The sequence below is a fragment of the Priestia sp. YIM B13489 genome (genome assembly GCF_042787645.1).
Lineage (GTDB): Bacteria > Bacillota > Bacilli > Bacillales > Bacillaceae_H > Priestia > Priestia megaterium.
This window is the reverse complement of sequence record NZ_JBHZOQ010000053.1, coordinates 739809-1201181: the sequence shown is the minus strand read 5'-3', so window position 1 is coordinate 1201181 and position 461373 is coordinate 739809. Positions and strand designations below refer to the sequence as shown.

The window sequence follows — 461373 nt, the reverse complement described above, 5'->3', positions numbered from 1 at the left end:
TCAGCATTCTTTAATGTTGTAAAATGGGACGAAGTTGCTAAGCGTTACGACGCTGCAAAATAAGCTAAAGACGTATTTAAGAGCCAGTAAAGTAATTATTACCTTTACTGGCTTTTTTGTTTTCCAATTCTTTTACATATCTCCTTTTCTTTTTCACACACTAGGTGTAGAAGAGAAAAGGAGTTTTTTGATATGCCTTTATTAAAAAAAGTAGTTGGAGATGTAGAAGTTAGTAAAGATTTACTTTTGCTTTTAATTATAGGCGGTCTTTATGCCTTGGCTATTTCAATTTCCAATTCGTTTGTTAACATTTATCTGTGGAAACAATCAGGCGAATTTTCGGATCTTGCTATTTATAATTTAGCGGTAGTGGTGCTTCAGCCGCTTACGTTTATTTTAGCAGGTAAATGGGCCAAACGAATTGACCGGGTTGTGGTTTTAAGGTTAGGTGTATCTTTTTTAGCTGTTTTTTATATCGCTGTATTAGTCAGTGGAGCTAACGCAGCCCAGTATTTAGTATTGCTTGGTGGACTGCTGGGTATAGGATACGGCTTTTATTGGCTAGCTTTTAATGTGCTAACTTTTGAAATTACAGAACCTGATACAAGAGACTTTTTTAACGGATTTTTAGGGATCTTAAACTCTTTTGCAGGGATGATTGGTCCTTTAGGAGCTGGCTTTGTTATTTCCGCTTTGTATGAATCACTTGGGTATAAAATTGTGTTTGGTGTATCGCTGCTATTGTTTATCGGTGCCGTTGTACTTAGTTTTTTTATTACAAGACGCGCAGCGGAAGGAGTATACAAATTTAAAGAAGTATGGGCTGAACGAAAAGTCAATAAAGACTGGAATCGAATATTGCAGGCTCATTTCTTTCAAGGGTTGCGTGAAGGTACGTTCATTTTTGTTGTATCCGTCATGGTATTTATTACGACGGGAAGTGAATTAGCTTTAGGAACATATGGACTGGTGAATTCAGCGGTTGCATTTGTAGGATACTATGTTGCCTCAAGGTTTATTAAGCAAAAAAATCGCCTTCGGTTTATCTTCACAGGGGGCCTCCTTCTCTATGGAGCGGTCTTTTTGCTTATCTTTAACTTATCGTATCCAAAGTTAATTATATATGCTGTTTGTATTGCCGTTGCCTATCCTATTTTATTGGTTCCATTCATTTCTCTAACGTACGATGTGATTGGACGAGCAAAAGACGTTGTTTCAAAAAGAATTGAATACATTGTTGTCAGAGAAGTATTTCTGAATATCGGGCGCGTCGTTTCCATATCTTTATTTTTAATAGCTGTACTGTTTTTTGATGAAGCAAAAAGTATTCCCATTTTATTAGCTATTGTTGGAGCAGGGCATACGATCATTTATTTTTGTGTAAGACATATCTCACAGCCTCTGCACAAAAAAGAAACCACTGTTACTCCTCCGGTATTAAATGAAGGAGACGGAGAGTCTCCAGCTTAGAGTGTTGTCAGCTCCTTCATTTGCACTATGGAAAATGCTTCGCTTTTCTTTTAGAATAAATACGTTGTGTAAATAGGCACCTGCCAGGTGTCTATTTATTTGCTAAATGGCTGATTTTATGGTGTTATGGTATATATGTTTTATAAAGTGTAGGTGTTGGTATGAAAAAGAAAAAAAGAAGAAAAAGTCACGTGCCTTTTCGTGTGAACTTACTTTTCTTGACCGTATTTGTCCTATTTTCCGTATTAATTTTGCGGTTGGGACTTGTTCAAATTGTATACGGTGAGAATTACGAACGAGAAGTCGAAAAAACACAGGACGTTACGGTCAGTACGCCTGTTCCTCGAGGGAAAATGTACGATCGTTATAACCGCGTAATTGTAGATAATACCTCTTTAAATACGATTACATATACTCGTTTTCAAGGAAATACAGCTGAAGAAAGGCTGCGCATCGCTAAAAAGTTATCCACTATGATCGATGTTCCTTACACCACAAATGTGATTGATATTCCGGAAAATAAAAAGAATAAAGATGCTAAAAATGTGGTAAAAATTACAGAACGCGATATGAAGGATTATTGGATTATGCTTCACCCTAAAGAAGCGGAACAGAAAATTACGCAAGCTGATCGCAAAAAAGTTCAAGATGGTGAAATGACTGATGACGAACTGTATCAACGTCAGTTAGACCGCATCTCTAAAAAAGATTTAGAAAGTCTAAAGAGTGATTTAGAAGTTCTCGCTATTAAGCGCCAAATGGAGGCAGGTTACTCTAACACCCCGCAAATTGTTAAGAGCGGTGTGACAAATGAAGAGTATGCCGTTGTAAGTGAGCACTTAGATGAACTTCCAGGTGTTGATACAACAACGTATTGGGATCGCTCATACCCAGAAAACAGTACTCTTCGTACTTTGCTTGGAAATGTATCATCTGCCAACGAAGGGCTGCCTAAAGATAAAGTACAGTATTACTTGTCAAGAGGCTATAGCCGAAATGACCAAGTTGGGACGAGCTATTTAGAGAAGCAATACGAAGCTCAGCTCAGCGGTCAAAAAGAAAAAGTCCAATATGTAACAGATAAAAAAGGAAATCTCCTTGATACAATTCAAGTGTCTAAAGGTGAACGCGGCAGTGATTTGGTTTTAACTATTGATATGGAGCTTCAAAAAGCGGTAGAAAAACAAATTACGGACCAGCTTTTAGCCAAAAAGCAAATGAAAGGAACGCAATTTTTAGACCGTGCTTTTGTTATTATGATGGATCCTCACACAGGAGAAATTTTAACAATGGCAGGTAAAAAATACACCATTGATAAGAAGACTGGAGCGCCTAAAATAGAAGATTTTGCATTGGGGAATATTTCAACATCTTATACAATGGGCTCTGTTGTAAAAGGAGCAACGGTTTTAGCCGGCTTAGATTCAGGAGCTATTAAGCCAAACACAGTGTTCGTTGATGAACCGTTAAAAATTAAAGGAACACCGGTTAAAAAATCAGCTGAGGCTGAAGGGTTAGGACCCTTAACGTATTCATCTGCGTTAAAATATTCATCCAACGTATTTATGTTTAAAACGGTAATGGCTATGGCTGGGTTACAGTATCATAAAAACATGACTTTACCGATTAAACCTGATACATTCAGCGAACTGCGTTCTTACTACAGTCAGTTCGGCTTAGGCGTATCAACAGGTATAGACCTTGATAACGAATCAACAGGTGTCCAAGGTGGAAGCGATGTTCCAGGAACGGCGCTTGATTTAGGCATTGGTCAGTATGATACGTACACGCCGCTGCAGCTTGTTCAATATACTTCTGCAATAGCTAATGGAGGGTATCGCATTAAGCCGCAGCTAGTAAAAGAAATCCGAAAACCAACGATTAAAACCGATGAAATTGGCGTTACGCAGCATTCATTTGAGCCTGATGTGTTAAATCGTATCACGATGAAAGAAGAATACATTAAAGATGTTCAAAGTGGCTTTAAGCGCGTTACGCAAGAACAAGGCGGTACAGGGTATGCAGCTTTCCATACAGCGAACTATAATCCTGCTGGTAAATCAGGAACGGCACAAGCCTATGAGAAAAACCCTAGCGGAGGGGACCCTATTAAAGTTAATAATTCAAACTTTGTGGCCTTTGCTCCGGCAGATAATCCTGAAATTGCAGTAGCTGTGGTGGTACCATCGGCATTTGTGCCAAGTGCACCAAATACCATTACAAAAGAGCTTGCTCGTTCTGCGCTCGATACGTATTTTGATTTAAAGAAAAAAGGTGAACAAGAAGTAAAAGATCAAGAAGAGAACCAACAGGCTGTCATTGCAAACGACGCCAATTAAAGAGGCTGGGACAAAAGCATATTAGTTGAAGTAAGATCCGAACAAAGTTGATTAAGAATCAACTTTGTTCGGATTTTTTATTTATAGGATGAAAGTAGATTTCGTGTATGTAGGTGCTTTTGGCGGTTGATTGGAGGGCAAGGTGAAGACTTCTGCAGGAAAAGCGAAGCGATGAGGAGACTCACTGGCCGCCCGTGAAACGAAAATCAACAGCGGTATCGGAAGTAATTCATACTGGCTTATTAATCCAATCCACCCATCTTTAGATTGAATTAATTTAGTTATGTCTCTACCTCTTCTTTTTTGTTAGAAATCTTTACATATATGGTTTTTTATTGAATTTAAGGGTCGTAAGAACTAGTTTTTTACCTAAAAAACACGCAGATAGACCTTCGTTTACAAAAGCTTTACATTGAGTTAAAACACAATTAATAGTCGGCTATTATTCTGTAAGTGTAAGGGTTAATAGAAATGATCAAAATAAGGGGAAGCGTTTCGGCTTCTCGTATTTATTTACACTGATAGTAAACAATAGATATTAAATAGACATAGAGAGACTTTTATTGTGCTCAAAACGGTTAAAGACGATGAAGGAGGATTATCCAATGGCAATAACAATGGAATTGACTAACAAAGAAAAAGTAGATACTCCGCAAACAAAAGAAATTGTATATAAAACAAAAGGTTTGAATTTATGGTATGGCAACACACATGCCTTAAAAAATATTGATTTAGACATTCATGCTAACGAAGTTACCGCGATTATCGGTCCATCAGGCTGTGGAAAATCAACATATATTAAAACGTTAAATCGTATGGTAGAAATGACTCCAATTGTCCGTACATCAGGTGAGATTGAGTATAGAGGGAAAAATATTTTTGATAAATCGTACCACGTGGAAGAGCTGCGCACGCAAGTAGGAATGGTTTTCCAAAAGCCAAATCCGTTCCCGAAATCTATTTATGATAATATTGCGTACGGTCCAAGAATTCATGGTGTTCGCAACAAGAAAAAACTAGATGAAATTGTTGAAAAAAGTTTACGAGGAGCAGCTATTTGGGACGAAGTTAAAGATCGTTTGAATCAAAATGCAAATGGGTTGTCAGGTGGACAACAGCAGCGTATCTGTATTGCGCGATGCTTGGCAATTGAACCTGACGTTATTTTAATGGATGAGCCTACTTCTGCGCTTGATCCAATTTCAACATTAAAAGTAGAAGAGTTAGTACAAGAATTAAAGAAAGACTTCAGCATTATTATTGTTACCCATAATATGCAGCAAGCGGCACGTATTTCAGATAAAACAGCATTTTTCTTAAATGGAGAAGTGGTAGAGTACGCAGAAACAGATAAAATCTTCTCAATGCCATCTGATAAACGCACAGAAGATTATATTACAGGTCGTTTTGGTTAAGACATACAAGGAGATGGGATGAGTGGTTGTACGCGAAAAGTTTCATGGTGATTTAAAGATATTACGTGAAAAATTATTAGAAATAGGGCGCTTAACGCATGAGGCGCTATCAAAATCAATTGAAGCGCTGCAAACAAGCAACGTTGAGCTGGCGCTAGAAATTATCGACGGCGATTCATACGTGGATGACTTAGAAGAAGAAATTAATGACCTAGCTATCTTACTGATCGCAAAGCAGCAGCCGGTGGCTATCGATTTAAGACGTATCATTGTGGCAATTAAAATTGCTTCGGATGTTGAGCGTATGGCAGATTTTGCGGTTAACGTAGCAAAATCAGCTATACGAATTGGAAACGAAGAATTAATTAAGCCGTTAGAACACGTAAAGAAAATGCACGATATTTCGATTGAAATGTTGAGCCTTTCGTTAAAAGCTTATCACGAGGAAGATCTTGTGCTGGCTAAAAAAGTAGCGGAAATGGACGATCAAGTGGATGAGCTCTACGGAATAACAATCAAAGAACTTTTAAGTCTTGCTAAAGAAAAGCAGGAGGCTATGAACCAAATTACGCAGCTTTTATTTGTAGCCCGCTATTTAGAGCGTATGGCTGATCATACCACTAACGTAGCAGAAAGCGTATTTTACCTTGTAAAAGGCAAACGCTACGACTTAAACGAATAGTAGAAAAACCTCTTCTAATAAGCGAAGAGGTTTTTTTGTTAGTAAATTATAATTACTATGTTAACCTGAATTTTTAACACAAATCGACAAATTGCGTTTATTGTGGCAACTTTTTCTGAATGGTAAGATGTTAATAAGTTTATACGGCATTTATATGTAGAAAAAACATTCTAAGAAACGAAGTGATAAAACAGTGGCTGCTAATCTTATTCAAAACTTAAATGTGTGTATAGCTACTCAGCTTGACTCATCTCGTATTTATGTTCACTGGTCGTTTTCTGATCATATTCGAGAGATGGTAGAAAGTATGTTTTCGACACGGTGGGAAGAATTGAATCTAGCTATGTGTACGTATGATATAACAGGTCTTCATTTTAACGGCCATGAATCAAACCGCTATTATATGAAGGGTCTTACTCCTAAGCAAGACTTCATGTTTATGAACAGCTTGGAAAGTGAGCGCACGTATGTAATAGATATTGGTATTCAAGATAAAGAAGGAAGTTTTTTTTCCCTTCTTCGTTCGAATCCAGTTTATTTGATGAAAGAAAAATATGAACAAGTGAATGTAACTTCGTTAGGCTGGATGTACGAACCTGTAAAAGTTCACCAGGGTGTTCAAAATGAATTTAGCACATATTCCTTATATTCAAATGACTTGGAGCAGGTGAAGAAGCAATATGAATAGTGATGACTGTATTCTTTTAACTTATATGCATTGTCCGTTGCTACATGTACTTCAAACAGAGAGTGAGTATCTGCTGTTTGAACAAGTAACGAACGAGTTCATCCCTTTTTTAGATCAAATTGAGTCTAAGAAATTGATAGGTGCAACAGCTGTGATGTCTTGTGTGTTTTTGAACGCATTAAACAACGAGGAGTTTAATACTCGTTACGCTCAATATTTACACCAGTTTTCAAGCCGGCAGCATCAGAGAGCACTCACCTTTTTAAAAAAGTGGAACGGGAGCTTGTTCTCAGCCTGCAAATATTTTTTTCAGCATGACATGATGGAGTGTATTCCTACTACCGTAACGAACGCGTTCGTTTCCACCCTTAAAACCGAACAAACATTAAATCTCCAAATTACAGAAGCAATACGTGTTTTTCAACAGTTTTTTGAAAAAAAGCCCGTCGGTTTTTTTATACAGCAAGGAGAGTATACTCATCAAGTAGATATGCTCCTAAAATCTCATGAAATGCGCTATACCTTTGTGAAGTCATCAACAGATGAACTAAAAAAGTCGCCTGCTGGCATTATCTTGTTTCCATATCCTAAGCAAGGAAAACAAGTTGAGGAAGGAACAATCAATAAAGCGAGCGTTTTTTTGGATTTGAAGGCTAAGGACACGCTTGGCTTTCAGCGAATGCAAGCAGCAAGCGGTATATTTCAATATCCTTTAGATTACGCGAGGGATATAGAGTTTCATCAAAACGAAACTCTTGCACTCTACGATGCAACAAAAAGCGCTGAATTTGTCAGTGAGAACAATCAATTGTTTATTTCAACCGTACAGAAGTCAGAGGCGATGCTAGATGTTATCGATTCTAAACATCCTAGCGTGGTGAATGCTATCTACCGACAGTGGCTCCTTTTAAGTAGCAGCGATTGGCTTTATAATTTTGAAAAAGTCAAAGGTGAATACGAAAGGCAAGTAAAACTATTTGATTTTCTTTGTCACGAAGAGAACCCAAGGATGGATAGCGAAAACAGTTTTCTTTCAGGAAGTTCTTTTTTATCCCCTGCAAAAGAGATAGAGCCGGCGGCTTTATCAGTAAATCAATATAAAGGCGGTCTCTCCATTTTAATGCTTGCATGGGAATTCCCTCCTCTAGTTATCGGAGGACTTGCACGACATGTATTTGATTTATCCAGAGCGTTAGCAAAGGCGGGCCATCACGTTAGTGTATTAACAACTTATGTAGAGGGGCTGCCGGAATATGAGCGTTTATACGGTGTTCACGTTTACCGAGTTAAAAGCCTGCAGCCTCATCACCCGGATTTTTTGACATGGGTAAACAGTTTGAACGTGGCTATGGCTCTTAGAGGACTGCAGTTAGGCTACAAGCTGTCTTTTGACGTTATTCATGCTCATGACTGGCTTGTTGCCTCCGCTGCAAAATGTTTAGCAGATAAAACGGATAGACCGCTAATTACGACCATTCATGCGACAGAACATGGGCGCAATAATGGTATTCATAATGACATGCAGCAAAAAATTCACTTGCAAGAAGAGGAGCTGATTCGACAATCAAGCTCAATCATTGTCTGCAGCGACTATATGAAGAAGGAATTAATCACTTTATTTCAAGTAGAGCAAGATAAAATTGCTATATTTCCAAATGGAATTGACAAGCAGCTGGTAGTCGACGCAGTAAATGAGCGGTTAAAAGAAAGTTTACAAAAGAAATATAATTTTAGAAAGGCCCCTATTATTTTTTCAATTGGACGAATTGTATATGAAAAAGGCTTTCAGCTATTTATTGAAGCAGCGGAACTATTTAAGAAAAAACAAATAGATGTTCAATTCGTTGTAGCAGGAAAAGGGCCTTTACTTCATGAGTTTCGAACACAGGTAAGTGAAAAGCAACTAGAAAAATACGTGTATTTTATTGGATACATTACCGATAACGAACGAAATCAGCTTCTTCAAGCTTGCAAAATGGTTGTTTTTCCAAGTTTATATGAACCTTTTGGAATTGTGGCTTTAGAGGGGATGGTAGCCAAGAAGCCAACTATCGTTGCCGATACAGGAGGTCTAAGCGATATTGTTTCACATTTCGACACGGGCCTGACGTTTGCCCGAGGAGATACGTTCGAATTAATCAACTGTATTGAATTTTTGTTAAAAAATGAAAAAACGGCTGCAAAAATCAGCGAAAATGGGTATAGAAAAGCAACAACTATGTTTAGCTGGGAAAAAATCGCTATTGATACAAGTAAGCTGTTTCAACATCAAATTTGCCAGGATAAAAAAAGAAGGGAGGCAAAAAATTGAAAGCCATTATACTTGCTGGCGGTAAAGGAACAAGACTGCAGCCCTTGACCTATACGATTCCAAAGCCTATGCTGCCGCTTTACGATAAACCTGTGATGGAATATAGCATTGAACTGCTTAAGAAACATGGAATTACAGAGATTGGGATTACGCTGCAGTATAGGCATGAACAAATTATTGAATACTTCGGGGATGGCTCTCAGTGGGGAGTGACGCTTACTTATTTTATCGAAAAAGAGCCTCTTGGAACAGCGGGCGGAATTAAGCGAGCAGAGGCCTTTATTGAGGAAGACTGTATTATTATTAGTGGAGATGCCTTAACAGAAATTAATCTTCAAGACGTTATTCATTTTCATTATGAACAAAAAAGCGAAATGACCATTGTTACAAAAGAAGTAAACGACGTGCGGGGTTATGGAGTGGTGACAATAGATGAAGGGCATCGAGTCACGGGATTTGTAGAGAAACCGACCTACGAACAGGCCAATAGCCGATTGATTAATACGGGAGTGTATGTGATCAAAAAATCCGTTCTTGATTACGTGAATTCTTATGGTCCTACAGATTTTAGCTTTGACATTATCCCGCTTCTTTTGGAATATAATCATACTGTGTGCAGTTTTGTAACGGAAGATTATTGGATTGATATTGGGCAAATCCACCATTATCGTCAAGCACACTATGATTTGTGGAGGAAGTGGTTTGGCAATAGACAGGAAAGTATTGTCTCAGATGACGCGCTTATAGAAGAAGGGGTGACTATTTACGATCCGGTTTACGTAGGAGAAAATGTGGTGATTAGAAAAGGTGCTTCAATTGGTCCTTACACGATTATCGGAACCAATAGTATCATAGAAGCACATGCTGCAATCGATAAAACAATTTTGCTCCAAAACGTAACGGTGGGGGCAGAATCGTTTTTATACAACGCTACGATAGGTCCCTATGTAAATGTTCAAGCAATGACTACGTATGTCCAAGATACAGTAGCTGAAAATCAAGTACTACCTCAACTTTCTGTAAAACCAGATGTTTCTATCTTCAAAAACGGTCGCCTGTATGTACATTCATCTGTTGATCGAGCAAGACTGTACAATGCGTTATTGCTTGTATGCAAACACCAAGGGTCGTTCTGTCTAGCAAGCGATGATGAAGGAGAAGCCATTCAACTTCGCAAAGAATGCTTTTCTTTTTTACGGAGTAATCATTCAGCTGTGTATGATATTAAAAAAGAAGCTCTTCCGGTATTTCGATATTACATGATGACTTCACAAGCGAGCATTGGTATTTATATTGGTGTGGATAGCAAAAACAGCGGCCTCTTTTTAGAAATATATGACAAGAAAGGGCAATTAGTTAATCAGCTTATTGAAAAAAAGATTGAGCGGATGTACCTTCAAGCTAAACAAGCAAACATAACAACTTCTGTTTCACTTAGAGAAACAAGCATAGGAAATATCAGGGAAGAATATTGTGATGCTTTAGTAAAATCAATTAATCAGCATGTTTTATTGGAAGACAGTACGCGGATTGGCGTGATTTGTTCGCCGTTTATACAGGAAGTTATCGAACTATTATGTAAGCGTCTTCGTGTCCGTGTTTTATTTTTAAACAAATGGGAGAAAACAGAAGAAATCAAACGAATAATTAAACGAAATAAGCTGTCTTTTTGTATTCAGATTAAAGAAGATGGAGAAACATTTGCTCTATATGATGAAAAAGGCTGCAGCGTAAATGACTCAGAAATTATGTCGCTTTATATTTATAGCGTATACATGACAAAAAAAGTAGCATTCGTTCCTATTCCTATACACTATTCATCCACACTAGAAACATTTGCTCAATCTCTCAATCAATCATTTATGAGGACAAAAGCAAAAAAACGTGATTTACTTAGTCTTTTGGGGCCCGTTCAATTTCAGTTAGATGCCATGTACGCTTTATGTCAGCTGATCGAATTAATTATGGTGCAACAGCGGAAAATTTCTGAAATGATTCAATATGTTCCCCACGCTTATATGAACTGGCGGTATATTTCATGTCCGCTAGAAATTCAAGAACAAGTGATGAAGAAACTATTAGAAGAAGCAATCGGTAAACAAGTGTATGTCATTGATGGCTTAAAGATTTACCATGATCCCCATGAATGGACGCTTATTTTGCCCGATGGTCACTTGCCTGTATTAAATATTTATTCAGAGGCGTTAAACACTCAGACTGCCAAGAAGCTGTCGGCATATTTTGTAGAAAAAATACAAGAGTATCAAAGAGTGTAAATAATGGCTTTTATTTAAAAGAAAGGAAGTACGCCTCTCATAAAAAGAGTTCCGCTTATTTCAAGAAACTTCATCTATATGTAAGGCGTAGCAGAGAAGGAGCTCAGGGATCTAAGAGGAAAGAAAAAGTGAAGAAATGAAATTAAATGACTTTCTTCAAAAAAACAGACTGGCATTTCCTTTCGAAAAATGATATTATATTAAAGTCTGATTTATGTTTATAATGTTTGGAGGGAAAATAGATGCGCGTAAACGTTACATTAGCTTGCACTGAAACTGGTGACCGTAATTACATTACAACTAAAAACAAGCGTAATAACCCAGATCGTCTTGAGTTAAAAAAATACAGCCCAAGACTTAAAAAAGTTACACTTCATCGTGAAACAAAGTAAGCAGTAGGAGTACAATCCTGCTGTTTTTTTTATAGGGGGAATTAAAATGAAATCTCATCTGCGCAAAGAGATGAAGCGGGTTCTTAATTTAATTTCTGAAGAGCAGCACGAGGCACATTCAACAAGCATAGCAAATGCACTGTATGAAACTTGTTTATGGAAAGAAGCTAGAGTCATTGCAGCTACGGTTTCAAGAAATAAAGAAGTTAATACGAAAGCCATCATTGAACGTGCTTGGAAAGATGGAAAGAAAGTAGCTGTTCCAAAATGCAACCCCACAACATCTCAAATGGTTTTCTACGAGATTACGAATTTTTCACAGCTTGAAACAGTGTACTACGGGTTAGCGGAGCCAATTGTTGAAGAAACTGTTCCCGTTTCAAAATCTTCAATTGATTTACTCCTTGTGCCTGGCGTGGTATATAGCAAAAATGGATATCGTATCGGCTATGGAGGCGGCTATTATGATCGTTATCTAACAGATTATAGCGGACAGAAGCTAAGCCTTGCGTTTGATTGTCAAGTCGTTTCAGAGGTCCCATATGAATCTCATGATATTCCCGTGGAATATATTTTGACAGAGAAGGAGCTTATTTGCTGTGAATCCGTTTGATGCTGTCATGATAATTGTAATATTACTCATGGCAGGAGCAGGCTACATAGCAAAAGCACTGACAGTATCGGGAGCCTGCATGTCTTTTATCGTAGGAGCGAGCGTTTATATCGGTTTTTCGCTTCAAGGTTTTTTACTCTTACTCTTATTTTTTAGCACTTCTACGTTGTGTAGTAAGTACAAAAAAGAAAAAAAACGTGCATTAGAAGAAAAGCTAGAGAAGCACGACAGGCGAGATTATATTCAAGTCCTTGCTAATGGAGGTGTAGCTGCTGCTTGCGGTTTGTTATATGCTGCAACAGCTTTTCCTGTTTACATGTGGATGTTTATGATCAGTATCTCAGCTGCTAATGCGGATACGTGGGCATCTGAAATAGGGTCTCTTAGTAAGAAGCCGCCGTTTTACCTTTGGACATTAAAGAGAGTAGAAGCGGGTACCTCAGGAGCCGTTTCACTTTTAGGTACAGCAGCCGGAGCAGCCGGAGCTTTTCTTATTGCTGCCGCTTGTTATTTTGCTTTTCCATCCGTATCGCTGAGTAGTATATTGCTAGTCGGGTGCTTTGGTTTTATTGGAAACGCTATAGACACTCTTCTTGGAGCAAGTGTGCAAGTTCGCTTTCGCTGTCAAAGCTGCGGTATTGAAACGGAACGGAAAGATCATTGCCGTAAGCCAACGATAAAAGAGAAAGGAATAACTTTCTTTAACAATGATGTTGTAAATCTTGCCGCTATTTTGCTTGCTGCTTTTACAGGCGGAATCCTTATCCTGCTTTTACCTATATAAGAGCATAAAATGTTCGTCATAGGAGCAAAGTAAACGTAAGGAGGCTTGAAAATGAGACATATTGTATTAGTACTTACGCTTTTAGTTGTTGGAACGCTGGGCTATCAAATGAGATACCGTGTTTTAAATTCGCTGTTTGGAAATTCATTTATCCGTAGTCTAGCTGTTCGTTCATTTTTTAATTTGCCGTTTGTTCGGGATCGTTTAATGAAGCAGGTCTTCCGCTAAGAGCGAAAGATACATAAAAAAACACCTTACAGACCTGTAAGGTGTTTTTTTGTAGAAAAAGAAAAAGGGAAAATCGTTGCTTTTTTCCTGGCTTTCTGCCATCTTTACATATAGAGAGTATGAGGAGGTGACTATTTGTCTAGGCAAGATTTTTATTATTGGCAGCTGGCACAGCAATTGCTTGGCCATTCTTCATATGAGTTGATTTCGATGAAAGCTGATGCTTCAGAGCTATGGTTTCAATCTTCGCATCGCAAAGATAAGTCAATTGTCCGCATAGTCCGCCGGAATTTTAAATCAGCCGTTGAGCAGCAAAAAGATGTATTGTATGCATTACAAAGAGCTGAGAATGTGCGAAAGCAAAGAGGTAAATCAACGCTTACTCTTAACACGATTTACTTTGCTGATTTTGATCCTTTTTATACAGAGCAGTCCTTAGAAAGTGCGCCAAGTCCCTCTAAAGTGAATAGTTATGTTGAACAATTAACGGCAGAGAAAGCAAGCGCTTATGAACCTCTATTCGAACGGCTGGGTCTTACATTAGAAAGCGCAGACAATTTCTTCTCCGAAGAAGAAGCACAGCAAATAGAGCAGTGGAAACATAAAATTGTGCTTTTTGTACAGAAAAAGCAAAGCGAAGAACAGCAAATAGCTGGATACGGGAAGCCTATTTTTACATATATATTTTTAGCGCTGCAAATCTTAATGTTTCTATTTCTGGAGTGGAAGAGCAGTACACAAAATACACTCACTCTGATTCAATACGGAGCTAAATACAACCCCTTAATTATGGAAGGCGAATGGTGGCGCTTTTTTACACCTATAATTTTGCATATAGGACTTCTGCATTTGCTTATGAATAGTGTAGCCCTGTATTATTTAGGAACGCTTGTAGAGAGGATATATGGCAGCGGGCGTTTTGTCTTTATTTATATATTTGCCGGGTTTGCAGGATCTCTAGGAAGTTTTATATGGAATACGTCCATTTCCGCAGGAGCCTCAGGGGCCATTTTCGGTTGCTTTGGAGCTTTACTGTTTTTAGCAAGAACAAATCCACGCTTCTTTTTTCGAACAATGGGATCGAGTTTCATTGTCATCATTGTGATTAACTTGATTTTTGGATTTGTTGCGCCGAACGTCGATAATGCAGGGCATATTGGCGGTTTGGTTGGCGGATTTTTAGCTGCGAGCATCGTCAGTTTACCGAAACAAAAAAAGCTGTATATTCAGATTCCAGCTTTCATTTGCACGCTTTTATTAGTAGGAAGTCTGCTTTTTTATGGATATCATGAGCGTTCTGTTTATCAAGATGAGCCCTATGCACTTAGCGTAGCGGCTACGTATCTTCAGCAGAAGCAGTATGAAGAAGCAAAAGATGCCATTAAGCTTTTTGTTGAAAAAGGAACAGGAAATAGTAACGTGTATTTCGTCAGTGCTAACGCAGAATTTTATCTTGAAAATTATAAAGAAGCTAAACAGCAATTGAATCAGGCTGTAAAGTATGATTCAACTTTTCATGAGGCGTATTACAATTTAGCTCTGGTGAATATGAAACTGAATGATATTCCAGCGGCCACACAAAATATCGATAAAGCAATTGCGCTTGAACCGCAAAATGAAAAATACGAAAAGCTGAAGCAAGAGATAGGAAATTAAAATTGTTGAATGACGAATTTAATATTTTATACTTTACTATTGTGAGAACGTTTACTAGAATATTAATATGTAGACCTAGCAGTGGGCGTTAAATACGGCCGCTGTTTATGACTGAATGACTGTTGAGTTATCTCAAAATAAATGAATCATATCACCTAGAAAATAGGATAAAGGTGACAGAATGAATACGTTATATGATGTACAACAATTATTAAAGTCCTTCGGCATTTTTATATACGTGGGCGATCGTATTGCTGATTTAGAGCTGATGGAAGCGGAAGTAAAAGAGCTATATCAGTCTAACTTGATTGATGTACGTGATTACCAAATGGCAATTCTTTTGCTTCGTCGAGAGTTAAAACAACAAAAAGAGAAAAAGGATGAATGAACATGGATGACAAATGGTTAGTTGGAGTTGATTTAGGCGGTACAACAATAAAAATGGCCTTTATTAATCATTATGGAGAAATCATTCACAAGTGGGAAATTAATACGGATGTGAGCGAGCAAGGCCGTAAAATTCCAACGGATATTGCAAAAGCAATTGATAAAAAGTTAAACGATCTTGGAGAAGTAAAATCAAGGTTAGTAGGAATTGGTATTGGTGCACCGGGGCCTGTTAACTTTGCAAACGGTTCGATTGAAGTAGCTGTCAATTTAGGATGGGAAAAATTCCCTATCAAAGATATCTTGGAAGTAGAAACTTCTCTTCCTGTTGTAGTAGACAATGATGCAAACATTGCAGCGATTGGAGAAATGTGGAAGGGTGCTGGAGATGGAGCAAAAGATTTACTTTGCGTTACGCTTGGCACAGGCGTTGGCGGTGGCGTCATTGCAAACGGTGAAATTGTACAAGGCGTAAATGGAGCCGCTGGTGAGATCGGGCACATTACTTCTATTCCTGAAGGCGGGGCACCGTGTAACTGCGGCAAAACCGGCTGTTTAGAAACCATTGCTTCAGCAACTGGAATTGTACGTTTAACAATGGAAGAATTAACGGAAACGGACAAACCAAGTGAGCTTCGCACGGTGTTAGAACAAAATGGACAAGTTACATCTAAAGATGTATTTGATGCAGCTCGTTCAAAAGACGAGTTAGCTATGCATGTTGTAGATAAAGTTGCTTTTCATTTAGGTCTGGCACTAGCAAACTCTGCTAATGCATTAAACCCTGAGAAGATCGTTCTAGGCGGCGGTGTGTCTCGTGCAGGCGAGGTATTACTTGCACCGGTAAGAGATTATTTCAAACGTTTTGCATTTCCTCGCGTAGCGCAAGGTGCTGAACTAGCAATCGCTACTTTAGGAAACGATGCGGGAATTATTGGAGGAGCTTGGTTAGTTAAATCTTATTTTGAATAATAAGCAAGAATCTAACTGAGATAAAAAAGCGCTTTGACATTTAGTCAAAGCGCTTTTTTATCATGCATCTTTTCAATCTTTACATATACATAGTGTAAAGGAGTGAAGATTATGCAAATTGTAGATATCCAAAAGCCCTACGATTACATGCGAACAATACAAGATATCCAAACACTTTTGACGTACTACCCCTATGGTTCTCTTGAATGGATAGGGTGCAGCGTGCTTGGAAAGCCGATTCCTCATATTTTAATTGGAAACGGAGAAAGAAAGGTTCATATTAATGCGTCTTTTCATGCCAATGAATGGATTACGACAAATGTTCTTCTACAGTTTGTTGAAGATTATTTAGCTGCTCTTCATTACGACAAGGCGTTGAACGGGCAGGAAGCAAGAGCTCTTTTTAATCAAATTACGCTTTCTGCGGTTCCGATTGTTAATCCAGACGGAGTAGATTTGGTCTTAAAAGGTCCTGCTGTAAGTGAACCTTATGCGTCTTTTCTTTCTAAAATAGGAAGAGATTTTCCTGATTTTCAAAGCTGGAAAGCAAATATCCGAGGGGTAGACTTAAACAATCAGTTTCCGGCTTATTGGGAAATTGAAAAAAAGCGCAAAGAACCTAAAGCTCCGCATTATCGGGACTTTCCAGGCTATGAATCTCTGTCTGAACCTGAAGCGCAGGCAATGGTAAAACTCGTTGAGCGTCATGATTTTGATTGTGTGATCGCTTTACATACCCAAGGAGAAGAATTTTACTGGGGGTATATGAATGAAGAGCCGAAGGAAGCGGAGGAAATAGCCAGTTATTTTGAAAGGGTAAGCGGTTATAAAGCAGTCAAAACGATTGATAGTCACGCTGGATTTAAGGATTGGTTTATTTTAGAAAAGAAAAAGCTAGGGTTCACTTTAGAACTGGGGAAAGGAATTAATCCGCTGCCTCTATCTCAAATGTCGCGCGTATATAATCCGACTAAAGCTATTTTAGTTGCGGCAATGGAATATCTATCTATTTGAAAAGCCACGCAAAGCATATGCTTTGCGTGGCTTTTTTAATGATGTACCGCCGGATAACCGTGATGTATAATGGTCATCACGGTAAACCATCCGAACACACCGAATGTTAGTACCGAAAAACCAATGCCTAATATGTTTTTATTTCTAAAAGATGAAATAGCTGCAAATACGCCTAGCAATGTTGTTAGTGCAAAAATAATCATAAGACCCACTCGAAGAAACCTCCTTTAGGCAACTTAAAATTAAAGCGCTATCATTAGCTTATCCCTTTAATTGTAAAACTTTTCTAACCGTTTGTCGAGATGAAAACCAATCTTTCTTTCGCCTTATTAGCTTAGAAAGGTCCTTACTTTCATTTATAAGATGATGTGTGTATGATAATGCATATAACGGAAATAAATTTTACAAGGAGGATACATTATGAACTATCATCGTATACCGCTAGGACCTATTCAAACGAATTGTTATGTCGTTGCTAACGAAAAAAAAGAGTGTTTAGTTTTTGACCCGGGAGCTCAGGGGAAACAGCTCGTTGAATTTCTAGAAAAACAAACGTATAAACCGTTGGCTATTTTGCTGACACACGCTCATTTTGATCACATTGGAGGAGTAGATGAAGTGATGAATCACTACTCTATCCCGCTTTATGTACATAAAAATGAAAAAGAATGGCTTCATAATAGTGATTTAAACGGTTCGAAATTTTTTGATTTAGGAGAAATTACGGCTCCAGATGCAACTGATATTATTTCAATCGAAGGCAATTTAACAATTGGCTCATTCCAATTTGAGGTGTACGAAACGCCTGGCCATTCTCCTGGCAGCGTTTCATATTATTTTAAACCGGGTAACTTTGTAGTATCTGGTGACGCGCTTTTTGCAGGCGGCATTGGACGCACAGATTTACCTGGAGGCAATCAAGCTCAGCTGTTAGAAAGCATCGAATCGAAATTGCTGTCCCTTCCAGAAGATACGCTTGTACTAAGCGGTCACGGACCTGAAACAACTGTGGGGCACGAAATGGATCAAAATCCTTTCCTAAATGGTTTTTAAGAATACAAAAAGCGATGGAAGCCCATCGCTTTTCTCTTTACTGTCCTGGTGTCATCATAAAAGTTGACCAGTACGTGAACCCCACAAAAAAGACGGTCAAATATGCTCCGAAAACGTAAATGTACATTCTTTCAGACAGCTTTAAATAACTAAGAATTACAAAAAAGCCTGTTTGAGCTAAAAAGAGTAAAGAAGTCTTATGCATGTGACCGAGGTAAAACATTACAGTGAAAATTGCTGTCCAGAACCCCATTACACGGTACATTCGTTCCACGTCCATTTCCTCCTTTATCAAACTTAGTTAGTGTCATGATGAATGTCATCGCTGTGTAAGCACTAGAAAGCACTTATGAAACTATATCGATACTTTTCCATTATAATACATCCTTTCTTTCCTGAAAACGCTATCTTTTCCTTGAAATACGACAGAAGAAAAAAAGTTATACAAAACATGTGCAAAATACTATACAAAGGTTATACAAAACGTGTACAATGTATATAAACAATCTATAACTAAAAAAACGGGAGGGTTTCATATGGAAGAAATTAAATTTTATACGTACCCGAGCTGTACATCTTGTCGTAAAACGAAAAAGTGGCTAGTGAAGGAAGATGTAAATTTTAAAGAGCGTCATTTATTTAGAGAAACACCTACTCATAAAGAAATGCTTGAACTTCTTTCTATGACAACAGAAGGGATGGATGAACTTCTTGCTAAAAGAAGTCAAGAATATAAAAAGTTAAATGTTGATGTGGATAGCATGACGCTATCAGAAGTGGTCAATCTATTAATTGAACATCCTCGTTTGCTTCGCCGACCAATTTTAACAGATGGTAAAAAGCTTGTAGTAGGCTATAACGAATCTGCTCTTAAAAATTTAGTCAAGAAAAAAACAAGTCTTGCTTCTCTAGTTGTGTAAGCGTACATGATGAAGAAGCTCAATTCAGTAAATAATGAATAAAACGACAGCGTAGAGTTTTACATCACGTTGTCTTTTTTTATGTAGTCGTTTAGAGGTGTACAGAAGTTGTACATCGTGTACAAGGACTGAAGGGAAGAAAAGAAGCGTATACTAAAAAAATTATAAAAAATGAAAAAAGAAGGAGGAAAATCTCGAAAAAGGTCGAAATTACTGTTTCAAGATGTTTTACCAATCATCTTGATTACAAATAAAGGAGTGATGATCGTTTGACCGAAATTGAACAGTTTGCTACTTACGTTATACGAGATGCATATGAGTGCCGAAGTTCTGATGTGCATATTGTACCCCGAAAGAAAGATGCTGTGATTCAGCTGCGAATTGACCAGGAGCTTATTTTAAAGAGGGTTATTTCAAAGGAAATGTCTGAACGGCTCATTTCGCATTTTAAATTTTTAGGGGGAATGGATATTGGCGAGCGCAGAAAACCTCAAAATGGTGCATTGACGACTTCCATTGATCACTATCAAGTAAATTTGCGTTTATCAACTCTTCCTACTTCTCATGATGAAAGTCTTGTTATTCGGCTTTTGCCTCATCAACAATCTACATCTCTCAAACATTTATCTCTTTTTCCTGAACATACTAAAAAGCTTATTTCTCTCTTGAAATTCTCTCATGGATTAATTATTTTTACCGGTCCTACAGGATCAGGTAAAACCACTACTCTATATACTCTTTTACACGAAGTAAAGCACCTTTTTAATCGAAATGTTATTACACTAGAAGATCCTATTGAAAAACCGAGTGAAACTGTGCTTCAAGTACAGGTAAATGAACGGGCGGGAATTACGTACACGACTGGTTTAAAAGCTATATTGCGCCATGACCCAGACATTATCATGGTGGGAGAAATAAGAGATAGTGAGACTGCCAAAATTGCTGTGAGAGCAGCGCTTACCGGACACTTGGTTTTGACAACAATGCATACTAAAGATACAAAAGGGTCTTTGTACAGGCTGCTTGAGTTTGGCGTTAGCTTTCAAGAAATGGAACAGACTCTTGTAGCAGTAGCTGCACAGCGCCTTGTAGAAATTCGCTGTCCGCTGTGTTCCGGAAAATGCCACCCCGCTTGTAAAAAAATGAGGAAGCATCGTCAGTCCAGCATATACGAATTGCTTTATGGCAAGGAGCTTAGCGCAGTGATGAGAGAAGTGAAAGGAGAAAATGCGGATTATGATTATAAGACGCTCCGAGATGTTATTCTAAAAGGAATCGCGCTAGGCTATTTATATCCGCATTCGCTAGACGGATGGGGATAAAGACAAATAGACAAAAAAGGTGGTCTCTTGCTCAGCAAGCGAAAACTCTTAAGCAGGTCTCTAAGCTCTTGGAAAAAGGCTATACTCTTTCTCAAGCTCTTTCGTTTTTGACGTTTCAAGTATCTAACAAAGAAAAAACGGATATTGAAAAATGTCTTGAGCAGTTAAAACGAGGAGAATCTTTGCACGATGCTTTTGTTAAACTTCAGTTTCACCGTGATATTTTAAGCTATTTATATTTTGCGGAACAGCATGGAAACCTTCAATTTGCTTTAAAAGAAAGCAGCTCAATGATTGAAGAAAAAGTAAGGCATCGTAAAAAATTTCAAAAGCTTGTTCAATATCCCGTATTGCTACTGCTGTTTATTCTTTCCATTTTATTTGTTTTAAGTACGGTTTTACTTCCACAGTTTGAAGCTCTGTACTTATCCTTTGGAAACAAGCAGTCTTCGTTTATCCTCTTATTTATGCAGGCGATGTCGTTCTTTCCTTTTGTATTGCCTGCAGTCATCAGTATGCCAATCATCCTGTATTTGTTTTATGTGATGTACATTAAAAAATTGCCTCCAGTAGTTCAAATGCAGCTCTTTATGAGAGTTCCCGTTATCCGAACGTTCACACGGCTATTTAACTCGTACTTTTTTTCTGTTCATATGAGCAATTTACTAAATGGTGGTTTATCTATTTATGAATGCTTTGCTCTTTTTCAAAAGCAAGAGCATCATCCGTTTTTTCAAGTGGAAGCTTTTGCTTTTACAGATCAACTTTCCTCAGGAATGCGATTAGATCATATCGTTTCAGGTAAATCTCATTATGAAAAAGACTTGGCACACGTTATTGTGCATGGCCAGCAGAACGGTGAGCTTTCTCAAGAACTGTATGATTACAGTCTATTTATGATGGAAAGAATGGAACAGTTTATTTTTCGTATTTTAAAATATGTACAGCCGCTTACATTCTTATTCATCGGAATTGTCATTCTGCTTATGTATATGTCCGTTATGCTTCCGATGTTAGAAGTGATGTCGAGCTTGTAGAAAGGGGAAAGAATATGATTCTAAAAGGTGATAAAGGATTTACCCTTATTGAAATGCTCATTGTTATGCTCGTTATTACCGTGCTTTTGCTCATTATGATTCCAAATGTATTAAAGCATAATACGGTTATTAACAACAAAGGCTGCTCAGCTCTTGTCAAAACCGTAGAGGCTGAGGTACAAGTATACGAACTTGAAAATGGCGAAAAACCAAGTCTAGAAGAGCTTGAAGCAGGAGGCTACTTAAAAGAAGGCACCGTGTGTCCAAATGGTCAAGCCATTCAAATTGACGGTACCGGAAAGGTTACAGCTAGTGGTTCTTCTTAAGCAAAAAGGATTTACCCTCATTGAGATGCTGATGGTTTTATTTATTGTGCAAGTGATGATGTTTTCCATTATTGTAGCCATTCGTCCGCTTGTGGAATATTACAAAATCACATTATTTTTGCGACAGCTGCAAAGCGACACGTTTTATGTGCAGCAGACAGCCATGAACAGAGAATCTCCAATTAAAATTAACTTCGCACCGAAGGGAACAGAATATATTGTTTCTGATTCTCGTACCGTTCTTTATAAGCGCGCCTATGACTCCACCATTCATATCACGTTTGGAAGCGGAAATTCCACGATACAATACAACAAAAACGGCAATATTTCTCAAGCGAAGACCATTTTTATCAGCAATCAAAAATTTAAATATAAAGTTATTTTTCAAATAGGCAGAGGGCGTTTTTATGTGGACAAGATGTAAGGGTCAGCAGGGCTACACTTTGTTAGAAATGCTTGTTTCATTTAGTATGCTTTTACTCCTAACCGGTACAATTATTCCTTTGTATGTTCAGATGAAGGAAGCAGAAAAGAAGCAATATGTTTCGTATCAAGCCGATGCTATCTTGCACGAAGAGCTATTGAAATATAAATATGAAGCAGGATATAAACGGCGAGAAAAAATCGTAAAAGAAAACGTTGCGTTTTATCTGAAGTGGGACGGAGAAAGTGCTCAAAAGCTTTGTGTAGAATGGACAGATTCCGCTGAGAAAATGAAAAAGAAGTGTGATGTGATGTTGAAGTGAAAAGGGAAAAAGGTTTTACGCTTGTAGAGATGTTAGTCAGTTTTACTCTCTTTTTGATCATTGTTTCATTTTTCCCCATTATCATTCCGCTAGCGAAGCAAACATATAATCCGGACTTTAGTATGAATGAAATGGAATGGGAAATCTTTGTGAATCAACTTGCTATGGAATATCGAGAAGCAAAAGAAGTAGGAATTCATGCGACTACGCTTACGTTGAAAATGGAAAATAATCAGATCATCACTTATGAACGCTATGAAGACAAGATAAGAAGACGAGTGGATGAAAGCGGTCATGAAGTTGTGCTGCAGCACATTAAGAATATTATGTATGAACAGCAAAAAGAAAGGCTGTTAATTCGTTCAACAGACCGTGTGAACAAAGTTAGAGAAGAAACCATTACGACGTTTTTGATGCTTGCTCATGAAACATAATGAGCAAGGATTTATTCTCCCCGTTGTTTTGGCATTTTGTGCGCTTTTTCTTCTGTTAGTAGCTCAGCAAACCACTTATTTTGTGACGAAAAGTTCATTTTATCAAGAAGTAGAGCAGAAAAATCGCCTGCAGCATCTTTTAGAAAACGCGGTTGTACATGTAAAAAAAGAAATAAAAGAACATAATAAATCTCCATTTGCATCTTTAGTATTAGAAACTGGTACGGTTTCATACGAAGTAGTAAGTGAAGATGAACAGATGATTATCCTAAAAATAAAATGTCAAACATTGCAAGGAAGAGCATTGACGGAAACGGCATATATTCAAAAAAAGGATCAGCACATTGTGAAGTGGACGGATTAAGTCTCTTTCTCTCCGGATATAATAGTGCTGAGGAGTTGATTATATGAAAACGAATGATTATGTAAAATATATGACTCAGCAATTTGTACAATATATGGATCAGCCAAAAGAAGAGAGGAAAACGAAAAAAATTCAAAAAAAAGAAGAGCGAGCACCTTTTGCAAACAGATGGTTTGGAATGATTCCGCTGTCGTTTATGCTGTGGTATCGAAAGAAAAAAGAAAGATGAGCATATCATATGCTCATCTTTTTTTTAACCGGCTTGTGTTTTGTTAAATTGACGAGACATCGTTTCAGGCGATATGTAAAATAAGCCACCGTTTATAAACTTAAACAAGATAGTCGGCTCGTACAGTTCTTGAAGCGCTGTTTTTTCGGTCATATATATTTCTGGTAGCTCTTCTGCTGTTTCGTAAAAATGATCAAGAAGCGCTAAGTCTTCATACCATCTCTCCTGCGCTTTTTCAGCCCATTCAGTTGGCTGAGCTTTAACATAGTCAGTCACATATGATGTGAGTCGTGCGATGGCACTTTTAGGTTTAATAAAAGGTGAGAGAGTAAAGCAATAGTCTGAGATTTTAGATGACAAATTTTGATTAATGATTAATTCATGAAATGATTCAATAATCTGTCCATTGATTAAATTAATGCCAAGCGACAAGAGCTCATCTTTTTTACGATCGCATTTGTATGAGACTTTAATATTTAATGCAAGCCAAGGGTGTAAAGGCTGATTTGTTGGCTGAGCTGATGCAACTTGTTCATACAAGTGAATAAACCCGCCTAGTTTTTGAGTAGAAGCGAAAATTTGGTGCAGCCTAGGTGAACCGAAATGAATTCGTTCTCCTTGAACGGAATCGTCTTCAAATGCTGGGTCTGTAATGAAAGTGAGCGAAGCAGGAGTTGCTTCTCCTCCCGTCTTTTCAATATAGTGCCAATAAAATGGACGATTCATCAATTCTTTATCGAGTTCAATCGTTAATTGAACCGTCAGGTAAGAAGATGTTTCTGTGACAATAGAACAATTATTAGCTAGAAAATAACGCTTTAAAAATTGATGAATATCAGTTTGCTGCATGCTGATCCTCCTCGCTGTCTTCGTATTGAATAATAGACGTCAAGTTCTCCATTTTGATTTTTATTTCTCCTTCACTCCGTGAATGAAATAAAATATCCTGAATATGCTCTTCGATATTTTTTAAATCAAGCTTTGTTAAAATATCATCTAGCTCTCCAACAACTCGTTCAAAAAGGTTTATTTTTTCGTATAACAATTTTAAAATATGTTCTTCGACCGTATGTTGAATGGCTAAATTGTAAATGTGAACATCATGTTTTTGACCTAAACGATGGACCCTTCCAATTCGCTGTTCTAGACGCATTGGATTCCACGGCAGATCATAGTTAATGATATGATGACAAAACTGAAGATTGATTCCTTCTCCGCCTGCTTCAGTGGCAATAAATACTTGCGCGTGGCTTTCAAAAAGCTGCTTCATCCAGTCTTTTTTACCTCGCTTAAATCCGCCTCTAAAAGGTACAGAGGTAATTCCATGCTGTTTTAAATACCACTGTAAATACAGTTGAGTTGCTCTGTACTCAGTAAAAATAATGACTTTATCATCAATTTTCTGAACGAGTTCTAGCACTTTTTCTGCTTTTGCATTTTGCGGAACTTGCTGAAGTAGTTCCATTAACGGAGTAATCATATGTTCCGTTAATGCGCTGTTTGGATCTTCCTGACGTTCCAGCATGTTTTTTAATGTCATATACACCGCTTCACGGCTGCTGCAGGCCTCTCGCTGCAGGGTTAAAATTGAAAAAGCGCTTGAAGGGTGGAGTCCGTTTCCTTTAAAAGATGTAATCGCATCGTATAGCTCCCGTTCTTTCGCCGAGAATTCAACAGGAATGGTTTGAACAATTCGCTTTGTCCATTCGATACCCGTATCGTGGCGGCGATTTCGAATCATAACTTTGTTAACAAGCTCTTTTAAGTGTTCATCGTTTTGCAAAGAGCGTTTTTTAGCGGAAAATAATTCTTCGAAATAGTCTTTATTGCCGAGATGACCAGGCTTTAAAAGAGAGACTAAGTTAAAAATTTCTTCAATTCGATTTTGAATCGGTGTTGCGGTTAGCAACAGACAAAATTTCTTTTTTAGACTTTGCACAAATTCATAGTTTTTTGTTTTGTTGTTTTTAAGTTTATGAGCTTCATCAATGATGATGAGGTCGTAGTCTTGTTCTAGCACAATTTCTCGATGAGGAGAACGTTTTGCTGTATCAATTGAAGACACAACGATGTCACACTGATCCCACACGTATGATTTTCTTTGAGGGACTGCGGGAATATAAAATTTTTGGTTCAATTCCATAGCCCACTGTGAAACAAGCGAAGCTGGAACTAAAATGAGAACTTTTTTAACAAGTCCGCGAATCATATATTCCTTCAAAATTAACCCTGCTTCAATCGTTTTGCCCAGTCCTACTTCATCTGCTAAAATGGCTTTCCCATTCATTGTTTCAACTACTTGTTTGGCTACTTCGAGCTGATGAGGAAGCGGCGTTAAATCGGCTAGATGTTTTGGGCTTTGTAGTCCTTCAAATTCTGAGATAAGCGTTTGGTCTTCTATTTCATAGGCAAGTTTATACAAATCCCATGCAGACCAAGGGCCGTCTTGCTCCAATTTAGTTGAGAAGGCTGCTTCCCATGTTTCATCGATGTTTAATTTCACTTTCATGATAAAAATGCTCCTTTGTGAAAAATTTTTATTGAACAAATGATAAGAATCAGGTAGGATAAAAATATATTTAGAAAATTTGAAAAAGAAAATAGATTAGCACTTTACAAATGATTGTGTGAATAAAGATAGATACATCTTTCAGTAGTATGCCCAACTTTACCAACTTTATAGAAGCGAATGACGACACGGGGAGAGACTACTTGAATGTAGCGCCGAAGGAGCAAGCAATAAAATTGTGAATCTCTCAGGCAAAAAGACTCTTGTTTGACGCAGCTCTGGAGAGCGTCTATGCGTTTATAGACCACCCACGAGGCAAACCTATTCATTTATAGGTAAACTTTCAGGTGAAAAGGACAGAGACTTCCTACTAAATACAGTAGGGGGTTTTCTGTCCTTTTTTGTTTGGATAAATAGTGATCCCCACACTATTTGAAAACTCCCCGTTATGAAAAGTTTCACGTGAAAAAGAGGAGGACATAAATATGACAACAGAATTACACAAAACGCCGCTTTATGATACCTATCAAAAATATGGTGCCAAAACAATTGATTTTGGAGGATGGGCTCTTCCCGTTCAATTTTCTTCTATTAAAGAAGAGCATGAAGCTGTACGTACAAAGGCAGGCCTTTTTGATGTCTCTCATATGGGAGAAATTCTTGTAACAGGAGCTGATAGCTTAGCTTTTCTTCAGCACACGATGACAAATGACGTTTCTACCCTCGTAGATGGAAAAGCGCAGTATACGGCCATGTGTTATGAAGACGGAGGCACGGTAGATGATTTGCTGATTTATAAAAAAGCAGATCAAGAGTATTTGCTAGTCGTAAACGCTGCTAATATTCAAAAAGACTATGAGTGGCTGGTGTCTCACAAACAAGGAGATGTAACGCTCGTTAATCAGTCTGATGAAACTGCGCAGCTAGCTTTGCAAGGTCCTGTAGCAGAAAAAGTTTTACAAACGTTAACGAACGAAAATTTAGCTTTGTTAAAGCCATTTACATTTGCTGATGATGTAGAAGTAGCGAATGTAAAAGCTCTCGTTTCACGTACTGGGTACACCGGGGAAGATGGCTTTGAAATTTATTGTTCTTCAGCTGACGCAGCTCACTTGTGGATGGCTATTTTAGAAGCAGGCAGTGATGAAGGTGTGCTGCCTTGCGGATTAGGTGCTCGCGATACGCTTCGTTTTGAAGCTACTTTGGCTTTATATGGCCAAGAGCTTTCAAAAGATATTACGCCCATTGAAGCTCGAATTGGATTTGCAGTAAAGACGAACAAAGACAGCTTTATTGGAAAAGAAGTGTTAAAAGAACAGCGTGAAAGCGGGGCACCTCGTAAGCTGGTAGGAATTGAAATGATTGATAAAGGTATACCAAGACACGGTTACGAAGTACTTGCAGATGAAGAACAAATTGGATTTGTGACAACAGGTACACAGTCACCGACATTAAAGAAAAACATCGGTCTAGCACTATTGTCAGCAGAGTATACAGAGCTTGGTCAAGAAGTGGAAGTGCAGGTTCGGAAAAAGCGCTTAAAAGCAAAAGTGGTTTCAACACCTTTTTATAAACGTTCAAAGTAAGCTTTGGGGAGGAATTTAACATGTTACATCGCTATTTACCAATGACAGAACAAGATCAGCAGCAAATGTTAGCAGCAATTGGTGTTTCATCTGTTGATGATTTATTTTCAGATATTCCGCAGCGCGTTCGTTTTCAAGGAGAATACAATATTAAAAAAGCGGCTTCAGAGCCTCAGCTGTTAAAAGAATTAAATAGTATGGCTGCTAAAAATGCTCATTTAAAAGACTATGCTTCTTTTTTAGGAGCAGGAGTTTACGATCATTACATGCCGGTTATTGTTGATCATGTTATTTCTCGTTCGGAATTTTATACGGCCTATACTCCGTATCAACCGGAAATTTCTCAAGGAGAACTTCAGGCCATCTTTGAATTTCAAACAATGATTTGTGAGTTAACGGGGATGGACGTGGCTAATTCTTCTATGTATGACGGAGGAACTGCTTTAGCAGAAGCCGCTATGCTCAGTGCGGGTCAAACAAAAAAGAAAAAAGTACTTGTCTCTGCGGCTGTTCACCCTGAGTCAAAAGATGTGTTAAAAACGTATGCGAAGGGTCAATACATTGAAGTGGTAGAAATCCCTTCAGCAGACGGCGTAACAGATATGATTGCATTAGAAAAAGAGATGGGGAGTGACGTGGCAGCTGTTATTGTCCAGTATCCAAATTTCTACGGACAAATCGAGCCGTTAAAAGAAATTGAAGAAATTACCCATCAAGAAAAATGCATGTTTGTGGTTTCAAGCAATCCTTTATCATTAGGTTTACTTACGCCTCCTGGAGAATTCGGAGCTGATATTGTCATTGGAGATGCACAGCCATTTGGTATTCCAAGTCAATTTGGAGGCCCGCACTGCGGATACTTTGCAACTACGTCTAAGCTTATGCGAAAAATCCCAGGACGATTAGTAGGGCAAACGGTCGATGAAAACGGTAAGCGAGGGTTTGTTTTAACCCTTCAAGCGCGTGAACAGCATATACGCCGCGATAAAGCGACGTCTAACATTTGTTCAAATCAAGCGTTAAATGCTTTAGCAGCATCAGTTGCAATGACAGCTTTAGGCAAGCAAGGTGTAAAAGAAATGGCGCTGCAAAACTTATCAAAAACGCATTATGCATATGAAGCATTAAAGGCAAAAGGGGTAAATGTAGCATTTGAAGGACCGTTTTTTAACGAATTAGTCGTGAAGCTTCCGGTTTCGGTAACAGAAGCAAACAATCATTTATTAGCATCAAAAATAATTGGCGGTTATGATCTTAGCCGTGATAACCAAGCGCTTGAAAATCACATGCTGCTTGCTTTTACAGAGCTCCGTACAAAAGAGGAAATTGACCAACTTGTAAATGAATTGGGGGATCTTCATGCTTAATCAAAATCAATCACTTATTTTTGAAAGCAGTAAAGAAGGGCGAATCGGCTATTCATTGCCAGAGTTAGATGTGCCGCAAGTAAATGCTGAAGAACTGCTTGGGAAAGCGTATGTGCGTACCAAAGCTCCTGAGCTTCCTGAAGTATCAGAACTCGATATTATGCGTCATTACACCGCGCTTTCAAAACGAAATCACGGGGTAGACTCAGGGTTTTATCCGCTTGGTTCATGTACGATGAAATATAATCCCAAAGTGAATGAACAAGCAGCACGCATTGCTGGGTTTGCGCATATTCATCCGCTTCAAGATGAGCAAACGGTTCAAGGTGCTCTCGAACTTTTATATGATTTACAAGAGCATTTAACAGAAATTACAGGAATGGATGAAGTAACACTTCAGCCAGCAGCAGGTGCTCACGGCGAGTGGACCGGGCTTATGATGATTCGTGCCTATCATGAAGCAAATGGTGAGACGCAGCGAACAAAAGTCATTGTTCCAGACTCAGCTCACGGAACGAACCCGGCTTCGGCAACAGTTGCGGGATTTGAAACGGTGACGGTAAAATCAAACGAACATGGTTTAGTGGACTTAGAGGATTTACGCCGCGTAGTAGGAGAAGATACAGCCGCTTTAATGTTAACAAACCCAAATACGCTGGGATTATTTGAAGAAGATATTTTAGAAATGGCTGAAATTGTTCACGCAGCAGGTGGAAAGCTTTATTATGATGGTGCAAATTTAAACGCAGTATTAAGTAAAGCCCGTCCTGGAGATATGGGGTTTGACGTTGTTCATTTAAACCTTCATAAAACGTTTACAGGCCCTCATGGAGGAGGCGGTCCTGGCTCTGGTCCGGTAGGGGTAAAAGCAGATTTAATTCCGTATTTGCCTAAACCAGTGCTTGTGAAAACAGAAGAAGGCTATCACTTTGACTATAACCGTCCTCAGTCAATTGGGCGTGTAAAGCCGTTTTACGGCAACTTCGGTATCAACGTTCGCGCTTATACGTATATTCGTTCAATGGGTCCAGACGGCTTAAAAGCGGTGACGGAAAACGCTGTGCTAAATGCCAACTATATGATGCGTCGTTTAGCAGAACACTATGAGCTTCCGTTTGACCGTCACTGTAAGCACGAATTTGTTTTATCTGGAAAACGTCAGAAAAAGCTTGGCGTGCGCACATTGGATATTGCGAAACGACTGCTTGATTTTGGCTATCATCCGCCGACTATCTACTTCCCGCTTATCGTAGAAGAGTGCATGATGATCGAACCAACGGAAACGGAGTCGAAAGAAACGCTAGATGCGTTTATCGATGCGATGATTCAAATTGCAAAAGAAGCAGAAGAAACGCCTGAAGTCGTACAGGAAGCTCCGCATACAACGGTTGTGAAGCGCCTTGATGAAACGCTGGCAGCGAGAAAGCCAGTTCTTCGCTATCAGAAAGAACAGGCTGTTCAAAACGTCTAACAAAAAACCTCGCCCAAAGGCGAGGTTTTTCTATATACATACCATTATTTTTTCTTTTTCACTTTACCGTTCCACATTTTGAAGCCGCCTTTTAAATCATAGATTTCTTGAACACCGTGGCGACGAAGCATTTGTGCTGCGCGTCCTGTGCGCATTCCGCTTTGACAATAGATGTAGACAGGTTGATCTGGACGAAATTCTTTAATGCGCATACGGAACTGTGAAAGAGGAATATTTCGTGCGCCTAAAATATGTCCGTTTTCGAATTCATTCGGTTCACGAATATCAACTAGCTGTGCCTTGCGGTAGCCGCTGCGGAATTCTTCTTCAGTTAACGTTTTCATAATGCGACGTTGGACAAAGAACATAACGACAGAGTATATGATGATTACTCCAAGTAAAATGAGTACTGCTGTAATTGCTGACATGCTGATTCTTCCTTTCTTCGACAAAATCCATACTCTTATTATATAAGTGAATGAAATTAGAAGTAAAGCGATTTTGCCTTGAATCTAGCGGATTTCTTCCCGGAAATGAAAAAACTACCACATTTGAATTCACAGTTTTATGTTGCTCTTTGCTTTTCCTTAGCTCAATCTTTTGGTAGACTAAAAAACGGATTTATTTTTTATATTACATATAGCTGAGGATGAGGTAGATGAAAGCAAAGTGGAGATTTATTGATTCCAACAACCGTTCGCCTTATTACAATATGGCGTTAGATGAAGCGTTATTAGAATGGCATAGTAAAGGAGAAATTCCACCTACGATTCGTTTTTACGGATGGAACCCTCCAACGCTGTCAATCGGTTATTTTCAAAAAGCTGAAAAAGAAATTAACTTTGATAAAGTAAAAGAATTAGGGCTAGGCTTTGTAAGACGTCCAACGGGCGGCAGGGGCGTGCTTCACGATGAAGAGCTTACTTACAGCGTAATTGTATCTGAAGAGTATCCTAACATGCCCAAGACAGTTACAGAGGCATATCGCGTAATCTCTGAAGGTTTACTGGAAGGATTTCGTTCGTTAGGGCTCGAGGCTTATTTTGCTATTCCTCGTTCAGAAGAAGAAAAAAATAGCTTAAAAAACCCTCGTTCGTCCGTGTGCTTTGATGCTCCTTCTTGGTATGAACTAGTTGTAGAGGGCCGCAAGATTGCTGGAAGTGCCCAAACTAGACAAAAAGGAGTTATTCTACAGCACGGCTCTATTCTGTTAGAGATTGATGAAGATAAATTATTCAGCGTGTTTAATTATCCAAATGATCGCGTGAAAGAAAGAATGCAGCGCGCATTTCGTTCTAAAGCGGTAGCCATTAATGCAATTGCGGGCCGCAAAATCTCTATTGAAGAAGCAAAAGAAGCGTTTTATAAAGGATTTGCTTCTGCTCTTGATATCGATTTAGAACCGTATACACTGTCTGAAGAAGAGGAAGCATATGTAGAAGAACTAGCGCGCACAAAGTACGGATCGGATGAATGGAACTTTAAGCGCTAAACGGATGCCCATGGGAAATAGATAAAAGTGCAACTTCTTATAAGTTGCACTTTTTAGTGGAATTTTTAGAAACAATGCTTGGCTAATAGAATACATAGGGAAGAAAAGTCAAACACTTTTTTTACGAAAAAAAAAATATTTCACTTGACACCCTTCTATATGTAGATGTTTGGAGAAGTGTCAAATACTATATATTGAATTCGTCCAAGCCGTGTGGTAAGTTATTGATAGTTGATTGAAAAACTCTATTTCCTTTAAAAGGAAATAGAGTTAATAAATTTATAGATGTTCGATAGGTAAGGAGTTGTGAGAATGACTGTTTTGTTAAATCAAAAAGTGAATATGAATGTTGAAAAGCTCAATTCAGATATTGAACGCTTTCCGCAAGTACATCCGATTACACCGGATATGAAGTTGACTCATAAAGGTGTTTCAAGATTGGTAATGTTAGACCGCTATGCGTTTAAAGATACGGAAAAATTAACGTTATCAGAAGGAGATTTTGTTGTTCTAACTGTAAAGGAAGATCCAAAATTTCCAGCACGAGGACTTGGCTATGTGGAAAGCATTAATTTTGAGCAAAAAACCGCTGTTGTCAAGGTAGAAGATGAGTTTAGAGGAGCTTTATCGCCTGAAGAAGCAGAAAACGGATTAATCACTCGTTCTTTAGATGTCATTGAAAAACCTCTAGAAGTCTTCTACGAGCAAATTGCAAAACGTAATGCAACAGGCTTAGCTTCTGTGGAAAAAACAGAAGAAAAGCGCAAAGAGTGGTTTGAAAAGTTCTATCAAGAGCTTGTTCAGCTAAACTTTGTACCAGCTGGCCGCGTTCTTTACGGTGCAGGTGCTGATACGGACGTAACGTACTTCAACTGTTATGTAATGCCTTATGTAAAAGATTCACGTGAAGGTATTTCAGAACACCGCAAACAAGTAATGGAAATCATGAGCCGTGGAGGCGGTGTTGGAACGAATGGTTCAACTCTTCGTCCGCGCAACACGCTGGCTCGCGGTGTAAACGGTAAATCATCTGGTTCGGTTTCATGGTTAGATGATATTGCTAAACTGACGCATCTTGTTGAGCAAGGTGGGTCACGTCGTGGGGCCCAAATGATCATGCTTGCCGACTGGCATCCTGACATTGTAGAATTTATTATTTCTAAAATGCAAAACCCTCGCATTTTACGTTTCTTAATTGAAAACACAAATGACGAAATGATTAAAAAACATGCGCAAGATAAATTGAAGTTCACGCCGCTAACAGAGTCTGAAGAAGCGATGTACCAAGGAATCATTAACTATAAACAAATTCCTGGTCTTGGTGGGTTCAGTGAAAAAATCATCAAAGATGCAGAAGAAAAGCTGCAAACAGGCGGAACGTACAGCGTTCATAACTCAGAGTTTTTAACAGGAGCAAACATTTCTGTATGCTTAACAAAAGATTTTATGGATGCTGTTGAAAACGACGGAGAATACGAACTTCGCTTCCCAGACGTAGAAAGCTATTCAAAAGAAGAAATGGCTAACTACAATGAAAACTGGCACGAAGTAGGCGACGTGCGCGAATGGGCAAAACAAGGAAACAAAGTTCGTACGTATCGTACTATCCGTGCAAAAGAGCTATGGAACTTAATTAATATTTGTGCAACGTACTCAGCTGAACCAGGCATTTTCTTCTTTGACAATGCTAATGATATGACAAATGCTCAAGCATATGGTCAGCACGTTGTTGCAACAAATCCATGTGGTGAACAACCACTTGCACCATTCTCTGTCTGCAACTTAGCTGCTGTTAACCTAGCGCAAATGGCAGATAAAGAAACGAAAACTGTTAACTTTGAAAAGTTACGTCAAACGGTTGAAACAGGCGTTAGAATGCAAGATAACGTTATTGATGCAACTCCTTATTTCTTAGAAGAAAACCAAAAGCAAGCGCTTGGCGAACGCCGCGTTGGCCTTGGTGTAATGGGTCTTCACGATCTTCTTATTTATTGTGAAACAGAGTACGGCTCTGACAAAGGCAATGAGTTAGTAGATAAAGTGTTTGAAACAATTGCAACGACGGCTTACCGCGCGTCTGTAGAGCTTGGAAAAGAAAAAGGAAGCTTCCCGTTCTTAGTAGGCGAAACAGATGCTGAAACGGCTTCTTTACGTGAAGCATTCACAAATACAGGCTTCATGAAAAAAATGCCTGAAGATATTCGTGAAAACATTAAAGAGAACGGTATCCGAAACTCTCATTTATTAACAGTAGCGCCAACAGGCAGTACTGGAACAATGGTTGGAGTATCAACGGGTCTTGAACCTTATTTCTCATTCTCATACTTCCGAAGCGGCCGTTTAGGTAAATTTATTGAAGTAAAAGCTGATATCGTTCAAGAGTATTTAGATCAGCATCCAGAAGCAGATCCAAACAACCTTCCTGAATGGTTCATTTCAGCTATGGAACTTGCACCACAAGCTCACGCGGATGTGCAATGTGTGATTCAGCGCTGGATTGACAGTTCAATTAGTAAAACAGTAAACGCTCCTCGCGGTTACACGGTAGAGCAAGTTCAAAAAGTGTACGAGCGTCTGTATAAAGGCGGAGCAAAAGGCGGTACGGTGTACGTAGACGGCAGCCGTGATGCACAAGTCTTAACGCTAAAAGCAGAAGAAAATACGTTTGATGAAGAAATTGAAGCGCCAAAAGAAGAAACGAAACCGCACGTTGTGTTAGTTGATACAATTAATGAAATTCGTTCAACTGATGTAACAATCGGTTCTGAAGTAGGTAATACGTGTCCGGTTTGCCGTCAAGGAACGGTAGAAGAAATGGGCGGATGCAACACATGTACAAACTGTGGTGCACAGCTGAAATGCGGCCTTTAATTTTGAATATGATTGACTAGTAAAAGCTGACTCAAACGAGTCAGCTTTTATTATGTATAAAAATGGGGCATAAATAAGAAGCGAGATCGAACGGTTCTTGTATTTGAATAAGCATTGTAGTATGATTTTAATTGAATGTCTTTTATCCAGTTTTATCTTATGACATCGCTTTATTTACACGTTTTTTTCACATAGATTATCAAATATGAACACGATATCACTATAAGAAACAGACATTTATGACTTATTATTAGCAATACATAATATTAATTGGGGGAGATTTCATGCCTACACCGAGTATGGAAGATTATATTGAACAAATATATATGCTAATTGAAGATAAAGGATACGCTCGAGTGTCTGATATTGCTGATGCATTGGCGGTTCACCCCTCATCTGTAACGAAGATGGTTCAAAAGCTAGACAAAGATGAGTACTTAATTTATGAAAAATATCGAGGCCTTGTTTTAACAGCTAAGGGGCAGAAGATTGGAAAACGTCTTGTTTATCGCCACGAGCTTTTAGAGCAGCTGCTGCGCATCATTGGCGTAGATGAGAAAAATATTTATGATGACGTAGAAGGAATTGAACATCATTTAAGCTGGAATTCCATTGATCGAATTGGAGATTTGGTTCAATACTTTGAAGAAAATCATAACCGTATTCAAGATCTTCGCAATGTACAAAAACGAAATGAAGAAGAGCAAAAATTATAAGAAAAAAGCAGCGGCCAATAGCGTCACTGCTTTTTTTCTTTTTATCATAACTTGTTGCTGAGTCGACTACAAATGTAGAGTGGGTAGTTTGGAGGAGAGGCTGTGTACGTCGACGGAGTGTTTTCAGGTGGCGGTATTAAAGGGCTTGCACTGATTGGCGCGTTACAAGCTCTAGAAGAAAAAGGCTTGATCTTTCGGCGGTTAGCCGGAACGAGTGCGGGTTCCATTATTTGTGCATTTGTAGCAGCCGGTTATACAAGTGAAGAAATTGTTGAAATGATGAATGAAATTGAGTTATCGTCTTTTTTAGATCAAAGAATGTCTTTTTTACCATCAAGCTTGACAAAGTGGCTGTTTTTATATTGGAAAATGGGATTATATAAAGGAGAAAGGCTTGAAAAGTGGATTGCTGAAAAATTGCGGAGCAGAGGAATTCGTACATTTGCTGATTTGCCTGATCAGTCGCTGCGTATTATTGCTTCAGATTTGACCAACAGTACGATGCTTGTTCTTCCAGATGATTTGCCTAAATATCAAATCGACCCGAATCGCTTTTCTGTAGCAAGAGCCGTTCGAATGAGCTGCAGCATTCCATATTTTTTTGAGCCGGTTAAATTAAAATCTACCCCAAGCAGTTTAATAGTTGACGGGGGCGTGTTAAGCAACTTTCCAATTTTTCTGTTTGATGATGATAAAAGTCTTAAGAAACGACCGGTAATTGGGGTGAAGCTGAGCCCGAAGGACGAAGAAAGGGAACGGAATAAAATTAAGAATGCCGTTGGTTTATTCAGTGCGCTTTTTGAGACGATGAAAGATGCGCACGATGCAAGACATATTTCAAAACGTCACGAAAAAAATATTATCTTTTTACCTGTTAATCAAGTTTTTGCGACAGAATTTACCCTCACAGAAGAACGGAAGGAAGAGCTGATTGCGTTTGGTAAAAAGCGTACAAGGGCATTTTTGAAAAAATGGTGCTATTAAAAAAACAAGGAGGTTTTTCTCCTTGTTTTTTTAAAAGAATGCTCTATTTTTCTTTTTTCCTTTTTTACCTTCGATGACGGTCAAGTGTGAGTTGTTTTTCTTTTTCTTTAGCGGTTTCGTTGATTTGGATACCGGGCGCTTATTTGAGCTTCGGTACGTATGCATATCAACTTTGTTGCTTCCTCGCTCTTTTTCTTTTTGACGCAGTTTTGATTGTTTTACTGCGCGCACATAGCCTCTATCTTGACCTTTTGTCTGAGAAGGGCGGAGAATAAACCGATAAACTAAGTAAAACAAAATGATAAACAGAAAAATATAACCTGCTTGACGTAATAAAACAGCTGGATCTGTAATCAACGTAAATGCAAAGCCAATGACTCCTAACCCGATTAGACCATATACAAGTGGTTTCACGAATGGACGTCTCATTTTGTTCACCTCCTAAAATAGTAAAAAAAGAAAGCAAAACGGTGTGGATTAGACAACTTGTTCGTCAGTGGTAGAAGAAAGTTCATTTTCAACGCGTAAAAGTTCTTTAAATGAAGCAATCGCAACTTCAACTTGATCATCTTTTGGTTCTTTGGTTGTTAAAAGCTGAAGCCATAAACCGGGATAACCTAAAAAGCGAAGAAGAGGGACATGACGAACTTTATTGGTTAACTGTAACACTTCAAATGATAAACCAAGGACAACTGGGATTAATGCAAGGCGATCCACAATTCGTAACCAAAGAGGATCCGTTGGAACGAGTAGGTAGACAAACATTCCTACAACTACGGTAAAGAGGATAAAGCTACTTCCGCAGCGATAATGAAGTCGAGATTGTGCTTGCACGGCTTCTACCGTAAGTTCAGCATTGTTTTCATATGCATTAATGACCTTGTGTTCTGCTCCATGATATTGAAACACCCGTTTAATAAGTGGCGTTTGTGAAATCACATAAATATAGCCAAGGAGCAATAATAGTTTAAATACTCCTTCAATAAAAACCTGAGCTACACTTGAAGTGAAAACAGGACGTGTCAATTGTGCTAAAAACACAGGAATCAATGTAAATAGTACTTTCCCGAAAAGAAAGGATATTACACCAATAGTTGCAACGCCAAATATTAAAGATAGTTTTGATTCTTTTTTCTCTTTTTGTTGTTCTTCTGCTACTTGAGCATCATCTTCTGGATTCACGTCATAGCGTTCAGAGGAAAAGTTCAAGTGCTGCGTACCGTTTGCACTGGCTTCAACAATAGCAGCAATTCCTCGTAAAAAAGGAATTTTTTTTAAAGCAGTGAGTACGGAATTTGATTTTCTTTTTGAATGAAAATAATCAATAGATTGATCTTTGCGACGAATAGCCGTCACCATCATACGTTTGCCACCGAACATGACGCCTTCTATAACGGCTTGACCACCATACGCAGGTTTTTGCAATTTAGACATTTCAGGCACCAACCTAACTTAACTAGACTAGACTTCTTAGTATTTTATATTCTACAGCAAAATCAAATAAACCTCTAGGCGGATGCATGTTATCTAGTTTAGCCAATATTTTTCATCTCCACACCCTTGTTATGAATTTTTTTCCTTTCACTTATAAAATTTGTTTATGAAACTCTGTGCGAAGTAGTTTAAAAATGTCTCTTTGATATCAGGCTCCCTTCTTGCGTATAGGAAGAGTAATAAACGTAAAAACTTAGAAATGAGTCAGTAGGAAATGAGAAAAAAGTTCATACTACATCAAGAGGTGATTAATATGTCAGAACCTAAAGAACAGCATGAAAAAAAACAGGATAACCACCCTACGCATAAACAGGAAATGTCTTTTTTATTTAAAGCCATCTTTATTTCCTTTTTTGGAGGGATTTTCTGGAGCTTTATTGGCTATTTAAATTATCTGTTCAGCTTTAGTGTTATCAATCCAAATATGCTTTTAGATCCATGGGCATTAGGTGATTGGAAGGATAAAGGAATAGGTGTTATCGTCAGTATTTTTCTTATAGGAGTATTATCTATTGTTGTCGGGTTGTTATACTACGTCCTATTAAAGAAGTTTAAAACAATTTGGATAGGTTTTGCTTACGGCTTATTATGGTGGGCAATTGTATTCGTTGTTTTGAATCCGCTCTTTCCCAACTTAAAAACAATTGGAGAGCTTCCAGCTAACACGATTATTTCATCCCTCTGTATTTATATTTTATATGGTGTATTCATCGGATATTCCATTTCTTTTGAAGCTGCAGAGCTTCAAACAAAAGATGAATCTACAGATTTTCAAACGGCGAATAAGTAGTGTGAATGTTCCAACGTATGCTAATATATTCTATATAATGATTTAAAAAGAAAAATAAAGTGCAAATTCACATGAGTGAGCTGCATAAAGGGTTCGTAGTAGGGGAGAGTGTTGAATTAAGATGAATAAGATTTTAGTAATAAACGGTCCTAATTTAAATCGTTTAGGCGTACGCGAACCAGCGGTATATGGGACAGATAATCTTCAAAATCTTGAAGAGAAACTTCAGCGAGCAGGCAGAGACCATGGGATAGAAGTTGAGTGCGTACAGTCTAATCACGAAGGTGTAATTATCGACTGGATTCATGAAGCGGATGAAAAATTTGATGGGATTATGATCAATCCTGGTGCTTTTACTCACTACAGTTATGCCATTCGAGATGCGATTGCTAGTATATCTGTTCCTGTTATTGAAGTGCATATTTCGAACGTACATAAGCGTGAAGAGTTTCGCCACCATTCGGTGACGGCACCTGTTACACATGGTCAAATTGTCGGGTTAGGTTTATATGGATATGAGCTTGCCCTGCAGGCACTTTTACAATTAAGGGGGAAATAAAATGAAAATCGAAAAACTACGCGAACAGTTTTCAAAGTTGAATGTGGACGGTGTTGTAATTACAAGTGAATATAACAGGCGCTATATGACCAATTTCACAGGATCTGCTGGTGTCGTTATTATTTCTGAAGACAAAGCGGCATTTGTAACAGATTTTCGTTATGTTGAACAAGCAACTAGTCAAACAGAAGGTTTTGATATCGTTCAGCACAAGGGTCCTATTGTAGAAGAAGTAGCGAATGTAGTGAAACAATTTGGAATTAAAAAGCTTGGTTTTGAACAGAATTATGTTACATATGGACAGCATCAATTATTTGATAAGCATATCGGCGCGGAACTTGTTCCAATCTCGCACGCAATCGAAAACTTACGCTTGATAAAGAGTGACTCAGAGATTAAGATATTAAAGGAAGCTGCAAAAATAGCAGATGCAGCATATGAACATATTTTAACCTTTGTTCGTCCTGGTTTAACAGAGCTTCAAGTATCTAATGAACTGGAGTTCTTTATGAGAAAACAAGGCGCAACATCTTCATCTTTTGATACAATTGTTGCTTCAGGGCATCGCGGGGCTTTACCCCATGGTGTTGCTTCTGACAAAGTCATTGAAAAAGGCGAACTTGTAACGCTTGATTTTGGCGCATACTATAATGGTTACTGTTCAGATATCACACGAACATTTGCCGTCGGTGAAGTAAGTGATAAGCTAAAAGAAATTTATAATGTCGTACTGCAAGCGCAGCTTAACGGAATGAGCGGCATCAAAGCAGGTATGACGGGTAAAGAAGCAGATGCGCTAACGCGTGATTATATTACAGAACACGGATACGGCCAGTATTTTGGACATTCGACCGGTCACGGCGTAGGGTTAGAAGTACATGAAGGCCCATCACTTTCTGTGAAATCTACAGATGTACTGCAGCCAGGTATGATTGTAACCGTTGAACCAGGTATTTACATACCAGACTTAGGGGGCGTTCGTATTGAAGATGATACGATCGTCACAGCAGAAGGTAATGAGGCATTATCGCACTCATCAAAAGAGTTCATTATTTTATAAAATGTAGGAGGATTTCTTCATGATTTCAGTAAATGATTTTCGTACAGGTTTGACAGTAGAAGTAGACGGAGGTATTTGGCGTGTAATGGATTTCCAACACGTAAAGCCTGGTAAAGGCGCTGCATTCGTTCGCTCAAAACTACGTAACCTTCGTACAGGAGCTGTGCAAGAAAAAACGTTCCGTGCAGGTGAAAAAGTAGGGAAAGCCCAAATTGATAACCGTAAAATGCAATATCTATATGCAAGCGGCGATCAGCACGTATTCATGGACAACCAGTCTTATGAGCAATTAGAGCTTCCGGCAAGTGCAATTGAATATGAGCTAAAATTCTTAAAAGAGAATATGGAAGTAGCAATTATGATGTACCAAGGTGAGACATTAGGTGTTGAACTTCCAAACACAGTTGAGCTTAAAGTAACAGAAACTGAACCTGGTATTAAAGGTGACACAGCTTCTGGCGGTACAAAACCGGCAACTGTAGAAACTGGCTTAACAGTAAACGTTCCGTTCTTCGTAAACGAAGGCGACGTATTAATTATCAACACAACAGACAGCAGCTACGTATCACGCGCGTAATTGGATCGTGTAAGCAAGCTGCAAACATACAAAAAAGGCAGAGAATCATTCTCTGCCTTTTTTGTATGTTTTTTGTGCTAACTCTTCCTTATTTTGCATAGGTTGTACTAAACAACGCAGAGGTATAGGAGGGGCTTATGAAGCAGTGGTTGGATCATTTAAACGGTACGGTATTAACGATGGCGTGCCTTCGATTTATTTCTTCATTTATTGAGTTTATTGCCGCTATTTTAATTGTCACAAACAATGATGTGAAAAAGGCGTTAATGATTAATGGAATGTTAGCGCTTGTTGGTCCGATTGTAATGGTGAGTTCTTTTACCATAGGTTTAGTGTCCGTAGCCGATCAATTATCTTTTGGGAAATTAATCATGATTGTAGTAGGAGTGCTCTTCATTTTAATCGGTGTTTTTAAATAAAAGGTAGGCATAAAATGGTCAAGCTTATAATACATTGAAGTGAGTTCAAATATGAGGGGATGAATATGTTAAACGAAATACTTGCAATCTTTCCGCCTAATTTAAAAAAGACTGTTGAATTTTATGTCACAAACCATTCTCATGTACTAGAAGAAATTCGAGTGCGCATAGGAAGACCTGTCGAATTTACAATCAACAATCAGCCATATTTCGAATCGTATCTTCCAAGTGCAGAAGATGCTTTATTTATCTTAAATAAATTAAGCCAGTTTTCGATTTATATGATTGAAGAAGAATTGAAAAAAGGATATGTCACCATTGAAGGCGGGCACCGGGTTGGGCTAGCGGGAAAAGTTGTAACGGAAAATGGACAGGTTCGTGTGATTCGAGATGTATCATCCTTTAATATCCGGATTGCTAAACAAAAGATTGGTATTTCGAATCAGCTTATTCCTTTTTTATACAATCGCTATTGGCAAAGTACGGTCATTATAGGACCTCCTCAAACAGGAAAAACAACCATGATTCGCGATTTAGCCAGAGTAATAAGTACTGGCATAGAGCGCTCTAAGATTCCTCCGTTTAAAGTGGGAATTGTAGATGAACGATCAGAAATTGCTGGGGCTGTTAAAGGGGTTCCTCAGCATACATTCGGATCTAGAATGGATTTATTAGATAGCTGTCCGAAAGCTGAAGGCATGATGATGATGATTCGCTCTATGAGCCCCGATGTGCTGATCGTGGATGAAGTGGGAAGTGAAGAAGATTGTAAGGCCGTGCTTGAAGCGGTTAATGCTGGCGTTCGTGTCATTATGACTGTTCATGGCTATGACATTGACGATTTAATGAAGCGTCCCACTTTGCAAGCTTTAATGAAACTTCACGTATTCAAAAGGTATGTTGTGCTATCGAACAGCCGAGGTCCTGGAACACTTCAGGCTATCTACGATGAGCACTATAATTCCATGAAAACGTCCACTGAAAAGTCGCTTATTGAAAATAGTAAAGGGTGATGGTGTATGAAACTGTTTGGTGCCATCTTTATCTTATTTGCTTCCACTTACACAGGATTTGAGTTTGCAAAGCAGCTTAGTGCAAGACCTAGGCAGCTCAGGCAATTAAAAACGGCTCTGAGGTCGTTAGAAGCAGAAATTATGTACAGCAATCGGCCTCTTCAAGAAGTTGCTCATTTGTTATCTCTACAGCTTCCTAATCCTTTGGCTTCTTTATTTAATGAGTTTTCAATGAAATTAAAAGAAGGTACTGAAAGTGTCAAAGAAGCTTGGGAAAAGACGTTGGACCAATTTTGGAAACAAACCGCACTTAAAACGGGAGAACTAGAAATCTTAAAACAATTTGGTGAAACGCTTGGTCAGCATGATCGTTATTCGCAGCAAAAGCATATCTTACTGACGCTGAATCATCTTGAACGCGAAGAACAAGATGCAGTTGATAAGCAGAATCGCTATGAAAAAATGGTTAAAAGTTTAGGCTTTCTATCTGGATTGCTACTGGTCATTCTATTGATGTAGCGATAGAGGAGGATTGAATGTGGGAATTGATATGAACACCATTTTTCAGATTGCTGGGATTGGTATCGTCGTAGCTTTTTTAGTCACCGTACTCGAACAGATGGGAAAAAAAGATTACGCGAACTGGGTTACCCTCATCGGTTTTATTTATATTTTATTTATGGTTGCTTCGATTGTAGAGGACTTATTTCAAAAAATCAAATCGGTTTTTTTATTTCAAGGGTAGAGGGGTGAGTTGCCATTGAAATGCTTCAAATTGTGGGCTTAGGGTTAGTAGCTACGTTTTTGGCTCTTATTTTAAAAGAACATAAATCACCTATTGCTTTTTTACTTGTTGTATTCGTGGGATCCGTGATCTTTCTTTTTTTAATTGATCAAATCTACGAAATTATTAAGATGGTCGAGCGGCTGTCGATTAATGCCCACGTTAACATGATTTATGTGGAAACCATTTTGAAAATTATTGGTATCGCCTATATCGCCGAATTTGGTGCTCAAATTACGAAAGATGCAGGGCAAGGTGCCATTGCTTCTAAAATTGAATTAGGTGGAAAAGTGCTGATTCTCTCCATGGCAATTCCTATTTTAACGGTCATTATTGAAACGATTATTTCAATGCTACCCAATTAATTTTACTTAATATGAGGTGACGAAATGAAGCGGTGGACGTTTAAAGTGAATATACTCGCTCTTCTTTTGTTCCTCTTTTTTTTCTTTCCAGAAAATGTACAAGCTTCCGAACCCCCGAAGCAGCAAGAACTTGTCAATGAACAAATTGATAAGCTCGGTATCGATGAAGTCAAACAGTTTTGGGACGATATTATTACCCAATACGGCGGCTTTTTACCCGAGAGTCAGAAGGGAAGTTTAGTCGATTTTTTAAAAGGAGAAAAAGAGTTCTCTCTTAAAGAATGGCTAGGAGGTCTTGTAAAGTTTTTATTTCATGAAGTATTAGCGAATGGAAAACTCCTCGGTACACTCATTATGCTAACGGTTTTTAGCGTGTTTTTACAAACACTCCAAAGTGCGTTTAATCAGCAAACCGTAAGTAAAGTAGCGTATGCGCTTGTATATATGGTTTTGATCATCATTGCTCTTAATAGTTTTCAAATTGCTATCTCTTATGCAACGGGAGCGATTGAGACCATGACCAAATTCATTTTAGCTCTGGTGCCGCTGCTGCTTGCCTTAATGGCATCATCAGGAGGAGTTGTATCGGCAGCCTTTTTTCATCCGATGATTTTGTTTTTAATGAACACAAGCGGTTTGCTTATTCAATACGTAGTGATGCCGCTGCTTTTTCTTTCAGCACTGCTTAGCATTGTGAGTACGATTTCAGATGAACATAAGGTTACACAGCTTGCTCAGCTGTTGAGAAATATAAGCATTGGCGTGCTCGGAATATTCCTAACTGTTTTTTTAGGAGTGCTGTCCGTTCAAGGGGCTACCTCAGCTGTTGCCGACGGTATTACAATTCGAACGGCAAAGTTTGTCACAGGGAACTTTATACCTGTTGTAGGGCGTGTGTTCACAGATGCGGCTGATACAGTCATCAGTGCCTCGCTTCTATTAAAGAATTCAGTAGGGATTGCTGGAGTAGCAGTCTTACTGTTAATCGTCGCGTTTCCGGCTATTAAAGTGTTAACACTTGCTTTTATCTATAAGCTAGCAGCAGCTCTTCTTCAACCCATTGGAGGAGGACCGGTTATTTCCTGCTTGAGCATTATCAGTAAAAGCGTCATCTATATTTTTGCGGCGCTTGCGGTTGTCTCGCTTATGTTTTTCTTATGTTTAACGGTCATCATTACAGCGAGCAACGTCACAATGATGGTGAGGTGAAGAAATTGCAGGCCTTAACGACGTGGATTACTAATATCGTTCTTTTTATCTTATTAGCTACCATTATTAATTTACTATTGCCCAATTCTAGTTTTCAAAAATATACAAAGCTGGTGGTTGGACTTCTTTTAATGCTGATTATTATTACACCCGTTTTTCAAATTTTCAAAGTGGATGTTAATCAAATGCTGAAATCACTTAGCTTATCATCTATTCGATCCGATCAGCAGGTAGAAAATTCAATAGAAAATCAGAAAAAAGAAATACAAGCTTCACAACGTGCATATATTTTAGAACAAATGGCTGTCCAAATGGAGGCAGATGTAAAAGAGGAGTTGATGGATCAGTATGGTGTAGCAATTGATCGAATTCACATTGAAACAAAAAAGCCGAACGACGAACCTACCGCTGATAATATTAAATCCATTTCAGTTGCCGTAAGTAAAAAAGCATCGGATGATTCCGAGGTTGTTTCAGCTGTGAAAGTTATTTCTATTGATACCTCCACACCGATCGAAACAAACAAACCAACAGAATCCAAGAAATTATCCAACTATTTAGCAGCAAAATGGGATGTAAAACAAGGCCAAGTTGTTGTGAATATGGAGGAGGGAGACACGAAATGAGTCAAAAGCCAGAAAAAGGTGACCCATCATTTTTTCAGCGGTTCTTTTCACTTAAACAGTCATCAACTACGAAGAAACCTTCAAAGTTAATGTATATAGGCATTTTACTAGCTGCAGGCGTTATCTTTATGGTATTTAGCAACTCACTCACAACATCTATGAATTCAGGCGGATTACTAAAGAGTGCAAGCAAAGAAACCAGCGCACCACCGGTATCACAGGATGTTCCCGCTTTTAGCTCTAAAAAGACAACAACAATGACAGGCTATGAAGAGCGGTATGAGGAAGAATTGAAAGATATTTTGGATCAAGTTAGAGGCGTAAGTAAGGTAAAAGTAATTGTGAACCTAGATGCAACAGAATCCAAAATATATGAAAAAAACAGCGTCACAAAATCGCAAACGACCAACGAAACAGACCGTGAAGGAGGGACTCGTAAAGTTGAAGATTCCTCAACAGACGAACAGCTGGTCATTGTAAGAAGTGGAGAACAAGAAAAGCCTGTTGTAGTTAAAACCGAAAAGCCAAAAGTAAGAGGCGTGTTAGTTGTAGCTAAAGGAGCTGATAATATCGAGGTAAAGAAATCTATTATTGAAGCCGTGACAAGAGCGCTCGATATACCAAGTCATAGAGTAGCAGTATTAGCGAAAAAAGGATGAGGGGGAAATGAATATGTTATTAAAAAAGCAAACGGTTTGGTTATTAACAATGTTAAGTTTAGTTGTTGTGTTATCGGTGTATTATATGACAACGCCAGAAAATCCTCAGAGTAATGTTGCGCTAGTAGACAATGAAAAACAGAGCGAAAAGCAGGCTGATGACAAGGCTCCTGCAGAAGATACAAAACAGCAGACAGATGAGAAATCAGGAACAAAAGAAGATTCAAAAACTGAAGGTTCAGCAGGAAATGTAAAGAAGGAAACGGCTAAAAATGCAAAAGAATCAGCGGTTGTATCAAGCACAGATAGCGACGAGCTATTTACGGCTCTTCGTTTGGAATTAAATGATGAAAGAAGTCAATTAAAAGAAGAGTATCAAGAAGTAGCTGCATCAAAAAATGTGACGCCTGCGGAAGTAAGCAAGGCGATGGATAAAATTGATGAATTATCAAAGCTTGGGGAAAAAGAAGCCACGCTGGAAACATTAATTAAAGCAAAAGGATACAGTGACGCGCTAGTAAGAGCAGACGGAAAGCAAGTACAAATTACGGTTAAGACAGAAAAACACTCAAAAACAAAAGCAAATCAAATCATTCAGCTAGTCAAAAAAGAAATGGGTCCAAAAGAAGTAGCGGTAGAGTTTCAACCAACTAAATAAAGGGAATAAAAGAAGTGTGAAACAGCCGTAAATTGGGGTTGTTTACACTTCTTTTTTTATGAAATGACTAAAATCTAAGCGAGACGGTAAAAATTTTAACATGGCTTTCTTTTTTTACTTCGGTTATAATAGGTTTCATAATCTTATATTAGTACTAGGTGACAAACGTTTTCATAAGTGTTGTCATCTGTAAAGCTATGTTTCCATTTATAAAACGATAACGCTAAAAAGTTATTATAGAGTAAGTGGAACTTCTTTTTAATGTTTGCCAAACGAATTGAATGGCTGTAGCCATCTGTCGTATTATTAACATTGTAGAGAATTCTATTTTCATGAGGTAGGAGTGTTCAATATGTTAAAAATTCAAGAGATCCGTGAGATCATTAAACTAGTTGATCAATCATCAATCGAGGAGTTCACCTATGAGCACGAAGGCTCCAAAATCAAGATGAAGAAAAAAGACGCAATTGTTTCCAAACAAGCACAGCAAGTAGTGGTTTCGGCACCTGAACAAGCGGCAGTACCTGCACCGCAGGCAGCAGCGGCTCCAGCGCCAGCCCCAGCAGCACAGTCTGCTCAACCAAAAGAAGAACAAGCGGCCCCAGCGGTTGATGAAAGCTTACATAAAATTACATCTCCGATGGTAGGGACTTTCTATGCGTCATCATCGCCAGAATCAGATGTATACGTGACTCCTGGAGATAAAGTACAAAAAGATTCGGTTGTATGTATCGTAGAAGCAATGAAATTATTTAATGAAATCGAAGCAGAAGTTAAAGGTGAAATCGTTGACGTATTAGTTGAAAGTGGACAACTTGTAGAATACGGTCAACCTCTTTTCTTAGTAAAGCCTGAATAAGGAGCGGTAAATATGATTAAAAAGCTATTAATTGCGAATCGAGGAGAAATTGCGGTTCGAATTATTCGAGCGTGTAAAGAGTTAGGTGTAGAATCAGTAGCTGTTCATTCTCAAGCTGATCGCGATTCTTTGCATGTACAATTAGCAGACGAAGCGTATTGTATTGGACCAACGTCATCTAAAGACAGCTATTTAAACTTTACAAACATTATGAGTGTTGCGATGCTAACGGGCTGTGACGCTATTCACCCTGGATACGGCTTTTTAGCTGAAAACGCTGATTTTGCAGAGCTATGCAGAGAGTGTAACGTTACATTTGTAGGACCAAGTCCTGAAGCCATTAACAAAATGGGAACAAAAGACGTAGCGAGAGAAACGATGCGTGAAGCGGGTGTTCCAATTGTTCCTGGTTCAACTGGAATTGTAGAGTCAGTGGAAGACGGTATGTCAATCGCTAATGATATTGGCTATCCTGTTATTATTAAAGCAACGGCAGGAGGCGGAGGAAAAGGAATCCGCGTTGCGAAAAATGAACAAGAGCTTATTAAAGGTATTACAATTACACAGCAAGAAGCTGCTACAGCTTTCGGTAACCCTGGTGTGTACATTGAAAAGTTCATTGAGGATTTCCGTCACGTTGAGATCCAAGTGTTGGCTGATTCTCATGGGAATACTGTACATTTAGGAGAGCGTGATTGCTCGATTCAACGCCGTCTTCAAAAATTAATTGAAGAAACGCCTTCTCCAGCGTTAGACGAAAAAACGCGTGAATTAATGGGCGACGCTGCTGTTAAAGCTGCTCAAGCCGTTAATTACACAGGAGCCGGAACAGTGGAATTCATTTATGATTACCGTGAAAACAAATTTTACTTCATGGAAATGAATACGCGTATCCAAGTAGAACACCCTGTTACAGAGATGGTGACAGGAGTTGACTTAATTAAAGAACAAATCAAAGTGGCAAATGGTGAAACTTTACCGTTTACGCAAGAAGAAGTGACATTTAACGGATGGGCAATTGAGTGCCGAATCAACGCGGAAAACCCAGAGAAAAACTTTATGCCATCACCAGGTACGATTCAAATGTACTTGCCGCCAGGTGGCTACGGAGTGCGCGTAGACTCTGCTGCATACCCGGGCTATGCAATCCCGCCTTACTATGATTCAATGGTGGCTAAATTGATTGTTCATGCGCCAACTCGTGAGGAAGCTATTGAACGAATGAAGCGCGCGTTAGATGAATTTGTTATCGACGGCGTTGCAACCACTATTCCTTTTCACCAAAAACTATTAAATCATGAAAAATTTGTTAGCGGTGAATTCAACACGAAGTTTCTTGAGCTATATGACGTAATGAATTCTTAGTATAATATAAACTATAGGAGGTGCTGTACATGAATGAAAATCATGTATTAGAAATGGAAGAACACCCAAATTCTCTTGGCAAAGTAGAAATTGCTCCTGAGGTTATTGAAGTCATTGCGGGTATTGCTGCTTCTGAAGTAGAAGGCGTTTCTGCAATGAGAGGAAATTTTGCAGCTGGCGTTGTGGAGAAACTAGGAAAGAAAAACCACGGTAAAGGTGTAAAAGTGGACTTAACAGAAAACGGGATAAAAGTAGACGTATTTTGTATGATGAAGTTTGGAGTGTCTATTCCAAACGTAGCGCAACAAGTACAAGATAACATTCGTCAAGCCCTTAAAAATATGACAGCTATTGATCTCGATGAAGTAAACATTCATATCGTAGGGATTCAGTTTGATACGCAAAAAACTGATATTGAAGAAGTTGAATAAAACAAACGTTGACCTAACGGCTGTTGCTAAAATGGAATAACGTATGATTACTTGTTCCTTTTCAACACAAGCTATGGTAAAGTGAAAAAGACTGTCTCGTCATAAAGACGGTCTTTTTCGTGTTCTACAAACTTCGTCTAAGAACAATGAAGTATCGTATCATAAACTATGCTATTATCTAGGTATACTAGTTGAAGAAGATAAATAAAGGAGCAAAAATAATGAAAAGACATACAGCACGCCAAAAAGCATTACAAGCACTATTTCAGCATGATTTAGGGCAGACCGAGCCAATGGAGGCAATCGGAAATGTTGTACAAAATGAAAAGTCTGATCAATTTTTAGAAAGTCTCGTGCTAGGTGTGGTTGAACATCAGCAAGAAATTGATGAACTTTTACGCAATCATTTAGAAAAATGGACGTTAGATCGTGTAGCTACTGTAGACCGCGTTATCCTACGTATTGCCGTATACGAAATGAAGTATGAAGAAGAAATTCCTACGAGCGTTACGTTAAATGAAGCGATTGAATTAGCGAAAACGTTTGGCGATGATCAATCAAGCAAGTTTATCAATGGCGTATTGTCTAAAGTGTTAACAACTTTATCTAAATAAAGGTTCATCTTGCCAAATCAAGTGACCAAAATGCTTCTCTCCTTTATACAAAGGGGAGAGGGTGACTGCAAAGGAGGCAAAACGATGAGTGAAGTGCGTTATCTAACCGTTACGGCTCTTACACGATACATTAAGCGCAAGTTTGATGTAGACCCTCACATGCAAGATGTATGGATTAAAGGAGAAATTTCTAACTTTAAACGTCATAGTCGGGGACATATGTATTTCACCTTGAAAGATCAAAATGCTCGTATCGCAGCCGTTATGTTTGCTGGGCATAACCGGCAGCTTAATTTTCAGCCTGAAGAAGGAATGAATGTACTCATTCGAGCTGAAATTTCGGTTTATGAACCAAGCGGAAATTATCAAATGTACGTAAAAGAAATGCAGCCTGATGGCGTTGGAAACTTATACTTGGCCTACGAACAGCTGAAAAAAAAGCTGGAAAAAGAAGGCTTATTTGATCCTGCTAGGAAACGAAAACTGCCGAAGTATCCAACAACAATAGGTGTTATTACATCTCCAACTGGAGCAGCCGTACGTGATATTATTACGACATTAAAGCGCAGATATAACGCGAACATTATTGTTATGCCCGCTCTTGTTCAAGGAGTGAATGCGGCACCGTCTATCATTAAGGCAATTGAAGAAGCAAACCGTCGTAAAGAAGCAGACGTATTGATTGTTGGCCGCGGTGGTGGGTCAATTGAAGAGCTTTGGGCTTTTAACGAAGAAAGCGTTGCTCGTGCAATTTTCACTTCTACTATTCCTGTTATTTCAGCGGTTGGACATGAAACCGATTTTACAATTGCAGATTTTGTAGCAGATCTTCGCGCTCCTACTCCAACGGGTGCTGCGGAATTGGCTGTGCCTCATATCAGTGAAATTACAGAAAGATTGACTCAGCGAAATATCCGTCTTCTTCGTTCGATGAAAGAAATGCTTCAGTCTAGTAGCCGCAGGCTTGAACGATCCCAGAAATCATATGCTTTTCGTTATCCTCAAAAGTTGGTCGAGCAAAAAGAGCAACAGTTAGATCAGTTGATGGAGCGTTTTTATCGTGAAGGCAGAAGGTACATTGAAGATAAACGGACGAACTACGAGCAGCTAACAGCCGCTTTGTTGCGCAATCACCCCGAGCATCAGTTAGTGAAAGCAGCGGAGCGTCAACAGCAGCTGACGAAAATGCTGACAAAAGAGATGCAGCAGCTGCTAAAGCAAAAACAGCTTTTATTTGCAACGGCAACGTCAAAATTACATACGCTTAGTCCATTAAAAACAATGGAAAGAGGCTACAGCTTAGTATACGATAAAGAAAAAGAGTTAATTAAATCAACCAAACAAGTATCCAAAGGCGATATGGTAAACGTTCGTTTGACCGATGGACAGTTGCAGTGTGAAGTTTCGAAAATAGAGGAGCGATGAAAAATGGCGACAAATAAAGAGTATACGTTTGAAGAGGCGATGGAGCAGTTAGAAACCATCGTAAACAAGCTAGAAGAAGGCGACGTGCCTTTAGAAGAAGCAATTCAACAATTCCAAGAAGGAATGACTCTTTCAAAATTCTGTCACGATCGTCTTCAGCATATTGAAAAGCAAATGGAAACTATTTTACGTGAAGACGGAACGCTTGAGCCATTCTCGGTGCAGGAGGAAGAGTGATGGTGAATGAAATGAATTTAAAAGAGTATATTTCTTTTACAAAAGATCGAGTAGAAACACGCCTGCCTGAAGTGGTAAAAGCATTACATGCTCCGGTTAACTTAAAGGAATCCATGCTTTACTCGCTTACGGCAGGAGGAAAGCGACTTCGCCCAGTGCTGTTGTTTGCCACACTACATGCGTTTGGAAAAGACGAGAGCATGGGATTAGAAACAGCATGTGCAGTGGAAATGATTCATACATATTCTCTCATTCACGATGATTTACCTAGCATGGATGATGACGACTTAAGAAGAGGTAAACCAACGAATCACAAGGTGTACGGCGAAGCAACCGCTATATTAGCTGGGGATGCTCTTTTAACAAATAGCTTTCAGCTCATTTCTGAAGCGGCACATCCTGAGATTACATCACATATGAAGCTTCAGCTCATTACAGAACTGGTAAAAGCAAGCGGAACAGAAGGTATGATCAGCGGACAGGTTGCGGATATGGAAGGCGAAAAAAAGCAGCTCACGCTAGATGAGCTTGAATATATTCACCTTCACAAAACGGGGAAGCTGCTAGGGTTTTGTGTAAAAGCAGGAGCTATTCTTGCAAAAGCTACGCCTTTACAGCAAGAATTATTAGAAGAATTCAGTAAGCATGTAGGGTTAGCGTTTCAAATTCAAGATGATATCTTGGATGTGGAAGGGTCTGAAGAAAAATTAGGAAAGCCAATTGGCAGTGATACAGAAAATGAAAAAACGACATATCCTTCTTTATTAGGTATGGAAGCGGCCAAAGAAAAGTTACAGTATCATGTTGAACAAGCACTTCTCTCGTTACGTCAAGCTCAAATTAAGCACGGATTACTAGAAGAAATTTGTTTATATATAGCAAAACGTGATAGTTAATGACGATCTCTGTCAGGTTTTTTGAGTGATACAGTAAAATAAGATTGAGTCCCAATAGGGGCTATGCTATAATGATTTTACTACTGTATAAAAGCGTAGTGCATAGGTTTGAAAGACATATACAATATCTTGGTGGCCGTTATCACATTTGTGTTAGCGGCTATTTTTTCACTGTTTTCCTTTGAATATCGCTGGTTTACTGATAGAATATCAAAGGTATTGTAAGTAATAAGGAAATACTAAAAATTGACTATACGTATAAAACAATAGACAATGTATTAAGGTAACTTTATAACAAGTACGAAAGTGAGTGATCCACCTTGGATCTTACAACGATAAAAAATCCTGAGTTTTTAAAGAAAATGTCAGTAACACAATTAGAAGAACTAAGTGAAGAGATTCGTCGTTTTTTAATTACAAAGCTTTCTGCAACTGGCGGTCATATAGGGCCGAATTTGGGAGTTGTTGAGTTAACGCTTGCACTCCATAAAGTATTTGACAGCCCAAAAGATAAATTTTTATGGGACGTGGGGCATCAGTCGTATGTCCATAAAATTTTAACAGGACGAGCGGGAGAGTTTGATACAATCCGTCAATATAAAGGATTATGCGGTTTTCCAAAGCGTGACGAAAGTGAACATGATGTATGGGAAACGGGACATAGTTCTACATCTCTTTCAGCCGCAATGGGAATGGCTGCTGCAAGAGATTTGCAAAAAACAAAAGCTCATATTGTTCCCATCATTGGTGACGGAGCTTTAACAGGTGGTATGGCTCTTGAAGCGCTTAACCACATCGGGCACGAGCAAACGGATATGACCGTTATTTTAAATGACAATGAAATGTCTATCGCTCCTAACGTGGGAGCTGTACACAGTATTCTAGGACGTTTGCGCACGGCAGGCAAATACAACTGGGTAAAAGATGAGCTTGAAGTCTTGCTGAAAAAAGTGCCTGCAGTAGGCGGTAAGCTTGCGGCAACGGCAGAACGTGTAAAAGATGGTCTAAAGTATATGGTCGTGTCAGGCATGTTCTTTGAAGACCTTGGCTTTACGTATTTAGGCCCAGTTGATGGCCATAGCTATGATGATTTATTGGAAACGTTACAATATGCAAAGAAAACAAAAGGTCCCGTGCTGATTCACGTTATTACGAAAAAAGGGAAAGGCTACTTGCCGGCGGAAAGCGATAAAAGCGGAGCATGGCATGGTACAGGCCCTTACAAAATTGAATCCGGTGACTTTATTAAAGACAAAAATGTTCCGATTGCTTGGAGTAAACTAGTAAGTGATACGGTATTGAAGATGGCTAGGGAAGATGATCGCATTGTAGCCGTAACACCAGCAATGCCTGTGGGTTCAAAACTCGAAGCATTTCAAAAAGAGTTTCCGCATCGCATGTTTGATGTTGGGATTGCAGAGCAGCATGCAACAACAATGGCAGCAGGTCTTGCAACTCAAAATATGAAGCCCTTTTTAGCTATTTATTCTACGTTTTTACAGCGTGCATACGATCAAGTGGTTCATGATATTTGCCGTCAAAAGCTAAATGTATTTATTGGGATTGATCGCGCTGGGCTAGTAGGTGCTGATGGTGAAACGCATCAAGGCGTGTTTGATATTGCATTCTTACGTCATTTGCCTAACCTTGTTATTATGATGCCAAAAGACGAGAATGAAGGCCAGCACATGGTTCACACTGCTTTGACTTATGAAGAAGGTCCGATTGCTATGCGCTATGCCAGAGGAAACGGATTAGGTGTTGAACTAGATTCAGAATTGAAAAACATTCCGATCGGAACATGGGACGTATTAAAAGAAGGTTCAGATACAACCATTTTAACGTTTGGTACAACGATTTCAATGGCGATGGATGCAGCAGCAGAACTTGAGAAGCAAGGAATCAGCGTCAAAGTGGTAAATGCTCGTTTTATTAAACCGTTGGATGAAAAAATGCTTCATGAGATTTTCCAAACTAGTAAGCCTGTGATTACGGTAGAAGAAGCGGTACTTCAAGGCGGTTTTGGAAGCGCGGTGTTAGAGTTTGCATCAGAGCACGGCTATTATGATACGCGCGTTGAACGTATGGGGATTCCAGATCGCTTTATCGAGCACGGCAGCGTAACAAAACTTTTGGAAGAAATTGGCTTAACCAAAGAAGAGATTATAAATCGAGTTAAAAAACTCGTAACACCAACACAAAAGAGGCTTGAAGTTAAGTGACAAAAAAAGAACGAGTAGATGTATTATTAGTAGAACGAGGTTTGATTGAAACAAGAGAAAAAGCAAAGCGTACAGTGATGGCAGGACTCGTTTATGCGAATGAAGTCCGTTTGGATAAGCCGGGAGAGAAAATTGAACGCGATACGCCGCTGACAATTAAAGGTGCAGTGATGCCTTACGTCAGCAGAGGCGGCTTTAAGCTTGAAAAAGCGATTAAAGAATTTAATGTCCATGTAGCGGATAAAATCATGATTGATATTGGTTCTTCTACTGGAGGCTTTACCGATTGTGCGCTTCAAAATGGAGCGAAGATGTCCTATGCGCTAGACGTAGGCTATAATCAGCTAGCTTGGAAGCTTCGTCAAGATGAACGAGTAGAAGTAATGGAACGAACCAATTTCCGTTATGTGACGCCAGCTGATTTATCAAGAGGCTTGCCTGAATTCGCTTCTATTGATGTATCATTTATTTCCTTAAGACTCATTCTTCCTGTGTTAAAAACACTTCTTGTTCCACACAGCGATGTTGTTGCGCTCGTTAAGCCACAGTTTGAGGCTGGAAGAGAGCAAGTTGGGAAAAAAGGAATCGTGCGTGATTCAAAAGTGCATGAAGAAGTTCTTCAAGGCATGGTGGATTTCTCCCTTCGTCAAGGATACGATGTATATAACATGTCGTATTCACCGATAACGGGAGGAGATGGAAATATCGAATTTCTTCTCCACCTGCGCTGGAAAGGCGAGCGTGAACTTGGTGAAAATCAAGCTCCGCTTACTGTGAGCGAAGTAGTTGAAGAAGCACATAAGACGTTAAAAGAGAAAAAGTAATAATGGCCAATGTTAAGCAAAGACTTAGCATTGGCGATTTGATTATGACTCTTTATACAAAAGGTGCATAATCAAGTTGAACACATTATGATACTTAATTAGTGAAAGACTTATAAACAACAAAACAAAAAAAAGATTACATATTAATGTGAGGTGCCAACATGAATAAAGGGCAAAGACATATTAAAATTCGTGATATTATCACGAATAATGATATTGAAACACAGGATGAATTGGTAGATATTTTAAAAAACCAAGGTTTTAATGTAACACAGGCAACAATCTCTCGTGATATTAAAGAACTGCACTTAGTCAAAGTGCCTTTGATGGACGGTCGATACAAATACAGCTTGCCTGCAGATCAGCGTTTTAATCCCTTACAAAAGTTAAAGCGCTCTCTTATGGACGCATTTGTAAAAATTGATTCAGCGGGGCATATGTTGGTGATGAAAACATTACCGGGAAATGCAAATGCGATTGGCGCATTAATTGATCATTTGGATTGGGATGAAATATTAGGAACAATTTGTGGAGACGATACATGTTTGATTATTTGCCGTACTCCTGAAGATACGCAAATTATATCAGACCGATTCTTAGAAATGTTATAAAGGTGAGTGAAGCAGGTTGTTAGCTGAATTATCCATTAAAAACTTTGCGATTATTGATGAACTTTCTGTTTCATTTGAAAAAGGCTTAACGGTATTAACAGGCGAAACAGGAGCGGGGAAATCGATTATTATTGATGCCATTTCATTGTTAGTAGGTGGAAGAGGCTCTTCGGAGTTTGTACGCCACGGAACAGACAGAGCCGAAATTGAAGGACTTTTCTTATTTGATGAAGAACAGCATCCGAGTCACGAAAAAGCCAAACAAGTCGGTTTGGAAGTGGAAGATGGAATGATTGTGCTTCGCCGAGATATCACTACAAATGGGAAAAGTATTTGCCGCATCAACGGTAAGCTCGTAACGTTAGCTATCCTACGTGAAGTTGGACAGACGTTAATTGATATACATGGACAGCACGAGCACCAAGATTTAATGAATCAAGATCGTCACTTAACTCTTCTTGATCAATATGGAGGAGAAAAAGTAGAAGAGGCTTTGACGGAGTATCGAGAGGTATTTTCTAGGTATACATCGCTAAAAAAGCAGCTTGATCAATTAACTGAAAATGAACAGCAGATGGCACATCGCCTCGATCTTATTCAATTTCAATTAGATGAAATCAAAGCGGCAAATTTGCAGCTGAACGAAGACGAGGAACTAAATGAAGAGCGTTTGAAGATTTCTAACTTTGAAAAGATCTATACGTCGCTAAACGATGCGTACAATGCCCTGCACGGTGAACACCAAGGTTTAGATTGGGTCGGTGTAGCAATGAATCATACGGAGGATATTTCGTCACTGGAAAAAAACTATGCCGAAATTTCTGAGATCATTTCATCGAGCTTCTATCAGCTAGAAGACGCATCTTATAAAATTCGTCAGCAGCTTGATTTATTAGAATTTGATCCCAAACGCTTAGACTTTATTGAAGCGCGTTTAAATGAAATTAATCACTTAAAGCGTAAATACGGTCAAAGTGTAGATGAAATTCTAGAATATGCAGCGCAAATTGAAGATGAAATTGATCGTATTGAAAATCGAGATACGCATGTGAGCAAGATCAAAGAAGAGTTAAACAGTGTAGCACAGGATTTATTAGTAGAAGCTAATAACGTTTCAGCTATTCGAAAAAAACTTGCTCAGGAGTTAACGGACAGTATCCATCATGAGCTTCAAGAACTGTATATGGCTAAGACCGTATTTCAAATTAAATTCTCTGTTGTAAATGCAGGTAAAAATGACGTTGAAGTAAATGGAGAAAGAATAAAATTCACCAAAGACGGTATTGACAACGTAGAATTTTATATTTCTACCAATCCTGGTGAACCTTTAAAGCCTCTTGCAAAAGTAGCATCAGGAGGAGAACTGTCAAGAATTATGCTGGCGTTAAAAAGCATCTTCTCTAAGCATCAAGGCGTGACGTCCATTATCTTTGACGAAGTTGATACAGGCGTAAGTGGAAGAGTAGCTCAATCGATCGGTGAAAAAATACATGCTATTTCTGTTGATTCACAAGTTCTCTGTATATCTCATCTGCCTCAGGTAGCAGCGATGGCAGATACTCATCTCTTTATTGCTAAAGAGATAAAAGGTGATCGTACAACGACGTCTGTTCTTCCGTTAACTGTTGATGAAAAAGTAAAAGAAATTGGTCGAATGATTGCAGGAGCTGAAATTACAAGCTTAACGAAGGAACATGCCAAAGAGCTTTTAGATTTAGCGGATAAGATGAAGCACACCATTTAAAAAAACACCTTTTAACACGTAACAGTATGTGTTAAAGGTGTTTTTTTATACAAAATGGAGGAACTGAAAATGTTTCCTTGCACTTCTTTTCATTTTTCTCTGAACTTCTGTTATAAATGCGCTCTAAGAAGGCTAAATTAAATGTGTAGCCATTTAGGCGAGGAAGCGAGGAGAGTGAAAACATGCAAAATCGATACAGACATATAATTGGTGCGATTCTCCTTGTTTCGTTCATTTTTGTAGGATTTATTCCAGTTGTGCAACAATATATACACATTCCAAAACAAATCGTCTTATTTGAACAGCAAAAAGAAAAAATTAATACGACATTACCGCTTAGCGTAGAAGCTTCATCACCTGTTTACGATGTAACAAGTAACAAGGCGAAGCTGACCGTAGCAGGCAAACAAGTAGGCAAAGAAGAGTTGATGCTTCATTTGGCCGGTATTCCTGTAAAGCGTGTAGACGTGCAGGTATTATCTGATTTTAAAGTCATTCCAGGTGGACAATCAATCGGTGTGAAATTAAATTCAAAAGGTGTTCTTGTTGTAGGCTATCATCAAGTAGATACAGCAAAAGGTAAAAGATCTCCTGGCGAAATTGCGGGTATTCAAGTTGGAGATATGATTACGAAGATTAATGGTAAAACCATTGAAAAAATGAGTGATATTACACCGTTTATTCAGCAGGCAGGAAAAACGGGTGAACCATTAAATCTGCATATTTTAAGAGAAAAAAAGCAGTTTGACACTAAGCTATATCCGTTAAAAGATAAGCAAGATTATGCTTACAGAATCGGTTTATATATCCGTGATTCAGCTGCAGGAATTGGCACAATGACTTTTTATGATCCAAAATCTAAAAAATACGGCGCTTTAGGTCATGTTATTTCGGATATGGATACAAAAAAGCCAATCGTAGTAGAAGATGGACAAATTGTCCGTTCGACCGTTACATCAATTGAAAAAGGTTCTAACGGCGTTCCCGGCGAAAAGCTAGCAAGGTTTTCTGAAGATAGACAAATCATTGGAAATATTACACGAAATAGTCCTTTTGGTATTTTTGGAAAATTGTCTTCAACGATGGAAAATGGAATAATGGATAAAGCAATGCCAATTGCCCTATCTCATCAAGTAAAAGAAGGACCGGCTAAAATTCTAACGGTAGTAGATGATGATCAAGTAGAAGAATTTGATATTGAAATTATGAGTACTATACCTCAAAAGTTTCCGGCTACTAAAGGAATGGTTATTAAAATTACAGATCCTAAATTGCTAAAGAAAACAGGTGGAATTGTTCAAGGAATGAGCGGGAGCCCGATTATTCAAAACGGTAAAGTCGTTGGAGCGGTTACCCATGTTTTTGTAAATGATCCTACCTCGGGTTACGGTGTCCATATTGAATGGATGCTTAACGAAGCAGGAATCGATATTTATAAAAATAATCGAAAAAAAGCGAGCTAATGTTGTCATTAGTTCGCTTTTTTTGATAAAAATTATTGTCGTAAATGTAAGAGAAAAACGTCGAAAAACAAAGAAAATAAGAGAAAATCGAATAAATTCCATTTAAAAGACTTTTTTCTAAAAAAATAAAGGAAATAATGTTGCATTGTCGAATTTGTCCTTTAGAATAAAGAATAGAGACACGTAGGAAACGACGTATAACATAAAGGACTGAGGAGGAAGCTGCATTGAAAAAAATTAAAGTATGCTTGGTTGATGATAATCGGGAACTAATTGGTTTGCTTGAAGATTATATTTCAGAGCAAGAAGACATGGAAGTAATCGGAGTAGCTTACAATGGACAAGAGTGTTTATCCATTTTAAAAGATAAAGATCCGGATGTTCTTGTATTAGACATTATTATGCCGCATCTAGATGGATTAGCAGTTTTAGGTCAGTTAAAAGAAATGAAAAAAGAAAATTATCCAAATGTCATTATGCTAACAGCATTTGGGCAAGAAGACGTAACGAAAAAAGCGGTTGATTTAGGAGCTGCTTATTTTATTCTAAAGCCGTTTGATATGGAAAACTTAGTGAATCATATTCGTCAAGTTAGCGGACAAACATCTTCATTCATGCAACGTTCATCTTCTTCCATGCGTTCACATCGCGACAGCAAACCAGCAAATTTAGATGCAAGCATTACGAGCATTATTCACGAAATTGGTGTACCTGCTCATATCAAAGGCTATTTGTATTTGAGAGAAGCCATTTCAATGGTATATAAGGATATTGAGCTGCTTGGGTCGATTACAAAAGTACTGTATCCTGATATTGCAAAAAAATATAATACAACGGCAAGCCGCGTTGAGCGCGCCATTCGTCATGCCATTGAAGTAGCATGGAGCCGAGGAAACATTGATTCCATTTCTTCATTATTCGGGTATACTGTCAGCATGTCAAAAGCGAAGCCGACAAACAGTGAATTTATCGCCATGGTTGCGGATAAATTACGCCTTGAACATAAAGCGAGTTGAAAGGGATAGGACTGCTGGAATTACGGGGTTTTGAGTGAGCTGATACCTTTTGTAATACAGAGTACATGCCGATAAATCTTTGGAATTTACACTAGATAGTAAACTAAAAACCAATAAACTTTTTACTGCAGGGCCGATGAATTTTACTCATTCATTGGTCTTTTTATTTTGTTTTAAGAGGTGAAAATATTGAGGTTAATGGAACGTGCATCTTGTTTTTCTTCATATCCATAGTGGAGTATTTTATTGAAATAATTTATTTAATTGTTATGAGGGTTTTGTGTTTGAAAGAAGATTTAGAAGATGTATTGAAAAATTCATGTCCATATTTTAAATGGGATATAGATAAGTAAATTATAAAAAAGCAGCCTTCAGAAAAGGCTGCTTTTTTTAATCCATTAATTTAGCAATCGGTTTTGAAAGGAACAGAACAATAATTCCAAGTACAATTGTTACAGCTCCGATTAAGCTGAAGATATCGAAATAACCTAAAGACTGTGTATAAGATGCAAGAACACCCGCTAGCTTATTAGCGACAGCAGAGCTTGCCATCCATACGCCCATTAAAAGAGAAGCAAGCTTTAATGGAGCCAGTCTACTTACCATAGACAGCCCTACTGGCGAAATCATAAGCTCAGCTAGCGTGTGCAGGAAGTAAGTGAAAATCATGAACAGGATATTTACTTTTAAAGCTGGGTCATTACCAGTATACATAACGGCTGGAATTAAAATTAAGAATCCTAATCCCACTGTCACAAGTCCCATACCCATTTTTGTTGGCGTTTTGAAATCACCGCGTTTTGAATTTCCGAGCTTGTACCAAACTAGTGACATAATTGGTGCTAAAATCATGATAAACAGCGGATTCAATGATTGGAACCACTCTGTTGGAACCGTGAAACTACCTATTTGACGATTAATTTGATCTTGAGCATATAGCGTTAAAGAACTTCCGGCCTGTTCAAAAGCTGTCCAGAAAGCAATAACAACGAAGGCTAGAATAACGATAGCAACCGTTCTTTTCTTTTCTCGTGCTGACAGCGGAGCAGTTGATGTTTGAGATGCCGCTGCGTGAACTTTTCCTGTAGGCTCTTTCCCGATATCACCTAAGTAGCGATTAGCCAGTAGGTTAAATAAAATTTGTCCAACAACCATTCCGATAGCTGCTGTTAAAAATCCGTATTTGTAACTCATTAATCCAACAACTAACGGTGCGAAAAATGCACCAAAGTTAATACCCATATAAAAAATGGTAAAAGCACCGTCACGGCGAGGATCATTTTCTTCATAGAGATCTCCGACCAATGTGGAGATATTTGGTTTGAAAAATCCGTTTCCGATAATTAATAAAGCAAGTCCGATATACAAAGCGGCTACACTTTGATGAATGAAGATGGAAAAATTCCCGAGTGCCATAATCACACCGCCGATAGTGATGGCTAGCCTTCTTCCGAGGAAGCGGTCTGTTAAATATCCGCCAATCATCGGCGTAATGTAAACAGCACTAGTGAATGTTCCATATAAGCTCAGTGCAGTTGCTTTATCTACCCCTAGTCCACCTTGAGCAGCGGTAGCAGTTAAATAAAGAACCAGAATGGCTCTCATTCCATAATAACTAAATCTTTCCCATGCCTCAGTAGCGAATAATAAGTACAGTCCAGGAGGGTGTTTTTTCCTAGACCCATTTGGCTGCTGATTTTCGTGTTGTACAGCTGCTTGCATAATGAAGTCCCCCTAAATTTTTCTCATACTATTTAATTCTTTTGTTTGAATTAATCAAAAAATCAGAATATAAGTACTGGAATAAATATAATGTCTTTTTATTTTAGTAGAAAAACAATAATTTCGTCAATGAAATTATATGGAAANCTTTTTTACCTATTTAAACTATATGAAAATCATTTATGTTGATTTTCATACAAGTAAAATAATTCTTCAAGTCAGCTGATAAAAACTAGCGGCCTATGGAGTATTATTCGGTCTTACTATCAGTCCTGAGAAGCATTTTACAAAAATTACTTATAAGGAAAATTATAAATTCCAGACCATTTTTGAGGCTTAAATCTACTCTACCTCTTCATTTTTTTATTTTTTTAATCTATTAATTAAATTTTTTGTATGTTTTTTATGTACATGCACAACATTATTTTATTATAGTACTGCCCTTCTTATAAACATAAAAAAGCACGAATCTACTAAAATCTTTGTAAATCCGTGCTTTTTCTGTTTATTTCAAGCATGTACAACCAACGATAACTAATAAAACAAATAGTACAACGATTAATGCAAAACCGCCACCGTAACTACCGTAGCCGCCGTAGCCATAACCACCGCCGTAACCCCAGTTGTAAAATCCCATTTCACTTCACCTCCGTAGCCTGTTTACTCTATAGCATATGTACAGGCTAGAAAAAATGCTCGCCCATTTATCGCCCTTTTATGACGATAAAAAAAAGACTGAGACATAACGAAATCACTCCAATCAACCGCTAGAAGCAACCAGCTAGATTAAACCCATGTTCACCATAACAATAAAAAGATCCGAACGATGAATCGTTCGGATCTCCCTTCAACTAAAATACTTTTGTCACAGCCTCTTTTAAGATAACAAATATTAACTTATTTACTTTTAGAAGCTTGTTCTTTAAAGCGAAGTATGTAATACGGAACAATACAGATAACCGCCAAAACAAGAGCCGTTAAACTGACTATGCGGGGATTATTAAGCCCAAAAGAATAGTCTCCAAAAGATGCTCCAATCGCAATAATAGCAAAAATAATATACAGAATACGAAATATGTTAATCCACTTTTTCTGTTTAATCGTAACCACTCCTTTGCTTATTTTACTCCAACATAGAATATTATAACTTTACTAAACAACTTGTTGCAAAATTTCTTCTCCCTTTGACTGATTACCTTTTATTCTAACGGTAAACAAATTTCTACACTCGTCCCTTTGTTTACTTCACTTTCAATACTAAGAGTTCCTTTATGTTGTTGGATAATATTAAAGCAGATCATTAACCCTAACCCGATTCCGTCTTCTTTAATACTGTAAAATGGTTCACCTAAATGTTTGATGCGTTCTTTTGAAATTCCTACACCTTCATCAATAATTTGAATATGAATATGATTGTTGTCCTTTTTTCTCAGCTCAACTTTAATTTCTCCTCCGGAAGGCATTGCTTCAATCGCATTCTTAAGAATGTTTATGAACACCTGTTTCATTTGATTGCTTTCACAATATACAAAAGGCATTTCTCCATATGAGTTAAGTTCAATAAAGATGTTTTTCATGGTTGCTTGAGGCTGCAGCAATAAAATCACTTGTTGAATTAACAGCTGCAAATCAATCGACTGAAATGTTACGGCCTGTGGTTTTGCCACAGACATGAATTCCTCAGTAATCATTTCAATACGCTCAATTTCAGAGGATATAATGTTCATATAGGTTAACTCTTCTTTACTCGCTTTTTCAGTTAATAACTGCATAAACCCTTTGATGGCTGTTAAAGGATTTCTAATTTCATGAGCAATAGCCGTAGCAAGCTGCCCGACCGCTGCTAATTTCTCAGATTTCTGCAGCAGCTCTTCTGTTTTTAAGTACTCTGTTCTGTCTCTTGAAACAATAAGAAGCACTTTTTTGTTTTCTATATTGAACAACTTTCCACTATATTCCAGTTTTTTTATTTCGCCGGACTTAAACGTAAACTGTGATTGCAGCGTAAAAGAAAGATTTCCGTTGCGAATTTCTTCGACTGTTTTTTGAACAATGTCAGAATCTCTAGGTATGATATCGTGGCAAGGCATGGATAAAAGCTCTTCTCTCGTATATCCAAAGCGCTTACATCCAGCTTCATTTACTTCAACAAAACGAGAAGGAAAATGATCCGATCCTATTTCAAGTAAATAAATTGCGTCGTTTGCGTACTCAAATAACGTGCGATATTTCAACTCACTTTCTTTAAGCCTACGATGCAGCAAGTCAAGCTCTTCCTTTGCTTTTTTAGCTTCAGATATATCCACGCATACTCCAGACAAACCTACCAACTCATCTTTCCCATTAAAAATTGGAGAAATGGTGATGCGAAGGTCTACTAAACTTCCATCTTTACGAGCTCTTACAACTTCTACTCGATTGATTGCCTCTTTTTCAGCAACAGTCTTTTTTATATTCTCATGTACATCCTCACTAAAAGCTCCTGCTATATCGTAATATTTTTTTCCAATGACTTCATGGGATTTCCAGCCATATACTTTTTCATAAGCTTCATTAACTCGCAAGATTCGCCCTTCTAAATCAGTTATAATAACCGCATCCATGTGATGATTAATAAAAGACTCCAGCTGTTCTTTCGTATATTCTAGTTCTTTTTTCATTATTCTGACAAAAAAAGAATCTTCTTCATCCTTACATGAATCTGATCCAGCATAAGCAGCTTCTTCTGCTACAGCGTAAAATTTACGATAAAATTCTATCGTCGCTACAGCTACTCCCAGTCCGAGAATCCCGAACACTAAATATTCTATTTCGCTATAAAACGGCGACTGAATAGGTGTATTCCAGAAGTAATTTGTCAGTAAGATATGAACGATAAAATGAATAAAGAAACAAAGAAGAGATTGTTTTAATAAAGAAAACTGCTTTCTATATCGAATAAGAGGAAGGGAAAACAAAAAGGTAAAAATTAAAATTAAGATAGTCAGTAACCAATGACTTTCTAAATAGATACTGCACACGGCCATAGTGATACCTGCAACTGCACCGGCTCTATAACCAAAGTACAGAACGGTCAAAATAAGAGGAAGGAAACGTAAATCATATGTAATTTGTTGATACGTAACGCTATATACCATAAGAATAGCAGAAACAATACTTGCATAAATACCACTCATCCATTTGTATTTATGGGCTAGACGCTGTAACAAAAATATTCTTATCGCAATCATAATACTAACAAAAAACGAAAAAATACATAAGTTAACAAATAATCCGCTACTAATCACTCCTTCTATTCCTCCTTTACTTGTAAATATGCGTAAAATAATTCCCTTATATAGAGAGTGTAACATGAATAAGCGCTGCTATTTATAAAATTAATAAAAAAACTAGTCTCGCCCGAGGCAAGACTAGTTTTTTTATTATCTATGCTGATCTTGATACATAGGTCCTTCTGAAATCATATTGCTTTCAGAAACGTACGTAGGATCTGAATGCGCATCTTTATTTAGGCTAGCATTTACCTGCTGTTTTTTAGATAAACTTGAAAGTTTTACTTTGGCACTTCGAACAAGTCCTTTTACTTTCCGTCGTTTCGCAGCATCGCTTAATATATAAGACGTAATGCCGACTCCTACCGTTGATAGCGTAATACCTGATATCAATGCTTTTTGTTTTCTTTTTCTCATAATAGCTCCTTCCTTGTACCTTTTTGAATCTTACAGTAACTTTTCCCCCTCAGGTAATCTCTCAAACCAGATTATTCAGATTATTCACTTCTTTAACAAGACGCGGCAGTGTGTCCGCTCCTGCTATTCCATCTGAAAAAAGGCCATACCGATTCTGGAATTTTTTCATTGCAGCGATTAATTCATCTCCATAGAAGCCGTCTGCTCCAAACTTCGGAAGAGAAAAACCTAGCGCAAGTAAGTTTTGCTGAATTTGTTTGACTCCTAACCCTCTATCACCTTTGGAATACACAAAGGGTCCTTTTTTATTATTCGTCATAGAGAGATTTGTTGTGACTTCTTTAAAAAATGAGCAGTCCATTTCATTTATATCCACATTTGTAGAAATTCCTTTTACTCTGCCAGAATCCGTATACTGAAACATGGCCCATCGCTGCCACTGACTTAGCTCACCAGGGTGCTGCATACCGCCTTGTCTGTTGGCCGCACTATATCTTGCTACCCACAAAGGATACTTACTTATTTCGTTTGTGAAAAAAGTTTTAGCAAAATGATAATTTGTATATACGATAGGCTTAATTCCTGTTGTTTTGTGAACATGCTCGAGCCAGCTTACGGCAAAGTCAGAAACAAATTCTTTAGATTTTTTTTTATCTTCTTCTAGATCCAAACACGGCGGAAGGTCTAGTTTCATTTGTCCAAGCTGAGCAATAAAAAAAGCAGCTTCTTTCTCCGGGCTATTTGTACAGTGAGCATAATGATAAAACCCTACTCTCAAGCCCGCATTTTTGGCACCTATATAATTTTCATAGGATCTAGGGTCTACAAAAGTTCCGCCTTCTGTTAACTTTATATACACCCCTTTTACTGAGGTGTTTTTTATTTCTTTCCAATTAATGATTCCTTGATGATGAGAAACGTCGAGAATAATAGGATTATTTGAATGTCGCCTTTGCATAGTTTTCACCTCTTTTGCTAGCTTCCTTATGTATACGACGAATCTTTCAAAACCCCTGTTTTTTCCGGATCCCGGTATTCTTTTATAACAATGTGTAAAACATTGCTCATTTGAATAGCTAAATAAGCTTCATGTTTTTTGTCATAATAACGATACCATCCTTGCGTATGAATAATAGATTCCTCAAGCTCTTTTACATTTTCTGATTCAACCAATGTACCGATTGATTTTTCATTTCCAAAATAAAACTTCACTTCGTACGTCACTTGAATCCCTCCTTTATAGAAATGTAAATACCCTAATCGTATGTACTTGAATCTAGTATAAGGCAGTGTAAAAATTCTTTTAATCCGCAATTTCTTTTTATGTGTTTATTTAGAACAATGTTTATTTTATTAATATTTATTAAAAAGAAGCCAAGCAGATCAGAATGCTTGGCTTCTTTTTTTTATTTTGATGGATGAATCATATTAGCGGGATTTACCCATTGTTCAAATTGTTCTTCTGTCAGAAGGCCTGTTTTGACCGCTGCTTCTTTTAATGTCGTTCCTTCTTGATGAGCCAGTTTGGCGATTTTAGCCGCATTTTCATAACCTATGTGCGGATTTAATGCTGTTACAAGCATAAGAGAATTTTCTAGATTATGCTGAATCTTTTCTTTGTTGGGTTCAATTCCTACTGCGCATTTATCGTTAAAAGCCTGCATGGAATCTGTCAGCAATCTAACTGATTGTAAAAAATTATAAATAATAACCGGCTTAAATACATTTAATTCAAAGTTTCCTTGACTAGCCGCAATGCCAATCGTCACGTCATTCCCAAGCACTTGTGCAGAAACCATTGTTAGAGCTTCACTTTGAGTTGGATTTACTTTTCCAGGCATAATAGAACTTCCTGGTTCGTTAGCAGGAATCGTAATTTCGCCTAGCCCGCTCCGAGGACCGCTTGCCAGCCAGCGCACGTCATTGGCGATTTTCATTAAGTCAGCTGCTAATGCTTTGAGTGCACCGTGGGCATAAACCACTTGATCGTGACTTGTTAATGCATGAAATTTATTAGGTGCTGAGACAAATGTTTTTCCAAGCGTGCTGCTGATTTCTTTCGCTACTTCATCGCCGAAGTCAGGATGTGCATTTATCCCCGTCCCAACAGCTGTACCGCCAATAGCTAGCTCCTTCATATACTCTACGCTTTGTTTAATCATTTCTTCATTCTTTTCAAGCATATGATGCCATCCGCTAATTTCTTGTCCTAGTGTTAGCGGTGTAGCATCTTGTAAATGGGTTCTGCCTATTTTAATAATATCTTTAAACTGCTCTTGCTTCGCAGCGAACGTTTCTTTTAATGTTTTTAGAGCAGGCAATAATTGATCTTCCACTTCTAGTACAGCTGCAATATGAAGAGCTGTAGGAAAAGTATCGTTAGAGCTTTGTGACATATTCACATCATCATTTGGATGAAGCGTTTCGTTGCCATTTATTAGCTGGTTTCCTCGGCGGGAAATCACTTCATTTACATTCATGTTTGATTGCGTTCCGCTTCCTGTCTGCCATACTACTAAAGGAAAATGTTCATTCCATTTCCCTTCAATAATTTCGTTAGCAGCTTGTACGATGGCTTCCGATTTCCCTGCTGATAGTTTGCCTAGTTTATGATTACTAATAGCCGCACTTTTCTTCAAAACCGCAAAAGCGCGTATTACTTCAATCGGCATTTTTTCAATTCCTATTGGAAAATTTTCTTTACTTCTTTGCGTTTGCGCTCCCCATAGTTTATCTTCTGCCACTTTGATTTCTCCAATTGAATCTCTTTCGATACGATAGCTCATAGTTAGAACTCCTTTTCAATATTTTCTTTACCTATTAGTATTGATTATATGGATGAATTTCATGACATAATAACAATTATTCACTGTTGAAAATTCCCTTTATTTTATTTTTTAAACGGCATTAAACACTTTGATTATTTAGCTCATAGTTTATTTTGATTTTCTAACATAAAAAAAGATCCGAAGAGTACGCTCTTCGGATCTTTTTTTAATACGTCTAATTTTACTTATGAATCCATACAGCACCAGCTGAATTGTCTTTTGCTTCACCAATTACGTCTAATTTTAATCCGTTTTGAGGAAGCAAGCGGCCTGCATCTTTAATTCTTTCATCTAAATACGATTTTTTGTCATTGAAGCTTGTAACTCCATTTGATTCTTTAGATGAAATAGTTCCCCACGTTTTATGAGAATATGACCAAGCAGGTGATTTATCAAATGAGAACGCCGCGTCTGCAATTTGATATCGGCTTGAATTTGCTGTCGTGCTAATCCCATTCACATTAAAGTAAAGGACTTTATGAGCATGGGAATCAACCACACCAAGGAATCCTTCACCCGGATGTTGTCCTACCCAGTTATCAAGATAGCTTTCATCTGCGTACCAAAGCAGCATGCCTGTATTATATTTTGCACCGCGCGCGAATTGAAGTGCTTTATCGCTGCCTGCATAGTTTCTCCACTCAAGGTAATAATAGTTATCTTTATAGCTGATGCCGTTTGTCTTTTCAAATCCATCTAACGTTACTTTTGGCGCTCCTTCAGCATCGTCCGTAAATACCGTTTTTCCATTTACTACTAAACTTGCATTATCAAGTGCAAATCCTTGAAGAGCAAGTCCTCCGTCCGTTACGTATTCAAATTGAAGCTTGATTTTTTCACCTTTAAACTGCGTTAAGTCATAGCTTTTATCTTCCCATTTTCCGCCGGAAGTTTCAGCAGAACCGTCTGCATTATTCGCTTTATCACCAATTGTATCTAACAGAACTTTTGAACCGTCAGGAAGAATCGCATTTACATATAAATAATCGTATTCTGCCTCTACTTCATAGAACGCTTTATAATTAAACGTCGCTGTTTTGGCCGCTGTTAAATCAAACTCTGGCGTCGTCATTGTCGTATGCAGATCGTCTCCGCGTTTACTGTAGTAGTAGTTGCTTCCAAACTCAGGCTTAATCCCTTGAACAGCTTTTTTAGGTAAATTAATCTTTACAATACCCGGTCGTTTGGATTTTGTCACGCTTTGATCAACCACGCTCACAGAGCCTGATTTTGTAATGTTTTTGCTGTCGATTTGTTGAATATTTGCCCAGTTTCCACCCATATTTGCTTGGAAAAACTCTTTATTTTGCGGGGAGAAACTTGTCGGTTCTGTTCCAGCTACTTCACCAGCCCAGCTCCCTCCGCTCATAATTGACCAAACGCCTACCGGCTCACCTTGACCTGTATACTGTGTATCATACTCATCCGGCAAACCTAAATCATGGCCAAATTCATGAGCAAAAACGCCAACTGCTCCGTCTTCTGGTTCAATTGTATAATCATAAGCAGCCATATTTGTTCCAGGAACTTTATACACTTGTCCCAAAGTAGAGCGATGAGACCAAATAGCATCGTTTCCTAGTTTACCTCCACCTGCTTCTTGCCCAGTTCCAGCATGAATGACCATTAAGTGGTCCACTATGCCGTCAGGCTCATTGCGGTTGCCGTCTCCATCGATATCATATTGATCGAACTGATCATAATCTGAAAGGTTAATGCCGCTTTTTGCTGCTGCAGCAAGCGCTTCTTTTACAAGATTACGAGGTCCTTTAGATCCAGGCGCATTATCGTTTCCTCCCACTGGATTGTCTGCTCCGTATTCTTTTGCGTTTCCAGGGACAGTTAACCAGTCAGAAACCGTTCCATCTACTGTGTAACTGCCTCCAGACTGTTCTTCATAATATTGCTTAAACGTTTTAATTTTCTTACCGTTAAATAGCGTAAAGTCTTTCTTTCCAAACATTAATTGCTGATAGTGATTTCGGTTAAAATCTTTTGCATACATGTAACCAGGTTCTTGAACGACATTGTTATGCTTAAAGTCTGCGTATTCGACTAAAAGAACAAGAACTTTATCTTTTCTCACTTGTCCGTTATATTTGGCCTGAGCTGCAGGTTTAACGTTTACCCCGTTCCCCGAATTGTTTCCTTGAGACTTAATATTAGCAAATTCGCCTCGTTGAAACTTTTCTTTTTGTTTTGTTTGCATTTCTTTCGCTTTCAAATCAATTTTGCTAGCTTTATGTCCCTTCATGCTCTCTTTATGTGCATCTTTTTTGTTTATGTAAGAAGTAACGGCTTTCTTCACTTCTTGCGGTGTTGCACTTTGAGAAATAACTCCTTGGTTTTTCAATGCGTTAGCCAATCTTTCTTCCGGTACTGTATTCATATCAATTGGTGAACTCGGAAGTTCCTCCGATTGTGCGGTTTTAGCTGAAGCCGTACTTCCATTCATAAGTACTGGCCCCACTCCGCTTAATGTAACAGTTGTGGCAAGAAAAGATGTCCCCAAAATCTTTTTCCAGCTTTTCAAGTAAACCCCTCCATTTTAGAATTTTCAAACTATTAGCAAGATTTATTTTATATTCTAAAACTAGGAAGGTCAACTACATTTTACTATATTATTAAAATTTTTTGATTCTAGTAGATAATGTAAAATAGTTTTATAGTATGTAACTAGTTTTCTTTGCCTGACAATTAAAATGTCTGATAAACCCTTCTTACGTGTGCAAATTCCATGCCAAGTCGATAACTAAAACTAAAAATATATGAAGCGTATTTTTTTAGGGAATTAGAACTATCTTTTCGGTATTACTATTATATAAAAACAAAAAATTCCCCATTATGGATACAGAAAGATAAAAAAATCACTTCCCAATAGACGAGAAGTGATAATCTCTGTATGCAAGTAAATTTTAAGAATGTTCTTTTTGACGCTGCAGCAAGATATGATAGAGCGACATGCTCCAAATAGACATATTGCGCGCTGCGATTTCATAAGGTTTTTCATCAATTTTAAACAAGAAATCCCCTTCATAACTCACGGATTTCCCTTGCTTTTCCAGCTCTTGTTTAACAGCTTCGATCCATTCTACTGCATTCGTATAATGCTTGTTCAAACGAACTTTAATAGTTTGATTCCTGTAATGAATAAAAGATGTAATTCCCCAAAAAATTAAGACAAGAAAAAGTACCATATACAGCAATTGCATGATAACGATCCCCTTCTTCCTTCATTTCATTATTTTCAATGAAGACTTAATTTAGATGAGTAAATATTACTATTCTCCTTTCCTATCGTCATCTCCTTTAAAAAAGTGAATTCCTTTTCCTCGTGGGCGTATAAAATAAATCCATCTACGTGCTCCCTCATCTTTTTTACTAACGTTTTCTGTTGAAAAATGATAAGCTAATAGAATGATAAATAGAAAGGGAGGGCGACGAGTTGTCAACTGAACAAGTGAAATTAGCAGCCGTTTTAGACGTTGAAACAACGGGCTTAAGTGCTCAAACATGCGATATTATCGAACTAGCAATTGCTGTTGTTTCTTATGATTCTTCTACCGGAGAAATAATCGACATTGTAGAAGAATATGAAGAATTTAATATGCCTTCAACTCCCATTTTCCCGTATATTACAAACTTAACGGGAATTACAAATGAGATGGTCAAAAATAAAACATTAGACGATAAAAAAGTGGAATCGCTGTTAACTAGCGTTTCGGCTATCATCGCTCATAATGCTTCTTTCGATCGCAGTTTTCTTTTAAAACGGTATCCATCTTTATTTAACCAAAAATGGCACTGCTCTATGCGTGCTGTCAAATGGAAAGAGTACGGCTTTCCTAATAAAAAACTAACAACGCTCCTTGATCATCATAATATTGAGAGAGAGCACGCTCACAGAGCTATGGATGACGTGAAAGGAACCATTGACTTGCTCAGACGGCAAAATCCTAGCGGAGAGCCCTATTTTTCTGAAGTATTAAAAAAAGCAATGAGCAAACCTAAAAAAACAGCGGCCTCCACTCGTTTTTAACTCAGCAAAAAAAGCGCAGCTTCTGCGCTTTTTTTGTTTTTATTTGCAGATTTCTTAAGTGTTGAGTTATATGTTTGAGGAGTATGTTTGGAAACAGCGAGGCTGTAAACGCACCAGTAGAAAAAGAAAAGTGCCTGCTTTCAAGCAAAAAAAGCCGCGGAGGAACAAACTGAACAGCTGGTATTTACACACATATACGAAATCAGCTGAATTTCTAATAATCTGGAAGATTTTAATTATATTTCTCTTATTTTTTGATTTTGAAGATCGTGATGCGTTTGTTCTAGTTCACTTAAATTCAATTCGTACAAATGTCTCCCGTCTTCTGCTTTAAAGTAACCCGATTCAATAATTTGATTCATTAAAAGATCTTTCTTTTGCTCAAATGCTTTTTCAGATGTCATGTTATCATCTCCTTTTTCAAGTGAATATCTTTCATAGAAAAGACGTACACCGCTTGTGGTATACGTCTTGTTGCTTTTCACACTCGTTACCTATGTTTAAAAACAACGCAATCGTTACATTTTATCGAGAAGGCTGCTTATGTCTTGCAGCCATATTGAACATTTTGGTGATGCACTACTTTTATACCCTTCATGGTGTTCTTAAAACGCAATTGGAAAAAGATTTTCACAAAATTTGTTTTTCATCTACTGTCCCGCTTTCAAAATGCGGCTGCGCGGCGATTTTTTTCGTTGCTAAACTGACCACCATTAATACAACTAAATTAATAAACAAAGAAATAACGCCGACATTTGTATCTTTAATGATTTGTGGCAACGCAGGAAACAACGTGCCAAGCGTTGTTTCAGTAATCGTTATATACATCACAGACGCAATGCCGGCAACAATACCTGCACATGCCCCGTATTTAGTCACGATATTGTTTTTCATTAAACTAAAAATAAAAGCAGGAAACAGCTGCGTCACAATGCTGTAGCCCATTAGTAAAAGCGTTACAATCGTATTCCCTCCATGAAGTGTAAAATAGACTGAAACAAGCGCAATGACCGGTACAAAGCATTTAGCCAGTATCGAAATTTGTTTGCCCGTCGCTGAAGGAACAAGAACGCCATAAACGTTTTTGGATAGTGACGTAGAAGCTGCCATCAAAAGCATCGATCCAGGTACAAGTGCTGTTAATAAACCGGCTGCGCCAATAAAGCCGACAATCCACGGGTCAAATGTTTGAATGGAAAGACGAAGCAGTGACAAGTCCGCTTCTGCACCTTGTAGTCCAGGTACCTGCATAAGAGCAGTAAACCCTACAAAAAAGACAAAAAGCAGCATTAACGTATAAATAGGACTTATAATAGAATTCTTTCGAAATACATTCTCGTTTTCAGCTGAATACGTTGCATTAAACGTATGCGGCCACATGTAAAATCCTAATACGGTCAGCATGACTGTAGAAATAAACCACGAAATACTTAGACCTGTCTTGGGAAGAGTAAGAAACGTTGGATTTGCTTGATGCACAGCCTCAAACATCGGCTGTAAGCCTCCGTAGTAATGAATCGGCATATATATTCCTAAAAATAAGACAACAATAAAAATCATAATATCTTTAACAATAGCCGTCCACGCGGAGCCATGTATGCCTGATATCATTAAGTAAACCGTTAATGATATGGCTCCAATCCAAATGGCTGCGGTTGAAGAGATAGACCCATAAGAAGCTTCAGATACAATAATACCTAAGCCTTTGAACTGTAAAATAATATAAGGAACAATTGCCAGCACCCCTGCGCATGAAACAACGATGCCGAGAAACGGGCTGTTGTATTTTGAAACAAAAAAATCTGGCTGAGACATAAGCTTATGCTGCTTCGCATATCGCCATATTTGCGGGCCAATCCAATACCCTAACACGTACGCTAAAGAAATATAGGCTAAAATATAAAACGCTGGCCCTCCTTTTCCATATGCCCAAGCGCTTCCTCCTAGAAACGTAAAAGTAGTATAGATTTCACCCGCCATCAAAAAGAAGACAAAAACAGTTCCAAAACCTCTGCCGCCTACGCTCCACTGTTCTAAATCCATTTTTTTGCCCCGCGTAGCTCGAATTCCAAGATAAATAGCTAAAAGTAAAAAACCAAAAATAATAATCAGAGCAGTATTCATTATTTATCTCCTCCTTTAACAGCAGGATCGAGCTTGTACACAATGCCCATAATAAAAGACGTAAGGATTACCCACATAACAATCCAAAAGAGAAAAAAAGGCATCCCTAAAATAAACGGCGTTACTTTGTTAACAAAAGGCAATAAACCTAATATTCCTACAAATGGAAGCAAGCAAAGAAGATAAATTATTTTCATAGAACTCCTCCTTAATCACACGGCTTATCAGTACTTATCTAACACTTTAACTATCTCATTATGTACTTCTCTTATTCTTCTCTTTACACCTCCATTCTTGAGCTAAACGAGACGTTTGGCATAGAAAACAGCCGTTTATTTGTTCCTTAGTATCTTCCATTTGTCCCCATGTGAAAAGGAGTTTGTAAGGCATGCTTACAAGATTTTGAATACAGCAGAATATAGACAAACAAAAAGAAACGGAACTCAGAGTAAAGGTCTCAGTTCCGTTTCGATTTAGCATTTCTATACTTTATTCTTCTTTTTTCTTTACACCAAGCGAAGAGAGAGCTTGTTTTAAATGTCCAAACGTTTCAATTTTATTAAAACTAATTCCTACATTAACAGCCGTCTGAGCCATGTCAGGACTCACTCCTGACATAATCGCATGGATGCCTAGCAGCTGCAAAATGTTAATCAAATCAAAAAATTTGTGAGCAACATACGTATCTACATAATTTACACCCGATAAGTCAATGACTAGATGCCTTATATGTTTTTCTGCACACTTTTTTGGAACAACCTCGATAATAGAATCACCTTTGATTTCATCAATAAGCCCTACTAAAGGCAAGACCGCGATGTGATCTACAATTGGAATGACAGGAAAACTCGTTTCGTCGATTAGCTCTTGCTGAAGACTTATTTTTTGCCTTGTGATTTTATAATACTGTTCGGAGAATTCATTAAGGAGTTTATCAAATGTTGTATGATAAACTTCGCTCCAAGACAGTATATCTTCTTTTGTAATAGATGAATGTATCAGACTATATGTTTTGACATACGTCCAAATAATTTTTCTTGTTTTGCTTAGCGCTTCTACTACTTCGTAAATCGGCGTATCAAATTTAATTCTGCTGTTTACTACTTCCGTCGTCCATTTCACCATACGTTGTTTAAAAATCTTTTGATCGTCAAGAAAGCCGCTCGCAATTGTTTCAATCGTATAAAGATGCTGCTCACGCAGCTTTTTCTCAACTGAAGCATCTGCGTCCTTTGAGTAAATCGATCCTTTAATATTACTTCTTTGGCGCAGCCATTCTTCACTGATAGAGGCTGAATTTTCTAAAATATATTCAAAAAGTCGTTGATTTTGTTCACTCACTACTGTTTAACCTCCGTTCACTTTCTCCTTCTGTCCACTTACTTACAAAACGCACCTTATGATAAATCCATGCTTCATATTTTTTCCTCGTCCATCTCTATCATACACGATAACCGCTTTGCATACTTATAGAGAATTAGATATAAACAAGCAGGTGTTTGATTATCTACATAGATAAACTGCCGTGTATAATGCAGCTATCATTTATTTTCACATGAAAGGATGTTAATTGTATTGAAAAAATCAATTATTTTGTTGGGGATTCTCGCTACAAGTATTGGATTATCCGCTTGTTCAAACAATACAACAACTTCTTCTGCCACAAACTCTTCTGCACATTCAGGTCATGAACATCACAAAGCTGCAGTTGCTGATATTCGCGAAGAGACTCCGGGAGCAGATGTTTTGCCACAGTTTTTGAAGAACCAGCCTAAAGATATGAAACTAGTTTATCTATCCGTTGCTAAAAATCGTGAACTACTTGAAAAAATCCCTTGCTACTGCGGATGTGGCATGGAAGCGAATCACAAAAACAGCTATGACTGCTTTATTTTTAAAAACAAAAGAAACGGAGCAGTTGTCTGGGATGATCATGGAACAAAGTGCGGATTGTGTATAGAAATTGCAGCTAAAGCTATGCTCGACTATAACCGAGGCAAATCAATAAAAGATATCCGCAAAGACATCGATGAAAAATATAAAGAAGGCTATGCACAACCCACTCCTACTCCTTCCTTGTAGGACATTGGCAGTTTTTAAGCAAACATTCGCGATAGGTATATATATAAGGAGAAGATATCAAAAACACATTCTTTTTTAGCGTTTTGAAAGCTGATTCATCTTTGAAAAAGCAAAAAACACTCAAATAGCTATTTGAGTGTTTTTGTGTATTATTCTTTCACAAACTCTTTTGTACTTCTTACTGTATCAATCGGACGCACGAGCTTCTCAATTTCTGCACGTTTTGGCTCTAAAAAAGGAGGCAGTGATAATTTTTCTCCGAGCGTTTCGTAAGGTTCATCTCCCAAAAATCCTGGTCCATCTGTCGCAAATTCAAATAAAATTTGCGGAGCCACTCTTGCATACAACGATTCAAAGAAGTGACGATTCACATAACCAGACGTATGGAAACCGAAGCTTGGCATTCGATTAATCCACTCTTCAAGAGCTTGTCGATTTTCTACGCGAAAAGCAACGTGATGAACAGTTCCAAAACCTTGCTGAGCCTGCGGAAGTTTTTCATTGTGTTCTACTACTACTTGCGCACCGTTTCCTCCTTCTCCTACTTCGAATAGGTGAAGGTCTCCTTCTTGAGCAATCTCTTTAAATAAAAGGACTTTTTCCATCATTTCTTTAAAGTAATTAAACTCGGCAATACGAATAAAGATAGGACCAAGTCCTGTAATAGCGTATTGAAGAGGGACAGGGCCTTTTTGCCAAGGAGTGCCTGATTCAACTCCTTGATTTCCTTCATCGGAAATTAACTGATACTGCTGATCATCAAAATCAACAAACGAAAGCGTCTTTTTCCCAAATAGCTCTTGAATCCCCGTATGATTTACTTCTAAGCGATCAAAGCGCTTTACCCAATAGTCTAAAGCCGCATCATTTGGAACGCGGAAAGATGTTTTTGAAATTTCATTTGTTCCGTGAAAACCTTTTGGAATACCTGGAAAATCAAAAAAGGTCATGTCCGTTCCGGCGCTGCCTTTATCATCTGCAAAAAACAAATGATACGTTTGAATATCATCTTGATTGACCGTTTTTTTAACTAAGCGCATGCCTAACACATATGTGAAAAATTCATAATTCTTTTCTGCACTGCTTGTAATAGCCGTTACGTGGTGTATTCCTTTTAAGTGGTTCATTCTACATTCCTCCGGATAAATCGTCTAGTTTATCATTTATTATTTATCTTTAATTTGAATATCTTTAATTTGAATATCTTTAATTAAAGATAATATACCATGATTAATTTTCCTTTGTCAATAAAGTATGGATGATCTCGGAAGGAAATATGTATATTTTTACATTTAACCAAAACATTATAAATGAGGACGAGCCAAATCGGCAATAAAACATCGTATAAACAAAGAGCTTTTACAATTCAAAAGCTCTTTGTTTATTCTTTAATTTTCAATATGCTTGATTATAATTGCAGGATTGCCTCCGACTACCACGTTATCAGGAACATTTTTTGTCACAACGGCACCCGAAGCAATTACCGCATTGTTGCCTATTTTCACTCCAGGATTAATAACGGCTCTCCCCCCAATCCAGACGTTATTTCCTATTTCTACGCGTTTTCCAAACTCAGCTCCTGAAATTCTTTCAAGAGCATGCAAAGGATGAGTTGCTGTATAGATATGTACACCTGGTGCAAGAAAACAATTATCTCCTATTCTTATTTCACATACATCTAAAAGTACGCAATCAAAGTTAGCATAAAAATTTTCTCCAACATGAATGTTAGAACCGTAGTCACAGCGGAAAGTAGGCTCTATGCAAAGAGAATTTCCCGTAGACCCAAACAGTTCTTTTAATAAGTTTGTACGTCTTTCTTCTTCCCTTTCTGTTGTTTGGTTATAAAGCCTTGTTAATCTTCGAGCGTTTTCACGTTCTTTTATTAATTGCGGATCAGCGGAAAGGTATAATTCTCCATCCAGCATTTTTTGTTTTTCTGTTTTCATTTTGCATCCCCTTTTTTGTAGTTCCTTCTCTAACCGATACTGATTTATTCTCTTACACGATATCATGTTTTTAAACCTTTGTCCGGTATTCGCTGAGATTATACCCCCCCCAGGCAAACATTAGTTAATTTAATAACTCCCGGAAGCTAATTTTTTAATCTTTTTATATAAAAGGAATAGTAAGAGAAAACTTCATCACATATACTATATAAATTTATATAAAAGGCAGGGATATCATGAAAGCACAGCGCTTGGTAGATAACCAAAAAGGAACATACAGCAAGGAAGTTCAGAAGCACTTTAACCTAAAAATAAATGGGAAAATTTATACGCAACCCTCGCCGCAATTACCTCCCTCAACCCCTATGCAGAAGAAAAATCTTAAATACAAACCTCAAAATAAAGTTCTACGCACGTACGATAAAAAAGATAAAACATTAAATGACACACAAGAAAAGCTCATAAAATCTGCAAAAACTAGATTAACTAAATATGAAAAGCTTCTATTAAGCAATGAGCTTTCAGAATCTGCGGCTCTTTACTCACCTTTTGGGTTAGAAGAGCTGGTACGAATGGCTAGTAGAGAGGAGTGAACGATTTGTGTTGGGTGAAAAAGTAATCATTGATACAAACATTTGGGCTTCACATGCGCTTAATTATCCAGAAGTTGTAGAATATATTAATGAACTTATTTCAAATAATGCGGAATTTTTAATGCCTACCGTTGTACAAATGGAACTTCTGTCGCATTGGGAAGTAGAAACAAATCCTCAAGTCAAAGCAGTAAAAAATCATTATATTTACGATATGACAGATAAGATTGTGGACGTTACAAGTGAAATTGCGCAGCTAGCAGCTCAAATTCGCAGAAAAGCTAAAATAGAATCCAATAAAAAAATTAAAGGCCCAGATGCGATGATTGCCGCATCTGCTTTTATACATAATGCAAAACTGATTTCTAACAATAATAAAGATTTTGCTTGGATTACATTTAATTTCAGCTATCGAGGTCAACCATTATCTTATGTAAATCCTATTAAAGATACGATTGCTTATGCTTCTTTTATTAAAAGCTTTGAACATCCCACCCTTCCCGATGCTGATAACTTACAAGAAAACGAGAAGGAAAGCTAATTTGCTTTTATCTTCAAAATAATCCTCGTCTCCCCCCTTTTTCAAATTAAAAGTTTGACGGGTACATACTCCAATTCTTTCTATAATGAATACAGTAAAAAGCATAAAAACTTAGGCGGTGAAAAGAGTGAATTATCAATATTACCCGGAACAACCTTTAGAAGAGTATCAATATGGCTATGATTATTATTCAAATCCCCAAGAAGCTGACGAAAGATTCCCTTATGGTTATTATCCATATCCTCGCCCTCGGCCATTTTATCCTTACCCTTATCCTCGCCCCATTTATTACCACCCCCCTTACTTTTACCCTCGTCCTCGTCCATTTTACCCACACCCAGTGTATTGGAGATAAAAAAAGAAGAGCGATCAGCTCTTCTTTTTTGTTTCTTGATATTTAGACATCTCTTCTTGAATAATGGTCACAAAAGCTTCATTTTGTTCAATTTCAAAAACAGTAATAGCTTTTTCTAGGTAGGCTATTCCTTCTTTAAGCTCACCAAGCTGACAGAGTGCTTCTCCAATTTGATAGTGCAGTTCTCCTAATAAATAAAGCGTCTCATGCTGAATACACAGCTCTAGTCCTGCTTGTGCATATTTAACCGATTTTTCATAACGTTCCATTTGCAAAAGCGCACGCGATAATCCATATAAAATTCGAATTTTAACAAGAGGATCTTTTAACTTAGGAAGCAAAGCAATATGCTGCAACCCTTCCATAAACGTACTGAACGCTTTTTTTAAATGACCTTCTTCTTCATAAATAATGGCAATACTATTTAAAATAGCAATCTCTTTTTCTGAATAAAACTGTTCGCTCGTACGCGTGAACGCAATAGCTTTTTCCAATTTACGAAGCGCTTGTTCAAATTTATTTCCAATATAATAATCACATATGGCTTCGTGCCATAGGAAAAATTGTGCATGAAAAGGATCTTGAAACATAGGATTATCTTTTTCTTTGTTCACCATATGTAACACGGTTTCATAATCGCGTTTTCGTATATAATGCCTAATGGTCGATTTAATTTCTTTTGAATAATCGTTGGGCGTTAGCTCTCCTGCTTCAAAGAAATAATTCATCGGAACCCCTAAGCGTTTCGATAAATGATAGAGAACTTCACTGCTTGCATGAATTTCACCTTGTTCAAATCGATGTAGCTCTTCTTCAGTACAAATTCCTTCTGATAACTCGACAGTTGTCATTTCCGCAATCTTTCGCAGATCTTGAATCAGCTGACCTACTTGTTTTTTATCATTCAAAAAATCACCTTACTTAAAACGTACAAACCCCGTTAAAACAACGTTCCGTTATAATATTGTAAGCCTATTGTACATTTAGATAGTTTTTTTATCAATAGAAATAAGAAAAAAATCCCAATAAAAATTCTTCTAATTATATTGACGTCACACCTAACCCACTTAACCTTTATAAAATATCACCTTGAATTGATAAATTAATTCAACTAACTAATTTTTCTAAGTCCTTGATTAATTCATTAGGGGTGCAAGTATTATTCATTACGTTATTACATATCTTTAGAAGCTCAAGTTTAACTTCTATGTTAATTTCCTTTGATTTCAATTGCTCTTCCACAACAAACAGCCCCTTAATAAGTACATATTATCATAAAAAAGGATTTTTTTGTTATTTTTTCATATGTTTTTGCTTCAAATTTCTTTCTCTGACTTAAAATAAATTTCTTTTTACCTATATTATTTTAATGTATACTAAAAAAACTATATATCCAGAAGGAGGAAATTTAATGACAATCTTTACCGTAGATGCACTTTTAGAAAATAACTCTCAAGTACTACAATATTATCAAACTGCTAGTCGACTAGGGGAAGACATTTGCAATGATCCTCAAAGTGAGACATCTGAAGGTTTATCTCGTATTTTATCTAACCGACAGGTTACTTTTGAAGAGCGGTGTGGCGGAAGACCACTAGGTCAAGAAGTTAAAAATTTAGCAGATGATGCTTCCAGTTCTTATGATGTGGAGTAAAATAATAATGTGCAAGGTTTTGAAGTCTTGCACATTATTTACAATTGTTGAGATTACTCTTCCTCTTCATTGTTTTCACCAATAAATTTGCTTAAGTCAATCTTTCCCTCAAGTATCAGTTTATCTATTATGGCATCTACATATAGACTTACACACTTCTTTCTAATCTCTTCTTGTTCTTCTAAAGTGCGTTTTCTTTTTGATGGAACGACTTCCATTGTAATCTTATACTCCTTTTTCTTTTTCATTACTCTTACACCCTTTTTCCTCTTTTACTCTATGATTGATATAATCCATCATCATATTTTCAATAATGTAGCATTAAACATACGCTTTAGTTCCTCTACATCTTTAGCAGTAGTAATAATCCATGCTCGTATATCTTTATCCATCTTACTCTGCAATACTCTACATGCTTCATTACGCATAGCTAATACTATATCCGTTAAGTGTTGTGGCTTATCATACATATCCACCACTGTTACTGCCATCCATAAATAATCTACATCTAATATTAGATCGCCATGTTCCATATGTTCTTTTACATAAGTAGTTTTACCACTACCTACCGCCCCATTAACAATAGTAACATTGCTTTCTCTCATATGTTCTCTTACCTTCTTAATCTTCGTGTACTTAGTACCATCTACTTCAAAGTGAATTTTATGATGATGTGCTTTACATACTAATTGTAGATTGTCTATTGATAAACGTTTACTCCAATCCTCTTTCACTTCTATAAGGTGATGGACTATTTCAACAGGAGTAAGCCTGCCTTCTTCAAGACAGACCTTGCATAAAGGGTTTAACCTCTTCTTCCTATTGCGTAATTTAATCCATGAAATACTAGAATAAAAGGCTTGTTCTTTCTTATCTATTCGCTGTTCTTTATACTCTCGATGAGTATCTTTCCTACACTTATCACAATATGTATCATAAGTTAATTTTCTACATTCCTCCGTGTTACATATCTTAGGACTCTTGCGAGGCACGATGTGTTTTAATCACCCTTCCTCTTCCTTTTATTATTTAGCACATATTTCAATTTATGTAATTTAGACATAATAAAAAGCCACCCAATTAGAGCAGCTTAAACTTATAAAAATATTAACTTTTATTTCAGCTCTAAAAGTAAATAACTTAGCGCCCTATCTAATGCTTCAGATATATTTTCAACCTCTTCAATCAACTCTGCGCCAGATTTCAAATGATAAGATAAACCCGTATCAAAAATTTTAATTCCACCAGCAACCTGATAGTTAGATTTTAAAACTTTCCTCAAGCTCAATACAGATCCTTGGATTTTAAAAGAAACTAAACAGTCTGGAAATGAAATTTCATTTTCCACTTTATTAAAATTGGCTTTAGGCTGTTGATTATCATTTAGCTTTACATTTAACATCTCAATGAAAGAAACAATAATATCTTGAACCACTAACAGTTCGAAATGCTTTCCTGAAATTTTAGAAACATAAGCATTAATCCAATTTTTATCGACCATATCTATTACCACCTTTTGTCTATTCTATTCGACAAAAAGTTATTTATTCTTACCTTATTATTATTTTTTCTTCTGTAACTATAAACTGCACCACATTATTTAAATTGCTATGCACTAGCTCTTTTTCATTCGAAACAAATTTTTCATGTTTTGTTATATGACTAATAACTTCTTTCTTTGATGTGGCTTCAAATTTTAATTCCTTTGTCCTGCCATTTATAAATTCAAAAACAACTTTAAATTTAAGCATATGTGTATCACCTCTTCATCTACTAGTTCGACAAAGAATGACAAATCACCTGTTTTTAATAAAAAAGGACACTGATGAATCAGTATCCTTATGCTTATTACTTCAATAATACCCCCTAAAACTGAAAGGTATGGCAGGTCCCGAAATAGGCGACTGTCCTCCACCCCCAAGTTTCGGAGCCTTGGCAGGATACCCCAATGGATAATTCCCCCACCAACTGTCAACTTCACCACTAGAATTCAGTACATATCCAGTAGGACGTCCAAAGGAAGGCATGAAATAAGGGTAGAAAGTATAGTTAAAAGGCGTATAGAAATTAGAATAAAACATTTAATCACCTACTTTGTCTTAAAGGTGTTAATACAACTCGTAAACAAGAGCCTTTATTAAAGTATGATGGCTTTTTTGTTAGTGTGTATCATATGCTTGGGGAAAATGATGAAGGGTTACTTAGCTAAAATTGTCTCCTCTAATTTTTGAAATCACATTGACCACCTCGCCTATTTCTCTAGCCCGTCTATACATAATTGACAAGCTAAACATATGTTAATGTACATTCTATTTTCTTCATCGATGAAAGGATGAGAACGTATGGCAGCTAAAATCAATTCCCTTACGATTGGTTCCATTTCTGGAGGGACTTTCATTTTTGGAAATGTAGGTCAAGTATGTCCTGCTACAAGTGCAAGCGCAAATTCCAATTCACAAACAAGTTCAGGATCAAATGCAAGTCCTAATTCAAATTCAGCAACGGGCTCTCAAAACACTTCTACTCCAACGTCATCTAATTCAACGCCTACTACAACGCCTAGTTTTGGAAGCGGAAATACAAATCCACTTTGAAAAGCATCCTTGCGTATAAGGATGCTTTTTCTACAATTATAAAGAGTAGCTATTCTAATCTGTACAACTAGCAGTGCATTCAACTACAAACTAAAAATTGAAAAACTATCTATTATCTATACAATTAATCTCACTCTATCTTTTTCTTTGTTCATTTTTTATGATGAAATCGGCAAGTCCAATATCAAGAACTGTTCTTTCATGAGATTGGATGTCCCATAATTGTTGATGGTAATCTGGTATATATACACTTCCATCATATCGTGCTCTAATAACACGTCGGAAATTCTCACTTGAACATTGCACAATGTAGGACTTTATATCATTTTCTTCTATAACATTTAGCACTTTAAAATCAAATTTAACTTTCATTCTCTAATCACCAACTTCCTGCCTTTAATTTCGACAAAAAGTGTAATAACCCTTCTTTATGTATTACTATAGGAATATTTTCATTCCACGTACTTGAAAGCAATTTGATAAGCTTCATTCTTAGTTAACCCTTGCAAACTCATTAAATATTCAACCAACATTATTCTTTGATTATCAGTTAAAGGTTCATCTTCTTCTTCATTGATACGTAACAACTCTTCATCACTAATTTCTCCATCTAATATTTTCTGATAAAGTTCATCGGTCATTATACAACCAACCTTTCTAGATATTATTAAAAGTAGATACTGTGTTCTAATTTCACAATGGGCTTAATATTATTTATTGTATTTAAGACAACGGGAGATGATACTGATGAGCAGATTTGATATTGAAACCTTAAAAAAGATTCGTGATGATTTACAAGAAATTCACTCTACTGCTATTTCTAATTATCATGATTATCCAGAACTTATGGATACAATTGATCACCTAGCAAGAGTTGCTAACATGTTTGCAAATGATAAAATTGAGAGTCTTGAAAATAATAATCTGCGTGCTGATCCACAAGGTTACATTGTGTCAAAATTATCGTCTGCTTCTTCACATATGAAAAATTACAAAAAAGGAAACGACAAACGTAAAGAAGGCGATTATGATGATTGAATATACAGGCTGGCAATTTTATGATGACTATACAGAAATTTATGGTAGAAACTATTTAACTCATCATGTTGGCTCAATGCTGGTGCCGGTTTCAAGAATAAAAGGCTTGACTCATGACAACGTTTTGTCTGAAGAAAAGTTAAGTCGTCTTCTTAAATCAATAGAAACTCACGGATATGTAACAACTGGTTCCTCTCACATGGATATTAACCTAACATTATTTCCTAATGGTGAGTTTTGCGTTGGTAATGGAGGTAATCATAGACCATACTTAGCAAAAAAACTAGGTATAACTATTATTAGAGCAATTGTAGATGTATGTATCCCACTTGACCTTTTAACAGATGAACAAATTCTACATTTTGAGTCCCTAGATCCTTATGATTTACCTAGTAACCCAGAGTTAAAAGATGTAGCATATTCCCTAGAACTAATGCCTAGCCAACAACTTGCTAAACAAACTATTATTCATATTCGATAAGTGCTTAATAGGTGCTTGTTTTTTTGTTGTTTAAAATAAAAAAGCATCCTTCTGGATGCTTCATTTCTTTACTTTAATTGTTATTTCCTCGATGTAGTCTAAATCAAATTCATATTGCTCTTTTATGTATTCAAATACATCATCATAAGTATAGTTGTTACATGTTAAATTTATTACTCTTCCACTTTTATGATGAACATTTATTGAAAACTCAGAGAGTGCGACCTTCTCATCATCAGAAGGATTCATAATTGTTGCCTTTCTCATTAATTCACCAACTCCAATTGTTATAAAATCAATATGACGCTTTTAAAGCACTAAGCTTTTCCCAACTTGATACATGCACCCAAGGAAGCTCTAAATTATCTGCATTAATACCTGGGGTAATGATTCTACCGTACAATAGGTCGTAGATTACTTCGTTTATAAGCAAAGCATCTTCATCAGAAATTCTTTCAATCCACTCTGTTCTCAAAAATTGTCCACCTTTTACTTGTTTACCAGTAATACCTCTTGATTCTAAAACATGTTCCACACTATGCCGTATTGACGTTAATTGAGTTTTTGGATTTTCTTCAAGGTGTTTAATAATAATGTTTTGGACTTCATTTTTAGTTAAACCCATAACTATCACCTCATATTATAAAATTTATTTAATGCTTTTCTTGCGTTTTCTTCTAACCCCACATTAAAGTAATTAACATTATTGGACTCTAAAGCTAGAAATTTAATTACTTCTACTACAGGTATTACTATATCTTTCTCGTAACTCCCTGAAATTCCATAGGCCGATGGTTTAAAATGTGCAAAATCATTTCGATATCTGATTAGCTTTTCAATTGCAATTTCTTGGTGGAGCTTAAGTGAAAGCACCTTACTTCTTTCGTAGTGTTGCATCATATACTCTTTCGATTTACATCGGTTTAATACAGCTTTTATAGGTAAAACTTCCCCTTGAATATATTTTGCATAACTAAGAATTTGGTCATCTGTTTGATCGCCTAATATGAATTGACTATTTTCTTGTCTTATTTTTTCTAGTTTGCCTTTAGAAATCTTTAAGGGTTTAAATACTCTTTCACTAGGGTTAGTTCCTTGGATATTACATATACCAAAACTATACAAAGCTCCATGCAAAGTAATCATTAACCATTTAAATCTATGCTTATCAGTTCTATTTTCAAAGAACTCAGCAGCCTTCTCTAAATAATCAATTGCATTTTCAAGCTCATCAGTTCGATATACTAATTCATTACTCATATGTATTCCACCTCCTCTCCATCTACTAAATTCGACAGAGAGAAACGTAGAACCTGCTTTAAAACCTAAAAATATGTATTATTATGTTATTTTGTAATTCTTTGTAACTAAATCAAATTATGTATTGTATATGTATTTTATTTTTTAATGCTCAATCGGTAATTTCTACTTCATAATTAATCATCGCTTGATATAAATCCTCAGGTATGTTACTTTTGCTTTGATTGGCCATTTTCCTAATAAGGCCCTCTTTATACATCTTATATGCACTAAAAGCATTCTCTAAATTATCATAGTTACCTAAGTAAACTTGTTTTCCTCCACTACAGCACTTAGCCATATACGGGTTCTTCTTCGATGAAGGGTCGAAGCGAAGACCTATAGGTAATTCCCCTCTTCTGGCATCACACTTGACAAAAAGTGTATTAATTGACTTTGGTACAATCAAGCACGTTTCAGGACCATACATTTTATTTCCCTTAATTTTGATATCCTTATCAAGCTCCATTCTTTCACCTTCTACACTGTAATAGTTGTCTTCCCACCATTGTGCAAAAAATTGAAAGGAATGAAATTTAGGATCGCAAACTGCGTCTTGATATGTAGGGTGAGCTTCTTTAAATTTAGCTGAATAACAACGCATTAACATAGATACCCATCTTTTGTAAATCTCTACGTCTTTCCTTGGGTCAAACATCCCCTCTCCGATATATCCAACTCCACATACCGAAGGCTCATTTACATTTTTTCGATACTTTCGTGTTCTTCTTTGTCTTGAGACAATCTCTTCCTTTAAATCTTTTTTCATCATTTAAAATCATCCATTCTATGTATTAGTAGTACACTCTCGTATACTCTGATTAGATTTCATTGAACCAACTTTTTAAAAAGAAATAGACTAGGAGTTCCCATACTCCTAGCCTTTTACTACTAATAAAAAGAATGGTTTTGGGAGATGAAGCCCAATCACAGTAAACGAAAAAACGTGAGTAAAAAAAGTTTATTAAAAACAGTTGACTCACAATTATTAATCATATATACTGAGTATAAGAATTAATAATCAGGGGTTTTATAACATTTTTTAAATAAAAGAGAAAGAGTAGTCCTGTTTAGTGTACTTTAACTATCCCCTTCCTCTAAAGAGGTATTATCTTTTAACCTCTTAAAAACACCTCTCAGCCTTACAGCCATAAGGATTTCATAGAATAAAATAATAGTTAATAAATTATAAAAAGCCCATAAACCCCGTTATATAAGGGTTCACAGGCTCTTTTTCAGCGTGACACTTTTTCTTTTGCTTTCTTTGCACGACTCTTTCTTTGACGTTCTCTTGCTAATTTAGCATCATGCTTCTTCTTACACTCTGAACATCTATCTTGGCGTTTAGTAGTTGGAATAAACTTCTTATCACAATCCACACATACCTTAGACTTATTTAAATTCTTGTATAAGCTATTTAGAATCTCTCCACCAAATGATTCCCATAATGTTGTTTTATGAGCACTATTTTTAGTGTGGAATAGGTGCTTAACAAGCACATCAGCTACAAGGTATGGATCATTGTTAATCTTGAGTAGGTCTTCTCTGATATGTTCATAAATCCAAAGTTTATTATAAGACTTAATATCTGCTTTCTTTTGCTCTAACATTAACCATTTCTTACTTCTATCTAATTTAGTGTATAGGTCGATGATTTTATTATTAGTTCTACGTTCACAGTCATTCATTAACAATTTATAATCAACTTCACCTACAACTTTCTTAAAAAAAACATTAGTATCTTTAATCACATGTTCTAATTGATTCACTACACTGTCGTTTATTTTTTCCACTTGATTTTCAGTTTTCTTTTTAGCATATTGGAAGAAGTACGGTGCTTTAAGTTTATCAGGTGCATTAAGCTGTTTCTTCAATGCTTTAGTAGGAATAGTTGGCTTAAATAAAGTTTTTGCGTAGTCAATCTCAAAGTTATTGAGGCAGCAAAGTAAACGTACAGTATCTACATTAATATCTTTTTTATCAGAACTGTTAAAGATTTTGGTGATTTTGTTACTTATCGTGCCGATATTAGCTTTGTATGCCGCCTTCAAGCTAGTGTAGATTGAATCAGGTTTGATTTGCTCTGCTTCTGCCTTTTTCATTTCGTAGTACAATGGATTGATACCTTCCATATGTTCTTCGGCAATTTTGATAAATTTAGGACAAGAAATGACTAGTAGTGAATCACCATCATTATCAAATTGTAGGGTACGTGACACAGCATCTAGACAACTCGTATAGATTGCATTAGATACAAACCATTCTTTTTTCTTATCATCAATTACATTATCACGTAAAGCATGTTCTAAGAATAAGTGAGGTGATCGCTCTAAGCAAAGTCTACCTTCTTCAAATAATGTACAATATACTTCGCCATCATTAAGTAGTCCTTCAGGATTCTTGTTGCCTTGAAACAACCATTCACAGAATGCATAAGTATCTGGTGAAACGAATGTGTATTTTCCTTGTACTTTGAGTTTGCCTGACTTAGCTCTCTTAACGAAACTTGCTTTAGTTGCTTTGATTGTTTGCTTTACATGTTTATCACTTAGCAATTCAGGATAGATTGAGATAGCTTCTTGCATAGCATTCTTTCTTGTGTTTGCATTATCTGCTCCCATAAGATTTAACATTGCTTCTTTTTCTCGCCCGATTGCTTTAATGAATTTGTTAGTTTCTTCTGCAATGCCTTCTAAGTCCGACTTTTTCATATTGTAAAGAGTTTGAAGAACTTGATATGTAGTTACTGCTTCACTAAAGTTGTCTTTTGACTCCTCTTCATTCAATTTACCTGCTTGACACTTATTGTCCTTGAAGGCTTGCTTGTAATTGTTCCAACTATTCTCTTTATTCTCAGTGTCAATGTAGAACTTCCAAAGCTTAAATTGACTTTTTGTAAAAATAATCTGCACGTTATCTTCAATAATATCCCACTCTTTACCGTAGATATCAGTTACTTTCGTATTTCCAGCTACTTCTTTAGCAAACTTATCAAATGGTGTTGGAATTAACAGACCTTTCACAAATGGCAATCTTACCATAAATGCTTTATCAGATAGGCTAGGCAAAATTAATCCCGAACCGTCTGTATGTTCAATATCTACACCTTTACGTTTATCGTGGTCAATTGTAAAATTCTCAGTGTCAATTACATCAAAGATAGCTGATACATTAGTTTCCATATCATCAACTACAATACAGTGATCAATGTTAAAGTCTTTCCATTCTGATGTAGCACTGTTTGATAAAGCTAAGTAAGCTAAGAATTTATTGATATTCATGCCACCTTTTGCATTGATATCATCTACAGTTAAACCACACATTAACGACTTTTGATGTTCATCCCATACAGATTTCTTTAGGAAGATATTTTTCTTTTGTCTGATTTGTCCAGCAAATGCGCTATAGAATACGTATTGCTCTCCGTCTTCATTAACAAATCCTTGCTTGATTAAGTCCTCTAATACTTTCTCATAATAAGACTGAACAATAATAATATCAGTTGTAGTTGACTTTGCTTTGATTCCTAATGTACGACTTAATACACTGTCGAATAATCCTGAGCGTTGTTTATCTAATAATGATGATGAACGTAAAGTACGCATTCCTTCACTTTCACCTAATGCATCTTTCAATTGTGCTTTGATTTTATCAATACGTTTAGTTAAGAATTTGATACCTTTTCTAATTAGTACAATACGTTTTAACTTTTTCTTATTCATAACTCTTACAAAAGTCTTATTGTCATTAATTAATTTTACTTCACCTTTGATTTCCTTTTTGCTTTCTTTGATAACTGCTTCGTTCTTAATTAATTCACTTACTTTTTTGCGTAAGTTATAAGTTCTTAATTCTTCTGCATGAATAGTTTGTTCAGCTCCAACATGATAAAAAGCAGCAGTATCAACACTGTACACATAGAATTGATTATTTAAATTTTCCATAATTGATTACCGTCCTTTTGATAAATTTGATTTAGTTTAATAAACGCTTAATATGTAAAACTGAATAACACTCGAATATGTAAAAAAATTAAATCGAAAAATGATAAATCCGTTCTTTGGTTTATCATTTTTCAAATACTGTATCTGAATTATGTATCTAGTTATGTATCTAATTATGTATCTAATAGTTAATCTATATAGGGTGTAATTTATCCCCGATAATTTGGTATGATATCTCCGATGAATTGATTTATTATCTCCGACGTTTTGACAATTATCTCGGATGAATTGGACTTAGTTAGAAACGCTGATTTAATAGGCTTTCTCAAGCTAGTGCTGATACCTTCTTTTTCGTGTATAAACACACATTTTCTTCGGATAAATACACATGATTATTGTACTTGGTAAATTTTAAGCTTTCATTCACGTTACCTTTTTTCACCTCCCATTCACCCGTCTCTTCAAGTCTGTGTTTCTCAATTTTGATGAATTTATGTTTTTTAAGTATGTAGTTGTGCTTTATAACTGTGTTTTTAGTAACTCCAGATTCCTTGGCAATTGTTTCTTCGCTTGCAAATGAGTAATGTCTACTTAAATTTGTGTAATTAATATGTGATTGATAGACGTACAACATTCGAATACCTGTATATCCAATTGCGTCAATAATATTAGGGTTTATTACATCGCTTGCAAACTGCGTAAACCATTTTACATTTTGATTCTTTGGTATGTACTTTTCATTAATAATCATTAAAGTTGAACCTTTTCGTGGAAGCTTATCTAATTTATTTAACATGTACCCCTTCTCATAAAGTTTGTTGTAGGATTTCTTCAATGTGTCATTATCCTTAATCCTCAAGATACTTTTAAGCTTAGAATGATCAATTTTCATTTCCACTTCCTTGATATAAGTGTGATGACTAACCAACCTAGTGTATAAAACGAAATCCAATGGTTTTAAATCCGTATCCCTTACAATTTCTGTGGAAATTTGAATCCTGCTAATTTTCTTTGTCATTATGTTATCCTCCGATTATTTATAGTTTAATTTCGCGTATGTATTAACTGCTTAGTTTTTATTTCTTCATTTTTAAGTATGTATTGACTGTAGATAGTACATGAGTGTTATTTGGAAAGAAGTAAACAAACCTATTTGTACTATTGTTATGCTCTTTGACTTTTAACAACTTACACCCATTCTTCATGAGGTAACCTGCCATTCGTTGACTGAAGACTACATAATCCTTCTCAGATTCTTCATTAATAACCATTTGAATCACTCTCTTCATTTTTGTAATTGATTTACTTATTCAATTTTCAAAGAACGTTTATAAAACAAAAAATTATTACATAAAATCACCCCCTTTTATTTTCTAGATAAAATTAACCTTTTATATAGAAGATACTTAACTGGCTTTTGCATATTCCCATGCATTAGTTTTCATTGTTGTTTCCTCCCCCGAATGGTAAAATACCTCAAATAGTAGTTAGTCGTTTTTTCGTAATCTATTTATTACGTTCTTAGACTCAAACAGGGAGTTTAGGAAAATTAGTTGTTGACTTTGTCGCTGTCGATGATTTATAATAACGTTAACAAATAAAACTAATCCGCCTAGATAGGTTCATCCCTGTCTGAGCATTCATAATAGGTAACACAAAATCAGCAATGTGGCGTTGCTGTAAAACTTCATACTAAACGTGAGAGTGCAATTAGATTGAATGGCGTAAGAGGAAAGTTTGGCGACAATCCCCTTACTATTGCTTAGAAAGTTTGGCGACAGACTAGGCAATTTTTCATCCGTTCTTTGATTGTACTATTTTAAATTTCATTTGTAAATAATTTTCTGATTATTTTCGACAATTTCATCTTCAAACACCTCTTCGATATTACCAACTTCAATTTCATAGTTTACTATTGAAAGTTCTACATCTTTCATATCGTGATTAACTACTGTTACATTACCCATTGATAAAAAGCAGTCATTGAATGTTTCTTGTGCATAATCTTCTGCTTTTTCATATGATACTGCTTGAATATCCTGCATCATCACTAGATTCACATTTCCACAAGCCTTATACTCATTCTCAAATTCGTTGTAGATTTCCTCAATTTCAAAATCGTTATCACACCATCTAAAGCTCATTTTCTCACCTGTGACTGTCATAAATTCGATGTCAGTATTGAAACGCGTTGTAAAGCTGTTAGTGTTAATTGTAGCTTTCTCCCATGCTTGCTCCATGTTTGCAGTGAAGATTGTGTTCACGTACTCAGCTTTCACTTCTACAACTACATTATAAGTTTTTAGCATTTCCAAACACCTCTTTCTAATTTGTTATCCGTATCTCAGATAACTTATCCTTATATTACTAGCTAATTTATTCCAAGTCAACTCTTTTTTAAAATTTTCTTAAATTTTATCTCTCTATATAACAACATTTAGTTATATCTAACTCAGATAACATGGTGTATAATTAAAAGAGAGGTGAATAAGTGATGATTAAATTTAAGTTGAGAGAGATATTAGCAAAGGAAAGTATGTCTCTAAATCAATTTGCTAAATTAGCTGGTATTCGCTATGAAGCAATATGGAATATGTGCAATTACGAAGAATTAGCAGCTCAAGGAAAACCAGTGAAGTTAATTTCTGTAAAAGTACTTGATCAGATTTGTGAAACACTTGACTGTAGTTTAGAGGATGTTGTTGAGTACATACCAAATAAAAAATAACCACCCAAAATCTAGGAGTGGTTATTTTAATTCATACATGTAACTGTTGCTCAAGGTCTCTTTTAATCATGCGGCTAATCTTTTCATAAGCCTTCACTTCTCCTTGATAAAAACACGCACTATTCCAATCTTCTCTCTTTTCCGCGTCTTTTCTCCAAGCGTTAGATTGTGCTATTAGCTTATCAATGTGTTCAATAAATTTTTTTCTTTCCATTCTTCCACCTACTTTTAGTATAATTGGAAATATTTATATGAACGGTTGATAAGTAATATTTCTAGAAATCGGTAAGAAAACCTGTTAAATTTTGTTATAATGCCCGAATACTTTTAGGAATAAAAGAAATAACCCCCAGTAATGGAGGTCATTTCTTTTAATATATTTCCTTTTTATACTCACCCTAATGAGTTATTACTGATCACAGCCAATTCCATCACCGTCACGGTCAAACTTAGCTTGGAATCCTGCTTCACCTTGTCTAATTGGTGCTCTTCCTGCTGCACGAACCTCTGAACAGTTTTGGAATGTTGCTGTCTGAGTTTGTTGTTGCTGTTGTTGAGCCTGCGCTTCTGCCTGAGCTTTTTCTTCCGCTTCTTTACGTGCTTGTTCTGCCTCAGCTTGTTGTTTAGCTTGTAACGCTTCTTGCTCCTTTTGTTTCTGTTCAGCTACACGTTTTTCCTCAGCAATACGATTTGCTTCTTCTTGTTTACGTTTCTCTTCTGCTGCTTTAGCTTGAGCTGCCTCTTGAGCTTTCTGCTCTTCTAATCTCTTAGCTTCCTCTTGTTTCTTTTGCTCTGCCTGCTTTTGTTCATCAGCTTTCTTTTGAGACTCTTCCTTCTTAGCTGTTTCTTTCGCTTTTTCTTTCGCTTTTTCTTTGTCTACAGAAGCAATTACCTTCTTCTCTAAATTAGGACTCATTTCCACTTTCTTAACCACATCATCTTTATCATCAAATGTTGCTTGAATCCATTCTCCAGATTTATTTGTATCAGCATACATATAAACATGATCTTTCATCTTGGTAGTAAGATAGCCTTTCATTACAGTTTCTTTGATGAATTTAGACTTATTAACTCCGTCTTCAGGGTCTTCTACATTAACCATCTTATAAACAATTCCTGCTGCTTCTACAAACTTAAGTGTAGGTTTTACAGTTGCATTTGCTGTCTTAGCTGGTTTCTTTTCAATTCTCGCTTCACGTTCTTTTTGCATTTGAGCTTCTTGTGCTTTCTCTTTTTCTATTTGATTCCCACTAATAATTGCACTTGGCAGGAATACTACTAAGCTTCCTAACGCAATCAAGAAATACTTTTTAGAACTTTTCTTAACTATCAATCTAGCTATTCCAATGATTAAAAACAATGCACAAGCCAACGCACTAATTACAATTAAGAAATTTAACATTCTCTTCTCTCCCTCAATACTTATTGTACTGTTACAAATTTATCAAACATTTCTTGTCGCTTGCTTGCATTGTAGATATATTCATCAGAGAACTTACTTCTCCATGCGTCACTATCTTCACCTAAGCTTTCAATCTTAAATCCTAAGTAGTTGTTTAATTCTTCTCGTGTAATCTCTGTAGAGTAAGTTTTACCTTCAAATGGTAAAGTTAATGAAACTGATTCTAACCCTTCAAATTGTTTCAGCAATCTCGCTGGTTCTCCTACCATAATCTTTTGAATAGCCTCTCCACTTTCAAAGTACATTTTGTAATCATCTTCTGTAACTCTGCTATTAGGATTTTCTGCCTTGTACGCTGCGAATGAATCAGCATATTTAACAATAGCTTTATTTCCATCTTGTAACTCGGTAGTAGTAATAAACGTACCACCTGTCAAGCTTCCAGCGTACATATTGAATTGACTTTCATCTACAGTAGGAGACTCTTTTTCTTCTTTAGGTTCCTCAGTTTTTGCTGTTGTTTCTTTTGATTCTGTATTAGTTGTATCTTCTTTAGGCTTAGTTTCTTTTTGTGGTTTTGTTTCCTCTTTCTTTACTTCTTCACTAGTTGAAGTATCCTCTGTCGTACTTGAGCAAGCAACCAACATTCCGCACATAGCCATAGCAAACATAATTTTCTTCATTCTCATTTCTCTCCCTCTACTAGATATATTGTTTTGTATATTACTGCAAGCCAAACTGTGATTTCTGAATCACTTTAGCTGGACTACCTTGGAACATTACGAGTGCATTAGCTCCTAAATCTCCTTCACCCATCCACGAATACATTACAGTATAATATTGATCTCCTTGAGCACCTGTTTCAGAGTTAACTTCTCCTTCACTACCAACGATCTGAGCTACTTGCTCTACAGTCATTCCATTTTGAATCTTATCAAATTCTGCTTTACTCATCTCTGCTGCATTGGAGCTTGACGCTTCCTCTTGAGCTTGTTGTTCTTCTTCAATTTTTGCACTTTCTTCTTCGGCTTTCTTATTCGCTGCATCTATTTTAGCTTGAGCTTCTTGTTTAATTCGTGCTGCCTCTTCTTCTCTAGCTTTCTTATCTGCTTCAGCTTTTTCAGCCTGTTCTTTTTTAAGAGCCTCTTGTTTTGCCTTAGCTTCTTCCTCTTGAGCTTTCAATTTAGCTTCTAATTCCTTAACTTTAGCATCTGTTTCTTCTTTAGTTGCTACATCTTCTTTATTTGATTCTTCTTTATTTGATTCTGTAGTAGATTTTTCAGTTTCTTCTTTCTTAGTTTCATCTGCTTTACTTTTTTCAGGTTGAGCCTCTGCCGTTGCTTGTGTAGCGTTTTCTTTTTTCTCTTCTTGAGGCTTAGATTCTTCTTGCTTAACATCTTCCTTACTGGTAGAATTTTCTGTAGTGTCAGAACACGCAGTCAACATTCCACATACTGTCATAGCAATTATCATCTTTTTCATATCTTATTTCCCCCTTTTTTAATTAACAAAATTAACTTATACAGATTCTCTATATAACTCTTTCTTTTTTAGCTGTAATATCACATTCTCTTTATATGGGATATCTACAGTGATGCAATATTTAACGATTCTTTTTTCTTTATCCGCCTTTATCATCTCAGCTATGCTTGGCACTTTTTGAAACTTTTTATCTCGAACAGCTTTAAAATGATTTCTAAAATCTTCTTCAGTACAATCATTCACCTTGATAAAATGCTGAATTAACTCATCAAACTGTTCTTTAGTTGTTCTACTAAATGTAAAACCCAAATGGTGAAAAGCATGACACCTTTTACAGATCAAATCTATGCCTTCAAGTGTACAAATTAAATTATCTTCATCATAACGTTCAATTTCATGCATCTCTAGATATCTTAAATTCGCTTCATCTGGTTCATATCCACATATTCTACACTTACATTCTCTCTCTTCCAAAATTTTCTTTCTAATTTTACTCCACAAGCTTTGGGAAATATTTCGCTTTACACTGTGTCCTCTAAATGGGGCTGGCTTCCAATCCACTTTTAATTTAAAATTACTAAAGTCCTGTCTCATAGTCTGCTCCTTCAGCTATAATTATGTAACACATTTAAATTTTACTATATTTTTAGTAATTTTTTCAATTTAATTATTATTAATTCCTCTTAAAGTAGATTTAATTTCCAGTACTTAAATTGAGTATCGAGTTTCTTTTGGATAATACCGTAGTAGTAGCTAAATATTGATTTTTTAATCGTATAGCCAAGCTTGATGTTAACAATCATTTGTTTAAACGAGGTAATAGCCAATTCAACCTTATCTAGACTTGGATCATAGTCTACATATTGTCCATTAAAGTCATTATAGTGTTGTGTAGAGTACTTTACGCATTTCCATAATTCTAGTACTTGCTTAGGACTATAATAAGATTTTACTAACTCCTGAAATCTAATTGGAACATCTAGAATTACATTGTCCTTATACGTATCTATTAATATATTGTTAGTTTTAACTTGGCTAGTTTCTTGATTTGGTACGTCAATTGTCTGTGGTACTTCATTTACGGAAGATTGAGATTCAACTTGTTTAATTGATTGATAACGATTGAATACATAAACATTATGGCGTTGATTGGAGCCACAGAACGTGTTATGAACTGTTAAAATACCGTACTGTTTTGCTTTACGTAACATTCTTTCGAATGTTGATCGAGATATTCCAATCTCCTTGTTATGTGTAGCAGATACTAATGTTTGAATTTTAGCATTTGAGATACCAGCATATTTACATGAATATCTAATAAGACGTTTTAATCCAATTAACTCGCCTTTTGTAAATTGAGCCTTAAAATCTACCATCCATTGCTCGATATGATTGTTAAATTCTTTTACATCATTAAAATTTGATAAGTGTACAAATTGCTCAATGTTACCTGATTTCATTATAGTTTCCCCCAAAATATGATTTTAGGGTGCACCAAATACACCTATGACACTTGTTTTTTTCAAATAAATGTCATATAATTTCATTAGCTTATTTTGTGTATTTTAATACACCACTTAGAGGATGATGGTTGCAGCCATTGTCCTCTTTATTTTTGTTCTACTTTGAATTTCGTTTAATTATTTTCTCCTTTTGTTCCTCAATGAGATTTATCGCATTAAATTTTTCATGTTCATTCCTCACTGTTTCATCAAGTACATGACTATAAACACTAGCTGTGGTAACAAGATTGCTATGACCTAGTAACTGCTGTAACACACGTATGTTACCTGATTGCCTTAAAAACATTTCTGATCCAGTATGTCTCCATAGATGCGGATGAACTCTCTTTTTAATTCCTACACTCTTTAAAATTTTCTCTAAATGTGCTCTAAATGTAGAAGGACGTAACCTTTTACCGTCATTAGTAAGAAAGATGTACTCACTATTAAATAAGTCATCATTATCTACAATAAGTTCTTGTAGTAGCTTTGCTGTTTTTCTCGAAATAGGTACAATCCTAAATTTCTTTGATTTTGTATTTTGGAAAGTTACTGACCTCTTATCGAAATCAACGTCTTGTTTCTTCAGGTGTAAAGTCTCATCTACTCTTCCCAAGGTGTCTAGCAATGTATGTAAAAGCACATATGATCTAAATTGAGCGTAATAACTTTTATTAAAAGCCTTAAAGATTTGTTTTATTTCATCTACAGTTAGCGTTTCAACCTTATGCTTTTGGAACTTTACATTTCTAATTTCATTGAAGACATTCTCCGATAAAGCTCCCTCACGTTTTAAGATATTAAAAGCAGCACGTGTCTTTTGAAGGTAGTTATTAACACTAGATGCCTTTACTCCTTTTCGAGCAACCTGCTTAAAGCGGCTACTTGTATCAGCTTTTTCATGAAGCAACCAATTAATAAAATCTCTGGCATCATTTAAAGTGATATCATCTACTCTTGTATCTTTTTCAAAGAATGCAATTAAATCATTAAAAACGAGATTATATTGATTTAAAGTGGATTGAGCCATACCTTCTAAAGTTTTAATTTTAATAATTTTCTCTTTAGCTTCTTCAAGATTTATTTGAGCTACTTTTGCTCCCTTTCTTACTCGCTTTGCACACAAAAAGGCAACCCCCTTTGAATATGGAAGTTGCCTTAACAGTTCAGGTAGTTTTTTTATTATAGACAAGTTTCAGTCTTCATGACTATTTACCTATCCTTTAAAAACCCTATTATATCAACGTTTAGTAAGTGTTTTTTGAAAAAGAATCAGCTGACCTACTTGTTTTTTATCATTCAAAAAATCACCTTACTTAATGTAAATAAATGTTTTTATCCTACTTTTCTACTATACTCCAAACAAAATGACTTTAAAAGAGATAATGGGCTATTTTTTGAAACTCTTGTCAATCTTTTCTCCGTATCAATAAAGAAAAACAGCACATCAATGTGCTGTTTTTCTCAAGTTTATATAATTTATGACACTACATATCCTTAAATGGAATCAAATACTTGACGCAGTTGAGCTGCGCTTTTATTGATCGCCTGCTGAGCGAGTGGGACAAATTCATGAAACCCTAAAAACCCGTGAATCATTGTTTCATAATTTTCATAGGTGACGGGGACACCGTGATTTTTTAATGCGTCCGCGTAGTCTTTTCCGCTATCTCTTAGAGGATCATATTGTGCTGTAATAATGGTAGCGCTTGGTAGACTCGATAAATCTTCTAGTAATACCGGAGCGTTGTAGGGATGCTGTTCTTCTTCTTTATTATTTAAGTACTGAAGGCGAAACCAATCCATAAGATCTTTTGAAAGAAGATATCCTTCGGCGTTTTCTTTCATAGAGGCAGGGTGCTGATTTTTAAATCCTACAGACGGATAAATAAGCAGCTGATGAACAATGGATGGACCTTGTCTTTCTTTTGCTAAAATGCTTACAACCGCAGCAAGGTTGCCACCGGCACTGTCGCCCCCGACGGCAATTTTGTTTGAATCGATATTTAGCTGAGACGCGTGAGCTGAAATCCACTCCAAGGCGTCATAGGCATCGTTTACTGCAGCGGGAAATTTATCCTCAGGAGCAAGACGGTAATCAACAGACACTACAATACAGTTTGTTTCATTTGCATACGACCTGCATATGGAGTCATGAGTATCCAGGCTGCCTAATACCCAGCCTCCTCCATGATAATAAACAAGAGCGGGAAATGGCCCTGTTCCTTCAGGTTCATACACTCGTACAGTGAGCGTATGTTCATTTAATTCAATTTCTTTATTATATACTTTTTTAACCGCTTCTTTGGAAGGAGTTAAAGACATCTTTTCCATTTCTCTCAGCTGCGGGGGTGTAACGTCCTCTAAAGCAGGACGGGGCATCTCATTATATTGATTTAGAAATATTTGAATATGCGGATCTAACGGCATTCTTCTTCTCTCTCCTTTCAGGGTAACTCTATATGTAATGATGAATGAAATTTCAGAAAAAATCCAATATATTGTCTTCTCGGCAGACTTTTGTTTGTTTTGATTAAAAATGGGTATAACAATTAAATAAAGAGGATGATATTCGTATATATTTTATTCTCACCTATATAAATATAAATACGTACAAAGGAGGCACACCGATGATTATTGTTTATATAAGCTTAGCTGTTGTTTTGGCATCATTTGCGTATCTTATTTACGCAGGCGTATCATTTAATAAAAAAATCAAGCCAACTGTGAACTCTGTAAATGCCACTTCTCAACATCTTCAAAACGAAACTGATCATATCAAAGAAAAAACAAATCATTTAAAAGTAACACAAGCAGCGATTAAAACCGATGTACAGTACAAAAAAGATTCGGTCAAATATACAGCCAACTCATTTAAACAGCTTGTTAATAGCTTTAAACGTTAAAAAAGGAAACCTCTATAAAGGTTTCCTTTTTTATTACATCGCCTGAGACGTATCTTTAGGAGGCACAGCCGTTTTGTTTCGGTGATAAATAGCGTTAATCTCTCCTCCAATAACGAGAATTAACCCCGTTAAAAATAGCCAAAGCATCAGAACAATCACGCCTCCCAAGCTTCCATAAGTAGCAGAATAATTGCCAAAGTTGCTTACGTAAAATGAGAACCCTAAAGATGTCAGCTGCCATAACAGCGTAGCAGCGAGCGCTCCGGGCCATACATGGGCAAAAGGAAACGTTTTGTTTGGAGCTAATCTGTATAATACGGATAAAACAAGTACCATAATGCCGACACCAATAATCCAGCGCAGAATATTTAAAACCACTGTTGTACCTGAAGGAAGAGAAAACCACTCGCTTATCCAATTTAACAAAACCCCTCCGAACACTGGTAAAAGAAGCGATACAACAATTGTTACAATTAATCCAATTGTTAAAAGAATGGACAAGCCTCTTACTTTAATAAACGAGCGCTGTTCTTTCACGTCGTAGGCTTGGTTCATTGCACGAATAAAGGCGTTCATACCGTTTGAAGCAGACCAAATGGTTCCTAAAATCCCTACAGTCAGTAGCCCGCCGTTTGGTTGGCTTACAAATTGAGCTACGTTATCTTTAAAGATTGCAGCCGTTTCTCCCGGCATAACGCTTTGAAGGACATCGATTGCCTCTTCCGGTTTAATAGATAGATACGGAACAATCGATATCAGTAAAATAAGCATAGGGAATAATGATAGCATATAATAATAGGCTTGCTCAGCCGCTAGTCCCGTTGCTTGGTCTTCTTGAATTTCTTTACCAAGACTTTTTCCAAATGATAATAGCTTTTTCATGATAAACCTCTACTTTCTCTTTTTTTGTTCTTTTCCCATTTTATGCACTTTTCAACCTTGAAAGTGGAGAATTTCAAGCAAAATCTCAAATCAAACGATCAAGAGAAAGTAGAATGATGTTTCCTACACAAAAAAGTTCCAGCTCAAAAGAGCCAGAACTTTTCATCAGAGTGTTTATGTAGAGCAGACTAGCGAATGTGTCCTTGTGCACCACTTAATTGCTGTTGCGCCATTGCAACAAGATGCTTCGTCATTTCTCCACCAACAGAACCATTTGCACGAGCTGTTTGCTCAGCGCCAAGCTGAACGTTAAGTCTTCCCGCGATTTCCGTTTTTAGCTGATCAAGAAGCTGTTCAGCACCTTGAACTAAAATAGGATTACGATTTGCCATGTTTATCACTCCTTTCCTTCAACAGCTTATATAGGTTAATGTTCCTTTCACTTGAAATTTTATACAACATCCCTCAAAAAAAAGATCCCTGGCTATCGCCGAGATCTTTTTTTCTTTTTAAGCTTTTTTACACTCGTTCAAGAGGCATTGTGCAGCAGCGGAAAGAACCGCCCGACTTAATAATTTCAGATATATCAACTTCAATTACTTTATAGCCCCGTTTCCTTAACTCTTCATTCACTTCTGTATTCATTGGCAAGCTGATCACCCGCTGATTACCGATTGATAATACATTGGTTCCCATCGTAAACTGCTCTTCTTTTGTTACTTCAATTAAGTCATATTTCATGCGAAGTAAATTTAATTCTTTCTCATGTAAAGCGGGTGAAAATACGAGCGCTTCTGTAGGTGATAAAATATTTAACACACAATCAAGGTGAAGATAAGACCGATCAATAGGAATCGGAACAACCTCATAGGCTGGAAGCAGCTCTTGGATATGCTCCACACCTTCTTTACTTGTACGGTCGCTGAGCGCAATAAAAATAGCTTGTCCATCAATCAGCACATCTCCTCCTTCAATAGGATGGTCTAGTACCTGATGGAAAGGAATATCTTGCTGCTGCAGCCAATCGGCTAGCACTTGTTCTTCTCCACTTCGAATCTCGCTGCCCATTTTCGTGACAATAACGGTGTCTCCGAGCGTATAGCCAATATCCCGCGTAAATACTTGTTCTGGAAATGGCTCTTGTGCAGGTAGCCCGATGACTTCCACTCCTTCTTTTTGAAGGCATTCAACAAATTGACGGTGCTGCTTTGAAGCCAAGCTCTCATCAATATTTTCATCCGCATAGTGCTTTTGTGTTTCATTAATAATTTCTTCAATTTTCATATATGTAGGTGGGCAAACGACCACACGTTTTAATGTATCATACTCATTTTTACACCCATAACTATTCGTCATTTTAGCTGGCTGTTTCATTTGCATCTTTTTAATCCCCCTTCGTGCATTTATGTACAGTGTTCCCTAAATTACCCGAAACATAAACACGATTTTGCTGAGGAAGCACCCCTGCGCATCTATCTAAAAAGCTTTTTCAGGCAAGAAAAACAAAAAAACACAATACTTCTTCTAATTACAATAACTGTTAGTATAAAATAGTCTAGTAACTGTACAAAAAATTGGAGGTTAATATGAATAAAGTAGCGAACGCATTATATGCGAGCAGGAAAATTTTATTAGTACTATGGATAATCCTAATTATCGGATTTGGCTTTTATGCGGCTAAGCTTCCTTCTGTGCTGGGAGGAAACGGATTTGAAATGAAAGGAATGTATAAAGATACCGAGCAGCTTTTAGTTGATAAATTTGACGTTAGCGAAGCTCAGATCATCGTTTTGTTTGAAAAAAAAGACGGAGTTTCTGACTCGAAATTCCAGCAAACGATCGCTCAGTATATGCAAAAAGCAAAGGAAAAATCAGACGCGTCGAAAGTCGACATACCAACGGCTTCTAACAAGATGATAAAAGGAAGCACAGCGTATGGAATTATCCATTTTAATCACGATGATGGCACGATGGATAAACGAGTGGAAAAGATCAGAACTCTTTCAGCTGAAGAAAAAGAAATGAGTGGAAAATTAACCGGTGGTCCTATTATTGAAAAAGATATGAATACAGCAAGCCAAGCTGATTTAGCAAAAGCGGAAGCCATTGGTATTCCTGTTGCTTTAGTTGTGCTTCTTCTAGCTTTTGGCGGCGTGGTAGCCGCTGCAATCCCTCTTATGATAGGAATTGTAACCGTCGTTACCACCATGGGCGTTGTCTATTTCTTTCATCCGTACACAGAGCTGTCCATCTTTATTTTAAATGTGATTCCAATGATTGGATTAGCTCTTAGTATTGACTTTGCCCTTTTATTTATTAATCGCTTTAAAGAAGAAATTCAAACAAAATCGGTAGAACAAGCAATCAAAATTACCATTCAAACAGCGGGACGCTCGGTCATCTTCTCAGGATTATGCGTATTTATTGGATTAGCGGGAATGCTGTTTATTCAAGTGGATATTTTCCAAAACGTCGCTCTTGGAGGAATGGCTGTTGTTTTTATTGCTGTGTTTTCAGCTCTTACGCTTCTTCCTTCCATACTGGCTATATTAGGTACACGCATTAATCGTTTACGCATCTTAAAAGTCAGCGAACAAGGCGGTCAGTCTAGGTGGCGTTCATTCGCTACATTTGTCATGAAAAAGCCTGTAACTATGACGATTGTTTCTCTTATCATTTTGTTAGTAGCACTTATTCCCGTTCGAGACATGCATCTAGAAATACCGTCTTCAGAAGCGCTCCCAACAAAATACGAGTCTCGTCAAGCTTTTGACACGTATAACGATACGTTTATAAATAAAAACACGGCAGACGTTTATTTTGTGCTAGAAGCTAAGCAAGATATGCTAAATGAAAAGCCTTTAACAAATGCCTTTACTTTTATAAAACAATTAAAAGAAGATTCGTTAGTTAAGCAAGTCGATTCTATTTCTACCGCTTTAAACGTAAAATCAAGTGACCAGCTTCAAGCTATGCTGGAAAACCCGCAGATAAGTGCACAGACAAAGCCAGCTGTAGATTCGTTCATTAACGGACATTATATGCTCATAAAAGCTACGCTAGATACAGACCAAAATTCAGATCAAGCAAAAGATTTTGTTCGAAAATGGAAAGACAAACGGTCACCTTTCACCGTTCATATTGGCGGCTATCCAAAATTCGAACAGGAAATATTCGATGAAATTTATGAGAAAGCTCCATATGGTTTGGCTCTTGTTTTATTTTCAACGTATGTCATTTTAATGATTGCTTTTCGTTCTGTCCTCATTCCTTTAAAGGCTATCATTATGAATATTTTAAGCTTAACAGCTACGTTTGGTTTACTTGTATGGCTGTTTCAAAATGGACATTTAGGTCTTACCGAATCTAATATTGCTTTAGTGCTGCCGGTCTTTGTTTTCGGCCTTGTATTTGGGCTTAGCATGGACTATGAAGTCTTTTTAATTTCGCGCATTCACGAAGTGTATCATCAAACCCGCGATAATAATGTGGCAACGGTAGAAGGCCTAGCTTCCACTAGTAAAATCATTACGAGCGCTGCTTTAATTATGATTGTAATTACAGGGGCCTTTGCTTTTACAGACGTAACGCCTGTTAAACAAATGGGTGTAGGAATTGCTTTAGCTATATTTATCGACGCAACGATTGTCAGAATGCTTCTTGTCCCTTCTCTTATGAAATTGCTTGGAGATGCCAACTGGTGGTTTTTCACTAAAAAACGCGATAAGTCCAGTTCCAACGAACAGTTAAAATCATAATAAAAAAACCCGCTCACTTGAGCGGGTTTTGCATTGAAGGCTTCTTTATCGACTTAATTTTGCAAAAGCGATAATGCCTTCTTCATCGTCTAATTCCAGTTCTAGTCCTGCTGCGTATGGGTCTACGTTCATTTCCGTATCCAGCCAAAAGCGCAGGGCTTCAATAATGTTCAAAGTAATATGAACCTGCTTACGATCATGCACGTATGACTCTGCTGAAAAACCGTAGTCATCATCATACATTAGCTCAATCTCTACTTCTTGAGGCTGAACTTGTTTCTTTTCTGCGATATACAAACACATCGCATTGATAATATCTTGTTCAGAAATTTTTATTGTCTCCAAGATTTCACTTCCTCATTTTTACGCTTGTTGCTACGTACGCTTTGGAATAACTTTACTACAAGAAGAATTAAAGCTACAATCACGAGCATGTTTACCATAAAGCCTAAAATTGGTCCTAATGGTCCTAAGCTTGATAGTAAGCTTCCGAATAATAAGCCCGCAATCCCTCCCATTAAAAGACCTTTCATTAAGCCGCCGCGCTTTGAGCTAGCCGCTGTACTTTTAGATGATGAGTTTTTAGACGTATTGTTTTGCTTAACTGAATTATTGTTATTGTTTTTAAATAAGCTTGATTGGTTATTGCTTCCGCTGTCAAAAGAGCGCTTTCCTGACTTATACCCTTTTGCGCTTGCTACGTTTGAACCGTCATGAATAAGTGATCCACCGACTGGTGAAAACACAACCGCTAATGCGATAAATGCGGCCAATAATTTTTTTACCATTGTTTTCCCTCCACTAAATGACTAACGTCACATATGTTTTTTCATATATGATTTCCATATATGTTCCTACGTTTCATCATACCAAAAGGTTTCACTTTTTTATATAAAAATGCATCAAGCTCCATCAAATGTTCACAGGATTAAACATTTGCACGTATTTCGTGCTTATATAACATCAGTTAAGTATAAATCAAAGGCATTCATAAAACTAACAAAGGTCCTTCATCTTTATTATATATAGCTTATTTTACACTTCGCCGAAAACATTATCTAAAATTTCTATTTTTGAGGTAGTGACTTTTGCAGAATTCTTTGTTTGCTCCACTAATTTAATAATGTCTTTATGGGCCTGCTTAGCACCTATTATTAATAAAGGAACACCTATTACATTAATCTTTAACCTTCTTGAAAACAAACCTCCTAGTGTCATAGATAAGGGTACGGTGGGAGATGTATTGGAAAAAAGTATTTTCGTTTGTAATTCTCCTTTTTTATTTAGCAAATTGGCTAACTCATACATAGCAGGAACTACTACTTTTGAAGACCCTCTCCCTAATGTATATACTTCATTTTTTTCTTCATCATATCCATGAAAAATTAACTTCCCCATATCCTTAGAAGTCAATTTATTAAAAACATCAATATTTAATATTTCTTTATCAGTTGGTTCTCTATTAGCAGGGAGCTTTTTCAGATGGTAAGCAGCTGCCAATGCTGATGAATGTGTGCCTCCGTAGCAGTTATAAATATAAATCATCTTGTCATCTCCTAAATAACTAACTCTCCTTTCATTATGATCAAAATTTCTCTGCTCCATTCTTAGATTTCCCAGAAGAAATTCTGTTCTTTCCCTATTAAAACCCGTACAAAAAACATCCTGGAATACAATTGTTACACTCCATTCTTTACGTCCCACAACTACTTCCCTCTTGATTGAAGTTTAAAAAGATTCAAGAAATTCTTGGTAATAGAGACATTCAAACAGTAACAATAAAGGATCTATATACTTATATGACGAATAACATACAGGAAAAAGATTTAGTGAATGGATGAAATTTGTCTCTGAAAGCTTCTAACATTGCACGTTTGTAGTTAATTCGTCTTCAATACTTCATATTATATACTTGCCCTTTCATAAATAAGAGCTTTCTCTTATATGAATATGTATAGATAGACTAAAGTTAAAAAGGAGAGATACGATGTTGAATGAACAGTTCCCATTATCAACAGCAAATTTATCAGATGCAATGGAAGGTGCAAATCACTTAGACTTTTCTATTAAGCCGTTGCAGCGTCATTACAAACTATTTGGACCGGCTCTTACTGTAGATACGCCTGCTGGTAATAATTACTCAGTGCTTGAAGCGATTCGATTAGCGGAGCCCGGAAGCGTGCTCGTCATTGATGGAAAAAGCTACTGTAACCGTGCCTTAGCAGGAGATTTCGTAGTAGCCATGGCGAAGCTTGTTGGAATAAGCGGTATTGTGCTAGATGGTGTTATACGAGATCAAGAAGATATTGAAAAACTCAATTTCCCCGTATTTTGTAAGGGCTCTACGATCGCAGCAAGCAGCAAAAAAGATAAAGGAATAGTAAATGAAACCATTTCCTGCGGGGGCGTAAAAATTCATCCTGGCGATTTTATTGCAGGTGACGACGGTGGAGTCATTGTCATTCCCAAAGAGGAAGCCGAAGAAGTATTAGCAAAAGCGCGGGAAAAGTGGCAAAAAGATAAAGACAGAGAAAATGAAGTATTAGTTAGCAAAGAAACGGTATATACGTATTTAGATAACGCCCTAAAATAAAAGACCTCCGCTTGGAGGTCTTTTATTTGTCATATTGTAAAAATTCTAATCGATTTCCGAACGGGTCGTGAACAAAAAAACGCTCTCTCCCTGCAATAGGCTCTTCTTCAGAAAGAACGCAGCCTCCGTGTACCAACTTACGTCTAAGCGTCTTGATATCTTCCACGACAAAAGCTGGATGCGCTTTTTTAGCAGGTATGTAGTCTTCTTGAATACTGATATGCACTTCTTGAGTCCCACATTGAAACCATATGCCGCCTCTGTGCCTTAAATTTTCCGGTTTAAGAACAGTTTTCATTCCTAAAAGATTTTCATAAAAATTTCTTGCTTCTTGCTCGCATCCTTCTGGACCAAGAAGCTGAACATGATCAATTCCTAGAAACATCCACAAACCCCTTTCAAAAACGTCTTCCTAAAAGTTATTAATCAATGACTCTAGGATTATGAATAACCTGCAGTTCTTTTACAGCTTGCTTCATTTCGCTTTTGCAAATTGGACAAGTTGGCTGATCTCCGCTTTTAAAGTTATCTCGAACCCAGCAATTACACGTATCTGATGTACATTCCCAAACTTTTGTTTCTTCAATAACAGCCGGCTCTAAATTTTTACGATTATACATACACATCGTCTCCTTTAAACAGTACTTTTTAAGTGGATAATAAATGAAGATTAACTTAGCGTGTAAATGTGGTAAATGGTGCAAGATAAAGTGATACTATACATCCGTAAATCAATCTTTGAGGAATACATACGGCGTCTTGAAAGACTAAATTAAAAATGAAGTTATAACAAAGCAGATAGCAGTTGCTTTTCTTAAAACAACGGGATAGTCTGAAAAGAACAAAAATGAAGATCACAAAAATTATATATTTTACTATTATAACAGAGTTTATAATTTTTTACAAATCAGCTTCCATTTACTTGTTTTGCTTTTCATAAAAAAAAGCGAGCACATGATTAGGCTCGCTTTTCATTTCTTATCGAGTTTGTCCGTTTCCACTCATAATATATTTAATTGTCGTAAGCGCAGGAAGTCCCATTGGACCGCGTGCATGAAGCTTTTGAGTTGAGATTCCAATTTCAGCTCCAAATCCTAAAGCTCCTCCGTCAGTAAAACGCGTAGATGCATTATGATACAGTGCGGCTGCATCCACTAAAGACATGAAGCGTGAAACGGCTTGTTCATCTTCTGAAATGATCGCTTCAGAGTGTTTTGTTCCATATGTTTCGATGTGATCAATCGCTTCATCCACACTCTCTACTACTTTCATCGCGATCGCTAAGCGCAAATACTCTTCAGCCCAGTCTTTTTCAGCCGCTGGTTTTGCTCCAGGAATTTCACCTACTGTCGCTTTGTCACCATATACTTCAATATTATGATCGTTGAATGCTTGAATCAATTCATCTTTATGAGAATCGAGCCAGTTCTTGTGTACAAGAACCGTTTCTGCTGCGTTACACACCGCTGGTCGATCTGTTTTTGCATTAATCAAAATTGGAATGGCCTTCTTAACGTCAGCTTGTTCATCGATGTAAATATGACAGTTTCCAACTCCCGTTTCTAACACGGGAACCGTTGCGTTATTGACGACCGCTTGAATCAATGAGGCCCCTCCGCGTGGAATTAGCACGTCAATATGTTCTTTCATTGTAAATAATTCTTGCGTAGCCGCACGATCTGTACTTGAAATAAACTGTACCGCTTCTTTAGGGATTGGCGTTTCATCAAGAGCTTTATGAATAATGTCCACGATAGCTTGGTTAGATGAAATAGCTGAAGAACCGCCTTTTAACACAATGGCATTTCCAGATTTCAACGCTAGCCCTGTTGCATCTACCGTTACGTTTGGACGTGCTTCATAAATCATTCCGATAACGCCAAGAGGCACGCGTACTTGCTTTACATCTAGACCGTTATCCAATGTCCAGCTTGATAAAATATCTCCTGTTGGATCATCTAACTCAGCAACTTCACGAAGGCCGTTGGCAAATTCTTTTACACGTTCCGCTGAAAGAGCAAGGCGGTCCATCAGTGCTTCATCAAAACCTTTTTCTTTCCCGTTTTTTAAGTCTACTTCATTTGCTTTTAAAATATACTCCGTGTTGCTTTCAAGTGTAGAAGCAATCGTTAACAGTGCATCATTTTTTTGTTCTGTTGTCAGTAAACTTAATTGCTTAGCTGCTTTTTTTGCTGAAATAGCTTGTTCTTCTACTGAATACTTTTCATTTGTTTGTAACACCAAATCACTCCTGGATTCGTTTTAGTTTTGTTTGATTTTAAAGTGTGAGGCATAAGAGGTAAATGCAATCATGCAAAGAAAAGGAAGGGCTCCTTTTCTTTACAGCATGTTTGCTTACAAACCGACTGGTACTGGAATTTCTAAGTGACACACCAGACCTTCGCTGTCTACAATCGGTTGATCAATTGGCTCATTCATTGCAAGTTCATCAGATGAATAATTTGTCACACCAAGAGCCAGCTCATTTTCGTCTTTATCTAGAATACGTACAACTGCTCGTTCACTAAAGTGGCCTTTAATATATTTAACGTGCTCGCGAAGTAAAGGCTCTTTATCTTCAATAATTGCACGTTTCGCGGCATCTTCGACTACTATTTCCCCTTCAGGACCAGAGTTAAACGCAATCCACTGCTTTTTCCGATTAAGGTTCGCAGAATCATCTTCAGATTCAAAATACGTTCCTGTTGCATCTCCGTCAACCGCTTGTGTTAAGATGTTTGGCACGCCGGCTCTTCCTAAAAATGCTGGAATTCCTGACGCCATAGCGATTTTGAACGCGTCAATTTTCGAGCGCATACCGCCTGTTCCAACTGAACTTCCTGAATCTCCTGCAGATTCTTCGATTTCTTGCGTGATTTCCCCTACGTGAGGAACTAATTTTGCATTTGGATCCTGGCGAGGGTCCGCGCTGTATAAGCCATCGATATCCGATAAAATAATAAGCAGGTCGGAATCCACTAGTCCAGCAACTTTAGCTGAAAGTGTATCATTATCGCCAAATTTTAATCGATTGATGGTTACCGTATCGTTTTCATTGACAATTGGCACAATGCCGCGTTCTAACAGAACGTTAATTGTATTTCGTGCATTGTTGTAACGATTTTCGTCTGAAAAATCGTCTCTCGTAATTAAGATTTGAGAAGCAACGTATCCATGGGATAGAAACAGTTCTGAGTAAGCCTCCATTAACAGTCCTTGACCGATTGAGGCAGCTGCTTGTTTTTCAGGTAAAGAGCTAGGTCGCTCTAAGCAGCCAAGCTTGCGGTACCCTGCAGCTACAGCTCCTGATGAAACTAATAGCACTTCATGACCGCTATCTTTTAAGTCTACGACTTGGTCCACAAGGCGCTCGAGCTTCCTTCTGCTGATTTCACCGTGTGAACTTGTTAATGAACTACTTCCAATTTTAATTACAACCCGCTTCTTATTGTCGGGACTCATCAAATCACTCCTAGTGTGTTCTGTATGTTTTCTTGTTTATGATTATTTTTTTGTGGTGAGGAATTCACGAAGAAGATAAGTGACGAATTAATTAGTACTTGCCACTTTTTGTAGTTGAGCACTCATTTCTTTTGAACGCTTTGATGCTCCTTTGACTGCTTGCATCATTGCTTCTCCGCCGCCGTGTTTAGCTAAGGCGTCTAAACCAGCTGCTGTTGTACCGTTTGGAGACGTCACATTTTCACGAAGCTCCGTCGGCGTTTCATCTCTTTCCATCATCATTCTTGCTGCACCGTAAATGGTTTGGGCGCCAATTTCACGTGCTAGCTCAGGATCGAGACCTTCTTCTTTAGCTGCTTTTTCGATATGCTCCATAAGGAAATAAAAATAAGCGGGTCCACTTCCGGCAATTCCTGTGAAAATGTCCATTTGCGGTTCATCAATCACGTATACTTTTCCGATTGCAGAAAGCAGCTCTTTTGCTGTTAGCACAGCATCCATTGCAGCATATTGACCTGGAGATATAGCCGTTGCTGATTGTTGAATCATACTTGATGTATTCGGCATCACTCGGATGACCTGCTGTTCATCATGCAGTAACTCTTCCATGTATGAAGACGAAATCCCTGCAAGAACAGATAGGACAAGCTGGTCTTTGTTGATCTGAGGCTTTAATTCGTTTAATGCCTCTTCAGCGCCTTTTGGCTTCATCGCTAGAATAAAAACGTCGATGTCATCTGTTTTCAGCTCGCTGCGCTTTACTGCTGTGATACCATATCTATTTTCAAGTTCGTGCAGTCGCGCATCATTGCTTCGATTTGTTACGATAATATTTTCAGCAGGTAATTTCTTTGCATTGACCATACCAGAAATCATCGCTTCGGCCATTGATCCAGCACCTAAAAAAGCAACTTTTTGTTTTTGATCCATCAAATCTCCCCTGTCATTTGTTCGTATTTTTGTTCTCGTTTCTTTCAACGGTTCCTATAGTAACATGCTGAAAAAGAGTGTCAAGTTGAATTCAACCGTTTTTTTCCTCCTTGAGCGTATAACCTTATGCACATGTAAGCGCAAACAAAACTTTTTTAAATATTTTTTTCTGCAAAAAAAACCGATTTTTTTTATAAAAATACGTTTATATAAAGAAAATCGGGGCATATTATATAGTTTGGACTTTAAAATTTTTTTGCAAAAAATAGAGGAATTTTGAAAACGTTATTTGAACAATATAATAGGTTTGCTAAAATGAACCTATGTACCAGCATCTTGGTTTTTTTAAAAAAATTTACTTTTGATATAAACCACGATGTGCTGTCGACATTAAAATAAACAAAACGACATACAATCTAGGAAGTGTCTAAACATTATTGGAGGTTCTATTATGAGGAACAACTCGTTTTCTACAGTTCCATCGTCTTCAGAAGGAATAGAGAAACAGGATTTACACGTTGTGGGAATTGGCGCTTCTGCCGGAGGATTAGAAGCTATTGAGCAGTTTTTCGCTAATATGCCTTCACCAAATGGAATGGCGTTTATTATTGTGCAGCACCTTTCCTCTAAATATAAAAGTTTTATGCCAGAACTTTTAGCAAAAAAAACAGGAATGAATATCAAACTGACACAAGACGGGATGACTTTACAAGAAGATACAATTTATTTAAATCCTCCCCATCATTATGTGACCGTTGTGGATCATACTCTTCGCCTTCGTCCCTATGAAGAAAATGATCAGGTAAAGTATCCGATTGACGCCTTTTTTCATTCTCTGGCCACTTCAAAAAAACACCGGTGCACAGCCATTATTTTATCGGGAAAAGGAAATGATGGAACAGGAGGAGCAAAAACGATACGAGAGTATGGCGGAACTGTACTTGTACAAGATGAAAGCACAGCAAAGTACAGGGATATGCCCCTAAGCGCTATTGATGCACACCTTGCTGATTATATTCTTTCTCCTGCTGATATGCCTGACCTTGTGCAAACGCATGTCAGCCAAACTGAATTTACATATAATGAAGAAACGCTGCAATACATTTATTCATTAATAAAGAAGAAAACAGGCATCGACTTCTCTATGTACAAAAAAAACACGGTGCTGCGACGACTTGAAAAGAGAATGGCTTTACTCGATCCGCCCTCTCAAACGATGGAAGAATACCGGGACTATTTATGTAAAGAAGCCGAAGAAATCGTCGAACTGCAGCGAGACTTGCTGATTGGAGTGACACAATTTCTTAGAGATAAAGAAGCATTCTCTATTATTGAAGAACAAGTCATTCCACAATTAGTTGAAAGAAAGATTCATAGTCAAGAAGATGAAATCCGCATCTGGGTAGCAGGTTGTTCTACTGGTCAAGAAGCATATACATTAGCTATTTTGCTTCATGACCATTTATCCACAATCAACCGTTATTTCGATGTCCGAATCTTTGCTACGGACATCGATCGTCATGCAATCAAAAGAGCTAGTCAAGGTATTTATGAAGAAGCGGAAGTTCATTCCTTCTCAGCAGCTCAGATTAATGAATATTTTGAGCAAACAAAACACGGGAGTTATCAAGTTAAAAAAACAATCCGCAAAATGATTGTTTTTGCCCCCCATAATATAGGAAAAGACTCGCCTTTTGTAAACGTTGATTTAATTAGCTGTCGAAATATGATGATTTACTTCCAAGCTGAACTGCAGCAGCGCATTCTGTCTCTTTTTCATTTCTCTTTGACAGAAGAAGGCGTACTTTTTTTAGGCCCTAGTGAAACAACGGGAAATTTGTCTGATTTGTTCCGCCCTATCAACAGTAAGTGGAAAATATTTAAGCGTTCCGGCCAGCCCAGCCGACAAATTACGGGAGCTTTTAACCTTTCAAAGTCCAACTCGCATGAAGGTGATTTTTCTAGCGTGCCGCTGCCAAGTCAGCTTTATAAGCCTCTTCCTTCGCTTAAATTAGATGAGATGTATCAGTCAATGATTGATCACTTTATGAGCCCTTGTCTTGTATTAAATGAATACAACGAAGTGATATTTTGTTCAAAAGAAGCGACTCAGCTTATTAACGTGCCTGTAGGGAAAATTAATTATACAATTTTCAAAATGGTTCCAGTTCACGTCTCTTTAGCCATTGGAGCAGCTATTAAACGCGTAAAAGAGCAAGGTATGAGCGTATGCTGTCAGCACATTGAGTTTGTCATAAACAACGTGCAGCGCCGTTTTAATATTACGATATCTGCCCTTCCAACAAATCACTCTCTTTACTTACTTATGTTTGATGAACAGACAGATGGTGCCATTATTGATAAGGAAAAGCCCATGTTTCTTAATCAAACCAGCTCGATTAGTGAGCTTGTAGTAGATTTAGAGCAAGAGCTTCATTACACACAGCAGCATTTGCAAACGACGATTGAAGAGCTAGAAACAGCAAATGAGGAGCTAAAGTCCACGAACGAAGAACTGATTGCTTCCAACGAAGAGCTGCAGTCCACAAATGAAGAACTGCAGTCTGTTAATGAAGAATTAATTAGTGTTAACAATCAGTACGAGCGAAAGATTGAAGAATTAACGGACTTAAATAACGATATTGATAATTTATTAATCAGTACAACTATTGCTACTATCTTTTTAGACGAGCAGCTGAATATTAAATTATTTACGCCGGAAACGAAAACAGTCATCAACGTTCTTCATCAAGATATTGGAAGACCTTTCTTTCATATTTCGCATAACTTTAGATATGACCATCTAATCGAGGACGCCATGCACGTTTTAAGAACAAATAACACCCTTCAAAAAGAAATTCAAAGCTACGATAACCAGTGGTACAGCATGAAAATGATGCCTTATCGTACAAATGAGAATTTAATTAACGGTGTAGTTATTACGTTTATCAATATTACAGAAATTAAACGGTCAAATGAAGAATTGGCTATTACATCGTTTGCAGTTGCTCACAGTCCTACGGGCATTTTTATTACCGATCATCAAGGTAAAATTAAGTACATTAATCAAAAGTTCATGGAACAAAAGCATGCGCCGCAGGAAGTATTTGGGCTACACCTCTATGACTTATATACAAAAAAGCTGGGGGTTAAAAGATTCCCTAAGATTTGGAACGAAGTATACAGAGGAGAAAAATGGAACGGAGAAATTTCCTACGTTCAAGAAGACGGAGAAACCGTTTGGGAACAGTTAGCCTTAATGCCTGTTAAAAATGATCAGGATGAAATCATCCATTACATTGGGTTAAGCGAAGACATTTCACAGCGCAAACAGTCGGAAATGATGCTCAAAAATTCAGAGATGCTGTCAGCACTTGGACAGCTGGCTGCTGGCATTGCCCATGAAATACGAAACCCTCTTACATCATTAAAGGGCTTTTTACAGCTTATGATGCAAGAAGAAACGTATAAAAAAGAATATATGGATGTCATGATGTCCGAGTTTAACCGCTTAGAACTGATCATTAGCGAACTGCTCATTCTAGCCAAACCCGAAGTCGTAAAATATGAAAATAAACAGATAAATTTAATTCTTCAAGACGTATGTACGCTGCTGCATACACAGGCCATTCTTAAAAACATTACTATTTCAACAGATTTTGAAGAAAAATTACCTGTTGTTCATTGTATTGAAAAAGATATGAAACAAGTATTTATCAACATGGTGAAAAATTCTATTGAAGCGATGGATGACCCCGGGTCTATTCTGGTGGTATCTAAATTTGATCCAGATACAAATCAAGTAGTCGTCCAAGTGATAGATGAAGGAAAAGGCATGCCGAAAGATCGATTAACACGAATTGGCGAGCCTTTCTATACAACAAAAGAAAAAGGAACAGGATTAGGATTGATGGTGAGTCACAAAATCATTAGTAATCATAAAGGAAGCATTTCGTATGATAGTGAAGAAGGAAAAGGAACAACCGTAGAAATCCGATTGCCGCTTTCTTAATGCACTTTGTTCTTCTGCCTTAAACATTCAAGCTCCTGATTAATTACATCTTGAATGTCAAACAAATGTGTAGAGACCAATTCAATATATTCTCCTTTTCCTGCTTCAATTACGTCGGAGCGGATAATACTTAGGAGGTCTTGAATGGTTAGCACATTTGTTTTCATTTCTCGAAAATGACGCTGAAGATCAACTAGATGCATTTTTTTCGCCGTTTCTACATCTGTTTCCCTGACTGAAATACCCTGGTTCACTTGTGGTAAGTCTTGCATAAGCATAGAGCGAAACTGCTGAAGAGTTGATTGGACACTCGTCATATGCTCGTGAATAGGATAGCAGAAAACAGCGTGCAGCGAATGATAGGCTTCAGGCTTAAAATGAAAATCAAAAAGAGCAACCGGGTTGGAAAACGTGCGCATATTTACTTCGATTTGCACTTCTTCCTTCCCCTGGAGTGCTCTTTTTACTTTTCCTTGGCTGTCTTCATCAACTAGATCTAAAAAGTTCTGAACAGGCGGGAAATTTTTCGTGACGCTTGGTGTAAATTCAATTATTTCGTTGTCTTTATTGAGTAAAAACATTGGAACGGGAATGTGTTGAATCGGCAAACTGATCATATTTCTTCCCCCATTGCTAACATTTTATCTTGCGTCGAACTTTCTTTATTGTTGATTAGAAGCCAGTCTTTAAAAGCTTGGATATGATTAATGAATATGGTTTTTGAAGATCCTGAAGCCGATAAATCATGCGTGTTGAGAAGCCAGCTGCCCACTAATACAAGAGGACTTTGCGGCATGTTTTCAATCTCAGCAATGTATTTTTGTAAATCAGGCAGCAAATGCACTTGTGAGACAGACAAGCACACTACATCAGGGTCCCATCTTTCAATGCTTTTTAGAGCAAACGGCAGCGGCAAGCTTGCTCCTAAGTTTTTAACTTTCCATCCCTGTTCTCTCATAAGTCCTGCAATCATTTTAATGCCTAAGTAATGCTCTTCTCCTTCAATGCAAAAAAGAAGTGCTCGATGGCGCTGAAGCAATTGATGCTGTGATAGCTGAAAGCGAGTTAACACATAGTCACAGGTTGCAGTAGCCAAATGCTCGTCCGCGACTGAAATTTTATTTTCTTGCCACCTTTTCCCTATCTCATACATCGCTTCTGTCAGAAACGTGTATACGTCAGTTGAAGAATGACCTTCTTCTATATATATAGCAATGAGCAGCCAGCTTTTTTGAACGTCTCCTTCTAGCAAACAATCAGCTAAGGCCGCTACATTACGAGAGTAAACGATAAGATCACGCCCTTTTCTTAAAGTTACAATAAATCTCTAGGCAAAACTTCCTTTTTGCACGATGGACAACATGCGTAGACACCTTTATTTTCATCATAATCTACGTTCATCGGCTGCTTGCATACTTTACATACAGCATGTACGTAGTTTAAATATTTTTCCACTAATAAACGTGTTGCCCCACTTGTTTTCCCGCAATAATAGCAAATAAACCTTACTTTTCCTTTTTTTGTTATCTCTACTTCTCGCATATGCTGACAAGATTCACAGCGATCCCAGCTGCGAAGATAATTGCTCAAAGAATATTGTGGTTTATTTGTTTCTATATACATTTTCGTTTCTTGATTTCTTGTTTTATCTTCGGTAAAGTCAATTGAGCGAATAAGCTGTTTAGCGCCTAGCTTTGATTCAATTCTAGCTGCCATAAACGCTTCATTCTTTCCGCCATAAGGCATATTAATCCATATAGTGGATTCATCGATGATAAGCAGTGACATCGGAATAGCAGATGAAATGATATGAGCATCGTCAATTCGAACTTCTGTTGGTTCACGAGTAAGAACGGTCACTTCACCTTTAAAAGAATTTAACACATCCCGTATTTCTTGAGGAACAAGGGAAGCATAAGGAATACACAATAAAATCTGCTGCCGAGCTTGATATAAGTCTTTTTTTAACTGATTGCTGTTCGATGGATGGTACCAAATCAATTTAGGATGCTGAATGACTTCTTTTAAAAATTGCTGAGGTTGGTATACTTTTTGATTTTCGTTAAAGTGGTTGACCAACTTCCATAACGCTCGCTCCTTTGGTACACGCTGCTGGGCAAACGACTCGTCTGAAAGCATAATAAATTTTCCTTTTGAACGCGTCACCGCCACATTTACCAATCGGTCGCTATTTTCATTTGTTAAAAGTAAACCCGGTTTTGATTGCGGCTTTGTATCGACCGTGTCAAAAATCATGATATCTCGTTCCGCGCCTTGAAATTTGTGTACGGTTGCTGCAATTATATCGCTAGCTGGTTCAATATCTTGAAGAAATGCATTAATCAATTTAGCTTGAGACTTATAAGGAGTCACATAGCCAAGAGTAGCCGAAGAAGCTTTGCGTGCCCGCAGCATCAAACTTACTGCCAAAACAGCCGTTATCACATTGTAGCGTGAGCCGGAAGCGGCATCTCGCATAGCGGAAGAATGCAAATGACCAATGTTAAGCATAAGCGCTGCTTCATGAGCAAACGGTCGGCTGCTTGCTACTACTTCTCGACTTGTTGTGACAGATGGATGATCTGCTACTCGGTTGCTGTAAATATAGCGATTTGTAAAAGCTGAAATATCTTTATGCATTCTTCTTTGCTTCGTCAACATAAAAAGATGCGGGTGTATCTCACCGCTTTCTACTTGCTCTACAAGACCCGTCTGCTCAAATAAATCTCGCTGCAGCCACTTCTTCACTTCAGCATGAGAAGATTGAGATACCGGGGGAAGCTGTTTAAAATCACCGCATACGACAATTCGTTTTCCTAACGTAGCTGCAAAAGCAATTTGCGGTGCATATGCCATGCTAATTTCGTCTACCACAACCATATCAAATTCACTTTGATAAAGTAATCGGTCAATAGCCGCCTTTGATAAAGTAGTGCCTACAATATACGCTTGGTCAAACACATTTTTCTCCGCTTCAATCCACTTGTTCCGAAGGGCGTTTAGCTTTTTGTTAACTTGCTGAAGCTGGTGAGCTCTATTGGGATACCTGCTTAAGTAAACTCGTTCTTCTTGTAAATCACGCATCTCCTGAGCTAAATCCGGGTCATCTTCTCCAATGACTTCTTCTACTTTTATATTTTCTAAGCCGCTGCTTTTTGTTGCTCCGTATCGAATGAGTTTTCCTTTTTTCCAAGCTTCTTTCTTTTTTAACTGACGTGCAGTTTCTTGCAGCAAACCGTCCACCGCTGCATTACTGTGAGATAATAAAAGGATCCGCTTTGATTTCCGGTAATAGCTTGCCGCGATTTTGGACAGCGTATATGTTTTTCCTGTTCCAGGAGGCCCCCAAATATAAGTAGTACGGTTATAACGCGCTCGCAGCAACACTTCATGAAGAGCGTTCTTAGACGTATACTCCTTATGACGAACAGGACTATCGCCTCTCATAAGACGTTTGATTCTCACTATTTTTTGCTTGTAATCTTTTGCTTCCGTGAGTCTATCAATGAGCACCTGCAATAACTCCCATGGTTCGTTATATATATCGAGTTCGTCTACTTCTTGTCCAATAAACGCATCTATTTTAAGGTACAGATCAAACCCTTCTGTTCCGATCACTTCTCCTTTACTTTCTTTATGCTGGTGGACAAGGCGTACTTGAGCTCCATCAAAAAGGTATAAATCGGCTGTGCGTTCAAACCGGTAAAGATACGCATCCTCCTGCTGCCCTAAGTACTCTCCTTTTCCTACCGTATACTTTTCTCCGCCGTGTTTCTTCATATAATTAATCTCAATTGAAAGTGCGCGCACCCATGCTTTTAAATATGAAGAGATAGAGCGTTTTTCCATAGATGTCTAACTCCCTTTTTATCCGTTCATTTCTAACTTGTCTATTCTATCATGTCATTTGAATATAGCATAGCTTCTTTCTTTTTCCTTTTTATAAAAGCAGAACACCTTTTTTACTATTCTATCTCTACAGACAAATTAAGACTTTTTTCATCATAATTGTAAAAAAACTGCGTTTTTTCTATCACTTTAGACGTATTGTTACAAACTTGTAATATAAAACCTACCATTTTGTCATGAGTTTGTTACATATTGTTGATAGAATAAGAGACAACTATTGGAAATAAAGGAGAAATATTAGATGAAAAAACACATTTTTACATTAGGGGCTACAGCTTTAGTATCAATTGGAATTGCAGACGCAGCATCAGCTGACACAGACACGCATAAAGTAAAAGCTGGAGAAACGTTATTCAGCATCTCACAGCAGCATAATGTCACAGTTGAAGACTTAAAAAAGTGGAATGGTCTTTCTTCGACATTAATTTATGCAAACCAAACATTACAAATTGGATCTACATCTACTGACTCTTCATCTAGTTCAACTCCAACTACGACATCTTCAAACCATACATATACAGTAAAATCAGGCGACACGCTTTATCGTATCGCTAAAAACAACGGTACTTCTGTACAGCAGCTAAAAGAGTGGAATAACTTATCTAGTCATTTAATTTATGTGAATCAAGTATTAAAAATAAGCGGAACAGGAACTGTTTCATCATCACCTTCAGCACCTGTACAAGAAAAAACAAACGAAACGCAAGCATCCCCGGCTCCTAGCAACAGTAAAAGTTACAAAGTTCAGCCTGGAGATACAATGTGGAGCGTAGCACAGCGACACGGCATTTCAATTTCTCAATTAAAACAGTGGAATAACTTATCGTCTAATACGATTTACATTAATCAAGTGTTACAAGTAGGCGGACAAGCTGCAGCTCAAGCAAAACCATCAACGCCAGCGACTACTGCTCCTTCAACACCGTCGACTTCAACGCCGGCACCTGCTCCAGTGCAAGAAAGCAAGTCGGTTTCGAAAGAGATTACGGTTGAAGCAACAGCTTATACCGCTTACTGTGCAGGCTGCAGCGGAATCACTGCTACAGGCATCGACCTAAGGTCAAATCCTAATCGAAAAGTAATTGCAGTTGATCCTCGCGTGATTCCATTAGGTTCTCGCGTATACGTAGAAGGTTACGGAGAAGCAATTGCTGGAGATACTGGCGGTGCCATTAAAGGTACTCGCGTTGATTTATTTATGGCATCTCAAAGCTCAGCTTTAAATTGGGGACGCAAAACGGTAAAACTTCAAATTTTAGATTAATCACTAAAAGCAGAAGCGTGTTAGTCGCTTCTGCTCTTTAATTTTTTTTCAAACATAATCATATCGATAGCTTGCAAGCCATTCTCGTAAATCGGTGGAACGTACTGCAAAAAGAAATTCTTTTTGACACCTCTTTGATAAAAGCCTGCCTTTTTATAAAATGCTATGTTTTCAAGGCTGGAGTCCGCTGTTCCTACAATCATTTTAGAATATTGGTTACGTTCATACAGTACTTCTAACTTTTTAATGACTTTGCTGCCGATTCCTTTTCCTCTGTATGCTTCTTTTAAACCGATATTCTTTACTTCTACTGCCCGTTCCTCTTCATCGATGAGGCACTGCACAACTCCTATCTCCTTCTTTTCATAGACAATGGTAAATAAGGAACCTTCATTTATATACGACTTCACCACTTTTTCGTCTTCATCCCCTATTAATAGCAGGTTCAAATAGGAAGCGCGTCTGTCTTTATCAATTTCAATAAGGTCGATACTCATCTTTATCCTCCAAAAAATAAGTCAATAATATTGCTGCCTCTTGAAGATGATTTATTATATAGCTCTGAATATCCGCAGTTCGTGCAATATACCACTGTAAAGTGATTGTGCTGAACGTCTAAGTATTTAGACAGTCCCGTTCCCGTTGTAGCAATTTCTTTTGTTTTTGCTTCTGTATGTCCGCATTTTACACAACCGTTTTTCCCCATTGTCATACTCCTTTATACATAAAATAATTTCTTATTTATATAAACGGTTAGAAAAGGAAAAAGTTTCATTTAATTGATAAATAAAGGAACTAAGGAAAACCACATTTTCCATTACCTAGAAATAGAAAATGTGGTTTCTTACTTTTAGTATTAACGGTATGACTATACAGTTGGTTTCTATGATAGGAGTTCTCTTTTCATAATTTCAACGTTTTTTTGATGACATTGTGCGGTGAAATCAGAGGGAAACGCCAGTTTATCATTTAGCTTATCGAGCGCTTCTTTACTGTTTTCTTTCACTGCCGCTTGCAGTTCATCTAAATAAGAGCTGGCCATCTCCACTCGTCTTTGAATTTCAGCTCGGTGATGTGTCGTTTTCCCGTGCCCGGGAACTAGCGTTAGATTTTGGTACTTAGCTAAAATGTGTCGCGCAATAGCAAGCGTGTCGCGGTAATCATTTACACTTTCATATATGTACGGATATTCAAAATCTGATAAATAATCCCCTGCAATCCATATCGAATCATCGACAATCATAAATAGGCCATCGGTTGTATGACCTTTTGCAAAATAACAGGTAATGGATGTTTCACCTAAAGTAATATGCTGTTCATTTTCGGTTACAACAATATCTAATTCTGGGAATATAATATCATGGGATCTTTTTATATAATAGTCATGATCAAACTGCTTAATCATTTGAACTTTTTCTTCTTTGTCCGGGTGTTGTTCTAAAAATTCGCTGCCGATAAAGGTGGCATTTAATTCTAAGAAAGCCCCATACCCAATGACGTGATCAAAATCTCCGTGAGTAAAAAACACATACAGTTTGCGGTGGTTTAAGATCCCTTGAACATGCTGTTTAATTTCATTAATTTCGTGAGGAAGCCACGTTGGATCAACAATAATGACACAGTCTTTTGTTTCAATGACTGCAGATGTTGTTTGAAATAGCGCGCTTTCAAAAACCGTCATTTGCTCCGTTTTATATTGAATCATGAGAACAGCTCCTTATTTTTTCTATCACCTTTATTATAGCGGAAATAGAAAGATAAGGGTGCGTATGACGGTTTATAAAACAAAACTATGCAAGATGTGATAAAATGCGGAACCAGCCAAACAATGAAATCCAAATAGGAATACTAAATAAGGTTCCCCAAAATAAACCTTTCAAAAAGTTACCTTGATTCATTCTGATATTCCTCACCTTCATCGTATGTTGGTTTTTAGTCTAGCGCAGCTTAATGAAATTTTAGTGATAAATAAAAAAAGAAGCAGTTGCTTCTTTTTTTATTTATTATAAAATTGATGATCGTACTTAATTTTCGGCAGCTCGCGTACTTCCTGCGACATTTCCGTTCCGCACATCGGACAGTTATAATCAACCGTAACAAAATCTTCTCTCATCCACCCATTACATGATTCAGATTGACACGCGTATACAGTCGTATCCATCATTTGATCTACTTCTTCTTCTACGGCTTTTTTTGCAAAATACATGTGCACAGCTCCCTTTTTTTCTTAGTATATGTAAAATTCCCATTTTTTATTTACAGCTTGATTACTTTTTCATCCGGCGTTATTGGACACCACTATTTAATTGTGTATAATTAAATAAAAAGCAATAGACTGGAGGCAACATGAATGGAACAACTTTATAAGCAGCTGCAGCTAGAAAACCAGCTTTGTTTCTCAATTTACGCCACGTCTCGAGAAATTACAAAGGTGTACAAGCCGCTGCTCGATAAATTAGGAGTAACCTATCCGCAGTATTTAGCCCTTCTTGTTTTATGGGAACATGAAACACTCAGCGTAAAAAAAATGGGCGAACTTCTGTATTTGGATTCAGGCACCCTTACTCCTATGCTAAAAAGAATGCAGGATCAAGAATTAGTGATTCGTCAGCGTTCTCATGAAGATGAACGCGTTGTTTTTATTAGTTTAACCGAAAAAGGAAAAAAATTACGTGATAAAGCTTGTCATATTCCAGAAGAAGTTTTTAGTATGACGAATAAGTCGCAAGGAGAATTAGAAAAGCTGAAAGAAACGCTGCAGGAGTTATTGCAATCACTGCATACGTACAATCAAAAATAGACCATATAAAATTGCACATAAAAAAGCGCCTGGATTTAAGAAAAATCCAGGCGCTTTTTATTTACTCAGCCGTTGTATTTAACGTTACGTTAACATTCCCACGCGTTGCTTTAGAATACGGGCAGAATTGATGTGCATCTTCTACTAGCTTCTCAGCTACTTCTTGTGAAACGCCTTTAATATGAGCGTTTAACACAACTCCAATTTTAAAGCCATCGTCAGTGTGGTCTTTTAGTAGACTTACCTCTGCAGTAATAGAAGAATCAATGTCTTTTTTTTGTTTCTTAGCGATTAAATTTAAAGCACCGTCAAAACAAGCAGAATATCCTGCTGCAAACAGCTGCTCGGGATTTGTTCCTTCTTCTTTGTTATTTGGAGAAGGATTTACAAGGGTTAAATCAATAATACCATCATCTGATTTAACTCGACCATCTCGGCCTCCTACCGCTGTTGCTTTAGATGTAAATAGTACGTCTGACATAAGATCACCTCATAGATTATTTTATGTAATTTCATTGCAGACAATCAAAAAAGTCGCAATCAAATTCATTTTGTAATCACTTTGATTACCGTGATAGTAATGTACTTCCCCTTCTATAATGAGTGTAAACCTATTATTTTATACAAAAAAAGAGAGTTACCTCTCTTTTTTTCCTCTTTGTTTTTTTAAACCGCTTTGAATAATGTTATCTCCATATTTTTCACGCAAACTTTCGACCGCTTTGTATAAAGGCTCTTTTTTTGCTTGCTCTCCATATGTAAACAAATCTAACTGTTCTTCTTCCTGAAGATGGTGGCTCACTTGAAGAGCAGCTACTCCTAATAAACGAATCGGTTCTCCGTTCCAATGTCTTTGAAATAATACTGCACTGTAATGAAAAAGATCGTTCGGCTCGCTAATTGCTTTTGAAATAGTTTGGCTTCGAGTAATGGTTTTAAAATCACTGTATCGTATCGTTAACTGAATCGTTTTGCTTACAACTTTTTTCGCTTTCATACGAGAGCTTACAGAATGCGATAGTTTATTTAAAATAGGGAGAACTTCATGTTCATCTACTGCATTTTGAGATAGCGTCGTAGAGTTTCCAATAGATTTAAACTGTGATTGGCGATCAGGGTTCACCTGTCGATCATCTTGGCCCCATGCTCGTTCTTTCATAACTTCTCCTTTTATTCCGAGAGTTTGTTTAAGAAGACCGGGAGCGGCTTTTGCTAGATCACCGATGGTTACGATCTTAATCGCATTTAGCTTCTCAGCTGTTTTTTTACCGATTCCGTGCATTTCCTCTACGGCTTTTGGCCAAAGAACTGTTTGAACATCTCTTTTTCGAAGGACGGTAATCCCTAAAGGTTTTTGCATATCACTTGCCGTTTTGGCCAAAAATTTATTCGGCGCGATTCCAATTGACACAGGAATTTGCAGCGTCTGTATTAAATGCTGCTGAATTGACTTTGCTATGTCAAGAGGAGAGCCTAATTCAGCACAGTTTGTAATATCCAAATAGCCTTCATCAATGGAAGCAGGCTCTAAAAGAGGTGAAATGGTTACTAAATAATCAAACATGTTTTTGGACACTTGGCGATATAATGGAAAATTAGGTTTTATCACAACCAGCTCAGGGCATTTTCTTTTCGCTTCCCAAAGAGGCATTGGCGCATATACTCCGCGTTTACGAGCAATATAGTTACAGGTTACAACAATTCCTCTTCGTTCCTTTGGATTGCCAGCAATAGCAAGAGGCTTATCTTTGAGCGTATGATCATGTGCGGTTTCAACAGATGCATAAAAAGCATTGGCATCAATATGAAGAATAACTTTGCCGTTTTTAGGGTACATCATTTTCATACTATCACCTCTTTCTGTATAATTAATCCTCGAAAGAAGAACGTACATTCTTATTTATTATAACTCTTTTTTTCTAAGTTGTGCGTACCTATACTTTATTTTTATTTTGAGCGAACACTGTGTGTCACTCTCTCGTATTCTAATGAAGAAAGGAGGAAGAAAACGTGATTGATCAGCTTATCGGAGCCATTAACCAATTAGGCTACGGATATTTCTTTTTTATCATTTTAGTCGGAGCCAACCTTACTCCTATTCCTGACCCGGTATATATTATGCTTGCGGGCAGTCAGGCTACATCTCCGTCCGTTCAGTATATTCCAGCTTTTATACTTACCTACAGCGGCATGATGATTAGCTTATATCTTAAGTTTTTGATAGCCAGTCTTTTTTCAGCTCAGGCGCTTGCGCTATTAAAACGCCCGCGATGGGAAAAAAATGTGATGAAAGTCGAGCGAACGATTCAAGAATATGGATCTCACGCCATCATTGCAAGCTACTTTTTACCAGGAATGCGACATGTGATGCCTTTTTTTCTCGGAGCAAGCGGAATGAAGCATCGGCATTATATTAAAGTCTCATTTTCTTTCGGTTTTATTTGGACGCTCGCTTTATTTATTTTCGGTTCCTTTTTTAATACAACCTCTTCTTATACGGACGTGATTGAGATCACTTTAGCTTTTTGTGCGATCAGTTTGATTATCTATGCCGTCCAAAGAAGAAAAATACGAAAAAAACAGCAGTAGTTTGTGTGAGAAGTTCTTTTTCACAAACTGCTGCTGTTTCATTTATATTAAATGACTTCATTATATCCCTTTACAAAGTATTTGCGCGCGCGGTAAAGAGCTGATTTTAACGTAGTCATCTGCATATTTAATAACTCCGCAATTTCTTCATATTTAAATCCAAATCCATATTTTAATAGAAGCAAATTGCGATACTTAGGATTCAATTTATTTAAAATCGCCTGACATTCAGCCGCTTCTTCATTTCTAAGCACCTGCTGAATAGGCGTATACATAACAGGCTCTTCTTTGTAAGAAGACGTATAGCGGTCTTTCACTATTTTACGCCTTCCTAAATCACACCGTTTATTTAATGCGACGCGAAACATCCAAGCTTTTATTTTTTCAGGATCGACCATTTCTTGTTTTTCTAAATATTTTAATGCTACTTCTTGCGTAATATCTTCGGCGTCTTGTCTATTCACGCCATTTTTCAACAAATAAGCCAGCACCTGATTTAAATAATCTTGCAATTCCTCGCCGCACATAATAAGTTCTCCCTTGTTATTTTAGTTTTTCTTTTAATTTTGTTGGAATCATGTTAGCATCAAACATTTGAACTTCAGGACTTGAATTTTTGTAACGAAAAACAACTATATAATCCCCTTGTTCTTGAATGGTTGTATGCGAAAGAAAATAATCGATTTGTTTGGAATCTTTAATAGTTAACGCACCTTTTCGTTTAGTCAGAATAGACGGATTGTTTATCCATGAAGGCTGAAGAGTTTCGTGATCTTTATTTTTTAAAACCACAACATTTGAAACGTCTTCTGGCATGATCCGAGCATTTTCAAACATTTTTTCTTGCTTGAGCCACTTTTCAACTCCTTTATATGATTTCTCAAAAGGTATGGAATCTACAATCTGTCCATTTTCATCCATAAAATCAATGCTAGACCAACTTTGTTGTCGACTCTTGGTATCTTCATAAGTTTGGTTTTGTATTGATGTTCTGATTGCCCCTTTTAAACTCTCAATTTTGTTTGGATCTTTAATTGTAATAGGTTCTGATTTTTTATACATTGCATCAATTTGAACTTCTGTTACATACCTCATATTTTTATTATGAGGTTCTAAAATATAATAAGAATGGTTTTTATACTCAGGTGTTTCAATAATTCGTTTGTAAAACGCTTTATAATCCGCTTCACGTACCCTATATTGTCGAACAACTTTTTTTCCATTTTTTAAGTTATAAGCAAATGTTATCTCACGAGCTTCTCCAGACTGCATTTCTCTTTTGGAAATATTAGGATGATCTTTTATAATTTGTTTATGCAATACTCGTATAAAATTAATGGTATTCTTACTAGAATAATAGTAAGGCGGTTTATAATAATCCCCTTGCTCTATATCGTGACTTTTAGAGTTATCTGTTAAAGAATAGCCGTCTTCACCAAAATATACAGATTGAATGTTTTCTTGATTCGGTAGATAGGTAGAGTAACCAAAAACATCCACTTTTAATCCTACCCCTATAACAATAGCCACTGCCACAAACAATATGTAGCCCTTCCATTTTCTAAATACACGCCATGTTTTAGCTAAAATCATATGTCCAAGAATATATCCTAATAAGGAACCAAAAACATAGCCGAAAATAAGCCATTTAAAAGAATCCTTCATTTCGCCGAAGTACATTCCCCACAATAACAGTGAACATGTCGTCAGCCCATAGATAAAAATAGGTTTTAACCATTTAAACGCAATTGCATGAGTAGCGATTTCTAAACTTCTTTTTTGATATGCAATACATGCAATAAAACAAAGCACACAAGCTACAACTGCATAGATTACTAGACTTAAATAACTTTCTTTTCCAGTATCTAATAAATCTATAATACGGACAAACGGAACTAAATTTTGGATATTTTGTCCTGAATAATAGTTCGTCGCAAACCCATACCAATAAAAATTAATATTCATAATAAAAAATTGGATCAGCGCAGCCGGAAGAATAAACAATATATATACAAACGCGCCTTGCAGTATTGACATGCCTGTGAACATACCTGCAAATACTGCTCCAGAAAAAACAAAGATATTCAAAACAATAGTATTAATAGCCCAGTGGAGAATTAACTTTAGCGTATATAAATCTTCAACATTTACTGAATCTTTAATAAGAAAAAGGACGATGGCTGAAATGATAACAGGTAAAACTAACGATACAATCCCTAATAATACGTTTTGCCAAAACAGCACACCTCTACTTATTGGTAAACTATGAATATAATCAGCGGCTGATTTAGTTTGAATATATCTAAATAAAAATATAGCTAACACCACGGGTACAGTAAACATAAACAAAAATTGAAGGCTTTCAGCAACTTCAAACAGAGTCTTTAGTTTTTCTGTATACATTCCATCTTTATTAACTTCACCTGTATACCTCAAAATAATTTGAAGTGGTACGATAAATAAAAGAACAAGCGTATATAAAGCACCAACCCATCCTACATTCCTGACAGATTGAATCCACATGCCGCGGTTAAACGATGATGTTTTCGATTGCATAACCCACATCCCCCATTTCATAAATAAAGATTTCTTCCAGCGTAAGTGGCAAGATGTCAAAAATTAAAGGCTTATACGATCGAACTTTGTTGACTAAGTGATTTTCTTTCCCTCGAACAATACAAAGCAAGACGCTTCCTCGTTTTTCTTGATATAAAATGTCCAGCGTGTCGTAAAGCGCTAGCGGCACATCTCCTTCAAATGCAACTTGAATTTTGTGCACGTCTGATTTTAAATCATCCAGCTCTTTTTCAATTAATAATTGACCGTGATGCAAGATGCCTACATGATCACAAAGATCTTCCACTTCTCGTAAGTTATGTGATGAAATTAAAATCGTCATTTCCCGTTCTGCCACGTCTTGGACAAGAAGGTTTTTAATTTTTTGACGCATTACCGCATCTAACCCATCGAGCGGCTCATCTAAGATAAGTACATCAGGCATAGCAGACATCGCTAACCAAAAACCTACTTGACGCTGCATTCCCTTGGACATTCTGTGTACCTTTTTATGTAATTGAATTGGGAAAGCTTCTTTTAATTTTTGAAACCGCTCTTCGTTCCAAGTCGGATAGACGCTTCTATAAAAAGACGCTAATTGCTTAATCGTTGTTTGAGGGAAAAAATAAAGAGAATCTGGCATAAAAATAAGACGTTCTTTTAAGCCAACGTTTTCAAATACTTCCTCGCCATCTATTGCGATTTTCCCGTGATCTTGCTTGTAAATACCTGCAATGATTTTTAATAGCGTTGTTTTCCCTGCCCCGTTCGAGCCAAGCAGTCCGTAAATAGATCCTTTTTTTATAGAAAGCGTGACGTCTCTTAGAGCTTCCATTTCTTCAAACTCTTTTTTTATCGCCTTCAGTTCAATCACTATCGCTTCCTCCTTTTACTGCTTTTTCAGCCTGTGAAATAAGTGATAGAATTTCATCTTTATCCATCCCTAAATACATAGCTTCTGCCAACAGTTTTACTAATTCTTCTTTCATCTTTTTCACCTTCTCGTTATTTAGTGTATCAACTTGAGGCGTTACAAAACTTCCTTTGCCTGGAACTGAATAAATATAATTCTGATGTTCTAGTTCACGATACGCTTTTTGAATTGTATTTGGATTAATCGTTAATTCTTTTGCTAACAGCCGAACAGATGGAAGCTTTTGATCGGCCTTAAAAACTTCATGAATAATAAGCTCTTTCAATTTATCTACTAATTGCTCGTATATCGGCTTGCGACTACGAATATCTAAATCGAACATAGTCTGCCTCCCTTCATCTACCCAAAATCATGATGTGTGTACTAGGTGTATTAACTGTATTACTCATCGTATTACAGTTAATATTATAGTATGTTTTTTGGAAAAAACAAGTACTTTTTTTACTTTTGTTACAAAATGATGACAAAAAAGTGTTTAATAGCTTTATAGGGGAAATGCAAATAACTGTAAATAAATTGCGTGTGTTGCCTTCGTTATAAGCCAAAATACTCCTTTAAGTCAGCACCTCGTTTTGTTTGTCTTAACCAAGTACCTCTAGTTATTACAATAGTAATGTTTTATAATGTTTATAATTAATTTTTTTAATATAAAAGGAGCCATACTCTATGTACTATGATGCGTTAAAGACGTTTGTTTCTGTTGTAGAAGAGCAAAGCTTTACAAAAGCTGCGGAAAAGTTAATGATTTCACAGCCAAGCGTAAGCGTACACATCAAAAATCTTGAAAAAGAATTTCAAACTTCCCTGTTCCTGCGTTCACCTAAAATGTTAAAAATCACACCCAGCGGCGAAATTTTATACGATCGTGCTAAACAAATGATTCAGATATATGAGCATACGAAACGAGATATTTATGAACATCATCACCGTGTCAAAGGAATGCTAACGATTGGCGCCAGTTTCACGATTGGTGAATATATTCTCCCTTCATTTTTAGCAAAGCTTCGTGAACAATATCCTGATATTGATGTAGAAGTGACTATCGGTAATACAAAGGAAATCGCTCAGCTTGTTCGTCATTTCAAAGTAGACGTAGGGCTTATTGAAGGACACACGGAAGAATCCGACTTACATATTCAGTCATTTATGGACGATGAGCTTGCCATCGTTGCGTCAGTGGATCACCCTTTAGCTCAGCTTAAAAAAGTAGAAATTGATGATTTACAAAATCAGCGGTGGGTGGCGCGTGAAAAAGGCTCTGGAACAAGAGAATATTTAGATCACGTTCTAATGTCCAACGGTTTAAAAATGAAAAGCATGCTAACGATCAGCAGCAATCAAGGAATTAAAGAAGCCATCGTTCACGATTTAGGAATGTCTGTGCTGTCGCTTTGCGCTATTAAAGAAGATGTTGAACAAAAACACCTATCGATTCTGAACGTTAACACCGCTCCTTTTAAGCGCCGTTTCTCTTATATCTATCCTGCTAACAGCGCTCATAAAAAAGTAGCGGAGCTTTTTATTCAGCTTTTAAACTAAAAAAAGACTTTCCACACTGAGTGGAAAGTCTTTTTTAGTAAATAGCCATACATGTCTTTACATTCTTTTTTAGTGAACATGCGTCTGCTGAGCCGGCATTTTGGACAAACGAACAGCTAGGAGAAAAGCTGTTGTAAGAAACACACCAATTAAAGCAATAACACCTTTCCAGCCGTACGCACTCCAGCATAAGCCAGCCACCGTCCCTCCAACGCTTGATCCTGCATAGTAAAAAAACAAATACAAAGACGAAGCCTGAGCTTTGTCATGGGTGGCTCTTCTTCCCACCCAGCTGCTTGCGATGGAGTGACTTCCGAAAAAGCCAAAAGTCAGCAGAAAAAGCCCGGTAATTTTTATCCATAAAACCGGATGCAGCGTAACAATCGAACCTATAAGCGTAACAGCAATCGTACATAACAGCACTTTTTTCCGGCCATATAGATCCGCCAGCGTCCCCATCCAGACTGAGCTGAATATTCCCACAAAAAAAATAACAAAAATAAAACTTACAAGCGTATGATTCCAAGAATACGGAGGAGCGGATAAAGCGTATCCAATATAATTGTATAATGCTACGTTACTTCCAAGCAGCGCAAAACCAATAGCAAAAAGACAAAGCATCCCTTTATCTTGAAGATGACTGCGAAGAGAGCCAGTAAGCTGACGAAGTTCAAAGGATCGTGAAGTGAAGTTTTGTGAATCTGGCAAGTTCATAAAAAAAACAAAGGTGGCTAATAAACTGATTACGCTTACAACATCAAGAGCTACGGACCAGTTGAAATATTCCGTGAGAACCCCTGTCATAAGCCTTCCCGCTACGCCTCCAAAGGCGTTTCCGCTTATATAAATCCCCATCGCTTTTCCTAAACTCCCTGGTTCAATTTCTTCTCCTAAGTAAGCCATGGCCACAGAAGGCAACCCTGCTAAAACGATTCCTTGAATGACGCGAAATACTAACAGCGTTTCAAAGGTAGAGCTAAATGCTGTCATGATGCATAGCAATGACGCAAAAATTAACGATAGACCCATCAGTTTCTTTCGTCCCCACACTTCTGATAAAGAACCTAAAAAAAGCATGCTAACAGCTAGCGTGATGGTTGTTAACGAAAGAGACAAGCTGGCAAACGCCGGAGATATCCCGAATTCTCTAGAAAATTCGGGTAAAATGGCTTGTGTACAATATAAAATCGAAAATGTGTTGAAGCCAGCTGCAAAAAGCGCAACATTTGTTTTGCGAAAAGCTGATGTTCCAATTACGGTATAATTCACAGTTGGTCACTTCCTTTTTTCTCTAAAAAAAGCATATCACGGTTTTTTTATTCTGTATAATTCATTATGTAAATCATTTTCATGCATTTCAGTAATGAGTGAAGTGAAAATAGGAATGGACAACAGCCTTAGTATTTTCAACCGACTGTATGCAAGACTGTTATGCTTTCTCGTTTTACACACACATAAAAAAAGTCGAGCCAGTTTTTCATGGCTCAACTTTTTTAATCCAGTACATAAGATGCTAATACTTTTTGCACGTCGTAAATGCTTTTATCTTTACGAAATTCTTTTGAGATCGGTGCACTAGAACCCGATACCCAAATATTTAATTCCGCATCTAAATCAAATGTTCCAGCCGTTTCTACGCTAAAATGGGTAATCGTCTTATAAGGAATGGAATGATAATCTGTTTTCTTTCCCGTTACTCCTTGCTTATCAACAATAATTAAGCGTTTCGTCGTAAACACCATTAAATCGCGAATGACTTTATATGCTTGTTCCACTCGCTCGTTGGCAATTAAGATATTTTGTAAGTCTTTTTCAGTTCCTCTTATATCTGCTTCTGATGCATTTCCTAATAGTCCATCTAATATACCCATGCTGATCACTCCTTTATATCTACACTACCGCATTTTGTTCTGTCTGAAAACCCAAAACGTTTTTTTAATGAATTAATTTACTTTCACGCGCTTTTTTTGTTAATTTTGCACTCGTTTTACTAAGGGGCTTATGAAGAAAAATGCCAACGAGCAGCACGCCAAGCCAAATGCAAAGAAGAACGGTAACGTCTTTTCTTACAATGTCCGCTAACATGCCTCCTACCACTTCTCTCATCATGCTTATTGCATAGGTAAATGGTAAAAACGGATTGATTGCTTGAAAAAAAGCAGGCACGACTTGAATCGGAAATGTACCTCCTGCAGCAGAAAGCTGAAGCACAAGTAAAACAATCGCCATCGCTTTTCCTGCATTGCCAAATATCGCAACAAGCGTATAAACAATCGTCATAAATACGAAGCTGCACAGCAAGCCTAAAAAGATAAAAGGCACTTTATCTACGACATACGTTTTGATTAAAAATAAATCCCCTAGCGTCACAATAAAAGCTTGCACGAGAGCAATAGACAAAAACGTTAAAAGTCTTCCAAGATAGACTTCATAGCTTTTGAATCGTTCTTCATCCGCTACTTCTACGCTTAAAATCGAAACTAACAGCAAAGCTCCGACCCACAAGCAAAGCGTTGTATAAAACGGCGACATAGCTGAGCCGTAGTTCGGAATCGGGTAAAGCCTTTCTTCTTTTAAAAGAACCGGCTTAGCAAAAAAGTCACTTTCTTTTTGCACATCATTCTTTAGCAAATTAATAATATCTTCAATATTTTCTTTTTGCTGAAATTCTCGTATTTTATCTGCTATATTGTGCACGTTTTGTTCAATTCGCGGAAAGTCTTTTGCTATTTTCCCAAGCTCCTGCTGTCCAAGCAAAATGCCACTGGCTGTTTTAGACAGAACGTTAGAAACATCCGGTATGCTTTTGTTAGCTTCATCAAGCAGTGAGTTTGCGCTTGCCGTTTTATCTTTCGCTTCTTTGATTGCTTGTTCAACAGCAGGCACAATCGTAGAAGAATATGAGTTCGTTAACGCATTTAATCTAGAAACAGCTTGATCGGTGCGAGAGCTGAACCTATCAAGTACGCTTTGATTGGGAACATCCCCATTCTTTGTTTGTTGCTGCAGACTGTTTACATCCGAAAGTTGCTGCTGTAAAAGCGTATTTACATCTTTTACGTCATTAATAACAGGTGAAAGAACTTTTTGTTGAGATAACGCATTTAAATCTGTAAGAAGTGTAAGAATCTCTCCTGTGTCAGCAATTTGTTTTGTTAACTGCCCTTTTAGCTGTTCCGCTGCTGCGCTGACTTCAGCCGGTGCTATATCTTTTTCCATCAGCTGATTCTTCAATTCTTGAACTCGGAGAGCTCGTTGCTGAACCCGCTGCAGCGTTTCATTGATTGTTGGCTCGGCGTTTTTTAAAATTTTATCGCTTTTAGTTAAAAAAGTGTTTAGCTGCTGAGTCATCTGTGCGCCGTCAGCTGTTAGTCTCTCTACTTCAGGAAGAGCGGCCTGAGCTTTTGATACAATGGCTCCAGCTTTTTGAGTGGTGTCATTCGCTTCATTAATTACTTTTTTGATTTCAGGAAGACGATTTTCAAGTTCAAAAATCCGTTGTTCAACTTGTTGAATGGTCGGCAAATCTCGCTGCAGTGTAATACCTAGTTCGTTAAACACTGAAAAAATGGCTCCATTCGCTGTTTTGACGAATTTTTCACTGATTTGTTGTGTTAAGCTGCTGGCTCCTTTACTTGTAATTTTAGGCGCCACTGCGTTTATTTTTTCGTTCACTTTATAAATAATGACTGGTTTTTCCAAACGATCTTGAAGAACGGTACCAAGCTTTTGTGAAAAATCTTTTGGAATAACAATACTTGCATAATAGTCACCGTGCTTTACTCCGTGATCAGCTTTTTCTTTTGAGACAAACGTCCATCCAAGCGTTTTATTTTTTTTTAACGTTGCAATAATATCTTTTCCCACGTTCACGTGCTGACCTCTTATCGTAGAACCTTCATCTTCGCTCGTTACTGCAATGGCAATACCTTCAGTCCGCCCGTATGGGTCCCAAGATGCTTTTATATTAAACCATGCGTAAAAAGACGGCAGAATCATAAGCGTCAGCACAATGATAATCATCGCCCAATTGGTGAAAATTCTTTTTAAATCCCGCGTATAAATATAAACAGTATTTTTCATATGTCCCACCCAGTTTTATTGTTACAAGTTAGCTTATCCATGTTCGAAGAAACATATTTCTGATACTATAGAAAAAGTTAGATATGGTTTTACTAGAAAGGATGATGAATATGACAGAAAGACTTTATTATAGCAATCCCTACATAAAAACATGGGAAACTGAAGTGATAGAGACGCGCTCTCTTTCGAATGGCTACGCATTAACGTTAAAACAAACCGCTTTTTATCCAGAAGGAGGCGGGCAGCCTTCTGACTACGGTAATATTGCCGGAATCGACGTGAAAGATGTGTATGAAGAAAATGGAGAAGTATATCATATCGTCGATACACTCCCTGAACAAGCGAACGTCACGTGTGAAATTGACTGGCATCGCCGCTTTGATCATATGCAACAGCACAGCGGACAGCACTTACTTTCGGCTCTATTAATCGATACATATGATATTCACACCGTTAGCTTTCACTTAGGAAGCGAAGCAGTCTCTATCGATCTGAATGTACCTCAGTTATCTCATGAGCAGTTATTACACATTGAAAAAGTTGTAAATGACGCTATTTACAGCAACCGTCACATTAAAACGTACGAAGTGAAAAAAGAAGATCTGCATACTCTTGCGCTTCGCAAAGTGCCCGACCTAGAAGACGAAGTGGTACGCATCGTGGAAATTGAAGGCATTGATGTTTCTGCCTGCTGCGGTACTCATGTGAACCAAATTGGAGAGCTCGGCCTTATTAAACTTACGAAAACAGAAAAGCAGCGCGGCAATACACGCCTCTTTTTTAAATGCGGTATGCGTGCATTAGCTGATTATCAGCAGTCTCAAGAAATCGTGGCAGAACTTAGCAATAAATTCAGCACAAGCCGTGAATTAGTTGTAGAACGCATTAAAAAATTGGAGACTGAACAAAAAGAGCTGCAAAAACAACTAGAAGAATTAAAAAATGAAAATGCAGCTTATTTAGCAAGTGAATTAGAAGCCAAAAAAGAAGGTTCATTTCTGTACCATCACTTTGAAAACCGCACATTAAAAGATGTGCAAGCTTTGACGAAGCAGCTGCTTCAAACACCTGATACGACGCTTCTTTTTGCCTTTTCAAGTGAACAAAAAGTCTTATTGGCTCACAGCGGAAGTGAAGTAAAATGCGGAGAACTTTATAAAGAGCTGCTTCCGCTTTACGATGGAAAAGGCGGCGGCGGACCAAAACAAGCTCAAGCCAGCTTTTCATCTTCTGAAAATATGAACGCATTTATTAGCGCAGTAAAAGAAAAAATAACGGGAGCATAACAAAAAGCCTGTCTTTTTTAAAGACAGGCTTTTTCCACTCAATCAGCTTACTAAATAGCCAATTAATAATCCAATTGATAAAGTAAATCCAAAAAACGTATTTGTTTGCGCAGTTGCTTTCATTGCAATAAGCTCTCCGCGTACAAATGCTTGTACGGCTTGAATTGGCTTAGGTGCACTAAGAAACACTAAGAAAATCCAAGGGCTAATATCGAAGAATACCACTAATGCAACGGTCCAAATATAGGCAATGCCAAACAAAGCAGCTAAAAATCTAATCGCATTTTTAGAACCTAATAAAATAGCTAGCGTACGACGTCCGCCTTTTGTATCTTCTTCTATATCGCGAATGTTGTTAGACAAATTAATTGCACCTACTAAAATCGCAATCGGAAGTGATACAAAGATGCTTTCAGACGTTACAGTATTCGTTTGAATAAAAAATGAAATTAACACGAACATCGCGCCCATGCAAAGACCTGAAAATAATTCTCCAAACGGCGTATACGCAATCGGAAGCGGTCCGCCCGTATACAAATAACCAATCGCCATACCTACTAATCCAACTAAAGCAAGCCACCAGCTGCTGTTTGCACATATATATACACCTAAAATAAGAGCAATTCCATAAGAAATAAGTGCTAAATTTAATACCGTTTTCGGTTTCATGCCGTGTCTGACGATGGCTCCTCCGATACCTACGGAGTCTTCTGTGTCTAACCCGCGTTTAAAATCATAGTACTCGTTAAATAAGTTCGTCGCAATTTGAATCCACAAACATGAAAAAAGCATCGCAAGAAACATCCAAACATTCACATGGCCATAAAACATGGCTAGAACTGTTCCAATTAAAACCGGTACAAACGATGCTGTTAGCGTATGAGGACGGGTTAATTGCCACAAAATCTTCCCTTTACTGTACTGCTCGACTGCAGCTTTGTTTTCTTTGTTATGACTTGTCATCATCCTCTTCCCTTCTATTACGAACCGTATCTCTATTTAAAAGTGCCGCTTTTAATATAACGAATGATAGCAAACTTACTCTAATACAATACACGTCCGCCCAACAAAAAAATCACGGAACTCTTTAAAATATAAGTTCCACTCTATATCATAATAATTTATTGCTCTTTTTACAAGATGACCGCTTATACATTTCCGATTTTTTTCTACAAAAATCTGCTTTGACGCAGAAATTCATAGGAAAAAGATAAAAAACCTTTATGAAAAAGCAGATTGAGACATAACTACATCAATCCCATCTAAAGAAGCACAAATGGGATACACGAGCTGAACTGCTTGTTACACCGCAGTTGATTTCCGTGCAAGGCTTCGCTTTCCGCGGGCGGCCGGTGAGCCTCCTCGTCGCTTGCGCTCCTGCGGGGTCTCACCTGTGCCGCTTTTCCCGCAGGAGTCTTCGCCTTGCCCTCCAATCAACTGCTAGAAGGAACGAAACACATGAAAGCTGCCTTCACAATAAAAAAGCCGAACGAATTGGATTCTCAATCAAAAATCCAACTCGTTCGGACAAGCCACTTTTTATCACTACATCTTAGTAATTAAAATCTTCGTCTCCGTGTCTTCTGCGGAATCTTTTATGAAAACACGAATCACATATGGCGTGATCATGATTCCAAGGAAGGTCTTTAGAACACGTACTGCATGTTCTTTTAAATTTTTTCATATCTTTTCTTAATACGTTATGGATTTTATCTGTAAGCTCTTCTCGGACACGCTCCCAGTAAATAGCCTCTGGCCTTCTGTCCATTCGATATAAAAATAAAAGATGCAGGCCAATCGCCTTATAAGATAGCTCTAATTTTTCCAATGAGCCTTCTATCATCCGTGGTTCAGGTAACTCTTCCCTGTTAACAATCGCATTCATGCTGGCAACCCACTGCTTTTTCAAAGAGCTTTCTTTTGCTGAAAAAGGCAGCTGCAAGTAGCCGTATAAATCAACAATGGGCATTTTCGCTTCAATCAGCGTGTCTTTTACTTCCTCATAAAGCTCACGTTCTTGTGCCAAATTTGATTTTTGTGTACCTTTTGGATTTTGAAATTTAGCCCACATGTCAAAAAACGTTCCGAGGTCATGATGATATTCTTTAAATCTTCTTAGCATATCTGAAGTAGGAGCAATTGAAAATTTGCTGATTTGCTCGTCTGTTGAAAATAACAGTTCTCTCATTTGCTTTGCATCTTTAGCGAATGCAACTTCTCCAACATTGTAGAGGCCCTTCCTTCCAGCACGGCCTGCAATCTGCTTTAACTCTTGAGAAGTCAGCAATCTCCTCTTTTGCCCGTCAAATTTCATGTTTTCTAAAAGGACAATTCGTCTAATTGGAAGATTTAATCCCATTCCAATCGCATCTGTAGACACAATGACATTTGTTTCTCTATTAATGAACTGCTCAATTTGTTTTCTTCTCGTTTCAGGCGGCATACTTCCATAAATCACGCTAACTTTGTGACCATCTTTTTCTAGCTTAGCCGCTGTCTGGAGCACTTTCTTACGCGAGAAAACAATTAAAGCATCTGCGGGTTTCACTTGTTCAATTTTGAAATTTCGAAGATCTACTTTTAAAGGTATATCTCTTTCATACTCATGAATTTCTGAGATCACACCGTCTAACATCTCTTCTAACATACTTCGAATGCTTAAACTCCCGATAACATGAACTTGTTTGGCATTAGCTCGGGTGATGGCTTTATACCATGAAAATCCCCGGTCTCGGTCTTGAATCATCTGTGCTTCATCAATTACGGTTACATCGCCATGTTCTAATTCGCTAAACATTTCTACGGTACCGGCCATATGCTGAGCGTCTTCAACAATCTTTTCTTCTTCACCTGTTTTTAACGAACAAGCAACTCCGTCTTTGTTCAGCTTTTCAAAAACTTCTAAAGCTAACAAGCGAAGCGGCGCTAAGTAACTACCCGAAGCAGCTTTTTTTAATGACTTTAATGCCGTATACGTTTTTCCTGTGTTTGTATCACCGAGATGAAGGATGTATTCGGTTTCTTTCCTTGGGTCCATTTCGTATTCTGCACCAAAAATATAATTTAACTGTCGCTGTTCTTCTTCAATCAGCTTTTTCTTTTCTTCACGTTCACGTTCTTGTTGTAACCTTCTTTCTTCCAGCTGCTGTTGATATCTCTCTTGATGTTCTTCAATCGTTAAGTTGTGATCTGAAACTTCTAGTACATCGGAAAGCTTTTCTTCTACGAGCATTCTTTTATATTCATAGACCAAATCCGATAGATCACTTCTAAGTGCTTTTATAATATCCATTCTTGTTACCGAAGCATTTGTATAAGTTTTATATTCTTCTTTAAATGAAGCAGGAAGGTCATCCATAATCATAGTTGGAATGATTTCATAAATCTTATCGGTGATAAATACCTCGTATACATCTTCATACGTTTCAAACAAGATAATCGTTGAATATCTGTCTAATTCTGAGCTTACGCCGCCGGTGAGCTCTTGAAAAAAGTCATGAACCGTTTCATAATCATGGCGTGTTAAATCACCGTTTGTTATTAATTCATCTTCAAGTTCAGTATGCGGCGCATAGTTTTCAATATACTTTGAGTTTGTTTTAATGTCTTTTGACAGCTGATGGGAAAGCTGTTCTCTTATATGTAGGTAATACAGCTCTTTATTTACTTCCAAGATAGGAGCTGCTTCTAAATTTAACTGTAATTGATACCTGGCTTTTCGATCATTAATACTTTGCTGTCTTTCTTTCTCTTTTCTTTCTTCTTCTTTTTCGGCAAATTCAGCTCTTGCTTCTCCATATAGAGATAGCCACTCCGCTTTATTGCCCTTTCCGTACTGTTTTTCTAGCCAAGAAAAAGCATCAAACTCTATACCCTTTCTTGTTTCTTTAGCAAATAACTTATCTATAGCTTGAGGCTTATACCCTTTTACCTCAAAGCCTTTCTCTGTTAAATATGACTTTCTGTTTTTTTTAGATACAGAAGAAACAACTGCTTTTCTCCACGTAGTTCCCCAGGCCTTTTTAATAAAAGAGTGCCTGTCTGTTAAATAAGTCTCAAAATCCGGACATTCGTCTTGTTCACCTAATACGCTTTTTATATCCTGTAGTAATGTATGTTTAGTTTTTTCAATGGCCCTGCTTTGAATAGCCTCTAATTCGAGCATAAAATTCTCCTTTGGAAAGTTTTCCTACATTTATTATAGGAAAGACCCCTGACAGAATCAAATACATGTTATTACTTTATTTTCAGCTCGATCAAGAACCTCTCTTTTCCCCGCTTTTGCTTATTTCTTAGCTATTTTTAACACAAAAAGCTCCTTTAAATAGGAGCTTTTTGATTATTTTTGATAATTCAGTCTATTTTAAACGTATATCAAGCATTTTTGTCGATCCCCTTTGAGTAAGGGATGGAAAGCTGTGAAAGTTTGGTTAACAATACATGCAAAACACCTGTAAATAAAAAAGCTAAGATCGTTGCGCCTGTGGCTAGCGGGTGAACGTACGTAAAATAGTAGGCAAATACAGCCCCCACTATGTAAGATACATACACATGAAGGTTAAAGCCTTTTGTATACCAGTACAGTTTATTTTGTTTTTCTAAAATAGCTGAAACGTCATAGTGTTTTCGGCGAATGATATAATAATCAACAAGAACAATCGCAATAATAGGAATAAATAAGACACCGATCATAAGCAAAAAGCTTTGAAAATTTGTCATCAACCACTCTTTTAATAAAGAACCTAGGACTGTGACAACTCCCATAGTTAGTGCCGGTATCCAGAACCTCTGCTTTGGAAAAATAGATAAATAAGACATTGTCGCGCTATACAATACCATTACGTTGGTTGACAGCACCGATAAAAAAATTACGAGGGCAGCTACTAACCCTAACATCGGACTATATGCGCCAATTAAATTTACCGGGTCATACGTTTGCGTCATATTTCCGAGAATTGAAAAACCAGAAACCGTTGCGCCTAACCCCATCGCAATTAAAGTTGCGACGTTATACCCTAAATAAGTTCCCGCAATGCCCGTTTTTTCAGATTTACAGTTTCGGTTATAATCGCAAACAATAGGAATCCACGTAAAAGCTGTAGCTACTACAATATCAAAAGCTAACATCCCTGTAATACCAGGATTTTCGCTTGCTTTCATTTGAATTAATTTTGCTGCATCAAATTCAATAAACAAATAGCTAAACACCACGGTTGCTAAAATGACCATAAGCGTAGCTACTAATTTTTCCGTTGCTTCAATACCTTTATGTCCGTATATAGAAATAGCTACTACCAACACTTGAGTAAGAATTGTAAATAGATTGATATTGCTGTAACCGGTCAAAAAAGTAACGGCATGATTTAAACTTAGCCCTGCCATGTAAGCTTGAATCCATGCCCAGCCGATTAACGTAATAAGATTAACAGCAGCAGGAAGCATAGCACCTCTTTGTCCAAAAGCTGGTCTCATCAAAACCATGGTTGGAAGACCGGTGCGAGTTCCGATATTCCCCATCAGCACGAGCGGTATGGCGCCAACTAAAGAGCCAAGCACAATAATAAATAATGCCTTTAAAAAGGTCATATCGGGTACAAACAGCATTCCGGTAAAAACGGTCGTTACCACCACATTGGCTCCTATCCACATGGAAAATGTAGAGAAGAAGCCCATACTTCTTTTATTCATAGCAATCGGCTGCACATCATCATGGGCGAGACCACTTTTTGTTGTCATTCCTATTCCACCTTTCACTTTTATTGATACCAATTGGCTCGAGCTAGCTTGGAATTTGTATTTACATGTTTTGTTTCAGTAAAAGCAGCTAATCCTGATGGACCTAACTCCCGGCCAATGCCGCTTTCTTTAAAACCGCCCCACGCCGTTTCAATATGAGGCGTATGGTAGCCGTTGATCCAAATCGTTCCCGCTTGAAGATGTTCAGCAACTCGCTCTGCTTTCATTACATCATTCGTTAAAATTCCTGCAGCTAAACCAAATCTCGTGCCGTTGGCAAGTGCTATGGCTTCTTCTTCACTTGAAAAAGATTGAACGGTAATAACGGGACCAAATATTTCTTCTTGTACGACTTTCATATGCTGCTCCACATCGACGAGCACAGCCGGCTTTATATAGTTTCCACCTTCGCAGTCAATTAACGTTCCTCCTGTTAATAAATTCGCGCCTTCTTCTTGACCTAGCTTGATAAAATCCTGTATTTTGTTCAGATGCGCCTTGCTAATAACCGGACCCATTTCCGTTTCTTCTCTTAAGGGGTTACCAATTTTTATAGCAGCAACAGTCTCCGTAAGAGCAGAAAGAAACGGCTTATAAATAGATTCATGTACGAGTATACGCGATGAAGCTACACACACTTGCCCTTGGTTAAAAAACGACCCAAACATTGTCCAGTCTACTGCAATATCAATTTCACTGTCTTCGAAAATAAGAAGCGGAGATTTCCCTCCCAGTTCAAGCGAAACTCTTTTCATCTCTTTTGCGCACTGCTGATAAATACGTTTGCCTGTTTCTGATCCTCCTGTAAAAGAGACTTTGGCTACGTCTTTGTGTTCAACAAGGGCACTTCCCACTTTACCGTCTCCTGTAAGTAAATTAAACACGCCTTCTGGTATACCAGCTTTTTCACATAGTGAAGCTAGCTTTAAAAAAGAAAGTGGCGTTAATTCTGACGGCTTAAACACTACTGTATTTCCAGCTGCTAAGGCAGGAGCCAGCTTCCACATACCAAGCAGCAAAGGGAAATTCCAAGGAACAATCAGCGCGCATACGCCGATAGGTTCTTGAATGATTTTACTGTTTGTATCGTCGAACATGTTCTTTGTCCACGGCTGGTTTTCTTCTATTAAATTTGCGTAATATCTTAAACAATTAATCGTATCTTCAATATCTAACTGCGCTTCTTTTATCGGTTTGCCAGTATTTAATGTTTCTGTTTCAGCGAATATACTCGCTTCATTTTCTAATAAATCTGCTAGTTTCTTAAGCACCTCTACACGCAGTGATTTATTTTTCTTCCATTCACTCTGTTCAAAAGCCTGCTTTGCTTTACCTACCGCTTCCTCTACTTGTTGAAACGACGAATCGAATACTTTCGCTATGATCTTATTGGTCGCTGGGTTGAGTATTTCTCTTTTACATGGTTTTGCTTGCTTCTTATCTACTGTTACATTTACTTGCTCGTTCATAGTCCAACACTCCCTATAGAAAACTCTTATACAAAAGTGGGAAGATCATAGTACCTTCCCACTTTTACCGCCTTGCTTATATTCAGTCGCGCGCTTGCACTAACAGCGCTGCTTCTTCTTTTGCTTTTTTTCTTAACGCGATAAGCGTGATAAATTCATAAACAATGTTCGAGGCCGCTGCTGCTGTAATTTGGCCATGGTCATAAGCTGGCAGTACTTCTACTAAATCAAACCCGACAAAATCAATATTTATTAACCCACGAACGAATTGAAGCGCATCGTCAATACTTGCACCCGATACTTCAGGCGTTCCTGTTCCCGGTGCGTAAACTGGATCTAAAAAGTCAATGTCAAACGACAAAAATACGGGTCCTTCTCCTACACGCTCATGAATAATTTCTAGCATTCTTTCAACGCCCAGTTTTTTATATTCATTTGTCGTATACAGAGCTAGACCTAAGTTCTTTGCATCTTCTAAATCTTCAATGCCGTACAGACCGCCTCGCATACCAATTTGAATCGAACGCGACACGTCAATTAGCCCTTCTTCAATTGCTCGTCTGAACACGGTACCGTGATTGTATTTTTGTTCAAAATAGCTATCCCACGTATCAGAATGAGCATCAAACTGTAAAAGCGCTACGGGTCCGTGTTTTTTCGCGATGGCACGAAGTTCACCGAGCGTCATCGAATGATCGCCGCCTAGTGAAATAGGAATAATTCCTTCATCCACAACCGGTGTTAACCCTTCTTCAATTTTTTTATATGTTTCTAAAATATATCCCGGAACCACTGCCAAATCGCCGTAGTCCACACCTGAAATGTAGTCAAAAATATTAATCTTTTGTTCTGGGTTATACGGGCGAAGCAAAATGGAGAAATCTCGAATAGCTTCCGGCCCAAAACGTGCTCCTGTTCGAAAAGATTGCCCTGAATCAAATGGAATACCCGTCACAATAAAATCCATATCTGCATTTACTTGTTCTACATACGGAAGTCTCATAAACGTTCGAGGTCCGCAAAAACGCGGAGATTCAAATGAATTTTTCGGCTGATATTTTGGCATGATTTATTCCTCCTAATGGGTTTCATTCATTAGCGCCGTATCATCATTTTAGATACTGACGCTTTTTATTTAGATACTTTTTATTAATGCAAAATGCATGCCAAATTTCATCACCCTATTTCGTGCAATTATGGACGATTTTCAATTCATAATAGAATCAAAACAAAAAAAACCGATTCAGTACTGAATCAGTTAATTCATTTTGAATTATATTTTCCTTATTTAATATTGTACTTTCGTAAACGTCTTACAACCGTAGGCTGACTGATTCCTAATGCATCTGCCATTTCATACGTCGTTTGACACTGGCGATAAGCACGAATCAGCCAGTTTTTCTCCACTTCTGCAAGTGCTTGCTGAAGCGTCATTCCCTGAGAGGTTAAAACATCTAGGGTCTCCCATTCTTCTTTTTCACTTCTGATCTTTTCTGCATGAAACGGGAGGTCTTGAGGCGAGATACTGTTTTCATCCGTTGTTAACACGAGGCGTTCAATCGTATTTTCTAGCTCGCGCACATTTCCAGGCCACGGATGTTCAACCAATTGATTTAATGCTTCTGCATGAAAAAATTTCTTCATTTTATATTTTTCATTTTGTTTATTTAACACATGATAAAGCAGTGCCGTGATGTCTTCTTTTCGCTCGCGAAGCGGAGGAATCGTAATCGGAATAACGTGCAGCCGATAAAATAAATCTTCGCGAAATGTTCCTTTTTTGACCATTTTCTCAAGCGGCTGATTTGTTGCTACAATCAGCCTGAAGTTTACGTGTTTGGCTCGTTCACTTCCAATTTTGGTGACTGTTTTTTCTTGCAGCACTTTTAACAGCTTCACTTGCATATCAACAGGGAGCTCTCCTATTTCATCTAAAAAAAGCGTACCGTTATGAGCTAATTCAAACTTTCCTATTTTCCCTTTTGTACTTGCACCTGTAAAAGAGCCTGCTTCGTATCCAAACATTTCAGATTCAAACAAACTAGCTGGAATGGCTCCGCAGTTGATTTCAATAAACGGCTCTTCTTTTCGTTCACTTCCATAGTGTAAAGCACGGGCAAAAGCCGTTTTACCAACACCCGATTCACCTAGCAACACAACCGTTGCATCGCTGTCTGCCACGCGATTAATAATGGACCATACCTTTTTCATCGATTCACTTCGTATGACCATATCATTTGACTGCTGTTCCCGAAGCTCTTCCACTTCCAGCTGATATGTTTTCATTTTCACTTCGAGCTGCTGATAATCTTCTTTTAAGCGCTGAAGCTCTGTTAAATCATGTGAAAAGCTGATTACTCTTTTCATACACTGATGTTCATCATACACGGGAATACCGGTTGCCATTACCACTTTGCCCGTTTCTGTTTTTTGCATCAGCTGTACTTCTTTCTTTTTCTTTAACACTTCAATCGTAACGGAAGGTGAAAATATCCCGCGGTCTTGCAATTCGTATACGGTTTGTCCCACTAACTCTGACACGTCATACCCGTATATATCACGGCAGTTTTGGCTTGCTCGTAAAATACACCCTTTTTCATCAGTGATAACGATATTGTCGTTAGAAGCATGCAAAATAGCTTCAAGCTCTCGTTCAATCATCTCAGTGCAGTACTCCTTTTTATTTAATCTGATTTTTCAAATATTTATACTTTCTATTTTATCAGTAAACTCGCTTATTCAATACAAAAAGCCCCTTTAATAGGAGCTTTTTGTTTAAGATAGCTGCTTCATTTTTTGTTTGAATAACGCTACTTTAATCATAAAATAAGTAATGTTTTCAGGTAATTCTTCTTTGATTGGTTTTAACTTTTCATCGCCTACTGAGGAAGCAGCTTCTAAAATAAGCTGTTCGTCCTCCTCTGAAAGAAAAGGTGACCAGTCAATTTCTTTTTCTTCTTCTGCGCATTTAAACAAATGATTTTCAATGGTAATGCGGCTCAATTCACGTTCAGCAGCAATTTCATCTAACGATTTTCCTTGCTGAAATAGCTCATACGTCATTAAGTGAGAGCCTTCTTTTGATGAAGCTCTTGCTTTTTTCGGAGCAGGTGCTGAAACTTCTCGTTTTCGGTCTGGATTTTCTTCACAAAACTGTTTGATTTCAGTAGTGAATCGTTCTCCGTACCGCTCTTGTTTTTGTTCTCCGACTCCTTTTACAGTGGCGAACTGTTCAAGCGTTACCGGAAGTTTTGAACACATATCATGAAGAGTATCGTCTGAAAAAATAACAAAAGGAGGCACGCCCGCTTCGTCTGCCAACTGCTTTCGAACGGAACGCAAATGAGCAAACAGCTCGTCGTCTTGGACAATTTGCTTCACTTCCATTTGTTCTTTTCTCATCACTTTTTCCGTACCAAGAAGCACGCCTTTTCCTTTGGCCGCTACGGATAAGGTAGGAAATGACCCTTGTCCTACTAAAATAAACTGCTCTGAAATCAAATACTCAATAAAATCGCTCACTTCTTTAGCCGACCGGTCGCTCATGACGCCGTACGTTTTCAGTTTATCAAAACCAAAATCAACTACTTTTTTATTTCGAGAACCTGTTAATACTTGAGCAATCATCATTTTACCGAAACGTTCGCCCATACGAATCATACAAGATAATACTTTTTGCGTATCGACCGTTACGTCTATTTCCACACGATCATCCGTACAGTTGCTGCAGCGCCCGCATTCATGCGCTTCACTTTCTCCAAAATAATGAAGAATATACGCTTGCAAGCAGCCTTCTGTATGACAGTAGTTCACCATACTTTGCAGCTTTTCAAGATCTTGAATCTGCTTTTTAGGATTCGACGTTGACTGTTCAATTAAAAAGCGCTGCACGCGAATATCTTGAGGTGAATAAAGCACGATACACTCACTTGGCAGCCCGTCACGACCAGCACGTCCTGCTTCTTGATAATAGCTTTCCATATTTTTCGGAAGCTGATAGTGCAGAACAAAGCGAATATTGGATTTATCGATCCCCATTCCGAAGGCAGAGGTAGCCACCATCACCTGCACATCATCTTGCAGAAAGCGGTTCTGCTCTTCATCACGGCTGTTCCCATTCATACCAGCATGGTATTTTGATACGTTAACTCCTGACTTTTGCAATCTAGCATGAAGCTCTTCAACATCTTTACGCGTAGCGGCATAGATGATTCCTGCTTCTTGGTCATTTTTACGGATATACTGCTCGATATAGCTGATTCGATCCTGACCTTTCACAACCGCAAACGATAAATTTTCACGTTCAAAGCCAGTCATCACCGTGTACTCTTCGTTAATATGAAGAGCTCGGCAAATATCTTCACGCACTTGAGGCGTCGCAGTAGCCGTCAGTCCCATCACAATCGGAGCATTAGACAGTTTGCTGATGAGTTCATTGATGCGCAAATAACTCGGTCTAAAATCATGGCCCCACTGTGAAATACAGTGCGCTTCATCTACCGCTACAAGCGGGATAGGAAGCATTTGAAGCTGTTCTAAAAACTGCGGAGACTCCAGTCGTTCCGGTGCTACATAAAGCAACTTATATTCACCAAGCGCTACTTCTTCCAAGCGCTGCTGCACCTCTGTGTGCGTCAGCGAGCTGTTGATATACGTGGCTGGAATACCAGCAGCATTCAGCGTGTCGACTTGGTCTTTCATCAAAGAAATCAACGGAGAAATAACCAGGGTCGTACCTTCTAAAAGCAAGGAAGGAATCTGATAACAAAGCGATTTCCCTCCTCCTGTCGGCATAATACAAGCGGTATTGTGCCCTTCTAAAACATAACGAATTGACTCTTCCTGTCCTTTTCGAAACGAATCATAGCCAAAATATGACTGTAAATGTGTTAAAGCTTGTTCAAATTGCAAAATTGCGTCCTCCTTTAAAATAAGTAGAAATAGTAGTTGAGGGATTCATTAGAAGAAATTGAGACGTAGGGTTTTATTTTATCAAACCTTGGAGGAAGTTGCACAGAATTCGTTGAATTTAAGGATATAGAAAAATGATAAGCGAAAAGCCCTCAATTTATAACTCTCTTTCCTATCACAAACAGGCTTTTTATGTATGTCAGGACTCCTTTCCTAAAAATCTTTCCCCATTCCATTCTTTTTTCCTGTATACTTAAGAATAGGAAAGAGGTGCTTATCACGAGACATCCTGTAGAAACAATTTATTATTTAGAAAATCCACAGCGTAATGTTTCAACATATGCTTCCACAACTCAGTTAACGGTTGAGTCTGTCGTGAAAGATGTGTTTGGTGTTGCTTGCGTAGCAGATATTAAAATTATGCTTCAATATAATAAAGAATTCCGCAAAAGTATCAGTCAATTACACAATGCAATGGACGATGATCTTACGTTAGAAATGGTTTTTCGAGTTGCTTCAAAAGAAGATTTGCTTCGATTTAAAAAAAATTTACTTGAAAGTAGTTTAGATGACGCAGAAACATCAATAGACTGTCCATTCAGCGCAACCATTCAATTACAAGATGGTCGATATACATGGAACGAGTCTACTTCTGTTTATGAAAAACAAAAAGAACGTCTTTCATCTTAAATTTCTCTATTTTTATGTATGCAAAAAGCCTGGATCTTAGCTGTTTAAGATCTAGGCTTTTTGCAGTTTGTACTATACTTTAAAAGGTCAAAAAAAAACGATGCAGGAAAAAGGCTAACTAAAGCTTCTTCCTGCTTATCCTTCACCAGATTCTCCTTAAAAACAAAAGCGTTTTTCCTTCTTCTATATTAGGCTTTTTAACTCAATTTCATGAAATAGGTTTTATCTCTTCCAATAACGTGTATACACAAACCAAGGAGATAAGTTACTTAAGCTTCTCTTCATTACTCAACGTATTCGAGAAAGTTGTCTATCATACAAGGAGGTTTTTGGAAATGGTAAATGTAAAAGTAGTTGAAAATGGTGTACAGGCAAAAGATACAATTGAACAATTTTTGCGTGAAGGATTTACAAAAGACGAAGTTTATTTACTTGCACACCATCAAGATCGCTCCGAGGATTTAACAGCTGCAACAAATACAAACAATATCGGTCTTTCTGAACAAGGTGTTTTTGATGCGATTGCGAATGTATTTCGTTCTCGAGGAGACGAGCTTCGTGCCAAAATGCGTTCATTAGGATTATCACAGCCGGAAGCTGAACGCTATGAAGAAGAATTAGACCACGGTAAAGTAATCGTCGTTGCATCAAAAGTTGCTTAATAAAAAAGCCCTACAACAGGGCTTTTTTATTTTGTCTTCCTCCCTTCTTACCTTTTCATTAAAGCAGTCATTCAGACATATGATTATGAAGATAAGAGTTACTGTGAGGAGTGATATATTTGATTATAGGAATTGAGTACACAAAACGTGTGAAAAATGGATTAGTCGTTAAAAATATTCCTTACAAGATACACGATAAACCTTGTGGTGAAGGCTGCTGTAAAAATGATAAAACGATAGGCATCAGAGACAAATTAAGGGTTAATTGGCTGTTGAATGTTTTTATGCCTAGCAAAAATATAACAGTATTTGATTATAAATATTGGTCAGAGGAATTAACTTCTTTATGGAGAGAGCATAGGAGAAAAACGATATAATACACCTGCTAAAAAAACTCCTTGATAAGCAAGGAGTTTTTTTCTATTTACTTCATTTTCTAGAACCAGCATATTTATTTTTATTACGCATTGCCGCAATTTTTATAACTTTAAATTTGGTGATAGTAAATGTACTGTCATCATTATAAGTTACTGCGTGAGAGGCTTTTTCTTCCACTCATCATAATCAATTTGATATGTAACATTTCTTAGCTGTGTTTATACTTTTCTGCTGAAGGCAATAATGAAGATGCATAAACTATATAAAGGGTGAAAAGTTATGATTAACGTCATTGAGACACTACTTGATTATATAAAAAACTCTTCTACAGATGATTCGCCCCCTCCCCCACATATTGGTGAGGCTATGGGATGCTGGTTATATTTCACTGCTTTAGCGGAAGAAATACCTGCCTTAGAAACCTGTCTTAATACAACAACTAACAGCGAACTGCTTAAGCTTACTCAAGACTCAAAAAACCTGGCTGAATCTCAGGTTGATACACTAAAAAAATTAATGGTTAAAGAAGGAATTATGCTTCCTGAAATACCGGCTACCAAGCCGAAATCCGACCCTAACAGCATTCCATTAGGAGCAAAAGCAACGGATTCTGAAATTGCTAACTTAATATCTGTAAAAATTGCTTCTAATATCGTCATGTGCAGCACGAATATGGGACAGTCTATTAGAACCGATATTGGATTGATGTGGCTAAAATTCCACACTGAAAAGGTTATATTAGGATCAAAAGTGAAAAGTCTGATGCAGCAAAAAGGCTGGCTTAAAATCCCGCCTTATTATTATTCACCTGGAGCACCTCATAACTAATTGAAGTGTTTTAAGGTAAGCAGCATAGATAACCTTACATCTAACACATTTAACGAGGTGCTTGAATATGGATTTCCCTACAATTCATACAAATTTTTGGGACGCAGTCATTGGTGTTCCTGTCGTATTAATCGTGACACAGCTGATCAAATGGCTTTTCCATCCTAAAAAGCAGTACGTTCCGACTATTGCTTTAGCTGTTGGCGTGCTTTTTTCAGTATTTATCAGTCATCCTCATCATATTATTGCCGGATTGTTTATGGGATATTTTTATGGATACGCCGCAATTGGCAGCTATGCCGGTCTTAAAACAACGTGGAGAACGATTAGAAAAGATACGTCTCCTTATTCATCAGACTAAAAAACCAGCGAAATATTCGCTGGTTTTAATCTTCACTGCTTATTTCTTCTGCTCCTAGCTCTTTGGCTAAATGAACAACCGATTGATTGATTTTCCATACGTAATAAATGTTATGCAGCAGCTGAAGATGCTGTAAATTTCTTGATTGAACGGACGTATCAAAATAATCTAAAGATTGTTCAATCTTTTGTCTTACATCTTCAAGCGTGTATACATACGTTCCTCGCTCTCCTCGCAACGCTTTTTCAAGCTGAGTGAAGTTACTTGCTACTTTCTCTTCCACTTCCTTTACTACGCCATGAAATTCTGCTTCCTTATAAAAAGCCTCGTTTCTAGTAGAAGATGCTACCAAATGCTTGGCGTAATAATTAATAGCCGTAAAAACGGTCAAAAATTGCTGAAGGCGTGAACGGCCAACGAAACCTTTGATAATAGGATCTGAATCGACATGAAGCTGTTTTAGCTTTTTTTCTAATTCCATTCCTTTATCAGCTAAATTGGCAAACGCATACTGCTTCGTAAAACGATGCAAATAAGTGTGAACAAATTCTTTTAAAGCCGCTACGTATTCTACTGAGGTGTCGGTTATTTTATCTCTTGTTCTTTTAGGAAACACAAGAGCAGATACGGCTAAACCGATTCCAACTCCTACAACTGTATCTAATACGCGAGCTAGTAACAAACTCTCTGAAATCCCTCCAAGAAGCATGTCATACATAAAGGCCAGCATCATCGTAATCCAAAAGCTCATAAACGAATACGTAATAGGAAAGAAATAAAAAGCCATAAACACACAGATAAAAAGCAGCGTTATTTCAAGTATTCCGGGTGAGACAAAGCTTGCGACAACAAAGCCAACAGCTGCCCCTAAAAGCGTTCCTACGCTTCGCTGCACGGCTTTTACAAACGTACTTCCTATCGTTTCTGTACCAAGAAGCACTAAATAGCCTGCTAACAGCGCCCAATATTGATGCGATGGAGATAAAAAAGAGCCAAATATTAATGTCGCAACAGCAGTGATGACCGCTTGAATAGACTTTTTCGTAGATGGTTTTAATCCTTTTTCTTCATCATTGTCCTCTTCGTCTTCTTTTTCTTCCGCTTCTTTTTGAGGCTGTTTTTCTTGTTTCACAATTGCCTGCTGCAGCTCATAGGCTTCATCAATCACGTGATTTGATATCGTTTCGATACGGCGGATTAAGTAAAGCCAATCTTTATACCTTTTATCTTGAGGTTCGAGTTCACTTAATTTTTGGCGCAGCTCTTGCAGATGCTGAGCTGCATCCGTTAAGGAATGAGTAGGATTTTCATTTAATACCTCTGCTTCGCGAATCGATTCCACTAGCTTTAACAGCAGCTGCTGAATATCAAAATGATTAAATGCCTTTAATTCACTGAGCTTTCGAATCGCCGGGGAATATGTCTGGAGCAGCATAACTGTATCAAATACATAAAGGCGCATCTGTTCAGCTGTGACGCCAGGCCATATGTCGTGGGGATCTGTATTTCCAAGCTCTTCTGATACTACACGGGCATACTCGGCCAGTTTTTTAATATTGCGGTTATATTGTTTGATTTGAGCCGGTTCAATTCTTTTCTTTTGAATTAACTCAATAATTAAATCAAGCACCAAATTCACTTGAATATGAAATGATTTCATTGAAGACCTCAGCACGTTGGCAGGCCGGTCTTTAAAGATAACAAAATTATAAATAAATGCACAGCATGCTCCTACTATAACGCCAGCTAACAGCCACGGCAGCTGAGAAAATGTGACGTGTAAAATAGAAGCAAAATAAAACGACATAAAGGCTACCATCGACAGGGAAAAATAGCGAATACCAAATCTCTGTAAATAAAAAGACAAAAACACCAACAGAACGAGAAAAATATTTTCTGCTTGTCCATATCGTGATAAAAACGAGCCAATTCCGAGAGAAACGGCGCTGGAAAGCGCTACTAAGCCTGTTGTCACTTTTTTTGCTTTTGTTGTTTCATCATTCACAACCAATATACCCATCAGGCCGATTACGCCTGCTAAAATAGCAGCGGTAATTTGTGAGCTTCCCGCTGCTTTTAATACAATCAGCATAATAACGACCGCTGTAATGACGCTGATCGTAGCTTTGGAAGCCGTTTTGAGCCTTTTTCGTCCAGGGTCTGCAGCAACTAAGCGGCTAAACCAATATGAAAAAATAAACACCCTCTCCTTTCGTGCTGTAGAGTTCTTTGTAGAAAGAGTAATATTATTACTTATACCCTTTTTTATTCTTTTCTATCGTATGTAAGCACGTTTTTACACTATAACATTGCGAAGGACTAAAGAGCTAAACAAATGCTTAAAAACACATCTGTTTTCTATCAGATGTGTTTTTAAGCATTAATCAGTACTTACAATGTAAGAGAAGAAATTTCCCACCCGTTTGTTAATGGATTTCTCTTTAAAGTAAAAACCATCGTGGTCTTTTGAGCCCCTTTATCTTCGTAATAAATAAGGCACTCTACGGCGATTTTCTCTTTTGTTTTATACTTTTTTGCATGAAATAAGTCCGTTTTATAATAAATAGTGGAGATACTATGCAGTTTTGCCCATAGCTTATGCTCTTGCTTCACGCGCAAAACCGGCTGCATTAAGGCATCGTCATCTTGCTTTAATCCTGTTAAAAACATATTTACGACTTCTGCCGGCTCAGCTTTCAATGCATATTCATCAAGCTTTCCTCCTGCTTTTAATACCATTAACTGATGACCTGGATCCACATTTTGAGACTTGTGAGTCGTACTTCCTGCAAAGTGAATGCAAAAATGACCGGGGAATCCATTGTCAAGCGCACCGGCTCCGTGAGGCATTCCGTTCATGGAAGCGGCAAGCATTTGGCCTTTAAACGGAATGAGAACAGCTCTTCGGTTCCAGCTCCATTTCCCATTATATAAGTGCTTCATTACTTTCGTATCTTGACGTGTAAGCGGCTGAACATCTGCATGGTGTGAGCCTGCTCTTCGCTGCACGTAAAAGTAAAAGCCGGTTTCTACATCGATCACTTTAAATTTTTTCCCCTTCGGCAGTAAGCTTTCTACACGTTTCCACTTTAATACTTTTCCTGTGTCACTTACCGGAAAATACGTAAGGTTTTCTTCTGCTTTCATCTTTTGGGGATGCACAAAAAAACTAATAAGCATAAAGACTAAAATCATTAATTTTGTCATTGTCTACCCTCACTACCTTGTAGTTTCTCTATGTAATATGCGAAAGTACACAGACAATTATAAATAGAAATTTTTACACGCTAAGCTCATGGAAAATAATACAAAAAAGAGCTTGTGAATCCTATACATTAAACGGTTCATTTTATTCATACTAACAGGTGAAAGCGAGGTATATGATATGAATTTCACTTGGATGGTTGGACTTTTAATGCTCATTCAACCTCTTTCTACACAAGACCACCTATCTATTACTCATGACGGTAAACCAATTGAACGGATTGAACGGGATAAAGTGGCCGTGCCTCTTCTTCCTGTACCTATGGTTGATCATGATCGATACAATCTTCTTCTAGAAGAATTGGATAAAAAAACATATAGAGAGCCCATAAATGCCCGCATTGATAAAAGCGGACAAATTGTTCCTGAGCAAGCGGGTGTCAAACTATATCATAAAGATTTTGCGGAGAAATTTTATACTTATTTTTTTAACGGCGGTACGTCAACATTAGAAATCCCGACGCTTCCTGTTCCGCCTCGCGTAGATAAAGAGCTGCTTGCAACGATTCGAATTAAGCAAATCGGTCATTATCATACGGTATTTAACCCTCATAATAAAAATCGTTCTCACAATATTTCTCTTGCAGCTGAATCACTAGACAGCAGCGTTATATTTCCTGGGGAAGTTTTCTCTTTTAATCAAACCGTCGGAAAAAGAACGGCAGCAAAAGGGTATATGCGTGCGCCAATCATTGTAAAAGGAGAGTATTCTGAAGGAGTTGGAGGAGGAATTTGCCAAGTTTCTTCTACTTTATTTAACGCCGTCGATAACGCTGGCGTAACGATTACACAGCGTTACTCACACAGCCGCAGTGTTTCCTACGTACCTCCTGGACGAGACGCTACCGTCAGCTGGTATGGACCTGACTTTCATTTTAAAAATACGTATAGTGATCCTTTGTTGATTCGAGCGCAGGTGCACGGGGGAGTCGTAAGCGTGGCCGTTTACTCTACTGATGCGATTGAATATAAGCCTCGCCGCGTGCCTTGGGCTTCTATTGATCAATTGCCGAAAGAGAAAAAAATTGAATCGCATGTTGATACTGAGCCTGCCGATTAAAACGTAAAAAAGCAAGGAGTAAGCCCTCCTTGCTTTTATTTATACAGCTTATACAGCTTTTGTTTCATCTGCATCTTTAATCGCAGCGTTTTTATCTACCTTTGTCGTTCGATCGTATTTGGCTGGATTTTGAGCAATTTTGACTAATGCAATAAGAACACCTATACCTAAAAACAGGGCAGGAACTCCTCCTAGATTGGCTAACATTTTAATTCCGTCTAATTTTGCAAAACTAATCATCACCCACCCTACTAAACTTACAGTGACACCCCATACTACTTTAATCATAATGCCCGGAGACGGGCTTTGCGGAGAAATTCCCGATGAACTGATTCCGCCCATCGCTTCCATATTAGAATCTGCCGCTGTCACGAATGAAATGAACACGATAAACAAGTAGAACGGAATAACAAATTTAGCGAACGGTAAAGCAGCAAATACTGCATACAAAACGGCTTCAGGTCCGTTTTGTGCCATAATATCTGCGAGTTTCCCTCCTGTCATTTGCATATGAATCGATGTTCCGCCAAATATCGTCATCCATACGCCTCCAAAAAAGGCTGGTAAAATAAAGTTCACAAGAATCATCGTTTTCACTTTATATCCGTATGCAATTCTTCCTAAAAATAATGCGGTGATAGCTGCCCATGAAAACCAGCTTGCCCAGTAAAAAGTAGTCCATGACTGCGGCCACGTATCGCCTGCTGCCGCTCCTGTAAATAAGCTTTTTTCAAAAAAATGCGTAAAATAATTACCGGCCGACTCCGTCCCTAAATTTAAAATATAAGAGCTTGGTCCTACAATAAATATAAAAATGGCAATGCCGTAGAACGCTTTCATATTAATATCTGATAAAATTCTAATTCCTTTCATTAAGCCGCTTGATGCGGATAAAATAAAGGTGATTGTAACGGCAGCCGTTATAATCGCCCAGAGTAAAGGGTTGCTGGCAATACCGCTCAAATGATTAACGCCTCCTGCTAAATTTAAAACACTTGTTCCAAGAGAAGAGGCCATCCCAAGAGCAAGAGTGTACAAACATACCGCATCAATTATTTTCCCTGTTTTTCCGTTAATTTTATCCCCTAAAATTGGAGCTAGCGTAGATCCTAGACTGAACGGTTTTTTCATATTGTAATAAGCAAATGCAAATACAATTGCAGGTACGCAATAAATTGCATACGGCGAAATGGTCCAGTGAAGGTACATAGAAGACATCGAGAAAATGGCTGCTTCTGGAGAATTCGGTTTAATTCCTAACGATTCAGGAGGTGCAGATACGTGGTAGATCGGTTCCACAATTCCCCAAAACGTAACGCCTGCAGCTATGGTTGTACATAAGGTAATCGCAAACCAGTTGCCGAATTTAAGAAAGGGTTTTGCGTCAGGCCCTCCTATTTTAACATTGCCGAGCGGTGAAAAATAAACACCAATACATGCAATTACCATCAGCAGCCCGCTAATGCTAAACAGCCAGCCTAAGTTTGAAATAACCCAATTATTTGCATTAGTCGTAACTGTCGTAAAGGTTTCACGGTTTGTAAAACTTAGTAATGCAGCTCCAATTAACAATAAAAATGGAGGCCAAAATACAGCATGTCTGATCTTTTTCATTACGCTTCCTCCTGCCTGATTAATGAGATGGTACATACCGCTTCAGGGAAACGGTATGTGCTTCTATCAAACTTTCGACGCTCCTACACTCATAATTGCATGTGCAAACTGCTGTAGATCCTCTTTGCTGGCAAAACGGGCATTATTTACTCTCATCGCTTCATTTTCAACGGAAAGCATCACGTCCACAAAGTTAGAGATATTCACAGAGAGTTCATCCCTATCTCCAATCGCAAGGTTTAATCCACTTACAGCTACTAGACGCTTAAATTCTTCTGCACCTGCATAAGCAAGTTCTTGCTTCGTAGAAAATACTTTCTTTACTCCCAAAGCTCTTGCTACCTCTGCGTACAGTTCCACTGCACCTTCAATGTTCCAGTCGTATACAGCATGCAAAGCAATTGAAACCGCGCGGCCGTGATGAATTTTCCCAACTGTTCCTAGAGCATGTCCTATGCAGTGTGCAAGCCCCGTTCCTCCTTGTTCGATCGCCATTCCTGCAAGCGTTGCCGCTATTGCGAGTTTTCCTCTTGCCTCTAAGTTTTCAGGCTGCTGCAGAGCCGTTTCTAAGTGTTGACTCACCAATGATATTGCTTGAAGGCTCAGCGCTTGAATAAAAGGATTTGTACGCTTGCCTGTGCATGCTTCAATTGCATGCACAAGCGCATCTAAAGTAGTCGCAGCTGTCAAGAAATCCGGCAGTTTAACAGTAAATCGCGGTTCTAATATCGCTAGTTCCGGTGCCATGTCATGATCCCACGCCCATACCTTTACTTGATCGTGAGTAGAAAATACAACCGTGCTTGTTACTTCCGCTCCCGTTCCTGAAGTAGTTGGAAGCATAATCGTTTTCACTTTCTTTTTTGCAAAAGGATTGGCCATTAAAGCATAGTGCATCGTTTCATAATGATCCCCTGCAACTAGCGCAGCCATTTTAGCAACGTCCATAGCTGAGCCTCCTCCAAGACCAACGACGCACTTTATCTGATGTTCACGAATAAGCTGGGCAGCCGCATCAATAGAAGCGGCCGTAGGATCACTTTTCACATCATGAAAAACAAACGTCTCTACACCTTCGTTTTGAAGCGCTTTCAATACGGTGTTTGCTAAACCAACTTTGATTACCCCTGGGTCTGTCACTAACACGGCTCTTTTTTCACCGCTCACTGCTTCAACATCTTTTCCAATTTGCAAAACCCGGTCTAGGCCATACGCTATGCTTGTTTTTGTAGTAAATTCAAATAGTGAATTCATTCGTTTTTCTCCTCTCTTAGCTCATTTACATTATGAAACAATGTCAAATTCATCTCCGTTTTCTAGCGAGGCTTGGGATACAATCGATGGAAATTCAATCACTGACCGGCCTACGTTTACACAATTACAATCATGAAATGATTGAAAAGCTTTGTTAATATCGTCAAGCTGCGTGCGTCCAAGAATCAGTTCGTCTAACATAAATTTTCCGTCTAAATAAAGCTGAGCAATTTTAGGAAAATCACGAAACGGCTGCGTGTCTCCGTAAAAGCTTCCTTTTAACACTTTGCCGACACGATGAAAGCCTCCGCCTGGTAAATTAATAGACATAGATGGGTTAAAAGCTCCTACTACAACTACCGTTCCTCCTTTCCTCGTTCCTTCCCAAGCAGATTCAGTAGCTTTTGTATGACCGGTGCAGTCAATCGCGAAATGGACGCCATGTCCTCCTGTTAAAGCTTTTAAAGCTTCGCTTGCTTCTTCTGAAGCTACATTTATCGTATGAGTAGCTCCGAATGTTTTAGCAAGTTCCAAATTAGCCGGTTTGACATCGCATGCAATAATTTTGCTCGCTCCCGCAATCCGAGCCCCTTGAATAGCATTAACCCCTACCCCTCCGATACCAAAGACGGCTACGGTCGATCCCGGCGTAACTTTTGCGGCATTCACAGCTGCTCCGTACCCAGTCGCCACACCGCATCCAATTAAAGAGGCTTGAGCCATCGGCATCTCATCAGGAAGTTTAATGCAAGACATTTCCGGCACCACCGCATATTCAGCAAAAGTGGAAAGCAGCGAGTTATGAAAAACCAGCTCTCCATCTTTACTTAATCGAGAGGTACCGTCTAACAGCGTTCCATTAAACATCGGACCAAAAGCCGAATCACACAGATGTACGGCTCCTGTCACACAAAACTCACACGTGCCGCAGTAAGGCACCCAGCTAAGCGCTACTTTATCTCCTACTTTTACCGTTTTCACGTTTAAACCGACTGCGGTTACAATACCTGCACCTTCGTGACCTAAAATAGTAGGCGTTGGTGTCGAAGGGTCTTCTAAAGCATTTAAATCACTGTGGCACACGCCCGTTGCTTCTATTTTCACAAGTACTTCATTAGCTTTTGGTGCTGCTAAATCCACCGCTAAAATTTCAAGGGGCGCATTAACGCCCGTCATGACCGCTGCTTTCATTTTCATCATGCTTTCCTCCAGCTTTTTAATTTAATAGGCCATCCATATTGCTTTTATTTTTGTGTAAGATTGAAGAGAATGAATCGCATATTCTTTCCCCCATCCGCTTTGCTTCCATCCTCCAAATGGGCTGGCAAAATCATAGCAGCCGTATTTATTGATAAAAACCATACCTGCTTCTAGCTTTTTGGCTATACGATTGGCTCTTGACACATCTTTTGTCCAGAGTCCAGCTGCTAAACCATAAATCGTATCATTCGCAATTTGCACCGCTTCATCTTCTGTATCAAACGGAATTACACACAGTACAGGACCAAAAATTTCTTCTTGTGCAATGGTCATCTTATTATCAACATCTGCAAAAATAGTGGGACGGATAAAATACCCGTGCTCATTATCTCCACTCATATCGCGCTCGCCGCCCGCTGCTAGCGTAGCTCCTTCACGTATACCGCTCTCGATATAGTGTAAGATTGACTGCATATGAGATTCAGAGACTTGGGCACCTTGATCTGAATCAGGATCAAAAGGACTGCCGCACTTGTAGCTATTTGCATAATCTGCTAACTTATCAACTACCTGCTCGTAAATGTCACGCTGTACTAACAAGCGAGTAGGCGCTGAGCATTTTTCTCCTTTATGTGTAAACAAGCCGTAAAAAGAACGTTCAATCGCAGCATCCAAATCGGGTGCATCGCTAAAGATGATATTTGGTGATTTCCCTCCAAGCTCTAGGGTCACAGGCTTCAAATTAGAGTCCGCAGAATCATGAACCAACTGTTTGCCTACTCCTGTGCTTCCAGTAAAAGATACTTTATCAACTCCCATATGACGGCTGATATGAGAACCGATCGATCCTTTTCCTAAAATTAAATTTAAGACACCTGGCGGTAAGATGTTTGCTTCATCGATGATTTCCACTAAACGAATCGCAGAAAAAGATGTGGTGCTAGACGGCTTTAAAATAACGGTGTTGCCCATCGCTAGAGCCGGCGCTAGTTTCCATGCGGCCATGTCGATTGGAAAGTTAAATGGTACAATTTGACCGCATACACCGATCGGATCGCGCGTTGTATAACTCACAAAATCTCCTTCCACCGGATTGTTTTCACCGTAATATTTATCCGTCCAGCCAGCGTAATACTCAAATAAATCCGATGCTTCTTGTACATCATCATTGTACGATTCTGTATAAAGCTTGCCGTTATCAAGAGACTCCAATGTGGCGAGCTCTGCTTGATGTTTTTTAATTAAGCTGCTTATTTCCCTTAAAATTCGCGCGCGTTCTTTTCTTGTAACGCTTGGCCAAGGACCGTGATCAAACGCGTGTCTAGCTGAAGCTACTGCTTCATCGATATCTTGTTTTGCTGCACTTTGAATTTGGCCATTAATTTCTCCGTTTGCAGGGTTAATAGAATCAATTAGTTCACCGCTTGAACTTTCTTTCCACCCCCCGTTGATATAGAGTTTTTTAGGTTCTTTCAGCCACTCTTTTGCCCATAATAATGCAGGTTGTTCCATTCCTTTAAATAAGGTTTTTTCATTTAGTTTTGTCATATTCACATTCCCTCCATTTTTTCAGCCCTTCATAGCCTGCTTCTTTTAAACTACCTGCAACGCGGCTATAGCCATATTTTTCTTTCATTTCAACAATCAACGGAATACGCGATTGAGAAAGCTGCTGACAGCGCTCTGAATTGGCTGATAAATCCTGCACGCAAAGCGTCGAAAAACTTCTTACAGCGCTGGTTAAAAACTGAATGCTATCTAAAATATTAATTCCAGCGGCTCCTTCGAATACATTTAAATTTAATTCTCCGTGTTCAAAAGCAGCTTGAACGATTCTGTCACATCCTAGCACTTGAAAACAGCATTGAATTAAGGTTTCAGGTACAACCGGATTGACTTTACCCGGAAAAAATGAAGAGCCTGCTTGAACAGATGGTAATTGAATTTCGCCAAATCCAGCTTCTGGTCCAGAAGAGAGCAGCCTTAAATCTTTAGCAAACTTTATAAAAGACGTAGCCAGCTGCTTTAATTCGTTCGAAACATCAGCAAGATCATCAATATTCTGTGCTGCATCAAATAAATTAGCGCGGTGGTAAAGCTGCATACCAGATAGACGTGACAGCTGCTGAACGATTTTACTTCGGTATATCCCTGATGCTCCTATCCCAGAACCAATAACCGTACCTCCAAGATTAACAGCGTGCAGTTCTTCTACCGCTCTTTTTAAATAGCGCGTACGCCGTGAAAGAACCGCTTCATATCCGCTGAATATATCACTAAGCGAAATACTCATCGCATCTTGCAAGCAAGTCCTTGCGATTGTCACCACAGGCTGGAACTCTTCCATCTTTTTTTGAAGAATAGAATGGAGATGCTCCATTTCTTTTTCTAAATAATGATAGCTTTTAATAATCGCAATTCGGATAGCGGTATGACACACATCAGAAGTTGATTGAGATGCATTTACATGTTCGATAGGATGAATAGGAAGATGATGTGGGCACTGCTGGTTTATCAAGCCTGCTATTACTTCATTCACATTCATATTCGTCCCGATACCGCCTCCGCCGTGCAGCACATCAATCAAAAAATGATGTTGATAAGCGGTGCTTTGCAATTGGTCACATGCATTTGATATGGAGTCTCCCATTTCTTTTGGAATTACTCCAGCTTCTACGTTTGTTAAGGCAGCGGCTTTTTTTACGATTAACAGTGCATGCACGTAGTCCGGATATTCATGCAATCTTTTATTAGAAAATGATAAATTCTCAAGTGTCCTGGCCGTGTGAATGCCATACAAGACCTCTGCTGGGAGCTCAACTTTTCCAAAACTATCTTCCTCCACACGTTTTTTCTCCACCTGTGCTCACCTGCTTTTTAAAGTTAAAATTTCATATAAACTGTTTTTACCTGTAAAAACTCTTCAAATCCATGCTTGCCATCGTCTCCGCCGATTCCCGATTGCTTCCAGCCGGAGTGATAGCCTTGATATGCTTCGCCCTGCTGTCGGTTCACGTACACTTCACCGCATTCTAGCTGCGTTGTTAGCTCCATCACATAACGGTAGCTGGATGTATATACATTAGCGGTTAATCCGTATTCAGAATCGTTCGCTAGATTAATTGCTTCTTCAAGTGATTCAAACGAAATAATGGGAAGAACGGGCCCAAACACTTCTTTTTGCACGATATTCATTTGTTGCGTACACTGATCTAATAGCGTTGGTGGATAAAAGCTTCCTCCTAATTCCTCTAGCAAATAGCCTCCGCATAATACAGCGGCTCCTTCTTCTACGGCCTCAAGTACCATTTGATGAACGCGGTTCGCTTCAGATTTGTTAATGAGACAGCTCATTTCTGCATCTGGATTAGCCAAACCATCTTTTACTTCTACATTTTGAAACGCTTTCAATAGTTTAGCAGTAAACGCTTCTTTTACACTTTTATGAACGTACACACGCTCAGTGTTATTGCAGACTTGACCGGAGTTAGCTAACCTGCCTCCCTTGATTGCTTCAACCGCTAAATCAATATCCGCATCTTCCATTACAATAGCAGGTGCTTTTCCGCCTAATTCAAGTGATGTACGAATCATATGACGAGAACATTTTTCCATAATACCTTTTCCTACTTTAGTACTTCCGGTAAATGTCACCATGTTTACATCAGGAAATGAGGTTAACGTTTCTCCCACAATGTCATCCATACCTGTCACAATATTAATAACACCTTTTGGAAAGCCGGATTGATGAATGCACTCCGCTAATGCTAAAGCAGATAAAGAAGATTTTACGCTTGGCTTGACCACAACCGTATTACCTGCGACAAGCGCCGGTACGATTTTTCTCATCAGCACATAAATCGGAAAATTCCAAGGTACAATTACCACGACTACGCCAAGAGGCTCTTTATAAGAAATAATCTTCTCCTTTACGTTATCGCTGTCTACTACGTGACCTTCAATGCGTCTTGCCCACTGAGTTTGGTACTCGCCAAGCTCCGCTCCGTAAAACACCTCTGATTTCGCTGCATTTAAGGGTTTTCCCATTTCCTGTGTAATGGCTGTGCCGATGTGTTCAATATGTTCTTCTGTTTTCATGTTCATTAAAAATTTTTTAATTTGTTCAGCCCGGTCATATGAAGGACGGAGCTTCCACTCTTTAAAAGCTTGTTTAGCGCAATAAACAGCGTGCTCTGTTTCTTCTGTACTGCAGGAAGAGACTTGGGCTACGACTTCACCCGTTCCTGGGTACGTAACATCTATTTGATTGCTGCCTTGAACAAATTCTCCATTTATATAAGCACTGTATTTCTTCACTTTGTGTTCACCCTTTATATCAGTTAAATAGAAACTGTATTTTTTTCACCTACGTAGAAATGATTAATTTCGTACTGTTTTAAAGCTTCTTCATCAAGATCGATGCCTAAACCCGGCTTTTCTGGCGCTACTAAATAACCATCTTTGTCAATCATAAGCGGGTTTTGCTGGATATAATCTCTTCGTTCGTTAGACCATGCTGGAGGATCGTAAGGAAATTCCAAATATGGACAGTGACTGACTGCCGCTGCTAAATGTAAATTTGCCAGTAAACCAATGCCGTTTGTCCATGTATGCGGGCTGAACCAAGCGCCGCTTCCTTGAACAAGATCCGCAACTTTTTTCGTTTGCGTAATTCCTCCTGACAAGGCTACATCCGGCTGATAAACGTCTAATGCATTTATTTTGTTTAACTCTCTAAAGTCATGCATATGACGGTTCATCTCTCCCCCTGCGATTCGAATACCTACTCGATCCCGAAGCTTTGCCATCAGTTCAAACTGATGAGAAGGCAGAGGTTCTTCAAGCCAAAACACTTTCAGTTCTTCAAGTTCTTTAGCTACTTGATAGGCCATTTTTAAGTCCCACGTCCGTTCAACGTCCCACGGCATTTTCCATCCTTGATTTGCGTCAACCATAATCTCTAGCTTGTCACCAACGGCTTTTCTGACCGCTTCCACTACTTGAATATCTTCTTTTACATCTTTGTGATGGAAACGAATTTTCATAGCTTTGAATCCTTGCTCTACAAATCGAATCGCACGTTCCGCACGTTCTTCAGGAGTCACGATTTCTCCCGTTGAAGCATAAGCGAGAAGCTTGTTAGATCGGGCTCCAAGCAATTTATAGACGGGCTGTTTTGTTGCTTTCCCCATCAAATCCCATAGAGCTAAATCAAGCGGCCAGCATCTGCCATAGTGAAAATCTATATTTTGAATCACTTGTGCATGTCGTTCAATGGCAAAAGGATCTTGACCGATAAACAAATGTTCATGTCCTTCAAGCCCCATCATTAAATCCCCTGACCCGACTCCCGTTATTCCTTCATCCGTATGTACATAGACAACGGTAGAAGCAAACTTTTTGCGGGGCTCAGGGTCCCAAGCTGCTTTAAAAGGCGGATTTAAAGGCAGTAAATAATGTTTGATCTCTATTCCCGTAATTTTCATTGAATACTAATCTCCTTACGTTTCAGCATTTTTACTTTCACTTATATCTATTGCAAGATGCATGCCAAGTTCAAATGACTGATGTAATCACTACTTAATAGAAAACAAAATATAAATTGTAGAAAATTCACACAATTCACTGTAGAAATTTTCTACACTCTACAATAAAAAAAGCTGCACAATGTGCAGCTTTTAATGTTTTGTATCTATCAAGGAGTAAGCAAGTGATTTTCTAGTAAAAATTTATAGGCAACATCTGATACGTCTTTGTGTAAAATATCAACTTGATAATTCAGTTCTACCATCTTTTTATTCGTTAGTTTACTTGATAGTTCATTTAAAGTGGAAACGACAGACGGATAACGGCTTGCTAACGATTGTTTTACTACGGGAGCCGCATAATAAGGCGGAAAAAGAGATTGATCTTCCTTTAGTAATACAAGGCCGTATGCTTGAATTCGACTATCAGATATCATTCCAATCCCTACGTCTACTCTGCCTTCTTTCACTGCTAAAGGAATAATTTCTGAATCGATTCCAATGATTTCAGTTGAAAGGGACTTCAACTCATAGTTATTAGCTAATTGCATCAAGCCGTCTTTTCTTTTTAGAAATTCATTGTTTGTAGCTATTTTCACTTTTTTATTTTGCTTTTTTATGTAGGAAATCAAGTCAGAAACAGAGTTTAAATGATGCTGCTTTGCAAAAGAACGGTTAACTAAAACCCCCCAGCTGCTGTTAAAATGGCTAGGATGCAGCCACGTTAAGTGTTTTTTCTCATCCATTTCTTTCACCAGCTGATACAACTTTTTTTCATTATAGACCGGCTCTTGGTTTTGATGCACAATTCTTGCCGTACTCGTATATTCCCAGTACATATCAACATAGCCCGCCAAGCTTGCTTTTCGAATAGAATCGCTATCTAAAAAGCGTCTTTCATTCACAGTAGCTCCTTGTTCTTTTAATAGAAGCGCGGTCATTTTCATTAGTAGATATTGCTCGGTCATGGATTTCGACCCAACTGTAATACTAACAGAATCGAGAGGCTTCTTTTCTTCTCTAAGAGGGGCAGTACTGGGCTGCTGACATGCTCCCATCACTGTAAAACACAGTACTAGTAAGCTGAATATTTTACGATAGGTCATTTCTTTCATATCCTTTTTCTAAAATTTAAGACCCATTTTTTTCATTTTATAAATTAACGTATGGCGAGCAATTCCTAGTTTTTGAGCTGCTTTCGTTTGATTGCCTTTCATTTCTTCAAGAGCGTTTTTAATCATTTCTTCTTCTACTTCACCTAATGCATGTGATAAATTTGTTTGTTTTGCTTTTATCGGCTGATTCCTATATGAATGAGACTCTTGCTTATTAAAAAGATACGTTAAATCGGAGAGCTCAATTGTCCCGTGCCGTTTTAAAATATGAACTCTTTCAATCGCGTTTAACAGCTCACGAATATTTCCCGGCCAATCATAAGAAATTAGCTGTTGAAGTGCCGCGTTTGAAACAGCAAGCGTCTTATTGTATTTTGTATTTAACTTTATAATGTGATGATGAATGAGCGGTTCAATGTCTTCTTTTCGGTGCCTTAGAGGAGGAATGGTGACCTCCATTAAATTTAATCGATAGTATAAATCTTCCCGAAATTTCTTTTGTTCTACTAATTGTTGAAGCGGTTTATTTGTAGCTGAAATAATTCGGACGTCCAAGGATTCATACTCGTTGCTTCCGAGCTGCATTACTTTTTTTTCCTCGATCACATGCAATAGCTTTGCCTGCATGCTTAACGAAATTTCTCCAATTTCGTCTAAAAAGATGGTACCGCCATCCGCAGCAGAAAACTTACCTTTTTGAGAAGAAGAAGCCCCTGTAAAAGCTCCTTTTCTATAGCCAAACAGCTCACTTTCAAGAAGGGCTTCCGGTATGGCTGCGCAGTTGATAGCGACAAAAGGATTATTTTTCCGATGACTCTGCTCGTGTATCCATTTAGCCATCGCGGTTTTACCTACTCCGCTTTCACCTAGAATTAAAATGCTGGCGTCTGTATCTTTTACGTACTCCACCATTTCAACTAACTTGTTCATTGCTGGGCTTTTTGAAATAAAGTCTTTGTCTTTATCTTTTTCCATCACCGCATCCGATTGCTTGCCCGTACATAGCGAAGCAATAATATTTTTTAGTTCTTCAAGTTCAATAGGCTTATTCAAATAATCAGCAGCCCCTATTTTCATAGATTGGACAGCGCTCTCAACATTCCCGTATGCAGTAAGCATGATTACTTTTGATTGCGTTACCTCTTTTAACTTCTTTAATACATCGATCCCCGTCATATCCGGAAGCATATAATCTAGTATCACGACATCTACATCCAGCGTTTTAGCCATTTGGATTCCTTTTTCTCCAGTATATGCCGCGTGCGTATAAAAACCAGATTTCTGAAGCTTTTTGGCTACCAGCTTACAAAGGTTCTGCTCATCATCAATCATTAACACACTGCACTTATTCTCCATGTTTTTAGCCTCCTTGTGTAATTTTCTGTTTGGGAAAACGGCATGTAATGGTTGTCCCTTTGCCTTCTATACTTTCAATAAATAATTCTCCTCCATGTTCTTTTACAATATCTCTTGCAATCGTTAACCCTAGTCCTGAACCTGTTTCTTTTGTAGAGTAAAAGGGATTAAACAGCCACTCTAAGTCCTGCTTGTTAATGCCTGAACCAGTATCTTCTATACGAACAACCACATATTCTTCGTTCATATTCATAGTTTGAATGGAAGCGATAATATACCCGCCCTCATCCATTGCTTCCATTGCGTTTAAGACAATGTTTAAAAATACTTGAATCAATTGATCATAGACCCCTGTAATCAAACATTTTTCTTCAAAGTCTTTTACAATGCTAATGTTTGCTTCATTACACTTTAAACGCAGTAAATGAAACACTTCTTCTAACACTTGTACAAGTGACACTTCTTTCTTTTCCTTTTGACTCATGTTTGCAAAATTAAGAAAATTATTTGTGATCTCTTTGAGACGGTTTACAACGATGAATACGTCCGCAGCAAGCTCTTTTACTTCTTCTGAGCAGAAGCTTTCTTCCGCTTCATCTAGCAAAAGTTCAGCTGATCCTGATAAAATGGCTAGAGGATTCTTTATTTCGTGGGCAATTCCTGCCGTAATTTGTCCAATAGACGCTAGTTTATCACTTTGCTGCAGTCTTAGCTGTAACTGCTTTATTTCGGTAATATCTTGCATGACGGCGATAATCCCCATCACTTCACTTGTGTCGGTATAAAAAGTAGATGTCGTAACTTTAACAATTCTTTTTCTGCCGTCTGAATCGAGAATATAGCTTTCTACCTCTTCCATGTCTTTCCCAGATGCCAATGTGTGAAGCAAAATAAAATCTACGCTTTCAGATTTTATTGGTAAATCTTTTAAGTTAACACCAATCATGTCCTGGCGCTGAAAAGCAACCATTCTTTCAAACTGCTGATTCACGTATGTAATTTTACTCCTTGGGTCAATTGTAATAATTCCATAAGGAATTCCTTCTAATACATCGTGAAGGTATCTCTCACTTTGCTCAAGCATTTTTTGTTTTTCATAATTGCTGTTTCCCATTTCAATAATTGTACGTGTCAATATACTCAGCTCATCATTCCTTGCCGGCGTTTCTTTATTTAATGGCACGAACGTTTGAGAATTCCGGTACGTTTTTGCATAGCTTGTAAGCTTGACGATTGGCTGTAAAATATTTTTGATGCCTAACCATATAAAAAATAAAGCAAGCAGCAATATACTAATAAAACTAACGCGCAGTAAAAGAGATAATTTATGTAAAGGAGAAAAGGCTACGTTAGTCGGTACACCGTAAACCAAGTTCCAGCCTTCTTGGTTCGTTTGATAAGCTGCTAAACTCTCTTGTCCATTATGATTTATTTGAGTATAGCCAGAAACGTTTGGTATTTTGTCTACTGAAAACTTCTTGTTAAGCTGCTTATCGCTTGTAGATGCGATGACATTTCCTTTGCGATCCGTTAAAAAACCGAAGTGTCCTCGTGACAGGCTGACGCTTTTTAACACCTCTGATAAATAGTCCCGGCTTAGTTCTGCAACGATAATTCCTTTAAATTCTTTCTCATTAGTAAGAACGGGTACAGAAATGGTTACTACTTTTTGATGACGATAATTTTGAATAAGATCGGATAAAGCGTACGTATGTGTCCAATACACCTGGGTAAAATTAGCGTGATGATAAATTAAATTGTTTTGACTTGAAGCAAAAGGCGTTTCAAACTTTACGCGTTCTTGTTCATTGATATAGTAAATCGAATGAATAACTGAACTTTGTGAATTTGCTTGTTTAGCTCGGTTATACATTCGATTTATGTTAAGATCTGACTCTAGCCCCTCTCCTGCAATAAGCTGCAGCTGTGAAGCCACATGCTCAATTTCTGAATTCAGCCTTTTAGCTATAATATCTTTACTTGCAATGTTTTGAACCTTTACATCTTCTTTAATAATTTTGCTTGCATAGCCCGTAATGATGTAATAAATGATGATGCCCGGTACAATTAAAATAACCGTAAATAAAAGAAGATATTTAGTTGTAATACTTTTTGAAATAGGAAAGTTCACCTTATGCCCTCTCTTTTTTGTTAGCTGCCCCTTAAATGTAAGCGTTATTATCAATATTAAAAGTATAGCAGATATCGCTCGTGATAGGGTCTTTTAATTGTTCAATCGTTCATCATAGCCGCTAATGAGTAAATAATTTTCTTAGAAACTAACGGACTTTTAAAACACAAAAAAGCCTAAAGAAATTTCTTTAGGCTATTCAGTGATATAATTAGCAGCCGTAGCCGCCACCATAACCACCGCTATAACAACTACATCCGATAATTACTAATAGAATAAATAATACAACTAATAAAGCGAAACCAGAACCAAATCCACATCCAGCATTAGACATACAAGCACTCCCTTTCAACGTAATTTTCTGTTGCTAAAACAAAGAAGGTTCAAACATGGGGTGTTTCTCATGGATAGCTTATTGTATGTCTGCCTAGACGTTTTGGTTTGCTGTTCTGCTCATTTTTTAAAAATTGGGCTTGTTTTCGTCTTTACAGCTCAGAAAATGTAATTCCGTAAAAGTAAAGCTCATTTCCACTCTTCCTTTAAAATTGCGTAATAATATTCATCCCACCATCCTTTTTCAGTTGGAATACATTTTTTAAAATACCCTTCTCTTCTCATCCCGACCTTCTCCATAACACGATAAGAAGACGTATTCTCAGGTTGACAAGTAGCAATAATCCGATGCAGTTTCATTGTGTTAAAGCTATAGTCCACTATTGCTTTTGCCGCTTCTGAAGCATATCCTTTCTGATGATAGAGAGAATTAAATACCCAGCCAATTTCATAAGTATGGTCCCCAAAATAGTTTAAAAAGACGATATGACCAATTAGAATTTTTTCGTTTTTTAATACAACTGGAAAATTTTTAGCATTTTCTTTTATATTTTCATTTACAAATTTCTTCGCATCATCCTTACTAAACATACCTTCTGGTATGTACTTCATGACATTAGCATCAGATGTATATGCGTAGACATCTTGCCAATCTTCATATTTAAATTTGCGTATTAGTAATCTGTCAGTCTCAATGTTCATGTGGTTCTCCCCTATCTCAAAGCTATCTTTCTATACGCTTGTTTCGATAGTGAAGATATAAAAACCTCTTTGCACCAAGTTACTATTGCTTTTGCTGACGCTTCTTTAAAACAAGATAAAGTGACTCTGCGAAAAAGAAAAACAAAAAAGAAAAAAGGACAAATAATTCGGCCACTTCCATTACACGAAACGGGCTTAAAGCATTGTATAGTGCCTGCAGTACGTTCGTTCCTTGAAAAAGATCAATTCCTACAGAAAGAGCGATCACAGATCCAAATAGCAGCAGGCTAACCCCAATAATTTTCATCATTTTCCCTCCTCACCTAAACATTACTTACCTCATAGGGTCGTCATTTTCATTTACCGTCATGCAAAAGATATTTTGTTAAAAATTACATAATTATACGATTTTTGGTCAAATTAATAAAAACTATAGTAAGGGTGTTTTCATTTATGCCTTCGTTCTTTAAAAATCAACAATCTAAAAATAAACTTCCACCTCAGTCAGATCAAACAAGTAGCGAACAAACAGCTTCTTCTCTTAAGAATCTGCTGTCTGAGAACCTTACCCTCATTAAAGAGAAAACTGGAAACAGCTCAGATATTGTGATTCGTCATTTTAAAATAGGCGTCAATAACAGCTTGGCTGCTGCTATCGTCTACATAGAAGGGATTGTAGATAATCAGGCTATTCAAGATTACTTACTGCAGTCTCTTATGAAAGATAATCAAAAAAATGACCTAAACGATCAAAACGCATTAGAGTTAATTTCCGAAGACATCGTAACAATCGGCAACGTATCGTTTGCAGACAACTGGAATGATTTACTTTCTTCTTTGATGTCAGGAGACAGCCTTCTTATTGTCGACGGCATAAACCGCGTACTCAGCGTGAGTACACAAGGCGGTGAAAAGCGTGCCATTGCAGAATCTACTACCCAAATGGTAGTGCGGGGACCAAAAGGTGCCTTTACTGAGTCTATTGGCACAAACTTAGCCATGGTGCGCCGAATTATTAAAACACCTGACTTATGGCTAGAGTCGATGAAGATTGGCCGGGTAACTAAAACGGATGTCACTCTTATGTATATTCATGGCATCGCAAACGATAAAGTTGTAAAAGAAATTCGAAAGCGATTAAAAAACATTGATATTGATAGTATTTTGGAATCAGGTTATGTTGAGCAGCTAATTGAAGATCAAACGGTCACTCCTTTTCCAACTATTTATAATACAGAAAGACCTGACGTGGTGGCAGGTAACCTTTTGGAAGGAAGAATTGCTATTTTTGTGGATGGAACTCCTTTTGTACTTATTGCTCCAGGGTTGTTCATTCAATTTTTCCAATCGGCTGAAGATTACTACGCACGCTTTGATATTGCGACGTCCATTCGTCTTTTGCGGGTGTTTATGTTTATGATTTCACTTATCGCTCCTGCTACGTATGTGGCGGTTACGACATTTCATCAAGAGATGGTACCCACGACGCTTATTGTAGCTCTTGCGGCACAGCGAGAATCCGTTCCATTTCCCGCGTTTGTGGAAGCTTTTTTTATGGAAGTCACCTTTGAAATTTTGCGTGAAGCAGGGATTCGTTTACCAAAAGCTATCGGCTCTGCCGTATCGATCGTCGGAGCTCTTGTTATTGGGCAAGCAGCGGTTCAAGCGGGGATCGTCTCACCAGCTATGGTTATTATCGTATCGATTACAGCTATTGCTAGCTTTGCAACGCCGTCTTTCGATATGGCTATTTCAGCGCGATTAATTCGTTTTTTATTTATACTAGGAGCGGCTACATTCGGTTTCTATGGCATTATCCTTATTCTTTTAATGGGGGTTGGACATCTGTGCAGCTTACGTTCATTTGGTGTTCCCTACATGACGCCATTAGCACCCTTTATTCCTGCAAGCAATGAAGATACCTTGCTGCGGTTACCTTGGTGGACGATGAGAAGAAGACCTAAATTAATTAGTGATAACAAAGTTCGTCAAAGCAAACATCAAAAGCCTGAGCCTCCTTCTTCAAGAGGTATGGTTAACCAGGAAATGGAAGAAGATGATCAAAATGAAACGTAAAAGTTTATTTTTACTGGTAATGACCATAATGATGGTATTGCTTACTAGCTGCTGGAGTAAAAAAGAGTTAACGGATCTTGCGTTTGTATCGGCAATGGGCATTGACAAAACGAAAGATGGGCGGTATGAGCTTACCTTTCAAATTATTAACCCAGGAAACGTAGCTGGCTTACAGGGGGGCGGCGGCACCCAAAGTCCGCCTGTTACGATCTATGCTGCTTCCGGTGATAATTTAGTTGAAGCAAGCAGACGCGCTTCGGCTAGAATTTCCCGAAGACTTTATTATGCCCATACAAACTTAATCGTGATCGGAGAAAAACTAGCGCGTGAAGAAGGAATTAACATTCTTATTGATTCTATTGATCGCGATCCTGAATTTCGAATTACGACTTCCTTAGTAATCGCAAACCAGTCAAGTGCTGCTGATTTGGTAAAAGCACTAACGCCTGTCGATAAAATTCCAGCAAACAAAATTATGAAAACGCTGGAGTTCACTCAAAGAAAATGGGGAGAAAACCTAAAGGTTTCCTTTCAAGAAGTGATGAGATCTCTCGAATCTCCAGGAGGAGAAGCACTAGTCTCGGGTTTTCGTTTAGTTGGAAATCCACAACAAGCAGAAAAATTAGATAACCTCCAGCAAAGCGCACCAGAAGCTACCCTTCGTGCTTCTGGCATTGCTGTTTTTAAAAATGGAAAGTTAATCGACTGGTTGTACAATAGTCCAGCTAGAGGCAGCGTTTGGATTCTTGATAAAATACAAGGAACCGATATTAATGTAGATTGGAAAGGAAAAAAAGAAGCGCTTGCCTATCAAACAGTTCGTCAAAAAACGGATGTATCTGTAAAAATGATAAAAGGAAAACCTTATGTGTCCGTTCACACTCGCGTAGAAGGCGATCTTGGAGAAGTGGAGGTCCCTGTTGATACACGTCAACCTGCTGTCATCAAAAAAATGGAAAAAGCAGCAGGTAAAGAAATAAAAAAAGAATTACAAACAGCTATTAAACAAGCTCAGACAGACAAAGTTGACATCTTCGGGTTTGGAGAAGCGCTGGAACGCACGCGGCCTAATCAATGGGAAAAACTCAAATCAGAATGGGATGACGTTTATTTTCCAAAATTAAATGTAGACGTTACGGTAGAAGCTTACATTCGCCGAACAGGTCTGCGCAATAAATCATTTCTCTCTAGCCTAAAAGAAAAACAAAACTGAGGTCAGGAGGTTCTGGCTATATGGAAAAAGCAAAAATTAGCGCCACTCAATTATTTATTCTCATGGTTTTATTCGAGCTGGGAAGTGCTTTATTAGTTCCTCTTGCAATGCGAGCGAAGCAAGATGCATGGCTAGCTATTTTAATTGGAATGCTGTGCAGCTTTTTTTTCTTCTTAGTCTATCATAAGCTCTATTCCTACTATCCGGACCTCCTGCCTACAGAATATATGCAGAAAATTTTAGGGAAGGCACTTGGAACACTTCTTGCATTCATATATATTGTCTATTTTTTATACGATGCATCACGAGTTCTAAGAGATTTCGGAGAGATGCTTCTTACTTTTGCCTATCCCGATACGCCTTTATTTATTGCTAATGCCTTGTTGATGCTGGTCATTATCTATATAACTCGAAAAGGTATTGAAGCGATAGCCAGATCAGGAGAGCTTCTGTTTATTTTCATGTATTTTCTAGCTGTTGCAGGCTTCATCTTGATTATTAGCTCGGGATTAATTGATTTTAAGAACTTACAGCCGGTATTAAAAGAAGGAATACTTCCTGTGGCCAAAGTTGCTTTAACTGAAACGCTGTATTTCCCTTTCACAGAAGCTATTGTATTTACCATGCTTCTTCCTTATTTAAGCAACCCCAAAAAAGCAAGTGTCACCATGCTATGCGCAACGGGATTAAGCGGAATTAATTTAATTATTACGATGATCATTAACATTAGCGTGCTTGGGGTTGATTTGACGACAAGATCACAGTTCCCTCTTCTTAGTACTGTTCAAACGATTCAAGTAGCTGATTTTTTAGAGCGTCTCGATGTATTTTTTATGTTTGCTATGGTTATTGGGATTTATTTTAAAGTTAGCATCTTGTTTTATGCCTCTATCATAGGTACAGCTACTTTATTTAAAATTAAATCTCCTTCCCGTCTAGTGTATCCTTTAGGCATCATTGTGTTGTTTTTGTCGATTACAATCGCTAGTAATTTTCAAGAACATCTTTATGAAGGGCTACACGTAGCGAGATTTCTTTTACATATGCCTCTTTTTGCTATCGTACCTATACTGCTTTTGATTATCGCCTTTTTGAAAAATAGGAAGAAGCAGCACAGATAGTATATCTCTAATAAATAGAAAAAATAGCGTTAAAATTATCGAGGTGATGTTCGTGTATATATGGTTTTATGATCATTTTATTAATACCATCTTATTTCCGCTTACTTGTATCATGCTAGTGTGCCTATCATTAGGGCTGTATGCATACTTTAAGCTGAAAAAAATGAAAAGTTGATACTAGATGGCTATTTCCCTCATTCAAAACAAGAAAGATACCACAAGATAAAAAGCAACTGTTATTCCCGCTGCAATTAGAGCGGGCTTTAATTTATACTTGGCATATTCAATAACAGATAAATCTAATATTTTGGCGATGGTATTCGTATCGTCGCTTAAAGGCGAAGAAAACGCTCCAAATGAACCGCTTGCAAATACGGCACCGATAATCAACGGCAAAGAAAGATCTGCAGAACTTGCAAGCGATACGCCAAGCGGCATTAAAATTCCCCACGTCCCCCAAGCAGACCCGATAAAGTAAGAAATAGCAGCTCCAAACACAAACATAAAAGGAGTGACAAACATTTGAGGAATCCACTTAGAATGTGCCGTCACGAAATTGGAAAAACCCAAGTCTTCTGTAACAGCGGATAATCCCCATACTACCGATAACAGCAGAATAACGGACATTAAGTCATTGCCTCCTGTGATAAAACCATTAAGCAAATTCTGTAATGTAAAGCGCTGAAACAAGAAAAAAATGAGGGTAATTAACGTAGTCATAATTAAAGCTACTACCATCGCTTCTAGCACGTCTGCTTTAATAAATGCTTCAAAAAAGGTGTGACTCTTATGATGTCCACTCCACCATGTTAAAAGTAAGGTGAGTGAAATCACGACAAGTAAAGGCACTAACAAATTCCAAGGCTTAGAAGGCAAATCCCTCGATACGCAAGGATGACAATCATGCCAATCTTTTTCTTCTTCTTCCTCAAGCTTCATAGGAGCCGTAGATGTTGAATGATGAAAAAAGCTTAAATAAATCCCTACTAAAATAATCACAATCGAAAAAAAATTATAAGGAATGCTTTGAATAAACAAAGAATAAGCGTCTTGTTTTATGCCTTGATGATCAATCGCCATTTGAATGATGGATACCATATATCCTACAAATGCCGTCGCCACAGGAATTAAGACGATAACAGGAGTAGCAGTTGTTTCAATAACGAACCCTAGCTCTGCTGTCGTCATTTTCACCTTCTTCAGTAATGCTCTCATGATGGGCGCGATCGTCACGAAACGAAATGTCGGAGCACTGAATGTTCCAATGGTTGAAACATAGGTTAAAATAAGGGCTTTTTTTCTTGTATCAATTCTTTCAGCAGCTGTTTCCACAAAACCTTTAACTCCTCCAGCCATCTTAATCATTCCGATGAGCCCTGAAAACGCGTATAAAAAGACGACGATTTCTATATTACTTTTATTTCTAAGAGCTTGTACAACGTAGTGAAGTAGCTTTTCAACACCTCCAATAATCGAATGATCAATCAAATAAGCGCCTACTAATAAGCCTAAAAACAACCCTGGCAGCACTTGTTTGGTGAAAATAGCTATGGGAATAACAATTAAAAACGGTATAATTGAAAACCAACTAGATTCCATAGGACTCTCCCCTATCTTAAAAACCATATTAGATGTCTTCACGTATCGTTCATTAGCTTTTAATGTAACCCCGATATTATGTGTATATTCACGAAAACAACACGTATAAGCAGTACTGCTTTAATAAAATACTTCTGATTAAAAACAGCATCATAAAACTCTTTATTTCTACAACAAAAAAAGCAGTTTGCACATGCAAACTGCTTTTGAAAAGAAGCGGAAGACGAGGTTCGAACTCGCGACCCCCACCTTGGCAAGGTGGTGTTCTACCACTGAACTACTTCCGCTTATTAAAATGAGCCATGAAGGACTCGAACCTTCGACCCTCTGATTAAAAGTCAGATGCTCTACCAACTGAGCTAATGGCTCATGTTATATCTCTTAGCGACGCTTATTATAATAACATGATATTTCATATGAATGCAATAGTTTTTTTAAAACTTTCTTTTTATTATTGAGCTTTTTTAAAAAACCTTGTTAACAAAGCACCAATTATAAATAAAAAAGGTTAGCTCACGAGGAGCTAACCTTTTTTATTTAGCTATATACACCACGTAATACATTTGTTTGTGTACGATCTGGACCTACAGAGAAAATAGATAAAGGAATACCTGTTAATTGAGACACGCGCTCTAAGTAGTGGCGAGCGTTATCAGGTAACTCATCTAATGTTTTCACACCCGTAATATCTTCTGTCCAACCTGGAAGCTCTTCATATACAGGTTCGCATTCTGCAAGTGTTTTTAAGCTAGCAGGGAATTCTTCCATAACTTCCCCTTTATAACGGTAAGCTACGCAAATCTTTAATGTCTCAATTCCCGTTAATACATCAATTGAGTTTAAAGATAAATCTGTGATTCCGCTAACGCGACGAGCATGACGTACAACTACACTGTCGAACCAACCTACACGGCGAGGACGACCAGTTGTTGTACCATATTCACGTCCTACTTCACGGATTTGATCACCGATTTCGTTTGTTAATTCAGTTGGGAAAGGACCGTCACCAACACGAGTTGTATACGCTTTTGATACACCTACAACGTGTTTGATTTTAGATGGACCTACACCAGAACCAATTGTTACTCCACCCGCTACTGGGTTTGAAGATGTAACAAATGGATATGTTCCTTGGTCGATATCTAACATAACACCTTGTGCGCCTTCAAATAGTACACGACGTCCTTCGTCTAACGCATCATTTAATACTACTGATGTATCAACAACATATTTTGCAACTTGTTGACCATACTCATAGTACTCATCTAAAATTTCTTCTAATGTAAAGCCTTCTACTTCATACATTTTTTCAAGAAGGCGGTTCTTTTCAGCTAAGTTTTGTGTTAATTTTGCTTCAAATACTTCACGGTCTAGTAAATCGGCAATTCGAATACCAACACGTGCTGCTTTATCCATATAAGCTGGTCCAATACCTTTTTTCGTTGTACCAATCTTATTTTCACCTTTACGTTCTTCTTCAACTTCATCTAATTTTAAATGATATGGAAGAATCACATGAGCTCGGTTACTAATACGTAAGTTTTCTGTTGTTACACCGCGATCATGTAAGTATTTTAATTCTTGAACAAGCGCTTTTGGATCGACAACCATACCGTTTCCAATTACACACGTTTTGTCATTATAAAAAATACCTGAAGGAATTAAATGTAACTTATAAGTTTCACCATTAAACTTAATTGTGTGACCTGCATTGTTCCCACCTTGGTAACGTGCAATCACTTCTGCATTTTCTGATAGGAAGTCTGTAATCTTCCCTTTTCCTTCATCTCCCCATTGTGTTCCTACTACAACGACTGAAGACATATCTTAAGCACCTCCGCTTAGTAAGCAACAGCTCACTACGACATAATTTAACCATGGATAAGTGTATCAATTTATCACACTAAAGTCAATTAAATCCGAACGATTTAACAAAAGTTATTACAAATATATCGTATTTTGCGGAACGAATGCGATAACAATAAAATAAAACCTCTCATATTGAGAGGTTTTATGCACCAGGCGGCACTCCTGCGTCATCAAAGCGCCGCTCGAGATTAACGAATTTATTGTACTCTTTTACAAAGGCAAGCTGTACGGTTCCAACTGGACCGTTACGCTGCTTGGCTATAATAATCTCGATAATATTTTGATTTTCTGTATCTTTTTCATAATAGTCTTCACGATATAAGAAAGCTACGATATCGGCATCCTGCTCAATACTTCCGGATTCACGGATATCAGACATCATTGGCCGCTTATCTTGTCTTTGCTCTACTCCACGGGAAAGCTGTGATAAGGCGATAACAGGAACTTCTAATTCACGAGCTAAAGATTTTAACGCACGCGAAATTTCAGATACTTCCTGCTGTCGGTTTTCTCCGCTTCGTCCATTTCCTTGAATGAGCTGTAAGTAGTCAATTAAAATCATCCCAAGCCCGCCTTCTTGTTTCAAGCGACGGCACTTAGAACGGATTTCACCTACACGAATACCCGGTGTATCATCAATATAAATCCCTGCATTGGACAAAGATCCCATTGCCATCGTGAGCTTTCCCCAGTCATCAGCTGTAAGCGAACCTGTACGCAGCCTTTGTGCATCAATATTTCCTTCGGCACACAGCATCCTCATAACAAGCTGCTGAGCACCCATCTCTAAACTGAAGATGGCTACGTTCTCATCCGTTTTCGTTGCAACGTTTTGCGCAATATTTAAGGCAAAAGCCGTTTTACCTACCGATGGTCGGGCCGCTACAATGATTAAATCATTTCGCTGGAACCCTGCTGTCATTCTATCTAAATCACTAAACCCGGTTGGGATACCTGTAATGTCACCTTTTCGATTGTGAAGAACTTCGATATCATCGTACGTTTGTACAAGTACATCTTTGATATTTTGAAACACACCGCTGTTTTTACGCTGTGCTACTTCTAGAATGTTTTTTTCCGCTTCATTTAATAAAACTTCCACTTCGTCTTCCCTTGCATATCCTTCTGAAGCAATATGCGTTGCAGTACGAATTAAACGGCGTAAAATCGACTTTTCTTCTACGATTTTACCGTAATACTCTACGTTTGCAGCCGTTGGAACAGAGTTAGCTAAATCACTTAAATACGATACGCCGCCAACTTCTTCTAGGATTTTTTGGTCAGCTAATTCAGACGTTACCGTTACCAAATCAACCGGTTCACCTTGGTCAGAAAGTTTCAGCATACATGTAAAGATTTTCTGGTGCGATGCCCGGTAAAAATCTTCAGGTATTAGCATTTCAGATGCTAAGGTTAAAGAAGAAGGCTCTAAGAAAATGGCCCCTAATAGCGCTTGCTCTGCTTCAATATTCTGAGGCGGAAGACGATCAGCAAAAAGATCACTCATATTTCTATGCCCCTCTTATATTCTTTCAGTATTTTCTTTCATCATAAATGTTGGCGCGAACAAATACAAGTCCGCGCCAACCCTTTATATTATTTACTTATTTCTCAATCTTACGTTTATTTTTGTTCAGTCACGTGTACCTTTACCGTAGCCGTTACTTCCGGATGTAATTTAACCGGTACATTTGTGTAGCCTAATGCGCGAATTGCATCATTTAATTCAATTTTACGCTTATCTACTTTAATTTTGTGCTTTTTCTTTAATTCTTCAGCAATTTGTTTGCTTGTGATAGAACCGAATAAACGGCCACCTTCACCAGATTTTGCTGTTAATTCAACTGTTAGTTCTTCAAGAGTTGCTTTTAACTCTTTGTTTGCTTGAAGTTCTGCAGCTGCATCTTTTTGCTCTCTATTTTTTTGTGCTTCTAATACTTTCACATTACCGCCTGTAGCTTCAACAGCATAACCATTTTTTAATAAGAAGTTATGTGCATAACCGTCTGAAACATTTTTCACTTCACCTTTTTTGCCTTTTCCTTTTACATCTTTTAAGAAAATTACTTTCATGATTTTTTACCTCCATCTAAGTACTCATCAATTGCTTGTTTAAGCCGTTCTTCAGCTTCATCCAAACTAATGTCTTGAAGCTGAGTAGCAGCATTCGTTAAATGGCCTCCGCCTTGGAGACTTTCCATAATAACTTGTACATTGATATCTCCAAGCGATCTCGCACTAATGCCAATTAGATTATCCCGTCGCTTAGAAATAACAAACGAAGCAACCACTCCGCTGATTGAAAGCAGCGTATCTGCAGCTTGCGCAATTAACACTTGATCATACATTTTGTTTGGTTCAGCTCGTGAAATGGCAATACCTGCTGTATAAATCTCTGCATGTTCAATAAAGCGTGCTCGCTGTACATATTGCGTGATATCTTCTTTTAAAAACTTTTGAACAAGAACCGTATCTGCGCCTTGAGAACGTAAAAAGGACGCTGCATCAAACGTACGAGATCCCGTGCGTAATGTAAAGCTTTTTGTATCGACAATAATACCGGCTAAAAGTGCTGTTGCTTCTAGCATATCAATTTTAAATCGTTTTGGCTGGTATTCAAGAAGCTCAGTAACGAGTTCTGCTGTCGAGGAAGCATATGGCTCCATATAGACAAGAAGAGGATCTTCGATAAAGTCTTCTCCTCGTCTATGATGATCAATGACCACGACATTTTCAATACGATTTAATAACCTTTCTTCAATAACGAGCGACGGCTTATGCGTATCTACTACTACTAAAAGAGTATCATCACTCACAAGATTTAAGGCTTCTTCAGGCGTAATAAATCGTTCCCACAGGCCTTCTTTCTTTTTAATCTCTTCTAGCATTCGCTGAACACCTGTATCAATATGATCAGGATCTAATACGATAAAACCGTCTTTCTGATTGACTTGCGCTACTTTTAATATCCCAATAGCAGCTCCTACAGCATCCATATCCGGATACTTATGACCCATGATAATCACTTTTCCACTCTCTGTAATGAGCTCTTTTAACGCGTGAGAAATAACCCTTGCACGCACGCGCGTCCGTTTTTCCATTGGGTTTGTCTTGCCCCCAAAGAATTTTACTTTTCCATTCGGCTGTTTAATCGCTACTTGATCTCCACCTCGACCTAAGGCCAAATCCAAACTAGATTGAGCTAAAGCACCCAGCTCAGGTAAATCAGCAGAACCAGCTCCGATACCAATGCTCAATGTAAGCGGTATATTTTGTTTAGACGTCTCTTCACGAACTTGGTCTAAGATAGAAAATTTACTTCGCTCTAAATGAATTAAGATTTGTTCATTCATAATCGCAATAAATTTCTCGGAAGACGTACGTTTAATAAAAATACCGTATTCTTGAGCCCAACTATTTAACATAGAGGTTACTTGACTATTCAAGTTACTTTTAACTTGATCATCCATTCCTTGCGTTAGTTCATCATAATTATCTAAAAAGATAATACCTAAACTTGTTCGTTCTTCTTCATACAATTTTTCGATTTCTATTTGCTCTGTAATATCAAAGAAGTACAGTAAGCGCTCGTCTCGTTTAATCACCACTTTAAATTTCCGATCATGCAACGTGACAACTTCTGTTTCCACTTCTTGTTTGATCAGTGGAATAATACTTTCGGCTACATCGTATAATGATCTTCCCACTAGTGTGTCTTCACCGAGACAAGATGCTAGAAAAGGATTCGTCCATTCAATTTGATATTCATCATTAAACAGCATAATCCCAATCGGCATTTCCATTAATGCCTCTTCGCCTACTTTTTTCAGCCGATGAGACAGCATTGAAATATAGGTTTCAAACTCATCGGACAGCATTCGCTCCATTCTCATGTATAGAAAAAGACAGGCTAATAGTAATATAAAGCCTATCATTCCTATGATCCAATTATGATAGGTCACGATACCTACTAAAATCAGAGCTATACTATACAATGAGTAAAATGGATAGCGAATGACGTTCTTTTTTGTAAAGACAGGCATCCATTTCAGCTCCTACTTTTTTAAGTTCCACAATATCTACTTTTTTGTGTCTAATTGTTTTCTTAAATTAAACCCTAAATCAATTATACCTAAGATGCGCACAATTTGAAGGATAATTGGAATAATTAATGCTAAAATTGTTACAACAATTGGAATTGCTTTGGCATACCCTTTTTGATGTGAGAAATAGAAAATAAAAGAGATCCCTTGTAACACGACTAGCATTTGCAGTCCCATCACGATGTTGATAATAGCTACGTACATAAATGTACCTTGTTCAATATTAAAAGATGGGAAGGATAAAATTAATGCAATCAAATAATACCATAGAATACTTTTAGGAAGTTTAAATTCACGAAAAGGCGGGAATGCTTGCACCTCATAACCTGTTCTTTTAAGAATAGGCGTAGCAATAAGCTGAGAGAAAAAGGCCAGAATAACTCCACCCATAACAATTAATAGAGGCAACAGATTTTTAAACATATCAAATGCATCTCTCATTTGGTCAATTTGAGATTCCTTAACGTCTTGTCCTAAACTTTTCATCATTTCAATACTTTGATTAATCGATTGATCTAAAGCATTATTTATTTGCTCCATTAGATTAACATTAAAAACGATGTTTGCTCCTACGAACAATAAAAGTAAACCTAAACTAAACGCAACCGTGCCGCCTAGTAAAATGGTATACCTTTTTTGTTTTTGTCGGTAAAGCATTCCTATTGCTAATCCACCAATACCAAATACAAATGTAAAAGGAAGAGTCAACACATTTCCAAATAACAAAGTCAATAACAACCCTACTACTAAAAATAATATTGCCTTTTTCCACCCATGACGAACGGTATACACAATAAATGGAACAGCTAGCGCTAGTTGAAAAATGGTTCCCACAACAGGTATGTATAGTGAAAAAAGCAACAGCGCCACAAACAGCGCTAAAAGAGCTGCTCCTTCTGTAATATATCGAATTCCTTTCACAACTTCACCTCGTTGATATAGACTATTATTTATTTTATCGATTCAATTCATAAGAAGCAACTATTTGACAAAAGAGCACCTATGTAATGTAAAAAGAGGCAGTAAGGGAATCCTTACTGCCTCTTTTTATACCGTTCATTATTCACCAGAAACATATGGTAATAATGCCATTTGACGAGCGCGTTTGATAGCGATCGTTAATTTACGTTGGTATTTAGCGCTTGTTCCAGTTACACGACGAGGTAAAATTTTACCACGCTCTGAAACGAATTTTTTAAGCATATCTACATCTTTGTAATCGATGTGAGTGATGCCGTTTGCTGTGAAGAAACAAACTTTACGACGTCTGTTGCGTCCACCTTTACGTCCACCTGCCATTTTGATACGCCTCCTTCCGCTTAAAAGTTTCTATAAAATTTTATACTCCGGATAATCTACTGCGAATTAAAACGGTAAATCGTCATCTGAAATGTCAATTGTCTCGCCATTATTTGCAAATGGATCATCATCAACGCGAGTATAACCTTGATTACCTGAGTTACGGTTCTGATTATCTCCAAATGGAGAGCCTTGTCCAGATCCTCCAGTGTTAGCAAAGTTACTGCGTTGCGTATCCCCACCGCCACTTTTCGGCTCTAAAAATTGCACACTTTCCGCTACAACTTCCGTTACGTATACGCGACGACCGTCTTGTCCTTCGTAACTGCGAGATTGTAGTCGACCATCAACACCAGCTAAACTTCCTTTTTTAAGGAAATTGGCTGCATTTTCAGCCTGACGACGCCATACAACACAGTTGATGAAGTCAGCTTCACGTTCACCTTGCTGATTTGTAAATGTGCGGTTTACCGCTAAAGTGAATGTTGCAACCGCTGCTCCACTCGGGGTATAACGTAATTCAGGATCTTTGGTTAAGCGTCCTACGAGAATTACGCGATTCATCATCAGAACCACTCCTTAAGGAAATAAAACCCAATTTATTTAAACGTTTAATTATGCTTCTTGTTTAACAACGATATGACGGATAATGTCTTCGTTGATTTTCGCAAGACGATCAAATTCAGAAACTGCTTCTGAAGTAGCCGCCACGTCAAGAATCATGTAGTAACCGTCACGGAAATCATTGATTTCGTATGCTAAACGACGTTTACCCCATTCTTTAACATTTGCGATTTCAGCACCATTATCAGTTAATACGCCGTTAAAGCGCTCAACTAATGCTTTCTTTGCTTCGTCATCAATGCTTGGACGGATGATGTACATTACTTCATACTTTCTCATCACTGTCACCTCCTTTTGGTCTAACGGCCCGAAATGGGCAAGGAGCAATAAAATATTACTCACGAATTAAAATTATAGCATACTACCATAGGCAAAGCAATACGCATTGCGGGCTGTTTCGTAAATATATGCTAATATTTTAGCCAACGACAAAAGCCGAAAGAAGATATCTCCTTTCGGCTTTTAATCTTATACGTTAAAGCGGAAATGCATAACGTCTCCGTCTTTTACGATGTATTCTTTTCCTTCTAAACGTACTTTTCCAGCTTCACGAGCTGCTCCCATTGTTTTGGCAGCTAATAAATCCTCATATGACACCGTTTCTGCGCGAATAAATCCGCGTTCAAAATCTGTATGAATAATACCTGCACACTCAGGAGCTTTCATACCTTGTGTAAACGTCCATGCGCGTACTTCTTGCTCACCAGCTGTAAAGTACGTAGCTAATCCAAGTAAGTCGTACGCTGCACGTACAAGCTGATCTAGACCTGACTGTTCGATGCCTAGTTCTTCAAGGAACATTGCTTTTTCTTCTCCTTCAAGCTCAGCAATTTCAGATTCAATGCGTGCACAAACAACAATCACTTCTGCACCTTCACTTGCCGCATACTCGCGCACTTTTGCTACATATTCGTTAGCAGATGCATCCGCTACTTCATCTTCAGAAACGTTTGCTACATAAAGAATAGGTTTGATCGTTAGCAAATGAAATTGTTTTACTAGTTTCATTTGCTCTTCTGTAAATGATACAGCACGAGCTGGCTGATCACTTTCAAATGCATTCTTTAGTTTCTCTAAAATTTCGTATTCATACATTGCTTCTTTATCTTTTTGTTTAGCCATCTTTTGAACACGGCCAATACGCTTCTCTACCGTTTCTAAATCTGCTAAAATCAACTCTAAATTAATTGTTTCAATATCTGAAATAGGATCTACTTTTCCTGAAACGTGCGTGATGTTTTCATCTTCAAAACAACGCACAACGTGACAAATCGCATCTACTTCTCGAATATGAGATAAGAATTTATTTCCCAGTCCTTCACCTTTACTAGCACCCTTTACGATTCCAGCGATATCTGTGAATTCAAATGCTGTTGGAATTGTTTTTTTAGGTTTTACAAGCTCTGTAAGTTTTTGAAGACGATGATCAGGTACTTCTACAATACCTACGTTAGGATCAATCGTACAGAAAGGATAGTTCGCAGATTCTGCGCCCGCTTGTGTAATTGCATTAAATAATGTTGATTTCCCAACGTTCGGAAGACCAACAATTCCAGCTGTTAAAGCCATATATTTATTCACTCCTCTTTATATATCCGAAACAAGTTAACCTGTCACAATTATAGTGAGTCAACTTTTGAAATACAAGTTTAATAAAGAACCTTTAGTAACACCGCTTTAAGATGCTTCATTTTGTCCCACCTTACAGTATAAGGCATAAACATAGAAAATGCATGAGGTTATTCCTCATGCTTTACAAGAATTTTTTTCATTTTACGTGCAAAATCACGTCTTGGAATCATTACGCTATGGCCGCAGCCTTCACATTTAATGCGGATATCCATTCCCATTCGAATGATTTTCCATTCATTTGTACCGCAAGGATGAGGTTTTTTCATTTCCACAACGTCATTTAAACCAAATTCTTTTTCCGTCATCAACTCTCTCCTCCTTATTTCCCTTTCAACGTCGACGAATGCTGTGCTTCTTCTGTACGATTATACATAACCATACGAGGAAATGGAACTTCAATGCCATGTTCATTTAGCCTTGTACGCACTTCTTTACGAATCATACGAGAAATATGGAAATGTCTCATTGGTTTTACTTCGCTTGTAATCCTCATTGTGACTTCAGTTGCATGGATATTTTGAACCCCCAGCAATTCAGGCGTTTTAACCATATCTTCATAGCGGCTTGGTAATTCTTCTAGCAGCTCTAAAATCACTTTTTCTGCTTTTTGTATGTTTTCTTCATAAGAAATGCTTACATCAACAAAAGCTACGCTGTTATGTAACGAAAAATTAGTGACCTCCACAATACTGCCATTGGGCAAGATATTAATCTCGCCTGTCCAACTCTTAATCTTTGTTGTTCGCAGACCGATTTCTTCTACAGTTCCCTCAAATGTTCCTACTCGAACATAATCCCCAACGGAGAACTGATCTTCAAAGATAATAAAAAATCCCGTAATGATGTCTTTCACTAAGTTTTGAGCACCAAACCCTACCGCGAGCCCTACGATTCCAGCCCCCGCTAGCAATCCTCGAACATCTACCGATAATGTTTCTAAAATCATAACTCCCGCAACGAAATAAATAGCATAAGAAAAAACATTCTGAAGCAAACGGACCATCGTAGCTTCTCGTCGCTCAGAAATACGCAGAGGGCTATTTGTGCGAACCTCTACAAATTTATTTAACGCTTGCTTTCCAATTCGAATTAAAAACATGGAAATAAGCAGAATCAACAGAATTTTTATGAAGCCTTCTCCAATATGTGCCCACGTTTCTTCTTGAAAAAATGGCTCAAATACGTTCTTAAAAACTGACGTCAACGAATTCATACTACATGTAGCTCCTATCGTAACATACTCTACATACGAGAAAGTTTTAATCTATTGTAGCAAGTTTCTACGAACTTTTGTAGCGATTTCGAAATGGATACAATAGAACAGCTGTTACTAAAAATAAATTGACGATTCCATACATTGGATACAAAACGGCAATCAAAGTAGAAAAGCCTAACTTTGTAAAGGGAATCATTAAAAGTAGCCAGCAGGCTGCCAATTTCCAAAGAGATTGCACTCTTTCAGTATGAAAACGCGCGGTCAGTCCTAAGATTCCCGATACGGCTGTTGTATAAATTGCAATGAGCAAAACAATGCTCATCAAAAACAGCATCGTATAAGGAAAGTCTTTCAGAATAGCGAATAATGGAATTTCATAAGAAGAAAGAAGGCCTGAAACTTGAATAAGCGATTCATTATAAATAAAGGAGAGCCCCCCTAATAAAAAACCACTGCCAACACTTGCAATATAAATCTCTTTTTTGCTTTTAATTTCCTTTCCAATTGTAGATAATACCGCGACAAGAGGAAGAATATTTAAAGCCGTAAAGGTAAAAGCAGCAGGCCAATTATGCTGAAGATGCCAATCAGTTACTCCAGGATGACGTAAAACAAATGTAAGAAGTACGCCAGCTAGTCCAATCATTAAAATTGGCATAACGAAAGAATTGATAGAAAGAAGCCCATTTAATCCTCTTGAAAAAACAAAGACGATAAACGCACTAAGAGCGCCAATTCCCCACCAGTAAGGAACATGCCACATTTCCAATGTCGCCCCGCCGCCCGCGATCATAATCACCGTCGTCGTAAACAAATAAAAAACGATTAAAACATCGTAGGCTGCAGCCCATCTCTTTCCTATTAATTCAATTAGTACTGGATAAAATTGATTGGTTCGGTAGCGATAGCTGATTTGCATAATCACATTGCAAGAAATCGCAAAAATAATAGAAAATAGAAAAATAGCAAGTCCGCTTTCTTCGCCAAAAAACTGCCATAGCTCTCTCCCTGAAGCATACCCAGCGCCTATCATGGTTCCCATAATTAAGAATATCCATTTACATCCTGCTCTCCACATCGATTTTCCCCCAATCCATGAAATATATGTATAGAATCTTCAAAATCTTCGTATACTGTTACTATTATGTATAAGGAGTGGACCCTATGAATTTAAAATCTCCCTTCTTTGAGAAGACACAACATTCAACCCGTGTATTTCATGATGAAGAATCTGCTACAAAGAAGCTGAGTACACAGTTACTATCTTTACTTCCAGCACAGAAAGACAGACCAATTGTTTTTGTATGTATTGGAACGGACCGTTCAACTGGGGACTCATTGGGTCCATTAGTCGGAACGAAATTGAATGAAAAGAAGGTTTCGTCTTTTCACATTTTTGGAACGTTAGAAGAGCCTGTTCATGCTGTTAATTTGAAAGAAACGTTAAAACATATTCAAAAACTTTTCCCGAATCCTTTTATTATTGGAATTGATGCTTGTTTAGGTCGTATGAAAAGCGTAGGCTCTGCATCACTTGGAATAGGACCCGTTAAACCAGGAGCAGGAGTTAATAAAGAATTGCCGCCAGTCGGGGATATTCATATAACAGGGGTTGTCAACGTGAGCGGATTTATGGAGTTTTTCGTCTTGCAAAATACGAGGCTTCACCTCGTTATGTGCATTGCCGATTTAATCGCGAAAAGTATTGAGACTGCGCACAACGAACGAGAGAAAGAGTTTAATAATTCTTCGGTTTACCAACCTGTAAGACATTATAAACAATAAAAAAGGTTGTCCTAAAACTAGGACAACCTTTTTTATACAGAAGATTTGTTAGTCTGAGAAAGATCGTTAAATAATTCAAGAAGACGGTTTAAATCTTCTTTAGAGAAAAATTCGATTTCAATTTTTCCTTTTTTCTTGCTTTGTGTAATATGAACAGAGGTACCAAAACGCTCACGAAGCTGTGTTTCACTTTGTTTTATAAATAAATCTTTATCTTTTTTAGTTTTTGATGTTTCACGTGGAACGGCTTTATTTAAGTGGGCAATATAAGCCTCTAGCTGTCTAACATTCAATTGTTCCTTGCGTATTTTTTCAACGACTTTAGGTAGAAGAGCTTTATTTTTCAAACCGACTAGCGTACGGCCGTGGCCCATAGACAATTCATTAGTAGAAATGAGGGTTTGAATTTCCTCAGGCAACTGCAAGAGGCGAACATAGTTAGCAATATGAGGTCGGCTTTTTCCCAGTCGTGTAGCAAGTTGCTCCTGTGTCATATCGAGCTTATCCATAAGCAATTGATAAGCGGTTGCTTCTTCAATTGGCGTCAAATCTTCACGCTGTAAATTTTCTAACAAAGCTAGTTCCATCATTTGCTTTTCTGAAAAGTCTTTTATAATGACAGGAACAGTAGCAAGGTCGGCTTCTTTAGCAGCTCTAAATCGTCTTTCACCCGCTAAGATTTCATAGCCTTTAATGCTTTTGCGAGCTACAATAGGCTGTAAGATGCCATGATGTAAAATGGATTGCTTTAACTCATTAATTGCTTCTTTATTAAACGTTTTACGTGGTTGATAGGGGTTGGGTCTGAGTTCGTGAATAGCAACTTCCTGAATTGAATCATCAGCCTGTGCATCTAAGCCTGAAAATAAGGCATTAATTCCTTTCCCTAATCCTTTCGCCATTATAAATCACTTCCTTTGCAAGTTCCGTATAAACTGCGGCCCCTCTAGATCTTGCATCATATAAGATAATTGGTTCACCATGACTAGGTGCTTCGCTCAAACGAACATTTCGAGGAATAATCGTTTGATAAACGCGATCCTGAAAGTACTTCTTCACTTCTGCTGTTACCTGAAGTCCTAAATTTGTGCGTGCATCAAGCATAGTCAGTAACACACCTTCGATACGCAGTTGATTATTCAAATGTTTTTGGACTAATCTAACGGTATTTAGCAGTTGACTTAACCCTTCAAGCGCATAATATTCACACTGTACAGGTATTAAAACAGAATCAGCTGCCGTTAACGCATTTAATGTCAGTAAACCAAGAGAAGGGGGACAATCAATAATAACATAATCAAAGTGATCTTTCACCGTTTCTAAAGCTCTCTTAAGTCGAACTTCACGTGAAATGGTGGACACTAATTCAATTTCTGCACCAGCTAATTGAATGGTCGCGGGAATGATTGATAAATTTCCGACGGCTGTTGAACGAACAACGTTCTTAGCTTCCATATCTTCCACGATTACATTATAAATACATTCATCTACATCTGCTTTATCTATGCCAACTCCACTCGTAGCGTTACCCTGGGGATCTCCGTCTACAAGTAGAACCTTTTTTCCTTGTTCAGCTAAACAAGCTCCTAAATTAACAGCGGTTGTTGTTTTTCCAACTCCGCCTTTTTGATTCGCAACTGCCACAATTTTCCCCATGTTGTCACCTACTTTCATTTCCATCCCATTTGTCCAGACAGTTTAATTGCTCATTGAATTTTCTGACGAAAAACTTTGATAAAAAAGCCTCATCAAAAAAAGATGAGGGCTATTTCTTTATTTTTTCGGAATCTTAATAGTAAACTGAAAATACTCATCAAACTCTTCTTCTTCCGTGTTTAATGAAATACCGCTGTCACTAACCATTGTCAAGGATTGACGAATTGTATTCATTGCGATGCGCGTATCTTTACTAAACGCTTTTCTTTTTGCTTTTGGCTTTTTAACCTGCGTTTCTAACAATTTAACTACTCGATCTTCCGTTTGTTTTACATTTAATTGTTTTTCAATAATTTCAGCTAATACTTGAAGTTGTTTTTCTTGATTTTTGAGGGGAATGAGCGCTCTTGCATGTCGCTCTGTAATCAATTTTTGTTTGATTGCTTCTTGTATTTCAACAGGAAGCTTTAACAAACGAAGCTTGTTTGCAATTGTGGATTGGCCTTTTCCTAAACGTTGAGCTAATGCCTCTTGGGTAAGATTATGTAACTCAATTAACTTTGCGTAGGCTAGTGCTTCTTCGACAGCCGTTAGCTCTTCACGTTGTAAGTTTTCTATTAAAGCCACAGAGGCCGTTTCTGTATCGTTAAAATGTTTCACAATTGCAGGAACCGTATCCCATCCTAAGCTTTGTACAGCTCTCCAACGGCGTTCTCCAGCAATTAATTCGTATTCTTCGCCCTCAGTCGGTCGAACCACAATAGGTTGAATGATACCGTGTGTATGAATAGTCAGAGCTAGCTCTTCAATTTTTGCTTCATTAAACACAGTACGCGGCTGGTAACGATTTGGAATAATACTTGAAACCCTAATTTGTTTTACTTCATCTCTTAAAACTTTTTCGACATTTTCATCTTGGACAGTTTCAATCTCTACATGAATATCCTCATCTTTTTCCTTTAAATTAAAAAAACGTGAAAAAGCAGATTTCATAGTCCCACACCACCTTCAGGAAAATCCCGCCTTAAACTAATTCGATGTTTTTTAACCATATCCTGCTTTCTAAACAGAAAATATAGAGAAGAAAATGTTTCATATGAAACATTCTCTTCTCTATCTATTTAATGCCTACTCTAGTGGAAGCTTAACTGGGGTACCAGGTTTTCTAGGATATTTTTTAGGCGTTTTCTTGATTTTGTCTATTAAAATAATGTAACGTTCACTTTGCTCCAAAGGCAATTGGAAATGTTCAATCGACTTCACTTTTCCGCCTAATACTTGGAATGATTTTTCTCCATTTTTCAATTCCTCTGGGGCAGAAGCACCTTTCATTGCTAAAAAGCGTCCTTGTTCTTTAACAAGCGGTAAGCAAAATTCATTAAGAACCGAGATACGTGCGACGGCTCTTGCCGTTACAAGATCGAATGACTCGCGAATCGTTTCTTTTTTACCAAATGTTTCAGCTCGATCATGACATAGTGTGACATTGTCTAGTTCAAGCTCATTTACAAGATGCGTTAAAAACGTAATACGCTTTTGTAACGAATCAACGATTGTTACATGCAAATGCGGAAAGCAAATTTTGATCGGAATACTTGGAAATCCTGCTCCTGCACCTACATCACACATGGATTCAATTTCTGTAAAGTCTTGAAAAAAAGCAGCTGAAATAGAATCGTAAAAATGCTTTTCATACACTTCACCGTGATCAGTGATAGCAGTTAAATTCATTTTTTCGTTCCATTCCACTAAAACTTGATAATACTTTTCAAATTGATTCAGCTGTTTAGAAGAAAGAGAAATTCCCTTTTCTTCTAATAGCTGTTGAAACTGTTGAATATTCATTGAGTTTCCCTTTCTTCGCGCCTAAGAGTTTTAATCATTTGATACTTTAGCGATGCGCCCTTGTTCAATATAAACAAGCAAGATTGAAATATCAGCTGGGTTGACTCCAGAAATACGTGAAGCTTGCGCTACCGTTAGTGGCCGCACTTGGTTTAATTTTTGACGTGCTTCTGTAGCTAAACCGTTAATTGCATCATAATCAATATAATCAGGAATCTTTTTGTTTTCTAACTTCTTCAAGCGTTCAACTTGCTGAAGTGATTTCTGAATATATCCTTCGTATTTCACCTGAATTTCTACTTGTTCAGCTACTTCAGGATCTACCGTCTCATCAGCTGGTGCTAATTGATGAATATGAGTATATGTCATTTCAGGACGGCGAAGTAAATCTGTCGCACGAATGCCATCTTTTAATTCGCTGCCGCCAGCTTCTTTAATCAGTTGTTGAACAGCTTCGTTCGGCTTAATAATAAAGGAGAAAAGACGTTTCTTCTCTTGCTCGATTTCCGCTTTCTTCTGTTCAAATTTAGCATAGCGCTCATCGCTGATTAATCCTAGTTCACGACCAATTTCAGTAAGGCGTAAATCAGCGTTATCATGACGAAGCAATAAACGATATTCTGCACGAGACGTTAACAGACGATACGGTTCATTTGTTCCTTTTGTTACTAAATCATCCACCAATACACCGATGTAAGCATCAGAACGTCCTAAGATGACTTCTTCTTGTTCCAGGGCTCTTCTTCCCGCGTTAATTCCAGCAAGAAGACCTTGGCCTGCAGCTTCTTCATAACCAGATGTTCCGTTAATTTGTCCAGCCGTATAAAGATTTTTAATTTTCTTCGTTTCAAGCGTTGGCCATAACTGAGTCGGAACAATTGCATCATATTCAATAGCATAGCCCGCACGCATCATTTGGACTTTTTCAAGACCCGGAATTGTCGCAAGCATTTGACGCTGTACGTGCTCAGGAAGACTTGTTGATAGTCCTTGAACATATACTTCTTGCGTATTTCGTCCTTCTGGCTCTAAGAAAATTTGGTGGCGCGGTTTATCATTAAAGCGCACAACCTTATCTTCAATAGATGGACAGTAGCGTGGTCCAGTACCTTTGATCATCCCAGAATACATAGGAGATAAGTGAAGGTTGTCATCAATAATTTGATGAGTTTGTTCACTTGTATATGTTAACCAGCAAGGCAGTTGATCTGTAATGTACTGTGTTGTTTCGTATGAGAAAGCACGAGGCACATCATCCCCAGGCTGAATCTCTGTTTTGCTGTAATCAATAGTTGAGCTATTAACACGAGGTGGAGTTCCTGTTTTAAAACGGACCATGTCCAGTCCTAACTCCTCTAAGTGTTCAGAAAGCTTAATAGCCGGTTGTTGATTATTAGGACCGCTTGAATATTTTAGTTCACCTAAAATAATTTCCCCGCGTAAGAATGTCCCTGTCGTAATAACAACTGTTTTAGCTTTATACACAGCTCCCGTTTGAGTGACAACGCCCGTACATACACCGTCTTCTACGATTAATTGTTCTACCATACCTTGCATAAGCGTTAGATTTTCTTCATTTTCTAACGTTTTTTTCATTTCATGCTGATAAGCAAATTTATCCGCTTGAGCTCTAAGTGCTCGAACAGCTGGACCTTTTCCTGTGTTTAACATTCTCATTTGAATATGAGTTTTATCGATATTTCTACCCATTTCTCCGCCAAGAGCATCAATTTCACGTACGACAATACCTTTTGCAGGACCCCCTACAGAAGGGTTGCAGGGCATAAACGCCACCATGTCTAAGTTGATGGTCAACGTTAACGTTTTAGCACCCATACGCGCAGAAGCAAGTGCCGCTTCACAACCTGCATGACCTGCTCCAATGACAATAACATCATATTGTCCACCTTCATATTGCATAATAGTAGCCTCCTTTAATAATCTATTTTCCTAAACAGAATTGAGAGAATAACTGATCAATTAAGCTTTCGTGAACAGCATCACCAATAATTTCACCTAATAGTTCCCACGTTCTTGTTAAATCAATTTGGACGATATCGATTGGAACACCACTTTCAATGCCTGTGATGGCCTCATCGATAGCTCCTCTTGCTTGCGTTAAAAGCGCAATATGTCTCGTATTAGATAAATATGTTAAATCTTGAGATTCAATTGTTCCTCCAAAGAAAAGAGCTGCGATTGCTTCTTCAAGCTGATCTACTCCTTGTTCTTGAAGAAGCGAAGTCGTAACTACTGGATGATCACCAGCAAATTTCTGCACTTCCTCTAGATTAATTTTTTGCTCAAGATCTGTTTTATTCACAATCACGATAACGTCCATGCCTTTTACAGCTTCAAATAGCTTTTTATCTTCGTCCGTTAGTTCTTCATTAAAATTCAACACAAGCAAAATTAAATCTGCTTCTTTCAAGTACTGACGGGAGCGTTCCACACCAATTCGTTCTACAATATCTTCTGTTTCACGAATTCCAGCTGTATCAACTAATCGCAGAGGAACTCCTCGCACATTGACGTACTCTTCGATTACATCTCGCGTCGTTCCAGGAATGTCTGTGACAATGGCCTTTGCATCTTGCACTAAACTATTTAAAAGAGAAGATTTCCCTACATTAGGACGTCCAATAATAACCGTAGCCAATCCTTCTCTTAAAATTTTTCCTTGATGAGAGGTTTGAAGAAGCTTATCAATTTCTTGGCGTACATTTGAAGCTTTTTCGATCAATACTTGGTGAGTCATTTCCTCTACATCGTCATATTCTGGGTAGTCAATGTTTACTTCTACATGGGCAAGTGTTTCGAGAATTTCCTGCCGTAAATGACGTACTAGCTTGGACAAACGCCCTTCCATTTGGCCAATCGCCATATTCATCGCTTTATCTGTTTTGGCACGAATTAAATCCATGACAGCTTCTGCTTGTGACAAGTCTACTCGACCATTTAAAAACGCTCGTTTTGTAAACTCACCCGGCTCAGCTAAACGGGCACCATTTGCAATAACTAACTGCAGCACACGATTAACGGATACAATTCCTCCGTGACAGTTAATTTCAATAATGTCTTCTCTAGTAAATGTCTTGGGACCTTTCATAATGGAAAGCATCACTTCTTCGACGACTTGCTCTGTCTTGGGATCTACGATATGACCGTAGTGAATAGTATGAGAAGCTACGTCTGTTAATCGTTTGTTCGAAACGCTTTTAAAGATACGATCTGCAATCGTAATGGCTTCTTCACCACTCAGGCGGACGATGGCAATAGCTCCTTCTCCCATTGGTGTAGAAATGGCCGCAATTGTATCAAAATCTAGCACCAACTTCACCTCATTTCATTTTATAAACCTTTTATTTTAAACGATGTTATATACTATCATCGTTAACAATTTTCCACGAACAAAAACATCTATTTTAAGGCCCGTAATTTGTATGAACCAAATAAATAGAATACCACAATTCACCGATTTGGAACATCTCTAACGTTCTTCTGTTATACACAGTAAGAAAAACAGGCAGTATGTACTATTTTAACTTATCCACATGTGAATAACAACGTATGTAACTTGATTTTTTGAACGCTAGCTTGATAAAAGTAAACATAAAAAAGCACTAGCGCATTTTGCTAGTGCTTTTTTCCGACGGGCTGAACCAAAATACTTCTTTTTGGTTCTTTTCCGACAGAGTGTGTCTCAACTAAAGAATTTTTAGCTAACACTTGGTGAATCATTTTTCTTTCATGCGAAGGCATTGGTTCTAGTTGAACAGATCGATTCGTTTTAATCGCCTGATTTGCTATTTTTAATGCCAGTTTTTCGACCATTTCTTTTCGTTTTTCTCGGTAGCCTTCTGGGTTTAATACAACATTTAAAAATTGCTGACTGTATCGATTAGCTACCAGTTGTGTGAGAAGCTGGAGCGCATTAAGGGTTTGTCCATGTTTTCCAATCAACATTCCCGCAGAATCACTACTAATCTCAATTATGCAGTTTCTCGAGGTTTTTTTGACGTTCGTATGAATCGAAATCCCCATTTTACGGCTAACATTTGTAATAAAATGAACCGCTTCCTCTACAGGGTCAACTATTTTTGTAACTTTTACAACTGCAGGTTTTCCCTTAAAGATTCCTAAAAATCCTTTTTTGCCTGGTTCAATTATTTCTACATTTGCTTGATTTCGCTCTACTTCTAAAGCATCTAATGCTTCTTGAACAGCAGCTTCAATCGTCTGGGCCGTAATTGTGATTTCGTTCATTTTTTAACCCCTTCAATATTCGCTTGTTTTAAGTCTGGCCCTTTAATGAAGTAGGTTTGAATAATCATAAATAGATTTCCCACTACCCAATAAAGAGATAAGGCGGCTGGAAAATTGATTGCAAAAACCACAATCATAATCGGCATAACCCAAAGCATCATAGCCATTTGAGGATTTTGATTTGCATTTCCGGCCATCATCATCTTTTGCTGAATAAACGTTGTGATTCCTGCGACAATTGGTAAGATAAATAGCGGGTCACGCGCACCTAAATCAAACCATAAAAAGCTGTTGTTTGCGATTTCTGACGTTCGTGTAATCGCGTGGAAAATCCCAATAAGAATGGGCATTTGAATTAGAATTGGGAAGCACCCAGCTAAAGGATTTACTCCGTAAGTTTGGAATAATGCCATCGTTTCTTTCTGCAATTGCTGCTGCGTCTGGGCATCTTTTGAACTGTACTTCTCCTTTAACTTCTGCATTTCGGGCTGAAGTGTCTGCATTGCTTTCGTGTTTCTCATCTGTTTAATCATAAGCGGTAGAATAAGTAAGCGAATCAGGATTGTGACAACGATGATCGCAACTCCATAGCTTTTAAATACCTCCGCCAGATACGTAATGACTAATGACAGCGGATACACAACATACTCATTCCAAAAACCTTTACTATCATCTGTAATAGGTTGGTTAATTTCCGTACAACCCGCTAAAACAGTTAATAGAAAGATAAGCGTTATCCCTAAAAACAACTTCTTCTTCACCTGTTTTTCCTCCTTCTACATGTTCACCTTTCAATTCTGAAAGTGCGTCAAAATCCATTATATAAGGATGCAGTAGAAAAACAACAGCTATTAAAGGCTTTTCTTCTATTGTTTATTAATCGTTTTGTCTATGTGTAAGTAATTTGCCACGCTTAAAGACATGCTGCAAGCTGCTTTTAATTTCTTCATAGCTCATTGTTGCAGCAGGCTGCCTTGCAATTACAATATAATCTTTGTCTTGCTTCAAATACGGTGTGAATTCAAACATAATTTGTTTAGCAAGGCGCTTAACTCGATTACGAGTCACGGCATTTCCAATCTTTTTGCCCACGGAGAATCCTACGCGGAAATGTTCTTGATCCGGTTTGTCTAGAACATACAAGACAAATTGGCGATTCGCTACGGACTTGCCCTTTTTAAAAACTGTTTGAAATTCATCATTCTTTTTTATACGATATCTTTTTTTCATTTTTAACAACTCCTGCCCTTTTTCAGGTCATGCTTTTATGTAGTCCCTACAGGAACAGAGGTGATTTTAGTCTTATAAAGCGAAAAAAGACCACTGGCGTCAGTGGTCTATTATGCTGATAATACTTTTCTTCCTTTACGACGACGACGAGCTAAAACTTTACGTCCATTCGCTGAGCTCATACGAGCGCGGAAACCGTGTACTTTACTGTGCTTACGTTTGTTTGGTTGGTAAGTTCTTTTCATCTATAAACACCTCCTCGAGGAATAACTGAAAAAGACAGTCCTTGCAATTATAATGAAAAGACTAAGAAGATGTCAATGTTATTTAAAAAATAAAATTTTCAATCTCTTGGTTTCATTATCTGTTTTACTCAATCTTCTTCATTCTAATATCTTTATAACCCAATTGTCTATACCTAATCAATAAAATTCATTGATTTATTAAAGAAAAAATTTTTCCTTTTCATCTCTTTTTCTTTCTCTACCAGCTGTGATCGCATCGTTACTGAACAAAACTACAACAATAAATGTTATAAAAAGCCTCTTTTTTATTCAAATTCTTCTCTTAAACCTTTGTGGATAAGTTTTTTCGACATTTTTCTACTTTTCCATTTCTTATCGACAACTCATGCACACTATCTTGTGTTGTGGAAAACTTTTCTCCACAAGGTGTAGTGATTGTGGATAAGTTTCGAAAATTCATTGCATCATGCCGAATTCTTTGATATTATATTTTTGTTTTCACTCTTAATTACTTTTCCACAGTTGGTTTTTATCCACAAACTGTGGACAACTTGTGGACATCATTTCCACTATCACTGTATAAAGTTATCCACACCATGTGGAATCTGTCGAATAGTCGGCTTTCTTCTATAATATATATTTACCCACATAATAGCAATTGTATAAATATAAATTTTTTATGCATAAGGTTTTGTACAGGTTGTACAAGAGTTGTACAAAGCGCATAAAAGCTAGAAAAAGGAGGGATTGCTCGTTGGAAAACATTCATGATTTATGGAATAGAGCTTTAGATCAAATTGAAAAAAAATTAAGCAAACCTAGTTTTGAAACGTGGCTCAAATCGACAAAAGCTCATGCTTTACAAGGAGACACGCTCATTATTACTGCGCCTAATGATTTTGCACGGGACTGGTTAGAATCTAGGTATTCTAATTTAATTGCTGAAACGCTTTATGATCTTACGGGGGAAGAGTTAGATGTAAAATTTATTATTCCTCCTAACCAGGCCGAGGAAGAATTCGATATTCAAACTCCTAAAAAGAAAGTCAATAAAGACGAAGGAGCAGAATTTCCTCAAAGCATGCTAAATTCGAAGTATACCTTTGATACATTTGTTATCGGATCTGGAAATCGGTTTGCGCATGCAGCTTCTTTAGCAGTAGCAGAAGCGCCGGCTAAAGCGTATAATCCGCTTTTTATTTACGGGGGAGTAGGATTAGGTAAAACACACTTAATGCACGCCATAGGCCACTATGTGTTAGATCATAATCCTGCCGCGAAAGTCGTGTACTTATCATCTGAAAAATTCACAAATGAGTTTATTAACTCTATTCGTGACAATAAAGCAGTAGAATTCCGCAACAAATACCGTAATGTAGATGTTTTACTGATTGATGATATTCAATTCTTAGCAGGTAAAGAGCAGACACAAGAAGAATTTTTCCATACGTTTAATACGCTTCACGAAGAAAGCAAGCAGATTGTCATCTCAAGTGATCGACCGCCGAAAGAAATTCCTACACTTGAAGATCGACTTCGCTCTCGCTTTGAATGGGGCCTTATTACAGATATCACACCACCAGATTTGGAAACACGAATTGCTATTCTGCGTAAAAAAGCAAAAGCGGACGGCTTAGTTATTCCAAATGAAGTTATGCTTTATATCGCCAATCAGATTGATTCAAATATCAGAGAATTAGAAGGCGCACTTATTCGTGTAGTAGCTTATTCTTCACTAATTAATAAAGATATAAACGCTGATTTAGCAGCAGAAGCATTAAAAGATATCATTCCTAGTTCAAAACCTAGGGTTATTACGATTCAAGACATCCAACAGATTGTTGGACAAGAATTTAATATAAAATTAGATGATTTTAAAGCGAAGAAACGTACAAAGTCAGTAGCGTTTCCTAGACAAATTGCCATGTACCTTTCTCGCGAACTAACAGATTTTTCGCTGCCTAAAATTGGAGAAGAGTTTGGCGGGCGAGACCATACTACTGTCATCCATGCTCATGAAAAAATTTCAAAACTTGTTCAAACAGATACTGACCTACAAAAACAAATTAAAGAAATAAGTGAATCACTAAAAATATAGGCTTTTTTTACTTGTATTTTGTGTATAAGTGAGTTAGGATTGTACACAGTCTGTCCACATGTGGATAGGCTGTGTTCTCACGTTTTTAGGGGTTATCCACATTTCCACAGCCCCTATTACTACTACTATCTTAAAATATAATAAATAATAAGCTTTTAAACCTACTTTTAAGGAGGATTAATTATTATGAAATTTATCATACAGAAAGACTATCTAGTTCAAAGCGTTCAAGACGTTATGAAAGCTGTATCTTCTAGAACAACCATTCCAATTTTAACGGGGATTAAAATTGTAGCGACTGAAGAAGGTGTTACCTTAACAGGAAGTGATTCTGATATCTCGATTGAATCGTTTATTCCAAACGAAGAAGAAGGAAAAGAGATTGTTGATATCCAAAAACCAGGCAGCGTTGTTCTCCCAGCTCGTTTCTTTAGTGAAATCGTCAAAAAGCTTCCTAAAGACATTGTAGAATTAGACGTCCAAAGTCACTTCTTAACAATCATTCGTTCAGGAAAAGCTGAATTTAACTTAAACGGTTTAGATGCAGAAGAGTATCCTCATTTGCCACAGATCGAAGAAAACAATATGTTTAGATTACCGACAGACTTATTAAAAAACATGATTCGACAAACTGTCTTTGCGGTGTCCACCTCAGAAACACGACCTATCTTGACAGGTGTAAACTGGAAAGTCGATGGCAAAGAATTAACGTGCATTGCCACTGACAGCCACCGCCTAGCTTTGCGAAAAGCGACCATTGAAACTGGAAATGAAGCAACGTATAATGTGGTTATTCCAGGTAAAAGTTTAAGTGAATTCAGTAAGATCCTTGATGATTCTCATGAATTAGTAGACATTGTTATCACGGAAAATCAAGTATTATTTAAAACAAAACATTTACTATTTTTCTCAAGATTGTTGGACGGGAATTATCCTGATACTTCAAGATTAATCCCAGCTGATAGTAAAACGGATGTTATATTGAACGTAAAAGAATTCTTGCAATCGATTGACCGCGCTTCTTTATTAGCTCGTGAAGGAAGAAACAACGTAGTAAAACTATCTACGCTGGATGAGGGAATTGTTGAAATTTCTTCTAACTCTCCTGAAATCGGAAAAGTAATTGAAGAGGTACAAAGTCAGTCTATCTCAGGAGAAGAATTAAAAATTTCTTTTAGCGCAAAATATATGTTAGACGCATTAAAAGCGCTCGAAGGAACAGATATCAAAATTAACTTCACTGGTGCGATGCGTCCATTTGTCATTCGAACATTAGAGGATGATTCAATGCTGCAGCTGATTTTACCAGTGCGAACATATTAAATCTCAGAAAGCTACTAGCATGCCGTACTAGTAGCTTTCTTTTCTCAAGGAGAATTATTTAGTAAAATAGAGGTACATCATTAGAAAGTGAGAGAGTCGCATGAAAACAGAAGTTAAAATTTCAACTGAATACATTACGCTTGGCCAGTTTTTAAAACTAGCAGACGTCATTCAAACAGGCGGAATGGTAAAATGGTTTTTAAGTGAGCACGAAGTATATGTAAACGGGGAGCTAGAAGAGCGCCGCGGACGTAAATTATATGCAAATGACGAAGTGGATATACCGGCTGCAGGATCATTTGTTGTCATTACTTAAAGTTGGTGAAACGTTTGTATATTAAAGAAATTACTTTAACAAATTACCGAAACTATACGAAGACAACGATTCCTTTTGAAAATAAAGTAAACGTCATTTTGGGTGAAAACGCACAGGGTAAAACAAACGTGATGGAATCGATCTTCGTATTATCTATGGCTAAATCTCATCGTACATCCAACGATAAAGAATTAATTAAATGGGACTGTGAGTATGCAAAGCTATCTGGCATTGTAGAAAAGCATAGAGGGCCTGTTACACTGGATTTAGTCATCTCAACAAAAGGGAAAAAAGCAAAATATAATCACATTGAGCAGAAAAAACTCAGTCAATATATAGGGTCAATTAACACTGTCATGTTTGCTCCGGAGGATTTGAACTTAGTTAAAGGGAGTCCGCAAGTAAGGCGCAAATTTATCGATATGGAGATTGGTCAAGTTTCGCCTGTTTACATGCATGATTTAAGCAGGTATCAAAAGATTTTGCAGCAAAGAAATCAATATTTGAAGCAGCTGCAGACAAAAAAACAAACGGATCTTTCACTTTTAGACGTACTTACGTTACAGTTAAGTGAAATGGCGGCGAAAATCTTAAAAAAACGTTTTGAGTTTTTACGGTTACTCCAACAGTGGGCAGAGCCTATTCATAAAGGGATCAGTCGAGACTTAGAAACATTAAAAATTGAGTATAAGAATTCAATTGATGTATCAGAAGATGCAGATTTGTCGAAAATGTTAGAAGCATATCATCAAAAGTTTGATAAAATAAAAAGTAGAGAAATTGATAGAGGTGTCACCTTAGCAGGACCACACCGTGATGATCTTCTTTTCTACGTTAATGAGAAAGACGTTCAAACATTTGGTTCACAAGGGCAACAGCGGACGACTGCTTTATCGTTAAAGCTTGCTGAAATTGAGTTAATTCATCAAGAAGTAGGTGAATATCCAATCTTGCTTTTAGACGACGTATTGTCTGAATTAGATGATTTTCGTCAATCACACTTGCTAAATACCATTCAAGGAAAAGTTCAGACGTTTGTAACGACAACGAGCATTGAAGGAATTCATCACGAGACCTTAGAAAAAGCCGCTACATATCACGTAGAAGCTGGCCAAATTCAAAAGGTCAAATAGCAATTGATCTGTCTAAAAACTTTTCGCAAGGCAATCTAACTGAAATATGATATCATTATAGTTTTAAGTCTATATATTTCAACTCGTACCCTCGATTATGAAAATTTTGTGCATAAGTAAACAAATTGCAAATACATTAAAGGCTCCGTATTATTTCCACATAATATTCGAAAAACATAATACAAAATGATAAATACAGCAGTTTGCTGTTAAAAAAAAGTGTAGGTGATACATTTGACGATGGAACAAAAAGAAGTACAAGCATATGAAGCTGATCAGATACAAGTATTAGAAGGATTAGAAGCTGTTCGTAAACGTCCGGGGATGTATATTGGATCGACGAGCGCAAAGGGTTTACATCATCTTGTATGGGAAATTGTAGATAATAGTATTGATGAAGCGCTGGCCGGCTATTGCGATGAAATTAATGTTATTATCGAAAAGGATAATAGTATTACAGTCAAAGATAACGGTCGTGGAATTCCGGTTGGTATTCAAGAAAAAATGGGCAGACCTGCTGTTGAAGTTATCTTAACGGTTCTTCATGCCGGAGGTAAATTTGGCGGCGGCGGCTATAAAGTATCTGGTGGATTACACGGTGTAGGTGCCTCAGTTGTTAACGCACTTTCTACCTCTTTGGAAGTGCACGTACATCGTGACGGTAAAGTTCATTATCAAAAATATGAACGAGGTGTACCGGCTGCTGACTTAAAAGTAGTTGGAGAAACAGATAAAACAGGTACTGTTATTCAATTCCGTCCAGACAGTGAAATTTTTACAGAAACGCTTGAATACGATTTTGACACGTTAGCTAATCGTCTGCGTGAGTTAGCTTTCTTAAATCGCGGCATTAAAATTACGATTGAAGACAAACGTGAAGAAGATAAAAGACGTGAATATCACTATGAAGGCGGAATTAAGTCTTACGTTGAACACTTAAACCGTTCGAAAGAAGTGATTCACGAAGAGCCCATCTATATTGAAGGTAATCGAGACAACATTTCTGTAGAAATTGCTATTCAATATAACGATAGCTATACAAGTAATTTATATTCTTTTGCAAACAACATTCACACATATGAAGGTGGAACGCACGAAGCAGGATTTAAAACAGCGTTAACGCGTGTAATTAACGACTATGCACGTAAAAACAGCGTATTTAAAGACAGTGACGCCAATCTAACGGGTGAAGATGTTCGTGAAGGAATTACAGCTATCATCTCTATTAAGCACCCAGATCCGCAGTTCGAAGGACAAACAAAAACAAAGCTGGGAAATAGTGAAGCAAGAACAATTACTGACTCTGTGTTTGCAGAACACTTAGAAACTTACTTGCTAGAGAACCCTATTGTGGCGAAAAAGGTAATTGAAAAAGGTTTAATGGCTGCAAGAGCAAGAATGGCGGCTAAAAAAGCTCGTGAGCTTACACGCCGTAAAAGCGCGCTTGAAATTTCAAACTTACCGGGTAAATTAGCAGATTGTTCATCAAAAGATCCTTCTATTAGCGAACTTTATGTAGTAGAGGGTGACTCTGCAGGAGGTTCAGCTAAGCAGGGAAGAAGCCGTCATTTCCAAGCTATTTTGCCTTTACGTGGTAAAATTATCAACGTAGAGAAAGCGCGTTTAGATAAAATTTTATCTAATAACGAAATTCGTACAATCATTACCGCTCTAGGAACGGGTATTGGTGACGATTTTGATATTTCGAAAGCCCGCTACCATAAAATTGTGATTATGACAGATGCAGACGTAGACGGTGCGCATATTCGTACGCTTCTTCTAACGTTCTTCTATCGCTATATGAGACAGATTATTGAGCACGGATATGTTTACATTGCCCAGCCGCCTCTTTACAAAGTTACACAGGGTAAAAAAGTGGAGTACGCGTACAACGATCGTCAATTAGAAGAGGTATTAGCTTCTTTCCCTGAAGGCGCAAAACCAAACCTTCAGCGTTACAAAGGTTTAGGAGAGATGAATCCTGAACAATTATGGGAAACAACAATGGATCCAGAGTTCCGTACCCTTCTTCAGGTGAACTTGCAAGATGCAATTGAAGCTGATGAGACATTTGAAATTTTAATGGGCGACAAAGTAGAACCACGCCGTAATTTCATTGAAGAAAATGCTCAGTACGTAAAAAATCTTGATATTTAAATGAACGGTAATACCCTTTATATGTTTTATAAAGGGTATATAAACGTCAGGATAGAGATAGGTTCTATCCTGCGTTTACATATATATGAATTACTATACTGAACTTCGCGAAGGAGGTTCTTATCGATGTCAGATAAACCAAACTCTCAAATAAGAGAAGTAAATATTAGTCAAGAAATGCGCGCATCCTTTTTAGATTATGCAATGAGCGTAATTGTATCGCGTGCTTTACCAGATGTAAGAGACGGACTTAAGCCTGTGCACCGTCGTATTTTATATGCAATGAATGATTTAGGTATGGGATCGGATAAGCCATATAAAAAATCAGCTCGTATCGTAGGAGAAGTAATTGGTAAGTATCACCCACACGGTGACTCAGCTGTATATGAAACAATGGTTCGTATGGCACAAGATTTTAGCTATCGTTATATGCTAATTGACGGTCATGGAAACTTTGGATCTGTTGATGGAGATGCAGCAGCAGCTATGCGTTATACAGAAGCAAGAATGTCAAAAGTTTCGATGGAACTGTTACGTGACATCAATAAAGATACAATTGATTACCAAGATAACTATGACGGTTCTGAACGTGAACCAATTGTATTACCTGCTAGATTTCCAAATTTACTTGTAAACGGTTCAGCCGGAATTGCGGTAGGTATGGCGACAAATATTCCTCCGCATCAGTTAGGGGAAGTCATTGACGGCGTTTTAGCTGTAAGTCAAGACCCTGATATCACAATTGCAGAGTTAATGGAGATTATTCCAGGCCCGGATTTCCCAACTGCAGGACAAATTCTTGGGCGCAGCGGAATTCGTAAAGCTTATGAAACTGGAAAAGGTTCTATTATTGTTCGCGCAAAAGTAGAAATTGAAGAACAAAGCAATGGTAAACAAACTATTCTTGTTCATGAACTTCCATACCAAGTAAATAAAGCAAAGCTAATTGAAAAAATTGCCGAGCTAGCCCGTGATAAAAAGATTGATGGAATTACGGATTTACGAGATGAGTCTGACCGTTCGGGTATGCGTATTGTTATTGAAGTAAGACGTGATGCAAATGCAAATGTTTTATTAAACAACTTATATAAGCAGACATCTCTTCAAACAAGTTTTGGTATTAATACCCTTGCATTAGTAGATGGACAGCCAAAAGTATTGAACTTGAAGCAATGTCTACAGTACTACTTAGACCATCAGGTAGTGGTTATTCGCCGTCGTACTGAATTTGAACTTCGAAAAGCAGAAGCACGTGCGCATATTTTAGAAGGTTTAAAGATTGCTCTTGATAATTTAGATGCTGTTATTGCTTTAATTAGAGGTTCTCAAACAACAGATATTGCACGTGAAGGATTAATGACGCAGTTTTCGTTGTCTGAAAAACAAGCGCAAGCTATTTTGGATATGCGCCTACAGCGTTTAACAGGATTAGAGCGAGAGAAGATTGAAGCAGAATATCAATCTTTATTAGCGCTAATTGCTGAATTAAAAGCTATTTTAGCAGATGAAGAAAAAGTATTAGAAATTATTAGAGAAGAACTAATAGAAGTAAAAGAAAGATTCAATGACGGCCGTCGAACAGAAATCGTAAGCGGAGGAGCTGAAATTATCGAAGACGAGGATCTGATTCCTCGCCAAGATATTGTTATTAGCTTAACGCACAACGGCTATATTAAACGTTTGCCTGTTTCTACGTATAAGAGTCAGCGAAGAGGCGGAAGAGGTATTCAAGGAATGAATACAAACGAAGATGATTTTGTTGAACATCTTCTAACAACTTCTACTCATGATACGATTCTCTTCTTTACAAATAAGGGAAAAGTTTACCGTACGAAAGGATACGAAATTCCAGAGTACGGAAGAACGGCTAAAGGGATACCTATTATTAACTTGTTAGAAGTAGACAAGGGTGAGTGGGTAAATGCCATCATTCGCGTCGATGAATTTGTAGACGATTGGTATCTATTCTTTACTACAAAACAAGGAATTTCTAAGCGTACACCCTTATCTTCTTTTGAGAACATTCGAAATAGCGGACTTATCGCCTTGAATTTAAGAGAAGAAGATGAATTGATTTCTGTTAAATTGACAGATGGTAAGCGCGATATGGTTATTGGAACGAAGAAGGGTATGTTAATTCGTTTTAATGAAAATGATGTTCGTTCAATGGGACGTACAGCCACTGGAGTTAAAGGGATCACTCTCGATTCAGAAGACGAAGTAATCGGTATGGAGATTCTCGAAGAACAATCAGATGTCTTGATCATTACGAAAAATGGTTACGGAAAACGTACGCCGATTGAAGAATATCGTGTACAAACAAGAGGCGGTAAAGGTTTAAGAACATGTAATATCACTGATAAAAATGGTGATGTTGTCGCACTGAAATGCGTATCTCAAGAAGAAGATATTATGCTTATCACAGTAAGCGGCGTTCTTATCCGTGTTTCTGTTTCAGATATTTCACAAATGGGCCGTAACACACAAGGTGTCAAAGTCATTCGTTTAGGAGACGAAGAGTTTGTTTCAACGGTTGCAAAAGTACAAACTTCAGAAGATGAAGACGAAGTTTTAGACGAATTAGATGAACATGAAGAGACAGATATAATAATTGAAGCTGAAGAAACAGAAGAATAAAAAAAGCCCCTGAAAAAGCAGGGGCTTTTTTTATGTAAAAAACCTTGCCATAGGCTTTTGATTTTGGTAATATATAAAAAGTCAGCAAAACATATATGAGTTTTTTAGTAGTTTTAAAAAAGTTATATAAAAGTGTTGACAACGATTCTTATAAAGTGTTATTATATAGGAGTCGCTTTANTCCTGAACATAAAGGCGGTCCTTTTAACAATTTAGATGCGGCTACAAAGAAAAAAGCGAAAGCTATTATGGATCAGCTTCGCGACGGCACGCTGACTAAGGAACAAGCTGAAGCCAAGTTAAAAGAACTTGGTGTGAATTTCCCTGCTAAAAAGAAAGATTTTCTAAGCGGGGTAGATGCTGAAACAAAAGCGAAAGCTGAAAGCATTTTGGAAAATGCAAAAAAAGAAATTCAAAAGCTTGGCGTTACAATGCCGTTTGAAAATCACGAGCACAAAGCTCAATAATTTAAAAAGCTACTTGGCTGTTGAAAGCCAAGTAGCTTTTTTATGATCCAGTTTTCCTTCTCACTAACGTCATGTACACACCTAATGCTAATAAATCACAAACCATAATCACAATGCCCATCGGCAGAGCATTTTGCCCTCCTCCAAGACCAACAAGAGGAGCTACGGCTGCTCCGAGCAAAAACGGAAGCAACCCTAGAAGCGCTGAAGCACTTCCCGCGTTCGAAGCTTGATTTTCCATAGCGAGTGAAAAAACGGTTGTGTTCACAATTCCTACGCTCGATACTACAAAGAAAAGCAAGATGCAAACCAAAATAACGGACATGTGAGTAGCAATCACGGCCACTAAAAGCACGCTTCCAACCGCTGCTTGAAGCAATCCATACATAAGAAGAGTAGCTTCTTTTACTTTACCCGCTAAACGTCCTGTCACTTGAGTAGCTATAATGAGCCCAAAACCGTTAATCGCAAAAACAAAGCTGAACATCTGCGGAGACAGGCCATAAATGTCTTGAAGGACAAATGTAGAACCTGAAATATAAGCAAACATGGCACTCATAATAAAACCTTGCGCCAGCGCATATCCCACGAAGACACCATCTTTTAGCAATACACCAAATGTACTCAGTACTTCTGTTAATCCGCCTTCTTTACGTCGTTCGAGCGGAAGCGTTTCTTTTAAACAAAATAAAACGGCAAAAAACATTAGTGCACCAATCACTGCTAGCACACCAAAGACTCCGCGCCACGACATAACCGTCAGCAGCTGTCCGCCAGCAACCGGAGCCAAAATAGGAGCTAACCCATTTACAAGCATAAGCATAGAGAAAAACTTTGTTAAATCCGAACCTGAAAACAAGTCCCGCACGCTCGCTCTTGAAATAACCATTCCTGCTGCTCCTGCCATACCTTGAATAAATCGCAAAACGATAAAAATCCAAATAGACGGTGCAAACACGCATAAAACAGATGCAGTTGCATAGGTGATTAATGCTGCTACAAGCGGCTTTTTCCTTCCGCGAATATCACTGAATGGCCCCACGACCACTTGCCCAAATGCTAAGCCCAATAAGCAAGCTGTCAGACTGACCTGCGCTAAAGAAGCTGAAGTATGCAATTCTTTCGCAAGCGTCGGCAGCGCTGGCAAATACATATCGATTGATAACGGTCCAAATGCGCTCAGTGAACCCAAAATTAAAATAAATAAAATGCGATTTCCTCGGCTTAAAGACATTCCTTGGGAAATACTTTGCTGATTCATCTATTGTTGTCTCTCCCTTCAGCAGTTCTACAATAGTCTCATCTTAAACCCTCCAGCTACTGGATAGTCAAGACGTAATTCGAATTTGAATTTCCGTCAGCCGCTCTTCTTCATGATGTGAAATAAAGGAATCTACAATCCGCCGAATTAAGAAAGGACCTTCTGCTTTGTATCCTTCTGCTTTAATAAAGTTCAGTAACGCATCGTAATAGACTCCTGTGGTATCTCTCTTTTCTCTCATATAAATAGATGCGTAATCGCCTTCAGGTATTAACGTAACGAGTTCATGCTGAAAAGAAACATCACTTTCCACCAATAAAAAAATGCCATCGTAATCTGTAAATTGTTGTTTTTTCGTGTTTTCTACCGATAGCATAAATCCTACTTTCCCAATCATAATCGGGGTAATATGGCTGATTTTCTTTTTTAAATCACGCAGAACACTTTCAGTCCCGTCTAACGTGCCTACCTCCGCTTTTACTTGAACAACCTCACGAGAAGAAAGGTGTTTGATGAACGGGGCTCCTATTTGGTTAATATGTCTCGTCTGTTCTAATTCCTTCATTCGAGTTGTTAACTGCGCATTCACTCTTTGAAGGTGACGAATTTTTTCTTTTGTTACCTGCTGATATTCCGCTAAAGTTTCAATAAATTCATCCAAGCTGCTGTGCTCCATCTTTCTTTTAATTTCTTTTAACGGAACTCCCATCAGCTTTAAATAAACAATGATGTCTAATTTCTTAAATTGTTCTAACGTATAGTAACGATATCCGGTTTGTGGATCAACTTCGTAAGGCTCAAATAGACCAATTTCATCATAATAGCGAAGTGTTTTAACCGGAATATCATGCAGTCTGGCCATTTGTCCAATCGTAAATTTGTTTTGCACTATAAGTCCACCTTCTTTATGTAAAGCTGCTTGCACTTAAAGCAAGCAACAGCGTAATTCTCATCATTCATTTAGTTCTTGTACAAGCTCTTCCACAATAAGATGTGCAGGCAGTTCTTTTGCCAGCGTAAATCCAGTTCCTGCCCACAAAGAAGCGTACTCTGGATTCTTCATTTGTGTAGCTTTTGCTCGAATAGGCTTTGTCATGTAATGAATATGAGGGTAGGCGGATGGTGCTGATTTATCATAGGAAATAAAAAAGGCATTCACAAATCCTCTAGCACGTTTCCCTGTGAAAGCTCGTGTGATACCTGTTTCATTAAAACGTTTTTGAAGAATGCTTTCTTTGTGAAGAGCACTCGCTCCGCTTTCTGAACAACAAATAAAAGCCGTACCTAACTGAGCGGCAGAAGCTCCTTCTTGTAACACACGTTTGATGTCAGATCCCGTCATCAACCCTCCAGCAGCAATCAATGGCTTTTTAGTGATTGAGCGAACTTCTTTTAGCAAATTCATAAGCGGATAGTCCACCGAACCCTCTAAAAAAGTAGATCGATGGCCGCCGGCTTCAATGCCTTGCAAACATAGCGCATCCGCTCCTGCTCTCAAAGCTACTTCGGCTTCTTGAGGTGTTGTAATCGTAACGAAAACACGGCTTCCAATTCCTTTTAAACTTGCTACAATCTCTCGATCCGGGCACCCAAATGTAAAGCTCACAGCAGGTACTCGATGTTTTTGAATGATGTCGAGCTTGGCATTCCATTCATCATCATCATTCTTTGGTATACCAACTTGACACTCCAAATATTCAGCTGCTTTTGACAGTTCTTTTTGGTAACAATCAAGTGCATCAACTGCTATTTTTTCATTTGTCGGAACGAACAGATTCACTCCAAAAGGTTTTTTCGTAAGTGAGTGCATCTCTATAATTTCCTGCTCCAATTCACGCGCACTTTTATATCCAGCAGCTAAAAACCCTAGCCCTCCGCTATTAGATACTGCTGCAGCTAGTTTAGGCGTCGAAACTCCTCCTGCCATGGGAGCTTGTACAATTGGATACTCACATATATTTTCCACACTTATCACCTCAGCCTTTCATGCGTTCTCTCTTCATTCTACTATAATCCCAGAAAAAAAAGCCCTCCAAAAGGGCTTTTCTTCCATATATACATAGATTATAAATGATGCTAAAAAACGCACACTACCTGACTATTCCCTCAAAGATTCACCTATGCGGATGACACTAACCCCGCAAGGGAAGTGACATCCGCTTAGATTTGAAAGCCAGACCTGATTGTTCTTTGATCAGGTCTGGCTTTCAAATCTATTACTTATAGTGGAGGAACTTTACGCACACAGCTTCTGGAACCGTAACATTAGATTGAAGAAGCGTTAGCTTGCCACTTTCTTGGTCTCTTTCAAACAGTACTAAATTTCCTGTTTCTTGATTAGACGCTACAATAAATTGTTCCGTTGGATCCAAAACAAAATCGCGCGGCCAGTCGCCTTCAGTGCCTGTCCATTCTACGAATGTTAACTGTCCAGAATCCTGATCTACTTTGAATGTTGCAATCGAGTTATGTCCACGGTTTCCTGCATAGACAAAGCGGCCATCTGAAGAAATGTGGATCGCACTCCCTTGATTATTTTCTGTAAAATCAGCCGGGATCGCTAAAGTAGCTTGTTGTTGAGTAAAGCTTCCTTTACTTTCGTCATAAGTTAAAAATAAAACTTCAGAGCTGAATTCTGTCATTGCATAGGCATAGCGGCCATTTGGGTGGAACGTTAAATGTCTAGGGCCCGAACCAACAGATGTAGAAAGACTGTTGACTTCCTTCAATTTATTCTCTTCCACTTCATATGTCACGATTTCATCAATACCTAAGTCCACAACGGCCACGTGCTTTTCTCCAGGAGTAAAATCGGCATAGTGTACGTGTGGTTTTCCTTTTTGTCCTTTTTTGAGGTCTGAATGAGGATGTTCCACTACGGATGCTACATATTCAATTTCTCCTGTTTCTTCATTAACAGAATACGTCTCAACGCTCCCTTTATGAAAATTAGCAGATAAAACAAGCGTATTATCTTCATTCACTGAAACATAGCAAGGAGGCGCGCCGTCTAGCAGCTGTTTGTTTACAAATTTCAATTGCCCTGTGTTTGGATCAATCTTAAAAGCAGCTACTCCGCCTTTTTCTCCTTCTTTAATAACTGTATAAAGATGTTCGTTGTCTTTGCTTGCATTTAAGTATGTAGGATTTTCAATTTTAGCCACGGCTTTTACTTCTACAATCTTTTTAGCCTTCGTATCTAACGTAAATGTATAGACACCTTCACTGCCTGCTTTTGTATATGTACCTGCAAATCCAATAAATTTTCCATGTTCACTCATTTTCCTATACCCCTCCTAAAGAATTGTTTTGTTTCATTTATTTTACTATATCATACCGCATTTGTTATAGAGAATGCTCCAATTCAATGTTCATTTATCAGTTTTCCCTACATGCCCATCGTCAAACCCTTCCTTTTTAAGCCTGCATCTTGCATTTTCCTACCATTGGGCGTTATGATTAAGGATGATTTTATATCGCCCCATAGCAGACGGCTTCTGTATTTCTTGGATTTTCAAATAAAGAAGAATGAACTGATGAATAGTCTACTTTCATCGCTATAACCGCTGCTTAACTTTTTTCGTAAAGTTACATCAAAAAAGGAGTGAACAACAATGATCACATTAAAAAGTGAACGCGAAATTAATTTAATGCACGAAGCAGGTAAATTATTAGCTTCTTGTCATAAAGAAATCGCTAAAATGATCAAACCAGGCATAACAACAATGCAAATTGATAAATTTGTTGAAGAGTACTTAGCAAAGCACGGAGCAACGCCGGAACAAAAAGGATACAAAGGCTATCAATATGCAACGTGCGCTTCTTTAAATGATGAAATTTGCCACGGTTTTCCAACAACTAAACCGTTAAAAGACGGTGATATCGTAACCATTGATATGGTTGTAAATTTAAACGGAGGCTTAGCAGATTCCGCATGGACTCATACCGTTGGAGACATTTCAGACGAAGCGCAGCGTCTAGTAGATGTTACATACGAAGCGCTTTTAAAAGGAATCGAGCAAGCACAGCCAGGAAATCGCACAGGTGACATTGGCCACGCTATTCAAAGCTATGTAGAAGGCGAAAAATTCTCTGTGGTACGCGACTTCACAGGACACGGAATTGGAAATACCATGCACGAAGCGCCTACAATTCTTCACTACGGAAAAGCTGGCAAAGGTACACGTTTAAAAGAAGGTATGGTTATTACAATTGAGCCAATGGTAAACGCTGGTACATGGCATTCTAAAATGGATAAAAACGGTTGGACGGCTCGTACAACAGACGGTAAATTATCCGCTCAATTTGAACATACACTTGCGATTACGAAAAACGGTCCTCTTATTTTAACAGCACATTAAAAAAACAGCCCTTTTGAGGCTGTTTTCTTAATGTAGAGGAAATTTAATAACAAAAACTGTGCCGCGGGAAGAAGTAGATAATAATTTAATCTGTCCTCCGTGGCTTTCTAGAATACGCTGAGCAATGGGCAGACCAAGACCTGTTCCGCTATCTTTTGAAGTGGAAAACGGCTGGTACAGAGAATGCTGCATATGCAAAGGAATTCCTTTTCCAGTATCTTCAATGTATAGACAGTAGCTATCTTCATGAACCTGCGAGTAGATTGTAATGACTCCTTCTCCATCCATGGCTTCCATACTGTTTCGAATTAAATTATGAAGAACTTGTTTGATTTGTTTTTCATCTACCTTTAATATATACGGCTGCAGTTTCACATCGAAGATAAGCTTATCTTTTTCTGTGAATTTGCTTGAGTGAGTAATCAAAGGCAATAGCTCATTAATAATCTCCTGCATGCTGACCTTTTTCATCACTGGAGTCCCTGGTTTTGATAACAACAGCATTTCTTCAATGATGTAGTTAATCCTCTCTAGCTCTTTCATAAGCAGAGGCAGGTAAAAACGCTTTTTCTCCTCATCAGAAAGAGACTGATTCATAAGAGATATAAATCCATGAATCACGGCAAGAGGATTACGAATCTCATGAGCAGCTCCGGCTGCCACTTCTCCAACTAGAGCGAGTTTCTCAGACTGATGCATTCGCTTTTCTAATTCTTCAGTATCCGATATATCAATGAAGTAAAAAATTCTCCCGATGCTTTCGTTCTGCTCGTTAAACAGCTGCGTTTGAGAGGCTAAAAAGCAATAGCACGTCTCTTTCGTTCCAAATAATACTTTTTTATTTTCATGAATTTCTCCCGAATTCAACATGCTCCAAAATTCAGTATTATATTCCGGACATTCTTCCATATACCCGCAAATATCCTTTTCGTCGAGATCTAAAAACTGCTTTGCTGAGGTATTGGCAAATATACTATTTGTCTCATCTTCCACTGTAATAATTCCAACAGGCAGTGAATTTAAGATCTGCTGGCGATACGCTTTATCTTTAATGATTTTCCAAAATGAATCTTCTAAACTAACCGACATTTGATTAATAGAAGCCGAAAGCTGCTTCAGCTCGATTTGCTTTGTGTCTTGAAGAACAAGACCGTATTCTCCGTCTGCAATGTCATTCACTTTTTCAATCATTTGTTCAATTGGTTTCGTAAGGCTCGCACTCATGCGATAAGAAACATAAAGAGAAGCCAAAATAGCACTTACTGTTAAAATTAATAGTAAAATTAATGAATCTTTAATAATGACAGACAGTGTATCTGATAGTATATCAAGTGAATCAACCGTCTCTTCTTTTGAACTATTAATATCTTTTTTTATCTGATGCAAATCCGGCAAATAATTTTCCTTAAGATACTCTTTTGCTCCCTCTATATCTCCATACTTCAGCAGTCCTTGTACGTTATTAGAAATCTTAAAATCCAGCAGCTCAATTTTTTCCTTCAGTGGAATCAACGATTTTGGCACAGGCTGCTTATATCTTTCATTATTTTCGATAACTCGTGTATCATATGATTGATATTCTTCTATCAAAGAGACAGTGGGGTTCTTTAGATTATTTTTCACAATGTATTCTTTTATGTTCAGCTGCTCTTCCCAATAAGAAAGCCACACCATTTGAGGAACATCTTCATTTTTAATTTCGTTGCTTACATGATTCATTTTATCAACGGCATGCACTAAAACTAAAGAGAACCCGCTTAACATGAATGTAATCAAAAGAAGAATCGTTAATATTTGGCTACGGAATGACATGTTGCGAAATAATTGATTCATAATCATCTCTTTCTTTTTCATAGTTACTTCGGCTGTGTAGACATTCTAACTTTCGAATATAAAATTTGTTTTTCCCGTTTACTGTACATCGGCCCAAAAGGCGCAAGCTTATAAACACCGTCCCTGGCGTCAAGTTTGACTTCTCCAGATGGAAGACCTTTTTTACTGAAATAGTCTTTCATAATCACGTTGTAAGCTTGAGGAACATCGTTGATCACGCTGGTTAAAATAACAGACCTACCCATGTACGCCTGATCATCTAAATATCCTATTACGTACATTCCTTGTGCTTTCGCTTCTTGAATAACTTCTTGATTATACGCATTTCCTTTAGCATAAACGATATCGACGCCTTCATCTTTTAACTCACGGAGCAGCTTTACTGCTTTTACTCCATCGTCTCGGCTGTTTACAACTCGATAATAAAAAGCAATCGATGAATCGTACGCTTTTATGCCTTGTTCAAATCCTGGATTTTTTTCTTTTGCAAATGTATCGAGTAATCCAATTTTTTTCGTTTGTGTCTTCATGGCAGCTGCCGTGCCTGCCAGGTGCTCTATTTTTGTTTGATCAAATGTATATACCGTTTGGTTTTTATAAGTTGAAGTACCGTGGATGGTGACGAAATGAACATGAGGATACTTAGGAGCGAGTTCTGTAAAAACGGTAGAAAATTCTCTTCCATGTCCAATTACGACTTTTGTTCCATTTTGAATAACTTTTTCAGAAGCTTCCTTCATTTTTTGGTTCGTATTTACTTCGCTAATAACTTGAGCCGAAATAGGATACTGCTGCTCGATGTTGATTTTTCCTTTATAAGCTAGACTGCCCCAGCTTTGATCTGTCAGTACATCAGAGGTGAGAATTGCAACGCTTGTTTTTTCTACTTTTTTTGTCGTTTGCTGACTTATAATCCCTTGTGTTTTCGAAATAATAATAATTAAAAACGAAGCGACAACAATCAGGGCAAGCAATAAAATCAGCCTTAACTGTCTTGATCGTTGCATAAACCTTCTCCTTTTTGTTTAGCATACTTTCATTATATAAAAAAAGCATCTAAAAAGACTACATCTTTAACGAAATTCCAACTTTTTTCGACATTTCTTTCATATCTTACCTTTTTTAACACTTTCATTCCAAAAGAAAAAAGCAGAAAACATCTGTTTTCTGCTTCTGCCTTCAATCTTCATCTTTTACATCCATATCTTCAGGGATAGGCTCACTTAGATATTCTTCAATTTGTTTTTTGTACTTTTCCATTTGCTCTAAATGGGTGTTAAACTGCTCTTTATTTAATAAGTAGTTTTCACCATCAAATATAGCTCGTACTTTTCCTTCTTGAATCAATTTATGCACATATTCTTCAGGAAAAGATAGATACTCTGCTGCTTCTTTTATCGTTAAATACATCCTGCTCCACCTTTTATACGTTGTAGTGTACTTCTTCTGTAGCTTTAACCATTAACTCATACTGACGCAAGCTCAGCTGGAATAATGTTAAAGGATCATAGTAAGCTTCAGGATTGGCTTTCATATGACTTAACACGTCTTGATTTTCATTAATATGCGCCTGTGTTTCTTCAATCGTTTCTTTTAAAACCTCTTTTGGCTTTTCAAAGAATAGTTCAATATCAACTTCTAAATTTTTCTCAAATAAATTAAATTGCATAAAAAACTTTGTCAGCATTGATTCTGTGATATCTTGATAGTCTTGACTTTCAATGTACTTTTTATATTGATTATAAAGCAGCGTTTGGTTTTGAAGAATGGAAGAAAACAGTTTTCCCGCTCCTTTTAACAAGAGCTGCGTTGGATTAACGCGAAGTAAAATATTTTCTTCATCAAGCTGAACCCGATTAGCCATACGATTAACGTCGCGGCGCCAGTCGTCCAGCACTTTAAAATCGCAGGCTAACGTTAATTTTTGCTCATTGTACATCTTATTTAATGACTCTGCTACTTCTTCAATGTCTACTTGACTCGCAATCAGCTCTTCATTTGATGTAGCAATCCAGTCCTTTAAAGAAATGCGGAACTTGGGCAGGACATCTTGCTGCAAGTGCTCTTCCACGCGCATATTCATTTGTTTATTCAGCTCAATGTGAACCGTACTAAAATCACTGTCTTCCTTCACTAATTCTGAAGACTTTTTGAGTAAACGAGGAATTTTATTTTTTAGTTTTTTGCTAATATCCTCTTTGATTCCGTGATAAGCCGAAACAATAATACTTGCTTTTTCTTGTTCTAAGTCATCTACTCGATGCAAGAAGCCATTTAATCGCACAAGCATATCTTCGTTCCATTTAATGCTTTCAATCAAATGATTTTCTGTTTGATTTCTCTTCTCCACTAAGCTCTTTAGCATGCTTTGAATGAAGAACAGCAGTCTGCGCGCACGCTCTTCTACTCCAACGTCGTTTGGATCGTAATAGAAATTAGCTTTAATAAACTGAGCCAAGTCTCCGTGGTGCTGACTCGATACGTAGTGAGGCGTATAGGCTAATACATGTGCCTCCGGGAAATCAGCTCCAATGCTTGCTTCAAATTCTTTTGTAATTCGCTCAATCGTTGCTTGATTATAAAGACTGTCCATATTGTTGATAACAAAATGAACTGGCGTATTTGGCGCATGCTCTTTGATCTCCAGCAATAATTCTCTTTCTTCATCAAGCAGCGATTCTTTTGCATCAAGCACAAACAGTAAACCATCTGCTAAAGGAGCATATTTAAATGCATCCTGCTCACGTGCCTCTTGTTCTGTAAAGCTTGGCGTAACAATGCATGAACAATTATGCTTATCAAGGAACGCAAAAGGTTTTTTCACTTCTACAAGCGCCTGGTGAGGAGATTGCTCCGCTCCGTCAATCGTTTCCATCGGAATGATTTCTTGATCAGCGATTTGCTGGATAGATTCTTCCTCATCATGAATGAACACAAAGGTTGTTTCGTGATTTTGCGGTACCTTTTCTTCCGTAATCGATCCAACAAATGAAGACGTTGCAGCATTTGTTCCTGTAATTAATAAGTGTGTCGTATGAGCATCTAATAAGAAATCTACCCACCATTTAAAGGTGTGCCCCACTTCTAAACCATTTTCATTAGCCCATTTAATAATGCCATGGCAAAGCTTATAGTGATATTCAAGACCATCAATGTCGTTACGCGCCTCAAAAATTAATCTGCCTGCATTTTCGATTGTAATGGTATCAATAGTTGACGGAAACTTTTCATTCCATGAAAGCACGGCCGCAGACGGAAATAACGCACGTGACTTATTGGTAATTTTAAGCCAGTTTGTTAATACGTTCGGAATGACTTCATGCAATTCCTTTACAGAATGATCACTTTCCATTAAGTCAGTGTACGTCTCTTGATAAAGAGTTGAAATCTCTTGCCAATAATCATAGAGGCCCACTTCAATATTCAAGAAAATATCATTGATGGTTTTAATCCAAGCAAGATAAGGAGGCTGACTCTTATATTGTTTCCATAAAGCTGAGACAAGCTGTTTGAAATACACTTGATCCACTTTGTAAAATGCAATCATCACTTGATAAAAATAGTTAGGGATAAAGTTTGCTGTATATCCTTTATCTACGTAAGTCTTTAATATCGCAAACCAATTTAACGATTCCGTTCGAATACACTCATCTACCGCAAGCTCCACTGCGCTGTTAAAGTCTTCTTGCTCTTCATAAAATCTGCGTGCAATCGCCGTGACGTTTGGATAATCCGGCTGAGAAGCAACCAGCTCGTTAATGACTTCATAAGCTCGTTCAATATTGTTATGGTCCGTATAAAGCGAAAATAGCTTTAGCGCTATTTCAGCTTTTAATACTTTTGAATCCGTTTCGATGGATAGGTAAAGCTCTTCAGCTAGCGTAGACAACCCCAATTCATAATGCGCGTCGGCTGTATTTTTCTTTGCCCACAGCTTAAACTCGCCATTTACATTCTCCCACTTAAAAATCGCAGACTCAAAATCTTGATTATGGAAGTACACTTCTCCCTGGGCTAAGCGAACGAGCGATAAGTCATACCACTCTTTTTGCTGCTCTTCGTAATAAGCTTGTCCAAGGACTTTTACAGGCGGCTGATTTTCATTTTCTTGCATAAACGTTTCGTAATATTTCTTTTTCGTTAACTGATATTCTACCGTCATATAGTCTCTCCTTTTTGATGTTAATATTTTATGTACTCTATCAAATTCCCTTTTTTATACTTTTCATACACGATATTTTCTTATTCATATTTTACGCAAAAAAAGCCTCAAGAACTACTCTTAAGGCTTTTTTTATAACTTTTATACTATAAAAATGGCTATTTATCATAAATCGACGCTGAAATAGCCAATATATTAATAGGCATCCCGTCGAAACAGCCCCATTACTTCTACCGTTTCCGTAATATTTACGAAAGCTTCAGGATCCACCGATTGAATTAACTGCTTGAGGTTTGCAAGCTCATAGCGTGAAATCACCGTCATTAATATTTTACGGTCTTCTCTTGAATAAGCTCCTTCACCGTTCATTAACGTCACGCCGCGCACCAAATTCGTAAGAAGCTGCTGCTTCATTTCTTCACCTTTTCTCGTAATAATGGTTAATGTGAGCTTAATATGGCGAGTGTGAATCGCATCCACTACTTTTCCTGTGACGAAAATCGAAAGCATCGTATATAAAGCCGCGTCCCAATTCACAAAAAAACCTGAAACAAACACAACCACGGCATTCATCGCTGATAATATAGCGCCAAGCGGAAATTCTTTTTTATGCGTAAGAAGCATCGCAATAATATCAAATCCACCTGTCGAAGCTGACTGACGAAAAACAAACCCTACGCCAATTCCAGTTAAAACTCCTCCAAAAACAGCTGACAGAATAGGATCTGTACTAACAGCTCTCAAGGGAATCACGTATAGAGCAATTGATAAAGCCACAACGGACAGCAGCGTATGTAAAACAAACCGCTTTCCTAACTTCATAAAACCAATAATTAAAAGGGGTAAATTTAACAAAAAATTCATTGTTCCCGTGCTTGCAGGCGTTAAAATTCCTATAATCATAGCAATACCGCTAATGCCGCTGCTTAACACTTTATGGGGGATTAAAAACCAATTGTATGCAAATCCAATTAACACAGAACCTGCTATAATAGCAATTGCTCTATACACGATGTCCCTTCACCTCTTACCACAAATATAATGTTTTCATTTCTTGCTTCTTTATTATAATTCCTAAAATATTGAAAACCTTAAAAAAAGTATATTCAGAAATTTACTGTGTTGGTGGGGTGGACAAACGGCAAAATAAAACGGACATACAAGCAGTTAATGCTTTTAGTATAGAAATTCTGACTTTACTTTTTTCGTACTTGTTTAAGCAAAAAAGCTGCTATCTTTACTAAGATAGCAGCTTTGATGAAGAGTTATTTTAATTTTAATACAGCCACATTCTCCACATGCGTCGTATGCGGAAACATATCAACAGGCTGAACTTCAACCGTCTCATATCCCCCTTTTTCTAAAATAGCTAGGTCACGTGCGAGAGTTGCTGGTCCGCATGAAACATAGACAACTTTTTTCGGCTTCATGTCAATGATGGTATTCAAAAGAGCTTCGTCGCATCCTTTTCGCGGCGGATCTACGACGATGACGTCCGCTTTGATGCCTTGTTTGTACCAGTTTGGAATGACGACTTCTGCTTCGCCTACTTCAAATTCAGCGTTGTGAATACCGTTTAGCTCAGCGTTGCGCTTTGCATCTTCAATTGCTTCAGGCACGATTTCAACGCCATATACTTTTTTCGCTTTTTGAGCGAGAAATAACGAGATTGTTCCGATTCCACAGTAGGCGTCAATTACCGTTTCTTCTCCTGTTAAATCTGCATACTCAAGCGCTTTGTCATAAAGCACTTTCGTTTGCTCAGGGTTTACTTGGTAAAATGATTTTGCTGAAATGGCAAATTTAACGTCGCCGATATAATCGTAAATATATTCTTCTCCCCAAAGTACGTTCGTTTTGTTCCCTAAAATGACGTTTGTGCGCTTGCTGTTTACGTTTTGAACAATTGATTTCACGTTCGGCACGGCTTCGATAATGTCTTCTATAATACGCTTTTTGTTTGGCAGCTCAGCTGTACGAGTCACAATGACAACCATGATTTCACCCGTTACAAGTCCGTAGCGCGCCATGATATGACGAAGTGAGCCTTTATGTTTTTGTTCTTGATAAGCAGAAACGCCATGCTTTTCACAGATTGATTTGACAGCTTGAACAACATCATCATTTGCCTGCTGCTGAATCAAACAGGCATCCATGTTAATGATGTCGTGGCTTCGCTGCTGATAAAACCCAGCGATCAAACCGCCTTCTCGTTCTGCTACGGGAACTTGAGCTTTGTTTCGATAGCGCCAAGGATCGTTCATTCCTAGGGTCGAATGTACCGGAACGTCAGGTAAATGGCCAATTCGCGCCATGACGTCTTTTACTTGTTTTTGTTTAAATTGCAGCTGTCCTTCATAGCTTACATGCTGCAGCTGACAGCCTCCGCACTGCTTGTAGACCGGACAGGGTGCTTCAACACGCTGTTCACTAATTGTATGGTGCTTGATAAGCTTGCCAAACGCATAGCCTTTTTTTACTTTAATGACTTTTACTTGGCCGCTTTCGCCGGGCAGCGCATTTTGAACGAAAACAGGAAATCCGTTCACTTTCGCTACACCCGCTCCGTCATGCGTTAAATCTTCAAACGCAACATCTATATATTCATTTTTTTCTACAGGTGGTTTTAATTTTTCCATTTATCGTTACATCCTTTTAGTCATTTGAAAATGCTGAACTGATTGTACCATAAGAGCCAAAGCCAAACAAAGAAAAGCATGAAAAAAGATCGCAATTAGGCGATCTCATTTTTTTCCATCAATTCAGCTGTTGCTTTTGGAACAAAGATTTCTACATGGCGATATAAGTTTACAAATTCCCCAGGCAATAATCCGCCGTACTCGCCATCTAGATTTAACTGCATTTTATCATTTGTATGAATTTTAACACGGTTCGCTTTTGTGTAGATAATATGAGGATCATTGATGTGTTCTCCTCGCAGCGCAAGTGTCGCAATTCGAATAAATTCAGCTAAATTTGCTTTCTTTAAAATAATTAAATCAAACATGCCGTCATCTAAAGAAGAATCTGGTGCCAGCTTTTCAAAACCGCCGACTGAGTTCGTTAAGGAAACGAGGAAGAACATAATCTCGCCGCCAAAGAATTTTCCGTCATACTCAATTTCAACAGATGTTGGTTTAATAGAAGGAAGCATTTCCATGCCTTTTAAATAGTAAGCTAGCTGTCCAAGCATTGTTTTTAACTTGCTTGGCACTTCATATGTTAATTCAGTTAAACGGCCGCCTCCGGCGATATTTACAAAGTAATGCGTTTCTCCGTCGTTTGTTACACAGCCCAAGTCAATTGGCTTTGTTACGCCTTCTACAATGACATCAATAGCGCCTTCAATCGTACGTGGCACATTAATGGCACGAGCAAAGTCGTTGGTTGTTCCAACAGGAATAATACCTAGTTGCGGACGATAGTCTTGTCCAGCGATACCGTTTACGACTTCATTGATGGTACCGTCTCCACCGGCTGCAATTACAACGTCAAAACGACGTTCTACTGCTACTTTAGCAGCTTCTGTTGCATCACCAGCGCAAGTTGTAGCATGACAAGATGTTTCGTAGCCTGCTTGCTCTAGCTTTTGCAAGACTTCCGGTAAGTTTTTCTTAAAAATTTCACGGCCCGATGTCGGGTTATAAATAATTCTCGCTCTTTTCATATTCATCATCCTAATAATGATAATTTGTCACAAATCTTTGCCTACTTTTATCAGTGAAAGAATGCCCCCTCACATTACATCATCAACAAGAGGGGGCATGAACAAACATATTATAAAGAAATTAACCTTGATATACAATATTCACGTTTCGGTTTTTATTCATACCTTCAGCGCGATCGCCCTTACTCATAATAAATGTGAGATGGATATCCACCTCACATTTAGTTATCAAATTTAGCGTTTATTAATTTCTTCTAAAAGAATTTTATTAACCATCGGTGGGTTCGCTTGGCCTTTTGAGGCTTTCATAATTTGACCAACTAAGAAGCCAATTGCACGATCCTTACCGTTTTTGAAATCTTCAATAGATTGAGGGTTTGCATCTAATGCATCTGTTACGAATTTACGTAAAGTTGCATCATCAGAAATTTGTACAAGACCTTTTTCTTTTACAATTTTCTTTGCATCTCCGCCATTTTCAATTAATTCTTTGAATACTTTTTTCGCAATTTTAGACGAAATTGTACCTTCTTGAATTAATTGAATCATACCAGCTAGACCTTCAGGTGTTAAGGCTACATCTGAAAGTTCTTTTTGGTTTGAGTTTAAGTAAGCAGAAACTTCACCCATTAACCAGTTAGAAGATAGCTTCGCATCTCCGCCCGCAGCAAGCGTTGCTTCAAAGAAATCAGACATTTCTTTTGTTAGCGTTAATACCATTGCATCATAAGCAGGTAAGCCAAGCTCTTCTACATAGCGCTTTTTACGAGCATCTGGAAGTTCAGGAATCGAAGCACGAACGCGTTCTTTCCACTCTTCGTCGATGTGTAATTCTAATAAGTCAGGCTCTGGGAAGTAGCGGTAGTCGTCAGATCCTTCTTTTACACGCATTAGAATTGTTTCGCCCGTAGACTCGTCAAAACGGCGTGTTTCTTGCTCGATTAAGCCACCAGACAATAACACTTTTTCTTGACGAATTTCTTCGTGTTCAAGACCGCGGCGCACATAGTTAAATGAGTTTAAGTTCTTTAACTCAGCTTTTGTACCGAACTCTTCTTGTCCAACTGGACGTAAAGAAATATTGGCATCACAGCGAAGTGAACCTTCTTCCATTTTACAATCAGATACGCCTGTATATTGAATAATTGATTTTAATTTTTCTAAATAAGCATATGCTTCTTCAGGAGAACGCATATCTGCTTCTGATACAATCTCAATTAGAGGTGTACCTTGACGGTTGAAGTCTACTAGTGAATAGCCATCGCCTGTATGCGTTAGCTTCCCAGCATCTTCTTCTAAATGAAGTCGGTTGATACGAATACGCTTCGTTTCACCTTTAACTTCTACTTCAATCCAACCGTTCTCGCCAATTGGTTTATCAAATTGAGAGATTTGATAAGCTTTTGGGTTATCCGGATAGAAATAGTTTTTACGGTCAAACTTTGTATCTGTTGCGATTTCACAGTTTAGCGCAAGCGCTGCTTTCATTGCAAAATCAACTGCTTCTTTGTTTAACACAGGTAATACGCCAGGATAACCTAAGTCAATTACACTTGTGTTAGCATTTGGAGCCGCACCAAATGCGTTTGGACTTGCTGAGAAAATTTTAGATTTTGTCTTAAGCTCAACGTGTACTTCAAGACCAATAATCGTTTCAAAGTTCATCTTTATCTCACCCCTTACAGTGCTGGTTTCGCTTTATGATGCTCAGTTGCTTGTTCGAATGCATGAGCAACACGATAGATTGTGCTTTCGTCGAAATGCTTACCGATAATTTGTAACCCTAATGGCAATCCATTTGATAAGCCGCAAGGCACAGAAATACCAGGTACTCCAGCAAGGTTTACTGGGATTGTTAAAATATCGTTTGCATACATTGTTAATGGATCATCTGTTTTCTCACCAATTTTGAATGATGGAGTTGGCGTAGTTGGCCCAATGATAACGTCATAGTTTTCAAATACAGACTCAAAGTCTTGCTTGATTAACGTACGTACTTGCTGTGCTTTTTTGTAGTAAGCATCATAATAACCAGAGCTTAACGCAAATGTTCCAAGCATGATACGGCGTTTTACTTCGTTTCCAAAGCCTTCGCTTCGAGACTGCTTGTACATTTCGATTAAGTTCTCAGCATTATCTGTACGATATCCGTAGCGAACGCCGTCAAAACGAGATAAGTTAGCAGACGCTTCAGAAGAAGATAATAGATAATACGTAGCTAATGCGTATTTAGAGTGTGGAAGTGATACTTCTTCCCAAGTTGCGCCTAGTCCTTCTAACACTTTTAGTGCATCTAAAACAGACTGGCGAGCTTCTTCGCCTACACCTTCGCCTAAGTATTCTTTTGGAACAGCAATTTTAAGACCTTTTACGTCACCTGTTAAAGCAGATACATAATCCGGTACATCAACATTAGCAGAAGTAGAATCCATTGGGTCTACGCCTGAAATTGCTTGAAGTAAGTATGCATTATCTTCAACAGAATTTGTGATTGGTCCGATTTGATCTAAAGAAGATGCAAATGCCACTAATCCGTAACGAGATACGCGACCATACGTTGGTTTTAATCCGACAACACCGCAATAAGCAGCTGGCTGACGAATTGAACCACCTGTATCAGAACCTAAAGAAAACGGAACTTCTCCTGCTGCTACAGCTGCAGCTGAACCACCGCTAGATCCACCTGGTACGTAATCTAAATTCCATGGGTTGCGCGTTAACTGAAGACCTGAGTTTTCAGTTGAAGAACCCATTGCGAATTCATCCATATTTAATTTACCGATTGTTACCGCTTCAGCTGCCTGCAATTTTTGAACAACTGTTGCATCATAAATCGGATCAAAGTTTGCTAGAATTTTACTAGAGCAAGTTGTACGCAAATCTTTTGTGACAATATTATCTTTTACACCGATTGGCATACCAAATAATAGGCCAAATTCATCTTTTGTTTGTAGTGCTTCATCTAGCTCTTTTGCATAAGCACGAGCATTGTCTTCATTAAGCGCTAAGAACGCACCTACTTTATCATCTACTTCATTAATACGTTTATATGATTCGTCTACTAAATCTTGTACACGTACTTCTTTCTTGTGTAAAAGGCTATGTAGTTCTGAAAGTTTACGATCGAATAAAGACATCGTAAAGCCTCCTTCCTTATTCTAAAATAGTTGGCACTCGAATGTAGCCATCCTTGTGGTCTGGCGCATTTTTTACTACGTCTTCAATTGGTAAACCTTTAGCTGGCTTATCTTCACGCATTACGTTTTTCATATCCAATACGTGAGAAGTTGGTTTTACATTTGTAGTATCTAACTCATCTAATTGTTCTGCATATGTAATAATAGCATCTAATTGTTTTGTAAATAGTTCTGCTTCGTCATCCGTCACCGCAAGTCTCGCTAAGTTTGCAACGTGTTTTACTTGATCAACAGAAATTCTTGACATGTTCCTTCACCTCCGAATATTCGTCCCACTACAATATACTGATAATACCAAACTTCACTAGCAACAGGCAACATTTCTGAGACTAGTTCCTAAAATATTAAAAACCCCGCCAGGCAAGACAGGGCTTACATTTATCACTTCTATTTTATACCAAATCTATTTCATCCAAACAACATTCCATACTTTTCCTTCGTCATAAAATATTTCTCTCTTGCATAGGTATAAAATAACCTTCTTTTTAGAAAAGATAGATAGAAAGAGAAACATGCTTCAGATGAACACACCACCATGTTTTAATTTCACTAGTCTTTGGGAAAGTAAAGAAAACGAATAACTACTTTACCGTAAAAGAGGTGCTATAAAAATTGAATAAAATACTTATACAGTCAGTCATCCACCAGCGCCCTGTGTATCAGCAAAGCGGAAGATGGTTTGTATTAGATGAAGAATTCAAGTGGGATTTGCCCACCTTGCAAAAAGATGTTTTTGCTTGTTTAAATAAAGCCTTTCATATTCCTATCATTTTTTGTGATTCATGCGAAGCCAATAAAATTGTCTCTGCTCTTGGAGAAGAAGAAGCAGAATACCTGCAGTTTGCATCAGGCGTTTACTGGCGAGAAGTCGGCATTATATTTATTTTTAAATTTGATGACTATCTTCCGCTTATTGAAACGATCTTTCACGAGCTGCGCCACTATATTCAAGATCACATCCCTTATTATCAGAAAGAATTTGAGCTGGATAAAAAGCGCCCGTATGAAGAGCGGACAACCGAACAAGATGCGTTTGCATTTGCTGCTTATTATCTTGCTAAGTTTACGAGACAAAATTCTCACGCCATTTCTTCATAGGAGGCAATTTCATAGAATTGAAAAAAGACACTGCTTGAGCAGTGTCTTTTTTTGCTTACTCTTCGTAAATATGAACGAACGGCTTGTCTTCATCTGCTTTTCTAACAATGAGCGCTTCCGGTCCGCTTACTGAGTTAATAGAGATACTCGTTTCCATATATGAAGGGAAATGATCAAGCATTAAACCAGCAACGTACTGAGTAAATCCTACAATTTCACCTTTTCCGTAAAATTGTACGGGAATATCAATCGTCATTTTTTGAAGCTGTCCATCTTTGTAATACCCTTTCCCTACTACGCTTGTAAAGTTCGGGAAATAGTCTTCGATTTGCGCTTTAAACTCATCAAATTTCATCGCATCATCTCGGTGATCTTTTGTTGCATCTGATGATGGGAATAAATAATATTGCTCGTCTAAATTATCCCAGCTGCCAACGGCCGTATCATTTGAACCTGCATTTCCGACAGCTATAAAGTTACCCGGTGTTAAAGAGGACTTAGCACTTTGTTTGAATAATGCTACTCGAACTGGCACATTTTCTAAGCCTTTGATGTTGCGCATACGCTTAACAATCTCATCTGCCATTTGCTTTCCTTGGGCTTCAATCTCTTTATTTGTAAGCTTCACTTCACGAGCATAACCATTTTCTTCTGTATAATAATGAACGGAATTCATCGCCAGGCCAATTGTGACGCCTCCAAGTTTTACCTTGTCGTCTCCGTCTTGAATAAGGTAGTCTTGCTCAGTAATGTTCGCTAAGTACATTGGACTTGTTTCATTACGAGTTTTCAAATCGCCTTTTTCTGTATCGATTGGGTTTAATCCATTGTTTTTAAGCTTCTTTTTCGCCGTATCATCTTTTGTTTTGCTTTGAAGATCTTTAAACTGTTTATCGCTCAGCTTACGGCTTAACCATGAGCGAATAGTATCTTTATCAAGGTACTGGCCTTCTTGATACACATATTTTTTCGGAGAATAGCTATCTGTCGATAAGCGCATTAAGCCTGTTTCAAATTCTTGCGCATCCAAGCGGTTGTTTAAGTTTGCTGCTACTAAGCCTCTTGCCACTCCCGCTTTAAATGGAAGAATTGTTCGGTAATAATCATCTGAAATACTATACTTCGGAATAACTGCTTTTTCTTTCTTATTGTTGGTTTGTTGAACAGTCTCTTTATCGTCCGAAAGATTCGGTGCACACGCTGAAGTTACAAGCATGACCGCAAGAGAAAGTAACAATATCTTTTTCAACTACACACACCTCTTATTTATTTAATTCCGTAAGTAGCCTTGCCTCATCCCATACTTCAATTTCAAGCTCGTTAGCTTTTGTCAGTTTGGAACCAGCCTCTTCCCCTGCCACAACAAGGTCTGTCTTTTTACTTACGCTTCCTGTGACTTTACCGCCAAGTGCTTCAATTTGTGCTTTTGCATCATTGCGAGATAACTGTTCAAGCTTACCTGTTAATACAACGGTTTTACCAGCAAAAACAGAATCTACATTTTCTACACTTACAAGCTTGGGTCCTTTGTATGTAAGGTTTACTCCATACTCTTTTAATTCATGTATAAGTTCTTGAACCTCTTCTTGTGTAAAGTAAGCGACAATAGCATCAGCCATTTTGGCACCAATTTCATTAATTGCCACTAATTCATCATACGTTGCTTTTGTTAACTTGTCTATGGTTTCAAAGTGCTGAGCTAACGTCTTTGCAGCTTTTGCTCCGACATGGCGAATGCCCAAACCAAAAAGCAAACGCTCAAGCGAATTTTCTTTCGATGCTTCGATGGCTGCAATCAAATTATCAGCAGATTTCTCACCCATGCGCTCAAGCTCGATTAACTGCTGTTTTGTAAGCGTATAAATATCCGCTACGTCTTTAATTAACTGTTCGCGAAATAATTGCGATATAACTTTTTCACCAAGTCCATCAATGTTCATCGCATTGCGGGACACGAAATGAATAAGTCCTTCACGAATTTGAGCAGGACAGCTTGGATTAATGCAGCGAAGCGCAACTTCTCCTTCTAAACGCACCAGTTCACTTTCACATTCCGGGCAGTGAGTAGGCATCGTAAACTCTTGCTCTTCTCCCGTTCGCTTCTCCTCAATCACATTCACTACCTCAGGAATAATATCTCCTGCTTTTTTTACTACGACATAATCTCCGATCCGAATGTCTTTTTCACGAATCAAATCTTCATTGTGAAGAGACGCACGCTGTACCGTCGTACCTGCTACTTGAACAGGCTCCAAAATAGCTGTTGGCGTAATGACACCTGTACGGCCTACCGTCAGTTCAATATCTACAAGCTTGGTTACAACTTCTTCAGCAGGAAACTTATAAGCAATAGCCCAACGTGGACTTTTGGCCGTTGTTCCAAGCTCAGCCTGCTGATCAAATGAATCTACTTTTACAACAATGCCATCAATATCATAAGATAGTTCTGGACGTTGCGTTTGCCAGCTTTCGATGTAAGCAATCACATCATCAATGGTTTCACACGTCTGTCTTTCCTTATTTGTTTTAAAACCAAGCTCATCGAGTAAATTCAAACTTTCGCTGTGAGAGTCGATTTCTAATTCTCCTGTATCAGTCATGGCATATACAAAGATATCTAAATTACGTTTTGCCGCAATTTTAGGATCTAGCTGACGCAGTGAGCCTGCAGCTGCGTTACGCGGGTTAGCAAACGGAACTTCATCCCTTTCCATTTTTGCTTCATTAAGTGCTTCGAATGATTTTCTCGGCATAAATGCTTCTCCGCGAACTTCCATTGATAATGGTTCTTTAATTCGCAGTGGAATAGAGCGAATTGTTTTCAAGTTTTCAGTAATATTTTCACCCGTCGTACCGTCTCCGCGCGTAGCTCCCAGCACTAAGTATCCATCTTCATAGCGAAGAGATACAGCAAGGCCGTCAATTTTAAGTTCGCATACATAAGAAAACTCATCTCCAACGGCTTGGCGCACTCGGCGATCAAAATCCCGAAGGTCTTCTTCATTAAATGCATTTCCTAAACTTAGCATAGACGTTTGATGCTGAACCTTCTCAAACGCATCGAGCACTTGGCCGCCGATGCGCTGAGTAGGTGAGTCAGCTGTTTTTAATTCTGGAAATGATTCTTCTATCTCAATTAACTCATTCATTAATTTATCGTATTCTGCATCTGGAACAGATGGCTGATCTAACACATAATATTCATAGCCATATTGATTTAATAAGTCGCGTAATTCTTGAACGCGTGATTTTGCTGTCTCAAACTCCATATTCTAGCTCCTTTTCACGATTACACTTTCGTAACCGGGGCAAATTTAGCAAGCAGTCTTTTTACACCTGTAGGACTAGGAAAAGCAATGTCTAATTCTTTTGAATCTCCTTCTCCTTTTACACTTACAACTGTACCAATTCCCCATTTTTTATGCTCGGCCTTGTCTCCAACGCTCCATCCAATTGATTCACTGCCTGTTGACACAAGCTTCGTTTTTGCCACGGCCGCTTGTCGGCGCGCTGCAAAAGGCGAAGCTGAAGCCCCTGAACGACCAGCAGCAGGTTTGCGCATTGCTTCATTTAAAGATTCCACAAGCTCGCTTGGGATTTCTCCAATGAAGCGGGATTTTGGATTAACGTTTGTTTTACCAAATAGTGTGCGCATTTGAGCATTTAATAAATACAATTCTTGTTCAGCACGCGTAATCCCTACGTAGGCTAAGCGTCGTTCCTCTTCCATTTCATTATCTTCGAATAATGATCGGCTATGAGGGAATACGCCTTCTTCCATACCCATTAGAAAAACAACCGGGAACTCTAGACCTTTTGCCGAGTGAAGCGTCATCAGAATCACTTGTTCGTTCTCTTCTTCTTCCTCGTCGTCAAGCTTATCGATATCAGCAACAAGTGCTAAATCGGTTAAAAATGCTACTAAGCTTTTATCTTCACTTGCTTCTTCAAACGTTTTTGTGACAGATAAAAACTCATCAATATTCTCTAAACGGCTTTGTGCTTCAATTGTTTTTTCCACTTTAAGCGCTTCACGGTATCCTGTTCTTTCTAATACTTGTTCCACAAGCTCTGTAACAGACATATAGTCTTGCATTTGAGCTAAGTTCGAAATCATCGATTGGAAATCACGAAGGGCTTTTGTTGCTTTGCCTGTTAACCCCATTAATTCTACTTCATCCAGCGCTTTGAAAATAGAAATGTCATGAACGTTTCCATAATTGGCCACTTTATCGACTGAAGTAGCTCCCACTCCGCGCTTTGGAACGTTCACAATACGAGCTAAGCTAATGTCATCATCTTGGTTGGCAATTAAGCGCAAGTACGCAAGCAAATCTTTAATCTCTTTGCGGTCGTAGAACTTAATGCCGCCGACAATTGTATAATTAATATTGGATTTTAACAGCACTTCCTCCATCACACGAGACTGTGCATTTGTACGATACAAAATGGCAAAATCACTGTATTTACGCTTTCCGCTGTCTACTGCTTCTTTAATTTTACGTGCTACAAACTGTGCCTCATCATGCTCACTCATTGCTTGGTAATGATAAATCTTCTGACCTTCATCGTTTTCCGTCCATAAGTTTTTCACTTTACGATTCATATTGTTTGCAATGACGCCGTTTGCCGCAGCCAAAATCGTTTTAGTTGAACGATAATTTTGTTCAAGCAAAATAGTTTTGGCTTTTGGGTAATCTTTTTCAAATGACAAGATATTTGTAATATCAGCCCCGCGCCAGCGGTAAATAGACTGATCTGAATCCCCTACTACGCATACATTTTCAAATCTTGCAGCTAGCAAGCGAACCAGCATATACTGTGCATGGTTTGTATCTTGATACTCGTCCACATGAATATATTGAAACTTGCGCTGATAGTAAGTTAACACTTCAGGAACTCGTTTAAATAGCTGAATCGTTGTCATAATCAAATCATCAAAATCGAGCGCTTGGTTTTTCTTTAAACGCTTTTCATACTCTTTGTAGACTTTGCTTACAACTTCTTCATACGGTCCCGCTGCTGTTTTATCAAATTCTTCCGCTACTTTCAGTTCATTTTTAGCTGAACTAATGCTTCCTAATAACGAGCGCGGATCGAATTTTTTTGGATCGATGTTTTGATCTTTTAAAATATTTTTAATAACGGACAGCTGATCCGTTGAATCTAAAATCGTAAAGTTACGATTAAAGCCAATACGATCAATATCTCTTCGTAAAATACGCACGCACATCGAGTGGAACGTTGAAATCCAGATATCTTCTGCCACTCCGCCAACGATATTTGAAACACGCTCTCTCATTTCACGAGCTGCTTTGTTTGTAAAAGTAATGGCTAAAATATTCCAAGGTGCAACTTCTTTTTCTGCCATTAAAAACGCAATTCGATGCGTTAATACACGTGTTTTCCCACTTCCTGCACCGGCCATAAGTAATAGTGGTCCGTCTGTCGTTTTAACTGCCTCTTGTTGCTGAGGGTTTAATCCTGTTAATAATTTTTCACTTAAAAAATTCACGTTTTCACCGCCTATATCGAACATATATTCTCTATTCTACTTTATTTATTTTTCACTGTGCAATATTCTTTTTTACTGCTTTTACAGTTTTTAACGCTTCCGATAAATTTGTATAAATAACATTTCCTACAATAACCGTATCGGCTAGCTCTCCCATCTCACTCGCTTGCTCTTTTGTCTCAATACCTCCGCCGTAAAATAATTTCGTCTCATTTAGTGAATTTTTCACTTCTGCCACTAATTCAGGATCTCCATACGTTCCGCTGTATTCTAGATAAAAAACGGGCAAATGAAACATGCGTTCAGCCATACGAGCATACGCTACAACGTCTTCTGCATCCAAATCTGTTTTCGCTTCCGTTAGCGCAGCTACTTTTGCTTCGGGGTTAAGTACGCAGTATCCTTCTACAAAAATTTCATCCCAGTCCATGATCTCTCCGTATTCCTTCATAGCTGCGTGATGTAAATCAACAATCCACTTTGGATCCTTGCTGTTTAAAACGGTCGGAATAAAATAAGAATCAAACCCAGGTGTTACAGAGTCAATTGTTGATACTTCAAGCGCACACGGCACCGTGTAGCGGCGAATACGCATTAACAGCTGCAGTACATTGTCTAGAGTCACTCCATCAGATCCTCCGACAAGAACCGCATCCGTGCCGGATTCGCAAATTTTCTCTAAATCTGCATCTGAAATCTCTTTATTAGGATCTAATTTAAAGACATGTCTCCACTCTTTAATATCATACATATATGTTCCTCCATTTCTTTACACTTAAAAGTTCGCGCTTGTCCATTTGTTCATTATAACAAAACTAAGGGGGTGAAATGAAAGGAAAACCGAACTTTTCATCACGTTTTTTGTTTTCAAAAAATATGTATAAAAGATATGGTTTTATCCTCAAATCCCCGAAGAAAACATCACAAAAAAAGCCCATTTTGCACAAGGTTATTGTTTCTCTGCATAGGATATGCTAATATATAGCTACTAAAATTCATATGATATACGCTGAAGGATCAATAGTACTTAAATCCTCTTCACAAAGCGAACTAGGGACGGTGGGAGCCTAGAGAATGGTTTAAGGAAAAGGCAATCTGGAGTATATACAGACGAAGGTGGATACATTTTGTATCAACCAGGGTGGAACCGCGGGAAAAACTCTCGTCCCTGGGCATATTGTTGATATGCCCAGGGACGAGAGTTTTTTTGTACCCGCTCTTTTTGTTTCGCTTGAATCACTACCATTTACAGGAGGAATTAGAATGTCAAAAACAATGGATCAAATCGTATCTCACGCTAAACACCGCGGCTTTGTATTTCAAGGATCTGAAATTTACGGCGGTCTTGCAAATACATGGGATTACGGCCCGCTTGGCGTAGAATTAAAAAACAATATTAAAAAAGCATGGTGGAAAAAATTCATTCAAGAATCTCCATACAACGTTGGTTTAGACGCTGCGATTTTAATGAATCCAAAAACATGGGAAGCTTCTGGTCACTTAGGAAACTTTAATGACCCAATGATCGACTGTAAGGATTGTAAAGCCCGTCATCGTGCCGATAAATTAATTGAAGAAAAACTTCAAGAAAAAGGCCTTGAAATGATCGTAGACGGCCTTTCATTTGATGCAATGGCTGACTTAATTAAAGAACATGAAATTACATGTCCTGAGTGTGGTTCAGCTAACTTCACTGAAATTCGTCAATTTAACTTAATGTTCAAAACGCACCAAGGTGTAACTGAAACATCAACAAATGAAATTTACCTTCGTCCTGAAACAGCTCAAGGTATTTTCGTAAACTTTAAAAACGTTCAGCGCTCAATGCGTAAAAAGCTTCCGTTCGGTATCGGCCAAGTGGGTAAAAGCTTCCGTAACGAAATTACACCTGGTAACTTCACATTCCGTACGCGTGAATTTGAACAAATGGAACTTGAATTCTTCTGTAAACCAGGCACTGAATTAGAGTGGTTTAACTACTGGAAAGAAACATGTAACAAATGGCTTCTTTCTCTTGGTATGAAAGAAGAAAACGTTCGTCTTCGCGATCATGATGATGATGAACTTTCTCACTACAGTAATGCAACAACAGACTTTGAATACAAGTTCCCATTCGGCTGGGGAGAACTATGGGGCGTAGCTTCTCGTACAGACTATGACTTAAAGCAGCATATGGAACACTCTGGAGAAGACTTCCAATATGTTGATCAAGAAACAAACGAACGCTATGTACCTTACTGCATCGAGCCTTCTTTAGGCGCTGACCGTGTAACATTAGCTTATATGATTGATGCATATGAAGAAGAAACGTTAGAAGATGGCTCTTCTCGTACAGTTATGCAGCTTCACCCTGCTTTAGCACCATTTAAAGCTGCTGTATTGCCACTTTCTAAAAAGCTTTCTAACGAAGCTCGCGCTGTCTTTGAAGATTTAGCAAAATACTTTATGATTGACTATGATGATGCTGGTTCAATCGGTAAACGTTACCGTCGCCATGATGAAATCGGTACGCCGTTCTGTATTACATTCGATTTCGATTCATTAGAGGACAATCAAGTAACAATCCGTAACCGCGACACAATGGAACAAAAACGTGTAGCAATTAGCGAACTTAAAAATATCATTGAAGAAGCAACTCAATTTTAATTAAAAAATAAGCGTATGGCTGCTTCAGCCATACGCTTTACTTTTGATTTGAATCTTCTTGAAGGCGTTCTAACACCATTTGATACGCATCGCTTCCATAATTCAAGCAGCGTTTAACACGGGAAATAGTCGCTGTGCTTGCTCCAGTTTCCGTCTCAATTTTATGGTACGTGTTGCCTTCTCTCAGCATTCTTGCTACTTCTAAGCGCTGTGCTAATGATTGAATTTCATTAACTGTACATAGGTCATCAAAAAATTGATAGCATTCTTCAAGGTTTTCTAATGATAAAATCGCTTGAAATAGCTGATCTAATTCTTTTCCTCGTAGTTTGTTGATTTGCATCGTATCGAACTCCTTTATCATTGGCTTTCTTTACTGGTTGTTTCTATCTATAAAATACAGTTTCTATATTTATTTGCACATACATTCATTCTGTATGAAGACAGCCAATTTCATACAAATTTCAAATTCCTTTGATACTTTTATATTTTAACGCATTATAGACGGAAAAAGTACTTTTTTATTCATAACATCATAAATTCCTACTGGCGTGATACGAATATAGGGCAAATGTGTAGACGAAAAGAACAGCAGTGAATAGACAGGATCATCGTGCTTGTATCCTCGCTCACCCAGCACTTTTTTGAGTTCTACCTCTCGTTTACTTAATTCCTCCATCGGCAGATTCGACATGACTCCTTTTAACGGAAGATCCAGTTCGTATACTACTTTCTCATCTTCTGTAATGACAATACCGCCTCCAATTTCTTTCATACGTTTAAATGCACACATCATATCTTTTTTCGATTTTCCAATTAAAATAAAATCACCTGTATTTGAAAATGAACTTGCCAGTCCCGATACATTTGTCGCAAATCCTTTTAACAGCGTATTGATCCGCCACTTGCCTTCTCGGTCCACAAGCACTAAAAAACTTTCATCATGATCAGAGGCTAATACATCTCCGCTCACATTCAAGTGAATTGAATACGGCTCCATAATAACAGCATTTTTCATTTTTACGCCTACTGGCATTGAAAATTGAAAATCGTCCATCGTTAAATCAAAGTCCAACTTTAACGGTGAAAAACCAAACTTTTCCCAAGGAAATTCTACTGAGGCTAATGCTTGTTCTTTGCCTTCTTTTTTCATCCACTTTCCTTTTGCTAGCACAGAGACCGGAGTAGGCCGCATAGGATCTTCTAAAATATTAATATTAGCCACACAGCCTGTTGCTACATGCCCGTGCAAATGTTCCATGTTATAATAGCGAGCAATATTTACAGACACCATATTATAAGCATCTAACACGGGAACCCCTTCTGAAATAGCTAATGTAATTAACATATCTGACACGCCATTTTGGTAAAAAGAAGGCGGAGAACCGTCTGTATTCATCGTAATATGGTCAAAGTAATCTACCTGCAGCTCTTTTAACTCCTGCAGCAATTTTGGCAAATCCGGCCGAATTGAAGAGTGGCGCAAAGCAACGTCATAGCCTTGTGTTAACCGAGCAACAACATCTTCCCCCGTCATAGACTCATGATCGCTGTCTGCTCCGAGCAATTTCATTTTTGCCAAGGTAAATGCTGACGCCCCTGGAAAATGTCCTTCAATGTGCTTTCTCATCCGTTTTGTCTCTTGAACCCAGTGAAGCATTAAATCATCTCCGTCTAAAAGCTTCGGCCAACTTGTCAGTTCGCCTCCTTGTAAGACAGCTTCATTTTGTAGCCAAGAAGTAATGTTCGTATGTGAGAAGATGTCAGCCTCTTCATCAATTTCCGTCTGCGAATCAAATCTGCACCACCAATACAGCGATTGTGGTAACGTTTTCATTTCTTCAATCAATGAAAACGCCGTTTTTTGTTCGAGCTGTAAAGCGAGAATTAAATTGTCATTAAATAAAGTCGTTGTTCCGTGCTTGGCTGCATATTGGGAAAAAGTCTGGGGATTATATAACTGAAACGGGTGAACATGCGGCTCAATATACCCAGGAACCACATATTTCTCACTGCAGTCTATAATCTCTGTAGAAGCGTCTGTGTGCTTAGGCATCTCTGAGCCGACGTATACAATACGATCTTGGTAAACCCAAATATGTGCTTTTTTCCACTGCTTCATTCGAGCGTTCAAATATGTTGCATCTTTTAAGACAATAGTTGGTGCTTTTTGACCGTTTAATACTAAGAGCTGCTGTCTAATATGTTTGCTTTTCCAGCGGTATCTTTGTTCCGGCATGCTAAATTCCCCCTAATTTACTATGTATTTTTATCGTAACACATCCTTGATGTAAACGCATTCAGAAACTGTTATTAATTTTATGAATAAAGGTGATAAAACATGAAACCAAATATCGGTATTGTTAACGCATTAATTCGACTTACACTGGGCTTTACCCTTCTTTCTTGGACAACATCTCGTTTATCTCGCAGACCGTACAAAGATTCATACATCTTCTTAGGATTAATGGGAGCTTTAAAAGTGGCAGAAGGCATCACGCGTTTTTGCCCTCTTACGTACGCATATGATTCATGTCAAAAACATGATGAACATGAACACCATCCAAATGGAAATGAAGAAACGTATAATCCTTCATAAGGTAAAAAGGAGAGCCGGAGCTCTCCTTTTTTATTTTAAAGCTGCTTTTGTTAATGCACGATGGCCGATGTCTTTACGATAGAAAAAGCCTTTTTCTACATCGATATGAGCCATTTGCTTGTATACTTCTTGCTGCGCTTCTTGAAGAGTTGCTCCTTTAGCACCTACTAATAGAACACGGCCGCCGTTTGAAACGTATGTGTCGTTTTCTAAAGCTGTACCAGCGTGGAAAACAAGCGCGTCTTCACTAATCGCATCCAATCCGTTAATTGGCGCACCCTTTTGATAATCTTCTGGGTAGCCTGCTGCTGCTAATACGATTCCGATAGCTGCTTCATCATCCCATTCAATTTCTACTTTTTCTTCTTTCAAAATGCGAAGAAGCACATCGACTAAATCGCTTTTCATACGCGGCAGTACAACCTGGGTTTCCGGATCTCCAAAACGCGCATTAAATTCAATAACTTTTGGTCCTTTTTGTGTTTGAATCAGACCAGCATATAGAATTCCTGTATACTCACAGCCTTCTTCAGCTAATCCTTTAGCCATTGGAAGTAAGATGTTTTCTACAGCCTCTTGTACTTCTGCATCACTGATTTGCGGAACAGGAGAGTAAGCTCCCATGCCTCCTGTGTTTGGTCCTTGATCGCCGTCAAAAGCACGCTTATGATCTTGTGCAATTACCATTGGATATACATTTGTACCGCGTACAAATGCCATTAATGAAAATTCTTCACCATCCAAAAATTCTTCTACAACTACTTTTGCACTTGCTTCTTTAAATTTTTGGTCAACTAGAAAATCACGTAATGTATCTACAGCTTCTTCCACTGTTAAAGCAACAGTTACACCTTTACCAGCCGCTAAGCCGTCTGCTTTAATAACAATTGGAGCGCCTTGCTTTTCCACATATGCTTTTGCTTCCTCGTAAGACGTAAATGTTTCATACGCTGCGGTTGGAATATCATACTTTTTCATGAGCTCTTTTGCAAAGCTTTTGCTTCCTTCAATCATCGCTGCTTGTTTGCGCGGTCCAAAGACTGGAAGACCTTCTTGTTCAAATCGATCAACAATGCCTTCAATTAGCGGATTTTCTGGTCCAACAATTGTTAATCCAATCTTGTTTTCTTTTGCAAATAGCACAAGCTCTTCTTGGCTGCTTTCATCGATTGGTACAATCGTTGCCACATCTCTCATGCCCGGATTTCCTGGTGCTACAAACACTTCGTTAACAAGTGGACTTTTTGAAGCTTTCCATGCAATTGTATGCTCTCTTCCGCCTTTTCCAATAACTAAAACATTCACGTTCTTCACCTCATTAATGTTTAAAATGTCTTACGCCTGTAAATACCATTGCAATGCCGTATTCATCTGCTTTTGCAATTGACTCTTCATCACGAATTGATCCGCCTGGCTGAATAATCGCTGTAATTCCTGCTTTAGCTGCTGCTTCTACTGTATCGCCCATTGGGAAGAACGCATCTGAACCTAAAGCTGAACCTTGTGCTTTTTCACCAGCTTGTTCAATCGCAATTTTTGCAGCGCCTACACGATTCATTTGACCAGCCCCTACGCCAATTGTCATGTCATCTTTTGCAAGTACAATAGCATTAGACTTAACATTTTTAACAACTTTCCATGCTAATTTTAAATCTGCCCACTCTTTTTCTGTTGGCTCGCGTTTCGTTGGAACAGTAATCGTTGCATCATCAAATCCGAACACATCTTCATCCTGAACAAGAACGCCGCCTTTTACAGATGTTAAGAAAGCTTCTTTTTCTGCTTTTTCATCAAGCTCTATCGTTAGTAAACGAAGGTTTTTCTTAGCTGTTAATACATCTAATGCTTCTTGATCGAACGCAGGCGCAATGATGATTTCTAAGAAAATTTCTTTTAACTGAATAGCCGTTTCACGGTCGATAGGACGGTTAGCTGCTACGATACCGCCAAAGATAGATGTAGGATCCGCTTCGTATGCTTTTTGATAAGCTTGAGCAATTGTTTCACCCACACCTACACCGCAAGGATTCATATGTTTGATCGCTACGATAGCCGGCTCTTTGAATTCTTTTACGATTTGAAGAGCTGCATTTGCATCGTTGATATTATTGTATGATAACTCTTTTCCATGCAGCTGCGTAGCTGTTGCAATAGAACCTTTTTGTGTTAACGGCTTTTTATAGAAAGAAGCTTGTTGGTGAGGATTTTCTCCGTATCGTAAGCCTTGAACACGCTCATACGTTACTGTTAATTTCTCAGGAGTTGTTTCACCTGTAATGTTTGTTAAGTATTCAGCGATTAATGCATCATAAGCTGCCGTATGACGGAATACTTTTGCTGCTAATCGTTGATTGGTTTCAAATGAAACATTGCCATCAGCTTTTAACTCTTCTACTACGGTTGCGTAATCGCTTGGATCTACTACAACTGAGACAGAACGATAGTTTTTCGCAGCTGAACGAAGCATTGTAGGTCCACCGATGTCAATATTCTCAATCGCTTCAGCAAGCGTTACATCCTCTTTTTCAATTGTCTTTTTAAATGGATATAAGTTTACAACTACAAAGTCGATTGGCGAGATATTATGCTCTTTCATTTGTGCTTGATGCTCTTCGTTATCGCGTAACGCTAATAAAGCACCGTGAACGTTAGGATGCAATGTTTTTAAACGACCGTCTAAAATTTCTGGGAAATCAGTTACTTCAGAAATTCCGATAACGTCAATGCCGTTTTCTTCTAGTGTACGTTTTGTACCGCCAGTTGAAATAATTTCTACTCCTAAGTCCTTTAATTCTTGTGCAAATGAAACAATACCTTCTTTATCAGATACGCTAATAAGTGCGCGTTTTGCTGTCATTTTGTAAACTCCTCCTGATCCGATCTCTCATTTAAAATCTTTCTTTCACTACTACTCTACCATAGTAAAGGATTAAAACTTTTTTGACAAGGTTACATCCTATTTATTTAACTGCGGCTTGTTCAAATAATTCATTTAGTACCGCGGGATAAAATTGATGTTCAATTTCATGAATGCGGGCCTCGACTGTTTCTCTTGTATCGCCTTTTTCAATGCGAATAGCCTGCTGATCAATAATTGGTCCTGTATCCATTCCTTCATCTACAAAATGCACGGTAATTCCAATCACTTTTACTCCTGCATCAAAAGCTTGACCAATAGCATCAATCCCAGGAAATGCAGGTAAAAGCGACGGATGAATATTAACAATACGATTTTTGTATGGCTTAAGCAACGTCGAACCAACTAATCGCATATATCCTGCTAAAACAAGAAATTCTACTTTAGCTGATGTAAGCTCTGCAAGAATTGCTGCTTCATACGCTTCTTTATTTTCATAGTCTTTAGGCCAACAAACAAAGCATGGTATTCCACATGCTTTTGCTCGTTCAATTACGTATGCATCGGGTTTATTGCAAACAACAAGCGCGATATTTGCTTTTAATCGACCTGACTGAGTCGCTTCGTAGACGGATTGAAAGTTACTGCCGTTTCCAGAAGCAAACACTGCAATATTTATCATGCAAACGTCCCTCCAGCAAATTCAACACCTGTTCCTTCTTTGACACGTCCGATAACAAATGCTTTTTCGCCTTCGTTTTCAATTGCTTCAATGACTTTATTCATATCTTCAGGTTCAACAGCTAAAACAAATCCGATTCCCATGTTAAATACTTCGAACATTTCTTTACGGTCTAGCTTGCCTTGCTCTTCAAGGAAATCAAACACGTATGGAATTGGCCAAGAACCGTAATCGATTTCTACACCTAAACCTTCAGGAAGCATACGAGGGATATTTTCAACAAATCCGCCTCCAGTAATATGAGCCATACCTGCAATCTTAGCTGCATGTAATGCTTTTAGGACCGGCTTCACGTATATTTTTGTTGGTGTTAATAACTCAACTCCAAGCTTTTCGTTAAAACCAGCGTAAGTTTCTTGAAGATTTAATCCTTGATCATCAACGATTTTACGTACAAGAGAGTAGCCATTGCTGTGGATACCGCTAGATGAAATACCGATTAACAGCTGTCCAGCTTTAATCTCATCTCCAGTAATAATTTCTGACTTTTCTACTGCTCCTACTGTAAACCCTGCAAGATCATATTCATCTTCTTCGTATAAACCTGGCATTTCAGCTGTTTCTCCGCCAATTAACGCACAGTTGGATTGTTCACAGCCGTCTGCAATTCCTTTTACAATCGATTCAATTTTTTCAGGAACTGCTTTCCCGCAAGCAATATAATCTAAGAAGTAAAGAGGCTCTGCTCCTTGTGCTAAAACGTCGTTTACACACATGGCCACTGCATCCACACCGATTGTGTCATGCTTATCCATCTGAAAAGCAAGTTTCAATTTTGTTCCTACTCCATCTGTACCAGAAACAAGAACAGGCTCTTTTAAATTCAATGTAGATAAATCGAACATTCCGCCAAAGCCGCCGACTGTTCCCATAATACCTGCACGAGCAGTGCGTTCTACGTGCTTTTTAATACGTGAAACAGCTTCATATCCTGCTTCTAAGTCAACTCCAGCTTGTTTATATGAATATGACATGTTGTCACTCCTTTTTTACGTTAAAACTAACAAGTTACCTTTTCATGAGGGTGTACAGTATCTGGATAAATTTCAGTTGGATACTTTCCAGTGAAACATGCCATACACTGTCCGCCGTTGCCTTCATACTGTCTGCCGATTGCATCTACTAACCCTTCGTTGCTTAAGAAAACAAGTGAATCAGCTTCAATCAATTCACGAATTTCTTCAACAGAGCGCGTAGCAGCAATTAGCTCAGAGGATGACGACGTGTCAATTCCATAAAAACATGGATTTTTGATAGGGGGTGAACTGATGCGTACATGTACTTCAGTTGCTCCTGCTTCTCGAAGCATACGAACAATGCGACGGCTTGTTGTGCCGCGAACGATAGAATCATCTACCATGACAACACGTTTACCCTCTACAATTTTACGTACAGGAGACAGCTTCATTTTTACACCTTGTTCACGCAATTCTTGTGAAGGCTGAATGAATGTACGGCCTACGTATCGATTCTTAATTAAACCTAATTCGTATGGAATTCCTGACTGTTCTGCAAAACCGATCGCTGCTGAAATACTTGAATCAGGAACGCCTGTTACAACGTCTGCCTCAATCGGTGACTCAACTGCAAGTTGTTTCCCAAGGTTTTTACGAGCAGAGTGAACATTGATTCCATCAATATTACTATCTGGTCTTGAGAAATAAATATATTCCATACTGCAAATTGCGCGGTTTACATTTAATGTGAAACGTTCTGATTGAATACCTTCATCGTTAATAATGAGTAATTCACCCGGCTCTACATCACGCTCATGAACTGCTCCAACGATATCGAACGCACATGTTTCAGAAGCTACTACATAAGCATCACCTAATCGTCCAATTGATAACGGACGCAATCCGTGAGGGTCAAGTGCAACCATCATCGTATCTTCTGTTAAGATAACGAATGCGTATGCGCCTTTAACCATTGATAAAGCATTTTTTACTTTATCTTTCATATCTTCATAGCCGCTTCGTTTAATTAAATGAGCAAGTACTTCTGTATCCGATGTTGATTGAAAAATACTCCCTTGGTTTTCCAGCTGATGCTTTAATGCATTTGCATTAACCAAGTTTCCATTATGAGCTAACGCAAGGCTTCCGCTATGAGAGCGGAAGTGAAGGGGTTGAACATTTTCAAACCCTCCGCCTCCAGCTGTTGCATAACGAACGTGTCCAATTGCTGCTTTACCGTTTAGTTGCTCTAACTCTCCGTGGCCAAATACTTCGTTAACAAGACCGACACCTTTCATTACTGTCACTTTTTCTCCGTCTGTTACAGCAATACCAGCGCCTTCTTGTCCGCGGTGCTGCAAGCTATGCAAACCGTAATAAGCAATCTGGCTTGCATTTTCATGTCCCCATACACCGAATACGCCACATTCTTCGTTTAAGCCTTTGATTTCAGCAAGCATGGAAGCGCTCCTTTCCAAGCAGTAGTTAATTCTTCAACTGATAATTGAACAAGAACATTTTCTTGATGTTTAACAGTTAATGTTGCGTCTTCTGTTACGCGTCCTACTAATGTTACATCTTGTACAAGCATTTCGAATTTTTCTTTATTCTCTGGAGAAACCGTTACGATAAAACGCGATTGTGTTTCACTGAATAGCTCTGCTGTTGCTTCGCCGTCTACCGTTACGTCCACACCTAATCCGCTGCCGTTCATCACTTTTTCAGCTAGGGCTACCGCGAATCCTCCTTCTGCAATATCGTGAGCAGATTGAACTGCACCTTCACGAATTGCTTGAAGAAGCTGATCTTGACGTGTTTTTTCAACTGCTAAATCTAATTTAGGTGAATGCCCAAATACCGTACCGTTTTCTAGTACTTTTTGAAGCTCAGTACCTGCGAATTCTGCTTCAGCTTTACCAATCACATAGATTAAGTCATCTTTTTGCTTCGCATATTGAGTTGTAATATGGTTGAGATCGTCGATCAAACCAACCATTCCGATAACAGGAGTTGGGTAAATTGCTTCACCTTTTGTTTCATTGTAAAGAGATACGTTACCGCCGATAACCGGAGTCGATAGCTCACGGCAAGCGTCGCTCATACCGTCTGTTGCTTTTTCAATTTGCCAGAAGATTTCTGGTTTTTCAGGGTTACCGAAGTTTAAGCAGTCTGTAATTGCAAGAGGCTGGGCACCTGAACATACAAGGTTACGAGCAGCTTCTGCTACTGCAATACGGCCGCCTACTTCTGGGTCTAGGTATAAATAGCGAGAGTTACAGTCTGTTGTCATCGCTAATGCTTTATTTGTATCACGTACACGAACAACCGCCGCATCAGATCCAGGAGATACAACTGTGTTTGTACGTACTTGATAGTCATATTGGTTGTAAACCCACTCTTTGTTTGCAATAGTAGGCTGTTTTAAAAGTGTTACTAACATATCACTGTGATTTTCAACAGTAGGAGCATATGCTGACTGCTCTTGGAACTCACGATAGTATGCTGGTTCTTGAGATGGCTTGTGGTATACCGGTGCATCTTCTGCTAATGCATCTACAGGAACATCTGCTACTACTTCTCCGTTGTGAGTTAAACGAAGGCGCTTATCGTCGGTTACATGACCAACTGAAACAGCTTCTAATCCGTATTTTTCTACGATTTCTACGATTTCATTTTCACGGCCTTTTTCAACAACGATAAGCATGCGCTCTTGAGATTCTGAAAGCATCATTTCATATGGTGTCATACCTGTTTCACGCTGAGGTACAAGATCAAGGTTCATTTCAATACCAGAACCCGCTTTACTTGCCATCTCTGCTGAAGAACTTGTTAAGCCCGCAGCACCCATATCTTGAATACCGACTAAAGCGTCACACTTGATAAGTTCTAAGCAAGCTTCAAGAAGAAGTTTTTCCATAAATGGATCTCCTACTTGTACAGCAGGACGTTTTTCATCTGACTGATCAGATAGTTCTTCAGAAGCAAATGTTGCGCCGTGGATGCCGTCGCGGCCTGTTTTTGCTCCTACGTACATAACCGTGTTGCCAACGCCTTTAGCTTGACCTTTTTGAATGTCTTCGTGATTAATTAAACCCACACACATAGCGTTAACAAGCGGATTTCCTTCATATGAAGCTTCAAACTGAATTTCTCCGCCTACTGTTGGGATTCCTACACAGTTACCGTAACCTGCGATTCCCGCTACTACTTCCTCAAACAAATGACGAACCTTTGGAGATGTTAATTCACCAAAACGCAAAGAGTTTAAAAGTGCAATCGGTCTTGCTCCCATTGAAAAGACGTCACGAATGATACCACCTACACCAGTTGCTGCTCCTTGATAAGGTTCAATCGCTGATGGATGGTTATGACTTTCGATTTTAAATACAACGGCTTGGTTGTCACCAATATCAACGATACCAGCTCCTTCACCAGGACCTTGTAATACTTTTTCACCCGTGATAGGGAATTTTTTCAGTACAGGCTTAGAGTTTTTATAACTGCAGTGCTCTGACCACATAACAGAGAATAAGCCTGTTTCTGTATAATTAGGAGTACGACCAAGCAGTTGCTCTACATTCGCAAACTCTTCGTCTGTTAATCCCATGTCTCGATATAACTTTTGTTCTTTAATTTGCTCTACATTTGGTTCAAGAAGTAACGACATTTTGTTCCCTCCACTGCTTTACGATTGATTGAAATAATTTAAGTCCGTCCGCGCTTCCTAAAAGATCGCTTACCGCTCTTTCTGGGTGAGGCATCATTCCTAATACGTTGCCTGTTTCGTTCGTAATCCCTGCAATATCTTGAAGACTTCCGTTTGGATTATCACCTGCGTATTGGAAAAGAATCTGGTTGTTTTCAATCAATTTTTGTAACGTGTGTTCATCACAATAGTAGTTGCCTTCACCGTGTGCCACTGGAATAGCAATTACTTCATCTTTGCCATAAGCATTTGTAAACATTGTTTCGTTATTAGCTACTTTCAAATTCACTGTTTTACAGATGAATTTTAAGTTTTCATTACGGCGCATAGCACCTGGCAGTAATCCTGCTTCTAATAAAATTTGGAATCCATTACATACACCTAGTACTGGCTTTCCTTGGCTTGCTGCTTTTTTTACAGCGTCCATTACATTTGAGAAACGAGCGATAGCACCTGAACGAAGGTAATCTCCATATGAGAAACCACCTGGAAGCAAGATACCATCATATTGATCTAATGATTCTGTATCGTGCCAAACGTAATCTACTTCTTCACCAAGCTCATCTTTGATAGCATGATACATATCGACGTCACAGTTTGATCCTGGAAAAACAATTACAGCAAATTTCACTGTACGACAACCTCCTCAACCTCGTAACGGTAATCTTCAATTACTGTATTAACTAAAAGCTTTTCACACATTTCTTTTACGCGTTCATCTAATGAATCTGTGCTGTCGATTGTTAGCTCTAAAAATTTACCGATGCGTACTTCTTCTACTTCTTCATAAGACATACGGTGCAATGAATTTTTAACGGCTACTCCTTGAGGGTCTAATACACTTTCTCTTAATGTGACAAATACTTTTACTTTATACATGGTTGGGTTATCCTCCGATTCGCTGTAAGATTTTTTCGTATGCTTCTGTTAAACCGCCTAAATCTCTGCGGAATACATCTTTATCTAATTTTTCGTTCGTATGAACATCCCAGAAGCGGCAAGTGTCAGGTGAAATTTCATCCGCTAAAATAATGTCGCCTTGAGAAGTACGGCCGAATTCTAATTTAAAATCTACTAAGAAAATATCTTTATCTTTGAAAAATTTCGATAATATTTCGTTGATTTGAAGTGCTTGTGCCTTTAAACTATCAATCTCTTCTTGAGTTGCAGCCTTAAGGAAAATCGCATGTTCTGCAAGAATTAATGGATCACCAAGCGCATCGTCTTTGTAATAAAGTTCAACGATTGGCTGTTCAAAACGAATACCTTCTTCTACGCCAATTCGCTTCGCAAGGCTTCCTGCTGTAGCATTTCGTACAACAACTTCAAGCGGGACAATTTCTACTTTCTTAACCGCTTGTTCATGATCTGAAAGCTGCTTCACAAAGTGAGTTGTAATCCCTTGCTCATGTAACATTGAAAATAGTAAACTACTAATTTGATTGTTCAACTGTGCTTTTCCGCTAATCTCCGCTTTTTTCTGACCGTTGAATGCTGTAGCTTCATTTTTATAAGCAACCCACAATACATCTTGCTCATCAGTAGCGTAAATTTTTTTCGCTTTTCCTTCATAAAGTAACTCTTGCTTTTCCATGCTGTCACCTCTACATACAGAATATTCAGATACACTTTCTTAGATAAAGGCAAGGACGTGCCTTGCCTTTTTTATTAAAGACCTAAACGGTCAAAGATCATATCTACATTTTTTAAATGGTGCTTATGATCGAAGCAATCTTCAATCTCTTCTGGTGATAAGTGGCGAGTAATGCGCTCTTCGCCTTCAATTAAAGAACGGAAAGGAACTTGCGTTTCCCATGCTTCCATTGCTTTTGGCTGTACTAAGTCGTATGCTTCTTCGCGTACCATGCCTTTATTGATTAGTGTTAACAGTACACGCTGTGAGTAAATTAATCCTAGTGTACGATCCATGTTGCGCTTCATATTGTCAGGGAATACTGTTAAGTTTTTAACAATGTTTGCAAAACGATTTAACATGTAATTTAAAGCAATCGTTGCATCAGGTAAGATGACACGCTCTGCCGATGAATGAGAGATGTCACGCTCATGCCAAAGCGGTACATTATCATAAGCTGTAACCATATAGCCGCGAATTAAGCGAGCAAGTCCCGTTACGTTCTCAGAACCGATTGGATTACGTTTATGAGGCATTGCAGATGATCCTTTTTGACCTTTTGCAAAGTACTCTTCAACCTCACGTGTTTCACTCTTTTGAAGACCGCGAACTTCTACTGCAAATTTCTCAATAGATGTCGCAATTAACGCTAGTACTGACATATAGTGTGCATGACGGTCACGCTGTAATGTTTGCGTAGAGATTGGTGCTGGTGAAATTCCTAACTTCTCACATACGTATTTTTCAACAAAAGGATCGATGTTAGCGAACGTTCCAACTGCTCCTGACATTTTACCGAATTCCACTTCAGCTGCAGCACGTTTTAAACGCTCTAGGTTACGCTTCATTTCTTCGTACCATAATCCCATTTTCAAACCAAATGTCGTTGGCTCAGCGTGTACACCGTGCGTACGTCCCATCATAACCGTATACTTATGTTCTTGAGCTTTTTCCTTTAGTACTTCTACAAAGCGCTCTACGTCACTTAGCAAGATTTCATTAGCTTGCTTTAATAAATAAGATAGAGCTGTATCAACTACGTCAGTTGAAGTCAAACCGTAGTGTACCCACTTGCGCTCTTCACCAAGCGTTTCAGATACTGCACGAGTGAAAGCTACTACGTCATGACGCGTTTCTAGTTCAATTTCATTGATGCGGTTAATATCAAAAGATGCATTTTGACGAATTAACTTTACATCTTCTTTCGGAATATGTCCTAATTCTGACCATGCTTCGCAAGCTAGAATTTCAACTTCTAACCAAGCTTTAAATTTATTTTCTTCTGTCCAAATAGCTGCCATTTCTGGTCTTGTATAACGTTCAATCATGTTGTTACGTCCTCCGTTCTTTCCCAAATTCCTAGAGATTCGGCTTTTTCTATCGCCTCATCTATCTTATCAGCTAATACCGTGATATGTCCCATTTTTCTCTTCTCTTTTGCAACTTTTTTTCCGTACAAATGCAAGTGCATATCATCTAAACATTCGATTTTTGCCATTGTGTTCTCAATATGTTCCCCTAATAGGTTAACCATAACAGCAGGTTTTAATAAAGTCGGCTGTGCTAGGGTCCAGTTACAAATGGCTCTTACATGCTGCTGAAATTGAGAAAGATCACAAGCATTGATTGAATAATGACCTGAATTATGAGGTCTAGGTGCCATTTCATTTATATAAAGCTGACCTTCTTCAGTTAGGAACATTTCAACTGCTAATGTACCAACTAAATCTAATCCTTTTGCTATTTCTTGCGCATATTGAAGAGCTTTCGCTTCTTGATCTGCTGTAATACGTGCCGGAACAATCGTTTGGTGCAAAATATGATGCTTATGAATGTTCTCAGCTACTGGTAAACATACCGTTTCGCCTTTTGCATTGCGGTGTACAATAACTGATACTTCTTTATCTAAGTTCATCCATTGTTCTACAATGCATTCCGACTGTGCTAATAGCTCAGCTGCTTCACGAATATTATTCTCATTTTTCACTAGAACTTGCCCTTTACCGTCATATCCGCCTCGGCAAGTTTTTACAACACATGGATAACCAATTGTTTCGACAGCTTTTAAAAGTTCTTCTTCAGTCGTAACGATTGAGTAATCAGGAACGTCTAGATTAAGCTTTGTAATCATTTCTTTTTCTAAACGACGATTTTGTGTGATGGCTAGTAAATGACTGCCTTGTGGCACGTAGCATTTTGTTTCTAGCCATTTCATCATCTCAACATCAACGTTTTCAAATTCATAGGTGATGACATCTGACACTTCAGCAAGCTGTTCAACCGCTTTTCTATCATCATAGTTGCCAATGACTTTAATATCTGCTACTTGACCGCAAGGAGAATCTTCTGTTGGTTCAAGCACTGCAATGTAATAACCCATTTCTTTAGCAGATAGTGCAATCATTCTTCCTAGCTGTCCACCGCCTACGATTCCAATTGTTTTACCAGGAGGTATAAGTAAATTAGACAAGTTGATCACTACTTTCTAACACAGATGATTTAATAGACTCTCTACGATTTTCAAGTTGATCACTTAACGTTGGATCCTGTGTTGCTAAGATTTGTGCTGCTAGCAGGCCAGCGTTCGTAGAACCAGCTTTTCCAATAGCTACTGTAGCTACCGGTACGCCGCCTGGCATTTGAACAATCGATAAAAGTGAATCTAAACCGTTTAAGTTACTTGATTTAACCGGTACACCTATTACAGGTAAAATTGTTTTTGCAGCAATCATACCAGGTAAGTGAGCAGCGCCACCAGCGCCAGCAATAATAACTTTAATCCCTCGTTCTTTAGCAGTTTCAGCGTACTCAAACATATAATCCGGCGTTCGATGTGCTGATACAACTTTCTTTTCATATTCAATATTTAATTCATCTAAAATGTCACACGCATATTTCATAGTACTCCAGTCTGACTGACTGCCCATCACAACAGCAACTTTTACATTCATGAATAAAAGCTCCTTTTTCACGTTATAAAAAAACCTAGGGTAAAGTTATGGCTCACTAAAGGAAAGCCACAACTACCCTAGGTTTCATGTATCAACATTCCTTTTGAAAAGGAATCATGTTTACCTATTTAGTAATTGTACTCTCCTCATAGTCCAATGATTTACGGTCATCGGGTAGAAACTCGTGGGCCATATTCCCACTATTATATGAGGTTTCGGATATCTCAATTGACAACTTAATAATAACAGCCAAACCGGAAAAAAGTCAACCTAAAAATCGAATATTTACTATTTTTATCATTAAAATGTTCGTATTTAGAGACTTTTCCCTTCGAAAATAATCTGTTGCTTTACCGGAACATACTCTTTTTTACCATTTATTTCTTTTTCTTCAAAGATAGGCTTTTCCATGCGTCGAACGGGCATATACCCATCTTTTTTCATCCGATCTAAACAACTTGCGATTGTTTCATTTTCCTGTAATTCGTATAGTACTTTTTTTGATTTCTTACCCAAAATGCAGCCTCCAGTTTGAAAGAAGTTTCTTACAACGTCAAAAAGAACTTTTATAATAAAAAATTAAATGAATCCACTATAGTGTAACATAATTTAAAAGTTAAATTCACTTTGTAATTTTTAGAAACAAAAAAGACTAGTCATTGAATGACTAGTCTTTTTATTGNTATTAAATTACTTATTTAAAAGCATTTTTAAAAATACATTTATATTATTAAATATTCTAATATATGTTATAGGGAATGAAATGATAAGGTAATACTATTTTTGGAAATGGAAATTCAAAAGAAAAAAGGATCTGTTATTCAGATCCTTTTTTATCTTCGCTCGCATTTAATTCAGCAAGTTTCTGCAGCAAAATATGCTGAGGCATATGCATTAATTGCTCGAGGGGGATATTTAATTGTTCCGCTAATTTTACGGCTGTATCCGGTGAAATTTGCAGTGGTCTCATACACAACAACCTCCTTTTGCATATAAAGTAATGAAAGTAAAAAAGTATAAACAGTAAATTCGTGCTTTCACTATTAAGTAATGCTAAAGTTAATAATAAGTGATAATAGAGGAGTTGAGCAAGTATGTTTGTAATAGGTCATCGCGGCGCAGCTGGAACGTTTCCTGAAAATACGATGATTTCCTTCAAAGAAGCAGCGAGAGTTGGAGCACACGGAATTGAACTTGATGTGCATATGACAAAGGATGGAGAACTTGCTGTAATTCATGATGAAAAAGTAGATCGAACGACGAATGGAAAAGGGGATGTAAAAGATTTTACGTATCAAGATTTAAAAAAATTAGATGCGAGCTATAAGTTCAAAAAAAAGTATGGAGTATGTAAAATCCCCACGTTAAATGAAGTAATGGAGTGGGCTTCAAGTGAAGGAATTAGCGTAAATATTGAGTTGAAAAACAATATATTTGACTATCCATACTTGGAAATGAAAGTCTTGGATTTAATTTATTTATACAAGATGAAGGATCGAACGATGATTTCATCTTTTAATCATAACAGCTTAGCCCGAATTGGTTCTCTGGATTCTACGATTGAAACAGCTATTTTATATTCTTATCCGATGTATGAGCCTTGGGTATATGCGCAGCATCTTGGCGCAAAAGCTCTTCACCCTAATCAGCGTACTGTTAATGAAGTAAATGTAGCGGCTTCAAAAGATTGTCAAATTCCAGTGCGACCTTACACAGTAAATGATGTAAAAGTAGCTGAGCAGCTTCGAAAATATGGATGTGAATCCGTTATTACCGATTATCCAGAAAAAATGGTGAAGCAATTTGGAGGACGCTTTTCGTAAAAAAACATCGCATTAATGCGATGTTTTTTTATCTTTTTGAAATCTGTTTTGAACTTTGTTTCGCTTGCGGTCTCTGTGCAGAATAAAGCCAGCAACAAATCCAAGGCCGATTAAAAATAATAGAAGGCCGACTGAAAATTGCAAAAATAAAGAAGGGAACGGGGATTGCAGGATGCCAAAAATCATATCTCTCATAAGTTTAATGCCATAGCCAGCGAGTATACCGGGAATAAGTAAGATTAGCAGTGCGATAATTCGAACCATAACTGCTCCTTTCGCTTCTCTTTTTTAAAATGAATGCGTTTACATTATGAAACCGTTATACTTGAATCATAAAAGAACTAAATAAATTGTCAAGAGCGTTTCTTTTTTTATATGATAGGTATATGCAATATTTTGCACGGGATATGTACATATTAAGTAGAAAAGGTGAAAAAATATGCAAAATGTGTTGATCGTTGGAGGAGGAAAAGGCGGATTAGCTATTCTGAAAATCTTGTTGGAAACAGAATTTATGAAAGTGATTGGTGTAGTAGACGTACGAGCTAACGCGCCGGCTGTTTTGCATGCGCAAGAACAAGATATTTCAACCGGAATGAATTGGGAGCCTTATATCACAAAGCAGCTCGATGTCATTGTTGAAACAACAGGTAAACAAGGCGTCTTTCAACAATTGCAAAGAAGCAAACCCGCTGATGCACTGGTAGTGCCGGGATTGGTTGCTGAAATTATGGCAAATCTGATGGAGGAAAAAGAAGAGTTAATTCAGAGGTTAAAGCAAGAATCGTATAAATATGATCTTATTTTTAACGCAGCTCATGATGCGATGGTCGTGATTGATAGGAATGGATATATTACGCTATTTAATCAAAGTGCCGAGCGTTTGACGAACTTTTCACACAGAGATGTAATTGGTAAGCATCTTCATGAAGTCATTCCAAATAGTAAACTTGTTGATGTTCTTCATACAAAAACGATTGATCAAAATAGTGAATTTGTGTTAGATAGCGGACGGAAGGTAATTACGACTAGAATACCAATACTCGACGAGAATGGAGAGCTGTTTGGGGCCTTTTCGATTTTTAAAGATATTACGGACGTTGTCGGATTGGCAGAAGAAGTTACGAACTTAAAAGAAGTACAAACTATGCTTCAAGCTATTATACAATCTTCTGAAGAAGCTATTTCCGTTGTCGATGAAGAAGGAAGAGGAATTTTAATTAATCCTGCTTATACAAGAATTACGGGTTTAAAAAAGACGGATATTATTGGTCAGCCCGCGACTGCCGATATCTCTGAAGGAGACAGTATGCACATGAAGGTACTGCAAACAAGGCGTCCTGTCCGAGGTGTAAGAATGAGGCTCGGTCCGAGTAAAAGAGACGTGGTTGTCAATGTTGCCCCCGTTATTGTTGATGGAAAATTAAAAGGCAGCGTTGGTGTTATTCATGATATGTCTGAAATTCAAGAGCTTACAAATGAACTCAAAAGAGCGCGTCAAATTATCAGAACGCTTGAAGCGAAATATTCATTTGCTGATATCATTGGTCAATCTGAAGAGTTTCAGTTAGCAATTGAGCAGGCTAGACTTGCTGCTAAAACACCAGCTACTGTTTTGCTTAGAGGTGAATCTGGGACGGGTAAAGAGCTGTTTGCACATGCGATTCATAATGCGAGCAGCCGAAAGTTTAACAAATTTGTCCGGATTAACTGTGCTGCGCTTTCTGAGTCCTTGCTTGAAAGTGAACTTTTTGGGTACGAAGAAGGAGCTTTTTCCGGGGCAAAAAGAGGGGGGAAACGCGGCGTTTTTGAAGAAGCCAATAACGGTAGCATCTTTTTAGATGAAATCGGGGAGCTCTCAGCTCATATGCAGGCTAAGCTGCTTCGGGTGCTTCAAGAAAAAGAGCTTATTCGCGTTGGAGGAACGACTCCTATTCCGGTGAATGTTCGCGTTATTGCAGCTACGAATGTGAATTTAGAAAAAGGAATGGCTGATGGAAGCATCAGACAGGACTTGTATTATCGGCTAAACAAAATTCCGATTCACATACCTCCTCTTCGGAAGAGAAAAGAGGATATTGGTGCGCTTGTTACACACTTAATTACAAAAATTAATCAAGATTACGGCCGGCATGTTGAAGGAGTAACAGAGCGGGCTTTACAGTCATTAAGATCATACGACTGGCCAGGAAACGTCAGAGAGCTTGAAAACATATTAGGCAGAGCGATTATTTATATGCACTATACAGAAACAATGATTGATTCTGTTCATCTCCCTTCACTTGAAGGCAAGGGCAAAAAAGAAAAAAATCAGGTGAATGAAGAGGTAATGTTCGAAGGGAAGACTTTAGCGCACATGATGGAAAATTACGAAGCGGAACTTATTCAAAAAGTGCTGCTTGCAAACGAGTATAACCGAACGAAAACAGCAAAACAGCTCAATATTTCCCTGCGTTCTTTGTATTATAAGTTGGAAAAATACAATCTTGCAAATAACAGCATGCAATAAAATGCATGGTGTGCAATTTATTGCATATAAATAGAGAGGTATTCTTTTTTTCTATTTGGTGTTAGAATCAATAAAAAATTTTTTTTGTGCGTAAGAACGGATATAAGCAGCTATATTATGTAATATATGCAGAGGATGGCACAAATCTTGCATGTATTTTAGGTGACTGCATAAACGCGCAGTATGCTCTTTAAAACGGAGCAAAAGAAAGAATGAAAAAGGAGAGGTCGAACATTCCATGACTCTTGCTACCATCTTATCTCGGGTTGCTAAGCAGTCTTCTTTGACTGTTGCTGTTGCAGCAGCTGAAGACTTAGAAACAATTGAGGCAGTGTATGAAGCTGTGTCAAGGGAAGTTTCTGAATTTATTTTGTTTGGCAACGAAACGACAATTAATGAATTATTCAGGCTGTACCGCCCATCCTTACTCACTCATAAGGCTGTGACGGTCGTACATACGGAGTCCGTTTTAGAAGCGGCTCAATTGGCTGTGCGTTCAGTTCAGCAAGGTCAAGCTCATATCGTAATGAAAGGGAATTTATCCACATCGCTTATCTTAAAAGCTGTGTTAAATAAAGAGCATGGTTTGCGTACGGGAAATGTTTTATCACATGTAGCTGTATTTGACGTTCCCCACTATGACCGTCCGATTCTTGTAACAGATGCGGCTATGAATATTACGCCGTCTCTGGAAGAGAAAGTTCAAATCATTCAAAATGCGGTGAACGTTGCCCACTCGATTGGGATCGAGATGCCAAAGGTAGCTCCTATTGCAGCGGTTGAAGTTGTGAACTCTTTGATGCCTGCAACAGTAGAGGCTGCCCTTCTTACACAGATGAACCGCAGAGGACAAATTAAAGGCTGCGTGATTGATGGACCTTTAGCACTCGACAATGCCATTAACATAGAAGCAGCCAAGCAAAAAGGCATTCAAAGTGAAGTTGCCGGTCAAGCAGATATATTACTCGTTCCAGCAATTGAAACAGGGAACGTCTTATATAAATCCCTTATTTATTTTGCTAAAGCAAAAGTTGGAGCTATTCTAGCAGGAGCAAAAGCTCCGGTCGTCTTAACATCCAGAGCAGATTCATCAGAAAGTAAATTATACTCACTGGCGCTTGCTATCAGCGTCGCTCAACAGAATTCTTAGGAGGCACTAACAATGAAAATTTTTGACTATATGGAAACATACGATTACGAGCAGTTATTATTTTGCCAAGATAAAGATTCAGGCTTAAAAGCCATTATTGCTATTCACGATACAACAATTGGACCAGCTCTAGGCGGTACAAGAATGTGGACATATGAATCAGAAGAGGCTGCAATTGAAGATGCGCTTCGTCTATCACGCGGAATGACTTATAAAAATGCAGCAGCAGGCTTGAATTTAGGAGGAGGGAAAACGGTTATTATCGGAGATCCTCGCAAAGATAAAAATGAAGCAATGTTCCGTGCATTTGGTCGCTTTATTCAAGGGTTAAATGGTCGATATATTACAGCAGAAGATGTGGGCACAACGGTAGAGGATATGGATATTGTATATGAGGAAACGGATTATGTAACGGGTGTATCTCCTGCTTTTGGTTCATCAGGCAATCCATCACCAGTCACAGCCTACGGCGTATACCGAGGAATTAAAGCAGCAGCAAAAGAAGCATTTGGAACAGATATGCTTGAAGGAAAAGTAGTAGCTGTCCAAGGTGTAGGAAACGTAGCGTATAATTTATGCCGCCACCTTCACGAAGAAGGAGCAAAACTTATTGTAACGGATATTAATAAAGAAGCTGTTCAGCGTGCGGTAGAAGAATTTGGTGCGCAAGCAGTAGACCCGAATGATATTTATGGTGTAGAATGTGATATCTATGCTCCTTGTGCACTTGGAGCAACGATTAACGATGAAACGATCCCTCAAATAAAAGCAAAAGTTATTGCAGGGGCAGCTAATAATCAATTGAAAGAAACGCGTCATGGTGATTTAATTCATGAATTAGGCATTGTATATGCACCCGACTATGTTATTAACGCAGGAGGCGTTATTAACGTAGCTGATGAGCTAGTTGGATATAACCGTGAGCGTGCCCTGAAAAAAGTTGAAGGTATTTATGATAATATTGAAAAGGTAGTTGAAATCTCAAAGCGAGATGGCATTCCAACCTATCTAGCAGCAGATCGCTTAGCTGAAGAAAGAATTGAAAAGCTGCGTCGTTCACGCAGTCAATTTTTACAAAATGGACAGCATATTTTAAGTAGACGTCATACGCGCTAATGTTTGAGCTGAAGGCTAGGCAAAAGGAATAAATGAAATCCTTTCGACCTAGCCTTCGTTTATGAGAATGATAAGGTAGGAGGACATGTGTTGGATATGCACGAATATCGAATGCTGATAATAAATCCGGGTTCAACGTCCACAAAAATTGGCGTATTTCACAACGATAAACCAATTTTTGATCGAACAATCCGCTACGATTCACAGCAAATGAATCAGTTTGAGACGATATATGCACAGTATGAGTTCCGTAAAAACTCGATTTTAGAGGCACTTGATGAAGAAGGGATTAATTTATCTAAATTAAGTGCAGTATGTGGAAGAGGAGGGCTTTTACGCCCGATTGAAGGCGGCACATACGAAGTAAATCAAGCCATGCTCAAAGATTTAAAAGACGGTTATGCCGGCCATCATGCTTCAAATTTAGGCGGGATTTTAGCTTTTGAGATTGCATCTGGATTAAATATACCAGCGTACATTGTTGATCCAGTGGTGGTAGATGAGCTAAGTGACATCGCTCGTATCTCAGGAACTCCTTTTATGGAAAGGAAAAGCATCTTTCACGCGCTGAATCAAAAATCGGTTGCTCGAAAAGTGGCTAAAGAAATGAATAGCACATATGAACAAATGAACGTTATTGTTACCCATATGGGTGGAGGCATTACAGTCGGAGTTCACCAACGCGGAAAAGTAATTGATGTGAACAATGGCCTGCACGGTGACGGTCCTTTTAGTCCAGAGCGCGCTGGCGGTGTACCGGTTGGTGAATTAGTTCGTCTTTGCTTTTCAGGTCAGTATTACCGCGAGGAGATTATGAAAATGCTTGTAGGGAAAGGCGGGCTTGTCGGTTATTTGGGCACATCTGACGTGCAGAAAGTCGAAGCGCTAGTGAAAAATGGAAACGAAAAAGCTAAGCTTATCTACGAAGCAATGGCTTATCAAATTTCGAAGGAAATTGGAGCTGCCAGTACGGTATTGCATGGAAAAGTAGATGCCATTATTTTAACGGGAGGCATTGCTTATTCAAAAGCGTTTGTTGAGCTGATTATTAATCATGTAAAGTGGATTGCAGATGTCATTGTTTATCCTGGAGAAAATGAGCTTCAAGCGCTAGCTGAAGGGGCTCTCCGAGTGCTTACAGGTGAAGAAGAAGTGAAGGAATATAAAGGCGCTTAATAGCGTTTGCAGAAAGGTGTGAAGCAGTGTGGCAAAAGAATATGATTTGGTCATTCTCGGCGGTGGAACCGGAGGGTACGTAGCAGCTATTCGTGCCTCTCAGTTAGGTCTATCGGTAGCGGTTGTAGAAAAAAATAAGTTAGGCGGCACATGCCTGCACGCAGGGTGTATCCCAAGCAAAGCTTTACTAAGAAGTGCAGAAGTCTACCAAACAGCTAAGAAAAGCAGTGAATTTGGCGTAGAAACGTCCAATGTGCTATTGAACTATGCACGTGTACAAGAACGAAAGTCAGAAATTGTTTCACAGTTACATAATGGTGTTAAACAGCTAATGAAAAAAGGTAAAATTGACGTATATGAAGGAATTGGACGTATTTTAGGCCCTTCTATTTTTTCTCCTATGCCAGGAACTATCTCCGTCGAATTAAAAAGCGGTGAAGAAAACGAAATGCTTATTCCAAAGAATGTAATTGTCGCAACCGGGTCTCGTCCTAGAACATTACCTGGTCTAACGATTGACGGAGAGAAAGTAATCACTTCAGATGAAGCATTAAAGATGGAAACACTTCCTGCTTCTATTATTATTGTGGGAGGCGGCGTCATTGGAATTGAATGGGCGTCAATGCTCACAGATTTTGATGTTGATGTAACGGTTGTGGAATACAGCGATCGAATTTTACCAACAGAAGATCAAGATATCTCCCGTGAAATGACGAAGCTTTTAAAAGCAAAAGGAGTTAACATTATTACTTCTGCTAAAGTAATGGCTGATACACTGTCTATTGATGGTCAGGTGAAAATTTCCGCTCAAGTAGGAGACGATATGCAAGAATATGAAGCAGAAAAGCTGCTTGTATCTGTAGGGCGTCAAGCGAATGTCGAAGGAATTGGTCTCGAGAATACCGATATTGTAGTAGAAAACGGTGTGATTGCCACAAATGATTTTTATCAAACGAAAGAATCTCATATCTACGCAATTGGAGATGTGATTGGCGGACTGCAGCTTGCACATGTAGCTTCTCACGAAGGAATTGTAGCTGTGGAGCATTTACATGGTGAAAAGCCTTTGAAGATTGATTATACAACAATCTCTAAATGCGTATACAGCAGCCCGGAGGCAGCAAGTGTAGGATTAACAGAACAAGAAGCAAAACAGCAAGGGTTTCAGCTGAAGGTTGGAAAGTTTCCGTTTAAGGCCGTTGGAAAAGCTCTTGTATATGGAGAGGCAGAGGGGTTTGTTAAAATTATTGCTGATGCCGACACAAATGATGTCCTTGGTGTGCATATGATTGGACCTCACGTGACGGATATGATCTCTGAAGCAGGTCTTGCAAAGGTATTGGATGCTACACCATGGGAAATTGCTCATACCATTCATCCTCACCCTAGCCTTTCAGAAGCGATGGGAGAAGCTTCATTAGCTGTAGATGGAAAAGCGATTCATTTTTGATGATTAAAGGAGGTTTAAACATGACAAAAAACCGTCATGAATCATTAGGATTAACTGATGAACAAGTACTTGAAATGTACCGCACTATGCTGCTTGCACGAAAAATTGATGAGCGTATGTGGCTATTAAATCGTGCAGGGAAGGTGCCTTTTGTTATTTCATGTCAAGGTCAGGAAGCCGCTCAAGTTGGCGCAGCTTTTGCCTTAAATAGAGAGAATGATTACATATTACCTTATTACCGCGATCTGGGTGTTGTGCTAGCATTTGGAATGACTGCGCGCGATTTAATGCTTTCTGGGTTTGCTAAAGCAGAAGATCCAAACTCAGGAGGTCGTCAAATGCCAGGTCACTTTGGCCATAAGGAAAAGCGAATTGTAACAGGATCTTCTCCAGTTACAACACAGGTGCCTCATGCAGTAGGAATCGCTTTAGCAGGACGACTGGAGAAAAAAGACTTAGTAACGTTTGTGACGTTTGGAGAAGGATCTTCTAACCAAGGAGATTTCCATGAAGGCGCGAACTTTGCAGGTGTTCATAAGCTTCCTGTTATCTTTATGTGTGAAAATAACAAGTATGCGATTTCTGTTCCGGTTGAAAAGCAGCTAGGATGCGCAAAAGTATCTGATCGTGCAATTGGATATGGTATGCCAGGCTACACAATTGATGGAAACGATGTCCTTGAAGTATACCGAGTGGTAAAAGAAGCAAGAGATCGTGCATCCAGAGGAGAAGGACCTACTCTTATTGAAACTGTTTCAGAGCGTTTGACTGCCCATTCAAGTGATGACGATGATCGTGCATATCGCGGAGCAGAAGAATTGTCTGAAGCTAAAAAGAGCGATCCGCTTGCGTACTTTGCGACTTATTTAAAAGAGGTTAACGTGTTAACCGATGAACGAGAAAAACAAATGCTTGATGATATTATGAACATCGTTAATGATGCAACAGATTATGCTGAAAACGCTCCTTATGCAGAAGCGGAATCGGCTTTAAAATACGTGTACGGTGAGTAAGGAGGAGAACATATGCCGGTTATTTCATATATTGATGCAGTAACAATGGCCATTCGTGAAGAAATGGAAAGAGATTCCCGCGTGTTTGTATTAGGAGAAGACGTAGGGAAAAAAGGCGGCGTATTTAAAGCAACCAACGGACTATACGAACAGTTCGGGGAAGAAAGAGTCATTGACACGCCTCTTGCAGAGTCTGCTATTGCAGGGGTAGGAATCGGAGCGGCAATGTACGGCATGCGTCCGATTGCTGAAATGCAATTTGCTGATTTTATTATGCCCGCAGTCAATCAAATTGTGTCAGAAGCAGCGAAAATTCGCTATCGTTCTAATAATGATTGGAGTTGTCCAATTACAATTCGAGCTCCTTACGGCGGCGGAGTTCACGGTGCTCTTTATCATTCTCAATCTGTTGAAGCACTATTTGCCAATACGCCAGGGTTAAAGATTGTGATGCCTTCTACGCCTTATGACGTAAAGGGATTATTAAAAGCAGCTATTCGTGATGATGATCCAGTTCTTTTCTTTGAGCATAAGCGTGCGTACCGTTTGATTAAAGGAGAAGTCCCTGAAGATGATTATGTACTTCCGATTGGCAAAGCAGATGTAAAGAGAGAAGGAGACGACATCACGGTTATTACATATGGTCTTTGTGTACACTTTGCTCTTCAAGCTGCTGAAAAACTGGAAGCAGACGGTATTTCAGCACACATCTTAGATTTAAGAACGGTCTATCCGCTTGATAAAGAAGCTATTATTGAAGCAGCATCTAAAACAGGTAAAGTACTGCTTTTAACGGAAGACAACAAAGAAGGCAGCATCATGAGCGAAGTAGCAGCTATTATTGCTGAACACTGCTTATTCGATTTAGATGCGCCAATTCAGCGCCTTGCTGGCCCTGATGTTCCAGCTATGCCGTATGCACCAACAATGGAAAAATATTTTATGGTGAATCCAGATAAAGTAGAAAAAGCAATGAGAGAATTAGCTCAATTTTAAAAGGAGTTGTATCAATTGGCTATTGAAAAAATTACGATGCCGCAGCTCGGTGAAAGTGTAACAGAAGGTACAATTAGCAAATGGCTCGTTTCTGTTGGAGATCACGTAAATAAGTACGACCCGTTAGCTGAAGTCATGACGGATAAAGTAAATGCTGAAGTGCCTTCTTCTTTTAGTGGAACAATTAAAGAGTTAATTGCAGGTGAAGATGATACTTTGCCTGTAGGAGAAGTGATTTGTTTAATTGAAGTAGAAGGAACTGTACCTCAAAAAGAACAGAAAACGTCTGATAAGACTGTAGAAGAATCAGCGTCAAAAACAGCGGACAGTCAATCCAATAAAAGTCGATACTCTCCAGCTGTTATGCGTCTGTCACAAGAGTATAATATTAATTTAGATACCGTGACAGGGACAGGGGCGGGCGGCCGCATTACGAGAAAAGATATTTTAGCTGTTATTGAAAAAGGCGGAGCTGCTGAAGTGAAAGAAACACCTGCATCAACAGTTCAGCCAGAAGCACCTGTAGCGGCAGCTGCTCCAAAAACGCAGCAGCCCGCGCCGGTTGTGTCTGCAGCAGGAGATCAAGAAATCCCTGTTACAGGCGTGCGTAAAGCTATTGCAGCAAATATGCTTCGCAGCAAGCACGAAATTCCGCATGCATGGACAATGGTTGAAGTTGATGTAACGAACTTAGTTTCTTATCGTGATGCATTAAAGACGGACTTCAAACAAAAAGAAGGTTTTAACTTAACGTATTTTGCGTTCTTCGTAAAAGCAGTGGCTCAAGCTTTAAAAGAATTCCCTCAAATGAATTCAATGTGGGCAGGAGACCGTATTGTTCAGAAAAAGGACATTAATGTATCGATTGCTGTTGCAACAGACGATGCTTTATTTGTGCCGGTTATTAAACAAGCCGATGAAAAGACAATCAAAGGCATTGCGCGTGAAATTACAGAGCTCGCGCAAAAAGTTCGTACGGGTTCATTGAAGTCTGAAGACATGCAGGGCGGAACGTTTACTGTTAACAACACTGGATCATTTGGTTCCGTTCAATCAATGGGGATTATTAATTACCCGCAAGCGGCTATTTTACAAGTAGAATCTATTGTAAAACGTCCGGTTATTATTGATAACATGATTGCTGTTCGAGATATGGTTAACTTATGTTTATCACTTGATCACCGCGTGTTAGACGGCTTGGTGTGCGGCAGATTCTTGGCAAGAGTTAAAGAGATTTTAGAATCTACTTCTAAAGAGAATACGTCCGTCTATTAAAACAGAGGCTGACACAAAAATATTTTAGCTGAAGGAAGATCCGAACGATGAATTTAGATTCTTGAAAGAGAATCCAACTCGTTCGGATTTTTTTATGGTGATGGTAAACGTAGGTTAATTATGTCCCGGTCCCTTTTTATTTTGAAGCAATGATTGAACAATTTGTAAAAGATGTATTAAAATAAAAGAAGAATCATCAAACTTCAAAGTGTAATCATCTCGGTTTAGCAGGCAGCTATTAACTGTAAAGGGGCATGGAAATGAAAACAAATACATTATCATTTCATGAATTTACACGTACACCTAAAGAAGATTGGGCACAGGAAGTTAGCAAAAATACCGCGATCTCTTCAAAAGAAACGTTGGAAAACATCTTTTTGAAACCGCTTTATTTCGAAAGTGATACGGCACATTTAGACTACTTACAGCAGAGTCCGGCGGGAATAGATTGTTTAAGCGGAGCCGGTAAAGAATCATACATACTAGGGGAATGGGAAATCACCCAAAAAATCGACTTACCTTCTATTAAAGAAAGCAATAAACTTCTTTTACACAGTTTGAGAAATGGACAAAATACGGCCGCTTTTACGTGCAGTGAAGCAATGAGGCAAGGGAAAGACGTTGATGAAGCAACTGAAGCTGAAGTAGCATCAGGCGCTACAATTTCTACTTTAGAGGATGTTGCTCATTTGTTTCAGCATGTAGCTCTTGAAGCGGTGCCTTTATTTTTAAATACGGGATGTACATCCGTTCCGCTTCTTTCGTTTCTAAAAGCATACTGTGCTGATCATAACTTTAATATGAGACAGCTAAAAGGAACGGTTGGAATGGATCCGCTCGGCACCCTTGCTGAATATGGAAGAGTTCCACTTTCTACTCGAGATTTATACGATCATTTAGCTTACGCAACGCGTTTGGCTCACAGTAATGTTCCAGAGCTCAAAACGATCATTGTATCAAGCATTCCTTACCATAACAGCGGTGCAAACGCTGTTCAAGAACTAGCTTATATGCTTGCTACAGGGGTGCAGTATATTGATGAATGCATAAAACGCGGTTTGTCCTTACATCAAGTTTTACCTCACATGACCTTTTCTTTTTCAGTTAGCTCACATTTATTTATGGAAATATCCAAACTTCGTGCTTTTCGCATGCTTTGGGCAAATGTGGTTCGTGCTTTTGATGACACGGCCGTTTCAGTGCCGTTTATCCATACAGAAACGTCACATCTTACACAGTCTAAAGAAGATATGTATACAAATGCATTAAGGAGCACGGTTCAAGCATTTGCTTCTATTGTAGGAGGAGCGGATAGTCTGCATATTGAGCCATATGATTCTGTCACGTCTTCATCTTCTCAGTTCGCTCATCGCCTTGCCCGTAACACTCACTTAATTTTGCAGCACGAAACACATATATCAAAAGTAACGGATCCTGCCGGAGGCTCTTGGTACGTTGAAGCCTACACACATGAATTAATGACAAAAGCTTGGGAGTTATTTGGCAACATTGAAGACCACGGCGGAATGGAAGAAGCTTTAAAACAAGGGCGAATTCAAGATGAAGTTGAACAAATGAAAGTAAAAAGACAAGAGAATATAGAGTGCCGAATTGAGCGCTTGATCGGAGTCACACACTATGCTCCTAAGCAACAGGATGTATCTCAAGAGATAAAAAGCACCCCGTTTAGAAAAGAAGAAATAAAAATGGATAAATACAGTGATCAGAACGCTTCGGAATTTTCATCAAATCTTTCCCTAGAGGATTATACAAATCTAGCATCTAAAGGGGTAACAGCAGGGTGGATGCTAAAACAAATGGCGAAGCAGACACAGCCTGACAGTGTTGTGCCGCTCACTAAGTGGAGAGCAGCAGAGAAGTTTGAAAAAATACGGGTTTATACAAAGGGAATGAGCATTGGCATTATGGAGCTCACCGATCCTAACAGCCGTAAAAAAGCTGAGATTGCCCGGTCTTTATTTGAAAGTGCAGGCTTTGCGTGTGAAACAATTAAAAACATAGATTCCTATGTCGAGATAGCAGATTGGATGAATGAACAAAAGCACGAAGCATATGTGATCTGTGGAAGTGATGAACTCGTGGAAAAGCTCTTAACAAAAGCGATGACGTATTTTGAGGAAGATTCCGTTTATGTGTACGTAGTAGGGGAAGAACATGTATCACGCAAAACGCAGTGGCAGCAAAAAGGTGTAATGAGCGTCATACATCCTAAGACGAATGTTATTCAATGCGTTAAGAAGTTATTATGTGCTTTGGAGGTAGAAGTTCATGTATAAAAAGCCTTCTTTTTCTAATATTCCATTATCATTTTCAAAGCAGCAAAGGGAAGATGACGTGACTCAAAGTTCATTCACTGCCTTTCAAACAAATGAACAAATTGAATTAAAATCAGTATATACAAAAAAAGATAGAGATAGCCTCGATTTTATTCACTTTGCACCTGGTGTCCCACCGTTTGTGAGAGGACCGTATGCAACGATGTATGTGAATCGGCCTTGGACTATTAGGCAGTATGCAGGATACTCAACGGCGGAGGAAAGCAATGCCTTTTACCGCCGAAACCTAGCTGCTGGACAGAAAGGGCTGTCTGTTGCTTTTGATCTTGCTACCCACCGCGGCTACGACTCTGATCATCCAAGAGTTGTTGGAGATGTAGGGAAAGCAGGTGTGGCAATTGATTCAATGATAGATATGAAGCAGCTGTTTGAAGGGATTCCGCTTGATCAAATGTCCGTGTCGATGACAATGAACGGGGCGGTGCTTCCTATTTTAGCTTTCTACATCGTAACAGCTGAAGAACAAGGCGTAAAAAAAGAAAAGCTGGCTGGAACGATTCAAAATGATATTTTAAAAGAATATATGGTGCGCAATACGTATATTTATCCTCCTGAGATGTCAATGCGAATCATTGCGGATATTTTTAAATATACAGCGGAGTACATGCCGAAATTTAACAGTATCAGTATATCAGGCTATCATATGCAAGAAGCAGGTGCTCCAGCAGACTTAGAGCTTGCTTATACGCTTGCAGATGGACTTGAATATGTACGAACCGGCTTGAAAGCGGGAATTACAATTGACGCATTTGCTCCGAGGCTATCCTTTTTCTGGGCAATTGGAATGAACTATTTTATGGAAGTAGCGAAAATGAGAGCAGGGAGGCTGCTGTGGGCAAAATTAATGAAGCAGTTTGAGCCGGATAACCCTAAATCTCTAGCTCTTAGAACGCATTCTCAAACGTCCGGATGGAGCTTAACGGAGCAGGATCCATTTAATAATGTTATTAGAACATGCGTCGAAGCTCTGGCTGCAGTATCAGGACATACGCAGTCGCTTCATACAAACGCACTAGATGAAGCGATTGCTCTTCCAACTGATTTTTCAGCTAGAATTGCCCGAAATACGCAGCTTTATTTACAAAATGAAACGGAGATTTGTTCCGTTATTGATCCTTGGGGAGGCTCTTATTATGTGGAATCATTAACGAATGAATTAATGATAAAAGCGTGGAAGCACCTTGAAGAAATAGAGCAGCTCGGCGGAATGACAAAAGCAATAGAAGCAGGCGTACCTAAAATGAAGATAGAAGAAGCCGCTGCGCGCAGACAAGCAAGAATAGACTCGCAGGCAGAAATTATTGTAGGTGTGAATCAGTTTCAGCCGGAGCAAGAAGAACCGCTTGATATTCTTGATATTGATAACACAGCAGTTCGAATGAAGCAGCTGGAAAAGTTAAAGAAAATACGCAGTGAACGTAACGAACAAGCGGTAATCGAAGCGCTTAATCGACTGACCAATTGTGCCAAAACAGGTGAAGGGAATCTCCTTGCTTTTGCGGTTGAAGCTGCGAGAGCTAGAGCTACACTAGGTGAAATTTCAGAAGCTATTGAGAAAGTGGCTGGAAGACATCAGGCTACTTCTAAGTCAGTCAGCGGGGTATACAGTGCGGAGTTTGTGCATCGAGATCAAATCGAAGAAGTTCGAAAGCTCACGGCTGAATTTTTAGAGGAAGAAGGAAGACGCCCAAGAATTTTAGTCGCAAAAATGGGGCAAGACGGGCATGACAGAGGATCGAAAGTCATTTCAACAGCCTTTGCTGATCTTGGATTTGATGTTGATATCGGTCCTTTATTTCAAACGCCTCAAGAAACAGCAAGGCAAGCTGTAGAAAACGACGTACATGTGATTGGCATAAGTTCTTTGGCAGCCGGGCATAAAACGTTACTGCCGCAGCTTGTTGATGAGTTAAAGAAATTAGAGCGCGACGATATCGTTGTTATTGTCGGAGGCGTTATTCCTAAACAAGACTACTCATTTCTTTTAGAACACGGCGCTTCTGCAATCTTTGGACCTGGAACAGTAATCCCAAAAGCGGCCGTTTCCGTTTTATATGAAATAAAGAAACGGTTAGAAGAATAGTTGGTGAAGACAATTGGTGAAATTAAAAACGGTACAAGATTATAAACAAGGGCTGCTTGAAGGAAAAAGAACAGCGTTAGCTCAAGCTATTACTTTAATTGAAAGTAAAGCGCCCAAGCATAAAGTAATAGCACAACAGCTGATTAAAGAAATCTATCCTCATACGGGGCATTCAGTGCGCATCGGTTTTACAGGCGTACCCGGAGCAGGAAAAAGTACGCTGATTGACAAATTTGGGTCGTACCTATGCAAAAATGGCCATTCCGTTGCAGTTTTGGCAGTCGATCCAAGCAGTACCTTGTCTGGAGGAAGTATTTTAGGAGATAAAACGAGAATGGAGCTTCTTACCAAACAAGAGAACGCTTTTGTCCGTCCTTCACCTTCTCAAGGAACGCTTGGAGGTGTTCATCTTAAAACGAGAGAAGCCATTTTTCTTTGTGAAGCGGCTGGGTATAACATCATATTTGTCGAAACGATGGGCGTTGGCCAAGGTGAAATGATTGTAAAAGAGATGGTAGACTTCTTTGTTCTGCTTGCTTTAACCGGAGCAGGAGATGATTTGCAAGGAATTAAAAAAGGGCTGCTTGAATGGGTTAATTTGATTTGTGTAAATAAAGCAGACGGGGATAACCGGCTAAAAGCAGAAGTGACTGCAAAAGAATACGAAAGCGTCATCGGTTTCCTTCACGATCATTCTGAAGGGTGGAACCCACAGGTCATCACAACTTCTGCTTATGAAGAAGCATCATTTCAAGACTTGTGGAAGATAATTTGTAACTATAAGGAATGGATGAATAAAAATGATCTGTTTTATACAGTAAGACAAAAGCAAATGAAGGCATGGTTACAAGCAAGTGTTAATGAATATTTACAAGAATCATTTTATGAACATCCTTTAGTTAAGCAAACGTTAGGGGATGTTGAAAAACAAATGATGACGGGAGATGTCACAATGGCTGAAGCTCTCGAACACTTAATTAAAACCTACCAGCAGGCGATGAAGGAAATATAAAAAAGGATCCTGTATTTTATGCGGATCCTTCTACACTAGGGAGTTAAGAGTATGGTTTTCTAGCTGTAAAAATAGTATCACCATTTCTTTTCTTGTTTAATCTTGATTACCAAGAAAAAATGAGTCAAAGCAATCGCCTTTTTAGTTTTCGTTTGCTATGATAAAGAATAGATAGCAAAAGGGAGGTATGAAAATGAATATCGATTTTAACTTGTTTATGAACGACGTTGTTCGTCAAGCCCGTAAAGAAATTACAGCTGCTGGTTATACAGAATTAACGACGGCTGAAGCGGTAGATGAAACGTTTAAAAAGCCTGGTACAACGCTTGTAATGGTGAATTCAGTCTGTGGTTGTGCAGGAGGTATTGCAAGACCTGCTGCAGCGCACGCTGTACATTATGATAAACGTCCAACAAACTTGGTTACAGTATTTGCTGGGCAAGATAAAGAAGCAACTGCACGTGCACGCGAATACTTTGAAGGTTATCCGCCTTCATCTCCATCTTTCGCCTTATTAAAAGACGGAAAAATTATCACAATGGTAGAGCGTCACGAAATTGAAGGCCATGAGCCAATGTCAGTTGTGATGAAGCTGCAAGAAGCATTCGAACAGCACTGTGAAGAAGTGTAAGAGAGAAGCCGTTTTGAACGGCTTCTTTTTTTATGCGTTTTTTTACCTATCTGTATGCAGGCTTTCTAACGAGTGGAAAATGTTGAGAAAAGGTATTTTCAAATAGTGAAACTTATATTTAAAAAAGATATTGCATATTTATAATGTTGTGTTAAAATACATTTATATGAATATATATTTAAATTTCGACATTTACTTGCAATAGCAAAAAACTTATTTCATAATATTATTAATTTTTAAAAAATAATGTAAGGAATAAACTAGGGGGAACGAAGATGAAATTGAAGAAGTGGTTATCGGTAACGGCAATTGGTCTTTTAACAGCAGGCGTTTTAGCTGCATGCGGAGCAGGAGAAGGAACGTCTAATGGCGGAGCAAGCAGCGACGACAAAGATAAAAAAGTACTAGTAATGGGAACATCAGCAGATTACCCACCATTTGAATATATTGATACGGCAAAAGGTGATAGTGAAGCAATCGGATTTGACGTAGATTTAGCAAAAACAATCGGTAAAAAGTTAGGCTATGACGTACAGGTGAAGGATATGGAATTTGGCGGATTAATTCCAGCTTTACAATCTAATAAAGTCGATTTAGTTTTAGCTGGTATGACGCCAACTGAAAAGCGTAAAAAGAACGTGGACTTCTCAGACGTATATTATGAAGCAAAAAACATGATTGTATCGAAGAAAGATGCCCCAATTAAAAATGCAGAAGAACTAAAAGGAAAAACAGTCGGTGTACAAACTTCTTCTATTCAAGCAGACGAAGCAAAAGAAATTGCAAAAGAAGTTGACGGAGTAAATGTAACAACGCGTGACCGTATTCCAGAACTAATTCAAGAAATGAAATCAAATCGTATCGATGCAGCGATTATTGAAGATACAGTAGCTAAAGGATATGTGAATAAAGACAAAAGCTTGCAAATGTCTGATACAGGGCGTCCAGATTCAAGTAAAGGATCAGCAATCGCATTTCCTAAAGACAGCAAGCTAACGAATGACTTTAACCGTGAATTAAAGAAAATGAAAGAAAACGGTGAATTAGATAAATTAATCGTTAAGTGGTTTGATAACCAAAAATAAGAATGATAGTTAGAGAGGAATGGAACTAGGCATGAATTTGGATTTTTCGCAAATCGTGCCTTCTATGCCTTATATTTTAAAAGGGATAGGGGTAACGATACAGATAGTCCTAGCTTCAGCAATTTTAGGGTTTGTGCTGGGAGTTATTTTATCTTTATGTAAAATCAGCCGCAATAAACCTCTTCAATGGTTTGCGGATGCATATACGTCTGTGTTTCGCGGAACACCGCTAGTACTGCAATTATTATTAATATACTTTGGATTACCTCAGCTGCTCGGGTTTGATATTGCCCCGTTTCCAGCGGCCGTTGCTGCGTTCGGGCTAAACTCTGCAGCATATATATCTGAAATTATTCGCGCTGGTATTTTAGCTGTTGATAAAGGACAGCGTGAAGCGGCATTAGCGTTAGGAATTCCTTATCGCCGCATGATGGGACAAATTATTTTGCCACAGGCACTCAAAAATATTTTACCTGCTTTAATGAATGAGTTCATTACATTAACAAAGGAATCAGCTATCGTTACAGTTATCGGAGCACTCGACATTATGCGACGTGCTTACATTGTAGGTGGAGAAAAATTCGCCTACCTTGAACCGTTAATTTTTGCAGGGTTGATTTATTATGTAATGGTAATGGGCTTAACGCTCCTTGGTAAAGCAGTCGAGAGGAGAATGAGAAAAGGTGATTAATGTTGAAAATCTACACAAATCATTTGGTAAAAATGAAGTTTTAAAAGGTATTTCAACTACGATTAAAGAAAAAGAAGTCGTGGCTGTTATTGGCCCTTCTGGTTCTGGTAAATCTACTTTTTTACGCTGTATGAACCTGCTTGAAGAACCGACGAGCGGAGTCGTTTCAATTAACGGTCAAGTGATTACAGATAAAAAAACAAACATTATGCGTGTGCGTGAAAACGTAGGAATGGTATTTCAGCATTTTCACTTGTTTCCACATATGACAGTGCTTGAAAATTTGACGTATGCTCCGATGACGGTAAAAGGCGTGTCAAGAGAAACGGCTGTTGCTAAAGGCAAAGAATTACTCCAAAAAGTGGGACTTGCTCAGAAAGCCAACGAGTTTCCAAATCGCTTATCGGGCGGTCAAAAGCAGCGTGTAGCTATTGCGAGAGCACTGGCAATGGAGCCGAAAGTGATGCTGTTTGACGAACCAACATCAGCATTGGATCCAGAGATGGTAAAAGAAGTACTAGATGTAATGAAGTCGCTAACAGAAACAGGAATGACGATGGTCATTGTAACGCATGAAATGGGATTTGCACGAGAAGTAGCGGATCGTGTGCTGTTTTTAGACGGCGGTGTTCTTGTTGAAGATGCGCCTCCGGCTGAATTTTTCTCAGCGCCTAAAAGCAAGCGTGCTAAAGATTTCTTAGAAAAGATTTTATAATAAAAAAGTGCAGGAAGAGTACGATCTTTTCTGCACTTTTTTTATTGGAATTTATACGGTACAGCAAGATTTAAGGTTGTGTTATTTTTCTATTCGTGTTAATAAAGAATAGAGTATTTTATCACACTAAAAAGAAACCAACATGTAGGAGTCTAGAAAATGAAATTTAAAATTGGGTACCGGACAATTAAAACAGCCGTCGGTACATCACTGGCTATTATTATAGCTCAGTTCTTTCACCTCGAGTTTTTTGTATCAGCTGGAATTATCACCATTTTGTGCATTCAAAATTCAAAGAAAAAATCGTTGCGAAGTGCAAGCGATCGTTTTATTGCTTGTTCTTTATCCATTCTGTTTTCGTTTATATTCTTTGAAGGGATTGCTTATCATCCACTTGTTATAGGACTGATGCTGCTTTTGTTTATCCCGGTTACGGTTATATTCAAAGTTAATGCAGGCATTGTTACAAGCTCCGTTATTTTGCTTCATATTTACTCCAAAGGCAATATGACATGGGGAATCGTCTTTAATGAACTTGGCTTAATTGTAATTGGGATAGGTGTTGCCCTGCTTGTGAATTTATACATGCCAAGTTTAGATCAAGAGCTTCGCACGTATCAGCAAGAAATTGAAGAGAATTTCCGGTCGATGTTAAAAGAAATTGCCTTGTATCTCAGAACCAATGACAGCAGTTGGGACGGTAAGGAAATTGCAGATACGGTAAAAATTTTAGAAAAAGCAAAAAGCCTTGCGTTTCGTGATGTAGAAAATCATTTTGTGCGTGGGGAAAACTATTATTACCGCTATTTTAAAATTCGTGAAAAACAGCTTGAAATTATTGAGCGAACGCTTCCTCTCATTACCGCTATTGACTTGGTGGTAGAACAGCGCTACATGATTGCCGATTTCATTGAAGAATTAAGTCTATCCATCCACCCTGGTAATACAGCAAAATTATTTTTAGCCAAACTTCAGCATTTACGAGAAGCGTTTGCAGAGATGCCGCTTCCCAAAACGCGGGAAGAGTTTGAAGCGCGTGCCGATTTACTGCACGTAGTCAAAGAAATTGAACAATATTTGGTTATTAAACAAACCTTAAAAATAAGTTAAACAGCATGCATGTTGTTTATCTTGCTTACGAACACTAAACAAGACAAGAGATATCTCTCTTGTCTTTTACTTAGGACTAACGTAAGGTGGTGGATTACGTGCATGTGTTTGCTTTTATCCTTTTACTACTATCTCCGGTTTGGCCATTAGGAGAAACTCCGTTGCCAAATGATCCTTATATTATTATTAATAAACAAAGCAATGAGCTTGCTTATATTCAAAATAAAGAAATTAAACAAATTATTAAAGTAGCAACGGGGAAAACAGTTAATCTGACGCCGGAAGGGGAGTTCACGGTAACAGTAAAAGCTGTTAATCCTTATTATCGGAGAAGTAATATTGAAGGAGGCGCTCCTCAAAATCCTCTAGGTGTAAGGTGGATTGGGTTTGATGCAAGAGAGACTGACGGACGTATTTATGGCATTCATGGTACAAATCAGCCGGATTCCATCGGTAAATATGTATCGAATGGCTGTATTCGCGTAGAAAATCGTGAAGTAAGCCATTTATATGATCAAGTCCCGTTAGGTACAAAAGTATGGATTGTATCTACAGATCAATCTTTTGAAGAGTTAGCCGCTCAAAAAGGCATTGTGAATATACAGCAAAAGACTGGTGACTAGTCACCAGTCTTTTTTATATGTTTGCATTGCACAAAGAAGCAGCAGTGCATCTATGTTTTTAGTCATCAGTCTCGATTAAAACCACATGGCAAGTCCCGCTAAAAGCGTAGATATTAACATGACAAGAAGCATTAAAAACACAATGGTTTTTTGGATTTTCTTATTAGACATACAACCAAAGTCCTCCTACACGTTTTTTTCCTATTTTACATGTCTTCCGCTGCTTAGACAAGCAACTTTCTGTAGATACGTGAGCAGGAGATTTCTTTTGTTTTCAAGAATATGTGTAAATGAAAACGCTTTTTTAAAAGAGGTGAGAAAGTGATAAAAGGAATTGATCACATAGGAATAGCTGTAAAATCAATTGAAGGCAGCCTCCCGTTTTATGAAAAGGTATTAGGACTGTCTCTATTAAAAGTAGAAGAAGTAGAAGAACAAGGCGTAAAAGTTGCTTTTATTCAGTGCGGCAACGTAAAAATTGAATTATTAGAGCCGCTCTTTGAAGACAGTGCGGTCGGCGCGTTTATCAAAAAGAGAGGTGAAGGTCTTCATCATGTTGCTTTAGGTGTGCGCACGATTGAAGAACGGATTAACGAGTTAAAGGAAAAGGGTGTGCAAATGATTGACGATGTTCCGCGCAAAGGCGCAGGGGAAGCATCCATTGCTTTTTTGCATCCAAAGTCAGCAAACGGTGTTCTTTATGAGCTCTGTGAAAAAACACTAGAGGAGGAGAAGAAACATGGTTGACATTTATGATAAATTAAATGAATTGTACGATAAGCGCCGAAAGATCGAGTTAGGCGGCGGAGACGAAAAAATTGAAAAACAGCACCATAAAGGAAAACTAACGGCACGCGAACGAATTGAAATTCTTTTGGATGAACATACATTTGTCGAATTAAATCCGTTTATTGAACATCGGTGTGCAGATTTCAGTATGAATAATCAAGTAGGACCAGGAGACGGGGTAGTAACAGGTTACGGCAAGGTAAACGGTCGCTCAGTCTATTTGTTTTCGCAAGATTTTACAGTATTTGGAGGCGCGTTAGGTGAAATGCATGCTAAAAAAATTGCGCACGTAATGGACTTAGCGGCTAAAACAGGCGTACCGTTTATTGGGTTAAATGATTCAGGCGGGGCTCGTATTCAAGAGGGCGTCATGTCTCTCGATGGATACGGTCATATTTTTTATCGAAATGCCATTTATTCGGGTGTCATGCCTCAAATATCTGTTATTATGGGTCCTTGTGCAGGCGGGGCCGTTTACTCACCGGCGATTACGGACTTTGTTTTTATGGTAGAAGAAACAAGTCAAATGTTCATTACAGGACCAAAAGTAATTGAAACGGTAACGGGAGAAAGCATTTCCTCTGAAAATCTTGGAGGAGCAGCTGTTCATAACGAAATTAGCGGTAATGCCCATTTTAGAGGCGCAACAGAACAAGAGGTGCTAGAACAAGTACGAACGCTCTTAAGCTATCTTCCTCAGTCTAGCCAAGAGCAGCCTCCTTTAGCCTCAAAGGCAGAGTCTGATCATTATCGTCCGGATTTATTAGACGTTGTCCCGTTTGATGCCGTGCGCCCTTACGATGTGCGTCAAGTCATTCACCAAGTAGTGGACGAGCACTCATTTTTTGAAGTGCAAAAAGACTTTGCAAGAAATATTGTCATTGGTTTTGCCCGCATAGATGGAAAAGTTGTCGGACTTGTGTGTAACCAGCCTAAAGTAATGGCAGGCAGTTTAGATATTAACTCCTCAGACAAAGCAGCAAGGTTTATTCGATTTTGCGATTCATTTAATATCCCACTTATTACATTTGAAGATGTTACAGGTTTTTTCCCAGGTATCAAGCAGGAACATGGCGGAATTATACGTCATGGTGCTAAAATTTTATATGCATACTCCGAAGCTACCGTTCCGAAAATCACGGTGATTTTGCGAAAGGCGTACGGCGGTGCATACGTAGCTTTAAATAGTAAATCGATTGGAGCGGACCTTGTGTATTCGTGGCCCAATGCCGAAATCGCTGTTATGGGTCCTCAAGGTGCTGCAAATATTATCTTTGCAAACGACATTCGAGGCAGCGAAAACCCAGATGAAACAAGACATGAAAAAATTGAACAGTATCGCGAGAAATTTGCTAATCCTTACGTAGCGGCAAGCGCTGGAATGGTGGATGATGTTATTGATCCTCGGGAAACGCGAATAAAATTAATACAAGCGCTTGAAATGTTGCACAATAAAAAGGAAGAGCGTCCAGCAAAGAAACATGGTAACATACCATTGTAGGTTATTTTTGGAGGGATTACATATTATGATTAATGAACAACGAATCGTTGATTTATTTATTGAATTAGTACAAGTAGACTCAGAAACAAAGCATGAAGAAAAAATTGCTGTTGTACTAAAAGAAAAATTTACCGCATTAGGCGTCGAAGTAGTAGAAGATGATGCCAAAGAAAAAACGGGCCACGGAGCCAACAACTTAATCTGCACACTGCCAGCTACAAAAGAAGGCGTAGACACAATCTACTTTACTTCTCATATGGATACAGTCGTACCTGGAAACGGTATTAAACCATCTATTGAAGATGGCTATATTAAAAGTGACGGCACGACAATTCTTGGAGCGGATGATAAAGCAGGCTTAGCAGCAATGCTAGAAGCCATCACCGTATTAAAAGAAGAAAACATCGCGCACGGAAAAATTGAATTTATTATTACAGTAGGAGAAGAATCTGGCTTAGTGGGCGCTAAAGCTCTTGATTCTAGCCTCGTAACGGCAAAATTCGGCTATGCTTTAGATAGCGATGGCAAAGTGGGAGACATTATCGTTGCTGCGCCGACGCAAGCGAAAGTAAATGCAACAATTTATGGAAAAACAGCTCATGCAGGTGTAGCTCCTGAACGAGGCGTTTCTGCTATTACGATTGCTTCAAGAGCCATTTCTAAAATGCCACTTGGACGTATTGATAAAGAGACTACAGCGAACATTGGACGTTTTGAAGGTGGAACGCAAACGAATATCGTATGTGACCGCGTCGATATTTTAGCAGAAGCTCGTTCATTAATTCCAGAAAAAATGGAAGCACAAGTAGCGAAAATGAAAGAAGCGTTTGAAACAGCTGCACAAGAAATGGGCGGACGTGCGGAAGTGGATATTAAAGTGATGTATCCAGGCTTTAAATTTGGCGATGGAGATCATGTTGTCGAAGTTGCTAAAAAAGCCGTGGCTAATATCGATCGTCCTTCACGCTTGCTTCAAAGCGGAGGCGGAAGCGATGCAAATGTAATCGCAGGCTTTGATATCCCAACAGTAAATCTAGCAGTTGGTTATGAAGACATTCATACAACAAATGAAAAAATTCCGGTAGAAGAACTGGTGAAGACATCTGAACTAGTAGTGTCGATTATTAAAGAAGTAGCAAAATAATAGTTGCAGCCTTGCTTTTATATAAAAGCAAGGCTTTTTACATAGTGAATAGTAAATAGTCTGAATTTTTTAACATAATGTATAATGAAGAAAAGACGGTCGTTTTGTACAATAAAGTTAGTAATACATTTTACCAAAGTAGAAGTTGAGAATAACGTATATAAAAAATATGTAAGCGCTTTCAATTTTAGTTTTATCAACAGATATCCTTGGGAGGTTGATGCAATGCGATCACAGGAAAGTTTGCAGTCCATCATTCAAAACTTTAATGAAGTAGAAAAAGGGTTGTCAAATAGAGAAGCGGTCGAAGAATCTAATCGATGTTTGTACTGTTATGATGCACCCTGTATTCAGGCATGCCCTACAGGAATTGACATCCCGACGTTTATTAAAAAAATTGCATCGGGCAATTTAAAGGGGTCTGCCGAAACGATTATGTCTTCTAATCCTGTAGGAGCAAGTTGTTCGAGAGTTTGTCCAACCGATGAACTATGTGAAGGAGCGTGTGTGCTTAACCATTCAACCAAACCAATTATGATTGGAGATTTGCAGCGCTACGCAACGGATTGGGCTATTCAAAATGAACAGGTGCTGTTTGAGAAAGGAAGAGCAAACGGCAAAAAGGTAGCAATTGTTGGGGGGGGTCCGGCTGGTCTCTCTGCAGCAAGAGAACTGGCCCGATTTGGGTATGACGTAACCATTTTTGAAGCGGAAAAACAAGCAGGAGGGTTAAATACATATGGAATCGTGTCGTTTCGTCTTCCTCAAGCGATTTCATTCTGGGAAGTTGAACAAGTGAAAAATTTAGATGTGAAAATTAAAACAAACGTAAGAATTGGAGAAGATATTCTTCCAAGCGAATTGCTACAGTCGTATGACGCGGTTGTATTAGCTATTGGTATGAGCAAGGTGCCTTCTCTACATGTTGAAGGTGAAGAGCTAGACGGTGTGTATGATGCGATTGATTTTGTGAAAAAAACGAAGTCAGAAGCGTTATCAACAGAATTTGTGGGTAAGCGTGTTGCCGTCATTGGTGCGGGAAATACTGCGATTGATGGTGCTACGTGTTCCGTGCGCTTGGGGGCTGAAAATGTTCAAATTTTATACCGTCGTACACGAGAAGAAATGACGGCTTATGATTTTGAATTTGAATTTGCGAAACAAGATGGTGTTGAATTCCGCTGGTTAACGGCTCCTATACGAATTATTGGAGATGAAAATGATAAGGTGAGCGGGATTGAATGTGTAAAAATGACGTTAACAGATCCAGATGCAGACGGCCGAAGAAAGCCTGTTCCTGTTGAAGGTTCAACGTTTACCATTCCAGTCGATGCTGTTGTTAAAGCAATTGGTCAAGAACGGTACCTGTCTTTGATTCAACAATTTCAGCTGCATCATGAAGACGGAGTTGTCTTAATTAATCAAGAGACGTTTCAAACATCCAATCCAAAAGTATTTGCTTGCGGAGACGTTATTTTTGGTAAAGGGCAAGGAGAAGCAATGGTTGTGACCGCTGCTCAGCAAGGAAAACAAACGGCGTTAAATATTCATATGCAGTTAACAAAAGAAACAATGGAAACAGCTTAAAATCAGGAGGAGGAGAAATCTATGGCAGATTTAACAACAAATTTAGCAGGTATTCAATCACCAAATCCGTTTTGGCTGGCATCCGCACCGCCAACCAATTCAGGTTATCAAGTGCAGCGTGCATTTGAAGCAGGATGGGGAGGCGCAGTTTGGAAAACGCTTGGTGATCCGATTTTAAATGTTTCCTCACGATTTGCTGCCGTTGGCTTCAACGGTCAGCGCGTAGCCGGCTTCAATAATATTGAGTTAATCACCGATCGTCCTCTTGAAGTTAATTTGAAGGAAATCTATGAAACGAAAAAGAAGTTTCCTAACCACGCAATTATTGCCTCTCTTATGGTAGAGCCTCAGCAAGAAAAATGGCATGAAATTGTCAAAAAAGTAGAAGACGTAGGAGTGGATGGATTAGAGCTGAACTTTGGGTGTCCGCATGGGATGGCAGAACGAGGGATGGGTGCTGCCTCTGGGCAAGTCCCAGATTTGGTTGAAAAACAAACGTATTGGGCTAAAGAAGTTGCCCAAACGCCGGTCATTGTTAAATTAACCCCAAATATCACAGATATCACCGTTACAGCAGAAGCAGCGGTTCGAGGCGGTGCTGACGCTGTGAGCATGATTAACACTATTAATAGTTTAGCAGGAGTAGACATTCATTCATGGAATACGATTCCACACGTAGCAGGAAAAGGCGCTCACGGAGGTTATTGCGGCCCGGCTGTTAAGCCGATTGCATTAAACATGGTTGCTGAATGTGCGAGAAGTCCGTTTATTAACGTTCCAATATCAGGTATGGGAGGCGTTTCGAACTGGCAAGAAGCCGTCGAATTTATGCTCATGGGTGCTACAGGTGTGCAAGTATGTACAGCTGCTATGCATCACGGGTTCCGCATTGTAGAGGATATGATTCAAGGTCTCAATTATTATTTGGATGAAAGAGGAATCGAAAAAGTAAGTGATATTGTAGGGAAAGCCGTTTCAAAATATTCCGACTGGGGCAACTTAGATCTCAATTATAAAGTAGTGGCTCGCATCGATCCGGAGACGTGTATTAACTGCAATAAATGTCATATTTCTTGTGAAGATACTTCTCACCAATGTATTGATATGCTGAAAGACCCTTCAGGGAAATCTTATTTAAAAGTAAGAGAAGAAGATTGTGTAGGCTGTAATTTATGTTCGATTGTATGTCCGGTGGACGGGGCTATATCCATGGTTGAATTACCGAATGAACAGCCTCCAATGACGTGGAATGAACGCCAAGCTGCTTTACAAGCGATGGCTGCACAGCGATTAGACGTATAAATACAAAGGGGATGAAGAAATGAAGAAAATCGTTAAAAATGGTGTGGTAGTCACAGCAACAGATACGTATAAAGCGGATATTTTAATTGAAAATGGAGTTATTTCGGCAATTGGCTCGGCATTTGAAGAGCAGGGCTGTGAAGTGATTGATGCAAAAGGTAACTATATATTTCCAGGAGGCATCGATCCTCATACTCATTTAGATATGCCGTTTGGAGGCACCGTTACAAAAGATGACTTTGAAACAGGTACAAGAGCAGCAGCTTTTGGAGGCACGACAACTGTTATTGATTTTTGCTTAACCAATAAAGGCGAACCGCTGCAAAAAGCGATCGGCACATGGCATGAAAAATCGACAGGAAAAGCGGCTATCGATTATAGTTTTCATCTAATGATTGGAGAAATCACGGAAGATGTATTAAATGAGCTTCCTACGATTATTGAAAAAGAGGGAATTACTTCTTTTAAAGTGTTCATGGCCTATAAAAATGTTTTTCAAGCAGACGATGCTACCCTTTATCAAACGCTAGTGCAAGCTAAAAAACTAGGGGCGCTTGTAATGGTACATGCTGAAAATGGAGATGTTATTGAGTATTTAACAGCACAAGCACTAGAACAAGGACAAACCGATCCTATCTATCATGCACTGACTCGTCCTCCAGAAATAGAAGGAGAAGCTACGGGAAGAGCCGCGGTGCTAACGGAGCTGGCTGACTCACAGCTCTATGTTGTTCACGTGTCGTGCGCTGAAGCGGTTAAAAAGATTGCTGAAGCAAGGGGAAAAGGCGTAAATATCTGGGGCGAAACGTGTCCGCAATATTTGACGCTTGACCAAACCTATTTAGAAAAACCGAATTTTGAAGGAGCAAAATACGTATGGTCGCCGCCTTTACGTGAAAAATGGAACCAAGATGTTTTGTGGAATGCTCTGCGTAATGGCGACTTGCAAACGATTGGATCAGATCAGTGTTCGTTTGATTTTAACGGTCAAAAAGATCTGGGAAAAGGAGATTTTACGAAAATTCCAAACGGAGGCCCTATTATCGAGGATCGCATGAGTATTTTATTTTCAGAAGGAGTAGTGAAGAAACGAATTAATATCAATCAGTTTGTAGATATAACATCAACAAAAATTGCTAAGCTGTTCGGACTGTACCCGAAAAAAGGAACAATAGCGGTTGGCGCAGACGCGGATCTGCTTATATTTGACCCTTCTGTTGAACGTACGATTTCAGCAAACACGCATCATATGGCAGTCGATTATAGCGCATTTGAGGGAATGAAAGTCACGGGTGAGCCGGTTTCAGTACTTTGCCGCGGGGAATTTATCGTAAAAGATAAGCAATTTGTCGGTCAAAAAGGCTACGGACAATTTACAAAACGAGCAAAGTTTAATGAGTTAAACACGGCTAACGAAGCTGAAAAATTAATGTTATAAAAACAGATGAAGAAATAGATCGGGGGCAGGGAAATGTCAAGTTACCATGAATATATGGCAGAGCGAGAAAAGATTGATTTTTTGCTGCAAAAAGGATTTAAAATAACAGCCGTAACGGAGAATCTAAGCGGGGCATTTGTGACGTTTGAACGCATCGAAAATAACCAAACCGAACAAGAAACCCTTCATATATTGACGGCGGATGCTAGAAAATATTTTTCATCCGTACTGATTCAACAAGTATAAAAACGGAGGCCGGGACAAAATTATTTTAGCTGAAGGAAGATCCGAACGATTCATCGTTCGGATTTTTTTATTGCTAGGGTGAACGCAGGTTTCATGTACGTAGGTGCTTCTAGCTGTTGATTGGAATTTTAATTATGTTTCAATCTCTTTATTTGTTTACTAATCCCTATAAGTTTTTTACTATATTGTCTGATAAAAGTGATCCGTTTTTGTGTTTTTTTCGTTTTGGATGTGAAACAAAATAACTAGATATTATCCATTGACTGTATTACAGTTGTTACATTTCGTTTACATCGAAAGAGAAAAGGTTTAGTTATCTAGTAAATTGTAGTAAATATTATAGTAGAACGTTTTCAAACTAAATCTATTAAATACGAAAAGGGTGTGACACGGATGGATCAAGCTATGCAGTGTATGACACAGGAAGAAACAAAAATTATTGATAAATTAAAAATGGAAATGTTAAATGCAGTGTCACTACAAGATTTGCGTTTTTATAAAAAAGAAATTCATCGAATTAAAGAACAAGCGGTTAAACGCCAAGGTTTTTTTAATAAATTACAGCAAACAGCTCAGAAGCTGTAACGATCCATTATCGTTACAGCTTTTTTCGTTTCTTTCATTAAATATTTTATTTCTTCTAAATATTTAATATAATGTAAGAAGATATAGCTTTTGTTCTACACATATGCGAAATACGCGTTAATGATCCAGGAGACATGATGTGAAATTCGCTAGGGGCGGTGTTGACTTGAAATCATATTTAACAGTAACAGAGATTTTAACAAGGAAACATTTTGTAAACTGTGAAGTAATAGCTGGAGAGAAAGGTCTTACTAATTCTGTTAAGTGGGTGCACGTGATGGAAGTGACGCGCATTAATGAGCTGCTAAAAGGAAACGAGCTCATTTTATCAACAGGGGTAGGCTGGGGAGAAGATTCTCAATCTTGTTTATCATTTCTTCAGCAATTAATTTCTTGCAAGGCATCAGGACTGTGTATTGAACTTGGCACTTATACTTCTAAGATTCCGCAAATTGTAATTGATAAAGCGAACGAATGTGATTTTCCAATTATTTTATTTCACGAGGAAGTTCCGTTCGTTGAAATTACGCAAGATGTTCACTCGCTTTTAATTAATCAGCACTATCAAATGATTTCCGATTTAGAACAGTATTCTCATAGGCTAAATCAGCTGCTGTTAACAGTTAATGATCCGGCCCTCATCTTACAGTGTTTATATGAATCTACGGGGCTTCTTGTCGGCCTTAAAGTTTCAAATGAATTGCTTACCTTTGCTCCTGAGATGGACTTGCTCAAACAGCAGCTTCTACTTCATTATATAAGCAGGGAAAATGAAAGTCCGCATTTTACTGAGCAGCCTATTCATTTATTAGGACAAGATTATGCTCAGCTATATGTTGCTTCTATAAATGAAGCGTTAACAGAACTTGAAGTGCTCACCGTTGACCGAACGGCGACTGCACTTGCTCAGCATTTTTTGAAGGACCTATATGTCGAAGAGAAAAAAAGAGTAGATGAAACCGAATGGATGACAAAATGGATGAACGGAGAGTTAACTCTTGAACAAATAAAAGACTCTATGCACGAAGTGTGTTCAGATTCGCCTATTCGCGGAGGTGTCGTTGTTTGCTGTAAGTGGCAAAGGCGGGAGAAGTTTGATCGAACATATTTTAAGCTGATCTTGCGAAGCATTTTTGAACAAGAAGGCTTTCACTTATTAGTCTCCGAGCGAAATCGCGAAGTATTATTTATTCTTTTGAACAAACGAATGGTTAGCACGTGGAGAGAGAGATTAGAAAACAGCCTTCATCGCTGGATGAATCAATATGAATCGGATGAAAATTCAAAGAGGAACGCCATTAGCTTTATCGGAATTGGCCAATACTGTGAACAGCTTGACTGCATGCATAAAAGCTATGAAACGGCTAAAGAAACAATTTCGATTCAAGAAATGCTGCAAAAACAAACCATTATTCATTTTTATGATGATTTGCATATGTACCGGATTATTTCGCTTTTACATCAGCATGAAGACTTACAGGAAGTGGTGTTTGAATATCTGCAGCCCGTTATTACATATGATGAAACGTATAATGCAAAACTCATGGAAACATTAAAAATTTATTTAGCATGCAACGGATCTAAACAAGAGACGGCTAAGCGTTTATACATTGTCCGGCAAACGCTGTATCACCGTATCGAAAAACTAGAAAAGCTGCTGGGTGAAGACTTTATGGAGCCGGAAAAACGACTGGCAATTGAGTTTATGATTATGGCATATGAATATTTGTTTATGATGAAAAAGTCGCGCGCGGAATTTATAAACGGATAAGTAAGCAGCTGGAAACAGCTGTTTTTTTATGTTGAGGCTGATTTTACTATATGTTCATTTTAGTTCATGCTTTCTCCTAGTTCACTGCGCAAAATGTGAAACGAGAATCTAGAGTTGTTTCACATTTTGTCTAATGCAACCACCATTTATTTATTCAATAATAAAGGTAGATTTGTCATTTCTTATTTTTTGAGGAGGCCAAGCGATATGTCAGTTGTGAATAATGATACGCAAGTTTTAAAAAATTACGTGGGCGGAAAATGGGTTGATACGGCAGGGGGAAAATTTGGAGAGGTAATTAACCCATCGACGGGCGAAGTCATTGCAAAAGTACCGCTTTCTACAAAAGAAGACGTAGCCAATGCGGTGGAAACAGCTCAAAAAACATTTGAAACATGGCGTAACGTTCCTGCTCCAAAACGAGCAAGATTAATGTTTGCGTTTCAGCATTTACTAGTTAAGCATCATGAAGAGTTAGCTAAATTAGTGGTGCAAGAAAACGGCAAGGCTTTTAAAGAAGCTTACGGTGAAGTACAGCGCGGTATTGAATGCGTGGAGTTTGCCGCGGGTGCTCCTACTTTATTAATGGGGGAATCATTAAATAACATAGCGGAAGAAATTGATTCTGAGATGTTCCGTTTTCCACTGGGTGTCGTTGGCGGCATCACACCTTTTAACTTTCCGATGATGGTACCGCTTTGGATGTTCCCTCTTGCCATTGTATGTGGAAATGCGTTTGTATTAAAACCGTCTGAGCGAACGCCGCTTTTAGCAACGCGACTTGCTGAACTTTTTACAGAAGCAGGAGCACCGGATGGATTATTAAATATTGTGCACGGGGCACACGACGTTGTGAACGGATTAATAGAGCATGAAAAAGTTAAAGCGATTTCATTCGTCGGATCGCAGCCGGTAGCAAAATATGTTTATGAACAAGCTGCATCTCAAGGGAAACGAGTTCAGGCTTTATCTGGAGCTAAAAATCATCATGTTGTGATGCCAGACTGCGATATGGATAAAGCGGTATCACATATTATCAGCTCCGCTTATGGAAGTGCCGGCCAGCGATGCATGGCGTGCAGCGCCGTGGTCGTGGTTGGTGAAAAAGGCGATGAATTCGTCGCAAAATTAAAGCAAAAAGCAGATGAATTAATTATGGGAAGCGGCTTTGATGATGAAGTGCTTCTAACGCCTGTGATTCGAAAAGAGCACCGTGATAAGGTGCTGGATTATATTGAACTTGGCATGAAAGAAGGAGCGGAACTCATTCGTGACGGACGTAAAGAAATGGATGAACATACGGAAGGCAATTTCTTAGGAGCAACAATTTTTGACCGCGTAACTCCTGATATGACCATTGCTAAAGAAGAGATTTTTGCACCTGTACTAAGCTTGCTTCGTGCTGACACATTAGATGAAGCACTTCGCTATATGGAAAAATCCCGTTTTGGAAATGGAGCAACGATTTATACCAAAGATGCAAAAGCGGTGCGTCAATTTAGAGAAGAAGCAGATGCTGGTATGCTCGGTATTAACGTAGGAGTACCTGCTACAATGGCCTTCTTCCCATTCTCCGGTTGGAAAGACTCTTTTTACGGAGATTTGCATGTCAACGGCAAAGACGGTTTGAACTTCTTTACACGTAAAAAGATGGTTACATCACGCTTTGACTTTTAACATATAGATGAATATAGCAAGTGGCTTCGGCATTTTGTCGAAGTCTTTTCATACAGAAAAAAATACCGCGCTAGCGATTTGGGAGTGGATAAGATGGTACAGGTCAGTCAAAATGAAAAAGATCTGCGTGCAAAAGATGAGCAGTATGTATGGCATGGAATGAAACCATACAGTCCGGATGCAACGATGGTAGCTACAAAAGCAAAAGGTGCTTGGATTACAGATGAGCAAGGAAATCGCTATTTAGATGCAATGGCAGGGCTTTGGTGTGTAAATACCGGGTATGGACGGGATGAGTTAGCGCTCGCAGCCTATGAGCAGCTAAAAGAACTGGCTTATTTTCCCCTTACTCAATCTCACGTACCTGCTATCAAACTGGCAGAGAAGCTAAATGAAATGCTAGGTGATGACTATGTTATCTTCTTTTCAAACAGCGGATCTGAAGCAAATGAAACGGCTTTTAAAATTGTGCGTCAGTACCATCAGCAAAAAGGAGAGCATTCTCGCTACAAATTTATTTCGCGTTACCGAGGGTATCATGGGAATTCAATGGGCGCACTAGCAGCAACGGGCCAAGCTCAGCGTAAATATAAATATGAACCGCTTGCCCCTGGCTTTATTCACGTTGCTCCGCCTGATTCGTACCGAGGGCAAGATGACTACGATGCACCGAAAGAACAGCTTCAATCTGTAAAAGATATTGACAATGTTATGACGTGGGAGCTAAGTGAAACGATTGCCGCTGTTATTATGGAGCCAATTATTACAGGAGGAGGAATTCTTTTACCGCCTCAAAATTATATGAAAGGCGTAAAAGAAACGTGTGAAAAACACGGTGCACTTTTAATTGCAGATGAAGTTATTTGCGGCTTTGGACGTACAGGAGAAGCCTTTGGTTTTATGAATTACGATGTAAAACCAGATATCATTACCATGGCAAAAGGAATTACAAGCGCATATCTTCCGCTCTCTGCAACTGCTGTTAAAAAAGAAATTTATGAAGCGTTCAAAGATAGCGATCAGTACGAGTATTTTCGCCATGTTAATACATTTGGAGGAAGTCCAGCTGCGTGTGCACTGGCATTAAAGAATTTAGAAATTATGGAGAGAGAAAATCTTTTTGACCGTTCTAAACAGCTTGGAGCTTACGTATTAAGTGAGCTAAAGCCGCTTATCGATAGCCACCCATACGTTGGAGACGTAAGAGGTAAAGGGCTTTTAATTGGAATTGAACTTGTAGCTGATAAACAAACGAAGGCACCGTTAGACGTTAATCTTGTAAATGAAGTGATTGCTAAATGCAAAAGCAAAGGAGTCATTATTGGGAAAAATGGAGCAACGGTGGCCGGCTATAATAATGTTCTCACCCTCTCGCCGCCTCTCAACATTGAGGAAAGTGATATTGAGCTGTTATTAGCTACTATTACGTATGCGCTTGACAGCATCAAATAGGTAAGTTTGCAAAAAGCCTGTATAATATACTTACAGGCTTTTTGTGCGTGTGAAGGAGGAAGTAGAAAATGGAATTGTTATTTTTAGGAACGGGTGCAGGAGTACCGGCGAAACAGCGGAATGTTTCATCTCTTGCGCTCGAACTTTTGCAAGAAAGAGGGGCGGTGTGGCTTTTTGATTGTGGAGAAGCAACTCAGCATCAAATTTTACATACAACCGTTAAACCGAGGCGAATTGAGAAAATTTTTATTACGCACCTTCACGGTGATCATATTTACGGATTGCCTGGACTCCTTGGAAGCCGTTCGTTTCAAGGCGGAGAATCGCTGCTTACTGTATACGGGCCAAAAGGAATTAAAGAATTTATTGAAGTCACGCTGGCTGTAAGTCAAACTCATCTGCAATATCCTCTAGAGATTGTTGAAATAGAAGAGGAAAGTGAAAGTGGAACGATTTTTGAAGATGAAACTTTTTCAGTGGAGTTTGGCAAACTTGAACATGGCATTTTATCTTATGGATATCGAGTTGTCGAAAAAGATTTACCAGGATCACTGGACGTTCAGCGTTTAAAAGAGATGAATATTCCCCCGGGGCCTCATTATCAGCAGTTAAAGGAAGGGAAAGAAGTAGTATTAAAAGATGGGCGTATAATCAATGGTCAAGAATTTGTAGGAGAGCCTAAAAAAGGGAAGGTCATCACGGTTTTAGGAGATACAAGAAAGTGCATGCAAAGTGTTCAGCTTGCTATGCATGTAAATGTTTTAGTCCATGAAGCTACTTTTTCAGCGGGAGACGAGGAGCTTGCTTACAACTATTTTCATTCTACTGCAAAAGAAGCCGCTGAAATCGCTAAAACAGCATCGGCCGAGCGTCTTATTTTATCTCATATTAGTTCGCGTTACCAAGGAGACGCAGTCAGCCGGCTAGCAGAAGGAGCAAAAGAAATTTTTCCAAATACCGACATAGCAGAAGATTTGAAACGGTTTACGATTTCATAAAAAAAGACGAGGATATCCTCGTCTTTTTTTTACCATCCGCGTTCGTACTGAACGGGTGCTGAAATTGTTTCATTTAGTTCTTTTGCCGCCGTGCGCGGGAAGTACGGATCGCGCAGAAGTTCGCGCGCAACAAAAATTAAATCAGCGCGTTCGCTTTGCAGAATCTCTTCTGCTTGTCGTCCTGTTGTAATTAATCCAACTGCGCCTGTATCAATATTTGCCTGCTGCTTAATCTTATCTGCAAACGGCACTTGATAGCCAGGGTATACGTTGATTGGAGCGTGTACAAGAGCACCGGAACTAACATCGATTAAGTTGACGCCTTGTTCTTTCATCCATTTTGCAAATGCAACGTGATCATCGACTGTTAATCCGCCTTCTGTATAGTCAGAAGCAGAAACACGGACAAATAAAGGGCCGTCCCACTCTGTTTTCACAGCTTCAATAATTTCCTTTAAGAAACGATAGCGATTTTCTGCGCTGCCGCCATATTCGTCGCTGCGTTTATTGCTTAGCGGCGATAGAAATTGATGTACTAAATAACCGTGTGCAGCGTGAAGTTCGATAATATCAAATCCAGCTTCTTTTGAGCGTCGAGCGCTTTCTTTAAAGGCAGAAATCGTTTCATGAATTTGTTCTGTGGTCATTTCCACAGGTTTTTTACTTTTATCATCAAAAGCAATAGCGGAAGGAGCATAAATATCGCCTTCAACAGTTGCTTTACGTCCTGCGTGTGCAAGTTGAATAGCTGTTTTTGCACCGTTTTCTTTTAGCTGTGTCACAAGTTTCGTTAATCCATCTTTTTGTTCATCATTCCAAATTCCCAAGTCTTGAGCTGAAATACGACCCTGTGGCACGACAGCTGAGGCTTCAACCATAATGAGACCTACTTGTCCAACCGCACGAGTTGTGTAGTGAACCATATGAAAGTCGGTTATTACGCCGTCTTCCTTTTCGCATGAATACATACACATTGGTGACATTACAATTCGGTTTTTTAATGTTACATCTTTCACTGTATAAGGTGAAAATAGTTTTGTTGTCATTCGGTTTAACCTCCAATTATTTCGATACTCTAAACAAAAGTTATTATATCACCGCATTGAATTTTCTTTCACATAATCTGCTTATCCATTTTTAATCATAAAAAAACCTCTTTCTTTTTTTAGAAAGAGGTGAACCTTTACGAACGTTTACTCGAGATTTTTTCGTCAATCGTATCTCCTAAATATTTGGAGCGAATTGTAGCTTGTTCAATACACTGCATCATGGCTTCTTGGAAGTTATGAGAAATAAGCTGTTCGATTCCTGCTTCCGTTGTGCCGCCCGGACTCATCACTTCTTTTCGAAGTACGGCTGGCGTTTTAGGTGACTGTTTCAGCATTTCTGCAGCACCGATAAGAGTTTGAAGAATTAGTTCATTTGACACTGACGTATCCAAGCCTTGTTTTTCAGCTGCTTTTTCCATTGCTTCTACTAGATAGTAGACATACGCTGGGCCGCTTCCAGATAGTCCTGTTACAGCGTGAAGCTGCTCTTCCTCTACAGTTGTAACCGTACCAATCGTTTCAAATAAAGCAGTAGTAACGTTCATATGCTCTGCTGTAGCAAACTTGCCGGGTGCAATGGCTGTAGCCGATAATCCAATAGAGGCCGATGTATTTGGCATAGCTCTTACAACCGCTACTTCTTGGTCAAACAAGTTTACAATTGTGGCAGTCGATACCCCTGCTAAAACAGAGAGAACGAGGTGGTGCGGACGAATATAAGACTTAATCGTATCGATGCTTTCCGCTACGTCTTTTGGTTTAATAGCAAGCACGACGATATCGCTTTTTTCGATTAACAAGGCATGATTACGCGTAATGTTAATTTCATATGCGTTTCGAAGTTCGTGAAGTCTTTTATCGTTGCTATGATTTGTTACGGTGATTTGATTGGGGCGAAGCTTTTTATCTGACAGCAGCCCTGAGATCATAGCTTCAGCCATTGATCCAGCTCCAATAAAGGCGATGTTTAAATCCGTTTTCATTAAAAGTTCCTCCAGTCATTTGCTATCCAATGAAAACAGATACTGAGATTTCAGTATCTGTTAAAGGTTTGTGTTTGTGTATCTCTTCTTTATAAAATGCATAGTTATCTAAAGATATGAATAAAACTTCACTATATTTCTGTCATTATGCAATGAAAAAGAGAAGGATGTCAATGTAATTTTCAGAAAACGAATGCAATTGTATAAATAACAGGAAAAATCGTGTAAACTTAAAAGAAAATACGATGGTAAAGGAGCAAAAATACAGATGAATGAGCAATTATATAAAATTGTGCTGCCTACTCCTTTTGCGGTAGGAGATGTGAATGTTTTTGTTATAAAAGGTCAGACCGTTACGCTAATTGATGCTGGTATTAAAACGGAGGCGGCGTGGTCTGTATTTAAAGAAAAGCTTAATGAAATAGGATTAAAACCAGATGATATTAAGCAAGTTGTCCTAACTCATCACCATCCTGATCACGTAGGAATGCTTGATTTTTTTGATAAAGATATCGCCATAGTCGGTCATGCGAAAAATCAGCCTTGGATCTCCCAAAATCCAGATTTTTTTGAGTGGTACGATGCGTTTTTTGAAGACCACTTTATGAAAGCCGGCGTAGATGAAAGGTTTCGCTCTTATTTAAAACGTTTAAAAGCATCAATGAAGTATTCATGTCATCGTTCTCTTACAACTTCTGTGCAGGAAGGAGATTACATTCCGGGCCTAGAGAGTTGGAAAGTACTTGAAGTACCAGGTCATGCTCAAAGCCATATTGCATTATACAATGAAAGAACAGCGGTTATGATTGGAGGAGATTTACTGTTAAAGCATATTTCATCTAATCCGCTCATTGAACCTCCTATGAAACCAAGCGGCGAGCGACCTAAAACGCTTCTTCAATATAATCATTCATTAAGACGTCTGCTTGATTTAGAGATAAACTGTATCTATACAGGTCATGGAGATGAAGTGTTACATGTTCGCGAACTTGTACAAGAGCGGTTACAAAAGCAGAGCGACCGAGCGGATAAAGTGCTTAGCATGATAAAAGAACGTCCTCAAACAGCATTTGATATTTGCAAACAGCTATTTCCTACTATTTATGAAAAAGAACTAGGGCTAACTCTTTCTGAAACAATTGGTCAGCTCGATTTTTTAGAAGATGCAAATAAAATCAGTACACATGAAAAAGAAAGTACGCTTATTTATTCTGTGTGCTCTTAACTTATAAAAAAGGTGTGTTATATTTGAAATCCTCGTTAAAGAACCAACATGTCGTGATTACAGGCGCTTCGGGAGGTCTTGGAGAGCATTTAGCTTATGAAGTGGCCAAAAGAGGGGGCGTCCCCGTTTTACTTGCACGTACAGAAGAAAAGCTGCACCGAGTAGCCGAGCAAATTAGTCAAAAATATGGGATTACCTCTTACATATACAAAGCTGACGTAGCGAACGTAGAGGAAGTCAAAAGAGTCGTTCAGAAAATGATGAGTGAAATTAAGCGTGTTGATGTCCTGATTAATAATGCAGGCTTTGGTGTATTTGAAGAAGTGAAAGAAGCATCGATTAAGACAATTGCCTCAATGTTTCAAGTCAATGTTATTGGATTAATTGCATGTACACAAGAAATTTTAGCTTATATGCTAAAAGAAAACAAAGGACATATTATTAACATTGCTTCTCAAGCAGGCAAACTTGCGACGCCTAAATCCAGTGGCTATTCAGCTTCTAAACATGCCGTGCTAGGGTTTACCAACAGCCTGCGAATGGAATTAGCGAAAACAGATGTCTATGTAACGGCAGTGAATCCAGGTCCTATTCAAACCAACTTCTTTTCAATAGCAGACCAATCAGGAAACTATGAAAAAAGTGTAGAAAAGTTTATGTTAACCCCTCAATACGTAGCTGAAAAAACGGTCAATATTATTGGGAAACCAAAACGAGAAGTCAACTTGCCTAAGTGGATGAATATAGGCTCGAAGATGTATCAGCTTGCCCCGGGGCTCGTAGAAAAATTGGCAGGGGATGCGTTTAATAGAAAATAACCTGTGCTTTAACCACAGGTTATCAATGTTTTTCGTTAATGGTTTCGTTCAGTAAGGCTGTATATCTATGAATCTACTGCTCGTCTAAAATTTTTGCAGCGCGCACACAAGAGTCAAATTTTCCTTTATGATTTCCGTCGCAAAAGGGCATCTTTTGCGACTGGCCACATCGGCATAGTGAAAATGTCGGCTTTGTTTCAAATTTGTTGCCGTCTGCATCAATTAATTCAACGTCTCCAGTGACACGGAAAGAGCCGTTATCCATTACTTTAATTTGTACTTTTGACATAAAAAAACCTCCTTTTTGTACACATCTATATGAAGCGCCAGAGTTTAATGAAAGCGAGATGTGTATTATACTCATTATATAAGCAATTTTCGTTTGTTTATACAATTAGTTTAAAAGGAGTTAAAGGAAAATGAATATTACCTTTACTGATAAAGCAATAGCAAAAGTACAAGAAAAGTACGGGAAAGATTCTTCACTATATTTAAAATTAAAATACGATACGGATGGATGCGGCTGTGTTGTGAGCGGTGTAACGACGCTATGGATTGTTGATGAAAAAGAGAGCGATGATGTAACCATTGAGACGAATTTTGTTCCTGTTCTTGTCGAAAAAACAAAGCAAGTATTTTTAGATGATAATATGACGATTGACTACAATGAAAGTGCCTATGCGTTTATGCTAAAATGTCCTTCTCAAATTTTAAATCCGCGCATGTCATTTATCGATAAAACAAAAGAAGCGCTTTAAAGCGCTTCTTTTTGTATTTTTTCTAAAAATGATTCAATAACTTGTTCATATTCCTCTGGATTATCAGCATACGAGCGGGCATGAGTGCCTACAGGTGCTAAATACATCCGTTTTGCTCCCATTTTTTTGGCATGCAGCTGCTCCGTCATTTTAGGAAGAATATAGTCATCTTCTTTACTATGGATAAACAGAACAGGATGTTTGATTTGATCTACGACTGAAATAGGTGATACGTCTTTAAATGAGTAACCTTCTCGCCATTTTAAAATAATATTAGCTGCTGGCATGACAAGCTGTTTGGGCAGGTGGAAATCTTGTTTTAAGCGATAGGCAAGAAGTTCTTCCAAGTCAGAAAAAGGGCAGTCGACAATATAAAAATCAGCTCCGTCTTCCATTCCAGCATACAAAAGAGTGGTCGCAGCTCCCATAGACTCCCCGTGAATCCCAAGGGAAATAGTTGAACCGAATTGTTCTTTTACCCAATGAACAACGGATTGAAGGTCCAGTTTTTCATAATAGCCGTAGCTCGTTGTTTTCCCTTCAGACTTGCCGTGTCGGCGATGATCATAAAGAACGACGTTCCATCCAAGCTTTAGAAAAAGCCGAGCATATTTCATAGAGTTCAATGAATGAACTGTAACTCCGTGCGAAAGAATCATAAATCGGTTGTGTTCGTGTTGTTTAATAACGGTCCCAGCTATGTTATAGCCTAAAGAAGAAGGAAGCACAAATGCTTCTTTAGGAAGAGTGCTATAGACTTTCTCATCATAAAAGCCATCTTCCGTATCGCGGTCAATAATAACTTTGTCGGTCTTTTTACGGATGTACATCATTTGATTTGTAAAAAAGATGCCAAGAGCGGCAAATGCTCCAAAAACACTTCCTATTAATAATAGCCATTTTTTCATGATTAGCGGCTCCTTTTGTTAATATAGCTATTATTTATTATAGCATCGCTCTCATAAAAACCTAATTTTTAACGCTGTGCAAATAAAGAGTATTGCTTGCTTTCAATCGGTCTTGAAATGTGAGGAGCGATAAAAGCGACCGCTTCGAGCAGCTTTTCTTCATTAATAGAAGTGGAAATACCCATTTCATGAAGCATAAAGACGAGATCTTCCGTAGCTACGTTTCCCGTTGCTCCCTTAGCGAATGGACATCCACCTAACCCCCCAGCGGATGAATCGAACCTGTTAATACCGGCTTGCAGAGCTGCATAGATATTTGCAATGGCTAATCCTCTCGTATCGTGAAAGTGCGCAGCAAGTAGCGTGTGGGGAAAGTTTTGTTTTAATTTCGAGAAAAGTGAAAATACATCTTTAGGGTTTGCCATACCAATTGTATCAGCAACGCTTAGCTCATTCACTCCAGCCTCCACAAAGCTTTCGCAAAGGGCCAGCACGTTGCGTTCGTGTATTTTTCCTTCATACGGGCAATAAAAGGCGGTGGAAATGCAAGTTCGAATAAAACATTCTTGCTGCTTGAGCTGCTGAATGAGAGGAAGCAGCGTTTGTACAGCTTCTTTGGTGTTTTTGTTAATATTTTTTTGATTAAAGGTATTGCTTACGCCAATAAACAGCGCAACGGAGCGGCAATTAGCTTGCAGTGCTTTTTCCAAGCCTTTTTGGTTCGGCACAAGCACAATGTTTCGGCATGTATCAGGCTGAAATGTATCTGCAACAGTAGAAGCATCTTTCATTTGAGGAACCCATTTTGGAGAAACAAAGGATGTAATTTCGATTTCGGATAGTCCAGCTTCTTTTAATTTTTTGATAAAATTAATTTTTTTTTCAGTTGGAACAAAATTTTTTTCATTTTGAAGGCCATCTCGTGGACCAACTTCTATAATTGTTACTTTTTCAGGAAATCCCATAAACCGCTCTCCTCCTACATTGTAAACGCTTACTAATATTTATTTTAATTCTAAAAAATTAAAATTCAATAAAAATTATAAATTTTTACAAAAAAAGAGGAATTTCGCAAGCGATGTCGAAATTAATACAGGTGACAGTTAATCACAGTAATCAAACAGTAAGGAGAGGTTTTCGACATGGGTCAAACAGAAGTAGTCATTGTAAGCGCTGTACGTACAGCAATCGGCAGCTTTGGGGGAAGCTTACAAAATGTATCCGCAACAACTTTAGGTGGTACTGTAATTAAAGAAGCTTTAAACAAAGTAGGGGTATCAGCAAACGAAGTAGATGAAGTTATTATGGGAAATGTCCTACAAGCAGGTTTAGGACAAAATCCAGCACGACAAGCAACTTTAGCAGCAGGTTTACCTGAAACTGTTTCAGCATTAACCATCAATAAAGTATGCGGATCAGGACTAAAAGCAGTACATCTCGCTACACAAGCGATTCTTGCTGGGGATGCTGATGTGATTGTTGCTGGTGGAATGGAAAACATGAGCCAAGCACCATACTTATTAAAAAATGCACGCAACGGGTTTAAAATGGGCGACCAAAAAGTAGTTGACAGCATGATTCAAGATGGATTATGGTGTGCATTTAACGACTACCATATGGGCGTTACAGCTGAAAATCTGTGTGATAAATATGAAATTACTCGTGACGAACAAGATGCGTTTGCAGCTTCAAGTCAGCAAAAAGCAGAAGCAGCTATTCAATCTGGTCGTTTCAAAGATGAAATCGTGCCAGTAGAAGTGCCTGGAAGAAAAGGTCAAGTAACTATTTTTGAACAAGATGAGTTCCCACGTGCAGGCACAACGGCTGAAAGCTTAGGGAAACTACGTCCAGCCTTCAAAAAAGACGGTTCTGTAACAGCTGGTAATGCATCTGGTATCAATGACGGTGCAGCGGCAGTAGTGGTAATGAGCCGTAAAAAAGCAGACGAGTTAGGCCTAACACCATTAGTGTCAATTAAAGGTAATGCAACTGCGGGAGTAGACCCAAGCATTATGGGAATCGGTCCTGTAAGCGCAGTGAAAAAGGCGCTGGAAAAAGCTGCTGTTTCATTAGAAGATGTTCAATTAGTAGAAGCAAACGAAGCATTCGCTGCACAGTCAATCGCTGTGGATCGTGAACTTCAATTTAATCATGATATTTTAAATGTGAACGGTGGAGCAATTGCGCTTGGACATCCTATTGGTGCAAGTGGTGCACGTGTCCTAGTTTCACTTATTCATGAAATGCAAAAACGCGACGCAAAACTTGGGTTAGCAACGTTATGTATTGGCGGAGGCCAAGGCGTTGCAACAATCGTTGAACGTCCTTAATTTGATATAGTTTTAACAAACATTAAAGCTATATCACAACGCCACAGATTCCAAACATACAGCTTTGGAACTCGTGGCGTTTTTGTTTTTCCTTTAATTTGTCTAGTAATATAACTTTTTTGACAAAAAAATGATTAAATTATAATTTTCAGTTATATATATATTTAAAAAGAAATAAAAATCTTTTATAATAGATTAGAAAGCGTTTTCAAAAATAACGAAGGGGTGGTTATGTATGAAACAAGTACATACGTCGTTTAAAGAAGCGGTGAAAGATATTCACGACGGTGCTACGATTATGGTCGGTGGTTTTGGTTTATGTGGAATTCCGGAGAATTTGATTTTAGCGTTAGTTGAAACAGGGGTAAAAGATTTAACCGTAATTTCAAATAACTGCGGCGTAGACGACTGGGGACTTGGACTGCTTCTGAAAAACAAACAAATTAAAAAGATGATTGGTTCTTACGTGGGAGAAAATAAAGAGTTTGAAAGACAAGTATTGTCAGGAGAAATTGAAGTAGAATTGCTACCTCAAGGCACGCTAGCTGAAAAGATTCGCGCCGGCGGAGCGGGCATACCTGCATTTTATACACCAGCGGGAGTGGGAACACCCATTGCTGAAGGAAAAGAAGTTCGCGTGTTTGAAGGAAAAGAATATTTACTAGAAGAGGCGTTAAAAGCTGATTTTAGTTTGGTTAGAGCTTGGAAAGCCGATCATATGGGTAACTTAGTGTATAACAAGACAGCGCGCAATTTCAGCCCAATGATTGCAGCAGCAGGAAAAGTGACGATAGCAGAAGTGGAGGAACTTCATCCAACAGGCTCACTTGATCCAAATATTATTCACACACCTAGTGTATATGTTCAATCGTTAATTATTGGTGAACAAGAAAAACGTATTGAGCGTTTAACCGTTCAAAAATAACAAAAGGGGAGAGATTTTTCATGATTGAAAACGGCGTGAACGTGAGAGAGCGAATTGCAAAACGTGCTGAAAAAGAAATTTTGGACGGATTTTATGTAAACCTTGGAATTGGTATTCCAACGCTTGTGGCTAATCATATCTCAGATAATAAAACGGTGGTGCTTCAGTCCGAAAACGGTCTGTTAGGCATTGGACCATATCCGAAAGAAGGAGAAGTAGATCCTGATTTAATTAATGCAGGTAAAGAAACCGTCACGGCGACAACAGGCGCTTCTTATTTCGATAGTGCTGAATCGTTTGGAATGATTCGCGGAGGGCACATTAATATTGCGATTTTAGGAGGAATGGAAGTCTCAAAAACTGGTGACTTGGCAAACTGGATGATTCCTGGAAAAATGATTAAAGGAATGGGCGGTGCAATGGATTTAGTTCACGGAGCACAGCGCATCATTGTTATTATGGAACACGTGACGAGAAAAGATGAGCCTAAAATCTTAAATGAGTGCAGCCTCCCTCTGACAGGAAAAGAGGTAGTGGATCGCATTATTACAGATCGAGCGGTCATTGATATTACGGCAGAAGGTCTAAAGCTTGTTGAAGTAGCGAAAGGCTATACGATAGAAGATATTCAACAATCTACAGAGCCAACTTTAATTATTGATGAACATGTAAAACTAGATGCATTTTGATTTTTGGTAACAAAAGCAAGAATATGATACAATATCTCTCAATTAAAGTAGCGGGGGAATTGTGATGGCTAAAAAAAAGCAAAAACAATCAGCACAAAAACAAAATGATCAGCTCAGTATCAAAGATCAGCTAAATGATAGCTTATTAAAACAGCTTCAAGCTAAAAAACAGGCGCTTTCTTTAAAAGAAGAAGAGCAGAAAGAAACAGAGCGTAAAGAAGCTGCTCGAATTCGAAAAGAAAAAGAAAAAAATAAGTCGTTTGAAGAACTGTTAAATGAAAGTGATTTGAACTGGTCTGAATTTAAAAAATAAAAGCGCCGGTAAAGGCGCTTTTATTTTTTAACGGTGAGCTTCGTATTGATTTGCTTTAAAGATTGATTGCAGCTTGCTAATTTCAGTAGGCTGAAGCGGGGAAGCCTCGACAGCTTTGACGTTTTCACGAAGCTGTGAAGAAGAGCTTGCTCCTGCTACAACCGAGGCTACCGTAGGATTAGCTAAACAGTATTGAAGTGCCGTTGAGTTTAGAGAGTGAGTTGGTCGTACGTGACGAAATTCTTCTATCGTTTTTGCTAATTCCGTACCGCTATAATCTAAGTAGCCCTTGCCCTCGAATGCAGCAAGTTTTTGCTCTCCTTTTTCGGTTAGCAGCCCTTTGGCTACTGGACCTCTCGCTACAACGCTAATGCCGTTGTCATGTAAAAGAGGAAGTGCACTTTCTTCAGGGCGTCTGTCTAACAAGCTGTATTGCATCATGACGCTAACAATAGAAGAATTTTGCACGTACTCTCGAATCACATTTGGGCGGATAGATGAAATGCCATAGTAGCGAATGACGCCTTCTTGTTTTAATTCTTCAAATGCTTCAATCGTTTCCTCAATATTGTCTTCAATGGTTCCTCCGTGCAGTTGATATAAATCGATGTGATCTGTTTGAAGACGGCGCAGGCTTTCTTTTACTTCTTCTTTTATGTAAGCTTTAGACGGATCCCATGTCCAGCTGTCTTTTGCATCATTCCAGCGATTCCCCACTTTTGTGGCTAAAATAATATCATTTCTGCGTTTTTTTAGGGCTTGTCCCACAAACTCCTCGTTTAAGCCAAAATCATATAAATCTGCTGTATCGAAATAATTAATGCCATATTCGAGAGCTTCATCAATCATATTGACAGCGTGTTTTTGTTCCGTTCCAAGAGACATGCATCCTAAACCTAATGTACTGACAAGCAAGTCTGAAGTACCTAAGCGTCTTTTTTCCATATATGTCACTCCTTATTTTTTCCTTGTTTCTATCTATTGTAGCGCTATGATAGAGGGAAACTCAAATAAGAAGATTAGAAAACTGCAGCACAATTAGTGTCTGCAGTCTGCTTGTTTGTAAGAATTAAAATTTTGAGAGATAGCGTTCGTCCATTCATCTACATACTGAAATTGTTCGCCGTATTCTTTTAACTTTTGCTTGATTTCCCATGCTTTACCGACCAAAATGATTTGCTTCTCGTGAACATAAACTTTCATTTTTTCTACCTCCCAAGGTTCGTATGATAGAATATATGTAAGAGTCAAAAAAATAGAACGAGGTGTAGAAAATGGATCATTTAACAGAAAAAATGCTGTCTTCTGAAAAGCTATTTGGAGGCAGAGTGATTGATTTGTACTTAGAAGAAGTAGAGCTTCCAAACGGAAAAACGAGTACAAGAGAAGTAGTTAAGCACCCTGGAGCCGTAGCTGTCATTGCGTTAACAAGCGACCACAAAATGGTTATGGTCAAACAGTATCGCAGGCCGATGGATCGTATTTTAGTCGAAATTCCAGCCGGCAAGCTAGAAAAAGGAGAAGAGCCGATTGTGACGGCAAAACGTGAGTTAGAAGAAGAAACGGGCTATACGACAGATTCGCTTAGCCATATTATTTCTTTTTATACATCACCAGGTTTTGCGGATGAGTTGGTGCATCTTTATTTAGCGGAAGATTTAAAAGTGATGACCACCAAAGCGGAATTAGACGAAGATGAATTTGTTGAAGTGATGGAAGTTACGGTAGATGAGGCCCTTACTCTTATTCAAAACAAGGAAATTTATGATGCAAAAACAGCCTATGCTGTGCAGTACTTACAGTTAAAAAGCGGGTTAGGAGAGTAAGAGAGTTTTTTCTTTTACATACGAACGGCAATCTAGCAATTAGAGGTTTACATTGAAACGTCATTTGGTGTGAGAAAAACAGGCATGCGTGTATCTCTAACTAAAAAAAATGTGTGACAACCATATTTTAGTTAAAGGAACATCCGAACGATGAATAGAGATTCTTGATAGGGAATCAAATTCGTTCGGATTTTTTTAAGGTGATGGTGAATGTAGATTTCATTATGTTTCATTCTCTTTTTTTATTTGATAGATTCAAAAGATTCTTGGCATAGTTTTTGTACTCTATCATACACTCTATTAAGCGATTAATAGGAGGAAGACGATGAGAAAAAAACAATTGCCATTATCGTATGCAAGACATTTTCAAGAAAACAGTTCTATTTATTTGTTTGTGACCGTGCTGTTTTTAATGGGAATCATTTTTGGGGCTATTGTTGTAAATAGTTTAACGCTTGATCAAAAAGAAGACCTGTACTTCTATTTAAACCGGTTTTTCGGACAGGTAAAGAGCGGAGAAGTAGCAAGCAGCGTTGAAATGTTTCAGCAAAGTTTTTTTCATAATGTTAAATACTTGGGGCTCATTTGGATATTAGGAATCGCCATTATTGGTTTGCCTGTAGTGTTAATTTTGCTGTTTTTAAAAGGAATGGTGATTGGTTTTACCGTAGGCTTTTTAGTCAATCAAATGGGACTCTCTGGGTTTGCGCTATCTTTTGTATCTGTTATGCCGCAAAATATCTTTCTCATACCGGCATTTCTGATCTTGTCTGCAGCTTCAGTTGCCTTTTCTTTGAAGCTTGTGCGGCAGCAGTTTTTTAAAAAAGCAGCGGAGCCTATTTCCGCCTCATTTTTACGCTACAGCGGAACCATGATTGCTATGATATGTTTGGTTGCCTGTGCAGCTACAATTGAAGCTTACGTATCACCTACTTTAATGAAAAGTGTAATGGCTCTATTAAATAAATAAGAATAAGTATTAAGTAAAAAGAATTCTTTTTTCTTATTAATAATAACTTTATTTTGACACCCTCGACACATCTGATATAATGGATTAGTGAATGGCGAGGGAGGGAATAATTATGGAAAGTCGAATTGAGCGAATTAAGCAGCAGTTGCACTCAGCTAGCTATAAATTGACACCTCAACGTGAGGCGACTGTAAGAGTACTTCTTGAACATGAAGAGGATCATTTAAGTGCCGAAGATGTATATCTCCTCGTCAAGGAAAAGTCTCCGGAAATTGGATTGGCAACTGTTTATCGTACGTTAGAATTGTTAACTGAACTTAAAATTGTTGATAAAATAAACTTTGGCGATGGCGTTTCTCGCTACGATTTAAGACAAGAAGGAGCCGCACACTTTCATCATCACCTTGTGTGTATGGAATGTGGATCTGTGGACGAAATTCAAGAAGATTTGCTTGAAGACGTTGAAGAAATTGTGGAAAAGCAATGGAATTTTAAAATTAAAGATCACCGCTTGACATTTCATGGCATTTGCCATCGCTGTCAGGATAAAGAAGACAAGCAGTAAAAGCCTTTTCCCTAATGGAGAAGGTTTTTTGTTGTACATAAATAAAAAAATAACGAGTTTATAAGCTACATGGTTTTATAGAAAGAAAGGAAATGAGCAGGAGAGAACTCAGTGTATAAAGGCAAGAAACATGTATAAAACCTGTCCCAATTGGCATATCTTCTAATAGAATCAAAAATTGGAGGAATTGTTTCATGAAATCATGGGCTGAAATGGTATATAATACATGTAAAGTATTTATCTTATTTACCGGGTTTACTCTTTTGTTTTATTTTGGAATGATATGGGTATCTCAAGAGTATCAAAATTATAAACGTTATGATGAGCCGTCGGGTTCAGCAGTTAAGGTCATGCAAGCAAGTGTGAACAAAGATCAGACGTGGCTAGAGCGTTTATTTATGTTTTATCAAAACGGGGAGTAGAGGCTATTGAATGATCAAATTCAAGATTTTATTCATTATTTAGTAGTAGAGCGGGGACTAGCGAAAAATACAATTGATTCGTATGAACGAGATTTAAAAAAGTATGCTCAATATTTAGAACATGTAGAGCAGCTCAAATCATTTAATGAAGTAACAAGACTCCACATCGTTAATTTTCTGAAATATTTAAGTGATCAGCAAAAGTCATCTAAAACGATTGCGAGACATGTGGCTTCAACTAGATCTTTTCATCAATTCTTACTAAGAGAAAAAGCAGCGGATACAGATCCATCTGTTCATATTGATACCCCGCAGCTTGAGCGCAAGCTGCCAAAAGTGCTAAATGCAGAAGAAGTAGAGGCGCTGTTAAATGTGTTTGATACTTCGACGCCTTTTGGCATACGAGACAAAGCGATGCTTGAGTTGCTTTATGCTACTGGAATTCGTGTGTCTGAACTCGTTAACTTAAATATTGATGATGCACATTTGACGATGGGATTTATTCGTTGTATCGGAAAAGGAAATAAAGAAAGAATTGTCCCCATCGGAAGGTTGGCAACGGAGGCTATCGAAGAGTATTTACAGCATAGCCGGAGTGTTTTAACAAAGCAAAAGGAACAGGACAAAGCACTCTTTGTTAATCATCACGGAAGGCGTTTAACAAGGCAGGGGTTTTGGAAAATATTAAAAAAGTTAGCTTCTGAAGCAAAAATTGAAAAAGAATTAACTCCACATACGTTACGGCATTCGTTTGCTACTCATTTGTTAGAGAACGGCGCGGACTTGAGAGCCGTTCAAGAAATGCTGGGGCATGCGGATATTTCGACCACTCAAATTTATACACATGTTACAAAAGCACGTTTAAAAGATGTATACAATCAGTTTCATCCGCGAGCGTAGGAAGATTCCAATGTCCAATGAGTTCATAGACATTGGTTTTTTTGATTGAAAACACTTTCATTCATGTGTACAAAAAAATAAAAAGCGTCTATACTAATAGAGAGGTCAGACTTCTGACCAATAAGAGAAGATGGTTAAATTATTTCCAAACGGGAATTTTATAGAGAATAAATAAATTGATATTTGGAGGGAATAAAATGGCGCATACATATAAACGCGTATTTTTAATTGTCATGGATTCAGTGGGTATCGGTGAATCACCGGATGCTGAAAAATACAATGATAAAGGTGCGGATACGTTTGGTCATATTGCAGAGCACTGCAACGGTCTTCGTATGCCTAATATGGCTAAGCTTGGCCTAAGCAATATCCGTGAAATTAAAGGAATCGATAAAGCCGAAAAACCGTTGGCTTACTATACAAAAATGCAGGAAGCTTCTGCAGGAAAAGATACAATGACAGGACATTGGGAAATTATGGGTCTTAATATTGATACGCCTTTTAATGTATTTCCAGATGGATTTCCAGAAGAACTGATTTCACAATTAGAAGAAAAAACAGGTCGAAAAATCATTGGGAACAAACCAGCGTCTGGTACAGAAATTTTGGATGAGCTAGGAAAACAGCATATGGAAACAGGTGACTTAATCGTCTATACATCAGCAGATTCTGTTTTGCAAATTGCTGCTCATGAAGAAATTGTTCCAATTGATGAATTGTACAAAATTTGTGAGATTGCTCGTGAATTAACGCTTGATGATCCATATATGATTGGACGTGTTATCGCTCGCCCGTTTTTAGGTGAACCAGGTAACTTTACACGTACATCCAATCGTCATGACTATGCATTAAAGCCTTTTGGACGTACAGTAATGAATGAATTAAAAGACAATGACATCGATGTTATTGCTATCGGTAAAATTTCTGATATTTACGACGGAGAAGGGGTAACAAAATCTCTTCGTACCAAATCGAATATGGACGGCATGGATAAGCTAGTTGATACATTAAACATGGACTTCACAGGCTTAAGCTTCTTAAATTTAGTTGATTTTGATGCTCTCTATGGTCATCGCCGCGATCCACAAGGATATGGGCAAGCACTTGAAGAATATGATGCCCGCTTAGAAGAAGTATTTGATTTATTAAAAGAAGATGATTTATTGATTATTACAGCGGATCATGGAAATGACCCTGTTCATCATGGGACAGACCATACGCGTGAATACGTGCCGCTTCTTGTGTACAATAAAGGCATGCAAGAAGGAAAAGAACTTTCTATTCGTCAAACGTTTGCGGATATTGGCGCAACGGTAGCAGAAAATTTTGTCGTAGCAATGCCTAAGCATGGAAAAAGTTTTTTAAAAGAGTTGAATTAAGCAGGGGGAATGGAGTATGAAAAAAGAATATATTGAAAAAGCAGCAGCATATATTAAAAATCAATCAGCTGTTACACCAACAATTGGGCTTATTTTAGGCTCTGGACTAGGGGTATTAGCTGACGAAATTGAAGGCGCGGTAAAAATTCCGTATAACGACATTCCTGAGTTTCCGGTTTCAACAGTTGAAGGTCATGCAGGTCAATTAGTAATAGGTACTATTTATGATGTACCGGTTGTAGCTATGCAAGGACGTTTTCACTTTTATGAAGGGTACGCTCTTGATAAAGTAACATTTCCAGTGCGCGTAATGAAAGAAATCGGTGTAGAAACGTTGATTGTAACGAATGCAGCGGGCGGAGTAAACGAATCCTTTAATCCAGGAGACTTAATGATTATTTCTGATCATATTAATAATTTTGGAACGAATCCTTTGATTGGACCTAATGACTCTGATTTCGGAGTAAGGTTCCCGGATATGTCAACTGCTTACTGCAAGGATCTTCGTCAATTAGCGAAGAAGGTAGGAGCTGATTTAAATATCGCCTTACAAGAAGGTGTATATGTAGGAAATACAGGTCCAACATATGAAACGCCTGCTGAAGTGCGTATGCTTCGCATTGTCGGGGGAGACGCGGTCGGTATGTCTACAGTGCCAGAAGTTATTGTGGCACGCCATGCAGGTATGAAAGTGCTAGGTATTTCTTGTATTTCTAATATGGCAGCTGGTATTTTAGATCAGCCGTTAAATCATGAAGAAGTAATTGAAACGACTGAAAAAGTAAAACAGCAGTTTTTATCGCTTGTAAAAGAAGTAGTAAAGCAGCTTCCAGCTTATCAAAAATAAGAAGAAAATATGACTTCAAGCATCGAGAATTTCTCGATGCTTTTTTTATTTCCCTTAGTATAAATCGATTATACCTTGGAAAAAATAGGTTGTATAAAGAATGGAGGTTTGTGGAGATGAAGCGAACTATTGTAAAGTTACTCGTTGTCATATTTTTATTTCCACTTATGACGCAACCTGTTTTAGCCGCAGAAAAAAAGAATTCCGAGCTTGCTGACAGTGCTAGGTCAGCTATTTTAATTGAACGGGATACAGGAAAAATTCTATACGAAAAAAATAGTAATCAAGAACTTCCCCCTGCCAGTATGACTAAAATTATGACAATGATTTTAATTATGGAGGCTTTGGATAAAGGGAAAATTACCTTAAAAGATAAAGTGCGGGCAAGTGAATATGCCGCTTCAATGGGAGGCTCACAAATCTTTTTAGAGCCCGGAGAAGAAATGACGGTAAATGATTTGCTAAAAGGGATTGCGATAGGTTCCGGTAACGATGCTTCTATGGCAATGGCTGAATATTTAGCTGGATCAGAAGAAAAATTTGTAGCAAAGATGAACCAAAAAGCCAAAGAGCTTGGTTTGACTCATACAAAATTTCAAAATCCGACAGGCCTGCCTGTAGAAAATCACTATAGTACAGCTCATGATATGGCCATGATGGGCAGAGAGCTGCTAAAGTATGAAAAAATTATTAACTATACAAGTAAATACGAAGCTTATTTGCGCACGGATACAGATAAGAAGTTTTGGTTAGTAAATACAAATCGCTTAGTAAAGTTTTATCCCGGCGTTGATGGACTCAAAACCGGATTTACAGGTCAAGCTAAGTATTGCCTGACAGCTACCGCTAAAAAGGGAAATATGCGTGTGTTAGCGGTTGTATTCGGTGCAAGCACGCCAAAAGATCGCAATAATCAAGTAACCAAAATGTTAGACTACGCATTCAGTCAATATACAACGAAGCCTTTATACAAAAAAGGAGACGTTATTACCAAGATAGATGTAAACAAGGGTAGCGAAGATCAGGTAACAGCTGTTACGTCCGAGCCTATTTCGGTTTTATTGAAAAAAGGAAATGCAGCCAAAGACGTTAAAACAGAAGTGAAAATGAACGAGAAGCTAAATGCGCCTATTCAAAAAGGCGACAAAATTGGAATGTTGACCATTAAGAAGGATAGCAAAGTAGTTAGTTCTTCACCGCTTCTTGCAAAAGAAGATATTGATGCTGCTTCTTGGTGGAAGATATTCAAACGTACATTCTCTATTTTCTCTCAAACATCTTAAACAGCTAAATGTGACGAAATAGAACTAGTTTTGTCGGTGAGAAGGATTCTATTCTGTCGGCAGCGAAAGACTGACTATAAGATTTCCGAGGAGGTTTGTATAGTGAGTCTTTCGATTGAATTGGAATTCAAACAAGATGTCTTGTTGGTTCGATTAACAGGAGAATTAGATCATCATACGGCAGAAGAGCTAAGAAGCAAAATCACCGAAGCGATAGAGAAGGAATCTATCAGCCATTTGATTTTAAATTTACAGCATTTAACCTTTATGGACAGCTCTGGCTTGGGGGTTATTTTAGGGAGATACAAACAGGTTCATAATAACGGCGGGGAAATGGTTGTATGCGCTATTTCTCCCGCCGTAGAACGTTTGTTTAATATGTCAGGCTTATTTAAAATTATTCGTTTTGAACCTAATGAAGAAAACGCGCTTCAAAAATTGGGGGTGGCATAATGAAAAATCAAATGAACCTCCAATTTTCCGCGCTTAGTCAAAATGAATCGTTTGCCCGCGTCACGGTAGCATCATTTATTACGCAGTTAGATCCAACAATGGATGAGTTAACAGAAATTAAAACAGTCGTATCTGAAGCAGTAACAAATGCTATTATTCACGGCTACGAAAGCAATCCGGATGGTGTGGTATATATTTCTGTGACGCTTCATGAAGACGGTGTAGTCGAGCTGATGATTCGTGATGAAGGAATTGGTATCGATAACGTGGATGAAGCCAAGCAGCCTTTATACACAACCAAACCAGATCTAGAACGTTCTGGAATGGGTTTCACCATAATGGAAAACTTTATGGACGAAATTCGAGTGGAGTCTACTGTATTAGAAGGTACGACCTTATATTTAAAAAAGCACTTAACAAATAGTAAAGCGCTATGTAATTAAGGAGACTTGCCAATGGATGTGGAGGTCAAAAAAAATAAAAACGAACCGTATTTAAAGGATCATGAAGTTAAAGACCTCATCAAGCGCAGTCAACAAGGTGATCAAATTGCACGAGATACAATTGTCCAAAAAAATATGCGGCTCGTTTGGTCGGTTGTTCAACGTTTTATTAACCGTGGTTATGAGCCCGATGATTTATTTCAAATTGGGTGCATAGGGCTATTAAAGTCCGTTGATAAATTTGACTTATCGTATGATGTTAAATTTTCAACATATGCTGTTCCAATGATTATTGGTGAAATTCAGCGATTTATTCGTGATGATGGCACGGTAAAAGTTAGCCGTTCTCTGAAAGAAATGAGCAATAAAATACGTAAGGCAAAAGACGAGCTTTCCAAATTACTTGGACGCGTCCCTACAGTCGCTGAGGTTGCAGAACATTTGGATCTCACTCCTGAAGAAGTAGTGCTAGCTCAAGAAGCTAATCGTGCTCCTTCGTCTATTCACGAGACCGTCTATGAAAATGATGGAGATCCAATTACCCTTCTTGACCAAATTGCTGATCATACGGAAGCGAAGTGGTTTGATAAAATTGCCTTAAAAGAAGCAATTGAAGAACTTGATGAGCGTGAAAAGCTCATTGTCTATTTGAGGTATTACAAAGATCAAACTCAGTCCGAAGTGGCCGCAAGGCTGGGAATTTCTCAAGTTCAGGTATCGAGGCTTGAGAAGAAAATCTTAAAACAAATGAAGCTGCATATGAATGATACGTAATACTTAAGAAGCAATCCGTTTTGCTATTCAAAGAAGAATAGTGAAACGGATTGCTTTTTTTATTTGGTAATTAATGGTCTGTTCAGAAACGTGAATTAGAAAATTTAAGAAAATCCATACTACACGTACAGGGAGATAATGAATCGTAAGGTGTGATATGAATGGAAAACGTTCTTTATCTTAAAATGAGACATCGTATTCAAGTAAAACCTGATGAAGCTGTAAATATTGGACAATTAGCAATGGTTATAGCAGGAGATTCTGTTCAAAAGCAAATTGAAAAGCTAGTTGTATATCAAGTAAGTATGAGTGATCGAAATATTATCATTGTTGATTTAATGAAGGTAATTGAAAAAGTTGCCTCTCGGTATCCGCATTTAGACATTCAGACGATTGGACCCGCTCAAACGATTGTAGAGGTCGTGTATAAAAAGAAACAATATTCCTTTTTGTTTTTTCTAGCTGTTTGGTTTCTTCTCTTCATCGGAGCTGCTTTGGCAATTATGAACTTTCACGAAGATGTGAGTATGAGACAAGTCCATCAAAAATTGTTCTATATGCTGACCGGTCTGAGAGATAAGCAGCCTTTGCTGATTCAAGTACCTTACTCTATCGGTTTAGGCCTGGGAATGATTCTGTTTTTTAACCATGTCTTTAGAAAACGAATTAATGAAGAGCCTAGTCCTCTCGAAGTCGAAATGTTTAATTACCAGCAAGACTTAGATCAATACGTCATTATGCACGAGAATAAAGAAAGTATGAAAAAAATTGATGATCATTAACATTGTGATGACCATTGTAATTGGACTTGCGGGAGGACTGGCTGCAGGTGCTGGGTTTGTAGCATTTTTAACGGTGCTGGGCATTATTCCGCGTTTGATGCAGCTGACCAAAACCATGAAATATATTCAAGCATATGAATGGGGAGTGGTGGGTGGCGCTGTTACAGGCGGGTGGTGCAGTCTTCATCAATACACGTGGCAGTTTCCTGCGGTGCTTATTATGATCATAGGTCTAACGAGCGGTATTTTTATTGGGATGCTGGCAGCAGCGTTAACAGAAGTGCTTAATGTATTGCCGACGTTAACGAAACGAATAGGGATGGAAGGCAAGCTTATTTTATTGTTAATGGCCATTGTACTAGGCAAAGTATGCGGATCATTATTTCATTGGATTTATTTTGTTAATCAATAAGAAAAGGATGTATGTAACATGGCAAATAATCAAAAATTAAAAGATAACTATCAAGAAAGCATTAAACCATTTCAGCCTAAACCTTCATATGTGGCAAATTGCCTAAAAGCCTTTTTGGTAGGGGGAATCATTTGTACATTAGGACAGGCAATTCAAAATTTCTATATTGCATTTTTTGACTTTAATGAAAAAAATGCAGGTAATCCTACCGTTGCAACCCTTATTTTAATATCTGCGCTTTTAACCGGGTTTGGGATATACGATCGTATTGGTCAATTCGCAGGTGCAGGTTCAGCTGTTCCTGTTACGGGTTTTGCCAATTCCATGACGAGTGCAGCGCTTGAACATCGAAGTGAAGGGATTGTTCTTGGAATTGCGACGAACATGTTCAAACTGGCTGGAAACGTCATTGTATTTGGAACGGTTTCGGCTTACGTTGTAGGAATCATTCGCTACCTTTTTAAAACTTATTTGCTATGAAAAGAGGGGGATTATGAGAAAAACTGGAAAGCAAACGTGGGTTTATGAAAACCCTATTTATATTAATGCCACAGGAACAGCTGTAGGACCAAAAGAAGCAGATGGACCGTTAGGAGAAACATTTGATATTACACATAAAGATTTGCACTGTGAAGAAGACAACTGGGAGCTAGCTGAAAGAAGGCTTATGACGGAGTCTATTGATTCCTGCTTGCAAAAAATAAATTTATCTTATGAAGACGTTGATTTGTTTTTGGCTGGAGATTTATTAAATCAAAACGTAACGGCTAATTTTGTAGCCCGACATAACCAAATTCCATTTCTATGCATGTTTGGCGCTTGCTCCACATCAATGGAAACGCTCGCAACGGGAGCAGCTCTTGTAGATGCAGGGTTTGCTAATCGTGTTATTGCATCAGCGAGCAGTCATAACGCAACGGCTGAACGCCAATTTCGAAATCCTACGGAGTACGGAGGACAAAAACCAGATACAGCAACGGCAACCATTACGGGAGCAGGGGCAGCGCTGGTCTCGAAAGAAAAAGGTATTGTGCGTCTCACGTCTGCAACGATTGGTCGGGTAATGGATTACGGGATTAAAAATGCAAACGACATGGGTTCTGCTATGGCACCAGCTGCTGCAGATACCATTCAAAGACATTTGGAAGACTTAAACATTGCTCCAAGCGAGTATGATCTTATTTTAACAGGAGATTTATCAGGTGTAGGAAGTCCAATCTTAAAACAGCTGCTCAAGGACGAAGGCTACGATATATCAACCAATCATAATGATTGCGGATTAATGGTATATCGCCCTGATCAAAATGTATTTGCAGGAGGAAGCGGCTGCGGCTGCTCCGCTATTGTCACGTATGGGCATATTTTAAATGAATTAAAATCAGGAAACTTAAAGAAAGTGTTTATGGTGGCAACAGGAGCTCTTTTAAGTCCAACGATGATTCAGCAAAAAGAGTCAATTCCAACAATTGCTCATGGCGTCGTCTTAGAACATATTGGGGAGGGGGGATGATCAATGGAGTATGTAATAGCTTTTGCTGTAGGAGGAATCATTTGCGTTATTGGGCAGCTGCTGCTTGATCTTGCTAAGCTTACTCCAGCACACGTCATGAGTTCGTTTGTAGTTGCAGGAGCGATTTTAGATGGATTTGGTCTTTATGATAAGTTAATTGAATTTGCTGGCGCTGGAGCGACGGTTCCAATTACAAGCTTTGGTCATTCTTTGCTGCACGGAGCGATGAAGCAAGCGGATGACCATGGATTTATCGGGATTGGGATTGGGATTTTTGAACTTACCTCAGCTGGAATTTCAGCAGCTATTTTATTTGCTTTTATTATCGCGTTAATCTTTAAACCGAAAGGATAAAAGATTATGGAAAAAAGAAGGGTCATTATTGTAACTGATGGGGATGAATATGCACGCAAAGCAATTGAGCATGTAGCTAAAGCGGTTGGTGGCAGATGCATTTCCAGGTCATATGGAAACCCTACTACGTTAACAGGTAGTCAAACGGTAGATTTAATTCTTCAAGCACCATATGACCCTGTCTTTGTAATGTTTGACGATAGCGGTTTCTTAGAGGAAGGACCTGGGGAAATTGCTTTGCTTCATGTAGCAAAGCATCCTCAAGTAGAAGTTCTTGGAGTGATCGCTGTCGCGTCACGTACTCATCAAAGCGAATGGACAAGAGTGGATGTAACCATTGATCGTTTTGGAGAAATATCGCATTACGGCGTGGATAAAAGCGGAATTCAAGAGTTAGAAGTCGGACGAATTAATGGAGATACAGTTTACTGCTTGGATCAGCTCGATATTCCCTTAGTCGTAGGAATAGGGGATATCGGCAAAATGGCTAGGATGGATGATGTTAAACTGGGATGTCCTATTACAGAAAAAGCAGCAAGACTTATTTTAGAAAGGAGCGGTTCGTTTGGATAAGCTAGCAGAGCAGAAAACAGCTATTTTTTCGAAAGTACAAAAAAACGATCAGTGGTTCAAAGAAAACGCTAGTATGAATACAAGCTTCGATGTGGGCGTGCGTAAACTACTTATTCTGGATCGAGAAGTTCATGTTTACTATGTAACAGGACTGTGCGATAGTTCATTTATTATTGAAATTACAAAAGTGCTCGTTCAAATTAATGATAATGAAGTTGAACGAGCAAAGCTAAAGGATATTGTTGAAAACCGTCTTATTCATCAGCAAGTCAAGCCTTTAAAGACGCTGGATGATGGAATGGTGTCGGTTTTATCAGGACTGCTATTCGTTTTAATTGACGGTGAAGAAGTTGGCTTTGAAGTCGATGTGCGTACATATCCTGGCAGATCCCCTGAAGAAGCGGATACAGAGAAAGTGATTCGCGGAGCACGAGATGGATACACTGAAAACATCATTATCAATACAGCGTTAACAAGAAGACGAATTCGTGACGGAAGATTTCGTTTTGAAATTATGAAGGTAGGCGAACGATCAAAACTGGACGTAGCGATTGGGTACATAAATGGCGTAGCTGATCCAGGGCTGGTTAAACTGATAAAAGATGAACTGGAAGCAATTGATATAGATGGTTTGCCGATGGCTGACAAATCAATTGAAGAGTTTTTAGTCAAACAAGGAATTAATCCTTTTCCAATGGTACGCTATACAGAACGTCCGGACACAGCAGCAGCTCATGTACTAGAAGGGCATGTGATCATTATTACCGATACGTCTCCAAGCGTTATTATTACGCCAACTACGCTGTTTCATCACGTGCAGCATGCAGAAGAATACAGGCAGGCTCCTTCTGTCGGTACGTTTATCCGCTGGATACGGTTTTTAGGAATTCTTGCTTCTCTTTTCTTATTACCGCTATGGCTGTTATTTGTACTTGAGCCAGACTTGCTGCCGTCAAAATTGCAGTTTATTGGACCAAACGAAGCAACAAATATTCCAACTGTTGTTCAAATTTTCCTAGCTGATTTTGGGATTGAATTTCTGAGGATGGCGGCCATTCATACGCCGACGCCGCTCGCCACGGCGATGGGCTTGATTGCCGCTGCGCTTATTGGGCAAATTGCTATTGATGTAGGTCTCTTTGTTCCGGAGGTTATTTTGTATGTGGCTATTGCAGCAATTGGTTCATTCGCAACGCCAAGCTATGAGTTAGCAGTAGCAAATAAAATGCTGCGATTGTTTCTGTTAATTTTTGTGGCGGCCTTTCATACTCCAGGGTTTCTTATTGCAACAACGTGTATCATTCTCTATATGGCGCGATTAAAATCATTGAATACGCCTTATTTGTGGCCGTTTCTTCCATTCAACCCGCAGGCTTTATGGCAGATTATTATTCGTACACCGGTTCCTGGAGCAAATCCGCGTCCTAGTATTGTACATCCGCAGGACAAAGACCGCCAGCCTGCAAAACCTTAAACAAAATATGTGGTTGAAACCTGTATGAAGATGTGATAGATTTGTTTTAAATATGGAAAATAATAAATATTTAGACAGTTAGCAGCGAATTGCCGTTAACTGTCTTTTTTACACTATACACAGGAACGGGGTCTAAACATGTTTTTACACGGAACAAGTCGCATAAATAAACAGGGTCATCTTGAAATTGGTGGAGTTGATACGGTTGAATTAGCATCAAATTTTGGGACGCCCCTTTACGTATATGACGTGGCTTTAATTCGGCAGCGTGCTAGAGGGTTTAAAGAAACATTTGAAAAGTATGGGATAAAAGCACAGGTCGCTTATGCAAGCAAAGCTTTTTCTACAATTGCCATGGTCCAAGTCGTTCATGAAGAAGGTCTTTCGTTAGACGTTGTTTCGGGAGGAGAACTGTATACGGCTTTAGCAGCTGACTTTCCGAAAGAACGGATTCATTTTCATGGAAACAATAAAAGCCGAGCAGAACTAGAAATGGCCATCAAAGAAGATGTAGGATGCATTGTAGTTGATAATTTTTATGAAATTGCATTGCTTCAGGAAATAACGGAACAGTATCAAAAAAAGATGCCTGTTCTTCTCAGATTAACACCCGGAATTGAAGCTCATACACATGATTATATCTTGACAGGGCAGGAAGACTCGAAGTTCGGGTTTGATCTTCAAAACGGTCAAGCAGACGAAGCTGTGCGTCTTGTGCAAGATAGCAAGGGGCTAGAACTTTTAGGTATTCACTGTCATATAGGATCTCAAATTTTTGAAACAACCGGATTTATTATGGCGACTCAAAAGCTTTTTGCAAAAATGAAAGAGTGGAAACAACGTATAGAATTTGTTCCGCAAGTATTAAATTTAGGCGGCGGCTTTGGCATTCGTTATACGGAAGAAGATCAGCCTATTCCTGTTTCGCAGTATGTGGAAGTTATTATAGAAGAGGTCAAAAAGCAGTCTAAACAGTTAGAGGTAGAAATCCCTGAAATTTGGATTGAGCCTGGCCGCTCTCTTGTAGGAGATGCTGGAACGACTCTGTATTCAATTGGTTCTCGTAAGCATGTACCTAATGTACGTGAATATGTAGCCATTGATGGAGGAATGAACGACAATATCCGTCCTGCGCTGTATCAAGCGAAATATGAAGCGGTCATTGCCAATCGAATGAATGATGAGAGTGATGAGCTTGTATCTATTGCGGGTAAGTGCTGCGAATCGGGGGATATGCTGATGTGGGATGTACACCTTCCAAAAGCAAACCCAGATGATTTATTAGCGATGTTTTGTACAGGGGCATACGGTTATTCTATGGCAAGTCACTATAACCGGTTGCCAAAGCCAGCTGTCGTGTTCGTGGAAGATGGAGAAGCACAGCTAGTCGTAAAACGCGAAACGTATGAAGACATTGTAAAAAATGACGTGAAATACAAGGTGACGGTAAAAAAGTAACGAGTGATTAACGTAAAAAAAAGAGCCTCTTGTTCAAGAGGCTCTTTTTTTTATGAGAATAACGATTTAATAGCATTAATAATATCAACAAAGAATTGCTTTAATTTATCAAGAAATGATTGGCCTTCTTCTGACTGAAGAAATGTTGTTACTTTTTCCTTTGTCGCGGAAAGTTGGTCTTTTACTTGATTCCAATCGATGTTCATATCTTTTAAACGATTGAAAAAATCAACAAGTGTATTAAGCTCTGAATCTGTTAATTTAATACCTAAATCATCAGCCACTCGCTGAATTAACGTGCGTAAATCGTCCTTTGTTTGAGGATTTTCTTTGGCAATTTCTTCTTTAATCGTTGCCATAAACTGCGCTGCTTTTTCTTTACCGATTTTTTCACCAAGCTCAGATGTCTGGACCATCTCTTCATTGGCTGCTTTTTTTACTTCTTCTGGGATTTTTTGATCTGTTTGAACTTCATATGCTTTCATAATACCTGTTAAAGCAGCTGTACCAGATACTTCAAATGGAGCGGTAATCTGGATTTTTGCATCTTTAACGCCGGCGGTCATCAAAGCATTAATATACATGTCGTCTGTAATACCATTAATATTTTGAGTTGATACGCTTAAACCTGAATCTTTTGAACCAAGGGTAATACTAGAAGATGAAATAGCACGAGATCCAATAGTAGCCTTTGGAATAAAGTCACCTAAATATTCATGCTCTTCTTGGTTTGTCACGGTTACTGTTTGAGCATTGCTTGGTGCATCAAGGTCATTTAATACCTGCTGCTTCTGAGAGCTGGTTAAGTCCTGACCTAATGTAATAATAACATCGCCCGGAGCAGCATCTGCAAAACTTTTTAAGGGTGCGGTTAGGAATAGAAGAAGACCTAATGTCACCATCATTGCTTTTATCGTTAATTTCAAACCTTTTTCCTCCTTTAATCCCATACTTGCCCTATTATAATACGGGCAGGTCTGAAGTAACAGAGTCAATTCATCATTTTCCCATAAATCAGTCTAGAGGCGTAGATTTCTATATGAAATGAAATCTATGTATCTCTGTCACTGTATTAGACGGATGATACTATAAAAAGTTTCATCTCACAACTACTATTTTTTATTTAGATCCCTACGAGAAGAAAGTGAAGAAGTGCATTCATTGAATTCATGAGCTTGTTTGTAGTAGAATAGAGTGAGTTTATAAATGTAAGTGTTCTACTCTAGGTGGCACTTACAACTTTTACGTTTTGCCGCTTTGATAGGAAAAACAGAGCCTATAGCGGTACTAATACATATATTGGAGGTCATTTATATGAAAAAAGCAAGTATTCTAATGGAAAATGGCGAAAAAATTCTAATCGATTTATTTCCTAACGAAGCACCAGGAACAGTAGAAAACTTTGAAAAGTTAGCTAATGAAGGATTCTACAACGGCGTAACGTTCCACCGCGTTATCCCTGGATTTGTTTCTCAAGGAGGAGACCCAACTGGTACAGGTGCTGGCGGCCCTGGCTACTCAATTAAATGTGAAACAGAAGGAAACCCTCACAAACATGAAGCGGGTTCTCTATCAATGGCACATGCTGGTAAAGACACAGGCGGCAGTCAGTTCTTTCTTGTTCATGAGCCACAGCCTCATTTGAACGGTGTTCACACTGTATTTGGAAAAGTAACAGAAGGACTTGATACAGTGTTAAAAATGAAAAATGGCGACGTAATGAAAGAAGTAAAAGTCTGGGAAGAATAAGAGCATACTGCTATAAATGGATATTAGCTGATAAAACGTCATAACAACCTTTTACAGGGGGTTACGGCGTTTTTTCTTCGCGCAACAGCTCAAAAAGCGTAATAGATTAGGTTTCTCATACACGCATGACATAGGACAAGCTTTTGTGTAATATTGCTATTTACTTATAAATTTTGTATGATAAAAGCAGTAAAAAACGCAGCGCATTAATTTGTAGGAAAGTTTGAGGACGAGGGAGAATCGTATGCTTATTCGCTATAAACGAAACTATGAAAAAATTGCCATGGGTCTTCTATCGTTTGTACCTACGGAAAAAGATTTAAAAAAACTTCAACAAACGATGAAAGAATATGAGCAAAACGAACATTGGCAGCTGTATCTTTGGAAGCAAGAAGAAGATATTATTGGGATTGTTGGCATTTCCATGCTCGATAAAAGTTTGATTGAGGTTCAACACGTCAGTGTAAACCCTTCACACCGCCAACAGGGCATTGGCAAAAAAATGATTAAAGCTCTTAAAGAAATGTATACGACTGCACAAATTAAGCCGAGTGAAATCATCGCTCCGTTTTATGAAAAGTGTCAGGCGGATGAATAAAAAAAGCATGATTAGGTAAGGTGTGAAAGCTTCTTTCACATCTTAGTCATCATAAAACAACAGGTAGCTAGAAGCTACCTGTTGTTTTGTTTTGCCAATAAGTTCGCTTGTCTTTCCGCAATCACATCTGACCGATCTCGCGTGCTGTGACGATGAACAATCGCATCATTTTGCAGATTAGAAGCTGATAACCAGACAAGCTGTTTATCAGTGCTTCTTTGTTTGCAAGCTCGTAATAATGCTGGATCTTCAATGGGCAAGTTAATACTTTTATATGGCTGATAGGTATCGATTAAAGCTAATTGTTTGCGAAGAAGTTTAAGCAGTGAAGGATAATTAAGTCCAAGCTGTGCAATATTTTCTTCTTCCTTCGTTAAAATTGCCAGCGCCTTTTGCATCGTTCTTTTGGCTCCAGCGAAATTTTGGCGTCGATGATGATAGAGTGAAACAGCAATTTGAATAAGGCCAACCCAAATAATATTGCGGTGTCCTCTTTGGTCTTTTTTCCAGTGTTCTTCTAGCAGTTCATGACATTCAAAGTAATCCCGGTCGCCATGAAAATGAACTAAATAATCAATATAGGCTTGTGAATACAATCTTGTTCCCTCCTGGTAAGGCTCTATATGTAGTGTATCACAAAAATTAGCTATTCATCAGCGCGGTGCCTTTAAAGAGACAAACGTGCTCAAGGTATGGCGAACACGTTTGTTTTTATTCAATATGTGTGGTTAGAAGCGTAAGCAAGAACAACCAACAATAATTAATAAAATAAACAGTACAACAATTAAAGCGAAACCGCTACCGTATCCACAAGATTTTTCACCCATGCGAGTTCCTCCTTCAGCCATTTCAAAATCTTATTACCTTGACATCATATGTATGTTTAAACTTTTTGTATGGGCAAATGACCTATTTTTACGTTAATTTGTATTGGACATGTGTCTATAATCCTCTATACTAATGATAGTAACGTTATATAAAGCAGCAGAAATGATAAGCAATTGAAAAGTGTTGGTGAGATAAAAGTGGAGTATAGTGTAAAAGTAGATGCGTTTGAAGGACCTTTAGATCTTCTTCTGCATTTGATTAACCGATTTGAAATTGATATTTACGATATCCCAGTAGCGACAATTACTGAGCAATATATGATGTTTATACATACAATGAATGAGCTTCAGCTAGACGTTGCCAGTGAATATCTAGTCATGGCAGCAACTTTGCTTCAAATTAAAAGTAAAATGCTTCTGCCTACGTATGAAGAAGATATGGATGAAATTGAAATGGTCGATGAAGAAGATCCGCGTGAAGAATTGATGCAGCGCTTAATTGAATATCGAAAGTTTAAAGAAGCGGCTGTAGAGCTTCAAAAGCTGGAAGAAGACCAAAGTCATGTGTATACAAAACCTCCAAGTAATGTGCAAATAAATGCAGAAGAACGTACGCAGCCTCAGGATGAAGGATTGGATATATCACTGTATGATATGCTAAGTGCTTTTCAAAAGTTGATGAAACGAAAGCAAAATAAAAAGCCTATGCAGACAAAAATAGCAAGGCAAGACATTCCAATTGACAAGCGCATGAGTGAAATTGTGAATGAATTAAAAGTCTTTAAAGGGAAAAAAAGTTTTTATCAGCTGTTTCCTTATCAAGAGCGTGATCATATTGTTGTAACGTTTTTAGCTGTGCTGGAATTAATGAAAGAAAATGAAATCGTTGTGGAACAGCAGCACAATCTAGACGAGCTTTATGTATCGTATCGAGAAAGGAATGAAGAGGAATGACAACGAATAATCTACAGGCTATTATTGAGAGCTTACTTTTTGTTTCTGGTGATGAAGGTCTATCCATTAGCCGGTTAGCTGAGATTATAGAAAAGCCTCATGAAGACATTCAAGGTGCTTTGGAGAGCTTAGAGCAAGAGTGTAAGTTCAGAGGAGTTACACTTGTTGAAATAGGAGGGGCCTATCAGCTTGTCACAAAAAAAGACTATGCACCATATATTGAGAAGCTCGTAGAAGCTCCCGCTAATCAATCATTATCACAAGCAGCGCTTGAAACGTTAGCTATTGTAGCGTATAAGCAGCCAATTACAAGAGCTGAAATCGAAGAGATTCGCGGAGTGAAAACGGAAAGACCTCTTCAAACTTTAATTGGAAAAGTTTTATTAAAGGAAGTGGGACGAGCGGAAGGCGCAGGGCGGGCCATCTTATACGGAACGACAAAAGAATTTTTAGGCTATTTTGGCCTTAAAAGTATCGAAGAGCTGCCGCCGCTTCCAGAAGATTTATTACAAGAAGGAACCGATCAAGAAGCAGACTTGTTTTTTCAATCGTTTCAAGAAATGAAGTGAAAATGTAAAAGAACATAGAGTTTTTTCTATGTTCTTTTTTGTATGGACAAATCTTTTCATTCATAACCAAAAAAGACGAGCATAAACTTGTACAAACAGGTAGAGGGACGGGGATGACATGAAAAGAAGCAAAAAAAGTATCATCTATCTATTTATTGTATTGCTATGTCTCAGCGGTTGGCCTTCCATATCATCTGCAGCAGGGAGCGTAAGTGCTCATAGTGCTATTTTGATGGAACAGAAATCAGGGAGAGTGTTATATGCTAAAAATGCAGATCAAGTTAGCCGAATTGCTAGCATTACAAAAATTATGACAGCAATACTGGCGATTGAATCTGGCAAAATAAATAAAACAGTTACCGTGAGCCACAGCGCAGTTGGTGTTGAAGGTTCTTCTGTGTATTTAGTTGAAGGTGAAAAAATAAAATTAAAAGATTTAGTATATGGCTTGATGCTTCGTTCAGGTAATGATGCTGCTGTAGCTATCGCAGAAGCCGTTGGAGGAAGCGAAGATGGATTTGTTTATTTGATGAATAAAAAAGCAGAAGAAATTGGCATGACAAATACAACATTTCAAAATCCGCATGGGTTAGACGACCATGAAAATCATCGCTCAACCGCGCACGATATGGCTCTGCTCATGCGCTATGCAATGAATAATAAAATTTTCAAAGAGATTTCAGGAACAAAAGTCTATCGAATGAAGCATCCTGAAGAGAAATGGGATCGAGTGTGGAAAAACAAAAATAAACTGCTGACAACACTATATGCATACTGTACTGGCGGAAAAACAGGGTATACAAAATTAGCAAAACGAACGCTTGTGACAACTGCTACAAAAGATGGAATGGATTTAATCGCCGTAACGATCAATGCCCCAGATGATTGGAACGATCACATTTCCATGTATGAAAATGCATTTGATAAATATGATATGACCAGTTTAGCTGCAAAAGGCGAGTTGGCAGATATAAAGGATTCTTTTTATAAAGATCAGCTGTATATTAAACGAAATGTCGTCTATCCGCTCACAAAGAAAGAGCAAAGCTCTGTAGAAGTAAAAACAACGTTAATTCAGCCTAAAAAGCAGTGGAAAGAAACAGGGGAAGTTCCAAATGTGGTAGGAAAGCTCGATATTTATAGAAGTGGAGAGACGATTGACAGTGTTCCAATTTATTTCGAAAAGCAGTCCGAGCAGCAAAAAGGTTTTTTTGATAAAGTGAAGCGATTAATGTTTATTCAGTCTGGAGCCAAAACAGATGGTTAATGTTATTTGGATGCTGCTGACCATTATCGGAATTGTTTTTGCGATTATAAATGGAAAAATTGGTGATGTAAACAAAGCAATTTTTCAAGGAGCAGGCGAAGCAGTGACCATCAGCATTGGGTTAATCAGCGTGCTGGTCTTTTGGTTAGGGATGATGAATATTGCTCAAAGTGCAGGGCTTCTCGACAAGTTAGCGAAACTGTTTCGACCCATCATTACAAGACTTTTCCCTGATGTTCCAAAAGATCATCCGGCCTTAGGGTACATATTGTCCAATATGATGGCGAATATGTTTGGGCTCGGGAATGCGGCAACTCCTCTTGGCATTAAAGCGATGGAGCAGCTTAAAAAGCTAAACGGCGATAGAGACGAAGCAAGCCGTTCTATGATCACACTTTTAGCACTTAACACAACCAGTTTAACACTTATACCAACCACAGTTATTGCCATTCGGATTACGTATAACTCGGCTAATCCTACTGAAATTGTCGGTACCACGCTTTTAGCAACTGTTGTAGCTACGATAGGAGCTATCATCATTGATCGCTTCTTTTATTATCGACGTACACGAAAAGGAGGAAAACGAAAATGACTATGCTTAATCAAGTATCATTGATGTTTATTCCTCTTATTGTAGGATGCATTTTACTTTATGGAACCTATAAAAAAATTCCTACGTATGAAAAGTTTGTAGAGGGAGGGAAAGACGGATTACAAATTGCTTTTTCCATCATTCCTTACTTAGTCGGCATGTTAGTGAGCATCTCTATTTTTCGAGCTTCAGGAGCGCTTGATTTTTTCTTATCTGTTTTAAAACCTATGCTGCAAGCAGTCGGCGTTCCGGCTGAAATTGTACCTTTAGCTCTTATCAAACCGATATCTGGAACGGCTGCTCTTGGTATCACGACGGATCTAATTTCTACATACGGACCTGATTCTTTTATCGGTCGTTTGGCATCGACCATGCAGGGAAGTACAGATACCACATTTTATATTTTAACGGTTTATTTCGGAGCGGTTGGCATTAAAAAAATGGGAGATGCGCTGAAGGTTGGTTTACTGGCAGATTTGGTAGGAATTATTGCCTCAGTTGTCATTGTAATCCTTGTGTTTGGCCGGTAAGAAATCGAAAATTCTACCTCTGAGTGGCAAATACACTTGTGTATTACTTCGTAAACAAGTAAGATGTTACAAGAGGTGAAGTGTTAATGGAACGATTACAAAAAGTGATTGCTCACGCAGGTGTAGCATCAAGACGTAAAGCTGAAGAATTAATCGGCCAAGGCCGAGTGAAAGTAAATGGAAAAGTTGTAAGAGAATTGGGCACGAAAGTAGGTCCTAACGATAAAATTGAAGTAGACGAAGTGCCTGTAGAAAGCGAAGCGCCCGTTTATTTTATGTTATACAAACCAAGAGGCGTAATTTCAGCTGCTAACGACGACAAGGGAAGAAAAACAGTCGTTGACTTCTTTCCACATGTAGAAGAAAGAATTTATCCAATTGGACGTCTAGACTATGATACGTCGGGTTTACTTCTTTTAACAAACGACGGTGAATTTGCTAATCAGCTAATGCACCCTAAATTTGAAGTGGACAAAGTGTATGTAGCTAAAATTAAAGGAATTCCAAGTCGTGAAAAAATCAGACAGCTGCAGCGCGGTGTGATGCTAGAGGACGGAAAAACAGCACCAGCTCGTGCAAAAGTTCTTTCTATTGATAAAAGTAAGCAGACGGCGATTGTGGAATTGACGATTCATGAAGGGAAAAATCGTCAAGTACGTCGCATGTTCGATGCAATTGGGCATTCTGTCTTAAAATTAAAACGTGAACGCTACGGACCTTTAGATTTACGCGGATTAAATGCAGGAGAAGCTCGTGAGCTTACAGCGCATGAAGTCAAACAATTATATTCAATGTCTCAAACAGGTAAGTAATTTTCACTTACCTGTTTTTTTTATGAAAAATGTCGTGAATTAGAAAAACAAGCAAGGTTTTTCGAAAAAATGTCGAACTTGTAGAATGAGAGGAAGACTTCACAGAAACGTCGAAATATTATTGGAAAGCCACTACCACAAAAATGATATAATGGTAGAAAAAAGCGTATTGAAAGCGGTTAAAAGGAGTTCGTGCCATGAAAAAAAAGCGCTTGATTATTCGAACAGTTATATTGGCAGTTTTGCTGTGCGCGGTTGGATATACCCTTTATGCTCAATTTTTTGCTGATAAACAAAAGGTATCAGTAGGAGATAAGGCACCTGACTTTATATTAAGAGATGTTAATGGAGAAACTCATCAGCTATCAGATTACAAAGGCAAAGGAGTTTTTTTGAATTTTTGGGGAACATGGTGCAAGCCCTGTAAACAAGAGATGCCGGCTATGGAAAAGCAGTATGCATCATATAAAAAGCAAGGTGTCGAAATTCTAGCTGTTAACGTTGCAGAAACGAATATAGCAGTAGAGCAATTTGCTAAACAGTATGAGCTATCTTTTCCGATTTTGATGGATAAAGATTCACAAGTGTTGGGTGCATACGGAATAGATCCTCTGCCGACTACATTTTTAATTGATAAAAACGGAAAGATTGTAGACAGTTTTATTGGGGGATTGGAAGAATCTAAAATAAAAGAATATATGGAAGAAATTAAACCATAGGGAGTGTTGACAATGAAACACGTAAAATGTGAATGTGGACACGTTAACCCGCATGGTACGATTTTGTGTGAAGCCTGTGGTAAGCCGATTGCAGAAGAAACAACTGATAAATTAGTAGATATGCGTTATGAAGGAAGCGCAAGGCGATCGCAAACGTACAATAAAACAGTTATCGATAAAATATGGAACTTTTTCTCTTCTGTAAAAGTAGGTATTTGGATCATTATTGTGACGCTTGTTGCGTCTGCAGTCGGAACCATTTATCCTCAAGAAGCTTACATACCTCCTAATGTGACAGCAGATGAGTATTACCAAAAGGAATATGGATGGACAGGAGAGCTTTATTATAAGTTAGGTTTTCATCATCTCTACGAATCGTGGTGGTACTTGCTTTTAATTGCTGCTTTAGGAATGTCGTTAGTCATTTGCAGTTTAGATCGAGTAGTGCCTTTGTACCGAGCTCTAAAAAGGCAGAGTGTAACAAAACATCCAAACTTCTTAAAAAGACAGCGTTTATATAGCACTTCATCATCGTGGACCGATCAAGATTATGAACATGTAAAAAGTATGCTGAAAAAAAGAAGATACTCTATTCGTGAAGAAAACGGCAATCTGCTGGCTGAAAAAGGACGCTTCTCAAGATGGGGTCCATACGTTAATCATATCGGTCTCATTATCTTTTTACTAGGTGCTATGCTTAGGTTTGTACCAGGTATGTATATAGATGAAGTTCTTTGGATCCGTGAAGGTGAAACAAAAGTTATTCCCGGGACGAACGGAGAGTATTTTTTGAAAAACCATCGTTTTACTGTTGAAACGTATGATAAAGATAGCGAAAGCGCCGTGTTTCAAGAAGCAATTGATCGTGCAGGGAATAATAAAGTGGCCAAAAAATATGAAGCGGATGTTAGTTTGTATAAGCGCGAAGGAAAGCTTATACCGGGAGCAGATCCAAAATTAAAGAAAATAAAAGATTCAGAGATTCGTGTGAATCAGCCGCTTAAGTTTGAAGGATATGCCATGTACCAAGTGGACTTCAAGTTAAATGAGTTTAGCTCTATGTCTTTCCATTTAACAGATAAAAATGCAAATAGAAACGTTGGTTCACTTACAGTAGATTTACATAATCCAAAAGAAACATATGATTTAAAAAACGGATATAAAGTCAAGCTCATGAGTTACTTTCCAGACTTTTTCTTTGATGATGAAGGAAATCCAAATACAAAGACCAGAGTGCCTAACAATCCCGCTTTTGTATTTAAAATGATTACCCCTCAGCATAAAAAAGGGGAAGTTGCTTTTGTTGGAATTAGAGAGAACTTGGAGCCGCTAGGAAATAACGATTATAAAATGACCTTTGCTGGTGTGGAAACGAAAAATGTAACGGGATTAACCGTTCGCAGAGACTATACGCTTTGGTTTTTAGGAATTGGCGGAGCCATCTTTATGATTGGTGTGGTTCAAGGGATGTATTGGAATCATCGCCGCATGTGGATTCAAAAAGTCAATAATGAGATATGGTTGGCCGCACATACAAATAAAAACTGGTATGGGCTAAAAAAAGAACTAAATGGTTTATTAGAATCAACATCCCTTACACAGCTGAAGGACCAAAATGATAAAGAAACAAAATAGGAGGAAAAAGCATGGATTACGCGAGTATAAGTAGTAATTTACTGTATGTGGCGTTTATTGCTTATTTAGTTGCAACCTTTTTTTTCGGAGGAGCTATTCGAGATAAGCGAGCAGCTCAAAAGAAAACAAAGTGGGCAACGTTTGGAATTGCGGTTACCATCATCGGCTTTATTGCACAGATTGGCTACTTTATTACAAGGTGGATTGCATCAGGCCACGCTCCTGTTAGTAATTTATTTGAATTTACGACGTTTTTTGGCATGATGCTTGTTGGCGCATTTATTGTTATTTACTTTATTTATCGTCTTAGCATGCTTGGATTGTTTGCATTGCCGGTGGCTCTTTTGATCATTGCTTATGCAAGCATGTTTCCAACTGAAATTACGCCGCTGATACCGGCTCTTCAAACGAATTGGCTGCATATTCACGTTACAACCGCAGCTACGGGTGAAGCCGTGCTTTCCATTAGCTTTGTTGCAGGATTGATTTATTTAATCAAAACGATTGACCAATCCAAGCGAAATAAAAAAGCATTTTGGCTGGAATTCATCCTGTATACGCTTATTAGTACGCTTGGGTTTGTAGCGGTGACGCTGGCTTTTAATGCGGCTCACTACGAGTCATCATTTAATTGGATTAATAAAAGTGGAGAACAGGAGCAAGTCGTATATCATATGGTTCCGCTAGTGGGGCCGCATCAAAGTGAGTGGACAGCCGGGAACGATATACAGCCGCTTATTGATATGCCCGCTATTATCAATGCTAAAAAATTAAATACGGTTATTTGGTCGTTAGGCGGCGGCTTTGTCTTATATTGGCTGATTCGTTTCATTTTACGGAAGCGAATTGGAGCCGCGCTGCAGCCGCTTGTGAAGCAGGTAAACAGCGACTTGCTTGATGAAGTAAGCTACAGAGCAGTGGCAATTGGGTTTCCTATTTTTACACTAGGAGCACTTATTTTTGCTATGATTTGGGCTCAGATGGCCTGGACGCGCTTTTGGGGGTGGGACCCTAAAGAGGTGTGGGCGCTGATCACATTTTTATTTTACGCTGCTTTTCTTCATCTTCGGCTGTCTAAAGGGTGGCACGGTGAAAAATCAGCTTGGCTTGCAGTTGGCGGATTTGCCATCATTATGTTCAACTTAGTGGCTGTGAACCTAATTATTGCAGGTTTACATTCATATGCGTAACCTTTAAAAATAGAATAGAGGCTGAAACAAAGATATTTTAGTTGAAGGAAGATCCGAACGAATGAGATTCTTGATGGAGAATCTCATTCGTTCGGCTTTTTTCATTGAGATGGTGAACGCAAGTTTCGTGTATGTAGGTGCTTATAGCCGTGGAACAAGCGATCCCTACTAGCTTCTTTATTTTATTTATTCAGCTGTAGATTGCATGGATTTCGTTGCGTCTCAGCCTCTTTTTGGTAAAAAAAGCTGTTTTTCGTAAAGGTGTTCACGAATTGTCACATTGTTTGGGTATCATAAGTAGAACTCGCCGGTTTTTTTTTGTACACTAAGACTAGGAGGTTGAAAATACATGCAAAACGAACAAAGGTTACTGCTAGTAGACGATGAAGATCGCATTAGACGATTGTTAAAAATGTACTTAGAAAAAGAAGGATACATCATTGAAGAAGCAGCCGATGGGCATGAAGCAATCGAAAAAGCGTTACACATAGATTATGATTTGATTGTATTAGATTTAATGATGCCCGGCATAGATGGTATTGAGGTTTGTAAACAAATTCGGGAGAAAAAAGCAACTCCTATTATCATGCTTACAGCTAAAGGGGAAGAAGTAAACAGAGTCCAAGGGTTTGAAGTAGGTACAGATGATTATATCGTTAAGCCGTTTAGCCCAAGAGAAGTGGTTCTTCGCGTAAAAGCACTGCTTCGACGTTCTTCTCAAGCAACGTTTATTCAACCAGAAACGAGCGTGAAAAATCTTATTGTCTTTGATCACTTAACGATTGATAATGATGCACATCGCGTTACAGCAGAGGGAAAAGAAGTTAACTTAACTCCAAAAGAATATGAATTATTATGCTATCTCGCAAAAACGCCAGATAAAGTATATGACAGAGAGCAGCTGCTGCGTGAAGTATGGCATTATGATTTCTTTGGAGATCTTCGTACGGTAGATACGCACGTCAAGCGTTTGCGTGAAAAGTTAAATCGTGTATCGTCCCAAGCGGCGAAAATGATTGTAACCGTATGGGGAGTAGGGTATAAATTTGAGGTTGAAAATAACTGATGTTTTGGAGAAGTGTAGTTGGTAAACTATGGTTTACTATCCTATTGCTCGTCACGCTTGTTTTATTTATTTTGACTATTTTATTGCTTCAGTTTTTTGAAAATTATCATGTTGTAGATGCAGAAAACCGTTTAACTAAAACGGCTGCTAAAATCTCTACCATTGTGCAGGAAACGGACGATGAAAAACTAGGACTATCCATTGCTCGTGAACTTGCAGACCAAGCAAGTGTAGTTATTGTTCAAGACAAAGATTTTTATTGGCATTCCACACATCCTGATAAAGAAAATAAGAAAGCTATTTCGGCCATTGTTAAACAAAACGATCAGCTAAATCAAGTGGTTGAAAAAGGTAAAGTAATACGGGAAAAAATGTACATGACCACAAAGAAAGACACGAGTGATGAACCTTTAATGTTTGTTGTCGGTGTACCTTTAATGAAAGATAACAAACCGACAGGCGGCGTTTATTTGTATCAATCTCTTTCTGAAATTGAAGAACCCGCTCAATATACGACTAAGTTCATTTTATTGGCTGCAGGTATTGCTATTATTTTAACTACTATCTTTGCTTTTTTCTTATCCACTCGAATTACAGCGCCTCTTAGAAAAATGAGGCAGGCGGCATTTGAAGTAACAAAAGGCAACTTTGATACAAAAGTACCTATTTTAACTCACGATGAAATTGGAGAGTTAGCGATTGCTTTTAATCAAATGGGCAGGCAGTTAAAGTTTAACCTCAATGCGCTTAATCAGGAAAAAGAGCAGCTTTCAAGTATTTTAAGCAGTATGGCAGACGGTGTTATTACGTTTAGTAGAGACGGATCGATTTTAATTACCAATCCCCCAGCTGAGCATTTTCTTCAGACTTGGTATTACGAGCAGGATGTCAACAATCAGCAGGTGCCTGAGCTTCCAGCAAACGTTGTCCATTTGTTTCAAACGGTAGTAGAGACTGAAACGGAGCGAAGTGCAGAATTGAAAATTCAAGGGAAAACGTGGGTCATTTTAATGTCACCGCTCTATAATCAAACGAAAATTCGAGGTGCTGTAGCCGTACTACGGGATATGTCTGAAGAGCGTAAACTTGATAAATCGAGAAAAGATTTTATTGCAAACGTGTCTCATGAATTGCGTACACCTATTTCTATGCTTCAAGGTTATAGTGAAGCTATTATTGACGATATTGCAAGTACGGATGAAGAAAAGAAAGAAATTGCACAGGTGATTTATGATGAATCACTCCGTATGGGCCGGCTTGTAAATGAACTTTTAGATTTGGCGCGAATGGAAGCGGGACATGTGCAGCTTCACTTAGAATCTGTAGCAATGGTTGAATTTACAGAACGTGTTTTGCGTAAGTTTCAAGGGTTAGCTAAAGAAAAACATATTAAATTGTCTCTTAATGGAAAAGTAGAAGATGAATTTGAAGCGATGATTGATTCAGACCGTATGGAACAAGTGTTGACAAACTTAATTGATAATGCTATTCGTCATACGGATGACTACGGAGAAGTAAAGCTGCATCTTGATAAAAGTCAATCCGAAATCCATCTTTCTGTTCAAGATACAGGAGCAGGCATTCCGAAAGAAGATCTTCCATTTGTATTTGAACGATTTTATAAAGCGGATAAAGCCAGAACGAGAGGGAAGTCAGGAACTGGTCTTGGGCTTGCAATCGCCAAAAATATCGTGGAGGCACATCAAGGGATCATTGCGGTTGAAAGTGAATTAAATGAAGGAACAACTTTCTTTATCAAACTGCCAAAGTAAACACATGCTAAATAACAGTTTGTTCGGCTGAAATAATAAGAATAACAAAGAGATGTGATTCAGTGGAGAATCACATCTCTTTATTTTTTCTATAAACAAGTCTAAAAGAGAAGGAATTGGCATATAGTATGTTTTGTGTGCAATGATCTACATAGGAGGTTCTTTCTTCATGATTGACGTGTTAAGAAGAATATTGGTTGTATTAGTAATGGGATTGTGTATAGGTCTTTTATTTTTGGGCGGGCAAATGGTAAAAGCAGAAGAGAAGCAGTGGGAGTGGCCGGTTGAAGGAGTCTTAACTGATATATTTGGTTCACGTCACGCCAAACACTTTGGAATTGATATAGCAGCACCTGTTGGTACACAGGTGTATGCTGTTGCAAAAGGAGTGGTGAGCCGCTCTTATTATTCAAATACATATGGACAGGTTGTTTTTATCAAACAAACAAATGGATATGAAACGGTTTATGCTCATCTAGAGGAACGTTTTGTTGCAGAAGGAAATCGTGTAGCTGCTGGTCAAAACATTGGACGAGTTGGCAATACAGGGCGCTCTTCAGGTGCGCATTTGCATTTTGAAGTTCATCAAGGAAGTTGGAATCCGGATAAAACCAATGCAGTAAACCCACTTGCCAAATTGGACAAGCAAAAACTATCGGCATACGTAAAAAGCGATTTAGCTGCCACGGTTTTTCAGCAGTTACATCAGACTTCTGATAACTGTATTCTTATCCATCAAGGAGATACATTATCTGAGCTCGCAGTCAAATATGAAGTAGATATGGATCAGCTAAGAAAGTGGAATCATTTAGAAAATACGATGTTAAATGCAGGACAAGTGTTAAAAATAAGTCCATAAAAAAGAGCCGCTCAGGCTCTTTTTTTCAATGTCACAATTCAATACGCTGTATGGTCACAATTTCGCTTGTTTGTTTTAACGAAGAGATGACAGAATCATCTAAAAGTTTATCAAACGTAAGCATCATAATGGCTTCTCCGCCTTTTTGCTTACGGCCCACTTGCATGGTAGCAATGTTAATACGTAAATCTCCAAGTACTTTCCCTACATTTCCAATAACTCCGGGCTGATCACTGTGACGGATATAAAGAAGATGTCCTTCCGGATAAAAATCAATATCAAACGAATCAATATTAACAATTCGAGGTCCATACCCTGCTATATAGGTGCCCGTAATGGTAAATGTACGCTGTTCGCCTGTTACGGTAACGTCAATCATATTGGAATATCCTTGCGTATCTTCCGATGTTTTTTCACCAAATGTAATTCCCCGTTCTTTGGCAATCATAGAAGCATTGACTTCGTTAACAGGTGAGTCGATACGATGAGTCAAAAAGCCTGATAATAAGCTCCGTGTAATATAAGTGGTTTCCAAATCCGTCACTGTACCTCCGTAGGAGATAGAGATATGCTGAACAGGTTCTCGCATGCATTGAGATAAAATAGCTCCTATTTGTTTAGTAAGGCTCGTAAACGGCTGAATTTTTTCAAAAACTTCTTTAGAAAGCGTCGGTAAATTAATGGATGAGCTTACAGGATTACCTTCTAGAAAACGCAAAACGTCATGTGCCACGTCTTCAGCAACGTTAAGCTGGGCTTCTTTTGTAGAAGCTCCTAAATGGGGGGTTGTAATAACTTGATCAAAATGTAACAAAGGGTTATCAATCGGCGGCTCAACTTCAAATACGTCAATAGCTGCACCTTGAACATGGCCAATTTCTAAATAATGAACTAAGGCTTTTTCATCAATGATCCCGCCGCGTGCGCAGTTTAATAAAAACACGCCCTTCTTTGTTTTGGCTAACGTGTCATGATTGAGCAATCCCTTTGTTTCTTTGGTAAGCGGAGTGTGCACCGTAATAACATCCGCTGCTGCTAGTAATTCATCCAGGGATAATAGTTCTACGCCTAGCTTTTCAGCTCGGGAAGAGGTTAAAAAAGGATCGTAAACGTGCACGCTCATATTGAAGGCTTTTGCGCGTTTGGCAAGCTCTGAGCCAATTCGTCCAAATCCGATAATGCCCAGGTGTTTGCGGTTAAGCTCTGTTCCAACAAATGCTGAGCGGTTCCATTCGCGCGCTTTGACTGAAGCATTTCCTTGGGGAATATGCCGAAACAAGCTAGCCATCATAGCAAATGTATGTTCCGCCGTTGAAATGGTATTTCCGTTCGGCGCGTTAATAACGACAACCCCTCGTTTGGTTGAGGCTTCAATATCAATATTATCGACACCTACTCCAGCGCGAGCAACAATTTTTAAATTCGGCATTTTTGCCAGCAAATCCTCTGTAACCGTCGTAGCACTCCGTACTAAAAGCGCATCGTACGTATGCAAATCATTCTCAACTTCTTCAACTTTTTTTCGCGTAAGATTCACATGAGGAGCTTCAAGTAGTGGAGCAAGACCTTCATTGCTAATTGAATCAGCTACTAATACATTATACATGACGTGAACATCTCCCTTGGATTTTACTATCATCAAATATTTGATAATTTACCATGTTAAAAAAATTCTGTCAATTATATTTTTCAAACTTTACGATTAGTTATCAAATACACAATTATAAACGTAAAATTGAAACTATAAATATGTCATAATGCTGTTGGTTATGCACTTATTTCCTTATTTTACATATAAAACAGTAATGAAGTTCATAAAATACATCAATTTAATAGGAATTAAAAAACTTCTTTATTTACTTTTAATTCGAGATAACATATAATAAATTCATAATTAAATATTGGTCTATCTTCGGGGCAGGGTGAAATTCCCGACCGGCGGTAAAAAACAAATTGTTTTGAGCCCGCGAGCTTATATGTAATACATACGAGCAGATTTGGTGAAATTCCAAAGCCGACAGTACAGTCTGGATGGGAGAAGGTGGAGGTTCAGCGTTCAAAACTTAATGTGATGAACGTTTATTAAATATGCCTGCCATGTCTCCTCTCAACGAATCATTTGTTGGGAGGTTTTTGCGTGGGGATATAAAGTTGAACCTTTCTTCTTTGAAGAGTGGATCACAAAGAAGGAGAGAGGCAAGATGCAACAAAGTAAGAAAACTCAAAAGCTGGTCATACTAGGAATGTTAAGTAGTATTGCATATATTTTAATGATGATTAATTTTCCAATTCCTGGATTACCTCCGTTTTTAACAATTGATTTTAGCGAAATTCCTGCACTCGTAGCAGCACTTGTATTTGGACCGATGGCTGCTGTTATAGTAGAAGGAATAAAAAATTTATTGAATTATTTAATTCAAGGAAGTGCTACAGGGGTTCCAGTTGGTCAAGTGGCTAACTTTGTGGCTGGTTTACTGTTCATTCTTCCTGTATCATACATGTTCAACCGATTTAAAACGGCTAAAGGCGTAACGATAGGTTTGGTTACGGGTACGGTGGTAATGACGGTACTCATGGCTGTCTTAAATTATTATGTCTTCTTACCAGCGTATACAATCTTCTTGCAATCGCCAGAAATGTCTAGTGAACAAGCACGTCAATATATCGTTGCAGGTATTTTGCCGTTTAACTTAATAAAAGGAGCAGCAACAGGGGTTATCTTTGTCTTATTGTTTTCAAAAATGAAGCAATGGATCACGCGTCGCATTGCTGTTTAATTCAATCGCTCTCCCGGGGAGAGCGATTTTTATATATAAAAAAACCTGCAGCATGTACACTACAGGTTTGCTCAATACTTATTCGAATTTATTAGCATCGCCTTCGAATTTTTCATCCGCTACGCGAATTGAATCCGTAGGGCAGCCTTCCATTGCATCCATCATATCATCTTCTAGATCTTCTGGAATTTCTACTACACCTTGGTTATCATCTAGTGTTACGAATGCAATACCTTCATCATCATAATCATAAATGTCTGGTGCTGCTGCTCCGCAAGCGCCGCATGCGATGCAAGTATCTTTATCAACAATTGTATATTTTGGCATAACAAGACCTCCTGTAAAGTGTTCGAAAATTTCTCATTATATAATCTCTTCGCGAATCAAGAGTGAAATTTCTCCTTATTCATTGTAAAATGATTTATAAAACTTTTCAATAGAAAAGTCACTGAGAATGCTTATCAAATCAAGGTTTCTTCACTTACCCAAACGTTTTAATACATAAAGGAAAGAGCTAAAAAGCCTTTATCTCACATGCTATTGGTCACTTTTGGTACAATGAATGAGAAAGGAAGTTGACACCTTTGAATTATATTCAAGTTAGCATTTTATTTTGTATAAAACAGTTAAAAGGTGAGCGAACCGCCTATGGTATTTATCATTTATTAACAGGTAAAAAGTCAGCTCAAACGATTCAAGACGGAAAAATTTTTGGAATTTCGTTTCTTTTTCAGTCATTTGTTTACTTAGATAAACGGTCTTTTGAAACCTGCGTTGCATATTTAAAAGAACAGCAGTATATTGAAGAAACTGAAAATCAAAAGTATGTGATGACAGATAAGGGACAAGCACGCCTTGAAGATGAACTGACGGCTCGACCCTTTCATCCAGCTTTAGACGGATGGAAATTCGCAAGCAGTACTCAATTATTTTTAGCAAGAATCACTTTGTTCATTCAGACCTTATCAAACCTACAGTATTTTCAAAAAGGGTTTTTACCCATTTCCAAAAATGCTGAGGTCATTCAATGGGTCAAAACGTATATTATGTCTCAAAAGCAAACGCGTCAAGAGTTAGCCGCCGAGCTATTCGAAGAGCTCCGAACGTGCTTGAAAGGCTGCACGGAACGGGACGCGTCTCTTTTTGTTTTGCAGCTGACTGGATACCAAAGAGTAGGCTTTACAAAAAATCAGTTAGCATATCAATATGAACTCGATGAGCATTATGTTCATATTCAACTTTTAGGGGTTATTCACCATATCATTGAAAAAGTAAGTAAAAATAATGAAAGCTTTCATGTACTGTCTTCTTTTTTACGTGATCTATATTTAGAATTGCCTTTGACAAGCTCGACGTTAAAAACGTATAGCTGGCTTCAAAAAGGCAAGACGCTTGAAGAAATTGCTTATATAAGGCGTTTAAAAGAAAGTACAATTGAAGACCATATTGCAGAATTAGCTCTGTTTGTTCCATCTTTTTCAATCGATGCATACGTATCGCCTAAGCAGCAGGAAAAAATTATCTCAGCCTTTGAAGGTTTGCGTACAAATAAATTAAAGATGATAAAAGAAGAAGTAAAAGACGACGTTACCTATTTTCAGATTCGTCTCGTATTAGCAAAACATTTTACCTGATACTAAAAAAAGTGGTGTTTGATGTGAAGATAGAACAACTTCTACAGAAACAATTTGGCTATAGCCAATTTCGACTAGGACAAAAAGAGATTATTCAAGATATTTTAACCGGTCATAATGTGTTAGCGGTTCTTCCTACAGGAACAGGAAAATCATTGTGCTATCAGCTCCCAGCTTATTTGTTGAACCGACCGGTGCTGATTGTATCTCCTTTAATTTCACTGATGGAAGATCAAGTTCAACAACTAAAGTCAAGCGGAGAAAAGCGAGTTATTGCCTTAAATAGTTTCCTACAACAAGAAGAAAAACAACGAGCGCTAAAAAATTTAGCTTTTTATCGTTTTATTTATGCATCTCCTGAAATTTTGCAAAATGCTGTTGTAGTAGAAGCATTAAAGCAGGCAAAGGTAGGCCTTTTTGTTGTGGACGAGGCGCATTGTATTTCTCAGTGGGGACATGATTTTCGTTTAGATTATCTACAGCTAGGAGAGATATGGAAGGAACTTGGCAGTCCACTATGTCTAGCACTAACGGGAACTGCGACTAGGGAAGTAGTGGAAGATATTAAGCGCTACTTATCGCTTCCTGCTGTCAACGAGCACATCTATTCCATGAATCGAAGTAATATTGCGATGAAAGTTGATTTTGTTGCAAGTATTGAAGAAAAAAAAGAGAAATTACTGATGTATGTTAGTGAACTGCAAGGTCCGGGAATTATCTATTGTTCCAGCCGATCTTGGACAGAAGCGTTAACACAGCTTCTAAAGGAAAATGGGATACAGCGAGTGCAGTATTACCATGGGGGAATGGAACCGAATGAAAGAATGCTTGTTCAACAGCAATTTTTAGAAAATCAGCTTGATATCATTTGCTGCACAAGTGCATTTGGAATGGGGGTTAACAAATCGAATGTTCGCTTTGTTATTCATTTTCATACACCTACGCAGCTAGAAGCATATGTACAGGAAATTGGAAGAAGTGGACGCGATCAGCGAAACAGTATTGCGATCTTGCTTTATGCTGAAGGAGACGATGATTTTGCTCATTCTTTACTTGAAATTGAGCTTCCTTCTTCAGATACTATCTTATACTGCTTGTCGTATTTACGAAACCATGATCAGGCCATTCCTTTAAAACAAGTAGAGTCTCACTTTCTTTATACAGTGGGTGTTCAAGAAACACATTGGCGATTTATTCGTTATTATTTGTACAGAGAAAATGTAGTGAAAAATGAACATGTTGAACCCTGGAAAATTCCTGCATCGCTGCATGAAACGATTGTTGTAGCTGTAAATAAACGTCTTCGAAACAAACATGACAAGTATCGTGCGATGAAGGGGTTTATTGAGACAAAAGAATGCCGTCGTCACGTGCTGCTTGGCTATTTCGATGAAACGGGAAAATCAGAGTTTGAGAATTGTTGCGATTGCTGCGGCTTGGATTTAGAAAACTATAAAAAAACAAATGGTGAGCAGGAGCAATGGACATTTCAAGGCTGGGAATTAGAATTAGCTCGTTTGCTTCGTCAAGGAGAGATATAATGGCAAAATCACAGCAAGAGCTTATTTCATCCATGACAGATGCAGAGCTAGTTAAAAATTTATATGTAACACAGCTGCTCATCTGCTTCATTGCTTTAGGCATCGGTTTTTTTACATTCGATTCGTGGAATTCCTTTTTGCAGTTTTTTCAGCTGGATTGGTCTTCTATTTTATTGTACGGGGGAGGAACAGCTCTCTTGGTAGTAGGAGGAGATATACTTCTAATGAAATGCGTACCTGAGCATTTATACGATGACGGAGGGATCAATGAACGTTTATTTGCTAATCGTTCTGTTTCTCATCTGATCCTTATTTGCCTAATTGTTGCATGTTCAGAAGAAATATTATTTCGAGGGGTTATACAAGTTCAGTTTGGCCTCTTTTGGGCGAGTATTGTATTTGCACTGGTTCACATTCGATATTTAAAAAAGTGGTTTCTTTTTATTTCGGTTGTGTTTTTAAGCTTTTTAATAGGGTTGCTTTTTTGGTGGACTGAAAATTTGTATGTCACGATTTTTACTCATTTTCTCATTGATTTTTTATTGGGCCTGCAGATACGAAAATCAAAAGGGGAATCTGCACAGCCAGAAGAATTAATGCAGTAAAGGTTAAGGAAACAGCCATTATTTTCAATACTACCCACATAATCTTTTATGTTCCCTCATATGTTGTACTAGCATACGAGGGGGGTGGAATAATGGAAAACAAAGTGATAGACTTTGAAAACGATGAAACACTTCAATATATATTAGCTAGCGTTATTAAAAGAAAAGAGACAGTCAATAAGCTGAAAGCTAAAGAGAAAAAATGGAATATTTTGTTTTTATCCAGTGCAACGGCTGTTATTAGCTACTTTTTTTTCATATTTCAAAGCGGTTTTTTTACGACGTTTAGCGAATTTTTTTCATTTTTGTTAGGCAACATGGGACATTTGATGTTTCTATTGCTTACCGTCTCACTTTACTTTTATACTGTACAGCTGCAGAAAAAAAGCGAGAAAGCAGAAAAGACTTTTCAAGATTTGCGCTGTGAGATTATTAAAAGAAGCAAAGAGCTATGGGCGACGCCTGAAACATGGGAGCACCGAAAAGAAACGTTCCGCTGGATGCAGTCAACCTATGGAATTAATTTATATCATGAAAACAAATAGAATCGCATGAAAAAGCCTCTTTTTACATAGAAGTTTAGTGAAGGGGGTTTTTTTGTGAGGGATTGGTTTAACTTGCTGGCTGCGTGGTTATGCAGTTATTATATCAGCAGTTTAACGGCTGTAGGCTCAAAAGCTTCGTTAACCTATTTACTTATTCAAATGATTTTACATCCGTTAGATGTGTTTAGTGTTATAATCTTATTTTTCACGGCTCTTTTTTGTCTGTCGGCGGCAGTTCGTAAAGTGTTTCTGCAAAGTCGGTTGCTTCTAAAAGGCTATAAGGTAAAATGGCATGAATACCTTGTTTCATGTCTATGTGTGATAGGAATTTTATCGTTAAGTGCAATTGCACTTTATCAAGTAGTAGGTTTGTTAACAATTGCGATAATTTATGCCCTTTCTTCTTTAAAGGAAACACATCGGGTATAAAATGAAAAGAAGGAGAATATATGGTTATTCTTTTAATTGTTTTAGCGTTAGGCATAGGCTTGCTGATCTTTATGTTTTCAGAAGCCCATCGTACGTATGTCGAAAAAAGAACGATTCATTTATCAAGATTTCCTGAAAATCAGCAGCCTTTGCGCCTGTTTTTTATATCGGATATACATAAGCGAACAGTTTCGTCGAAGCTGTTGGAAAAAATACCGGGCGAAGTAGATTTTGTGATCATAGGCGGTGATTTAGTAGAAGGAGGAGTCCCTTTAGTGCGGGCTCGTCAAAATATTCAACAGCTTAAAACGCTAGGACCCGTCTATTTTGTGTGGGGAAATAATGATTACGAAGTAAGTCAGATGCAATTGAAGCAGATGCTTAAAGATGAAGGAGTTATTGCCCTTAAAAATGAGCATGCCTTTGCCGTTTCTAAATGTGGTACTACCTGCCACTTTGCGGGGGTAGATGATTTATCAGAAGGTCAGATCAATCTAAAGCGAGCCGTTTCTTCCATTGAACCTGAACAGCTTACCATTCTTCTAAGCCATAATCCTGATGTTATCTATTATGTAGATGAAGAATCAAAAGTAGATTTAATTTTGAGCGGGCATACACACGGGGGACAGATACGCTTATTTAATTTGGGTATGTATGAATTAGGAGGGCTGAAAGAAAAAAGAAAGATTCCTCTTTTTATCAGTAACGGATATGGTACAACCTCTTTGCCTCTCCGTTTACAAGCTAGAGCCCAAACGCATTATATCACTTTAAAAAGGAAAGAATAGCCTTGAACAAACTCTTTACATAGCATATACAAATTTTACACACAGGATAACTTATCCTATAATTCAATTAATAGATACAGTTCACGAAGAGTAGTTGGAGGTTACGTATGGCTCACGAAGGGAAGTATAATATTAAAGCCATCTCAAATATGGTCGGAATCCAGCCGGGAACTTTGCGTGCATGGGAACGACGTTATCAAATTTTAAATCCTGTCCGCAACGATTCGGGGCATCGGTTATATACAGAGGAAGATTTGCGGAAATTAAAATGGCTCACGGAAAAAGTGAGCGGAGGTTTTACCATCAGTCAAGCGGTTTCGTTATTAGAAACGGAAAGCAGTACAGTAGGAACGTTTGAAGAAGAAGGAGAAGTAGATTCCCCTCAAAAAATTAGGGATGAGCTGTTAACGATGCTTTTATCTTTTGAAGAAGGAAAAGCACAGGATTTAATTAATCATGCTTTTAGCCTGTATTCGGTAGAAAAAGTGGTTATTGATATTTTGGGTTCTCTACTCGTGACGGTTGGAGATATGTGGGAAAAAGGGCAAATTACAAGTGCTCATGAGCATTATACGACTCAAGTATTAAAAACGCGTATCAGCATGATTTTTTATTCGCTGCCTTCAAATGGCTTATTGCCTAAAGCGATTGCTGTATGCGGACCTAATGAGACACATGAAGTGGGACTCTTAGTCTTTACGCTATTTTTACGCCGTAAAGGGTTTGAGGTTATTTATTTAGGAAGCAGCATTGAAGATAAAGATGTTGAGTTAATTGTTAAAGAAGTAGACCCAACGTTTTTATTTATGTCATGCACAATGATGGAAAATGCCGAGAAAACACTAAACTTGACGAACCAAATGATAAAGAAATTCCCGCATCTCAAAGTAGGGTTAGGCGGTTATGTGTTTGATGGTTTAGATAGCAAAAGAAAAGGCGAGGCCCAGCCGTTTATTTTAGGAAATACAAAAGAAGAGTGGAACAGCTGGCTAACAAAAAAATTAGCAGAAATTGATTGAGAATAGCTTGTCTTTCCTATCATAAACCTGTAAACTCGTAAGTAAACATCACGAACCGTTTTCCAAAAAATACATATACTGCATTATCGAACCATGTGGTTATGAGTGCAAGCGGGGAGGGACGCTAATGAGGCTTGAACGATTAAACTATAATAAGCTAAAAGTTTTTTTGACCTACGATGATTTACAAGAAAGAGGGTTAACAAAAGAAGATCTATGGACAGATACATTCAAAGTAAAACAGCTTTTTCGTGAGATGATAGAGCAAGCTTCTCAAGAACTGAACTTTGAACCTACAAATTCTCTTTCGGTAGAAGTTTTTTCACTTCAAGCACAGGGAATGGTTGTATTTGTGACGAAGCAGTATGAAGAAGAAACCAGCTACGGTGAGTTCGATGAAGACGAGTTCGAGGACTTCATTGAAATGCAGGTCATGCTAGATGAAAGCGAAGACATGTTTTTTGAGTTTGATTCATTTGAAGATGTCATTCAGCTGACCAAGCGCATGTCAAACTTTTACGATACGGATAGCGTGCTCTATTCATTTGAAAAACGTTTTTACGTGCTGTTGGATTATCACATGCTGTCACCGGCTGAAGTTGGGAATATGATTGCGGTTTTGGCGGAGTATGGAAATCCCTCTACAATTACAAAGCACCGCGTAAATGAATATGGAAAAATGTTAGTAGAAAAGAGAGCTTTGGAGTATATTAATTCTGTCTTTTCTTAATTGTTTAATTGAAATAATTACACCCGTGAAGGATAAAGCACTTTTATTAAAATAAGAGTGGCTGCACTTTCAGCTTGCAAAAAGTTGTTGAAAGTGCTCTTTATCACCGGGTGTTTTTTATTTTTTTTAGACAATTAAAGCATACTAGAAAAGAGGCAGACTTAAAACATTGTAGCATACCTTGTAAAGTTATTGGAAGCGTTTTCTTAGAAGAACACAAAAAATACTAAAAGTTCGATATTTTCCTTTGCAATGTAAAACTAAGGGTGTATACTATGTCATGAAAGAAGCACCATTCAATTAAAAACGAATAATTTTCGATACATTTTAGGAGGTTTACAGATGGTAGCCGACAAGATGCAAGACAGTAAAAATAGTCAAGAAGAGAAGCATGATGTTTTAAAATCTACACAAACAGTGATACATAAAGCGTTAGAAAAACTAGGCTATCCTGATGAAGTGTATGAACTATTAAAAGAGCCATTACGAATGATGACAGTAAAAATTCCTGTTCGTATGGATGACGGATCAGTTAAGATTTTTACAGGTCACCGAGCGCAGCATAACGATGCAGTTGGTCCTACGAAAGGCGGAATTCGTTTTCACCCAAACGTAACTGAAAAAGAAGTAAAAGCTCTATCTATATGGATGAGTTTAAAATGTGGAATCGTTGACCTTCCTTACGGTGGAGGAAAAGGTGGAATTGTTTGTGATCCTCGAAATATGTCTTTTGGAGAATTAGAGCGTTTAAGCCGCGGATATGTTCGTGCGATTAGCCAAATTGTTGGACCAACAAAGGATATTCCAGCGCCGGATGTGTTTACAAATTCACAAATTATGGCTTGGATGATGGATGAATACAGCCGGATTGATGAATTTAACTCACCGGGCTTTATTACTGGAAAGCCCCTTGTCTTAGGTGGTTCGCACGGCCGTGAAACAGCGACTGCAAAAGGAGTAACTATTTGTATTCGTGAAGCAGCGAAAAAACGAGGCATTGAATTACAAGGTGCACGGGTAGTAGTACAAGGGTTTGGAAATGCAGGGAGCTTTTTAGCTAAGTTCATGCACGACGCTGGCGCTAAAATTGTAGGGATATCCGATGCGTACGGAGCGCTGCATGACCCTAACGGTTTAGACATTGATTATTTATTAGATCGACGCGATAGCTTTGGTACAGTAACAAAATTATTCAATAATACAATCAGCAACAAAGAGCTGCTTGAACTTGACTGTGACATCCTAGTTCCAGCTGCGATTGAAAATCAAATTACAGAAGAAAACGCCCATAACATTCAAGCGAGTATTGTAGTAGAAGCAGCAAATGGACCAACAACTCTTGAAGCAACGCGCATTTTGTCAGAGAGAGGAATTTTATTAGTTCCAGACGTTTTGGCAAGTGCCGGCGGTGTAACAGTCTCTTATTTTGAATGGGTGCAAAATAACCAAGGTTATTATTGGACCGAAGAAGAAGTAGAAGAAAAGCTTGAAAAAGTAATGGTTAAATCATTTAATAACATCTACGAAACCTCTACAACTCGAAAAGTCGACATGCGTCTAGCTGCTTATATGATAGGCGTAAGAAAAATGGCAGAAGGCTCTCGTTTCAGAGGCTGGATTTAAAAACAGAACAGCAGAACAATTGCGTAAATAGAAAAAATCTCCTATCATTAATGAGGAGATTTTTTTGTTTTACACTGCGTTAAAATAAAAAAAAGGTGCGTTTACAACTGAAGGAGTGACAGGCATGAAGAAAGAAAAAGTAATTATTGTTGGCGGAGGACCATGCGGCCTTTCAGCAGCTATCGAGCTTCAACATACAGGTATTGATGCCCTTGTAATTGAAAAAGGGAACATTGTGAATGCCATTTATAACTATCCGACCCACCAAACGTTTTTTAGTTCGAGTGAAAAACTAGAAATTGGGGATGTCCCTTTTATTACCGAAAATCGTAAGCCTGTGCGCAACCAAGCTCTTGCTTACTATCGAGAAGTGGTGAAGCGCAGACAAGTTCGAATTCAGCCGTTTGAACGTGTCTTGCAAGTAGACAAACAAGCGGAAAACCAATTTATTGTCACAACATCTAAAGAGACATATGAAGCGGAGAATGTCATTATAGCTACAGGCTATTACGATCATCCTAATTATATGAATGTGCCTGGTGAAGATTTATCAAAGGTATTTCATTATTTTAAAGAAGCGCATCCGTACTTTGATAAAGATGTAGTCGTTATAGGCGGAAAAAACTCTAGCGTCGATGCAGCTCTGGAATTGGTGAAGTGTGATGCAAGGGTGACGGTTATTTATCGTGGCTCAGATTACTCACCTAGCGTAAAACCTTGGATATTGCCTGAATTTGAGGCTCTGGTTCGAAATGGGACAATTAGGATGCATTTTAATGCTCATGTAACAAAGATAACGGATGAAACGGTAACATATGAACAGGAAGGGAAAGAATCTACGATTAGTAACGATTTCGTTTTTGCGATGACTGGGTATCATCCTGATCATTCGTTCTTAACAAAAATGGGTGTGGAATTAGATGATGAAACAGGCAGCCCTTCTTTTAACGAAGAGACCATGGAAACAAACGTGGAAGGAATTTATATCGCTGGTGTGATTGCTGCAGGAAACAATGCTAATGAGATTTTTATCGAAAATGGACGTTTTCATGGAAAATCAATTGCTTCTCATATTATCAACAAAAACAACGCATAGGCTTCTATGCGTTGTTTTACTAATGATTAAATAGCTGCTGCAGTTCATCATGATTCGTTGTTACTTGGAGAGCAACTAACAGTTTAATGCGTGCTTTAGGACCATTTAAGCCATTTGAAAAAATAACGCCCATCTCTTTCAACTGCTTGCCGCCGCCTTCATATCCATATACATCTTGAGCAATTCCATTAAAACAGCGGGAAACGAGCACGATGGGTATCTTTCGCTCTAAAAGCAATTGAATGCCTGGAATTGTGAGAGGAGGTAGATTTCCTTGGCCGAGGGCTTCAATTACAAGTCCATCAACATTCATTGAAGCCACTGCTTGAAATAAATGGTCGTCCATTCCTGCATAAGATTTTAATAAAGTGATTTGTTTATCTATCTGATTGACAGGATAAAATTCGTGTTCTGTAGGCATGTGGTGAAAAGATACGCCGCGTTTTGTGATTAATCCTATTGGCCCGTACTGAGGGCTTTGAAATGTCGCCACGTTGCTTGTGTGGGTCTTGGTCACATTTTCAGCGGTATGAATTTCATCGTTCATCACAACTAAGACACCTTTTCCTTTTGCACCGTCACTAATAGCCACCCGAACCGCAGATATAAAATTATAAGGACCGTCTGAACCAATTTCATTGCTTGATCTCATGGCTCCAGTTAAGACAATTGGAATATCTGTATGCACTGTTAAATCTAAAAAATAAGCAGTTTCTTCCAGCGTGTCCGTACCGTGGGTTAGCACGACTGCATCAATTTTGCCTTCATTAATTTTATCGCGTATTTTTTTTGAAAGTATAAGCATTTCCTTAGGAGTAATGTGAGGAGAAGGCAGATGAAATGCTTCTTCTACGATTACATTGGCCATACCTGAAACAGATGATGTTGACCGGTGAAGCGGATTTTGAATATCTGGTGTTACTGATCCAGTTGCCATGTCTTCTTTCATAGAGATTGTGCCGCCGGTGTGAAGAATATAAACAGTTTTCATAAAGAGCTCCTTTCAATTTTTCATATAAGTATGATACATTTTTTGGTATACTTGTTTAAGGTCTTTGTTAGGCTTTGTAAATCGACAGCAAGTTATGTGAGCATTTACATATAAAGATAAGGACATTATAGACGGAGATTTTCATCCTAAAGATAACATGTTACTATTAAAAAAAATAGAGGAGATGAGGCGCTATTTATGTTGGCGATTGTATCTGCAGGCATTGCGCCAGGATTGGCATTGTTAAGTTTTTTTTATTTGAAAGATGAATATGAAACTGAGCCTATTTCAATGGTATTAAAAACATTTATTTTTGGAGCAATGCTTGTTTTGCCAATTATGTTTATTCAATATGTATTTGGTGAAGAACACGTTTTTCAATCACCTTTTCTTCAAGCATTTTTTACGACAAGCTTTTTAGAAGAATTTTTCAAATGGTTCATTTTATATTTCACGATTTATCAGCATGTGGAATTTGATGAGCATTATGATGGAATTGTTTACGGGGCAGCTGTTTCATTAGGTTTTGCTACCGTTGAAAATATTTTATATTTATTTGCAAATGGTTTAGAATCAGCGCTAGGAAGAGCCTTTTTACCCGTATCTAGTCATGCTTTATTCGGCGTCATTATGGGGTATTATTTAGGGAAAGCAAAGTTTTCTGAAGGAAAGGAAAAAACGAAGTGGACGCTGTACTCCGTATTTGCGCCGCTCATTTTACATGGAACATATGATTATATTCTAAAAACAATGGATCATTGGGTATTTATTATTATTCCATTTATGATTTATTTATGGTGGCTGGCGTTAAGAAAAGTAAAAAAGGCCAAACAGCCATCGATTGTCTAGGCTCAGCTTGTAAATCTTTTTTGAGAGATTTACGAGCTGAGTTTTTTCATTTCGGTAAATTTTGCGCATCTTGTATAAAAAAACAACCTTTACAAAAAATACTCCTATCATCTTATCAGTTACATACGATGTAGGAGGTTTTGTCATGTTATCATTTCGATGTTTTAAAAAGTATGCATGTCTCATATGCATATGTTCATTTATTGCAGCGTCCGTTGTGAGTCCAAAGGCCGCTCACGCGTTTTCAAATCAAGTCATTCAACACGGAGCAGTTGGAGATGACGTTATTGAGCTGCAGTCGAGACTTCAGTATTTAGGTTATTACAATGGGAAAATTGACGGTGTATTTGGATGGAGCACATACTGGGCACTGCGCAACTTTCAATATGAATTTGGCATTAAAAAGATTGACGGTTTAGCAGGCTGGCAAACAAAGATTAAATTAGCCAACGCAACAAAATATCACGAAAACTATGTGAAAAATCAAATTAGAAAAGGGAATAAGTTTACGCACTATGGCGGTCAGCCTCTTGATCAACAGTCTAAAGGAAGCGGTAGCAGTGGGAAAAGCAGGGGGAACAATGGTCAGCAAAAAGCACAAAGCGGATCTTCTCAAGCAAAAAAACCTGCCAGTCAGCCGCAGCGTAATACGTCTAAAGGAAATTCTGAACAGCAGAAAGAAAAAGCACAAAAGCCAACAGCGGTGAATGTACCAAGCGGCTTTTCACAAAATGATATTCAGCTCATGGCAAATGCCGTGCATGGTGAAGCACGGGGTGAACCATATAATGGCCAAGTAGCCGTAGCGGCCGTTATTTTGAACCGAGTTAACAGTCCGTCATTTCCAAATACAGTTGCTGGAGTTATTTTTGAACCGCGTGCATTTACTGCCGTAGCAGATGGACAAATCTGGCTTGAACCCAATCCAACATCTAAAAAAGCGGTTATGGATGCGATTAACGGATGGGATCCTACTGGGAATGCTATTTATTACTTTAATCCGGATACAGCAACAAGCGCATGGATTTGGTCACGTCCTCAAATTAAGCAAATCGGGAAACACATTTTCTGTCGATAAAGAGAGGTGAAGGAAACATGATTCGAACAATTTTAATTGTATTATTAGCTATTGGTGTTGTAGGTGTAGGGTATTGGGGGTACAGCGAACATCAAGAAAAAGATGCTGTACTGCTTCAAGCGGAGAATACGTATCAACGAGCATTTCATGATTTGTCATATCGGATAGATTTATTAAATGATAAAATCGGTGGCACGCTCGCCATGAGTTCGAGAGATCAGCTTTCACCCGCGCTTGCAGAAGTATGGCGTTTAACTTCTGAAGCTCATAACGATGTAGGACAGCTGCCTTTATCGCTGTTACCTTTCAATAAAACAGAAGAGTTTCTTTCAGATGTTGGTGACTTTACGTACAAAGTGGCGGTAAGGGATTTAAGCAAATCACCCTTAACAGATAAAGAGTATAAAACGTTAAATGCGCTTTATGATCAGTCAGGCGAAATTCAAAATGAAATGCGCCAAGTACAGCATCTGGTCATTGATAATAACTTGCGCTGGATGGATGTTGAGTTAGCCTTAGCGACAAAAGAAAAGCAAGGGGACAATACAATTATTGACGGATTAAAAACCGTTGAAAAAAGTATGGATTCTTTTGCCGAAACAGATTTAGGCGTTATGAATGCAACGAATGAGCAGGAAAAAAACGCTTTTCACCAATTAAAAGGTAGAGAAGTTAGTGAAGATGTGGCAAAACAAGTGGCGCGTTCGTTTTTGAATTTAAAAGGAAATGAACAAATTCATATTGTAAAGAGCGGAAAAGACGCTGATTATGAAGTGTACAGCTTAACCATTACAGATCCAAAGACTAAACAAGAGACGTATATGGATATTACACAAAAAGGTGGATATCCGCTTTGGGTGCTCGAAGATCGAGATATTAAAAAACAAAATATTAGTTTAAACGATGCTATGAACAAAGCGACTAAGTTTTTAAAAGATCATCGTTTTGAAAGCCTAGTAATGGCTGAAAGCGCTCAATATGATAATATGGGAGTCTTTACATTCGTAGAGCAAACGGAAAGTGGAGTTCGGATTTATCCGGATTCAGTTAAAATGAAAATGTCTTTAGAAGATGGATCTGTGATTGGTTTCTCAGCTAAAGACTTCTTATTAAAACATCGTACAAGAGATATTCCTAAACCTAAAATTTCCAAAGAACAGGCAAAAACCAAGCTGAACTCGAATGTAAAAGTGATGGAAGACCGTGTAGCAATTATTACGAATGATTTAAACGAAGAAGTGCTATGCTATGAGTTTTTAGGGACAATAAAAAATGATACGTATCGAATCTTTATCAATGCCGATACGGGTTTTGAAGAAAAAGTCGAAAAACTGCAAAACTCAGAACCTTTATATAATGAAGTGTAAAGTTGATAAAAACCGGTGTCTATAGACACCGGTTTTTGTGTTTTTTAATATTTTATTGAGTCTAAATGACTAATTTATATTTACAAAATAAACATATTTGACTATGTTTAAATAAAGGGAAAAAGTGTATATAGTGGAACTAAAGGAGAGAGAAGATGATAAAAGCGGGAATGAGGTTGACGTTAGAGAGCGGGCATAGAGAGTCTACATTACAACAAACATATCGATGTAAAGTAGTTGAGTTTACGGAAGACGTGATTTATATTAGCTATCCGCTAAATGAAGAAACGCAGCGAAGTGCTTTTTTACTAAAAGGTACAAAATTGCTTGCTACGTTTATTGGATATGATCAAAATGTATATACCTTTCCAACTGAAGTAACAGGGCGTGAAATAAAAGGCATGCCTGTTGTGAAGCTCTTTTACCCGGGCGATAAAAAGTTAAAATCTATCCAAAGAAGAAATTTTTTTCGTGTGCCTCTTACAGTGAAGGCGGTGATAGAAAGTGAACAAGAACAGCAGGATGTAATGGAAATCATGACTAAAAACATCAGTGCAGGTGGAATAGCCGGCTCCTTCCATCACTCGCTGCTTTTTAATGAGAAAGATTCGGTTGTTGTACGATTAAGTCTTCCTAATCGTGAGGGAGCTTTGCAGCATCTTGAATTAAAAGGGGAAGTTGTACGAATTACCGCCCCGACTTCTTGTAAAGTAGGTCAGCTATCTATTAAATTTATGGACATGGAAAAACAAACGAAAGAAATGATGATTCGTTATACCTTAAAGCGTCAGCTCGACCTAAGAAGAAAAGGTCTTCTTTAGCGTATAAAAAAAACTTCTCTTTCCTAAACTGTAAGCAAAGGTATTACTTCTTACAAAAGGAGAAAAAAGGTGAATCGAATAGAACGAATTTTAATTAAATTAGTGGTTATTCAATTTGTGTTTTTAATAATTGCCCAATGTATTTTACTATCTAGCAGTCACAGTACATATTTCTCAAAGGTTATTCAGTATGAGGGAGTTAGCAAAAATAATTTTAATAAAATTATTGAAACATTCGACCAGTAGTCGGACGTATGGTAGAATAACTAGGAAAGAAACATGCAGTGAACACCAGGCAGGAGAAGACCCCCTGCTCTTTTTTTCGTTTATAAACGCTTCATATAAAATGGCTCATTGTATAAAAGATGAAAGTGGTTTGTTCCTGTTTTGAAATTAAGGGAGGCACTTATGGAAAAACAAATTTCAATCGCGATTGACGGTCCTGCAGCTGCTGGGAAAAGTACAGTGGCAAAGATTATAGCAGAAACCTTATCATATATTTATGTTGATACAGGAGCGATGTATCGTGCTCTAACGTATCAAGCACAGAAAAACCAGGTAGATTTGCAAAATGAAGAAGAGCTATTGCATTTACTTAACGAAACAGTCATCGATTTAAAGCCGTCTGAATCGGGACAGGTAGTCATCTTAAATGGGCAGAATGTTACAGGTGAAATTCGTTCAGCAGAAGTAACTAACTCTGTATCCATCGTAGCGAAACATCGTGCAGTTCGTGAAGAGATGGTAGCGAGACAGCAGGGCCTTGCTAAAGATGGAGGCGTTGTAATGGACGGACGTGATATCGGTACACACGTGCTTCCTCACGCAGAAGTTAAAATCTTTTTATTAGCGTCTGTGGATGAAAGAGCACAGCGACGCCATGACGAAAACATAAAAAAAGGTTTTGAATCAAATTTAGAGCGTTTAAAAGAAGAAATTGCCCGCAGAGACAAGCTGGATTCTGAGCGCGAAGTAGCACCTCTTAAAAAAGCTGAAGATGCAATTGAAATCGATACAACTTCTTTATCGATTGAAGGAGTTGTAGAAAAAATACTTTCTATTACAAAAGAAAGGATTGGATGATTTTGAGCTTTTATATGTTTGCACGTGCCATTGTAAAAGGCATTTTAACACCAGTTTATCGTTATGAAGTAATCGGTGCAGAAAATATCCCTTCAGAAGGCGGAGTTTTGCTTTGTTCAAATCATATTGACAACTTAGATCCGCCTACTGTAGGTGTGACATGTCCAAGGCCTATTTCGTTTATGGCAAAAGCAGAGCTGTTTAAAGCACCTTTTCTGAAGACGGTTCTGCCAAAGTTAGAAACATTCCCTGTAAAGCGCGGGATGGCAGATCGTGAAGCTTTGCGCCAGGGGTTAAAGATTTTAAAAGAAGGAAAAGTGCTTGGATTGTTTCCCGAAGGAACAAGAAGTAAAGATGGGAAATTAGGAAAAGGGATGGCTGGAGTAGGCTTTTTTGCTTTGCGTTCAAAAGCAGCTGTTGTGCCTTGTGCTGTTATTGGTCCATATAAGCGTTTTGCAAGGTTAAAAGTAGTGTACGGACCGCCAATTCAGATGGATGAGCTTCGCGAACGAAAAGCACCAGCCGACGAAGTGACCGAAGTTATTATGAAAAGCATTGGTGAATTAATTGAAAAATATCAATAGTTTGTAACCTTATGACTTGACAAAAGATTCTATTTATTAGAAGTTAGTAACAAAGAGAGTTTTTTCTATACAGAGCTATATACAATAATGATGAGCTAAAAGAGTGAAGAACTCTTACAAGGGAATACATATTGTAGATGGATATTGGAGGAGGAAAAGACGATGACAGAAGATATGAATCAAGTAGAGGTAACGTCATTAGAAGTAGGAGAAACAGTAAAAGGTACTATTACAAAAGTAGAAGAAAAGCAAGTGTATGTAGATGTACCTAACAGCAAACTAGACGGTATTATTCCAATTAGTGAATTAGCGAGCTTACATATTGAAAAAGCAGGCGATGTAATCCAAGAAGGTGCCGAAGTCGAAGCGAAAGTAATTAAAGTGGAAGACGATTTGCTTGTGCTATCTAAACGGGCTGTAGATGCTGAAAAAGCATGGGATGGTTTAGAAGCAAAACTTTCTTCAGGTGAAGTGTTTGAAGCGGTAGTCAAAGAAATTGTCAAAGGCGGATTAGTAGTAGATATTGGTGTGAGAGGGTTCATTCCAGCTTCTCTTGTTGAAACTCATTTCGTTGATGATTTTGCAGAGTATCAAGATCAAACTCTTACGGTCAAAGTAGTGGAATTAGATAAAGAAAAAAATCGCGTGATCCTTTCGCATCGTGCAGTTGTAGAAGAAGAGCTTGTACAACAAAAAGAAAATGTTCTTGAGTCATTAAAAGAAGGTCAGGTTTTAGAAGGAACCGTTCAGCGCTTAACAGACTTTGGAGCGTTTGTAGATGTAGGCGGAGTAGATGGGTTAGTGCACATTTCTCAGCTTTCACATACGCGTGTAGAAAAACCTTCAGACGTAGTAGCTGAGGGAGATGCTGTGAAAGTCAAAGTATTGTCTGTTGACAAATCAACGGGGCGTGTTTCATTATCTATTAAAGATACGTTAGAAGGTCCATGGTCCAACATTTCTACGAAGCTTCGCCAAGGTGATGTAGTAGATGGAACCGTTAAAAGACTTGTATCTTTTGGAGCTTTTGTGGAAGTTCTACCTGGAGTAGAAGGACTTGTACACATTTCTCAAATTTCCCATAAGCATATCGGGACACCGCATGAAGTGCTTTCTGAAGGCGAAAAAGTGACGGTGAAAGTACTTGATGTGAATGAACAAGAACGACGCGTTTCGTTAAGCATTCGTGATCTTGAGGAAGAAGAACAAGAAGATTACGGTGACTATGAATTACAAGAAGAGTCAAAAGGTTTCCAATTAGGTGATATGATTGGGGATCAATTAAAAAAATTAAGATAAGTAATGGTGATGATTTGTGAGCAGAGCAAAACGTAAAATTGATCACATTCATCATGCGATTCAAACGGGACAGCATCGGCTGCACGGGCTAGATGATATTCGCTTCGTTCATAATAGCTTGCCAAATACTGGCGTGCACGATGTTCATATTGATACAAAAATTGGCGAACTTTTGTTAAGTTCGCCAATTTTTATAAATGCTATGACGGGCGGTGGCGGACAAGAAACGGAACGGATTAACCGTTCGTTTGCTCAAATTGCTCATCATGGTCAATTAGCAATGGCCGTTGGATCGCAGATGGCTGCGATTAAAGATGAAATGGAAGAACAATCATACAGAGTAGTGCGTCAAGAAAACCCTAACGGAATTATTTTTGCCAACCTAGGCAGTGAAGCTACAGTTGAACAAGCTAAAAAAGCAGTTGATATGCTTGAAGCAAATGGACTTCAAATTCATTTAAATGTTATACAAGAACTGGTCATGCCGGAGGGAGATCGTGATTTCACCGATGCATTACGTCGTATTGAACGCATTGTCCGAGAAGTAACCGTTCCTGTAATTGTCAAAGAAGTAGGTTTTGGGATGAGCGCTCAAGCAGTGCAAAAACTTAAAGATGTTGGTGTTGAAATCGTTGATATTGGTGGGTACGGTGGTACCAATTTTTCGAAAATCGAAAATGAAAGACGAGCAAAACATTTTCACTTCTTTAATGATTGGGGAATTTCTACAGCAGCTTCTTTAGCAGAAGTATCTCAGCACGTAGAAGGTATATCCATTATTGGTTCGGGAGGTATTCAAACCTCTATGGATATTGCTAAGTCTATTGCGTTAGGAGCTTCTGCAACGGGAATGGCAGGATATTTTTTATCCATTTTAATGAAGTCTGGTTTAGAAGCAGTTGTGGAAGAGATAGCCGAGATGCATGAGGAGTTAACGTTCATCATGGCTGCGCTAGGAGCAACTTCTATTGCTAAGCTTCAGCAAATGCCTCTAGTTATTACAGGGGATACCCATAGCTGGCTGACTCAGCGAAATGTATCTATAGAAACATTTAATAACAGATCATAAAAAAGCATGCAGTTGACTGCGTGCTTTTTTATTTCTTTAAAAGATGAATGATCGCGTTTTCATTTAAAAAAACAAAAAATGTTGGCAGAAGAAGTGACAAAAAGCATGAAATCCCAAACGTTAGCCCCTTATAATAAGTAAAATAGACAGAAAAATCAGAAAAAAGAGGTGGCGTAATGAAAAAGGGACATCCTGTATTTACAATTTTTCTTTTCTTTTTAGGCTGGGTTTTCATGTATGCAGATCGTAATATTTTATCTCCGGTTATGGGAGATATCGGTGCGCAGTGGGATCTTAATAAAGCTGAACTTGGGCTAATGTCTACCGTATTTTTTGCAGCGTATGCAGCTATGCAAATTCCAACGGGTTTTTTGGCAGATCGATTTGGTCGAGTTAAGATCTTAGTAGCTGGATACATCTTGTTTGGAGTTGCCACATTTTTTACAGGACTTACAACTACTTTCGGTATGTTCTTACTTATGCGGGCGCTGACAGGACTTGGAGAAGGAACGTATTATGGTTCACAATACGGAGTTTCTTCAAGCATCACATCTGAACGATACCGAGGTTTAGTGTCGGCGCTCATTAATAGTGGAATGGCTTTTGGTATATCACTTGGTTTTATCGGTTCTACATACATTACATATACGTTAGAAAAAGACTGGCAGTTTACTTTTTACTTATTTGCTATTCCAACTATAGTAATAGCTATTTTAATAGCTTTCTTTGTAAAAGATAAGCAAAGGGATCAAGAAAAAAATTCGCTAAATAAAGAAACAAAGCAGTCGCTAAAAGTATTATTTACAAAAAATCATATTTTCGTATACATTTTAATCTTCTGCTCTCTTTACGGATTTTTTGGGATGCTGACTTGGCTTCCTTATTATTTGCAGCACTCGCGAGGCTTAGAAGGGTCTCAAACAGGCATCATAGCATCTTTAGTACCTTGGGCGTCTATTCCAGGAGCAATCTTCTTTGGGTATATATCTGATCGAATTGCAAATAAAAAAGCATTAATTGTGAGTTTGTCAGTAGCGGGCGCTTTGTGTCAATTTTTTATTCCCTATACAGAGGGTTATTCTTGGCTATTAATCGGCTTAATTGTGTACGGTTTGATAGGTAAATTAGCATTAGATCCGATTTTGATTTCGTATATGGCGGATATTACTCCATCGTCCATGTACTCTAAAGTGTACGGTTTTTTCAACTTCAGCGGCATGCTGTCATCGATCTTTGCACCTTACATTACCGGATATTTTGCAGATAAACTTGGAAGTATGGAATTCGGGTTTTATTTGTCAGGAGCACTATTGTTAGTGGGAGGAGTTCTCTTTTTGTTTACAGGAAAGAAAGAACGTTCCTATCCTGTTTCACATCCAGTTTTAAAATAAAAAAATGCGCTGACTTAGTCAGCGCATTTTTTTATTTATGCTCATTTAACTCGCGTGCTTCTTCAGGACTTTGCAAGCTAGTTGCTCCCGGATAGTGAAGTCCTTGATCACGGTCAGATTCAACTCGTTTTGATTCTTTTAATTTTTTCTCTTGACGATCTTTTCCCATTTTAGATTCCCTCCTTTTTTCTGATAGGTTGTCCAAAATAAGGGGTTCTATTCTAAAACTCCGATTAAGTTTTACTAAATTGATACATACTGATGACAGGTAGAGGAGGTGCCATATTCAGTGGACGGAATTTTCTTTTATTGGCTTTCGTGGATGGGATGGATTGTTGCGACTTTTCTTATGCCCAAAACACCTAGACGTTGGAAGGTAGCAGCCATTATATTAATCAGTATACTCCTAAGCGGAATGAACATGCATATGGCTCAGTTTTCATTTAGCTACACCGCTTTGTTTTTAGTGGGGGTAGCGTGTGTTTATGCTTCAGGCTACAGCAGGTTTCAGCAGTTATATTATGTTATTGTATGCGGCATTATAATAATTGCCTATGCTGGTTTTTGTTTACTTGAGCTCTATGATCCTGTATGGATTTTTATTGATCGTAAGTGGATTTTGACTGGACTTATCTTATATATTTGCTTTATGGTGATTAAAGATGCTGAAAAAAGATTCGCAGCGATCATTTTAGGTGTAGTTGGAGGAGATTTTTTATACGCAGTTGTCATTCGAGATATTGCATCTTATGAAGTAGGGTCTCTTCGGACACTCGACGTTTTAGCAACAGCAGTAGGAGCTATGTTTATTTGGGAGATGCTGGTTTATTTCTCTGCTTATTTAGATTTGTACGTGCTGAAGTCTCACAGGCAAAAGCAAAGTACTTACAAATAGAAGAAGAGATTTCGTAAAATTATATTGTTGTTACCGGTGATTTTTGATAAAATTGTTTGATTGAAAGAGTAATGCTTATTCAGCGGATAGGCAGTTAATCAGCCTGGTGTAAAATAGAGCTGATAAAAAGCCTGCTTTATCGCTTATGATCGATTAGTAGAGGTCATGCCACGCTGCATGGCCTCAATTTTTGAAAAAAGAATGATCTTATTTATTTGTACATGTAGATAAATACCTTTAGTCGATTAAAGACTGGTTGCCGATACATAAAAAAGATCAAGGAAAGGGAAGAATCGTATGCCAAAACCAATTATTGCGATTGTTGGTCGTCCCAACGTAGGAAAATCAACAATTTTCAACCGAATTGTAGGAGAGCGAGTATCTATTGTAGAAGATATTCCGGGTGTAACTCGTGATCGTATCTATAGTTCAGGTGAGTGGCTGAATGTGGACTTTAACATTATTGATACCGGCGGTATTGATATTGGAGATGAGCCATTTTTAGAACAGATCAAACAGCAGGCAGAAATTGCAATTGATGAAGCGGACGTAATCATTTTTCTAGTGAATGGACGCGATGGAATTACTGCAGCTGATGAAGAAGTGGCGAAAATTTTATACAAATCGAAAAAGCCCGTTGTCCTAGCTGTTAATAAAGTAGATAATCCTGAAATGAGAGAATTAATCTATGATTTCTACGCACTAGGATATGGAGAACCGTTCCCAATCTCAGGAACGCATGGTTTAGGTTTAGGTGACCTGCTAGACGAGGCAGCTAAGCACTTTCCAAAAGAAAAAGACGAAGATTATGGAGAAGACGTCATTAAATTTTCATTGATTGGTCGTCCTAACGTAGGGAAATCTTCATTAGTTAATGCTCTTCTAGGTGAAGACCGTGTTATTGTCAGTGATCTTGCCGGCACGACACGCGATGCCATTGATACAAAGTTTACAAAAGAAGATCAAGAATATGTTGTTATTGATACAGCTGGAATGAGAAAGCGTGGAAAAGTGTACGAGAGTACTGAAAAATACAGCGTACTGCGCGCATTAAAGGCAATTGAACGCTCAGATGTTGTCTTAGTTGTATTAAATGCTGAAGAGGGTATTATTGAACAAGATAAGAAAATTGCTGGCTATGCACAAGAAGCTGGAAAAGCTGTTGTCATCGTTGTGAACAAATGGGATACAGTAGAAAAAGATGAAAAAACAATGAAAAAATTTGAAGAGAATATACGTGAGCATTTTCAGTTCTTAACATATGCTCCAATTGTATTCCTTTCAGCCAAAACGAAAAAACGTACGCATACGCTATTGCCAATGATTGATCTTGCAAGCGAAAGCCATGCGGTGCGTGTAGAAACAAGCATTTTAAATGATGTGATTATGGATGCAGTAGCAATGAACCCTACGCCTACTCACAACGGCAACCGCTTGAAAATCTATTACACAACTCAAGTAGCAATCAAGCCGCCAACTTTTGTTGTGTTTGTAAATGATCCTGAGCTAATGCATTTTTCATATAAACGTTTCTTAGAAAATAAGCTTCGTGAAGCTTTTGGATTTGAAGGAACTCCAATTAAAATTATTGCAAGACCAAGAAAATAACAGAGGATGTGATCGGCGTGGAAAGAATAGCTGTACTAGGAGCAGGAAGCTGGGGAACTGCATTAGCTTTCGTATTGGCGGAAAATGGACACGATGTTCGCATTTGGGGACATAGACAACAAGTCATTGATCAAATCAACGAGACGCATAAGAATGAAAAATATTTGCCTGGTGTAGAGCTTCCTCATCAGATTAAAGGTTTTACGTCATTAGAAAAGGCAATAGAAGGTGTTGAAACCCTTATTTTAGCTGTTCCAACGAAGGCCATTCGTGAAGTGTTGCAGCAGCTAAAATCCCTTACCGATGAACTATTTACAATTGTTCACGTAAGTAAAGGGATTGAACCGGATTCTCTTTTACGTATATCTCAAATGATTCAACAAGAAATTGATACAAAAGACATTGTTGTCTTATCAGGTCCGAGTCATGCTGAAGAAGTAAGTAGAAGGCAGCCCACAACTGTGACGTCAGCTTCAACAAATATACAAGCAGCAGAAAAAGTGCAGGATTTATTTAATAATCAGCAGTACTTCCGTGTTTATACAAATCCTGATGTGATTGGTGTGGAAATTGGGGGAGCGTTAAAAAATATTATTGCTCTTGCTGCTGGTATTACGGATGGACTTGGATATGGTGACAATGCGAAGGCCGCTCTTATGACTCGTGGCTTGGCTGAAATCGCTCGTTTAGGTACTGTGCTTGGTGCCAATCCTCTGACGTTCTCAGGTTTAACCGGGATCGGAGACTTGATTGTAACGTGTACAAGCGTTCATTCTCGAAATTGGCGCGCTGGTAATCTTCTTGGAAAAGGCAAAAATTTAGACGAAGTATTAGAAAATATGGGAATGGTTGTAGAAGGTGTACGCACGACGAAAGCAGCTTACCAGCTATCTCAAAAATATGACGTAAAAATGCCGATTGCTGATGCTTTATATAATGTACTGTTTAATGATGTGAAGGCAAAGGATGCAGTAGACGCGCTTATGTCTCGTACTAAAACACATGAAATGGAAGATTTAGCGAATGTTTTAGGAGAAAAATTAAATTAAGTGCAAAGAAATATGAAAAAATAGGCAATTAGTGATACCCAAAATCATTTACTTGCATAAAATAACGTGTAAATAAAGATGAGTAGAACTGTTAGTATGGGAATATTTAGTTATGATCGAAGCGAAGAGCCCCCTTCGCTTCGATTTTTTTTATGTGAATAAGCAGGAATTTGTCAATTTAATAGGAAAGTAATTACTATAGAGCGTGAATCACTGGAAGGTAAATAAATAGTTAATTTAGAAAGTTCTATCAATATCCATCTTAACTATAAGTCCTTATGTTATAATAACGGTGAAAAAAGGAGTGGATGCAGTTTGTCGCCAGGTTTGTTAAAGATGTGGATTTCATTGGGCTCCATTGTATTTATGTTTATTTCGGTATTTTCTATTTACTTTAGTCGTTATAAAATTACGAACCGCATTGGTAAAATTGTACTCGCTTTCATTGCCTATTCGCTTATGATTGTAGCAGGTCTTATTATGGTAATTGTTGTATTCAGCGGGCCGACAGATGCTTAATGTACATATGGTAGGGTGAGGAAAATGAAAAAATTCATGCTAACGTCTATTGTTGGGTTAACCATTTTGGTATTATCCGGTTGTTTGTACCCGGCAGAAAGAATGTCTCAAAATCAAGTTCCTTATAAAGATCAAGTTGCTTCCGTGCAAACGGCGGTTGATCAATTTAAACAAGAAAGCGGAGGCTTATTGCCAATAAAAACGAAAGATATGGACACGCCGATTTATCAAAAATATCCGATTGACTTTACGAAAATTGTTCCTAGATACATGCAAGACGCACCTGGTAATTCGTATGAAAGCGGAGGGATATTTGCGTACGTACTTGTGGATGCAGAAACAAAGCCCACGGTTAAATTATTAGACTTACGAATGGCGGATACGATTCAAGATGTTAACGTACATTTGAATATATACCGTCAAAATCATAAAGGGTACGTACCGTTTAAAGAGGTCATCGCTCCCGGCGTATTCTCTATTAATTATAAAAAATTGAATATGAAAGAGCCTCCTGTCGTTACTAGCCCATATACAGGGAATAGTCTTTCTTTAATTGTTAATGGACAGGGAGATGTATTTGTAGATTATCGTCCTGATTTGTATGATGCCATTCAAAAGCATAAAAGCTCCTACAAACCTGGTGAAGATATACGAAAGCTCCTTGTGGAAAACAGTGATTTTGTACCTGCTTACTCTCTTCCTTATACAGTCAACGATAAGAATGAACCAATATTTTTAAAAAAATAAGTCATGAACCCCTTCTCCTTGAATAATATTCAGAGAGAAGGGGTTTTCTCTTTCTTGTACACCAATAATGATAATCAGAATGACTAAGTCAGCATGTGCATGAAAAAAATCATAAATTTTTCTATCAAAAGTCATATTTTAATAGGACAACGTCATAACTATATAGTGTCCTAATTTACTCTCGCAATGGATGTCATATTCCATGAACTCATAGATCGGAGGGGATCTTTTGGAAAAGGTGGATGTATTTAAAGATATCGCTGAACGTACAGGAGGCGATATATATTTAGGTGTGGTGGGAGCAGTTCGAACAGGAAAATCTACATTTATTAAAAAATTTATGGAGCTGGTGGTCCTGCCTCACATCGAGAACGAGGCAGAAAGAGCTCGCACACAAGATGAACTACCACAAAGTGCAGCTGGAAAAACGATTATGACAACTGAGCCGAAATTCGTACCGAATCAAGCAGTTAATGTTTTGGTAGATGACGGGCTAGAAGTTAACATACGGTTAGTAGATTGTGTAGGATATACGGTGCCAGGCGCTAAAGGGTACGAAGATGAAAACGGACCTCGAATGATCAATACACCTTGGTATGAAGAACCAATTCCATTTCACGAAGCGGCTGAAATTGGAACGAGAAAGGTAATTCAAGAACACTCAACGATTGGTGTCGTCATTACAACAGATGGCTCAATTGGAGATATACCTCGTCAAGATTACGTGGAAGCAGAAGAGCGCGTCATTAATGAACTAAAAGAAGTAGGCAAACCATTTATCATGGTTATTAATACCGTACAGCCATATCATCCTGATACAGAAAAGCTTCGTGCAAAGCTTAATGAAAAATATGATATTCCAGTATTAGCGATGAGTGTGGAAAGCATGCGCGATACTGATGTGATGAACGTATTAAGAGAAGCACTCTACGAGTTCCCTGTATTAGAAGTCAACGTTAATCTACCAAGCTGGGTAATGGTTTTAAAAGATAAACATTGGCTGCGTGAAAGCTATCAAGAAGCCGTTAAAGAAACGGTAAAAGATATTAAGAGGCTGAGAGACGTTGAACGGGTAGTAGAGCAATTTAGCCAGTTTGAGTTTATCGATCAGGCTCGATTAGCCGGAATTGAGATGGGGCAGGGAATTGCTGAAATTGACTTATATGCTCCAGATGACTTATACGACCAGATTTTGAAAGAAATCGTGGGAGTAGAAATTCGCGGAAGAGATCATTTGCTGCAGTTAATGCAAGATTTTGTGCATGCAAAAACCGAGTATGATCAAGTCTCTGATGCCCTTCGTATGGTTAAACAAACGGGTTATGGTGTAGCTGCACCTTCGCTTTCGGATATGAGCCTTGATGAGCCTGAAATTATTCGCCAAGGATCGCGTTTTGGAGTTCGTTTAAAAGCAGTGGCGCCTTCAATACACATGATTAAAGTGGATGTAGAATCAGAATTTGCGCCGATTATCGGAACGGAGAAGCAAAGCGAAGAATTAGTTCGTTATTTGATGCAAGACTTTGAAGATGATCCGCTTTCAATTTGGAATTCAGATATATTTGGCCGCTCTCTAAGTTCAATCGTAAGAGAAGGGATTCAAGGAAAGCTGTCGCTGATGCCTGAAAATGCACGATATAAGTTAAAAGAAACGCTAGAACGGATTATTAACGAAGGATCCGGAGGTTTAATCGCGATTATTCTATAAGCATGTAACGTTAGGCTCCTCATAAAGGAGCCTCTTCTTTTTGGATAGATCATACAAAACTTTACATATATTGTGATAGATCGCGTGGTTATCCTATTCCTGCGTTATTTTCTGCTTGCTATGCCTTGTTCAATATGTTAATCTTTTAACAGAAATCGATCGATCATACTGTTTTCACTACATACATACGGCAGATGAATGAAAAACATTGAATTATTTAGTTCAATCGTTTATGATTAGGCTTGTCGATACATAGGTTATGTATAATATCCATTTGTTTTGTTAAAGAATGAGATATAACGAATTACTAGATTCCTTTTCTAACAAGGTTTTTAGTTATTATATGATCCGATTTTGGGAGGAGGTGAATGGCATGAACAAGACAGAATTAATTAATGCTGTTGCAGAAGCAAGTGAGCTTTCAAAAAAGGATGCTACAAAAGCAGTTGATGCTGTTTTCGATACAATTTTAGAAGCTTTAAAAGCTGAGGACAAAGTTCAACTTATCGGTTTTGGTAACTTCGAAGTACGTGAACGTGCTGCTCGTAAAGGACGCAATCCACAAACTGGCGAAGAAATCGAAATTCCTGCTAGCAAAGTTCCTGCATTCAAACCAGGTAAAGCTCTTAAAGATGCTGTAAAATAATATCTACATAAAATGGCTTTATTCATAGCCGTTGATGAAGAGCTTTGAAAGGTCGCACATTTGCGACCTTTCTTTTTTGCCTTTGGTATATACATATGCTAGAATTTTTTTCATAAAGTCGTAATGCAACGAATTGGAGGGCAACAACATGTCATCTGTAAATAAACCACAGATCGAACAAGCCGTGAGACTAATTTTAGAAGCAATTGGCGAAGATCCAAACCGTGAAGGATTATTAGATACACCAAAGCGAGTAGCTAAAATGTATGAGGAAGTCTTTTCCGGGTTGAATGAAGATCCAAAAGAACATTTTAAAACAGTTTTTGGAGAAGATCATGAAGAGCTAGTGCTTGTAAAAGATATTCCTTTTTACTCTATGTGTGAACACCACTTAGTTCCTTTTTATGGAAAAGCTCATGTTGCGTATATTCCAAAAGGCGGACGAGTGACCGGTTTAAGTAAGCTGGCAAGAGCAGTAGAAGCTGTTGCAAAACGTCCTCAGCTTCAGGAGAGAATTACATCTACAGTGGCGGATTCTATTGTAGAAACATTAGAGCCGCACGGGGTAATGGTAGTAGTGGAAGCAGAGCACATGTGTATGACCATGCGAGGCATTAAAAAGCCTGGAGCTATGACAATCACTTCTGCTGTACGCGGAGTATTAGAACACGATGCAAGTTCTAGAGCTGAAGTTTTATCACTGATTAAATCATAATGTGGATGATGAAGGAGAAGAGAATATGACACAAAAAGGAACGCCGGAGTATATTGTCATTAAAGCGGTCGAAGATGGAGTTAACGTAATTGGCTTAACGCGAGGAGCAGATACGCGATTTCATCATTCAGAAAAACTAGATAAAGGCGAAGTAATGATTGCGCAGTTTACTGAGCATACATCCGCAATTAAAATTCGTGGCAAAGCCGTCATTCAGACTGTTCACGGAGAAATTGAATCCGATACGAAAAAATAAGCAGGGATTTTCCTGCTTTTATTTATATTTAAAATAAATGAATAAGAACAGGAAAAACATGGTGAAACTAAAAGCAATATCTTAAATTACTGTCTAAGAAATCCAGATGGTATGTAGATGAACGGTGTTCAAGCGGGTGAGCAGCTAAATGATTTAAACCGTGAAAAAGCTTCAAAAGAATTTAAAGGATATTTTATAATGTAATTATGTTATAATTGACACTATCGATTTGGAGTTAAAAGAACTTTAAACAAATAGTGATGGAAAGGGAGACAAGGATGATGAGCGTAAAAACCATCTATGATATTGTGGCCAACATGAAAGAACAGCTTCATGTTGAATTAAGTCATCCATATGTAAAAAAATATATTCATCATCCGCATATTGATGAAAATAGATTACTGTACATGTGTTCGTTCTTAGATACTCTCTCAATGGAAGAAGAAAAAAAGAACAGCTCTGTGCTATCTGTGATGCTCGTTCAAACCGCACTTGATACCCACGATCTAGTCTCCACTCAAAATGTTAGCGGAAATGAAGGAAAGCTGCATGAGCGGCAGCTGGTAGTTTTGGCCGGAGATTATTACAGCGGCCTGTACTATTACTATTTAGCTCAAAGCAACCAGCTGAATTTAATGAAAGTTATAGCATCTGCTATTAAAGAAATTAATATCGCTAAGATACACATTTATAACAATCGCTCTACTAATCCACACGACGTTATGAATAGTTTTTTAGCAGCAGAATCATCGTTTGTAAGATGCTTATGTGACTATTTTGAACGTGAAGAGTGGAAAGAACTTTTAAAACATGCAGCGTATTTGAACGGGATATTAAAGCAATTAAAGTCATTACAGCATAAAGAGCCTACTCTCTTGCTAAACTATTGCAAACAAATTGGTATGAATCAAGAACAAATAAAAGAATACCTTTATTCGTATACTCAACAGTCTGTAAACATTGTTAGAGGATACTTACGAAGTGAATTTGTGATGAATGAGTTTTTAAGAGAGCACTTAGATGAACTTACATCTAGCTTAGAAGTGCTGAAAAATGTCGTAGGAGAAGGATAGAGATATGCAGCAATCAAAAGAACAGCGTGTCCATGGCGTATTTGAAAAAATATACAAAAATTATGATCAAATGAATTCTGTTATTAGTTTTCAGCGTCATAAGGCATGGCGCAAAGATACGATGAAGCGAATGAATGTTCAAAAAGGAACAAAAGCTTTAGATGTTTGTTGCGGAACTGCGGATTGGACGCTAGCTATGGCTGAAGCAGTTGGAGAAACAGGAGAGGCAGTTGGCCTGGATTTTAGTCAAAATATGCTAAAGATTGGTGAAGAGAAAGTAAAAAACTCACCTTTTTCAAATATTACCTTACTACATGGCAATGCAATGGAACTTCCTTTTGAAGATAATTCATTTGACTATGTAACGATTGGATTCGGACTGCGCAACGTGCCCGATTACCTTCAAGTGTTAAAGGAAATGCAGCGCGTCGTGAAACCTGGCGGAAAAGTGGTTTGCCTTGAAACGTCTCAGCCCACGATGATCGGCTACCGACAAATGTACTTGCTTTACTTTAAGTATATTATGCCTGCGCTTGGAAAGATGGTCGCTAAAAGCTATGATGAATATTCATGGCTTCAAGAGTCAGCAAGGGACTTTCCAGGTCAAAAGCAATTGGCTGATATGTTCCGTGAAGCCGGTTTGACAGATGTTGAAGTGAAATCTTATACAGGTGGAGTAGCAGCGATGCATCTAGGGTACAAACGATAAAAGAGAAAAAGCTTGTCCTACAGGTGCAACAGCCTGTAGGATAAGGAGTAAAGAATGAATATATAATGCAAGGTGAGTCCAATGAAACTAAAAATGATGTACGCTTTTTTGAATACGGATATTACCCTTATTGAGAAAGAACTTGAACAAACTGTTCATACCGATGAAACACTTATCACAGATGCTTCTCTTCACCTTTTACAAGCAGGGGGGAAACGAATTCGCCCTGTATTTGTTTTGTTGGCAGCTAAATTTGGGCATTACAACATCGACCAAATCAAACACGTGGCAGTAGCGCTTGAGCTGATTCACATGGCGTCTCTTGTTCATGATGATGTTATTGATGACGCTGATAAGCGACGCGGAAAACCAACAATTAAGGCAAAATGGGACAATCGTATTGCTATGTATACAGGGGATTACATCTTTGCTCGTGCGCTTGAAGTTATGAGTGAGGTTAAAGATGTGGAAGCACATAAAATTTTATCTAATACGATGGTGGAATTAACGCTCGGTGAAATTGAACAGATTAAGGACAAATACAACCTAAACCAAAACTTACGCGTGTATCTGCGTAGAATTAAACGTAAAACGGCACTGCTAATTGCTGCAAGCTGTCAGTTAGGCGCAATTGCAGCGGGAGCTCCTGAAGATATACATAAACGTTTATTTTGGTTTGGATATTACGTGGGAATGTCATTTCAAATTACCGATGACATTTTAGATTTTATCTCATCAGAAGAACAGCTTGGGAAACCAGTTGGCAGCGACTTACTGCAAGGAAATATTACGCTGCCAGTTTTGTATGCCATTGAAAATGCTGAGTTTCGAGATAAAGTAGAACAGCTTTTCGAGAGGGAATATGAGCAAGAGCTGATCAATGAAATTATTTCTGATATTAAATCTTCTAACGCCATTGAACGTTCATTTGAGATGAGCGATCGTTATCTGCAAAAAGCGATGAGCATTTTAGAAGAGCTGCCGCCAAACAAGGCGAAAAAAACGCTGCATCAAATTGCGAAGTACATTGGAAAACGGAAATTTTGATTTATTTACTTTCATAAGTTGTAAACTGCTCGAAACAATGTTAATATCTTCATGAGGTGTGATTGCGCTTTCAAAACTTGTTTACATATCATGAACTTCAGGGGTGGAGAGTAAAATGATACAAAAAACGTTTTTAATGGTCAAACCAGACGGGGTACAAAGAAGCATTATTGGTGAGGTTATTTCTCGCTTTGAGAAAAAAGGTTTTCAACTAGTTGGAGCTAAGCTTATGCATATTTCGCAGGAATTAGCTGAAACACACTACGGTGAACATAAAGAGAAACCTTTCTTCGGTGAGTTAGTGAAATTTATCACATCAGGTCCAGTTTTTGCTATGGTATGGGAAGGTGAAAACGTGATTTCAGTATCACGTCAAATGGTGGGGAAAACTAACCCTCAAGAAGCGCTTCCTGGAACTATTCGAGGTGATTATGGACTGATTGTCGATAAGAATATTATTCACGGCTCAGATTCACCAGAAAGTGCGGAGCGTGAAATCAGCTTATTCTTTGAAAGTGAAGAGCTGACTTTCTATAAAAAAGACGCAGACGCTTGGATTTACTAATTTAGATAGCGCAAGGAGACGAATGAATTTTCATTCGTCTTTTTTATTGTGTTTATACATAGGTTCTAGGCTATTGATTGCGAATATCACTCTACATAAACATTTTCACAATGTATTCCGATATATTAATAAGAAGCTAAGCGTATATAAAGGTTTTATTTCCTTATACGTCTAACATAAACGTATAGAAATGAGAAAGGAGAGTTAAAAATGATAGATGAATACGACGCGTTTGTGGAGAAAATAAAAATAAAAACAGGCATTGATTTATCACTATATAAGCAGTCTCAAATGAAACGCCGCCTCACCTCCCTGTATGAAAAAAAAGGTTTTTCTAGTTTTTTTGAATATTATCGAGCAATGAGCAGTAACAGCGAACTGCTTGAGGAGTTTTTAGATCGGATGACGATTAACGTGTCAGAGTTTTATCGTAACTATCAGCGGTGGGATATATTGGAGCAAAAAATTTTACCGGCTCTTGTAAAAGGAAAAACAGACCTGAAAGTGTGGAGCGCTGCCTGTTCAACAGGGGAAGAGCCATATACACTAGCGATGGTTTTATCAACATTTTTTCCTCTTTCGCGTATTTCTATATTAGCGACTGATTTGGATGAAAAAGTGATAGAAAAAGCAAAAATAGGCTTTTATGATGAACGTTCACTTCAGGAGATGCCTGTTTCGATGAAAAATAAGTACTTTCAACAAAGAGGAACCGGCTACTTATTAGATGAAAAAATCAAAAAAACAGTTGTTTTTCAGAAACATAACTTACTGTCAGACTCTTTTCCAAAAAACGTTGACTTGATTGTTTGTCGAAATGTGCTTATTTATTTTACAGATGAAGCAAAGCATGCTTTATATGAAAAATTTAGCAGAGCTTTAGCACCTGGCGGCATCTTATTTGTAGGTAGCACAGAACAGGTTTTTACTCCCCAAAAGTATGGATTTGAAACGGCTGATACGTTTTTTTACAGAAAAGTAAAGACCATTTAATCGAGACAACCTGAAGCGGTTTCTTAAAAGCTGAGGTGAAACTTTTTGTACATTCTTATGTTATAGTATGGTATAGTCATATTTAAAAATGGAAAAATTCTGACGAATAATACATATTAAGCGGAGGTACGATTATGCGATATTTAACAGCAGGAGAATCACATGGTCCACAATTGACTACTATTTTAGAGGGTGTTCCGGCAGGGCTTCCTTTAACAGCCGAAGACATCAATACAGATTTAGCGCGAAGACAAAAAGGTCATGGTCGCGGAAGACGTATGCAAATTGAAAAAGATCAAGCGGAAATTTTAAGCGGTGTCCGCCACGGCTATACGCTAGGATCTCCTATTACGTTAGCGGTAGAAAATAACGACTGGAAACACTGGACAAAAATTATGGGCATCGAGCCAATTTCTGAAGAAGAATCAGAAGAAGTAAAGCGCAAAATCTCAAGACCAAGACCAGGGCATGCCGATTTAAACGGCGCTATTAAATATGGTCATCGCGATATGAGAAATGTATTAGAACGTTCTTCAGCTCGCGAAACAACTGTAAGGGTAGCAGCAGGTGCTGTCGCTCGTCAAATCCTTGCTCAGTTCGGGATTTCCGTAGCTGGACATGTATTAGAAATTGGCGGCGTACAGGCAAATCCGCCTCAATACAAAAGCTTAGAGGAACTGCAAGAAGTCACTGAAGCTTCTCCAGTAAGATGTTTTGACTCAGCTGTTGAGAAGGACATGATGCAAGCAATCGATGATGCTAAGAAAAATGGCGATTCTATCGGAGGCGTAGTAGAAGTTATTATTGAAGGCGTGCCAGCAGGAGTAGGCAGCTATGTTCATTACGATCGTAAATTAGATGCGAAGATTGCTGCAGCTGTTATGAGCATTAATGCATTTAAAGGCGTTGAGTTTGGGATTGGATTTGAAGCGGCTCGCAGACCAGGAAGCGAAGTTCATGACGAAATTCTATGGGATGAAAAGAACGGGTATACCCGTAAAACAAACAACTTAGGCGGCTTTGAAGGCGGCATGACAACAGGTATGCCAATTGTAGTACGCGGAGTAATGAAGCCTATTCCAACGCTTTACAAGCCGTTAAAAAGTGTTGATATTGAAACAAAAGAAGCCTTCGAGGCAAGCATCGAACGTTCAGACAGCTGCGCTGTGCCGGCGGCAAGCGTTGTAGCAGAAGCCGTTGTAGCTTGGGAATTGGCTGATGCGCTAATCGAACAGTTTGGACAAGACCGAATTGATTTAATTGCTGAAAATATTGAGAAAATGCGTGCACATGCGAGGGAGTTTTAATGTTGCAAATTGATATTCAAACTTTATCCAAAACATACCCTCTTTATTTAGGAAATGGATTAATTGAAAAGCTGCCTTCTATTATCGAGAGTGTAAAACCTAATCTGTCGTCCGTGTTAATCATCACCGATTCAGCTGTAGATTCATATTATGGAGAAGCGGCTGTAAAAGCGATTGAGACAAAATTTAAAGTGGCTAAATACGTAGTGCCAAGCGGTGAACATGCAAAGTCATTTCAACATTACTACGATTGTCAGACATTTGCGCTCGAACAGCAGCTTGACCGCAATGCGCTCGTTATTGCTTTTGGCGGAGGAGTAGTAGGCGATTTAGCTGGATTTGTAGCCGCTACTTATATGAGAGGAATTTCTTTTATTCAAGTGCCAACGACGCTTCTTGCTCACGATAGTGCTGTAGGCGGTAAAGTAGCCATTAATCATGAGCTTGGAAAAAATATGATTGGTGCTTTTTATCAGCCTGAAGCGGTTGTTTATGATATTGATCTTCTTAAAACGCTTCCCGAAAGAGAATGGCGTTCCGGTTTTGCAGAAGTGATTAAACACGCTTTTATTCACGATGAAGCATTTTATAAATGGCTTCAGCAAAATATACAATCGCTGACTGATTTACAAGATGAAAAATTAATTTATGCTATTCAAAACGGTATTTTAGTCAAAGCATCTGTTGTAAAAGAAGATGAGACAGAAGCTGGCGTTCGCGCTCATCTGAACTTTGGACATACGCTAGGGCATGCGATCGAAGCGGAGTGCGGCTATGGACAAATCAGTCACGGAGAAGGCGTAGCGATTGGTATGCTGTTTGCTATGAAAGTCAGCAATGTTCTTGAAAAAAGTCAGTTCTCTGTGGACGACATTGCGAAATGGTTTGAAAAATTTGGCTACAAGACGTCTGTCCCAAACCATCTTTCAGCTGAAAAACTGCTCGTAAGAATGAAAGCGGACAAGAAGTCTAAATCAAGCAATGTTCACATGGTACTGCTTGAAGGCATAGGCAAACCTTTTGTTCAACAAGTAGAAGATGAAGTGATTCTTAAACTGCTGAATGAAGAGCTTAAAGCTTAGTTTCGTCTAAAGCCAAGTAGATAGTAGTTGACAAATGGATTTGAAACGTACTACAATTGGTAACAAGTTAGTTTAGAGATTTTAGTTATGAGAAAACAATAGACAGTTTAGTTGAGATTAGGGTAGACGAGAATGAGACAGTTGAGCAGAGTTTAGTTGAGTGAATTTTACCATTCGTATACCCAAAGGCCCATTTTTGATGTGTCTTTGGGTTTATTTATTATATCCTCTTTTATATAACCTCATCTATTCTCATTCTCCATGAAATGGAGGATTGAAAGATATGACGAACACGTATACTTCTTTTTTAGAAGACTCTACAGAGTATTTAACCATTCCAATTATAAAAAAAATATTTATCGATAGCATGACACCTGTTGATCTTTTTCAACAAGTAAAAGATGAAGCCGTATATTTGCTTGAAAGTAATGATGAATCATCACCATGGTCCAATTATTCTTTTATTGGCTTAAATCCATTTTTGTATGTTGAGGAAGAAAAAGGAACCTATCTAGCAAAAAATAAGCAGCTTCAGCCTATGCTGCAAGGAGATAGCTTTAAAGAGGTGTTTTGTAAAATTCAGCAAGAGCTGAAAGTGAAAGTACCAGACCTTGCACTTCCTTTTAAAGGAGGAGCAGTAGGGTTTATCAGCTACGACGCAGTATCGCAAATTGAAAAAGTGAACGTACATGCCCAAAATGATTTGAACATGCCTACTTTTCACTTTATCTATTGTCAAACGATGCTTGCTTACAATCATCAAACAAAAGAGCTTATGGTGATTCACTACATTCAGCTTAATGAGCAAGACAAAGAGCAGCAGAAAAAAGAAAAATACGGTGAAGCTTTAGCAGAGATCAATCGATATGTTGAAAGAATAGCGCAGACGGTGAAAGAAAAGCCAATGATGTTTGAAAGCGAGCAGCGCGAAGTTAGCTTTGAAGGTGTAACATCGTCATACCAAAAAGATAAATTTGTGCAAGATGTGGAAAAAATTAAGGAATACATTAAAAGCGGAGATGTTTTTCAGGCCGTATTGTCGCAGAGATTTCAAATTGATACGACCGTAGCTGGATTTGATATTTACAGAGTATTGCGATTAGTTAATCCGTCTCCTTATTTATTTTACGTGAAAGTAAAAGGCGTGGAGCTAATTGGAAGTTCTCCTGAGCGGTTGATTCAAATTGAAAACGGCCATTTAGAAATTCATCCGATTGCAGGAACGAGAAGACGTGGCAGGGATGCAGAAGAAGATGCGCGCTTATACGAAGACTTAATTAACGATGAAAAAGAGCGGGCAGAACACTATATGCTCGTGGACTTAGCAAGAAATGACATCGGCCGAGTTGCACAGTATGGAAGTGTCCAAACACCAGTATTAATGCAGCAGGTTAACTTTTCGCACGTCATGCACTTGATTTCTAAAGTGACAGGGCGCCTTGACGAAAAAGTACATCCCATTGATGCGCTGCTTTCTGCATTTCCAGCGGGTACCGTATCTGGCGCTCCAAAAGTGCGAGCGATGCAAATCTTAAATGAAATTGAACCAGTTGCGCGAAATGTATATGCAGGAACCGTAGCATATCTCGGATTTGATGGAAACATTGATTCGTGCATTGCGATTCGGACCATTCTTTTGAAAGACCAGACCGCTTATATCCAGGCTGGAGCAGGAGTGGTTGCTGACTCAAAACCGGAGCTTGAGTGGAAAGAAACCCGCAATAAAGCTAGCGCTTTAATCAAAACAATTCAATTAGCCCAAGACATCTACGATAAAAAGGAGGATGTATATGTTTAAGGAATTGTTAAAAAAGTGTTTGCGCGGTGAGTCACTTTCAGCGGAAGAAGCAGAAAAAATTATGAATGATATTATGAACGGTAAAGTCCCGGCAGCTCAAATTGCTAGCGTGCTAACCATCTTAACGTATCGAGGAGAAACCGTCGATGAAATTGTTGGTTTTATCCGAGGTATGAAAAATAATATGAATGCTATTTCTCTAGAAGAATTAAACGTAGTAGATACATGCGGTACCGGAGGAGACGGGGCCTCTACGTTTAATATCTCAACGGCTAGTGCGATTGTGGCATCTGCTGCGGGAGTAAAGGTTGCGAAACATGGGAACCGAGCCGTATCTTCTAAAAGCGGAAGTGCCGACGTGTTAGAACATCTGGATATATGGATTCAAGGAAATGAAAAAGAAGTGAAAAATGCGGTGGCTGACCTCAATATGTCCTTTTTATTTGCGCCGCTTTATCACCCTGCTATGAAACATGTTGCTGCTACTCGAAAGGAATTAGGATTTAGAACGGTTTTTAATGCATTAGGTCCATTAGCAAACCCTACTAACTGCACAAAGCAAGTAATTGGCGTTTATTCCATTGAGCTTGCACGAAAATTAGCAGAAGCGCTTGTTGTACTGGGAGCTAACCACGTCCTTCTGGTTGCGGGCAGAGACGGTTTAGATGAAATCAGTGCCACGGATGTAACGGATGTTGTAGAAGTACAGGGCAATGTCATTACAGAATATACGCTTGCACCAGAGGATGTACACTTACAGAGAGGGAAGCTTGAAGACTTAGTGGTAGAAGATGCGAAATCGAGTGCCGAGCTTATTGAATCGCTATTTTTAAATAAAAGCAATGTAACTGCTAAAAACGCAGTCGTATTAAACTCTGCTGCAGCTATTTACGTTAGCGGAAATGTTTCTACTTTTGAAGAAGGAGTAGCTGTAGCTTTAGAAACAATTGAATCAGGTGCTGCATACACACAATTACAACGATTGAAATCGAAAAAGGTGGTTGAACATGCTCAATAAAATTATTGAAACAAAAAAAGAAGAAATTCAAAACCTACAGTTACCCGAACAGCAAAATGTTGCAAAACGATCATTTTTAGACGCTTTATCAAATCCGAATCGAGAGCTGGCTCTTATTGCAGAAGTGAAAAAAGCTTCTCCTTCCAAAGGATTAATAAAAGAGAATTTTCAGCCTGTGGAAATTGCTAAAGCCTACGAGAAAGGGAAAGCAGATGCTTTGTCTGTGTTAACAGATCAGCACTATTTTCAAGGGAATCGAACGTTTTTAAGTGACATTAAACAGCATGTCTCTATCCCTGTGCTTCGCAAGGATTTCATCATTGATTCCATTCAAGTGGAAGAAAGTGCAAGAATCGGTGCTGACGCTATTTTACTCATTGGAGAAGCACTTGAACCATTAAAATTGCAAGAGCTTTATCTTCAAGCTGCTGAAAAAGAGTTAGATTGTTTAGTAGAAGTGCATTCTCTAGAAACGCTTGAAAAGCTGCTAGCTGTATTTACCCCGAAGATTATTGGCATTAATAATCGAAATCTTCACACGTTTGAAACCAGCGTGCAGCAGACCAAAGAAATTGCCAAGCATGTTCCGAAAAATCAGCTGTTAGTGAGTGAAAGCGGAATTTACTTATACGATGATGTTTCCTACGTAAAAGAAGCGGGAGCAAAAGCTATTTTAGTAGGGGAATCGCTTATGAGGCAGGATAATCAAACCAAAGCGATTGAAAAGCTGTTTGGGGAAAGTGAATATGCTCATTAAGTACTGTGGTATTCGATCAAAACAAGATATAGCTTTAATCGAAAAGTCGGCTGCTACTCACATTGGCTTTATTTTCTATCCTAGAAGTAAACGATATGTAAAGCCTGAACGAGTAAATGAGTTTGTAACGGATGAAATAAAAAAACAAGTCTCGCTAGTAGGGGTATTTGTTAATACACCGGTAGATCAAATAATTGAAATTGCCTCCGTAACAAATTTAGATGTAATTCAGTGCCACGGGCAAGAAACAGCTGCGGACGTACGTCGGTTAAAGCAGCGTGGATATGAAGTGTGGAAAGCGCTCCCTCACAATAAAGAAACGGTGCAGCAAATGCATGTATATGAAGAGGCTGACGGGTATGTAATTGATAGCAAGGTTAAAGAACAATTTGGAGGAACGGGCGTCGCTTTTGATTGGAGTTTCGTTCCTCAGTATGAATCAGCTGCCCAAAGGTTAGGTAAAAAATGCTTTATTGCTGGAGGAATCAATGCTTGTAACATTGAGAACTTGTTACCCTACAAGCCTGGGGCGATTGATATTTCTGGCGGTATTGAAACAAATGGAACGAAGGACTATACAAAAATTATAGAGATTGAAAGGAAGATCATACTATGACATACAATCATCCTGATGAATTTGGCCGCTTTGGTGAATTTGGCGGAAAATACGTACCTGAAACATTAATGAAGCCACTTGAAGAAGTAGAAGCAGCTTTGAATCAAGCAATGAAAGATCCGGCATTTAAAGATGAGTATCTATCCTTACTTGTTAACTACTCTGGGCGACCAACGGCTTTAACATATGCTGATAATATTACCGAAACGCTCGGCGGGGCAAAAATTTATTTAAAACGTGAAGACTTAAATCATACGGGTGCTCACAAAATCAATAATGCCATTGGACAGATTTTACTTGCTAAACGTATGGGAAAAACAAAAATTATTGCTGAAACAGGAGCGGGTCAGCATGGGGTAGCCACAGCTACAGTAGCTGCAAAGTTCGGAATGGAATGTAAAGTATTCATGGGAGAAGAAGATATTGAACGTCAGGCATTGAACGTCTTTCGCATGAAGCTTCTAGGAGCGGAAGTCATTCCTGCAACTTCTGGAACAAAAACGCTAAAAGATGCAACAAATGAAGCGATTCGCTACTGGGTTCAACATTGTGAAGATCATTTTTACTTAATTGGTTCGGCTATTGGACCGCACCCTTATCCTAAAATGGTTCGAGATTTCCAAAAAATTATTGGAGAAGAAGCAAAAGAACAGTTTACAGCGGTAGAAGGCAAACTTCCGAATGCTGTCGTGGCATGCGTCGGAGGCGGCAGTAATGCAATCGGAATGTTTTATGATTTTATTAAAGAGGAAAATGTACGCTTGATCGGCGTAGAAGCAGGAGGGAAAGGACTAAATACAGCCCTCCATGCTGCTAAAATGGCTAAAGGCACAAAAGGTGTTATTCACGGAACGCTCACGTATTTACTTCAAGATGAAAATGGTCAGATTACAGAACCTTATTCTATTTCAGCAGGTTTGGATTATCCAGGTATCGGTCCAGAGCATTCTCACCTTTCATCTATTGGACGAGTAGAATATGAAAGTGTAACGGATGATGAGTCAATCGAAGCTCTTCAGCTGCTGGCGAAAACAGAGGGAATCATCCCGGCTATTGAGTCCGCCCATGCGCTGGCAAAAGCATTTGAACTGGCTAAAAGCATGACGAAAGAAGAAACCATTTTAATTTGCTTGTCAGGTCGAGGAGATAAGGACGTTCATACATTAGTAAACTTGCTAGAAGGGAAGGAAGAAGAACATGAATACGTTTGAAGCGAGACTACCTAAACATGAAACATTGTTTATTCCATTTATTACAGCAGGAGATCCTCATGAAGATGCAACGGTGGAAATTGCTTTGTCTTTGCAAAAGCAAGGTGCTTCTATTTTAGAACTGGGCGTACCATATTCTGACCCTTTAGCAGATGGCCCAATTATTCAAGAGGCATCTAAAAGAGCTTTATCTGGCGGCATGTCTATTTCAAAAGCCATTAAGCTTGTATCGGTGATGAGAAAAAAAGGTGTGAAAATACCGGTAATTCTCTTTACCTATTTTAATCCTGTGTTACAATTAGGTTTAGAATCCTTTTTCGCGTTAATGCGAAAAAATGAAATAGATGGAGTGCTAATTCCGGATTTACCGTACGAAGAGAGTGGCCGTATCCGAGAGCTTGCCGCTGAAAATGAAGTTGCGTACATTTCAATGGTTGCTCCTACATCTAAAGAGCGTATCCAAAAAATCGCTGCAGATGCAACAGGCTTCTTATACTGCGTGTCGTCTTTAGGCGTTACTGGGGTTCGCTCTACGTTGCCAGCTGATATTGGCACCTTTTTAGAAGATGTGAAAGCAGCAGCTTCTATACCGGTTGCCGTCGGTTTTGGGATTTCAACAAGTGAACAAGTAGAGGTGTTAAAGGAACATAGCGACGGCATTGTAATTGGAAGTGCAATTGTTAATAAAATTGGCCAGCTTGAACAAGTTCTTTTAAATAAGGATACACGCCGGGACGGATTAAATCAAATTGAGGAGTATGTTGCATCCATCGTTTCGCCTATACAAAAATGCGAGGTGTAACACGTTGAAGGTAAAAGAACAATTACTAACTTTATCTCCATATAAACCAGGTAAGCCAATTGAAGAAGTAAAGCGTGAATTTAATTTAGATCGCGTTGTAAAATTAGCATCTAATGAAAATCCTTACGGCAGTTCTGCTTTAGTAAAAGAGGCGATTGCTGCAGAAATCGAAAATATGGCGCTTTATCCAGACGGCTATGCAGCTGAACTGCGTGCAGCAGTAGCAAAGCACGTAGGCGTAGAGCAAGATCAGCTGATTTTTGGAAATGGGTCTGATGAAGTCATTCAAATTATTTGCCGAGCTTTGCTATCGGCTGATACAAATACTGTCATGCCGACGCCGTCATTTCCTCAATATAAGCACAATGCCGTAATTGAAGGTGCAGAAATTCGTGAAGTACCGCTGCGCGGCGGAGATCATGATTTAGATGCTATGCTTCGTGCAATTGATGAAAATACGACAATTGTGTGGGTATGCAGTCCTAATAACCCAACGGGAACGTATGTTAAGGGCGATGAGTTAATTTCTTTTATGAAACAAGTTCCTAAGCATACATTAATCGTTATGGATGAAGCCTATTTTGAGTATGCAGCAGATCAAGCCGACTATCCGGATACGGTAGAGTTTTTGAATGAATACGAAAACTTAATTGTACTTCGCACATTTTCAAAAGCATACGGCTTAGCTTCTTTGCGCATTGGTTACGGTATTGCAAACGAATCATTGCTACAAAAAATTGAGCCGGCTCGTGAACCTTTTAATACAAGCCGCATGGCTCAAAAAGCAGCAATTGTTGCTCTTGAAGACCAAGCGTTCATTGAAGAGTGTAAAAAGAAAAATGAAGAAGGTTTGCAGCAATACTATGCTTTCTGTGATAAGAATGGCTTAAACTATTATCCGTCTTTCACTAATTTTGTTCTAATCGATTTTGGTCGTCAAGGCGATGAAGTGTTTCAATTTTTATTGCAACGCGGATTTATTGTTCGTTCAGGGAATGCATTAGGCTTCCCAACTTCCGTTCGTATTACAGTGGGAACAAAAGAACAAAATGAACAAATTATTGAATTGCTTCAGCAGTTTGTTAACCAAGCAGCAGCGAAAGCTTAATACCTAATATAGTAAAAGATGAGAGTGTGATTTCACACTCTCATCTTCATATGTACAATGAGGTGAAGGAAAGTGAAAGAAAATGTTTTTGTTATAGGTTTGGGGTTAATTGGAGGATCGCTGGCACTTAATATAAAAAAGACGCATCATCATCTTGATGTAATAGGTTTTGACATTAATCAAGAGCAGCTGGAGCTTGCCAAAACCCTAGGTGTAATTGACCAAGCGGCTTCTTCTTTACAACAAGGCGCGGAGCAAGCGGATTATATTGTTATTGCCATTCCGGTCACTCAAGCAGCGGAAGTGCTAAAACAGTTAGAACATTTTACGCTTAAACAGTCTGTTATCGTCACAGACGTAGGAAGTACAAAAGAAGAGGTCGTGAAAACAGCGGAAGCCCTTATTGCTAAAGGTATTGAGTTTATCGGCGGTCACCCAATGGCGGGGTCTCATAAAAGCGGAGTAGCTGCTTCTAAAGCTCATTTGTTTGAAAATGCAATGTATGTATTAACACCTTCATCTTCTACTTCTTCGGAGGCTTTAGGCAGTTTAAAGGAATTGCTAAGTGGTACAAAAGCCAAAATTATTGTGATGTCACCAAAAGAACATGATAAATTAGCGGGTGTCATCAGCCATTTTCCTCATATTATTGCTGCAAGCCTTGTTCATCAAGCAGAATATTACCAACAAGACAACCAGCTAGTTTCGCAGCTTGCAGCTGGAGGGTTTCGTGATATTACACGTATTGCTTCAAGCAGTCCAGCGATGTGGAGAGATATCTTGCTTCATAACCAGGATGCGCTTCTTTCAATGTTTGACCACTGGCTTGAAGAAATGAACGACGTGCGAAATATGATCGAACGAAAAGACGCGAACGATATCTATACATATTTTTCACAAGCAAAACAATTTAGAGATCAGCTTCCTGTACGAACCAAAGGAGCGATTCCATCCTTTTATGATCTCTATGTGGATGTTCCTGACTATCCGGGGATTATTTCAGAAGTAACGGGTTATTTAGCAGAAGATGAAATCAGTATTACAAACATTCGAATTTTAGAAACACGAGAAGACATATACGGAGTATTACGTTTGAGCTTTCAAACAGAGGAAGATAGAAAGCGGGCAAGAGCGTGTCTCCATCAGCATCAATATCAGACGTTTATTTCTTAATATACGAAAGGTGTGAATGAAATGAGTGGAAAACAATTAAAAACTAATCTTTCATCTCTCCAAGGAGAAATTTCTATTCCTGGAGATAAATCGATTTCTCACAGAGCTGTGATGTTCGGAGCGATGGCAGAAGGGAAAACAACGATTAATCATTTTTTAGCAGGGGAAGATTGCTTAAGTACGATTTCGTGTTTTGAAAAGATGGGCGTATCGATTAAAAGAGAAGACGAGTATGTCGAAGTGGAAGGTAAAGGTATCGAAGGGTTAAGTGAACCCGCTTCCATCTTAGATGTAGGAAATTCAGGAACGACTACTCGTTTAATGCTTGGGATTCTTGCAGGTGTGCCATTTCATACGTCTCTAATTGGAGATGAGTCGATTGCCAAGCGTCCTATGAGCCGCGTTACGGTGCCCCTGCGCTCTATGGGTGCAAAGATTGATGGGCGTGAGCACGGCCAATATACGCCTTTATCCACTCGAGGAGGGGCTTTAAAAGCAATTCATTACCATTCTCCTGTAGCAAGTGCACAAGTAAAATCAGCGATTTTACTAGCGGGACTTCATGCGGAAGGCACAACAAAAGTAACCGAGCCTTTTACATCACGGGACCATACAGAGCGTATGCTTCGCGCCTTTGGAGTAGACGTAGAGGTAGATGGAACGACTGTAAGCATTGAAGGAGGACAATCTCTGCGCGGAACGGATGTATACGTACCTGGTGACATTTCTTCAGCTGCGTTCTTTCTTGTTGCAGGAGCCATTGTTCCAAACAGCCGAATCGTTTTGAAAAACGTCGGACTCAATCCTACAAGAACAGGTATTATTGATGTGCTTCAGCAAATGGGTGCACGCCTTACAATTTCTAATGAACGTATTCAAAATGGAGAGCCTATTGGCGATTTGACGATTGAAACGTCTCAGTTGAAAGGGATTGAAATTGGGGGGGATTTAATTCCTCGTTTAATTGATGAAATTCCAGTGATCGCTCTTTTGGCGACTCAGGCGAATGGGAAAACAGTTATTAAAGATGCCGAAGAATTAAAAGTAAAAGAAACGAACCGTATCGATACGGTTGCAACGGAGTTAAGCAAGCTCGGTGCCTCTGTTACTCCAACAGCTGATGGCCTCATCATTGAAGGCAAGACGGCTCTAAAAAGCGGTGAAGTAGACAGTTATGGAGATCATCGAATTGGAATGATGCTTGCGGTCGCAGCAGCCATTGCAACGGGAGAGGTAACACTAATGAGAAGTGAAGCTATTCACGTCTCCTATCCTACTTTCTTTGAAGATCTTGATAAACTAAGCGAATAAGAAAGAGGCTGGAACAAGCGCATTTTGGTTGAAGGAAAATCGGAACGATGAATTGATATTCTTGATAGAGAATCAAACTCGTTCGGATTTTCATCCGAAAAATGTAAGCGTATTCAAATTGATTTGTTGAACAAACGCTCAAACTATTTTATCATGGTGTATAGAAGCATGTGTTCTTGCTTCGGTTTGGAAAAAATAGAAAATTAATTCGTTTTATTTGTATATAAAAAGTGAATGTAATAATAAAGGAGAATTGTGTGTGAAAGAACTAGACCGCGCGATAGGTTACGTAGAATCCAATGAAATTGAAAAAGGTCTTGCCCTTATTCATGAATTGAAAGATAAAGCTACAGACGAAGAAAAATTTTTAATGGCTGAACAGCTTCAAGAGTGGGGACTAGTAAATGATGCGCTGCCTTTAATAGACGAGCTCATCGCTAAATACCCAGAAGAAGGCGAGCTGTATTTATTAAAAGCTGAAATGCTTATCGATTTAGAAGAAGAAGAAGAAGCGATTCATATTTTAAATCAAATTAGCAGCGAAGATGATAACTACGTGCCAGCTCTGCTTCTTGTAGCTGACTTATATCAAATGCAAGGCCTTAGTGAAGTAAGTGAGCAAAAGTTAATGGAAGCAAAAAAAATGCTTCCAAATGAGCCGGTTATAGATTTTGGGCTCGGTGAATTTTACAGCAGTCAAGGAATTTATCAAAAGGCGATTCCTTTTTATCAAACGCTGCTAAAAACAGAAAAAGAATTTAACGGCACGGATCTTCGTCAGCGATTAGCTGAAAGTTTAGCAGGTATCGGCCAGTTTGAAGAAGCGCTTCCTTACTTTGATCAAGCGCTAAAAGATAAGCTTGAGATTAACACACTATTTGAATATGCGATTTCAGCGTATCAAGCAGGTCATTATCAGACCGCTATTGAAAAGTTCACAGAACTAAAAGAGCTAGACCGTGAGTACCATTCTCTTTATTTATATTTAGCAAAATCATATGAACATGAAGAGATGCTAGAAGAGGCTGCGGTGGCTGTTAACGAAGGTATTGCGCAGGATGAATTTCAAAAAGAACTTTACTTTTTTAAAGGGAAGATAGCATTAAAGCGCGGTCTAGAAGAAGACGCTGAATCGGCATTTCAACAAGCGATTGCACTAGATCCAGGGTATATTGAAGCCATTTTAACTCTCTCTAAACTTTATATGAGTCAAGAGAGATATGAAGATGTAGTAGAGAATATAGAGCACGCCAAAGAATATAATGAGCATGACCCTCATTTTGAATGGGATTTAGCAAAAGCTCACCAAGAATTAGAAAATTATGAAGAAGCGCTAAAATACTACGAATCTGCATACACTGTTTTTAAAGAAGAGTATGCGTTTTTAGAAGAGTATGGCTACTTCTTATTAGAAGAAGGACAGCGCTCGAAAGCGAAGGGGATTTTCCAAGCCTTATTAGCAATGGATCCAACAGTAGATGAAATTCAAGACATATTATTTCAATTAGAAGAATAAATAATAGTTCAGAGGATTTTATTGCTGCCGTGTGGAATAAATAACTGTAAAAGGTGTTTTAACTGAGAGTTTAAACACAGAGGAGGGAAGTGAGAATATGACGACCCCTGTTACTGTCAACGAGAAAAAAGAATTTGTTCGCTGGTTTTTAACGAATTATCAGCTGAAGCGAAGAGAATGTGTATGGATTTTAAATTATTTGATGAGCCATGATCAATTGATGAAACGAGTTCACTTCGTTGAGCAAGCACAGTTTTGTCCTCGCGGGATGGTGATGTCTACGCACTGTGTGGAAGACCCTCCATTTCGTTTTTATAAAGAAAATATCATGACAACCGATGCAGAAAAATCATTTCATGATATTCGTTTGAATCGAGAAGAAGACATTTATATTCAATTAAACTTCCGATCGTTGTATTCATCGCCTCAATATGTGGCTGTACTGGAAGACAATCCGTATATGCCAAAAGCTAATCAAACAAATGAAAAAGACAGAGTATTAGCTGAGCAAATATTGGAAGAATCTATTCAGAAGTTTCAGCGATCAAAAATCATGGAACTAATTGATAAAGCATTAGATGAAAACGATAAAGAGGAATTTCAGCGCTTAAGCGAATATTTAAATAACCATTATGTACAGTAGATAACTGAGGGATTGGCTAGCTTCTTAGAAAAAGGTCAATCTCTTTTTTTTATCTCCTTATTCATTTTGGAAAATAAATAAGACAAGCTTTAGCGGGCTTGCTGAGAGGAGAAGGAAGTTGAAGCTTCAGGCCAAGGAAATGGATGTGTACTTACAATCCAAAAGTTATGTTGATACTGTATTGGTTCCACTCATTCCGATTGATTTCGGAGAAGATTTAAAGCTTACTGCATCTATGAGTGAATATACGACTGCTCTTACTGAAGAGTTAGAGAGGCAATTTAAAGGAAGAGTGATTTTAACACCTAGTTTTACATACTTAAAAAAAGATGGAGTAGCTGCTGTTTATGAAACATTACTTCGTTGGAATGAGCATATAAATGACAATGAAGTCAAACATCTTTTTGTGCTTACTAGCGACCGAGACTGGCTGCAGTTTGAAAAAGAAATAGGGGCGTACTGCATTTGGATACCTGCTTTACCGCTTGAGCATATAGATGAGTCGCATAAGTATACGCTCATACATGAACAAGTTCAACAGCTCTTACCGATTTTTGTAGAGAAATGGAGTGTTTAAAAATACTGTAGAATAAGCAATGGAAGCGCAAACAAAATAATGACAAAAAATTTAGAAAAATAAAGGTTATTTCCATGTTTTAGGTTTTTATTGTATTGACCTTCCAGAAATATTAATATATCATGATTATGTCCTAGTTTAATAGAATGGTCCATCATGTGTCCAAAATTCTCTGGACTGAACTTTTTTAAAGGGGGGAAAAGCATGGGTGATCGGGTATCAAGACGACAGTTTTTAAACTATACGCTCACTGGTGTAGGGGGATTCATGGCTGCTGGAATGTTAATGCCAATGGTGCGCTTTGCAGTAGATCCAATTTTAGAAAAAGAAGCGGGTCAGGATTTAGTAGCTGTGGCGCAGGTTAAAGACATTACAAAAGAGCCGAAACGTGTCGATTTTAAAATCAAGCAAGTGGATGCGTGGCATAAATCAGAAGAGCCAAGATCGGCTTGGGTGTACAAAACTGATAAAGGTGAAATCGTCGCGCTGTCACCAATTTGTAAGCATTTAGGCTGTACGGTTAACTGGGCTGGTGACAAAAACTATCCACACCGTTTCTACTGTCCTTGTCATGGGGGAATGTATGAAAAAAGCGGTAAAAATGTACCGGGGACACCACCGATGGGACCGTTAGATGTATACGTTCAAAAAGTAAAAGGCGGTACGTTATATCTAGGAAAAGCCAAACCACAAGGAGGGGCATAGAAAATGTTGAATAAAATCTATGACTGGGTGGATGAACGGCTAGATATTACTCCTTTATGGCGAGATGTGGCCGATCATGAAGTGCCAGAGCACGTAAATCCTGCACATCACTTTTCAGCATTTGTGTATTGTTTTGGTGGATTAACGTTTTTTGTTACCGTTATTCAAATTTTATCAGGCATGTTTTTAACCATGTATTATGTACCAGATATAAAAAATGCATGGGAATCCGTTTATTATCTGCAAAATGAAGTCGCTTTCGGACAAATTGTTCGAGGTATGCATCACTGGGGAGCAAGTTTGGTTATCGTCATGATGTTTTTACATACACTTCGTGTTTTCTTCCAAGGAGCATACAAAAAACCCCGCGAGTTAAACTGGATTGTGGGTGTGTTAATTTTCTTTGTTATGTTAGGTTTAGGTTTTACAGGTTATTTGTTGCCGTGGGATATGAAAGCGCTCTTTGCAACGAAAGTAGGTTTGCAAATTGCTGAATCCACACCAATTATAGGCCAGCAAGTGAAGACATTACTCTCAGGACATCCAGACATCGTTGGTGCTCAAACACTAACTCGCTTTTTCGCCATTCACGTATTCTTTTTACCCGGAGCCCTACTTGGCTTAATGGGTGCCCACTTCTTAATGATTCGTAAACAAGGAATTTCAGGACCACTATAAAATTTTATACGCTTTATTCAAGTATTCAATCACACTAGTCATCATATGCATCAAGCACATACTCCGTTGTTATTACTTTCACTAGAACAGTGAGAAAAAGGAGGGAGAACATGCATCGTGGTAAAGGGATGAAGTTTGTTGGAGATTCACGTGTTCCTGCAGAACGAAAACCCAATATTCCAAAAGATTACTCTGAATTTCCAGGGAAAACAGAAGCATTCTGGCCAAACTTTTTACTAAAAGAATGGATGGTAGGGGCAGTTTTTTTAATCGGTTATCTATGTTTAACCATCGCTCATCCATCTCCTCTTGAACGTATTGCCGATCCGACTGATACGGGGTACTTGCCTCTTCCTGACTGGTATTTTTTGTTCCTATATCAGTTGCTTAAATATTCATTTGCTTCTGGTCCATATAATATTATAGGTGCATTTATTATTCCAGGGATTGCATTTGGCGCATTAATGCTTGCTCCGTTCATTGATCGAGGACCAGAAAGAAGACCAGCTAAGAGGCCGTTTGCAACAGGATTCATGCTTTTGGCTATAGCAGCAGTCTATTTCCTAACGTGGCAGTCAGCGACACAGGTGGACTGGAAAGCGCGTGAAGAGCAAGGGAAAATTAGAGAAGAAGTAGCGATTGACAAAAATTCAGAAGGCTACAAAATCATGCAAAAGCAAACGTGCTTAACCTGTCATGGTGATAACTTACAGGGAGGTCCTGCGGCTCCGGCTTTAACAGGAATTGATTTATCTCCTGAGGAAATCGCCAAGATCGCAAAAAATGGTAGAGGCAATATGCCGAAAGGTGTTTTCAAAGGTTCAGATAAAGAATTGAAAACGCTCTCGGAGTTTGTCGGCAACTTAGGAAAAGAATAATGAAAACCAGCCAAAGGGCTGGTTTTTTTGAATTTATTTAATGCTGTGTTTTACATCAATGAGATAGGTGCTTGCTATTGTTCAAAAACTGTACATAATAAAGAAGAGATTAAATGTAAAGGAGACTTTCTAAATGGCTTGGTTATGGTATACCTTAAAAGATAAGCGTTTTTTAACGCTTTTGCTGATTGTGAATATACTAGGAACAATCTACGGATATATTTGGTATGGAAGTCAATTAGCGGAAACACCTAAGAAGTTTTTATTATTTGTGCCTGATAGTCCAACGGCAAGCTTGTTTTTTGTTATTGTACTTAGCGGTCTTTTACTTGGAAAGCATTTTTCACTGTTTGAAGCTTTAGCAATGATCACGCTGTTTAAATACGGGATTTGGGCCGTCGTAATGAATGTATTGGTCTATGTGTTAACAGGATACATTGATTGGATGATGCTTATGTTAATGGCTTCTCATGCAGCAATGGCTTTTCAAGGGCTTTTGTACGTACCGTTTTACCGCATTAAATTATGGCATGTAGCTGTTGCCGCTGTATGGGCTGTACATAATGATATCGTTGATTACGTTTTTTCTATGATGCCAAGATACAGCATGCTCAATGCGTATATGTCTGAAATTGGTTATTTTACATTTTGGCTAAGCATTTTATCTATTTTCATTACATACTGGTTCACAGTTCGTGCTTCTTCAAAAAAACAGCTATAAAAAATTTTTGAAATAGGCGCACGAAACGAGCTCTCTTTTTCTAAGATATAGTAGGCTATATTTAAGTATGAGGTGAGTGACTGTGAAGGAAACCAAACGAGAGCTTCATCCGTCCGTTGTGGAATTTAAACAATTTGTAAAATCACATCCCAAATTAGTAGAACAGGTTCGAAAGCAGCAAAAAACGTGGAAAGAGCTTTATGAAGATTGGTATTTATTCGGTGCAGAAGATCCAATGTGGGAGGCATATCGTTCAGAAGAAAGTGCAAAGGCTGAACCAGCTGCTGCAACAGAGGAGAAAAAAGATATCATGGGTACAATCGTATCCTCGCTGAAAAACATGGACTTGAATCAAATGCAAAATCATATCACAAATGTAAATTCAGCTATTTCCAATATTCAACAAGTACTGCAGCAATTTCAACCATCTAAGCCATCTGGTGGAGGAGCAGCTTCCGGGCCAGGGAATCCATTTGGCTTTAGGAAAGATTAAACGCAATGAGAAAAGATATATACGAGTATATGCAGTCTCGTCCTAAACTCAATGACTTCGTTCGTGAACAGCCAATGTGGTACCGGCGTTTATCTAGAAATCCTGAAGAACTGGAGAAATTTGAATTAGAATCTAAGCACTACTACAAACAAACGATTCCTCATAAAGTCGAAAAGTTTTCGAATTCGATTCAAATGGCAAACATGATGTTTCATATGTTTCAGTCCATGAAAAATCAATGATCTCTGCATACATAGCGATGCAGAGATTTTTGCAAGTCATGAGTAAAAACAAAGAGTTTGTAAACACTATGGAGAAACGAATGATAAAGGAATGGTATTATGCGCTTACTATTAACGACGGCCTTATGTGTAGTTTCTCTGCTAGGATGCAACCATGATAAACCAAAACCTGAAACTAAAATTTCCTCTCAGCCGCGGGCAGCTGAAACGTTTGGTGCAATGAATACAAAACCTTCACTGATGGTACACCAGCATGTGAAAGGACAAAACGTATACGTCGAATGTATTCTAAGCGGGTTTTCATTTTCAACAGAGAGTGGATTCCTTCAAATCAAAGTAGATGGAAAACCATTTAAAGAAATGAAGCAAGCAGCCTTTGTTTTAAGTGATCTTCCAAAAGGATCTCATACTGTTACGATTGAACTGATGAAATCTAAAGAAGAAAGTTATCAAGTGAGGAATACCTTTACGGTTGAAATTATATAGTTAAAAAGTAGAACTTGTAGTAAATCAGTGTAAGCTGTTTTAGCAAGTTCTTTTTCTTTAGATCCAAAACGTGATAAGATAAAAACGGAGGTGCACAGCCATGCTGACAACAATGAGAACTGTTGAATTACTCGATGAGTCTGATCACGTAGCGAACATGGTGTTACAATCAGACGTAGCCGAGAACTATCGTCAATGTTTATATAGATTAAATAAAGATTCACATGCACAGGCATTAATTGCTGAATTTGTGAAAATAAAGGAACAGTATGAGGATGTTCAGCGATTTGGAAAATATCATCCTGATTATAAAACCATTACGAGACAAGTACGTGATGTAAAGCGTCAAGTTGATTTACACGCGACAATCGCTGCGTTCAAAAAAGCAGAAAGTGAATTACAAAAGCTGCTTGATGAAATTAGCGTTATCCTTGGTCAAGCTGTTTCAGAGCATGTGAAAGTACCAACGGGAAATCCGTTTTTTGATACGGGAAGCAGCTGCGGCGGTGGCTGCGGATCTGGTGGAAGCTGTGGGTGCAGCGCATAAGCCGTTCACTGTATAAATCGAACGCAATCAGCACAGGAATTTCCGCAGCAGGCCATTTTACGCTGTGGAACGTAAAACCTATGCTGATAAACATAAGTAAGATGCTGACTTCTGACAAAAGTTGAGCGCCACGTAGCATTTGTATTGGATGTAGCAAAAATAGATGAAGCTTCTAGAAGCTCATCTATTTTTCTACGCTTAATTGATGTGTTTATATACAAAAAGGGTATATTTGTGATTTTTTTGAAAATGACTTGTTCAATAGCTCTCTGCTCGTTAAAATGAGTAAGAAAGAGCATCCAGATATCATCTAAATTCATACATAAAGCACCTACTTCATATAAAAGAATTTATGATAAAGAAAACCAATATAACGTATGCAAAAGGGGAACTAAATATGTTTGTTGAACGTCAAGGAATTGTGGCGTATGTGCATTCTGTTAAGCAAGCAAAAGCATTGCGAAAGTACGGAAATGTACATTACGTATCTAAAGAATTAAAGTATGTTGTCTTATATTGCAACCAAGATGGCATTGAAAAAACAATCCATAAACTTCAGTCTCTACCTTTTGTGAAGAAAGTAGATCCTTCTTATCGGCCGTTTTTAAAAACAGAATTCGAAAATTCAAAGCCGGATAAGGCGAAGGAATATGACTATAAGATAGGAATTTAAACAAAAAAGGAATGTTATTTACATTCCTTTTTTTTATTTTACTTGCCCTTAGTAAACGAATAGGCAGGGATGAGATTATTGCATTGGCGGAATAAAGCGGTTCATTCGCAAAATGCCAATAAGGTGCTGATAGTAGAGTGCTGTTTCTGGAAATGTAGTAGATGGTTTGACATCGAGTACCACAATTTCTTTTCCCGCTTCCTCAGCAGCTCGTTTAAATAACTCAACGCGCTTGCTGTCGTTTTGTTTTAAAACAATTCCTTCTCGGCAAACGTAAAGCGGTTGGAAATTCCCTTCAGCTGTTGGATGCAAGACAGCGACAAAAGAAGCTACTTGTCGATCTTCTTTTACTGTTCGCAGCATAATAAGATGAGCAAGACGGTGTTTGTTGCTTTTGACAATCTCTAACAGCTCATAAATATCTGAATACCCTTCTCCGAGCTCAATAAAACGCTGAATCATATGTATTTCCCCCTTTATGTATTAAAAAAGCAAACTCACGTAGTTTAATGTATCACTGAATATTTTAAGAGTAAATAAAAAAATCCCTACAACTACTCATTGTAGGGCCCTTCAATAAAGGGGTGTAATCACCTCTGCGATTACAAGCACCTTGATGAAGGCAAAGGGAGAGGAGAAACCGGAGGAAGAACTTATGGGGAAACGTAAGTCTTCTCCGCGGTTGGCAACAACATCGGTTAGATGATGTTGTTACTAGTCAGTATGTCCGTTTTAAACGTTCATATACCTGTCTTGTGAAATTCACTTTTTAATACATAAAAGACTGATAACATAACAGAGAAAAAGGGTAAATTTACGTTTGTTATGACATATTAAAGTAAAGGAATTCTTCTATGAACGAAATGCCGAAGGATCTTCATAGGTGTATCTTTTAGAAAAGAATCAGTGTATCTAAGGACACGGCCGTAAAAGTCCAGCATAAAAGCAAGCTGCTGGTTACTGCATAGAATGTATACAGCATTGAATAAATTGAGGATTTTTGCTAGTCTTTGTAATTCAAAATATGTTAGGATAATGAAGAATAAGGAAGTAAAAGTAAGGTAGTGATAAGGATGAGAGTAGTAGCAGGTTTATATAAAGGCCATGCGTTAAAGGCGGTTCCAGGATACTCAACCCGCCCTACAACAGATAAGGTGAAAGAAGCTATTTTTAATATGATTGGACCGTTTTTTGAAGGTGGAACAGCTCTTGATTTGTTCGGTGGAAGCGGTGGCTTGGGAATTGAAGCTCTAAGCCGAGGAATAGATAAAGTCATTTTTGTGGATCGGGATGGCAAAGCGATTCAGACGATTAAAGCAAACTTAGCATCTTGCCGGTTAGAAGACCGCGCTGAAGTGTATCGAAATGATGCAGAACGTGCACTGAAAGCGATAAAGAAAAGGGAGCTGATTGTCGATTTACTTTTGCTTGATCCACCGTATAAAGCACAAAAGTTGAAAGCGCTTATCGAAACGGTAAGTGAAGAAAATCTTCTAGCAAAAACAGGAATTATTGTAGCGGAGCATTCTCATGATGTACAGTTAGATGATGAGATTGGTTTATTTGAAAAAATAAAAAGCGAAACGTACGGTATCATTGGTGTTTCTATTTATACATACAAAAAAGAAGAATCAGTTGACTAAATCAATGAGCTGTTAGATGTAGAAAGGGGATACGTATGGGCAGTATAGCTGTTTGTCCAGGAAGCTTTGATCCAGTTACAAATGGACATTTTGATATTATTAAACGAGGCGCAAATGTATTTGATACGATTTATGTGGTTGTTTTAAATAACTCTTCAAAAAGTCCTTTATTTACAGGGGAAGAGCGAGTAGCTTTGCTGAAAGAAGTAACAAAATCACTTCCTAATGTGGTAGTAGAGTCGTATAGTGGATTATTAATGGAATATGCAAAAGAAAAGCAGGCAAAGACCATTTTAAGAGGTTTACGTGCAGTATCGGATTTTGAGTACGAAATGCAAATCACATCTGTAAATCGCGTATTAGATAAAGAAATCGAAACGTTATTTATGATGACAAATAATCAATACTCGTTTTTAAGTTCTAGTATTGTAAAAGAAGTAGCTAAATATGGCGGGAATATTTCTGAATTAGTTCCTCCCCCTGTTAGAGAAGCGCTTGCGGAAAAATTTGAACAGCTGTCTCAAAAATAAGATAAAAAAGAACGTGACGTTTTCTTTGCCGATAAGAAAACGTCGCGTTCTTTTTTTACTGGGAACGATGAAGAAACGTTCGTTTTGAATATATATAAATATAGCAGCACAGCGTAAAAATCGTTAAGAGCGGACCGTACACGTTTAGCCACTGCGATAGAATCGTAACGGACTCCAAGTGAGAAGAAACCGGCAGTGCTCCTTCAGATGCTTGAAAAGTAGTAATGGATTCTCGAAGAGGACCCCATAGAAAAATAGTGAATACTACCGCAAAACAGCCGTGAAAAATGCGTGCAATAAAAAACGGGAAAAATCGAATATCTGTTTCGGCGAGTATACTAGCCACTTGTGCTTGAACGGAGAAACCGCTGAAGCCTAATACAAAGCTAACGATGATAATTTGATGAAACAGCAGCGTGTCTGGCGCTTCACTTGCTAGACGGCTTCCTAGCGTGATTTCAAAAAGCCCTGAAATAAAAGGAAGGCTCAGTTCAGTCCCTATATGACAAAGGGAAAATAAATAAGCTAGACCGCTGCTTAAAACGGCCGTAATATGAGTAACATATAAAAGTTTGTTTAATACAGAAAATAAAATGATAAAACCGCCAATCATTAAGAGAGATTGAACAGCAGAAGTAACCGCATCTCCTAGAAGCTTCCCGATAGGACGCTTATCTTTTAAACGCGTTTTATGCATTTCATGAAAAGCTAACGATAAAGAAGGCTTTTGAGTTACTTGTCCTTTCGGTTTTGCTGATCCATAAAAACGCATTACCAGTCCTACACAAATATTCCCTATGTAATGAGAGAGAGCTAATATGATACCGACAGCTGGATTGTGAAAAAAGCCAACTGCCACAGCTCCAAAAATAAAAATAGGGTTAGATGAGTTAGTAAATGATACGAGTCTTTCAGCTTCTATAGCTGTTAGCTGCTTTTCTTGACGCAGCCGGGAAGTGATTTTTGCTCCTGAAGGAAACCCAGAAGCCATGCCCATTGCTAAAGCAAAACCCCCTACTCCAGGTACTCGGAATAAAGGCCTCATAAACGGCTCTAATAAGATCCCAATGAACTTCACTACGCCAAACCCAATAAGCATTTCTGAAACAATAAAAAAGGGCAGCAGAGAAGGAAAGACGACCTTCCACCATGTGTTGAGACCTCTTACTGAACCTTCTAGCGCTTCTTTTGGATATACAATAAGCGCAATAGCGAGAAGCGTTACGCTCGTCCCGAGCAGAAGTGTTTTCACCATTGATTTATTCAACGAACGATTCATCTCCTTTTCTAAGCTCATGTCATCTTGATATGAATGAAATGAGGAGTTTTAGGCAAATGTACAAGTTCTTCTATATATCAATATACGAAGCTATGCATCGACTTTATGCCTATGAGTAAGGAGAAAATAAATTCATACTGAATAAAAAGGCGTCTTGTCACATTTGGAAATACAATTCATATACATAAATCAATGCACTTCTAGGATAGTCAAGGAGTAAAAAAACGTATACGCAGCAAGCGAAGAGAAAGAATTTCTTAAAACAACCTTCAGTATAGTATAATGCTTAATAACCACCGTGTATTGAGCAAAACATATCTTTAGCTTCATACTAAATGAACAAATAGAAAATGAAGAATAGTCCTACCGAATACAGGGCAACAATGATAGAGAAGCTCATCAAATGTTTTTACATTTTTAGAAGTCTATAAGGTAAAACGAGGGGGCAGGTAAAGTGGAAAGCCCAAAAATAGGAGTTGCGTTAGGCTCAGGTGGAGCTAGAGGTTTTGCACATTTAGGAGTAATCAAAACGCTAACAGAAAATAACATTCCTATTGATTTTCTAGCTGGCAGCAGCATGGGAGCTTTAGTTGGTGCACTATATGCGTCAGGTATTGAACTAGCAACTCTTTATAAAATGGCGCTAACGTTCAAACGAAAGTATTATTTGGATTTTACCGTGCCTAAAATGGGATTTATTACGGGAAACAGAGTGAAATCGTTGGTTCGCACCTTTACGCAAAATAGAACCATTGAACAGCTGTCTATACCGTTTGCCATTGTAGCGACAGATTTGAAAACAGGAGAGAAAGTGGTGTTTAAAAAAGGACCTATCGCTGAAGCGGTGAGAGCAAGTATTTCAATTCCAGGAATCTTTGCTCCCGAAGTAATTGATGGACGATTGCTTGTAGACGGCGGGGTAGTGGACCGTATTCCTGTATCGGTTGTAAAAGAAATGGGATCTGATATTGTTATTGGAGTCGATGTATCAAAAGCGAAAGTGAATGCAGAAATCAGCTCTATTTTTGATGTCATTATGCAAAGTTTAGATATTTTGCAAGATGAGCTAGTAGCTCATCGGACCATTGCTTCAGACATTATGATTCGTCCTAATCTCGATACTTTTAGTTCCAGAGCGTTTACAAACATTCAAGAAATGATTTCAATTGGTGAACAAGCAGCACATGAGCAGTTGCCTTCTATCCTACAAGCAATTGATCATTGGAAGGAGAACAAAAAAAGTGAAATCTAGAATTAGAATTTTGGTATATTTGGCTGTTATTGCAGTGGTGGCAATGCTTTGTTTTTATCCTTTGCCGTACTACATTACAAAGCCTGGAATGGCAGAAGAACTTGCGCCTATTATTAAGGTAGAAGATGGATACCATGAAAAAGGGACGTTTATGCTGACAACTGTAAGAATGGGCAGAGCAACTCCTCTTTCATATGGTCTTGCGAAAATACAGGACTTTCATGAAATTTTCCCTACAAAGCAAATTTTGCAGCAAGGTGAAAGTGATGAAGATTACTCGACAAGGCAATTACATATGATGGATACATCAAAAAATGCCGCTATTTCAGTAGCATACGAAGCAGCTGGAAAGAGCGTTTCCTATCTCAATAAAGGCGTATATGTTACATATGTCGTAGAAAATATGCCTGCACATGGAAAACTTCATGTTGGAGATGTAGTAACGAAAGTAGACGGGGAAAAAATTCAAACTGCTGAGGACTTAATCAACTACGTATCGACTAAAAAAGCAGGAGATTCAGTATCAATTTATGTAAAAAGAGATGGCAAAGAAAGCAAACATACTCTAAAAGTTAAAGCATTCCCTGACGAGCCGAAACGAGTAGGCCTAGGAATTGCCTTAGAAACGAACCAAGAACTAAAAGTTAAGCCCGATATACATATTGATACTGAAAAAATAGGAGGGCCTTCAGCTGGACTGATGTTCTCGCTTGAAATTTATAATCAGCTTGTTAAAGAGGACATGACAAAAGGCCATCGCGTTGCAGGTACAGGGACTATCAATGATAAAGGAGAGGTAGGACCAATCGGAGGTATTTCGCAAAAAATTGTAGCCGCAGATAAAGAAGGAGCAGAGATTTTCTTTGCACCAAATGAAAAAGGGGCTGCGAGCTCTAACTATCGAGAAGCAGTGAAGACAGCTAAAAAAATAGACAGTGATATGAAAATTGTACCCGTAGATTCATTTTCGGACGCCGTAACGTATTTGGAAAAGCTGAAACCATAAAAAAATCGTCTCTTGCAGACGATTTTTTTATGGCCAAATGATAGGAGGCTGCGTGTATTCTTGTTTCATAAATTGAGAGCGCAGAGGCTCTTGAAACGGCATACTATAAACATGTGTCGCTTTAATATCGGTATCAATTTCTTTTAGTTTACATTGCGATACAGTGGATACAATAGGAAGGGACAGCTTTTTCTTAATCGTTTTTAAATAGCCTTGTCCTGTCTTTGACATTCCCAATAAGCGAATATAAGGATCAGCTTGTTGCATCTCACTTTTTGTTGTATTGGTTAAAAGGTGAACGCACATGCGCTGTAAACGGGTTCTCGTATATCGCTTCGTTTTAACATTTGTTAAAAAATCTTCAAATGAAGTAGCTGAAGAAATATAAGATAGGAGCCGATGTTCAATACCTTCTTCTATTTCATAAATACGCTGTAAGTCATAAAGCGGAGTAGTTAATAATTTGTATTTCAAAAATGGGAAATAATGCTCCCAATGATGTAACTGTCCGTGTGCTTGCTTGTAAGCTGCTAATTCATTTGCTGTACTAACTGGCATGTGCTTGCTCAGGTCCCCATGGCTGCTGCTGTCAAAAATAGCTTTACGTATGCTTGTAGCACTTGAAATAAAAGAGGAAGACAGGGAATCATCGTGATAATGTGATTGAATTCGAGTGATTGTATATGGTTTAATAGATGCATGCTGTTTTTTAATGGCAGCTACATAGCTCATTCCAAGCACATTATTTGGCTGAGATAGATCAATAGGAGCCTCCGTGAAAAGCTGTAAGAAAGCATTGGAAGCTGCTTTTGGATAACTGTTCCCTTTTTTTATCTCTTGTTGAATTAAAGCGGATAGTTCTGATTCATGAGCTTCGAGCAAATCAGCGGTGCGGGTAAATGAGTCAATATTGCCATTTTCGCTGCCAAAGCATACAAAGTCAGCGCGAAGGGATTCTAAAATAGAAATAGCGCCGCCTGCGAATGTTTCAGCTTTTTGAGTAGAAAAAGCATAGGGTAATTCAAAGACTAAGTCTGCACCAGCCGCTAAAGCCATTCTTGTGCGGGACCATTTTGATACAAGAGCAGGCTCTCCGCGCTGCAAAAAGTGCCCGCTCATCACAGCAATCACACAATCTGCTCCGGTTTGTTGTTTCGCTTGCTGCAAATGATAAGCGTGTCCGTTATGAAAAGGATTATATTCGACAATTATTCCAACTGCTTGCATAATGTCTCCTTTTAATTTATTATTTTTAGTCTAGCTCTTTGTTTTAAAAACATTTTTTTATGAAAGTAAGAAATTTTTACAAAAAAGCATATTTAAGTACATTATAGTGTAAAGAAAAAATATTGACAAATAATCTTGTGAAAGCTATAATAACCTTTGTTGCCTTGAGGTGATTAACAATGAAATGGACAATACATCAATTGTATCAGTTGCAAAATAAAGGTCTAACATTTGACGAAGTGATTGACGGCAAAGAGTTTATGAATGCTGATCCTCAAATTCGTAGAATGTCAGATGTAAACGTGAAAGGAAGAGCCGACATTAGTTCTTCGAAAGTAACGTTTCACCTTGAAATTTCAGGAAAAATGACGTTGCCTTGTGCTCGTACATTAGTTGACGTTCCGTATCCGTTTGAAATTAACGCAACTGAAACGTTTTTATTGAATGTGAATGCTGATTATGAAGAAGATGCTGAAGTACGCATTGTAGAGGGAGAAACGGTTGATTTACAACCTTTGATTCAAGAGTTAATTATTGTTGAAATTCCTCTGCAGGTATTTAGTGAAAATCAGCAAGCGGCAGGAGCAGCTCCACAGTCAGGAAAAGACTGGGAAGTTGTTACCGAAGAAGAAAAGCAGGAAAAAGTAGATCCCCGCTTAGCCGTACTCGAAAATTTCTTTAAAGACAAAAAGAAATAAAAATGCGAAGATCCGGCTTTCGGGCCTTCATATGATTTTAAAATTCTTTTAAGGAGGTGGGAATAATGGCTGTACCTTTTAGAAGAACATCTAAAATGAAGAAAAGAACGCGTCGTACGCACTTTAAATTACAAGTTCCTGGTATGGTAGAGTGCCCAAATTGTGGTGAAATGAAACTATCACACCGCGTATGTAAAGCTTGTGGTACTTACAAAGGAAATGACGTAGTAAGCAAATAATTGCTTATTTAAATAAAAGACCCTCTTAAAGGGTCTTTTATTTTTTTTGCCTTTTTTCCTTCTCTACCCTTTGGGAGAGAAGGATTTTTCTTATAGAACAAGAACTCTTTTTAAATAAACAATTACTGTTGTAAAAGGATTCATACCTTGTCTATAAGGAGGAAAAAGCATGAAAAAAAGCGAGCTGTTTACTACAAGCCAAGGCATTGCTACGTTTGTGATTAATCGTCCTGAAAAGCGTAATGCTATTGATTATGATGTTATGAATGAACTGCAGCAAGCTGTAGATTATGTGAAACATGATCAGTTAGTAAAAGCTTTCGTAATTACAGGGGCTGGTTCAGATGCATTTTGCAGTGGAGGAGATTTAAGCGTATTTCATGAGCTAAAGACTTCGAAAGAGGCGTCTCAAATGTTAACGAAAATGGGGAAAATTCTTTATGAGATTTTAACACTCCCAAAACCCACAGTTGCCCTTTTGAATGGAACATCGGTTGGAGGAGGATGTGAACTTGCGATTGCATGTGACTTCCGTATAAGTGCAACACATAGCGAAATGGGCTTTATTCAAGGGAATTTAGGAATTACAACAGGCTGGGGAGGAGGAACCATTCTTCTTGAAAAGCTGCGTTATCAAGAAGCGATGGAAATGATCTACAGTGCTCAGCTGTATGGAGTAGAACGAGCAAAGCAAATTGGATTTCTTTCCTATGTCACGTCGTTTAAAGAACTAACTATGAGGTGTGAGGAGTGGTTAGCCCCTATCACTCATAAACCGACCCAGGTATTGCAAGCTTACAAAGAAATCGCTATTGAGAAATGGGAGCAAAGCCGGGTTTGGAATCGGATGGAACAAGAAATTCATCGCTGCTCGATATTGTGGGAGTCGCCTGAGCATGAAGAAGCGGTTCAAAAGGTCATCGTTAAAAAAACATAGTTATGAACTGCATTTCCATAGCAATATAGTTAATAAGCGAAAGATGAAAGAATCACGGGTTTCCCATTTTGCTTCAAAGTATATGAAAGATTTTCTTGATTGAGAAGAGGAACAATAGTCTATCTTATCTAGTAGGTGCATATTCATTTAATAAGTACGGATAAGGAGGGATAGAAAAATGACTTCTTCTCGTCAAGATGCATGGACTCATGATGAAGATTTATTACTCGCAGAAATTGTACTGCGTCATATACGTGAAGGTGGCACTCAGCTAGCTGCATTTGAAGAAGTGGGGAAGAAACTTACACGAACATCAGCAGCTTGTGGCTTCCGCTGGAATTCTTTTGTGCGCAAACAATACAAGACTGGTATTGATCTTGCGAAAAAACAGAGAAAAGAATTAAAAGCAAGAACTGTTTCAAAAGATGACGAGCAGCCTGCACGCTTATCATATATGGAAGCAGAGAAACATATTTCGCTTAATGAGGTAATTAAATATTTAGAAAATGTAGATCAAGGGCAAAGGCACTCGTCAGAGCTTCTCGAAGCTAATGAAGAACTGCAGCAAAAGATTGAACGTTTACAAGAGAAAGTAACGATTTTGGAAAAAGAAAAAAAAGCTTTGCAAAACAACTTGTTAATTGTGGAAGATGACTATAAAGCTCTTATTGAAATTATGGAGAGGGCTCGTAAAATGGTTGTATTAAAAGAGGATGAAAAAAGTAGAAAAGTGAAATTTCAAGTGGATAAAAATTTAAATCTAGAAAAAGTTCAAAAGTAAAGCGACAGTTTGAATGCTCCCTACTTCATGTTGATCATATATACCATATAGATATAAAATAAACAGCTGGAAATCAGCTGTTTATTTTTGTTCGCTTACACCGTTTGGTAGCCAAATAAGAGGGTTTTCTCCTAAATCACGATCGATATCATATGTTACAGGTACGAACCCCATTTTTGACCAAAAATCACTCGATTTTACTCGTGGGCTTGTTTTGATAGGTAATTGAAAGGATTTGGCGTATTCAACGAGCGTTTGACCCAATCCTTTGCGCTGAAAATCGCTGAGCACTTCGAGTTTCCACACTTCAATATACGTTTGAGGCGGCTCGAAATATTGATCGTACTGTTTGTTTCGCTTATAGAGACTCATCCGAGCCACTAAGCTATTTCCAAAATAAATACCGTAAAACGGAGAATTTATTTCATTATCGGAAATTTTGGCATGTAATTCTTCTAGCATTGAAAGTTCTTGAATGCCATATTCTTTGAATTTCTTGAACTCTTCTAGCGTTTTAAAATTAATTTTTAAATGCTTCACTTCGTAATTCATCCCATATCCCCCTTGTTATGTCTCCTTGCTAGATAAACGAACTGGCTTGGTTCGTTCATCTAATATTATATAACAAAAATACAAAATATTCTGTTTTCGTGATCGGTGAACGAATATTCAATGCGCATGAGGAAAAATGAATTCTTTCAGTTAAATACGAAGAATACATTACTATAAGCATCACTTTTTAGAAAGGAAGCAAAAGGAAAGTGAGATTCAAATAGAAAGCGTTTTCAAAATTTGTAGAGGAGTTTTAAAATTATTGTAGAATTATATGGGGGAAAGTAGAAATTTGAGGAAAGGGGAGAGAAAGGTGAAAAAAATACTGATTGCAAATCGAGGAGAAATTGCTCTTCGTATTATTCATACATGCAAACAAATGGGCATTGAAACGGTGGCTGTCTATTCCGATGCAGATGCAGAGCTTCCTTATGTTCAAGCAGCTACAAAAGCACGTCGAATTGGAGAGCCTCCTGTGCAAAAGTCATATTTGAATGTAGAAGAATTGCTGCGAATTAGTCATGAAGAAAAAGTAGATGCCATTCATCCTGGGTATGGATTTTTATCGGAAAATAATGCATTTGCTAAAAGAGCGATTGATGAAGGTTTTTGTTTTATCGGTCCTTCTCCCGAAATCATTTCGATGATGGGCGACAAAATTGCTGCTCGTGCCGCGATGAAAGAAGCGGGTGTACCTGTTGTCCCCGGCAGCGAAGGCGATGTGACGTCAGTTGAAGAGGCTTGTAAAGTAGCGAGTCTAATTGGATATCCCGTTATGTTAAAAGCAAGCGGAGGCGGCGGCGGAATTGGGATGGTGCGCTGCGATAACGAAGAAGCAGTAAAACAAGTGTATGCCTCCACAAAAGCAAGAGCAAAAGCATATTTTGGTCAAGAAGGAATGTTTATTGAAAAGCTTATCACAAACGCAAAACATATCGAAGTACAGGTGTTTGGAGATCAGCATGGTAATGTCGTTCATCTTTTTGAACGCGATTGTTCCGTACAAAGAAGAAATCAAAAAGTGATTGAAGAAGCCCCTGCGCTTTCTTTAAAAGAAAGTACGCGACAAGCCATGCAAAACCAAGCCGTTCAAGCGGCTAAAGCAATCGGATATTATAATGCAGGTACGGTGGAGTTTATTGTGGATGAAGACGAAAATTTTTATTTTCTTGAAATGAACACACGGCTGCAAGTTGAGCATCCGATCACCGAGCAAATTGCAGGGGTCGATTTAGTTAAGTGGCAGATCTTAGCTGCGCGCGGAGAAAAGCTTCCACGTGTGCAAGAGGAAATAGCAGCAAATAACTATGCCATTGAATTTCGAATTTATGCAGAAGATCCGTTTACTTTTTTACCGGCTCCGGGAAAAATTACGGGTTATCACTTGCCGGAGCGAACCTATGCGCGCGTAGACAGCGGCTACAGTGATATGAATGCGGTTACACCTTTTTATGATCCAATGATTGCAAAAGTTATTATTACTGGTCGTACGCGTTCAAATGCAATTGAACTAGCTAAATCATATTTTACAGAAGCTGTTGTAGAGGGAATCAAAACGAATATTCCTCTATTTAAGCAGTTGTTAAATGAAGAGTTATATGAAAAAGGCACCTATAACACATCGTTATTATCAACCGTATTAAATAAAGGAGGAGCACCACAATGAGTGAAATCAAAGCGACAATGGCAGGCATGGTATTTAATGTGTTTGTTCAGCAAGGTGCAAGTGTAGCCAAAGGAGAAGTTGTTGTTGTATTAGAATCTATGAAAATGGAAATTCCTATTGAAAGCGATCAAGCTGGTATTGCAGAGACTGTCCATATAGCCGTGGGGGATTTTGTGAACGAAGGCGACGTTTTGGTCACTATTTCATAACTCATAAAGGAGAGATATCATGATACATACAGGTGAATCTCAGAAAAAATATGATGAAAATCGTCAAAAAGTAGAGCGTGGCAACGCGGAGAAGTACAAAGAGAAACTTGCAAAACAACAGAAGCTTTTTGTAAGAGATCGTTTAGCCCTTTTATTTGATGACGGGAAATATGAAGAAGACGGCATGTTTGCAAATAATAAAGCTGAAGGATTGCCGGCAGACGGTGTTGTAACTGCAATTGGGAAAGTAAACGGTGAAACGGTTTGTGTAATGGCTAATGACTCTACTGTAAAAGCAGGGTCTTGGGGGGCCAGAACAGTAGAGAAAATTATTCGGATTCAAGAAGTAGCAGAAAAACTGCATGTGCCTTTGCTCTACCTAGTGGATTCTGCAGGAGCGCGTATTACGGATCAATTAGATATGTTTCCAAACCGCCGAGGAGCTGGACGGATCTTTCACAATCAAGTAAAACTTTCCGGCGTCATTCCTCAAATTTGTTTGCTCTTCGGTCCGTCAGCAGCTGGAGGAGCATATATCCCTGCATTTTGTGATATTGTTGTGATGGTAGATGGAAACGCTTCTATGTACTTAGGTTCGCCGCGTATGGCCGAAGCTGTTATTGGAGAAAAGGTTACGCTAGAAGAAATGGGAGGAGCACATATGCACTGCAGCGTTAGCGGATGTGGAGATGTGTTAGCTTATTCTGAAGAAGAAGCTATTTCCTATGCCAAATCTTATTTAACCTACTTTCCACAAAACTATCAAGAGAAGCCTAAAGTACAAAAAGCTAAAGAGCCTAAGCAGACAAAGGATTTAGTAGAACTAATTCCGGAGAATCAAAATGTTCCATTTGATATCTATGAAGCAATTGATACCCTTATTGACGAAGGGAGCTTCTTTGAAGTGAAAAAACTGTTTGCCGCCGAATTGGTAACAGGGCTTGCACGAATAGATGGAAAAGTAGTAGGGATTATTGCCAATCAGCCGAAGGTCAAAGGAGGAGTGCTGTTTGTAGATTCAGCAGATAAAGGAGCAAAATTTATTCAACTGTGCGATGCCTTCCATATTCCTTTGCTATTTTTAGCGGATGTACCTGGATTTATGATTGGAACCAAAGTAGAAAGAGCAGGCATCATTAGACATGGTGCAAAATTGATTGCAGCGATGAGTTCAGCTACAGTTCCTAAAATTTCCGTGGTCATGCGCAAAGCTTATGGCGCAGGGCTTTACGCTATGGCTGGTCCAGCTTTTGAACCGGATTGCTGCCTTGCATTACCTACTGCTCAAATTGCCGTAATGGGTCCTGAAGCGGCAGTAAATGCCGTCTATTCTAATAAAATTAATGAAATTGAAGATCCGAAAGAGCGGTTTATGTTTGTTAAACAGAAACAGCAGGAGTATAAAGAACACATCGATATCTATACGCTGGCTTCTGAACTTATTATTGACGACATCGTTCCTGCTAACGAACTGCGTCGAACTTTAATTGACCGCTTTCGATTATATGAAACAAAGAATGTGACCTTTAGCCGTCGTAAACATCCGGTGTATCCCGTATAATAGAAAAAAACGGGATCACTCTAAATAATTTGCAATAAGCCCGGTGATTTTTAATCACACGGGCTATATGAATAGGTAAAATTTTAAGAATGCATTTAATTCAAAGCATTTTTTTGCTAAAATGAAACTCAATAATGGAAAGAGGAACAAAAAATACGATGAAAACTATAGGTATTATTGGAGGCGGATCATTAGGTCTGTTGTTTAGCGCGTATTTATCAGATTGTTATGATGTAACCTTGTATACGAAAACAAAAACTCAAGCAAAGTGTATTAACGATAATGGAATTACCTTACATAGACAAGGGGAACATCACACTAAAAAAGTGAGTGCTATCCCTCTGGAAAAAAACATAAAAGAAGCAGATTTAATCATTATTACTGTAAAACAGTATCATTTAAAAGAGATTATTCCTTTTATCAAAACCCTTACTATACATACTCCCCTTTTGTTTATCCAAAACGGTATGAGCCATATTGAAATTCTTAAAAATCTCCCGCAGAGCACTCTCTATTTGGGTACAGTTGAACACGGGGCAATGCGTACAAATATGGATAGCGTCCATCATACAGGAATAGGAACAACCCGTATTGCTTCATACAGAGGAGAAATGGAGTCTATCTTGCCAATTGTGAATTTTCCTTGGGTGATTGAAACAGATTGGTATGCGATGCTGGTGAAGAAATTAGTTGTAAATGCGCTCATCAATCCTCTTACGGCGCTGTATGGGGTAAAAAATGGGCAGCTGATTCATAACGGCTACTTTTATAAAACGATGCGTCTATTGTTTGAAGAGATTGCCGCTGTGTTAAAACTGGATTCAGCTTTTAATTATTGGGAAAATGCGCTGGGGGTTTGTTCGCGCACGAGTACAAATCAATCTTCTATGCTAAAAGATATACAGAAGGGGCGGCAAACAGAAATTGATGCTATTTTAGGCTATATTCAAACACAAGCTGCTGAAAAAAGAACGTCGACGCCTATTGTTGACTTTTTATATGGGTCAATAAAAGGAATCGAAGAAGAAAAGGGTGATTAACATGGGAAGTTTTATTGCTGGAGTTTTTGCGACGTTTGTCACTCTGCCGCTCGTTGGTTTTTTTATTCTATACATGCTTTTACGCAAACTGACGAAAAATAAAAGGAAATCTGTCCACATTGCAACGTACATTACTACGGTTTTTCTTATTTTGTCCGTGCATTATGCAGCTGTGGAAATTTTCGGGCACTCTTTTTTGTGGTTGATTGCGTTAGTCCTTTTAGTTGTAGCAATGATTATGATGTTTGTACATTGGAAAGTCAAACATGACTTAGAAATGAAGCTTATCGCGAAAGGGTTCTTTCGGATGAATTTTGTTTTGTTTCTTATTGCACATATTGTATTAAATATAGGTGGAATCGCTTTTCGTATTTCCTCTCTGTAAAGCATGTTACTAGACGTGGGCAGTTACATTATGGATAATGAAGCTATATGTAGAGAATATAAGTATTAGGAAAAGAAAGGAAGTTCTTTCATGGAGATTACAGACGTCTCTTTAAAGGCGGGAAACAAACTAACGAACGATTACATAAAAGGTGAAAAGCAAGCACTTTCCTTTTTTCATTATAATATACACGAAAAAGACGTATATGAAAAACGTTTAGCGGATGTTCAAAAGCAGTCTTATCCAAGAGAACAGCTTGCTGAGTATCTGCTTGATTTTAATAAGCGCTACGGAGCATCTTCTAAGACGATTGAAAATATTGAAAAGCTAAAAGATCCTAACAGCGTAGTGGTCGTTGGAGGTCAGCAAGCGGGGCTGCTTACCGGTCCTTTGTACACCATTCATAAAGTGATTTCAATTGTGCTCCTAGCTAAACAACAAGAGGAAGCTTTAAACGTGCCCGTGCTTCCGGTATTTTGGATTGCTGGAGAAGATCATGATTTTGCTGAGATCAACCATGTATACACAGAGCATAAAAACCAGCTTTTAAAGAAAACGCTAAAGCATTCTTTAAAGAAAAAGCAAATGGTTTCTCAAATTGAACTAGACCATGAGGCCTGTAGAAGCTGGGTTCGTGATGTATTTCAAACGTTTAATGAAACGGCCCATACAAACCAGGTATTACACTTTGTTTTAGAAGCGTTAGATAAATCACGTACCTATGTCGATTTCTTTGCTCATTTGGTTACCACAATGTTCGCAGAGTCAGGTCTTATTTTAATGGATGCAGCTTCTAAAGAAGTGCGCAGCATTGAATCTTCTTTCTTTGTGACGTTAATTGAACAAAATGACAAATTATCGTCAGCCGTTATGGAACAGCAAACTGAGATTCAAAAACAATACGGACTAATGATTGAAGTGGGAGAAGAAACGGCTCATCTCTTTTATTCACACAATGAAAACAGAGTACTTTTAGAAAGAGATGCAGAACAAGAGCAGTTTGTTGGAAAGCAAAATGAACTCGCGCTGTCTAAAGAAGAGCTGGTTCAAATTGCTAAACAAACGCCTGAGCTTCTTAGTAACAACGTTGTGACTAGACCTCTTATGCAGGAGTACTTACTTCCTACCCTTGCGTTTATTGCAGGTCCGGGGGAAGTAGCGTATTGGGCAGAGCTTGAAAAAGCATTTTCTTTATTTAGCTTTAAAATGCCTCCCGTGGTCCCTAGGTTATCCTATGCAATCGTAGAAAGACATATCGAGAAGTATATGGATGAACTTCAGTTAGACCTTTCGAACGTAGTGAACGAAGGTGTAGATGCAGAGAGGGAGCACTGGCTTAAGACAGAAGTTCACAACCCATACGAAATGTATTTTGAAAAAGCGAAAGAAGATTTCGAAAAAATTCATAAAACTCTTCGTGAAAATATTCAAAAAGAAGACAAAACATTTGATGAAGTCATGCTTAAAAATCGAGCGATTATTCAAAAGCAGTTTGAAACCATTCAAAAGATTGTCGAATCCAAACAGCTAATTAAGCACGATGTGAAGCATTCAAAATATGCTCAAATTGAACTTGCTCTTCGTCCCTACAATGCTCCACAAGAACGAATGTGGAATATTATGTATTATTTAAATGGTTATGGTATGCAATTTGTGTCAGATTTACTAAGTGCTGAAGTCGAATTAAATCACCAGTTAAAAGTCTGTTATGTCTAATAAAATCCTGCTGAAAAGCAGGATTTTTATTTTGGAAAAGAGAAAAAGTCTACAAGGTGAATGTTAACCAATTGAATCCTTATAAGGTATTTATTTCTAATTGTGCAAAAAAACCTTATATTCCTTACATTTTATTCTACGAATATGTCCTACCTTTAACAAAATGACACTATTTGTGACAAAAAGACAAAATTCTACTTAATTCTTATATAAATAGCTGAAATAATGTTGAACTTTGATATATAATATAAACGTGTATATATATCAAAGAAAAACACCGTTTTTTGCTTTTTGTATACATAACTAAGTAGTTTAGAAAGAAGTAGGTGTCATAATGTTTAATCACACAACTGTTTTGCTTAAAGAAGCAGCGGAAGGCTTAAATATTAAGCCGGATGGAGTATATGTCGACTGCACGCTTGGCGGAGCAGGTCATAGTGAATATATCGTAAAACAGCTATCAGAAAAAGGGAAATTAATTGCGTTTGATCAAGACGATGTCGCTCTTGCAAATGCAAAAGAGAAATTGGCCCCGTATCTAGACAGAGTTATTCTAATCAAAAGTAATTTTCGCTATTTAAAAGAGCAGCTAATGGAACACGGAATTGAAGAAGTAGACGGAGTATTATTTGACCTCGGAGTCTCGTCTCCTCAGTTGGATACACCAGAGCGAGGGTTCAGCTTTCATCATGATGCCCCGCTTGATATGCGCATGGATCAAAACTCAATGTTTTCTGCGTACAACGTAGTAAATGAATGGCCTTATGAAAAACTTGTGAAAATCTTTTTCCAATACGGAGAAGAAAAGTTTTCAAAACAAATTGCCCGCAAGATTGAAGCATATCGAGAGTCTAAACCAATTGAAACAACGCTAGAGCTGGTTGATCTTATTAAAGATGGTATTCCAGCGCCAGCTAGACGAACGGGTGGACATCCGGCGAAACGAATTTTCCAGGCTATTCGAATTGCTGTAAATGATGAGCTTCAAGTATTTGAAGATGCAATTGAACAGGCTATGGATGTGATCAAAAAAGGTGGACGTGTAAGTGTTATTACCTTCCACTCACTTGAAGATCGAATTTGTAAAGTGGCGTTTAAAAATGCAAGCACGGTTCCGCAGCTTCCGCATGGACTGCCGATTATTCCAGAAGAATTTAAACCTAAAATGAAAGTTATTACAAGAAAACCTATTTTACCTTCAGAAGAAGAGATAGAAGAAAATAAGCGCGCGCGTTCGGCAAAGCTTCGAATTGTTGAGAAATTAGTGTAATTAAAGGGTTTTATCAAAGAGGAGGGGACGAGAATGAACAATGTAGCATACAAAGTAAGAGAGCAAGATCAGCAGCAGAAGCAGCAAAAGACGGTACGTCAAGTTGTTCGAAAGACAAAAAGAAAAATTACGGTTGGTGAAAAAATTGTGTATTCTGGATTTGTCGCACTCATGCTGTTTGGGTCTGTGCAAATCATTTCAAATCAATCTTCGCTTTATAGCATCAGTGAAGAAGTGCAATCACTCGATGGAAAGATTGACAAGCAAGAGGCAAAAAACAATGAGTTAAAATTACAGGTAACAGAGTTAAGTGCATACGATCGTATTTGGACAAAAGCAAAAGAACTTGGACTAAAATTGAATGAAAATAACGTAAAAGTCGTTAACGATTAATTGCGATGACTACGCCAAGAAAAAATAGCAATATTAGTACAGGAGCAGCAATATTAATTTTAATATTTGCATTGCTCTTTTTTGTATTAGCCATCAGGTTCTTTTACATCCAAGCGACGGGCAAAGCAGACGGAGAAGCTTTAGCCGAAATTGCACAAAAACAGCATACGCGAACGTCTAAAATTGAAGGACAGCGCGGTACGATTTACGATCGAAACGGAGAAGCAATCGCCCAAGACACGGGTGCTTATACGGTTGTGGCGATCTTAGATAAAAAACAAACAAAAGACAAAGATCACCCGCAGCACGTAGTAGACCCAGAAAAAACGGCTGAAAAATTAGCCCCATTATTAAAGATGGACGAATCGAAAATTGACAGCATGTTAACGAGAGGAATTAAACGTGGTACCTTCCAAGTCGAACTTGGCCCAGGCGGACGTGACATTGATAACGTGCTAAAGCAAAAAATTGAAAAACTAAATCTCCCAGGGATCACGTTTTTACGCGATTCGAAGCGCTTCTATCCAAACGGTGTATTCGCCTCAAGTATTTTAGGATACGCACAAAAAGATGATACGGGTAAAATCGTAGGGAAAATGGGAATTGAAAAAGTATTTGATAAGCAGCTTTCTGAAGAAGATGGATATGTAAAATACGAAGCTGCTAAAAATGGAATTAAGCTTCCGGATCCAAAAGAGTCAATTGTAGCTCCGAAAAATGGAGACAGTGTCACGCTTACAATTGATGAAAAAATTCAAACGTTTTTAGAGGATGCAATGACAGCTGCTGCTAAAGAATATAAACCAGAAGAGCTAATGGCAACGGTAGTAAATCCGAAAACCGGTGAAATTTTGGCGATGTCAAATCGTCCTTCATTTGACCCAAATATTCGTGATATCACGTCTTATCGTAATCCGTTTGTTGAAAACAGCTATGAACTTGGTTCAACGATGAAAATCTTTACGCTAGCAGCCGCGATTGATGCAGGGGTCTATAACGGCGAAGACCGCTATCAGTCGGGATCTTATAAAGTAACGAAAAACAGCGTTCCGATTAACGATCACAACGGCGGAGTCGGCTGGGGAGCTATTACATTTAATGAAGGAATTCAAAGGTCTTCAAATGTAGCGGTAGCCATTTTAGCCAACGAAAAATTGGGCACCGACCGTTTGTATAAATACTTGGACAAGTTTGGCTTTATGGATAAAACGGGAATTGACTTGCCAAACGAAGCTTCTAGCAAGTTAGTGACGAAGTACCCGAGAGACCGCGTAACTACTGCATTTGGACAGGCGTCCGCTTTTACGCCTATTCAAGAAATTCAAGCGGCTACTGCGATTGCAAATGACGGAAAAATGATGAAGCCTTACGTGATTAAACAAGTAGTCGATGAAACAAATAAGAAAACGATTAAGAAAACAAAACCTACCGTAGTAGGACAACCTATTTCTAAAAAAGCAGCGAACGAAACGCTAGATATTTTAGAAACCGTTGTTTCTTCTGATGACGGAACAGGGAAACCTTACGCGATTGAAGGGTACGATGTCGCTGGAAAGACGGGAACAGCTCAAATTCCTGGTCCTACCGGAGGCTACTTGCATGGACACGGGAAAAATTTCATTTCCTTTATGGGCTTTGCACCTGCTAAAGATCCAAAGCTGCTTGTCTATGTAGCCGTTAAAAATCCAACTCTTACGCCTCAAGAGACAGGTACTGCGCCGCTTACAGCCGTATTTAATCCGGTGATGAAAAACAGCCTGCAGTACTTAGGGGTGGAGCCTGAAAAAACAGACGAAGACGGAAAGAAAACAGAAGATAAAAAAGTAGATTCAGAAATTACGCTTAAGTCTTACGTTAACGAATCAGTTGATAGTGCCGTGAAAGACTTAAAACAAAAAGGACTTGTTCCTGTTGTAATAGGTAAAGGAGATACGGTAGAAAGCCAATCACCGACTTCTGATACCATTGTCACTGGTCAACGCGTGTTTATTAAGACAAATGGAAAAGCCACAATGCCTGATTTAACAGGTTTTTCACATCGTGATGTTATACGCTTTAGTGAATTTGTCAACGTTCGACCTAGCGCACTTGAAAATGGTTATGTTGTAAGTCAAAGTATTAAGGCAGGCGATCCGTTAAAAGCAGGAACCTACCTGAAAGTAGAACTTGAAACGCCTAAAGAATTTTCAAGTACGTTAAATAAGTTAAAAGAAACGGAAAAAAGTGAGTCTGATAGTAAAAAAGACGATAAGCAACTTGACTAGAAATTAAGTTCTAGTGAATCCTGTACAAGCATATATTGGAACGAGCCGATTCAGAGGAGGTTCTAATATATGCGGGTATCAGGAGTCACAGTTCGTAAAAGGCTAGCCATTGTTTTGTTTGTCGGTTTTATTGTGTTTTTGATTATTGATACAAGGCTTGGATATGTACAGTTGCTGACTGGGGATACGCTAACTGAAAAAGCCAAAGACTTATGGAGTCGGAATATTCCTTTTGAACCTGAAAGAGGAAAGATACTAGATCGCAATGATGTGGCACTTGCTACAAATAAAAGTGCACCGACCGTTTTAGTTATGCCAAGACAAGTTGAAAATCCAGCTGTTACGGCTGAAAAGTTAGCAAAAGTGCTGGGAGCATCAAAAGAAAAAGTATATGAGCAAATAACAAAAGCTTCTTCTAGCGTGTATTTGCGTCCTGAAGGAAGAAAAATTTCACATGCGAAAGCAAATGAAGTGCGAAATTTAAATTTAAAAGGCGTATATATAGCTGAGGATTCGAAGCGGTACTATCCGTTTGGAAGTTATTTGTCGCATGTATTAGGCTTTGCGGGAGTAGATAATCAAGGGTTAACAGGCCTTGAATTATATTATGATAAAGAGCTAAAAGGACAAAAAGGTTCAGTTAAATTGTATTCGGATGCTAAAGGTAAAAAGATGCCCAATATAGCCGATGACTACACAGCACCTGTGGACGGGCTGGATTTGAGATTGACCATCGATTCACGTGTGCAAACGATCATGGAGCGTGAGTTGGATAATGCTCAGACAGCTTATAATCCAGATGGTATGATTGCCATTGCCATGAATCCTAAAAACGGTGAAATTTTAGGTATGTCTAGTCGTCCGGGCTTTGATCCTACGGATTTTAAAAATGTGAAGCCTGAGGTGTATAATCGCAATCTTCCAATCTGGAGCGTATATGAGCCCGGATCGACGTTTAAGATTATTACACTGGCAGCTGCTCTTGAAGAAAAGAAAGTGGATTTACTAAAAGATCAATTTTACGACGATGGAGCCGCGGAAGTTGGCGGAGCGAGACTTCGCTGCTGGAAAAAAGGCGGACATGGACAGCAGTCTTTTTTAGAAGTTGTACAAAACTCATGTAACCCTGGTTTTGTGGAGCTTGGGGAACGTTTAGGAAAAGAAAAATTGTTCAAATACATTAAAGAATTTGGCTTTGGTCAAAAAACAGGTATTGATTTACAAGGGGAAGCAAAAGGGATTTTGTTCCCGCTTGAGCGCGTAGGGCCGGTTGAACAAGCTACAACAGCTTTTGGGCAAGGGGTTGCTGTTACGCCTATTCAACAAGTAGCTGCTGTTTCCGCAGCCGTAAACGGTGGAACGCTTTATGAACCTTATATTGCAAAAGAGTGGGTGGATCCAACTACCGGAAAAGTTGTAAGCAGTCATAAGCCGGTTGCTAAGCGAAAAGTTATTTCCGAGGAAACGTCTAAGCAAGTGCGTTTTGCTCTTGAAAGTGTAGTAGCACAAGGAAGCGGAAAAGGAGCTTTTGTGGAAGGGTACCGCGTTGGAGGAAAGACGGGTACGGCGCAGAAAGCTCAAAATGGAAAGTATTTAAAAAATAATCACATCGTTTCTTTTATCGGTGTTGCACCAGCAGATAACCCTGAAATTGTCGTGTATGTTGCGGTTGATAATCCAAAAGGCACCATTCAATTTGGTGGAGTTGTAGCAGCTCCGATTGTAGGTAAAATGATTGAAGACAGCTTGCGTGTGATGGACGTTAAACCGCGTAAAGGACAAATTGAAAAAGAGTTAACGTGGCTGGACACACCAATGATAAAAGTACCAAATGTCGTAGGAATGTCAAAAAAAGAGTTACAAGAACAGCTACTTAATTTAAAATTAGATGTGAGTGGCGAAGGAGATAAAGTGGTCAAGCAGTCTCCTGCAGCCGGAACGAAAGTTAAAGAAGGCGAAACGGTTAGAATTTATATGGGAAAATAAAAATCTCTATAAACCATTATTCTTCCTTGCATGATAATCAGCAGGTTACTCTGCGTGTGAACATGAAATCAACAAATAAGCCTTGGGGGTGTTCCCTCCGGGCTTCTTTTTCTGTAAAATGTAATAGGTTAGGTGCTAGAAAAAGAAGAATAGTTGCCATAGCGTCTTATAACAAACGTTTCACTTTACAAATAGAGAGGACATGGTAGGAATGGATTTACGAGAACTACTAACACATTTACATGATTTTGTTCAGCTTCCTGAACAGAATATTGATATTACGTCAATTGAAATGGATTCAAGAGAAGTTAAGCCCGGAGCATTGTTCATTTGTATAGACGGCTATACAGTTGATGGTCATAACTTTGCACAGATGGCTGTGGAAAAAGGGGCAGTAGCAATCTTAGCAGAAAAGCCTGTGGATGTAGAAGTGCCTGTTGTACGCGTGAAGAGTACAAAACGAGCAATGGCAGTGCTAGCGGATGCTTTCTACAATCAGCCTACACAAAAAATGCATTTAATTGGTGTAACAGGCACAAATGGAAAAACAACGATTACACATTTAATTGAGCATATCTTTAAATCACAACATAAAAAGACGGGTCTAATTGGAACGATTGAAATTCGTATTGGTGATACGTCTTATGATGTGAAAAACACAACGCCTGAATCGCTGACGCTCCAAAAAACATTTCACCAAATGGTGGAGGAGAATGTAGAAGTAGCGATGATGGAAGTATCATCTCATGCACTTGACTTAGGACGCGTACACGGGTGCGACTTTGATGTTGCGGTATTTAGTAACTTAACGCAAGATCACCTGGATTATCATCATACAATGGAAGATTATCGTCGTGCGAAAGGGTTGCTATTTGCACAGTTAGGAAACGCTTATAACCATAATCGTCCTAAATTTGCTGTTCTTAATGCTGATGATGCGGCAACCGAGGAATATATTAAAAACACGGCCGCTACAGTGATTACCTATGGTATTGACCGTGAAAGTGATATTCGTGCAACCAATATTCAAATTACAAACAGCGGCACAACGTTCGACTTGACAACACCGACAGAAACGGTTCGTGTAGAGATGAAGCTTATTGGGAAATTCAGCGTCTACAACGTATTAGCGGCTACGGCTTCATGTTTAGTATCAGGTATCCCTCTGTCAGTTATTGTCGAGGAAATAAAAGTGTTAGAAGGCGTATCTGGGCGTTTTGAAGTGGTTGATGCGGAGCAAGATTTTACGGTTATCGTTGATTATGCCCACACGCCGGACAGCTTAGAGAACGTGTTAAAAACTGTAAAAGAATTCGCAAAACGCAATATATATGTTATTGTTGGTTGTGGCGGAGATCGAGATCGTACAAAACGACCAATCATGGCTCGAATTGCAGCTGAATACAGTACACAAGCTATTTTGACATCTGATAATCCACGAAGTGAAGATCCATTGGCTATTTTAAAAGATATGGAAGAAGGTTTGGATACAGATAACTATGTGACGATTGCTGATCGTGCAGAAGCTATTCGCTATGCAGTGGAAACAGCGCATGCAGATGATGTTATTGTCATTGCTGGAAAAGGGCACGAGACCTATCAAATTATTGGTAAAAAAGTATTCGATTTTGACGATCGAGAAGTAGCACGCAAAATGATTGAGGAGCGAAAGTAGTAATGAAATGGGTAGAGAACAAAATGAGTCGGAATGAGTTGGAAGTTAAGGAGGGAACATCGTGCTAGAACAATCAATTTTATTGACAATCGGCGTAGCCTTTTTGATTACGGTTGTATTGTCGCCGATTTTTATTCCCTTCTTAAGAAGATTAAAGTTTGGTCAAAGTATTCGTGATGAAGGCCCGAAATCTCACCAGAAAAAATCAGGTACACCTACAATGGGCGGTATCATGATTTTATTATCTATTATTGTGGCAACTCTTATTATGGTCAATCAGTATGCAGAACTTACATATAAGACGTTTCTATTATTATTTGTCACAATCGGATTTGGTTTATTAGGATTTTTAGATGATTTTATAAAAGTAGTGTTAAAGCGTAACCTTGGATTAACATCTAAACAAAAGTTTTTAGGTCAGGTTGTCATTTCAATTATTTTTTACTTTATTGCAAGACAGTTTGAGTTCTCAACTGAAGTGACGATTCCTGGAATTAAAGACCCAATTGATTTAGGTTGGTTTTATGTTGTTTTCCTCATCATCTGGCTTGTTGGTTTTTCAAACGCGGTTAACTTGACGGATGGATTAGACGGACTTGTATCTGGTACAAGTGCGATTGCTTTTGGTGCATTTGCAGTTCTTGCTTGGAATGCAGAGCAGTTTGAACTATCTATTTTCTCAGTTGCTGTAGTAGGAGCTGTGTTAGGATTTTTAGTTTTTAATGCCCATCCTGCAAAAGTATTTATGGGAGATACGGGTTCTTTAGCGCTAGGAGGAGCTATCGCTACGGTGGCTGTCTTAATGAAAATGGAATTCTTGCTTGTTATTATCGGTGGTGTGTTTGTTATTGAAACACTATCTGTTATTATTCAAGTCGCATCTTTCAAAACAACAGGAAAACGTGTGTTTAAAATGAGTCCGCTTCATCACCATTACGAGCTAAGCGGCTGGTCGGAATGGCGCGTAGTTATGACTTTTTGGGCTGTAGGACTATTATTTGCAATGCTTGGAATTTATATCGAGGTGTGGATTTAAATGAAATCAGTCAATACGTATCAAGGTAAACAAGTACTTATTTTAGGGTTAGCCAAGAGCGGTTTAGCAGCTGCTCAGTTAGTTAAACAGCTTGGTGCTAAAGTAGTCGTTAATGATCAAAAACCGTACGAAGAGAACGTAGCAGCACAGGAATTAGAAAAAACGGGCATTGAAGTTGTCTGTGGACATCATCCGCTTGAGCTTTTAGACAAAGCGGATGTTATTGTAAAAAACCCTGGGATTCCGTATTCAAATGTTCTATTGCAAGAAGCATTAAAGCGAAATATTCCGATTTTAACAGAGGTAGAATTGGCTTATGAAATTAGCGAAGCGCCTTTTATCGGAATTACGGGAAGCAATGGGAAGACAACAACAACAACGCTAATTTATAAAATGTTAGAAGAAGATCAAAAGCAGCCGCTGATTGCTGGAAATATTGGAACAGTAGCTTGTGAAGTGGCGCAAAAAGCAACAAAGGACAATGTAATTGTAACGGAGCTTTCTTCTTTTCAGCTGATGGGAATTGAAAAATTCCGTCCGAGAATCTCTTTATTATTGAATTTGTTTGATGCTCACTTAGACTATCATGGCACAAAAGAGGAATATATCAAAGCGAAAGCAAATCTCTTTAACAATCAAACAAGTGAAGACTTTGCCGTTATTAATGCGGATGATGAGCTAGTGATGAAAGCTAGTGCAGATGTTAAAGCGACAAAAGTACCTTTTTCTGTTACAGCTCAAACGACAGAAGGAGCGTATATTAAAAACGAAACGATTTTCTTTAAAGATGAAGAAGTGATGTCCTTAAAAGATGTGGTGCTGCCAGGCAAACATAATCAAGAAAACATTTTAGCAGCTGTATCCGTTGTGAAACTGTACGGCTGTTCAAATGAAGCTATCTACCGCGTGCTCACAACGTTTGCTGGTGTTAAACATCGCGTTCAATATGTCACGACAATCAACAAACGTAAGTTTTATAATGACTCTAAAGCTACGAATATGCTTGCTACAAAAGTAGCTCTTTCCGCTTTTTCGCAGCCGACGATTCTACTTGCAGGTGGACTCGATCGCGGCAATGAGTTTGATGATTTAAAAGAAGAGTTTAAAAATGTGAAAGCTGTGATTACATTTGGTGAAACGGCTCCTAAAATTGAACGCGTAGCAAAAGAAGCGGGAATACAAATTGTAAAACGTGTCGATAATGTTAAACAAGCAGTTTCAGAAGCATATGCTTGTTCAGATGAAGAAGATGTTATTTTATTATCTCCTGCTTGTGCAAGCTGGGATCAATTTAAAACTTTTGAAGAACGTGGTGACATCTTTATTGAATCTGTGCATAAACTGAAATAAGGGCTTGTCTAAACACCTAGAAAATACACTAGCCCTAATCTATTTTTAGAGGTGTGTGACAGTGTCGACAAAAAGGTCTACCCCAGATTTTTTTCTCATAATCGTTACGCTTTCCTTGCTAACCATCGGCCTTATCATGGTATACAGCGCAAGTGCGGTATGGGCTACATACAAGTTTAATGATTCTTTTTTCTTTGCTAAACGCCAGCTCTTATTTGCAGGGCTTGGAGTATGCGCGATGTTTGTCATCATGAATATTGATTATTGGATGTGGCGTACGTGGGCGAAGCCAATTGTAATCATTTGCTTTGTTATGCTGGTACTTGTATTGATTCCGGGAGTAGGGCTAGTACGGAATGGGTCGCAAAGTTGGATAGGAGTTGGAGCGTTTTCGATTCAGCCTTCAGAATTTATGAAGTTTGCTATGATTATATTTTTAGCGAAATATTTATCAGAAAACCAGAAGAAAATTACATCTTTTAGAAAAGGCATGTTACCGGCGTTATTACTGGTTTTCTTACCGTTTGGCATTATTATGATGCAGCCGGATTTAGGAACGGGAACGGTGCTTGTTGGAACTTGTTTAGTCATGATTTTTGTTTCAGGAGCAAAAGTAAGTCACTTTGCAGGTCTTGGGTTGCTTGGCGTTGCCGGTTTTGTAGGGCTTGTTTTATCGGCTCCTTATCGGATTAAACGTATCACTTCATTTTTAAATCCTTGGGAAGATCCGCTTGGAAGCGGGTTTCAAATCATTCAATCTCTTTATGCAATTGGGCCAGGGGGATTGCTTGGATTAGGGTTAGGGCAAAGTAGACAAAAGTTCTTTTATTTGCCGGAGCCTCAAACTGATTTTATTTTTGCTATTCTGGCAGAAGAGCTCGGTTTCATCGGGGGAACGCTTGTTTTGCTTTTGTTTAGCTTATTGCTTTGGAGAGGAATTAAAGTAGCGCTCGGAGCTCCTGATCTTTACGGAACGTTTTTAGCCTTAGGAATTATTTCAATGGTTGCGATTCAAGTCATGATTAATATAGGCGTGGTAACAGGTCTTATGCCTGTTACGGGAATTACGCTTCCATTTTTAAGTTACGGTGGATCATCGCTGACGCTCATGCTGGCAGCAGTTGGAGTTTTGTTAAATGTTAGTAGATATTCTCGCTATTAATTAAAAAAAATTGTATAATGTCAAGTAGGCAATGGTCTACTGAAGTAAACCGTCATCTTAAATCCAAGTGCACGCCGGATTTTGTTGGCGGTTTATTTTCGATTTTTTACAGGTAGATGATATTTTTGTATGAAATGTTTTTAAAATGTAATGTTGTGATAACCAATTTTGAGTCCAACTATGGTATGATGTGTAAGGTTAAATGTTTTATCTTAGTGAGTAGGTGAACGTATGTGCACTTATGAGCGTAGCGTTTTTTTATGACTGTCAGCATGTGTTTAACTTCTAAATGAAAAACGATAAAAAAACAATCAAAATTACTTTATATAGCAGATGAACGTACATTCTATGGGTGAATGTCATACGATAAATAAAAATGATGAAATTGACAACAGAATAGAGTGCCTTGGTAGAAAAAAGGTATCTTACAAGGTGCTGCTGCTTAGTTATGAATCTGTTCTTATTATTCTTATGCATTAGAAGTAAGGGCGCATTGACATGAAAGTTTTATAACAGCAAAGAGGGTTTTAGGAGGTTCTTATGGAAGCGTTAGTAAAAGAGTTAGTCGAAGCGAATATTGGAAAGGTTCGTGAAAATGAACCGCTAGCAAAACATACAACAATGAAAATTGGTGGTCCAGCAGATGTGCTTGTAGAACCTGATTCTGTTGATCACTTAAAAGTTACAATGGATATTATTAAAAAACATGGCGTGAAATGGAGAGCGATTGGTCGAGGATCTAATCTTCTTGTTTCTGATAAGGGAATTGAAGGTGTGGTCATTAAGCTCGGAGCCGGATTAGATGATTTAACAGTAGATGGAGAGACGGTTACTGTAGGTGGGGGATACCCTAGCATCAAGCTTGCAACAGTTATTACAAAACAAGGCCTGTCTGGGCTGGAGTTTTCAAGTGGAATTCCTGGATCTGTGGGAGGCGCTGTTTATATGAATGCAGGTGCCCATGGTTCTGATATGTCTCATGTAGTCGAAAAAGCGCTGATTTTATTTGAAGATGGCACTCTTGAGTGGCTGACAAATGAAGAGCTTCAATTTTCGTATCGTCATTCAATTCTACAAAAAGACCGTCCCGGAGTATGTGTAGAAGCCGTGCTGCGTTTGAAAAAGGGAACGAAAGATGATATTGTGGCGGTCATGCAGAAAAATAAAGACTATCGCCGTGAAACACAGCCTTGGAATTTCCCTTGTGCAGGCAGTATTTTTAGAAATCCGCTTCCAAATTATGCAGGAGACTTAATTGAAAAGTCCAACTTAAAAGGTTTTTCAGTAGGCGGAGCGCAAATTAGTGAACAGCATGCGAACTTCATTGTCAACACAGGAGATGCAACGGCTTCAGATGTGCTGAATTTAATTGCTCATGTTAAGAAAACAATTAAACAGAAATTCGATATTGATATTCATACAGAAGTTGAGATTATTGGTCGCTAATTACCCAGCCCGTGGCTGTATGGTTATGCGTGAAAAGGTAGCTTTTATGTGTTTATTCTATGCTATAATGGGGATATTCTCATGAAGCAAAGATTGGAAATAAATAGATGGTAATTCCTCGTTTATTTTCTCAAATGGATAAGGGTGAAAAAAATGGAAAAAGGTAAGTTAATTGTTTTAGAAGATCGGGTACCGAAGCTGCAAGAACAGCGAAAGCAAAAAGCAAATAGACGGCTGATTTTGTATTTATCACTCTTTTTCATCCTTATTTTATTTATTGTATATTCTCAATCTTCTCTGAGTAATGTTTCTAACATTGAAGTACAAGGGAATAAACATGTAAGTGATAAGGATATTGTCAAAGCGAGTGGTCTGTCCAAAAAAACCAGCTACTGGAAAGCTGATGCTGATCAAATTCAAGAAAAAGTCGAAAAAAACCCTGAGGTAAAGGAAGCTGTCATTCACAAAACATTTCCTAATAAGGTCGTAATCGACGTAAAAGAGTACGCAAGAATTGCATATGTAACCTCGGGGAATAAATATTTCCCTGTGAATGAAAATGGAAAAGTTCTAAAAGAAGTAAGTGCTAAGAAAGTGTCATCCGACGCTCCGCTGCTAATTGACTGGAAAGACGGAGACGCTATACAAAGCATGGTTCAAGAATTAGCTAAAACGCCTAAAAGCATAAAAGGGGCTATTTCTGAGATTTACTACGCGCCGACAAAATCAGAACCTCTTCACATCGAGGTGTTTATGAATGATACGCGTGAAGTAAGCGGGAAAATTAGCAACTTCTCTGATAAAATTGTTCATTACCCAGCTATTGCAAGTAAATTAAGTGATGATCAAAAAGGTATTATTGATTTAGAAGAAGGATATGCATTTAAACCTTATAAAAAGAGCAAGCAGTAATTATTTTTTATAAGTGTTAATTAAAGGAAATAGATGAGTTGAGACTGGCAAACTAGCCCTCGTACATTGTATAATCACATGCAAGTATTCTGCATACATATGATTTTCTTCTCCGTTGCTGTGAAATGGAAATGTAATATTTGTTCTAGGTAAGTTTCGCTTTTCTCAGTGTACATCTTAGTGTAGACTTGTAGTTAAATAGCTTTTTTCAGTGAATTTTAGGCTTAAATCTAAAAAAAAGTCAAAACCAGAACGTTTTGTTCTTTGAAAGAGATAAAGTCTGTGAAAAACTTGAAAAAAATTGATTTTACAAAAGGGAAACAGATGTATTTGTTGAATATTTTCATATAATAAAAAATTAATATTGTTGTTCTTCTTAATTTATTAAGATGACATGTGCAGAAAGAAAAAGGAGGTGCCAAAGAATGAACAGCAATGAAATATACGTTAGTTTAGACATCGGTACATCCAGTGTGAAAGTAATCATCGGAGAGATGAGTAACGATTCATTGAATATCATTGGTGTAGGGAATGTTAAATCACACGGACTAAAAAAAGGTTCTATCGTTGATATAGATGCAACAGTTCAATCTATTAGAAAAGCAGTAGAACAAGCTGAACGAATGGTAGGTATTACAATTAAAAAGGTTGTAGTGGGCATAAGCGGAAATCATGTATTTTTACAGGATTGTCACGGAGTAGTAGCCGTGTCAAGCGAGAATCGTGAAATTACAAACGAAGATATTCATCGAGTAATTGATGCTGCTCAAGTCATGTCTATCCCGCCAGATCGTGAAATCATTGATGTTATTCCAAAGCAATTTATTGTAGATGGCTTAGAAGGTATTAATGATCCTAGAGGTATGATTGGGGTACGTTTAGAAATGGAAGGCACAATCATAACGGGATCTAGAACGGTTTTACATAACTTATTACGCTGTGTAGAAAGAGCTGGTTTAGAAATCAGTGATATTTGTTTACAGCCTCTAGCCGCTGGTTCAATTGCATTATCTCGTGATGAAAAAAACTTAGGTGTCGCACTGGTAGATATCGGTGGAGGTTCAACAACGGTTGCGATCTTTGACCAAGGACATTTGAAAGTAACAAATGTACTAGCTGTTGGCGGAGAGCACATTACCAAGGATTTATCGATTGGTCTTCGCACATCGACTGAAGATGCGGAAAATATTAAGATAAAGCATGGACATGCTTTCTACGATCATGCTTCTGAAGAAGAAGTATTTAGTGTACCGATTATTGGAAGCGATCAGCATCAGCAGTTTAATCAGCTCGAAATCTCTGATATTATTGAAGCTAGACTAGAAGAGATTTTAGATATGATTACGCAAGAGGTAAATCGCCTAGGATACAAAGATATTCCAGGAGGATTTGTTTTAACAGGCGGAGTAGTAGCGATGCCTGGTATTCTTGAGCTAGCTCAAGTGATTTTAAAGAATAACGTGCGCATAGCAGTGCCTGATTATATTGGAGTACGTGAGCCGCATTATACAACAGGCGTAGGATTAATAAAATTTGCATACAAAAATGCTAAAATACAAGGCCGGGAAATTGGAGCGCCAGTTGTGGAAGAAGAGCCGATTGAGCAAGAAATGATCAAACCTAGCCCGAAACCACAGCAGCCGCAACAATCAGCCGAGCAGCCGAAAAAGAAAAATGACCAAAATTTAATGAAGAAGTTTTTTGGATACTTCTTTGATTAACGTTACGGATTGGTAATTTCGAAGAATTAGGAGGAACTATCATGTTGGAGTTTGATACAAGTGTAGACCAATTAGCGACGATTAAAGTAATCGGTGTCGGAGGCGGCGGTAACAACGCGGTTAACCGAATGATTGAACATGGCGTCCAAGGTGTAGAATTTATTGCAGTTAATACAGATGCACAAGCATTAAATTTATCAAAAGCTGAAACAAAAATGCAAATCGGCGCTAAATTAACAAGAGGATTAGGTGCAGGTGCTAATCCAGAGGTTGGTAAAAAAGCAGCCGAAGAAAGTAAGGAACAAATCCAAGAAGCCCTAAAAGGTGCAGATATGGTTTTCGTAACGGCTGGTATGGGTGGAGGAACTGGAACTGGTGCAGCTCCAGTCATTGCCCAAATTGCTCGTGAGCTAGGAGCACTAACGGTAGGTGTTGTTACTCGTCCGTTTACGTTCGAAGGTCGTAAGCGTTCTACTCAAGCGGCAGGCGGCATTGCGTCAATGAAAGAAGCAGTGGACACGCTGATTGTTATTCCAAATGATCGCTTATTGGAAATCGTTGATAAAAACACGCCAATGCTAGAAGCGTTCCGTGAAGCGGATAACGTATTGCGACAAGGTGTGCAAGGTATTTCAGATTTAATCGCAGTTCCTGGATTAATTAACTTAGACTTCGCTGACGTGAAAACAATTATGTCTAACAAAGGATCTGCACTTATGGGTATCGGTATTGCAACTGGTGAAAACCGCGCTGCTGAAGCGGCTAAAAAAGCTATTTCAAGTCCACTTCTTGAAACATCTATCGATGGAGCTCAAGGTGTATTAATGAACATCACAGGCGGTACAAACCTAAGTCTTTACGAAGTACAAGAAGCTGCAGATATCGTTGCTTCGGCTTCTGACCAAGAAGTGAACATGATCTTTGGATCTGTTATTAACGAAAACCTAAAAGACGAGATTGTTGTTACAGTTATTGCAACTGGCTTTAGTGACCAAGATTTATCACAGCCAAAACCAGGTCGTCCTTCGTTATCGGCGAATCGCATGCAGCAATCGACACAGCAGCCGGCTCCACAGCCGAAGCGTGAAGTAAAGCGTGAAGAACCTGTACAGCAAGAATATACGCGTCCATCTCAGCCACAGTCTGAAGATGCGCTAGATATTCCAACATTCTTACGAAACCGTAATCGTAGACGCTAAGAAAATAAAAAACCAAGACCTCTGTTTTATACAGAGGTCTTTTTTTATGCAATGAATCTAGAAAACTCAAAAAGAATATAAAAAACATTCGACATGGTCAATATGATGCCTTTAAAGGGTTTATGTTTTCTTTCTAAAAGTGGTGTGACAAATATCGAATGATTTCCTCAAAAATACTGCTTGTTTCTCGGCATGAACTGACAGACTTTCTAATAGGATGTACTATATACTAATTTTTAACAGAAAAATTCAGAAAGAATGGAGAGGTTATAAACATTGCCAATCTATTTAGATTTAATATGGATGCTGAATTTTGGGTTAGATACGATTTTACTAATGTTATGTGCAGTTGTACTTAAACGGAATTACAAGTGGTGGCGGCTTTTGCTTGGCGGCTTTATCGGTTCATTAATTGTCCTTCTTATGTTTACGCCTTTTTCTCATCTTATGGTTCACCCTGCCATTAAAATTTTATTCTCTTTTTTTATGGTATTGATGACGTTTGGTTATAAACGACTGCGCTTTTTCTTTGAGAATTTATTAACGTTTTATTTTGCAACCTTTGTTGTTGGTGGAGGATTAATGGGCGTTCACTTTTTATTTCAAGATCAGTTTCTTGTTCTTAATCAAATGGTTGATACAAAATCTCCACAGTTTGGTGATCCTATTAGCTGGATATTTGTTCTTATCGGTTTTCCGCTATTATCTTATTTTTCAAAAGCACGAGTTGATGATTTGCGAATGAAAAACATTACATTTGATCAGCTGGTAGATGTGGAAGTTATTTTAAACGAACAGACTCTGTCGATGAAAGGACTTATTGATAGTGGAAACCAGCTTGTAGATCCGCTGACGAAAACCCCGGTTATGATTGTTACAGCAGATTCTTTAAAAGAAATATTGCCTGAAGGCTTAATGGAATTAAGCAAAAATGTCCAATCCTTTTCACACAGCGAAGATATTGATCAAGAGTGGTATTCAAAAGTCCGCTTTGTCCCTTATCGAAGCGTGGGCCAAGCCAATCAGCTCCTTCTTGCTCTAAAGCCAGATATGGTAAGGCTGGTGCATCAGTCCAATACGATTGAAGTCACAAAAGTATTAGTAGGTATTAGTCATACAACGCTTTCAGTGGAGAAGCAATATGAATGTATTGTTCATCCGAAGCTCATTGTTATTGGAGAAGTAAGTTCCGCATCGTAAAAGGTGTGAACAAATAAAGGAGGATACAGAATGGCTACATATCGAATTCGATTTCAATTATGGTGGTACAAATTATTAATTAAACTTAAGCTAAAAACAGATGAAGTGTACTATATAGGAGGAAGTGAAGCTCTTCCACCGCCTTTAACAAAAGATGAAGAAGAAGTACTCCTGAAAAAACTTCCATCAGGAGATGAAGCAGCACGTTCACTGTTGATTGAGCGTAATTTGCGACTGGTTGTTTATATTGCCCGCAAGTTTGAAAATACGGGAATCAATATTGAGGATTTAATTAGCATCGGCACCATCGGTTTAATTAAAGCAGTAAACACATTTAATCCTGAAAAGAAAATTAAGCTAGCGACGTACGCCTCTCGCTGTATTGAAAATGAAATTTTAATGTATTTGCGCCGCAACAATAAAATTCGATCTGAAGTTTCATTTGATGAGCCGTTAAATATTGATTGGGATGGAAACGAACTGCTATTATCTGACGTGATGGGAACCGAAGAAGATATCATCACAAAAGACCTAGAAGCGAACGTGGATCGAAAACTTTTGTTGAAAGCACTGCACCAATTAAATGATCGTGAAAAGCAAATTATGGAGCTGCGCTTTGGGCTAGCCGGCGGAGAAGAAAAAACGCAAAAAGATGTAGCTGATATGCTAGGCATTTCTCAGTCTTATATTTCAAGGCTTGAAAAACGAATTATTAAACGGCTGCGAAAAGAATTTAATAAAATGGTTTAAGTAAAAAAGCTGATTGTATAAGGGCTGAGAAGCATCTTATACAATCAGCTTTTTTAGCGTGGAATTGTCAGAATTGTAAAAGTGCATATTTTTTCCTTCGGAGGAGATACTGAATTCAGAACATCATCTCCTGTTAGGAGGGAAAGAGTTGACAAGAAATAAAGTAGAAATTTGTGGAGTAGATACTTCGAAACTTCCCGTATTAAAAAATGAAGAAATGCGAAAGTTGTTTAAACAAATGCAGGCTGGAGATGGAACAGCAAGAGAAAAGCTAGTAAGCGGAAATTTACGTCTCGTACTCAGCGTGATTCAACGTTTTAACAATCGTGGAGAATTTGTTGATGACTTATTTCAGGTTGGATGTATTGGATTAATGAAATCCATTGACAATTTTGATTTAAGTCAAAACGTGAAGTTTTCTACATATGCTGTCCCAATGATTATAGGGGAAATTCGCCGCTATTTACGTGACAATAATCCAATCCGTGTTTCTCGTTCCCTTCGTGATATTGCTTATAAAGCTCTTCAAGTTCGTGAAAGGCTTATGAGTGAAACATCCAAGGAACCTACAGCTGAGGAAATTTCAAAAGTCCTAGAAGTGCCGCATGAAGAAATTGTGTTTGCTTTAGATGCTATCCAAGATCCGGTTTCTCTATTTGAACCTATTTACAATGATGGTGGAGACCCAATCTATGTCATGGATCAGCTAAGCGATGAACGCAACCGTGATTCAACTTGGATTGAAGAAATTGCTTTGCAAGAAGGTATGAGAAGATTGAACGAGCGAGAAAAACTAATTTTACGAAAGCGCTTCTTTCAAGGTAAAACACAGATGGAAGTTGCTGAAGAAATTGGTATTTCTCAAGCTCAGGTTTCTCGTTTAGAAAAAGCTGCTATTAAACAGATGAATAAAAATATTCAAAGTTAACAAAAGCTATCTAAACTGGCAGCTGCTCGCGTTCATACAATTAATACCATTCACTTTATTTGATGTTCAACTTAATAAGCATCGTGTCTATAAAAACAGACACGATGCTTATTTTGTATGTATCAATGTATAATACATGACCAAAAGATATTCATATCCGGTTTCCTATTGCTGTGAGGACTTCTAGCTACTCGTTGAGAATGTCTCTTGATGAAAAGCTGTGTAATTAGTGGACAAAATGCCTATAGAACGAGAATGGCAGAGAAAAAATAAGCTTTTCCTTCATGAAATGAAAATTTGAAAATATATATAGGCTAAGGAATAAAGTTGGCTATAGGAGGAGAGAGCATGTTAAAGATTTCAGAATTCCAGCTGAAAGATGTAGTGAATGTAGCTGATGGCAAAAAACTTGGAAATGTAGGGGATATTGATATTGACTTAACAACGGGAAAAATACAGGCCGTCATTATCGGAGGCTCTCGTGTATTGGGCTTCTTTGGAAAAGATGATGAAATTGTGATTCCGTGGAAAAATATTGTGAAAATTGGTTCTGATGTCATTTTAGTACGTTATAAAGACGCATTTCAGCCTGAAGAGAATTAGTTTTTTGTCAACAGCACCTAGCAATCTGTGGTACAATATGTGAGAAGAAATGAAACAAGGGATGTGTCACATACATGAATCCTGAGCCATTAAAAAAAAGCCATCACGAGTCGTTTATGTGGCTGAGCCCTTGGGTAGAAAAGAATGATATGCTTGTTGCTGGTTTCACCACAAAAAATGGTGGCGTGAGTAAACCTCCATTTGCTTCTTTTAACCTAGGGCTTCACGTAAACGATAACGTAGAAGATGTTATTACAAATAGAAAAATTTTAGCAGCCGAACTAGACATGTCTTTTGAAAGCTTTGTATGTGCTGAACAAGTACATGAAGCAACTGTTCAAAAAGTAACAAAAGCCGACTGTGCAAAAGGACTCTACAAGTATGAAGAGGGCATAAAAGCAACGGATGGCATTTATACAAATGAATCTGATATTTTGTTAGCTTTATGTTATGCAGATTGTGTTCCGCTGTACTTCTATGCGCCTGATCACCATTTAGTTGGTCTAGCTCATGCCGGGTGGAAGGGAACAGTGAAAGATATTGCAGGAAATATGATTCGACGTTGGGTAGAGCAAGAAAATGTTCCGGTTGAAGATATTTACGTGGCGATTGGCCCTTCGATTGAAGATTGCTGTTATGTTGTCGATAACCGCGTCATTACACAAGTAAACGAAGTAGTTGGCCAAAATGGATATCAAGAAGTAAGCCCTGGACAATACGCGCTTAATTTAAAAAAAGTCAATAAGCTGCTGATTCAAAACGCAGGCGTATTGCCGGAACGAATTTTAACATCGTCGTATTGTACAAGCTGTGAAGATGACCTGTTCTTCTCACATCGCCGCGACCAAGGGAAAACAGGACGCATGTTTAACTTCATAGGCTTTAAGGAGGAGTAATTACATAGTGACAGCTAGCGTAAGTGAAAATCTAGAAGCAGTTCAACAAACAATTGCTGAAGCGTGTAAAAAAGTTAATCGAAATCGAGAAGATGTAGAGCTGATTGCTGTAACAAAATACGTTTCCACAAAACGAGCAGCAGAAGCAGTGGATGCAGGCATTTTACATCTTGGAGAAAACAGGGATGAAGGTCTTCTAGAAAAGTATGAATCAATCGGTGAGAAAGCGACCTGGCATTTTATCGGAAGCTTACAAACAAGAAAAGTAAAAAATGTGATTGATAAAGTTGACTATATTCATTCACTAGACCGAGTATCTTTAGCAAAAGAAATTGATAAACGCTCAGGGCATCGTATAAAATGTTTTGTACAAGTTAATGTTGCCGAAGAACAATCCAAGCATGGCCTTGCTGTAGAAGACGTAATTCCATTTATTAAATCCCTTGAAGAATTTACAAATATTCAAGTGGTCGGATTGATGACCATGGCTCCTCACACAGATGACGAGTCTACGCTTCGCAGCTGTTTTCAAGGTCTAAAAAAATTGCAGAGTCGCATACAAGAACTAAACTTGCCATATGCACCGTGTACAGAGCTATCAATGGGAATGTCAAACGATTATGCAATTGCAATTGAAGAAGGAGCAACATTCATTCGACTAGGAACCACGTTAGTTGGGAATGAACGTTAAGGAGGTGTAATTCAAGATGAGTATGAAAAATCGCTTTAGAAGTTTTTTTGCTCTTGATGACGATACTGAATATGTAGAAGAACATTACGAACAAGAAGAGTCGGTAGAAGAGCCCGTACAGCAGTCGAGACCAGCAGCGAAAGCTAGTCAGCAGCCGAATCAGCAGCAAAATGTGATTAGCTTGCAAAGCGTTCAAAAATCATCAAAAATGATGCTTTGCGAACCTCGCGTCTATGCCGAAGCACAAGAAATTACGGATCATTTAAAAAATCGTAAAGTCGTAGTTGTGAATTTACAGCGCATTCAACGAGATCAAGCAGTGAGAATTGTCGACTTTTTAAGTGGTACAGTTTATGCTTTAGGCGGGGACATTCAAAAAATTGGAACCGACATCTTTTTATGTACACCTGATAATGTAGACGTAAGCGGAAGCATTTCAGATATGATGGGGGAACACGATACAACAAACGTAAAGAGGTGGTAGTTTTTGGACATCGTTTTTGGGATTCTTGGAAAATTAATTGGGCTTTACTCATGGGCACTGATTATTTACATTTTGATGTCTTGGGTACCCGATGTAAGGGCGTCTAAGTTTGGTCAGCTGCTTGGCAGTATTTGTGAGCCTTACTTAGAGCCTTTTCGTAAAATCATTCCGCCTATTGGCATGATTGATATTTCACCTCTTGTTGCAATCTTTTTATTGCGATTTGCTGAAAGAGGCGTGTATTCACTTAATAATGTGGTAGGTTTTATTTAAAAAAGGAATCGCTGGATTCCTTTTTTACATACCAATAGTAGGAGTAATAATATGTCTATTTATGAACATTTTAGGCAAGAAGAACATGGATTTATTGACCAGGTTCTTCAGTGGAAAGAAGATGTCCTACATCAATACAGCCCAAAATTAACGGACTTTTTAGATCCAAGAGAGCAGCAGATTGTGACAGCTATTGTCGGGACTGAAGGAGAGGTTCAAGTTTCATTTGATGGTGGACAACCGTTTGCTGAACGCAAGCGCGCGCTGCTATATCCGGATTACTATGTACCTCAAAGCGAAGATTTTCAGTTGCATATGTACGAGCTAAATTATCCTAAAAAGTTTGTGACAATTGAACATCCTCAAGTTCTTGGTTCGGCGATGTCCTTAGGACTGCGCCGTTCAAAATTTGGAGATATTTTGGTCGCGGGAGACGATATTCAGCTTGTAGCTGCAGAGGAAATTTCTTCTTATATTGAGATGAATTTAACATCAATTGGAAAAGCCAAAGTTTCACTTTCTTCTATTCAAAGAGAGCAGCTGCATGTGGTAAAAGAAGAGCTGATTGAACACGTTTATACAGTTTCTTCAATGAGGCTTGATGTTTTGCTGTCGACCATTCACAATTTATCAAGACAAAAAGTCCAGCCGTTTATTGCAAATGGAGCGGTAAAAGTAAATTTTAAAGTCATTGAACAGCCTTCTTTTGAATGTCATGAAGGTGATATTTTGTCGCTTCGTGGTCACGGCAGAAGTCGTATCGTTTCACTTGAAGGAAAAACTAAAAAAGAAAAATGGCGAATTGTTGTAGGAAAGCAGAAATAAAGAAATCTACTAGCAGGAAATTTTAAAAATATGTCGAATAAACCATTACTAATGATGTAATGAGACAACACGGAGGTGGCCTAGATGCCTTTAACCCCTTTGGATATTCATAACAAAGAGTTTAATCGCGGGTTTCGCGGATATGATGAAGATGAAGTAAATGAGTTTCTTGACCAAGTAATTAAAGACTATGAGCTAGTCATGCGTGATAAAAAGGAGTTAGAAGGAAGAGTATCTGAATTAACAGATCGTCTTGGACATTTTACTAACATCGAAGAAACATTAAATAAATCAATTTTAATTGCTCAAGAAGCAGCGGAAGATGTGAAGCGAAACGCTGAAAAAGAAGCGAAGCTCATTATAAAAGAAGCAGAAAAAAATGCGGACCGTATTATTAATGAAGCATTGTCTAAGTCTCGTAAAATTGCGATGGACATTGAGGAGACGAAAAAGCAGTCTAAAGTATTTAGAACTCGTTTCAAAATGTTAATCGAAGCACAGCTTGAAATGTTAAACAGCGACGACTGGGATCAGTTGATGGATTATGAGATGCCAGCGCTAGAAGAAAAAATTGACTAGTCAAGACATCATCTTGACTTCTCACGTTTTGTTGTCATATAATTTGGTAACAGATGAAATTTCATATCAAACAGTACGGAGACAGGGACAGTAGCTTTTTTAGTTTGTCAAAGCGAATCGAGGATGGTGTGAGCTCGATAACAAACAAAAAAGTGAAAATCACCCTAGAGTACCATTGCTGAACTGATGATAGTAAGCAGTGGCGGTTTATTCACGTTACGAATGCAAAGAGGATTTGCGTGCAGCAAATCTACTAGGGTGGTACCGCGGGAGGCCTTCTCGTCCCTTTTTGGGATGAGGAGGTCTTTTTGTTATGGTACAAAAAGATATGAAATTTACGTTTTTTTTTGGAGGGTAAAACATGGAATATAAAGATACATTATTGATGCCAAAAACTGAATTTCCAATGCGTGGAAATTTACCGAACCGCGAGCCTAAAATGCAAGAACAGTGGGCTGAAATGAATATTTATGAAAAAGTACAAAAACGTACGGAAGGCCGTCCGCTATTTGTCCTGCATGATGGACCTCCATATGCGAATGGCGATATTCACATGGGACATGCATTAAATAAAATTTTAAAAGATTTTATCGTTCGCTATAAGTCGATGTCAGGCTTCTGTGCACCTTATGTACCAGGCTGGGATACACACGGTTTGCCAATTGAAACAGCTTTAACAAAAAATAAAAAAGTAAACCGCAAAGAAATGACGGTAGCTGAGTTCCGTAAGCTTTGCGAACAGTATGCTTGGGAACAAGTAAACGGCCAACGTGAGCAGTTCAAGCGTTTAGGTGTACGCGGAGATTGGGATAATCCATATGTAACGCTTCAGCCCCAGTACGAAGCGCAGCAAATCAAAGTGTTTGGTGACATGGCGAAAAAAGGCTACATCTACAAAGGGTTAAAACCAGTGTACTGGTCCCCTTCAAGTGAATCTGCTTTAGCAGAAGCGGAAATTGAGTACTATGACAAACGTTCAGCTTCTATTTACGTAGCATTTAACGTAAAAGATGGTAAAGGTGTGCTTGAACAAGATGAAAAATTCATCATTTGGACGACAACACCATGGACAATGCCAGCTAACCAAGGGATTGCTGTCAATCCTGAGCTTCAGTACAGCGTAGTTGAAGTAGATGGAGCAAAATATGTAGTGGCAACTGAACTGATTGAAACAGTTGCTAAAGAAATTGAATGGGCTGACTATAAGACGCTTCGTACGGTAAAAGGTTCAGAACTTGAGCGTGTAGTAGCTGAGCATCCAATCTACAAGCGTGATTCATTAGTTGTTCTTGGCGATCACGTAACAACGGATGCTGGTACTGGGTGTGTTCATACAGCACCGGGACACGGGGAAGACGACTTTATCGTTGGTCAAAAATACGGTTTGGAAGTTCTTTGTCCAGTCGACAGTAAGGGTCATATGACGAATGAAGCACCAGGATTTGAAGGGTTATTCTATGATAAAGCGAATAAGCCGATTACAGACAAACTAGAAGAAGAAGGCGCGCTGTTAAAATTAAGTTTCATTACCCACTCATACCCACATGACTGGCGTACAAAGAAACCAACAATTTTCCGTGCAACGGCACAGTGGTTTGCGTCTATTAAAGATTTCCGTGAAGATTTATTAAAAGCAGTAGAAAAAACAAAATGGGTGCCTACTTGGGGTGAAACGCGACTTTATAACATGGTGCGTGACCGCGGAGACTGGTGTATTTCTCGTCAACGTGCATGGGGCGTTCCGATTCCGGTATTTTATGCTGAAAATGATGAGCCAATCATTACGGATGAAACAATTGAACACGTATCAAATCTATTTAGAGAACATGGATCAAACGTATGGTTTGAGCGTGAAGCAAAAGACTTGCTTCCGGAAGGCTTTACTCATGAAGGAAGCCCAAATGGCCGCTTCACAAAAGAAACAGACATCATGGACGTATGGTTTGACTCTGGTTCTTCACATCAAGCTGTTCTTGAAGAACGTGAAGACTTACAGCGTCCGGCTGATTTGTATTTAGAAGGTTCTGACCAATACCGCGGCTGGTTTAATTCAAGTCTTTCTACAAGCGTAGCTGTAACGGGTGAAGCACCTTATAAAGGGGTACTTAGCCACGGATTTGCTTTAGACGGTGAAGGTCGCAAAATGAGTAAGTCATTAGGAAACGTTGTAATTCCAGAAAAAGTAATGAAACAACTAGGTGCAGATATTTTACGTTTATGGGTAGCTTCTGTAGATTACCAAGCTGATGTTCGTGTATCTGATAACATTTTAAAACAAGTAGCAGAAGTATATCGTAAAATCCGCAACACGTTCCGTTTCTTACTAGGAAACTTAGAGGACTTTAATCCAACAACTGATGCTGTAGCTGTTGAAGACCTTCGTGAAGTAGACCGCTACATGCTTGTGAAGCTGAACAAATTAATTGATAAAGTGAAAAAATCTTATGATTCATATGAATTCTCAAGCATTTATCACGCAGTGCATAATTTCTGTACAATTGATATGAGTTCATTCTACTTAGACTTTGCAAAAGATGTATTGTACATCGAAGCAGAAAATAATGTAGAGCGCCGCAGCATTCAAACGGTCCTTTATGAAACGTTATTATCGTTAACGAAATTAGTGTCTCCAATTCTTTCTCATACAGCAGACGAAGTATGGGTTCACATTCCAAATGTAACGGAAGAAAGCGTGCAGCTAGTTGATATGCCAGAGGTTCAAGAAATCGAAGGAGCAGATCAATTAGTAGAGAAATGGGATGCATTCATGGAGCTTCGTGATGAAGTATTAAAAGCGCTAGAACAGGCTCGTAATGAAAAAGTAATCGGTAAGTCTTTAGAAGCAAAATTAACGCTGTATCCAACAGCAGATACGAAAGAACTGTTAGCATCTATTTCTGAAAATGTAGGTCAACTCTTCATCGTTTCAGATCTTGAGGTAGCAGAAGGTGAAGCACCTGCTGAAGCACAAAAATTCAGCTATGCTTCAATTGTTGTAAGTAAAGCAGAAGGTGAGAAGTGTGAGCGCTGCTGGGTTGTATCACCAACAGTTGGCGAAGATCAAGATCACCCGACTTTATGTACACGCTGTGCGGATGTTGTAAAAAATCACTACGTTCAGCAGTAATTAACAAAAACACGTCCTTTTTGGGCGTGTTTTTTGCTGTACGAAATTCCCAAATACAATGGTATAAAGCATTTAAAGCCTTAGGAAAAACTTGTGTTGTAGATTCGATGGAAAACTCGGTAAACCTAACATCATTAATACTTCATCTTATCAGCACAGGAGGCGTTTGAATGTATGAAAATTATCTTTCCATTGGACAGGAATTAGCTCTTATTAAAGAAGAATTACAAGATCGCCTATTGAGATATGCTACAGAACAATCTGGTTATATAGATGAAAAGGAACGTTACGTAATAGAAATGATTAAAGCCGATTTAAAAGATGTAGAACACGCGTTAGCAAAGCTTGACGTTGGTGCGTTCGGAATTGATGAACTAACTGGCGAAGTGATGTCTATTCATAAATTAAAAGTAATGCCGACGGCCCGCACAAATGAAGATTTATTTGTTTTATGGTGAGAAGCGAGAAAAAAAATGAATTATGTGCTAAAATGCTTTAGTATGGATTCGTTTGATTTTATTGCGGGAGGAAAACGTTTGTGTTTTATTATCTTATCGCTTTAGCTGTTATACTTATTGATCAGGTAACAAAATGGATGATTGTAAAAGAAATGTATTATGGACAAAGCATCACCGTAATTGAAAACTTTCTTTACATTACCTCTCATCGTAACAGAGGAGCCGCGTGGGGGATTTTACAAGGACAGATGTGGTTCTTTTATCTCATTACGGTGGTTGTGGTAGTCGGTTTAATAATTTATATTCAAAAGCTCAAAAAACAAGATAAATGGTTCGGTATTGCGCTAGCATTAATGTTAGGCGGCGCCATTGGAAACTTTATTGATCGAGTGGTCCGTAAAGAAGTAGTTGATTTCGTAAATACATACATCTTTACGTATGATTTTCCGATTTTTAACGTAGCTGATTCGGCACTTGTCGTCGGAGTAATCATCATGTTTATTATGACGCTGTTTGAAGGGAAAATGAAGAAGGAGCACAAAGAATGAATGTAATTGAAACAGTTATAAATGAAGAACAAGCGGGAGAACGTATTGATAAAGTACTTTCGACTGTAAATGCAGAATGGTCACGTTCACAAGTGCAGCAATGGATTAAAGAAGGTCACGCAAAAGTGAACGATAAAACCGTTAAAGGAAACTATAAATGTAAAACAGGAGACGCTATTATTATCGAAGTGCCGGAATTAGAAGAGCTTGATGTGGTAGCGGAAGAAATGGATTTAGATATTTATTATGAAGATCAAGATGTGCTTGTTGTAAATAAACCTCGCGGCATGGTTGTACATCCAGCTCCTGGTCATCATAGCGGCACGCTTGTAAACGGCCTAATGGCTCACTGTAAAGATTTATCGGGTATTAACGGCGTTATGCGCCCTGGTATCGTTCATCGAATTGATAAAGATACATCCGGTTTACTTATGGTTGCAAAAAATGATTTAGCTCATGAATCACTAGTTAGTCAGCTTGTAGCTAAAACAGTAACGCGTCGTTATAAAGCTATCGTTCACGGAGTAATTGCGCACGATCACGGTACAATTGATGCGCCAATCGGCCGAGATAAGCAAGATCGTCAAAGCATGACGGTAACTGATGAAAACAGTCGTGATGCAGTGACACACTTTACTGTATTGCAGCGTTTTAAAGATTTTTCACTAGTCGAATGTAAGCTAGAAACGGGGCGAACACACCAAATTCGCGTTCATATGAAGTATATTGGCTTTCCGCTTGCCGGGGATCCGAAGTACGGACCGAAAAAAACGCTTCCGATTGACGGACAAGCGCTTCATGCAGGTGTATTAGGCTTTATTCACCCTCGTACAAATGAATATATGGAATTTGAAGCACCGGCTCCAAAAGAGTTTAATGAGATGCTAGAGCTTATTGAAAAAAGAAGTTGACAACTGCCATAAGTGATGGCATACTTGTATTAACTTAATAAGAACCTTTAAGAACAGTCCAGAGAGGCTGAGAAGGAAACGGTGCAGAAAAGGCATATTTATAGCCTTTTTGAAGAAATATGTCTAAAACCAAATCCTCTTGCCTCAAGGCAAGAGGATTTTTTTATGTCAACAACTTGAGGTGAAAAACAGTGAACGTAAAAGCTACCGTACTTGACGAACAGGCTATTCGCCGCGCTTTAACTCGAATTGCACATGAGATTATTGAAAAGAATAAAGGAATCGAAAATTGTGTGCTAGTGGGGATTAAAACGCGAGGTATTTATATCGCAAAACGTTTAGCAGAACGAATTGCACAAATTGAAGGAAATACATTGCCAGTCGGAGAACTAGACATCACGCTTTACCGAGATGATTTATCGAAAGTGACAAGCAATGATGAGCCTCTTGTAAAAGGATCAGATATTCCGACAGATATTGCAAATAAGAACGTCATCTTAGTAGACGATGTGTTATATACGGGCCGTACGGTTCGAGCAGCACTTGATGCACTGATTGATATCGGCCGACCTGAACTCATTCAGCTGGCTGTCTTAGTGGATAGAGGGCACCGCGAGCTGCCGATTCGAGCAGACTACGTTGGCAAAAACGTACCGACAGCTAAAAGTGAAAAAATTGCGGTGCATTTAATGGAAGTAGACGAAAAAGACCACGTGTCTATTTACGAAAAATAAATTATATACCCTTTTAAATGGTAGTCCCGTGAGGCTGCAAAAGGGGGGTCACTATACAAGGAAAACTATACTGCGGTATAGCGTCTTCCTTGTATGCTGAAAACCTCTTTGCCTCTGCGTAAAGAGGTTTTTTAATAGTGATAGGAGGAAAAACATATGAGTCAACAACGAGATTTTGTACTTGATATACATGATAAACCAAAAGCAATAAATTGGTTAACATTGAGTCTGCAGCATTTGTTTGCAATGTTTGGGTCGACGGTGTTAGTGCCGTTCCTAGTTGGGTTCAGCCCGGCAATTGCTTTGATTTCAAGCGGGGTAGGAACGCTTGCTTTCCTGCTCATTACAAGAGGTCAAATTCCTTCTTATCTTGGTTCATCGTTCGCGTTCATCACGCCAATCATTTTCGCCAAAGCTTCGTTTGGACCTGAAGAAACGATGGTTGGTTGTTTCTTAGCCGGACTTGTTTATGGAATTGTTGCTTTGATTATAAAAGGAACAGGAATCAATTGGATTATGAAGCTGCTTCCTCCGGTTGTAGTAGGACCAGTTATTATGGTTATAGGCTTAGGACTGGCTAATACAGCAGTAGGCATGGCTATGAACGATGCAAAAGGAAATTACAGCTTAACTTACCTGATGGTTGCGCTTGTGACACTAGCGATAACAGTTGCGTGCTCAATCTTCTTTAAAAACATTATCAGCCTGATTCCGGTACTGATGGGAATTATCGGCGGATACATCTTCGCTTATACACAAGGATTGGTAGACTTTTCAAAGGTAGTGAAAGCAGAGTGGATTGAAGTACCTCACTTCTACGTGCCGTTCGTCACATACACGCCGTCCATTTCATTAGGGATTGTGCTTATCATGGTACCTGTAGCAGTCGTAACACTCTCAGAACATATCGGACACATTCTCGTCTTAAATAAGATTGTGGATCGAAACTATATTGAAAAGCCAGGGCTGCACAGATCGATTTTAGGAGACGGAGTAGCAACTATGCTTGCTGCGCTGATCGGCGGACCGCCAAATACAACATACGGTGAGAACATCGGAGTGTTAGCCATCACAAAGGTGCTTAGCGTATTTGTGATAGCAGGAGCAGCAGTCTTCGCGATTTTGTTCGGGTTTGTCGGAAAAATCAACGCTCTTATTTCAAGTATACCAACGCCGGTCATGGGCGGGATTTCGATTCTCTTATTCGGAATCATTGCTTCATCGGGCTTGCGAATGATGGTGGATGCAAAGGTAGACCTTGGATCAAAACGAAACTTAATGATTGCTTCGATTATCTTAGTATTAGGAATCGGAGGAGCACACTTAGATATCTCAGAACATGTAAAGATTGATAGCATGGCACTGTCTGCTATCATGGGAGTTCTGCTGAATCTAGTTCTGCCGAAAGAGAAGATAAAAGAAGCAGAAAACGTTCAAGAAACGTCAGCACGAAAAATTTCATAGAACGCCTTTTAATTGAAATCCAGAGAGGTTTCTAAGGGTGTGTGAAAAGCGCGTTATAGACGAAGCTTGTTTTCTTACACCCTTTCTAAGTTAGAAAGGGTGTTTTTTATAAAGAAATGCGAGGAAAGCAAAAATGGAGGGAATCGATATGAAACATTTAGTGACAGTCTCAACACTAGAAACAAATGAAATTCTAGAGATTTTAGACAGCGCTGAAAACTATCGAACGAATAAACAAGGATGGAAACCGGAAGAGAAAATGTTTGTTGCCAACTTATTTTTTGAAGCGAGCACGCGTACTCGATGCAGCTTTGAAATGGCAGAACAGCAGCTAGGATTAACAACAATTCCGTTTGAAGTAACAACTTCAAGCGTCCAAAAAGGAGAAACGCTTTATGACACGATTGAAACATTAGCTTCAATCGGCGTTCAATCAGTTGTTATTCGCCACCCGCAAGATCGTTATTATGAAGCACTGCAGGAAAAAGTATCGATTCCCATCATTAATGCAGGAGACGGATGCGGTCAGCATCCAACTCAATGTCTGCTTGATCTACTGACGATTCGCCAAGAGTTCGGCTCGTTTAAAGGATTAAAAGTCGCAATAGTCGGAGATTTGCGACATAGCCGCGTAGCGAGATCGAATGCTGAAATACTGACAAAACTAGGGGCGACCGTATATTTTGCGGGACCTGAAGAATGGAAAGATGAAGAGAACAGACACGGTACATATCTTGATATCGATGAAGCAATCGAAACGGTCGATGTTGTGATGCTGCTGCGTATTCAATTTGAAAGGCATGAAGAGAACACTTCAGAGCTTGCACAGAACTACCACAGCCGCTTCGGATTAACCGTTGAACGAGAGCGGAAAATGAAATCACATAGCATTATCCTTCATCCAGCTCCTGTAAACAGAGGAGTCGAAATTGCAGATGAGCTCGTTGAATGTGAACGATCAAGAATTTTTAAACAAATGCAAAATGGCGTGTACATTCGCATGGCAGTATTAGCAAGAGCGCTACAACCAATTGAAAGGGGACTTAATAATGACAACAATTATCAAAAATGCTACATGGTTAAATGAAGGGAAAATTGAACAAGTCGAACTGAAAATTGAAAATGGTGTAATTGCTGAAATAGCTTCACACATCGACGTGGAGAATGAAGAAGTCATTGATGCAGGCGGGAACTTCTTATCACCGGGTTTAATCGATGTCCACGTTCACTTGCGCGAGCCAGGGGGAGAAAAGAAAGAAACGATTGAAACGGGTACTCTAGCAGCGGCAAAGGGCGGTTTTACAGCAATTGCTGCAATGCCAAACACGCGTCCAGTTCCGGATACTGTTGAACAAATGGAGTGGGTAAACAAGCGTATTGAAGAAACAGCACATGTTCGCGTATTGCCATACGCATCGATTACCACTCGCCAATTAGGAAAAGAACTAACGGACTTTGAAGGCTTAAAAGAAGCGGGCGCATTTGCTTTTACAGATGATGGAGTAGGCGTTCAGTCAACAGGAATGATGCTAGAAGCGATGAAGAAAGCCGCTTCATTAAATAAAGCAATCGTTGCACACTGTGAAGATAATGATTTAATCAACAAAGGCTGCGTCCACGACGGAAAATTTGCAAAAGAACATGGACTAAACGGTATTCCTTCTATCTGTGAAGCCGTTCAAATTGCACGAGATGTACTGCTTGCTGAAGCAGCAAACTGTCACTACCATGTGTGTCACGTAAGTACAAAAGAATCCATTCGCGCCATTCGGGATGCAAAAAAAGCAGGCATTCGCGTAACCGCAGAAGTAACGCCTCATCATTTACTGCTAAATGAGGAAGACATCCCTGGGCTTGATTCAAACTTTAAAATGAATCCGCCGCTTCGAGGAAAAGATGATCAACAGGCATTAATTGAAGCTTTATTAGATGGAACGCTTGATTTTATCGCCACTGATCATGCACCGCACACAGCGGACGAAAAAGCAGAAGGCATGGAGCTTGCGCCGTTTGGGATTGTGGGACTTGAAACAGCTTTCCCGCTTCTTTATACAAACTTAGTATTAAAAGAAGTAATGACGCTAGAGCAGCTAGTATCATATTTAACAAACAAGCCTGCTGACACGTTCAACCTTCCCTATGGCACCATCGAAGTAGGGAAAACAGCAGATTTAACTATCATTGATCTTGAAACGGAAAAAGCAATTAATCCAGAAGAATTTGTATCAAAAGGTAAAAATACGCCGTTTGCTAACTGGGTATGCAAAGGTTGGCCGGTAATGACATTAGTAGAAGGTAAACGAGTATGGGAGGATGTTAAAGCATGCAACGTCAACTAATTTTAGAAGATGGAACAGTATTTATCGGAAAAGGATTCGGCAGCGACAAAGAAATGACAGGAGAAGTTGTTTTCAACACGGGAATGACAGGATATCAAGAAATTCTATCTGATCCATCATACTGTGCACAAATTGTGACATTAACATATCCTTTAATCGGAAACTACGGTATTAACCGCGATGACTTTGAGTCGATTGAACCAGCTGTACACGGTTTGATTGTAAAAGAAATTTGTGATGCTCCTTCAAACTTCAGAAGCGAACTATCAGTAGATGAATTTTTAAAACAAAAAGATATTCCAGGATTGGCTGGAATCGACACGAGAAAATTAACGAGAAAAATTCGTCAGCACGGTGCGCTTCGCGGACGCGTGTGCAACATGGAAGTCAATGTAGAAGAAGTGGTAGCACAGCTTCAAAATCATGAACTTCCGACTGATTCAGTTAAAAAAGTATCAACAGTGAAGCCTTATCCAAGCCCAGGCAGAGGTAAAAAAGTGGTACTCGTTGACTTTGGAATGAAACACGGAATTTTACGTGAATTAACAGCTCGTCAATGCGACGTGATTGTGGTTCCTTATAACGTAACTGCGCAAGAAATTCTTCAATTAAATCCAGATGGCATCATGTTGAGCAACGGACCTGGAGACCCAAAAGACGTACCTGAAGCAATCGAGATGATTCAAGGGGTTTTAGGAAAGGTTCCTCTTTTCGGAATTTGTTTAGGACATCAGCTGTTTGCGCTAGCATGCGGAGCAGATACAGAAAAAATGAAATTTGGTCATCGTGGATCCAACCATCCTGTAAAGGATCTAAAAACCAATAAAGTAGCTCTTACATCTCAAAACCACGGCTATACAGTATGTGAGCCATCTCTTGTCAACACGCCATTAGAAGTGACGCACGTTGCGCTTAACGATGGAACAGTTGAAGGAGTAAAGCATAAAGAATATCCGGCATTCACGGTTCAATATCACCCTGAAGCATCACCGGGACCTGAAGATGCAAACGGATTGTTCAACGAATTTATGAATCTTATGAAAAACAATCAGAAAGTAGGTAATTGCTAATGCCAAAACGTCAAGATATTAACACAATTCTCGTAATCGGATCAGGACCAATCGTCATCGGACAGGCGGCAGAGTTTGACTATGCAGGAGCGCAAGCGTGTATTGCGCTAAAAGAAGAAGGATACAAAGTTATTCTTGTGAATTCCAATCCTGCAACAATCATGACAGACTCAGAAATGGCAGATAAAGTATATATTGAACCTCTAACGGTTGAATTTGTAAGCTCAATTATTCGTAAAGAACGCCCTGATGCCCTGCTTCCAACGCTTGGCGGTCAAACGGGATTGAACTTAGCGGTAGAATTACACGAAACAGGTATTTTAGAAGAATTTAATGTAGAAATTCTCGGGACAAAATTATCGGCGATTGAACAAGCTGAAGACCGTGAGCAGTTCCGTTCACTAATGAATGAACTAAATCAGCCTGTCCCAGCAAGTGAAATCATTCATTCGCTAGACGAAGCGTATGCGTTTGTTGAACAAGTAAACTATCCGGTAATCGTGCGTCCTGCTTATACGCTTGGCGGTACGGGAGGCGGAATTTGTAACAACGAGCAAGAGTTGATTGAAATTGTAACAAGTGGATTAAAACACAGTCCTGTAACACAGTGCTTACTTGAGAAAAGCATTGCAGGCTTTAAAGAAATTGAATATGAAGTAATGCGCGATGCAAACGATAATGCGATTGTAGTATGTAATATGGAAAACTTTGATCCGGTCGGTATTCATACGGGAGATTCAATTGTTGTAGCACCAAGCCAAACGCTAAGCGACCGTGAGTATCAGCTGCTTAGAAATGCGTCACTAACAATTATCCGAGCGCTTAAAATCGAAGGCGGATGTAACGTTCAGCTAGCACTAGATCCAGAAAGCTTCCAGTATTACGTAATTGAAGTAAACCCTCGCGTAAGCCGCTCATCGGCTTTAGCATCAAAAGCAACAGGGTATCCAATTGCAAAATTAGCAGCAAAAATTGCGGTAGGCTTAACATTAGATGAAATGATGAACCCGGTAACTGGGAAGACATACGCATGTTTCGAACCGGCACTAGATTACATCGTATCTAAAATTCCACGCTGGCCGTTTGATAAATTTGAATCAGCTAATCGTAAACTAGGTACACAGATGAAAGCAACAGGTGAAGTAATGGCAATTGGCCGCACGTTCGAAGAGTCAATTTTAAAAGCTGTACGCTCACTAGAGTCAAACGTTCATCACTTAGAGCTGAAAGATGCGCATGAATTTGATGATGCAATTATTGAAAAACGTATTCGCAAAGCTGGTGATGAGCGATTATTCTACATCGCAGAAGCGATTCGCCGTGGCGTAACGATTCAGCAAATTCACGAGTGGAGCAAAATCGATCTCTTCTTCTTAGTAAAACTTGAAAAAGTGATTGCTTTTGAAAATGTGTTAAAAGAAGAGATTCATAACGTAGAAGTTTTACAGGAAGCAAAAGAAATGGGATTTGCAGACTGCACGATTGCTAAGCTATGGAATCAAACAGAGCGTGAAGTATATGACTTCCGCAAACAAAATGGCGTGATGCCAGTGTACAAAACGGTAGATACATGTGCAGCTGAATTTGAATCTACAACACCATATTTCTACGGCACGTTTGAAGATGAAAACGAATCGATTGTTACAGATCGTAAAAGCGTTGTAGTGTTAGGGTCAGGACCAATCCGCATCGGGCAAGGAATTGAGTTTGACTATGCAACAGTTCACTCCGTGTGGGCGATTAAAGAAGCTGGATACGAGGCGATTATTGTCAATAACAATCCAGAAACAGTATCAACTGACTTCAGTATTTCAGATAAATTATACTTCGAGCCGCTGACGATTGAAGATGTGATGCATATCATCGATTTAGAAAAACCAGAAGGTGTGGTTGTACAGTTCGGTGGTCAAACAGCAATCAACTTAGCAGACGAGCTAGAAGCAAGAGGGGTCAAGATTTTAGGAACGTCGCTTGAAAGCTTAGACGCAGCGGAAGATCGTAAAAAATTCGAAGCGGCGCTAGCACGTTTAGAAGTACCTCAGCCGCTTGGAAAGACGGTTACATCCGTAGAAGAAGCAGTGGTTGTGGCAAAAGAAATTGGTTATCCGGTGCTTGTACGACCTTCATATGTACTAGGCGGACGCGCAATGGAAATTGTATATAAAGAAGAAGAACTGCTTCACTATATGAAACACGCGGTAAAAGTACACGCTGATCACCCTGTGTTAATCGACCGCTACTTAACTGGAAAAGAAATTGAAGTCGATGCCATTTCAGACGGTGAAACAGTGGTTATTCCAGGGATTATGGAACATGTAGAGCGCGCCGGTGTACACTCAGGTGACTCCATTGCTGTATATCCACCGCAAACTCTGTCACAGGATGTAAAAGATACAATCATTGATTACACAACACGTATTGCAAAAGGCTTAAACATTATTGGACTGCTCAACATTCAGTTCGTCTTATCAAAAGGAGAAGTGTTTGTTCTTGAAGTAAATCCTCGTTCAAGCCGTACGGTGCCGTTCTTAAGTAAAATTACGCGTATTCCGATGGCGAATATCGCAACAAAAGTTATTTTAGGAACAAGTTTGCGAGAGCTTGGTTATGAATCAGGCATGCACCCTGAAGAAGAAGGCGTCTACGTAAAAGTGCCGGTCTTCTCATTTGCAAAGCTGCGTCGCGTAGATATTACGCTTGGACCTGAAATGAAATCTACTGGAGAAGTAATGGGGCAAGATTCAACGTACGAAAAAGCATTATATAAAGGACTAATTGCGTCAGGTATGTCCATTAAGCCGTACGGTTCAGTACTTATGACAGTAGCGGATAAAGACAAAGAAGAGGCAACAGCGCTTGCGAAGCGTTTTGCTAACATCGGCTACCAGGTGATTGCAACGGAAGGAACAGCTTCAACGTTTACAAAAGAAGACATTCGCGTAAAAGTAGTAAATAAAATTCATCATGAAGATCACAATCTTTTAGATGTGATACGAAAAGGTGAAGCGCAGCTTGTCATCAACACGCTAACAAAAGGAAAACAGCCTGCGCGTGACGGATTTAAAATTCGCCGTGAAGCAGTTGAAAATGGTGTACCTTGCTTAACATCACTTGATACAGCAGAAGCGATTTTACGAGTGCTTGAAACGATCAGCTTCCATACAACACCAATGAAAAAAGTTCGTCCAACTAAAGAGGTGACAACCGTATGATCAAACATGAAATGATGCAAGTCGTCAGTCAGCGACCGTTAACACACAATGTATATGAATTAACCCTTCAAGGCGAGCTTGTTCGTTTCATGAATGAGCCGGGGCAGTTTGTGCATATCCGCGTCAACAACGACTATTTGCCGCTGCTTCGCAGACCAATCAGTATTGCAGAAATTGACCAAACGCACGAACAATTTACGATGATTTACCGTGCAGAAGGGGCGGGAACATCGCTGCTTGCTGAAAAACAAGCCGGACAGTCGATCGACGTGTTAGGTCCGCTTGGCCACGGTTTTCCATTGGAAGCGATAGAGTCAGGTCAAACGGCTTTATTAGTAGGGGGAGGCATTGGAGTGCCTCCGCTCTATGAGCTTTCAAAAAGACTTCGTGAAAAAGGCGTGCAGGTTATTCACGTCTTAGGCTTTCAATCAAAAGCAGACGTATTTTACGAGCGAGAGTTTTTAGCTTTAGGAGAAACATATATTGCAACGGTAGACGGCTCTTACGGAACAAAAGGTTTTGTCACAACGGTGATTGACGAGCAGCAGTTTTCATATGACGTTATGTTTTCATGCGGTCCAACTCCGATGTTAAAAGCACTAGAAAATAATTATACAAACAAGCCGCTTTACATTTCTTTAGAAGAAAGAATGGGCTGTGGAATCGGTGCTTGTTTTGCATGTGTATGCAGAGAAAGTGAAGATTCTACGGCGTATAAAAAAATCTGCAGCGACGGTCCCGTCTTTCAAGCAGGGGAGGTGCTTCTATGAGTATGCTAAAAACGACATTGCCAGGATTAGATTTGAAAAATCCAATTATGCCCGCATCCGGCTGTTTTGGATTTGGGCGTGAGTATGCTCAATTTTATTCACTTGATGCACTTGGAGCCATTATGATTAAAGCGACTACTGCGGACACTCGTTTTGGCAATCCAACTCCTCGCGTAGCGGAAACATCTGCAGGAATGTTAAATGCGATTGGATTACAAAATCCTGGGTTAGAAAAAGTAATGAACGAAGAGCTCGTTTGGCTTCAGCAATATGACGTGCCGATTATCGCGAACGTAGCCGGTGCTTCAATTGAAGAATATGTGCACGTGGCAAAAGAAATTTCAACCGTATCAAATGTAAAAGCACTTGAATTGAATATTTCATGTCCTAACGTAAAAGAAGGCGGAATTGCGTTTGGCGTAGATCCTGTCATTGCTGCTCGTTTAACGAAAGCAGTAAAAGATGTTTCAAATGTTCCAGTTTATGTTAAACTATCACCAAACGTATCCAATATTGTAGACATGGCAATGGCTGTTGAAGAAGCCGGTGCGGATGGCTTAACGATGATCAATACGCTTCTCGGGATGCGTCTGGATTTGAAAACAGCTCAGCCGGTTTTAGCGAACGGCACAGGCGGACTGTCAGGCCCATCTATTAAACCGGTAGCGATTCGAATGGTATATGAAGTGAGTCAAAAAGTGAACATTCCAATTATCGGTATGGGCGGAGTGACAACTGCTGAAGATGCACTCGAGTTCCTATATGCAGGTGCAAGTGCAGTGGCGGTTGGTACAGCAAACTTTGTTGACCCGTATGTATGTCCAACCATCATTGACGAACTGCCAAGGCTATTAACATCATTAGGATACGAGCATGTTTCAGAATGTATTGGAAGGAGCTGGAAAAAGCGTGAAGCAACCGTTAATCATTGCTCTTGATTTTTCATCAATTAACGATGTACAGCAGTTTTTAATGCCTTTTCAACAAGAGTCATTGTTTGTGAAAGTAGGCATGGAACTGTTTTATAAAGAAGGGTTATCCATTATTTCTGCATTAAAAGAGCAAAACCACCAAATCTTTTTAGACTTAAAGCTTCATGATATTCCCAATACAGTAAAGCAAGGGATGAAGTCTTTAGCTTCTCTTGAAGTGGATTTGGTTAACGTTCACGCAGCGGGCGGAATGAACATGATGCAAGCAGCCGTTGAAGGACTTGACTTAGGAACCGCTGCCGGCAAAAAGCGCCCGGATTGTATTGCGGTTACTCAGCTAACGAGTACATCTGATGAAATGCTAAAAGAGCAGCAGCTCATTACACATTCGATGCAAGAAGTGGTTACGCATTATGCAGCGCTTGCTAAAAAAAGCGGACTTGACGGCGTTGTATGTTCTACTCATGAAGTCCCTTCGATTCGAAAAGCAGCGGGAGAGGACTTTTTGACCGTAACGCCGGGTATTCGTATGGGCACAGATTCAGTAGATGACCAAGTCCGTGTGGCAACACCTCAGCTAGCGAGAGAATATGGCTCAAGTGCCATTGTCGTTGGACGTTCTATTACTAAAGCAAAAGACCCGCTTAAAGCATATTATGAGATGTTACAGCAGTGGAAAGGGGAGCGTATTACGCGATGACAAAACTACGAAAAGAAATTGCAAAACAATTAATTGATATTGAGGCAGTAAGCCTTCAACCAAACGAGCCGTTTACGTGGGCCTCTGGAATTAAGTCACCTATTTATTGTGACAACCGTCTAACGCTTAGCTACCCGAAAGTGCGAAAAGAAATTGCAAAAGGTCTGCAGCATTTAATTAAAACGTATTTTGCCAATGCAGAAGTGATTGCCGGTACCGCTACAGCTGGTATCCCTCATGCAGCATGGGTAAGTGAAGCGCTAGAGCTTCCAATGTGCTATGTGCGAAGCAAAGCAAAAGAACATGGCCAAGGAAATCAAATCGAAGGAAAAGTAACAAAAGGTCAAAAAGTAGTTGTGATTGAAGATTTGATTTCAACTGGCGGAAGTGTGTTTACCGCAGTCGATGCATTAAAAGCGCAGGGGTGTGAAGTGCTTGGAGTTGTGTCTATCTTTACATATGAGCTGGAAAAAGCGCGTCAGCTGTTTAAAGAAAAAGAACTTCAGGTTTATTCGCTAACAGACTACTCTACGCTAGTAGAAGCGGCAAACGAAGCGGGATACATTGAAGAAGAAGCGATGGACAAGCTATTTAAATGGCGTGAAAACCCTTCAGACCCTTCATGGATGAACTAAACTAGGTCTATAATAAAAACCCCCTTTCTATATAGAAAGGGGGTTTTTATTATGACTGACGCAGCTTCAGTACAAGTTCTTCGCTAGGCGTTACGTACACCGTTTGCTGGTTATCGTACGTCACAAAACCAGGCTTGGCACCGCTTGGTTTTTTTACGTGGCGAATTTTTGTATAGTCCACGGGTACCGAACTTGAATTTTTAGCTTTACTAAAGTAAGCAGCAAGATGAGCCGCTTCTAAAATTGTTTCTTCTGAAGGCTCTTGGCTGCGGATAACAACGTGAGAACCCGGTATATCTTTCGTATGAAACCAAACGTCATCACGAGCAGCAAGGCGATTTGTTAAATACTCATTTTGCTTATTGTTTTTTCCAACTAAAATCGTCGTGCCGTCGCTTGAAACGTATTGTTCAAGTGTAGGCGTAGTGTTTTTTTGTTTTTTCGCTTGTTTTTGCTGACGGTTGCGCAAATATCCTTCTTCCACAAGCTCTTCACGAATCTCTGCAATGTCTTTGTGAGTAGCAGTATCCATTTGCTGAATAAGTGATTCAAAATACTGTACTTCTTCGTTTGCTTTTTCAATTTGTTCGATTACAATCGAAACGGAATTTTTCGCTTTTTGATACTTTGTGAAATAGCTTTGAGCATTTTGAGACGGTGATTTTTGCGGATCTAATGAAATCGTAAGTGTACCGCTATTTTCATCATAATAATTAATAACATCCACTTTCGCATCTCCTTTTTTGACAAGGTGTAAATTTGCGGTAAGGAGTTCACCGGCTAGCTGATAATCAGATGCTTTTTCTGCATTTTGCAGCGTTTGCTCAAGTTTTTTTATTTTTTTCTCATTTTTCTTTTTCTCGGTAGAAATAAACTGTACTAAATCATGCGCTTGCTGCTTTACACGATCTCGCTCTGCTTTCCCGTAGTAATAGCGGTCAAGAAGCTCGCTGATGGTTGCATACGTTTTTTTCGTACCCTCTAAATGCGTTAATTCCAGTAAATAAAAGTAGTCTTTTTGATTAACGGTTGTCAGAGTTGGTGTAAACTGACCTTCTTTGATCAGCGTCATCGTTTCGACGAATGATTTTGGAAGGGTAGAACGATTTGCTAAGCCAGAGCGAAACACCACTTCATTTGCAATTAAAGGAGAAAGCCCCGAGAAGGTTTGCACTAGCTGGGTGGCTAACTTTCCGCTATTAAAATCAATTTTTTTAGCCACGGTTTCTTCATCGGCTTCAAATGGATGAAGCTTATCTTGGCTAGGAGGCAGTACGTAAGGTGCTCCGGGTAGAAGCGTACGGTGCCTGTTCAAGGCCATTGGAACGTGTTTAATGCTGTCGATAATCGTTTGTTTTTCTTTATCTACAAGCACAACATTACTATGTCTTCCCATGATTTCAATAATAAGCTGCTTGTACGTCACGTCGCCAATTTCATTTCGTCCTTTTGTTTCAATGACTAAAATGCGGTCCAATCCAAGCTGATACACTTGTTCAATAATGCTGCCTTCTAAATGTTTGCGAAGAAGCATACAAAACATAGGAGGCTCAGATGGATTTTCATAGGGCTCATTTGTAAAATGAACGCGTGAATAGTTAGGGTGAGCTGAGATTAAAAGTTTGCGGTTTTCACCTTTAGCGCGTACTTGTAAAATCAACTCGTTTGGAAACGGCTGATATATTTTTGAAATTCGTCCTGAAACCAAGGTCTCAGATAATTCTTGTAAAATGCCATATGTAAAAATACCATCAAATGACATAGTGCTCACATCCTTAAGTAATTGAAAATTGTCCTATAGAAAAGTATAGCATTTTTTAGGACGAGTCTGAATAAGCATACGATATAAGATTGTAACAATCTAATAGGTGCATTTACAAATAAAAGGGTGTGAAAAGATACAATGAAATGGTATGAATTAGGTGAAAAAGCAATAGTAGAAGTAACAAAAACAGACAGACAGCATGGTCTTACACACAAAGAAGTAAAAGCACGTCAGCAGCAGCAAGGATTTAATGAATTGACTGAAGGAGAGAAAAAACCGGCCATTCTTGTGTTTCTAGAGCAGTTTAAAGATTTTATGGTACTGGTTTTACTAGCTGCCACGCTTATTTCAGGGCTTTTAGGCGAATACATCGATGCGGTTGCTATTATTGCCATTGTAGTAATTAATGGATTTCTAGGTTTTTTTCAAGAAAGAAAAGCTGAGAAATCTCTTCATGCATTAAAAGAGCTTTCTGCTCCTCAAGTAGCAGCTATGCGTGAAGGAAAATGGGTTAAGTTACCATCTAAAGAGCTGGTAGTAGGAGACGTTGTAAAGTTTTCGAGCGGAGACCGTATCGGGGCTGACCTTCGAATTATGGAAGCCAAAAGTCTAGAAATTGAAGAATCAGCGCTTACGGGAGAGTCTTTGCCTGTTGCCAAGCAAATAAAAGCTTTGCCAGGAGATGAAGTGCCGCTTGGAGATCAGGACAATATGGCGTTTATGGGTACGCTTGTGACGCGAGGAAGCGGAACAGGTATCGTTGTAGGGATTGGAATGAAAACAGCGATGGGACAAATTGCTGATTTGCTTCAAAATGCTGAAGCCATGATTACTCCTCTTCAACGGAAGTTAGAGCAATTAGGTAAAATTTTAATCGTTGTAGCTCTTGCACTTACTGTATTAGTTGTCGGGATTGGTGTGCTGCAAGGTCATGATTTATACAGTATGTTCTTAGCGGGAGTTTCCTTAGCTGTTGCTGCCATACCCGAAGGTCTTCCTGCCATCGTAACCGTGGCGCTATCTCTTGGTGTACAGCGCATGATTAAGCAAAGATCCATTGTTCGCAAACTTCCTGCTGTTGAAACACTAGGATGCGCATCAGTCATTTGCTCAGACAAAACGGGCACATTAACGCAAAATAAAATGACGGTTACTCACCTCTGGTCAGGAGGAATGACGTGGAGGGTATCAGGGACAGGGTATGAACCTACGGGCGTATTTTCGCGAGAGGAAAGAGAAGTTGATACACGGAGTGAAAAACCGCTTCAGCAGCTTTTGGTGTTTGGTCTGCTTTGCAATCAAACGTCCATTTCGAGAAAAGATAAAGAATATGTCATCGACGGGGATCCTACTGAAGCGGCTTTGCTTGTGGCCGCGATGAAAGCGGGGCTGACAAAAGAAAACATTCAAAAGCAGTTTACCATTATTGAAGAGTTTCCATTTGATTCAACGCGTAAAATGATGAGTGTAGTCATTGAAGACGCATCTCATAAGCGCTATGTCATAACAAAAGGTGCTCCTGATGTGCTGCTTGTAAACAGCAAAAATATTTTGTGGGAAAGCAGACAACAAACGCTGTCGGTAACGGTTCATAATGAAGTAAAAGGAGCAATTGATCAGTTAGCTAGCCAAGCGCTTCGAACCATTGCGATTGCTTATCGGCCGTTAGGAGACCATGAGAGCGTTCATACAGAGAACGAAGCGGAAAAAGACCTTACTTTCCTCGGGCTTCAAGGAATGATTGATCCGCCAAGACCAGAAGTCAAGCAAGCGGTCAAAGAATGCCGAGACGCAGGAATCAAAACCGTTATGATTACAGGTGACCACGTCATTACAGCACAGGCGATTGCAAAACAGTTAGGCATTTTACCGAAAAACGGTCAAGTCTTGGAAGGAACGGATTTATCCAAAATGACGCAGGAAGAGCTAGAAGAAGTAGTGGATGATGTTTACGTATATGCCAGGGTATCGCCTGAACATAAACTTAAAATTGTTAAAGCTCTTCAAGCAAAAGATCACATTGTAGCTATGACGGGCGACGGCGTAAATGATGCACCGGCTATTAAAGCAGCAGACATAGGCATCGCGATGGGCATCACCGGGACAGACGTAGCAAAAGAAGCGTCTTCACTCGTTTTGCTTGATGATAATTTTGCTACTATTAAATCAGCGATCAAAGAAGGACGAAACATCTATGAAAATATTCGAAAGTTTATTCGTTACTTGCTTGCATCAAATGTAGGAGAAATCTTAGTTATGCTCTTTGCGATGATTTTAGCACTTCCGCTTCCGCTAGTGCCAATTCAAATACTATGGGTAAACTTAGTAACAGACGGTTTGCCTGCGATGGCTCTTGGCTTAGACCAGCCGGAGGACAACGTGATGAAGCGCCATCCAAGGCATCCGCGCGAAGGTATTTTTGCAAGAGGATTAGGGTGGAAAGTAGTCAGCCGCGGATTTTTAATTGGAGCTGCTACACTTGCTGCATTCATGATTGTCTACGACAATGACCCAGATCGTCTGCAGTATGCTCAGACGATTGCATTTGCCACGCTTGTTATGGCACAGCTTATTCACGTATTTGACTGCCGAAGTGAAAAATCAATCTTTGATCGCAATCCATTTCAGAACTTATATCTTGTAGGAGCCGTTATTTCATCTATTATCCTTATGCTGGTGGCTATCTACTATCCGCCCCTGCAGCCTATTTTCCATACAATGGCCATTGCACCGCGGGAATGGCTCGTTATTTTAGGACTTGCAAGTCTTCCAACTTTTTTACTTGCCGGTTCACTTTTAACAAGAAAACCTTCATAAATTGTGCTATACTTTAATACAGGCTGTCCTAAATGAGAAAACTCATGAAGGCAGCCTTTACAGGTTGAATAAAGAAGAGAGATTTCTTTTTTTTGCTAACACTTTCTTTTATGATACTTTTTATGTAAGATGTACATAGTGGATGTGATGATAATGATAAAAAGTATGACTGGTTTTGGCCGCGGAAAAGCGGAAGTGGAAAATCGATCAGTAACAGTCGAAATGAAGTCTGTTAATCATCGTTTTTGTGAAATTGTTATTCGTATGCCAAGACAATTAATTGAAATTGAAGATAAAATAAAAAAAATCGTTCAAACATACATAAAACGTGGTAGAGTAGAAGTATTTGTTACTATTTCAGGTGAAGAAATGGCAAAAAAGAAACTGCAGACGGATTGGCAGCTGCTTGATGAATACATGCATGCGTTGCAGCAAGTAAAAGAAAAGCATGGGCTGTCCCAATCTGTTCAAATTCAAGACATTTTACACATGCCTGAAGTGATGACAACTTATGAAGAAGAAGCTGATCAGACGAGTATTCATGGTGCAATCTTTGAAGCCGTTGAAGCTGCTGTGCATCAGTTAGTGGATATGCGGAAACGAGAGGGATCAGAGCTGTATCACGATTTAATGGGGTACTTACAGGACATTCAAGACATTCGCGAAAAAATTACACAGCTTGCTCCTGAAGTTGCTGAACAATATCGCGAGCGTATTAAAAGAAAGCTGAGCGACTATTTAGAAGGTACTTTCGATGAGCAGCGAGTGCTGACTGAAGTAGCTATTTTTGCTGAAAAAGCAGATATTAGCGAAGAACTTACGCGAATTCAAAGTCATGTTTCACAATTTATTCAAGCGTTAAATACACCTGATTCAGTAGGACGCAAGCTGGATTTTCTTGTTCAAGAGCTGAATCGTGAAATGAATACAATCGGTGCGAAGGCAAACAATGGTACTATTGCTCAGTATGTTATTAGTATGAAAGCACAATTAGAACGCATAAAAGAGCAGGTTCAAAATATTGAATAGCCTTCGTGTAAGATAAAGATTATATTGGTATAGCAGGAGGCTTCTTATGAGCGGTAAATTAGTGAACGTTGGATTTGGAAATTTTATTTCTTCTAATCGTATAATCTCTGTCGTTCATCCTGAATCAGCTCCAATCAAACGCATTATTCAAGATGCAAAAGATCGAGGCTCTTTAATAGATGCAACGCAAGGACGTAAAACACGATCTGTTATTGTTATGGATAGCGATCATGTTATTTTAGCTCCTGTACAGCCAGAAACTGTGTCACAGCGACTTATAAACAAAGAAGAATTATTAGAAGGGTAGGTCACTTGAACCGATGATTGAAAGAGGTTTATTAATTGTTCTTTCCGGACCATCAGGTGTTGGAAAAGGAACGGTACGAAAAGCATTGTTTGAGCAAGAAGACATTAAATTGCAGTATTCTATCTCTGCAACAACAAGAAAGCCCCGCGAAGGTGAAGTAGACGGCGTTGACTATTTCTTCAAACCACGCGAAGAGTTTGAGCGCATGATTGAAAACAAGAAATTATTAGAGTGGGCTGAATACGTAGGTAACTACTACGGTACCCCGGTTGATTATGTAGAACAAACGTTATCTGAAGGAAAAGACGTATTTCTAGAAATTGAAGTGCAAGGTGCTCTTCAAGTGAAAGAAGCATTTCCAGAAGGTTTGTTCATCTTCTTGGCACCGCCGAGTTTATCAGAGCTTAAAAGTCGTATCGTAAACCGCGGTACTGAAACAGAAGATTTAATCAATAACCGTATGCGCGTGGCAAAAGAAGAAATTGAACTTATGGACGCCTACGATTATGTTGTAGAAAATGACAAAGTAGAAAATGCTTGTGCTCGCATCCGTGCTATCGTAACGGCTGAACACTGCCGTCGTGATCGTATTTCTGCGCGCTATAAAAGAATGCTGGAGGTAGAATAAACATGCTTTATCCATCAATTGATTCCCTAATGGAAAAATTAGATTCTAAGTACACGCTTGTGACAGTAGCTGCAAAACGTGCACGTCAATTACAGCTTCACAATGATACGCCGATTGAAAAGCCGGTTTCTTATAAGTTTGTAGGCTGTGCTTTAGAAGAAATTAATGCTGAACAATTAAGCTATAAGCAAGGTGTAGCAGAAGAAGATTCTAAACATCAGTAAGTGAAAAAATAACAACCTACTTTATAGGTTGTTATTTTTTTGATGCTTTTATCTGTGTTCAAGCAGGATAGTGAATGTCTCACTACAAAAATGGTATAATAATTGAATTGAAAAGCTTTAGATAGTTACCCGAGTAAACAAGCGGATGCTGGTTGAGCGGGATAAATAGATGGGGGCATAATGATGAAGGGAAAACGAATTTTATTATGTGTTAGCGGCGGAATCGCCGTATATAAAGCCGCAGCTTTAACAAGTAAATTAGTACAAGCGGGAGCGGAAGTTAAAGTAATGATGACTGCTTCAGCATGCGAGTTCGTAACGCCGCTTACGTTTCAAGCTCTGTCTCGAAACCCAGTTTATACAGATACGTTTGATGAAAAAGATCCATCTGTAATTGCACATATTGATTTAGCAGACTGGCCTGATTTAATTTTAGTAGCTCCTGCTACGGCAAATATGATAGGGAAAATAGCAAATGGTCTTGCAGATGATATGATTTCCACAACGCTGCTGGCTGCTACTGCACCTGTGTGGATTGCACCTGCAATGAATGTTCATATGTACGATCATCCAGCTGTTAAAAAAAATATGAGCACTCTTTCATCATTTGGTTACTCTTTTGTAGAACCTGGAGAAGGGTATTTGGCATGCGGTTATGTAGGAAAAGGTCGTCTTGAAGAGCCAGAAACAATTGTTTCACTAATCGGATCTTATTTTTCACAAGCATCACATACACAAAAGATCCTTGAAGGTGTGAATGTATTGGTTACAGCAGGACCTACGGTAGAACGCATTGATCCCGTCCGATTTTTCACCAATCGATCTACTGGGAAAATGGGCTATGCCCTTGCAGAACAAGCTGCTAAATTAGGCGCATCGGTAACACTTGTAACGGGACCGACGAATTTAGAGTATCCAAAAGGAGTGCAGGTTGTTCAAATTGAAAGTGCGCAGCAGATGCTTGAAGCTGTTATGCAGCGCTATCATGAAGCAGATGTTGTCATTAAATCAGCCGCGGTGGCAGATTACCGACCAAAGCATGTGTTTGATCAAAAGATGAAAAAGCAACCTGGTGAAGCAGTACTAGAGCTAGAGAGAACAACAGATATTTTACGCACGCTTGGAGAGCGAAAAGAACACCAGCTTTTAGTCGGCTTTGCAGCAGAAACAGAACAAGTGGATGAATATGCACAAAAGAAACTTGCATCTAAAAACTTGGATATGATTGTAGCCAATAACGTGACGACAGAAGGAGCAGGTTTTGGGACGGACACAAATATTGTAACGCTCTATAAGCGAAGCGGAGAGTCTAAAGAACTTCCCATTCTTTCAAAACACGATGTAGCTACCGAGGTGTTAAAAGAAGTGAAGGAAATGTTAGAAGGGCTGAAAAAATGAGTGTAGCTAGTGTAATTGTGGACGTGGCTGCTAAGCAAACAGATCGAGCTTTTGACTACGCTATTCCCGACAAATGGAAAGGAATTATTGTTCCGGGTATGCGAGTTGTCGTTCCGTTTGGTCCTAGAAAAGTTCAAGGGTTTGTGGTGGCTCTTAAAGAAGAGGCTGAAGTTAAGCGCGTTAAACCAATCGCTGACCTGCTTGATTTAACGCCGGTTCTGACTCCCGAACTGTTAGAGATTGGGCACTGGCTAACCGAAAAAACGCTTTGTTTTATGATATCGGCTTTTCAAGTCATGCTGCCTGCGGCGATGAAAGCAAAATATGATAAAGAACTGTCACTCCTTTCAAAAGAGGCATACGAACAGCTTCATGAGCAAGTAAAGCCGTTTTTTCAGTCAAGATCCTCGCTGAAGTGGAGTGAAGTAGAAAAAACAGCCGCTGCTCCTGCTTTTCACCGTGATATTCAAAAAGGTCTAATTGAAGTCGTCTACGTCGTGAAAAACAAAGGAAACAAAAAAACGGCAAAAGGCGTAAAACTGAATCAAAGCCTTGAAGAAATTCACCAGTTTATGAGCGAGTTAAATAAGCAGGCAGAAAAGCAAAAACAAGTGCTATCTTTTATGCTGAATCGAAATGAAGAAGTAGCCATAAAAGAAATAGCAGAAGATTTGCAGATTACCTCCGCTCCTATAAAAGCGCTGATTAACAAAGGACTCTTAGCGGAAACGGAAATTGAAATATACCGTGATCCTTATCAAGATCGATACTTTACACCATCAAAGCCATTTCAATTGACCGATGAACAAGCTGAGGCAATCGCACCGATTCTGCAGGACATCGAAGAAAATCTTCACGATGTGTTTTTAATGTACGGAGTAACCGGAAGCGGAAAAACAGAAGTGTATCTCCAATCAATTGATCAGGTGCTAAAAAAAGGGAAAGAAGCGATTATGCTTGTTCCGGAGATTTCACTTACCCCTCAGATGGTCAAGCGGTTTAAAGAGCGATTCGGCTCAAAAGTTGCTGTACTTCATAGCGGCTTGTCTACTGGGGAAAAATACGATGAATGGCGAAAAATTCAGCGAAAAGAAGTATCCGTTGTAGTAGGGGCCCGCTCTGCTGTATTTGCTCCATTTGAAAATTTGGGCCTTCTTATTATCGATGAAGAACATGAGACGAGTTATAAACAAGAAGAAAACCCCCGTTATCATGCAAGGGATGTAGCTATTTACCGAGGGCAGCATCATCAGTGTCCAGTCATTTTAGGAAGTGCAACACCAACGCTTGAGTCCTTTGCAAGAGCGCAAAAAGGTGTGTATAAGCTACTGACGTTAAAGCAAAGAATGAATAAGTCATCAATGCCTTCGGTGGATATCGTTGATATGAGAGAAGAGCTTCGCAGCGGCAACCGCTCTATGTTTTCAACTATGCTGTTTGAAAAGATGAAAGACCGTTTGGAAAAAGGGGAGCAAATCGTTTTATTTTTAAATAAAAGAGGTCATTCTTCTTTTGTTATGTGCAGAGACTGCGGTTACGTTCCGACATGTGAGCACTGTGAAATTTCACTAACGTATCACCGCTATCAAAATAAATTAAAATGCCATTATTGCGGACACGAAGAACATGTGCACACTGAGTGCCCAGAATGCCACAGCGAACATATCCGCTTTTTCGGGTCTGGTACACAAAAAGTGGAAGAAGAATTAACAAAAGTGCTGCCCGAGGCTAGAGTTGTTCGAATGGATGTTGATACGACAAGCCGAAAAGGCGCCCATGAAAAGCTCCTGAACAAGTTTGCAAGTGGAGAAGCGCAAATTTTACTAGGGACGCAGATGATTGCGAAAGGACTGGACTTTCCAAACGTCACGCTTGTAGGCGTTTTAACAGCAGATACGATGCTGAATTTACCTGACTTTCGTGCATCTGAAAAAACGTTTCAGCTTTTAACACAAGTAAGCGGAAGAGCAGGACGCCACAAACTTCCAGGAGAAGTAGTGATTCAAACGTACACGCCTGAACACTACAGCATTCAACTTGCGAGTCAGCATGATTACGATTCGTTTTATAAGCACGAGATGGAAATTCGTAAAATGCACAAATATCCCCCTTTCTTTTACTTGGCGCTTGTAACGGTATCTCATGAAAATATTGCAAAAGTGGTGTCTGTTACAGACAAAATTTCGCAGTATCTGCGTCAGAAACTTTCGCCGCAAACAACGATCTTAGGGCCAGTCGCATCTCCGATTGCTAAGATAAAAGATAGATATCGCTATCAATGCATGTTAAAATACAAGCTGGAACCAAGCCTGATTCCGCTGTTGAAATATATATTAGAACGTTATCAAGCGGAAATGCAGAAGGAAAATTTAACGATCACTATTGATTTGAATCCATACTCGATGATGTAACTAGTCGTCTTGATGGCGTTAAAGAAGAAGCTTTTTGGATATAAATAGAAAGAATAAAGGAGGTGCCTATTTGGCTAAGCTTAAGCTTGTTTACCATCCTAATGAAGTACTTGAACAAGAATGTGAAGTCGTTAAAAACTTTGATAATAAATTAGCGAAATTACTAAACGGCATGTATGATTTAATGCTTGAAGCAGACGGTGTGGGTCTAGCTGCTCCTCAAGTAGGAGTTCTGCAGCAAGTGGCAGTGGTAGACGTGGATGATCGACACGGTAAAATTGAGCTAATTAATCCGGTAATTATTGAGCAACGAGGCGAACAAATCGGTCCAGAAGGCTGCCTAAGTTTTCCGGGCCTTTTTGGTGACGTGGCTCGAGCTGATTATGTGAAAGTACGTGCGCAAAACCGTAAAGGAAAACCTTATTTTATAGAAGCAAAAGGTTTTTTAGCACGAGCAATTCAGCATGAAATTGATCATTTACACGGTGTATTGTTCACGGAAAAAGTGACAAAGTATTACGAAGAGGATGAACTAGAAGGGTAGGTTTTACACGATGAAAGTCGTATTTATGGGAACGCCGGATTTTTCAGTGCCGGTTTTACAAACATTACTTAAAGATGGATATGAAGTGGTCGCAGTGGTTACACAGCCGGACCGACCAAAAGGACGCAAGCGCGTATTAACACCTCCTCCTGTAAAAGTTGAGGCGTTAAAGCATGAAATACCTGTACTGCAGCCAGAAAAGATTCGTTTAGAAGAAGAATATCAGCAAGTGTTAGCGTATGAGCCTGACCTAATTGTAACAGCGGCTTTTGGTCAAATTTTACCAACCCCTATTTTAGAAGCGCCTAAATACGGCTGTATTAACGTGCATGCTTCTCTGTTACCTGAACTGCGCGGAGGCGCGCCGATTCATTATTCAATTCTACAAGGTAAGCCGAAAACTGGTGTTACAATTATGTATATGGTAGAAAAATTAGATGCAGGGGATATCTTAACACAGGTAGAAGTTCCGATTGAAGAACGTGATCACGTTGGCACACTTCATGATAAACTCAGCGCTGCTGGTGCAAAATTGCTTTCAGAAACCATTCCTTCTCTTGTAAAAGGTGAAATTACGCCGGTTAAACAAAACGATGACGAAGCGACATTTGCTTCTAACATTAAGCGTGAACAAGAGAAAATTGATTGGGCCCGTACAGGAGAAGAAATTTATAACCATATCCGCGGACTTCACCCTTGGCCCGTTGCTTATACAACAGCAGACGGTCAGGTCATGAAAATTTGGTGGGGAGAAAAAGTATCCGCATCAGGCAAACCGGGTACCGTTTTATCACTTGAAGAGGACGGATTTATAGTAGCAACTGGAAATGAAACAGCTATTAAAGTGACGGAACTTCAGCCGTCTGGAAAAAAACGTATGGATGCAGCGCAGTATCTACGAGGTACATCCGTTGAAGTCGGAACAGTATTAGGGGATGTCAATGAGTAAGTACAACGTTCGAGACATAGCTTTAGATATTTTACTAGCTATTGAAAAAAATCAGGCATTCAGCAATCTATTGTTAAATAACAGCATACAAAAACGGGGTATTCAAGGAAAAGATGCAGGACTGTTAACGGAAATTGTGTATGGAACGATTCAAAGACGTGATACGTTAGATTACGGGTTAGCGCCTTTCTTGAAAAATCCAAAAAAGCTTCAGCCTTGGGTGCGAGTGCTGCTTCGTTTATCACTTTACCAAATGGTATATTTAGACCGAGTGCCTGACCGGGCAATCCTTCATGAAGCAGTAGAAATTGCCAAAAAACGGGGTCACAAAGGAATTGCCTCAATGGTAAACGGCGTTTTACGAAATATTCAGCGCAGCGGCACGCCTTCTTTAGAGGAAATACAAAATCCTGTGGAGCGGTTGGCAATTGAAACGAGTCATCCATTGTGGCTTTTAAAACGCTGGGTGGAACAATATGGATTGGACAAAACACGCGGAATCTGTTTAGCTAATTTAATGGCCCCTAAACAAACAATCCGAGTAAACAGTGCACGCTTTACGCAAAATGAAGTAAAAGAAGCGCTAGAAAAAGAAGGTATTGTTGTAGAACCAGGCCATTTTGTAGAAGAAGCGCTAGAAGTTCAAAAAGGAAATGCAGCTCATACACAAGCATTTCGTGAAGGAATGTTTACCGTTCAAGATGAAAGCTCTATGTTAGTGGCTCATGCGCTCGGTGCAGAGACAGAAGAGCTAATTTTAGATAGCTGTGCTGCACCGGGAGGAAAATCAACTCATATTGCAGAGCAGCTTAGAAACAGTGGTAAAGTTATTTCCTTGGACATTCATGACCATAAAGTAAAGCTGATTGCCCAGCAGGCAGAGCGTCTGCATCTTACCAATATTGAGCCGACGGTTCAAGACAGCCGCAAAGCAGGCGAACAGTTTGATAAAGAAATGTTTGACCGCATCTTAGTAGATGCTCCGTGCTCAGGTTTTGGTGTAATGAGACGTAAACCTGATTTGAAATATACAAAAACTGAGCAAGATGTAAAGCAGCTGGCGCGTATTCAACAAGATATTTTAAATGCGGTTGCGCCTTTATTAAAAAAAGGTGGGACCCTTGTATATAGTACATGTACAATTGACCGGGATGAAAATGGGGATGTTGTAGCAGCATTTTTAGCAGATCATGCTGATTTTCAAAAAGATGAAACACTCGCTGCACGCATGCCGCAAAAGCTTAAACAAAACGTAAAACATGGTGAAATTCAATTGCTGCCAGATGCACAAAGCGATGGGTTTTATATTGCATGTTTACAGAAGAAGGTGTAAAAATGGAAGAAGTAGCTAAAAGAAAAGCAAAAGCAGAAGAAAAAGCGCAAAAACCATCTATTTATTCATTAGAAATGCACGACCTAGAAAATTGGTTAGTGGAACACGGAGATAAGAAGTTCCGTGCTAAACAAATTTTTGACTGGTTATATATTAAACGCGTAACGGACTTTGACGATATGTCAAACTTATCTAAAGGATTACGTGAACAATTAAAAGACAAATTTGCATTAACGACATTAAAAACAGTTGTTCAGCAAACGTCTGGGGACGGCACGATGAAGTTTTTATTCGAACTCCATGACGGTTATACGATTGAAACGGTGCTTATGCGTCATGAATACGGAAATTCTGTCTGTGTAACAACTCAAGTTGGCTGTCGCATCGGCTGTACATTCTGTGCGTCTACTCTTGGAGGTTTAAAGCGTAACTTAGAAGCTGGAGAAATCGTAGCGCAAGTAGTAAAAGTACAAAAAGCGCTAGATGAACAAGGAGAACGCGTGAGCTCTGTCGTAATTATGGGTATTGGGGAGCCATTTGATAACTATGATGAAATGATGCGCTTCTTAAAAACAATTAACAGTGATGATGGATTAAATATTGGTGCACGTCATATCACAGTATCGACAAGTGGAATCATTCCGAAAATCTATAAGTTTGCTGATGAAAAAATGCAAATCAATTTTGCGATTTCACTTCACGCTCCAAACAATGACATCCGCTCACGCTTAATGCCGATTAACCGTGCGTACAAACTTCCTGATTTGATGGAAGCCATTAAATATTATACGGATAAAACGGGAAGACGTATTAGCTTTGAGTATGGTCTATTCGGAGGAGTAAACGATCAAGTAGAGCATGCGGAGGAATTAGCGGATTTAATTAAAGACGTGAAATGCCACGTGAACTTGATTCCGGTAAACTATGTGCCTGAGCGTGATTATGTTCGTACACCGCGTGAACAGATTTTTGCATTTGAACGTACGCTTAAAAAGCGTGGCGTTAACGTGACTATTCGACGTGAGCAAGGTCATGATATCGATGCAGCTTGTGGCCAATTACGTGCGAAGGAGCGTAAAGAAGAGACGAGGTGATTGTATGGCAACTGTCTTCATGACAGACCGAGGGAGAGTTAGACAACACAATGAAGATAACGGAGGGGTATTTTTGAACCAACACAATCAGCTGCTTGCAATTGTGGCTGATGGTATGGGAGGTCATCGAGCTGGCGACGTCGCCAGTGAGATGGCGGTTCAAAAATTGCAAACAGCGTGGGAAGAAGCGGACAAAGTAACGTCTCCTGATGAGGCGACGCAGTGGATTCGTACGCATGTTTCGCAAATTAATCAAGATATTTATCAGTATGCTCAGGAGCATGAAGAGTGTAAAGGGATGGGTACAACAGTTGTACTTGCTTTATGCGCCGATACGTTTTGTGCGATTGGTAATATAGGAGACAGCAGATGCTATATTTCCAATGAATATGGATTTCAACAAGTAACAGAAGATCATTCTCTTGTGAATGAACTCGTAAAAAATGGTCAAATCACAAAAGAAGATGCTGAGCATCATCCACGAAAAAATATCTTATTGCGAGCACTAGGTACCGAAGAAAATGTTAGTTTAGATGTAAAAACAATTGAAGTGGAAAAAGAAGATCGATTATTATTATGTTCAGATGGACTGACAAATAAGGTAACGGAACAAAAGCTGAACGAAACGTTATCAACAAGTTCATCACTTCACGAAAAGGGTACGAGCCTGATTCAATTAGCAAATGAGCTTGGTGGAGAAGACAATATTACACTTGCAATTGTGGACTTTACATCTGAAAGTGGGT

At 38.5% G+C, this 461373-nt stretch carries 462 protein-coding genes, 2 tRNA genes, 3 riboswitches and 1 other annotated feature (2 of these 468 running past the window's edge); of the genes, 287 read left to right on the top strand and 177 right to left on the bottom strand.

The annotated features are described in order from the left end of the window. From sodA to ACFX4W_RS11925, 16 genes are all read left to right on the top strand, one after another. Positions 1-63, top strand: partial view of a superoxide dismutase SodA gene (gene sodA, locus ACFX4W_RS12000; RefSeq protein WP_013059198.1) — the end only. The gene continues 546 nt to the left of window position 1, outside the view; 63 of the gene's 609 nt are visible here — the last part of the coding sequence; its start codon lies off the left edge, out of view; it ends in the stop codon at positions 61-63. 129 nt (positions 64-192) lie between these two features. Next, positions 193-1470, top strand: coding sequence for an MFS transporter (locus tag ACFX4W_RS11995; RefSeq protein WP_043976213.1), 1278 nt, complete (start codon positions 193-195; stop codon positions 1468-1470). A 161-nt stretch (positions 1471-1631) separates the two neighbouring features. After that, positions 1632-3809 carry a peptidoglycan D,D-transpeptidase FtsI family protein gene (locus ACFX4W_RS11990; protein WP_377559421.1) on the top strand — a complete coding sequence of 726 codons (2178 nt, stop codon included), beginning with the start codon at positions 1632-1634 and terminating at the stop codon, positions 3807-3809. Positions 3810-4426: 617 nt separating this feature from the next. Continuing rightward, on the top strand, positions 4427-5224 hold the full coding sequence (gene pstB, locus ACFX4W_RS11985; protein WP_371264484.1) for a phosphate ABC transporter ATP-binding protein PstB: 798 nt from the start codon (positions 4427-4429) through the stop codon (positions 5222-5224). 22 nt (positions 5225-5246) lie between these two features. After that, on the top strand, positions 5247-5906 hold the full coding sequence (gene phoU, locus ACFX4W_RS11980; protein WP_013059193.1) for a phosphate signaling complex protein PhoU: 660 nt from the start codon (positions 5247-5249) through the stop codon (positions 5904-5906). A 193-nt stretch (positions 5907-6099) separates the two neighbouring features. After that, the gene (locus ACFX4W_RS11975; protein WP_043976217.1) at positions 6100-6594 is read left to right on the top strand and encodes a DUF4912 domain-containing protein; all 495 of its coding nucleotides are present in this window, start codon (positions 6100-6102) and stop codon (positions 6592-6594) included. Continuing rightward, positions 6587-8905 (top strand): glycosyltransferase, encoded by a 2319-nt coding sequence (locus ACFX4W_RS11970; protein WP_377559420.1) that lies wholly within the window; start codon positions 6587-6589, stop codon positions 8903-8905. Before ACFX4W_RS11975 ends, ACFX4W_RS11970 begins: the two co-directional genes overlap by 8 nt. Next, positions 8902-11181, top strand: coding sequence for a sugar phosphate nucleotidyltransferase (locus ACFX4W_RS11965; protein ID WP_043976221.1), 2280 nt, complete (start codon positions 8902-8904; stop codon positions 11179-11181). The genes ACFX4W_RS11970 and ACFX4W_RS11965 overlap by 4 nt, the downstream gene beginning before the upstream one ends. A gap of 242 nt (positions 11182-11423) precedes the next feature. After that, positions 11424-11573: a 50S ribosomal protein L33 gene (gene rpmG, locus ACFX4W_RS11960; RefSeq protein ID WP_013059189.1), complete on the top strand. Its 150-nt coding sequence runs from the start codon at positions 11424-11426 to the stop codon at positions 11571-11573. Between the two features lie 46 nt (positions 11574-11619). After that, positions 11620-12186 carry a 5-formyltetrahydrofolate cyclo-ligase gene (locus ACFX4W_RS11955; protein WP_025750520.1) on the top strand — a complete coding sequence of 189 codons (567 nt, stop codon included), beginning with the start codon at positions 11620-11622 and terminating at the stop codon, positions 12184-12186. Continuing rightward, a complete protein-coding gene (locus tag ACFX4W_RS11950) occupies positions 12173-12970 on the top strand; it encodes a DUF92 domain-containing protein (RefSeq protein WP_025750519.1) in 798 nt (265 codons plus the stop codon). Before ACFX4W_RS11955 ends, ACFX4W_RS11950 begins: the two co-directional genes overlap by 14 nt. A 51-nt stretch (positions 12971-13021) precedes the next feature. After that, positions 13022-13198, top strand: coding sequence for a hypothetical protein (locus ACFX4W_RS11945; protein WP_013059186.1), 177 nt, complete (start codon positions 13022-13024; stop codon positions 13196-13198). A gap of 135 nt (positions 13199-13333) precedes the next feature. Further along, complete coding sequence (locus ACFX4W_RS11940) at positions 13334-14854, top strand: rhomboid family intramembrane serine protease (RefSeq protein WP_377559418.1); 1521 nt, start codon at positions 13334-13336, stop codon at positions 14852-14854. A gap of 181 nt (positions 14855-15035) precedes the next feature. Then, positions 15036-15242 (top strand): YqgQ family protein, encoded by a 207-nt coding sequence (locus tag ACFX4W_RS11935; RefSeq protein ID WP_013059184.1) that lies wholly within the window; start codon positions 15036-15038, stop codon positions 15240-15242. Between the two features lie 2 nt (positions 15243-15244). Next, positions 15245-16213 (top strand): ROK family glucokinase, encoded by a 969-nt coding sequence (locus tag ACFX4W_RS11930; protein ID WP_013059183.1) that lies wholly within the window; start codon positions 15245-15247, stop codon positions 16211-16213. A gap of 111 nt (positions 16214-16324) precedes the next feature. After that, complete coding sequence (locus ACFX4W_RS11925; RefSeq protein WP_043976229.1) at positions 16325-17227, top strand: M14 family metallopeptidase; 903 nt, start codon at positions 16325-16327, stop codon at positions 17225-17227. Positions 17228-17262: 35 nt separating this feature from the next. On the opposite strand, the gene ACFX4W_RS11920 is transcribed toward ACFX4W_RS11925, so the two are convergent. Continuing rightward, positions 17263-17439 (bottom strand): DUF2759 domain-containing protein, encoded by a 177-nt coding sequence (locus tag ACFX4W_RS11920; RefSeq protein WP_013059181.1) that lies wholly within the window; start codon positions 17437-17439, stop codon positions 17263-17265. A gap of 208 nt (positions 17440-17647) precedes the next feature. Between ACFX4W_RS11920 and ACFX4W_RS11915 the strand changes: the two genes are divergently transcribed. Next, positions 17648-18280, top strand: coding sequence for an MBL fold metallo-hydrolase (locus tag ACFX4W_RS11915; protein WP_034648929.1), 633 nt, complete (start codon positions 17648-17650; stop codon positions 18278-18280). Positions 18281-18317: 37 nt separating this feature from the next. On the opposite strand, the gene ACFX4W_RS11910 is transcribed toward ACFX4W_RS11915, so the two are convergent. After that, the gene (locus ACFX4W_RS11910; RefSeq protein ID WP_013059179.1) at positions 18318-18554 is read right to left on the bottom strand and encodes a DUF2626 domain-containing protein; all 237 of its coding nucleotides are present in this window, start codon (positions 18552-18554) and stop codon (positions 18318-18320) included. A gap of 262 nt (positions 18555-18816) precedes the next feature. Between ACFX4W_RS11910 and ACFX4W_RS11905 the strand changes: the two genes are divergently transcribed. The 9 genes from ACFX4W_RS11905 to ACFX4W_RS11865 all read left to right on the top strand — a co-directional run bounded on the left by ACFX4W_RS11905 (position 18817) and on the right by ACFX4W_RS11865 (position 23658). After that, positions 18817-19200 carry a Spx/MgsR family RNA polymerase-binding regulatory protein gene (locus ACFX4W_RS11905; protein ID WP_013059178.1) on the top strand — a complete coding sequence of 128 codons (384 nt, stop codon included), beginning with the start codon at positions 18817-18819 and terminating at the stop codon, positions 19198-19200. Between the two features lie 269 nt (positions 19201-19469). After that, a complete protein-coding gene (gene comGA / locus ACFX4W_RS11900) occupies positions 19470-20522 on the top strand; it encodes a competence type IV pilus ATPase ComGA (protein ID WP_013085018.1) in 1053 nt (350 codons plus the stop codon). Then, complete coding sequence (gene comGB, locus ACFX4W_RS11895) at positions 20513-21559, top strand: competence type IV pilus assembly protein ComGB (RefSeq protein WP_043976235.1); 1047 nt, start codon at positions 20513-20515, stop codon at positions 21557-21559. The genes comGA and comGB overlap by 10 nt, the downstream gene beginning before the upstream one ends. A gap of 14 nt (positions 21560-21573) precedes the next feature. Next, positions 21574-21885: a competence type IV pilus major pilin ComGC gene (gene comGC / locus ACFX4W_RS11890; protein WP_013059175.1), complete on the top strand. Its 312-nt coding sequence runs from the start codon at positions 21574-21576 to the stop codon at positions 21883-21885. After that, on the top strand, positions 21872-22309 hold the full coding sequence (comGD, locus tag ACFX4W_RS11885) for a competence type IV pilus minor pilin ComGD (RefSeq protein ID WP_043976237.1): 438 nt from the start codon (positions 21872-21874) through the stop codon (positions 22307-22309). Before comGC ends, comGD begins: the two co-directional genes overlap by 14 nt. Then, on the top strand, positions 22293-22631 hold the full coding sequence (locus ACFX4W_RS11880; protein WP_028410645.1) for a type II secretion system protein: 339 nt from the start codon (positions 22293-22295) through the stop codon (positions 22629-22631). The genes comGD and ACFX4W_RS11880 overlap by 17 nt, the downstream gene beginning before the upstream one ends. Further along, positions 22628-23065, top strand: a complete 438-nt coding sequence (gene comGF / locus ACFX4W_RS11875; protein ID WP_043976239.1) for a competence type IV pilus minor pilin ComGF — start codon at positions 22628-22630, stop codon at positions 23063-23065. The genes ACFX4W_RS11880 and comGF overlap by 4 nt, the downstream gene beginning before the upstream one ends. Then, complete coding sequence (gene comGG / locus ACFX4W_RS11870) at positions 23055-23429, top strand: competence type IV pilus minor pilin ComGG (RefSeq protein ID WP_043976241.1); 375 nt, start codon at positions 23055-23057, stop codon at positions 23427-23429. The genes comGF and comGG overlap by 11 nt, the downstream gene beginning before the upstream one ends. Positions 23430-23472: 43 nt before the next feature. Next, positions 23473-23658 carry a YqzE family protein gene (locus ACFX4W_RS11865; protein ID WP_013059170.1) on the top strand — a complete coding sequence of 62 codons (186 nt, stop codon included), beginning with the start codon at positions 23473-23475 and terminating at the stop codon, positions 23656-23658. Between the two features lie 24 nt (positions 23659-23682). On the opposite strand, the gene ACFX4W_RS11860 is transcribed toward ACFX4W_RS11865, so the two are convergent. Both ACFX4W_RS11860 and ACFX4W_RS11855 read right to left on the bottom strand, forming a co-directional pair. Next, positions 23683-24507: a YqhG family protein gene (locus ACFX4W_RS11860; RefSeq protein ID WP_013059169.1), complete on the bottom strand. Its 825-nt coding sequence runs from the start codon at positions 24505-24507 to the stop codon at positions 23683-23685. Further along, positions 24494-26167, bottom strand: coding sequence for a DEAD/DEAH box helicase (locus ACFX4W_RS11855; RefSeq protein ID WP_043976244.1), 1674 nt, complete (start codon positions 26165-26167; stop codon positions 24494-24496). The genes ACFX4W_RS11860 and ACFX4W_RS11855 overlap by 14 nt, the downstream gene beginning before the upstream one ends. 180 nt (positions 26168-26347) lie before the next feature. Then, positions 26348-26440: riboswitch (glycine riboswitch) on the top strand. A 212-nt stretch (positions 26441-26652) separates the two neighbouring features. Between ACFX4W_RS11855 and gcvT the strand changes: the two genes are divergently transcribed. Genes gcvT through gcvPB form a run of 3 tightly spaced genes read left to right on the top strand, consistent with a single transcriptional unit; the run spans position 26653 to position 30591 of the window. Then, positions 26653-27753, top strand: a complete 1101-nt coding sequence (gene gcvT / locus ACFX4W_RS11850; protein WP_280560253.1) for a glycine cleavage system aminomethyltransferase GcvT — start codon at positions 26653-26655, stop codon at positions 27751-27753. A gap of 20 nt (positions 27754-27773) precedes the next feature. Next, positions 27774-29120, top strand: a complete 1347-nt coding sequence (gene gcvPA / locus ACFX4W_RS11845; RefSeq protein ID WP_043976247.1) for an aminomethyl-transferring glycine dehydrogenase subunit GcvPA — start codon at positions 27774-27776, stop codon at positions 29118-29120. After that, complete coding sequence (gene gcvPB / locus ACFX4W_RS11840) at positions 29113-30591, top strand: aminomethyl-transferring glycine dehydrogenase subunit GcvPB (RefSeq protein ID WP_162214965.1); 1479 nt, start codon at positions 29113-29115, stop codon at positions 30589-30591. The genes gcvPA and gcvPB overlap by 8 nt, the downstream gene beginning before the upstream one ends. 44 nt (positions 30592-30635) lie before the next feature. On the opposite strand, the gene ACFX4W_RS11835 is transcribed toward gcvPB, so the two are convergent. After that, on the bottom strand, positions 30636-31019 hold the full coding sequence (locus ACFX4W_RS11835; protein WP_013085006.1) for a rhodanese-like domain-containing protein: 384 nt from the start codon (positions 31017-31019) through the stop codon (positions 30636-30638). Positions 31020-31249: 230 nt separating this feature from the next. Here ACFX4W_RS11835 and ACFX4W_RS11830 point away from each other — a divergent pair, with 230 nt between their 5' ends. The 4 genes from ACFX4W_RS11830 to ACFX4W_RS11815 all read left to right on the top strand — a co-directional run bounded on the left by ACFX4W_RS11830 (position 31250) and on the right by ACFX4W_RS11815 (position 36654). Next, positions 31250-32083, top strand: a complete 834-nt coding sequence (locus tag ACFX4W_RS11830; RefSeq protein ID WP_013085005.1) for a lipoate--protein ligase family protein — start codon at positions 31250-31252, stop codon at positions 32081-32083. A 312-nt stretch (positions 32084-32395) separates the two neighbouring features. Then, entirely contained in the window at positions 32396-34954 is a 2559-nt protein-coding gene (locus ACFX4W_RS11825) for a vitamin B12-dependent ribonucleotide reductase (protein ID WP_057243225.1), read from the top strand. A 284-nt stretch (positions 34955-35238) separates the two neighbouring features. Further along, entirely contained in the window at positions 35239-35670 is a 432-nt protein-coding gene (gene mntR, locus ACFX4W_RS11820) for a transcriptional regulator MntR (RefSeq protein WP_013085004.1), read from the top strand. 102 nt (positions 35671-35772) lie between these two features. Beyond that, positions 35773-36654: a patatin-like phospholipase family protein gene (locus tag ACFX4W_RS11815; protein ID WP_016765549.1), complete on the top strand. Its 882-nt coding sequence runs from the start codon at positions 35773-35775 to the stop codon at positions 36652-36654. 30 nt (positions 36655-36684) lie between these two features. Here the strand turns inward: ACFX4W_RS11815 and ACFX4W_RS11810 are convergent, their stop codons facing one another. Beyond that, positions 36685-37083, bottom strand: a complete 399-nt coding sequence (locus ACFX4W_RS11810; RefSeq protein ID WP_013059160.1) for an SA1362 family protein — start codon at positions 37081-37083, stop codon at positions 36685-36687. 48 nt (positions 37084-37131) lie between these two features. Continuing rightward, on the bottom strand, positions 37132-38088 hold the full coding sequence (locus tag ACFX4W_RS11805; protein WP_013085002.1) for a DUF1385 domain-containing protein: 957 nt from the start codon (positions 38086-38088) through the stop codon (positions 37132-37134). 313 nt (positions 38089-38401) lie between these two features. On the opposite strand from ACFX4W_RS11805, the gene ACFX4W_RS11800 reads away from it, so the two are divergent. From ACFX4W_RS11800 to spo0A, 26 genes are all read left to right on the top strand, one after another. After that, positions 38402-38938 carry a YqhR family membrane protein gene (locus tag ACFX4W_RS11800; protein WP_016765547.1) on the top strand — a complete coding sequence of 179 codons (537 nt, stop codon included), beginning with the start codon at positions 38402-38404 and terminating at the stop codon, positions 38936-38938. Between the two features lie 121 nt (positions 38939-39059). After that, the gene (gene aroQ, locus ACFX4W_RS11795; RefSeq protein ID WP_034648945.1) at positions 39060-39497 is read left to right on the top strand and encodes a type II 3-dehydroquinate dehydratase; all 438 of its coding nucleotides are present in this window, start codon (positions 39060-39062) and stop codon (positions 39495-39497) included. A 1-nt stretch (position 39498) separates the two neighbouring features. Then, complete coding sequence (locus tag ACFX4W_RS11790; RefSeq protein WP_016765546.1) at positions 39499-40557, top strand: M24 family metallopeptidase; 1059 nt, start codon at positions 39499-39501, stop codon at positions 40555-40557. Between the two features lie 19 nt (positions 40558-40576). Further along, on the top strand, positions 40577-41134 hold the full coding sequence (gene efp / locus ACFX4W_RS11785) for an elongation factor P (protein WP_013059155.1): 558 nt from the start codon (positions 40577-40579) through the stop codon (positions 41132-41134). A 137-nt stretch (positions 41135-41271) separates the two neighbouring features. Further along, positions 41272-41553 (top strand): YqhV family protein, encoded by a 282-nt coding sequence (locus ACFX4W_RS11780; RefSeq protein WP_013059154.1) that lies wholly within the window; start codon positions 41272-41274, stop codon positions 41551-41553. Between the two features lie 65 nt (positions 41554-41618). Then, positions 41619-42566 carry a stage III sporulation protein AA gene (gene spoIIIAA, locus ACFX4W_RS11775; RefSeq protein WP_043976253.1) on the top strand — a complete coding sequence of 316 codons (948 nt, stop codon included), beginning with the start codon at positions 41619-41621 and terminating at the stop codon, positions 42564-42566. A gap of 6 nt (positions 42567-42572) precedes the next feature. Then, positions 42573-43085: a stage III sporulation protein SpoIIIAB gene (spoIIIAB, locus tag ACFX4W_RS11770; protein WP_013059152.1), complete on the top strand. Its 513-nt coding sequence runs from the start codon at positions 42573-42575 to the stop codon at positions 43083-43085. Between the two features lie 19 nt (positions 43086-43104). Continuing rightward, on the top strand, positions 43105-43311 hold the full coding sequence (spoIIIAC, locus tag ACFX4W_RS11765; protein ID WP_013059151.1) for a stage III sporulation protein AC: 207 nt from the start codon (positions 43105-43107) through the stop codon (positions 43309-43311). Positions 43312-43331: 20 nt separating this feature from the next. Beyond that, positions 43332-43715, top strand: a complete 384-nt coding sequence (gene spoIIIAD, locus ACFX4W_RS11760; RefSeq protein ID WP_013059150.1) for a stage III sporulation protein AD — start codon at positions 43332-43334, stop codon at positions 43713-43715. A gap of 24 nt (positions 43716-43739) precedes the next feature. Further along, on the top strand, positions 43740-44924 hold the full coding sequence (spoIIIAE, locus tag ACFX4W_RS11755; RefSeq protein WP_013059149.1) for a stage III sporulation protein AE: 1185 nt from the start codon (positions 43740-43742) through the stop codon (positions 44922-44924). Positions 44925-44929: 5 nt separating this feature from the next. After that, positions 44930-45550 (top strand): stage III sporulation protein AF, encoded by a 621-nt coding sequence (gene spoIIIAF, locus ACFX4W_RS11750; RefSeq protein WP_013059148.1) that lies wholly within the window; start codon positions 44930-44932, stop codon positions 45548-45550. Then, entirely contained in the window at positions 45547-46209 is a 663-nt protein-coding gene (gene spoIIIAG / locus ACFX4W_RS11745) for a stage III sporulation protein AG (protein WP_013084996.1), read from the top strand. Before spoIIIAF ends, spoIIIAG begins: the two co-directional genes overlap by 4 nt. A gap of 7 nt (positions 46210-46216) precedes the next feature. Beyond that, a complete protein-coding gene (locus tag ACFX4W_RS11740; protein WP_272801048.1) occupies positions 46217-46867 on the top strand; it encodes a SpoIIIAH-like family protein in 651 nt (216 codons plus the stop codon). A gap of 352 nt (positions 46868-47219) precedes the next feature. Continuing rightward, on the top strand, positions 47220-47726 hold the full coding sequence (gene accB, locus ACFX4W_RS11735) for an acetyl-CoA carboxylase biotin carboxyl carrier protein (protein WP_043976256.1): 507 nt from the start codon (positions 47220-47222) through the stop codon (positions 47724-47726). 12 nt (positions 47727-47738) lie between these two features. Beyond that, positions 47739-49091, top strand: a complete 1353-nt coding sequence (gene accC / locus ACFX4W_RS11730) for an acetyl-CoA carboxylase biotin carboxylase subunit (RefSeq protein ID WP_013084993.1) — start codon at positions 47739-47741, stop codon at positions 49089-49091. Between the two features lie 29 nt (positions 49092-49120). Beyond that, complete coding sequence (locus ACFX4W_RS11725) at positions 49121-49522, top strand: Asp23/Gls24 family envelope stress response protein (protein WP_013059143.1); 402 nt, start codon at positions 49121-49123, stop codon at positions 49520-49522. 221 nt (positions 49523-49743) lie between these two features. Beyond that, the gene (gene nusB / locus ACFX4W_RS11720; protein ID WP_013059142.1) at positions 49744-50136 is read left to right on the top strand and encodes a transcription antitermination factor NusB; all 393 of its coding nucleotides are present in this window, start codon (positions 49744-49746) and stop codon (positions 50134-50136) included. A gap of 84 nt (positions 50137-50220) precedes the next feature. Further along, a complete protein-coding gene (gene xseA / locus ACFX4W_RS11715; RefSeq protein ID WP_043976258.1) occupies positions 50221-51561 on the top strand; it encodes an exodeoxyribonuclease VII large subunit in 1341 nt (446 codons plus the stop codon). A gap of 3 nt (positions 51562-51564) precedes the next feature. Next, a complete protein-coding gene (locus tag ACFX4W_RS11710; RefSeq protein ID WP_013059140.1) occupies positions 51565-51798 on the top strand; it encodes an exodeoxyribonuclease VII small subunit in 234 nt (77 codons plus the stop codon). Continuing rightward, the gene (locus ACFX4W_RS11705; protein WP_013059139.1) at positions 51798-52694 is read left to right on the top strand and encodes a polyprenyl synthetase family protein; all 897 of its coding nucleotides are present in this window, start codon (positions 51798-51800) and stop codon (positions 52692-52694) included. The genes ACFX4W_RS11710 and ACFX4W_RS11705 overlap by 1 nt, the downstream gene beginning before the upstream one ends. Before the next feature lie 320 nt (positions 52695-53014). Continuing rightward, complete coding sequence (gene dxs, locus ACFX4W_RS11700) at positions 53015-54916, top strand: 1-deoxy-D-xylulose-5-phosphate synthase (RefSeq protein ID WP_013059138.1); 1902 nt, start codon at positions 53015-53017, stop codon at positions 54914-54916. Further along, positions 54913-55740: a TlyA family RNA methyltransferase gene (locus ACFX4W_RS11695; RefSeq protein ID WP_013084988.1), complete on the top strand. Its 828-nt coding sequence runs from the start codon at positions 54913-54915 to the stop codon at positions 55738-55740. Before dxs ends, ACFX4W_RS11695 begins: the two co-directional genes overlap by 4 nt. Before the next feature lie 161 nt (positions 55741-55901). Then, complete coding sequence (gene ahrC / locus ACFX4W_RS11690; RefSeq protein ID WP_013059136.1) at positions 55902-56351, top strand: transcriptional regulator AhrC/ArgR; 450 nt, start codon at positions 55902-55904, stop codon at positions 56349-56351. 16 nt (positions 56352-56367) lie between these two features. Continuing rightward, a complete protein-coding gene (recN, locus tag ACFX4W_RS11685; RefSeq protein WP_028410663.1) occupies positions 56368-58095 on the top strand; it encodes a DNA repair protein RecN in 1728 nt (575 codons plus the stop codon). A gap of 182 nt (positions 58096-58277) precedes the next feature. Next, a complete protein-coding gene (gene spoIVB, locus ACFX4W_RS11680) occupies positions 58278-59558 on the top strand; it encodes a SpoIVB peptidase (protein WP_016765539.1) in 1281 nt (426 codons plus the stop codon). 227 nt (positions 59559-59785) lie between these two features. Then, on the top strand, positions 59786-60574 hold the full coding sequence (gene spo0A, locus ACFX4W_RS11675; protein ID WP_013084985.1) for a sporulation transcription factor Spo0A: 789 nt from the start codon (positions 59786-59788) through the stop codon (positions 60572-60574). A 390-nt stretch (positions 60575-60964) separates the two neighbouring features. Here spo0A and ACFX4W_RS11670 read toward each other — a convergent pair whose 3' ends face one another. From ACFX4W_RS11670 to ACFX4W_RS11625, 10 genes are all read right to left on the bottom strand, one after another. Continuing rightward, positions 60965-62296 (bottom strand): peptide MFS transporter, encoded by a 1332-nt coding sequence (locus tag ACFX4W_RS11670; RefSeq protein WP_013084983.1) that lies wholly within the window; start codon positions 62294-62296, stop codon positions 60965-60967. Between the two features lie 505 nt (positions 62297-62801). Further along, positions 62802-62933 (bottom strand): YjcZ family sporulation protein, encoded by a 132-nt coding sequence (locus ACFX4W_RS11665; RefSeq protein WP_016764087.1) that lies wholly within the window; start codon positions 62931-62933, stop codon positions 62802-62804. A gap of 260 nt (positions 62934-63193) precedes the next feature. Continuing rightward, positions 63194-63406: a hypothetical protein gene (locus ACFX4W_RS11660; protein WP_013083131.1), complete on the bottom strand. Its 213-nt coding sequence runs from the start codon at positions 63404-63406 to the stop codon at positions 63194-63196. An 89-nt stretch (positions 63407-63495) separates the two neighbouring features. Continuing rightward, positions 63496-65583, bottom strand: a complete 2088-nt coding sequence (locus tag ACFX4W_RS11655) for a PAS domain S-box protein (RefSeq protein WP_377559412.1) — start codon at positions 65581-65583, stop codon at positions 63496-63498. 135 nt (positions 65584-65718) lie between these two features. Then, positions 65719-65985 (bottom strand): hypothetical protein, encoded by a 267-nt coding sequence (locus ACFX4W_RS11650; protein WP_014460133.1) that lies wholly within the window; start codon positions 65983-65985, stop codon positions 65719-65721. 61 nt (positions 65986-66046) lie between these two features. Beyond that, the gene (locus tag ACFX4W_RS11645) at positions 66047-66943 is read right to left on the bottom strand and encodes a GH25 family lysozyme (protein ID WP_043982434.1); all 897 of its coding nucleotides are present in this window, start codon (positions 66941-66943) and stop codon (positions 66047-66049) included. A 26-nt stretch (positions 66944-66969) separates the two neighbouring features. Beyond that, positions 66970-67209, bottom strand: coding sequence for a hypothetical protein (locus ACFX4W_RS11640; RefSeq protein WP_043982432.1), 240 nt, complete (start codon positions 67207-67209; stop codon positions 66970-66972). A gap of 182 nt (positions 67210-67391) precedes the next feature. Further along, on the bottom strand, positions 67392-68771 hold the full coding sequence (gene fumC, locus ACFX4W_RS11635) for a class II fumarate hydratase (protein ID WP_043982430.1): 1380 nt from the start codon (positions 68769-68771) through the stop codon (positions 67392-67394). Between the two features lie 223 nt (positions 68772-68994). Continuing rightward, positions 68995-71346: an immune inhibitor A domain-containing protein gene (locus ACFX4W_RS11630; RefSeq protein ID WP_377559410.1), complete on the bottom strand. Its 2352-nt coding sequence runs from the start codon at positions 71344-71346 to the stop codon at positions 68995-68997. A 382-nt stretch (positions 71347-71728) separates the two neighbouring features. Beyond that, a complete protein-coding gene (locus ACFX4W_RS11625) occupies positions 71729-72025 on the bottom strand; it encodes a hypothetical protein (RefSeq protein WP_013057017.1) in 297 nt (98 codons plus the stop codon). A gap of 233 nt (positions 72026-72258) precedes the next feature. Here ACFX4W_RS11625 and ACFX4W_RS11620 point away from each other — a divergent pair, with 233 nt between their 5' ends. Then, positions 72259-72852 (top strand): exonuclease domain-containing protein, encoded by a 594-nt coding sequence (locus ACFX4W_RS11620; RefSeq protein WP_074895734.1) that lies wholly within the window; start codon positions 72259-72261, stop codon positions 72850-72852. A 236-nt stretch (positions 72853-73088) separates the two neighbouring features. On the opposite strand, the gene ACFX4W_RS11615 is transcribed toward ACFX4W_RS11620, so the two are convergent. From ACFX4W_RS11615 to ACFX4W_RS11600, 4 genes are all read right to left on the bottom strand, one after another. Then, positions 73089-73256, bottom strand: coding sequence for a Fur-regulated basic protein FbpA (locus ACFX4W_RS11615; RefSeq protein WP_162214236.1), 168 nt, complete (start codon positions 73254-73256; stop codon positions 73089-73091). Positions 73257-73482: 226 nt separating this feature from the next. Beyond that, positions 73483-74976, bottom strand: coding sequence for a sodium:solute symporter family protein (locus ACFX4W_RS11610; RefSeq protein ID WP_237074901.1), 1494 nt, complete (start codon positions 74974-74976; stop codon positions 73483-73485). Continuing rightward, complete coding sequence (locus ACFX4W_RS11605) at positions 74976-75173, bottom strand: DUF3311 domain-containing protein (protein WP_013083119.1); 198 nt, start codon at positions 75171-75173, stop codon at positions 74976-74978. The genes ACFX4W_RS11610 and ACFX4W_RS11605 overlap by 1 nt, the downstream gene beginning before the upstream one ends. Before the next feature lie 292 nt (positions 75174-75465). After that, positions 75466-76317 (bottom strand): STAS domain-containing protein, encoded by an 852-nt coding sequence (locus ACFX4W_RS11600; protein WP_043982424.1) that lies wholly within the window; start codon positions 76315-76317, stop codon positions 75466-75468. A 234-nt stretch (positions 76318-76551) separates the two neighbouring features. On the opposite strand from ACFX4W_RS11600, the gene ACFX4W_RS11595 reads away from it, so the two are divergent. Continuing rightward, a complete protein-coding gene (locus tag ACFX4W_RS11595; protein WP_013083117.1) occupies positions 76552-77058 on the top strand; it encodes a PCYCGC motif-containing (lipo)protein in 507 nt (168 codons plus the stop codon). Between the two features lie 149 nt (positions 77059-77207). On the opposite strand, the gene ACFX4W_RS11590 is transcribed toward ACFX4W_RS11595, so the two are convergent. Together ACFX4W_RS11590 and ACFX4W_RS11585 are read right to left on the bottom strand one after the other, a co-directional pair. Next, positions 77208-78185 carry a ring-cleaving dioxygenase gene (locus ACFX4W_RS11590; protein ID WP_377559409.1) on the bottom strand — a complete coding sequence of 326 codons (978 nt, stop codon included), beginning with the start codon at positions 78183-78185 and terminating at the stop codon, positions 77208-77210. A gap of 261 nt (positions 78186-78446) precedes the next feature. Continuing rightward, positions 78447-79007 carry a maltose acetyltransferase domain-containing protein gene (locus ACFX4W_RS11585; protein ID WP_043982422.1) on the bottom strand — a complete coding sequence of 187 codons (561 nt, stop codon included), beginning with the start codon at positions 79005-79007 and terminating at the stop codon, positions 78447-78449. A 236-nt stretch (positions 79008-79243) separates the two neighbouring features. On the opposite strand from ACFX4W_RS11585, the gene ACFX4W_RS11580 reads away from it, so the two are divergent. After that, on the top strand, positions 79244-79600 hold the full coding sequence (locus ACFX4W_RS11580; protein WP_043982420.1) for a hypothetical protein: 357 nt from the start codon (positions 79244-79246) through the stop codon (positions 79598-79600). 7 nt (positions 79601-79607) lie between these two features. Then, positions 79608-80141 (top strand): PIN domain-containing protein, encoded by a 534-nt coding sequence (locus tag ACFX4W_RS11575; RefSeq protein WP_043982419.1) that lies wholly within the window; start codon positions 79608-79610, stop codon positions 80139-80141. Positions 80142-80221: 80 nt separating this feature from the next. Here the strand turns inward: ACFX4W_RS11575 and ACFX4W_RS11570 are convergent, their stop codons facing one another. Both ACFX4W_RS11570 and ACFX4W_RS11565 read right to left on the bottom strand, forming a co-directional pair. After that, complete coding sequence (locus tag ACFX4W_RS11570; protein WP_043982417.1) at positions 80222-80467, bottom strand: hypothetical protein; 246 nt, start codon at positions 80465-80467, stop codon at positions 80222-80224. Between the two features lie 43 nt (positions 80468-80510). After that, positions 80511-81404, bottom strand: a complete 894-nt coding sequence (locus tag ACFX4W_RS11565; protein WP_013083112.1) for a helix-turn-helix domain-containing protein — start codon at positions 81402-81404, stop codon at positions 80511-80513. A gap of 503 nt (positions 81405-81907) precedes the next feature. Here ACFX4W_RS11565 and ACFX4W_RS11560 point away from each other — a divergent pair. Further along, entirely contained in the window at positions 81908-82150 is a 243-nt protein-coding gene (locus ACFX4W_RS11560; RefSeq protein ID WP_043982416.1) for a hypothetical protein, read from the top strand. A gap of 53 nt (positions 82151-82203) precedes the next feature. Here the strand turns inward: ACFX4W_RS11560 and ACFX4W_RS11555 are convergent, their stop codons facing one another. From ACFX4W_RS11555 to ACFX4W_RS11540, 4 genes are all read right to left on the bottom strand, one after another. Further along, positions 82204-82398 (bottom strand): hypothetical protein, encoded by a 195-nt coding sequence (locus ACFX4W_RS11555; protein ID WP_043982415.1) that lies wholly within the window; start codon positions 82396-82398, stop codon positions 82204-82206. A gap of 51 nt (positions 82399-82449) precedes the next feature. Continuing rightward, positions 82450-83142, bottom strand: coding sequence for an HNH endonuclease (locus tag ACFX4W_RS11550; RefSeq protein ID WP_052500355.1), 693 nt, complete (start codon positions 83140-83142; stop codon positions 82450-82452). A 122-nt stretch (positions 83143-83264) separates the two neighbouring features. After that, complete coding sequence (locus ACFX4W_RS11545; protein WP_043982414.1) at positions 83265-83651, bottom strand: hypothetical protein; 387 nt, start codon at positions 83649-83651, stop codon at positions 83265-83267. A gap of 49 nt (positions 83652-83700) precedes the next feature. Beyond that, positions 83701-83901, bottom strand: coding sequence for a hypothetical protein (locus ACFX4W_RS11540; protein WP_043982413.1), 201 nt, complete (start codon positions 83899-83901; stop codon positions 83701-83703). 591 nt (positions 83902-84492) lie between these two features. On the opposite strand from ACFX4W_RS11540, the gene ACFX4W_RS11535 reads away from it, so the two are divergent. Continuing rightward, on the top strand, positions 84493-84744 hold the full coding sequence (locus ACFX4W_RS11535) for a hypothetical protein (RefSeq protein WP_162214232.1): 252 nt from the start codon (positions 84493-84495) through the stop codon (positions 84742-84744). A gap of 135 nt (positions 84745-84879) precedes the next feature. Here the strand turns inward: ACFX4W_RS11535 and ACFX4W_RS11530 are convergent, their stop codons facing one another. Next, positions 84880-85116, bottom strand: a complete 237-nt coding sequence (locus ACFX4W_RS11530; protein WP_162214231.1) for a hypothetical protein — start codon at positions 85114-85116, stop codon at positions 84880-84882. A gap of 80 nt (positions 85117-85196) precedes the next feature. Beyond that, on the bottom strand, positions 85197-85385 hold the full coding sequence (locus tag ACFX4W_RS11525; protein WP_303528831.1) for a hypothetical protein: 189 nt from the start codon (positions 85383-85385) through the stop codon (positions 85197-85199). Between the two features lie 106 nt (positions 85386-85491). On the opposite strand from ACFX4W_RS11525, the gene ACFX4W_RS11520 reads away from it, so the two are divergent. After that, complete coding sequence (locus tag ACFX4W_RS11520) at positions 85492-85782, top strand: hypothetical protein (RefSeq protein ID WP_377559407.1); 291 nt, start codon at positions 85492-85494, stop codon at positions 85780-85782. After that, positions 85775-86263, top strand: a complete 489-nt coding sequence (locus tag ACFX4W_RS11515) for a hypothetical protein (RefSeq protein WP_377559406.1) — start codon at positions 85775-85777, stop codon at positions 86261-86263. The genes ACFX4W_RS11520 and ACFX4W_RS11515 overlap by 8 nt, the downstream gene beginning before the upstream one ends. 60 nt (positions 86264-86323) lie before the next feature. Here ACFX4W_RS11515 and ACFX4W_RS11510 read toward each other — a convergent pair whose 3' ends face one another. The 8 genes from ACFX4W_RS11510 to ACFX4W_RS11475 form a co-directional block, all read right to left on the bottom strand. Beyond that, positions 86324-86530 (bottom strand): hypothetical protein, encoded by a 207-nt coding sequence (locus ACFX4W_RS11510; RefSeq protein WP_377559405.1) that lies wholly within the window; start codon positions 86528-86530, stop codon positions 86324-86326. Positions 86531-86558: 28 nt separating this feature from the next. Next, positions 86559-86888: a hypothetical protein gene (locus ACFX4W_RS11505; protein ID WP_377559403.1), complete on the bottom strand. Its 330-nt coding sequence runs from the start codon at positions 86886-86888 to the stop codon at positions 86559-86561. 5 nt (positions 86889-86893) lie between these two features. After that, entirely contained in the window at positions 86894-87523 is a 630-nt protein-coding gene (locus ACFX4W_RS11500; protein ID WP_377559402.1) for a hypothetical protein, read from the bottom strand. Positions 87524-87674: 151 nt separating this feature from the next. After that, positions 87675-88334, bottom strand: a complete 660-nt coding sequence (locus tag ACFX4W_RS11495) for a hypothetical protein (RefSeq protein WP_377559401.1) — start codon at positions 88332-88334, stop codon at positions 87675-87677. A 463-nt stretch (positions 88335-88797) separates the two neighbouring features. Further along, a complete protein-coding gene (locus ACFX4W_RS11490) occupies positions 88798-91506 on the bottom strand; it encodes a hypothetical protein (RefSeq protein ID WP_377559400.1) in 2709 nt (902 codons plus the stop codon). Positions 91507-91831: 325 nt separating this feature from the next. Then, positions 91832-92524, bottom strand: a complete 693-nt coding sequence (locus ACFX4W_RS11485; RefSeq protein WP_377559399.1) for a hypothetical protein — start codon at positions 92522-92524, stop codon at positions 91832-91834. Between the two features lie 58 nt (positions 92525-92582). Beyond that, positions 92583-92777, bottom strand: coding sequence for a DUF5659 domain-containing protein (locus ACFX4W_RS11480; RefSeq protein ID WP_377559398.1), 195 nt, complete (start codon positions 92775-92777; stop codon positions 92583-92585). A gap of 555 nt (positions 92778-93332) precedes the next feature. Further along, entirely contained in the window at positions 93333-93815 is a 483-nt protein-coding gene (locus ACFX4W_RS11475) for a hypothetical protein (RefSeq protein WP_377559396.1), read from the bottom strand. A 185-nt stretch (positions 93816-94000) separates the two neighbouring features. Here ACFX4W_RS11475 and ACFX4W_RS11470 point away from each other — a divergent pair, with 185 nt between their 5' ends. Further along, positions 94001-94234: a helix-turn-helix domain-containing protein gene (locus tag ACFX4W_RS11470; protein WP_098907054.1), complete on the top strand. Its 234-nt coding sequence runs from the start codon at positions 94001-94003 to the stop codon at positions 94232-94234. A gap of 31 nt (positions 94235-94265) precedes the next feature. Here the strand turns inward: ACFX4W_RS11470 and ACFX4W_RS11465 are convergent, their stop codons facing one another. From ACFX4W_RS11465 to ACFX4W_RS11430, 8 genes are all read right to left on the bottom strand, one after another. Then, on the bottom strand, positions 94266-94448 hold the full coding sequence (locus ACFX4W_RS11465; RefSeq protein ID WP_098907053.1) for a hypothetical protein: 183 nt from the start codon (positions 94446-94448) through the stop codon (positions 94266-94268). A gap of 195 nt (positions 94449-94643) precedes the next feature. Beyond that, entirely contained in the window at positions 94644-95636 is a 993-nt protein-coding gene (locus tag ACFX4W_RS11460) for an excalibur calcium-binding domain-containing protein (protein WP_377559395.1), read from the bottom strand. 20 nt (positions 95637-95656) lie between these two features. Then, positions 95657-96319: a hypothetical protein gene (locus tag ACFX4W_RS11455; protein WP_377559394.1), complete on the bottom strand. Its 663-nt coding sequence runs from the start codon at positions 96317-96319 to the stop codon at positions 95657-95659. Positions 96320-96359: 40 nt separating this feature from the next. Continuing rightward, on the bottom strand, positions 96360-97118 hold the full coding sequence (locus tag ACFX4W_RS11450) for a hypothetical protein (RefSeq protein WP_377559393.1): 759 nt from the start codon (positions 97116-97118) through the stop codon (positions 96360-96362). Positions 97119-97154: 36 nt separating this feature from the next. Further along, positions 97155-97712, bottom strand: a complete 558-nt coding sequence (locus ACFX4W_RS11445) for a hypothetical protein (protein WP_377559392.1) — start codon at positions 97710-97712, stop codon at positions 97155-97157. Between the two features lie 89 nt (positions 97713-97801). After that, on the bottom strand, positions 97802-98578 hold the full coding sequence (locus ACFX4W_RS11440; protein WP_377559391.1) for a hypothetical protein: 777 nt from the start codon (positions 98576-98578) through the stop codon (positions 97802-97804). A 160-nt stretch (positions 98579-98738) separates the two neighbouring features. Continuing rightward, positions 98739-99746 carry a tyrosine-type recombinase/integrase gene (locus ACFX4W_RS11435; protein ID WP_377559390.1) on the bottom strand — a complete coding sequence of 336 codons (1008 nt, stop codon included), beginning with the start codon at positions 99744-99746 and terminating at the stop codon, positions 98739-98741. A 371-nt stretch (positions 99747-100117) separates the two neighbouring features. Continuing rightward, positions 100118-101050: an alpha/beta hydrolase fold domain-containing protein gene (locus ACFX4W_RS11430; RefSeq protein WP_162214226.1), complete on the bottom strand. Its 933-nt coding sequence runs from the start codon at positions 101048-101050 to the stop codon at positions 100118-100120. Positions 101051-101250: 200 nt separating this feature from the next. Here ACFX4W_RS11430 and ACFX4W_RS11425 point away from each other — a divergent pair, with 200 nt between their 5' ends. Beyond that, positions 101251-101526, top strand: a complete 276-nt coding sequence (locus ACFX4W_RS11425; protein ID WP_162214225.1) for a DUF948 domain-containing protein — start codon at positions 101251-101253, stop codon at positions 101524-101526. A gap of 33 nt (positions 101527-101559) precedes the next feature. Here ACFX4W_RS11425 and ACFX4W_RS11420 read toward each other — a convergent pair whose 3' ends face one another. From ACFX4W_RS11420 to ACFX4W_RS11410, 3 genes are all read right to left on the bottom strand, one after another. Continuing rightward, positions 101560-102408, bottom strand: a complete 849-nt coding sequence (locus tag ACFX4W_RS11420) for a YihY/virulence factor BrkB family protein (RefSeq protein WP_162214224.1) — start codon at positions 102406-102408, stop codon at positions 101560-101562. A 188-nt stretch (positions 102409-102596) separates the two neighbouring features. Beyond that, entirely contained in the window at positions 102597-102800 is a 204-nt protein-coding gene (locus ACFX4W_RS11415; protein WP_013056997.1) for an alpha/beta-type small acid-soluble spore protein, read from the bottom strand. A 127-nt stretch (positions 102801-102927) separates the two neighbouring features. Beyond that, the gene (locus ACFX4W_RS11410) at positions 102928-103788 is read right to left on the bottom strand and encodes a dimethylarginine dimethylaminohydrolase family protein (RefSeq protein WP_162214223.1); all 861 of its coding nucleotides are present in this window, start codon (positions 103786-103788) and stop codon (positions 102928-102930) included. Positions 103789-103994: 206 nt separating this feature from the next. Between ACFX4W_RS11410 and ACFX4W_RS11405 the strand changes: the two genes are divergently transcribed. After that, positions 103995-106166, top strand: coding sequence for an MMPL family transporter (locus tag ACFX4W_RS11405; RefSeq protein WP_165575144.1), 2172 nt, complete (start codon positions 103995-103997; stop codon positions 106164-106166). A 45-nt stretch (positions 106167-106211) separates the two neighbouring features. Here ACFX4W_RS11405 and ACFX4W_RS11400 read toward each other — a convergent pair whose 3' ends face one another. The 3 genes from ACFX4W_RS11400 to ACFX4W_RS11390 form a co-directional block, all read right to left on the bottom strand. Then, on the bottom strand, positions 106212-106511 hold the full coding sequence (locus ACFX4W_RS11400; protein WP_013056994.1) for a YxcD family protein: 300 nt from the start codon (positions 106509-106511) through the stop codon (positions 106212-106214). Beyond that, complete coding sequence (locus tag ACFX4W_RS11395) at positions 106499-106954, bottom strand: hypothetical protein (RefSeq protein ID WP_043982395.1); 456 nt, start codon at positions 106952-106954, stop codon at positions 106499-106501. The genes ACFX4W_RS11400 and ACFX4W_RS11395 overlap by 13 nt, the downstream gene beginning before the upstream one ends. A gap of 247 nt (positions 106955-107201) precedes the next feature. Further along, positions 107202-107711, bottom strand: coding sequence for a DUF3189 family protein (locus tag ACFX4W_RS11390; protein ID WP_043982658.1), 510 nt, complete (start codon positions 107709-107711; stop codon positions 107202-107204). Between the two features lie 442 nt (positions 107712-108153). Here ACFX4W_RS11390 and ACFX4W_RS11385 point away from each other — a divergent pair, with 442 nt between their 5' ends. After that, positions 108154-108759: an RraA family protein gene (locus ACFX4W_RS11385; RefSeq protein ID WP_043982393.1), complete on the top strand. Its 606-nt coding sequence runs from the start codon at positions 108154-108156 to the stop codon at positions 108757-108759. Positions 108760-108781: 22 nt separating this feature from the next. On the opposite strand, the gene ACFX4W_RS11380 is transcribed toward ACFX4W_RS11385, so the two are convergent. The 5 genes from ACFX4W_RS11380 to proC all read right to left on the bottom strand — a co-directional run bounded on the left by ACFX4W_RS11380 (position 108782) and on the right by proC (position 113151). After that, positions 108782-109144 (bottom strand): VOC family protein, encoded by a 363-nt coding sequence (locus ACFX4W_RS11380; protein WP_237074895.1) that lies wholly within the window; start codon positions 109142-109144, stop codon positions 108782-108784. A 37-nt stretch (positions 109145-109181) separates the two neighbouring features. Next, on the bottom strand, positions 109182-109379 hold the full coding sequence (locus ACFX4W_RS11375) for a cold-shock protein (RefSeq protein ID WP_013056990.1): 198 nt from the start codon (positions 109377-109379) through the stop codon (positions 109182-109184). A gap of 358 nt (positions 109380-109737) precedes the next feature. Further along, entirely contained in the window at positions 109738-111000 is a 1263-nt protein-coding gene (locus ACFX4W_RS11370; protein ID WP_043982391.1) for a glutamate-5-semialdehyde dehydrogenase, read from the bottom strand. Between the two features lie 114 nt (positions 111001-111114). Continuing rightward, on the bottom strand, positions 111115-112221 hold the full coding sequence (proB, locus tag ACFX4W_RS11365) for a glutamate 5-kinase (RefSeq protein WP_043982390.1): 1107 nt from the start codon (positions 112219-112221) through the stop codon (positions 111115-111117). 87 nt (positions 112222-112308) lie between these two features. Continuing rightward, positions 112309-113151 (bottom strand): pyrroline-5-carboxylate reductase, encoded by an 843-nt coding sequence (gene proC, locus ACFX4W_RS11360; protein ID WP_013056987.1) that lies wholly within the window; start codon positions 113149-113151, stop codon positions 112309-112311. Between the two features lie 451 nt (positions 113152-113602). On the opposite strand from proC, the gene ACFX4W_RS11355 reads away from it, so the two are divergent. Then, a complete protein-coding gene (locus ACFX4W_RS11355) occupies positions 113603-117163 on the top strand; it encodes a CheR family methyltransferase (protein ID WP_162214219.1) in 3561 nt (1186 codons plus the stop codon). Here ACFX4W_RS11355 and ACFX4W_RS11350 read toward each other — a convergent pair. From ACFX4W_RS11350 to ACFX4W_RS11340, 3 genes are read right to left on the bottom strand one after another with little or no spacing between them, the layout of a single operon-like run. After that, the gene (locus ACFX4W_RS11350; RefSeq protein WP_377559388.1) at positions 117160-117780 is read right to left on the bottom strand and encodes a hypothetical protein; all 621 of its coding nucleotides are present in this window, start codon (positions 117778-117780) and stop codon (positions 117160-117162) included. The two genes, ACFX4W_RS11355 and ACFX4W_RS11350, sit on opposite strands and share 4 nt — an antisense overlap. After that, positions 117777-118454, bottom strand: a complete 678-nt coding sequence (locus tag ACFX4W_RS11345) for a cobalamin B12-binding domain-containing protein (RefSeq protein ID WP_377560529.1) — start codon at positions 118452-118454, stop codon at positions 117777-117779. Before ACFX4W_RS11345 ends, ACFX4W_RS11350 begins: the two co-directional genes overlap by 4 nt. 23 nt (positions 118455-118477) lie before the next feature. Further along, complete coding sequence (locus ACFX4W_RS11340; RefSeq protein ID WP_377559387.1) at positions 118478-121012, bottom strand: AAA domain-containing protein; 2535 nt, start codon at positions 121010-121012, stop codon at positions 118478-118480. Positions 121013-121313: 301 nt separating this feature from the next. Between ACFX4W_RS11340 and ACFX4W_RS11335 the strand changes: the two genes are divergently transcribed. Continuing rightward, positions 121314-122336 carry a LysM peptidoglycan-binding and 3D domain-containing protein gene (locus ACFX4W_RS11335; RefSeq protein WP_097823457.1) on the top strand — a complete coding sequence of 341 codons (1023 nt, stop codon included), beginning with the start codon at positions 121314-121316 and terminating at the stop codon, positions 122334-122336. Positions 122337-122356: 20 nt separating this feature from the next. On the opposite strand, the gene ACFX4W_RS11330 is transcribed toward ACFX4W_RS11335, so the two are convergent. The 4 genes from ACFX4W_RS11330 to ACFX4W_RS11315 all read right to left on the bottom strand — a co-directional run bounded on the left by ACFX4W_RS11330 (position 122357) and on the right by ACFX4W_RS11315 (position 124542). Then, positions 122357-122833 (bottom strand): GNAT family N-acetyltransferase, encoded by a 477-nt coding sequence (locus ACFX4W_RS11330; protein WP_043982383.1) that lies wholly within the window; start codon positions 122831-122833, stop codon positions 122357-122359. 2 nt (positions 122834-122835) lie between these two features. Continuing rightward, positions 122836-123042 (bottom strand): zinc ribbon domain-containing protein, encoded by a 207-nt coding sequence (locus ACFX4W_RS11325; RefSeq protein WP_043982381.1) that lies wholly within the window; start codon positions 123040-123042, stop codon positions 122836-122838. A 177-nt stretch (positions 123043-123219) separates the two neighbouring features. Next, entirely contained in the window at positions 123220-124041 is an 822-nt protein-coding gene (locus ACFX4W_RS11320) for an MBL fold metallo-hydrolase (RefSeq protein WP_377559384.1), read from the bottom strand. A 291-nt stretch (positions 124042-124332) separates the two neighbouring features. Continuing rightward, positions 124333-124542 carry a cold-shock protein gene (locus ACFX4W_RS11315; RefSeq protein WP_013056977.1) on the bottom strand — a complete coding sequence of 70 codons (210 nt, stop codon included), beginning with the start codon at positions 124540-124542 and terminating at the stop codon, positions 124333-124335. Between the two features lie 144 nt (positions 124543-124686). Here ACFX4W_RS11315 and ACFX4W_RS11310 point away from each other — a divergent pair, with 144 nt between their 5' ends. After that, complete coding sequence (locus ACFX4W_RS11310; protein ID WP_013083086.1) at positions 124687-125136, top strand: MarR family winged helix-turn-helix transcriptional regulator; 450 nt, start codon at positions 124687-124689, stop codon at positions 125134-125136. Positions 125137-125197: 61 nt separating this feature from the next. Here the strand turns inward: ACFX4W_RS11310 and ACFX4W_RS11305 are convergent, their stop codons facing one another. Both ACFX4W_RS11305 and ACFX4W_RS11300 read right to left on the bottom strand, forming a co-directional pair. After that, on the bottom strand, positions 125198-125617 hold the full coding sequence (locus ACFX4W_RS11305; protein ID WP_013056975.1) for an organic hydroperoxide resistance protein: 420 nt from the start codon (positions 125615-125617) through the stop codon (positions 125198-125200). A gap of 156 nt (positions 125618-125773) precedes the next feature. Continuing rightward, positions 125774-126982: a DNA polymerase IV gene (locus ACFX4W_RS11300; RefSeq protein WP_098967397.1), complete on the bottom strand. Its 1209-nt coding sequence runs from the start codon at positions 126980-126982 to the stop codon at positions 125774-125776. 164 nt (positions 126983-127146) lie between these two features. On the opposite strand from ACFX4W_RS11300, the gene ACFX4W_RS11295 reads away from it, so the two are divergent. Further along, positions 127147-127725, top strand: a complete 579-nt coding sequence (locus ACFX4W_RS11295; protein ID WP_013056973.1) for a DedA family protein — start codon at positions 127147-127149, stop codon at positions 127723-127725. A gap of 47 nt (positions 127726-127772) precedes the next feature. Here ACFX4W_RS11295 and ACFX4W_RS11290 read toward each other — a convergent pair whose 3' ends face one another. The 4 genes from ACFX4W_RS11290 to ACFX4W_RS11275 are packed head-to-tail and all read right to left on the bottom strand — an operon-like array spanning position 127773 to position 131537. Next, entirely contained in the window at positions 127773-128252 is a 480-nt protein-coding gene (locus tag ACFX4W_RS11290; RefSeq protein WP_013056972.1) for an RNA polymerase sigma factor, read from the bottom strand. A 16-nt stretch (positions 128253-128268) separates the two neighbouring features. Continuing rightward, on the bottom strand, positions 128269-130281 hold the full coding sequence (locus ACFX4W_RS11285; protein ID WP_162214208.1) for a DUF6449 domain-containing protein: 2013 nt from the start codon (positions 130279-130281) through the stop codon (positions 128269-128271). After that, positions 130256-131155, bottom strand: a complete 900-nt coding sequence (locus tag ACFX4W_RS11280; RefSeq protein ID WP_025752330.1) for an ABC transporter ATP-binding protein — start codon at positions 131153-131155, stop codon at positions 130256-130258. The genes ACFX4W_RS11285 and ACFX4W_RS11280 overlap by 26 nt, the downstream gene beginning before the upstream one ends. Next, positions 131148-131537 (bottom strand): GntR family transcriptional regulator, encoded by a 390-nt coding sequence (locus ACFX4W_RS11275; protein ID WP_013083081.1) that lies wholly within the window; start codon positions 131535-131537, stop codon positions 131148-131150. The genes ACFX4W_RS11280 and ACFX4W_RS11275 overlap by 8 nt, the downstream gene beginning before the upstream one ends. Positions 131538-131881: 344 nt before the next feature. Here ACFX4W_RS11275 and ACFX4W_RS11270 point away from each other — a divergent pair, with 344 nt between their 5' ends. Continuing rightward, complete coding sequence (locus tag ACFX4W_RS11270; protein WP_013083080.1) at positions 131882-132754, top strand: selenium metabolism-associated LysR family transcriptional regulator; 873 nt, start codon at positions 131882-131884, stop codon at positions 132752-132754. A 69-nt stretch (positions 132755-132823) separates the two neighbouring features. On the opposite strand, the gene ACFX4W_RS11265 is transcribed toward ACFX4W_RS11270, so the two are convergent. From ACFX4W_RS11265 to ACFX4W_RS11255, 3 genes are all read right to left on the bottom strand, one after another. Further along, the gene (locus ACFX4W_RS11265) at positions 132824-134023 is read right to left on the bottom strand and encodes an MFS transporter (protein WP_280559563.1); all 1200 of its coding nucleotides are present in this window, start codon (positions 134021-134023) and stop codon (positions 132824-132826) included. 224 nt (positions 134024-134247) lie between these two features. After that, the gene (locus ACFX4W_RS11260) at positions 134248-134625 is read right to left on the bottom strand and encodes a PH domain-containing protein (RefSeq protein WP_014460184.1); all 378 of its coding nucleotides are present in this window, start codon (positions 134623-134625) and stop codon (positions 134248-134250) included. A 64-nt stretch (positions 134626-134689) separates the two neighbouring features. Continuing rightward, complete coding sequence (locus ACFX4W_RS11255; protein ID WP_043982370.1) at positions 134690-136837, bottom strand: YhgE/Pip domain-containing protein; 2148 nt, start codon at positions 136835-136837, stop codon at positions 134690-134692. A gap of 110 nt (positions 136838-136947) precedes the next feature. Between ACFX4W_RS11255 and ACFX4W_RS11250 the strand changes: the two genes are divergently transcribed. Then, a complete protein-coding gene (locus tag ACFX4W_RS11250) occupies positions 136948-138123 on the top strand; it encodes an alanyl-tRNA editing protein (RefSeq protein ID WP_043982368.1) in 1176 nt (391 codons plus the stop codon). 42 nt (positions 138124-138165) lie between these two features. Here ACFX4W_RS11250 and ACFX4W_RS11245 read toward each other — a convergent pair whose 3' ends face one another. The 7 genes from ACFX4W_RS11245 to recQ form a co-directional block, all read right to left on the bottom strand. Then, positions 138166-139086, bottom strand: a complete 921-nt coding sequence (locus tag ACFX4W_RS11245; protein ID WP_025752322.1) for a 1,4-dihydroxy-2-naphthoate polyprenyltransferase — start codon at positions 139084-139086, stop codon at positions 138166-138168. Positions 139087-139675: 589 nt separating this feature from the next. Continuing rightward, positions 139676-142288, bottom strand: a complete 2613-nt coding sequence (locus tag ACFX4W_RS11240; protein ID WP_043982366.1) for a helicase-related protein — start codon at positions 142286-142288, stop codon at positions 139676-139678. Positions 142289-142497: 209 nt separating this feature from the next. Then, a complete protein-coding gene (locus ACFX4W_RS11235; protein WP_237074886.1) occupies positions 142498-143859 on the bottom strand; it encodes a purine-cytosine permease family protein in 1362 nt (453 codons plus the stop codon). Between the two features lie 20 nt (positions 143860-143879). Further along, complete coding sequence (locus ACFX4W_RS11230; protein WP_162214201.1) at positions 143880-145328, bottom strand: aldehyde dehydrogenase family protein; 1449 nt, start codon at positions 145326-145328, stop codon at positions 143880-143882. A gap of 82 nt (positions 145329-145410) precedes the next feature. After that, a complete protein-coding gene (gene speB / locus ACFX4W_RS11225; protein ID WP_043982360.1) occupies positions 145411-146394 on the bottom strand; it encodes an agmatinase in 984 nt (327 codons plus the stop codon). Between the two features lie 218 nt (positions 146395-146612). Beyond that, positions 146613-147989, bottom strand: coding sequence for a sigma-54 interaction domain-containing protein (locus ACFX4W_RS11220; protein ID WP_043982358.1), 1377 nt, complete (start codon positions 147987-147989; stop codon positions 146613-146615). A 114-nt stretch (positions 147990-148103) separates the two neighbouring features. Further along, complete coding sequence (gene recQ / locus ACFX4W_RS11215) at positions 148104-150239, bottom strand: DNA helicase RecQ (protein WP_043982356.1); 2136 nt, start codon at positions 150237-150239, stop codon at positions 148104-148106. Positions 150240-150509: 270 nt separating this feature from the next. Between recQ and ACFX4W_RS11210 the strand changes: the two genes are divergently transcribed. The 5 genes from ACFX4W_RS11210 to ACFX4W_RS11190 all read left to right on the top strand — a co-directional run bounded on the left by ACFX4W_RS11210 (position 150510) and on the right by ACFX4W_RS11190 (position 153158). Beyond that, positions 150510-150929, top strand: a complete 420-nt coding sequence (locus ACFX4W_RS11210; RefSeq protein ID WP_043982354.1) for a hypothetical protein — start codon at positions 150510-150512, stop codon at positions 150927-150929. 335 nt (positions 150930-151264) lie between these two features. Next, positions 151265-151591, top strand: a complete 327-nt coding sequence (locus ACFX4W_RS11205) for a YflT domain-containing protein (RefSeq protein ID WP_013056955.1) — start codon at positions 151265-151267, stop codon at positions 151589-151591. A 119-nt stretch (positions 151592-151710) separates the two neighbouring features. Further along, positions 151711-151968, top strand: coding sequence for a hypothetical protein (locus tag ACFX4W_RS11200; RefSeq protein ID WP_043982352.1), 258 nt, complete (start codon positions 151711-151713; stop codon positions 151966-151968). 280 nt (positions 151969-152248) lie between these two features. Next, positions 152249-152797: a DUF3231 family protein gene (locus tag ACFX4W_RS11195; protein WP_377559381.1), complete on the top strand. Its 549-nt coding sequence runs from the start codon at positions 152249-152251 to the stop codon at positions 152795-152797. Positions 152798-152864: 67 nt separating this feature from the next. Further along, a complete protein-coding gene (locus ACFX4W_RS11190) occupies positions 152865-153158 on the top strand; it encodes a hypothetical protein (protein ID WP_025752303.1) in 294 nt (97 codons plus the stop codon). A 25-nt stretch (positions 153159-153183) separates the two neighbouring features. On the opposite strand, the gene ACFX4W_RS11185 is transcribed toward ACFX4W_RS11190, so the two are convergent. Together ACFX4W_RS11185 and ACFX4W_RS11180 are read right to left on the bottom strand one after the other, a co-directional pair. Then, positions 153184-155361, bottom strand: coding sequence for an FUSC family protein (locus ACFX4W_RS11185; RefSeq protein ID WP_043982349.1), 2178 nt, complete (start codon positions 155359-155361; stop codon positions 153184-153186). Positions 155362-155549: 188 nt separating this feature from the next. Beyond that, entirely contained in the window at positions 155550-156365 is an 816-nt protein-coding gene (locus ACFX4W_RS11180) for a hypothetical protein (protein ID WP_230183877.1), read from the bottom strand. A gap of 178 nt (positions 156366-156543) precedes the next feature. Between ACFX4W_RS11180 and ACFX4W_RS11175 the strand changes: the two genes are divergently transcribed. Continuing rightward, positions 156544-157482, top strand: a complete 939-nt coding sequence (locus tag ACFX4W_RS11175) for a VanW family protein (RefSeq protein ID WP_230183878.1) — start codon at positions 156544-156546, stop codon at positions 157480-157482. A gap of 48 nt (positions 157483-157530) precedes the next feature. Here the strand turns inward: ACFX4W_RS11175 and ACFX4W_RS11170 are convergent, their stop codons facing one another. The 13 genes from ACFX4W_RS11170 to ACFX4W_RS11110 all read right to left on the bottom strand — a co-directional run bounded on the left by ACFX4W_RS11170 (position 157531) and on the right by ACFX4W_RS11110 (position 173019). After that, positions 157531-159096, bottom strand: a complete 1566-nt coding sequence (locus tag ACFX4W_RS11170) for a BCCT family transporter (protein ID WP_116516326.1) — start codon at positions 159094-159096, stop codon at positions 157531-157533. Between the two features lie 66 nt (positions 159097-159162). Continuing rightward, a complete protein-coding gene (locus ACFX4W_RS11165) occupies positions 159163-160350 on the bottom strand; it encodes an iron-containing alcohol dehydrogenase (RefSeq protein ID WP_165575155.1) in 1188 nt (395 codons plus the stop codon). Positions 160351-160380: 30 nt separating this feature from the next. Further along, positions 160381-161550 (bottom strand): Zn-dependent alcohol dehydrogenase, encoded by a 1170-nt coding sequence (locus ACFX4W_RS11160; protein WP_255255707.1) that lies wholly within the window; start codon positions 161548-161550, stop codon positions 160381-160383. A gap of 21 nt (positions 161551-161571) precedes the next feature. Beyond that, the gene (locus ACFX4W_RS11155) at positions 161572-163098 is read right to left on the bottom strand and encodes an aldehyde dehydrogenase family protein (protein ID WP_165575156.1); all 1527 of its coding nucleotides are present in this window, start codon (positions 163096-163098) and stop codon (positions 161572-161574) included. Next, on the bottom strand, positions 163082-164410 hold the full coding sequence (locus ACFX4W_RS11150; protein WP_165575157.1) for a lyase family protein: 1329 nt from the start codon (positions 164408-164410) through the stop codon (positions 163082-163084). The genes ACFX4W_RS11155 and ACFX4W_RS11150 overlap by 17 nt, the downstream gene beginning before the upstream one ends. Before the next feature lie 23 nt (positions 164411-164433). Then, positions 164434-165867, bottom strand: coding sequence for an aldehyde dehydrogenase (gene aldA / locus ACFX4W_RS11145; RefSeq protein WP_377559380.1), 1434 nt, complete (start codon positions 165865-165867; stop codon positions 164434-164436). Between the two features lie 23 nt (positions 165868-165890). Continuing rightward, positions 165891-167036, bottom strand: coding sequence for a mandelate racemase/muconate lactonizing enzyme family protein (locus ACFX4W_RS11140; protein WP_318331295.1), 1146 nt, complete (start codon positions 167034-167036; stop codon positions 165891-165893). Between the two features lie 209 nt (positions 167037-167245). Further along, positions 167246-168181 (bottom strand): ABC transporter substrate-binding protein, encoded by a 936-nt coding sequence (locus ACFX4W_RS11135; protein ID WP_377559379.1) that lies wholly within the window; start codon positions 168179-168181, stop codon positions 167246-167248. Positions 168182-168199: 18 nt separating this feature from the next. Continuing rightward, positions 168200-169546: a sigma-54-dependent transcriptional regulator gene (locus tag ACFX4W_RS11130; protein ID WP_165575159.1), complete on the bottom strand. Its 1347-nt coding sequence runs from the start codon at positions 169544-169546 to the stop codon at positions 168200-168202. Between the two features lie 4 nt (positions 169547-169550). Next, positions 169551-171677, bottom strand: coding sequence for a sensor histidine kinase (locus tag ACFX4W_RS11125; protein ID WP_377559378.1), 2127 nt, complete (start codon positions 171675-171677; stop codon positions 169551-169553). Between the two features lie 211 nt (positions 171678-171888). Then, a complete protein-coding gene (locus tag ACFX4W_RS11120) occupies positions 171889-172011 on the bottom strand; it encodes a YjcZ family sporulation protein (protein WP_013056948.1) in 123 nt (40 codons plus the stop codon). 188 nt (positions 172012-172199) lie between these two features. After that, the gene (locus tag ACFX4W_RS11115; RefSeq protein ID WP_162214197.1) at positions 172200-172712 is read right to left on the bottom strand and encodes a GNAT family N-acetyltransferase; all 513 of its coding nucleotides are present in this window, start codon (positions 172710-172712) and stop codon (positions 172200-172202) included. An 82-nt stretch (positions 172713-172794) separates the two neighbouring features. After that, positions 172795-173019: a YczF family membrane protein gene (locus ACFX4W_RS11110; protein ID WP_043982344.1), complete on the bottom strand. Its 225-nt coding sequence runs from the start codon at positions 173017-173019 to the stop codon at positions 172795-172797. A gap of 146 nt (positions 173020-173165) precedes the next feature. Here ACFX4W_RS11110 and ACFX4W_RS11105 point away from each other — a divergent pair, with 146 nt between their 5' ends. Genes ACFX4W_RS11105 through ACFX4W_RS11095 form a run of 3 tightly spaced genes read left to right on the top strand, consistent with a single transcriptional unit; the run spans position 173166 to position 177122 of the window. After that, positions 173166-174788, top strand: coding sequence for a spore germination protein (locus tag ACFX4W_RS11105; protein ID WP_280559560.1), 1623 nt, complete (start codon positions 173166-173168; stop codon positions 174786-174788). Continuing rightward, positions 174778-176001 (top strand): Ger(x)C family spore germination protein, encoded by a 1224-nt coding sequence (locus ACFX4W_RS11100; RefSeq protein WP_280559559.1) that lies wholly within the window; start codon positions 174778-174780, stop codon positions 175999-176001. The genes ACFX4W_RS11105 and ACFX4W_RS11100 overlap by 11 nt, the downstream gene beginning before the upstream one ends. A 20-nt stretch (positions 176002-176021) precedes the next feature. Next, the gene (locus tag ACFX4W_RS11095; protein WP_043982342.1) at positions 176022-177122 is read left to right on the top strand and encodes a GerAB/ArcD/ProY family transporter; all 1101 of its coding nucleotides are present in this window, start codon (positions 176022-176024) and stop codon (positions 177120-177122) included. Between the two features lie 198 nt (positions 177123-177320). On the opposite strand, the gene ACFX4W_RS11090 is transcribed toward ACFX4W_RS11095, so the two are convergent. From ACFX4W_RS11090 to ACFX4W_RS11020, 15 genes are all read right to left on the bottom strand, one after another. After that, on the bottom strand, positions 177321-178721 hold the full coding sequence (locus tag ACFX4W_RS11090) for a Na+/H+ antiporter NhaC family protein (RefSeq protein WP_237074881.1): 1401 nt from the start codon (positions 178719-178721) through the stop codon (positions 177321-177323). 215 nt (positions 178722-178936) lie between these two features. Continuing rightward, positions 178937-179008, bottom strand: a tRNA-Gly gene (locus ACFX4W_RS11085). Positions 179009-179017: 9 nt separating this feature from the next. Beyond that, positions 179018-179090: transfer RNA gene (locus ACFX4W_RS11080), tRNA-Lys, on the bottom strand. A gap of 168 nt (positions 179091-179258) precedes the next feature. Next, the gene (locus ACFX4W_RS11075; RefSeq protein WP_013085553.1) at positions 179259-180545 is read right to left on the bottom strand and encodes an adenylosuccinate synthase; all 1287 of its coding nucleotides are present in this window, start codon (positions 180543-180545) and stop codon (positions 179259-179261) included. 187 nt (positions 180546-180732) lie between these two features. Continuing rightward, on the bottom strand, positions 180733-182097 hold the full coding sequence (gene dnaB, locus ACFX4W_RS11070; RefSeq protein WP_043977597.1) for a replicative DNA helicase: 1365 nt from the start codon (positions 182095-182097) through the stop codon (positions 180733-180735). A gap of 116 nt (positions 182098-182213) precedes the next feature. After that, positions 182214-182663, bottom strand: a complete 450-nt coding sequence (gene rplI, locus ACFX4W_RS11065) for a 50S ribosomal protein L9 (protein WP_013059910.1) — start codon at positions 182661-182663, stop codon at positions 182214-182216. Further along, positions 182660-184633, bottom strand: a complete 1974-nt coding sequence (locus ACFX4W_RS11060; protein WP_043977599.1) for a DHH family phosphoesterase — start codon at positions 184631-184633, stop codon at positions 182660-182662. The genes rplI and ACFX4W_RS11060 overlap by 4 nt, the downstream gene beginning before the upstream one ends. Before the next feature lie 36 nt (positions 184634-184669). After that, positions 184670-185614: a YybS family protein gene (locus ACFX4W_RS11055; protein WP_043977601.1), complete on the bottom strand. Its 945-nt coding sequence runs from the start codon at positions 185612-185614 to the stop codon at positions 184670-184672. Between the two features lie 138 nt (positions 185615-185752). Then, positions 185753-185992 (bottom strand): 30S ribosomal protein S18, encoded by a 240-nt coding sequence (rpsR, locus tag ACFX4W_RS11050; protein ID WP_013059913.1) that lies wholly within the window; start codon positions 185990-185992, stop codon positions 185753-185755. 66 nt (positions 185993-186058) lie between these two features. Further along, the gene (gene ssb / locus ACFX4W_RS11045) at positions 186059-186559 is read right to left on the bottom strand and encodes a single-stranded DNA-binding protein (RefSeq protein WP_013059914.1); all 501 of its coding nucleotides are present in this window, start codon (positions 186557-186559) and stop codon (positions 186059-186061) included. Between the two features lie 48 nt (positions 186560-186607). After that, positions 186608-186895 (bottom strand): 30S ribosomal protein S6, encoded by a 288-nt coding sequence (rpsF, locus tag ACFX4W_RS11040; protein WP_013059915.1) that lies wholly within the window; start codon positions 186893-186895, stop codon positions 186608-186610. A 189-nt stretch (positions 186896-187084) separates the two neighbouring features. After that, complete coding sequence (ychF, locus tag ACFX4W_RS11035; protein ID WP_013059916.1) at positions 187085-188185, bottom strand: redox-regulated ATPase YchF; 1101 nt, start codon at positions 188183-188185, stop codon at positions 187085-187087. Between the two features lie 170 nt (positions 188186-188355). Further along, positions 188356-188553: a DUF951 domain-containing protein gene (locus tag ACFX4W_RS11030; RefSeq protein WP_013059917.1), complete on the bottom strand. Its 198-nt coding sequence runs from the start codon at positions 188551-188553 to the stop codon at positions 188356-188358. Between the two features lie 14 nt (positions 188554-188567). Further along, on the bottom strand, positions 188568-189461 hold the full coding sequence (locus tag ACFX4W_RS11025) for a mechanosensitive ion channel family protein (RefSeq protein ID WP_013085559.1): 894 nt from the start codon (positions 189459-189461) through the stop codon (positions 188568-188570). A gap of 67 nt (positions 189462-189528) precedes the next feature. Beyond that, the gene (locus tag ACFX4W_RS11020; protein WP_043977603.1) at positions 189529-190542 is read right to left on the bottom strand and encodes a YkvI family membrane protein; all 1014 of its coding nucleotides are present in this window, start codon (positions 190540-190542) and stop codon (positions 189529-189531) included. Between the two features lie 86 nt (positions 190543-190628). Between ACFX4W_RS11020 and yyaC the strand changes: the two genes are divergently transcribed. Beyond that, positions 190629-191249 carry a spore protease YyaC gene (gene yyaC, locus ACFX4W_RS11015; RefSeq protein WP_013059920.1) on the top strand — a complete coding sequence of 207 codons (621 nt, stop codon included), beginning with the start codon at positions 190629-190631 and terminating at the stop codon, positions 191247-191249. A 32-nt stretch (positions 191250-191281) separates the two neighbouring features. Here yyaC and ACFX4W_RS11010 read toward each other — a convergent pair whose 3' ends face one another. The 10 genes from ACFX4W_RS11010 to rpmH all read right to left on the bottom strand — a co-directional run bounded on the left by ACFX4W_RS11010 (position 191282) and on the right by rpmH (position 200491). Then, positions 191282-192151, bottom strand: coding sequence for a ParB/RepB/Spo0J family partition protein (locus ACFX4W_RS11010; protein ID WP_013059921.1), 870 nt, complete (start codon positions 192149-192151; stop codon positions 191282-191284). Continuing rightward, positions 192123-192905 (bottom strand): ParA family protein, encoded by a 783-nt coding sequence (locus ACFX4W_RS11005; RefSeq protein ID WP_013085563.1) that lies wholly within the window; start codon positions 192903-192905, stop codon positions 192123-192125. The genes ACFX4W_RS11010 and ACFX4W_RS11005 overlap by 29 nt, the downstream gene beginning before the upstream one ends. 117 nt (positions 192906-193022) lie before the next feature. Next, positions 193023-193898, bottom strand: coding sequence for a nucleoid occlusion protein (noc, locus tag ACFX4W_RS11000; RefSeq protein ID WP_013059923.1), 876 nt, complete (start codon positions 193896-193898; stop codon positions 193023-193025). A 135-nt stretch (positions 193899-194033) separates the two neighbouring features. Next, entirely contained in the window at positions 194034-194750 is a 717-nt protein-coding gene (rsmG, locus tag ACFX4W_RS10995; protein ID WP_013085565.1) for a 16S rRNA (guanine(527)-N(7))-methyltransferase RsmG, read from the bottom strand. 30 nt (positions 194751-194780) lie between these two features. Beyond that, positions 194781-196670: a tRNA uridine-5-carboxymethylaminomethyl(34) synthesis enzyme MnmG gene (mnmG, locus tag ACFX4W_RS10990; RefSeq protein ID WP_013059925.1), complete on the bottom strand. Its 1890-nt coding sequence runs from the start codon at positions 196668-196670 to the stop codon at positions 194781-194783. A 22-nt stretch (positions 196671-196692) separates the two neighbouring features. After that, positions 196693-198081 carry a tRNA uridine-5-carboxymethylaminomethyl(34) synthesis GTPase MnmE gene (gene mnmE / locus ACFX4W_RS10985; protein WP_080781575.1) on the bottom strand — a complete coding sequence of 463 codons (1389 nt, stop codon included), beginning with the start codon at positions 198079-198081 and terminating at the stop codon, positions 196693-196695. A 305-nt stretch (positions 198082-198386) separates the two neighbouring features. Further along, complete coding sequence (gene jag / locus ACFX4W_RS10980; protein ID WP_043977608.1) at positions 198387-199016, bottom strand: RNA-binding cell elongation regulator Jag/EloR; 630 nt, start codon at positions 199014-199016, stop codon at positions 198387-198389. Further along, positions 199013-199777 carry a YidC family membrane integrase SpoIIIJ gene (spoIIIJ, locus tag ACFX4W_RS10975; protein ID WP_013085568.1) on the bottom strand — a complete coding sequence of 255 codons (765 nt, stop codon included), beginning with the start codon at positions 199775-199777 and terminating at the stop codon, positions 199013-199015. Before spoIIIJ ends, jag begins: the two co-directional genes overlap by 4 nt. Positions 199778-199892: 115 nt before the next feature. After that, positions 199893-200246 (bottom strand): ribonuclease P protein component, encoded by a 354-nt coding sequence (gene rnpA / locus ACFX4W_RS10970; RefSeq protein ID WP_013059929.1) that lies wholly within the window; start codon positions 200244-200246, stop codon positions 199893-199895. Between the two features lie 110 nt (positions 200247-200356). Beyond that, positions 200357-200491, bottom strand: a complete 135-nt coding sequence (rpmH, locus tag ACFX4W_RS10965; RefSeq protein WP_013059930.1) for a 50S ribosomal protein L34 — start codon at positions 200489-200491, stop codon at positions 200357-200359. A gap of 754 nt (positions 200492-201245) precedes the next feature. Here rpmH and dnaA point away from each other — a divergent pair. The 6 genes from dnaA (at position 201246) to gyrA (ending at position 210155) form a co-directional block, all read left to right on the top strand. Beyond that, positions 201246-202589 (top strand): chromosomal replication initiator protein DnaA, encoded by a 1344-nt coding sequence (dnaA, locus tag ACFX4W_RS10960; RefSeq protein WP_028411911.1) that lies wholly within the window; start codon positions 201246-201248, stop codon positions 202587-202589. A 186-nt stretch (positions 202590-202775) separates the two neighbouring features. Further along, on the top strand, positions 202776-203912 hold the full coding sequence (dnaN, locus tag ACFX4W_RS10955; protein ID WP_013054821.1) for a DNA polymerase III subunit beta: 1137 nt from the start codon (positions 202776-202778) through the stop codon (positions 203910-203912). Between the two features lie 100 nt (positions 203913-204012). Then, the gene (gene yaaA, locus ACFX4W_RS10950; RefSeq protein WP_013054822.1) at positions 204013-204228 is read left to right on the top strand and encodes a S4 domain-containing protein YaaA; all 216 of its coding nucleotides are present in this window, start codon (positions 204013-204015) and stop codon (positions 204226-204228) included. 14 nt (positions 204229-204242) lie between these two features. Continuing rightward, positions 204243-205361: a DNA replication/repair protein RecF gene (gene recF / locus ACFX4W_RS10945; RefSeq protein ID WP_043977615.1), complete on the top strand. Its 1119-nt coding sequence runs from the start codon at positions 204243-204245 to the stop codon at positions 205359-205361. Between the two features lie 240 nt (positions 205362-205601). After that, positions 205602-207518 carry a DNA topoisomerase (ATP-hydrolyzing) subunit B gene (gene gyrB, locus ACFX4W_RS10940; protein WP_025752397.1) on the top strand — a complete coding sequence of 639 codons (1917 nt, stop codon included), beginning with the start codon at positions 205602-205604 and terminating at the stop codon, positions 207516-207518. A 126-nt stretch (positions 207519-207644) separates the two neighbouring features. Continuing rightward, positions 207645-210155 carry a DNA gyrase subunit A gene (gyrA, locus tag ACFX4W_RS10935; RefSeq protein WP_025752396.1) on the top strand — a complete coding sequence of 837 codons (2511 nt, stop codon included), beginning with the start codon at positions 207645-207647 and terminating at the stop codon, positions 210153-210155. Positions 210156-210662: 507 nt separating this feature from the next. On the opposite strand, the gene ACFX4W_RS10930 is transcribed toward gyrA, so the two are convergent. The 4 genes from ACFX4W_RS10930 to ACFX4W_RS10915 all read right to left on the bottom strand — a co-directional run bounded on the left by ACFX4W_RS10930 (position 210663) and on the right by ACFX4W_RS10915 (position 215164). Then, positions 210663-211883: a multidrug effflux MFS transporter gene (locus tag ACFX4W_RS10930; protein WP_043975786.1), complete on the bottom strand. Its 1221-nt coding sequence runs from the start codon at positions 211881-211883 to the stop codon at positions 210663-210665. 67 nt (positions 211884-211950) lie between these two features. Further along, a complete protein-coding gene (locus tag ACFX4W_RS10925; RefSeq protein ID WP_043975788.1) occupies positions 211951-212772 on the bottom strand; it encodes a MerR family transcriptional regulator in 822 nt (273 codons plus the stop codon). 63 nt (positions 212773-212835) lie between these two features. Continuing rightward, positions 212836-213849 carry a nitronate monooxygenase gene (locus ACFX4W_RS10920; protein WP_080781545.1) on the bottom strand — a complete coding sequence of 338 codons (1014 nt, stop codon included), beginning with the start codon at positions 213847-213849 and terminating at the stop codon, positions 212836-212838. Between the two features lie 250 nt (positions 213850-214099). After that, positions 214100-215164 carry a lactonase family protein gene (locus ACFX4W_RS10915; protein ID WP_025752899.1) on the bottom strand — a complete coding sequence of 355 codons (1065 nt, stop codon included), beginning with the start codon at positions 215162-215164 and terminating at the stop codon, positions 214100-214102. Positions 215165-215497: 333 nt separating this feature from the next. On the opposite strand from ACFX4W_RS10915, the gene map reads away from it, so the two are divergent. Then, positions 215498-216244, top strand: a complete 747-nt coding sequence (map, locus tag ACFX4W_RS10910) for a type I methionyl aminopeptidase (protein ID WP_025752900.1) — start codon at positions 215498-215500, stop codon at positions 216242-216244. 27 nt (positions 216245-216271) lie between these two features. Here the strand turns inward: map and ACFX4W_RS10905 are convergent, their stop codons facing one another. The 10 genes from ACFX4W_RS10905 to gatC all read right to left on the bottom strand — a co-directional run bounded on the left by ACFX4W_RS10905 (position 216272) and on the right by gatC (position 229350). Beyond that, on the bottom strand, positions 216272-218077 hold the full coding sequence (locus tag ACFX4W_RS10905; protein ID WP_043975793.1) for an ATP-binding protein: 1806 nt from the start codon (positions 218075-218077) through the stop codon (positions 216272-216274). 23 nt (positions 218078-218100) lie between these two features. After that, entirely contained in the window at positions 218101-219084 is a 984-nt protein-coding gene (locus ACFX4W_RS10900) for a BMP family ABC transporter substrate-binding protein (RefSeq protein WP_043975795.1), read from the bottom strand. Between the two features lie 172 nt (positions 219085-219256). Beyond that, positions 219257-219487, bottom strand: coding sequence for an excisionase family DNA-binding protein (locus ACFX4W_RS10895; protein ID WP_043975797.1), 231 nt, complete (start codon positions 219485-219487; stop codon positions 219257-219259). 13 nt (positions 219488-219500) lie between these two features. Beyond that, complete coding sequence (locus ACFX4W_RS10890; RefSeq protein WP_043975799.1) at positions 219501-222239, bottom strand: GTPase domain-containing protein; 2739 nt, start codon at positions 222237-222239, stop codon at positions 219501-219503. 195 nt (positions 222240-222434) lie between these two features. Continuing rightward, positions 222435-223250: a YitT family protein gene (locus tag ACFX4W_RS10885; RefSeq protein ID WP_013055060.1), complete on the bottom strand. Its 816-nt coding sequence runs from the start codon at positions 223248-223250 to the stop codon at positions 222435-222437. A gap of 254 nt (positions 223251-223504) precedes the next feature. Beyond that, positions 223505-224878, bottom strand: a complete 1374-nt coding sequence (rlmD, locus tag ACFX4W_RS10880; protein ID WP_280558979.1) for a 23S rRNA (uracil(1939)-C(5))-methyltransferase RlmD — start codon at positions 224876-224878, stop codon at positions 223505-223507. A 95-nt stretch (positions 224879-224973) separates the two neighbouring features. After that, on the bottom strand, positions 224974-225906 hold the full coding sequence (locus ACFX4W_RS10875; protein ID WP_016762783.1) for a diacylglycerol kinase: 933 nt from the start codon (positions 225904-225906) through the stop codon (positions 224974-224976). A 234-nt stretch (positions 225907-226140) separates the two neighbouring features. Then, positions 226141-227571 (bottom strand): Asp-tRNA(Asn)/Glu-tRNA(Gln) amidotransferase subunit GatB, encoded by a 1431-nt coding sequence (gene gatB / locus ACFX4W_RS10870; protein WP_013055057.1) that lies wholly within the window; start codon positions 227569-227571, stop codon positions 226141-226143. A 14-nt stretch (positions 227572-227585) separates the two neighbouring features. Next, positions 227586-229043, bottom strand: coding sequence for an Asp-tRNA(Asn)/Glu-tRNA(Gln) amidotransferase subunit GatA (gene gatA, locus ACFX4W_RS10865; RefSeq protein WP_013055056.1), 1458 nt, complete (start codon positions 229041-229043; stop codon positions 227586-227588). Between the two features lie 16 nt (positions 229044-229059). Further along, positions 229060-229350 (bottom strand): Asp-tRNA(Asn)/Glu-tRNA(Gln) amidotransferase subunit GatC, encoded by a 291-nt coding sequence (gene gatC, locus ACFX4W_RS10860; RefSeq protein WP_013055055.1) that lies wholly within the window; start codon positions 229348-229350, stop codon positions 229060-229062. A 365-nt stretch (positions 229351-229715) separates the two neighbouring features. Here gatC and ACFX4W_RS10855 point away from each other — a divergent pair, with 365 nt between their 5' ends. Then, positions 229716-230201: a DUF3920 family protein gene (locus tag ACFX4W_RS10855; protein ID WP_043975804.1), complete on the top strand. Its 486-nt coding sequence runs from the start codon at positions 229716-229718 to the stop codon at positions 230199-230201. 55 nt (positions 230202-230256) lie between these two features. On the opposite strand, the gene ACFX4W_RS10850 is transcribed toward ACFX4W_RS10855, so the two are convergent. Genes ACFX4W_RS10850 through pcrB form a run of 4 tightly spaced genes read right to left on the bottom strand, consistent with a single transcriptional unit; the run spans position 230257 to position 236467 of the window. Further along, positions 230257-231450, bottom strand: coding sequence for a CamS family sex pheromone protein (locus ACFX4W_RS10850; RefSeq protein ID WP_014461929.1), 1194 nt, complete (start codon positions 231448-231450; stop codon positions 230257-230259). A 13-nt stretch (positions 231451-231463) separates the two neighbouring features. Further along, positions 231464-233470, bottom strand: a complete 2007-nt coding sequence (gene ligA / locus ACFX4W_RS10845) for an NAD-dependent DNA ligase LigA (RefSeq protein ID WP_043975807.1) — start codon at positions 233468-233470, stop codon at positions 231464-231466. A gap of 20 nt (positions 233471-233490) precedes the next feature. Continuing rightward, the gene (pcrA, locus tag ACFX4W_RS10840) at positions 233491-235740 is read right to left on the bottom strand and encodes a DNA helicase PcrA (RefSeq protein ID WP_013081449.1); all 2250 of its coding nucleotides are present in this window, start codon (positions 235738-235740) and stop codon (positions 233491-233493) included. 28 nt (positions 235741-235768) lie between these two features. After that, positions 235769-236467, bottom strand: coding sequence for a heptaprenylglyceryl phosphate synthase (pcrB, locus tag ACFX4W_RS10835; RefSeq protein WP_016762776.1), 699 nt, complete (start codon positions 236465-236467; stop codon positions 235769-235771). Positions 236468-236979: 512 nt separating this feature from the next. Here pcrB and ACFX4W_RS10830 point away from each other — a divergent pair. After that, complete coding sequence (locus tag ACFX4W_RS10830) at positions 236980-238362, top strand: glycine--tRNA ligase (protein WP_237075103.1); 1383 nt, start codon at positions 236980-236982, stop codon at positions 238360-238362. Between the two features lie 37 nt (positions 238363-238399). On the opposite strand, the gene ACFX4W_RS10825 is transcribed toward ACFX4W_RS10830, so the two are convergent. Both ACFX4W_RS10825 and ACFX4W_RS10820 read right to left on the bottom strand, forming a co-directional pair. Continuing rightward, entirely contained in the window at positions 238400-238705 is a 306-nt protein-coding gene (locus tag ACFX4W_RS10825) for a YerC/YecD family TrpR-related protein (protein WP_013081447.1), read from the bottom strand. A 147-nt stretch (positions 238706-238852) separates the two neighbouring features. Further along, positions 238853-240601: an adenine deaminase C-terminal domain-containing protein gene (locus tag ACFX4W_RS10820; protein ID WP_025752917.1), complete on the bottom strand. Its 1749-nt coding sequence runs from the start codon at positions 240599-240601 to the stop codon at positions 238853-238855. A 102-nt stretch (positions 240602-240703) separates the two neighbouring features. On the opposite strand from ACFX4W_RS10820, the gene ACFX4W_RS10815 reads away from it, so the two are divergent. Beyond that, entirely contained in the window at positions 240704-240961 is a 258-nt protein-coding gene (locus ACFX4W_RS10815) for a YgaP family membrane protein (protein WP_016762773.1), read from the top strand. A 30-nt stretch (positions 240962-240991) separates the two neighbouring features. On the opposite strand, the gene purD is transcribed toward ACFX4W_RS10815, so the two are convergent. From purD to ACFX4W_RS10745, 14 genes are all read right to left on the bottom strand, one after another. Continuing rightward, positions 240992-242266, bottom strand: a complete 1275-nt coding sequence (gene purD, locus ACFX4W_RS10810; protein ID WP_025752919.1) for a phosphoribosylamine--glycine ligase — start codon at positions 242264-242266, stop codon at positions 240992-240994. Between the two features lie 13 nt (positions 242267-242279). Further along, complete coding sequence (gene purH, locus ACFX4W_RS10805; RefSeq protein ID WP_013081443.1) at positions 242280-243818, bottom strand: bifunctional phosphoribosylaminoimidazolecarboxamide formyltransferase/IMP cyclohydrolase; 1539 nt, start codon at positions 243816-243818, stop codon at positions 242280-242282. 103 nt (positions 243819-243921) lie between these two features. Continuing rightward, on the bottom strand, positions 243922-244500 hold the full coding sequence (purN, locus tag ACFX4W_RS10800) for a phosphoribosylglycinamide formyltransferase (protein WP_280558977.1): 579 nt from the start codon (positions 244498-244500) through the stop codon (positions 243922-243924). Then, positions 244497-245534: a phosphoribosylformylglycinamidine cyclo-ligase gene (gene purM, locus ACFX4W_RS10795; protein WP_013081441.1), complete on the bottom strand. Its 1038-nt coding sequence runs from the start codon at positions 245532-245534 to the stop codon at positions 244497-244499. The genes purN and purM overlap by 4 nt, the downstream gene beginning before the upstream one ends. Before the next feature lie 26 nt (positions 245535-245560). Continuing rightward, positions 245561-246976, bottom strand: a complete 1416-nt coding sequence (gene purF, locus ACFX4W_RS10790) for an amidophosphoribosyltransferase (RefSeq protein WP_013055041.1) — start codon at positions 246974-246976, stop codon at positions 245561-245563. Next, a complete protein-coding gene (gene purL / locus ACFX4W_RS10785) occupies positions 246952-249183 on the bottom strand; it encodes a phosphoribosylformylglycinamidine synthase subunit PurL (protein ID WP_028410200.1) in 2232 nt (743 codons plus the stop codon). Before purL ends, purF begins: the two co-directional genes overlap by 25 nt. Next, positions 249167-249853, bottom strand: a complete 687-nt coding sequence (gene purQ, locus ACFX4W_RS10780) for a phosphoribosylformylglycinamidine synthase subunit PurQ (RefSeq protein ID WP_013055039.1) — start codon at positions 249851-249853, stop codon at positions 249167-249169. Before purQ ends, purL begins: the two co-directional genes overlap by 17 nt. Beyond that, a complete protein-coding gene (gene purS, locus ACFX4W_RS10775) occupies positions 249850-250101 on the bottom strand; it encodes a phosphoribosylformylglycinamidine synthase subunit PurS (RefSeq protein WP_013055038.1) in 252 nt (83 codons plus the stop codon). The genes purQ and purS overlap by 4 nt, the downstream gene beginning before the upstream one ends. A 7-nt stretch (positions 250102-250108) precedes the next feature. Then, a complete protein-coding gene (purC, locus tag ACFX4W_RS10770) occupies positions 250109-250816 on the bottom strand; it encodes a phosphoribosylaminoimidazolesuccinocarboxamide synthase (RefSeq protein ID WP_013055037.1) in 708 nt (235 codons plus the stop codon). Positions 250817-250890: 74 nt separating this feature from the next. Then, on the bottom strand, positions 250891-252183 hold the full coding sequence (gene purB / locus ACFX4W_RS10765) for an adenylosuccinate lyase (RefSeq protein ID WP_043975818.1): 1293 nt from the start codon (positions 252181-252183) through the stop codon (positions 250891-250893). Beyond that, entirely contained in the window at positions 252180-253325 is a 1146-nt protein-coding gene (gene purK / locus ACFX4W_RS10760) for a 5-(carboxyamino)imidazole ribonucleotide synthase (RefSeq protein ID WP_043975820.1), read from the bottom strand. Before purK ends, purB begins: the two co-directional genes overlap by 4 nt. After that, positions 253318-253806, bottom strand: a complete 489-nt coding sequence (purE, locus tag ACFX4W_RS10755; RefSeq protein WP_013055034.1) for a 5-(carboxyamino)imidazole ribonucleotide mutase — start codon at positions 253804-253806, stop codon at positions 253318-253320. Before purE ends, purK begins: the two co-directional genes overlap by 8 nt. Before the next feature lie 129 nt (positions 253807-253935). After that, positions 253936-254037: riboswitch (purine riboswitch) on the bottom strand. Between the two features lie 84 nt (positions 254038-254121). Beyond that, a complete protein-coding gene (locus tag ACFX4W_RS10750) occupies positions 254122-254322 on the bottom strand; it encodes an NETI motif-containing protein (RefSeq protein WP_043975822.1) in 201 nt (66 codons plus the stop codon). Between the two features lie 301 nt (positions 254323-254623). After that, a complete protein-coding gene (locus ACFX4W_RS10745; protein WP_013059130.1) occupies positions 254624-254776 on the bottom strand; it encodes a YycC family protein in 153 nt (50 codons plus the stop codon). Positions 254777-254900: 124 nt separating this feature from the next. On the opposite strand from ACFX4W_RS10745, the gene ACFX4W_RS10740 reads away from it, so the two are divergent. Further along, positions 254901-255629, top strand: coding sequence for a glycerophosphodiester phosphodiesterase (locus ACFX4W_RS10740; RefSeq protein WP_377559376.1), 729 nt, complete (start codon positions 254901-254903; stop codon positions 255627-255629). Between the two features lie 12 nt (positions 255630-255641). On the opposite strand, the gene ACFX4W_RS10735 is transcribed toward ACFX4W_RS10740, so the two are convergent. Continuing rightward, complete coding sequence (locus ACFX4W_RS10735) at positions 255642-255893, bottom strand: DUF2627 domain-containing protein (RefSeq protein WP_013059128.1); 252 nt, start codon at positions 255891-255893, stop codon at positions 255642-255644. Between the two features lie 175 nt (positions 255894-256068). Between ACFX4W_RS10735 and ACFX4W_RS10730 the strand changes: the two genes are divergently transcribed. The 17 genes from ACFX4W_RS10730 to ACFX4W_RS10650 all read left to right on the top strand — a co-directional run bounded on the left by ACFX4W_RS10730 (position 256069) and on the right by ACFX4W_RS10650 (position 276621). Then, complete coding sequence (locus tag ACFX4W_RS10730) at positions 256069-258138, top strand: sigma-54-dependent Fis family transcriptional regulator (RefSeq protein ID WP_280560236.1); 2070 nt, start codon at positions 256069-256071, stop codon at positions 258136-258138. Between the two features lie 238 nt (positions 258139-258376). Continuing rightward, positions 258377-259288: a phosphate butyryltransferase gene (gene yqiS, locus ACFX4W_RS10725; protein ID WP_043976264.1), complete on the top strand. Its 912-nt coding sequence runs from the start codon at positions 258377-258379 to the stop codon at positions 259286-259288. A gap of 12 nt (positions 259289-259300) precedes the next feature. Further along, entirely contained in the window at positions 259301-260404 is a 1104-nt protein-coding gene (bcd, locus tag ACFX4W_RS10720) for a branched-chain amino acid dehydrogenase (RefSeq protein WP_013059125.1), read from the top strand. A 96-nt stretch (positions 260405-260500) separates the two neighbouring features. Further along, positions 260501-261580 carry a butyrate kinase gene (gene buk / locus ACFX4W_RS10715; RefSeq protein WP_370511583.1) on the top strand — a complete coding sequence of 360 codons (1080 nt, stop codon included), beginning with the start codon at positions 260501-260503 and terminating at the stop codon, positions 261578-261580. Positions 261581-261608: 28 nt separating this feature from the next. Then, a complete protein-coding gene (gene lpdA / locus ACFX4W_RS10710) occupies positions 261609-263030 on the top strand; it encodes a dihydrolipoyl dehydrogenase (protein ID WP_034648963.1) in 1422 nt (473 codons plus the stop codon). A 20-nt stretch (positions 263031-263050) separates the two neighbouring features. Further along, complete coding sequence (locus ACFX4W_RS10705; protein ID WP_013084976.1) at positions 263051-264043, top strand: thiamine pyrophosphate-dependent dehydrogenase E1 component subunit alpha; 993 nt, start codon at positions 263051-263053, stop codon at positions 264041-264043. 12 nt (positions 264044-264055) lie between these two features. Continuing rightward, positions 264056-265039 carry an alpha-ketoacid dehydrogenase subunit beta gene (locus ACFX4W_RS10700; protein ID WP_013084975.1) on the top strand — a complete coding sequence of 328 codons (984 nt, stop codon included), beginning with the start codon at positions 264056-264058 and terminating at the stop codon, positions 265037-265039. Positions 265040-265054: 15 nt separating this feature from the next. Further along, the gene (locus tag ACFX4W_RS10695; RefSeq protein ID WP_043976267.1) at positions 265055-266314 is read left to right on the top strand and encodes a dihydrolipoamide acetyltransferase family protein; all 1260 of its coding nucleotides are present in this window, start codon (positions 265055-265057) and stop codon (positions 266312-266314) included. A 260-nt stretch (positions 266315-266574) separates the two neighbouring features. After that, complete coding sequence (locus ACFX4W_RS10690; RefSeq protein ID WP_043976269.1) at positions 266575-268611, top strand: methylmalonyl-CoA mutase family protein; 2037 nt, start codon at positions 266575-266577, stop codon at positions 268609-268611. Then, a complete protein-coding gene (gene scpA, locus ACFX4W_RS10685; protein WP_025750479.1) occupies positions 268604-270754 on the top strand; it encodes a methylmalonyl-CoA mutase in 2151 nt (716 codons plus the stop codon). Before ACFX4W_RS10690 ends, scpA begins: the two co-directional genes overlap by 8 nt. A gap of 16 nt (positions 270755-270770) precedes the next feature. Further along, positions 270771-271766: a methylmalonyl Co-A mutase-associated GTPase MeaB gene (gene meaB / locus ACFX4W_RS10680; protein WP_043976272.1), complete on the top strand. Its 996-nt coding sequence runs from the start codon at positions 270771-270773 to the stop codon at positions 271764-271766. 193 nt (positions 271767-271959) lie between these two features. After that, positions 271960-272397, top strand: coding sequence for a BrxA/BrxB family bacilliredoxin (locus tag ACFX4W_RS10675; protein WP_013059116.1), 438 nt, complete (start codon positions 271960-271962; stop codon positions 272395-272397). A gap of 281 nt (positions 272398-272678) precedes the next feature. After that, positions 272679-273482 carry a transporter substrate-binding domain-containing protein gene (locus tag ACFX4W_RS10670; protein WP_370506066.1) on the top strand — a complete coding sequence of 268 codons (804 nt, stop codon included), beginning with the start codon at positions 272679-272681 and terminating at the stop codon, positions 273480-273482. 31 nt (positions 273483-273513) lie between these two features. Then, complete coding sequence (locus tag ACFX4W_RS10665; protein WP_013059114.1) at positions 273514-274173, top strand: amino acid ABC transporter permease; 660 nt, start codon at positions 273514-273516, stop codon at positions 274171-274173. Further along, a complete protein-coding gene (locus ACFX4W_RS10660; protein WP_013059113.1) occupies positions 274166-274888 on the top strand; it encodes an amino acid ABC transporter ATP-binding protein in 723 nt (240 codons plus the stop codon). The genes ACFX4W_RS10665 and ACFX4W_RS10660 overlap by 8 nt, the downstream gene beginning before the upstream one ends. Positions 274889-275047: 159 nt before the next feature. Further along, a complete protein-coding gene (locus ACFX4W_RS10655; RefSeq protein WP_013059112.1) occupies positions 275048-275998 on the top strand; it encodes an aromatic acid exporter family protein in 951 nt (316 codons plus the stop codon). A gap of 98 nt (positions 275999-276096) precedes the next feature. Then, entirely contained in the window at positions 276097-276621 is a 525-nt protein-coding gene (locus tag ACFX4W_RS10650) for a L,D-transpeptidase (RefSeq protein ID WP_043976277.1), read from the top strand. A 75-nt stretch (positions 276622-276696) separates the two neighbouring features. Here ACFX4W_RS10650 and prli42 read toward each other — a convergent pair whose 3' ends face one another. Then, positions 276697-276792 (bottom strand): stressosome-associated protein Prli42, encoded by a 96-nt coding sequence (gene prli42, locus ACFX4W_RS10645; protein ID WP_149917156.1) that lies wholly within the window; start codon positions 276790-276792, stop codon positions 276697-276699. A gap of 150 nt (positions 276793-276942) precedes the next feature. On the opposite strand from prli42, the gene mce reads away from it, so the two are divergent. From mce to rnz, 12 genes are all read left to right on the top strand, one after another. After that, the gene (mce, locus tag ACFX4W_RS10640) at positions 276943-277368 is read left to right on the top strand and encodes a methylmalonyl-CoA epimerase (protein ID WP_028411573.1); all 426 of its coding nucleotides are present in this window, start codon (positions 276943-276945) and stop codon (positions 277366-277368) included. Further along, the gene (locus ACFX4W_RS10635) at positions 277361-278911 is read left to right on the top strand and encodes an acyl-CoA carboxylase subunit beta (RefSeq protein ID WP_043976280.1); all 1551 of its coding nucleotides are present in this window, start codon (positions 277361-277363) and stop codon (positions 278909-278911) included. The genes mce and ACFX4W_RS10635 overlap by 8 nt, the downstream gene beginning before the upstream one ends. Before the next feature lie 25 nt (positions 278912-278936). Further along, a complete protein-coding gene (locus ACFX4W_RS10630; protein ID WP_025750472.1) occupies positions 278937-280055 on the top strand; it encodes a tripeptidase T in 1119 nt (372 codons plus the stop codon). A gap of 225 nt (positions 280056-280280) precedes the next feature. Further along, positions 280281-281642 (top strand): NAD(P)-dependent oxidoreductase, encoded by a 1362-nt coding sequence (locus tag ACFX4W_RS10625; RefSeq protein ID WP_043976281.1) that lies wholly within the window; start codon positions 280281-280283, stop codon positions 281640-281642. 21 nt (positions 281643-281663) lie between these two features. Beyond that, complete coding sequence (preA, locus tag ACFX4W_RS10620; RefSeq protein ID WP_043976283.1) at positions 281664-282944, top strand: NAD-dependent dihydropyrimidine dehydrogenase subunit PreA; 1281 nt, start codon at positions 281664-281666, stop codon at positions 282942-282944. 19 nt (positions 282945-282963) lie between these two features. Then, complete coding sequence (hydA, locus tag ACFX4W_RS10615; RefSeq protein ID WP_043976285.1) at positions 282964-284382, top strand: dihydropyrimidinase; 1419 nt, start codon at positions 282964-282966, stop codon at positions 284380-284382. 33 nt (positions 284383-284415) lie between these two features. Further along, positions 284416-284628 carry a hypothetical protein gene (locus tag ACFX4W_RS10610; RefSeq protein WP_043976287.1) on the top strand — a complete coding sequence of 71 codons (213 nt, stop codon included), beginning with the start codon at positions 284416-284418 and terminating at the stop codon, positions 284626-284628. Between the two features lie 393 nt (positions 284629-285021). Then, complete coding sequence (locus tag ACFX4W_RS10605) at positions 285022-285213, top strand: hypothetical protein (protein WP_013084957.1); 192 nt, start codon at positions 285022-285024, stop codon at positions 285211-285213. A 139-nt stretch (positions 285214-285352) separates the two neighbouring features. Then, on the top strand, positions 285353-286984 hold the full coding sequence (locus tag ACFX4W_RS10600; RefSeq protein ID WP_043976290.1) for a PucR family transcriptional regulator: 1632 nt from the start codon (positions 285353-285355) through the stop codon (positions 286982-286984). A gap of 207 nt (positions 286985-287191) precedes the next feature. Further along, a complete protein-coding gene (locus tag ACFX4W_RS10595; RefSeq protein WP_043976292.1) occupies positions 287192-288661 on the top strand; it encodes a CoA-acylating methylmalonate-semialdehyde dehydrogenase in 1470 nt (489 codons plus the stop codon). A gap of 93 nt (positions 288662-288754) precedes the next feature. Next, a complete protein-coding gene (locus ACFX4W_RS10590; protein WP_043976294.1) occupies positions 288755-290113 on the top strand; it encodes an aspartate aminotransferase family protein in 1359 nt (452 codons plus the stop codon). A 68-nt stretch (positions 290114-290181) separates the two neighbouring features. Beyond that, positions 290182-291111: a ribonuclease Z gene (gene rnz / locus ACFX4W_RS10585; protein ID WP_043976296.1), complete on the top strand. Its 930-nt coding sequence runs from the start codon at positions 290182-290184 to the stop codon at positions 291109-291111. Between the two features lie 29 nt (positions 291112-291140). Here the strand turns inward: rnz and namA are convergent, their stop codons facing one another. Beyond that, positions 291141-292157 (bottom strand): NADPH dehydrogenase NamA, encoded by a 1017-nt coding sequence (namA, locus tag ACFX4W_RS10580; RefSeq protein WP_043976298.1) that lies wholly within the window; start codon positions 292155-292157, stop codon positions 291141-291143. Between the two features lie 137 nt (positions 292158-292294). Continuing rightward, a complete protein-coding gene (gene proI / locus ACFX4W_RS10575; protein WP_013059097.1) occupies positions 292295-293143 on the bottom strand; it encodes a pyrroline-5-carboxylate reductase ProI in 849 nt (282 codons plus the stop codon). Between the two features lie 268 nt (positions 293144-293411). Between proI and ACFX4W_RS10570 the strand changes: the two genes are divergently transcribed. Together ACFX4W_RS10570 and ACFX4W_RS10565 are read left to right on the top strand one after the other, a co-directional pair. Continuing rightward, the gene (locus ACFX4W_RS10570) at positions 293412-294368 is read left to right on the top strand and encodes an MBL fold metallo-hydrolase (RefSeq protein WP_043976301.1); all 957 of its coding nucleotides are present in this window, start codon (positions 293412-293414) and stop codon (positions 294366-294368) included. Positions 294369-294391: 23 nt separating this feature from the next. Further along, positions 294392-295186 (top strand): SDR family NAD(P)-dependent oxidoreductase, encoded by a 795-nt coding sequence (locus ACFX4W_RS10565; protein ID WP_043976303.1) that lies wholly within the window; start codon positions 294392-294394, stop codon positions 295184-295186. 73 nt (positions 295187-295259) lie between these two features. On the opposite strand, the gene ACFX4W_RS10560 is transcribed toward ACFX4W_RS10565, so the two are convergent. Continuing rightward, positions 295260-295475, bottom strand: coding sequence for a CDGSH iron-sulfur domain-containing protein (locus ACFX4W_RS10560; protein ID WP_013059094.1), 216 nt, complete (start codon positions 295473-295475; stop codon positions 295260-295262). A 130-nt stretch (positions 295476-295605) separates the two neighbouring features. Here ACFX4W_RS10560 and ACFX4W_RS10555 point away from each other — a divergent pair, with 130 nt between their 5' ends. Further along, positions 295606-295944, top strand: a complete 339-nt coding sequence (locus ACFX4W_RS10555; protein WP_028410692.1) for an iron-sulfur cluster biosynthesis family protein — start codon at positions 295606-295608, stop codon at positions 295942-295944. Here the strand turns inward: ACFX4W_RS10555 and ACFX4W_RS10550 are convergent. Together ACFX4W_RS10550 and ACFX4W_RS10545 are read right to left on the bottom strand one after the other, a co-directional pair. Continuing rightward, positions 295941-296852, bottom strand: a complete 912-nt coding sequence (locus tag ACFX4W_RS10550; protein WP_043976305.1) for an alpha/beta hydrolase — start codon at positions 296850-296852, stop codon at positions 295941-295943. The two genes, ACFX4W_RS10555 and ACFX4W_RS10550, sit on opposite strands and share 4 nt — an antisense overlap. A 68-nt stretch (positions 296853-296920) precedes the next feature. Then, a complete protein-coding gene (locus ACFX4W_RS10545; protein ID WP_377559373.1) occupies positions 296921-297817 on the bottom strand; it encodes a hydroxymethylglutaryl-CoA lyase in 897 nt (298 codons plus the stop codon). A gap of 177 nt (positions 297818-297994) precedes the next feature. Here ACFX4W_RS10545 and ACFX4W_RS10540 point away from each other — a divergent pair, with 177 nt between their 5' ends. The 4 genes from ACFX4W_RS10540 to ACFX4W_RS10525 all read left to right on the top strand — a co-directional run bounded on the left by ACFX4W_RS10540 (position 297995) and on the right by ACFX4W_RS10525 (position 301109). Then, on the top strand, positions 297995-299182 hold the full coding sequence (locus tag ACFX4W_RS10540) for an acetyl-CoA C-acetyltransferase (RefSeq protein ID WP_043976310.1): 1188 nt from the start codon (positions 297995-297997) through the stop codon (positions 299180-299182). A gap of 235 nt (positions 299183-299417) precedes the next feature. After that, entirely contained in the window at positions 299418-300107 is a 690-nt protein-coding gene (locus ACFX4W_RS10535; RefSeq protein WP_025750456.1) for a CoA transferase subunit A, read from the top strand. Positions 300108-300127: 20 nt separating this feature from the next. Then, complete coding sequence (locus tag ACFX4W_RS10530; protein WP_043976312.1) at positions 300128-300796, top strand: 3-oxoacid CoA-transferase subunit B; 669 nt, start codon at positions 300128-300130, stop codon at positions 300794-300796. 64 nt (positions 300797-300860) lie between these two features. Continuing rightward, entirely contained in the window at positions 300861-301109 is a 249-nt protein-coding gene (locus ACFX4W_RS10525; protein WP_016765509.1) for a YqkE family protein, read from the top strand. 27 nt (positions 301110-301136) lie between these two features. On the opposite strand, the gene ACFX4W_RS10520 is transcribed toward ACFX4W_RS10525, so the two are convergent. Beyond that, positions 301137-302054, bottom strand: coding sequence for an aldo/keto reductase (locus tag ACFX4W_RS10520; protein WP_043976314.1), 918 nt, complete (start codon positions 302052-302054; stop codon positions 301137-301139). A gap of 93 nt (positions 302055-302147) precedes the next feature. After that, complete coding sequence (gene mciZ, locus ACFX4W_RS10515; protein ID WP_013059085.1) at positions 302148-302312, bottom strand: Z-ring formation inhibitor MciZ; 165 nt, start codon at positions 302310-302312, stop codon at positions 302148-302150. A 71-nt stretch (positions 302313-302383) separates the two neighbouring features. Here mciZ and ACFX4W_RS10510 point away from each other — a divergent pair, with 71 nt between their 5' ends. The 19 genes from ACFX4W_RS10510 (at position 302384) to lysA (ending at position 317534) form a co-directional block, all read left to right on the top strand. Further along, positions 302384-302935: an NUDIX hydrolase gene (locus ACFX4W_RS10510; RefSeq protein WP_013059084.1), complete on the top strand. Its 552-nt coding sequence runs from the start codon at positions 302384-302386 to the stop codon at positions 302933-302935. Positions 302936-303260: 325 nt separating this feature from the next. Next, positions 303261-303905 carry a stage II sporulation protein M gene (spoIIM, locus tag ACFX4W_RS10505; protein ID WP_013084941.1) on the top strand — a complete coding sequence of 215 codons (645 nt, stop codon included), beginning with the start codon at positions 303261-303263 and terminating at the stop codon, positions 303903-303905. Between the two features lie 112 nt (positions 303906-304017). Next, positions 304018-304470, top strand: coding sequence for a ferric iron uptake transcriptional regulator (gene fur / locus ACFX4W_RS10500; protein WP_013059082.1), 453 nt, complete (start codon positions 304018-304020; stop codon positions 304468-304470). A 194-nt stretch (positions 304471-304664) separates the two neighbouring features. Beyond that, entirely contained in the window at positions 304665-304892 is a 228-nt protein-coding gene (locus ACFX4W_RS10495) for a YqzK family protein (RefSeq protein ID WP_013059081.1), read from the top strand. 6 nt (positions 304893-304898) lie between these two features. Next, positions 304899-305792, top strand: coding sequence for a site-specific tyrosine recombinase XerD (gene xerD, locus ACFX4W_RS10490; protein WP_013059080.1), 894 nt, complete (start codon positions 304899-304901; stop codon positions 305790-305792). Positions 305793-305989: 197 nt separating this feature from the next. After that, positions 305990-307171, top strand: coding sequence for a phosphopentomutase (gene deoB / locus ACFX4W_RS10485; protein ID WP_377559370.1), 1182 nt, complete (start codon positions 305990-305992; stop codon positions 307169-307171). Positions 307172-307187: 16 nt separating this feature from the next. After that, complete coding sequence (locus ACFX4W_RS10480; protein WP_043976317.1) at positions 307188-308018, top strand: purine-nucleoside phosphorylase; 831 nt, start codon at positions 307188-307190, stop codon at positions 308016-308018. A gap of 116 nt (positions 308019-308134) precedes the next feature. Then, on the top strand, positions 308135-309301 hold the full coding sequence (locus ACFX4W_RS10475; protein WP_043976319.1) for a D-alanyl-D-alanine carboxypeptidase family protein: 1167 nt from the start codon (positions 308135-308137) through the stop codon (positions 309299-309301). Between the two features lie 102 nt (positions 309302-309403). Then, entirely contained in the window at positions 309404-309754 is a 351-nt protein-coding gene (spoIIAA, locus tag ACFX4W_RS10470) for an anti-sigma F factor antagonist (protein ID WP_013084936.1), read from the top strand. Further along, a complete protein-coding gene (gene spoIIAB, locus ACFX4W_RS10465) occupies positions 309754-310197 on the top strand; it encodes an anti-sigma F factor (RefSeq protein WP_013084935.1) in 444 nt (147 codons plus the stop codon). The genes spoIIAA and spoIIAB overlap by 1 nt, the downstream gene beginning before the upstream one ends. Before the next feature lie 12 nt (positions 310198-310209). Next, the gene (gene sigF, locus ACFX4W_RS10460) at positions 310210-310971 is read left to right on the top strand and encodes an RNA polymerase sporulation sigma factor SigF (RefSeq protein ID WP_013059074.1); all 762 of its coding nucleotides are present in this window, start codon (positions 310210-310212) and stop codon (positions 310969-310971) included. 161 nt (positions 310972-311132) lie between these two features. Further along, positions 311133-311753 (top strand): stage V sporulation protein AA, encoded by a 621-nt coding sequence (locus ACFX4W_RS10455; RefSeq protein WP_043976321.1) that lies wholly within the window; start codon positions 311133-311135, stop codon positions 311751-311753. Further along, positions 311743-312165: a stage V sporulation protein AB gene (locus tag ACFX4W_RS10450; RefSeq protein ID WP_014458301.1), complete on the top strand. Its 423-nt coding sequence runs from the start codon at positions 311743-311745 to the stop codon at positions 312163-312165. Before ACFX4W_RS10455 ends, ACFX4W_RS10450 begins: the two co-directional genes overlap by 11 nt. Positions 312166-312183: 18 nt before the next feature. Next, the gene (spoVAC, locus tag ACFX4W_RS10445) at positions 312184-312645 is read left to right on the top strand and encodes a stage V sporulation protein AC (protein WP_025750442.1); all 462 of its coding nucleotides are present in this window, start codon (positions 312184-312186) and stop codon (positions 312643-312645) included. Between the two features lie 13 nt (positions 312646-312658). Next, on the top strand, positions 312659-313675 hold the full coding sequence (gene spoVAD / locus ACFX4W_RS10440; RefSeq protein ID WP_043976324.1) for a stage V sporulation protein AD: 1017 nt from the start codon (positions 312659-312661) through the stop codon (positions 313673-313675). Positions 313676-313678: 3 nt separating this feature from the next. Next, complete coding sequence (spoVAE, locus tag ACFX4W_RS10435; protein WP_013059069.1) at positions 313679-314029, top strand: stage V sporulation protein AE; 351 nt, start codon at positions 313679-313681, stop codon at positions 314027-314029. Between the two features lie 6 nt (positions 314030-314035). Further along, positions 314036-314602 carry a stage V sporulation protein SpoVABEA gene (spoVAEA, locus tag ACFX4W_RS10430; RefSeq protein ID WP_043976326.1) on the top strand — a complete coding sequence of 189 codons (567 nt, stop codon included), beginning with the start codon at positions 314036-314038 and terminating at the stop codon, positions 314600-314602. Beyond that, positions 314595-316076: a spore germination protein gene (locus ACFX4W_RS10425; protein WP_043976329.1), complete on the top strand. Its 1482-nt coding sequence runs from the start codon at positions 314595-314597 to the stop codon at positions 316074-316076. Before spoVAEA ends, ACFX4W_RS10425 begins: the two co-directional genes overlap by 8 nt. 138 nt (positions 316077-316214) lie before the next feature. Further along, on the top strand, positions 316215-317534 hold the full coding sequence (gene lysA, locus ACFX4W_RS10420) for a diaminopimelate decarboxylase (protein WP_377559369.1): 1320 nt from the start codon (positions 316215-316217) through the stop codon (positions 317532-317534). Between the two features lie 50 nt (positions 317535-317584). Here the strand turns inward: lysA and ACFX4W_RS10415 are convergent, their stop codons facing one another. Continuing rightward, a complete protein-coding gene (locus tag ACFX4W_RS10415) occupies positions 317585-318460 on the bottom strand; it encodes a DUF1002 domain-containing protein (protein ID WP_013059065.1) in 876 nt (291 codons plus the stop codon). Positions 318461-318848: 388 nt separating this feature from the next. Here ACFX4W_RS10415 and ACFX4W_RS10410 point away from each other — a divergent pair, with 388 nt between their 5' ends. After that, a complete protein-coding gene (locus ACFX4W_RS10410) occupies positions 318849-319283 on the top strand; it encodes a peptidylprolyl isomerase (protein ID WP_013059064.1) in 435 nt (144 codons plus the stop codon). 244 nt (positions 319284-319527) lie between these two features. Then, on the top strand, positions 319528-319881 hold the full coding sequence (locus tag ACFX4W_RS10405) for a GNAT family N-acetyltransferase (RefSeq protein WP_013059063.1): 354 nt from the start codon (positions 319528-319530) through the stop codon (positions 319879-319881). 74 nt (positions 319882-319955) lie between these two features. On the opposite strand, the gene ACFX4W_RS10400 is transcribed toward ACFX4W_RS10405, so the two are convergent. Next, on the bottom strand, positions 319956-320477 hold the full coding sequence (locus ACFX4W_RS10400; protein ID WP_043976333.1) for a DUF309 domain-containing protein: 522 nt from the start codon (positions 320475-320477) through the stop codon (positions 319956-319958). 132 nt (positions 320478-320609) lie between these two features. Further along, positions 320610-320708, bottom strand: coding sequence for a YjcZ family sporulation protein (locus ACFX4W_RS10395; RefSeq protein WP_170836726.1), 99 nt, complete (start codon positions 320706-320708; stop codon positions 320610-320612). A gap of 198 nt (positions 320709-320906) precedes the next feature. On the opposite strand from ACFX4W_RS10395, the gene ACFX4W_RS10390 reads away from it, so the two are divergent. From ACFX4W_RS10390 to ACFX4W_RS10335, 12 genes are all read left to right on the top strand, one after another. Then, entirely contained in the window at positions 320907-321662 is a 756-nt protein-coding gene (locus ACFX4W_RS10390; protein ID WP_080781556.1) for a segregation/condensation protein A, read from the top strand. Further along, positions 321659-322231 (top strand): SMC-Scp complex subunit ScpB, encoded by a 573-nt coding sequence (scpB, locus tag ACFX4W_RS10385; RefSeq protein ID WP_013084925.1) that lies wholly within the window; start codon positions 321659-321661, stop codon positions 322229-322231. Before ACFX4W_RS10390 ends, scpB begins: the two co-directional genes overlap by 4 nt. Before the next feature lie 118 nt (positions 322232-322349). Next, complete coding sequence (locus ACFX4W_RS10380) at positions 322350-323498, top strand: D-alanyl-D-alanine carboxypeptidase family protein (protein ID WP_043976335.1); 1149 nt, start codon at positions 322350-322352, stop codon at positions 323496-323498. Then, complete coding sequence (locus ACFX4W_RS10375; protein WP_043976337.1) at positions 323491-324090, top strand: nucleoside recognition domain-containing protein; 600 nt, start codon at positions 323491-323493, stop codon at positions 324088-324090. The genes ACFX4W_RS10380 and ACFX4W_RS10375 overlap by 8 nt, the downstream gene beginning before the upstream one ends. Next, positions 324087-324620 carry a spore maturation protein gene (locus ACFX4W_RS10370; RefSeq protein WP_013084923.1) on the top strand — a complete coding sequence of 178 codons (534 nt, stop codon included), beginning with the start codon at positions 324087-324089 and terminating at the stop codon, positions 324618-324620. Before ACFX4W_RS10375 ends, ACFX4W_RS10370 begins: the two co-directional genes overlap by 4 nt. 86 nt (positions 324621-324706) lie before the next feature. Continuing rightward, positions 324707-325432 carry a pseudouridine synthase gene (locus ACFX4W_RS10365; RefSeq protein WP_013059055.1) on the top strand — a complete coding sequence of 242 codons (726 nt, stop codon included), beginning with the start codon at positions 324707-324709 and terminating at the stop codon, positions 325430-325432. A gap of 197 nt (positions 325433-325629) precedes the next feature. Next, a complete protein-coding gene (gene resA / locus ACFX4W_RS10360) occupies positions 325630-326151 on the top strand; it encodes a thiol-disulfide oxidoreductase ResA (protein WP_013059054.1) in 522 nt (173 codons plus the stop codon). Between the two features lie 12 nt (positions 326152-326163). Next, complete coding sequence (resB, locus tag ACFX4W_RS10355) at positions 326164-327786, top strand: cytochrome c biogenesis protein ResB (RefSeq protein WP_043976340.1); 1623 nt, start codon at positions 326164-326166, stop codon at positions 327784-327786. Positions 327787-327797: 11 nt separating this feature from the next. Beyond that, positions 327798-328976: a c-type cytochrome biogenesis protein CcsB gene (ccsB, locus tag ACFX4W_RS10350; RefSeq protein ID WP_025750430.1), complete on the top strand. Its 1179-nt coding sequence runs from the start codon at positions 327798-327800 to the stop codon at positions 328974-328976. Positions 328977-329325: 349 nt separating this feature from the next. Next, entirely contained in the window at positions 329326-330042 is a 717-nt protein-coding gene (locus tag ACFX4W_RS10345; RefSeq protein WP_043976342.1) for a response regulator transcription factor, read from the top strand. After that, positions 330042-331814, top strand: a complete 1773-nt coding sequence (locus tag ACFX4W_RS10340) for an ATP-binding protein (protein WP_013084918.1) — start codon at positions 330042-330044, stop codon at positions 331812-331814. Before ACFX4W_RS10345 ends, ACFX4W_RS10340 begins: the two co-directional genes overlap by 1 nt. A 169-nt stretch (positions 331815-331983) precedes the next feature. Further along, a complete protein-coding gene (locus ACFX4W_RS10335) occupies positions 331984-332673 on the top strand; it encodes a peptidoglycan DD-metalloendopeptidase family protein (protein ID WP_043976344.1) in 690 nt (229 codons plus the stop codon). 31 nt (positions 332674-332704) lie between these two features. Here the strand turns inward: ACFX4W_RS10335 and serA are convergent, their stop codons facing one another. Next, positions 332705-334279 (bottom strand): phosphoglycerate dehydrogenase, encoded by a 1575-nt coding sequence (gene serA, locus ACFX4W_RS10330; protein WP_043976346.1) that lies wholly within the window; start codon positions 334277-334279, stop codon positions 332705-332707. A 298-nt stretch (positions 334280-334577) separates the two neighbouring features. Next, positions 334578-334720, top strand: a riboswitch (FMN riboswitch). 154 nt (positions 334721-334874) lie between these two features. Here serA and ACFX4W_RS10325 point away from each other — a divergent pair. Continuing rightward, complete coding sequence (locus ACFX4W_RS10325; RefSeq protein ID WP_043976348.1) at positions 334875-335450, top strand: ECF transporter S component; 576 nt, start codon at positions 334875-334877, stop codon at positions 335448-335450. Positions 335451-335528: 78 nt separating this feature from the next. On the opposite strand, the gene ACFX4W_RS10320 is transcribed toward ACFX4W_RS10325, so the two are convergent. Beyond that, a complete protein-coding gene (locus tag ACFX4W_RS10320; protein WP_013059046.1) occupies positions 335529-335777 on the bottom strand; it encodes a ferredoxin in 249 nt (82 codons plus the stop codon). Positions 335778-336034: 257 nt separating this feature from the next. On the opposite strand from ACFX4W_RS10320, the gene ACFX4W_RS10315 reads away from it, so the two are divergent. The 10 genes from ACFX4W_RS10315 (at position 336035) to ACFX4W_RS10270 (ending at position 345460) form a co-directional block, all read left to right on the top strand. Beyond that, positions 336035-337084: a YpbB family protein gene (locus ACFX4W_RS10315; protein ID WP_043976350.1), complete on the top strand. Its 1050-nt coding sequence runs from the start codon at positions 336035-336037 to the stop codon at positions 337082-337084. A gap of 23 nt (positions 337085-337107) precedes the next feature. Beyond that, positions 337108-338625, top strand: a complete 1518-nt coding sequence (locus tag ACFX4W_RS10310) for a RecQ family ATP-dependent DNA helicase (RefSeq protein WP_043976352.1) — start codon at positions 337108-337110, stop codon at positions 338623-338625. Next, positions 338625-339230, top strand: a complete 606-nt coding sequence (locus tag ACFX4W_RS10305) for a CPBP family intramembrane glutamic endopeptidase (RefSeq protein ID WP_043976354.1) — start codon at positions 338625-338627, stop codon at positions 339228-339230. Before ACFX4W_RS10310 ends, ACFX4W_RS10305 begins: the two co-directional genes overlap by 1 nt. Before the next feature lie 92 nt (positions 339231-339322). Continuing rightward, the gene (locus ACFX4W_RS10300) at positions 339323-339775 is read left to right on the top strand and encodes a DUF2663 family protein (RefSeq protein WP_043976356.1); all 453 of its coding nucleotides are present in this window, start codon (positions 339323-339325) and stop codon (positions 339773-339775) included. A 54-nt stretch (positions 339776-339829) separates the two neighbouring features. Further along, positions 339830-340204 carry a hypothetical protein gene (locus ACFX4W_RS10295; protein WP_013084909.1) on the top strand — a complete coding sequence of 125 codons (375 nt, stop codon included), beginning with the start codon at positions 339830-339832 and terminating at the stop codon, positions 340202-340204. 20 nt (positions 340205-340224) lie between these two features. Continuing rightward, positions 340225-340992 (top strand): metallophosphoesterase, encoded by a 768-nt coding sequence (locus tag ACFX4W_RS10290; protein ID WP_043976359.1) that lies wholly within the window; start codon positions 340225-340227, stop codon positions 340990-340992. A 107-nt stretch (positions 340993-341099) separates the two neighbouring features. Next, positions 341100-342011 carry a MerR family transcriptional regulator gene (locus ACFX4W_RS10285; protein WP_025750422.1) on the top strand — a complete coding sequence of 304 codons (912 nt, stop codon included), beginning with the start codon at positions 341100-341102 and terminating at the stop codon, positions 342009-342011. 127 nt (positions 342012-342138) lie between these two features. Next, entirely contained in the window at positions 342139-342741 is a 603-nt protein-coding gene (locus ACFX4W_RS10280; protein ID WP_043976361.1) for a genetic competence negative regulator, read from the top strand. A 357-nt stretch (positions 342742-343098) separates the two neighbouring features. Beyond that, positions 343099-344364, top strand: a complete 1266-nt coding sequence (locus tag ACFX4W_RS10275; RefSeq protein ID WP_370506064.1) for a Glu/Leu/Phe/Val family dehydrogenase — start codon at positions 343099-343101, stop codon at positions 344362-344364. Between the two features lie 124 nt (positions 344365-344488). Continuing rightward, positions 344489-345460 (top strand): YpdA family putative bacillithiol disulfide reductase, encoded by a 972-nt coding sequence (locus ACFX4W_RS10270; RefSeq protein WP_043976363.1) that lies wholly within the window; start codon positions 344489-344491, stop codon positions 345458-345460. A gap of 19 nt (positions 345461-345479) precedes the next feature. Here the strand turns inward: ACFX4W_RS10270 and ACFX4W_RS10265 are convergent, their stop codons facing one another. Next, the gene (locus ACFX4W_RS10265; RefSeq protein ID WP_043976365.1) at positions 345480-346451 is read right to left on the bottom strand and encodes an asparaginase; all 972 of its coding nucleotides are present in this window, start codon (positions 346449-346451) and stop codon (positions 345480-345482) included. A 198-nt stretch (positions 346452-346649) separates the two neighbouring features. Here ACFX4W_RS10265 and prsW point away from each other — a divergent pair, with 198 nt between their 5' ends. The 10 genes from prsW (at position 346650) to ACFX4W_RS10215 (ending at position 355992) form a co-directional block, all read left to right on the top strand. Then, positions 346650-347300 carry a glutamic-type intramembrane protease PrsW gene (prsW, locus tag ACFX4W_RS10260; RefSeq protein ID WP_013059034.1) on the top strand — a complete coding sequence of 217 codons (651 nt, stop codon included), beginning with the start codon at positions 346650-346652 and terminating at the stop codon, positions 347298-347300. Positions 347301-347445: 145 nt separating this feature from the next. Continuing rightward, positions 347446-348378: a spore cortex-lytic enzyme gene (gene sleB, locus ACFX4W_RS10255; RefSeq protein ID WP_043976367.1), complete on the top strand. Its 933-nt coding sequence runs from the start codon at positions 347446-347448 to the stop codon at positions 348376-348378. A 17-nt stretch (positions 348379-348395) separates the two neighbouring features. Next, positions 348396-349745, top strand: a complete 1350-nt coding sequence (ypeB, locus tag ACFX4W_RS10250) for a germination protein YpeB (protein ID WP_043976368.1) — start codon at positions 348396-348398, stop codon at positions 349743-349745. A 155-nt stretch (positions 349746-349900) separates the two neighbouring features. Then, entirely contained in the window at positions 349901-350566 is a 666-nt protein-coding gene (locus ACFX4W_RS10245) for a flagellar brake protein (RefSeq protein WP_034649061.1), read from the top strand. Positions 350567-350635: 69 nt separating this feature from the next. Continuing rightward, positions 350636-350812 (top strand): YpfB family protein, encoded by a 177-nt coding sequence (locus ACFX4W_RS10240; protein WP_013059030.1) that lies wholly within the window; start codon positions 350636-350638, stop codon positions 350810-350812. 162 nt (positions 350813-350974) lie between these two features. Next, positions 350975-351649, top strand: a complete 675-nt coding sequence (cmk, locus tag ACFX4W_RS10235; protein WP_043976370.1) for a (d)CMP kinase — start codon at positions 350975-350977, stop codon at positions 351647-351649. Beyond that, positions 351646-352233, top strand: a complete 588-nt coding sequence (locus tag ACFX4W_RS10230; RefSeq protein WP_043976371.1) for a lysophospholipid acyltransferase family protein — start codon at positions 351646-351648, stop codon at positions 352231-352233. The genes cmk and ACFX4W_RS10230 overlap by 4 nt, the downstream gene beginning before the upstream one ends. Before the next feature lie 162 nt (positions 352234-352395). Next, entirely contained in the window at positions 352396-353532 is a 1137-nt protein-coding gene (rpsA, locus tag ACFX4W_RS10225) for a 30S ribosomal protein S1 (RefSeq protein WP_013059027.1), read from the top strand. A 16-nt stretch (positions 353533-353548) separates the two neighbouring features. Beyond that, entirely contained in the window at positions 353549-354601 is a 1053-nt protein-coding gene (gene fni, locus ACFX4W_RS10220; RefSeq protein WP_043976373.1) for a type 2 isopentenyl-diphosphate Delta-isomerase, read from the top strand. Positions 354602-354777: 176 nt separating this feature from the next. Next, positions 354778-355992: an MFS transporter gene (locus ACFX4W_RS10215; protein ID WP_043976374.1), complete on the top strand. Its 1215-nt coding sequence runs from the start codon at positions 354778-354780 to the stop codon at positions 355990-355992. Between the two features lie 31 nt (positions 355993-356023). Here the strand turns inward: ACFX4W_RS10215 and ACFX4W_RS10210 are convergent, their stop codons facing one another. Next, positions 356024-356161 (bottom strand): YpzI family protein, encoded by a 138-nt coding sequence (locus tag ACFX4W_RS10210; RefSeq protein ID WP_013059024.1) that lies wholly within the window; start codon positions 356159-356161, stop codon positions 356024-356026. A 120-nt stretch (positions 356162-356281) separates the two neighbouring features. Here ACFX4W_RS10210 and ACFX4W_RS10205 point away from each other — a divergent pair, with 120 nt between their 5' ends. The 36 genes from ACFX4W_RS10205 (at position 356282) to ACFX4W_RS10030 (ending at position 388191) form a co-directional block, all read left to right on the top strand. Continuing rightward, entirely contained in the window at positions 356282-356887 is a 606-nt protein-coding gene (locus tag ACFX4W_RS10205; protein ID WP_043976376.1) for a YphA family membrane protein, read from the top strand. Positions 356888-357184: 297 nt separating this feature from the next. After that, a complete protein-coding gene (gene der / locus ACFX4W_RS10200; RefSeq protein ID WP_013059022.1) occupies positions 357185-358495 on the top strand; it encodes a ribosome biogenesis GTPase Der in 1311 nt (436 codons plus the stop codon). Between the two features lie 17 nt (positions 358496-358512). Beyond that, on the top strand, positions 358513-359544 hold the full coding sequence (locus ACFX4W_RS10195; protein ID WP_013084894.1) for an NAD(P)H-dependent glycerol-3-phosphate dehydrogenase: 1032 nt from the start codon (positions 358513-358515) through the stop codon (positions 359542-359544). Between the two features lie 315 nt (positions 359545-359859). Beyond that, positions 359860-360063, top strand: coding sequence for a DUF2768 domain-containing protein (locus ACFX4W_RS10190; RefSeq protein WP_013059020.1), 204 nt, complete (start codon positions 359860-359862; stop codon positions 360061-360063). A 24-nt stretch (positions 360064-360087) separates the two neighbouring features. Further along, entirely contained in the window at positions 360088-360810 is a 723-nt protein-coding gene (locus ACFX4W_RS10185; protein WP_043976379.1) for a hypothetical protein, read from the top strand. 229 nt (positions 360811-361039) lie between these two features. Beyond that, positions 361040-362518: a stage IV sporulation protein A gene (gene spoIVA / locus ACFX4W_RS10180; RefSeq protein WP_013059017.1), complete on the top strand. Its 1479-nt coding sequence runs from the start codon at positions 361040-361042 to the stop codon at positions 362516-362518. 373 nt (positions 362519-362891) lie between these two features. Further along, positions 362892-363164, top strand: a complete 273-nt coding sequence (locus tag ACFX4W_RS10175; protein WP_013059016.1) for an HU family DNA-binding protein — start codon at positions 362892-362894, stop codon at positions 363162-363164. A gap of 148 nt (positions 363165-363312) precedes the next feature. Beyond that, positions 363313-363879, top strand: coding sequence for a GTP cyclohydrolase I FolE (gene folE, locus ACFX4W_RS10170; protein WP_013059015.1), 567 nt, complete (start codon positions 363313-363315; stop codon positions 363877-363879). A 25-nt stretch (positions 363880-363904) separates the two neighbouring features. Then, complete coding sequence (mtrB, locus tag ACFX4W_RS10165) at positions 363905-364135, top strand: trp RNA-binding attenuation protein MtrB (protein ID WP_013059014.1); 231 nt, start codon at positions 363905-363907, stop codon at positions 364133-364135. A 281-nt stretch (positions 364136-364416) separates the two neighbouring features. Then, positions 364417-365208: a heptaprenyl diphosphate synthase component 1 gene (locus ACFX4W_RS10160; protein ID WP_377559367.1), complete on the top strand. Its 792-nt coding sequence runs from the start codon at positions 364417-364419 to the stop codon at positions 365206-365208. A 4-nt stretch (positions 365209-365212) separates the two neighbouring features. Continuing rightward, positions 365213-365917 (top strand): demethylmenaquinone methyltransferase, encoded by a 705-nt coding sequence (locus ACFX4W_RS10155; protein WP_013059012.1) that lies wholly within the window; start codon positions 365213-365215, stop codon positions 365915-365917. Between the two features lie 81 nt (positions 365918-365998). Continuing rightward, positions 365999-366964, top strand: a complete 966-nt coding sequence (gene hepT, locus ACFX4W_RS10150; protein WP_013084891.1) for a heptaprenyl diphosphate synthase component II — start codon at positions 365999-366001, stop codon at positions 366962-366964. Between the two features lie 115 nt (positions 366965-367079). Further along, positions 367080-367529 (top strand): nucleoside-diphosphate kinase, encoded by a 450-nt coding sequence (gene ndk, locus ACFX4W_RS10145; protein WP_013059010.1) that lies wholly within the window; start codon positions 367080-367082, stop codon positions 367527-367529. A 210-nt stretch (positions 367530-367739) separates the two neighbouring features. Continuing rightward, positions 367740-368522, top strand: a complete 783-nt coding sequence (locus ACFX4W_RS10140) for a CheR family methyltransferase (RefSeq protein WP_043976384.1) — start codon at positions 367740-367742, stop codon at positions 368520-368522. A gap of 134 nt (positions 368523-368656) precedes the next feature. After that, on the top strand, positions 368657-369829 hold the full coding sequence (aroC, locus tag ACFX4W_RS10135) for a chorismate synthase (RefSeq protein WP_013059008.1): 1173 nt from the start codon (positions 368657-368659) through the stop codon (positions 369827-369829). Then, positions 369829-370911, top strand: coding sequence for a 3-dehydroquinate synthase (gene aroB / locus ACFX4W_RS10130; RefSeq protein ID WP_043976386.1), 1083 nt, complete (start codon positions 369829-369831; stop codon positions 370909-370911). The genes aroC and aroB overlap by 1 nt, the downstream gene beginning before the upstream one ends. Before the next feature lie 283 nt (positions 370912-371194). Continuing rightward, positions 371195-372709 carry an anthranilate synthase component I gene (trpE, locus tag ACFX4W_RS10125; RefSeq protein WP_043976388.1) on the top strand — a complete coding sequence of 505 codons (1515 nt, stop codon included), beginning with the start codon at positions 371195-371197 and terminating at the stop codon, positions 372707-372709. Further along, positions 372702-373727 carry an anthranilate phosphoribosyltransferase gene (gene trpD / locus ACFX4W_RS10120; RefSeq protein WP_043976390.1) on the top strand — a complete coding sequence of 342 codons (1026 nt, stop codon included), beginning with the start codon at positions 372702-372704 and terminating at the stop codon, positions 373725-373727. Before trpE ends, trpD begins: the two co-directional genes overlap by 8 nt. Beyond that, the gene (trpC, locus tag ACFX4W_RS10115) at positions 373717-374484 is read left to right on the top strand and encodes an indole-3-glycerol phosphate synthase TrpC (RefSeq protein ID WP_013084885.1); all 768 of its coding nucleotides are present in this window, start codon (positions 373717-373719) and stop codon (positions 374482-374484) included. Before trpD ends, trpC begins: the two co-directional genes overlap by 11 nt. Further along, positions 374474-375100 carry a phosphoribosylanthranilate isomerase gene (locus tag ACFX4W_RS10110; protein ID WP_043976393.1) on the top strand — a complete coding sequence of 209 codons (627 nt, stop codon included), beginning with the start codon at positions 374474-374476 and terminating at the stop codon, positions 375098-375100. The genes trpC and ACFX4W_RS10110 overlap by 11 nt, the downstream gene beginning before the upstream one ends. Then, positions 375097-376311 carry a tryptophan synthase subunit beta gene (trpB, locus tag ACFX4W_RS10105; RefSeq protein ID WP_013059002.1) on the top strand — a complete coding sequence of 405 codons (1215 nt, stop codon included), beginning with the start codon at positions 375097-375099 and terminating at the stop codon, positions 376309-376311. The genes ACFX4W_RS10110 and trpB overlap by 4 nt, the downstream gene beginning before the upstream one ends. Next, a complete protein-coding gene (gene trpA, locus ACFX4W_RS10100; protein ID WP_043976395.1) occupies positions 376298-377113 on the top strand; it encodes a tryptophan synthase subunit alpha in 816 nt (271 codons plus the stop codon). The genes trpB and trpA overlap by 14 nt, the downstream gene beginning before the upstream one ends. 4 nt (positions 377114-377117) lie before the next feature. Then, a complete protein-coding gene (hisC, locus tag ACFX4W_RS10095) occupies positions 377118-378221 on the top strand; it encodes a histidinol-phosphate transaminase (protein WP_025750397.1) in 1104 nt (367 codons plus the stop codon). Between the two features lie 72 nt (positions 378222-378293). After that, positions 378294-379394 carry a prephenate dehydrogenase gene (locus ACFX4W_RS10090; protein WP_043976398.1) on the top strand — a complete coding sequence of 367 codons (1101 nt, stop codon included), beginning with the start codon at positions 378294-378296 and terminating at the stop codon, positions 379392-379394. 21 nt (positions 379395-379415) lie between these two features. Further along, positions 379416-380705, top strand: a complete 1290-nt coding sequence (gene aroA / locus ACFX4W_RS10085) for a 3-phosphoshikimate 1-carboxyvinyltransferase (protein WP_043976400.1) — start codon at positions 379416-379418, stop codon at positions 380703-380705. A 253-nt stretch (positions 380706-380958) separates the two neighbouring features. Next, complete coding sequence (locus ACFX4W_RS10080; RefSeq protein ID WP_272911060.1) at positions 380959-382221, top strand: tetratricopeptide repeat protein; 1263 nt, start codon at positions 380959-380961, stop codon at positions 382219-382221. Positions 382222-382318: 97 nt separating this feature from the next. After that, positions 382319-382864, top strand: a complete 546-nt coding sequence (locus tag ACFX4W_RS10075) for a ReoY family proteolytic degradation factor (protein ID WP_013058996.1) — start codon at positions 382319-382321, stop codon at positions 382862-382864. A gap of 118 nt (positions 382865-382982) precedes the next feature. Continuing rightward, positions 382983-383441 (top strand): YpiF family protein, encoded by a 459-nt coding sequence (locus tag ACFX4W_RS10070; protein ID WP_025750392.1) that lies wholly within the window; start codon positions 382983-382985, stop codon positions 383439-383441. Between the two features lie 204 nt (positions 383442-383645). Continuing rightward, positions 383646-384146: a QcrA and Rieske domain-containing protein gene (locus ACFX4W_RS10065; protein ID WP_013058993.1), complete on the top strand. Its 501-nt coding sequence runs from the start codon at positions 383646-383648 to the stop codon at positions 384144-384146. A gap of 3 nt (positions 384147-384149) precedes the next feature. Further along, on the top strand, positions 384150-384824 hold the full coding sequence (qcrB, locus tag ACFX4W_RS10060; protein ID WP_013058992.1) for a menaquinol-cytochrome c reductase cytochrome b subunit: 675 nt from the start codon (positions 384150-384152) through the stop codon (positions 384822-384824). Positions 384825-384934: 110 nt separating this feature from the next. After that, positions 384935-385702, top strand: coding sequence for a menaquinol-cytochrome c reductase cytochrome b/c subunit (locus tag ACFX4W_RS10055; RefSeq protein ID WP_034649101.1), 768 nt, complete (start codon positions 384935-384937; stop codon positions 385700-385702). Between the two features lie 133 nt (positions 385703-385835). Beyond that, a complete protein-coding gene (gene lhaT, locus ACFX4W_RS10050) occupies positions 385836-386423 on the top strand; it encodes a lipoprotein heptaprenylglyceryl N-acetyltransferase LhaT (RefSeq protein ID WP_043976405.1) in 588 nt (195 codons plus the stop codon). An 82-nt stretch (positions 386424-386505) separates the two neighbouring features. Further along, a complete protein-coding gene (gene ylbD / locus ACFX4W_RS10045; RefSeq protein WP_013058989.1) occupies positions 386506-386916 on the top strand; it encodes a YlbD family protein in 411 nt (136 codons plus the stop codon). Positions 386917-386921: 5 nt separating this feature from the next. Beyond that, entirely contained in the window at positions 386922-387158 is a 237-nt protein-coding gene (locus ACFX4W_RS10040) for a YlbE-like family protein (RefSeq protein WP_013058988.1), read from the top strand. 99 nt (positions 387159-387257) lie between these two features. Continuing rightward, positions 387258-387644, top strand: a complete 387-nt coding sequence (locus ACFX4W_RS10035; protein WP_013058987.1) for a carbohydrate-binding protein — start codon at positions 387258-387260, stop codon at positions 387642-387644. Positions 387645-387744: 100 nt separating this feature from the next. Continuing rightward, positions 387745-388191 carry a YlbF/YmcA family competence regulator gene (locus ACFX4W_RS10030; RefSeq protein WP_016765457.1) on the top strand — a complete coding sequence of 149 codons (447 nt, stop codon included), beginning with the start codon at positions 387745-387747 and terminating at the stop codon, positions 388189-388191. 5 nt (positions 388192-388196) lie between these two features. Here ACFX4W_RS10030 and ACFX4W_RS10025 read toward each other — a convergent pair whose 3' ends face one another. Further along, entirely contained in the window at positions 388197-388511 is a 315-nt protein-coding gene (locus ACFX4W_RS10025) for a hypothetical protein (protein WP_016765456.1), read from the bottom strand. Positions 388512-388588: 77 nt separating this feature from the next. Between ACFX4W_RS10025 and ACFX4W_RS10020 the strand changes: the two genes are divergently transcribed. Continuing rightward, complete coding sequence (locus ACFX4W_RS10020; RefSeq protein ID WP_013058985.1) at positions 388589-388864, top strand: YlbG family protein; 276 nt, start codon at positions 388589-388591, stop codon at positions 388862-388864. Between the two features lie 75 nt (positions 388865-388939). On the opposite strand, the gene ACFX4W_RS10015 is transcribed toward ACFX4W_RS10020, so the two are convergent. Further along, the gene (locus ACFX4W_RS10015) at positions 388940-389326 is read right to left on the bottom strand and encodes a DUF7147 family protein (RefSeq protein ID WP_013084871.1); all 387 of its coding nucleotides are present in this window, start codon (positions 389324-389326) and stop codon (positions 388940-388942) included. Positions 389327-389937: 611 nt separating this feature from the next. Between ACFX4W_RS10015 and rsmD the strand changes: the two genes are divergently transcribed. Together rsmD and coaD are read left to right on the top strand one after the other, a co-directional pair. Continuing rightward, entirely contained in the window at positions 389938-390507 is a 570-nt protein-coding gene (gene rsmD, locus ACFX4W_RS10010; protein WP_043976407.1) for a 16S rRNA (guanine(966)-N(2))-methyltransferase RsmD, read from the top strand. A gap of 35 nt (positions 390508-390542) precedes the next feature. Next, on the top strand, positions 390543-391037 hold the full coding sequence (gene coaD / locus ACFX4W_RS10005; protein ID WP_013058982.1) for a pantetheine-phosphate adenylyltransferase: 495 nt from the start codon (positions 390543-390545) through the stop codon (positions 391035-391037). Between the two features lie 55 nt (positions 391038-391092). Here coaD and ylbJ read toward each other — a convergent pair whose 3' ends face one another. Next, positions 391093-392304: a sporulation integral membrane protein YlbJ gene (gene ylbJ, locus ACFX4W_RS10000; protein ID WP_043976409.1), complete on the bottom strand. Its 1212-nt coding sequence runs from the start codon at positions 392302-392304 to the stop codon at positions 391093-391095. 466 nt (positions 392305-392770) lie between these two features. On the opposite strand from ylbJ, the gene ACFX4W_RS09995 reads away from it, so the two are divergent. Continuing rightward, positions 392771-393568 (top strand): patatin-like phospholipase family protein, encoded by a 798-nt coding sequence (locus ACFX4W_RS09995; RefSeq protein ID WP_013058980.1) that lies wholly within the window; start codon positions 392771-392773, stop codon positions 393566-393568. Then, positions 393558-394574 (top strand): SepM family pheromone-processing serine protease, encoded by a 1017-nt coding sequence (locus ACFX4W_RS09990; protein ID WP_277813710.1) that lies wholly within the window; start codon positions 393558-393560, stop codon positions 394572-394574. Before ACFX4W_RS09995 ends, ACFX4W_RS09990 begins: the two co-directional genes overlap by 11 nt. Positions 394575-394601: 27 nt before the next feature. On the opposite strand, the gene ACFX4W_RS09985 is transcribed toward ACFX4W_RS09990, so the two are convergent. Continuing rightward, positions 394602-395801 (bottom strand): nucleotidyltransferase, encoded by a 1200-nt coding sequence (locus ACFX4W_RS09985; RefSeq protein ID WP_043976410.1) that lies wholly within the window; start codon positions 395799-395801, stop codon positions 394602-394604. 179 nt (positions 395802-395980) lie between these two features. On the opposite strand from ACFX4W_RS09985, the gene ACFX4W_RS09980 reads away from it, so the two are divergent. From ACFX4W_RS09980 to ACFX4W_RS09965, 4 genes are all read left to right on the top strand, one after another. Continuing rightward, positions 395981-396499: a YceD family protein gene (locus ACFX4W_RS09980; RefSeq protein ID WP_043976411.1), complete on the top strand. Its 519-nt coding sequence runs from the start codon at positions 395981-395983 to the stop codon at positions 396497-396499. A 65-nt stretch (positions 396500-396564) separates the two neighbouring features. Beyond that, entirely contained in the window at positions 396565-396738 is a 174-nt protein-coding gene (gene rpmF, locus ACFX4W_RS09975) for a 50S ribosomal protein L32 (protein ID WP_013058976.1), read from the top strand. 169 nt (positions 396739-396907) lie between these two features. Then, positions 396908-397675, top strand: coding sequence for an enoyl-CoA hydratase/isomerase family protein (locus ACFX4W_RS09970; RefSeq protein WP_013084864.1), 768 nt, complete (start codon positions 396908-396910; stop codon positions 397673-397675). A 178-nt stretch (positions 397676-397853) separates the two neighbouring features. Further along, complete coding sequence (locus ACFX4W_RS09965; RefSeq protein WP_013058974.1) at positions 397854-398456, top strand: RsfA family transcriptional regulator; 603 nt, start codon at positions 397854-397856, stop codon at positions 398454-398456. An 81-nt stretch (positions 398457-398537) separates the two neighbouring features. On the opposite strand, the gene ACFX4W_RS09960 is transcribed toward ACFX4W_RS09965, so the two are convergent. Further along, positions 398538-399008, bottom strand: a complete 471-nt coding sequence (locus ACFX4W_RS09960) for an N-acetyltransferase (RefSeq protein WP_013058973.1) — start codon at positions 399006-399008, stop codon at positions 398538-398540. A gap of 313 nt (positions 399009-399321) precedes the next feature. Here ACFX4W_RS09960 and ACFX4W_RS09955 point away from each other — a divergent pair, with 313 nt between their 5' ends. The 42 genes from ACFX4W_RS09955 (at position 399322) to pyrE (ending at position 446128) form a co-directional block, all read left to right on the top strand. Continuing rightward, positions 399322-400674, top strand: a complete 1353-nt coding sequence (locus tag ACFX4W_RS09955; RefSeq protein WP_043976412.1) for an acetyl-CoA carboxylase biotin carboxylase subunit — start codon at positions 399322-399324, stop codon at positions 400672-400674. Then, on the top strand, positions 400671-400883 hold the full coding sequence (locus tag ACFX4W_RS09950) for a biotin/lipoyl-containing protein (RefSeq protein WP_013058971.1): 213 nt from the start codon (positions 400671-400673) through the stop codon (positions 400881-400883). Before ACFX4W_RS09955 ends, ACFX4W_RS09950 begins: the two co-directional genes overlap by 4 nt. A 19-nt stretch (positions 400884-400902) precedes the next feature. Continuing rightward, positions 400903-402444 carry an acyl-CoA carboxylase subunit beta gene (locus tag ACFX4W_RS09945; protein WP_013084862.1) on the top strand — a complete coding sequence of 514 codons (1542 nt, stop codon included), beginning with the start codon at positions 400903-400905 and terminating at the stop codon, positions 402442-402444. A 158-nt stretch (positions 402445-402602) separates the two neighbouring features. Next, positions 402603-403484, top strand: a complete 882-nt coding sequence (locus ACFX4W_RS09940; protein WP_043976715.1) for a 2-dehydropantoate 2-reductase — start codon at positions 402603-402605, stop codon at positions 403482-403484. A 1-nt stretch (position 403485) separates the two neighbouring features. Continuing rightward, complete coding sequence (locus tag ACFX4W_RS09935) at positions 403486-403869, top strand: DUF3397 domain-containing protein (protein ID WP_013058968.1); 384 nt, start codon at positions 403486-403488, stop codon at positions 403867-403869. Positions 403870-403959: 90 nt separating this feature from the next. Beyond that, positions 403960-405585, top strand: a complete 1626-nt coding sequence (gene bshC / locus ACFX4W_RS09930; protein WP_280560154.1) for a bacillithiol biosynthesis cysteine-adding enzyme BshC — start codon at positions 403960-403962, stop codon at positions 405583-405585. 334 nt (positions 405586-405919) lie between these two features. Next, complete coding sequence (gene rsmH, locus ACFX4W_RS09925) at positions 405920-406855, top strand: 16S rRNA (cytosine(1402)-N(4))-methyltransferase RsmH (protein WP_013084858.1); 936 nt, start codon at positions 405920-405922, stop codon at positions 406853-406855. 33 nt (positions 406856-406888) lie between these two features. Further along, entirely contained in the window at positions 406889-407248 is a 360-nt protein-coding gene (gene ftsL / locus ACFX4W_RS09920) for a cell division protein FtsL (RefSeq protein WP_013058965.1), read from the top strand. Between the two features lie 5 nt (positions 407249-407253). Continuing rightward, positions 407254-409512 carry a penicillin-binding protein gene (locus ACFX4W_RS09915; RefSeq protein WP_016765447.1) on the top strand — a complete coding sequence of 753 codons (2259 nt, stop codon included), beginning with the start codon at positions 407254-407256 and terminating at the stop codon, positions 409510-409512. A gap of 69 nt (positions 409513-409581) precedes the next feature. After that, positions 409582-411498 carry a stage V sporulation protein D gene (locus tag ACFX4W_RS09910; protein WP_013084856.1) on the top strand — a complete coding sequence of 639 codons (1917 nt, stop codon included), beginning with the start codon at positions 409582-409584 and terminating at the stop codon, positions 411496-411498. A 211-nt stretch (positions 411499-411709) separates the two neighbouring features. After that, positions 411710-413173 carry a UDP-N-acetylmuramoyl-L-alanyl-D-glutamate--2,6-diaminopimelate ligase gene (locus ACFX4W_RS09905; RefSeq protein WP_043976716.1) on the top strand — a complete coding sequence of 488 codons (1464 nt, stop codon included), beginning with the start codon at positions 411710-411712 and terminating at the stop codon, positions 413171-413173. Positions 413174-413234: 61 nt separating this feature from the next. Beyond that, the gene (gene mraY, locus ACFX4W_RS09900; RefSeq protein WP_013058961.1) at positions 413235-414209 is read left to right on the top strand and encodes a phospho-N-acetylmuramoyl-pentapeptide-transferase; all 975 of its coding nucleotides are present in this window, start codon (positions 413235-413237) and stop codon (positions 414207-414209) included. Then, positions 414210-415559 (top strand): UDP-N-acetylmuramoyl-L-alanine--D-glutamate ligase, encoded by a 1350-nt coding sequence (gene murD / locus ACFX4W_RS09895; protein WP_043976413.1) that lies wholly within the window; start codon positions 414210-414212, stop codon positions 415557-415559. 61 nt (positions 415560-415620) lie between these two features. Then, on the top strand, positions 415621-416721 hold the full coding sequence (gene spoVE / locus ACFX4W_RS09890; RefSeq protein WP_013058959.1) for a stage V sporulation protein E: 1101 nt from the start codon (positions 415621-415623) through the stop codon (positions 416719-416721). 540 nt (positions 416722-417261) lie between these two features. Continuing rightward, positions 417262-418167, top strand: coding sequence for a UDP-N-acetylmuramate dehydrogenase (gene murB / locus ACFX4W_RS09885; RefSeq protein WP_043976414.1), 906 nt, complete (start codon positions 417262-417264; stop codon positions 418165-418167). A gap of 153 nt (positions 418168-418320) precedes the next feature. Further along, positions 418321-419079, top strand: a complete 759-nt coding sequence (locus ACFX4W_RS09880; RefSeq protein WP_016765445.1) for a cell division protein FtsQ/DivIB — start codon at positions 418321-418323, stop codon at positions 419077-419079. A gap of 425 nt (positions 419080-419504) precedes the next feature. After that, on the top strand, positions 419505-420800 hold the full coding sequence (gene ftsA, locus ACFX4W_RS09875) for a cell division protein FtsA (RefSeq protein WP_013058956.1): 1296 nt from the start codon (positions 419505-419507) through the stop codon (positions 420798-420800). 41 nt (positions 420801-420841) lie between these two features. Further along, complete coding sequence (gene ftsZ, locus ACFX4W_RS09870) at positions 420842-421999, top strand: cell division protein FtsZ (protein ID WP_013058955.1); 1158 nt, start codon at positions 420842-420844, stop codon at positions 421997-421999. 276 nt (positions 422000-422275) lie between these two features. After that, positions 422276-423199, top strand: a complete 924-nt coding sequence (gene spoIIGA / locus ACFX4W_RS09865; protein ID WP_013084851.1) for a sigma-E processing peptidase SpoIIGA — start codon at positions 422276-422278, stop codon at positions 423197-423199. A 30-nt stretch (positions 423200-423229) separates the two neighbouring features. Further along, positions 423230-423949, top strand: a complete 720-nt coding sequence (sigE, locus tag ACFX4W_RS09860) for an RNA polymerase sporulation sigma factor SigE (protein ID WP_013058953.1) — start codon at positions 423230-423232, stop codon at positions 423947-423949. Between the two features lie 148 nt (positions 423950-424097). Continuing rightward, positions 424098-424877 carry an RNA polymerase sporulation sigma factor SigG gene (sigG, locus tag ACFX4W_RS09855; protein WP_013058952.1) on the top strand — a complete coding sequence of 260 codons (780 nt, stop codon included), beginning with the start codon at positions 424098-424100 and terminating at the stop codon, positions 424875-424877. A gap of 348 nt (positions 424878-425225) precedes the next feature. After that, entirely contained in the window at positions 425226-425480 is a 255-nt protein-coding gene (locus ACFX4W_RS09850) for a YlmC/YmxH family sporulation protein (protein ID WP_013058951.1), read from the top strand. A gap of 74 nt (positions 425481-425554) precedes the next feature. Continuing rightward, the gene (pgeF, locus tag ACFX4W_RS09845) at positions 425555-426376 is read left to right on the top strand and encodes a peptidoglycan editing factor PgeF (RefSeq protein WP_097824528.1); all 822 of its coding nucleotides are present in this window, start codon (positions 425555-425557) and stop codon (positions 426374-426376) included. A gap of 7 nt (positions 426377-426383) precedes the next feature. Next, positions 426384-427067: a YggS family pyridoxal phosphate-dependent enzyme gene (locus ACFX4W_RS09840; protein ID WP_043976419.1), complete on the top strand. Its 684-nt coding sequence runs from the start codon at positions 426384-426386 to the stop codon at positions 427065-427067. A 16-nt stretch (positions 427068-427083) separates the two neighbouring features. Then, a complete protein-coding gene (locus ACFX4W_RS09835; protein WP_028410770.1) occupies positions 427084-427551 on the top strand; it encodes a cell division protein SepF in 468 nt (155 codons plus the stop codon). A 3-nt stretch (positions 427552-427554) separates the two neighbouring features. Beyond that, the gene (locus ACFX4W_RS09830) at positions 427555-427824 is read left to right on the top strand and encodes a YggT family protein (protein WP_013058947.1); all 270 of its coding nucleotides are present in this window, start codon (positions 427555-427557) and stop codon (positions 427822-427824) included. A 51-nt stretch (positions 427825-427875) separates the two neighbouring features. After that, complete coding sequence (locus ACFX4W_RS09825) at positions 427876-428649, top strand: YlmH family RNA-binding protein (protein WP_043976422.1); 774 nt, start codon at positions 427876-427878, stop codon at positions 428647-428649. A gap of 84 nt (positions 428650-428733) precedes the next feature. Beyond that, a complete protein-coding gene (locus ACFX4W_RS09820; protein WP_013058945.1) occupies positions 428734-429228 on the top strand; it encodes a DivIVA domain-containing protein in 495 nt (164 codons plus the stop codon). 69 nt (positions 429229-429297) lie between these two features. Continuing rightward, positions 429298-429518 (top strand) — a binding site (T-box leader). Positions 429519-429589: 71 nt separating this feature from the next. Beyond that, positions 429590-432355, top strand: coding sequence for an isoleucine--tRNA ligase (ileS, locus tag ACFX4W_RS09815; RefSeq protein WP_043976425.1), 2766 nt, complete (start codon positions 429590-429592; stop codon positions 432353-432355). A 170-nt stretch (positions 432356-432525) separates the two neighbouring features. Next, positions 432526-432813, top strand: coding sequence for a conjugal transfer protein TraR (locus ACFX4W_RS09810; RefSeq protein WP_013084845.1), 288 nt, complete (start codon positions 432526-432528; stop codon positions 432811-432813). Between the two features lie 80 nt (positions 432814-432893). Further along, positions 432894-433361 carry a signal peptidase II gene (gene lspA / locus ACFX4W_RS09805; protein ID WP_013084844.1) on the top strand — a complete coding sequence of 156 codons (468 nt, stop codon included), beginning with the start codon at positions 432894-432896 and terminating at the stop codon, positions 433359-433361. After that, on the top strand, positions 433358-434272 hold the full coding sequence (locus tag ACFX4W_RS09800) for an RluA family pseudouridine synthase (protein WP_013058941.1): 915 nt from the start codon (positions 433358-433360) through the stop codon (positions 434270-434272). Before lspA ends, ACFX4W_RS09800 begins: the two co-directional genes overlap by 4 nt. A 191-nt stretch (positions 434273-434463) precedes the next feature. After that, a complete protein-coding gene (pyrR, locus tag ACFX4W_RS09795) occupies positions 434464-435006 on the top strand; it encodes a bifunctional pyr operon transcriptional regulator/uracil phosphoribosyltransferase PyrR (RefSeq protein ID WP_013058940.1) in 543 nt (180 codons plus the stop codon). A 156-nt stretch (positions 435007-435162) separates the two neighbouring features. After that, positions 435163-436470, top strand: coding sequence for a uracil-xanthine permease family protein (locus ACFX4W_RS09790; RefSeq protein WP_043976427.1), 1308 nt, complete (start codon positions 435163-435165; stop codon positions 436468-436470). Between the two features lie 148 nt (positions 436471-436618). Further along, positions 436619-437557: an aspartate carbamoyltransferase catalytic subunit gene (locus ACFX4W_RS09785; protein WP_043976429.1), complete on the top strand. Its 939-nt coding sequence runs from the start codon at positions 436619-436621 to the stop codon at positions 437555-437557. After that, positions 437520-438809 (top strand): dihydroorotase, encoded by a 1290-nt coding sequence (locus ACFX4W_RS09780; protein ID WP_043976431.1) that lies wholly within the window; start codon positions 437520-437522, stop codon positions 438807-438809. The genes ACFX4W_RS09785 and ACFX4W_RS09780 overlap by 38 nt, the downstream gene beginning before the upstream one ends. Continuing rightward, positions 438794-439879: a carbamoyl phosphate synthase small subunit gene (locus tag ACFX4W_RS09775; protein WP_043976434.1), complete on the top strand. Its 1086-nt coding sequence runs from the start codon at positions 438794-438796 to the stop codon at positions 439877-439879. The genes ACFX4W_RS09780 and ACFX4W_RS09775 overlap by 16 nt, the downstream gene beginning before the upstream one ends. Beyond that, a complete protein-coding gene (gene carB / locus ACFX4W_RS09770) occupies positions 439879-443091 on the top strand; it encodes a carbamoyl-phosphate synthase large subunit (RefSeq protein WP_377559365.1) in 3213 nt (1070 codons plus the stop codon). Before ACFX4W_RS09775 ends, carB begins: the two co-directional genes overlap by 1 nt. Then, positions 443088-443861 carry a dihydroorotate dehydrogenase electron transfer subunit gene (locus tag ACFX4W_RS09765; protein ID WP_013084838.1) on the top strand — a complete coding sequence of 258 codons (774 nt, stop codon included), beginning with the start codon at positions 443088-443090 and terminating at the stop codon, positions 443859-443861. Before carB ends, ACFX4W_RS09765 begins: the two co-directional genes overlap by 4 nt. Next, the gene (locus ACFX4W_RS09760) at positions 443858-444799 is read left to right on the top strand and encodes a dihydroorotate dehydrogenase (RefSeq protein ID WP_016765435.1); all 942 of its coding nucleotides are present in this window, start codon (positions 443858-443860) and stop codon (positions 444797-444799) included. Before ACFX4W_RS09765 ends, ACFX4W_RS09760 begins: the two co-directional genes overlap by 4 nt. Beyond that, a complete protein-coding gene (gene pyrF, locus ACFX4W_RS09755) occupies positions 444771-445493 on the top strand; it encodes an orotidine-5'-phosphate decarboxylase (RefSeq protein WP_013058932.1) in 723 nt (240 codons plus the stop codon). Before ACFX4W_RS09760 ends, pyrF begins: the two co-directional genes overlap by 29 nt. After that, the gene (gene pyrE, locus ACFX4W_RS09750) at positions 445490-446128 is read left to right on the top strand and encodes an orotate phosphoribosyltransferase (RefSeq protein WP_013058931.1); all 639 of its coding nucleotides are present in this window, start codon (positions 445490-445492) and stop codon (positions 446126-446128) included. The genes pyrF and pyrE overlap by 4 nt, the downstream gene beginning before the upstream one ends. Positions 446129-446177: 49 nt before the next feature. On the opposite strand, the gene ACFX4W_RS09745 is transcribed toward pyrE, so the two are convergent. Then, a complete protein-coding gene (locus ACFX4W_RS09745) occupies positions 446178-447890 on the bottom strand; it encodes an Rqc2 family fibronectin-binding protein (RefSeq protein ID WP_043976438.1) in 1713 nt (570 codons plus the stop codon). Between the two features lie 141 nt (positions 447891-448031). On the opposite strand from ACFX4W_RS09745, the gene ACFX4W_RS09740 reads away from it, so the two are divergent. From ACFX4W_RS09740 to ACFX4W_RS09685, 12 genes are all read left to right on the top strand, one after another. After that, positions 448032-450710 (top strand): calcium-translocating P-type ATPase, SERCA-type, encoded by a 2679-nt coding sequence (locus ACFX4W_RS09740; protein ID WP_043976440.1) that lies wholly within the window; start codon positions 448032-448034, stop codon positions 450708-450710. 153 nt (positions 450711-450863) lie between these two features. Then, positions 450864-451739 carry a YicC/YloC family endoribonuclease gene (locus ACFX4W_RS09735; protein ID WP_016765431.1) on the top strand — a complete coding sequence of 292 codons (876 nt, stop codon included), beginning with the start codon at positions 450864-450866 and terminating at the stop codon, positions 451737-451739. 46 nt (positions 451740-451785) lie between these two features. Then, positions 451786-452046 (top strand): DUF370 domain-containing protein, encoded by a 261-nt coding sequence (locus tag ACFX4W_RS09730; protein ID WP_013084831.1) that lies wholly within the window; start codon positions 451786-451788, stop codon positions 452044-452046. A gap of 13 nt (positions 452047-452059) precedes the next feature. Continuing rightward, positions 452060-452674, top strand: a complete 615-nt coding sequence (gmk, locus tag ACFX4W_RS09725; protein WP_013058927.1) for a guanylate kinase — start codon at positions 452060-452062, stop codon at positions 452672-452674. Positions 452675-452676: 2 nt separating this feature from the next. Continuing rightward, positions 452677-452898 (top strand): DNA-directed RNA polymerase subunit omega, encoded by a 222-nt coding sequence (gene rpoZ, locus ACFX4W_RS09720; protein WP_013058926.1) that lies wholly within the window; start codon positions 452677-452679, stop codon positions 452896-452898. A 180-nt stretch (positions 452899-453078) separates the two neighbouring features. Further along, the gene (coaBC, locus tag ACFX4W_RS09715) at positions 453079-454296 is read left to right on the top strand and encodes a bifunctional phosphopantothenoylcysteine decarboxylase/phosphopantothenate--cysteine ligase CoaBC (RefSeq protein WP_013058925.1); all 1218 of its coding nucleotides are present in this window, start codon (positions 453079-453081) and stop codon (positions 454294-454296) included. After that, positions 454293-456707, top strand: coding sequence for a primosomal protein N' (priA, locus tag ACFX4W_RS09710; protein WP_043976443.1), 2415 nt, complete (start codon positions 454293-454295; stop codon positions 456705-456707). The genes coaBC and priA overlap by 4 nt, the downstream gene beginning before the upstream one ends. 70 nt (positions 456708-456777) lie before the next feature. Continuing rightward, on the top strand, positions 456778-457251 hold the full coding sequence (gene def / locus ACFX4W_RS09705) for a peptide deformylase (protein WP_013084828.1): 474 nt from the start codon (positions 456778-456780) through the stop codon (positions 457249-457251). Between the two features lie 10 nt (positions 457252-457261). Next, complete coding sequence (gene fmt / locus ACFX4W_RS09700) at positions 457262-458200, top strand: methionyl-tRNA formyltransferase (protein ID WP_043976445.1); 939 nt, start codon at positions 457262-457264, stop codon at positions 458198-458200. Further along, complete coding sequence (gene rsmB, locus ACFX4W_RS09695) at positions 458193-459533, top strand: 16S rRNA (cytosine(967)-C(5))-methyltransferase RsmB (protein ID WP_043976447.1); 1341 nt, start codon at positions 458193-458195, stop codon at positions 459531-459533. Before fmt ends, rsmB begins: the two co-directional genes overlap by 8 nt. A 2-nt stretch (positions 459534-459535) precedes the next feature. Further along, the gene (rlmN, locus tag ACFX4W_RS09690) at positions 459536-460627 is read left to right on the top strand and encodes a dual-specificity RNA methyltransferase RlmN (RefSeq protein ID WP_028410787.1); all 1092 of its coding nucleotides are present in this window, start codon (positions 459536-459538) and stop codon (positions 460625-460627) included. Positions 460628-460631: 4 nt separating this feature from the next. Further along, positions 460632-461373, top strand: the 5' portion of a protein-coding gene (locus tag ACFX4W_RS09685) for a Stp1/IreP family PP2C-type Ser/Thr phosphatase (protein ID WP_013084825.1). 2 nt of this gene lie beyond the right edge of the window; the window shows 742 of its 744 coding nt (coding positions 1-742); its start codon is at positions 460632-460634; its stop codon straddles the right edge of the window (only 1 of its three bases is visible, at position 461373).

Coding starts and splice junctions, on each gene's coding strand:
- ACFX4W_RS10265 (WP_043976365.1), bottom strand. CDS start 346,451: ATGAAAACTGTTTATATTCTTCACACCGGCGGCACAATCTCTATGAAA.
- ACFX4W_RS11350 (WP_377559388.1), bottom strand. CDS start 117,780: ATGATCAGTTTGCCGATTCAACACATTCCCGTTCCAATGTTTTTACTC.
- ACFX4W_RS11230 (WP_162214201.1), bottom strand. CDS start 145,328: ATGAACGAGCAAGTAAATGTAACAGTAGATAAGAAGCAAGCAAAACCA.
- ACFX4W_RS09980 (WP_043976411.1), top strand. CDS start 395,981: ATGAAATGGACAATACATCAATTGTATCAGTTGCAAAATAAAGGTCTA.
- der (WP_013059022.1), top strand. CDS start 357,185: ATGCCAAAACCAATTATTGCGATTGTTGGTCGTCCCAACGTAGGAAAA.
- ACFX4W_RS11995 (WP_043976213.1), top strand. CDS start 193: ATGCCTTTATTAAAAAAAGTAGTTGGAGATGTAGAAGTTAGTAAAGAT.
- ACFX4W_RS10210 (WP_013059024.1), bottom strand. CDS start 356,161: ATGGGAAAAGATCGTCAAGAGAAAAAATTAAAAGAATCAAAACGAGTT.
- ACFX4W_RS10340 (WP_013084918.1), top strand. CDS start 330,042: ATGTTTTGGAGAAGTGTAGTTGGTAAACTATGGTTTACTATCCTATTG.
- ACFX4W_RS11270 (WP_013083080.1), top strand. CDS start 131,882: ATGTACTATGATGCGTTAAAGACGTTTGTTTCTGTTGTAGAAGAGCAA.
- ACFX4W_RS09935 (WP_013058968.1), top strand. CDS start 403,486: ATGGGAAGTTTTATTGCTGGAGTTTTTGCGACGTTTGTCACTCTGCCG.
- ACFX4W_RS10335 (WP_043976344.1), top strand. CDS start 331,984: ATGATTGACGTGTTAAGAAGAATATTGGTTGTATTAGTAATGGGATTG.
- ACFX4W_RS10590 (WP_043976294.1), top strand. CDS start 288,755: ATGGTACAGGTCAGTCAAAATGAAAAAGATCTGCGTGCAAAAGATGAG.
- ACFX4W_RS11005 (WP_013085563.1), bottom strand. CDS start 192,905: ATGGGGAAAATTGTGGCAGTTGCGAATCAAAAAGGCGGAGTTGGAAAA.
- ssb (WP_013059914.1), bottom strand. CDS start 186,559: ATGATGAATCGCGTAATTCTCGTAGGACGCTTAACCAAAGATCCTGAA.
- pgeF (WP_097824528.1), top strand. CDS start 425,555: ATGAATCCTGAGCCATTAAAAAAAAGCCATCACGAGTCGTTTATGTGG.
- murD (WP_043976413.1), top strand. CDS start 414,210: ATGAAATCAGTCAATACGTATCAAGGTAAACAAGTACTTATTTTAGGG.
- ACFX4W_RS11475 (WP_377559396.1), bottom strand. CDS start 93,815: ATGCTAAAAACTTATAATGTAGTTGTAGAAGTGAAAGCTGAGTACGTG.
- coaD (WP_013058982.1), top strand. CDS start 390,543: ATGGGCAGTATAGCTGTTTGTCCAGGAAGCTTTGATCCAGTTACAAAT.
- folE (WP_013059015.1), top strand. CDS start 363,313: ATGTCATCTGTAAATAAACCACAGATCGAACAAGCCGTGAGACTAATT.
- ACFX4W_RS10300 (WP_043976356.1), top strand. CDS start 339,323: ATGGAAAACAAAGTGATAGACTTTGAAAACGATGAAACACTTCAATAT.
- ACFX4W_RS10025 (WP_016765456.1), bottom strand. CDS start 388,511: ATGAATTTAGATGATATCTGGATGCTCTTTCTTACTCATTTTAACGAG.
- ACFX4W_RS10040 (WP_013058988.1), top strand. CDS start 386,922: ATGAGAAAAGATATATACGAGTATATGCAGTCTCGTCCTAAACTCAAT.
- spoIIIAD (WP_013059150.1), top strand. CDS start 43,332: ATGCTTCAAATTGTGGGCTTAGGGTTAGTAGCTACGTTTTTGGCTCTT.
- trpE (WP_043976388.1), top strand. CDS start 371,195: ATGACGAACACGTATACTTCTTTTTTAGAAGACTCTACAGAGTATTTA.
- ACFX4W_RS09905 (WP_043976716.1), top strand. CDS start 411,710: ATGGATTTACGAGAACTACTAACACATTTACATGATTTTGTTCAGCTT.
- ACFX4W_RS10550 (WP_043976305.1), bottom strand. CDS start 296,852: ATGAAAAAATGGCTATTATTAATAGGAAGTGTTTTTGGAGCATTTGCC.
- ACFX4W_RS10675 (WP_013059116.1), top strand. CDS start 271,960: ATGAATATCGATTTTAACTTGTTTATGAACGACGTTGTTCGTCAAGCC.
- ACFX4W_RS10930 (WP_043975786.1), bottom strand. CDS start 211,883: ATGAATCAGCAAAGTATTTCCCAAGGAATGTCTTTAAGCCGAGGAAAT.
- ACFX4W_RS10905 (WP_043975793.1), bottom strand. CDS start 218,077: ATGAATCAATTATTTCGCAACATGTCATTCCGTAGCCAAATATTAACG.
- map (WP_025752900.1), top strand. CDS start 215,498: ATGATCACATTAAAAAGTGAACGCGAAATTAATTTAATGCACGAAGCA.
- ACFX4W_RS10545 (WP_377559373.1), bottom strand. CDS start 297,817: ATGGGATTTCCTGAAAAAGTAACAATTATAGAAGTTGGTCCACGAGAT.
- ACFX4W_RS11235 (WP_237074886.1), bottom strand. CDS start 143,859: ATGACAACAAAAAGTGGTCTCGCCCATGATGATGTGCAGCCGATTGCT.
- rlmN (WP_028410787.1), top strand. CDS start 459,536: ATGGAAGAAGTAGCTAAAAGAAAAGCAAAAGCAGAAGAAAAAGCGCAA.
- proI (WP_013059097.1), bottom strand. CDS start 293,143: ATGAAAACGGATTTAAACATCGCCTTTATTGGAGCTGGATCAATGGCT.
- ACFX4W_RS11130 (WP_165575159.1), bottom strand. CDS start 169,546: ATGGAGAATAAGTGCAGTGTGTTAATGATTGATGATGAGCAGAACCTT.
- ACFX4W_RS10705 (WP_013084976.1), top strand. CDS start 263,051: ATGACAAAAAACCGTCATGAATCATTAGGATTAACTGATGAACAAGTA.
- ACFX4W_RS11415 (WP_013056997.1), bottom strand. CDS start 102,800: ATGGCAAATCGTAATCCTATTTTAGTTCAAGGTGCTGAACAGCTTCTT.
- gyrB (WP_025752397.1), top strand. CDS start 205,602: ATGGAACAAAAAGAAGTACAAGCATATGAAGCTGATCAGATACAAGTA.
- ACFX4W_RS10635 (WP_043976280.1), top strand. CDS start 277,361: ATGGTTGACATTTATGATAAATTAAATGAATTGTACGATAAGCGCCGA.
- rpoZ (WP_013058926.1), top strand. CDS start 452,677: ATGCTTTATCCATCAATTGATTCCCTAATGGAAAAATTAGATTCTAAG.
- ACFX4W_RS11100 (WP_280559559.1), top strand. CDS start 174,778: ATGAAACGTAAAAGTTTATTTTTACTGGTAATGACCATAATGATGGTA.
- ACFX4W_RS11970 (WP_377559420.1), top strand. CDS start 6,587: ATGAATAGTGATGACTGTATTCTTTTAACTTATATGCATTGTCCGTTG.
- ACFX4W_RS11485 (WP_377559399.1), bottom strand. CDS start 92,524: ATGACAAAGAAAATTAGCAGGATTCAAATTTCCACAGAAATTGTAAGG.
- ACFX4W_RS09775 (WP_043976434.1), top strand. CDS start 438,794: ATGCAACGTCAACTAATTTTAGAAGATGGAACAGTATTTATCGGAAAA.
- gatB (WP_013055057.1), bottom strand. CDS start 227,571: ATGAACTTTGAAACGATTATTGGTCTTGAAGTACACGTTGAGCTTAAG.
- ACFX4W_RS11075 (WP_013085553.1), bottom strand. CDS start 180,545: ATGTCTTCAGTCGTTGTAGTAGGAACACAATGGGGAGATGAAGGAAAA.
- ACFX4W_RS11170 (WP_116516326.1), bottom strand. CDS start 159,096: ATGAAAAAGATCAGACATGCTGTATTTTGGCCTCCATTTTTATTGTTA.
- ACFX4W_RS11605 (WP_013083119.1), bottom strand. CDS start 75,173: ATGAAAATAATTTATCTTCTTTGCTTGCTTCCATTTGTAGGAATATTA.
- ACFX4W_RS10570 (WP_043976301.1), top strand. CDS start 293,412: ATGAATGAGCAATTATATAAAATTGTGCTGCCTACTCCTTTTGCGGTA.
- rpmH (WP_013059930.1), bottom strand. CDS start 200,491: ATGAAAAGAACTTACCAACCAAACAAACGTAAGCACAGTAAAGTACAC.
- ACFX4W_RS11095 (WP_043982342.1), top strand. CDS start 176,022: ATGGAAAAAGCAAAAATTAGCGCCACTCAATTATTTATTCTCATGGTT.
- ACFX4W_RS11480 (WP_377559398.1), bottom strand. CDS start 92,777: ATGGTTATTAATGAAGAATCTGAGAAGGATTATGTAGTCTTCAGTCAA.
- murB (WP_043976414.1), top strand. CDS start 417,262: ATGGAAGCGTTAGTAAAAGAGTTAGTCGAAGCGAATATTGGAAAGGTT.
- ACFX4W_RS11290 (WP_013056972.1), bottom strand. CDS start 128,252: ATGTGCGGCGAGGAATTGCAAGATTATTTAAATCAGGTGCTGGCTTAT.
- ACFX4W_RS10405 (WP_013059063.1), top strand. CDS start 319,528: ATGCTTATTCGCTATAAACGAAACTATGAAAAAATTGCCATGGGTCTT.
- ACFX4W_RS10375 (WP_043976337.1), top strand. CDS start 323,491: ATGGTTAATGTTATTTGGATGCTGCTGACCATTATCGGAATTGTTTTT.
- ACFX4W_RS10915 (WP_025752899.1), bottom strand. CDS start 215,164: ATGAGTGAACATGGAAAATTTATTGGATTTGCAGGTACATATACAAAA.
- ACFX4W_RS09915 (WP_016765447.1), top strand. CDS start 407,254: ATGACTACGCCAAGAAAAAATAGCAATATTAGTACAGGAGCAGCAATA.
- purM (WP_013081441.1), bottom strand. CDS start 245,534: ATGTCATATTCATATAAACAAGCTGGAGTTGACTTAGAAGCAGGATAT.
- ACFX4W_RS11510 (WP_377559405.1), bottom strand. CDS start 86,530: ATGAGAAAGGCAACAATTATGAATCCTTCTGATGATGAGAAGGTCGCA.
- ACFX4W_RS10020 (WP_013058985.1), top strand. CDS start 388,589: ATGTTTGTTGAACGTCAAGGAATTGTGGCGTATGTGCATTCTGTTAAG.
- preA (WP_043976283.1), top strand. CDS start 281,664: ATGGCAGATTTAACAACAAATTTAGCAGGTATTCAATCACCAAATCCG.
- aroQ (WP_034648945.1), top strand. CDS start 39,060: ATGAATAAGATTTTAGTAATAAACGGTCCTAATTTAAATCGTTTAGGC.
- ACFX4W_RS11520 (WP_377559407.1), top strand. CDS start 85,492: ATGAGCAGATTTGATATTGAAACCTTAAAAAAGATTCGTGATGATTTA.
- ACFX4W_RS10630 (WP_025750472.1), top strand. CDS start 278,937: ATGATTAATGAACAACGAATCGTTGATTTATTTATTGAATTAGTACAA.
- bcd (WP_013059125.1), top strand. CDS start 259,301: ATGAAAATTTTTGACTATATGGAAACATACGATTACGAGCAGTTATTA.
- ACFX4W_RS11165 (WP_165575155.1), bottom strand. CDS start 160,350: ATGAATTCACTATTTGAATTTACTACAAAAACAAGCATAGCGTATGGC.
- ACFX4W_RS11205 (WP_013056955.1), top strand. CDS start 151,265: ATGGTAAATGTAAAAGTAGTTGAAAATGGTGTACAGGCAAAAGATACA.
- ACFX4W_RS11445 (WP_377559392.1), bottom strand. CDS start 97,712: ATGAGACAGGACTTTAGTAATTTTAAATTAAAAGTGGATTGGAAGCCA.
- prsW (WP_013059034.1), top strand. CDS start 346,650: ATGTTGGCGATTGTATCTGCAGGCATTGCGCCAGGATTGGCATTGTTA.
- ACFX4W_RS11275 (WP_013083081.1), bottom strand. CDS start 131,537: ATGTTCGATTTAGATATTCGTAGTCGCAAGCCGATATACGAGCAATTA.
- ACFX4W_RS11355 (WP_162214219.1), top strand. CDS start 113,603: ATGAGGAACAACTCGTTTTCTACAGTTCCATCGTCTTCAGAAGGAATA.
- ACFX4W_RS11155 (WP_165575156.1), bottom strand. CDS start 163,098: ATGACAAAACTAAATGAAAAAACCTTATTTAAAGGAATGGAACAACCT.
- rpmG (WP_013059189.1), top strand. CDS start 11,424: ATGCGCGTAAACGTTACATTAGCTTGCACTGAAACTGGTGACCGTAAT.
- spoIIAB (WP_013084935.1), top strand. CDS start 309,754: ATGAAAAATCAAATGAACCTCCAATTTTCCGCGCTTAGTCAAAATGAA.
- ACFX4W_RS11805 (WP_013085002.1), bottom strand. CDS start 38,088: ATGTCTAAATTGCAAAAACCTGCGTATGGTGGTCAAGCCGTTATAGAA.
- pcrB (WP_016762776.1), bottom strand. CDS start 236,467: ATGTATGATATTAAAGAGTGGAGACATGTCTTTAAATTAGATCCTAAT.
- ACFX4W_RS11490 (WP_377559400.1), bottom strand. CDS start 91,506: ATGGAAAATTTAAATAATCAATTCTATGTGTACAGTGTTGATACTGCT.
- ACFX4W_RS11010 (WP_013059921.1), bottom strand. CDS start 192,151: ATGGCGAAAGGATTAGGGAAAGGAATTAATGCCTTATTTTCAGGCTTA.
- ACFX4W_RS11610 (WP_237074901.1), bottom strand. CDS start 74,976: ATGAATACTGCTCTGATTATTATTTTTGGTTTTTTACTTTTAGCTATT.
- ACFX4W_RS09785 (WP_043976429.1), top strand. CDS start 436,619: ATGAAACATTTAGTGACAGTCTCAACACTAGAAACAAATGAAATTCTA.
- pstB (WP_371264484.1), top strand. CDS start 4,427: ATGGAATTGACTAACAAAGAAAAAGTAGATACTCCGCAAACAAAAGAA.
- ACFX4W_RS09940 (WP_043976715.1), top strand. CDS start 402,603: ATGAAAACTATAGGTATTATTGGAGGCGGATCATTAGGTCTGTTGTTT.
- yqiS (WP_043976264.1), top strand. CDS start 258,377: ATGACTCTTGCTACCATCTTATCTCGGGTTGCTAAGCAGTCTTCTTTG.
- ACFX4W_RS11590 (WP_377559409.1), bottom strand. CDS start 78,185: ATGAACCACTTAAAAGGAATACACCACGTAACGGCTATTACAAGCAGT.
- fur (WP_013059082.1), top strand. CDS start 304,018: ATGGAAAGTCGAATTGAGCGAATTAAGCAGCAGTTGCACTCAGCTAGC.
- ACFX4W_RS10395 (WP_170836726.1), bottom strand. CDS start 320,708: ATGGGTGAAAAATCTTGTGGATACGGTAGCGGTTTCGCTTTAATTGTT.
- priA (WP_043976443.1), top strand. CDS start 454,293: ATGAGTGTAGCTAGTGTAATTGTGGACGTGGCTGCTAAGCAAACAGAT.
- ACFX4W_RS10700 (WP_013084975.1), top strand. CDS start 264,056: ATGCCGGTTATTTCATATATTGATGCAGTAACAATGGCCATTCGTGAA.
- ACFX4W_RS11320 (WP_377559384.1), bottom strand. CDS start 124,041: ATGATTCAATATAAAACGGAGCAAATGACGGTTTTTGAAAGCGCGCTA.
- purC (WP_013055037.1), bottom strand. CDS start 250,816: ATGGAAAAGCAAGAGTTACTTTATGAAGGAAAAGCGAAAAAAATTTAC.
- ACFX4W_RS09835 (WP_028410770.1), top strand. CDS start 427,084: ATGAGTATGAAAAATCGCTTTAGAAGTTTTTTTGCTCTTGATGACGAT.
- ACFX4W_RS11800 (WP_016765547.1), top strand. CDS start 38,402: ATGTCAGAACCTAAAGAACAGCATGAAAAAAAACAGGATAACCACCCT.
- ACFX4W_RS11865 (WP_013059170.1), top strand. CDS start 23,473: ATGAAAACGAATGATTATGTAAAATATATGACTCAGCAATTTGTACAA.
- proB (WP_043982390.1), bottom strand. CDS start 112,221: ATGAGTCCCGACAATAAGAAGCGGGTTGTAATTAAAATTGGAAGTAGT.
- trpA (WP_043976395.1), top strand. CDS start 376,298: ATGAATACGTTTGAAGCGAGACTACCTAAACATGAAACATTGTTTATT.
- ACFX4W_RS11440 (WP_377559391.1), bottom strand. CDS start 98,578: ATGAAATCAGGTAACATTGAGCAATTTGTACACTTATCAAATTTTAAT.
- mciZ (WP_013059085.1), bottom strand. CDS start 302,312: ATGAAAGTTTATGTTCACGAGAAGCAAATCATTTTGGTCGGTAAAGCA.
- ACFX4W_RS11570 (WP_043982417.1), bottom strand. CDS start 80,467: ATGGACGAGGACGAGGGTAAAAGTAAGGGGGGTGGTAATAAATGGGGC.
- ACFX4W_RS10595 (WP_043976292.1), top strand. CDS start 287,192: ATGTCAGTTGTGAATAATGATACGCAAGTTTTAAAAAATTACGTGGGC.
- gcvT (WP_280560253.1), top strand. CDS start 26,653: ATGACAACAGAATTACACAAAACGCCGCTTTATGATACCTATCAAAAA.
- ACFX4W_RS11945 (WP_013059186.1), top strand. CDS start 13,022: ATGAGACATATTGTATTAGTACTTACGCTTTTAGTTGTTGGAACGCTG.
- ACFX4W_RS10320 (WP_013059046.1), bottom strand. CDS start 335,777: ATGCCAAAATATACAATTGTTGATAAAGATACTTGCATCGCATGCGGC.
- ACFX4W_RS10030 (WP_016765457.1), top strand. CDS start 387,745: ATGCTGACAACAATGAGAACTGTTGAATTACTCGATGAGTCTGATCAC.
- comGC (WP_013059175.1), top strand. CDS start 21,574: ATGATTCTAAAAGGTGATAAAGGATTTACCCTTATTGAAATGCTCATT.
- rlmD (WP_280558979.1), bottom strand. CDS start 224,878: ATGGAAAAATTAAAACCACCTGTAGAAAAAAATGAATATATAGATGTT.
- ACFX4W_RS11790 (WP_016765546.1), top strand. CDS start 39,499: ATGAAAATCGAAAAACTACGCGAACAGTTTTCAAAGTTGAATGTGGAC.
- spoIIIAB (WP_013059152.1), top strand. CDS start 42,573: ATGAAACTGTTTGGTGCCATCTTTATCTTATTTGCTTCCACTTACACA.
- trpC (WP_013084885.1), top strand. CDS start 373,717: ATGCTCAATAAAATTATTGAAACAAAAAAAGAAGAAATTCAAAACCTA.
- ACFX4W_RS10610 (WP_043976287.1), top strand. CDS start 284,416: ATGTCAAGTTACCATGAATATATGGCAGAGCGAGAAAAGATTGATTTT.
- ACFX4W_RS11240 (WP_043982366.1), bottom strand. CDS start 142,288: ATGCTCGAATTAGAGGCTATTCAAAGCAGGGCCATTGAAAAAACTAAA.
- ACFX4W_RS11585 (WP_043982422.1), bottom strand. CDS start 79,007: ATGAAAACAGAAAAACAAAAAATGCTGGATGGAGAATTATACCTTTCC.
- gyrA (WP_025752396.1), top strand. CDS start 207,645: ATGTCAGATAAACCAAACTCTCAAATAAGAGAAGTAAATATTAGTCAA.
- nusB (WP_013059142.1), top strand. CDS start 49,744: ATGAAAAGACATACAGCACGCCAAAAAGCATTACAAGCACTATTTCAG.
- proC (WP_013056987.1), bottom strand. CDS start 113,151: ATGGATCAAAAACAAAAAGTTGCTTTTTTAGGTGCTGGATCAATGGCC.
- ACFX4W_RS09965 (WP_013058974.1), top strand. CDS start 397,854: ATGACTTCTTCTCGTCAAGATGCATGGACTCATGATGAAGATTTATTA.
- ACFX4W_RS11460 (WP_377559395.1), bottom strand. CDS start 95,636: ATGTTAAATTTCTTAATTGTAATTAGTGCGTTGGCTTGTGCATTGTTT.
- ftsZ (WP_013058955.1), top strand. CDS start 420,842: ATGTTGGAGTTTGATACAAGTGTAGACCAATTAGCGACGATTAAAGTA.
- ACFX4W_RS11300 (WP_098967397.1), bottom strand. CDS start 126,982: ATGAAAATGATGTACCCTAAAAACGGCAAAGTTATTCTTCATATTGAT.
- ACFX4W_RS11395 (WP_043982395.1), bottom strand. CDS start 106,954: ATGGTAAAAAAATTATTGGCCGCATTTATCGCATTAGCGGTTGTGTTT.
- yaaA (WP_013054822.1), top strand. CDS start 204,013: ATGAAAACAGAAGTTAAAATTTCAACTGAATACATTACGCTTGGCCAG.
- ACFX4W_RS11390 (WP_043982658.1), bottom strand. CDS start 107,711: ATGATTTATATTTATAACTGCTACGGAGGCACACATTCATCAGCATTG.
- xseA (WP_043976258.1), top strand. CDS start 50,221: ATGAGTGAAGTGCGTTATCTAACCGTTACGGCTCTTACACGATACATT.
- ACFX4W_RS10285 (WP_025750422.1), top strand. CDS start 341,100: ATGGCTCACGAAGGGAAGTATAATATTAAAGCCATCTCAAATATGGTC.
- lhaT (WP_043976405.1), top strand. CDS start 385,836: ATGGCTTGGTTATGGTATACCTTAAAAGATAAGCGTTTTTTAACGCTT.
- ACFX4W_RS11505 (WP_377559403.1), bottom strand. CDS start 86,888: ATGGGTTTAACTAAAAATGAAGTCCAAAACATTATTATTAAACACCTT.
- comGB (WP_043976235.1), top strand. CDS start 20,513: ATGGGGATAAAGACAAATAGACAAAAAAGGTGGTCTCTTGCTCAGCAA.
- ACFX4W_RS09765 (WP_013084838.1), top strand. CDS start 443,088: ATGATCAAACATGAAATGATGCAAGTCGTCAGTCAGCGACCGTTAACA.
- ACFX4W_RS11935 (WP_013059184.1), top strand. CDS start 15,036: ATGAATACGTTATATGATGTACAACAATTATTAAAGTCCTTCGGCATT.
- ACFX4W_RS09850 (WP_013058951.1), top strand. CDS start 425,226: ATGTTAAAGATTTCAGAATTCCAGCTGAAAGATGTAGTGAATGTAGCT.
- ACFX4W_RS11330 (WP_043982383.1), bottom strand. CDS start 122,833: ATGAGTATCGACCTTATTGAAATTGATAAAGACAGACGCGCTTCCTAT.
- ACFX4W_RS10475 (WP_043976319.1), top strand. CDS start 308,135: ATGAAGCGAACTATTGTAAAGTTACTCGTTGTCATATTTTTATTTCCA.
- dnaN (WP_013054821.1), top strand. CDS start 202,776: ATGAAATTTATCATACAGAAAGACTATCTAGTTCAAAGCGTTCAAGAC.
- accC (WP_013084993.1), top strand. CDS start 47,739: ATGATTAAAAAGCTATTAATTGCGAATCGAGGAGAAATTGCGGTTCGA.
- ACFX4W_RS09820 (WP_013058945.1), top strand. CDS start 428,734: ATGCCTTTAACCCCTTTGGATATTCATAACAAAGAGTTTAATCGCGGG.
- ACFX4W_RS11285 (WP_162214208.1), bottom strand. CDS start 130,281: ATGCAATCGAAAACATCATCGTTTAACCGCGGCATGTGGATTCAATCT.
- ACFX4W_RS11555 (WP_043982415.1), bottom strand. CDS start 82,398: ATGAAAAAGAAAAAGGAGTATAAGATTACAATGGAAGTCGTTCCATCA.
- spoVAD (WP_043976324.1), top strand. CDS start 312,659: ATGAGAAAAACTGGAAAGCAAACGTGGGTTTATGAAAACCCTATTTAT.
- mntR (WP_013085004.1), top strand. CDS start 35,239: ATGCCTACACCGAGTATGGAAGATTATATTGAACAAATATATATGCTA.
- spoIIIAG (WP_013084996.1), top strand. CDS start 45,547: ATGAGTCAAAAGCCAGAAAAAGGTGACCCATCATTTTTTCAGCGGTTC.
- ACFX4W_RS09735 (WP_016765431.1), top strand. CDS start 450,864: ATGATAAAAAGTATGACTGGTTTTGGCCGCGGAAAAGCGGAAGTGGAA.
- rpsR (WP_013059913.1), bottom strand. CDS start 185,992: ATGGCAGGTGGACGTAAAGGTGGACGCAACAGACGTCGTAAAGTTTGT.
- ACFX4W_RS11060 (WP_043977599.1), bottom strand. CDS start 184,633: ATGCCTGTCTTTACAAAAAAGAACGTCATTCGCTATCCATTTTACTCA.
- ACFX4W_RS10555 (WP_028410692.1), top strand. CDS start 295,606: ATGAATATTACCTTTACTGATAAAGCAATAGCAAAAGTACAAGAAAAG.
- ACFX4W_RS10365 (WP_013059055.1), top strand. CDS start 324,707: ATGGAACGATTACAAAAAGTGATTGCTCACGCAGGTGTAGCATCAAGA.
- rpsF (WP_013059915.1), bottom strand. CDS start 186,895: ATGAGAAAGTATGAAGTAATGTACATCATCCGTCCAAGCATTGATGAC.
- ndk (WP_013059010.1), top strand. CDS start 367,080: ATGATACAAAAAACGTTTTTAATGGTCAAACCAGACGGGGTACAAAGA.
- ACFX4W_RS10510 (WP_013059084.1), top strand. CDS start 302,384: ATGGATCATTTAACAGAAAAAATGCTGTCTTCTGAAAAGCTATTTGGA.
- ACFX4W_RS10305 (WP_043976354.1), top strand. CDS start 338,625: ATGGCAAAATCACAGCAAGAGCTTATTTCATCCATGACAGATGCAGAG.
- ACFX4W_RS11140 (WP_318331295.1), bottom strand. CDS start 167,036: ATGAAAATTACGGGAATAGAGATCAAACATTATTTACTGCCTTTAAAT.
- mnmG (WP_013059925.1), bottom strand. CDS start 196,670: ATGCAATATGAAGGTGGACAATATGATGTTATTGTCATTGGAGCAGGT.
- ACFX4W_RS10535 (WP_025750456.1), top strand. CDS start 299,418: ATGAAACAAGTACATACGTCGTTTAAAGAAGCGGTGAAAGATATTCAC.
- ACFX4W_RS10160 (WP_377559367.1), top strand. CDS start 364,417: ATGAGCGTAAAAACCATCTATGATATTGTGGCCAACATGAAAGAACAG.
- ACFX4W_RS10035 (WP_013058987.1), top strand. CDS start 387,258: ATGCGCTTACTATTAACGACGGCCTTATGTGTAGTTTCTCTGCTAGGA.
- ACFX4W_RS09810 (WP_013084845.1), top strand. CDS start 432,526: ATGTATGAAAATTATCTTTCCATTGGACAGGAATTAGCTCTTATTAAA.
- ACFX4W_RS11405 (WP_165575144.1), top strand. CDS start 103,995: ATGAATAAAGTAGCGAACGCATTATATGCGAGCAGGAAAATTTTATTA.
- ligA (WP_043975807.1), bottom strand. CDS start 233,470: ATGGAGTTTGAGACAGCAAAATCACGCGTTCAAGAATTACGCGACTTA.
- ACFX4W_RS10825 (WP_013081447.1), bottom strand. CDS start 238,705: ATGCAAATCAACAAACTACGAGGAAAAGAATTAGATCAGCTATTTCAA.
- ACFX4W_RS09910 (WP_013084856.1), top strand. CDS start 409,582: ATGCGGGTATCAGGAGTCACAGTTCGTAAAAGGCTAGCCATTGTTTTG.
- efp (WP_013059155.1), top strand. CDS start 40,577: ATGATTTCAGTAAATGATTTTCGTACAGGTTTGACAGTAGAAGTAGAC.
- ACFX4W_RS10525 (WP_016765509.1), top strand. CDS start 300,861: ATGGCTAAAAAAAAGCAAAAACAATCAGCACAAAAACAAAATGATCAG.
- ACFX4W_RS11160 (WP_255255707.1), bottom strand. CDS start 161,550: ATGATGAAAATGAAAGCAGCGGTCATGACGGGCGTTAATGCGCCCCTT.
- dnaB (WP_043977597.1), bottom strand. CDS start 182,097: ATGAGTGATCTTTTTGCTGATCGTCTTCCGCCTCAGAATATTGAAGCA.
- ACFX4W_RS11670 (WP_013084983.1), bottom strand. CDS start 62,296: ATGCAAGCAGCTGTACAACACGAAAATCAGCAGCCAAATGGGTCTAGG.
- noc (WP_013059923.1), bottom strand. CDS start 193,898: ATGAAATCTGCTTTTTCACGTTTTTTTAATTTAAAGGAAAAAGATGAG.
- sigE (WP_013058953.1), top strand. CDS start 423,230: ATGGCTACATATCGAATTCGATTTCAATTATGGTGGTACAAATTATTA.
- ACFX4W_RS11525 (WP_303528831.1), bottom strand. CDS start 85,385: ATGACCGATGAACTTTATCAGAAAATATTAGATGGAGAAATTAGTGAT.
- gatC (WP_013055055.1), bottom strand. CDS start 229,350: ATGTCAAGAATTTCTGTTGATCAAGTAAAACACGTTGCAAACTTAGCG.
- ACFX4W_RS11425 (WP_162214225.1), top strand. CDS start 101,251: ATGATTATTGTTTATATAAGCTTAGCTGTTGTTTTGGCATCATTTGCG.
- ACFX4W_RS10560 (WP_013059094.1), bottom strand. CDS start 295,475: ATGTCAAAAGTACAAATTAAAGTAATGGATAACGGCTCTTTCCGTGTC.
- ACFX4W_RS11375 (WP_013056990.1), bottom strand. CDS start 109,379: ATGTATAATCGTAAAAATTTAGAGCCGGCTGTTATTGAAGAAACAAAA.
- ACFX4W_RS11880 (WP_028410645.1), top strand. CDS start 22,293: ATGTGGACAAGATGTAAGGGTCAGCAGGGCTACACTTTGTTAGAAATG.
- ACFX4W_RS11580 (WP_043982420.1), top strand. CDS start 79,244: ATGAAAGCACAGCGCTTGGTAGATAACCAAAAAGGAACATACAGCAAG.
- yyaC (WP_013059920.1), top strand. CDS start 190,629: ATGAATTTAAAATCTCCCTTCTTTGAGAAGACACAACATTCAACCCGT.
- ACFX4W_RS11495 (WP_377559401.1), bottom strand. CDS start 88,334: ATGATGAAAAAAGATTTAAAGGAAGAGATTGTCTCAAGACAAAGAAGA.
- coaBC (WP_013058925.1), top strand. CDS start 453,079: ATGATGAAGGGAAAACGAATTTTATTATGTGTTAGCGGCGGAATCGCC.
- ACFX4W_RS11545 (WP_043982414.1), bottom strand. CDS start 83,651: ATGGTCGATAAAAATTGGATTAATGCTTATGTTTCTAAAATTTCAGGA.
- ACFX4W_RS10625 (WP_043976281.1), top strand. CDS start 280,281: ATGCGATCACAGGAAAGTTTGCAGTCCATCATTCAAAACTTTAATGAA.
- ccsB (WP_025750430.1), top strand. CDS start 327,798: ATGGATTACGCGAGTATAAGTAGTAATTTACTGTATGTGGCGTTTATT.
- ACFX4W_RS10740 (WP_377559376.1), top strand. CDS start 254,901: ATGTTTGTAATAGGTCATCGCGGCGCAGCTGGAACGTTTCCTGAAAAT.
- qcrB (WP_013058992.1), top strand. CDS start 384,150: ATGTTGAATAAAATCTATGACTGGGTGGATGAACGGCTAGATATTACT.
- ACFX4W_RS09945 (WP_013084862.1), top strand. CDS start 400,903: ATGATACATACAGGTGAATCTCAGAAAAAATATGATGAAAATCGTCAA.
- deoB (WP_377559370.1), top strand. CDS start 305,990: ATGGCGCATACATATAAACGCGTATTTTTAATTGTCATGGATTCAGTG.
- ACFX4W_RS11830 (WP_013085005.1), top strand. CDS start 31,250: ATGAAAGCAAAGTGGAGATTTATTGATTCCAACAACCGTTCGCCTTAT.
- ACFX4W_RS10275 (WP_370506064.1), top strand. CDS start 343,099: ATGCAAGACAGTAAAAATAGTCAAGAAGAGAAGCATGATGTTTTAAAA.
- purS (WP_013055038.1), bottom strand. CDS start 250,101: ATGTATAAAGTAAAAGTATTTGTCACATTAAGAGAAAGTGTATTAGAC.
- spoVAEA (WP_043976326.1), top strand. CDS start 314,036: ATGGAAAAAAGAAGGGTCATTATTGTAACTGATGGGGATGAATATGCA.
- ACFX4W_RS10665 (WP_013059114.1), top strand. CDS start 273,514: ATGAATTTGGATTTTTCGCAAATCGTGCCTTCTATGCCTTATATTTTA.
- bshC (WP_280560154.1), top strand. CDS start 403,960: ATGGAGATTACAGACGTCTCTTTAAAGGCGGGAAACAAACTAACGAAC.
- ACFX4W_RS11245 (WP_025752322.1), bottom strand. CDS start 139,086: ATGACAAGTCATAACAAAGAAAACAAAGCTGCAGTCGAGCAGTACAGT.
- speB (WP_043982360.1), bottom strand. CDS start 146,394: ATGCCAAAATATCAGCCGAAAAATTCATTTGAATCTCCGCGTTTTTGC.
- sleB (WP_043976367.1), top strand. CDS start 347,446: ATGTTATCATTTCGATGTTTTAAAAAGTATGCATGTCTCATATGCATA.
- ACFX4W_RS11110 (WP_043982344.1), bottom strand. CDS start 173,019: ATGAAAATTATTGGGGTTAGCCTGCTGCTATTTGGATCTGTGATCGCT.
- ACFX4W_RS11250 (WP_043982368.1), top strand. CDS start 136,948: ATGACAGAAAGACTTTATTATAGCAATCCCTACATAAAAACATGGGAA.
- ACFX4W_RS10380 (WP_043976335.1), top strand. CDS start 322,350: ATGAAAAGAAGCAAAAAAAGTATCATCTATCTATTTATTGTATTGCTA.
- ACFX4W_RS10735 (WP_013059128.1), bottom strand. CDS start 255,893: ATGGTTCGAATTATCGCACTGCTAATCTTACTTATTCCCGGTATACTC.
- ACFX4W_RS10325 (WP_043976348.1), top strand. CDS start 334,875: ATGCAACAAAGTAAGAAAACTCAAAAGCTGGTCATACTAGGAATGTTA.
- ACFX4W_RS11340 (WP_377559387.1), bottom strand. CDS start 121,012: ATGGAAAAACGCTCTATCTCTTCATATTTAAAAGCATGGGTGCGCGCA.
- resA (WP_013059054.1), top strand. CDS start 325,630: ATGAAAAAAAAGCGCTTGATTATTCGAACAGTTATATTGGCAGTTTTG.
- ACFX4W_RS09740 (WP_043976440.1), top strand. CDS start 448,032: ATGAAATGGTATGAATTAGGTGAAAAAGCAATAGTAGAAGTAACAAAA.
- ACFX4W_RS11175 (WP_230183878.1), top strand. CDS start 156,544: ATGAATTTCACTTGGATGGTTGGACTTTTAATGCTCATTCAACCTCTT.
- ACFX4W_RS10175 (WP_013059016.1), top strand. CDS start 362,892: ATGAACAAGACAGAATTAATTAATGCTGTTGCAGAAGCAAGTGAGCTT.
- ACFX4W_RS11650 (WP_014460133.1), bottom strand. CDS start 65,985: ATGAGAAAAAGAAAACAAAAAGCATTGATATCAGGTATTACGCTATCA.
- ACFX4W_RS10730 (WP_280560236.1), top strand. CDS start 256,069: ATGCAAAATGTGTTGATCGTTGGAGGAGGAAAAGGCGGATTAGCTATT.
- serA (WP_043976346.1), bottom strand. CDS start 334,279: ATGTATAATGTATTAGTAGCTGATTCAATTAGCAATGAAGGTCTTGCT.
- ACFX4W_RS11725 (WP_013059143.1), top strand. CDS start 49,121: ATGAATGAAAATCATGTATTAGAAATGGAAGAACACCCAAATTCTCTT.
- ACFX4W_RS10140 (WP_043976384.1), top strand. CDS start 367,740: ATGATAGATGAATACGACGCGTTTGTGGAGAAAATAAAAATAAAAACA.
- resB (WP_043976340.1), top strand. CDS start 326,164: ATGAAACACGTAAAATGTGAATGTGGACACGTTAACCCGCATGGTACG.
- buk (WP_370511583.1), top strand. CDS start 260,501: ATGCACGAATATCGAATGCTGATAATAAATCCGGGTTCAACGTCCACA.
- ACFX4W_RS11705 (WP_013059139.1), top strand. CDS start 51,798: ATGGTGAATGAAATGAATTTAAAAGAGTATATTTCTTTTACAAAAGAT.
- ACFX4W_RS11305 (WP_013056975.1), bottom strand. CDS start 125,617: ATGTCAGACGTACTATTTACATCTAAAGCAACAGCGGTAGGAGGCCGA.
- aroB (WP_043976386.1), top strand. CDS start 369,829: ATGTTGCAAATTGATATTCAAACTTTATCCAAAACATACCCTCTTTAT.
- ACFX4W_RS11025 (WP_013085559.1), bottom strand. CDS start 189,461: ATGAATTCGTTGACGTCAGTTTTTAAGAACGTATTTGAGCCATTTTTT.
- spoIIM (WP_013084941.1), top strand. CDS start 303,261: ATGAGAAAAAAACAATTGCCATTATCGTATGCAAGACATTTTCAAGAA.
- ACFX4W_RS10270 (WP_043976363.1), top strand. CDS start 344,489: ATGAAGAAAGAAAAAGTAATTATTGTTGGCGGAGGACCATGCGGCCTT.
- mtrB (WP_013059014.1), top strand. CDS start 363,905: ATGACACAAAAAGGAACGCCGGAGTATATTGTCATTAAAGCGGTCGAA.
- ACFX4W_RS11335 (WP_097823457.1), top strand. CDS start 121,314: ATGAAAAAACACATTTTTACATTAGGGGCTACAGCTTTAGTATCAATT.
- comGG (WP_043976241.1), top strand. CDS start 23,055: ATGAAACATAATGAGCAAGGATTTATTCTCCCCGTTGTTTTGGCATTT.
- ACFX4W_RS11180 (WP_230183877.1), bottom strand. CDS start 156,365: ATGACAAAATTAATGATTTTAGTCTTTATGCTTATTAGTTTTTTTGTG.
- ACFX4W_RS11990 (WP_377559421.1), top strand. CDS start 1,632: ATGAAAAAGAAAAAAAGAAGAAAAAGTCACGTGCCTTTTCGTGTGAAC.
- ACFX4W_RS10820 (WP_025752917.1), bottom strand. CDS start 240,601: ATGCCGGAACAAAGATACCGCTGGAAAAGCAAACATATTAGACAGCAG.
- ACFX4W_RS09970 (WP_013084864.1), top strand. CDS start 396,908: ATGAAAAAAAGCGAGCTGTTTACTACAAGCCAAGGCATTGCTACGTTT.
- ACFX4W_RS10075 (WP_013058996.1), top strand. CDS start 382,319: ATGACGACCCCTGTTACTGTCAACGAGAAAAAAGAATTTGTTCGCTGG.
- ACFX4W_RS11535 (WP_162214232.1), top strand. CDS start 84,493: ATGGCAGCTAAAATCAATTCCCTTACGATTGGTTCCATTTCTGGAGGG.
- ACFX4W_RS11020 (WP_043977603.1), bottom strand. CDS start 190,542: ATGTGGAGAGCAGGATGTAAATGGATATTCTTAATTATGGGAACCATG.
- rnz (WP_043976296.1), top strand. CDS start 290,182: ATGGAATTGTTATTTTTAGGAACGGGTGCAGGAGTACCGGCGAAACAG.
- ACFX4W_RS11560 (WP_043982416.1), top strand. CDS start 81,908: ATGACAATCTTTACCGTAGATGCACTTTTAGAAAATAACTCTCAAGTA.
- ACFX4W_RS11190 (WP_025752303.1), top strand. CDS start 152,865: ATGGATTTCCCTACAATTCATACAAATTTTTGGGACGCAGTCATTGGT.
- ACFX4W_RS10690 (WP_043976269.1), top strand. CDS start 266,575: ATGAAAACAAATACATTATCATTTCATGAATTTACACGTACACCTAAA.
- ACFX4W_RS11410 (WP_162214223.1), bottom strand. CDS start 103,788: ATGCAAATGAAACAGCCAGCTAAAATGACGAATAGTTATGGGTGTAAA.
- ACFX4W_RS10245 (WP_034649061.1), top strand. CDS start 349,901: ATGATAAAAGCGGGAATGAGGTTGACGTTAGAGAGCGGGCATAGAGAG.
- ACFX4W_RS09760 (WP_016765435.1), top strand. CDS start 443,858: ATGAGTATGCTAAAAACGACATTGCCAGGATTAGATTTGAAAAATCCA.
- ACFX4W_RS10875 (WP_016762783.1), bottom strand. CDS start 225,906: ATGAAAAGAGCGAGAATTATTTATAACCCGACATCGGGCCGTGAAATT.
- ACFX4W_RS10455 (WP_043976321.1), top strand. CDS start 311,133: ATGGAAAACGTTCTTTATCTTAAAATGAGACATCGTATTCAAGTAAAA.
- hydA (WP_043976285.1), top strand. CDS start 282,964: ATGAAGAAAATCGTTAAAAATGGTGTGGTAGTCACAGCAACAGATACG.
- gmk (WP_013058927.1), top strand. CDS start 452,060: ATGATTGAAAGAGGTTTATTAATTGTTCTTTCCGGACCATCAGGTGTT.
- ACFX4W_RS10230 (WP_043976371.1), top strand. CDS start 351,646: ATGATTTTGAGCTTTTATATGTTTGCACGTGCCATTGTAAAAGGCATT.
- rpmF (WP_013058976.1), top strand. CDS start 396,565: ATGGCTGTACCTTTTAGAAGAACATCTAAAATGAAGAAAAGAACGCGT.
- trpD (WP_043976390.1), top strand. CDS start 372,702: ATGTTTAAGGAATTGTTAAAAAAGTGTTTGCGCGGTGAGTCACTTTCA.
- ACFX4W_RS11255 (WP_043982370.1), bottom strand. CDS start 136,837: ATGAAAAATACTGTTTATATTTATACGCGGGATTTAAAAAGAATTTTC.
- ACFX4W_RS11385 (WP_043982393.1), top strand. CDS start 108,154: ATGTTGAATGAACAGTTCCCATTATCAACAGCAAATTTATCAGATGCA.
- ACFX4W_RS10655 (WP_013059112.1), top strand. CDS start 275,048: ATGAAATTTAAAATTGGGTACCGGACAATTAAAACAGCCGTCGGTACA.
- spoIIIAE (WP_013059149.1), top strand. CDS start 43,740: ATGAAGCGGTGGACGTTTAAAGTGAATATACTCGCTCTTCTTTTGTTC.
- ACFX4W_RS11105 (WP_280559560.1), top strand. CDS start 173,166: ATGCCTTCGTTCTTTAAAAATCAACAATCTAAAAATAAACTTCCACCT.
- ACFX4W_RS10110 (WP_043976393.1), top strand. CDS start 374,474: ATGCTCATTAAGTACTGTGGTATTCGATCAAAACAAGATATAGCTTTA.
- ACFX4W_RS10055 (WP_034649101.1), top strand. CDS start 384,935: ATGCATCGTGGTAAAGGGATGAAGTTTGTTGGAGATTCACGTGTTCCT.
- ACFX4W_RS09960 (WP_013058973.1), bottom strand. CDS start 399,008: ATGAATTACGAAGTGAAGCATTTAAAAATTAATTTTAAAACGCTAGAA.
- namA (WP_043976298.1), bottom strand. CDS start 292,157: ATGACAACAAAACTATTTTCACCTTATACAGTGAAAGATGTAACATTA.
- spoIIIAA (WP_043976253.1), top strand. CDS start 41,619: ATGTTAAACGAAATACTTGCAATCTTTCCGCCTAATTTAAAAAAGACT.
- gcvPA (WP_043976247.1), top strand. CDS start 27,774: ATGTTACATCGCTATTTACCAATGACAGAACAAGATCAGCAGCAAATG.
- ACFX4W_RS09825 (WP_043976422.1), top strand. CDS start 427,876: ATGTCTATTTATGAACATTTTAGGCAAGAAGAACATGGATTTATTGAC.
- ftsA (WP_013058956.1), top strand. CDS start 419,505: ATGAACAGCAATGAAATATACGTTAGTTTAGACATCGGTACATCCAGT.
- ACFX4W_RS10410 (WP_013059064.1), top strand. CDS start 318,849: ATGAAAAAAGCAAGTATTCTAATGGAAAATGGCGAAAAAATTCTAATC.
- ACFX4W_RS10815 (WP_016762773.1), top strand. CDS start 240,704: ATGAAACCAAATATCGGTATTGTTAACGCATTAATTCGACTTACACTG.
- aroA (WP_043976400.1), top strand. CDS start 379,416: ATGAGTGGAAAACAATTAAAAACTAATCTTTCATCTCTCCAAGGAGAA.
- ACFX4W_RS09790 (WP_043976427.1), top strand. CDS start 435,163: ATGAGTCAACAACGAGATTTTGTACTTGATATACATGATAAACCAAAA.
- pcrA (WP_013081449.1), bottom strand. CDS start 235,740: ATGTTCGATATAGGCGGTGAAAACGTGAATTTTTTAAGTGAAAAATTA.
- ahrC (WP_013059136.1), top strand. CDS start 55,902: ATGAATAAAGGGCAAAGACATATTAAAATTCGTGATATTATCACGAAT.
- ACFX4W_RS09800 (WP_013058941.1), top strand. CDS start 433,358: ATGAATGTAATTGAAACAGTTATAAATGAAGAACAAGCGGGAGAACGT.
- ACFX4W_RS11195 (WP_377559381.1), top strand. CDS start 152,249: ATGATTAACGTCATTGAGACACTACTTGATTATATAAAAAACTCTTCT.
- ACFX4W_RS11540 (WP_043982413.1), bottom strand. CDS start 83,901: ATGCTTAAATTTAAAGTTGTTTTTGAATTTATAAATGGCAGGACAAAG.
- ychF (WP_013059916.1), bottom strand. CDS start 188,185: ATGGCTTTAACAGCTGGAATTGTTGGTCTTCCGAACGTTGGGAAATCA.
- ACFX4W_RS11465 (WP_098907053.1), bottom strand. CDS start 94,448: ATGGAAAGAAAAAAATTTATTGAACACATTGATAAGCTAATAGCACAA.
- ACFX4W_RS11450 (WP_377559393.1), bottom strand. CDS start 97,118: ATGAAAAAGATGATAATTGCTATGACAGTATGTGGAATGTTGACTGCG.
- ACFX4W_RS11810 (WP_013059160.1), bottom strand. CDS start 37,083: ATGAGACGTCCATTCGTGAAACCACTTGTATATGGTCTAATCGGGTTA.
- cmk (WP_043976370.1), top strand. CDS start 350,975: ATGGAAAAACAAATTTCAATCGCGATTGACGGTCCTGCAGCTGCTGGG.
- pyrE (WP_013058931.1), top strand. CDS start 445,490: ATGACAAAACTACGAAAAGAAATTGCAAAACAATTAATTGATATTGAG.
- rplI (WP_013059910.1), bottom strand. CDS start 182,663: ATGAAAGTAATTTTCTTAAAAGATGTAAAAGGAAAAGGCAAAAAAGGT.
- ACFX4W_RS11825 (WP_057243225.1), top strand. CDS start 32,396: ATGACTGTTTTGTTAAATCAAAAAGTGAATATGAATGTTGAAAAGCTC.
- purE (WP_013055034.1), bottom strand. CDS start 253,806: ATGAATGTAAAAGTTGCTGTTGTGATGGGCAGTCAGTCAGACTGGAGT.
- prli42 (WP_149917156.1), bottom strand. CDS start 276,792: ATGTCTAATAAGAAAATCCAAAAAACCATTGTGTTTTTAATGCTTCTT.
- rpsA (WP_013059027.1), top strand. CDS start 352,396: ATGACAGAAGATATGAATCAAGTAGAGGTAACGTCATTAGAAGTAGGA.
- gcvPB (WP_162214965.1), top strand. CDS start 29,113: ATGCTTAATCAAAATCAATCACTTATTTTTGAAAGCAGTAAAGAAGGG.
- ACFX4W_RS10895 (WP_043975797.1), bottom strand. CDS start 219,487: ATGTATTTAACGATAAAAGAAGCAGCAGAGTATCTATCTTTTCCTGAA.
- fumC (WP_043982430.1), bottom strand. CDS start 68,771: ATGAGCTATCGTATCGAAAGAGATTCAATTGGAGAAATCAAAGTGGCA.
- ACFX4W_RS11310 (WP_013083086.1), top strand. CDS start 124,687: ATGGAACAACTTTATAAGCAGCTGCAGCTAGAAAACCAGCTTTGTTTC.
- ACFX4W_RS11515 (WP_377559406.1), top strand. CDS start 85,775: ATGATTGAATATACAGGCTGGCAATTTTATGATGACTATACAGAAATT.
- ACFX4W_RS11780 (WP_013059154.1), top strand. CDS start 41,272: ATGAAGCAGTGGTTGGATCATTTAAACGGTACGGTATTAACGATGGCG.
- rsmD (WP_043976407.1), top strand. CDS start 389,938: ATGAGAGTAGTAGCAGGTTTATATAAAGGCCATGCGTTAAAGGCGGTT.
- ACFX4W_RS09730 (WP_013084831.1), top strand. CDS start 451,786: ATGAGCGGTAAATTAGTGAACGTTGGATTTGGAAATTTTATTTCTTCT.
- ACFX4W_RS10890 (WP_043975799.1), bottom strand. CDS start 222,239: ATGACGGTAGAATATCAGTTAACGAAAAAGAAATATTACGAAACGTTT.
- ACFX4W_RS11115 (WP_162214197.1), bottom strand. CDS start 172,712: ATGAACATTGAGACTGACAGATTACTAATACGCAAATTTAAATATGAA.
- ACFX4W_RS10540 (WP_043976310.1), top strand. CDS start 297,995: ATGGGTCAAACAGAAGTAGTCATTGTAAGCGCTGTACGTACAGCAATC.
- ACFX4W_RS10480 (WP_043976317.1), top strand. CDS start 307,188: ATGAAAAAAGAATATATTGAAAAAGCAGCAGCATATATTAAAAATCAA.
- ACFX4W_RS11930 (WP_013059183.1), top strand. CDS start 15,245: ATGGATGACAAATGGTTAGTTGGAGTTGATTTAGGCGGTACAACAATA.
- ACFX4W_RS11030 (WP_013059917.1), bottom strand. CDS start 188,553: ATGACGGAAAAAGAATTTGGTTTAAATGACGTTGTGGAAATGAAAAAA.
- ACFX4W_RS09780 (WP_043976431.1), top strand. CDS start 437,520: ATGACAACAATTATCAAAAATGCTACATGGTTAAATGAAGGGAAAATT.
- spoIVB (WP_016765539.1), top strand. CDS start 58,278: ATGCAAAATCGATACAGACATATAATTGGTGCGATTCTCCTTGTTTCG.
- ACFX4W_RS10345 (WP_043976342.1), top strand. CDS start 329,326: ATGCAAAACGAACAAAGGTTACTGCTAGTAGACGATGAAGATCGCATT.
- ACFX4W_RS11625 (WP_013057017.1), bottom strand. CDS start 72,025: ATGCAATTGCTGTATATGGTACTTTTTCTTGTCTTAATTTTTTGGGGA.
- rsmG (WP_013085565.1), bottom strand. CDS start 194,750: ATGAATATTCAACAGTTTCAACAGCTATTAGAAGAAAAGGGAATTTCT.
- ileS (WP_043976425.1), top strand. CDS start 429,590: ATGGAATATAAAGATACATTATTGATGCCAAAAACTGAATTTCCAATG.
- ACFX4W_RS10065 (WP_013058993.1), top strand. CDS start 383,646: ATGGGTGATCGGGTATCAAGACGACAGTTTTTAAACTATACGCTCACT.
- ACFX4W_RS10530 (WP_043976312.1), top strand. CDS start 300,128: ATGATTGAAAACGGCGTGAACGTGAGAGAGCGAATTGCAAAACGTGCT.
- ACFX4W_RS11835 (WP_013085006.1), bottom strand. CDS start 31,019: ATGTCAGCAATTACAGCAGTACTCATTTTACTTGGAGTAATCATCATA.
- rsmB (WP_043976447.1), top strand. CDS start 458,193: ATGAGTAAGTACAACGTTCGAGACATAGCTTTAGATATTTTACTAGCT.
- ACFX4W_RS11470 (WP_098907054.1), top strand. CDS start 94,001: ATGATTAAATTTAAGTTGAGAGAGATATTAGCAAAGGAAAGTATGTCT.
- ACFX4W_RS11260 (WP_014460184.1), bottom strand. CDS start 134,625: ATGGGTATATTAGATGGACTATTAGGAAATGCATCAGAAGCAGATATA.
- aroC (WP_013059008.1), top strand. CDS start 368,657: ATGCGATATTTAACAGCAGGAGAATCACATGGTCCACAATTGACTACT.
- ACFX4W_RS11090 (WP_237074881.1), bottom strand. CDS start 178,721: ATGGAATCTAGTTGGTTTTCAATTATACCGTTTTTAATTGTTATTCCC.
- ACFX4W_RS10450 (WP_014458301.1), top strand. CDS start 311,743: ATGATCATTAACATTGTGATGACCATTGTAATTGGACTTGCGGGAGGA.
- spoVAC (WP_025750442.1), top strand. CDS start 312,184: ATGGCAAATAATCAAAAATTAAAAGATAACTATCAAGAAAGCATTAAA.
- rsmH (WP_013084858.1), top strand. CDS start 405,920: ATGTTTAATCACACAACTGTTTTGCTTAAAGAAGCAGCGGAAGGCTTA.
- ACFX4W_RS11120 (WP_013056948.1), bottom strand. CDS start 172,011: ATGTCTAATGCTGGATGTGGATTTGGTTCTGGTTTCGCTTTATTAGTT.
- ACFX4W_RS10015 (WP_013084871.1), bottom strand. CDS start 389,326: ATGATTCAGCGTTTTATTGAGCTCGGAGAAGGGTATTCAGATATTTAT.
- ACFX4W_RS11740 (WP_272801048.1), top strand. CDS start 46,217: ATGAATATGTTATTAAAAAAGCAAACGGTTTGGTTATTAACAATGTTA.
- ACFX4W_RS11915 (WP_034648929.1), top strand. CDS start 17,648: ATGAACTATCATCGTATACCGCTAGGACCTATTCAAACGAATTGTTAT.
- ACFX4W_RS11135 (WP_377559379.1), bottom strand. CDS start 168,181: ATGACCTATCGTAAAATATTCAGCTTACTAGTACTGTGTTTTACAGTG.
- ACFX4W_RS11855 (WP_043976244.1), bottom strand. CDS start 26,167: ATGAAAGTGAAATTAAACATCGATGAAACATGGGAAGCAGCCTTCTCA.
- purH (WP_013081443.1), bottom strand. CDS start 243,818: ATGACAGCAAAACGCGCACTTATTAGCGTATCTGATAAAGAAGGTATT.
- ACFX4W_RS10520 (WP_043976314.1), bottom strand. CDS start 302,054: ATGGAAAAAAGACGCTTAGGTACTTCAGACTTGCTTGTCAGTACATTA.
- ACFX4W_RS10185 (WP_043976379.1), top strand. CDS start 360,088: ATGAAAAAATTCATGCTAACGTCTATTGTTGGGTTAACCATTTTGGTA.
- ACFX4W_RS10370 (WP_013084923.1), top strand. CDS start 324,087: ATGACTATGCTTAATCAAGTATCATTGATGTTTATTCCTCTTATTGTA.
- ACFX4W_RS11220 (WP_043982358.1), bottom strand. CDS start 147,989: ATGATTGAACGAGAGCTTGAAGCTATTTTGCATGCTTCTAACGACAAT.
- ftsL (WP_013058965.1), top strand. CDS start 406,889: ATGAACAATGTAGCATACAAAGTAAGAGAGCAAGATCAGCAGCAGAAG.
- trpB (WP_013059002.1), top strand. CDS start 375,097: ATGACATACAATCATCCTGATGAATTTGGCCGCTTTGGTGAATTTGGC.
- ACFX4W_RS09950 (WP_013058971.1), top strand. CDS start 400,671: ATGAGTGAAATCAAAGCGACAATGGCAGGCATGGTATTTAATGTGTTT.
- purL (WP_028410200.1), bottom strand. CDS start 249,183: ATGTCGTTACTTCTTGAACCAAATGTAGAGCAAATTAAAGAACAAAAG.
- accB (WP_043976256.1), top strand. CDS start 47,220: ATGTTAAAAATTCAAGAGATCCGTGAGATCATTAAACTAGTTGATCAA.
- ACFX4W_RS11500 (WP_377559402.1), bottom strand. CDS start 87,523: ATGAGTAATGAATTAGTATATCGAACTGATGAGCTTGAAAATGCAATT.
- ACFX4W_RS11905 (WP_013059178.1), top strand. CDS start 18,817: ATGGAAGAAATTAAATTTTATACGTACCCGAGCTGTACATCTTGTCGT.
- purB (WP_043975818.1), bottom strand. CDS start 252,183: ATGATTGAACGTTATACAAGACCAGAAATGGCAGCTATTTGGACAGAA.
- carB (WP_377559365.1), top strand. CDS start 439,879: ATGCCAAAACGTCAAGATATTAACACAATTCTCGTAATCGGATCAGGA.
- ACFX4W_RS11430 (WP_162214226.1), bottom strand. CDS start 101,050: ATGCCGTTAGATCCGCATATTCAAATATTTCTAAATCAATATAATGAG.
- sigF (WP_013059074.1), top strand. CDS start 310,210: ATGGATGTGGAGGTCAAAAAAAATAAAAACGAACCGTATTTAAAGGAT.
- ACFX4W_RS10280 (WP_043976361.1), top strand. CDS start 342,139: ATGAGGCTTGAACGATTAAACTATAATAAGCTAAAAGTTTTTTTGACC.
- ACFX4W_RS10290 (WP_043976359.1), top strand. CDS start 340,225: ATGGTTATTCTTTTAATTGTTTTAGCGTTAGGCATAGGCTTGCTGATC.
- ACFX4W_RS11645 (WP_043982434.1), bottom strand. CDS start 66,943: ATGCAAAGGCGACATTCAAATAATCCTATTATTCTCGACGTTTCTCAT.
- ACFX4W_RS09745 (WP_043976438.1), bottom strand. CDS start 447,890: ATGTCATTTGATGGTATTTTTACATATGGCATTTTACAAGAATTATCT.
- scpA (WP_025750479.1), top strand. CDS start 268,604: ATGTATAAAAAGCCTTCTTTTTCTAATATTCCATTATCATTTTCAAAG.
- gatA (WP_013055056.1), bottom strand. CDS start 229,043: ATGTCTTTATTCGATCGTAAACTTTCAGAACTACATAGCCTTTTACAC.
- ACFX4W_RS09880 (WP_016765445.1), top strand. CDS start 418,321: ATGGAAAAAGGTAAGTTAATTGTTTTAGAAGATCGGGTACCGAAGCTG.
- purN (WP_280558977.1), bottom strand. CDS start 244,500: ATGATAAATATTGCAGTGTTTGCTTCTGGAAACGGCAGTAACTTTCAA.
- purF (WP_013055041.1), bottom strand. CDS start 246,976: ATGCTTGCTGAAATCAAAGGCTTAAACGAAGAATGTGGCGTATTCGGT.
- ACFX4W_RS09985 (WP_043976410.1), bottom strand. CDS start 395,801: ATGCAAGCAGTTGGAATAATTGTCGAATATAATCCTTTTCATAACGGA.
- spoVAE (WP_013059069.1), top strand. CDS start 313,679: ATGGAGTATGTAATAGCTTTTGCTGTAGGAGGAATCATTTGCGTTATT.
- ACFX4W_RS10900 (WP_043975795.1), bottom strand. CDS start 219,084: ATGCAACGATCAAGACAGTTAAGGCTGATTTTATTGCTTGCCCTGATT.
- ACFX4W_RS11860 (WP_013059169.1), bottom strand. CDS start 24,507: ATGCAGCAAACTGATATTCATCAATTTTTAAAGCGTTATTTTCTAGCT.
- ACFX4W_RS11710 (WP_013059140.1), top strand. CDS start 51,565: ATGGCGACAAATAAAGAGTATACGTTTGAAGAGGCGATGGAGCAGTTA.
- ACFX4W_RS10155 (WP_013059012.1), top strand. CDS start 365,213: ATGCAGCAATCAAAAGAACAGCGTGTCCATGGCGTATTTGAAAAAATA.
- jag (WP_043977608.1), bottom strand. CDS start 199,016: ATGAACGAAATCACAATTACGGCCCAGACGATTGAAGCTGCTGTTCAA.
- ACFX4W_RS10830 (WP_237075103.1), top strand. CDS start 236,980: ATGTCAAAAACAATGGATCAAATCGTATCTCACGCTAAACACCGCGGC.
- ACFX4W_RS10215 (WP_043976374.1), top strand. CDS start 354,778: ATGAAAAAGGGACATCCTGTATTTACAATTTTTCTTTTCTTTTTAGGC.
- fmt (WP_043976445.1), top strand. CDS start 457,262: ATGAAAGTCGTATTTATGGGAACGCCGGATTTTTCAGTGCCGGTTTTA.
- ACFX4W_RS11315 (WP_013056977.1), bottom strand. CDS start 124,542: ATGTATTTTGCAAAAAAAGCCGTAGAAGAAGAAGTAGATCAAATGATG.
- ACFX4W_RS11665 (WP_016764087.1), bottom strand. CDS start 62,933: ATGGGATTTTACAACTGGGGTTACGGCGGTGGTTATGGCTACGGCGGC.
- ACFX4W_RS11380 (WP_237074895.1), bottom strand. CDS start 109,144: ATGTTTCTAGGAATTGATCATGTTCAGCTTCTTGGTCCAGAAGGATGC.
- ACFX4W_RS11420 (WP_162214224.1), bottom strand. CDS start 102,408: ATGAAAAAGCTATTATCATTTGGAAAAAGTCTTGGTAAAGAAATTCAA.
- ACFX4W_RS11325 (WP_043982381.1), bottom strand. CDS start 123,042: ATGGGGAAAAACGGTTGTGTAAAATGCGGACATACAGAAGCAAAAACA.
- ACFX4W_RS10605 (WP_013084957.1), top strand. CDS start 285,022: ATGGATCAAGCTATGCAGTGTATGACACAGGAAGAAACAAAAATTATT.
- hepT (WP_013084891.1), top strand. CDS start 365,999: ATGAAACTAAAAATGATGTACGCTTTTTTGAATACGGATATTACCCTT.
- lysA (WP_377559369.1), top strand. CDS start 316,215: ATGTTTTTACACGGAACAAGTCGCATAAATAAACAGGGTCATCTTGAA.
- rnpA (WP_013059929.1), bottom strand. CDS start 200,246: ATGAAAAAAAGATATCGTATAAAAAAGAATGATGAATTTCAAACAGTT.
- scpB (WP_013084925.1), top strand. CDS start 321,659: ATGACAACGAATAATCTACAGGCTATTATTGAGAGCTTACTTTTTGTT.
- ACFX4W_RS11455 (WP_377559394.1), bottom strand. CDS start 96,319: ATGAAGAAAATTATGTTTGCTATGGCTATGTGCGGAATGTTGGTTGCT.
- ACFX4W_RS11615 (WP_162214236.1), bottom strand. CDS start 73,256: ATGACATCTGAAAAAGCATTTGAGCAAAAGAAAGATCTTTTAATGAAT.
- ACFX4W_RS11530 (WP_162214231.1), bottom strand. CDS start 85,116: ATGAAAGTTAAATTTGATTTTAAAGTGCTAAATGTTATAGAAGAAAAT.
- ACFX4W_RS11925 (WP_043976229.1), top strand. CDS start 16,325: ATGCAAATTGTAGATATCCAAAAGCCCTACGATTACATGCGAACAATA.
- ACFX4W_RS11955 (WP_025750520.1), top strand. CDS start 11,620: ATGAAATCTCATCTGCGCAAAGAGATGAAGCGGGTTCTTAATTTAATT.
- ACFX4W_RS10495 (WP_013059081.1), top strand. CDS start 304,665: ATGAAATCATGGGCTGAAATGGTATATAATACATGTAAAGTATTTATC.
- ACFX4W_RS10745 (WP_013059130.1), bottom strand. CDS start 254,776: ATGAGACCACTGCAAATTTCACCGGATACAGCCGTAAAATTAGCGGAA.
- ypeB (WP_043976368.1), top strand. CDS start 348,396: ATGATTCGAACAATTTTAATTGTATTATTAGCTATTGGTGTTGTAGGT.